We start from the raw sequence: 461,373 nt of genomic DNA, 5'->3' as shown, positions 1-461,373 counted from the left end.
TTCAAGTATTTGATTTTAAAAAAATTAACAAATAAAACCCTATTGTAGTAATAAAACTCCTATCAAAAACCAATTATCAATAGTTATTTTCTATCAAAAATTAGCCAATTTTTGTCAAATTTTGTCGTTTTGTTGGACAGAACAGTAGTAATTCATGGTTTGCTTTGATAGGATAGCCACAGACCAGTTAGGCTGCTCCCTGCGTTGTTACCTAAAAGCGTTTAGGAATATTAAAAGCACAAACAGACTAACTAAGGTTTTTTTTAATCTCACAATTTTATGAGAGTGATGCCATGTTATTCAAAAAATTTGCTGTTGTTGCTGCTATCGCTACTACTTTAGCTTTCGTTGGTTGCTCTAAGAAAGAAGAAGCTGCTACTGATGCAAACGCTGCTGCTTCTGAAGCTGTAGCTGCTGCTTCTGAAGCTACTGAAGCTGCTTCTGAAGCTACTGTTGCTGCTTCTGACGCTGTTGTTGCTGCTTCTGACGTTGCTGCTTCTGACGTTGCTGCTTCTGACGTTGCTGCTTCTGCTGCTCAATAATCTAATTTTAGATTATAAAAAAGAGAACCTTACGGTTCTCTTTTTTTATGCCTGATACTTTTATGTTTAATTTTAAATAAAAAAAAGTGGATATAAAAAAAGCAGATCAATCGATCTGCTCATTTCCAACACGTTGTCTAAATTTCTGCCCTGCTCTAAACGTCACTACACGACGAGCAGAAATTGGAATTTCTTCGCCAGTCTTAGGATTTCGCCCTGGGCGTTCACGTTTATCACGCAATTCGAAATTACCGAATCCAGAAAGTTTGACTTGTTCACCCGCAATTAAGGCTTGGCTTATTTCATCAAAAAATAGCTCAACCATTTGCTTTGCTTCTCGGCGATTTAAGCTAGTAAGCTCACTTAAATGGTCCGCCATCTCTGCTTTTGTTAATGCTGTCATGAGGCCCTCAATGTCGCTTGGTAAGTGTCTTCCAACACTTGAATAATGTTATCCATACCAGATTTGATCTCAGCATCTTCAAGCGTACGAGTCGGATGCTGCCATAACAAAGCAAATGCCAATGAGCGTTTGCCCTGTTCAACCCCTTGCCCCGTATACACATCAAATAACCAAGTTGAGTCGAGTAACTCACCACCTGTTTGTTTGATTAACTGCTGAATATCTCTTACCTCAATCTTATCAGAGATTAAAAGCGCAATATCACGTCTAACCGATGGAAAACGTGATAATTCTGTAAAATTAGATACATAAGATTGCAAAACAGCCTGTTGATCCAATTCCGCAACCCAAGTAATGCCCAAATCAAGTGCATTTTCTAATGATGGGTGCAAACGTCCTAAATACCCAATTGACTTGCCATCAACCAATATTTCAGCAGATTGACCAGGATGTAACCACTCTCTTTCGGTACGAATATAATCAACATTCACACGCCCAGCAGCTAATATCTCTTCTACTTCGCCTTTAAAGTCAAAAAAGTCCATCGCTTGCGGCTTGATATGCCAAGATTCAGGAGTACGCGAGCCCACCGCAATCAATGCCAGTGTTGGGATCTGTTTAAGATCATGAATATCTTTTGCATTTTGATAATCAAAACGCAAACCTAATTCAAAGAAGCGTACACGTTGCTGTTGGCGGTTTAAATTATATTGAACACAAGGAATCAAGCTTGATAATAAAGTACTACGCATTGCCGCTAAATCACTAGAAATCGGATTAGCAAGCATTAAAGGTTGTACATTTGGATTTAACTGTTTTTCCAATTTTGCATCAGCAAAACTAAAACTAATCGCTTCTTGATAACCCAAAGTTGCAACAGTTTGACGAAGCTGCGCCACTTCGAAACGATCCTGATATTTTTCTAATTTCACATCAATTTTTGGCAAACTGATTTGGATGTTGTCATAACCGTGAATACGTGCAACTTCTTCAATCAGGTCTTGATAGATTGCCATATCATAACGATGTGATGGTGGAACAACACTCCATTCACCTTGAGCTTTAGTTTCCACCATACAACCCAAACGAGCTAATGCATCAGCAATAAACTCACCAGCCACTTCATAACCCAGCAACTGATCGACTTGTGATTGCTTCAGTGGAATTGCTTCTCGTTTTGGTAATAACTCAGCTTGCTCTGCTACTGTAATTGGGCCAAACTCTCCACCAGCAAAAGCCTGAATAAGCTCAGAAGCACGGTGCATTGCAATCATTGGTAACTCGAAGTCGACACCACGCTCATAACGTTGAGATGAGTCAGTATGCAAGCCAAAACGACGCGCACGACCAGCAATTGCTAAAGGTGCGAAGAAAGCACTTTCAAGGAAGATATCCTGCGTATCGTCTGTAACTGAGGAATCCAAGCCCCCCATAATTCCAGCGATTGCCAAAACCTTTTGCTGATCAGCAATGACCATAATGTCTTCTTGTAACTCAACTTCTTGATCGTTGAGCAAGAGCAATTTTTCTTGAGGTTGTGCTTGGCGAACTTGAATTGATCCTTCGATTTTTGCTAAATCAAAGGCATGCATCGGCTGACCCAACTCCAGCAATACATAGTTGGTCACATCAACCAAAATACTATGTGTGCGAATCCCTGAACGAGCGAGTGCTTGTTCCATCCATTCAGGTGTTTTAGCTTTAACATTTACATTTTTTACGATACGACCTAAATAGCGCGGTGTACCTTCAGTTGTGATATTAACGATTTTCTCATCAGCAATTGTTGCTGCTATTGATTGAATCTTAGGTTCATTTACATTCAATTGATTGATGACTGCAATTTCACGTGCAATACCACGAATACTAAAACAATCACCACGGTTTGGCGTGATACTGATGTCAATCACATTGTCATCAAGTTTTAAATATTCACGGATATTCATGCCAACAGGCGCATCAGCAGGAAGCTCTAACAAGCCATCAATCTTGTCTTCTAAATCGATTTCAGAAGCACCACATAGCATACCTTGTGATTCAATACCACGAAGCTTGCCTTTCTTAATTTTGAAATCGCCTGGTAGTACTGCACCAATGGTTGCAACAGGTGCCTTCATTCCTACACTGACATTTGGCGCACCACAAACGATTTGTAATGGATCACCAGAGCCAATATTTACAGTCGTAACACGTAAGCGATCTGCATCAGGGTGTTGTTCAACAGTGAGTACTTCTCCAATGATGACACCTGTAAATGGCTTTGCCACAGGTGCAAGTTCATCGACTTCCAGACCAAGCATGGTCAATTGATCAGAAAGGGTTTCGCTATCAATCGCTGGGTTCACCCATGTGCGTAACCAATTTTCACTAATTTTCATCTGTATAAACCTTATTTAATCCTGAAAAACTGTTAGGCAAACTGGCGTAAAAAACGCACATCATTTTGGTAGAACATACGTAAGTCATTGATGCCATAACGCAACATTGCAAAACGCTCTACCCCTAAACCAAAAGCAAAACCTTTGTATTTATCAGGATCAATACCAGAAGCACGAAGTACATTTGGATGTACCATGCCACAACCTAAAACTTCCAACCAACGACCGCGTTCATCCATAATATCCACCTCAGCACTTGGTTCAGTGAATGGGAAGTAAGATGGACGGAAACGCACTTTTAAATCTTTTTCGAAAAATTCATTCAGAAGATTAATCAATAGACCTTTTAGCTCAGCAAAGCTGGTGTTTTCAGCAACGTACAAACCTTCGATCTGATGGAACATCGGCGAATGCGTTTGATCCGAGTCACAACGATATACACGGCCAGGACACACGATACGAATTGGCGGCTGACTTGTCTCCATGGTACGAATTTGTACACCCGAGGTATGAGTACGAAGTAAATGCGTTGCATCGAAATAGAAAGTATCATGCATCGCGCGTGCTGGATGATGACCTGGAATATTTAAGGCTTCAAAGTTGTGATAATCATCTTCAACTTCTGGCCCATGTGCAACCTGAAAGCCTGCTTTGGTAAAGAATTGACAAATACGTTCCTGAACTTGAGTCACAGGATGGATGCTTCCCATACGCTGACCGCGACCAGGCAAAGTGATATCAATCGTTTCACTTGCCAATTTTTTTGCCAACTCAGCTTGTTGTAGTGTCTGCTGACGTTCAGTCAAAGCAGCATTGATAGCTTCACGAACAGCATGAATCGCAGCACCTTGTACTTTGCGCTCTTCAGGATCCATTTTTCCTAATGCTTTAGACTGCTCTGCAAGCTGGCTTTTTTTCCCTGTAAATTGCACACGAACTTGGTCGAGTGCGGCAAGGTCTTGAGCCGCTGCAATGGCAGCAAGCGCTTCAGTGGTCAGGGCTTCCAGTGACATAGTAACTCTCAAAGCAACAAATTATAGAAATATAATAAAACGCTATAGTTTATCAGCTTTTTACCTAGTTTATGAAGATAAAGGACTGTTTAAATAGAGTACTTTTTAGCGTTGAACTTTATGCCCAAATGGACAACAAATGCCCGTGGTGCAATAAATTTTCGCAAAAAATAATCAATATCTGAATAAAATGTATAAGATACGAATATCGTCAATGAGAAACAATAACGATGGCGCTTGATCAAATCTGGAAACAACAACTTACACTTGTTTGCTATGGCAATGAATTTCTTGCAGGAAATCTGAACTTTAATCGCTGGATCGAACATCCTATTTTCAGCAAAAACTGCTTAATCTTCAGAGATCTACTACCACAACATTTGCTGGCACAACATTTCCAAATTTGGCTTGAGGGTTTGAAAAAACAAGGCGTCAAAAAACTAAGCTTACATCTTTCTAGTATTCTCAACGACGAACAAAATCCTAATCCTAATGTCGAGCTTCTACCATTTGCACATTTTATTGTAAGTCATCAAACCAATAAAAAAACCGCTTGGATTTGCGGACATGAACTCGCTGAATGGTTTAACACTGATCAGGAATTTGAAACACCTTTTTCTCAAAAAAACACAATAAGAGAAGAGACATTTTGGCGCTATGAATTAAATGATAAATACGCTAAAAAAATCGATACTGATTTACAGAAAATCAATTGGAACGATGTCTCAAAATTTTTAGAGCGCGAATTATTTAATAGCAAATATGCGGAATACTTTTTAGAACCTGAACAACAAGATTTCCCATTTTATGGCTACGAAATAGATCATAATCAGCCTGATGAAACACTTTTAGCGTTGATCCCAACAGATTATCCAGCTGATTGTGCTCATCAATTATTACATCGAACACAAGCACTTATCGACCACTTAGAAGAACAAAAAAAGCACCCTTATACAGATTCTGGTGAACTCATTAGCCCTGAAGAACAAATCAATCTTCGTAATTTTTCACAGAAGGCTGAGGATTTATTCGCTAAATTAATCGTCAAAACAGCAAATCATTATCAGACGGCTCAACTTACCATGGATGAACCAGAGATCATCGACCGAACTATGGAAATCCCACAACAGTTCAATGAAGCTCATCCACACAAGGTTGGAACTTCTAGCGTGATTAAATTAATTATTCTCACAGTCATTATTTGTTTGGTCGCTTATTATTTTGGGCTTTAATAAAAGCGTACAACTTTTAATTAGATTAAATTTCCCATTGATAAATTAGCTCCGTTATTCCTTCGCCGAACTCTGGAAGTTCGGCTTCTCCAATCAATTCAGCTCCAATCTTTTCATAAAAGAAACGACTGGGATTCTTATTAAAAACCTCTAAACGAATAAACTGATATCTTTTCTGAACAACATAGTCGTAAAAGCATTGAAACATTTCACGCCCAATACCTTGTTTTTGGATTTCCTGCAAAAGATAAAAAGCGCGAATTTCAGCTACATTATTTTCAGGATTTAAATATCCATCTAAAAAACCCTTTATTTTTTGATCTTCATTATAAACTAACAATTGATGATCTAAACTTCTTGTGATTGCTTGCCATAATATCAATTTTTCCTGTGCATCTAATTGATCTAATATTTCTTGATTAAGGATATTTGCGTAAGTTTCTTTCCAACACTGTACGTGAATCTCAGCGATTTTAGCTACATCTCCAAAGTTAGCTGTACGTATTTGACCTTTTCGATTGCTTTGCAATTCAACCTCCACAAAAATTTGTTCAGGTAAGTATTGATCACCCAACTTGTATATGAATGTTAAAGAAGCAAAAACTGTGCAAAAGCGAACTAATTATTAAGATCATTTTTCTAAATTAAAAAAACATTTAGCCATAAAAAATAGAGTTTTCACAATTTAAATCACATACTTAAATTGTGAAAACTTAGACTACTAAAAGCAATAATTTACGGTTATAAAAAAATAAATTATGGATGCTCCTATTCTTTTAGGAGATTTTATTGATCTCTAATTATTCTCTATTACTAAATCCTAAAACCATAAAAAAAGACCGCTAAAAAGCGGCCTTCTTTTGAATCTCTAAGCTTATGCAGCTAATGCGCCTTTAGCTTTTTCAGCTAAAGCAGCAAATGCTACTGCATCATGCATAGCGATGTCAGCTAATACGCGACGGTCGATGATCACTTGAGCTTTTTTCAAGCCATCGATCATACGGCTGTAAGACAAACCGTTTTGACGAGCACCAGCATTGATACGCGCAATCCATAAAGCACGGAATTGACGTTTCTTTTGGCGGCGGTCACGGTAAGCGTATTGACCAGCTTTGATTACCGCTTGGAACGCTACGCGGTAAACGCGTGAACGAGCACCATAGTAACCTTTAGCGCGAGCAAGAATTTTTTTGTGACGACGATGAGCCACTACACCACGTTTTACACGAGCCATTTATAATCTCCTTAGATGTATGGGCACATAGCACGAACTGATGCAACGTCACTTACGTGAACCATTACACAACCGCGCAATTGACGGATACGCTTAGCAGATTTTTTGGTCAAAATGTGGCGCTTGAATGCTTGTTTGCGCTTGAAACCGTTTGCAGTCGCTTTGAAGCGTTTAGCTGCACCACGGCGAGTTTTTAACTTAGCCATAGTAACCTCTTTTAGACACCTGTTCGGCGCGTTTGCACTATTGCAAATCGACCTGCAGGTAAGGAAGGCAGCATGATATAACATCTGCGAATAAAACAAAAGTAAAATGCTCATTTTTTGAGTAAGAGTAAGACTTTTACTCAAACGAAATTTTCCATTATTAATTCTCAAAATACGAGAAATTTGCATTAATTACTTACTTATAATAGCTTCAATTCAATCATAAACACTCGAAATGAATACACAACAAGATGCTTTTGCTGCATTGCGCTATCGAGATTTCTCTATCGTTACCTTGAATCAATTCTGCTTAACACTGGCAATTCTGATTCAAGAAATTATCGTTGCTTATTCACTGTATCAAATCACACGTGATCCACTCACATTAGGTTTTATCGGTTTAGCTGAAGCCATTCCATTTATTGCGCTTTCCTTATGGGGTGGTTATTTTGCAGATAAACTCAATAAGCAAACCATTATGAAGGTCTGTTTATTTTTTGCAGCACCATTGCCACTCGTGCTCTGGGCACTCTTTCATTTATACGGTTTAGAAAAGATTAGTGTCTCAACTTTGTCATGGGGAATTTATGCAGTCATTTTCGCATTAGGAACAATTCGAGGTTTCTACAATCCCTCAGCAACCTCTCTCAAGCCATTTCTTATTCCACGTGAACTTTATGCGAATGGTGCAACATGGACGACGATTGGTTGGCAAAGTGGTGTGATTATAGGTCCAATGTTGGGTGGATTTATGTTGGCATTTCTTGGGCGAGAGACCAGCTTGTTCACAGTCACAGGATTGTTAGCAACTTGTTTTATTTTGATTACCCTACTTCAAAAAAGAACTTTTCCAAAAATGGAAACCGAGAACGTTCTTCAGAGTCTGACAGACGGTTTTCGCTTTATTTGGAAAACCAAAATTGTCTTATGGGCCATATCATTAGATCTTATTTCAGTATTATTTGGAGGGGTAATTGCACTTCTGCCTATTTTTGCTGAGGATATTTTAAAGGTCGGTCCAGAAGGATTGGGATACTTACGTGCTGCTCCATCAATTGGTGCGTTGTTAACAATGATTGTTTTAACCAAATTTCCACCAACGCATCATGCTTGGCGAAATATGTTATTCGCTGTTGCTGGTTTTGGTATTTTTACTATTCTATTTGCATACTCAAATAACATTTGGCTATCTCTGTTTGCACTGGCAATGACGGGTGCATGTGATAGTGTTTCTGTTGTTGTTCGTCAAACCGTCTTACAGATTTTCCCGCCTGAGAATATGCGAGGTCGTGTTGCTGCGGTTAATGGCATGTTCGTTTCTTCAAGCAATGAACTCGGCGCTTTTGAATCTGGTTTAGCCGCTAAGTATATGGGAACCATAACTGCAACCATTTTTGGCGGATGTATGACACTTGCTGTGGTGACTTATTGTTGGTTCAAAACAACTGATTTATTTAAAGTCGATATCACCAAAGGTTCGGATCATTAGAACACTTAGGGAAAGCCTGTAAGCTTTCCCTACCCTCAGAAAACACCTAGATATAAAGCATATAAAGTTAAATAACGCCCACCTTTGGCAATCGTAACGATCAGCAAAAAGCGCCAAAAGTTTTCTTTCATCAATCCTGCAATTAAAGTGATCGGATCTCCAACGACAGGAGTCCAGCTTAATAATAAAGAATAGAAACCATATTTATGATAAATCTGTTGTGCTTGTACTAAACGCTGTTCAGAAACAGGAAACCATTTTTTATCTTTAAAATGTTCAATTTTCAGCCCTAACCACCAGTTCACACATGAACCCAATACATTGCCTACAGTCGCAACTAAAATCAAATAAAATGGACTAGAAGGCCCCTGCACCAGTAAAGTCATTAAGACTGCCTCTGACTGTAGAGGCAATAATGTCGCTGCACCAAAAGCAGAAATAAATAACAAAAGATAAGAGATCACGAAACTTTGGGCTCCGATTTAGATCGGACAATATAACTTAGGCTTGAATATAAAAATGGAACAATAAAAGCAATCCAAAATGCGGCATCAGATTTAATCATTTTCTGTAATATTGTTAATTGTATCTCACCCTCTGAAACAGCATTCCAATCAATCAACAGTCTGAGATCAATATAAAAAAGTAAGATAAGGTATAAAGCGAAAATGCCTCCACAAATACCTGTATGAAAAACAGAATGCTTTGCTTTGACTTGTAAAAGTGCAAATAGTGAAGCAAAAACAAAGCCTGTGCTTAAGATTAAAACAAAGACCATCAATTCAAAGTTATCTATCGCTAAAAAATATCGCATCAGACTGCAACTCACTGCTACTACGATCAGTAATCCCATGAGAAGAGCCCAATGCTTAATATAATCATTAAACACGGTAGTAATAATAAAGTTAAACTTTGATTGATAATGCTTTTTGAATAGCAGGACGTGCGGTCAAACGTTCAATATAGTCTTGAACATATGGATAATCCTCAAGCTGTATGCCTTGCCAATCGTAACGCAACGCCCACGGCAGGATAGCCATATCCGCAATAGAGTATTCACCAGCTACAAACTTTTGACCAATTAATTGTTTATTGAGCACACCATACAGACGTTTAGTTTCATTCACATAGCGCTCTATCGCATAAGGAATACGTTCAGGTGCAAATTTACTAAAATGATGATTCTGACCCAGCATCGGACCAAAACCACCCATTTGCCACATCAACCATTGCTCAACTTCAACACGTTCTTGTTCATCCGTAGGATAGAATAATCCAGTCTTCCGACCTAAATATTGTAGGATTGCACCTGATTCAAATACAGAAATCGGTTCACCATTTGGTCCATTTTGATCAACAATCGCTGGAATTTTATTATTTGGCGAAATACGTAAAAAATCAGGTTGAAATTGATCATTTTCCAAAATATTAATTGGGAAAATTTGATAATCCAAGCCCATTTCCTCAAGTGCAATGGTTATTTTATGTCCATTGGGTGTTCCCCAATAATAAAGATCAATCATTTTAAAATTATTCTCCATACACCGTAGATGGTGGCTCTTTACACACCTTAATAGATTTAAAAAGAAACAACAAGTTCTGTAAATTAAAAATAATTTTTATAATTATCAAATATATATAAAATTTATTTAAAAAAATAGATCTTTAACTTGAATTTTTTAAACTCAAACACATATTAATTATTGTGTTAGAAATGACGATTTTTAACATTCTGTCGATGTTTATACATGGCAGGTTTAAGTTTTATCTTCTTATTTTTAAAACTTTGCTGACCTCAGGAGGTTCTAATCATGAGTAATCTAAATCTTCATCCTTTATTTCGTCGTAGCATTGGATTTGACCGTTTAAATGATTTTATTGACTACGCCATGCAAAGTGATACACCCAATTATCCTCCATATAACATAGAGAAATCTGGTGAAAACCGTTATCGCATTGTGGTGGCTACCGCAGGTTTTAGCCTAGAGGAATTAGGACTGAGTTTAGAAAATCAGCTTCTTACCATTTCAGGTAAACCTGAGGTTGTTGAGACAGAAACAACTGAATATCTGCATAAAGGAATCGCGCGTCGTGCCTTTAAATTGTCTTTACGCTTAGATGAACATATTGAAGTTCAACAAGCTGATTATGAGAATGGTTTATTGGTCATTGACTTGGAACGAATCATACCAGAAGAGAAACTTCCACGCGAAATCCCAATTGGTAAGAAAAAACTTTTACTTGATCAGCCTGATTCTACAGAAAAAACTGTAAGTACTCAGTAATTATGCTTTAAATCAAAAAAGCCCTGCTATTCGAGCAGGGCTTTTTTGATGATTGGATGATTACTTTTTCTTTTTCGGACCAAGTAACATGCCCATCTGACGACCTTCCATCTTCGGAGCTTGTTCTACTACACCAAACTCCGCAACGTCAGCTTCAATCTTTTGCAATTGAGCTAGACCAAGTTGCTGATGCGCCATCTCACGACCACGGAAACGTAAGGTAATTTTCACTTTATTTCCTTCTTCAAGGAAACGTAAAATTGCGCGCAATTTTACCTGATAATCACCTACATCCGTTGCTGGACGTAACTTGATTTCTTTCACTTGCACTTGATGCTGTTTTTTCTTCGCATCTTTTTGCTTTTGTTTCAAATCAAACAAGTGCTTGTTGTAGTCCATGATTTTACAAACAGGCGGTTCTGCATTAGCAACAATCTCAACAAGGTCAAGATTTGCTTCTTCAGCAGCACGTAATGCTTCAGTTAATGAAACGACACCTTTTTGTTCTCCATCTGCAGCAACAAGGCGTACTTCTTTTGCACGGATCTCGTCGTTAATCGCAGGACGGTTACTTTTAGCACCTTGTTGTTGGTTACGGTCAGGCTGTTTAATCTTTATTACTCCACAATGTACCGGCCACGTTCGGCTACGGCAGATTTCACTAGATCAATGAATGCATCCACTGACATAGTACCTAAATTTTTTCCTGAGCGAGTACGGACATTGACAGTTCCCTCTTCAACTTCTCGGTCACCAAGAACCAGAAGATAAGGAATACGCTCTAGGGTACGCTCACGAATCTTAAATCCGATTTTTTCATTTCTCAAGTCAGAAATAGCACGAAGACCATTTTCTTTGAGTTTTGCAACGACTTGCTCACTCGCCTCAGCTTGAGAATCAGTAATGTTCATAACACAAGCTTGAACTGGGGCAAGCCAAGGTGGCATGAAACCAGCGTAATGTTCAATTAGTATACCAATAAAACGCTCAAAACTACCAAGTATTGCACGATGCAGCATGACTGGTTGATCACGTTCGTTTTCTTCCGTCACATATGAAGCATCTAAACGAATAGGTAAATTGAAGTCACACTGGATTGTACCGCATTGCCACACACGACCTAAGCAATCTTTTAATGAAAATTCAATCTTCGGACCATAGAATGCACCTTCACCTGGTTGCAAGTCCCAAGCCAAGCCAGCATCATCTAAAGCATCAGCAAGAGATTTTTCTGCTAAATCCCAAAGTGCATCATCGCCTACACGCTTTTCAGGACGTGTTGAAAGTTTCATTTGAACTTCTTCAAAGCCGAAGTCTTTATAAACATCTAAAGTCAGTTTAATAAAGTCTGCAACCTCTTTACCAATTTGCTCTTTGGTACAGAAAATATGTGCATCATCTTGGGTAAAGCCACGAACACGCATAATCCCGTGTAATGAACCAGATGGTTCGTTACGATGACATGAACCAAACTCCGCCAAACGGATTGGTAAATCACGGTATGATTTTAAGCCTTGATTGAACACTTGTACGTGACAAGGACAGTTCATCGGCTTAACTGCATAGTTACGACTTTCTGAATGAGTCGTAAACATGTTTTCAGCATAGTTCGCTGCATGTCCTGATTTCTCCCACAAAGTGAAATCAACAATTTGTGGTGTTTTAATTTCTTGGTAACCATTGTCTTGCTGAACTTTACGCATGTATTGCTCAAGCACTTGGTAGATTGTCCAACCATTCGCATGCCAGAACACCATACCAGGTGCTTCTTCTTGCATGTGGAATAAGTCCAAAGCTTTACCAATTTTACGATGGTCCCGTTTTTCAGCTTCTTCAATACGTTTGATATAAGCTGCTAACTGTTTTTTATCAGCCCAAGCCGTACCATATATACGTTGTAACTGTTCATTCTTCGCATCACCACGCCAGTATGCACCAGAGATTTTAGTGAGTTTGAATGATTTTAAGAATTTAGTGTTTGGTACGTGCGGACCACGGCACATATCCAAATAATCCTGATGGTAGTACAAGCCCATTTGTGTTTCATTTGGCATGTCTGCAATCAAGCGTAATTTGTATTCTTCACCGCGTGCTGTAAATTCTGCAATCACTTCATCACGTGGTGTCATTTTTTTGATGACATCATAGTCTTGATCGATGAGCTTTTTCATACGCTCTTCGATCGCCGCCATATCATCCAAAGTAAATGGGCGTGGCATCCAGATATCGTAATAGAAACCTTCTTCGATCACTGGGCCGATAACCATTTTCGCCTCAGGGAACAATTGCTTAACAGCATGTCCTACCAAGTGCGCACATGAGTGACGAATGATCTCTAGACCTTCTTCATCTTTCGGGGTAATAATCTGAACTGTCGCATCTTCTGTGATTAAATCACAAGCATCCACCAAACGATCATTGATACGACCAGCAACTGTATTTTTTGCAAGACCTGGACCAATGCTTTGAGCAAGTTCCATCACGGAAATCGGATGATCAAATTGCTTTTGATCACCATTTGGTAAAGTAATGATTGGCATAATAAAATCCTTAAGGAGTGATGCCCTATACGAAGGAGCATATCACCGCGAGATTATGTATTGAGGAGGAATCCTCAAAAGATAAAAAACGGCGGATAAAAAAGTATTCAAGATTTTACACAGGTTTAGATAAGGATGAAACCTTTGATTCAGAAAAACCAAAATCATTCAGGCAACACTTCAGACTAAAGCCTAAATGAATTCCGTTTAACAACACACTATGTTGTTATAGATATATGAAAATAACAGAAATGGAGTACAGACACATGGTGAGTGCATATGATGAATTACCAAGAACCCCTGCAAATTTTGTCGCATTATCTCCTTTACGCTATTTAGAACGTGCTGCGTATATTTACCCTCATCAAGCAGCAATTATTCATGGTGCTCGTCAAATCACTTGGCAGCAAACCTATCAACGCTGTCGCCAGTTTGCACATCAACTCAAAAATCTAGGTATTCAAAAAAACGATACCGTTTCGGTACTGTTACCAAATGTCCCTGCAATGATTGAAGCTCATTTTGCAGTACCAATGGCAGGTGCTGTACTCAATACGCTGAATACACGCTTGGATGCAAAAACTATTGCTTTCATGCTTACGCATGCAGAATCAAAAGTACTGCTTGTCGACCCTGAATTTAAAACCCTTGCAGAAGAAGCATTAACACTGATCAATCAAGATATTATTGTGATTGATGTATTTGATGAGGAATATGATGCTGAACAAATCGCACTTGGGCAGTACGAATATGAATCTTGGTTAGCTCAAGGTGATCCTGAATTTGAATGGTTGCTCCCACAAGATGAATGGGATGCCATTAGTCTGAATTATACTTCGGGAACTACAGGTAACCCGAAAGGCGTGGTTTATCATCATCGTGGCGCTTACCTCAATGCGGCAAGTAATATCTTGGCCTGCGGTATGAAACCTCGTGCTGTTTATCTGTGGACATTACCGCTCTTCCATTGCAATGGTTGGTGTTTTGCATGGTCAATTGCTGCCAGTGGCGGTACCAATATTTGCTTACGTCGAGTTGATCCAGTTTTAATTTTTAAATATATCGCTGAACACAAAGTCGATTATTTCTGCGGTGCGCCAATTGTCTTATCCATGCTCATCAATACTCCAGCAGAACAAAAAACAGCTTTCAACCACCATGTTGAAGTCATGGTTGCTGGAGCTGCCCCGCCCGTTGCGATTATTGAAGGTATGCGCCATATTGGAATTAATGTTAATCATGTCTATGGTTTGACAGAAACCTATGGCCCATCGGCATTATGTGCTTCGCAAGCAGGATGGAGTGACTTATCTATTCAAGAACAGGCTCAACTTCATTCTCGTCAAGGTGTTCCTTATCCACTCCAAGACAGTATGCGAGTACTTGATCCTGAAACGATGCAACCCGTACCGAATGATGGACAAACCATGGGCGAAATTATGTTCCGTGGTAATATCGTGATGAAAGGTTATCTCAAAAATCCACAAGCGACTGAAGAAGCTTTTAAAGGTGGTTGGTTTCATACAGGAGATCTAGCCGTTTGCCATCCTGATGGTTATGCCAAAATTACTGATCGCTCTAAAGATATTATCATTTCAGGTGGTGAAAATATTTCATCGCTCGAAGTCGAAGATGTACTTTACCGCCACCCTGCTGTACTCACCGCCGCAGTGGTCGCAAAACCTGATGAACGTTGGCAAGAAGTGCCTTGTGCATTTATTGAGTTGAAGCAAGGTGCATCTGCTTCCGCAGAAGAAATTATTGCACATTGCCAAAAAGAACTGGCTCGCTTTAAAGTTCCTAAAGATGTGGTGATTACTGAGATTCCGAAAACATCGACAGGCAAATTACAAAAATTTATTTTAAGAGAGTGGGCAAAAGAACGAGCTAGCGTTTCGTTTGAGAATTAATGCTTAAAAATAAAAAGAAGTTTCAACTGAAACTTCTTTTGGCTTTAACCTTGATCAGATAACAAGGCGACTTGCTGTACATAGTTCACAAATTTGAGCTTGGATGCGGCAAGTTCTTCTTCACTCACCTGCTGTTTGATATCTCGATGAATGCGTAAAACATGCTGACGCAAAGTATGGCGTTCAGAAGCATTAAACACTTTACTAAACTCATTAATGATTGGATCACCTTGATCAATCATTCGATCGACCCAACGCATCAATTGCATTTGTTTTTTAGCACCTTGTTGCGGTGTCAAATAAGATAAAATCGTGGTTTCATTTTCATTACGCAATAACTTACCAACACGTTGAAACTGACGACGGCGTGCTTCAAATGAACTGATCTTCTGCACTTCAAGTAATGCATCAATCAAACGCTCATCGACAGGAAGCTTTTGAATTTGTTTTGGATTGAGTTGAGCCAATTGCTCACCTAAAGCAGCCATACGTTGCACAGCTTTTTTTTGCTCGGTTCTACTCGCACGTCCTTCTAATGACTCAAAATCTTCATCTGTATAACGTTGTTGGGTACCACGTGCCACGATTACTCTGCCTCATAAAATTTTGCTGCGAACAGCGTTTGAATTTCTTCCAGTGCTTTTTCTTCATCAGCACCATCAATCACCAATCTTAATGTTGTGCCTTTACCAGCACCCAACATCAACAATGACATAATATTTTTTGCATCAACCAATTTATCGCCTTTCCCAATCCGAATAGAAGAGCGAAACTTTGTGGTGACTTCGATGAGTTTACCAGAAGCACGTGCATGTAAGCCGAGTTTATTAATTACATCAATCGTTGTGTCTATCATGACCAGTGCTTCATTTCTCTATGTAAAATTTGGACAGCCCATTTTGCCTCAAGAGCCTTTTTGAGTCTATCCACAATATAAACGGAACGATGTTGCCCACCAGTACAACCCACAGATATGGTCATGTAATGGCGATGCCCTTCAGCAAAGGCAGGCAACCACTTTTCAAGAAAAGCATAAATATCAGCAAACATCTCATTGGTTTGCTGATTACTTTCTAAAAATTGACGGACTGGCTCATCTAAGCCAGACAGACGGCGTAATTCTAAATCCCAATGCGGGTTTGGTAAATGTCTTACGTCAAATACATAATCAGCATCTAAAGGAATTCCGTGCTTATAACCAAAAGATTGCAAGATCACAATCAAATTATCTGACTGACCTAATTTTGACAATAAAATATGTTTTAAATCATGAACACTTTTATCTGTGGTATCAATATGAACTGTAGAGCGAAATTGTATCGGAATAAGCAGTTGCTTTTCTTCTTGAATACATTGCAACAGACTATTAAAACGACTCGCCAAAGGATGTGGTCGTCGTGATGCACTGAAACGCGCTATCAAATCTTGATCTTGAGTCGTCAGATAAATAACATCAACCGAACCATGTCTTTTTAACTGCTCGAAGACATGATCGAACTCTTGCATATCTGCACGAGTGCTTCGGATATCAACACCTAAGGCAAGTTGCTCCAAATTATTCTCATGATCTAGTTTTGCCACAATCTCAGGCAATAATGCCAAGGGTAAGTTATCTATACAATAATAGCCGAGATCTTCAAGCACTTGTAATGCTGAAGATTTCCCTGAGCCTGACTGACCTGTAACGATAAGAATACGCTTCATGGCATTTTGCCCTTTTATAGTTTTATGTTTTATGTTTTATATTCGACTTGTAAATTATCAATCAATCGTGTCGAGCCAAGTTTTGCAGCAACAAACAGAACTAAGTTTTGAGTAAACTGTTCAATTGGCTGTAAATTTGGCTGTCGAGCCTCGACATAATCTACAACAAAACCTGCTTGAGTCAACTGATCCGAGATTGTAGCCAAAACCGCTGACAAGGCTTTACCTTCATGGAGATCTTGCTCAGCTTGTTTCAATAGCTGATAAATCTTCGGTGCTGTTGCACGTTGCTCTTCAGTTAAATAACCATTACGAGAGCTTAAAGCCAAACCATCTTGAGCGCGAACAATTGGCACCCCAATCACTTCAAGTGGAATATTCAAGTCTTGAACTAATTGACGGATAACAGCAAGTTGCTGATAGTCTTTTTGCCCGAAAAATGCATAATCTGGCTGAACAATATTAAATAATTTAGTCACGACAACCGCAACACCATCAAAATGTCCTGGACGTGATTTACCACATAAATCGTCAGTAATCTGACCAACACTAATGTTAGTTAAACGTGGCTGTGAACCATACATTTGTTCAACAGAAGGCGCAAAAATAATATCGCAACCAACATCAGCCAATAAACGACTGTCTTGTTCTAGTGTACGCGGATAACTATCAAAATCTTCTCCAACACCAAACTGGGTTGGATTAACAAAAATACTTACGACAACGACATCGCAAATCTTCTTTGCCTCACGAACTAAGGTCAAATGACCTTCATGCAAATTCCCCATGGTTGGTACGAAACCAATCATTTTTTTTGCAGCACGCGCAGGTGAAAGAGACGCAGTTAAGCCTTGAATTGTTGTTTCTGTTTTCATGAATTACAGCTCAACTTGGAAAGTATGTTCTTTAGCTGGGAAAGACTGATCTTGTACAGCAGCATGATAGGCTTTAAAGGCATCTAGGATTGCTGTTTCACCTGATTGTTCTTTCATAAAGTTACGTACAAAACGTGCAACACGCCCAAATGTTAGCCCAAGCATATCCTGTACAACCAACACTTGACCATCGGTTTGATTACCTGCACCAATCCCAATCACAGGTGTGTTTGGAAATAATTCAGCAATTTCTTTACCCAGTTGTGCTGGTACGCATTCAAGCAATAAAACTGCTGCGCCAGCATCAACTACAGCTTGGCAGTCTGCAATCAATTGATCAGCTGCTTCACGTGTTCTCGCCTGTAGTTTATAACCGCCAAAAACATGTACAGACTGAGGTGTTAAACCCAAATGTACACAAACAGGAATACCATTACGTGTAAGCACTTGAACCAATTCACTTAACCATGCACCACCTTCGATCTTGACCATCTGCGCGCCAACTTGCATCACAGCTTTTGCACTTTTCAAACCATCTTCAAGTGTCGCATAACTCATAAATGGCAAATCAGTCATGATCAAAGCATGCGAATTACCGCGACGAACAGCAGCAGTATGGTAAGCCATATCTTCTACTGTTACAGGAAGGGTTGAGTCCCGTCCTTGTATCGCCATTCCGAGAGAATCACCGATTAAAATCGTATCGATTTCAGCCAGTTCCATTGCTTTAGCCATACTTGCATCGTAACAAGTTAGACATGAAAACTTGCGTCCTTCGGCTTTAAACTTTCTTAAGTCACTTAGACTAATCATGATGGTGTCCTCTACAGGCATTTCCAGAACAGACAAATCTTAAGCATTTGCCCAAGATTGATCTGCGATTACAGTCAAATTTGCTTGCTGTAAAAGTTCTAAATCTCTTAAAGAATGACCATTTATTTGCAAATGATCATCTAAATCTAATAATGGAATCACGACAAAATCACGCTCCAACACACCAACATGTGGCACGGTCAAACGCTCATTGTGTATCTGCTCTTGTCCATAAATCAGTAAATCCAGATCAAGAGTCCGCTCTCCCCAATGACGCAAACGAATACGTCCAGCATCTTTCTCAAACTGTTGCAATTGATCAAGCAAATCTAGTGGTGACAATTCTGTATCTAACTGAACCACAGCATTCAGATAATGAGGCTGATCTTGCGGTCCCATCGGTGGACTTTGATATAGTTTAGAGACTTGAACAGTACCCAAACTTGATAATTTCAAAACTGCTTCTGCAAGAATGTGTTTTGAGTCACCTAAGTTTGAACCTAAACCAATATAAGTACGAATCGTCATTGCGTCGGTCCAAAAACAACTTCTGCTAAATCACGTTTTACACGTTTACGTTTCAAAATCGGATGATCAGCATGAATTAAATTTGAATCAGTTGAAGCTTTCTCAATAAAACGATTGACCGAATCATCTGTTCTAACACGCTCTTTTTTAGCACGTCGATTTTTAGGTTCAGGTACATTCACCAAAGGTTCAATTTCAGTAGTCTTTACATCATCAACTTCAGCAAGCTTACGTCTTGATTTTGTACGTTGGCGATTATATTGACGAATAACCGCTTCTTTTTGATCAATTGACATCTCTTGGTAGTTTTCCCACCAAACACCCATACCATCTGTGCTTGTGTCACCAGACTTCTCACGAAGCAATAAGAAATCAAATCCTGCGCGAAAACGTGCATGACCTGCTAGGGCTTCTATTTGTTGCGGTTTTGGATTGAGCAAACGTGTCTGCATTTCCCAAACTTCACGAATAAAAGTTTCAGCAAAACGAGGAATAATAGTTCGAGTCGCTTGACGTTTTAAAACATCCAAACCTGCTTGTGCGCGAGCCTCTGCAGGAACTATCCCTTTATTTAAATAAAAATCACATCGCTCTAAAAACGGTTTCCATAACAATACCGCATAGAAAAATGCAGGATTAATAGTTTTGCCAATTTGAATACGCTGATCTGTATTTCTAGCTGCACGCTCGATAAAAGCAGTGATGTTCGGTGGAATTTCAGCAAACAATTGCTTCCAAACACCAAACTCAATCAACATCGGTAGAACACGGTTCAGGTGTCCCATCGTAAATAATTTTTGAGATTCATCATATAAACGATGCGGAGAGACATCACGCAACAATTGCGTCATCTCAGGATTAAATACATCTAAGATCGAAGAATCAATTTGAAAGTTTAATTTTGCAGCAAAACGCAAGGCACGTAGCATTCTTACAGGATCTTCTTCGAAACGCTGTGCTGGTTCCCCAAGAAATCGTAATGTACGTGTTTTAATGTCATCAACTGCATGACAAAAATCTAGAACGATGGCTTTACGGGGTTGATAATATAAAGTGTTAATTGAGAAATCACGGCGAGCAAAGTCCTGCTCAATCGTTCCCCAGTTATTATCTCGTAAGATCATACCAGAAGCACTGGTTACTGCTTTTTTAGGCGGTGCACGGAAGGTCGCAACTTCAATTAATTCTCGACCAGAATAAACATGTGCAAGCTCAAATCGTCGACCAATAATACGGCAACGTCGACCAAAAACCTCTTTAACTTGAGCTGGTGTAGCATTGGTAACTGCGTCAAAATCCTTAGGATTAAGACCAAGCATCATATCGCGAACACCACCACCGACGATATAAGCTTCATAACCTGCTTTAGTGAGGCTATCAATTACATCAAGAATTGAAGGTGGTAGTTGAGTTGTGGACAAACCACATTTTGACGCGCGCAAAGTTTGCAAAAGACACTGTCTCCTACGTCAGGACGTAAATAACATTTTGTCGCTAATCATAGCTCTAACACACACAAAGGGCAATTTATTCTGTTGAAGTTTCAACAGATCAATTGCTCAGATTAGTGACTTTTTCCCTATTGAATCTTAAAGTATGAGCTTTGCTTTATTCTTCTCAAGCAGTTTTGGCCCGATTCCTTTTACATTCATTAATTCATCTATTGTTTTAAAACCACCCTTCTTTTGGCGGTATTCAATGATTGCTTGAGCTTTTTTCTGTCCCACTCCATTCAAAGTTTGTAACTGTTCTAGATTTGCCTGATTCAAACTAATTTTATCTGACTGAATATTTATAGAAGATGAAAATTGTTTGGTGTTTTGCTGACTAGGTCTTGATAAATAGTAACTATTGTTGGGCTGTTTAGCTAACTGCTGGTCACGCGCTTGCTGTTGAGCTTTCCACTTTTCATAAGATTGATCAAATTGCTGCGCATAACCACTTGTATAACACCCAAGCCATAGTAAAATCAGTATAAATAGATTATGTCTGCTGCGTGGCTTCGACAAAATCATGTGTTTTCCCCTCAGTTTTTAATTGTCGTTTTGCTTGCTCCCAGAGTTCATCCATTTCCGCCAAACTCATTTTTTGCAAGTCTTTATTTTGTCGTTGTGCTTGTTGTTCAATATAAGCAAAGCGGCTTCTAAATTTATAAATTGTTGCCAACAATGCCATCTCACTCGACTGCCCCAGTTTACGACCAACGTTGATCAAAGAAAATAGGCAGTCTCCGAATTCTTCTTGTATTTCATCATTTTTTTGATTTTTAATTGCTTGTTGCAACTCTCCTAACTCTTCTTCTAATTTCGCATAAGCATCAGTCACCGTTTCAAAATCAAAACCAAGTTGCGCTGCTTTCTTTTGAACCTCTTGTGCTTGAACCAAGGCTGGAGCATGTTTGATTTCATCTAATCTAGATACACTTTTATCTTTTTTTTCTTGTTGTTTAATTTGCTTCCACAATTCACTTACTTGGTCTGAACTCAAATCTTTAAACTGATCTGCTTGGAAAACATGTGGGTGACGACGTATCAACTTTTCACTGATTGCATCTACCACATCGTTAAAATCAAATGCCCCTTTCTCACTAAACATTTGTGATTGAAACACCACTTGCAACAGCAAGTCACCCAATTCATTTCGAATCTCATCAATATTGCCCTCACGTATGGCAGCTTCGACCTCATAAGCCTCTTCAATTGCATAACGCGTTAAACTTTCAGGTGTTTGTTGTTGATCCCATGGACATTTTTGTCTTAATTCCTGCATGATCTCTAATAATTTTTCCATGATGACCTCCTCAAACCTAAACCGCTAAATTGTTGCAGCATAAAGCCGCTTGTGCGTAATATGCACCCACTCAAGAAATATCAATATAAAGGACAGCAATGCAAGCTAGTGTTTTTATCAGTGGTGCTGCACAAGGAATTGGCGCTGAAATCGCACGTTTATTCCATAAGAATGGCTATAAAGTTGGAATTTATGACATTAACCAAGAACTTGCTGAGCAATTAGCCACTGAGTTAGGTGAGAATGCTAAGGCTGGTTACCTCGATGTCAGCAATTACCGTCAATGGCAAATCGCCTTACAAGAGTTTAGAAACTGGGCTGGTGAACTCAATATTTTAGTCAATAATGCGGGAATTTTGTATTCTGGACCATTTGAAAAAACAGATATCCAATCACACCATCGCACCATTGATATCAATGTCAAAGGCATTATTAATGGCTGTCATACGGCTTTAAATCATTTGCAACAGGCAAGATTTGCTCGTGTTATCAATTTATCCTCTGCTTCAGCAATTTATGGTCAAGCGGATTTAGCCTCATATTCCGCAAGTAAATTTGCCGTTCGTGGTTTAACTGAAGCATTAGATGTCGAATGGCAAAAGTACAATATTCGTGTACTTGATGTCATGCCTTTATTCGTTCAAACCAATATGGTGAAGAATATGGATGCAGGTAGTATTCAAAATATCGGCGTTGATTTAACCCCTGCTGATGTTGCCAAACAAGTATTACATTTGGCACAACAAAAAGATCATGCTTTAATTCCGACACATACGCCTGTAGGCATCAAAACCAAGCTGATGTATCAATTGTCGAGTATAAGCCCACAATTTTTAAATCGACTCACCAATATTTTCTTATCGAAGCGCTAATACAAAAAAAGCTGCATTTACATGCAGCTTTTTATTAATTTAGCTTCCTTGAACCAAACGCCTAGCGCTAATAATCCCTGGTTGTTGCTCCAAACGAGCTAATAACCGAGACAATTGCGCCAAACCTTTAACTTCAATCAAGAGTTTCATATTGGCGATACCATCTGCCTCAGAAATCGTATTGACCTGACGAATATTAATTTGGTCTGAGAAAATCACCTGTGTGAGATCTTTCAGTAAACCACGGCGATCATACGCTTCCACCACGATTTGAACACTCTGCCCTCGTGTTGGCTGCATTTCCCAATCCGCCTCAACTGCTCGTTCAGTCTCTTGAGTCGTCATACGAATATAATCAGGACAAGCCACTTTATGGATACTTACACCACGATTTAAAGTGATATAACCACCAATTGACTCACCATGAACAGGTTGACAGCACTGTGCAATATGCAGTTCTACGTTATCCAAACCATCAATCAAAATCCCATGCGCAGATAAAGTATGGCTTGCACGTGGATTCAATGCTGGTTTCAGCACCAATTCAGGCTCATCTTGATCTAGATGCATTTGACGATTAACTTGATTAATCAATGCATGTAGACTGATATCACCACTCACCAAAGCCACTAAAATATCATCACCAGATTTCAAATTGAAATGTGATGAATAATCTTTTAGATCAATACTCTTTGGATGAATCGCTAAACGCGCCAACTCTTTATTGAGTAACTCACGTCCAACTTCAATATTTTTACTACGATCTTGCTGTCTAAACCAGTGACGTAACTTATCTCTTGCTCGAGCGGTTTTAATATAACCTAAAGAATTCACCAACCAATCACGATTAGGTTCACGATCTTTCTTCGTTAAAATTTCAACTTGCTCACCTGTTTTCAAGGTATAAGTAAGTGGAACATAACGCTGGTTAACACGTGCAGCATAACACTTGTTACCGACTTCAGTGTGCACATGGTAAGCAAAATCTAAAACAGTCGAACCACGGGGTAATTCTTTAATATCCCCATCACGACTGAACACATAAATCTTTTCAAAATTTTCAAAATCTTGAATATGATCAATACCATTAGACTCATCATCTTCGGCATGTGGTGTTGTTTCAGTACGTTCTTGGTAATGTTCAAGCACTGCACGCAAAGAGTGTAAGCGATCATTAAATGAATGATCGGTATTCTTCGCACCTTCTTTATAGTTAAAGTGCGAACATACGCCTAATTCTGCCTCATTGTGCATTTCAAACGTACGGATTTGTACTTCAAGTGACTTATTCTCAGCAATCACAGCCGTATGCAAAGAGCGATAGCCATTTGCCTTAGGATTGGTTACATAATCATCAAACTGATTTGGAATATGACGCCACAACTGATGCACAATACCCAAAGCGTGATAGCAGTCAGGAACTCCCTTAACCAAAACTCGAACAGCACGAATATCATATAACTGATCAAAGCTAAGGTTCTTGCTTTTCATTTTGCGATAAATCGAATAAATGTGTTTTACTCGACCACTAATTTCAGCTTGGATATCATGCTCTGCCAATTCAGTTTTGAGTTTATCAATCACAAATTGGATATATTGTTCGCGCTCTAAACGCTTTTCATTCAACAAAGAAGCAATTTCTTTGTATCGCTCTGGCGCTAAATATCGGAATGCAAGATCTTCAAGTTCCCACTTGAGTTGAGCAATCCCTAGGCGATGCGCTAAAGGCGAATAAATCGTTAGAATTTCTCGTGCTACACGCTCTTGACGCTCTTTACTTGCAGTCGCCAATTCACGTAAGGCATAAGTACGCTCAGCAAGCTTAATCAGTACAACACGAACGTCTTCCGTCACTGAGATCAGCATTTTATAAATGCCACTCAGGTGTTCGCGCTGATTGTTATTAAAATGATCTTCTAAACGTTTATTTTTTTCGATCAACTCAGAGAGCTTACCCATTGCAAGCGTACCTTTTACAAGGCTCAACACTTGCTCTCCAAATTGTTGTTGAATATCTTCTAAAGTAATCAGGCCTTCACGTACACTACGATATAAGACAGCTGCCGAAAGCGTATCTTCATCAACATGTAAGTGTGCCAAAATATCCGCCATACCAATACCTGTACTAAAGGTATTGCTACGATGATTCACCGTTGTTTCTAACTCTTTTTCTAAGCTAAGTTGCGCAACTTTTTGTAGTTGCTTTAACTCTGCCCCACCCAAGATATCGCGCACTCGATCTAACCATGAGACTAGACCACTTTGCGCTTCAGCGGCATGTTCTACAGTCGTTTCCTCTGACAACTCGTGAAGTCGTCCAGGTAACTGCTCACGTACTGTGACCATACCATTCTCCTCTGGATATGTAACTCATTTTCTAATCGTTTATCTCTTGGGTCTTTTCAAGCTGTTCAATTTTTTCAAATAAGGCAATTGACTCAACATGTTCAGTATGGGTAAACATGTCCATCACTGCCGCTTTTTTAAGTTGATAGCCATATTGTGCCAGTACACCTGCATCCCTTGCCAGTGTCGAAGGATTACATGAAACATAAACGATTCTTTTCGCTCCAAAATTAGGTACGTATTGCATAACCTCATAAGCACCTGATCGTGGAGGATCAATTAATAATGCATCAAATCCTTGCTTTGCCCAAGAATGATGCGAAAAGTCTTTTGTTAAATCTTGTGAAAAGAAGCTGGCTTGAGTCAAATAATTTGCTTGCGCATTTTCAGTTGCTCGTTCAACCATCTCATCACTTGCTTCAACACCGATGACTCGACCCGTTTCACCCACACAGCGTGCTAAAGGTAAAGAGAAATTACCTAACCCACAAAACAGATCAAGTACTCGCTCACCCTCTTTCAAATCAAGCAATTCACATGCCAACTGAACCATACGCGCATTCACATGGCTATTCACTTGAGTAAAATCTAAAGGCGAAAATGCAAACTTCACCTTAAAATCCTCAAGACTATAATGTAAACGCATAGGTGCATGTTCATCGTCAACTCGATGCAAACTGTCTATACCTTTTGATTGAAAGTATAACTGCCATCCCTTGAGTAACGTAAATTGACGCAATTGGTTGACATCCGACACATTTAATTCATCCAAGTGACGAATTAATAACGCGACCTCATCATCACCCATCGCCAATTCTATATGACCGATGTGGGCTTTGCCTGTTAGACTTTCGAGTAAAGTTTTTAGTTCTACCAACGCATCTGACAAAACCTGATCTAAGACTTTGCATTGCTGTATATCAGTCAAATGGTTGCTGTGATGCTCTCGAAACCCCATCACTAGTCGATTTTGTTTTGGAATATATCGCACGCCAATGCGAGCACGGCGACGATAATCTGTTTTGACCGAACGAATTGGAGCTAACCATTCTTCTGGTTGTAAACCAGCAAAATGTTCTAAATGTGACTTCAATACATTTTGCTTTAACACTATCTGTTGATCTGGATGAATATGTTGCAAACTACATCCACCACACACACCAAAATGCGCGCACACAGGTGCAACTCGTTGCTCCGAAGCATCACTTTCTAGTGTGATCATTTCCGCTTCTTCTAAACGTGTGGTTTGGTTGGTAATTTTTGCTTTTACCGTCTCACCCACCAGAGCATAACGAATAAACACTTTCTTACCATGCTTTTCTTTAGGATGGTCAGGATGTGTTCCATAGTGCGCTATACCACGCCCTTCGTGCGAAAAAGCTTCAATATCGAAGGTGTAAATCGGATGCTGAACGGGACGTTTTTTTGCTTTATGCTTCAAAAGATCAACCTAATTTTTTGCGCAAACGTATCTGCGGTGAATACAGTATATTGCGATGTCTGCTGCCATACCTGTAAAAATTCTGTCTGTTGCGTTTGAGTTTGTAAATAATCAATAGTTGATTGAATCAACTGTTGATGATCAAGTCGATTTAATTGACCTTTCAACAATAACCAACGCAAATAAACCAACCATGTATTTAAGACATCGCCTTCGCAATAACTGGTCAGTTTCAACCACTGTGCCGAGCGCACATACTCTGGTACATGATAACCTGATTCACCACGCTTGCCTGGGAAGCCAAGTAAACAGGCAATATCATCAAGCTTCTGGAAATTGCGACCATTAAACATCGCCATCACATCCATCAAATCTACATGACGCTGGTGATAACGATTTTGGTAGTTATTATACCGCTTCTGGTTATCAATTTCGCCTTGATCAAACAAACTTGGAGCAGATAAACCATGATACATCGCCCTAAATAAAATAACGGGCAAATCAAACTGCGAACCATTCCAACTGATCAACGTAGGCTGTTTTTTATCAAAAATTGATAAAAATTTAGTCAACATTTCTGCTTCTGAATTACTTTCCTGACTAAATGAAAAAAGTCGAAATCCTTTCTCATCAATCCATAATCCTGAAATACAAACGATCTCATGTAATGGAAGTCGCTGAAAATCCATACCAGATTCTTGACGACGAATTTTTGTAAGCGCTTGCTCCACATCAGTATCAGGTAAATCTAAATGATAAAGATGGGCCCCTGCCTTTAGATCAGTCAGTGTTTCAATATCAAAAACTAAAATTGGAAAACGTAAGTTCATCGGAATCTCGCTCAATCCCTCCCAACCTCTCTTTTGCAAAGAGAGGGGCTAGGCGGAGATTTTAATCTTGTACGGAGAATAATCCCGTTGATAAGTAACGATCACCGCGATCACAGATAATACATACAATCACTGCATCAGGATTTTCTTCTGCGATTTTAATAGATGCCCACACTGCACCACCCGATGATGTACCAGCACTGATACCTTCATGGCGAGCGAGCTTACGCATAGTTCGCTCAGCTTCAATTTGTGGAATATCAATAATACGATCAACACGACTACGATCAAAAATAGTTGGTAAGTACTCTTCTGGCCAACGACGGATTCCAGCAATACTTGAACCATCAGACGGCTGTAGGCCTACAATTTGAATATCAGGATTTTGTTCTTTTAAATATTTGGAAACACCCATGATGGTACCCGTAGTTCCCATTGAGCTTACAAAATGGGTGATTTTCCCACCTGTTTGTTTCCAAATTTCAGGACCTGTCGTGAGATAATGTGCTTCAACGTTATCTGGATTACCAAACTGGTTCAGCACCAAACCCTTACCTTCAGCTTGCATTTGCATCGCGAGATCACGAGCACCTTCCATACCTTGTTTCTGAGTCACTTCAATTAACTCAGCACCATACGCAGACATTGCGTCTTTACGCTCTTGGCTCATATTATTTGGCATGATCAGTTTCATTTTATAGCCGCGCATTGCCGCAACCATCGCAAGTGCAATACCTGTGTTTCCACTGGTTGCCTCAATCAAAGTATCACCAGGCTTAATTTGTCCACGCTTTTCAGCTTGGATAATCATATTATAAGCAGGACGGTCTTTCACTGATCCAGCAGGATTGTTGCCTTCTAATTTTGCTAATACCGTGGCTTGAGTATGACTCGCTAAACGCTGTAAACGCACCAAGGGGCTTTTACCGACATAATAATCCAGTAAAAATTCTTCTGCTAAAAAATCAGTTTGCGTATTCGTCATGATCGACACCGATATTAAGGTGGTGACTATTGTATGAAAAAAACCAAAATACTGCACCTTTTCAATATGCTTTTTATTGGCTGGTAAATGCCTCGCTTTTCTCAAAGCATGATAAGATGTTTCGCAGAATGATAAATCTGACCGCACTATGTCAAATTTCAATAAAACCCTATCAAAGCGTTTACGGCTGAATCATGCTTACGGACAGTTGATCGCACTGATTTTAGTGCCGATTGCGGTATTGACCAGCGTTGGAATTCTTTGGGTCTTATCGGAAACGACGAATTCAGCAAAACAACAACAACGTTCAGATGCTTCTGCAATCTTAGCTCGATATCATCAAACTGCCGCAGATTTACTGCGACTGGTGCAAGAACGTCCTGATCAATATTATCGTGCTCAAAACATCATGCAAAAGATGTTTAATGAGAAGAACTTACAACGAGCCGTTTTGATTGATAATCAAGGACAAACCTATCTTAGCGTCGGCTATCAAAACAATCGTTTCTGGCCAACTTTCCCAAATAACAGTAATTTTTTTGGACCAATACAACACAATCACAACAGCATTTACGGTACAAAAATTAAAAGTGATGCTACCAATCCAGTTTGGTTGATGGTTGAGCTCGATAATCACCCTTTAGAACTGGCTCGCTATAAGATTTTATTATCACTAGTCGTAACAGGTCTGATCACCTTACTCATCCTATTGTTCTGCTTAAATGTATTTTCACGACGTTGGTTAGCTCCACTGTATGAAATACGGATGCAAATGCAACGCTTAAATGCAGATACATTAGATCAACATATTGTAGTGAACAGTACTGGTGAGCTACGTTTATTGCAGCGAGATATAGCCAACGTTGTTAAACGCCTACACTACAGTTTCTTGGAACTTAAAGAACATACTGAACAGACAGAAGAAGATTTACGCCGTACTTTAGATACCTTAGAAGTCCAAAACATTACCTATCGTCAGGCACGTGACCAAGCAATTTCATCAAATCAATCAAAATCTGTTTTCCTTGCCAATATCAGCCATGAGCTGAGAACACCACTAAATAGTATTGATGGTTTTATTCATTTATTACTCCGCCAACAAAATTTGAGTAATGAACAAAACCTTTATCTTCAAACTATACGCAAGTCATCTGCACATCTATTGGCACTCATTAATGACGTACTAGATTTTTCTAAAATTGATGCAGGAAAACTAGAACTCGAAACTGCACCTTTTGACCTAGAAGAAGCTATTTTTGATGTTATGGATATGCTTTCGCCTTTGGCTGCACAAAAGCATATCAACATGGCGTTCTACTATGCTGAAAATATCCCACAACACGTTGTAGGCGATGCATTACGCTTTAAACAAATTCTGACCAACCTCATCTCAAATGCAATTAAATTCACCCCCGATGGTGAAATCATCGTACGCGTTCGAATGGAGGATGATGAAATTGGTCAATGTTTACTACATTTCAGTGTTCAAGATAGCGGGATTGGTCTAAGTGGGACCGATCGTAAAAAATTATTTGAATCATTCTCGCAAGGTGATGCATCCGTCACGCGACAATTTGGTGGTACAGGTCTTGGGTTAGCAATTTCCAAACAATTAGTACACTTAATGCATGGTCACATCGGCTTCGAAGACAATCAAGAACGCGCACCGACAGAAAAAGGATCAACCTTTTGGTTCACGGCGCTGTTTAAAGTTGAAGAGCAAAATGAATATGTTGAGCATCCACACTTTGAGCACTTGCAAGTGGTGTCTTATCTCGCTCACCCTGCAACAGCAAGTGTTTTACGTTCATATTTAGAAAACTACCATGTCGCACATATTGAAACCCAATCAATTCTGGATCTATTCAGTCGCTTAAATCATTTAAGCCAACAAGATAATACTTGGTTGATCGTTGATCACAGTGGCGATACAGAAGCATTGCTCAAAGAAATCCGTCAACGTTATAGCGGCAATTTAGCGATGTACGGATATCAAATGAGCCTTGAACCAAATATGCTCAATGAATACCGCGCTCGACCACTTTATCAGCCTTTGAGTCGTCGTGAACTTGTACAGCTCCTGAGCAACCAACCGATCTTCGAACAAGAGCCTGAAGACTTTAATGGTCAAGGCTTGCATGTTTTAGCCGTTGATGACCATTTACCAAACCTCATCGTTCTTGAAGCCTTACTTGGTGAGTTAAATGTCACTACAACCAAAGCATTGAGTGGTCAAAAAGCTATTGACCTGATTCAAGAACGCATCGAACAAAAACTTCCGCCTTTTGATCTTGTGTTCATGGACATTCAAATGCCTGTGATGTCAGGGATAGATACCACGAGAGCGATTCGCTCATTAGAATCAACCTTAGATTCAGGTATGCAGCTCCCAATCATTGCTCTTACAGCACACGCTTTAGCGGATGAAAAACAAAAGCTACTCAAAGTGGGTATGAATGATTACGTCACCAAACCTATTCAAATGGAACAAATCATTCAAATCCTTACCCATTGGACAAAGAATAATTTTAGTTCTCAAACTCAAGTGAATGAGCAGAAACGTCCTGTTGAATCGATTGACCCGCAAATTCTAAATTGGCAACAAAGCATTCAACTTGCCGCGAATAAAGAAGATCTCGCTCAAGACCTACTCAACATGTTAGTCGATAGCTTTGATACTGAACTAGCTGAAATGCAACAGTTAATCGAACTTGAAGATTTCCCTCAGCTGGAACATGTCTTGCACCGCTTATATGGTGCAACACGTTATGTTGGCACACCTAACCTGCAACGTGTTTCTGGTGAATTTGAGCAATTTATTTCGACACTGCGCAAGGAGCGTAGAAAAGCGGATGATGCATTTATTCGTGAAACAAAACATCGCTTTAATGAACTTAACATGGCAATCGAACAAGTCAAGCTAGCTGCTAATCTGGTTTTACACTCTCATGACATTTAGCGTGACTGTTGTGTCATGTTTCCACTCTGGGACTCATGCTATGCTGACTTATCGCACACAATAAGAGTTAAGCAAATGTCGCTTTTACGTATTGAGAAAAACAACGGAATTGCAACGGTTTATCTAAACCGCCCAGACAAACGTAATGCAATGAGTTTTGCATTATTAAAAGAACTTGTTTCCACTGCAAAAAAAATCGAAAAAGATCGCTCGATTCGTTGTGTCATTTTGACAGGTGAAGCACATGTCTTCAGTGCTGGGATTGACTTATCCGACCTGAACAATCCCAAAAATACGGCATTTGCAGCGTGGGAACTGATCAAGCCAGGGCAAAGCTTATTCCAAAAAGCATTTCTTATTTGGCAAAATCTTCCGATCCCAGTCATTGCTGCTATTGAGGGATATTGTTTTGGTGCAGGAATGCAGCTCGCTCTTGCTGCTGATATTCGTATTGCAACACCTAACACCCAAATGTCTATTATGGAAAGTCGTTGGGGATTAGTACCAGACATGGGTTTAACACGTTCATTAAAAGGTTTGATCGGTGTTGATTTAGCGAAAGAACTCACACTAACTGCACGTATCTTTGATGCAGAATATGCAAAAAATATCGGTTTAGTGACTCATCTTGATCAAGATCCTTTAGCAAAAGCACATGTGATTGCTCAAGAAATGCTGCAACGCTCACCAGATGCATTAATGGCAGCAAAACGAGTGCTCGACGCCATGGAGCACCAACCAGAAAAAGCATTACGCCTTGAAAAATTATGGCAACTCAAACTGTTATTAGGTAAAAATAGTGCCCTCGCTCGTAAGAAAGATAAGAACCCTGAAGTTCAATTCTTACCTCGTCAATACAAGTAATTATGATCTGAGTATTTTCACATGCATGTTAATCAGCAAACACCAATCGCATTCTTAGGAATGGGGTTAATGGGAACGCGTATGGCAATCCGATTACTCCAAGCAGGTTATAAAGTCGCTGTTTGGAATCGAAGTCCACATGCATGTGATTCAATCATTCAACAAGGTGCGATTGCACTCGACTTAGAACAAATAAATGAATATCCCGTTATTCTAATCTGTTTGGCTGATGACTCTGCCGTCGAAAGTGTTTTCAGCAAAATTCAACCTCATTTAGCCGCAGGACAGATTCTTGTCGATTTCTCAAGCTTGTCTGTCTCAGCAACACAAAATTTAGCTCGGGCTGCCCAAGAAAAAAACCTAACATGGATTGACTCACCCGTTTCAGGTGGGACTGCAGGCGCTGAACAAGGGACACTGGTCATCTTTGCAGGTGGAGATGAACAAACCATCCAGCAACTTGCTCCGATATATCAAGTATTATCACAACGTGTTACGCGCATGGGGGCATCTGGCACTGGTCAAGCAACAAAAATATGTAATCAATTAATCGTTGCTGCAAATAGCACTTTGATTGCAGAAGCTGTCGCTTTAGCAGACCAAGCTGGTGTTGACACCCGATTACTTGCCCCTGCTCTTGCAGGCGGTTTCGCCGACTCAAAACCATTTCAAATACTTGCACCACGAATGGCAACTCATACATTCGAACCCGTGCAATGGAAAGTGCAAACTTTATCAAAAGATTTAAATAATGCGCTAAAACTAGCTCAAAGTTTTAACTTAACAATACCTGTTGCACAAAAAGCTCTATTACAGTTACAAGCTCACCAAGAAAATGGCTTTGCTGAGAAGGATTTAGCGACTATCATTCAATATATAGAACAATAAAGTATTAATTCAAGGAGATTGAACATGAGCCGACTTGCAGTCAATTTATCCATGATTTTTACTGAAGTACCTTTGATAGAACGATTCGAACTCGCTCGAAATCATGGTTTTCAACATGTTGAAATTCAATTCCCATACGAATTAGACATCCTAGACATTCAAACTCAGCTTGAACAACATGGGTTATCACTTTGCTTAATTAACGTTCCGGCTGGGGATCTTATGCAAGGTGGTGATGGTCTTGCAGGGGTGCCAGGTCAGGAAATCGCTTTTCATCATGCACTTGAATTAGCCATCAAATATGCAAAAGCACTCAAGGTACCAAGTGTCAACATTTTGGCAGGTAAGCAACCTTTGGATGCAGACCTTTTACCTTGCCTAAACACGTTATCAAGCAACTTAAAACTTGCCTGCCATATGCTGACAGAACAAGATATTACTCCTGTATTTGAAATGATTAACGGGACCGACATGCCCCGCTTTCTCGTTCAAAATATTGCTCAAGCCCAAGAAATGTTAGAAGCAGTAAATCACCCTGCGCTTAAAATGCAATACGATTGCTATCATATGGCAATGATGGGAGAAGATGTTCTAGCAGGATTGCAGGAAAATATTGATCTTATTGGACATATTCAATTCGCAGATTGTCCACATCGACATGAACCTGATACAGGTAGTATTGTCTACAAGCCTATTTTCGATTGGTTACTTCAGAGTGACTACAAAGCCTACATTGGGGCTGAATACAGACCAAAAGATCAATCAGATCAATCATTTGGATGGAAAAAAAAGTACTTCTCCAATGATGTGAATACATAAACTGTTACGGCTAAAATTTGAATTTTTTAGAGAAAAACGGTATATTTGACAATGAGCAATTGTAAGGAAAATATACCCTCTATGAATTTAGAACCATCGCCCAGCGCTTCTAATTCTCACGACCTAAAAATCCAACCATCTAATAAAGATGTACAAGCTTGTCTAAAAGTTGTACATGAAGCCCTTGCAGATGTAAAAGCCAAAGATATTTTAGAACTTGATGTAAGTTCAATCAGTAATGTTGCCGATGCAATTGTAATTGCAAGCGGTACTTCTACTCGTCATGTTAAAGCCCTTGCTGATAATGTTGCTGATGAAGCACGTAAAGCAGGTTTCCGCCCACTCGGCGTCGAAGGCGAACGAGATGCTGAATGGATCCTTATCGATCTAGGTTATGTCGTTGTACATGTAATGTTACCTACTGCTCGTAAGTTTTATGATCTCGAAAGCCTATGGCGCACTCCTGAATCAGTAGCTTAAAGCTCAAAAAAAGCGACCTTAGTAGGTCGCTTTTTTATATCTACAATAATGATGCGAGATTCACTTCAGTATAATTCTGTTTGATTTCTTGCCGTATTGCAGCATAAAGCTGATCTGCTTTAATCGGACCGTAAAAATCACAATAAATCGCATATAGCATAGTTAACATATCAGCATAATGTTGCTGTGAAATTTGCTTTAATGACTCCTGCTCTGCACCCAGGAGATAAAAATATCCAGCAAGTAATCGATGCTTCTTCATGCTTTTCTGTATTTCTTCCACAAACTCCAGATAATCATCTCGCACCACACCCTTTAATACAGCCATCACAAAATCATGAAACACCTGAAAAAGCGCATTATTATTTTCATTAATTTGAATACTAGGCTGTGTGGTGGATACTTTTTTATCTTTTACTTTAAGATGTTGCTGCTTCTCTAATATTGAGATTTCGTATAGAACTTGACGCAACATTTCTTTGCGCTGCATACGCAATTCATCATTTGAACAAATTTCACTGAGAAATCGATTCAAAACAAATGATGGCTGATGCCCATATTCACGTTCCCAGTAACTTAAAGCACGCTGCAAAACAGACTCAGGTAAATACTGAGATAAGCCTTTTTCAATTGCTAATCTTTTTTGCTCAATCGTTAATTCAGCCATAAATACAGCTCCTATTAATGACGATGCGTAATATTGTCAGCATCAAAGGTTAAATCCCTTTGAAACTCTGGGTATGAAAGCTCCGCGTGCTCGGTATAATCTAGGCCTCGTTGTTCATGTTGCTGAGACACTCTCAAACCTCCAAGAACTTTGTCCAAAATCTTAAATACCAGCAATGCCAAACCAAATCCCCAAACGAACGCAGCAAAAATTCCTATGATCTGAACATACATCACATTTGCATCAAAAAGATTAGTTTCCAAAAATGCACCAGCAGCCAATGTACCCCAAGCACCACATACGCCATGAACCGCCACCGCATCTACAACATCATCCAACTGCATTTTGACAAGAAGTTGTGGCACAAAGCTAATCAATATGCCTGCACCAACACCTGTCATAATTGCGAAAATTGGAGACATCGTGGCACAACCAGCAGTGATCGCGACCAACCCCGCCAGCGAAGCATTAATGGTATTGCGTATTAATACAGCCTTAGATCGGATCAATGCCAAAATCATATAAGTTGAAGCTGCTGCACATGCTGCTAAATGTGTATTCAACGCAATACGACCAATACTGACATTTGCTGAAACAGTTGAAGCAGCATTAAAACCAAACCAAGCAAACCACAAAATAAACCCACCTAGCGCAACTAGAGGTAAATTATGTCCAGCTAAAAAATGGCCTTGTCCTTTACGCCCAAATCGCCCTAAACGAGGACCAAGGACAATAATCCCTGCAAGAGCCACCCAACCACCAATAGAATGCACAACTGTAGAACCTGCAAAATCAATAAAGCCCATTGCTTTAAGCCAACCATCTCCCCCAAACAAACCACCCCACGCCCAACTGCCAAAAACTGGATAAATCACACCACTCACAAAAATGGCACTTACTACATAGGCAACAAAATGGATACGCTCTGCCATTGCTCCACTCGCAATGGTTGTAGCCGTCGCAGCAAACATCATTTGGAAGAAAAGCAAATTCCAGTGCCAATCATCCATCTGATTTGGCATAAAGTGGCTCAATCCAATCCATCCCGATTGATTTAAGCCAAACATTAATCCAAATCCAAACAACCAAAATACTAAGCCCCCGATACAGGTATCCATATAGTTCTTCATCAGTACATTGACGGTATTTTTACTACGCACTGAACCACTTTCGATCAATGCAAATCCTGCCTGCATGAAAAACACCAAGATCCCCCCAATAACCACCCAAACACTATCGAGTGAAATACGAATTTCTTGAATATTCGGTGCTGTTGAGGCGGATACTGATGTTGAGAGAAATATTAAAAATGTAGAAATCAAAATTATATTTTTCATTAAATTCCCCTTAAAAGATCATTCAATCCAATGCAAGGAGAATGCCAAGATAAACATATATTTCTTTTTAGATTTTCAAGTATTTATATTTATTCAATGTAAAAAATAAAAACTTAGATATGCCATAGATATCTTGTAGAAATCACATTGAATATCAGTCTCTTCATTGACAAATACGCATCTCAAATAAATATGAATCACCTTACGCACAAAATTGACATGACAAATTGTCAAAATTAAAGCAATATAACAATGCTTTAAAGTTTTAGAAATATAAGTATTGCTGGAGCATAGAAATGAAAATTTTAATTACAGGTGCAAATACTGGGATTGGTTTCGCTACCGCTGAACAACTTGTGAAAAATGGACAACATGTCATTTTGGCTTGTCGTAACCCTCTAAAGGCACAGGCTGCACTGAAAAAGTTACGTGCATTAGACCAAGGGCAAGTGGATTTTATTTCTCTAGATTTAAATAGCCTAGAACATACACGAAAAGCAGCGGATGAAATTTCGGATCGTTATGGTGATTTAGATGTATTAATTAACAATGCAGGATTGTTTGCTAAGACCAAACAACTCACTCAAGATGGCTTTGAACAACAATTTGGTGTGAATTATCTCGGTCACTTCTTGTTGACCCAAAAGCTTCTCCCAGTTTTAGAAAAAGCACCTAAAGCTCGCATCATCCACCTTGCTTCAATTGCACATTGGGCAGGTTCAATCAAACCTAATAAATTTCGCGCAGAAGGTTTCTACAATCCGCTGTTTTATTATGGGCAATCTAAGTTAGCGAATCTTTTATTCAGTAATGCTTTAGCTGAACGTATGGCGAATAGCACCATTACCAATAATGCTTTGCATCCAGGTGGCGTTGCATCAGACATCTATCGCGAACTACCAAAGCCTGTTTATGAAGTTATGAAAATCGGTTTAGTATCCACTTCTGTTCCTGCTAAGTTAATTACAGATATGGCTATTGCAGATCATTGGGCAAATCGTAATGGTGAATATGTCAGTGCACATATGCCAGACTGGAAATCACCACACGCAAAAAATCAACAACTCGCTCGTGAACTATATGATCAATCCATGGATCTTGTTGAAAATTTTCTTTAATTGATAAGAACGAAATAAAAAAGCCACCCAAGGGTGGCTTTCTCAATCCTGATGAGGTCAAATTAGTGACCACCACCATTGATTGCTTTCGTCATATCTTCAACAACTTTCTTCGCATCACCGAAGATCATCATTGTTTTTTCATTGTAGAACAAGTCATTGTCTAAGCCAGCATAACCTGTTGCCATAGAACGTTTGATCACCATGATTGTACGAGCTTTGTGAGCTTCAAGAATCGGCATACCATAGATTGGTGAACTTGGATCATCTTTCGCTGCAGGGTTAACTACGTCGTTCGCACCGATTACAAGTACTACATCTGTTGCTGGGAAGTCTGAGTTGATCTCATCCATCTCTAAGATATCTTCATACGCAACATCCGCTTCAGCAAGTAATACGTTCATGTGACCAGGCATACGACCCGCAACTGGGTGAATCGCAAAACGTACTGTTACGCCTTGTTCTTTTAAGATTTCACATAATTCTTTAACTGCATTCTGTGCACGACCTTGCGCCATACCATAACCAGGTACAATCACAACGCTGTCAGCATTTGACATCAAGAAACCTGCGTCATCTGCTGAACCAGAACGATAGTTACGTTGAACTTGTTCGCCTTTGTCCGCTGTAGCAACTGCTGCACCACCCATCGCACCACCAAACAATACGTTGATGATTGAACGGTTCATCGCCTTACACATGATGTAAGAAAGAATCGCACCAGAAGAACCTACAAGTGAACCAGCAACGATTAACATATTGTTTTCTAGTGTGAAACCAATACCAGCTGCAGCCCAACCAGAGAATGAGTTAAGAAGCGATACCACAACTGGCATATCACCACCACCAACTGGCGCAATCCAAACCCAACCAAATGCAAGTGCAAGTGCTGTCATCGCCCAGAAAGCAGTCATGTTATTCGTCAAGAAGAACATAATGCCTGCCGCAAGCATTGCAGCAAAGATAAGCGCTTGAACCGGTTTAACCCAAGCACCAGAAATCGTTTTTGCCCATTTCTTAGCAGCTAATTTACCGTAAGCAAATACTGATGCTGTAAATGTAATCGCACCAACGAAGCAACCTACAAACAATTCAAATAAATGAACTTTGCTCATATGAGCATGCTGTACGCCAGCAGCAGTCAAAGCAGCTTCATTTTCAGCAAATAATGCTGTTAATTGATTGTTGTGTAAAATCGCAGCAATCGCAATTAATACCGCAGCCAAACCAACCAATGAGTGCATTAAAGCAACTGTTTCAGGCATTTGTGTCATCGGAACAGTTCGCGCACGAGCGATACCAACCACACCACCAAGTACCATCGCACCAACGATCATCCAAACAACTGGATGTTCTGCAACAAAGAATGTTGTCACTACAGCAATCGCCATAGCGATCATGCCGTAACGGTTACCTGCGATTGCAGTTTTAGGACCTGACAAACCACGCAAAGTTAAGATAAAAAGGACGGCACCAATCAGGTAGAACCAATCCGCATAGTCTCGAATAAATTCCATCTATTAGCCCTCTTTTTTCTTTTGCTTCGGCTTGAACATTTCAAGCATACGAGCAGTTACAGCGAAGCCACCAAAAATGTTGATACTTGCCAAGAACACAGCAATTGCACCCAAGATGCTCACAACGTTTACGCTTTGGAAAGCTACATTTGCTTCAACACCAATCACAGGCATACCCACGGTTTGGATCATTGCCCCAACGATAATGATTGAAGACAATGCGTTTGTTACCGCCATAAGTGGTGTATGTAACGCAGGTGTTACTCCCCAAACTACGTAGTAACCTACGAAGATGGCAAGGACGAAAATTGTAATCGTTTCAACCATGAGAACTCTCCTTAACCGCGCTTGAGCAGTACTTGACCGCCATGAGTCACGAGTAACGCTTTTTGGATTTCATCTTCTTGATTGATCGCAAAGTTTTTGTCTTTGTCGAATAATGTTTCAAGGAAGTTGAAAACGTTACGTGCATACAATGCCGATGCTTCTGTTGCAACTGTGCCTGGAATATTTGGGATACCCAAAATTTTCACGCCATTTTCAGTAACAACAGTCTCGCCTTCTTTAGAACCTTCAACGTTACCACCAGTTTCAACAGCCATATCCAAAATAACAGAACCTGGTTTCATTTTGGCAACAGTTTCAGCTTTGATCAGACGTGGAGCATTACGACCTGGAATCAATGCAGTCGTGATTACGATGTCAGCATTTGATACCGCTTTATCTACAATCGCAGCTTGATCTTTGATGTATTGCTCACCAGGCTGCCAACCGTATCCGCTTTTCGCAGCTTCAGCAGCACGTTGTTTTTCTTCATCGGACATTGGTACGTCTAACCATTTACCGCCTAAAGACTCAACCTGCTCTTTTGCTGTTGGACGTAAGTCTGTTGCTTCTACAACTGCACCTAAACGTTTTGCAGTCGCAATGGCTTGAAGACCTGCAACACCAACACCCATGATCACAACACGTGCAGGTTTTACGGTACCCGCAGCAGTCATTAACATTGGGAACATACGTTGATATTCAGCCGCTGCTAACAATACAGATTTATAACCTGCCAAGTTTGCTTGTGAAGAAAGTACATCCATATTTTGTGCACGTGAAAGTGTACGTGGAAGTAACTCTAATGCAAAAGCAGACACTTGCTGAGTAGCAAACTGGTCTAATTCTGGATTGCGGTAAGGGTCAAACATTGCAACCACAGTCGTATTCGCCGCAAGCTTTTGAATTTCGTCACCCTTAGGGGCACGTACCTTCAAAATAATTTGGCTACCTGTATATGCATCGTCTGTAATGGTTGCGCCAACTTGTTCATAAGCACTATCAATATACGCAGCTTTAACACCAGCACCACGTTCAATGACAACGCTATGACCTGCGTTAATCAACTTCTTTACTGTCTCAGGTGTAGCAGCTACACGACTTTCACCGACGACAGTTTCGGTTGGGATTCCGATCTGCATGAGCGTTCCTCAAGCTAGTTTTTCTTAAGTAAACATCGCGGATAGCAATGTTTCCCCCAGGAGTATTCTTTGTAGAATTTTGGATTCTAATGGAAGTTTTTTAAAATTCCACCCAATATTTATTTAATAAATACCTATATTTTGAACTGATGATTCATATTTGTATTTAAACCTTGTATGCTCAGCACGTTTGTCTTCCGGTTAAGCAATAATTCAAATTTATACAAACAAAATAATTCGATTTGATTATTATCAATACAGCTCAATTCTTGCCTAAGCTTTTATTGATATAAAAGCCTGTATAGCGATATCTCATAAATAAACTAAAACCCGCTCTCACTATCTCTGATACATAAATATCACAGCTCATCTCTGAATGATTCGATTTGCTTATGTACGTATCAATTGATTAGGTCAATTTGCATCTTAATCATGCATTTAATGATAAGGATTGGCTTCTTTAAAAGTTTTACTGGTTTTAAATGCGACTTTTCTATCAATTTATCTGATAACAACAGCTTATTTAGCTTTCACTTGATTCATTTTTCTTAAGATTGGGTTGATCTCACTATGCAAAAAAAGATTGGAAAACTAAAAAAGAAATGTAAAAAGTTTAAATGGCATTTTCTCAAGTGATATTTATGGGAGATTGTCTTACTAAAAGCACCATATTGCACAATTTTAGTGCAAAAATAGACATTATGTTGAAATATCAATGTCATCATGATTCATCAAAAACAAAATTTTTTGAAAATGTGCTCCCATTGCTTCTTCAGCAAGACAATCGTCAGGGTTTCGTAAAGGACATTGTTCCAGAGATAAGCACCCACATCCAATACATTGATCTAACTGCTGTCGCAATTGGAGTAACATCATAATTTGTTGATCCAGTTGTCCTTGCCACTGTTGAGACATGATTTGCCAATCTTTTTTTGTCGCACTGCGATGTTTAGGTAAAGTTTCGAAGGTTTGCTTGATTTGTTGTAATGATATTCCAACTTGCTGCGCTGTTTTAATAATAGCAATACGTCTCAGCATTGCCCTTTGATAACGACGCTGATTACCTTTCGTTCGTATCCCCCAAATTAATTCTTTTTCCTCATAAAAGCGAATGGCTGGAACGCTTACACCGCTTCGCTTTGCAAGCTCACCTATCGTTAGCCAACTTGGAGATTGTTGTTTTTTCAAAATCTGCTTGACCTCTAGTTAACTTGAGCTTTGATACTAACATTTTTAGAATTTCTACGAACGGTTTAGTCATGAAAGATTCAGATTCTCTCGCATTCAAACTCATTAATCCAAATGGGCTGTATGATCCTAGCCTAAATGGATATAGTCACATTGCTGTCGTTCAGCCTAATATGAAGATCATTCATATCTCAGGGCAAGGCGGAGAAAATAATAAAGGTGAACTTTCACAGAATTTTGACCAACAGGTACAACAAGTCTTTTATAATATTCAAACAGCACTCAATTCAGTACAAGCACAGCTCAAAGATATTGCTGTTTTGCGCGTGTTAATTGTCAATCACAATGCTGAAAAACTACATTTGCTCACACAGACTATCCAACACTTTTGGAGAAATGATTCATTTCCTGCATGTACGCTCATTCCCGTGCCGTGTTTAGCGTTGGAAGGTATGCAAATTGAAATCGAAGCAACTGCATATACTGTGTAAACCAGTTTAAGAGAACATTATGCCTAACACTCAAGATATTAGTGAAAATAAAGCCTTACTCTGGTTTATGGCGGCTGCATGTGGTCTATGTGCCGGTGCAAACTATTATAGTCAACCACTGATCCACTCCATACAGCAGTATTTCTCTGTTAGTCAAAGCCAAGCTGCTCTTACAGTTACCTTTGCCCAAGTTTCTTATGCTCTCGGTTTACTTTTTATTGTCCCTATGGGCGATGTGGTGAATAAAACCAAATTTATTCCACTCTTAATGAGCTTATGTGCAGCGGGATTGTTTATCAGTGCATTCTCTGTGAACTTACCGATGCTTTGGGTCGGTACCATTATGGCTGGATTATTTTCTGTAGCAGCACAAGTATTGATACCGTTGGCAACGATGACTGTTCAACCTGAGAAAACAGGTGAAGTTGTAGGTTTTTTAATGAGTGGGCTATTGGTCGGCATCCTTTTGTCGACCAGCTTAGCTGGCTTATTCTCGAACTTGTTTCACTGGAAGGTAATTTATATCGTCAGTGGAATTTTGATGCTGTTTCTTGCCTTTGCACTTAAAAGCCGTCTGCCATACGTCATGAAGATGAAACTAAATTATGGACAAGTATTTGTTTCAATGGGGCAACTCTTAAAACAAGAAAAACGTTTAGTGCTGAGAGCACTGACAGGTGGTTTTGCTTTTGCAGCAGTGAGTATCTTGTACTCAACGATTGCTTTACTACTTAGCTCTGCACATCAATTACCTGATTTATTTATTGGTATGGTGACTTTAGTTGGTATTTTTGGTGCTTTATCAACCCAATATATTGGTAAATATGCGGATCAGGGATTTACCAATCAACTCACTTGGATGGGTTGCGGTTTGTTTATCTTAAGTTGGATATTTTTTTATTTTGGTCAACTCTATTTATTTAGCTATATCTTGGGTTTTGCACTGATTCAGTTGGCGCTTGCATTGGTCCACACGAGCAATCAAAGCATAATCTTTCGCTTACGCCCTGATGCAAAATCACGTATTAATGCCATTTATATGACTGCTTATTTTACCGGTGGCGCGTGCGGTTCTGCTTTAGGAATTTTTGCATGAAACCATGGTGGTTGGACGATGACTTGCTTTGCAGGTATTGGCTTAGTGCTAGCATGTATGATCTTTAGCTTATTAGATTTACTACTCACTCGAAAAAACACTGCAATACATCAACTTTAGATAAACCAATATTTAGATTTCTCAAGGATGAGGATGATTGGTGAATTTTTCGTAAAACTCGTATAATGCTGCCCTTTCTTTTCTTGTCCACATCCGAGAATATTTTATGCAACCACTTGAATCATTAAAGCCACGTATTTCCGTTGCCCCAATGATGGATTGGACAATAAATTTAAAATATATATTAAATATCAATAATTTATAAAAATATTAAAATTCCATGGCGTAAAATTGGTGTAAGTTTAATCTTTTGTATCAAAACTTAATCCCTCAACATTCTCACTCCCAAACAATGATTGACGATCTAACGCTCCAGAACCAAATCAGGGATCTGGCTTTAGCGAGTCGGAGCGAACCGACCGATGGTTGGCGTACCGAAGAGCTTGACCCTAAGTTGTGGAACGGTTGGCGTAAAATGATTCAGGGGGACCGGCTAGAAATCGCTGAATACGATCTGACGGCTAAGGTTAGCCAAGGGGACTCTCCTAGTGACAAGCCCGGAGTGGTTGAAGGTCTAAAACAAAGAATAAGGGCTTACAACTTTAGTAAACAAAGGACGTCATCAATAGCAGTGATATAAAAAGTTATCTTTGCCGCCCCGATAAGGCTTTACGGGGCGACTAAGTCTCACCCAACCGACAATTCCGATAGTTTCAGAATAAGCTTTGAGTTTTCTAAGATTGGAATTACTACACCACAGCACGTACTCGAGATACTACAAATAGCTTTTTGGTAGGACCGATACCGAATAAATATCCATAATACATCAGGAGAAACTTTTTTTAATTTTCTGTAACCGGTCATAAATCAGTGGCGGATAATTTGCATGATATTCACCACACTCTGGGCAATGCTCTTGTTTTAGGTACGCTTGATTGTCGAGATCTTGATAAGGAAAAACGCTGAAGAGAAGTTCGTGCTGCATAAGCGTTTTATAAAAACTCTTATGATAAGGTGCAATCTCGCTGTCTTTGATTTTGTCGAAATATAGGTCAACGCTGTTCAAAATGCTCATAATTTCTTTAACCCCGTCGAACCTTAAAATGTCGTCATCTTTGTGAATATCAACATCTAAGCTCTCTAGATCCTCAATGAAACATTTAATCGCTCGCCGGGAATGCAAAAGGATCATTTGCGACTTGCCATCAATCATCTTTTCCTGATCGTAGCTAAAATTTTTAATGTTTCTTTCGACGAACATATAAAGTTCGTGAAGCTGATTCAACTCGTGCCTCAGTTGCTCCTTCGTATATTCCTTTTCGATTTGCTGATGGAGGATGCCATTAGCGTCAATCTGAGCTTTTAACACCAGAAAGAGAAGCACTGAACCCAGAATTTGTAGAAATGGGCTTGAAATACCTCCAAGAACATCTCCTATTTCGCCATAACCTTTCAAATATTGCAGCGGAAGAAGAGGTGCAAACAAAGGGATAAGCAGGCAAGCCGCACCACCAATGACTATGACCCAGAAAGCTATTTTGGTAACAGGAGAGTTATAGATATTCATTTTTACACCTTTTCAGAATTTTCTTTTCTGTACGCGCTAGGAGTTTTGCCAATTTTTTTCTTAAACAACTTTTGAAAGTGTTCATGTGCCGAATACCCAATGGCTTCACTCACTTCGGGAACAGACTTACCGGATTCTTTAAGCAGCTGCTTTGCTTTTTCAAGCCGACAATAGGTTAAATAATCAAGAGGTGTCATGCCTGACAGCTCCTTAAATTTGACGCTGTAGTTCGTACGCGACATCCCCGCAATCCCGGCGAGATCGTCAAGACCCCATTTTTTATCGAGACTATGATGAATAGCTTCCAAGGTTTTGCTGAGTTGCGGATTTTCGATCAGTTTGAAGAATCCAGCATTTTTATTGGATTTGTACATGTGGATTCTTAACGCTTGCACGAAGATAATTTCGGTCAGCTTTCTGACTAACGTGTTGCTTCCAGGAAGCCCTGATTTTGCTTCCTGCTCTATAATACTTAAAAGCATGGCAAGCCAAGGCGAGTGGGAGTTATCAGCACTCTTGATATGCACGACATTTGGCAGCGAATTTAAGAATGGATGATCGGGTCCGCCATTAAAACAAAAATGTCCGCAAACGACGTTGGCTTTGAGCTTGCTCTGATCACCGTATTCCAAAACTTGAGCTTCGGTGAGGTTGGCTTTAGCTCTAAATTCGACCGCAGGCTCGGCCTTGATTTTTGGTGCACTGGCCATGGTGTGCTCCATCCCTTTGAAAAAGATCAAAATATCGCCCTGCTCCGCCAATGCTTTAAGTTTAAGTTTTGGCACCTCATACCAAAACTCGCCATGAGTCACGATGTGAAATCTCGCTAGATTCTCTTCCTGCGGGAGGCTGATGCCCCAGTCTCCCGCAAATGAGGTTCTATACCAGTAGCTGCTAGTAAGCTCTACCTTATCTAAAATTTCACTGAGAACATCCATATATAGCTCCTACGTAAACTGTCCAATAGGTCATGTTATACGAACTATTGAACATATTATATCTATTTTACATGCTGTAAAGTCAGTCTAATCAGTAAGTGGATGAAAACTAAGGAGGCTTTATGAAACTAGATTATGTGATCGTTGCCTGAGGGTGTTTTTGGGGTCTCGAAGACCTCCTTAGGAGTCTGGACGGTGTGACGTCAACGAAGGTGGGCTACTCTGGCGGAGATTTTGATGATCCTACCTACGCCGATATTATAACAGGGAAAACGGGGCACGCCGAAGCGGTTCGCGTGGAATACGACCAAGACGAAATATCTCTCGAAGAGATTCTACATTACTTTTTCAAAATCCATGATCCGACTACGAAGAATCGCCAAGGAAATGATGTTGGCACTTCGTATCGCTCGGCAGCGTTCTATCGTGACGATGCACAGAAAGCGATTATCGAAAACGTGATTGATGAGGTCAATGAGATCGGTCGCTTCGAGAATGAAGTGGTCACGACCGTCACCCTGGAAAAAGAATTCTACGACGCTGAGGCATATCACCAAAACTATTTGCAGAGGAATCCCAGCGGATACTCTTGCCATTTTGAAAGAGACTAAATCATGAACCAAATGAACGAGGAAAAAATGAAAGCACTTAAGAATGTTGTTATTTATACGAAAGACCATTGTCCATTTTGCGCACGCGTGAAGAATTACCTAACTGCTGAAAAGGTCGATTTCAAACAAATTCGCGTAGACGACGATCCGAAGACTTACCTGGAGTTGAAGGAAAGAACAAATCTCCAAACTGTACCGCAAGTTTTTGTGGATGGAGAATTCATTGGTAGTGCTACAGACTTCTTCTCGTGGATTGATAGCTAAAGAGTGAACCCTAAAATAAAGGAGCAAATATATGTTCAATTGGAAAAGCATTTACAACTACCTGGATAACGGCACTCCCGCGCCTCCCAAAAAAGTAGAAAAGAGCGAGGAAGAGTGGAAAGAAATTCTGACGCCAGCGCAATTTCGGGTCATGCGGATGAAAGGCACCGAACGCGCGCACACCGGAGAACTCTGTTCATTTTATGAAGCTGGAAGGTACGCCTGTGTGGGCTGCGACACCGAACTCTTTGACTCGAACCTAAAGTTCGATTCGGGAACGGGATGGCCGAGTTTTTCTGAGCCAGTCGCAGACAACGTAATTCAATATGAACTGGATACGACCTTCGGGCGCAGAATCGAAGTGCTATGCAATGTGTGCGAAGCCCATCTGGGGCACGCTTTTCCAGACGGTCCTGAGCCATCAGGGGTCCGATTCTGTATTAACTCGGAGTCATTGAAGTTTGTAGAATAATTTTTAAATCGAGGGGGTTTATGAAAGTGAACCTTTTGAAAAAAGGAGCCGTTCGTGTTGATTAAGCTGTTCGGTCATAAAGACTGCCATAAAACCAAGATTTACCATTCGTACTTGCAAGAAAAAGGGAGCCAGTTTGTTTTTTTGGATGTTCATGAAGACGACGCGGCTGCTGATGAACTGTGCTCCCTCTATTCGAACGGAAAGCTGAATTTCCCGACAATAGTGGTTGGGACAAAGAAGCTGAGAAACCCCAAGTTCAAGGACCTTGACAGGTGGTTGGAAGCTTCAATGAAATAATGAGTTTTTTAGAATTATTAATAACTTAATAAGCAGTAAGATCAATGATTACAGCAATTTTCCGCAGTTGTGTTACCAAGAAACATGCTGCGGAGTTTTAGCAAAGATACTTCATCAAGCTGGTGTTGGAAAACGTGGTCTTATCGTCGTTTGCACGGCGTGAGGAATGGGAGTGGCTTCAATTTTTGAAAGTTAGGTGAAAAATATGTCGGATCTAAAAATGAATAAAGAAGACGGTGTTGAAAGCTATGAATTTGCAACCCCTGAAGCAATCGAAGAAGCATTGAAAATCGGGAAGCTTAGTCAAACGGTTTTCGGCATGGGTTGCTTTTGGGGACCGGATTCTAATTTTGGAGGGACGCAGGGAGTAGTGCAAACACGTGTTGGCTACGCTGGAGCATCAACTCTGGATCCGAGTTACCGCAACATCAACGGACACGCCGAAGTCGTCAGAGTGATCTACGATAAAGACCAAATCAGCTACAGGGAACTTCTTGGAAGTTTTGAATCATGGTCTGTTCATGGTAGAAAGCAGGGCCAGTATCGCCAGATACTTTTTGTTTTTGATCTGGAGCAAAAACAAGTAGCTGAAGAACTGATTCAAGCGATTGGAAAGGAGAAATCTCCCGAGGTGATTGAGGCCGGAGAACAAAATGGTTATTTTTGGCCCGCCGAAGATTACCATCAAAAGCATCGTCTTCGCAGAAACAAACAGCTTGTAAGTCTTGCAGAAGTAGATTTCGGTCCTCGCTGGGATGAACATCTGTATTTTACTAAATTAAATAGTACCGATAGAAAAGGCTTCAGTCTCTCAAGCTGGCTAAAAAAGTTGTCTCCGGAAATGCAGAAAGCTTACCGAATCGGTTAATCTGAAATTGCAGCTGGCTAAAGAACTCTATTTTCTATATGTAAAGAATGTGACGATCTCCTTCACATGGAGTCCAAGAGAGCATAAAAAATCTGTGTAAGTCGCATTACCCATGTATTTGAAAGGAATAAATAATGCCAATATCAGACCAGCTTATCGACCGAAGCAAGACCTCAGTTTTTATGAGGTCTTGAGATCAGCGCAGCATGAACAGATCTCTTACAGTGTGGCGAACACACTGGTTTGATTGCGGCCTTGGGTTTTAGCTTTGTATAACATCTGATCGGCGACTTCGAGCAACTGCTTTTTGTCGTCAAATAAATCAGCGCTGGCCAAACCTATGCTGACCGTTAATTGTCGTAATAACCACTCATGGTTAGCCACTACCAGCCTTAACTTTTCCAGTGTTTTATTTGCGGACGCTGTGTCTGTGCCTGGCAGGATCAGCACAAACTCTTCACCACCATAACGGGCGAAAAAGTCATAGTTCCTGCTATGGCGCTGAAACAGAGCCGCGACTTGACTCAGTGCCTCATCTCCTGCGGCATGACCATAGCTGTCGTTAAAACTCTTAAAGTGATCAATATCAATCAATGCCAGTACAAAAGATTGTCCTGTTCTTTGCCAGCGAGCAAATTCAGCTTCAAACTTGAGGTCAAAAGCTCTTCTGTTGTTCACCCCTGTCAGCGCATCCGTCATGCTGGTATTATGTAATTGTTCGCCGACTTTTTTCAGCTCCAGTATGGCGATCACTTGTCTGGACAGAGCCTGCAAAGAGCTTATCTGCCGCTGGTTCAGCTGCTTAGGAACATGATCATAGACACAAATAGTACCAATCACTGCACCTTCGGGATCAATCAGCGGCGAGCCAGCATAAAATCGGTAGCCAGGTCCTGAAATCACCATAGCATTGGTACTGAATCTGTGATCTAAAGTAGCGTCAGGGACCACCATTACCGCATCAGGTGTTTCCATTGCATACACGCAAAAGGACTCTTTAATTAATACAGAGGTACGCGAAATACCAACTTTTGCAATTAGATTCAGCTTTGTGTCATCGGTTCGCGTCACCATAGCCACTGGTGCATCACAGATATAACACGCCAGTTCAGTGATATCCCGCAGGTTCTGATCTGCTTCAGCAGGTGCTTTTAGTGTGGTTTCTGCACTAGCTGTTTGAGCTAAACTAAAGGTCATGTACTTCTCCGTTTTTCTACTGCATTTTTCAAAGATCCTGCATAGAAAAATGAATTAAATCGTTGATTTAACTCTAGCATAGATCTGTCAGACTTGAAGTTATCTCTGTAGCAATGGTATTGTTTTGTACAATATTCGCCTGCTTGATTTGAGTTTTAGCTGTATTTATAAACTTTTGGCTTTTCCGGTCGCAGGCTCTATAATTTGCTCGTTTAAATCCAACTCTTCGTCTAACGTCATCTATTTAGTGTGCATGCGGCCTCCGGAGCATTTTCCGTGGCTTATTTTACCGAAGCATCGGGATTGCTAAATAGAGCTGAACGCTGTAATGCGCTTTCGAACTGAGCTTTCCGTAACTTCGGCATTAGTTCATGTACCTTGCTTACTGGATGTTGGTTGACGCGCAGCAGCACGTCCGTCAGATAATCGTAAACGTTAATAGCAGTGTTGACCTTGCTTTGAATGACGCCAACATGCTTAGCACCAAGCTCCGTTCAGCAGAATCACAGCCAGTTTTTCAGTTATCCCAAGTGTCACTCTCAGATTAAAGGCCGCCATACCGGATGTAGTGCCAACAAGAAAACTAAAACACAACTTCGCTGATCATCGCTGAGTGTTTATAAATCGTCTCCCATCACCGGTATCGATAAGCAGATAAGCCTGGTTATGCCATTAGCAGTTCTTGAAGCATTCCTGCTTTCAATGTCGTCAACGTGATCACGATTTGAGTTGAGATAACGACTCTGTTGCTGAAGACTCTCAGTTAATTGCCACTCACCAGATTCAAGAACAGCACCCGCTAACTCGGCACATACTGTTGCAAAACCATAAAGCGCTTGATTATCGCGGGTAAAACGCAGCGGTATCGTCTGGCCTTTTACAAGAAGGGACCATTCCAAAACTCTGTACTTACCTTTTAATCGGTTACTGACAAAAATAGTTATACTTGTACCGCTGGCGCCAACAACTAAAAAGCTCGTGATAGCTAGTCCTATCAGAGACCATAACTCTGGTTTCCCACTTAGTAACAGTGGATTAGGCAAATGACTCCTCAAAACGAGATCAGCACCAAGGGTCAGCGCTGTTTTATACACTGCTTGTTCTAATAATGGAGTTGCATTGACCAGTGACGCAACAGCATCACAACTATAAGGTTCTAGAACTGCCGTAGCTCTCAACCATTCTGTTTCATGGGCAATCGCCAACAAATTTGACCAAATTCGAACCAGTGCCGCTATATGAATGGAGTTTTCATCAGTCAGGACGGTTTGATTAAGCTGCTTATCCAGTTCCTGATGCCAGTATTGGTATTGGCTTGTCAAAAGTACAAACAACTCAGATTGAAGCAACTTATTATTAGTTACCGGTCTTATCCTATTTGACATCTCATTGAATAGTTGTATAAATTTTTTGTCTGCTTGTTGCTCACGCTTTAGCAGATCTTGCTGTTGTTGAAGCATCTGTAAATCGTATTCAATGGCCTGCTTAAAAAGTGTGAGTAAGGAACAGTGTTGTGATGCCCGATCTGGGCTTGAAAAGTCCAACATACACAAAGTACCGAAAGTTTTTCCGCTAGGCCAAAGCAATGGCAGGCCATAGTAATAACTAAAGCCTGCTGCAAATGTTGGGTTATTGTTTTCATATCGGGTACCGATTGCATTTTCAACTAGTAATGGCTGGTTACTGGAAATGACTTGGGAACAATAAGTGTTAAGTGCCAATGGAACAGGTTCACCGCAATAAAAAGTTGGTACTGACACACTGCCAACAGCCTGACAAATTTCGTTTTTATCTAATCGATTAATCAGCACACAAGGCACTTCCGCGACTTGAGCCATCGAGTTTACAATGCCTTGCCAGCGCTCTAGGAGCAGAGCGGTTTCTATGCTCAAATCTACTGCCATTTGTTCCCTCAGTATTTAAATAGTCCCCTTTTGCATCATTCGATCTTGTTTATCTCAGAGTATCAAACAGGAAACAAAGTGATTGATGTCAATCAGGGAATTAGCAGCATTGATGCATTAAGCGGCGCACATACACTCTAAGTAAAGTGCTTAAGTCTGATTATGGCAAGAAATTGTTACTTTGTCAGGGATAGTCAACACTTTATTAGCGAGAGACTTGCTTGGCTGACATTTAAGACAAATCGCGAGATTCCAAATCTGCCACCAACAGTCGGAACTGAGTAACTCACTTGAGCTTTAAAAAGTAAAGCATTGAAATATTTATGGTATTTATACATCCTACCTAGCTCACAGCAGAGTTTAGCATCGTGCATTAATATGACCTTACACTAAAAATACGTACTAGTTGACGTCTATCAAACTCGTTTACGAGATAGTGTAGTGGTCGACAAATTTTGGCCACATCGTTATTGCCTAATAACCGATGCTCTCTTTAAATGCGAAATGAGTAGTGCACGCATTTTTAGCCTTTTGGCAAAACGTTGATGTCTCGAAATTTTCAAGCGCTGTGCCTTGTTTATTTTCAGAAACGTCTGCTTTCAGTGAGTTCCTGATGCTCGGGCGCTCTAAATTATGGGTATAGACAATCTGATTTGCCCTATATTTGCAGTTTTTCGTGAACCCTTAATTTCACAACTCTTTTAATCTGATATCCAAAGTCTGCATCCATACATAGCCCCTACGTAAACTGTCCAATAGGTCATGTTATACGAACTATTGAACATATTATATCTATTTTACATGCTGTAAAGTCAGTCTAATCAGTAAGTGGATGAAAACTAAGGAGGCTTTATGAAACTAGATTATGTGATCGTTGCCGGAGGGTGTTTTTGGGGTCTCGAAGACCTCCTTAGAAATCAGGACGGCGTGACGTCAACGAAGGTGTGTAGTGGCACTGAAATGGCGACTGCGCAAGACGTGAAGATGAGCTGTCTGATAGCAACGGATTATCAAGCAGAACCTTCTTAAATACAATTTATTCCACGCCAATACAGCGTGCTGTCTTTCAAATCACTAGGAGAAATTTATGTCACGTTTGAACACCCCTACCACAATCGACGCCGCGCCTACTGCTACCCATACCTCACTCAAGGCTGTGGAAAAACAACTGGGCCGCGTTCCTAACATGTTCCGCGTCGTTGCCAACAGCCCTGCTGCGCTGACTGGCTACCTGCAATTGAGCGCAGCATCAGCACAGGGCGGCTTGGGTACAGCGACTCTTGAGCGTATTGCCCTAGCCGTCGCTGAGATCAACGGCTGCGATTATTGCCTTGCTGCCCATTCCTTCCTAGGCCGTAAGGTGGCCAAGCTTGATGATGCTGAACTCACTGCCAACCGCAGCGGTGCATCAAATGACCCTAAGGCCGACGCAGCCGTGCGTTTTGCTGCCGCCGTAGTCCGCCAGCGCGGGCAAGTCAGCAATGACCAGGTCCAAGCGGTGCTGAACGCTGGCTACAGTGATGCACATGTAGTGGATATTCTGTTGGCTGTTGCCCTGAACACTTTCACTAACTACGTTAACGAAGTGACACAGACCGAGGTCGACTTCCCGGCCGTTCAACCACTAGGCATTGATGTCTAATCCATTGGTGCTCAACTACAGCAATTACCTAAGTTAGGTTCGACTCGAGTAAACATATAGTTTTTCTCAAGAGTCATATCATTTTAGTGGGCTACATAGAGTGAGTCCACATGGCTAAAAATAATTGGAGATATAAGATGACTATTCCCGAAATTGAAAATGGTGTCCAGACTACCAATACCCTTAGTAATAATCTCGGTGCAAAAATCACTAAGTTTGGTATAGGTGGCATCTACGTTGCCATGACGATAATATATTTGTGGTTTGGTGGCATGAAATTCACTAGCTACGAAGCAAACGGTATACATGGTTTTGTTAGTAATAGCCCTCTGCTTTCGTGGATGTATAGCTTCCTCAGCATTCAAGGATTCTCAAATTTTCTGGGTGTGCTTGAAATTTCAGTTGGCCTGTTAATCGCTGCACGAGTTTTCTCCCCTAAGCTCGCAATCTTGGGCGGTGTACTTTCAACCGGACTCTTTTTTACGACATTGTCGTTCATGCTGACTACACCCGGTGTTTTTGAGGCATCTCTTGGGTTTCCTGCGATCTCTGTGGTTCCTGGCCAGTTTTTGCTAAAAGATTTAGTCTTGTTTGTCGTGTCTATATTTATCGTAGGTACATCACTTACAGCACTGGAGCACAAAAACAAATAAGCCTCACCCGAAACAACTATAAGTTAGATGGCTCCTAAACACATTAGAGAGCCTTTATTTTTATCTTTTAAGTGCTTCAAGTACGTGCCTTACTAGAGGCTGTTGATCTTTGAGTGAAAAATGAACGGCATAGCAACAAGGTATAATGGTTTCGCCAAAAATCAAAAATACCACCGAGAACGGACGTTGCTATGCCAAGGACAATGCTAACAGATAACGCCTAGGAAGCCCTAAAGCAAATACTTAAAGAGACAGGGCGTGTTTACAATAAATATGAACACCGAAATACACTGGAAGGCATACTTTATCGTATGCGCACAGGCATTCAGTGGCGAGATTTGCCTGAAAGTTCTACTGGGGATAAATGAAAATCCTCTATCTTTTTAATATCCTTAGGAGCAAACCAATATCTTATTGCGGTATTACAGGTTCGCGTACCTTCCGCTACTGGGCATTTTTCCCATACGTTAATTTTCTTTTTTTTATTATTTTCTTTTTCCACCTTTTTGATTGAATCTAAATCAGTAACTACCAAAGTCTTAAGTTCAAGAAAGTCGAGGAGTGGATAAAAAAGATGAGCATGAGCTCCTCCAGCTTCAATACAAGTTACATACTGGCTTGCTAATTTTTGATGTTCTGGTAAGGATTTATCAACTAATTCTCTGAGGCGAGGCATTAATAACCGTTCAGTTGTCCCCTCAACCATAATCACTTTATCTGCAAAATAAAGATCACACTTAGTCAGAGTCATGTATTTATGCAAGAACTCTTTATCAGTAACAGATATTGTTTGCATACCCTTTTTAAAATCTTTAACTTTAGTATTTCTAATACTTTTCACTGCATCTTTTTGGTTATAGAAATATCTTACTGCATCAAAACATGCCGCATTAGCAACATGAGAAGAATGTGTAGTAATAATAAACTGAACATTCCAAACGTCTTCTGCTGGATAGGCACTCGAAAGCTTTTGAATAGCAACATTTAATTGATTAATAAAAACTTCCTGCATCTGTGGATGCAAATGAGCTTCAGGTTCTTCAATGAATATCAAATGGGCTGAAGGGCGAGTAATTTGAGATCGGTAAATTTTGTGATAGCTTTCAAGTTGTAGCAGCATATAGATTAAATTTCGCGTACCAAGACCATTATATCCCTCAGGTAAATGCACACCATCTGTACCACTATAAACAACTTTTGTATGCCCAGACAAAAGTGCCTCTACATTTAATGAAGTTTCAGGCCTTAATTCAGTATCATTAAGACTTGGAAAACCCATCACCCCCATAACAGGTAATAACTTTTTGAGCATTTTGTCAAAATCACTTTGAACATTAAGCTCAATATCTTCAACAGATTTCTTTAATTTCGCAGCTAACTCTTGATCAGATTCTGTAGCCGTTGGTGCAGCAGCTGTTTTAAACAATTCACTAAGTAATTTTCCGATAACATCAGCCTCACCAAGCTTTGTCTTATCAAGAGTTCTTTGTGCTTGAACAAAGTTACATTGTAATAATGCTGCGAATGCTGAAGTATCCTCGAAATTTCTCTTATTAGACTTATCCGTCGGATCTATTGCACTAACATGCACTTCGTAAATTTTTGATAAGTTATTACGTAAACACTTAAAAAAATGTATTTGAGGTTCCATACCTACTGGTGGTTGAGGTATATCAAACAACAAATGCATTTTTGCTAAGACAGGCCTATATTCAATACAAGCAATCGCTGTTGTAGAGTCCATATCTAAATCAATGATAAATGGTGAAAGAGGCCCTAAAGTCGGGGCATCACTATCGTATCGAAATGTCAAAGAAAGAGTGATTATAGGCAGTGTATTATATATCTGCTCTGGACTTGCCCCCTCTTCTTTCAATTTTCTTGCATTTAAAAACTTCTCACGAGACAAACTAGAAAAATCTTCCAACCTAAAACGGGCTCCTGACTCACCACAAAAACAATCAAATATGCTAGTAAAAGATGTTTTTCCGCTATTATTTCGCCCTACAATCACAGTTGAATTCTTTTCTAATACAATCTCAATATCTTCAAGAAGTCTATACCCCTCAACTCTAACTTTTTCGATACGCATTGTTCCCCCCAAAATACATTGGTTATTGTAACTTTATCTATTTTTTCAAAGGTTTCGCCCAAGAAGAGCATGTAAATTATTTTGTGTACATTACGTTCTTTATAAATGATTTTTTAGCTAGTCGTCCACGCATTCGACAACTGCTCAGCTTGCTTCATCACAAGCTCAATCGCTTCAGCCGCTTTATCAGGCGGGTATTTCCATCGCTGCAAAGTACGACGTACTAATATTTTCAGCTGAGCACGCACACTATCCCTAACCTGCCAATCCACTGTCGTTGACTTCCTAAGCTTCTCTGTAATCTCTCGTGCGATCTGTTTCAGCGTATCGTCTCCAAGCTCTCTGACAGCACTTTCATTGTTTGCCAAAGCATCATAGAAAGCGATTTCATCAGGATTCAAACCAAGTGCAGCTTCACGCTGCATCTCTGCCTGAAATTCTTTTGCCATTTGAATGAGTTCTTCAATGACCTGAGAAGTTTCAATCGCTCGGTTATTGTATTTCCTCAAGGTTTCCTGCAAACGGTCAGAGAAGCGTTTTTCCTGTACCACATTGTTTCGCGTCTTTGCCTTAATGCCATCATTGAGTAACTTTTCCAGAAGTTCAACTGCCAAGTTACGGTATGGCATCTGCCGTACATCTTCCAAGAACTCATCTGAAAGCAAGCCAATGTTGGGTTTATCCAAACCACACATTGCAAAGACATCTGTTACCTCATCAGCAATGACAGCATTGTCCAGAATCTGTTTTAGCGTACTGTCCTTTTCCGCTTGCGACAGTTTACGATCTACAGAGGTATGCTTGCTAATGACTGCTTTAATGGCTGAGTAAAAGGCAATTTCTTTGTGCAGGTTCTTCGCTTCATCCAAGGTGCTGCATAAAGAGAAGGCTTTATTGATTGCCAGAACTAAATCAAGAAAACGCTTTTTACCATCCTTTAAGCTCAGCACATAGTTAGCTGCGGGGATAATCAGTCGGTGTGCCTGAGTTTCATAAGCACCCAAATCCATACCTGCCTGCTCGTTGGTTTTGGTGAACATTCCTCGTATTGCATCCATCTTTTCAGCAAGAACCGCATAGGCTTCTTCTGCACGTAAGGTCGGCTCACCTTTCCCTTTGGCATCGGTATAGGTTTTTAAGGCCTGCTTCAATTCATTAGCAATGCCAATATAGTCAACAACCAGACCACCTTGCTTATCTTTAAAGACCCGGTTCACGCGTGCAATCGCCTGCATGAGGTTATGGCCTTTCATTGGCTTGTCGATATACATGGTGTGCGTGCACGGTGCATCAAAACCTGTGAGCCACATATCGCGAACAATCACTAACTGCAAAGGATCTTTGACATCCTTAAAGCGTTTCTCAAGACGCTTTTTAACTTGCTTGTTGTGAATGTGCGGTTGCAGTAACGGTTTGTCTGAGGCTGATCCCGTCATGACCACTTTAATTTTTCCCTTTTCAGGATCAGGGTCATGCCAATCTGGACGTAAGGCAACAATCTCATTGTAAAGATGGACACAGATTTCCCGGCTCATGGTCACAATCATACCTTTGCCTGCTGTGGTTTCGGTACGTGCTTCAAAATGCGTTACCAAATCCGCAGCGATCTGTTTCAGCCGTGGTGTGGCACCCACCAGTTTTTCTAGTCGGCTCCATTCGCTCTTAGTCTTTTCTCGGTTACCAACATCTTCTTCATCTTCTACAACCTCATCGACTTGATCAGATAAATCTTCAATTTCAGTCTGATTGATGTCCAGCTTTGCCAAGCGTGATTCGTAGTAGATTGGGACGGTTGCACCATCATCGACGGCATCCTGAATGTCATAAATGGAAACATAGTCGCCAAAGACAGCTCGAGTGTCTTTATCTTCACTTGAGATCGGAGTTCCAGTAAAGCCAATAAAAGCCGCGTTCTTCAAGGCATCGCGCATGTGCTTGGCATAGCCGAACTTGTATGTGCCATCATTACCTAGTTTTGCTTTCAAACCATATTGGCTACGATGTGCTTCATCTGACATCACCACAATATTGTGGCGTCCATTTAATAATGGATGCTCAGTCTCACCTTCCAGTAATGCAAACTTTTGTACCGTGGTAAAGATAATGCCACCAGACTCACGCTCAGCTAAAAACTTTCTCAGCTCATCACGGTTATTGGCTTGTACTGGCGTTTGTTTTAATAATTCTTGAGCATTACTAAAGGTTTCAAAGAGCTGTCCATCTAAGTCATTACGGTCAGTCACGATTAACAAGGTTGGGTTGTGCATAGCGGGCTGCTGTAAAAGCTTGCCTGCATAGCAACACATAGAAATACTTTTACCCGAGCCTTGGGTATGCCAAACAACGCCTGCTTTCTTATCCCCATTCGGATTGGCTGCCGCAATGGTCGCTTGCACGGCTTCTCTAACCGCATGGAACTGATGGTAGCCTGCAATTTTCTTAATGGTCTTTTCGCCATCTGTTTCAAACAGCACAAAGAATCGAATGTAATCTAGGAACAATTCTCGATCAAAGAAGCCTCGAACAACTGTCTCTAACTCCCATTCTAAAGCGGGTTTATCATCTTCATTCTTGATGGTACGCCACGGCAAAAAGCGTTCCTGATTCGCCGTCAGTGAGCCTACACGTGCTGTTACGCCATCACTCACTACCAAGGCTTCGTTATAAACAAATAAATCCGAGATTTCTTCTTTATAGGTTTGCAGCTGGTTAAAGGCATCCCAGATATCTGCATTTTCATCGGTTGGGCTTTTTAGTTCCAACACAGCAAACGGAATACCATTGATAAAGCAGATGATGTCAGGGCGTCGAGGTTGTTTAGTGCCTAGAATCGTAAATTGATTGACCGCAACAAAACGGTTTTGATGCACATGATTAAAGTCCACTAAGAAGGCATGGTCATGTACCCAATCATCTTGTTTCTTATATGTGACAGGCACACCTTCCAATAACATACGGTGGAAGGCACGGTTATTAGTCACCAAATCCAAACTTTCGGGTTTGCTCAGTTTCAGTAACACTTGATCAAAGCAACTGGCAGGCAAATGCGGATTCAAGCGTTCAAAGGCGGCCTGAACGTCAGCTTCCAATAAAATCTGTTTATAGTCTTTGCGTAAAGGATTGCTACTATCAGGTGCAATATCAATACCATGAACAACTTGCCAGCCATTTTCAGAAAACCAGTCTAAGCATAAGTTTTCAAGTTGTGTTTCGTTCATGGATTCCCCCTATTCATTCAAATTTTAAATTCTGACTTTTAATAAACAAAACTACTTATTCTATAGACATTATCTTTTGTAACTGCTATTGCGGCCCTATATCAGTTTACTTATAATGTGCATAGCTCATCTACCTAGTGTAGAAGGAGTATACGAAGTCCTTATATAGCAATATATCGGGGCTTTAGCCTTTTTTAGAGGTATGAAAACTTTCATATTCTTTTCTAAGCTTACGTTTTGTATGCTCTCTTAGGCAATATGCTGTTTTCAATAAATAATATTTTTCATCTAAATCTGTTTTACGCTTAGCTAAAATAACCACAAAATCTAGATGTTCCGCCCAAATGACAACATGGGTTTCCCTGCCACGCTGATTTTCCCAATATAGAAAACCTGCTTGATGTGCATTGGTTATACACCAAGCCACCCACCGAATTCTCTCGCAACGCTTTAGATCTGGAAGTCTGTCGTCTTCATCTTTATTATTTTGATCGGCAGCCTCAGAAATCAAATGCCAAAAACCAAAAGCTTTATCTTTTGTTGTCGGACGAAATCTGACTTTTACTGGCGTATTCAAAAATAATAAGTTGGCATTGACCACGGTTTCTAAATAAATCGCATATATTTCATTTTCATAGTCATTCCAACTATCAAATCCCGCAAAAGCAATCAGTTCAGGAGGAGTATTCAATATTGAGGACTCCATATGAACAAATTAAACTTTTCCGCTTTAAGCAATGTGCTTATCTGCAAGCTCAACTGTGAACGATTTTGTAAATAATGAATGAGTTCAAGCTTCGCTTCACTCGTCTTTAGCCCTCTATGCAAATACGATAAAGCACCTATAAACAAGTCTGCTAGCTGTAGTAACAAAACATCATGTGATTGCACCAAATCTATTGAGTGGATAATAGTGCGATCAAAATCATAATTCGCATTGCATAAAACCTCACGCAACTTTGTTACTTTCTCTTGTCCCTTAGTATCTTTAATATCTAAGTAGATTTTGTAATTATGATTTGGTGCAATTAAACGATTCAGCAGTAAGTACCATTGCTTATAATAAAAATCATCGTGATTCTGCATAAAGTTTGCATGATTTAATTTACTTTTATCTGGAATCACAACGCCTCTAAAATAAAGAAGAGGTTCATCAAAAAACAAATCTACGAGTGCTTTATAAAATGGGAGTTTACTTTTAGAAACTTTCGTCCATTTAATTTCATTATTTGCAGATATATCAAATTCTTTTTTAAGTTGCTTAACTTTTCTTGCTAAATACTTGTGATGTGAATCAGGGCACCATACTGCACCAAGTACCATTGCAGCAAAACCATCATTTTCGAGATGACAGCTTTCGTCACAATAAATATTAAAGATACTCACGCTCAAGCCACCTCGATTTGTAAACCCGACACATCAATTTCACCCGACAATAATTTAGATAATAAAGTATCCCGAATTTGAGCTAAATTTACCGATTTATTATTATTAAGTGCTATCTGTTTTAAATTAGCCTTCACTTTTTCATTGAATAAATCACAAATATTTTTTGATGGAGTCAAAACTTTAACCTTTCTAAGCTCTGATTGTCTTATACCAACAACTGTCGTACCTGTGGCACGTCCATTCATATCTGATTTTGCATAAGGACTTAATAACCAAAAATATAAAAATGCTGAAGATATTAAATCAGTATTGGCACGCAAAGCATAAAGTCTTTGACTCAAGCAATATTTTTCATCAGAAGCCAAATAATACATTTCACCCATAGGCCCTTCTGATGTTAAAAGAATATCCCCTTCCTCTAACTCCTCTTTCATCCATTTATTATAAAGTTCTGTGTCAACAAATCTAAGTTGTTCACGATTAACAATATATCCATCTTTAATATGCTTGGCAGATAAAACCGTTATACCTGTGTCTGACCAATCAGAACCTAATTTTTTAGGTGTTTTACCTCGATGATCAATAATTAATGAAGTTGTTTTATCAATATCTAGTATTTCCCACCCCTTCGGCACTTCCCCTAACTCATTTTCTACCAACTCATCAGGAAACAGCGCAGCACTCGCTTGTAACTCAGCAAAATCATCTTCAGACATTTGCTGAAGCTCTTCTTCGTTTTTACCACTAATGGCACACATGGCAGCAAGTTCAGGGTCTTTTCCTTCCTGCTTAGCTGCAATTTTGGCACGGACAGGATCGAAGTCGACAAACCAACTTTTAAAAATCACTTGGGCGATAGATTCTAAGGTTTGGTTTATTTGCGTATTAAGTAATGTATTTTTCTCAATTAAATCAATTACTTTTGTTATTGAATCACGTTCTTCTCTAGGAGGCATTGGAATGCCAATTTCCCGTACATCTTTTAAATTCAAGGTTTTTTGAACTGTGGTATTTAATCTAGCTTCTATTAAATGTTGTGCGGGCTTACTTGCCAGTACATAACGTATCCAAGACCGCAATTGAGTATCTTTCAGGCGAATCACAGCCAATGCTCTAGCCACGTTCCAGCCACACATTTCATCAGTTACGATTACACAATCACCGGGATTACCGACTAATGTCAGTAAAAGCTCCGAACCATTTAAACGAGTCCTTTTATACTCTTCATCAACTTTGTTACTGATACAAAATGAAGGGCGTGATGCAATTGCTCCATTTTTAACATCAGAAACCTTAATTAAAGGAACACCACCATCAGTATCAGATCCCGGATACATCACACCAACTGATATAGCCTTCGGATGCTCTAATAACTCATCTATTGTTTTAAATTCCCAATGCTCAGGCACATTACCGCCCGCAGCTTCCCAAAACAAACGTAGAGTAGAACTCACACCACACCCCCAAACTCTTTCTTAATCACCCAATAGCCACGAGTTCCACCCACACGCTCAAGCCAGCCTGCATCTTTTAAGTTATTCAAATGCTTTTTCACTGCTGACTCATTAATACCGAACTGCTCCGCCATAGCACGATAGGAAACTTTCGGATTTTGTTGAATCAAAACTAAAATCTCTTTTTGACGATCTGTCAGCATAGTTTCTTGGATTGAGCTACCTATTGAGCCACCTATTGAGCCACCTAATTGCTCAATCGAAGGACGATAAAATTCCCAATCGACAAAATCACCTTGTGCTTTCAGTTGAGGTTCTGCATTACCTGCTTGTAAACAAAGATCTTTAATACGGGCAATACCACTGCCCCACTGCTCGATATAACCCAGCTCTTTAAACACACGCGCCAAAACACGGTTACGAATCTCTGAACGACCTTGTGCCAAATCTTCTTCAGTCAGACCATTGGGCAAGCCACCTGGCGATACGATATTCAGAATGTCATCATAAATACCGACCTTAATATCACGCCCTGCATTGCTATAGTCACGATGTAACACTGCATTCACTAAGGCTTCACGAATCGCAGGAATAGGTATTTCATAACTTTCTGTACGCTGTAACCCTAAAATTTCAGCACGTAGATGCAGATGATTCTTGATGAATTGCTCTGTTTGCTTTAACTGACTAAATAAGTCTCCACGGTATTCTTTTTTATCCAAAAACACCGTCATGGTCGTGCCTTTAAAGCGGCTGCATTTAATCTCAACCTGCTCATAAAGCCCCAACAAAATGAGCAGCCCATGACTTGGGTAATCCTGTCCATTCTGCTGAATGATCAATTTAAGATTCCGCATCTTCTGCAAAGACAGTTCTTTACCCAGCTCAGCAAAGGCTTGCTTTAAAGGCTGTAAATCGATGTCATCTAAACTGTATTGCGGATTCGGCTGTTCATCAAAGGTCTGGTTCAGACGCTGCAATTCAAGTTGCTGGATATACTCAGACGATGCTACACGATTACTTGCACCTAGACGGATATAGGTTCCCTGTGCCTTACCTTGGGGCTTAAGATAGTAAGGCAACAATGAACCACGGCTGACTTCAATCACCAATAACTCAATGCCTTGGATATTCTCGATATAGAAATACGGCAGAATATTTGGCATACACAGTTCATTGATCATCGAAGTGATCTGATCCTGCAGCTCAAAAATATCACCTTGGATGCCTATGAGCTGGCGGTCATCACTTACACCCACTACCAGTTTACCACCACTGGTATTGGCAAAAGCAATCAAGGTCTTTGCCACCTGTTGTCCTTTCGGTAACTGCTCTTTAAATTCAAGGGTTTGACTTTCACCCTTCTGAATTTCCTGCAATAAAGGATGATCAGAACTCATAACCCAAGCCTTTTAGATTCTTTTTAATCTCACTTTCCAACACAGCACTTTCAGCAAATTGCGCTTTGAGCTGAGCAGTCAAACGTAGCATTTTTTCAGCAAATGGCTCGCCATCATCTTCCTGCTCGACTGCACCAACATAACGTCCCGGAGTCAGTACGTAGTCGTGCTTTTGTATATCTTTGAGCTCAGCAGAGAAGCAGAAACCTTTTTCATCTTGATACGCTTCGCCTTCAAAATTTTCGCCTTGTTGCCAAGCATGTAAAGCATTGGTGATTTTAGCAATATCTGCATCGGTAAAGTCACGCAGTACGCGATCTTTCATATAGCCCAAATTACGGGCATCGATGAACAGAGTCTTGCCTTCACGGTTGGCTTTCTTTTTATCTAAAGACAAGCCATTCTTTTTATCCTTGGTTAAAAACCAGATACAGGCTGGAATTTGCGTGTTGGTGAACAGTTGTCCTGGTAATGCAACAATACATTCCACCAGGTCAGCTTCAATCAGGTTCTTACGGATCTCACCTTCATTGTTGGTATTGGAACTCATCGAACCATTGGCAAGTAGCAATGCCATACTGCCTGTAGGTGACAAATGGTGCAGCATGTGTTGCATCCAAGCAAAGTTAGCATTACCTTGTGGCGGTGTACCATACTTCCATCGCACATCATTTTCTAGAGAAGCATGCCACCAATCCTTGATATTAAAAGGCGGATTGGCCATAACAAAGTCAGCACGCAAGTCTGGATGCTGATCCTCTAAAAAGCTGTCTGCATTCTTTTTACCGAAATTAAAATCAATCCCACGAATCGCCATGTTCATAGCAGCCAATTTCCATGTGGTCGGGTTGCTTTCCTGCCCATAAATAGAAATATGCTTTTTCTGTTCGGAGGCTTTGTAATGCTTTTCCTGAGCATGTTGTTCAATAAACTTTTCACTGGATACAAAGAATCCACCTGAACCCATTGCAGGGTCATACACTCGCCCTTTATAAGGCTGCAACATTTCAACGATTAAGGTGACGACGCTTTTAGGCGTGTAGTACTGCCCACCTTGCTTGCCTTCAGCCAAAGCAAACTGTCCTAAAAAGTATTCGTAAACATGCCCGAGAATATCTTTACTGTGCAGACTGAGTTTTTCACCATTATATTCAGGCTTAGTAAAACTGGTGTCAGAGAAGGTATTGATCAGATCAAGTAACTTGTCATTGTCCAGCTGGTACTGTCCAATACGATTCAGAATGCCCTTAAGTTTTGGATTGGCTTTTTCAATTTCATCAAAGGCATTGTCAATCAGCCAGGATACAGAGCGCAACTTCACGTCCTGTCCTTGCTCATCCTGCCAAATGATTGAGCCAATTGGTAAAGCTGCTGCATTGCGGATACTTAACCAACGTGCTGCTTTGGGCACCCAAAATACGTTTTTTTCTTGGTAGTAATCCAGTATTTCTAGTTCGTCAGCAATAGCCTGTTGGTATTCTTCATCGCTATCATAGTGATCACGTGCCATGTAGTAGATATTGTGATCGTCTTTTTGTGCAAACAATTCTTTGAGTTCAGATTGCCGTTCATCAAAAGCATCTGATACGTACTTTAAGAAAATCAGTCCTAAAACAATATGCTTATAGTTGGCTGCATCTAGACTGCTGCGTAATTTATCGGCGGCTTTCCAAAGCTTGTCATCTAAGTCATTTAGAAATTTTTGTTCCAATGAATGCATTTTATTTCCTCAATCCAAGATCAACCGCTTTGGTTTTATACTTAATGTTAAACAATGTTGCTAAGTTAGCATATCTGCGACCTATTAAAAGTCATGCACTTAACAAAAAAAATAGAGATTAATTAAGTCTTGTCATTTTAACGGGATAACTATAGCTAAAATAGTACTTTGACAACTCCCACGACTAATACTGTCGTAAAAAAAAGAGCAACCTAGAAAGCTGCTCTTTTCCAACTAATCGATTAGTTGACGGGTCTGACTGATTGCTGCAACCCCTGCTGAATCTCCTGCACATAGCTCAATTGCACTGAATGCTCCGTATCTACAGCACTGTCATTGTGTGGATAAAACTCTTCCAGCAATTCCATCCCCTCCTCTGCATGCACCTCAAACTTGGCATTGGCAAAACCCTGCCGTGCAATCTGATCTAATGCCGCCTGATCAAACCCTGCCTGTTTTCCCTGTTGGTCAATCTCCTTGGCTGTTTGAATCGCTGTTTGCAAATCCACGCCTTCCCGTAACGTTAAATCCACGTAATACACGGGCTGACGATAGCTTTGAGTTGTGCTTTTCCCACGCAACGTGAGCTGCAACGGCAAACACGACAACAAACCACCTGATGCTGCATGGTAGTAATTCAAACGTGCTGCCAAAGTGCGAATGCTGTTAAAACCAGTGGTTCTGAAAATAAAAGTCCCAAACTCATCGGCTTCGCCTAAATTGACATGCAGGCGTCCATAAGGCTTGCAATGTCCACCTTGTCCAAGTGGGCATAAGTCGGGGGATGGGCACGGATGTTGCTCTACACCTTGTGATGTCATGCGTTGGCAGGTCTGACCATTCCCCACACAAATCGGGCGACCTGTCTGTCGGTCAAATAAACTATATTCAGCTCGAAGATTGAGTTCAGGGTCATTGAAGATCATACGTACAGGGATGCTACGCAGCTTTTGATTCGGTGCTTGACTACGCAATTGCTCATCCAAGGGGTGTTTAATCCAACCGTCCTTACCCTGTATTTGACTTGTAATAGTGAACTGATCGTCTTTCTCTGGCAGACGCTTGCCATTCTTTTCTATTACACGGCCAATACTGATCCGTCCCAAGATGGGTGGTGTGATTGCTAAACCTTTAATCATGTTGAAATTCCTCTGTCGTTGAGATGTTTAGATGTGTTGCCCTGTGTGCTTAAAATAAAATCGGCATAAAAAAATCCCATGCAGGGCTGCACGGGATTTCAGATTTCTTCTTGCTGAGTGATTAACTTTAAGTTTTGAGCTAATCGTGATAAATGTTGAAACGACGACTGCCTGCTTTCTGCAGTGGGTACTGTTGGATGAGTTCAGGTTGATGCTGAAGTAAGGATTTGATGTCCAGGCTAATACTATCCTTGCTCTTCTTCCATGTCACTGAACCTTGCTGAAATACGGCACGTTCATGTTCCTGCATCAGTGCCTGAACTCGGTGTTTGAGTAGATCAAACTGGCTTTGGTGTTGTTCAATCTGCTGTTTTTCCTTTATCAGCTGATCAAACAGTTCATTGGCAAGTTCGACCTCCGTTAGATCAACACAACTGAGCGGGGTATGTTCAGGATAGAGCTGCTGTAAAGCTTTGGCTGCCGATTCACTGGCATCCACTGCTGGTGGAACGTCATTTTCAACACATTCCCAAAATAATCGTTCTGCCTGAATGATCTGTTCAATCAGGGCTTCATTACGACTGACTTTGTAGATTTTGGTTTCCTGTCCACACAGCAACACACAAATATGTGCCGCTTGCTTGCCTGTCACCGCCAGTTGATGTTGTACCTGACACAACACGTATAACGGCACACCATCTCGCCACAGTTTAGCGCCATATTCTCCTGCGGTTTTACATTCCAGTATTTGTACGTCTTCATTGCCCACTACGGCATAATCCAAGTTCGCCAACATAAAGGCTTTGTCAGGATCAGGGTGCTGCAGTACCGCATTGACCCGACGGACTTTATTATTGGTGTGCATGCTGTAGTATTCTGCGACCAAGGGTTCTAACTGCTTGCCCCAATATAAAGGTGCATGCCCTGAGCTTTCATCTTCAATATTTTGCTGTACCCGTCCTGTTTTAATCATCCACAGTTCTAGCATCGACATATAAGGATTCAAGCCACAGGCAGCTGCGGCATCACTGCTGCCTATTCCCTGTTTACGCACTTCCAGCCATGCCTGATAGTCCAGTTGTTTGGTGTTGATCAGACGTTTGGCATTTAAACTACGTTTTGAACCTGATTGACTTTGTTTAAGCTTGTGATTGGCTACAGTTGGTAAATACTGAGATTGAGACGTTACTGTTGGGTTTATAATCTGATTCATGGGTTTATCCTTCTATCATTGATTTTAAAACGGCATAAAAAAAGCCACATCCGAAGATGTGGCAAAGAGGGATCGTTAATTAGGAGGACACTTGATCGTACTGATCACATGCCCTGATGGTAAAGTTTCAAGATTAAATTCAGCTTAAGCCACTAAGCGTAAAGCTTGCTCCAATCCACGTTGTTTCAATGCTGCCCCTGCACCAAACCATGCAGAGTCAAGGCGGTGATCGGTACTCATCGCACGACGTTCATGATCTACAAATTCGGTGATTGCACAAAGCAACCCATAAGCGGTGTCTTTGGCTGAAGATAAGTCTGCCCCACGTCCCTGACCGTTAAACATATTCATGACTTTGGTCATAGCACGTCCATTCGGTTCAGTTTTATTGGGCTGTGGATTGGCTTGGGATGCAACATTACGGTAGTACTGAATAATGTTATCCTCCTGTTCCATTACACTTAGGCTATTGTTGTTAAATACCGCATCAAAATAAGCCGCTGCTTCTTTCTGGGTGACTTTACGTTGGGTGAGTTGTTTCATTTCATACATGTGGTCGTACCATGTCTTGACTGAAATACCGAGTTGATCTTTGACTTTGTCGGCATCAAACTTGGTACTGTGCGGTACTTTGACCACGCCTGCATTGGAACTCTGTCCACGTAAGGCAATGGCTAAAGTGTTGTTACACACCACACGGATATTGGTGAATTGTGCTGTGGTCGCCAACGTACCGTCACATGCGGTTGCCAGCAGAATATAGCCATTGCTGACATCCCCACCTTTCAATTCTGCAGTTTGTCCTGTACGTGCCAAAGCCCAGAACTTTTTCCCACCTTTAAGCACCCCTGCGGTTTCCAATTCAAAGCCTGATTGTTCGGTCAGATCACGGTAGAACTCCAGAATTTCCATCGGTTGGACTTCTTGATAACGCTGACTCACCACCGATAAAGGAGCATGGGTATCTGAACGGTACAGTACCCGTTGTTCTTCATACGGCATGATGATGCTTTGTCCACGTGAGTTTTGAGCCATGTAGCTGACATTGGAGGATTCAATGCGCCAATCCATGCCTGCCTGCTTGGCCCAGACTTCAATCGGTTGGTTTTGGCTAAGTTGATTGCCCAGACCATGCCATGGGGTTTGTCCGATATACGCCATTTGTTCAAGTTGATGTGCCATTTTTATTATTCCTTAAATAAAAGTGAAAGATGTAAAGATGCAGAAATGTGCTGAAAGGGTTTAATTTGAACAATCCAGCTATTCAAAGATGTAACCGTGTAAAGTCAGTGATGCAATTACGGCACCCATGCAAACGCTTGTTGGCAATCCAAACAGAGATACTGCTCGGCATTGCTGTAGTATTTTTCAAAGGCATACTGACTCACCACCACCAGTACGCCACCCACCACTACCCCAACAGCTGCACCGAAGAGCGGTGAAAAGCCTGACTTGCGAGCGACCTGCATGCCAAACATCGCCATCTGTGTAGGTGAAATACAGCGTTGTAACTGTTCAAAATAGTTAAAGTTGGCGTTGCCTGAATCGGTGTATCTGACATGGCTAGACTGACAGTAGGGGCATTGAATAAAGGACATTGAGTATTCCTTGTTAAATGAATTCAGTACGAAGAGCTGAATTGAGGGCATAAAAAAACCATGCCCATTGAGGACACGGTTTGATTGAGTTTTTGCTTTGTCGTGGAGAGTCGAGGGTCGCTATTGAAAGCTATAGCTTGCAGTGCCTTTGTCAGTTTCGACATCAACACGCACTACATTGTCATAGCCACAGCCTTTTAATTTCAGTCTTAAACGTAGACCCATTTTAAAATGCTGTGGATATTCCAACGATCTGCGGTAGCCTTCATAACTGCATTCACCGTTGTTGATCAGCACATTGGTGACATCAATCGGATCTGCGCTGTTAGAACGGATGGTCAATACCGTAGCGGATTGATTTTGCGCATACCAGTTACTGGTATCTTTGACATCCAGTTCTACCGTAAATGTATTTGGATCAAGGCCAGAGTTACACCCACTCAACAACATTCCTGTCGTTACAGTCACTGCCAGTAGGATCGGTTTAAAAAATTGCTTCATACATTTCATCCTCAGCAGTAGTTATAGCTCACGCCATAATCGCCCGTATTTAAGTCAATACTGACCAGATGGATTTCACAGTCTGTGCCATTATCAAATTTATAGACGTAGTAGCGATTACCCGCTTGCTCCGACTCCAGTGCGCCATGTTCTTGCAAGCTAAAGTCTTGCACTGATTTGCCTGTATCTTTTACGGCTTTGGCAAAGATATAGCGTTGATACTTGTCTATATTGTCCTGCTCAAACTGAGGCAGTTCATCATAAGGCAGCATCGACAGTAAGGTATCCGCCGCCTTAAGGTTTTGATCAAACTCAAAACTCAGCAATTCAGGTTCATGATCTGATGGACTCAGACTTTTGCTTCCCGTGGTCAATTCTTTGACATCGATGCCATCCACTTCTGCTGCTGCAATCTCAGTGGATACTGCTTCTGAATTGGCAGATTCTAAAGGTTGTGCAGAGCTGGCGTCAGAAGTGTTGGCTGGAACCGTTTTTTCAGTTGGGTGTTTAGGGCTAAAGAAATAGAAGCCTGCGATGCTGATCAAGGTCAGGGCTAAGATTGCCGCCAAGCCCAATATGGTTTTTTGGGTCATTTGAATGTTCCCCTCATTTAGTTGGGCACAGTGACTTGACCATTCTGCGCATTAAAGTGAACAAAACGTGGACAACCACCTTGAAAGTTCACCGTGAAATTACGCCAACCACGGTTGCCAGGATTGGTTTTATAAAGACATTGATAAACCCCACCGCCTGTATGACGTGCTTGAACAAGGTAGGATTCACTGGCTTGTGCAAACCAGCCTGCCTGCGCCAATGATGCGCCTGCAAGTAGTGATGAAATCAGGGCAGTTTTTAGGAAAGTTTTAAACATCATCATTTTCTCTTTTTTTATAGGCATCACTGGTCTTGGTCTTAATCAGACACAGTGTTCCCCATGTCATAAATGTTGGAATGAATATCTATGTTTTTTTGAAGTGTTATAGACGATAAAGCACACAAATCTATGCCCCTCAAAACAGCATGAGAGATTCATCTTCATATCGGTAATATGTACTTGAAAAAGTTTTATTCTTAGAAAGTGATCGACACAGCAATGCATGAAATACACAGCATCAGGTCACATTACCCCTGTGGTGTAGATCGGGCACACATAAAAAAGAGAAATATAAAAGACGGTCTTGATGTAAGCGCATGGCGTACTCCTAGATGATTTAGAAGTTCTACCAAAATCACTGTCAAATAATGGTGGTAGAACGAGAAAGGGTTGACAGACCAGTCATCTAGGAACCGGCACGCACAAGGCGTCCCTCCCTCGCCCTACCGCAACGAAGGGGGACGAACGAGTTCGCCACCAAAAAATTACTTTTTTGATGTGCTAGATGATAACGGTCTGTCAAAACCGACTGACGATGTAGGTCAGCAGGCTAAGGATAATCTGCACGCTGTAGAGCGTCAAGCAAGTGCAGGACTCTGATATAAATTTTCAGCGCCGTACAGGTGCTCCATCAAACCATTTAAATCCTTTAGGGTAAATGCAAATTCTATTCGGAAGCCCAAACTGACCCGTTTGATTCTCCGGCATGCTATTTAATGCACGCAAAGGACAGCCCCCTTCTTCTTGCATAGTCCGCTCAACCCTCAGCGCTTTTTGTGCATCAGCATCGGAAAGCTCATGATGCATTTCTGGATAAACGCATGTGCCCAGATATCCAGTGCTCTCTGCTATCATTGCAATATCCCAAAGGATCAGCATAGAGTGATCGGTTAAAGCTCAGATAAAAGTGGATCACATACCGCTGCTGAACATCATCACGCACAATCCGATAAAAACGATAGACCACCTGCGTTCGATACCAAAATACTGTGGCTAAACTATTTTGGAAATTTGATAAAAATCGCTCTAACTGTCGCAAATCGATAATTTCATTTCCACCCTCATTTAGACTTAGTTCCAGTTTTAAATCCGCTGCATCAGGATAGATCTGGCTTGTATTACGGTAGGATTCTCTCAGCTTTTCAATCCGCTTCTCGTAGCGCTCAGCGCGCACAATAAACACAACCCAAGACACTGATTTTTAATAAATTTCATTAATTCTTGTTCTACATTTACCGTAAAAACTACCGCAAAAAAGATCTGTACACTACCCGAAAATTTCTTAGATATAGTGATGATCCATACGTATATCAGCAAACAATATATCAGATTTCCTGAATAACAAATTCAGTATAAAAATTACCACAATTAAATAAATTGTTATAACCTATACAAAACTTGTAAAGTTTATAACATGAATATAAGCATCCTCATTTCTAGCCTTTCCACACAAAACTCTTCTGCTCGAATGAGAATTTGGCGTTCCATCAAAAGCTGTGGTGCAGCAACTCTGCGTGATGGTGTATATGTTCTACCTAATGAACAAAAGCAGCGCTTTGACCCCATTATTGACGAACATCAAAGTGCCGATGGCATTGCCTATCTATTCGATTCCGTTAGCAACAATAATTTAGACTTAATTCAACTATTTAATAGAAAAAGTGAATACTCTGAATTTTTGCTACAACTGAATGAAATAGAGAGTTCACTGAATGTTGAGCAAAAAAAATGAACATTAAAAAGCATTAGAAAATTAAGAAAGCAACTTTCATCTCTCATCGATATTGATTTCTTTCCTAATGAATTACAAAACACAGCCTTAAACGCGATATCAAAACTCGAACTTAAAATTCATCACCTAGGGGAATCAAATGAGCCCTCTTCTATAAATAGTGATCTACCTTCTCTTAATCTTCATGACTTCCAATCTAAAACTTGGGCTACGCGAAAACGACCTTGGGTGGATCGTTTAGCTTGTACGTGGCTCATTCAAAAATTTATTGATAAAGACCCTACTTTTATTTGGCTACAAGATATTAAAGATTGTCCAGCAGATGCTTATGGTTTTGATTTTGACGGTGCAACGTTTACCCATGTTGGTGAGCTTGTGTCATTCGAAGTACTTTTACACAGCTTTAATTTAGCCGATAAATCACTTCTGAAAATCGCTGAAATTGTCCATTACCTAGATATTGGCGGAAATGAGCCACCAGAAGCACTTGGGCTAGAAAAAATATTACAAGGACTAAGAAGCAGTATTCATGCTGATCAACAGTTGGTGGAATTATCCAATCACATTTTTGATGGTCTATATACCAATTTTAAAGGCGAGAATTCATGAATCAATTGCAAGAAAACGATTTCGAGCCCAATCCAGAGGTTAGCTTTAAAGAGGCCATACTGTTTTGGTTAAAACTCGGATTTATCAGCTTTGGCGGGCCTGCAGGCCAAATCTCTGTCATGCACCAAGAATTGGTAGAACAAAAAAAATGGATCTCTGAAAAGCGATTTATGCATGCGCTCAATTACTGCATGTTGCTTCCGGGGCCTGAAGCACAACAATTAGCAACCTATATTGGCTGGCTAATGCACAAAACAAAAGGCGGTATCATTGCCGGACTATTTTTCATTTTACCTTCCCTTTTTATTCTCATCGGTCTTTCATGGGTCTATGCAAAATTTGGAAATGTACCTGTCATTGCAGGGCTTTTTTATGGCATTAAACCTGCTGTCACCGCTATCGTCTTTCATGCAACCTATCGTATTGGCAGTAAGTCACTGAAGAATAAATATATGTATGCTATTGCATGTGCCGCATTTATTCTCATTTTTGCCTTTAATGTTACGTTCCCCCTTATTGTGCTGCTGGCTGCTTTAAGTGGTTATCTCTTAAGTAAATTTGACCCAAAATTATTCACTAGCAATGTTCACGCATCAAGTCTCAAAGACTACGGGAAAGCAATTATTGATGATGATACTCCCACACCTGAACATGCCATTTTCAAATGGTCTCGCTTGATTAAATTGCTGGTTGTTGCAATTATTTTGTGGTGTCTCCCTATAGCATTACTGACAGTAGCTTATGGCTGGTCTCACGCTTATACACAAATGGCTTGGTTTTTCACTAAAGCAGCCTTAATGACATTTGGTGGAGCTTATGCGGTTTTACCTTATGTATATCAAGGTGCTGTTAACTTCTATGAGTGGCTTAAACCAACCCAAATGATCGATGGTTTAGCGTTGGGTGAAAGCACACCCGGCCCACTCATTATGGTCGTTGCTTTCGTTGGGTTTATGGGCGGGTACAACCTTGACCTATTAGGGCCTGAACATAAGTTTTTAGCTGGTGCTTTTGGAGCAACAATTGTTACTTGGTTCACCTTCCTATTTTCGTTTGTGTTTATTCTCGGTGGAGCACCCGTAATCGAATCCACTCACAATCAAATCAAATTTACTGCACCACTGACAGCAATTACCGCAGCCGTTGTCGGCGTAATTCTTAATTTGGCCCTCTTCTTTGCTTACCATGTACTATGGCCAAAAGGGTTTGAGGGGCAATTTGACTACATAGCTGCAGTAATAACCATACTCGCTTGTATTGCTCTCTTTAAATTCAATCAAAGTGTATTAAGAGTCATCGGTGCTGCTGCAATTTTAGGGCTTATCATTAAACTAAGCCTTTGTACACGACAAATTTCACAGAACCCTTATCCTATCAGGATTCTGCTTTCTTAAAATTGCCAAAATTTCCTTAAACTCTTCTTTTTTCCCAAAACCAATTAAACGCTGAATCGCCATTTGAACATAGTCTAAACCATAGCGAAATAAACTCATTGAGAGTCGTCCATGCTTCTTTATTATTATCGCTTTTTTTTGATTATGTTGCCATTCACCCGTTAAGTAACACCAACAGAAGCTTATAGCTAACACCGCAATCAATTTTTTCACTCGTCTAGGGTCTGTCAAGCGCGTATTTTCAAGATTAAACCCGCGTCCTTTGAGACAACTGAATAAGGTTTCAATTTCCCAGCGTAATGCATAATCCTGAATAGCATTGGCATTAAACTGAGGAGAAACGACGAGTAAAAGCTCTCCATTTTCTAACTGTAGTGCACTTATATATAGTTTCACCCGACCAACCAAAATCCGTCGTTTACGACATTCAATTTGACCAACTTTAAGATGGCGAAATAAATCACTAATTTTATGATTCTTTCCTAAATGATTGGTGACAATGAAGTTTTTTTAACACGAATGCAGAAGTTGATGTCTTGTTCAATTAACCATGTAAACCACTGCTCACCGATAAACTCTCTGTCTGCGAACACATTCACAATACGGTCTTTACCAAAAATGGCTATAAAGCGTTGAATCAAAGCAATACGCTCTTTCGTATCTGAATTTCCACGTTTATTAAGCAATGTCCAAAGGATAGGTATCGCTATTCCACGATAAACGATTGCGAGCATCAGGATATTAATATTTCGTTTTCCCCATTTCCAATTGGTTCTATCTAAAGTCAGTTGCACTTGGTCGAATGAAAACATATTGAAAATCAACTGAGAAATTTGACGATAATCAAAATACTGACCTGCAAAGAAGCGCTGCATACGTCGATAAAATGATTGTGGTAAGCACTTGATGGGCAAGGCTTTAGATGCAGAAGAAAGATTACATGTTTGCTTTAAAATGATCACAAGCATGATGAGCGCAAAGCACTTTAAATGTGACTTGTTCCATTTTAGAGATTTGTTTAAGATAAGATATAACTCATTGAGATGTGTCATAGTATTCGTCGTTAGAAAACAATTATTGTGACATTATTTCAATGAGTTATCTATTTTTGTCGTGTACAGAGAAACTAAGCATATAAAAAAAGAGCAGCTCAAATGAGCTGCTCCTTTTTATCTATTTTTATACTGCAGCTTGGAGTCTAGAACTTGTATTAATTTCTACTGAAACGTGCACAATTTCCTCATGAATAGATAAGGCTTTTCTGACTTCATCTGCCGTGATATTTAAACTGCTTACATCTAGTGACAAGATACAAGAAAACTTACCTTTACCTACCTTCCATACATGAATATCAGTAATTACGATTCGGCTATCTAAGTCATCAATGACTTCCTGAATTTCTTGAACAACTGGATGTTCCATTTCAGCATCCAGTAAAGTTTTGCCTGTCTCGCGAATAAGCCCCCAAGACCAATGTGCGACTAGAAATGCACCTACAATACCCAAAACTGCATCTAAGAAATCCCAGCCAAAAAATTTACCTGCAAATAATGCAATGATCGCTAATACAGAAGTCACAGCATCTGCAACGACATGTAAGAAAGCCGCTTTCTGGTTTAAATCATGTTCATGATGCCCATCTTCATCATGGTGATGGTGTCCATGATCATGATGGTGATCATGTTCGTGGTGATGATGGTGATGATGCCCACTATCGTGTAGTAACCAAGCACAAATAAAGTTCACAGCAAGACCAATCACTGCAATTGATATTGCTTCGTTATAGTGAATATTGACGGGATTAAATAGGCGCTCCACCGATTGTATTCCCATAAACAATGCCACAACCATGAGTAAGATCGCACTAGAGTATCCAGCTAAAATTTCTATCTTCCATGTACCAAAACAGAATCGCTGATCTTGTGAATATTTACGTGCCATTCGGTATGCGAAATATGCTAAGCCCAATGCCAGCATATGTGAACTCATGTGCCAGCCATCTGCAAGTAAAGCCATCGAATTAAAGAACCAACCTCCAAAAATTTCAAAGACCATCATGACGCCCGTCAGGATTGTCGCAATTAAAATTTTCTTCTGCGCTAGCGGATTTCCTTCATCGAATTGATGCGTATGGTTGCTTTTAACATTACTTAGATATTGCATTTTTTTATGCCATCAATAATACTCCCCTACAGTATATTTAGTTTGGACAGAAATGCTATGTCTCATTTGCATCAAGACAAAAAAATTTTAAATCGGGTTAAGCGTATTCAAGGACAAATCAACGCCGTTGAGCAGAGTTTGGCCGACCCTAACAAATCATGCATAGAAGTACTGCAACAGGTCGCTGCAGTCCGTGGTGCTGTGAATGGATTAATGAATCAATTGATTGAAGCACATCTAAAAGAGCATGTAATCAAAGATAAAGATGCGATTAATAAAGAAGAGTTAAAAGAGTTTTTAGCATTACTCAGCCGCTATCAATAAAATGACATGATAAAAAATCTCTTTTCAATTTTTATAGACTTGATATGATGAGTACATCTTTATTGCTTAATAGTTTATATGCGACCCCGAATACGTAAGTTTTTAACTTCTCTTTATTCAACTCCAGATTCAAAAGCGCTCGAAATAAAGTTCAATTTAAGTCATCACTGTGACTTTGAACTTTTTAAAAGGTTTAAAAAAACCAACTGCCAAAGCATAAAAAATGCGATTCACAGTATCCTTTATGAGCGAGGCTATACAACTGCCGAAATCTCCGTATTAACAAACTAATTTTTAAAGTTAGCCTCATACTTTGTATGGGGCTTTTGCATTAATGATTACATTACTATTTTATTTCAACTCATAAAAAAGAGGTCTTTTGACCTCTTGTAGACTTTAATGACAGTGGTAATCACCTGTTTTGCTGTTAGTATGGCAACCTTGTTTATTTGTACCACCCGAATGCGCATTTGTATAAGTTACAAACATTCCCAGCACACAAACTAAAACTATTTTTTTCATTTTTGTATCTTCCCCGAGTTGAATAAAACTTTTAGATTATAGAATAACCAAGTTCCTTTTTTTATTAGAATATATTTCAAGCAACCTCTAAATAGATCATGTAAACAACGATATATCTTAAAAATTTAGCCGTGAAAACCAAAATTATAAATATAGTAAATTTTTCCTTTAAAACTCCACTGACTAACGTAATTGGATCACCAATCACAGGCACCCAACTGAGTAATAACATGGGTGAACCATACTTTGCATATAAGATTTGAGCCTTTAATAAATGCTTCTCTGATACTGGAAACCAACGCTTGTCTTTATAGACTTCTAGCTTGATACCCAACCACCAGTTCACACAAGAACCAAGTACATTCCCAACTGTTGCTACAAGTATGAGCAACAGCTCAGAATGCCGACCTAACAGAAAAAAGCCTGCTAACACTGTCTCAGATTGCAGGGGCAATAGTGTTGCTGCACCAAAGGCACTTAAAAATAATAAAACATAGGCCATCATTTATTTCGGCCATCTTTGATGGTTTTCATCTATCACATAGTCATGTGAATGCTTTCCATCATGGTTGTGACTGAGTAGATGTTCATGATCCACAGGTAAATCATCATGTGAATGTACGATTACGGATTCATCTTGTTTTGGCCAAATCATAAAGGCAATACTCATTGCTACTAGAGCAATGACCGCCATAGGCACAAATGTAAAGAGTGTTCCAAAATTGGTACTCAGCCAACCCACTAAAGGGTAAGCTATCAACCAGCATGCGTGTGAAAAAGCGAACTGCGCGGCAAATAATGAAGTTCTATTTTCACTAGATGCAGATTTACGAATTAACCGGCCTGTAGGTGTTTGAGATACTGAGTAACCTATTCCCAAGACAAACCATAAAACTAATAGTCCGTTGTATGAGTTAATAAAAAACCCACAGAATAAGCCAACGACTAGTACAGCTGTGCCGCTCAGCATCACAGCTCGATCGTTAAATTTATCCAGAACATTAGGCAATATAAATGCCGAGAGCATAGACCCTAAGCCAAACAAGCCAAAGGCCCAAGTGGTGGCATGTTCATTTAGCTTAAAGGTTGATTGAACGAGTACAACCGTATTTACAATCACTACAGCACTGGCTGACGCAATCGCAAGGTTTAACGCTAGGAGTGCCTTTAAACGCGGAGTATTAAAATAAATTTTTGTCCCCTGCTTTATTCTGTAATACACCCCTTTAAATACAGGTACTTTAGCAGCAGGCAATTTTGCACTGACAACAAAAAGTGCTGAACCAATAAAGCCAATGACTGTGCCTAAAAATAGATTGTGATAGCTTATAAATCCAAGTAAAAATCCTGCCAACATTGGGCTAATAATATTCTCTAAATCATAAGCCAAACGAGAAAGAGACAAGGCATTGGTATAATCTTTTTCTTCAGGCAATACATCAGGAATCATGGCCTGAAAAGTAGGTGTGAATGCAGCTGATGCAGATTGCAGAATAAAAATTAGAATATAGATTTGCCAAATTTGGGTCACAAAAGGCAGACATAAAGCAGTTAAAGCACGGATGATATCCAACCCCACTAAAACTTTTTTACGTGGCAGCCTTTCTGCAAATGCTGAAGCAATAGGTGCTACCCCAATATAAGCAATCATCTTTATCGCCAATGCTATGCCTAAGACCTGAGCAGCCTCCCCTTTAGCAATATCATACGCCTGTAAAGCCAAAGCAATCGTAATCAGCCCAGTTCCAATAAGCGCAATGACTTGAGCTAAGAACAAATGCCTATACGTTGTATTTTTTAAAACTTCTAGCATTTTTGGGACCCCTTTTAGAACCTATTTTTTATTTCTAAAATCAATGCCAATTAAAATCTCCTTGGATTTTATTCCAAGGAGATTTTTTTAAAGCTTAAAAGACTTTCTTCATATCACTGAATTGGCCTTCAACTTCCAATGTCACTGAAACAGGACTTTCAGTTCTATTACGCCAGAACCAGCCGTGTTTACCATCAAAAGCTGCTGTTAATGTACCTGTTTGCTGAGTTTCATTACGTCCTTTGCCATAACCATGGTAAAAGCCCTTAGGAGCGCTCACTGGATCACCATGCGTGTCATAATTTAGACCACCGCCTGATGTTGTCCATTTAAAATTCACGCTAGCACTTTCCGGCATCGCCAACTTAATTTCAGTGGCTTGTCCGGGCTTCAACTCAACTGTCATCTGTTGCTTTTGAATTGCAGGCATTAGCATTTTTTCTGCTTCACCAATTGGCATAGATGATTGAATATTAGGGTCACTTGCAGCTTCACTCGATATCGTGTTTGAAACTGCCTCTCCCATACCATTTTCAGACTCTTGAGCCAAAGATTGCTTAATTTCACCCATCGTTGTTAAGCCTAGAACTTTACCAACCCCAGTAGGATCAATATTGTATTCAGCTGGCATAACAACTGTAACTAAGACAACTGCAGCACTCACTGCAGCGATAATGGTTGATTTAACAAGTTTCTTTGCAGAAGGTAATTCAACATCTTGTGGAATTTGAGCGTTGTACATATTTGAAAATCCTTATTGAGTAACGAAGCCAGTAAGCTGAAAGCCCACAAGTAAAAAGCCAAGGAACATTAAAAAAACGTTGCTTTGATAAGCTGTTTTGAAGAAATACGGCGTTTTTCGCCACATTGTCATCAACAGCAAAATCATCGCTAAAGCCATAAATTGACCAAGCTCTACCCCGACATTAAATGCAATGAGGTTTGCCAATAGACCATCTGCCGAAACTTCATACTCTTGAATTTTTACCGCTAAACCGAAGCCATGAATCAGACCAAAAATTAACGTCGCTGCTTTAGTGTTGGGCTGGAAACCAAACCAACGCTGATATGCACCTAAATTATCCAAAGCTTTATAAACAATAGAAAAACCAATAATTGCATCAATAATGTATGCATTCATGGAAATGTTGTAATACACCCCAATCAGCATTGTCACAGAGTGACCAATCGCAAAAAGGCTGACATATAAGCCAATATCTTTCATGCGATATAAGAAAAAGATAATCCCGACGAGGAACAGCAAATGGTCATAACCTGTAACCATGTGCTTTGCACCAAGGTAAATAAAGGGAATGATGTGTACCCCATAAATTTCTTGAATATAGCCTTTGTCACCTTCTGCCACGCCATGGGCAAAAAGTGCAGGACTCATCAAAACAGCACTTAAAGTAATCAATAACTTTAAAAATGCCTTGAGTCTCACCCATTGTGAAAAAATAAATTGCATGTAAATCAAACTCCAAAGTTAACTAAAAAGAAAAGTTTCTAGCGATGTTTTGGGAGGTTTGAAAATACGACTGATCATGAGATAGAGATAATTTTTCACTCTATCTAGGATCAAAATAAAGGCTAAAGTAAATAACAAAGTCATCGATTGACCAGACTGATATTCACCAAAATGCTCATGAAAATTATCATGATGAATATGGTTTTGCTTTTGATGCACATCATGAAAATGTACACTTTCAAACTCATAAACCGCATGTTCTTGGTATGCAGTCTCTGCATTGTGCGTATTAAAATGCAGGCATAGTGCAAGACTGATGATGCAGACGAACCACATCATCAAATTTCTAAACTTTTTATCTCTCACTATGCCTATCATTGTTTCACCTAGGCTTCTTGCTGCTCAGAAAAATCATCTGATTGCTTTTTACGTCCTTGGTTAAACCAAACGTATAGCGTAGGCAAAATAATCAACGTCAATAAGGTCGAAGATAAGATTCCGCCAATCACAACAGTCGCAATTGGTCGTTGCACTTCAGAGCCAATCCCAACATTCAATGCCATAGGGATGAAACCTAAAGATGCCACTAAAGCCGTAATTAATACTGGGCGAAGTCGTTCCAATGCACCGTGTCTAACAGCTTCGAGTAGTCCTTCACCTTGATCTCTCAATCTCTGGATTGCAGACACTAGAACTAAGCCATTCAGTACAGCTACACCCGACAGTGCAATAAAACCAACGGCTGCAGAGATAGAGAATGGGATATCACGTAAGGCTAAGGCAATCACACCGCCCGTTAAGGCAAATGGCACACCCGTAAAGACCAGCACGCTATTTCTGACATTTCCTAATGCCATATAGATCATGGCAAAAATTAAGATCAAAGCGAGAGGTACAACAATCATTAGACGATTTGAAGCTGATTCCATTTGTTCAAATGTACCGCCCCATGTCAGCCAATAGCCTTCAGGTAATTTAAAGTCAGCATTCAACTTAGTCTGTGCTTCTTCGATATAGCTACCAATATCTGTACCACGGACGTTCGCTGTAATCACAATTCGGCGTTTACCGTTTTCACGTGAAATTTGGTTTGGACCCTGAACATTTTTCAATTCGATCAGTTCAGATAAAAGTACGCTTGAACCATCAGGCAAATTCACTGGAACTTGATAAAGCTTTTCTAAATCCGTAACAGAGTTTTGGTCCATTCGAACCACAATATCGAACTTACGATCTCCCTCAAAAACCTTACCTGCTGTTTGCCCCGTAATCAGACTGGATACTTGCTTTTGTACATCTTCAGCATCAAGACCGTAGTTGGCGATCATGTCTTTTTTAAGTTCAACAGAGACCATTGGAAGCCCACTCATCTGTTCAACTTTTAAGTCGGCTGTTCCATTCACACCTTCTAAAATTTTCGCTGCAGCATTTGCAGATTCAAGCAACTGATCTAAATCATCACCATAAATCTTCACTGCAACATCTGTACGGACACCTGAAATCAGTTCGTTAAAACGCATTTGAATCGGCTGAGTGAACTCATAGTTGTTGCCATAAACGCCTTTTGCCACACGTTCAATATCGGCAACGACAGCTGATTTTTCCTTGTCAGGATTCGGCCATTCGCTACGTGGTTTCAATATCACAAAATTATCAGCGACGTTTGGTGGAACTGGGTCAGTCGCAATTTCAGCTGTCCCCACTTTGGCAAACATGGTTTTCACTTCAGGAATTTTGACGATTTCTTTTTCAAGCGCATACTGCATTTCAACAGCTTGAGTTAAAGAAGTTCCAGGAATTCGAAGTGCATGTAATGCCACATCACCTTCATCTAATGAGGGAATAAATTCGGAACCTAAACGAGTTGAAAGACTCGCACTGAATACAAAGAAAATTGCTACGAACGCGATCAGCTTATAACGATGACTCAAAGACCAATCTAAAATTGGGCTATAAACTTTCTTAATGAAATGAACAATCTTCGATTCCTCTTCCTTAATTTCGCCTGTCGTGACCAAAGCCACCATTGCAGGAACAAAAGTAATCGAAAGAACCATTGCAGCCACGAGAGCCATAACAACTGTAGCTGCCATCGGTGTAAACATCTTGCCTTCAACACCAGTAAGCGTCATGACAGGCAGATACACTAAGATAATGATCAATTGACCATAAAGAATCGCTTTTCGAGATTCTCTAGTTGCTTCAAATACGGTAATAAAACGTTCTTTACGCGTCAGAATCCGGCCCAACTCTTTTTGCTTCATCGCTAATTTTGCAAGTGAAGCTTCAACAATGACGACAGCACCATCGACAATGATCCCGAAATCTAGCGCACCTAAACTCATTAAGTTTGCACTGATTCGTTGATTCACCATGCCTGTAATGGTCATGAGCATTGATAAAGGAATCACCATCGCAGTGATGAGCGCTGCACGGAAATGTCCAAGAAATAAGAAAAGAACGACAATAACGAGGATTGCACCTTCTAGAAGGTTTTTCTTCACCGTGTCTATCGTCGCATCAACCAAGGTTGTACGGTTATAAACTGCTTTTGCCTCAACACCTTCTGGCAATGACTCTTGGACTTTTTGTAACTTTTGATCTACCGCATGAGCAACATTTCGCGAGTTTTCACCAATCAGCATAAATGCAGTACCTAAGACAATTTCTTGCCCATCTTTAGTTGCTGCACCTGTACGTAACTCGTGACCAATCGATATTTTTGCCACATCTTTCAAACGCAGAATGTAACCGCTGCTTGTCGTGATAGGGATATTTTGAATTTGCTCAATTGAGTTAATTTGAGAATCTGATCGAATCAAATACTGCTCACCATTCTTCTCAATATAACCAGACCCTTTGTTCATGCTATTTTTAGAAATAGCATCCAGGATATCCTGCTGATCTAAACCAATGCTGTGTAAATATGCATAATCCGGCTGTACCACGAATTGTTTTAGATAACCGCCAATCGTATTGATTTCATTCACACCTTCAACATTTCGAAGCTGTGGTTTAATCACCCAATCTTGCAGAGTTCTTAATTCAGTGGGAGATAATGGATTTGGATTATCTTTTGCGTTCTCAACAGTGTACATAAAGATTTCGCCAAGCCCTGTTGAAACAGGCCCCATTGAAGTCGATATGCCAGTCGGAAGTGTTGGAGTAACCCCTTGCAACTTTTCATTTACGAGTTGACGAGCAAAATAGATATCCGTACCTTCCTTGAAAATCGCCGTAACCTGAGATAAACCATATCTCGATACAGAACGTGTGTATTCCAGATTAGGAATACCAGCCAAAGCCGTTTCAATTGGATAGGTCACTTGTGACTCCATCTCCATTGGAGATAAGCCTTGCGCTTCACTATTGATTTGGACTTGTACATTGGTAATGTCAGGTACAGCATCAATCGGCAGTTTAAAATAGTTATAAACGCCAAATGCACCGATAAACAGAAAGACAATCAGTACAAGCCATCGATTCTTGATCGAGAACTTAACAATTTGATCAAACATAGTCGCTACCCCTTAATGATCATGAGTAGCGCCAGATTTACCCAGCTCTGCTTTTAATAAATAGGAATTGCCTGCTGCATACACCTGACCTGCTTTAAGACCAGATTTCACCTCAACAAAACCGTTATATTTATCGCCTAGTTCTAAAGGACGTGCTTCAAAGTCATTTCCTACACGGATAAATACCACATCCCAATCACGGAAGTTTTGTAATGCATCTTCACGCACAACCATGGCTTTCGTGCTTTGATTTTCAAATATTTGTGCGGTAACAAGCTGACCAGAACGCCATTTAAATTGGTTCGCAATTTCAATAAAGACTTGAGCAGTACGTGTTTTCGGATCAATCACATCACTAATGTATTTAATCTTACCCAGTGCTTCCTCCGTACTTTCCTGTACTTGAGGTTTAACGGTTACTTTTGCATTTGGATTAATTGCATTCAGCTTATCAGCCGGCACATTGACCACTGCAAGCAACTGTGAGGTATTGGCAATTTTAAAGAGTGGTGAAGCTGGTGTTACATTTGAACCAACCGCAGCAAGCACTTGTAAAACTGTGCCCGACATTGCTGCTCTTACCTCAATCGTTCCATTACCTGAACCACCGTAAGAGCTGATTAAGCTATTCAGCTCATTAGCACGAGTCTGTGCATCATCGTATTCACGTTTTGCATTGATATAGTCAATTTCAGGCGATACACGTTTTTGAAATAATGCGCGTTCCTGTTCCATTTTTTTGCGAGAAAACTGCAAATTATCCAAAGCAATAGATCGCTCAGCATTTAAACGGATCAGATCTTGGCTTTGAACAGTCGCTAACAGATCACCTTGGCTGACTTTATCACCAATCGTTCGATAAGTTTTGATTAGTGTTCCGCTTGCTTTAGGTGTAATAAAACTTTCAAAATTATCGGGAAATTTAAGCTCGCCTTTGAGCTCAAGCGCATTCTCAAAAGTCATAGGTTCAACTTTAAGAAGTTCTAAACCGCTGCTTTTGATACTGCTATCCAGCATCGTTACACGGCCTTCTTTGGTATCCCATTTCCAGCTGTGTTTCTTGCCTTGATAATCAACATTTATCACCATCAAGAACGAATGCGGTTCATAAACAATTTCATCGCCAATCAAGTAATCACTTTCAGGTTTGAAGCGAATGGTTTGCTCAGCATCTAAACGCTTAATAAAAATATTCGCGTTAATCTCACTCGGCTTTAAAGGCTGATCTTTGTAGTAGCCATAGACACGTAAATGCGGCTCTACACCTTCTTCAAAAATTTTTACCTCTGCCGAAAAGTCTCCATCACGATATAAGCGACCACCATGTGGACCTTTTTCATCACCTGCGACAGCAGCTTTTTCTTCGATAGCTTCACCATGTGCTGAAGACGTCTGTGATTTGTTTCCTGTTTTATACCAAGCCAGAGCACACAACATGACAAGTAAAGCTATAACGCCTGTAGCAATTACTGTATTCTTTGGTTTATTCATATTCTCTGCCCTTATTCTTGATCTAAATTCGTTACATAATTTCGTTCAACTTCTGCAATCTGATTTTGCAAAGCCAACCACAGATCAAATCGAGCGAGATGTTTGTCTAACCAAACTTGTTTAATGCTATTAAATTCCAATAATGAAATTTTTCCTGCCTGATAACCCATTTCTGCAATGCGTAAACTTTCTTTTGTTGCAGGTAAAACAGATTGGTCATATTGCTTGATTGCATCAATCAAACTGGATACCTCAATAGATTTGTTATCCAATTCAATCTTTGAATTTCGATTGATTAATTCTGAACGAGTTTCAGCATTGGTTTGCTGTGCTTGAGCGAGTGCAATATTTCCACTGTTGCGATTGAATATCGAAAGCGGAATAGAAGTGGAAACCAAAAAAACTTTGTCATCTGTTTCTTGATAATTACGTACACCAACGCCAAGCGTGATATCAGGAACCGCTTCTTTTCTTGCTAATTCAAATTGAGTTTTTGCCTGCTGCTTTTTTAGTAAAGCCTGCTTTTCAGATAAGCTAACCTTGTCAGTGAAGTTAATCGTTAAAGGAACATCTATAGCATTGGCTGGCAAATCAAAAGCAAATTTTGAACAGAGATTTTTCTGAAACTGAACCTTTTTCAGCTCATTTTGATAACGTAACTTGGACTCAGCAGATAAAGCTGAATTAAGCTGAACATCAGATGGAATCACACGTCCATACTTTAGCTTTTCATTTAGAACTGTTGCTTGTCTTGCACTCAGCTTGCTATCTGCAGCATAAATTTCTGCTCGCTGAGAAGCTGCATACCAATTAGACATACAGATTCGAAAATCAGCTTTTAACTCTGCTTGTCGTTGAGTAATCTCAAATTGGTTATTATTTCCTTGCAAACCTGCCAATTGCTTACGCAAAGCGAGTTTATTATTCAACGGAATTTCTTGGGACAAACCCATGAATGCAGTTGGGCCATCCAAATCTTTCAGCTTAGAATTACCCAAATTATCCAATTCGACATTGAAAGTTGGATTGTTCATCCGACCAGCATATTTTTGATTTACATCATAAGCTTGCTGAGATTGCTGCAAACTTTTTAGAACTGAATCATTTGCAATAGCTTGCTGCTGTAACTGTGCATAATTTGTTCCTGCTAATAACTGAGGAGCAATGATGACTAAGCCACAGGCGAAAATTACCTGACTTTTTTTAGACATGACTATACCTATACAAAAAATGAAAAATATTTTTGTATAGTTAAATCAATTCCTTAGAACAATGAGAGTTTTGGTAAATGCGTAGGTATTACAAAGAAAGGGAATCCTTTTCCTAAGCTTAAAAGAACGAATTGGGCGTTCAAATAAACCTAAAAATAAGAGGATTAAAGGTAAAGCAAAACTAAGGAAAAAGACTGGATCAATTGAGAAATGATCATCAGCTTGAATTGGTTTTACTGAATGATGAAATGCGGGTTCATCATAACTTGTCCAGTTATGATTTTTTTTATCTTGATCTGCTGTATTCAGAACTTCATCATGATGAACTAATGACCATTGGCTAGAATCTTCTGTTTCTACAGAAATACTCAGTTCATGATGATGACCTAGATTTTTTGCTATTACAGGCGCCCACGTATAAATCCCCGTCGTTGTTATAGCAAACAAAAACAGGACTGATACGAGAATAAGCTTAAAAAACTTATTAGCCAACATAGCAAGTCAGATCAAAATGAAACGTGAAAAGAATACTGAATAGCTTCTAGAAAGTAAATCCTATATGAAAATATATCTCAAATTTACAAGCTATCTCTTTATCAATGGATAGCTTATGGGTAATGAAGCTTTATTTAGTTATTTTCTGGAACTGTATTAAAAGGATTTAAGCTGTACCTAGTTTGAGTTAGTACAAAGTAAGCTTACTTATCTTAGAGGTGGTGGCAATTGAACTCATCCAAAATCTCCAATGAAATCTAGTCATTAAATGTGTGATTCATAGACATCATTTCAATATAATTGGTGTCTATGAACAGAGAAATTCAACAAAGACTCGTATGGGTTAAATTATTTGAAGAGACCAATGATGCTGGCCTAGTCTGTCGGAGATGTGGCATTTCTAGACCAACATTACGCAAGTGGTGGAAACGATATTCTGATCAAGGTATTGATGGATTAAGTAGTCAGAGTAAACGCCCATTAAAATCTCCAAATACTAAAATCAATACTGAGCTAGAGGCCTTAATATTGGAAATGCGCTCGGCTAGAAATCTGGGTGCTCGACGTTTGCAAACAGAATTGATGAGAAGGATAATCTGCGCAATCTAGAGCGTCAAGCAAGTGCAGGACACTCATATAAATTTTCAGCGCCGTACAGGTGCTCCATCAAACCATTTAAATCCTTTAGGGTAAATGCAGATTCTATTCGGAAGCCCAAACTGCCCTGTTTGATTCTCTGGCATGCTATTTAATGCACTCAGCGGACATTGGACGTCTTCTTGAATAATTCGATCAATCCGAAACATCTGTTCAGCATCAACCACACTATTTTGATCTGTCAGACTAAGGCAACTGCAGGTACCCATATAATTCGTGACCTGGGCCCAGCAACGCTCTATGACACTGCAATAAAATAATGGATCAGCATAGAGTGATCGGTTAAAGCTCAGATAAAAGTGGATCACATACCGCTGCTGAACATCATCCCGTACAATTTGATAAAAGCGGTAAATGGCTTGTGTTCTATACCAATACTCAGCTGCTAGACTTTTTTGGAAATTTGATAAAAATCGCTCTAACTGTCGCAAATCGATAATTTCATTTCCACCCTCATTTAGACTTAGTTCCAGTTTTAAATCCGCTGCATCAGGATAGATCTGGCTTGTATTACGGTAGGATTCTCTCAACTTTTCAATCCGCTTTTCGTAGCACTCATTCAGCTTATGCATTTCTTCAGTTAAGCTGGTGCTTTCAAACAGCACTCTCAGCCGCTTTACGATCTTATCGATATAAAAACCAGCGCTTCTTTGCGCCGTGACCTCAAAGAACCGAATCTGCTCTTCCTGTAATACACTGCAGTAAGCCTGAAAGAACTTGTCTGCCCAAAAGGAAAAAGACAAATGCTCATGAATGCCAACGGCCATCATTCTGCGCCATGCTGAAAAATAACCAGACAGTTTCCGCTTGAACTCCTGATCTATATTTTTTTGATGAGCATCGTAATCAGTACCTTCTGGAATTGGAGCAAAGCGAATCGTTTGGTAATGCTCTAAAACGTCTTGTTCTAATCGGGGTGCTGTAACAAACTCTAACTCTGAATGGCTCATGTGTTGTCCTATGAATGGATTGATTTCATAGAACTGGCATATTCATAATTTTTTAAACCAAATCTCCTCTTCCAGCTTTGCTAAAGCGGTCTGCGCATCCCATTCTTTGATTCTTCTATTTTCTTCTGTATCAGGTATTGGGCGACCATGATGCTGATAATCCCCCTTATAAAACGTTTTACGCCCTCGTGGTTTAACCAATAACGTCTGCTCGTATTTATCAGGGTCACTGAGATAAGCAACTGCACCCAAAGCATTGTTGCCTTGTTCGGGTGTCGTTCGACGAATATCTCCAATACCTAAACGACCTTGCTTCTCGTAGTTGTCTTTATTCGCTGTCGTGTTGATGTTCCGCCCAAAACCCTTATCGAATGTGATTTCCTTCCACTTATCGATCACTCCCTCAGCAATTTTATAATCACTCTGATGCTTCGATCTATTAATCACCAATGTTAAATGAGCATGAAAGCCTTTGGTTATACCCTGCTCCAGTGCGATCGCATAGGTCAAAAGTGCATCAAAATATCCATTTTTATCAGTGATCAAATCACGTAGTTTTCCGATATGCTGATAGAAGTCATTTACAGTAATTTCACTCATGCTGTCCTTGCTATAGCTCAAATCCACTCTGATCACTAGAACCGAATGATACCCCTTAATTGCGCCTTCGAACTCCTCAAGTAATGCCACTCGATTCAATTCTTTCCGTCTCACAAAGCTTTTGATCTCATCACGTATCAGCCCTCGATGTGCATGCAGTATTCGTCTTAATGCCTTAATTTCCCCTATTGAAAGCCCTGTCAGATATTCAGCAAAGCTAAGCATGCCACGTTGGCTATTGACGTATTCAGTAACTGCAATAAACGCCCTAAGCGATGCTGCATACTCAAGCCCTTCTTGTTTAAACGCTTCAAATGCGCAATACAAGCGTTCTAGGTTGAAAATGAATGCTTCGTCTGAAATATCAAAATTAAGACATACATCTACAAAGCGATGAATGGTATACATCACCCCTGCCTGATCATCTAAATCCAATGGGAACACGTTGAACTTCCTTAACTATGATTCACGTCATAGTTAAGCAATCGACTTATTTTTTTAAATAGTGTTTTTATCTAGAGTAAGAACAAGTCATCCACTATCCGCATTTATCGAATAGTGCTCTCATTCTACATGGACTATTGGTCCCTATCATCATGCATATTGGGTATATATTCATATCTGCATGACATGTCTAACTGTTCTTGTTATCTGTATGAGTAACAGTGATTGTATTGATATATCTAGTATTTATAGTTCTATACGCTACAGTCATTAATCTATTATTAGTATTAATCTATATATTAATAATATATAAAACCGTCTTAGCGTAAAAGCAATAACCATAGCCTAGCCTATCAGCAGAATTTCCAGACCTTCGGCTAAGCTAGGCTTTTTATATATTTTAGCGTTACGATAGTTAGGTCAGAAAAATGGTTTTTTCAAAAAAAACTTAGCGCAAAAAAACTATTCGAATAATGACAAACAGTGATGATGCAGCAGTCCGTAATCTTTAAGTTCTGCCAGTGTTGGTGAAATTTCTGTTATTTGCTGTGTAGGAAAATCAAAGCGAGTTCCATCCTGAAAGGGTTCTTGAAACGCCAATTCACTTAAGACATACCTGTTAGCTTCCGCGTGCTGATCAGGGACAAAGCAACAGCTGTATGTATTCTGTATAAATGACCGAGGTAAAATCCTAAAAGGCGTCACTATTTCAGTTGCATTTACCAATGCCCTTCCCAAACTACTTTTAGTTGCACTGAGCTTTTGGTCAATATCAGAATGTTTCCGCATACATTGCTGAAAAAAATAAATTTGGTTATATGCAATCAGATCCATAAGGGCCATTAAAAACTGATGAATTCTGGACTGCTCAGCATTTAACTTGAAGGTGATCATTGATTCAATTTTATCAGACTCATTTTTTAGCGTCATATTCTCTTTGATTGTTTTGATTTGAGTGGCTTGCAATGAATACGGATAGAGAAAGTCTGTGCACCCTAAACGCTCAAAGCTTTCATCATCGATTACTACTGGGTTAGCTTCTTTCAGCATTTTAAAAAGCGATTTATTCTGACAGTATATTTGGCAGCACCACTGCTCAAGCAAGCTTTGAAAAAGACCTAAGCGGTTGTTCATCCCGCTGAGTTTAGTATGCTGGATAGATGCTAAATGATCCAAAACCGCCTCATCCTTCAAAATATTTTCATGCGGCTTTAAATAAAACGTCGCTGATAATGGGTTCTCTGGATGTAACCGCTTTAGCTCGACATAATGATCATATAACTTCATTATTTCCTGCTGTTGTAACAAAACATAATTTGCATAACCTACAGCATCACGAGACCGAAGAATAAACGGTTTCATCCAGCACAAAGGATCATGTAACAAATAATAGTTTTTGCAATTCAACACCTTCAAGCCAACACCTGAATCTTCACTTTTAGTGTTTGACAACAAGTCGCTCTTTGGATTCAGCATAGTAAAAATAGAGGCCACTTTCTGAACTTCAAAAACATGCGGCTGGGGGTACTTCAAAATATAAAATTTGCCGTAGATCGCAGCATCCCCCCAAAACCTATGCGAAAGGTTTAAAGCGTATATTGGAGACTCTGTTTGAATAAAACTATTTCGAATTGCGCCATCCGCTTGGCAGCGGATAAATCCGTTTTTTTTAAGCTGCTGTATAGCGCGATAAATAGATTGTTTGCTTAAACCCGTGGCTCGCTCAATTTCACCAATTCCACACCCTATAACAACCCCAAACGAGTCTGCACCGTAAAGCAACCGTAATAAAACAAGATAACTTCGATAATCAAGATAGCAGTCGATCTCTATTTTTTTAGGTGAATTGCTAATACTTATGCCATCACTCTTTATAAATAAAGTCTGAATTAATTTTAATAAAGGGATCTGCCTAACCATACGCTTATTACTATTTTCTAACCATTCAATAGACGTGGCTGAATCAAGCCTTATATAAGTAAGATTAAGTTGTAAATGACGAACTCTAGACCTTTTTCCAGTTTCAGGAAAATCTATTTTTAATATTCCCTGTTGTTCCAACTCATTCAATACACCCCGTAATTTTTTAACCTGTATGCCGATCACTTTTGATAATTCACCGAGTGGCAATGATGTACTTCCGACTCCAAAATTTCTGATAAACGTGATTAATGCCCAAAAAGCATAGGCTGAAATTTGCCCCTCCACCCTTTGATAGAAAGCCATAAATAGCGCCAAAAAGCGCTGTTCAGAATCCTGAATAATCATGCTAAAAATTCCCACACACCAAGTTCTCCTTTGGGTATATGTATTTTACAGCAATAATAATAGGCATGAAATGATAATTGAAATTTGTTTTTTTAACAGTTAATGCATAATTAATATTTACTTAATATTTAATTACTGATATATAAATGTTAAGTAAATATTTATGAATTGTAAAATGGCACGACCACATTTAACCTTAGATAAATGGTTATCGACTGACACGGACTTAAAAAAAGATTTCTTGGATCAAGAGAGCTACATGAAGGAAAGTCTATTAACTAAGCTTGATGAACCTGGCCAAAAGATTGTTTACATATCTACAAATCACCCCCAACCTAGATCACATGAGAATTTAATATCAGATTCTCTACAAAACCCGGCTAGGACATCCCACACAAACGAAAGATTTATAAACCCCCTCATATGTGAGACAACAAATTTTATTATTGAAACTAATGATGAACATTTTTCAATTTTAAAAAAGAAATTCCTTTTATTTAAATACCACTCTGAGAAAAAGAAAGCCAACCGTATCACCAAACAAATAACAATGGACGAAAATATATTAAAACAACTTGAGAAAATTAAAAAAAATTGTAAATTTAAAAGTCTAGATAATTGCTTAGAATTTTTAATTGATGCACATAATTTTAAATTAAGTGAAAAAGATAAAATAATATCAAGACTCAAAAAAGAGCAAAATTTAAATCATGATTATAATTTAAAGCAAGAATTGAAATTTAAGGATGAAAAAATTACAGAACTCGAAAAAGAACTCGTGCACCAAAAAAATATCATCCACGAAAACATGAGCAAATCTGCAAAAGAATTTGAGGAATACCTCATTCAATTGGCTATAAATCAAACCATTGAATTAGAGAAAATTAAAGCTTTTTTAGGCAAGATTAACGAAGCAGATCAACAAAGCATTAACCAAACTCTTGCACCCGAAGCACTTAGCGAAATTGAAACTCAATTGAGAAATGAATGCGCAAAACAAAAGCTATTTTTAACAATCAAAAATCAACCAAATACCAATTATGCTTTAGGATTTGATCAGCATCATCAATATGGCAGTACCGTACAAAATGACGATGAAGTTGTACCAGCTCAAACCTGAGCTAACAGTTACTCATTTCTAGGAGCAAGCAGCAATAGCACACCTCATCCACTTGCTGCCTAAGAACGAGCACACCTCATCCACTTGCTGCCCAAGAACGAGCCCCCCTCATCACCTCAATGATATTCATAATTGAACTTGGATAATCTCTTTCAATAAATCAGGACGACGCCTTAAGTGATTGACCAGCACTTCATCGCAATATGCTGTATTAAATGGGAGTTGCTTTTGCTGTGGAAAATACCGCTCTGGATGCTGTAGAAACTGTTCCCATTTTTTATTTTCATTCTGTAATTCCCTGATCTGGTTTAGATAGGTTCTATCCTGAATTTTAAATGACACACCAAAATCATCATCTTCACAGGTTTCTTTATTCTCGTTATTTTTTCTGGCTTCTGTTAAATCTAAAATTTTCTGTTTATTTGTCTCTAATCTGCTTTGAACCCATTGCAAATCAAACTCTCTAAACTTGATTTGCAGCGTGGGTAAAATCAGTTGTACTGCCTGCGAAGCATTTTTAAATCTGCCATTTTTTTGAGCATAACCAGTTAATTCTGAATAGAATATTTCAAGCTTTTTATGCAACAGCGGCGCATATCGTTTTCTTATATTCAAAATTCCATTGATTCTACGCTTCAAACTCGGGTTATAGGTGTAGACTCTCCCGCCTTCATCAACAACCAACTCAATATATTTATTTAATATTTCGGAATATTTCTCATTAATCTGCTGCTGTCTATAATCACGAATCCCCTCTATTACCGTATTAATTTGACCAAGCAAATTCAGCAAGTCCTGTACCGAATACGTTTCACCAAAGAACCGCATTTGGCTATGCTCTACCATCAGTTCAACCAAAATTTCGCGTTCTGACGCTTCAAACTCAGTCTTTGGGTCAGGATCGCTTATTATTTTATGTTCTCTTAAAAAACGTCCAGCATGATCCAAAAAGCAATTCAGAATTTCATCCTGCAATTGCTCAAAATCAAGAAGTGTGCAATTTTTCATTTTTGAATCTAAATAATAGTTTTCAATATGTTATACCACAATTCTAGTAAAATATTATTTCTAATTATTAGTATTACATAAAGACCTACATCAAAAAAATAAGATTAAGACATAGGGATGGTCAGCCTTACTTCAAAGGTGACCCATTCAAATTAAAAAAGTTTTATGTATGGAATACCCACTTCATGAATTGCTTTCAAATTAATACTACCGAACTACTTTTTATAAAGTATCGTTCTATGACCGTTGAACTAATGACAGTAGTTTCTGACTATTATCCCCACCTCAGCAAAGCCGAAGCACTGAGAAAAGCGAATAATCAACAATTCCCTTTCTCAGTATTCAAAATAGATAAAAGTAAACGTGCTCCATTTTTGGTACACATTAAGGATCTTGCTGCTGTCTTGGATAAGCAATATTCAGAGGCATCCAAAGATTTTGCTACGTTTCATCGATGAGGCGTAGCACCTCCTCCAACTGTAATATATTTCTTCTCGCTTTCACTGATACATAACGCTGTAAACTCCCCCAAGAATCGTGCAAACTTACTTTCTGAATTTCAGGAATAGTAAAACTCTGTTCAGCTAATCGAGTACAGCCTTCATGTCTCAAGTCATGAAATCGTAAATCTTCAATCCCCAAAATTTTACAAGCTTCTCTAAACTCTTTACCCAAACTTTTGGGATTCAAAGGCAATAACAAATTTTCATTATGTCCAAGCTTTAGCATCCGTTCTCGAACTTCTGAATGTTTCAGTCTTTTGATCAGCTCCTTACAAGGATCAAGTACATCAAATGACTTATGATTACCTTTAGAACCATTAGGATTCTTTAAATCATGCACTTTCCACGTTGAATGATGTGGGTCATAATCTCGAAGATACAATCGTGTTAATTCAGCTTCACGTCTGCATGAGAAAATTGCAAACCACATAATCAAATGCATTGGGTATTTAGAGCCATAACGATTTAGCTTCCATCGTTCTGCAAAATACTTCGTCAATGCAATCAATTCATCTCTCGAAGGCAGTCGGTCTCTTTTTTGACTGGAGGATATTTGACGTGTTTTTCTTAACTGAGCAGTAGCCTTATCAAAGCTATTTAAATCAATATCCATTTCCCACATAACAGCAGCATGAGAAAGAACACCTCTGATATGTAAAAGCTCATGTTGCAGTGTACTAGTCGCAATAGGTTCAAGATCGAGGTACGGAATTCCACCCTTCCTTAAAGCCACATGCTCGGCCAAATGTACTGATTTTATTTTTGTGATAATATTGCGCGCAATTGGTAGCTTCTTAATTAAGAGCAGAGAATAGCGTTTCGTCCTTCCGTACTCGCTCCCGACTTCATCCAAATATTTATCTATGGCATCTGATAAGGTCAGATCAATCAACTTTTCTTTGCCAAGCAAAATATCAGGATTTTCTTGAATTTCGACTTCTCGTTTCTTAATCCAGTTTTCAGCTAATTTCTTTGAGTGAAATGTTTTACTTTCAGAAAAAGCAGGAAAGCCCTTTCGAGTGATTCGAATCGCAGCACGATAGTTAACTTTGCCATCTGCACCTTTCCTTGCTGTAATTGACCCCATAATTTACACCAAAAGCTATTTTTTCTATTATGGTGTAAAATTTGGTGTAAATGCAAACGGATTCACCCATCTAAACACAGGTTCAAACAGATTCTCGCAGGTTGCAGAATATAGATTAAAGGTATGATTTTTAATGACTATTAACAGAAACATTGAAAACACTCAATCTCCGAGAATCAGTGTTGCCCCGATGATGGATTGGACAACAAAAGATTATCGTTTCTTTGCTCGTTTATTTAATCCAAATGTAGTGCTTTACACTGAGATGGTGACTACAGGTGCAATTATTTATGGCGGTGCAAATCGTCATTTGGATTTTAATCAGCAAGAACACCCAATCGTGTTACAGCTGGGTGGTTCAAATCCACAGGAGCTAGCAACTTGCACTAAAATGGCTGAAGATTGGGGATATAACGAAGTCAATCTAAATGTCGGCTGTCCGAGTGATCGTGTTCAAAATAATAAAATTGGTGCCTGTCTAATGGCAGAACCAAATCTAGTTGCAGAATGCATTCACAGTATGCAAAAAGCCGTCTCAATTCCTGTCACGGTAAAACATCGTATTGGAATTGATGATATGCAGTCTTATGAAGAAATGCTGCACTTCGTCGATACTGTAGCAGCTACAGGATGTACACATTTTATCGTGCATGCACGCATTGCGATCTTGCAAGGTTTGTCACCCAAAGAAAATCGTGAAGTTCCGCCTCTGCGTTACGAGGACGTGTATCGTCTCAAGCTAGAACGCCCGCACCTCACTATTGAAATCAATGGTGGCATCAAAACTTTTGAAGAAACCAAACAACACTTACAACATGTTGATGGTGTAATGATTGGTCGCGAGGCATATCACAACCCTTATTTACTGGCTGAGTTGGGACAACTTTGGAATTTGGATGCACCCGATCGTTTTGACATCATGCAACAAATGATGCCTTATATTCATCAACGTGTTGCTGAAGGTGCTCCACTTTCTATTATCACTCGCCATATTTTAGGATTATTTCAAAATCTTCCTGGTGCGCGTAAGTGGCGCCAATCTCTCAGTGGTGGTAATGCAAAGACCATAACTGATATCGAAAATGCGATTCAAAATATTCAAGCAGCAATGCAAAGGACTGAAGATTATCTTCGAGAGCATCAAGTTTGATTGATGCTCAAAAAACGCCAACTTCATCACATTAAGAAACATCATTTTACAAATATTAAAATTTAAATTTTCGCTTTTATAAACCACTTAAAATTAAGAAAATCTTCATTAAGTTTTTTTCGTAAGTTCATTATCAACAGCTTAAATTGTTATATTATTACATTACATTTTAGTCTTTTTGAGATTTATCGCTTACTATGTGCCGCGTACAGATTCTGGCACACGTTCAGTTGTTTTGAAAATGCGGTAGAGATTTACAATGATTTATGATGTTCCCTCAGTTGACCACAGCATGATGCACCCACCTGCACAACAGTTGGTCATCCCTTATCGAGAAATGCCAAAACCAGCATTAATACACACAATTGATGTCGACAAATTTTCTCAAAAGCTCACCAAACGAGCATCTTATCGAAGTTCATCTCAATGTGCTAAATTCGTTAGAATTGCATTGCAATCCGCAGGAGCTAAAATTGTTCAGCATCCTGTAGCAGCATCGGATTGGGGACGTACTCTTCAACAAATTGGCTATCAAAAAATCAAACCAGAGTTTAACAACCCGCAACCTGGCGATATCTATATTATCCATCGCACTAAAAAACATCGTTATGGACATATTGCAGGCTTTACAGGTTCACAATGGGTCTCAGACTTCAAGCAAACCAGTTATGATGTTTATAAAGACCCTAACGTGACTTATAGCTATTACCGTTTAGCACCGCAATACCCGCAAGTTTAAATTTTAGGGCTTTCCTAAGCCCTCGTCTTATCGAGTTTTTTCAGTACTTCAGCCACAGCAACCATTGCAAAACTCGATGTTACTACAACCGCCGAACCATAACCGCCACAGCGCAGTCCTGAGCCTGGATTAAACAAAGCACCGCTTTGTCCAGGCGCAAGATGAGGGCTCTGCCCGAGTGACGTAGGACAGACATCAGCACTTGAAAACGGATTGTCAATAGAATAGACGCAAGTTATTCCAAATTTTTCTTTTGGCTTTTTGCAAATACCTTTTGAACGAAGTTGAGCACGTAACTTAGCAAGCATTGGATCTTGTTCTGTTTTCGATAAGTCTGCAACGCGTATTTTAAGTGGATCAAGCTTACCACCAGCTCCACCAGACACGATTAACGGAATCTTGTTAAAACGACAATGTAGCATTAACGCCAGCTTGGCTTTGACATCATCAATACAATCTAAAATGATATCAGGAACGGGATCTAGAACTTCTTTGACATTCTCAGGTGTCAAATAGTCATCAATTACATTCACTTTAATACGTGGATTGATCTGTCTGCAACGCTCTGCCATGACTTCAATTTTTTCTTGTCCTAAAGTAGAAGTCATCGCAGGCAATTGACGATTGATATTTGATGCAGCAACGACATCCATATCCACTAAAGTTAGCTCACCAATTCCTGAACGAGCGAGAGCTTCCACTGCCCAACTGCCTACACCACCTATACCAATCACCATGATATGACTAGTTTCATAATGACTAAATGAACTTTCTCCATAAATTTTAGCCACACCAGCGAAACGGCGGTCATATTCATCATTTTGGAGATCAGTCATCGTAAAAATTCTACAGCTAAGAGTTAAGCAGCTATTTTAGCGTGTTTATCCAAATTTAGGCTACATTGATGATACTTGTGCATGCTGTCGACGACTCAAACCAATCAAGACTAAAAGCACAACAAAGGTGAGTGAAAGCGCCAATAAATTTGCATTATTCCATCCCAGACTAGTGAGGATTGGTGCAGGTAAAAAAGCACCTAAAGTGGCGAATAATGCAATCACCGTTTCATTGATTCCTTGAACACGATGCTTTTGTTGTTCTTCCAATCCAGCCAATAATGTCGAAGCACCAGAATAAGCAAAGTTCCATCCCACACCTAAAACAATCAAAGCGATATTAATAAAGATACCTGCTTGTCCCATCATCGGTATAAATGCAGACAACATTAATAAAATAAAACCCGTATAAATAATCGTATGGGTTCCCCAACGTTGAATTAGCTTTGACACAAAGAATGATGGGACAAACATTGCCAAAACATGCAACTGAATTGAAATTGATGCGTAATGAAAAGAGTGATGCTCTTTTAAATGCAAAGACGACATAATCATCATCACATTCATAATATAGTATGCAAGTGCTCCACTAATAATCGCAGCAACAACCAGATGCTTTGACATTTTTACTCGATTCAGCGATTCAACCTTTGGCTGTGGAGTTTGTTGTAATTTGTGTTTTGAATGCCATATATACAAAATCGGCGATAACAACAAAGCCAATCCGCAGAAGATCAAATAAATTGCTGTGAAATCTGGCAATCCCTTCACTTTCTGAAATTGAATGGCTAATACAGGTGCGATTACAGCTGCCACTACACCACCTGAAATCACCAATGCAGTCGCTTTGGGGATTAATTCAGATGACAAACGATCAGATGCTGCGAAACGATAAAAACTCGCTGTAGATAGAAAAAGCCCAAGCGAAAAATGTGTAAGACACAGCAACCAAAAATCTTGTTTTAATAAGGCTTGATATCCCAAAAAACCAGCGGCAAATAAGCAGAGTACACCAAACTGAAATACTACATGGCGCCCCCATCGTTTCATCAGAAATGAAAAAATAAAGGTTGTTAATAGCATCGCCAAAAATTGCAAACCATAATGAACTGTCGCTAAAGCCTGCGTAGGTGCAAGCTTTAAACCGACGATAGCAGAAACCGTAACCGACAATACTGCGGCAATTAGATTGAATGCTTGTGCAATGAGTAGGTAATACACATATTTAGGTAACTGATTCAATCCCATCGTTCCATGAGATTTAACTCAGATACCATACTGCTAAAACATTCAAACTCAAATAAAAAGATGAAAATCTAATTTTCATCTTTTTATTGATTCATAATCCATTTGAAATTAAGCAGCAATTAAATTTCGAAGCACGTAATGCAAAATACCACCTGCTTTGAAATACTCCACTTCATTTAAGGTATCAATACGACATAACACTTTAAATTGGTCTTGGCGACCATCTTCGCGCATCACACTCACATCTAAAGTTTGATGGGGTTGAATATCATCAGATAAACCATGAATAGAAATTACTTCACGTCCTGTTAGATGTAGAGTTTGACGAGTCTGCCCATCAACAAACTGTAACGGCAACACCCCCATACCAACTAAATTCGAACGATGGATACGCTCAAAACTTTCGGCTATCACCGCTTTAATCCCAAGAAGATTAGTTCCTTTTGCAGCCCAATCACGAGATGAACCTGTACCGTACTCTTTACCTGCAATAATCACTAATGGCGTTTTATCCTGCTGATAACGCATCGATGCATCATAAATTGCCAATTTCTCATTGCTTGGGATATAAATCGTATTTCCTCCTTCCTCACCACCGAGCATTTCATTTTTGATACGGATATTGGCAAACGTACCTCGCATCATCACTTCATGATTACCGCGTCGTGAACCATAAGAGTTAAAGTCTTTTGCATCTACGCCCTGCTCTTGCAAATAGCGTCCAGCTGGACTGTCTTTTTTAATATTCCCCGCTGGTGATATGTGATCAGTCGTCACCGAATCGCCAAGTACAGCCAAAATCCGTGCTTGCTCAATATTGGTAATTTTTGGTGGAGCTTGGCTAATCGTTTCGAAGAATGGTGGATGGCGAATATAAGTCGAGTCACTTTGCCATGCATAGGTTTGACTTTGTGGAATTTGAATCGCCTGCCATGTTTCATCTCCATCAAATACCGCCGCATATTCTTTATGGAACATGTCAGTGTTTACTTTTTGCAGCACCTGATCAATTTCTGCCTGACTTGGCCAAATGTCTTTTAAGTAAATATCTTCGCCATTGTTACCTTGCCCAATCGGTTGAGTGGTGAGATCAGTACGGATATTTCCTGCTAAACCATAAGCAACAACCAAAGGTGGTGATGCAAGCCAATTGGTTTTGACTAAAGGATGTACCCGCCCTTCAAAATTTCGATTACCAGAAAGCACAGAAGCGACATTTAAATCCTGACATTGAATGGCCTCCTCAACAGCTTCAGGCAATGGCCCAGAGTTCCCAATACATGTGGTGCAGCCATAACCCACTAGATTATAGCCAAGCTGATCCAAATACGGCGTCAAACCAGCCGCAGCTAAGTAATCTGTGACCACTTTAGAACCAGGAGCAAGTGAGCTTTTTACCCATGGTTTACGCTGTAAGCCTTTCTCTACAGCTTTCTTTGCTAATAAACCTGCGGCAAGCATCACGCTTGGATTGGATGTATTGGTACAAGAAGTAATTGCAGAAATCACGACATCACCATGATTTAACTGAAAGCTTTGACCTTCCAATGTGCAAGTTGGACTGTCATGAGGGAGATTGGCTTGTTTAGCTGCAACCGCAGTTCCACCACCACCTTCATTTTCTAAGTTTTCTTTCGCTTCTTTAGCAGGCTTTAACGTGAGTTCCATCAGCGCATTAAAGGTTTTTGGAACATCTGAAAGTAAAACTCGATCTTGAGGTCGTTTAGGACCCGCCAAACTCGCTTGCACCGTACTCATATCGAGACTCAATGTATCTGTAAAAATCGGTTCATCACCTGCATTTCTCCATAAACCTTGTTCTTTGCTATAAGCTTCAACCAAGTCAATACGATCTTGTTGACGACCTGTCAGTGCCAAATATCCGAGTGTGACCTCGTCTACTGGAAAGAAACCACAAGTTGCACCATATTCAGGTGCCATATTGGCAATCGTCGCTCGGTCAGCTAAAGGTAAATCAGCTAGACCATCTCCATAAAATTCGACAAACTTTCCAACGACGCCCTTTTGACGCAACATTTGAGTAATGGTCAGCACTAAATCTGTAGCAGTGATTCCTTCATTTAGCTTGCCAGTCAATTTAAATCCAATCACTTCTGGAATTAACATTGACACGGGTTGTCCTAACATTGCAGCTTCAGCCTCAATACCACCTACACCCCATCCCAAAACACCTAAGCCATTAATCATCGTGGTATGAGAGTCTGTTCCAACCAAGGTATCAGGAAAGGCAAATATCTCACCGTCATCGTCACCTAACCAAACCGCTTGAGCCAAATACTCCAAATTGACTTGGTGACAGATACCTGTACCTGGTGGGACGACGCTGAAATTGTTAAATGCAGATTGCCCCCAACGGAGGAATTGATAACGCTCACCGTTACGCTGCATCTCGATTTCAACATTTTCCGCAAAGGCATTTTCATCTGCAAAATGATCGACCATCACGGAGTGGTCAATTACCAAATCCACAGGAGATAAAGGATTAATTCGATTTGGATCACCGCCTGCTTGTGCCATTGCAGCTCGCATCGCGGCTAAGTCAACTACAGCAGGTACGCCTGTAAAATCTTGCATCAGTACACGCGCTGGACGATATTGAATTTCTTGCTCTGAAGATTTCGTTTTTTGCCAATCTACTAGAGCTTGTATATGCTCCACTTTTACACTTTTTTGATCTTCAAATCGCAATAAATTCTCCAGTAAAACCTTGAGGGATTTCGGTAATCTATCGATATTACCAAGCGTTTGAGCGGCATTAGACAAACTAAAAATTTGATAAGATTTGGAAGCGACAGTTAAGGTTTTTAATGCATTAAAACTATTGATTTTGCTATATCTGGCCATTAGGTTACCCTCCCAGCATTGGCGAGTTTGATTATTATCAAGTTGTCTATTTAATGTACCCTTGTTTTAAAATGCTTATGTTCCCTTTTAGTTATCTTATTATTGGGAATGCTTTCTTATTCTTCTAAAAATCCAGATGTAGAGCGACCAAAGAGTTTTTCCACAATTGTTGTGCCAGTGTTTCTGTCGATAGTCCAAGCTTTTGTGCCAAACTCTCTAACACATAAGGCAAATTCATAGGTGTGTTTCGAGTACGCTGTTCTGTAGAGGTCTGACAGCATAGCGGTGTCATATCTGGACAATCAGTTTCAATCACCAAATGTTCAGCACCTATCACCTGCACAACTTGATGTAATTTTTTTGCGTTCGGATTAGTAATTTGCCCAGTTATACCAATTTTAAAACCGAGTTTGATCAGCGCTTTAGCTTCCTCAACGCCACCACTAAAAGCATGGGCTATACCACCAAATTTGAATTTTTGTGCTTTTAAAATAGCTAGGCTTTCCGCGTGAGCTTTGCGGATATGCAATAACACTGGTTTTTGATAGTAAGTTGCCAACTCTAGTTGAGCATTAAAATAGTGTTGTTGTTTGGCAAACAATTCAGGTTGTTTATGTTCTTTTAAAAAAGTATCTAAACCAATTTCCCCGACTGCAACACAGTCATATTGTTGTAAGACCTGTTCGAGTCGTTGTAGATGGGATGACTGATGCTGTTCAATATAAAATGGATGTAAGCCTGGTGCTAAATAGGATTGCGGAACATTTTCCCACGCTTTTAATTGTTGGTGAGTTTGAATAAGTTCATCAAACCGAGATTCAATAAAACCAATTAGTACTAAAGCTTCGACCCCAACCTGCTTTGCCTGAATAGCCAGTTGTTGCCGATCATGATCAAAATCGGCAACATCAAAATGGGTATGAGTATCGAAAAGTTGCATTAAGACGTACTTTTGTCAGTTGCGACGACAGTAGAAGCCGCTGGCGTCTCAACTTTTGGCAAATACTCAGGTTTCAATACACCCTGTAATTGATCAAAAGGAATCACCAAACGTGGCAGCCCGACCACATAAGGACCAATTTCATATTCTCCATATTGCAAGATCAAACCTTGCTCACCCAAAAAGTAATTGTCTGTTACTTGGAATGGCCATGCCTGTTCATATTCATCAGCTGTATTGGCAAGTTTTGAATCAATCACCCATGTTTTAAACGCTTCATGTGCAAGCTTATCAAGTTTTGCTTTTTGCTTAGGTAAAAGCAAATCATTGAGCTGAACTTGTTTTTGGTTTTTCAAATCAAAATTATAGTAACGTTGAGCCGTAGAACCATGTGCACCACCCAAGTAACTACTACTGTTCAAAACTACAGTTGCCAATGTGCCTTTGGACTGCAAAATCTTAGGTTTAATCATCAAACTAATTTGATGGCTACTACTTAATGCTTTCAATTCTTCATCGATTTTAATAAAAGCATTTGCATAATGCTGAGCTTGAACATCTAAATGATTGGTTTGCTCACTGCCTTGCGCTGTAGATGAAGCCTGATCTGCATCAACGATTTCTAACATTTTACTGAGTTGATCTAAAATTTCTTGATCAAGTAATTGGTCTATAAATGGAAAATTACTTTGCAGGCGTTCAACCGTAAAATCTGGACATGTGTTGCCGTTACATTCAGGCAAAGTCACCGCTAGTTTTACCGTTTCACCACGTAGAACAGGCTCTGAGGTCTGATTCACAACTGGATCTTGTGGCTTATCTTCTGGCTCTTTAGGTTCTGATTTTGGTTGACATGCTGCAAGTAAAACAGCACATGCAAGAATGCTATATTGAAAAACTTTTTTCATCTAAAACCTACAAGCATTGTTATGACACAAGAGAATTTAAATGCTATCGAACTTATGCCAAATTCGCCATAAGTACATGCAATTTCTATACGAAAATCAGTGCTGAGTATTTAACAACTGCTAAAACATTTGCTGATATATTTCAGGCTGTAACATCTGTTTACTTTGTTCTGTCGTTAAATAAATATCAAGTTGTGGCGCATCTTTACTGATTTGATTCGCTCGGTAATGCAAACCAATCCCCTCGCCATCAAAGAACCAATCTGATTGACCCCAATATAATTTTTTAGGGATTTGTTTTTTAACTTCGTCAGACTGCTTTTCAATCCATTTTTGATAATGAGTTTGAACGATCTCATTCATCGCATTTTGCTGATTTTTTTGAATCACATCGAAGACGGTTAAATTCTTCTGCAACTTACGATCAGCGACAAAAAAGTAATAACGATCTTTGACCGCAATATCTTCTTGTTTAGTATCTACACCAATCTGTAACAGTACATACTGATTACGTTGTGAAGCAATACGCGTATTCATGCGCAATTCATAGGCTTTATTTTTAGAATATTTTTCCTGCCACTCATCTGACTTTTTAACATAGGCATTAATCGCCTGCTGCAATGTCAAACTCTGATTTTGTTCAATTTGTTGCTGGATGACGTTGGCTTGATTTTTTGCAATCCATGTATTTAGCCATTCATCTTGCGTTTTTATCGTTTGAATATCGAGATCAATACAATTCTTCTTTTCACAAAAAGGCAATGCATACTCAGCCATTGCTTCCTTCATATTCAAATAAGGTAAAACTTCTGCTTTTTCTAAATTTGTAGTTTGTTGTTCAGTCTTGTCTGCTGATCCAGCTTCATTCTTTTTGGGTTGATCACATGCCGTTAAAGCCATCACACTAACAATCAAACTAGCGCCAAGAAATGGTTTTAAAATATTCATATCTTTCATCCCTTTATTTTTTTAATTCCTCCCTTTTTAAAGAGAGAAGTATCACAAACTCAAATCTATAAGACTTGTGACAAAGTCCCTCTTATCTAAAGAGGGACTTAAAAAGGCTTTTAGTGTTCACGTGTGTTACGGAACTGGATATCAGGCCAACGCTCTTGCATTAACTGTAAATTAACACGGCTTGGTGCAAGATAAGTTAAATGACCACCACCATCTACTGACAATTGATCATGCGCTTTTTTCTTAAATTCATTGAGAATCTTTTCATCATCACAATGAATCCAACGCACGGTATGAACACTTACAGGCTCATAAATACAGTCAACTTTATATTCTTCTTTCAATCGGTATGCGACCACATCAAACTGTAGCACCCCAACTGCACCAACAATCAGATCATTACTGATTTGTGGCATGAACACCTGAGTCGCCCCTTCTTCAGACAACTCTTTCAAACCTTTCTGCAATTGCTTAGATTTTAAAGGATCACGTAAACGAACACGGCGGAACATTTCTGGTGCAAAGTGCGGAATACCCGTGAAATGAAGTTTTTCACCGCTGGTAAAGGTATCACCGATCTGGATGGTACCGTGGTTATGCAAACCGATAATATCACCAGGCCAAGCTTCTTCAAGATGTTCGCGCTCACCTGCAAGGAAGGTTAATGCATCACTAATACGTACATCTTTACCTATACGCACATGATTCATTTTTAAACCTTTTTCATACTTACCTGAACAAATACGCATAAAGGCAATACGGTCACGGTGTTTCGGATCCATATTGGCTTGGATTTTAAATACAAAGCCTGTAAATCCTTCTTCGTTGGCATCTACAGTTCGCTCTTGAGTTGGATGCGCTTTAGGTTCTGGTGCCCAATTAATAAATGCATCAAGTACATGATCAACAGCAAAGTTACCTAATGCCGTACCAAAAAGTACTGGCGTTTGTTTACCTTGTAAGAATAATTCACGATCCAGCGGCTCATTTGCCATTTGAACCAATTCGAGTGATTCCTCGAAAGAAGCCCATGCCAACTCACCAACTTTCTCACGAATGTCTGCATGATCATAACCATCACGTACCTCAATGTCCGTAATGGTTGAACCGAAACCAGCTTTATAGACATACAATTTGTTTTCAAGCAAATTGTAAACTCCAGCAAAGTCACGTCCCATACCTAAAGGCCATGTAATTGGTACACAACGGATATTGAGGACATTTTCAATTTCATCCAGTAACTCTAACGGCTCGCGGATTTCGCGGTCCATTTTGTTCACAAATGAAATAATCGGTGTATCGCGCATACGACACACTTCCATCAATTTAATGGTTCGTTCTTCGACACCTTTCGCACCATCGATCACCATGAGTGCTGAGTCAACTGCAGTCAAAGTACGATATGTATCTTCCGAGAAGTCTTCGTGTCCTGGTGTATCCAGTAGGTTAATCGTATGGTTTTTATAAGGGAACTGCATCACAGACGTGGTAATCGAGATTCCACGCTCTTTTTCCATTTCCATCCAGTCAGATGTCGCTGAACGGTCTGACTTACGGCTTTTTACCATACCCGCAACCTGAATGGCTTTACCCCATAACAACAGTTTCTCAGTCATGGTGGTCTTACCCGCATCGGGGTGGGAAATGATCGCAAATGTGCGTCGTTGGGCAACTTGTGCCGCTAATTCATCTTTAAAACTCATGAGAAAAATCTTCAATATGTACACAGTTATGTACACATTGCTTAATATGTACCTTAACTGAAAAAGTGAGAATTCAAAATTGGCGCAATTGTAGCAGATTTAGAAGACTTGTTTATTGATTGTTGATAGGTCTTGTTTTATCCACAAGTTCGATTGTTTTTGAGACATAAAAACTTCTCAACAGTATTTCCATTAACGAATCAAGTTCAATATTAATTCCCTTAAACATTGAGTGAGAACAACTCAATTCAAAATGGGCTATTTTAAGATTGATATAAAACTGGTTACTATACGTGCATATTTATGGATAACTGCAATAATTTCTTATCTCTATACGAGTCAAAACATGTCACAACAAGATTATGAAAATGGACTAAAAGTTCGCACTGAAGTTATGGGTGAAAGCTTTGTCAAACGTGCTCAAGACAACACTGTTCCTTTTACTCAACCACTCCAAGATTGGATTAATGAACATGCTTGGGGATCAACTTGGCAACGTGAAGGTGTATTGCCACGTAAATATCGCTCATTGGTCACCATTGCATTTTTAACTGCACTCAAAAGCCCAACTGAGCTAAAAGGTCATATTCGTGGTGCTTTAAACAATGGGGCGAGTATTGAAGAGATACAAGAAGTCTTATTGCATAGCCTTCCATACTGTGGCGCTCCAGCGACGCAAGAGGCATTTCGTGCTGCGCTCGAAGTGATCAATGAATATCAATCTAACACTTAAGATTCATATCATTTAATCTCGCTCTAAAAAGAATGCCGAACAACCTAGATTCGGCATTTTTATATCCTAAATCCCACTAAATTACGTCCAATATCAATCAAATACGCCTCCAATTTCATTAATAAACTTTTTGCCATCATCTTTAGGGTCTGAACTTATTAACATGTTCGAAATGATGCCGAATATTTTAGATGAAATGGAGTACAACATTGAGCAAGAAAATAGAACCCCATCATGATGGTATACAATTTCCAATTCAATCAGGAAAAAAAACTCCGAGCACCACTCACACAGCAAAACAAATTCTAAAAGCCGCACTACAAAGTGTAAATTCCCCTTATGTTTTACAACTAAATAATGAGAAGAACTGGAGAAAAAATTATCCAATTTATTTCCATGAATTAGTTAAAACGGGTATTGAATCTGTCAATAATCCCCTTCCCATCGCTCAGAAAGGATTAGACAAAGCCAAAGAGTTACTCACTTTCAATCGAGCAGAACAAAGTCATACTTTGTCTGATGCAATGATCAAGATTAAGGATCAACCCTTTGAGCAGTTTGTCTTGAAAGGTAAAGGCGATGCGACGATAGAACCGTGGTTTATCCCTTATCAAGGTCAGAAATTACAAGGTGACGCTTTACTACAACAAATCGATCTTTGGGAGCAGCAAAAGGTCATTGAGCCAACGCATGCCAAAGCTCTACGCTTACTCAATCAACATCCTGAATGGTTTGATTTATCTAATCGCACCATGGTGTTGTTTGGCGCAGGCTCTGAAGCTGGACCATTAAGTTGGTTAGCAAAATGGCGCGCCAATATTGTTGCTATTGATTTACCCCAACCCAAAATTTGGGAAAAAATTACTAAGGTCATAGAACAAGGTAATGCAACGCTTATCGCTCCACAACACACGAACGCAAATGGAACACAACAACTCGGGGCGAATTTACTCACTCAAACTCCAGAAATTGCCAATTGGTTAAATAGCTTTGAACAAAGCTTAGATTTAGCAGGGATCGCCTATTTAGATGGCGAAAAACATGTGCGTGTTTCTATGGCAATGATTAGTATCATGGAGCAAGTGAGCCAACATAAACCTGATAGCAGTATTATGTTTATGCTGACCCCAACCGATATTTATGCGATTCCAAAAAAAGTGGTGAATTCCATTCAATCTCGTATAAAACAGCGTCCTGTAGCCGAAAAAATTCTGACTAAGTCTATTCACAAAATTTCGTTGTCTAGCTTTTTTAAGCCGAATTTTAATCAGTTGATTGAATGTGATAATGGTCAGCAATATGGTATTTCAGATTGTATGGTGATTGAACAAGGACCTAACTATGCCTTGGCAAAAAGATTACAGCAATGGTTTGCGATTACTACACGCGCTCGTGGTCAGAAAACGGTAATTAATATTGCTCCATCCACTACAACTCACTCTGTCGTAAAGAATCCAATCCTCAAAGCTGCTTTTTCTGGTGCTGATCTATTTAAAGTTGAGACTTTTAGCCCTGAAACCACCAATGCAATTATGGCCGCCTTATGGGTTCATGATTTAAACAATCCAGAAAGTGCAACCAATCCTAAAAAAGTACTGGATCATCCACTTGATCTCATCATGGAAAATGCTAATCACGGTGGTTTATGGCACGTTCCATATCTTGCTAGAACAGCATTACCATTTGCAGCAGCTTATGGTTGGATGAGAGAAAAGTTTTAACTCATAAACGAATGCATTAAATTTAAAAAAAACGAACCGCTCAATTGAAATGAGCAGTTCGTTTTAAAAATTCATCACATCACAAACATCGAGTAAAGTTTATTTTACAAACTTCTTTGGTTCACACGTTTAGACAACTCTTCAGCAGATTCTTTGCGTTCAGAATAACGATCTGTCAAATACTTGCTTTGTCCTCGTGTAAGAAGTGTAAATTTATAAAGCTCTTCCATCACATCAACAATTCGATCGTAATATGCAGAAGGTTTCATACGCCCATCTTCTTCAAACTCTAAAAATGCTTTTGGAATAGAAGATTGGTTCGGTATGGTAATCATCCGCATCCAACGACCAAGTATGCGCATTTGATTTACACTGTTAAATGACTGTGATCCACCACTGACCTGCATCAGAGCAAGTGTTTTACCTTGCGTTGCACGAATCGCACCGCCCGCGAGAGGAATCCAATCAATTTGTGACTTAAAGATTGAACTCATCGAACCGTGACGTTCAGGTGAACACCAAACCATACCTTCAGCCCAAGCCAATAATTCATGTAGCTCTTTCACTTTCGGATGTTCAGTATCTGCATCTTCTGGCAGAGGCAATCCTTTAGGATGAAAAATTTTAACCTCAGCACCAAATTGCTCTAAGATTCTCCCTGCTTCCATCACAGCTAAGCGACTGTAAGAACGTTCACGATTAGAACCATACAACAATAAAACTCTTGGAGCATGGTCTAACGCTTTTGCCTGTACTTTCTCTAAAGTAGGCTGATCAAGCAGACTCATATCAATATTTGGAAGACTCATCACCATTACACCGATTTAAAATACTTTTTTCTTAACCACAAGGACACACTAACTAAAGCAATCAATACAGGAACTTCAACCAAAGGGCCGATCACTGTAGTGAATGCCACTGGCGAAGCTAATCCAAATGTTGCAATAGCGACAGCTAACGCCAATTCAAAATTGTTGCCTGCTGCAGTAAACGAAATTGCAGTGGTTTTAGGATAGTCATTGCCCATCCATTTGCTCATAAAGAAACTAATGAAGAACATCACCACAAAGTAAATCGTCAGAGGAATTGCAATACGGATTACATCCAAAGGTAAGCTGACAACATCACTACCTTTCAAACTAAACATCGCGACAATTGTGAAAAGTAAAGCAAGCAGACTCAAAGGACTAATTTTTGGTAAAAAAACAGTTTGATACCAATCTAAGCCTTTAGCTCGGACGAGAATCAATCGTGTCATAAAACCAAGAAAAAATGGAATCCCAAGATAAACCAATACCGCATGCGTAATGGTCCAGAAGTCGACATTAATGACTTGTCCTGCAATGCCAAAATACGGTGGCAAGAAAGTTAGAAATAACCACGCATAAGTACTGAAGAATAGAATTTGGAAGATACTATTAAATGCAACAAGTGCTGCTACATATTGGTTATCACCACAGGCTAAACCATTCCAAACTAAAACCATTGCAATGCAACGTGCTAAACCGATCAAAATCAGTCCAGTCATGTATTCAGGATAATTATGTAAAAACACAATTGCGAGTACAAACATTAATACTGGAGCAATCAACCAGTTTTGCACCAAAGATAAAGTTAAAGTTTTTTTATCTTTGAACACTTCTGGTAAAGCAGCATAATCCACTTTTGCCAAAGGTGGATACATCATCAAAATCAAACCAATCGCGATAGGAATATTGACCGAGTCGACACTCATTTTATCGAGCGTTACTGAAGCCTGAGGGATAAATACACCGATGGCTATTCCTAGTGCCATGGCAATAAAAATCCAAAGCGTAAGATTACGATCTAGAAAAGATAACCTTTGTTGAGCCATGATGTTCTCATTCAATCTCAGAAATTTTATTGATCGCAGCAATTAACTCTGGACGAGTCATACTTTCAGTATCCATTGCAAATAAAGCATCTAAACGGCGATTGATATGATCAACAGTCACTTGGAATGCTTTTAATTTTTCTTCTTTCGGCAAGTCTAAATGCGATGGATCTGCTAAACCCCAATGTGCTTTGATCGCTCCGCCTAAATAAAGAGGACAAGCTTCTTGTGCTGCAGAATCACATACGGTAATTACCACATCAGGTTGATATTGTTCACAGTCATCAATCGTTTTGCTCCACAAACCCTCAGTTGATAGATTTAAGTTTTCTAAAGTCTCGATCGTCAAAGGATGAACTTGGCCAGATGGCTTACTTCCTGCACTATATGCTTTCCAACCTGCTGGTGCACGATGATTAAATAACACCTCTGACAAAATGCTACGGCAACTATTTCCAGTACATAAAAATAGAAATTTCATATTCAAATTACTCACAATAACTTTTTAGAGATAAAGACGATAAATCCTGACTAGTTGATGATGAACCGTTGACTAAAAGAGCCAAAATATCATGGCACCATATCGGCAGTTCTGGATTGATGCTGTAATACACCCACTGACTTTGTCTTCGATCTTGTAGTAAGCCAGATGACCTTAATAAGGCTAAATGTCTCGAAATTTTTGGTTGGCTCAAGTTTAATTTTTCAGTCAAATCACAAACACATAGTTCTTTATTTTCCGCCACCAAAGTGACAATACTGAGACGTGTTTCATCAGACAAACACTTAAAGAAATTCACTCGATCCATTTCCAACCTCAAATACTGAATTATTATTTAATTAACACGCTGACCATTTTCATCAATCACCTGTTCACCATCCTCTTTGGAAAAAGCACCTTGTTGTGCAACTGGTAAAATATCCAGTACCAACTCCGATGGTCTGCATAAACGAGTACCCTGACTCGTCACAACAAAAGGACGATTAATTAAAATAGGATGTTCAAGCATGAATTCGATTAATTCATGATCTGTCCAAGTTTCACGATCCAAATCAAGTTCACGATAAGGATCAACATTCGTACGGATCGCAGCCCTTACAGACAAACCAGCATCACTAATCAATTGAATAAGTTCAGATTTTGAAGGAGGATTCAGTAAATATTCAATCACGATAGGTTCAATACCTGTATTGCGAATTAATCCGAGTGTATTTCGAGATGTCCCACATGCAGGATTGTGATAAATCGTAATTTGTTGTTGAGTAGACATAATGAGTAAAAACATTTTGAATTAATGATAGTGACTTTATATATGAATATTCATATATACGCAATACCATATATTAAGATTGATAAGCTCACTTACGTATACGCCCCAACTGCCTAAATAAGTATTTTGAGCAATTTACGACCATGCAATATTCGAAATTGATCATTTTCAAAAATAAGTTAAGCAGATGAGTCAGTGAGCAAATGCTTTTTTTCTTCTAATATGCCGCTACACAGTTGCAACCGTAGAGTTCTTGCACGATGACTCAATTGCCTAAAGTTAAAGATACCTTTGTTAACTCTAAAACAGCCCAATCCATCTTAAAAACGCGTGCGGGTAAACAAGCTGCACAAGTTTTTTCAAATGCGGCGGATCGTTTCTTGAGAGGACATCAACTGGCATTGTCAGGAAAGACACCTTTTGAAGTCGTTTATGAACGTGAAATTATTAGTTTACGGTTTTACAAGGCAGATGTAGAAACAGGTGAAAATAAACACCGTGTCCCTCTCGTCATTATTCCCCCATTAGCAGCCAATACCTTAGTGTTCGATTTGTTTCCTGATCGTAGTCTAATTCGTTATCTTCAAAGCCAAGGTTTTGATGTGTATATGATTGACTGGGGCACACCAAGCCGTAGACAAGCCAAATACAATTTCGGCACCTATATCAAAATCTTTATGCCCGACTTTATCAACAAAATTCGTGAACATAGCGGACAACAACAACTATCATTATATGGCTGGAGCCTAGGTGGAGCGATCTCTCTTTGCTACACGTCATTATTTAAAGATAAAAATATTAAGAATTTAATGATTTTGGCATCACCGATTAATACCCATCAATCAGGTTATATTGGTAAGCTCTATCAAAAGTTAAACACACCAGCGCAATGGGTGCGAACGAATACCAATTTCCGAATCCGTCAAATTCCTAGCCGCTATTTTCATATTCACGGTTGGCAAAATACGCTCGGATTTAAGCTCACAGATCCCGTGGGTAATTTTAAAAATTATTGGCAATTACTGAAAAATTTGAATGATCGACAGTTTGTCATTAATCACGCAACTTCAAGTTCGTTTGTTGACAATATGCTCGCCTATCCTGGGGGTGTAATGCGCGATATCATTTTGCGCTTTTGGATCGATAACGAACTTTCGACTGGTGTGGTTCAATTTGGTGAGCAAACCGCTTATTTTAAAGATATCGATTGTTCAGTTTTAGCGATTGGCGGTGATACTGATATTATCGTCACAGCTGAAGCGGTCAAACCATTAATGGATTTAATCAGCAGTCAAGATAAGCAATTCGAGATTGTTTCAGTAGGACATATGGGGTTGGTTTCAGGAAGCCAAGCACCTCTACATGTTTGGCCTGTCATTACCAACTGGCTCATTCCACGCTCTGAATAAAGCAAATAAGATTGTCAAATATTGAGTCTATGCTCAATGTTTGTCAACTCATCAAATCTGCTTAACGCAGTCGTTTAAGCAAAGTTATGAGTTCGGTTTAATACTAGATTCTCAACATTCACAGGACGACCTAACAGATATCCCTGCAATTGATTGCATCCAAGATGTGTCAAAATATCCGCTTGCTCCTGCGTTTCAACCCCTTCTGCAGTCACTACCAATTCCAGTTTCGCAGCCAAGTGAATAATACTTTCTAAGATTGCTTCTTCTTTCGAATTAGGCTGTAAATCAATTAAAAAACCGCGGTCAATTTTAAGCTCATCGATTGGTAAATCTTTTAAATAAAGAAAACTCGAATAACCTGTACCAAAATCATCAATTGCAATTCGAATCCCTAACTTTCTCAATCGCTCTAAGGTACGAATACTCGATTCGATATGATGTATCGCAGTTGATTCTGTGATTTCTAAAATGAGATGTTCAGGTTGAATTTGATATTTATCTAAGAGCTTTTCTAATACACAAAACAGTTTTTTATTTTCAAATTGCAAAGCCGAAAGATTGACTGCGATCGGATAAAAAGGACTATTACTCTGTTCCCATTTTTGGATCTGTTGGCAAGCTTGCTCAAGTGCCCAATATCCCATTGGAATGATCAAACCTGTCTTCTCAGCTCCCTCTATAAACATTTGCGGAGTTAACAATCCCAAAGTTGGATGCTTCCAACGAATCAGAGCCTCTACTCCACAAATTTCATAATTGACCGTAAATTTCGGTTGATAAAATAAGATAAACTGTTGTTCATCAACAGCTTTATAAAGATCATTAATTAATTTGGATTGACTACGCACATCTTGTTGATCACTTGCAGAATGGAAAATAGTAAAGGTATTACGTCCTTGATCTTTAGATGCCAACATCGCAACATCTGCATTGATCAAAAGATCTTGAACATTCGTACCGTGCTCAGGATAAATCGCAATGCCCAAACTGGCTGAAATATTTATCTCTTTATTTGCAATTGAATAACTTTCTTGAATGGCATGTAGAACTTTCTCTGCTAACTCTATCGCCTCATTTGCATCAGTATGCTCTGAGATTAAAACAAACTCATCACCACCAATTCTAAACAGCTTTTGATTTTGGCCGAGTTTCTGATGTAATCGATTAGCCATTTGGATTAATAACTGATCACCAATATGGTGTCCAAAAGCATCATTAACAGACTTAAAGCGATCTAAATCAATATATAAAAATGCAGCTTTTTGTTCTTTTAAACGATGATGACTAAAAATTACTTCAGCATAATCTGTTAAAGATAAGCGATTTGGCAGTTTAGTTAAGGAATCATGTGAAGATTGGTTGGCTAACTCGCGATTGATTTTTGTTAATTGTTGGTTGCGCTCCTCTAGTCTCGCTTCTAAAACTGCAACGGCGAAACCAGCAACAAAGACTAAACTCGTAATAAAAATAATCGTAAATAACAGCACACTTTGGTCAGTTTGAGCAGCACTTAAGATCATCGCTACCCGTTCATCAAATAAGGTAGCAGCCATTCCAGTATAATGCATTCCCACAATACTAAATGCCATCAATAAAGCGATAGTCAGTTTCAAAACTGTACGATGGGTAGTCGCTGTCTTATATTTAAAAATAAACCAAAAACTTAATGCAGAACCCAAAATTGCAATCAAGATCGAACTAATGACCAAAAGTGGATCATAGTGTAGTTGATGATCGGTAAATGAGAGTGCAAGCATTCCCGTGTAGTGCATTCCTGAAATGCCTAAGCCCATAAACACAGCACCTAAAACCAATCGCGGTAAAGGTAATGTAGGTCGAGTTGTTAACCACACAGCAAATATAGAAGCCACTGCACCAACTAAATAAGACAATGCAGTCAAACTAAGATCAAAGTGATAACCTTCTGGCAAATGGCTAGCCAGCATTCCCACAAAATGCATTGCCCATATCGCTAATCCTAAGATTAGACCACTTGCAATCAAAATACTTTTTTCAAATTTTTTATAAGCAGGTTTGAAAACAAGTTCTTCCATCGAAACTGCTGCGTAGCAAGTTGCTATAGCAACCAGAATGGAAACGATGACCAATGTACTATCGTAATCAACGTGTACCATAAAGGACTTCCATGCTTATTCAGTACTTTTTTTTATTTTCTGAGCAAATTGCTCAAAATCCGAACGATCCTTCACACTCAAAAAAGATATAAATTTCGCATTCATAATCTTTCCTTAACAATAACATCATCTGGCATAAGTTCAAGTCTTTTTCGCTTTTAAAATCAATAGAATAAAAACACATATTCATTTCAAACCAATGAAAATTCTTGCTTTTTTACTGCAATTTTCAAACCATATTTCAGATTAAATTTGAACTAAATATTTTGATGTTAATTTTTTGATTATAAGATACTAAAAGCTGAACCGTCGTTCATTCAATTTAAAAAACAATCAACAATTATAAAAGACTCACTCACCTTTAATAAATGCTTTAAACATATATATAGTATGCCTTTTTATCATGCTGTTTGTTATAACTCTGTTATTAAAAAAGACTAAGAATATGAATTTTTTTATATTGAAAGCAAATAAGTGACTACACTCCTTATCAGGTAATTTATTTTTTATACTCCCAGTAACATCTTAAAAACTCTGCTTACTTCTATACGAGCCACGAGAATTAACTTAACGACCTAAACTGCAAGATTAGGCTATCATCACAAGATACAGCACTTAAGTGATGCAATAAAAAAGCCCTTGTATAAACAAGGGCTCTTCAAAGATTAAACTAAAAAATTAGTTTTTCTCTTTATCAACGATTTTGTTCGCTTGAATCCAAGGCATCATCGCACGTAATTTAGCACCCGTTACTTCGATACCATGTGCTGCATTTTGACGACGACGAGCAGTCATAGATGGGTAGTTCAACGCACCTTCTTGGATGAACATTTTCGCATATTCACCAGATTGGATACGTTTCAATGCATTACGCATTGCTTCACGTGACTGTTCGTTGATTACTTCAACACCAGTTACGTATTCACCGTATTCAGCATTGTTAGATACTGAATAGTTCATGTCAGCGATACCGCCTTCGAACATCAAATCAACGATCAATTTAAGCTCATGCAAGCATTCAAAGTAAGCCATTTCTGGTGCATAACCAGCTTCAACTAAAGTTTCGAAGCCCATTTTAACCAATTCAACAGCACCACCACAAAGAACTGCTTGTTCACCGAATAAATCAGTTTCAGTTTCTTCACGGAAAGAAGTTTCGATGATACCTGTACGACCACCACCTACGCCTGAAGCATAAGAAAGTGCAACGTTACGAGCATTACCAGAAGCATCTTGGTGAATCGCGATAAGATCAGGAACACCTGAACCACGTTGGAATTCTGAACGTACAGTGTGACCAGGTGCTTTTGGAGCAACCATGATTACGTCTAAATCTTTACGTGGAACAACTTGGTTATAAAGAACAGAGAAACCATGAGCAAATGCTAAAGTTGCACCTTCTTTGATGTTTGGTTCAATTACATCACGATAAAGTTGAGCTTGGAACTCATCTGGAGTCAAGATCATAACTAAGTCAGCTTGAGCAACAGCTGCTGGCACTTCAGAAACTTTAAGACCTGAATTTTCAGCTTTTTTCCAAGATGCTGAACCAGCACGTAAACCAACAGTTACGTCTACGCCAGAGTCTTTCAAGTTAAGTGCGTGAGCATGACCTTGTGAACCATAACCAATAATTGCAACTTTCTTGCCTTGGATGATTGATAAGTCACAGTCTTTATCGTAAAAAATTTGCATCTGTTTTCTCCGCTAAAATTTTTGTCATTTCCCTTGTTATACAAGGATAGATCCTTTGAAACTTCCCAATTCTTCCATTTCTATATGCAGAACTGGGGAAGCGTTAAATACTTAAAACTTTTTCACCACGTGCGATGCCTGACACACCAGAACGTACAACTTCTAAAATTGTATTCTCAGCAAGTGCATCAATAAAACCATCGATCTTGTCAGTCGTGCCAGCAATTTGAATCGTATAAGTCGTCGGTGTCACATCAACGATTTGAGCACGGAAAATATCAGCTGTACGCTTAATTTCCGCACGAGCTGCACCTAAAGCTTTCACTTTAATCAACATAAGCTCGCGCTCAATATGTGCGCCTTCTGACAAATCAACTACCTTAACCACTTCAACTAATTTATTCAGTTGTTTTGTGATCTGCTCGATTTTGTGATCATCACCATAAGTTGTCAGCGTCAAACGAGATAAAGTTTCATCTTCAGTTGGAGCAACGTTTAAAGTCTCAATGTTGTAACCACGTTGAGAGAATAAGCCGACCAAACGAGAAAGCGCGCCTGCTTCATTTTCTACAAGTACAGAGATAATGTGTCTCATGCCGTGCGCTCCCCTTTACCTAACCACATATCTTTCATCGACTGGCCTGCAATAAGCATTGGATACACATGCTCAGTACGGTCAACCATGACATTAATGAACACGCATTTATCATTAATCGCCATTGCTTCTGCAAGCTTAGATTCAAGCTCATCTGCGTGGTCAATTTGAATACCAACGTGACCGTAAGCTTCCATTAACTTGGCAAAGTCAGGTAATGAGTCAACATATGAACTTGAATGACGTCCTTCGTAGTTCATATCTTGCCATTGTTTAACCATGCCTAGAGCTTGGTTATTTAAGCAAAGAATTTTCACATTTAAGCCATACTGCTTACATGTTGATAACTCTTGGATACACATCTGAATCGATGCTTCACCAGTAATACAAACCACTTGCTGATCTGGGAAAGCAAGTTTAGCTGCCATCGCATATGGTAAACCAACACCCATGGTACCTAGACCACCAGAGTTGATCCATTGACGTGGACGCTTATATGTATAATACAAAGCACCAAACATTTGATGTTGACCCACGTCAGACGTGATAATCGCTTCACCATTTGTAACTTTGCACAAAGCTTTAACCACTTGCTGTGGTTTCATTGAACCATCAGTTGGTGTTTCATATTTCAAACCGTGGACTTTGCGCCACTCATTGATTTGTGACCACCATTCAGCAATAGCTTCTGGGTTTGGCTTTGACACATTCATTTGTTTCAACTGAGCCAACATTTCTTGAAGGACAGGCTCAACAGCACCCACAATCGGGATATGCGCCATAATCGTCTTCGAAATTGTTGCTGGGTCAATATCAATATGAATGACTTTCGCATTTTGACAGAACTTAGCTGGGTTATTGGTTACACGGTCATCAAAACGCGCACCAATTGCCAAAATGACATCTGCATTGTGCATCGTCATATTCGCTTCATAAGTTCCATGCATACCCAACATACCCACAAATTGTGGATCATCGCCAGGGAAAGCACCTAAACCCATTAAAGTATTTGTTACAGGGTAGCCAAGTAAATGCGCAAGTTCTGTTAATAATTCAGAAGCATTACCTTGAACAACACCACCACCAGTATAAATAACTGGGCGTTTAGCAGTAATTAATTCATCAATTGCTTTACGAATCTGACCCGAATGTCCACGTGAAGGCGGTTGATAAGAACGCATTTTCACTTTTTCTGGATATTCGTAAGCAAATTTCTCTGCTGGGTTGGTCGCATCTTTAGGAATATCAACTACTACTGGACCTGGACGACCAGATGAAGCGATATAGAATGCTTTTTTGATAATTGCTGGAATTTCACTAGCATGACGCACTTGGAAACTATGTTTTACGATTGGACGAGAAATACCAACCATATCTGTTTCTTGGAATGCATCTTCTCCAATTAAATGAGTCGCAACTTGCCCAGACAAAATCACCATTGGGATTGAGTCCATATATGCCGTTGCAATTGGAGTAACTGTGTTTGTTGCACCAGGTCCTGAAGTGACGAGCACTACACCTGTTTTACCCGTTACGCGTGAGTATGCATCTGCCATATGACCAGCAGCTTGCTCATGACGTACAAGGTAATGATTAATTTTGTCTTGTTGAAATAGCGCGTCATAGATATGTAAAACTGCGCCGCCTGGATAACCAAAAACATGCTCTACGCCTTCGTCCGCAAGCGCACGAACGAGCATTTCACCACCAGATAAAAGTTCCAACGTGATTCACCCTAGTGTTTGCACAATTTATGGGAGACATAAACTGTGTTTCATTCATTAACTTTATGCACTTTTTGTAAGTGTGCGTATTCTACTCGTTTTTGCTGCAATAGGAAAAATTTTCTGACTCATCAGCCGTATAAGCTGTTATTACATCTCGAATCAAAATATGTTGGGATAAACATATTTCAAAAAATCATTCTCTCGGCTAGAAAGAATGTCCATTGCAAGCCATGACATTTATCCGAAGGGTGATCAAATAAACGCATATAAAACTAAAGCATGCATTTTTGTTGCTTTCATATACAAAGTCAATAACAAAGAAAAGGTTTTTTAAGAATATTTTTTAGCTGTTGCTTTTTTAAGCACTATTCACGCATTTTTTGAATGCAGCACCACCCCATTTATCAAATAACTATTTTCTTTTTCAGTAAAAATAGGCATTGTTATTCACGCATAAAAGCACTTTGATCGAATGTAGACAAAATTCTCTTGGGGAGATCAAATATGACATCAAATCATTTAAAAACAAGCTTATATACTTTAGCAGCGACAGTTATGCTTCTAAGTTCTAGTCAAAACCATGCACAGCAATATTACAAATGGGTCGACGCTAGTGGCTCTACTCATTACACAGCTACTCCACCTCCTAAAGGTGCAAAACGTTTAGATAAAGTCACAACTTATGGTAGCCATAACTACAGTTCCAGCAATGCAACTAGTACAACGACACAACCTACTCAAATGCCACAAAGCGATATAAATCAACAAAACAATTCATCAACTACGAATATGCCTACCGATAATTCTAAGCCTGTTCCAACAGTAGAAGCACCAAGTGTATCTTCGAATTCAGGTGTAAAAGTTCAGCCAAAACTTTAAAAAATAAAATTCGATTAAGGTGATGAAATAAGACATCACCTTAATTCGTCTATAAAACGACTAATCTTATTTCCCTATGAAAAACATCTTTCATCTATTCATAGTAATATTTAGCTCACCAAACGAAAAAGTGAAGTAGCTGATCAACAGAACACGGAGAAATTAACCAACTCAAGAACATCAAATCGATAAAAGCACTGAAATAGAACCACTGATACTCAATATCCAGAAGATAAAATCTTGCTCTAAAAACTGACATTCGCCCCTATTTTGCGCTATGCTGTGCGGCAATCTTAACTTTAATTTTTGTTGTATCGCATATCCCTATGACGACTTCTCACATTGACTCCGAATATCAAGCAAGTGCCATTGAGCCTCAAGTTCAACAAGACTGGGACAATCGCAAAGTTTTTAAAGTTGCAGACACTGTAGAGGGCAAACATCGCTATATCCTGTCGATGTTCCCTTATCCAAGTGGCAAGCTGCATATGGGGCATGTGCGTAACTACACCATTGGTGACGTGATCAGCCGTTTTTACCGTCTAAAAGGCGAAACGGTATTACAACCAATGGGTTGGGATGCGTTTGGTTTACCTGCTGAAAATGCAGCGATCGCTCATCAAGTTGCACCAGCAAAATGGACATTTGAAAATATCGCATATATGCGTGACCAATTAAAAAAATTGGGTTTGTCTGTGGACTGGGATCGCGAATTTGCAACCTGTACACCAGAATACTATCACTGGGAACAATGGTTATTCGTTCAGCTTTATAAAAAAGGTTTGATTTATCGTAAGCTCTCAACAGTAAATTGGGACCCAGTTGACCAAACTGTTTTAGCAAACGAACAAGTTGAAAATGGTCGTGGATGGCGTTCTGGTGCATTGGTAGAAAAACGTGATATTCCAATGTATTACTTCCGCATCACAGACTATGCACAAGAATTATTAGATGATTTAGACACCTTGCAAGATGGTTGGCCACAACAAGTGTTGACCATGCAACGCAATTGGATCGGTCGCTCTACGGGTATGGAAATCACTTTCCCTTCTGCAAATACAGAAATTTATGCAGATGGCTTAACCGTTTACACAACACGTGCTGATACCTTAATGGGTGTGACTTATGTTGCTGTTGCAGCAGAACACCCTCTTGCGCTTAAAGCAGCGGAAAACAATCCTGAATTGGCTGCATTTATCGAAGAATGTCGTATGGGATCAGTGGCTGAAGCTGATTTAGCGACTGCCGAAAAGAAAGGCATGGCAACTGGTTTATTCGTAAAACATCCTGTAACTGGTGATGAGCTTCCTGTCTGGATCGCAAACTACGTATTAATGTCATACGGTTCAGGTGCTGTGATGGCTGTGCCAGCACACGATGAACGTGATTTTGAATTTGCCAACAAGTTTAATTTGCCAATCAAACAAGTGATCGATGCCAAAGGTACTGATGATGCAGATTACTCTGCAACTGAATGGCAAGAATGGTATGGCTCTAAGGAAGGTAAACTCGTCAATTCAGGCGAGTTCGACGGTTTAGATTTCCAAGCCGCTTTTGATGCTTTCCTTGCAAAATTAGAACCACAGAATTTAGCAAATGCTAAGGTTCAATTCCGTTTACGTGACTGGGGTGTATCTCGTCAACGTTACTGGGGTTGTCCAATTCCAATGATTAACTGTAACACTTGTGGTCAAGTCCCAGTGCCAGAAGATCAATTGCCAGTGGTATTACCAACTGATGTGGTTCCAGATGGTTCTGGTAACCCATTAAATAAAATGCCTGAATTCTATGAGACCAAATGTCCTTGCTGTGGTGGCGATGCACGCCGTGAAACAGATACCTTGGATACTTTCGTAGAATCATCTTGGTACTATGCGCGCTATGCATCTCCTGACTTTACAGGTGGTATGGTAAAACCAGAAGCTGCTCAAAACTGGCTTCCTGTAAACCAATACATCGGTGGTGTTGAGCATGCAATTCTGCATTTACTTTATGCACGCTTCTTCCACAAATTAATGCGTGATGAAGGTGTAGTACAAGGTAACGAACCATTTACCAACTTGCTTACTCAAGGCATGGTGTTAGCTGATACCTTCTATCGTGAAGCTGAAAATGGTAAGAAGACTTGGTTTAATCCTGCTGACATCGAATTAGAACGTGATGAGAAAGGTCGTATTCTTTCTGCAAAATACTCAGGTGATGGTCAAGAAGTTATCATCGGCGGACAAGAGAAAATGTCTAAGTCGAAAAACAACGGAATCGACCCACAAGCAATTATTGATCAGTACGGTGCAGATACAGCACGTGTATTCATGATGTTTGCTGCACCACCAGATCAATCTTTAGAATGGTCAGATGCAGGTGTCGAAGGTGCGAACCGCTTCTTAAAACGCGTATGGCGTTTAGCTGCTGGTTTCTTGGAAACAGGCAACCAAACAACGACGATTGATACTGCGAACTTGTCTAAAGATGCACAAGATTTACGTCGCAAAACGCATGAAACCATCCAAAAAGTGGGTGATGACATCGAGCGTCGCCATGCATTCAATACTGCGATTGCAGCATTGATGGAGTTGCTGAATGCAACTAACAAGTTTGAAGCAAAAGATGATAATGATGCTGCTGTAGCACGCGAAGCAATTACTACATTGTTAACCTTGCTTGCTCCATTTGCACCACATCTCAGTCAAACTTTATTGACTCAGTTTGGTATCGACTTAACAGCTGCTGCCTTCCCGCAAGTGGATGAATCAGCATTAACACGTAATACACAAACGATTGTTGTACAAGTGAATGGTAAGCTCCGTGGTAAGTTAGATGTCGCTGTCGATATTTCAAAAGATGATTTATTGGCTTTAGCAAAAGCTTTACCAGAAGTTCAACAATTCTTAACTGGACCGACCAAGAAAGAAATTGTTGTACCAAATAAACTTGTGAATTTAGTGGTTTAATTTTCTGTTTAAACTCCCTCTCCTAGTGAGAGAGTGAACTTTATCGAAACAAAACCTCATCAAAGCCCGCTGTCATTCAACGGGCTTTGATTCTAAAATGTGGTCAAATTATCAAGATTAAATCTTCCATATTTGCTGGAAGATTATAAGGACAAAGCATGCATATAGCTCAACGTTTCGCTGCGATTGTTTTAACATTAGGCCTAAGTGCAGGCTTAGCCAGTTGCGGTTTCCATTTGAAAGGAAGTAATCCAACGGCAACGCCTTTGGTATATAACAAATTAAATCTTGTTTTACCTGACAATACCGATGAGCTTGAAAATCGTCTGAGCATTTACTTGAGTGCAACAGGTGTACAACTGAGTAATGCGAATGATGCTTATGTACTGCGCATTTTAGACTACACGCCTCGCCGTCAATTATTGAATGGAAAATTAACTGAGGTCTTGCTTCGTCTAACAGTGACTTTCCAAATTGAAGATCGTCAAGGCAATAAAATTACTGAACCTCGCACATTAACTGCATCACGTAGTTATCAATATGATGTCGCAACGGTCAATACAGACAATCAACAAGAAGCTTATTTAAATAAGATTGTAATTGATGATGTGGCTCAACAGATTACACGTCAAATTGCAGCAAATCGTTTACCGAAAGCACAGTCGTAATCGCAGTTTATGAAATTAGATTATGTTCAAGCTTTAAAACGTGTAAATGAAGCCCGTGGTGCATGGATCATCCATGGGCAAGAGCCTTTGCTAGAACAAAATCTACTCGATACATTTCGTAAAGCGTGGCAACAACAAGAAGTTGAACGTCAACGCTATGATATTAGCAGTGTGAATGACTGGAAAAATGTCTTTAATGCATTGAATAGCCTGTCATTATTTTCTCAACAACTCGCAATTGAAGTCCATGGCAACATCAAACCTGATGCCAATGGGCTAAAACAGCTCAAAAGTTATATTCAGCACAATGAACATAACTTATTGCTTATCGTATTACCGAAACAAGATAGCAGTAGTTTAAAGTCCGCTTTCTTTCAGGTGGTTGAAGCAAATGGTGTTGTAGTTCCCTTAACGGCAACCTATCCGCAAGACCGACAAAGAATATTAAGTATTGAAGCCGACAAGCTCGGAATCCAATTGAATAATGATGCATGGCAATGGCTGATGCAGCATCATGAACATAACCTACTGGCAGCCAAAAACAGTTTGATGCGTGTTGCAGATACCTTTCCCGATATCAAACAAATCCAGATTGAACAACTCTATGCGTGTTTACAAGATCAATCACGCTATACCACCTATGATTTAAGTGATGCATTATTAACAGGAAATTTAGCTCAATCCGTTAAAATCTATCAGTATCTTCTTGCTGCTGGCGAACCAGATAGTTTGATCTTATGGACACTCAGCAAAGAAATGCGTCTACTTATGCAACTTTTTGAGCAGCCACAGAATGCATTGCAATTAGGGATTTGGAAAACTAAAGTTTCGCTTTATCAGCAAGCATTACGCCGCTTAAACCCTCGTCAGTTTTTAAAATGGCCTGAACTTTTATTAGCAATAGATGCTGCAATTAAAGGAATGTCTAAAGAAAACTCAGAACATCTGATGCTTCAAGCAATCAGTGAACTGTGTGGTACAACTTTATTTCCAAGCTTTTCTTAAAAATAAATAAAAAAGGATGACTTTATGTCATTGGATTTAACCACAATCCAGAAAGAACAAATCAAAGATATACTTTCGCGTGCTGATGCTCTCATTATCAGCGCAGGTGCTGGCATGGGTGTTGACTCTGGGCTACCTGATTTTCGTGGTAATCACGGTATGTGGCAAGCCTATCCTGAACTAGGCAAACAACGAATTGATTTTACAGAAATCGCCAATCCAGCCGCTTTTCATCGCCATCCACGTTTAGCTTGGGGCTTTTACGGACATCGTTTAGCACTCTATCGTAAGACTCAACCCCATATAGGTTTTGAATTACTCAATCAATTGGCAGAGAAATTAGCACTACCTTATTTTATATTTACTTCTAACGTCGACGGGCAATTTCAAAAGGCAGGCTTTAGTCCAAAGCAGATTTATGAATGTCATGGTTCAATTCATCATTTGCAATGCTTAGCTAGTTGTACTTCAGAAATTTGGTCAGCAGATGACATCTCGCCTGAAATCGACCATCTGAACTGCCAATGGTTAGATGACCTTCCTCACTGCAAACATTGTGGCGGTTTGGCACGTCCTAATATCTTAATGTTTGATGACTACGAGTGGATTGCTCAGCGACAAACACAGCAACGAAATCTTTTAGAATCCTTTATAAATCAATATAAACAACCACTTGTTATAGAGATTGGTGCAGGTACAGCTATTCCAACAGTACGCTATTTCAGTGAACGATTTGCGCCCTCTCTGATTCGTATTAATCCTCGTGATTATGCTTTACCCAAAACAGGTGGAATCGCTCTTGCCATGAGTGCTACACATGGTATTCAAATAATATATGACATTTCCACGACATAGCATCACAGCCAAATAGTAAATAATTCTCATTCTAAATTAAAAATATCCACGCTTTATCCTTATTTCACTTTTATACTAAGTTTATTTTCTTCATTTTGACCTCGTGACCATGCCAAAAACAAGCTCTAAAAAAATTCAACCTCGCAAAATAATATTGATCGCTCTCGGTGTATTGATCATAGCAGCACTAGGTTGGATGTTCTTTAAACCTAAAGCTGAAGTTCCACAATATATTAGTGCTGAAGTTTCGCGTGGTGATATTGAAGATTCTGTTTTAGCCACAGGTGTATTGGAAGCCACCAAAATGGTGAGTGTCGGTGCACAGGTTTCAGGTCAAGTGAAAAAAATGTACGTGCAATTGGGTGATCAAGTTAAACAAGGTCAGTTGATTGCTCAGATTGATTCGATTCGTCAAGAAAATGATTTAAAAACGGCTGAAGCAAGTATTAAAAATCAACAAGCCCAGCTTGCCGTTCAACAAGCAAATTTGGCAAAAGTTGAAGCTGAATACAAACGCCAACAAGCGATGTATAGCCAAGATGCAACATCACGTGCAGAGCTTGAAACAGCACTAGCAAATTACAAAACAGCTCAGGCACAAATAGCTGCGATTAATGCTCAAATTGAACAATCTCGCTTAACTCTGGCAACAGCGAAAGAAGACCTCGGATATACCCGTATTGTTGCACCTATGAATGGAACTATCGTGGCAATCGTGACTGAAGAAGGTCAAACGGTAAATGCGAATCAAACGGCTCCAACCATTGTAAAACTTGCAACTCTCGACACGATGACCATTAAAGCTCAGATTTCAGAAGCAGATGTGATGAAAGTTGAGAAAGGTCAAACCGTTTATTTCACCACCTTAGGAAATAGCGAGAAAAAACATTATGCGACTTTGCGTCAAGTAGAGCCCGCTCCAGATTCAATCAATACTGAAACTACGAGCACGAACTCTTCTTCATCAAGCTCTGCGGTCTATTACAACGCACTTTTTGACGTACCTAATGAAGATGGCAAACTGCGCATTGATATGACTGCTCAAGTCTATATTGTGTTAGCAGAAGCAAAAAATACATTAACAATCCCAGCAGCTGCGATTCAAGCAAAACGATCTAATACAAAAAATACTGCTAAAACCTCAACCGATAAAACCGAGGGTAATACCAATAAAGAAGTTCAGCGTCCAAAACGTTTGGAGTTAACAGCTGAAGAACAGAATCTAATTGCTCAAGGAAAAGCATCAACAGGAATGGTTCGTGTTTTACAGGCTGATGGTAGCGCTCAACCACAGCAAGTGTTGATCGGACTCAATAACCGTGTAACGGCGCAAGTATTGAAAGGACTCAAACAAGGTGACCAAGTTGTGATTGCAGATGCTTCCGACAACTCAAATGAAGCAGCAAAACGCAGTAACCAACGTGCAATGAGAATGTAATATGACTCAAAATCAAACGCATTCGTCACAGCCGCTACTTGAAGTCAGCAACCTGACTCGGGAATTCCCTGCAGGTGAAGGTACAGTCCAAATCCTCAAAGGCATTGATTTAAAAATTTATGCAGGTGAATTGGTTGCCATTGTTGGGCAATCTGGATCAGGTAAATCCACACTCATGAATATTTTAGGGTGTTTAGACAAACCTAGTTCAGGTAGTTATTTGGTCAACGGACGTGAAACACGTCAACTTGAACCTGATGAACTTGCCCAATTACGCCGAGAATATTTTGGTTTTATTTTCCAGCGTTATCACTTACTCGGTGATTTGAGTGCATCTGGTAACGTTGAAGTCCCTGCAATTTATGCAGGTGTCGATAGTCATCTTCGTCAGGAACGTTCGGCTGAATTGCTCTCTGAACTTGGCTTAGAGGAGCGTCTACATCATCGTCCAAGTCAACTTTCAGGTGGTCAACAGCAACGCGTTTCGATCGCACGTGCATTAATGAACGGCGGTGACGTGATTCTTGCCGATGAGCCAACAGGAGCATTGGATAAGAATAGCGGTATTGAAGTCATGCGTATTTTGCGTGAACTCAATGCTAAAGGTCATACCATCATCTTAGTTACACATGATCTCAATGTAGCAAAAAACGCGACCCGTATTATTGAAATCAGTGATGGCAATATTATTTCAGATCGCGCTAATACACCTGAAAATGATGATCCCGATTTAAAACGTCAGACACTACAACCCTTACCGCAAAAGAAAACCTCAGCTTGGCGATCTTTCTTTGATCGCTTAGGTGAAGCGTTCCGTATGGCATTGCTAGCGATGAATGCCCATCGAATGCGTACCTTTTTGACCATGCTCGGGATTATTATCGGAATTGCATCTGTAGTTTCAGTGGTTGCATTGGGTAATGGGTCTCAGAAGCAAATTCTTGAAAATATTAGTAGTCTCGGTACGAATACCATTACTGTGTACCAAGGACGAGGATTCGGTGATAACTCACGAGCCTCACAAACCAAAACACTTGTACCTGCGGACGCAGATGCACTTTCAGAACAACCTTATGTTGATGGAGTCAGTCCTTCTGTTAATACAAGTGTGACCTTACGTTTTAAAGAAACTGAAGCATCTGCAACCGTCAATGGTGTAAGTTCGGATTTCTTCTATGTGCGCGGTATGACTTTTAAATCGGGGCAACCTTTTGATAAAAGCAGTGTGACCCAACGCGCACAGGATGTGGTCATTGATACGAATACTGAGAAAACCTTTTTCTCTGATGGTACTAACCCAGTCGGTCAAGTGATCTTATTGGGCAGTGTACCGAGTCGAGTGATTGGTGTCATAGATGCGCAACAAGGTTTCATGGGTAGTTCCGACAGCTTGAATGTATATCTTCCCTATTCAACGGTAATGAGCCGAATGCTTGGACAATCGAACGTTCGCAGCATCATCGTGCGCATCAAGGATGAATATCCAAGTAGTGCTGCTGAAAATGCAATCCTAACCTTACTTGAACAACGTCATGGTGCTCAGGATGTGTTTACCCAAAACTCCGATAGTATTCGTGAAACGATCGAGCAAACCACAGCGACAATGACATTGTTAATTTCAGCAATTGCTGTCATTTCACTGGTCGTGGGTGGTATTGGGCTTATGAATATTATGTTGGTTTCAGTCACCGAACGTACCCAAGAAATTGGTGTCCGAATGGCGGTGGGTGCTCGACAAAGTGATATTTTGCAGCAGTTCTTGATTGAAGCGATTTTGGTCTGCTTACTGGGGGGCGTGCTAGGTGTATTGCTTTCACTTGGGATTGGACAAATTATCGGACACTTTGCCAAAGGCATTATTGAGATGAGCTATTCAACGACATCTATTGTTGCAGCCTTTGTATGTTCGAGTCTGATTGGTATCGTTTTTGGTTTCTTACCAGCACGAAATGCGGCGCAACTCGATCCAGTTGCAGCACTAGCAAGAGAATAAGGAATTTGAGTATGTCTTTTCATTTAAAAAAATTAGGATTAGCACTGGCACTCACAGGTTCTTTAGCTGGCTGTTCTGCTGTTGTTAAAACACCATACAACTCGCCATCCGTACAAGTTCCTCAACAGTTCCAATATGATGTGCAAAAGAACAAAAATGTAAATCTGAGCGATCAATGGTGGACTCTCTTTAATGATGCTCAGCTCAATCAGTTGATTGACCAAGTACTCGCTAAAAACAGTGATCTTATAGTTGCTGGTATCACACTGAAACAAGCTCGCTTACAAGCTGGCTTGGCTGAAAACCAGCAAGGCATTCGTTCCAGTTCAAGTGTGTCAACAGGTCATAACTATGATCTACGCTCAGGAAATGGCACTGATCGTGGTTTATCAACCAGTGTGGGTGTCAGTTATGAGTTAGATTTATTTGGTAAACTTGCCAATCAAACTGAAGCGAGTCGTTGGGAAGCTCTTGCAAGCGCACAGGACTTACAAGCAACCGCGCAAAGTTTAGTTGCCACCACAGCCAAACTATATTGGCAATTGGGTTATTTAAATGAGCGATATAACACCATCCAACAGAATTTAGCTTCTACACAGAAAATTTATGAATTAGTGCAATCACAATACAAAGCAGGTGCGGTTTCAGGTTTAGATTTAACTCAAGCAGAACAATCGGTTCAAAGCCAAAAAGCCAGTTTGAGTCAGATTGAACAACAACGTGTAGAAACACGTACAGCCATTGCAGTATTGCTACATATGCCTGTACAGCAACTGAATATTCAAGAACCGAAACAGCTTCCAAGAAATGCTCTGCCGAATATCGCTGTGGGGCTACCTGCGGATATTTTGTCGCGTCGCCCAGATTTACAAGCTTCAGAATTACGTCTACGTAAAACGCTATCGAATAAAGATGCAACCAAAGCCAGCTACTACCCTTCGATTAATCTCACAGGTAATTTAGGTGCTTCGAGTACATCGCTGACACAACTTTTGAAGAATCCTGCACTCACTTTAGGTGCGAGTTTAAGCCTACCCTTTCTTCAATATAATGATATGAAGAAAGATATTGCGATTAGTGATCTGGAATATGAAAAAGCGATTATTCAATATCGCCAAACGCTATACCAAGCTTTCGCTGATGTAGAAAATGCATTGTCGAATCGAACACAACTGAATCAGCAAGTACAGTTACAGCAACGTAATGTCGAGTTAGCTAATAAAACTGAGCGACTTACCGAAGTGCGTTATCGAAATGGTGCAATTGCCTTAAAGAATTTACTTGATGCTCAAGAGACCACACGCAATGCGCGACTCAGCTTAGTTGAAACCAAGCAGAGTCAATACAATGCCTATGTGACTTTGATGCAAGCACTAGGTGGAAGTCCTGTGAAAGAACTACCTGAGCAATAACACACGAGTTGATATTGTTTACTTTCTTAAAGTTCTCAACTCATTTTGAATGGGCTGAGAACTTTTGATTTTATCCATCAAATCTATGCATTGACGCAAATCTTGCTGTTTTATATGTTGATCGAAATAAAAAAGAAAATACAACTATCTATATTATTTTTGAGTGTATAGCATATATGGTCATATAATTTTATCTAAACATAACAAATTGATAATTGGGAAGGATTGATAACAAATGAAATTTATAGACCTAATCCGTACAATATTAGAAAATCACCCTAATGGTATGACTCCACAGCAAATACGTGATTATCTAAAAACTAAGTATCCCAACTATTACGGAACTGAAGCACATAAACGAAACGTTGAAAAAGGTCATTACAATAATTTAGATCATGCCTTACTAGCAGAAATTTATATAGCAACTCGTCAAGCTTCTGATATTTTCTCAGATAGATCTACAAAACCAATGACTCTTTTTTTAGAATCTTCATCATATACTCATTATGATTATGACTCCAAAATAATAGAAGAGACTATAGAGAATGAAGACCTTTCTCGTTTAGAAAAAGGGGTTGGCACTGTTTATGTGTTAGGGACAAATCTATTCACTGAAAATGGTCATGAAATAGTTAAAATAGGTATAACCACTGGCGATGTAGCTCAGAGAATACAACAACTATATACAACTGGCGTACCTACTAAATTTCGTGCATTGAAGACTTATGATGTACAAAATTATGCTGAACTCGAACAAGCACTCCATAAATTACTTGATCCATATAGAATTAATAGAGCTAGAGAATTTTTTATTGATAAATGTCTTCCATTTATTGAAAAGGTTGTGTCCTTACATACCGAAATTCTAAAAACACAAGTCATTCAAGGATAATGTCTACAGAAGCAGCCCCAACATATCTCCAAGCATTATATTTGAAACCTAAGTCTACTACTAAAAATAAAGCCGCAATAAAGCGGCTTTATCTAATAATTTAGATTAATCTAATTATTCATCATCCATCATTGACTGGCTCATACCGACAGTATTGAAACCACCATCAACATAAAGGATTTCACCCGTAATACCTGAAGCCCACGGTGAGCAAAGGAATAATGCTGCATTACCCACTTCTTCAATCGTTACATTACGTTGTAATGGAGCGATTTTTTCATTGGCATCTAACATTTTACGGAATGATTTGATACCTGAGGCTGCCAATGTACGGATTGGACCCGCAGAGATCGCATTCACACGAATCCCCTCTTTACCCAAGCTTAGTGCTAAATAACGAACACCCGCTTCTAAAGATGCTTTAGCCATGCCCATCACGTTATAGTTTGGCATCACACGCTCAGAACCTTGATAAGTCAAAGTCAATAAACAACCCTGACGTGCTTGTAATAAAGGTTTTGCAGCACGTGCCATCGCAACAAAGCTATACGCGCTAATGTCATGTGCGATTTTGAAACCATCACGATCTGTCACGTCTGTGAAGTCACCATCTAATGTATGTGCTGGTGCGAAACCGATTGAATGCACAACACCATCTAAACCATCCCAATGTTTTGCTAACTCAGCAAATGCACCATCAATTTCTGCATCAACAGCTACATCACAAGGGAAAACTAAGCTCGAACCAAACTGTGCTGCAAAATCATCAACACGTTTTTTCAACTTTTCATTTGGATAAGTAAACGCAAGCTCCGCACCTTCACGATGTAATGCAGCAGCGATACCGTATGCAATTGATAATTTGCTTGCAATACCAGCGATTAAAAAACGTTTACCAGCTAAAAGTCCTTGTGACATCTTATTCTCACTCGAAAAATTTTCACCACATCATGCCAACATTCCTTATTTTTCGGAATTGCATAATCCATCTTTTTTACAAACTTGCATAAAAAAATCGCCCTCAGATGAAGGCGATTTTCTTTTTTAAGATAACAATTCGTTAGTCATCACCTTGGATCAGACTCAACAAACGCATAAATGAGTAATACATCCATACCAAAGTTGCTAACAGTGCAATTGCACATAACCATTCAAATGCTTTCGGAGCACGTTGTGCTGCGGCACTTTCAATTAAATCAAAATCTAAAATTAAGTTCAGTGAAGCAATTACCGCAACAAAAGCTGCAAAACCGATACCTAACCAGTTACTTTCAAAGATATAAGGAATACTTGAACTAAATGCCAAACTCATAATGATCTGAACGACAAATACCAAAGCAATTGCAATAGATGCTGAGATCACCACTGCTTTGAATTTCTCAGTTGCACGAATGATTTGGAATTTATATAAACCAAATAGAACTAATGTGGTCACAAATGTTGCAAGTAAAGCTTGTAACGGAACACCTGGAAATTTCAGTTGGAAAATAAAAGAAATACCACCTAAAAATGCACCTTCAAATAAAGCATAAGGAATTGCTAAAGCAGGTGCTGTATTGGATTTAAATGTTGTAATCAAAGCTAGAACAAAACTGCCAATTGCCCCGACGATTGCCGCTGCATATGCAATCGAAAGATTTGCTGTGAATGCACAATAGAAAAATAGAGCCATTCCGAGAACCGCTGCGATCACAGTCAAAAGAACCGATTTTTGAATCGCTCCTTGAATGGTCATGGGTTCAGCCAAGTCACTATAGGTTTCAACACGAGTTAAAATTGGATTATTACTTTGCATGTATACGCTCTTTTTATAGTTAGCAATAAAAGCACAAGTTTAAGCGATTTCTTTATTCTGCCCAATATTTTTTTACATTCATTAAAAAAAGGAGCCGAAGCTCCTTTTATATTTCAATGGCATCCTTATAAAAGATAAGCCATGAGTTATTTATTCATAATAAAAAAATATTCACGGTAATATTTTAATTCAGCAATTGAGTCACGAATATCGTCCATCGCCAAATGTGAGGCATTTTTCTTTAAGCCACTCATAATTTCAGGTCTCCAGCGTTTCGCCAACTCTTTGACTGAAGATACGTCTAAATTACGATAATGGAAGAACTGTTCAAGTTCAGGCATCAGGCGGTGTAAGAAGCGGCGATCTTGGCAAATTGAGTTACCACACATTGGTGATGATTTTGGATTCACCCATTTTTTTAAGAACTCAAGTGTTTGCTGTTCTGCATCTTGCGCAGACAATTTGCTACGGCGTACACGTTCAATTAAACCTGATTGACCATGTTGCTTGGTATTCCATTCATCCATTGCGTTTAGAATCAAATCTGATTGATGAACCGCTAAAACAGGACCTTCAGCAAGAATATTAAGATTATCATCAGTAATAATTGTTGCGATTTCAATAATCTTATCGTTATCCGTATCCAGACCTGTCATTTCTAGGTCGATCCAAATTAATCGTGTATCTGGGGTACTGCTCATAGATCGTGATTCTAAAGTGCTTAAAAACATCAATAGTAGCAAATTAATTACTTCTTGGCTGTAATTCTATAGTGGCTTCATGCTATTTTTGCGGTCTTAAATGTATGGATTTTTTGGGACATGAATGGCTTTAATTCGTAAACGTCGCTTAACCGAACAACAGCAACGTCGTATTGAGAAACAGCACAAATCTCGTCAAGACGACATTGACACATCACAAGATTTGGATGGGCTAGTTGTTCAGCATTATGGTCGTCAACTCGAAGTACAAGCACTCTCTGTACCTGATCAACATCCAGAAAAACCAGAAGTTCAAGATGGTGAGCCTGAACCTTTCTGGAAACCAATTGAATTGGATAGTGTTTGGCGTTGCCATACTCGTACCAATCTCGAATTATTGGTCACTGGTGATCGCGTCAAATGGCAAGCAGATCCAAATACAGGTTTAGGAATCATTACTGCAATCTATCCTAGACAATCTCTACTGACTCGCCCTGACCGCTATCATAAGGTTAAGCCTGTGGCAGCAAACATTAGTCTGATTGTGATTGTATTTGCACCATTGCCAGAACCTGCACCAACATTGATTGATCGTTATTTGGTTGCCTGTGCTGATGCCAATATTCCTGCATTATTGGTACTCAACAAATCAGACTTACTCACTGAAAATGACCCTATTCTAAATTTACTCAGTGAATATGAAGCCTTGGGTTATGAAACCATGATCTGCCAATCACAAGGTTATTTGACTGAACTTGCTCAACGCTTGGACAAGGAAACTGTGGCTTTTGTTGGGCAATCAGGTGTGGGTAAAAGCTCATTGATCAATACTATCGTCCCAAATGCAGCACAGAAAACCAATGTAATCTCAGAAAACTCAGCCCTTGGTCAACACACCACGACTTCAACACGTCTGATTAAATTTGGATCAAACGGCGCATTGATTGATTCTCCTGGGATTCGTGAGTTCGGTCTTTGGCATCTAAATTTAGAAAAAGTTCGTACAGGTTTTCCTGAAATTGAATCACATCTTGGTCTCTGCCAATTCCGTAATTGCACGCATACGCATGAGAAAAATTGTGCATTGAAACAAGCAGTTGATCAAGGCGAAATCTTACAGCGCCGTCTTGACAGTTATTTACGCCTCATTGATGAAATTCAAGAAGCTCAACAAAAAAGTTAACTTTTCTCGATCATTCCCCCTTGAACTAAGGATTTTGATCACCATAGAGATACGTTATACTCAGGATCAATTTTGATTTTAACTTTAGGTGACTTGTGGAACGCTGGTTAGAGTTTATGGGGAATCACCCCTTCTTATTTGGTGCGCTCGGCGTATTGATCGTGTTGTTCTTTGTTTTAGAAGGACAACGTAATGGTCGTAAAATTTCACCGCAATCACTCGGTATTTTGGTTAAAGCAAAAAATGCCATGCTGATTGACCTTCGTGATGCGAAAGATTTCCGTGATGGTCACATCAGCGGTAGCCGTAACATTCCATATAGCCAAATCACAAGTCATGTAGATGAATTAAAAGCAAGTGATCGTCCATTGGTATTTATCTGTAACTTAGGTCAAGTTGCGGGTGCAGCATTGCAAAAAGTTGCGCATGCAGATAGCTATCGTCTAGATGGTGGTATCAGCAACTGGAAAGCTCAAGGCTTACCCTTAGTTAAAAGTAAAACCAAAGCTTAAGGAGCAATAAGATGACAACTCCAAACGTCACAATTTACTCAACGCTGTCTTGCCCATACTGTGTACGTGCAAAACAATTACTTGAGCGTAAAGGCGTTGCTTTTAAAGAAATTAATCTTTCAAATGAAGCACCTGAAGTTCGTATTGAGTTAATGCAACGTACTAACCACCGTACAGTGCCTCAAATTTTTATCAAAGACCAATTCATTGGCGGTTTTGATCAACTTTATGCTTTAGAGCGTGAAGGTAAACTCGACCAATTATTAGCTTAACTTTAAGGAAAAACAATGAGCGAAGAACAAGTTCAACCACAACTTGCATTAGAACGTATTTATACTAAAGATATTTCTTTTGAGGTTCCTGGCGCGCAAGTATTTACAAAACAATGGCAACCAGAACTCAATATCAATTTATCTTCTGCTGCAGAAAAAATTGACCCAAATCATTACGAAGTATCATTAAAAGTTGTAGTTCAAGCAACAAATGAAAATGAAACGGCGTTTATCGTTGATGTAACTCAATCAGGTATTTTCTTGGTTGATAACGTTGAAGAAGACCGTCTTCCATATATCTTAGGTGCTTACTGCCCAAATATCTTGTTCCCTTTCTTACGTGAATCGGTAAATGATTTAGTAACGAAGGGTAGCTTCCCACAATTGTTACTTACACCAATTAACTTTGATGCAGAATTTGAAGCAAACATGCAACGCTTACAAGCGGATGCAGATGCTCAAGGTCAAGCTTAATCGTTATTGCGATAGCTGTAAAAAAGGACTGAATATCAGTCCTTTTTTTATTACTCAACAATCGTTCTAAAGGTAAGATTAATCCGTGGTGTAAATATTTTTTTGGTTGGCGGTAAACGATGTAACCAATATGTCTGTGTCGTATCTTTCATAACTAATAAACTGCCATGTTCTAAAAACACATCAACTTTTTCTTTGGTTTGTTTATGCTTAAACGCAAATTTACGTTCCGCTCCAAAGCTTAAAGAAGCAATTGCACCATTTTTGATGAGATCGATTTCATCATCACTGTGCCAAGCCATTCCCTCTTCTCCAGAGTGGTAAAGATTGAGCAAGCAAGAATTGAATGTTTCACCTGTTAATTTTTCGACTAAGGCTTTTAACTCAATCAGTTCTATAGTTCAAGGCAAAGCATATTTATTAATGTTGGAATACGTATATTCGAAGCCTCGATCACCATACCAAGCGACTTTTCTTTTAGTTATAATTTTTCGACCAAAAATAATCGCCTGATCGTTTTCCCATGCAATGTTCTTCATAAGCATTTCGAAATAGTGATCTGCTTCTAAACTACTTAAAACTTTACCATAATAATGAACAGTCCCCTCGTAGGGTAAATAGTTCACTGTTGGATCTGCTTCAATATCAAATAATTGCATGAGTCTGCGAACCCTCCCAACCAATAATAGCTGTTTTACGAACTGTTCCCCACTCATATCCACCGATAGCGCCAGTCGACTGAATCACGCGATGGCAAGGGATTAAAAATGCAATCGGGTTATGACCAATTGCTGTTCCAACAGCACGAGCTGCTTTGGGATGATCGATCATCTGGGCAAGTTGTCCATAAGTCGAAAGTTGCCCCATTGGAATTTTGAGTAAGCTCTGCCAAACTTTTAATTGAAAGGGTGTGCCCTTGAGATGTAATTTAATCATCGGGAGTTGTTCCCAATCCTGCCGAAAAAACTTCAATGCAGCTTCTTGAAAAGCGTCAACTTGTTCAATATACATTGCATGAGGAAATTGCTCTTTTAAATGTGCTAATGCTTCAGCTGTATTTTCTACAAATCGAAGTGTACAAATGCCTTTCTGAGTAGATGCAATCAACACCTGACCAAATGGTGTTTCAGAAAACTGATAATGAATCGTTAAATGCTGCCCACCATATTTATACTCAGCAGGTGTCATACCTTCTATTTGAATAAAAAGATCATGTAGTCGACTGGTACTCGATAATCCTGTAGCAAATGTTGCATCAAATACGCTGCCCTGCTGTTGCTTCAGAACCTTCTTTGCATGTTCAATGCTAATATATTGTAAAAATTTCTTCGGACTGGTTCCTGCCCATTCAGTAAACAAGCGCTGAAAATGTGCTGGACTAAGATGAATATGTGCTGCTATTTCATCAAGCTGTGGCTGCCTTTGAAAATTATTCTGTATATAAGCAATCGCTTCTGCAATTCGCTGATAATGTTGTTGTGAGGACATAGGATTAGCTCTCATCATTCATCGTTTCACTGTATCAATTTAGAAGTTTGATGAAAATCCGAATCATGCTCAGTTTTTTTATGCGCATTCAATATAAATGAATGCGCATAAAAAAACTGCACGCTTAATACGTACAGTTTTATCACTAAACTACTGGCTCGACTTAACAATACACGCTTAGATTTATTGATCTAAATCCCAATAAATTAATGCATATAATGCTTATGACCTTGATCACGTAAATCTGCAATTTTCTTCGCTTGTTTTTTTGCTTCGTCTAACTTACCTGCTTGAACAAGTGCTTTTGCCTTATCAATTTCAACAATAATTTGCTCAAATAATGCTGTTGAAGTTGGAACTTTTTCAGCTGAATGTGAGGCCAACTTATACTGTTTTGAATGGACTGCTGCTGCACGCATATTATTTAAAGCAGCTGTTGCCGCCTGTGGATTTTCAGCCTGATTGAATGCTTTATAGTTTTTACCGAGTACTTTCATATCATCAGATAAACCACCAGCAAAAACTGGGCTACTCAAACTAAAACATGACAACATAAGTGCAGTGGCTAAAGTTTTTTTAATCATCAGGATGTCCTATCAAAACTGTGGCTATAATTGAATTCACGTACAGACTGACATCGCACACAGTTGTGCTTGTAGGTCAGATGACGACGTAAGTTTAGAATACATAAAAAATGCAACGATTTCGTTGCATTTTAATTAAAAGTAAAATGGTTTTATTTACGACTTCTGTAGTAAAGCATCATGTATTGCTTCTACCAACTGTTGCGAAATCTCTTGCTTTGACGCTTTCTCTAACTCACGCTTTTCCATATGGTATGTCTGAGCGAAAAATACTGTCATTGCATTTTCATCAGAAGCGAAACCAATATCAGGTCGAGACACATCATTACATGCAATCATGTCTAGTTTTTTAGCAACCAATTTACCTGCTGCATATTCTTCGACATTTTGCGTCTCAGCGGCAAAGCCCACCATAAATGGACGCTGTTGTTGCTGTGCAATGGTCGCTACGATATCTGGATTCTTAACCAATGAAACTGCAAGTTCATCTCCAGACTTTTTAATTTTATGTTCCGCAACTTCAGCAACTCGATAATCAGCAACAGCGGCAGTTGCAATAAAAATATCACAACCTTCTTTGAGCTGATTCATACTAACATCAAGCATTTGCATAGCAGATTTCACATTAATTCTATCAACACCATTTGGTGTATCTAAACTGACAGGACCTGCAACTAAAGTGACTTTTGCACCAGCCGCATAACATGCTGCTGCCAAAGAAAAACCCATTTTTCCTGTACTGTGATTAGAAATATAACGGACAGGATCAATTGCTTCGCGCGTTGGTCCAGCTGTAATCGTGACACGCTTGCCAGCGAGTAAACCAAATTTCTCAGCAATTGCACGCTGCGCTTTATGAAAATAAGCTGCAACTTGTTTAGCTAAATCTTCAGGTTCAGGCATACGACCTAGACCAACATCTCCACAAGCTTGTTCACCAGCATCAGGCATAATGACATGTACACCATCTTCAACCAGAGTTTGTAGATTGCGTTGCGTTGCTTTTGCTGCCCACATTTGTTGGTTCATAGCAGGTGCAACCCAAACAGGTGCTTTCGTCGCTAAATATAATGTACTGAGCAAATCATCTGCCAAACCATTGGCAAATTTCGCAATCGTGTCACAACTTGCTGGAGCGACTAACACTAAATCAGCCCATCGCGCCAACTCGATGTGTCCCATACCTGCTTCTGCTTCAGGGTTGAGTAGCTCAGTATGTACAGGATTCCCTGACAAGGCTTGAAATGTTAAAGGTGTGATAAATGCTTGTGCGCCATGTGTCATGACCACGCGGACATCGAAACCAAAATCTTTTAAACGGCGTACTAAAATGGCACTTTTATAGGCAGCAATACCACCCGTAACCGCTAATATAATGTTTTTATGTGGAATTACACTTAGATCGAAGCTCACAAACAGGGTACCTTTCTGTTGCAGTGGCGCTCACAATATCATTAAATATCACCATACCCAAGTGATGCACTTGGAAAAATTATCATCATAAAAAAATTATGTGAATAAAAATGAATCAATCTATAAAACAATCCATTAAAGCATGGCCAGAACAAGAACGACCAAGAGAACGTTTACTCTCGCAAGGACCTCAAAGTTTATCGGATGCTGAACTACTAGCGATTTTTCTCCGCTCTGGCTCGAAACAACACTCAGCTGTTGAACTTTCTCGTATCCTGATTCAGCATTTTGGAGGATTGAACCCAATTTTTGATGCTTCGTTAGAAGACTTGTCCCAATTTAATGGCATCGCGTCAACCAAATATGCGCAACTCATGGCAGTCAAAGAATTAGGACGACGTTATTTGAATAACTATTTTCATCAACAACGACTATGTTTAGATCATTCTTCTTTGGTTTTGGATTATTTACGTTATGAACTTCTAGGTGAAAAACAAGAAGTATTTGCTGTTCTGTGTTTAGATGCAGAACTGAGGAAGCTTCATTTCAAAAAACTATTTTACGGTTCGCAGCATTCATGTAGCGTTTCATTGAATCAGACCCTACGCTACGCAATTCAACAACAGGCCTGTCAAATCGTCGTTGCACACAACCATCCCTACGGAATAGCCCAACCTTCAAATGAAGACATCTACTTTACTCAACAACTCAAACAAGCTTGTAAATTAGTTGAAATTCATTTGATTGATCACTTTATTATTTCACCTGACGGCTATTTTTCTTTTACTGAACAACAACTACTCAACCCTATTAAAATCAAGCAATCTGATCTTGACAAAGCGCCCATCTAACATGAACATCAACAGATAAAATTAATGATTCAAATAACATGATTGTCCGCGACCAGCCTAGCATTTTTAAAGTTTTATTCTCATGGCGCGGGACGATTTTACCCAAAATTTTACCCTCTTTAGGTTTTGTGATGTTGATCTCTGCAATTATTGGCGGAGTTGAATATATTGACCTGTATCGTTTTCCTGAAATTCCATTGGTTGGTTTTACATTGATCGGCGTTGTACTGTCGATTTTCTTAGGTTTCAAAAATACGGCATGTTATGACCGTTGGTGGGAAGCACGTAAACTTTGGGGTGTTTTAATTGCGACTTCACGTCATTTTGATCGAGATTGTCGAGTGTTGGCACAAGCCAGACGTGAAAGAATCATTCAAAATGTGATTGTTTTTGCGAATGTGCTGCGTGATCGATTACGCCACCAAACAGCCAACCCAACTGAACTGACCGAAACCAGCGGTTTGAGTCAGCAAGCTTTGAATCAGCTTTACCAACAACATAATGCTCCGCAATACACACTAAGCCTTATTCAATGGGAATTACTGCAAGCGCTGAAAGACGGTGAAATTTCTGATGTGATTTATACACAAATGAACCGTCATGTCGCAGCTTTAAGTGAGATGCAAACGGGTTGTGATCGTATTGCCAATACCCCTATTCCTTTTGCTTATTCGGTCTTATTAAACCGAACTGTTTATTTTTTCTGTTTTATGCTGCCATTTAGCTTAGGTTCTTTACTTGGTTTAGTCACACCACTCTTAGTCGGAATTTTGGCTTATACCTTTTTGGGACTCGATGCGCTGAGCACAGAAATTGAAGAACCTTTTGGAACGCAAAGCAACGACTTACCTTTAGATGCGATGGTGCGTTCAATTGAAATTGAACTGTTAAGCACGCTGGGCAGACCTACTCCACCGCCCATACAGGCACATGATCACAACTTATTGTAAGGTAGAATTATTGGAAATGATCCCAAATTCCAATTTGCCCCTCTTTTACTCGTGGTGTATTACCCAGTTTAATCCATGGCATATTTTCACCATGAAAATCACTGCCAATTGAAACGGCTAAATCAAACTGCTGAATCATTCGATCAACCATTTGACGTGTCGAAGCGGGTTCTATACTTGGAGGTAATTCAACTGCATCTCCTCCCGCCTCAGCAAATAATTCAATTAAATAGCGGATATTCGTCGCAGATAAATCATAGCGCGTTGGGTGAGCTAATACAGCAAAACCCTGACTCGCATGTATCACATCGATGGTATCTTTTAAGCCTAATCCTTCAAATTTTACGAAAGCCTTTTTTCCTTCTTTTAGGAAACGGTCAAATGCCTGCTGTGGACGACTAACGATATTTTTCTCTACCAATGTTTTAGCGATATGCGTTCGGGTTACACGATCTGATTGCCCATCAACCTTCGCAATTACATCTGGATAAATATCAAAATCAATACATTTCTCTAATAAGTCACAGATGACCTTAGCTCGTTCCGCACGGACTTTTTTCTGATTTTCAAGCATAGCTTGGATCGGTGTTTCATCTTGCATATTCAGCGCCACGATATGCACACCATAGCTTTTTTTCGTGTTTGGTCTTGACCACTGACTCGATATTTCAACACCAGAAATAATCTGAATATCATGATCTTGAGCATACTTTCGTGCAGAGCTTAAACCATCCATAGTGTCATGGTCAGTTACAGCCAACATATGGATTTTCAAATCGACAGCAGCCTGTACCAGTTGCTCAGGAGAGAACGTACCATCAGAAATGTGAGTATGTGTATGTAAATCGACACCGAACATGGTTTGTATTATGCTATCTGACCTATTTCATCATCGTACTGTAACATGAAAGCGTTGCTCGACTACCTTCCGCTGATTATCTTCTTCTACTTTTATAAAACGACCGATCCTAAAGATAGTCAACATCCCCTTCTCCAATTGGTGGGTAGCGCAGGAAATACTGATCAAAATCATATTCTTGTTGCAACATGCGCGCTTCTTATTTCAACCTTAGTGGTTTATGGCTGTTTGTTCTTTTTCCAAAAATTCAAACTGGAAAAAATGCAATGGTTTATTGTGGTGATGTCCATTATTTTTGGAGGAATCACTTTAATTTTCAGTGATGTAACTTACATTAAAATGAAAGCTGTCATCATCAATATTGGAATAGGTATCGGGTTCTTAGTCACGCCTTTATTCAATAAAGAACGGATGCCAATTATCCAAAAATTATTAGGTTCGTTACTTGAGTTAAGTCCTCAAGGGTGGATGCGTTTAAACTGGGCTTGGTGTGGGCAATTCTTCTTATTAGCCTCACTACATTTTTTCTTCGGTTTTATCTTTATGCAAGGCAAATATTGGGGCGAGTTCACCGCATTTGGCGATATTATCGTTTCTATCAGTTACCTTGCTGTTATACTGTTTTGCTTAAGAAAGCATTTTAAAACCACAGACTAAATTTAAAGTTATTGAGCTACATCTATGCCCTATTTTGTGCTGACTTGTACTGATCGTGAAGGTACTCTAGAAAAACGTTTAGCAACACGACCTCAACATTTAGAACGCTTACAAAAATTAGATGATGAAGGTCGTCTGATCGCAGCGGGCGCTCATCCTAAAGACCCAAACAATCCTCAAGCAGGATTCTTAGGTAGCACGATTATTGTCGAATTTGATAGTCGTGAAGCTCTCGATGCATGGATCCAAGATGAACCGTTCTTAAAAGAAGGGATATATGCTGATATCGAAGTGAAATTGTTCAACAAAGCTTTTCCAAAAGGGTAAATCATGCAAGTTTCAGTGAGAAGCTTTTTCGCTTTATGTTTACTCAGTTCAACGACTTGGGCTGTTGAACCAACAACGCCATCAGCACCAACAGCGGCTGCGCCTACAACACCCGTTACTACACCTGCAACTGTACAACCTAAACCTGCAACAGCAACAACAGGTGGCTCCACAAACAATACAACAACGGCTTCAGCACCAAAGCCATTGACTGCGGAACAAATTGCAAAAGCCAAACAACAACAAGATGCAAAAGTCAAAGCCATGATTCAAGATCAAGCAACACGCTTGAAACAACTTGAACATGCAAATCTGCAAGCTCTGTCTCAAAATCAAGAATTACAATTAAAAAATGATAACTTGACTGTACAAGTCCAAGTTCTGCAAAGTGAACGCAGTGCTCAGATGTTTTTATATGGCGCTATGACGATTGCTGTCGGGGTAATTTTAGGTTTCTTTATCGCAAGTTATGTCTACACCAAACGTCGTCGTCAGTGGTAAATATAAATCTTCATGTCACAAACATTAAAACTTCAAACAGCTGAATTAGATTGGGAACTTGTTGATGGTATCGAAGTTCCCATATCTAAACAATTTGGCGACGTGTATTTTTCTAAAGATAACGGTTTACTCGAAACACGCCATGTGTTTTTAAATGGAAATGATCTTAGTACACGATTATCAGAACTCTGTGACTTTCAGTATTTCTGTGTAGGTGAAACGGGTTTTGGTACAGGACTCAATATTCTTACCCTTTGGCAACTTTGGCAAAGTGTTCGCCCTGATAATCACAGTCATTTACATGTCATCAGTGTTGAAAAATTCCCTCTCAGTAAAGCTGATCTCATACGTGCGCTTAGTGTTTGGGATGAACTTAAACCTCTTGCAGATAAACTAGTACAACAATACCCATTACCGATTGCAGGTTGTCATCGCCTGAGTTTTCCCGAAGAGCGATTTAGCATCGATCTATGGCTCGGTGATGCGCAGGACATTTTCCCAAGTATCCCAAAAACACAATCCGTCAATGCTTGGTTTCTCGATGGGTTTGCGCCTTCGTGTAACCCTGATATGTGGCAAGAAAATGTATTAAATCATATTGTGCGCTTATCCGAGTACGGAACGACCTTTGCATCCTTCAGCGTTGCGGGGATTCTTAAACGTGGACTAAAACAACACGGGATCCAAATCAGCCGACCTAGAGGCTTTGGTCACAAACGAGAAATGTTAAAAGCCATTTGGCTAGACTGCCCAGATCAGGAAAATCCAGAGGCTGAGCTGCTCCAAGAGCTTCCAGCAGCATTACCTGAAACAACGCAACTAAAGCAGCGACAAATCGCCATTATCGGCGCTGGAATAGCAGGTTTGACCACCGCATGGGCATTTGCTCAGCGTGGACACCAAGTAATGATTTTCGAGCAAAATGAACCACTTTCAGGTGCTTCTGGTAATCCTCTTGCGTTACTCAATCCTAAGCTGTGTCCAATTGATCAAGCTCATGAACATTTAATGACTCTAAGCTGGCAGCATGCTTTAAACTTTTATTCACGATTTAAAGCATTCCGTGCAATCCAAGTAGAACAGATCGCAATAAAAAATGCCGATGAGCTACTTGGACTAGAACAACAATATCCTAAATCAGTTTTCGGGACAGCTCATTCTTCTCTCAATCAAACAATCGAAACCAACTATCCAAGTTTGATATTGCAGCAAGCTGGTGCAGTTTCTCCTCATGTATTGCGTGATGAGATTTTAAAACATCCAAATATCAGCATAAAAAAAGCCAAAGTTTCTCGTCTTAGACCAAAAGCAACGCAAACAGAAATTTGGCAAGATGAGGACTTAATTTCGGTAGCAGATCACGTCATCGTATGTTGTGCAAAACAAAGTGCTGCCTTATTTGAAAACTATCCTGTATTGAAGCCTATTCGAGGGCAGGTCAGTTGGGTAAATAACACCATACAGCCTTTGGTCTTGGATCAGGCTTATAGCTATGGTGGTTATTGTATGCAGTTAGATGACTCTCAATTGATTTTAGGTGCATCCTTCTACCCTAACCGTGACGATAGTGATGTTCTTGCTGAAGACCATGTGCATAACTACGAACTTATCCACAGTATCTTCCCACAATATGCTGAACAACTTCCATCGATCGACATGTGGCATGGTCGTGCTTCTATTCGGGCGCAGAGTTCAGACTATTTTCCTTTGGTTGGGAAAATGGAATCAAACACTGAAATTTATACTTTTGCAGGTTTAGGTTCTAAAGGATTTTTATTTGCACCATTATGCAGTGAGATTTTAGCTGCATTAGTATTGGGTGAGCTTTGTCCAGCTCCACAATCTTTACTAAGTAAATTGAATCCGTTACGTTTCCAAAAAAAAGTAAAAGTGAAAAAACCGTATTATTCGAAGCAAATGTAGTTTTTAAATTTTAAATCGAGAATTTGATTTATTTTTGAGTTTGCCAAAACACAAATGTATTTTGGCAAACTTTTTCATTTACACACCTTCTACAAGAGGTAAACCAGCATCACGTGCTGCACGAGTACCTCCCATCAAAACGACGTATTCACGTGAACTATCTAGACCTTCTAAAAGTTCGGCTGCTCTGGGTGCTTTACTGCCACCACCACATAAAATGTAAATCGGCTGATCCGCTGCAACTTGAGTCAAACTATCCGCAGTTAATTCAGCAATAGGACGATTTACTGCCCCTTTGACATGAGCCTCTGAATACGCTTTGGTATCTCGGACATCCCAAATGATCGCGTCCTCTGGGAACTCAAATGTTGTAATTTCTTGTTTACGGATCATTGCGCACTCCTTTGATGTAAACAACACTTGGCAAATGAAGAAAACACCCTTAGCATCTCAAATATTCTTTCCCTTTGTAAAGGTCTAACCATGCCTTCTTTTGATATTGTTTCTGAATTAGAGTTATTTGAAGTCAATCATGCGGTACAAAACACGCAAAAAGAGATTGGTACACGTTTCGACTTTCGCGGACAAGACGTTTCGATCGAGTTAAATGAGAAAAATAAAGAAATTAAAATCTCGACTGAAAGTGATTTCCAATGTGAACAAGTCTATACAGAGGTGGTCCCACATGTTTGAACAACTAAAAGCTTATTTATAAGTGATACTCTGCTCTAGTTAAGCTACCTTATTTTGTTGTGGTAGCTGGTCATAGTAAAACTCATCTGGAGTCATTTTGTCCAGACTCGAATGAGGTCGTTTCAAATTATAAAATTCAAAATATGCGTTTAATTGCTTCTTCGCATCCAAAACATTGCTGTAGGCTTTGAGATACACCTCTTCATATTTAACGCTCCGCCATAATCGTTCAACCATCACATTATCAACCCATCGACCTTTACCATCCATACTGATTTGAATGCCATTTGATTTCAATACATCAATAAATGCATCACTGGTAAACTGACTGCCTTGGTCTGTATTAAATATTTCAGGTCGACCATATTTTTCAATAGCTTCATTTAATGTTTCTATGCAAAATGTAACCTCCATACTAATCGATACTCTATGCGCAAGTACCTTGCGGCTATGCCAATCAATCACAGCACATAAATAAACAAAGCCTTTTGCCATAGGGATATACGTTATATCCGTAGACCACACTTGATTACTGCGCTGAATAGCCAATCCTTTGAGCAGATATGGATATTTGCGGTGAGCTTGATTAGCCTGGCTTAAATTTGGTTTGCAATATAACGCATTAATGCCCATTTTCTTCATTAAAGTACGTGTATGACGTCGTCCTATATGATGTCCTTGACGATTCAACAAATCACGCATCATACGGCTACCTGCAAAAGGATATTGCATATGTAATTCATCCATACACCGCATCAGCTTCAGATCTGATGCACTCGCAGGTTTTGGGCGATAATAATAACAACCACGGGAGACTTTCAGCAGCTTAGCTTGCTTAGATACTGAAATCTGAAGTGAGTCGTCGATTAACTTTTGTGGTTGAAGCGGCCCAGTTTCTTCAACACACCTTCTAAAAAATCAATTTCTAATGCTTGCTCACCAATTTTTGCATGTAGTTTTTTTAGATCGATGGGTGGTTCTGTTGGAGCTTTTGATTGATCGAAAGCTTGCGAGGAAGCTGAAATTAATTGATTTTTCCAGTCGATAATTTGGTTTTGATGAACATCAAATTCAGCACTCAATTCAGCAAGTGTTTTTTCTGCTTTAATCGCAGCAAGTGCTACCTTAGCTTTAAAATCATTTGAATGATTTCTTCTTGGTCTACGTGCCATAAAATACTCCATATATTGATGTTTATAACATCATTTGGGGAGCAAAATATCACTTATAAGTGTTGTTCAAATTTCCTGATCCACCTCTATACAATGCTTGAAAATCATTTCTATAAACGTAAGGTTGATGTACAAGCGCTTGATCCACAAAAAGCCACTGCATCAGGTAAACATGTAGTACAAGTGGTCAAACTCAAAGATGGACTTGACTCAGATACTGCAAAAAAAATTAATAAAGCCATTAAAGAAAGTGGTATCAAAGCGCAATCTTCTATCCAAGGGGACAAAATCCGCGTCACTGATAAAAAACGTGATACGTTGCAACAAGTCATGAATTTTTTACGTGAACAACAATTTGGTCTGCCACTGCAATTTAATAATTTCAAAGACTAAGCAATAGGCTCGCTATGGAAAAAGATAACCGTCTTTATACGTTAGTTAAAACCACTTCTAAATTCCCTAAAGGTATCCGTAGTACCTTATGGAGCAAAGCATTTGGTCGTGTTGTTCCGATGGTAGGAACAGCGAACATACGCTATTTAGAAGTAGATAAAGATCATGTGACTGTTCGCATTGAAAACCAACGTAATATGCAAAATCATATTAAGGGTGTACACGCGGCAGCTATGGCTTTATTAGCTGAGACAGCAACTGGATTTTTAACAGGTTTACATGTACCTGATGATCGCATTTTATTGATCAAATCTTTACATGTAGATTATTTAAAAGTCGCACAAGGCGGTTTAACTGCAACTGCAACATTATCTGCTGATCAACAAAAGTTCATTGCAAATAATGAAAAAGGCGAGCTACTGATTCCTGTTACGGTCATTGATGATTCTGCAAATGAACCGATCCAATGCCAAATGCTTTGGGCTTGGTTACCCAAACGTAAAAAATAATAACTGATCTAAACTTCTTTTAGATAGTTACTCAGCCCAAGATACAAATACCGTTTTGTTTCTCGGGCTTTATATTATGAAAAAAATTTACTTTATTCCCATCATATTTTTGACGACTATCATTACTGCTTGTTCTTCTATTCCATTGAATACGACTCATCTTAACAGCTCGAACCAAACTCTCTCCGATGAGCTATCAGAACAAAATAAGAAAATTGTCGTGGACTTTTATGAAGGTGTTTTTTTGAAACACCAAGTTAAAGCATATGCTGATCGCTATATTGGCGACCAATATATTCAACATAATCCGAATGTTCCCGATGGCAAAGCACCTTTTGTAAACTTCTTTACGGAGAAATTTAGCAATAATCCAGCAGCAAAAAATGTAATTAAAAAAGCGATTGCTGAAAAAACCTAGTTGTTCTACATGTTCATTCAACTGAAAATGATACAGATCGGGGAGGAGCAATTATTGATATTTTCCGTGTTGAAAATGGGAAAATTGTCGAGCATTGGGATGTGATTCAAAACATCCCAGAGCAAAGTAAAAACAGTAATACCATGTTCTAGCTACAAAGGTATAGCCCAAATAAATTTGTGTTATACCTTTATGAATGAGAAATTGATGTTTCAATAATAGAAATAAGTTGCTGCAGATATTTAGCATCGACTTCATCAAACTGATTGAGTTCATCACTATCAATATCTAGTACACCAACACATTCCGTATTTTGCATAATCGGCAATACGATTTCTGATTTAGACGCTGAGCTACATGCAATATGTCCTGGAAACAACTCAACATCAGGCACGATAATAACTTGTAGTTGTTGCCATGCTGTACCACATACACCACGACCTTTCGCTATACGAGTACAGGCAATTGGTCCCTGAAATGGACCTAATACTAATTCATTTTGCTTAACCAAATAAAAACCAACCCATAACCAACCAAATTGCTGATTCAGTGCAGCACAAATATTTGCAAGATTAGCGATCAGGTCAGGCTCACCCTCAATAATTGCTTTAATCTGAGGGATAATACTTTGATATTGTTCGGCTTTATCGCCTTGTTGCAAAATGAGCTCTTCAGCCATGCTTAAATCCTAACGAGATAACTCCCTAATCGTATCAAGCAAATACGCTTAAACCGATAGCGTTGCTGTAAATTTCTGTCTAACTTCTTCTGAAATTTGACGTTTATTACCCTTTACATCGACCGCAACAAAGGTAAACACCCCTTCAGTAATTCGCACTGGTTCACGCGAATCATCATGACTGTTCCATACTTCAATTTGTACTTGGACCGAAGTATTACCAACTTTCAAGATTTTTGTATAGCAACTAATCACATTTCCGACTTTCACAGGAACTAAAAAAGTCATCTGATTAATTGCAATCGTTGCACAACGACCTTTACTGAAGCGCTCGACGTGAATTGCACCAGCCAAATCCATTTGAGATACAATCCATCCACCAAAAACATCACCACTCCAGTTAGTATCAGCAGGCATTGCAATCGTTTGCAAAGAAAGCGTGCCTTCAGGATGGTTCAAACGCTCAGTCATATCAAATATCTCTTGATGTTACTTCAAATGTTGCTCTAGCCATTGCTGAAGTTCAGGTGCACGTAATGCTCCGCTCACTCGAGCAATTTCAGTTGTTTTGTTCATCAGCACTAGGGTTGGAATACTACGTACGTTAAATGCTGCACTCAATCTTGGATTTGCTTCTGTATCAATCTTTGCAAAAATCACATATGGATTTTGGGTTGCAACTTGAGCAAAATGTGGAGCCATCATTTTGCATGGGCCACACCATTCTGCCCACAAATCAATCAATACAGGTAAATCAGTATTAGAAATAAAATTACTGAAATTTTGTTCATTCAATTCAATAGGTTGTTGTGATAATAATGACTGATGGCATTTACCACAACTTAGTTGCGTACTTAATTTCTCTTCTGGTACACGATTTTTTGCACCACATGAACTACAGACTATAATCATTTACATCACTCCAATATGTTGATGCAAAAATTCTAATTGGGTTGTGACTGCTTTTTCAAACCATGAACCATGATAAATATCAAAATGTTTAATATCCCACTCATGATACGTGACAAATGGCGCAATATTGGTCGCTGCTTCACGACTAGACTGAATTGGAATTAAAGTGTCATTTTTAGCAGCAATGAATAAAACAGGAATATTGATTTTTCGTACAAATTGGATTGGGCGATAACGCATCAAATTAAAAAATACACGTGCTGGAACTTCACCACTCCAATAATAATCAGGATTCACTATTGAATGATATCCAAAGTAGCTATCAGATGTAGGTAAAAAACAAAGCTTGTATTGATCAACAACAGGTAGTGTTTTAGGTGCAAGCCCCATTTTTGAGCCCATATAATCCTGACTTGATCGCTTTAATGCTTCAGGATAGCGTTGCAAGGGATAAAGTTTCGCTGTTTCAGCACCATCAACATACGGAACTTGAACCATGATTGCCTGAATGTTTTTTAGGTCTGTAGCCAAACTTAAAGCATAACCGCCGCTTAATGAGGTTCCCCACAAGATAATACGTCTACTATCAATATATTTACAATTTGATGCATACTGAACTATGGTTTTCCAATCATCTAATTGAGCACTTAAAGAGATCAACTCTCGAGGTTTCCCAGTACTCCCTCCCCAATAACGATAATCAAATAAAATAACAGCATAACCCGCTTGTGCAAAACGCTGCGCATACTGAATTAATTTAAACTGACGTAATCCAGCAAAACCATGCGCCATAATAATAACGGCTGGTTTTATGTTGGATTTCGGTAGATAAAAATCAGCAGCAATCGTTTCATCACCACTAGGAACATACAACGGCTCAACTGTATAGGTGTGCATGCGCGCTCCATTGCGTTATCTTTTGCTTATCATCATGTATTTACTATAGACATTTAAACTCAAGATCAAGCTTAATGCTATGATAGAGCATAAAATGTTTTGTTTATTTTTGGAGTGACAAGATGTCAGAAAATGTTGGTTTTGCAGGTCAAATTGGTCCTGAACATGTTGAGCAAGTCGTCGAAAAAGGCTTCAAATCAATCATCAATAACCGTCCTGATATGGAAGGCGGACTAGAACAACCGACTAGCGCTAAAATAGAAGAAGCAGCACGTTCAGCAGGTCTTGATTATGTGTATCAACCCGTCATTGCTGGTCAAATTAGTGAAATCGATGTACGCACCTTTGCCAATCATTATAACGAACTTCCTAAACCCATTTTAATGTTTTGCCGTACCGGCAATCGCTCAAACAACTTATATCAGTTAGCCAAGCAAATGGATTTGTTGGATGATTAATAAAAAATATCCAAATAAAAATGGAAGCTCGAAAGCTTCCATTTTTTTCATTCAGGCATTATGGACAAGTGAATGTTGTTCCATAAGGGCTGACTGCATTTGGAGAATAAGTTCCATCAGACGAATAGTCACCAGCTAAGGATGGTAATCCCACACTGTAAGTCGTTCTATTTGGTAAAGATGCTACCGTAGAAGAAGCACTAATATTCACATTTAACCACTGAGCATAAACTTTCGGATAGCGCATAGCAAAGTCAAATTTACCATTTGCATCGGTGGTAAAGGTATTTTGCTGAACACCCGACTGACCAACAAACGTGACTACTTTCGTCGGTGTATTATTCGCACCTATTGCAGAACCATCCGCAGGTGCTACACAGCTTGTAGCAACATTCGTTATAGTGGTTGCTGGTACATCATCATTTGGATCAGCAGGTGTGCCCATATTATTCATAGGCACATTACCACTCATATAAATATTTGGGTTACTTAAATCAAAAAATTGTTCATTAGCAAATACCCATTTCGTTGCTGGTGCAGCTCCTGCAACTGGGGCTAATCTCCAAATATTACGACCTTTGATGTAAGTCGTTGGTGTCGCCTCTAAAGTGACTACTTGATTCGGCAAAGGCTTACCATCAAAATCTGTAACACTTACAGACATATTCCGAGTGTAATAAACGCCACCATCCGAGGAAGTGACTTCTGTCGGATTTACACCAATCACAATTGATGCAATTGGAGCCTGTACACTAGCCTGTACGATATCAACTTGTGTAATCTGTGTGGCTTCGAGATAACCAGTTTCCTTAAAGTGTGCCGTTAAATGTAAATCATCCGCTATAAATGCTGCCGCCGTATAATTTCTACGAGCAGCCTCGTCAACTCTTATCATAAATACGGCTTGACCATTTTCATCAGTTGTCTTACCTGATGCCCCAACTATAATTGCCCCATTCCGAGCAAAATCTTCAATGCTTAATGACACATACTTGTCAGCTACACCACCACCATTACTATCGACCAATGTTGCGGTTACTTCCGCAGTATCAGCACGGACATTCATGGTTGGTTTTGCCGAAATACGTAAAGAATAACGTGCTGGTTGATCAGCAGCTGGTGCTGGTGGCAATGACTCAAATGTATTTAACCGAGTAATCTGCGTTGTTTCTGCACCATTAGCACTAGTATTACTTGCTGTTAGTTCAATCTGACTCGCTAACAATAATGCCTTATTAACAGTAGTACCATCTACTTTAACCGAGAAGAAAGCATTACCATTTGAATCTGTTTTAACAGTAGAAGGTGAGCTCGTATTTGTCGTCCCTCCACTACCAGGATTTCCAATGATAATAAATCCAGCATGATTCGCAGATAAAGTTATATCTTGATTTCGAACTGGCTGATTACTCGCATTTAATAGTTGCACTGTAACGATAGACTCATCACCATTAACATCCAACATGGCTTTACTTGGTGCACCAAAAACTAAATGGTTTGGATTTACAACATCTTCCACAGTAAAGGTTAAATTTGTTGGAATATCATTCCCTCTCGGATCTTTTATCGTACCCGTCACAACAAACGAACTTAATGTTGCAGAACTTAAACCTTGAGGAATCACTAAATCAACTGCAGTATCCACATCTTTTGCCACTACTACACTGATCGTATCCACATTACCTGCAAATCGCACTCCAGCATCACGAGCTGCTTGACTGAGGTTTAATCGCATTGGCGTACCCGCAGCAGTATTAATCCCCATTTCATCTTTTATAGAGGCAAATACTTTTATAGTTTTTCCTGCTGAAACAATATTAACATCTGCACGTAATCGCGGATTTAACGCATTCGCTGGAGCTGTGATACCAATTGAACTAGTTTGTTGTAGGCGATCACCATTATTCAAGTTTGTACCAACAACAGCAAAGATAATGCCATTTTTGATCAAACTCTCATCATATTTACCTTCTGAAACAGTAACCGTAAATTCAGCTTCACCTTTACTATTCGTAGTTGCAGGTACACCATCTAATGACACTCGACTAGAAACTAAAGAAGATAAGGCAACCGAGATTGGTGTATTTGGGATCGCATTACCCGCTGCATCTCTTGCAACAACTTTAACACGTATTTCTCCACCTAAAACTGAAACAGTATCTAATGGAGTACCATCTACTTTTGTAAAGGTAAAGTTAGCCAAATCCTGATAGACAACAGCAGGTTTAGCCAATTCAATCTTTCTAAGTGCGGTAATATCAGTCTCAGCTCCCTTAACAGCTAAAGTTAAACCATTCGCTATCAAATTTTCTAATTCAGTTACATTTTTAGCTGTAATTTGAATTTGGAATGAAGCATTACCATTTGCATCTGTGGTCTTGGATGCCCCACCTACAATGCTTGCCCCATTTTGTAATGCAGCTTCATTTAAACCTAAGCCAACTTTTTGGTTCTTATAAACTTGACCATCACTACCTGTCGCCTTAACTGTAACATTTAATGTTACAGGTGTATTCACCGCCAAGGTCGCTAAACCTACCGTATCAATGACCAAAGACTCTAAAGTAACATCAGTAGTTGCTGATGGCTCTTTAAATTTTAAATCTAAAATTTGTGTTTTATCATTCGTAGATTTTGCTAATAATCGAATACCCGCTGGATTAAGTACCAAATCTTTCTGTTCTTGAGTATTGGCAAAAGTATATTGGAATTCAAACTCCGCAAACCCATTTTCGTCTGTCTGCTTAGTTGAACTACCTTTAGGGGTTAGCCCTAAATCTTGTAATTGCTGAGTTATTAAACCTGTACGAGTTAAAGAAATTGATTCGCCTTTAAGCGCACTATCACTTTCACCAACTGCCTGCACTCTTACTTTAATCACTTGAGATTTTGTATAATCAAAACGTTGAGTAATGGGTTCAAAAGCCAAATATCGAACTTTTTCTTCTGAAACAGCTTCATCTTCTACAGCAATATCAATTTTATTAGTTACATTATTATCTGTGGTAAAAGTTGCTGTAATTCCTGCTTTCACCAACGCATCAACTGCTTTTACTGTTGTGGCATTGGTTTTCAATTTAAAGGTGACTATGCCATTAGTACCAACATCTTTGGTACTTGCTCCCTCAAAAGTAACACCATTCGATTGTGCTTCTGGGTTTAAGCTAAGTGTTACTTTACCTTTTTTCGCACCGAACCCTGTAAAGTCAATTGCTTTAACTGTAATGGTAACATCATCATTTTTTGCATTTACTTTATATGAAGATGCAATTTCTAAACGTTGAATTGCTTCTTGATTGTCTACAGTTTCATCAGCAGTCACAACCTGAACTGTTGCATTACCTTTAATATTTTGGTTATTTTCAGAATAAGTTGCTGTTAATTGAATACCAAGTTGTGCCAATGCAATAGGATGAGTCGCATTACTAGACAATGTAAATTCAGCATAACCTTGTGCATTGGTTGTTGCTTCCGCCTTATCCAGTGTAACACCATAAGAAGCAGCAACAGCTTCTACCGCCAGTTTTACTTTGGTATTCGCTAAAATATCACCATTACTATTTTTAGCAAATACACGAACTTTTGCCGTACCAGCTTTCGCAGCAATCGAAGTATCTGGCGTAATCACTTCTAAGACACTAACCGTCTTAGAAATATCATTAAAGGTTAAAGCAGCCGTTGCCTGTCTTTCAGCTCTATGCTCATCAATCAACTTAAACGTTAATGTCTGCGAAGTTGCAACAAACTGCGCAATTTCTGCGGTTGTTAAATCTGCATTTGCAGTAATTTTAAAAGTTGCCTTACCCTCGGTATCTGTACTGATTGATGAACCTGATGCAATCACAAATTTACCTTGCATCTCTGCTGGTAAAGTAAGTTGAACGGTTTGTCCAGGTTTTACCCCGCCATTCGTGTCAGTGACTTGCACAGCAATATCAGCAGAACCTTTTGGCAAATTTAATACCGTACCTTGAGCAACACTCAAATTATAGTCACTTGTAATGGCGCTTGCTTTCTGAATATTGAGTGTATATGGCATCGAAATGGTCGTCCCATCAACAACTGCCGTTAATTGTACCTTTCCAGTTGCAGCTTGTAGTGCAGGAATATCTAATGTAAATGTTGCAACCCCATTTTCATCGGATGTTACTTTTGAGCTTGTACTTTCTACACCAATTTTGTCAGCATCGGTAATACTTAAACGAATATCTTTACCTGCAATGCCACCTTTATCAGCATTAAGTACTTTGATAGCTACTTTAACCTGACTATTGTCCTGAGCGGTTTGTAAGGTTTTACCCTCAGCATCTTGTAAAGTTACAGTCAAACTTTGAGCAACTTTTGTAGTATCCGTCTCAGATTGATTCCCTCCTGTATTATTTTGATTATTATTAGATGAATCATTATTCCCATAGTATCCACCTCCACCTCCACATGCACCAAGAGCAAGGGAAGTTGCCAATACCGTAGTATTCACCCCAATTTTCTTTAAATTTTTTAAATATGCCATAGCAGTAATATCCATCTTATTTAATATAATAGCCTTAGAATAGACTTAAGACTTTTGTACAAAAATTTACTCGAAATAATATATTTTATCAATTCGTAATACCACTTTTATATTCAAAGAAAGTGAACTATTTGGCAAAAATTCTATTTATATTTTTCCGTCATTTTTTTATTTTTAATTTCAACATTTTGTTCAATAAATATTAGGATTATTAAATATAAATAAATATTGCAACAAGCATTTGATTCAAATAAGAAATAAAAAAACACCCCCTCTGCGTATGCGGAGGGGGTGTTTAGTATTTAAAAGCTGGCGATGACTTACTCTCACATGGCAAACGCCACACTACCATCAGCGCGAAGAGGTTTCACTTCTGAGTTCGGGAAGGGATCAGGTGGTTCACTCTTGCTATTGTCGCCAGCAAACTGTTGTGGTGTTTTCGGGTCTTATTCACATTAATTAATAATGTTTGCCTTACTTACGATCCAAAGAGTTATTAACGGATTAGATAATTGGTCTGTATTGTAACTAGTTTGTACACTAAATCAAGTTATGTATTGAATTTATCTTGAATACAACAACTGTTTGGGTGTTGTATAGTCAAGCCTCACGAGCAATTAGTATTGGTCAGCTTCACACGTCACCGTGCTTCCACACCCAACCTATCAACGTCCTAGTCTCGAACGGCTCTTTAGAGGAATAAATTCCTAGGGAAATCTTATCTTGAGGTAGGCTTCCCGCTTAGATGCTTTCAGCGGTTATCCCTTCCGAACATAGCTACCCGGCGATGCCACTGGCGTGACAACCGGTACACCAGAGGTTCGTCCACTCTGGTCCTCTCGTACTAGGAGCAGATCCTCTCAAATTTCCAGCGCCCACGGTAGATAGGGACCGAACTGTCTCACGACGTTCTAAACCCAGCTCGCGTACCTCTTTAAATGGCGAACAGCCATACCCTTGGGACCTGCTTCAGCCCCAGGATGAGATGAGCCGACATCGAGGTGCCAAACACCGCCGTCGATATGAACTCTTGGGCGGTATCAGCCTGTTATCCCCAGAGTACCTTTTATCCGTTGAGCGATGGCCCTTCCATACAGAACCACCGGATCACTAAGACCTACTTTCGTACCTGCTCGACTTGTGGGTCTCGCAGTTAAGCGCGCTTTTGCCTTTATACTCTACGCGTGATTTCCGACCACGCTGAGCGCACCTTCGTACTCCTCCGTTACTCTTTAGGAGGAGACCGCCCCAGTCAAACTACCCACCAGACATGGTCCTCGTCCCGGATTACGGGACAGAGTTAGAACCTCAACATTACCAGGGTGGTATTTCAAGGACGGCTCCATTGGAACTAGCGTTCCAACTTCAAAGCCTCCCACCTATCCTACACAAGTAAGGTCAAAGTTCAATGTCAAGCTGCAGTAAAGGTTCACGGGGTCTTTCCGTCTAGCCGCGGGTACACTGCATCTTCACAGCGATTTCGATTTCACTGAGCCTCTGCTGGAGACAGCGCCGCCATCATTATGCCATTCGTGCAGGTCGGAACTTACCCGACAAGGAATTTCGCTACCTTAGGACCGTTATAGTTACGGCCGCCGTTTACTGGGGCTTCGATCAAGAGCTTCGCTTACGCTAACCCCATCAATTAACCTTCCAGCACCGGGCAGGCATCACACCCTATACGTCCACTTTCGTGTTTGCAGAGTGCTATGTTTTTAATAAACAGTTGCAGCGGCCTGGTTTCTGCGGCTGCCAACCGCTCAGGGAGCAAGTCCCATCACCGTCAGCAGCGTACCTTCTCCCGAAGTTACGGTACCATTTTGCCTAGTTCCTTCAGCAGAGTTCTCTCAAGCGCTTTGGTCTACTCGACCTGACCACCTGTGTCGGTTTCGGGTACGATTCCTGTGTAACTGAAGCTTAGAGACTTTTCCTGGAAGCATGGTATCAGCCACTTCACTGTACAAGTACAGCTTGCTATCGACTCTCAGCATAGAGCACCCCGGATTTGCCTAAGATGCATGCCTACGGTCTTCCACCTGGACAACCAACGCCAGGCTGACTTAACCTTCTCCGTCCTCTCATCGCATTACACAGAAGTATTGGAATATTAACCAATTTCCCATCGACTACGCCTCTCGGCCTCGCCTTAGGGGTCGACTCACCCAGCCCCGATTAACGTTGGACTGGAACCCTTGGTCTTTCAGCGAACGGGTTTTTCACCCGTTTTGTCGTTACTCACGTCAGCATTCGCACTTCTGATACCTCCAGCATACTTCTCAATACACCTTCATCGGCTTACAGAACGCTCCCCTACCACTTGACTAATGTCAAATCCGCAGCTTCGGCACATAGTTTTAGCCCCGTTACATCTTCCGCGCAGGCCGACTCGACTAGTGAGCTATTACGCTTTCTTTAAAGGGTGGCTGCTTCTAAGCCAACCTCCTAGCTGTCTATGCCTTCCCACATCGTTTCCCACTTAACTATGATTTTGGGGCCTTAGCTGGCGGTCTGGATTGTTTTCCTCTTGACTACGGACGTTAGCACCCGCAGTCTGTCTCCCGGATAGTACTCATTGGTATTCGGAGTTTGCATCGGTTTGGTAAGTCGGGATGACCCCCTAGCCGAAACAGTGCTCTACCCCCAATGGTATTCGTCCGAGGCGCTACCTAAATAGCTTTCGGGGAGAACCAGCTATCACCAGGCTTGATTAGCCTTTCACCCCTATCCACAAGTCATCCCCTGGCTTTTCAACGACAGTGGGTTCGGTCCTCCAGTTAGTGTTACCCAACCTTCAACCTGCTCATGGATAGATCGCCTGGTTTCGGGTCTATACCCAGCAACTAAACGCCCTATTAAGACTCGATTTCTCTACGGCTCCCCTATTCGGTTAACCTCGCTACTGAATATAAGTCGCTGACCCATTATACAAAAGGTACGCAGTCACCGAACAAGTCGGCTCCCACTGCTTGTATGCATGCGGTTTCAGGATCTATTTCACTCCCCTCACAGGGGTTCTTTTCGCCTTTCCCTCACGGTACTGGTTCACTATCGGTCAGTCAGGAGTATTTAGCCTTGGAGGATGGTCCCCCCATATTCAGACAAGGTTTCACGTGCCTCGCCCTACTCGTCATCATTATGTGTGCCCTTTCGTGTACGGGAATATCACCCTCTACGTTCGCACTTCCCAGAGCGTTCCACTAAAACACACATAACTTAATGGGCTGCTCCCCGTTCGCTCGCCGCTACTAAGGGAATCTCAATTGATTTCTTTTCCTAAGGGTACTGAGATGTTTCACTTCCCCTCGTTCGCTTCATAAACCTATGTATTCAGTTTATGATACCCGCCTTATAGCGGGTGGGTTCCCCCATTCAGAAATCTCCGGATCAAAGGATATTTGCCGCCTCCCCGGAGCTTTTCGCAGGCTATCACGTCTTTCATCGCCTCTGACTGCCAAGGCATCCACCACATGCACTTAATTACTTGACTATACAACCCCAAACAGTCGTTAACACATACAAGTGAGTGTTATCGTTGCAAACTTAATTGCTACTGGTTTGTTGTCTGTGAATTTAATCACCATACAGCTTCAATCTAAATTCATATACCAAAACGCTTGATTCAGTGTTTTTGCTAGTTCTCAGATTAAATATTAATTTAACAATTACTTGTTATCTTCCTATTTAATCGAGTTTGAACAATTTATTTCAGACTCAATTTTCTAATCTGTTAATGATTAACTACCACCTCGTCGGTGCGTAGTAAACTGTGATAAATCACAGAAGTTAAGAAGCTATTTGCTTACTAAGTTCTGTAATCTTTAGCTCCAAGCTTCGTTCTATGTGTGCCTGCGCACAGCATAGCTGTTTGCTTAAATTCTCGGACAAAGCGTTGCTTTGTTTACCCTCGAATTTGGTGGAGACTAGGAGAGTCGAACTCCTGACCTCCTGCGTGCAAAGCAGGCGCTCTACCAACTAAGCTAAGTCCCCAGCTTTAATCATAATGAACGACATATCTTTTTATCTAGCAGCTTGTGATTATTCATCACTTCGTCAGTAGTGGTGGGTCTGACAAGACTTGAACTTGTGACCCCACGCTTATCAAGCGTGTGCTCTAACCAACTGAGCTACAGACCCTCAGATACATCTTCGAAGAACAACTTGTTGTGGATTCTTACCGGTCACCAATCTTTCGTTAAGGAGGTGATCCAGCCGCAGGTTCCCCTACGGCTACCTTGTTACGACTTCACCCCAGTCATCGGCCACACCGTGGTAAGCGTCCTCCTTGCGGTTAGACTACCTACTTCTGGTGCAACAAACTCCCATGGTGTGACGGGCGGTGTGTACAAGGCCCGGGAACGTATTCACCGCGGCATTCTGATCCGCGATTACTAGCGATTCCGACTTCATGGAGTCGAGTTGCAGACTCCAATCCGGACTACGATCGGCTTTTTGAGATTAGCATCACATCGCTGTGTAGCAACCCTTTGTACCGACCATTGTAGCACGTGTGTAGCCCTGGCCGTAAGGGCCATGATGACTTGACGTCGTCCCCGCCTTCCTCCAGTTTGTCACTGGCAGTACCCTTAAAGTTCCCATCCGAAATGCTGGCAAGTAAGGAAAAGGGTTGCGCTCGTTGCGGGACTTAACCCAACATCTCACGACACGAGCTGACGACAGCCATGCAGCACCTGTATCTAGATTCCCGAAGGCACCAATCCATCTCTGGAAAGTTTCTAGTATGTCAAGGCCAGGTAAGGTTCTTCGCGTTGCATCGAATTAAACCACATGCTCCACCGCTTGTGCGGGCCCCCGTCAATTCATTTGAGTTTTAGTCTTGCGACCGTACTCCCCAGGCGGTCTACTTATCGCGTTAGCTGCGCCACTAAAGCCTCAAAGGCCCCAACGGCTAGTAGACATCGTTTACGGCATGGACTACCAGGGTATCTAATCCTGTTTGCTCCCCATGCTTTCGTACCTCAGCGTCAGTATTAGGCCAGATGGCTGCCTTCGCCATCGGTATTCCTCCAGATCTCTACGCATTTCACCGCTACACCTGGAATTCTACCATCCTCTCCCATACTCTAGCTTCCCAGTATCGAATGCAATTCCCAAGTTAAGCTCGGGGATTTCACATCCGACTTAAAAAGCCGCCTACGCACGCTTTACGCCCAGTAAATCCGATTAACGCTCGCACCCTCTGTATTACCGCGGCTGCTGGCACAGAGTTAGCCGGTGCTTATTCTGCGAGTAACGTCCACTATCCAAGAGTATTAGTCTCAGTAGCCTCCTCCTCGCTTAAAGTGCTTTACAACCATAAGGCCTTCTTCACACACGCGGCATGGCTGGATCAGGGTTCCCCCCATTGTCCAATATTCCCCACTGCTGCCTCCCGTAGGAGTCTGGGCCGTGTCTCAGTCCCAGTGTGGCGGATCATCCTCTCAGACCCGCTACAGATCGTCGCCTTGGTAGGCCTTTACCCCACCAACTAGCTAATCCGACTTAGGCTCATCTATTAGCGCAAGGTCCGAAGATCCCCTGCTTTCTCCCGTAGGACGTATGCGGTATTAGCATTCCTTTCGGAATGTTGTCCCCCACTAATAGGCAGATTCCTAAGCATTACTCACCCGTCCGCCGCTAAGATAAGGTGCAAGCACCTCATCTCCGCTCGACTTGCATGTGTTAAGCCTGCCGCCAGCGTTCAATCTGAGCCATGATCAAACTCTTCAGTTAAAATCATTTTGCACCTTAGTTAAGACAAGGTGCTAATTCTGGCTCATCAATTTTCTGACTAAAAATTCGCTCAAATAAACTTCGAGAAATTTCTACCATTCAATCAATGAAAATATATTCGATTGATCAACCAGTAAAAATCCACACAAGTTGTTCTTCTATTCTCTTAATGATCTTCTCGATGATTCGTCATCATCAAGCTAGGTCGGCTATATTACTCTAAATTTCTTTAAAGTCAACAGGTAATTTAGATGTTTTTAAAACTTATCAAACAACCCAAGAATCTAACCACTTTAGCCAAATCCTTGTTTCTCAACAAGTTTTTATCTGCATCACCGCCGATGGATGTGCATTCTACAGTATTTCTAATCGCTTGCAAGTGATTTATTGGAATTTATTTTAATATTTAAACTGATAGATTATTTTTTACACAAATAAGGCTGAAAATGTGGAATTTGGTCTAAGATTTGTTCAGTTTTACTTTTTTCTTGCCAATGCAAAGGTCGACAATCGATGTATTCACAATACCCACTCCCTTGATAGGACTGATTATTCCAAAATAAATCATAACTAAAACTACCAACATAACCCGCAGCTAGACCAAATTTATAATCGCCCCTACTCTGTCCGTGTAATTGAAAGATAACTTCTTCATTTTCTTGATATTGCCAAATGAATTCACGAGGAAGATACATCTCACGTCCATTAGGAGTTTGAATCTTTGGATATACCCTAAGGGTATCAAAAACTACATTTCGATCATAAAGAGTCGAACCTTGTTGGCTGGTTTGAACCTCAATTCGAGAGAAAATTACGTTATTCCATTGGTTGCGCAATTCTGAAAGGATGACTTGAATTTCTTCATTAATATGAATGATTTGATATGTAAAAAAGTGAAAAGCAATAAAAGGTAAATATACCGCCCTTGCATGTTTTAAAATACCTTTGGTCTCAATCAAATATTTTTGATTTTTATAAACAATTTCCCCAACGCACTGACATTGTACATACCAGTAGTCAGCCACGCCCCAGTGCAATGCTGTATGATTTTCTATTTCAGAACAGATATTTACCCTTAAATCACAGCTAAATTCATTGTCATTTCGTTTGAAGTAATAGTTTGGAAAATCAACATGAATTTGATCAACATCTAAAAACTGATAAGAATCAGTCTCAAATTGACACTGTTCTTTTGCACTATAACTTTTTAGATGTCCAACTGTTGATAAGCTACTGCTTACCAAAACTGTAGCTGTATCGATCGCAGTTGTGGAAATTGCACTTGGATTATAACAAATGGGAATACGAGGTTGCCCGATCAAACTAATGAAATTCACATAATGAAAAGGTGCAGGTAGATTCGGTAGAATCAAACCTTGATAAACAATTTTAAATAAACCTTTGGGTGGGTAAAAAGTTAAAGCATCTGACTTGTTGAGGTTCAGCTGCTTTAATTGACTATTATTCATCAACAATGGCATGCCGAACCTCCTTTTATTTAGATTGTTATTTTGGAATCATTTTTTTTAGCTAATAGTGTCGTTACAAAACCAGACAACACATAGATGATACATACAACAAGTATCCCTACAGGAATATTGTAGGTGATTGCAGCAAAAATCAAGACTACAGGCAACAAAACTACAAAAGGAACACGTTTGCGATCCATTTGTTTAAATGAATAGTATTTGATATTTGAAATCATAAGCAAACCAATCGAAACCATAATCACGGCGTTGATGATTTGTATTGTGATGTCATTTAAATCAAATACCAGAGGATAATCTTGACTCACCCATACTATTGAAATAACAGTTACAGCAGCTAATGGACTTGCTATTCCTATAAAGTAACGTTTATCCACAACACCGATTTGTACATTGAAGCGTGCAAGTCGAAATGCTGCACAGGCTGTGTAAATAAAACAACAAGCTAGACCAATTCGACCCAAATCATTGAGGCTCCAACTGTACATCAAAATAGCTGGAGCTACACCGAAGGCTAATAAATCCGAAAGTGAATCATACTGTTCACCAAAAGCACTTTGTGCTCCGATTGCACGAGCAACTCGACCATCCAAACCATCTAACAATGCTGCTAAGAAAATCGCATAAATAGCTTGAGTGAAATTACCATTCATACTAGCGATGATCGAATAAAAACCTGAAAGTAAAGCCGCTGTTGTAATCAGATTTGGCCATAAATAAATGCCGCGTCTTTTAACTTTTTGCCCTTCATGCGTTTGTTCTTCTTCTTCGACTTCAAAGGTGATCCCATCAAAAGAAAGCTCTTCTTTCTTCAAATCAGAATCTGACTTAGGAGAATTTGTCATTATTTTCAATTCCTCGAGAATAGTTTGACATTGATGGGCTTATTCACCCACCAACCAACGCACTGCAGCATGACCCCCATTTTCACTCATGCGTAAATGAGGGAACAACCATTGTAATGCCTGATCAGCATCTTCTGAAAATTTCCAAGGTGGGTTAATCACCAATAAACCACAACCATTTAATCCAACTGGCGTATCATCAGGCCATACACAAATTTCACATACCAACTGACGACGAATACCAGTCTTAAACATTTTCTTCTCAAAACGGTCAATCATCGCGCGATCTTTAATTGGATACCACACAGCAAAAACACCTGTCGGCCATTTTTTATGTGCAGCTTGTAACAGCTCAACTAACTGAGGGAAATCTTTACGTTCGATTTCGTATGGTGGGTCAATCATGACCAATCCACGTTTTTCTTTAGGCGGAATGACACCCATCAAACCTTCATAAAAATCACGCTCATGTAAGCCCGCACGTTTATCACGAATATTAAAATACAATTGTTGAAACACATCACGCTGCATTTCAAATATAGTTGCTTTATCAATATCACGCATGCCTTCAAGCGCAAACCAAGGTGAACCTGGATAAGCGCCCTTACCTGAACCTGCACGCATATCTTCAACAATTTTAAGATATTGTTTTACGCCTTCAGGTGCATTACGTTTAATCGAATCGTCAAGCTTGACCAAACGATGGATACCCGTTAAAAACTCACCTGATTTTTGTGCTTCAGACGTAGATAAATCATATTTACCTGCACCGCCATGGGTATCTATATATCTATAAGGTTTATCTTTAGCATTTAAACGAGCGAGCAGTTGAAGCAAAAGTACATGCTTCATAACATCGGCAAAGTTACCCGCATGGAAATGGTGACGGTAATTCATGTTGACAATTATTCCTCAATTCAAAGGGTAGTTTATCACGAATGAAAAAAGTATTCTTTAGCGTTGATGTGATCGGCTAAGATCATACTGCCTCTTCATCAAGCTCTATTGGAAATATATGCAGCAAAGTTCTCTCCCTGAATCCTGGGATTTAGATAAAGTTTTGGATGATTTAAATGAATCAGGTTTTGCCGTTATAGATAATGTTTATCCTGCTGCATATGTAGACTCTCTCGTAAACGAATGCAGTTCACATCTTGCTGAGTTTAGAGCCGCAGGTATCCAAAATGGTATTGTGAGTCATATACGTAGCGATCATATCTTATGGATTGATGAACAATTACCGATCGCACAACAACATATTAATGCATTAAAAAACTTGTCTCAGTTATTAAATCAAGCGTTTTATTTGGGAATCAAAGAAGTAGAGGCTCATTTTGCCTGTTACAACGCAGGTGAGTTTTATGCATTACATCGAGATAATCCTCAGAAAAAGAATGATCGCATGATTTCAACTGTTTTTTATTTACATGAACAGTGGCAAGAAGACTTTGGCGGTCAGTTACGCTTGCAAGATAAAAATGAACAATGGCATACCATTGAACCATTGCCTAATCGGCTTGCTATCTTCCAAAGTGATTTACTACATGAAGTGTTGCTTTCAAAACAGCAACGTCTATCAATTACAGCATGGTTACGCAGTGGAAATTCGCTTTGGAATGCCTAAACCTTTAAATTGCAAAATAAAGCCTTATATATGCATGCATAGATCAAGGTTTTGGATAAACTGATGTCAAATGAAACGAAACATGTAGTAAATCGAATTGGTGAAACAGACCAACTCTATTTAAGTGAAAATACACCTGAACTTGCTTTAGAAAGAGCTGACTTACGTCTGCAATTGGTTGTACTCAGTCATGTCCGTCAAGAACAATTGCATTTCTTGCAAGAAGCCATCGTGCTACTTGAGCAAGCTCGGATTGAATTTGAGGAAATGCCATTAAGCCTTTATCTTGACCTCTCGTTGCATTTAGCCAAAGCTTATATGATTTATTTTGAGCTAACCAAAGAACAACGTTTTGCGATTATCACGCAACAAATCCTAAAACCTCTCGCTCACTACGATCATCTAGATATTTACTTCTTTTTGGCTTATGCATCTGCAAGTAAAGAAGAGTTTGCGATGACTCGACATTGGTTAAAAAAATATGTGGCATGTGTAGATCACGACTTGCAGTTATTACATGCACATCCAGCTTTTAATCAAGCCCGCCAAGAAGACTGGTTCATAAATTTAATCCATAAAAAAGCTCACTGATGTGAGCTTTTTTATTAAGTTGTACTATCCACATGTAGTTGCTGATTCAACTCATCTATCACGATAGCCCATTCATCATCTTTATCCCAATGACTCTTAAGAAAGTCTCGTTGCCCAGCACTCCAAAAATCAGCTTCGTGTAATTTCTGGCTAGCACTCAATTGATGAGTTTTAATAAAGTTTTCCATCGAAACTTCATCTGCATCAAGCCCCAATTGTTCAAATAAAAGTTCAAGTGTTGGTTGTTGTTCAAACATTTTTTCTTCTCCTTAGGTAAAACCCATCTAGTAAATAATCTAACAATAAACTGTATTAACTTGCAGGCATATCTCTATATTTTCTTGTTGTATTTTGTTTCTTAAAATAAAAAAGCACTCTATAAGAGAGTGCTTTTCATAATTTATCAAAATGACAAATTATTTAACCATGTCAGCAATCGCTGCACGTTCTTCTTCTAACTCGTTAAGAGTGAAGTTGATACGGTCACGGCTGAATTCATCAATTTCTAAACCTTGAACGATTTTGTATTCACCGTTTTCAGTTGTTACAGGGAAACCAAACATTACACCTTCAGGAATTCCATAAGAACCGTCAGAAGGAATACCCATAGTTACCCATTTGCCATTTGTACCTAACGCCCAATCACGCATATGGTCAATTGCAGCGTTTGCAGCAGAAGCAGCAGAAGACAAACCACGTGCTTCGATGATCGCAGCACCACGTTTACCAACTGTTGGAAGGAATACATCTTTATTCCATTCAGCATCGTTGATTTTGTCTTTTAAGCTTACGCCATTTGCAGTTGCAAAACGGTAGTCAGCATACATAGTTGGAGAGTGGTTACCCCAAACAGTCATGTTCTCGATGTCAGAAACTGCAACGCCAGCTTTTTGAGCAAGTTGAGTTAATGCACGGTTGTGGTCAAGACGCAACATAGCTGTGAAGTTTTTCGCTGGAAGATCTGGAGCAGATTTCATTGCGATGTAAGCATTTGTATTTGCTGGGTTACCAACAACTAATACTTTAACATCACGGCTAGCAACTTTATTTAAAGCTTGACCTTGACCAATGAAGATCTCGCCATTTACTTTCAATAAGTCAGCACGTTCCATACCAGGACCACGTGGACGTGAACCTACTAATAACGCATAGTCAGCATCTTTAAATGCAACTTCTGGATCATCAGTCCCGATCATGCCTGCCAATAATGGGAAAGCACAGTCATCAAGTTCCATCATTACGCCTTTAAGCGCTTGTTGAGCTTTCTCAAAAGGAACTTCAAGCAATTGTAAAATTACAGGTTGATCTTTACCTAACATTTCACCGCTAGCGATACGGAATAATAAGCTATAACCAATTTGACCTGCAGCGCCTGTAACGGCAACACGAACGGGTTGCTTCATGTGATATTCTCCAATGAGATGCGTTAGCACGATTGAATTCTTTTGTTATTCAACCGAATTATCATAAACGGCAAAGATTGTACTCTAAAGCGAACGCAGATGCATGTAAAAGAGAATGGATTTCAACAAAAGTCTGATAGAAAATACAAATTAATTCAGAAAAAAAGCTTAATAACTTCCTTTAATTGTAAATTCACTTGGACATCCTGTGACCACATGACTCGAACACTGTTTGTACTGACCGTTTTTCTGATAGCACACTCGAATCTCAGTCAAAATAGAGTCAAATTTGGATGCTTGGCAAGTAAATCGAATTCCATTGGGTGGTAGAGAAGGATTTAGTTTAGTGAATTGCTGCCTTAAATTTTCTTTTTGTACTTCAATCGTATTAGGGCTAGTCAAATCAGCAGGTATTTTTAACCGTTCCGCAAAATTAATAATCGTTCTGAAATATTGACTCGCATTCATTGGCACACAGCCGCCGACATTTTGCCAAAGTTGTACCCGTGCATTTTCATCTGGCATTACACGTGCAACCACTTTTGCTTGTAGAGGGGATAATTTAGCCGATGATTTTGTTTGACAGTCTCGACCAACAGGAACTTCTGGCAATAAACTTGAGATCGTCAGAGAATAACCCTCTAAACATTTACGTTGTTTTTGACGTGAAGAATCAAAGGAACAGACAGCAGGTGTCATTTGGACATGCATCACATATCCAGCAATATCAGCTTTGTCCGCTGCATATAATGGAACAGCAAATGAAAGAGCTAAATAACAGATTAGTATCTGTATAGCCCTAAACATTGATTCCTTCATCAAGCACATTGATTTCATCAAATACAAAAACTTCATTATCTCAAGTTCAACGATGCCATGCGTTAAGGTTCATTACGTACAGGAATAATACTCATACGTTTTTCCAGAGATTGAGGTCCCTGCCCTAAGACTACCCCATAGTGTGTTGCATTGGTCATGACATGTTTTACATAGTCACGTGTTTCTAATAAAGGAATTGACTCAGTGTATTGATCAGCCGAAATTGGTTGAAAATCAGGTTGCCAACGACGTGCACGATTTGGACCAGCATTATAACCCGCTGTCGCAAGCACTGCATTTCCGCTCAATTGACCATGAATCATCGAAAGATAAAATGTCCCATATCGAATATTCGTGTTCATTTCACTCAATGCCGCAGGGTTATAGGTTTCTCCCATTTGTCGAGCAATCAATTTGGCCGTGTTTGGCATGATCTGCATCAAACCACCAGCCCCGACATGCGACCTCGCTGTGGTCACGAATCGACTTTCTTGGCGCATTAAACCATACGCCCAAGCTGGATCAATACCAGCATTGTAACTATGACTAGTCACATTACTACGATGCGGCGTTGCAAAACGGTAGGTATCATTGTGTCGAGTGCTGGTTCGATCAGCCGCATAAATTGCTCGATCATACCAGCCCATATCATGTGCGCGCTTAGCAGCCGCCAATAATAAACCATCGTCTTTTTGTAGATAAGCCTGTCTGACAGCCCAGTTCCATTCTCTATTGGTATAATTGGCAGGAGCATTAATATCACGTAAAGCGAATGCACGTCTAAAGTGAATATTTTGGTTTAAACGCTGAATATCTTGTGCGCTTGGTTGTTCATTATAAGGTTGATGATTGTATCGCTGACCTAAACGATCTTTAGCAAGCAAGTTGTGATAATCATCACCAGCTTGCGCTAGTTTGCGATAAATTTGTTGAGCTGCTAACTTCGAGTCTTTGTCATTTCTTTGCTCTGATGCGCGAGCCAACCAATATTGCCAACGATCTTCTTGTTTTTGTGTGACCGACATTGAGTCTACTGCACGAATTACACTTTCCCATGCACCAAATCGCACCGCTTGACGCGCATAAATTTCAGCTTCTTCAGGACTAAATGGATAACCATAACTCTTATCAAATGCATTTAATACTTCACGATTAAAACCATTTTTCATTACAGTTGTACCACCAACATAGCCGATAGTACGATACAAATATTTTTGTACTGGACTTGGTAAATCTTGAGCAACACGTTGCACATTGCCTAAAGCATTAGTTAAATCACTATCTGCTACGCGACCTAACGCAAAAATTAAATAGGCGTAATCCGCGTCATTGGCTTTTGGCGCACTCCATAGGTACGCGAGAGGATTAGATTGAATTTGATTAAACTGGGCCAGAGATAAACTTAAACCCATAGTTTGTGCAGTTGCGATTGCTTGCCCCGACTGACCAGCTCTAAGTTGTCCCCACAAGCGTTGTTGGCGATCTTGAGCAGTCATTAAGGGGCTTGATAACATCATACGCCCCAAACCATTGCATGATTCAGGTTGGGTATTTGTTGCCAACCAAATATCCTTATATTCTGCATAAACCAAACTATCCCCAGTTTGAGCTCGAACCTGTGCCACAGCACAACTTTCGTCCTGATCAGGGTTCGTTACATAACTGAGGACAGGTTTTGCCTCACTAAAGTTGGCTTGTTTTACCTTTTCTTCAACATAATCTGCTGCTAACTTTTCAGCCATTGCAGACTTTGGATAACGTTGCGCAAAATTGATAATTGAAGATGCTGGCTGAAACCCAAGATTACTATTCAATTTCCAATATTCTGGGTAGTAACCCAAAACATCATTTTGCATCTCATATTGGTACTGATCGAGCAATGCGGTATTCCCCGCATTCGCAGCACGTAAAGCATCATTAAACTGATCATCTAAAGCATAAACAGACGAACACGCAAGCAAACCACCAACAACAAAACTACGTTGTAAGATTTTCTTGTTATTTAGTTTTATTTTGAGGTGTGGAACTGAATTGTGTTGCTTATTCATCTTCATCGATACATTTGCCTAATTTCGCCTGCGATTATAGTTTAATAACTCTCAAGTCTTACTATTGTTGTGTTATGTAACTTGCTGATTCATATTCATTAAAATTCACGTATTTTCATCCACAAAGTGTCCATTTTTGTCATTTTTTTATTCTCAGCGAACATTCAAAAATGCTGCTATAATCCGCGGTTTGTTTAAATCCACCTCGTTTAGGAGCCTGCATGACGGTTCAAACATTCACTCCTAGTGCTACAAAAGCTGCCTCAGAAAACACTGTTACCCAGCCAACGCACACCACTGATGTTTCAATGAAGAAGTTATATATTGAAACTCAAGGGTGTCAGATGAATGAGTATGACAGTCATCGTATGGCAGATTTGCTTGGCGACTCACACGGCTACGTTCTGACCACAAATCCAAACGAAGCTGATATCTTGTTAATGAACACTTGTTCAATTCGTGAAAAGGCGCAAGAGAAAGTCTTTAGTGAACTTGGTCGCTGGCGCAAACTGAAAGAACAAAATCCTGACCTAGTGATTGGTGTCGGTGGCTGTGTTGCTTCTCAAGAAGGTGACAACATTCAAAAGCGCGCACCTTATGTCGACATGGTATTCGGTCCACAAACCCTACACCGCTTGCCACAAATGCTAGATCAGCATCAAGCCCAAGTGGAAAAGCCAAAGAAAGAAAAAATCAAATTAGTTGATATTTCTTTTCCAGATATTGAGAAATTTGATTTCTTACCTGAACCACGTGTTGAAGGTTTTAAAGCATTTGTCTCGATCATGGAAGGCTGTTCGAAATATTGCTCATTCTGCGTAGTCCCTTACACACGCGGTGAAGAAGTTTCGCGCCCTCTCGATGATGTGTTAGCAGAAATTGCTGGATTGGCAGAGAAAGGTGTTCGTGAAATTAGTCTGCTTGGTCAAAATGTAAATGGTTATCGTGGTGAAACCTTTGAAGGTGGCATTTGCACATTCCCTGAATTACTGCGCTTAGTTGCTGAAATTCCAGGGATTGGTCGTTTACGTTATACCACCTCTCACCCATTAGAATTTTCTGATGAGTTGATTCAATGTTATCGTGATTTGCCTCAGATGGTTTCGCATTTGCATTTACCTGTACAAAGTGGTTCAAACGATGTATTGCAAGCCATGAAGCGCAATCACACGATTGATGTCTACATCGATAAAATTGCAAAACTACGCAAAGTTCGCCCTGATATGCATTTATCAAGTGACTTCATTATTGGCTTCCCTGGCGAAACGGATGAGCACTTCGCTGAGACTTTGCAGTTTATTAAAGATTTAGATTTTGACCACTCTTATAGTTTCGTTTATTCAAAACGTCCTGGTACACCTGCATCTGAACTTCCTGATGACACTCCAGAGCAAGTGAAAAAAGATCGTTTAGCACAAGTTCAACAAGTGATTAAACAATCTAGTATCGATAAAACTGATGCGATGCTGGGTAAAATTGAACGCGTACTGATTGAAAAAGTTTCTGATAAAGATCCAAATCTTCTGATCGGTACAGCGGACAACACTCGTCTTGTTACTTTTATCGGTGATGCAGCTTGGGTTGGACGTTTTGCTGAAATTGAGATTACTGAAATCAAAACTTTAAATTTAGTTTATGGTGAACTCTTGAATCTTGAACCTGACGTGGCGTAATGTAAGGGTATTCTTACAAGACAACATAAAGGGTTTCTCTTGACTGCAGCGATTCGACGTACAGTAACGTTCCCTGAAATTTCCATGGAACGTTTAAAAAGCATGCTCGGTGCGTATAACGGGCATTTAAAACAAATCGAACAACGTTTAGATGTCAAAATAACTCACCGAGGCGATGCCTTTTATTTAGACGGTGATATCGAAGCGGTCGAACGAGCCGAAGCACTTTTGCAACGGCTCTTTCAAGAATCTGAAATTTCTTCTCAAATCAGTGCGGATGTACTTCATTTAATGATTCAAGGATCTCAAACTGATCGTGAATTTTTGGATGACTCTGATCAAGAACATACTGGGCTTGATAACGTTTGGCTACAAACGCGTAAAGGCCGCATCAATCCACGTGGCGCAAATCAAAAACGCTATGTACAACGTATCTTACAAAGCGATATCTCCTTTGGTATCGGGCCTGCGGGTACAGGTAAAACCTATCTTGCAGTCGCTGCAGCAGTAGATATGCTCGAACGTAATGAAATTCAACGTATCTTACTGGTACGTCCAGCAGTTGAAGCAGGTGAGAAACTTGGTTTTTTACCAGGTGACTTAACTCAAAAAATTGATCCTTACCTTCGACCACTTTACGATGCCCTATATGAAATGCTGGGCTTTGAAAAAGTCGCTAAACTCATTGAACGCCAAGTGATTGAAGTAGCACCTCTCGCCTATATGCGCGGACGCACACTGAATCATTCTTTTGTCATTTTGGACGAAGCTCAGAATACAACTCCTGAACAGATGAAAATGTTCCTTACACGCTTAGGATTTGGTTCAAGAGCGGTAATAACGGGTGACGTAACGCAAGTGGATTTACCTCGTGGTCAGCAATCAGGTTTGGCTCATGCCTTACGTGTTCTTGAAAACGTCCATGAAATTCATATCACGCGCTTCCACTCTCGAGATGTAGTACGTCACCAACTGGTACAAAAAATTGTCGAAGCTTATGAAGGCTGGGATAGCGAACAACAACGTTTGTCAGCAGAAGCCCGTGCTGAACGTAAAGCAAGACAAGAAGCACTGGTAACAGAAAATGATGAGAAAGCTGACGCTCAACATTAATGAATATGCTTTTAGTGTGACATTGAAAAAAGGCACTTGAAATCTGTAGGCTCCAAGGTCATTACCGAGTTAAGTATATGAGTGTGAGTAGCCTACAGTGATCTAAATGAGGATAGTTTTGTGTTTTGTCAGCAAACTTATTGATCATCAAATTTTGAAAGATGGCACATGAAAAGACAAATCATTCAATAAATTTGATCAATATGCAGCAAAGCATTCCTCTAGTCTTCTTTCTATCCCATTGAGTTTCACTCTAAGTTTGTAGATGCAATTTATATTTAAGGATCTATTTTGAAAATCAATTTAAGTCTTCAACAAGACTTTCAAGCCAATGATTTACCATTGAAGCGTGGTCAAATCAAAAAACAAATTGAAACTGCATTACGTCATGTTGGTTTTGACGCAGATTGTGAGATTGGCATTGCTTGCGTTGATCTTACAGAAAGTCATGAACTGAATTTGCAATACCGAGAGAAACACAAACCAACCAATGTCTTATCTTTTCCAAGCGATATTCCAGAAGAAATGCTCAGCTTACTCGAAGCAGAGCCTTTAGGTGACTTGGTCATCTGTATTCCTGTTGTGTTACAAGAAGCAGCAGAGCAACAAAAAACACCAAGTGATCATTTCACTCACTTACTCGTGCATGGGATTTTACATTTACTCGGCTACGACCATGAAACCAGTGAAGCCGAAGCTGAAGAAATGGAAGCTTTGGAAATTGAGATTCTGAAAAAACTTGGGATCAGTAATCCTTACCAAGCTGATGAAAATTAAGCCTGAGTCCTATGTATATCGTTATTTTTAAAGCCACCATTAGACAATTGGATTCTACTTACACAGAAATGGCACAAAAGCTTAGAGATAAAGCAATCGGCCAATATCATTGTGTTAAGTTTGAAGCATGTTGTGAAAATGATTTTGAAATAGCGTTGTCTTACTGGAACAGCCTCGAAGATATTCAACGCTGGCAACAAGATGCTGAACATTTAGTTGCCCAACACTTAGGTAAAGAAAAATGGTACCAGCATTTTAATATCGAAATCTGCAAAATCGAACGGACTTACTCAAGTACAAATAGATTGTGAATAAGCGAGAACTTATCCACAATTTTAAAGCGGCTGAATACAATTTCAGCCGTTTTTTCAATTCTTAAAATTGATATCGTAATGTAAAGGTCACATTACGAGGTGCGCCATACACCATCAAATTATCGCCAATGCCTGTATAGTATTTTTTGTCAAAAATATTATTCAAATTGATCTGAGCTTTAATATTTGAATCTATATCATAGCCAAGCATTAAATTTGCTAAAGCATAGGCATTCTGGGTGATGCGTTTGTCACCATCTCCTGTATAAAACTTACTCTTGTAATTTACACCGCCGCCAACACTCCATTTATCTAACTTATATTTGGTGAATAAATTGGCGTTAGTTCTTGAAGACATTGTTTGCACTTCATTACCCTGAGCATCTTTGGCATTGAAATGAGCAACACCAAAACTTAAATTCCAGTTATTGGCAATTTCTCCATCTAACTCAAATTCAACACCTTTGCTTTCGACACCATCAGCACTACGGTACGCTTTTTCTGTTGTTGGGGTTCCATCTGGACTCAGTATAAAAGTTCCTGTTTCTTCTGCAACATTATCTTGTTTGGTTTGGAATACCGATAAAGCAGCATTCAGCTTTCCATTTAAGAACTCCCCTTTTAAACCTGTCTCATAACTTTTACCTTCTCGTGGATCAAGGTACTGCTTATTTATATCTCGTTTATCTTCTGGTTTAAAAATACTGGTATAACTCGCATACCAAGAATACTGATCAAGAAAATCAAAAACTAAACCTGCATATGGAGTTACTTCATTTTTGAATTTTCTATTTCCTACACCATCATCACTCTCATATTTCCAGTTTGATAACCGTATGCCTGTAATTAATTTCAAAGGCTCAGCTAAGCTAAATTTACCTGCCAAATAAGCGCCTGTTTGAGTCGTTTTATTAGGCACTTGATAGATATTGTTATTTTGAATTGATGCTAATAGCGGTACATTCGGGTGATCAAAATCAAGTACCACATCTGATGCAATTTGAGGATTACCTGAATACCATGTGTCTTTTTGTGCTTGGTTATAGATAAAACCTGCCACAATTTCTTGCTCTAAACCACCAATAGAAAAGGGAGCAGAAAGATAAGTATCAATATTATTTTCTTTCGTCTTAGTGGCATCAGACCAAGTCATTAATGTACCTTTACTGGTATTTGTAGTTTTATCGAAACTCCCCCACAAATAGAGCAATGCAGTATCTTGTTTTACTTCACGATATGCATAATTCACATGCAAATTCACATCATTGAATAGATTTTGTTTCAAGGTTGCAAAGGCTGTGGTGGTGTCCGTATTCCAATAAGTCCAATCAGAAGTTACTCTTTTGGATCGATCAAAATCGACGCGTTGACCATTACTATCAAATGCTGGTAATCCGCCCCACCGTACTCCATCACGCTCTAAGTTTTGATAACCAGCCCCAACAGAGACATAGGTTTTGTCACTGATATCAGCATCAACCACCCCATATACAACATTATTATTTTTCTCATACCCTTTCATAAAAGAGTCAGAGTCTTCGTGCTTTACCACGACACGGCCACGAACTGTTCCATCCGTATTCAATGCTGTAGAAATATCTGCCGAGCTCGTCCATGTATTCCATGAACCCAAAGAAGTACTTACCTGCCCAGTGAGTTCTTTCGCATTAGCATGCTTTCGAATCATATTGATAGCTATTGCTGGGTTACCAGCACCAGTCATTAAACCGTTTGCCCCTTTGACCAACTCTACGCGATCATACATTGTTAAATCAGGATCATTTGCTTCCATGCCTACATTACTTGGAACACCATCAAATAAATAATAGTCGACATCAAAGCCTCGCGCTGTGGGATATTGACGCTCATCCCATTGGTTAACTGATAAACCTGTGACGTTATTTAATAGATCCTGAAAAGAACTGATATTGGCATCATCCAAATACTCACGAGTTAAAACCTTAACGGATTGTGGCGTTTCACGAAGCGATAGACTCAACTTAGTCGCTGTATTTGCACTCTTCGCCGTATAACTTTGAGTTCCCTCTGTAACTGAGGATTGATCATCTTGTGCTTTGAGGCTAATCGTAGGTAGTGCAACTGTCGATGAAGAGGTGCTGGTTTCTGCAGAAGCAAATGAAGGAAGTAATATCGCCATCGCCAACATAAGAGGATGGGCTTTAAAAGATTGAAAAGTCTGAGATTGATGCATGGGAAATTTCCTTATGCAAAGATATGAGATTTAAAATGCATGCGCCGATCTCCCCCAGAGCATTTACTTTTCAGCAAAGGAACGCATACAAAACAATTAAAATACAATGCAAATGATAATTATTTTTATTATCAGTTCAAGTTTTATTTATAAAATGTAATAGCGTGTTGTAAAAAAAGAAAAATGAATAACAACAAAAAAAAGCTATCTAATTGTATTAAATAGCTTTTGATAAATGATTTATTTTTTAAAATCAATGCACTTCAAACTCAGCATCCACGGGATCAAAACGCCAAGTCCGAATGATACGTAATTCAGAAATATCCTTCTTCATCGTTGAATCAAATGCACCAAAAGGAGCACCACGGCGCACTGAAGCCTTAGCTGCTTCATCTAAAACAGAATGCCCCGAACTCTCAATTAAACGAATTGCACGTATCCCACCCTGTGAGTTCAGAATAACCATTAATCTAACTTCGCCCGATAACCGCTGTTGTTTAGCAGCATCTGGATAATAGCGATTTCCGTAGAGCTCAACTTTTTGGCGGAATTTATCTAAATACGCAGCAGAAGCATCCTGTTTAGCTTGAATACCATCTACCGTTTTAATCCGTTGTTTACGGCTAAAATTTTGTTGTCGCTGTAAATACTGAGCTTCAAGACTAGCAACCATCGCAGCTTTTGCTTGGAACTGACTTTGTAAATCCTCTAAGGCTTTTTTACGCTCGCTTTGTTCTGCCTGTTTCTGCCAGCTCAATACGGTCATTAAAACTTTTTCTTCAAATTTTAACTCTCGCTTTTGCTGAATTTTTTCTAAGCTTTCAAACTCAGTTTCACCTGTAGTCGCATCAGCTTGCATAGGTGAAGGCATATCACTCGACATGCGATGTGCTTCTCGAAACTCACCAGAACCCTTTTGATCGGCTTGAGCGAGAAAATCAGCATTTTCTACTTTATCGGTACTAGGGCGAATAGAAACTGCGATTTCCTTTGTGGAGGTATCGGATGGAGTTGGCATAGCAAACTGTACCGCAAGCACAGCCAAATGCAGAAGCAATGCTAAAATCACAGCCCCTACAAAAATTGAGTCTTGCCACCAATGAGATGACAACTCCGAACGAAAATTTATTTTATTCCACATGGCATCTTAGCGGCAAAAATTGCCTCATCCCCAACGGCAAAGCCGTATAAAAAGCCGAACCAGTATTCAAAATTTTACAAAAATATGATCCACTTATAGTTACAGTGTATCCATACCATCATTTTATGAAAATGTAGCAATTAATTTTGCTACACTGCAAGTCAGAAATTTATTTTTATTTTTTAGTTATTACAAAGATCGTGGCATTGCTATCTAAAACAATTCACTTTCTGGAACAACTTTTATGCAAACGCTAATTTCATCTGTTGTTAAACGTCTACGTAAAGTTTACCAAAAAGCCGAAGAATTCATCGAAGAAGAAAGAGAGGTTTCGCTTTCACAAGTATTTGTGAACGCGACGATGGAGCGTTATGTCACCGAAAAAGTTAAAATCATTAAAGACCTGCATGCTGATTTATATGATGGTTGGTTAAGACTGTACTCGACAATAGACGTCAAAGGTCTGCATACTACCCTTTCTGTTGATTTAAAGCTGTTGCAGATGGAAATGAATAAAGATGTTCAACTTATGGTTTTTGAGCAAATCAGTAACACTCAAGTGATTGAAGCGAGTTTCAAAAACATTTTCCAAAAATGGGGCTTTCATCTTGCGATTTGGTATTACCAAAAGTTTCGTGAGGAAGATCCTTTAGGGAAAATTTTAGAACACTTTGAAGTCGTAACCGTAAAAGATGATTTACTTTATCTAGATTTAAATCGCTGGTTTAGTAAAAAGCCAAGTATTATTGAGACCCTGAGTAAGGTGCATGTAAATCGTGCACGTGTCCGACCAGCAGAATTAATTGTTTGGGGAAATGTGAATCTTACAGCGATCCTCTCCCCATCCAATGAATTTGATGAGGAAGATGATTTAGATATTAGCGAAGTTACCCCAATCCAGCAAAAAGACTCAAAAAGATAATTCCAAACATCCTGTGGCAGCATGTTATTTATACTCTGCCACAGAAATCTCCAACTTCATGATTAATACGAAAAATTAACAAGCGCTTAGTAAAAAACCTGATCTTTTCTTCATAATCTACAGGCATAATAACAACAAATCGTAATGATATCTGGATGATCCCATCAAATGCTCATCCAAAGGACACAAAATGCTATGACAAACAAATTTACTAAGTTTTTGAGTATTGCAACGGTAACTTCTGCAACACTTGCTTGTGCAAGCTTCTTTAGCCATGCCTATGCAATGGCGCCATTCCAAGCGAGCTATCAATTTAGTTATAACAACAAGAATTTAGGTTCAGCAACACGTACATTATCTCAGCAAGGCAACAACTGGACATATAAATTTGTTGCTAAAGCGGGTGGTATTGCTTCTGCATCTGAAACCAGTCAGTTTGCTTTCTCAGATAACAAAATCACTTCACAAAAGTTCAGTCGCACCAGTAAAATTTTAGTGCACAACAACACGATGAATATTAACTTCAATCCAAGTGCTAAAGTGATTAACACCCAAAAAGATGACAAGAAACGTTCTTTTGCTTGGCAAGCTGGTGTTTTGGACGAGTTAAATGCTGAGTTACAAGTTCGTGAAGATTTAAAAAACGGCAATACCTTACAACCACGTTATTATATTTCGGATGCGAAAGGTGTCGATGAGCGACGTTTTATTAAACAAGGTACTGAAAGTATTAAAACCAGTTATGGAACATTTAATACGATCAAAGTCGTATTACAACACAGCAAACCTGAACGAAATACCGTATTTTGGTTAGCTCCAAAATTAGATTATCTTCCTGTAAAAGTGACACATAATGATGGTAAATCATCCTATGGACTATTATTGACTGGCTATTCGGGTAAAACCAATTAACCATCTGGTCAATTTTAGCTTGCAATTTTTTGGATGCTTTTTAAAATATGCCTTTGCTTGAAAAAGCATCCGTTTAGAGGATTCTCCCGTGTACGCTTTAGAACAGAAAATCTTAAATGAAGGTATCGTTCTATCTGATCAAGTATTGAAAGTTGACGCTTTCTTAAATCACCAAATCGATCCTGTGTTAATGCAACAGATTGGTAAAGAGTTTGCTGCGCGTTTTAAAGATGCAGGCATTACTAAGATTATTACCATTGAAGCATCTGGGATTGCACCTGCGATTATGGCAGGTTTAGAGCTTGGTGTTCCTGTGATTTTTGCTCGTAAATACCAGTCATTGACTTTAAAAGATGATCTTTATCGTTCTAAAGTGTTCTCATTCACTAAGCAGACTGAAAGTACAATTGCTATTTCAAACAAGCATCTTAATTCAACTGATAAAGCGTTGGTTATTGATGACTTCTTGGCGAATGGTCAAGCTGCATTAGGTTTAATCGATCTTATTCATCAAGCAAATGCTGAAGTTGTAGGCGTGGGTATCGTGATTGAAAAATCATTCCAACCAGGTCGAGATGTATTACTTGAAAAAGGTTATCGAGTGGAATCCTTAGCACGTGTTAAATCCCTTGCTGATGGCAAAGTAACCTTTGTTACTGAATAAAGATGACTAGAAACAAAGAGCGCTTATAGAGCGCTCTTTGTATTTTTAAAGAATAGAAATATTATAAGCAGGAATAATCAAGTATCATTCCCTATCAAAGATGTTGAGCAGGTTAAGCTGTTTAACATGTAAGTTCACAAACGATTTTAGAGAGCGTTATGCGTACATATTTAGACCTTTTACAACATATCCTAGACAATGGCGGTGACAAGGGTGACCGTACAGGTACAGGTACACGTTCTGTATTTGGTCATCAAATGCGTTTTGATCTTTCTAAAGGTTTTCCATTACTAACCACTAAGAAAGTTCACTTTCGTTCAATTGTAATTGAGCTTCTTTGGTTCCTCAAAGGTGATACTAACGTTCAATATCTCAAAGACAATAAAGTCACTATTTGGGATGAATGGGCAACTGCTGAGCAAACAGCTCGCTTCGGTCGACCTGAAGGTGAGCTTGGTCCTGTATATGGGCATCAGTGGCGTAACTTTGGTGCTAGCCAAAATGAAGATGGTAGTTACCAACAAAATGGTTTTGACCAAATTAAATGGCTCGTCAATGAAATCAAAACCAATCCGAATTCACGTCGCTTAATCGTTTCGGGCTGGAATCCAAATGAGGCAGGTAAGGTTGCTTTACCACCTTGTCATACCCTGTTCCAATTTTTTGTACATGATAACAAACTCTCCTGCCAACTTTATCAACGTAGTGCAGATGTATTTTTAGGTGTGCCATTTAATATTGCTAGCTATGCCCTACTCACCCACATGATTGCACAAGTCTGTGGTTTAGATGTTGGGGACTTTGTTTGGACTGGTGGTGATACACACTTATATGCAAACCACTTTGAGCAAGCCAAATTACAACTTACTCGTGAACCGTTACCGTTATGTCAGTTAAAGCTCAATCCTGATGTCAAAGATATTTTCGACTTTAAGTTTGAAGACATCGAAATCGTAGGATACGAATCACATCCAGCAATTAAAGCACCTGTAGCAGTTTAACGATAAGTGAGATCAAGAAAATGGCATGGCAAGATATCGAAGTTGTTCACGTTGTCGCAATGGATAAGAATAACTGTATCGGCAAAGGCAATGCATTGCCTTGGCATATCTCTGCTGATCTAAAACATTTCAAAGCGATTACTCAAGGTGGCGTTGTCATCATGGGTCGTAAAACTTTAGAGTCTATGGGTCGCGCGCTACCTAATCGTGTGAATTGGGTGATTACTCGTGATCCATCATGGCAATTTGAAGGTGTAAAGGTCGCTCATAGCATTGAAGATGCCTTAAATGAAGCACTTACAGACGTACAACATTCTGAAAAAGCGTCTTTATTTATTATTGGTGGTGGAGAGATTTTCACTCAAACCCTCAACATCGCTGATCGTCTGGAATTGACTCATGTTGATTTAGATGTACAAGGTGATGCACATTACCCGAAAATCTCTGAGGATTTCCAAAAAGTAAACTCAGAACATCATCAAGATGAAAAATCGCTGGTTAAGTTTGAGTTTGCGACCTATCAAAAATAAATAATGGATCGCACAGGACTATGCAGAATATTGGATCACGTGAGTTTTTTCTCGCTTTAGGAATAGGTCTGCTCCATAGTCTTTTCACCTTATTTGTGGTCCTGTCTAGCGTGTGGTTATGTCTTGCACTTTGGATCCAACAGCCTCTTGGTTCAGTCTTCAGTCGTATTGTGATTGTGGTCTGGACCATTTTTGCTTTAAGTCTAATTGGTGTATACGTTAGTGGTCATCTTTTCAGCCGTCGCACAGATATCATTATTTACTGCCTTGCATTTGCTTGTTCATTGATCTGGTATTTTTCCATTCAAGCGAAACAAGACCGCGAATGGGATCCTGAAGTTGCACAGCAGCTTTATTATGAAAAACAAGGTGATCTTGTCCATTTGCATAATATTCGGAACTTTAGCTGGCATACAGATGGAAGCTATGAAATACACTGGGAAGATCGCAAAATAGATTTAAATAAAATCACAGGTGTTAATGTCATTACTTCCTACTGGATGGGTCCACAGATTGCACATACCCTAGTAAGTTTTGATTTTTCAGATCAAAAACCTCTGGTTTTCTCAATTGAAATCCGAAAAGAAAAAGGCGAAGAATTCTCTGCTGTGGGAGGTTTTTTCCGAAAATATGAACTTAGCCTAGTTGCATCAGATGAAAAAGATATTGTGTATACACGCAGTAACGTTCGTCATGAGCAAGTGTATTTATTTCCAATCAAAATGCCCGCAGATCAACGTAAGGCATTATTTATAGAGTATTTACATAAGGCAGATGAATTACGAGCAGAAGCAAAATGGTACAATACTTTAACCAGTAACTGTACTACGCTGGTATTTGATATGGCTCAAGCAATTAATCCCCAACAATTACCTAAAGATTATCGATTGCTTGCCTCTGGATACTTACCTAATTACTTATATGATCTCGAAGTGCTCAACCAAAATTACAGCTTAAAAGATTGGTATCGTTTAACACATATTAATCCTCGTGCTGAGCAATTTGATCAACAAATGGATCAAAGTAGTGAAAATTTCTCAAAAATAATCCGTTTAGGTATTCCAACAGCAGATTAGATTACATACCGACACGAAATCCACAGCCATTCTTCATTTTTTCAATTCGTAATTAAAATAAAATATTCACATGAATAAGGAAATAAAATCATGTTAAAACCATTTCTCATCAGCCTAGGTTTAGCAACTACAGCCATAGTGAATGCATGCGCAACGACAACATCATTAAACTCAACTCAAACGCTTGATCATAGCACTTGGGTTGCAACACAAATTCAAGGCACGCAACTTGTTTCAAGTAATAACCCTCGTAGCCCACATATTCAATTTGAAAGTTCAACTCAAAGCTTTAGTGGATCTGATGGTTGCAACCGAATTCGCGGTTCATTTAAAGCTGAAAATAATCAATTAAAACTTGGACCTGTCATGTCAACCAAAATGGCTTGTATAGGCGATAATGCTGCTGTTTCACGCCAATATTTAGATGCTTTATCGCAAACACAACGTTACAGTTTGAAGGCGAATACTTTGCAACTACTCGATCAATCTGGAAAGGTTCTGATTCAATTTAACTCATCAGCGCACATACACCATAAAAACTAATTCAACCCATAGAAAGTACAGACTTAACTAACTCTTAGGTCTTTACTTTTTTATGGGTTCGTTTACTTTAGTAGCATTCTTAAAATAAAAATTGGGGAGTTACATGCAACAAGCTTTATTTGGCGGTGGTTGTTTTTGGTGTGTAGAAGCTGTTTTTCTACAACTTAAAGGTGTTGAAAAAGTCGTGAGTGGCTACGCCGGTGGTCATATTGCAAACCCAAGTTATGAACAAGTATGCCAAGGTGATACTCAACATGCTGAAGTCGTGCAAATTGACTTTGATGAACAGCAAATCAGTTATAGTGATTTATTAAATGTATTCTTTGCCACACATGATCCAACAACATTGAATCGTCAAGGGAATGATATTGGTACGCAATATCGCTCTGTCATCTATTATTTTAATGATGATCAAAAAGCACAAGCACAGCAAATGATTGAAAACCTAATCAGTGAGGGTTTAAATATTGTTACAGAGCTAAGCCCCGTGCCAACGTTCTACCCAGCTGAAGATTATCATCAAAATTTTTATGCGCGTAATCCTTCACAAGGTTACTGCAATTTTAGCATTCCCCCAAAGCTCTCTAAACTACGCTGTAAGTTTACTGAGCTTCTTAAAACAGAATAGACATAAAAAAAGCAACTCGATGAGTTGCTTTTTTAAATCCTAAATCATTTTAATTTTCACTGACAAAGGCAATATCACTCAAACCTGCTTCACTAGCACGCGACATCACCTGAGCAACCGTATCATATTTCGACTCTTTATCTGCACGCAGTTGAACCGTAGGTTTTTGTTCAGCCTGCCCCGCTTCTTGGAAACGCTTTTCTAGCTCTTCTAAACTAATTATCTGAGCATCCCAAGCAACTTCGCCATTTTGATTAATGCTAATGGTGATGGCTTTCGGCGGTGGATCAATAATTTCAGCCGTGGTTTTTGGTAAGCTTAATGGAATTGATGGGTTAGCAACCGTTGCTGTGACTAAGAAAATAATCATCAATACCAACATAATGTCGATCAGAGGAATGAGATTCATCTCATTCATACCACTGTCGTGGTCTTCACCCAATTGGAAACCCATTTTAAGCTTGACCTCCAACTAAACTTTGTTGAGTCGCTTTAGCTTCGGTTTTCGTCGTGCTTTCTTGTTGCAACATCGTATCGATCAATAAACTATGTGCCTGATCTTGTAAGTCATGTGCTAAACCACGATTGAAACGTACACAGATGTTATAAGCAAGTACCGCAGGAATCGCAACTGCAAGACCAAGACCCGTCATAATCAATGCCTCACCCACTGGCGTTGCTACTTGAGCTAAACCTGCTTGACCGCTCTTACCGACAGCAACAAGCGCATGGAAGATTCCCCAGACTGTACCAAACAAACCAACGAATGGTGCGATCGAAGCAATAGTACCCAATATAGATACGCCTTTTTCCGCTTGAGACTTTTCAGCAGAAATTTGACGTAACAATGCTTGCTCAGCAACCGCTTTACGTTGTTCAAACGTCAATGGTTGTAGTTTAGATTTGAGCGACGTCAAAGCTTGAGCAAGTTGAGCATAAGCCTGTTGTTTTAATTGGCGAGTTCCCATTAAACGTAGAATAAAAATCGTCCACGTTGCAATCGACATTGCTAAAAGGATGAAATACAGAGTTTTACTTACTGCATCTGCATGTTGCCAATAAACTGAAAAGTTCATATACGAACTCCTGATTTAATCTGTCACAAGGACTCAAATTGATTAAGGATTAAACTCAAACGGTTGCTCTGTTTTAATCGGGTAAGCAACGCCATTTTCCATATACGGTTTAAATTTAGCATTTCGCACTGCACGTAATGCTTTTTCATCTAAATTCGGTAAACCACTGCTACGGGTAATTCGTGCCGTAGTCACTCGACCTTTCTCATCAGCTTCAATATACACCGTAATCAAACGAGTCTGATTTTCTAAATCTCTCGGGGTAAATGAAACTTTTGGCGAACGACTCCATTGAATACCAGCACCTCCAATTGAAACACGTTTTGGTGATGGGTCAGCCGCAGGTTGTGGCTTCACAACTTCTTGAACAGGTTGAGGCTTTTCAACCACTTTTTCTGTTACGACAGTACTGACAACTTTCGTTTCAATCTTAGGTTCGACTTTCGGTTCTGTTTTCTGAATCACTTGTTTTGGTGTTTCAGTTTTGACTTGCTGAACTTTTTCGACTTTTTTAGGCGGTGGCGGTAAAGGTTTATCAACAACCTTGACTTCTTTCACCTCTTTTTTAGGTTCAGGTTTTGGTTGTTCTTTCGGTTTAGGTAATTCAGGCTGTGTGACTTCTTTAATTTTAACAAACTTGACTTTTAAAGGCTCTTTTTCGATTGGTCGCAGTTCAATCGTTTTCATGTGACTCACCGCCCACAAAACGCCAGCGTGTCCAATCACAACTGCAACAAGAGCAGCGATGACTTTCTTTTTCATCGAATAAGGTGCGTTGAATGTAGCAGGAGATTGACTCATAAGAATCTAAGTACCTAATAGATGATGATACTTTCGAAAAAGCGATTTCAATCATCGGATAGAACAATAAAAGTGCTGTAATAATAAATGAGAAGTGTTTTCATTTGCAACTATTTTTTTGTGAATCTGCCGATTAGTTCACAACAAGTCACCAACAAAAATAATGTTATAACATTACAATAAATACATAAAAAAAGCACGCGTTTATGCATGCTTTTTTTTTAATTTATTTATTGAAAAACAACGGTTTTATTACCATCAACAATAATACGGTCTTCTAAATGCCATTTGACCGCACGTGCCAACACGTTACGTTCAACGTCTTCACCAAGCTCACGTAATTGTTCCACGTTATAATCATGGCTTACACGTTCAACGTCCTGCTCAATGATTGGTCCCTGATCAAGATCAGCTGTTACATAATGCGCAGTTGCTCCAATCAGTTTCACCCCTTTCTCATATGCTTGTTTATATGGGTTTGCGCCCACGAAAGCAGGTAAGAATGAATGATGAATATTGATAATCTTCATTTCCCATTGAGCAACAAAATCTTCGCTTAAGATCTGCATATAACGGGCTAAGATTAATAAATCGTTGCCCTGCATCATGTCATTGATCTGTGCATAAGCTTCAACTTTATTGTCTTTATTCACTGGCACAACGTGAAATGGGATACCAAAGTTTTCAACAGCATCACGCAAATCAGGATGGTTTGAAATGACTTGAGTAATTTCACATGGCAATGATCCACGTGCATGACGCCATAAAAGCTCTAATAAAGCATGATCAACTTTTGAAACCAAAATACCAACTTTCTTCAATTCATTTACAAAAGTCAGTTTCCACTGCATTTCATAACGCTCAGCAACGTTAGCAGCGAAGGTTTGCATCAAGGCTTCTTTACGAGATTGCAAATGATCAAGTTCAAATTCAACACGCATAAAATAACGTCCGCCCTGAGCTTCTGTCGCGTATTGATCAAGTGCGGTAATGTTTGCTCCCTGATGATACAAAAAGCTCGATACAGCTTGCACGATTCCCGGCTTGTCTTCACAAGTAATCAGTAAACGTGCTGTATTGGCAGTGGTCGTGTTCATGTGGTTAATATCACTTATTCAAATCAAATTAAAATCAAGCCGAGCATTCTAGCTCTTTTTTGCGTCTGACTAAATACCTGATCACGACTCATCGTCATTTTTAAGGTTGGATAAACTTGCAAACAAATCGGATGGACCAAGTGACCGGAGCAACTGTTCATAAGTTTGACGACTTTCACCCATTAAATATGGTCCTTCTAAAAACACCATCTGTCTCAATGCTTGCCAAACCCACTTTTCTTCTAAGTGTGTGTTATCACTGATATGCCCAGACATGTACAAGAAGTTAGTCCAGTTGGTAAGAACGATCCACAAGTTAATAATCAATGCCTCAATTTCAGAATCGGTCATCTTCATCAGACCAGCATCCACAAAGGCACGATAAATCTTTTGACCTTGTTGCATCACTTGCCCTGCAAATCGCGGGTAGATTTTTCTAAAGTCTTCGTTATTTTCTACAAGATGATAAACATCACGATGAATAAAGCGATAAGCCCAAAGTTGGTTGCTCAACACCTGAAAATAACTAATTTTATCGTTTGCATTGAGTGGACGATCAACGGGTAAGGCTAACATTTCCAATGTCTCAGCCTGATATTGCTGAGCCAACTCTTTGATAATTTCTTGTTTATTACGAAAGTGATAATACAAGTTGCCAGGGCTAATCCCCAGCTCAGCCGCAATATGATTGGTTGTAACCGAACGCTCTCCACGCTCATTAAACAACTGCAAACTGATTTGCAAAATTCTATCTTTAGTTTTGTTCGGTTTAGCGTGCGACATCGTTTTTAACCATCTATAACATTATCAATAGGTTATAAAGCAAACTCATAAAGCGACTTGACACTTTAGAGTATTTACTCTAAAAATTAAAAAATAATAAGCTTTATTTTGGTCCACTCCTATGAACAGTCAAACAAAAACAACCGTTATGACACCTCATGTTGATGTAAAACGGCTACATGATTTGCTTGATCAGCAAAAAGTAGCTTACCAACGCCATCCTGTGCCAAGTGCCAAAGAACGTATTGAACGTTTGGCTCGACTTAAAAATATCTTGGTAAAATATCAAGATCAATTTGCTAACGCAATTAATCAAGATTATGGCAATCGTGCGGTAATGGAAACCAAAATTGGTGAAGTTCTTACATGTTTGGAACACATCAAATATTACAGCAAGAATTTAACAGAATGGATGAAACCATCTAAGCGTCATATCAGCATGTTACACCAACCAGCAAAAGGTTGGGTAGAATATCAACCATTGGGCGTGATCGGTGTTATTGCGCCATGGAACTATCCATTATTGCTTTCAGTTGGTCCTTTGATTTGTGCATTGGCAGCGGGTAACCATGCCATGATCAAAATCTCAAGTGCATCATCAAACTTTGGTTATGTTCTTGAAAATGCTTTAGCAGAGGCATTTCCACAAGAGTTGGTTGCTGTTGTAAATGGTGGCGGTGTTATTTCTGATGCTTTCAGCCATCTACCATTTGATAAAATGATTTTCACAGGTTCTACGTCTGTTGGTAAAACAGTGATGGCGGCTGCAGCTGAAAATCTAGTTCCTGTGATATTAGAACTTGGCGGTAAATCACCGGCTCTTGTTCATTCAGCAATGAACATTCGTGATGTAGCTCAACGTATCGCTGTTGGTAAACTTTGGAATGCGGGTCAAACTTGTGTTGCTCCAGACTATATATTCTTACCTAAGGGCAAGACTGAAGACTTTACAAAGCACTATAACGACTTTGTAAATACAATGTACCCAAACCTTCGTGATAATAAAGATTACACCTCTATTATCAATGACAAGCAGTACAATCGTCTGCAAAGCTACTTAGAAGATGCACGTGACCAAGGCGCAACAATTGTTGAGTTGAATACGAAAAATGAATCTTTAAATGACGTTCGCAAGATTGCTCCAACATTGGTTACTGGTGTAACAACTGAAATGCAAATCATGAAGAATGAAATCTTCGGTCCAATCTTACCTGTTCTAGAATATGAACATATTGAAGATGCGATTCAGTTCATCAATAACCATCCACGTCCATTGGCATTCTATTATTTTGATATTGATAGTGCTCGTGCTGAATACGTAGCAAGTCGCACGCACTCTGGGCATTTTGGTATTAACCAAACACTGACCCACGTTGCACAGGATGATCTTCCATTTGGTGGCGTTGGTGCATCAGGTATGGGCAAATATCATGGTAAAGAAGGTTTCTTTAGCTTCTCTCATGAACGTTCAGTCATGTCGAATCCTGTAAGCCCTAAACTTTATAGCTTGAAGTTCATCCTTCCACCGTCTAATAAAGCGATGCATAAAGTGCTTTTAAAAACACTATTCCGCTAAGCTGATCAAGGCATGATCTATCACACTAGATCATGCTCTGTTTTTACCAAATTCGCTTGTCTTTTAATCGTATTTTTGGTATAAAACGCCCCTTGAATGATTTCATCCGTTTACTTGAATGGCTAGTTGCACGAAACGGTGCTGTATAAACTAGCAATGGAGTTCACCATGTCTAAGGTTTGCCAAGTTACCGGCAAGCGTCCTATCGTTGGTAACAACGTATCGCACGCAAACAACAAAACCAAACGCCGGTTCGAGCCGAACCTGCACCACCACCGTTTTTGGTTAGAAAGCGAAAAGCGTTTTGTACGTCTTCGTTTAACCACTAAAGGTATGCGTATTATTGATAAATTGGGTATCGAGAAAGTTGTTGCTGATCTCCGTGCTCAAGGTCAAAAGATCTAAGGAGTCTGAACAATGCGTGATAAGATTCGCCTCGTTTCTACAGCTGGTACAGGTTATTTCTATACCACTACTAAAAACAAACGTACTATGCCGGAAAAAATGGAAATCAAAAAATTTGATCCAAAAATCCGTCAACACGTAATTTTCAAAGAAGCTAAAATTAAATAATTTTAGTTCTTTAAAAAAACGACTTCTCATGAAGTCGTTTTTTTTACTTTAAATTTCCTATCTTTTAAGATTTCTTTCTCACACTGTATAAATACGCTAAGCTTTAGAAAGTGTTACAGCAATTTACATGATTTTTTTTGATAAATAAAAAAATTATCATCAACAAATTCGATTTTAATTGCTAAAATTTTAAGCTACTTGCTTTGGCATTTTTTATGCTTATTTTATTTTGACCTTAACCGCAACGATTAAGGAGCTTCGATGCCACATGATGTTGATTTAATTATATTACTTGCTGTTGGCTTTGGTATGGCTCTTATTTTTGGCTATATCGCAGCACGTTTACGCCTACCTCCTTTGATCGGCTATTTAATTGCGGGCATTATCATTAGCCCAAATACACCAGGTATCGTCGGTGACATTCATCTAGCCAACCAGCTTGCAGAGCTAGGTGTTATGTTTTTGATGTTTGGTGTAGGAATGCACTTCTCCCTTAATGATCTGTTACAAGTCCGACGTATTGCTTTACCTGGAGCTATTCTTCAAATCGCTGTTGCTACCCTCTTAGGTATGGGAGTTTCAATGCTCTGGGGCTGGGGTTTTGGCTCAGCACTCATTTTTGGTTTAAGTCTTTCCTGTGCCAGTACGGTTGTATTATTAAAAGCCCTAGGGGATCGTGGTTTACTTGATTCTGTTAATGGAAAAATTGCTGTCGGTTGGCTATTGGTTGAAGACCTTGTCATGGTCTTGGCTTTAGTATTGTTACCTGCAACTGCGGTTTTACTGGGCGGGCATGCATTACCCAACACAGATCCATCTCAAAGTATTTGGGTCACGATTGGTATTACTTTACTAAAAGTCACAGGCTTTATTGCATTTATGTTGATCATCGGCAAACGACTTGTTCCGATGATCATGCAGTTTGTCGCTCGTTTGGGTTCTCGTGAGTTATTTACGCTTACGGTAGTTGCTGCTGCAGTTTCAATTGCATATGGCTCTTATGCTGTATTTGGCGTTTCTATGGCACTCGGTGCGTTCTTTGCGGGAATGGTGGTTAAAGAGTCTGACTTTAGCCATCGTGCTGAAGAAGAAACCCTTCCGCTACGTGAAATTTTTTCGATTCTATTTTTTGTTTCCGTTGGAATGCTCTTTGATCCAAGAATATTGGTCGAAGAACCACTTCATATCTTAGCTGTCGTCGCAATCATCATGGTCGGTAAAACATTAGCTGCCATGGCATTGGTTTTATTCTTCCGTTATCCAATCAACACTGCATTAACTGTCGGTGCAAGTTTGGCACAAATCGGAGAATTCTCTTTCATTTTGGCGACGCTAGGTTTAGCTCTAGGATTACTCACACCTGAGGCGCAAAATCTAATTCTTGCAGGTGCATTATTTTCAATTACACTTAATTCTTTTGTGTTTTCTGCAATTGAACCTGCACAGCGTTGGATTCGTGAGCGCTCACATTTAGCCCGTCTACTAGAGCGTAGTGGCGACCCATTAGCAATGTTACCTGACGAAGTTGACCAATCCTACCTTCGTGATCAGGTGGTGATCATTGGCTATGGGGGTGTTGGACGTCGTATCAGTGAAAATCTGATTGAGCAGAACATCAAAGTCGTTATTGCCGAAGAAAATCGTGAGATTGTTGAGAAGTTACGTGCCAGTGGTATTGCAGCTGTGAGTGGTGAAGCCACTGAACCAAATGTATTGATCCAAGCGCATATTCAACATGCACGTTTATTGGTGATTTCACCGATGGATATCCTCGACATTCATCGAATTGTCGATATTTCAAAACAGCTAAATCCAGAGATACAGGTATTAATCTGTGCTGAGAGTAAGGAAGAAGCCGCTGTTATCCGCGAGGAAAATATTGGTGAAGTATTCTACGCAAAAGAGGAAATGGCAAAGAATATGAGCCATCATATTTTGAATCAGATCGAGCTTGCACATCAACCGAATGCTCATTGATTGTTTGGTCATATAAAAAAAGCGTACTCAAGGTACGCTTTTTTATTATTAGCTTAAATGTTTAGGTTTTTCATCAACGACTTCGGCTTGCCACTGATTCATTTGTTTCTCTAATAAACCAAATAGAGCTGCTTGAATCATATGTTGTGCCACAAGAGGTGTTTGATCACCTAAGATCGCTTTTACTTCTTCACTGAACTGAATTTTTACAAGAGGTTCATTTTCTGAACCCGCATTACGTAAAGCAAGCTCACCACCTTCAAGTTGAACCAATTCAAGAATCGCTTCCTGACTACCAAATAATTCTTTTAACTGTTGCATAGACATCTATTTTCTCCATGATTCAACATGGTGGCAAAGCACCCTTGCACTTTACAATCTCACGTCTTACTTATATAGGTACGGCTTGATTAGATTTCAAGTCAGTAACGATCTTGCTGGAGTTAGAATTCAACCATTTCATTACGAAAACCATCGATCAAATGACTCAATTCACGATGCCATTCTCGGAGAATCTTTGAATCTGGCAACCACGCTTGAGGACTTTGAGTGACTTTAATAATCAGGTTTGAAGATGTTTCACTTTCTGGCTCAGGAGAAGTTGGTTCAGGCGCGTATTGGCACATGCGATAAGCACGTTTTAACTCAGCAATGAACCCATCTTTGGCCAATTGCTGCAATACTGCAACCTCTGGAGAAACTTGACCTTTATCAGCCATGTGTTCTTCAATTGATTTAAATGTTGGTTGCATATCATTGAGACGATAATAGCGAACCAACTCTTGAAGAAAAGCCAAAATTGCACCATGCAAATGAAAAACTGCTGCTTCGCGATGTGCCTGTGCTTGTTGGATATTGTCAGTTTGCTCCGCTTGTTGACATGCGAGACGAGCAAAATAGAGTTTTTGATTGGTACGATCGGCATGATAGCGAGCAACACGAGACATAATAAATCCCTATTTTCATTTAAAACGAAAACTGATTGTAAAGCGTATTGGAGATGAAAAAAATAGCACTTATAGATTCAATTCAAGACGATAAAGTTTTCGTTTCGCAATTGCTTCAATTGGTTGCTTTAAAGGACGTACATTTGAAATAACCCAAGCGAAATATCCATCCGCCCAATCAGTAGCACAAGCTGCATCAATTTCTTGAGCCAACCAAGGATGTACTGACTCGATATCGATCAAAGCCACTACTTTGCACATCTCTTCATCGCCATGATTATTCAAAAAGTGCGTATTCTCAACAATCACTAAATCTTTAAGCGGTAATTTCTCAGGTCGCCACGAGCAAACCTCTAAGGTCTTTATGCCTTGTACAATTCGCTCGGCATTTGGAACAACAATCGATAAAACTTGATACTGCTTTAAGATTATGGATTAAGCTTTATCTTCAGCTATTTTTACACGAATCCCAAGACCTTTGAGTTTTAATGTATTTAGCCCTTTCACGGCTTTAATCGCTTCGCGTGGATTTGGCATTTCAACAAAACCAAAACCTTTGGATTTACCAGTCTCAGCATCTTTGACCACAACACAAGAATCGACTTTGCCATAAGCTTTGAATAAGTCGAGGATTTCTGCGTCTGTCACCAAACGATCTAAATTGCGAACTAAAATTTTCATGTTAAAACCTAGAGATGATTCACCATGAAGTGAATCAAAAGAAATGAATCACGCTAGTTTAATCGAAATCTATGCCAAAACCTAAATTGATTGTGCTTGAGCGAGCACGATTCGTTTGCCCATATGCACGAGGAATGTCACGATGAATTTGAATGTCCACTAAATGTTGAGGTAAATCATTTAGAAAGTAGCTTTCTATTTTTCTACCCAGTTCATCATATTGATCTTGTGACCATAAATTTAAATTTTGTTTGGTTAAAATCAACTCATTTTCTGCACGCGTCAATGCGACATACAAAACACGCCTCTCCTCTTCGACATCGTCAAAATCACCCTGCGCCCGTGCATGTGGATATTGATTGGGAGATACATGTGGAACATAACAGACTTTTTGTTCAGCACCTTTTGCAGAGTGAATCGTAATCAAAGTCACTAAGTCTTGATCGGGTGTCTTGTCAATTTCTGATATCGAAATTGGGTCAAGTACATATTCTTCTAAAAATTCACCAAGTGAATGATGCTTACGTGCTAATTGTTTCACCAAATCAAAATCTTTGACTCTGCGTGACCAATCTTTGGTTTTGTAGTTATTTTCTAATTGCTCATTTAAAGCATCCAAAGCTAAGCCGATACAAGCTTCCACATGCTGCTGTAATACATCTAATTGCATTAAGATCAAAATCGCTTGTTGTGGCACTTTGCCATGTCGTTCTAATCGTTGACAACGTGCTTCGATATCAGGCAACTGAATGAGCTCTTGCGCTAATTTACTTGCTCCAACATCACCTACACCATCCCAAAGCGTCAAAAAGCGCATCCAAGCTAAATCATCCTGTGGATTGACACTGACGCGAAGCAAACTTAAAACATCTTTGACATGAGCGGATTCAAGCAACTTTACGCCACCAATAAATCGATAAGGAATATTCGCCGCAATCAAAGCCCCTTCCAAATACCGCCCGCTAAAACCTGAACGTAATAAAATCATATGTTCTGCCCAAGCAGCACCCTGCGAATGCCGTTGATTTAGATCTTGAACAATCCAATTGGCTTCTTCAAACTCATTACTCAGGATATGCAATTGTGGTTTTAAACCATTTCCTCGATAGGCTTGTAAATGCTTGTCATAATCAATTTGGCTTTGCTCAAGTAACCAATTGGATAAATCTAAAATACCTTGGGTCGAACGATAATTCATTTCTAAAGTCAACACTTCAGCATCTGGTACACGCTCTTTAAAGTGATGAATATTTTCAAAATCTGCACCACGAAAACCATAAATAGATTGAGCATCATCACCAACACAGAATAATTTCACCTTACCTACCAAAGGCTGCAATAAAGCCCATTGCAGTGGATTAGTATCCTGCATTTCATCGACTAACAATGCTGAACAGAAACCCGTCACCCACTTCACCAACTCAGGTGAGTTTTGTAAATGCACCGCCACAATCGAAAGAATGTCGTCATAATCGAGGAAATTACGCTCTTGCTTGCGCTGCTCATAGGCTTTCATCAATTCGGCGATTTGCGACTTATACTCTACAGCTTGCGGTAATTGCTTGAATAAAGCATCAGATAATTTGGTTTTCGTGTTCCGTGCATAAGAATATAAATCACATAATTCAGCAGCTTTTGGCAACACATTACCTTTATCCTTACCACGCAATAAGCGGAACATCAGCAATTGATCATCTCGATCAATCATACTGAATTGTGTCAAACCAAAAGCGCGTGGATTACGGCGCAAAAGATACATACAAAAGGTATGAAATGTTGAGGCACGTAAACCTTTGGATTGTGCCCCCATGTGTTGTTCGACTCGCGTAACAATTTCACTGGCAGCTCGCCGGGTAAACGTTAGAATTTGGATCTGCTGTGCAGGTAAACCTTGATCAATTAAATATGCTGCTCTAGCTACAATCGTTTTGGTTTTTCCACAACCTGCCCCTGCTAAAACTAAACAGTTATGCGCAACCGTAGTGGCTGCTTGTTTTTGTTGAGGGTTGAGTTCATCAATTAGCTTGGCGAGCGTCATAAAATTGGTCAATCAGAAATGAAAGGCTATTTTAGCAGACTAAAACTGCATCGCGGTTTTCAACTATAAAACAAAAAGAGCATGTATCAACATGCTCTCAATATTTCAATAATTGTCGAATGTTAAATCACAGTTGAACTGTGTGGGAGCTCTTTGATTGCGCTTGCAAAAGTTAAATAATTAATCCCTTGGAAAAGGATATCAATCGCGAGAAACATACCAAGTACCCAAAATGGCGAATCAGGTGACGATAGAATGAGAATACCTGTTAAAAGTGTTAATACACCTGAAAACAACACCCATCCCCAACCTGAGATCGGTCTTAAAATAAAGGCATTAACACTGCGTATAATCCCAGCAATAATCAATGCGATTGCCAATAAATTGGTCAAAACCACTGCCGTAATCACGGGCGTAGTAAAAGCAAAATAACCAGCTGCAATATACAAAACGCCGAATAATGCCCACAACCACCGTGTCCCACCCTGAAAGACCATAAATGCAGCGATAAAATGTAAAATACCACCGAGCATCATAAGGACACCAAAAAGAAGGACCGCTGATAATGTTGCAAAAGGCAGTGCAGCTAAAAGAACCAAACCAAAAATAATCAATAAGACACCTAATAACAGATACCATTTACGATCAGCGTGTAGCTGATTGCGAATCAGATCGTTACCCACCGTTTTCATCATTATTTACTCTTTTATCATCAATGTTATAGCTCTATTTTGAGCGTGTTCCATACACGATATTGTATAAAGCATGTTGAGAAATAATGACCGAATGTCAGGAAATCACTCTTTTTATTACATTGATTTTTTATTTAATTGGTATGGATAAGTCAGAACTTATCCACAGATTATTGAACCCATCCTATCTCTTTTGCTGTGAGCAGACTAATGACTGTTTGTTCTAAATCATTCGGCATTTTACTTTTATACTCTGATAAAGGGATTCTCCCCCCCATAATTTCGGCTTCAGTTTGAGGATATAGGGGTCTTTTCTCGTATTGAGCATAGCCAATTGGAAAAAGTGGTTCGCCATTGGCTAAATTATATTTATCCGTAGCACCAAAACCATGAAGCAACTCATGTACGAGCACAACATTATTCTGTCTTTCTTGCTTATGAGCTGCGAATAAATTGACTGAGCCAATACGACCTCGCTCAAGCGCAGTCGAGTGTTTTAACTCTTTTGTATTTTTTGGATCATAATAATTCAAATACAAAGTTAAACTTGGAGAACCATCTATTGATTCATGTTGTTTCCAAGCATAGAAACGAAACTTTAAACTCCACAATATATTATTGATAACACTTGGTTGTTCAGGTGTCTTAGGTGGTATTTGTTGTAATTCACGTCCTATCTGAACCATAAAATAACTACTTTTCCCACGATATTGTTGACTATTTTTTTCTAAATACTGTTTGACCTCATAGAAATCATCTAGCTGTAATTCTTGGATATATTTTTGAGTAGAGGGTAGGCCATCAGCATTGATGGGATGTAGCAGAATATTGATCGGTTGGTTCCAGTCTTGGTTTTGATCACGATACGCATTAATTGCCACAATCAATAAAACAACTAAAAGACATGCAACCCTAATATTTTTCCACATGTGCACCCCAAAAGTTTTAAGATTTGATTGATTTTTTTGTTTATATAAAAAATGCTAGCGAGTGCTAGCATTTTTCGAAATGAATTATTTAAGCTTCAACCCATTTTCCATTTTGGAATACTAGACTCCACTTGGTTTGTTTACCTTCTGCAGTTTCTGAACCAACATACTGCTCTTGATTCTTACGGCTAAATTTAACAACTGTCGGATTACCTTCAGGATCAGTATCAGGAGCTTGCAGCAAGAATTGATATTTTGGATCAAGTTGTTCAGCTACACTACGCAATTCAGATACTTTTGGTGCACGCGTTTCACGAATTTTCGGGAATTTACTTGCAGCCAAGAATAAACCAGCAGCGCCATCACGCAAAACGAAGAAATCATCATGCTTCGTTGAACGTAGATGCTCCATTTTGATTGGGTCTACACGTGGTGGAGCAGGTTGACCACTCTTGAGTACCTTACGAGTATTGTCACAGCTAGTACATGCGAAATATGGACCAAAACGACCCGTTTTAAGCTGCATCTCACCATCACATTTATCGCATGGGATAGTCGGACCGTCATAACCCTTGATCTTAAATTCGCCTTCTTCGACTTCATAACCATCGCAATCAGGGTTGTTACCACAAACATGTAATTTGCGACCACCATCCACGACATAGCTGTCCATCGCAGTACCACATTTTGGACAACGGTGTTTTGACATCAAATCAGCAGTTTCAGCACCATCATCATCCGATAACGCAGCTAATGATTCGACTGGCGTAAGGTTTAAAGTACCTTTACAGCGTTCTTTCGGTGGCAGATTGTATCCTGAACAGCCCAAGAATACCCCTGTCGTCCCTGTACGAATTTGCATTGGACGAGAACATTCAGGACAAGCAACATCAGCTACTTCAATAGGCTGATTGCGACGCATACCGTCTTCGCCTTGAGCATTGGTCAGGCGCTTTTTGAAGTCACCGTAGAATGTATCTAGTAGCTCTTTCCAGTTACGCTCACCTGTCGCGACTTTATCGAGCTGACCTTCCAAATCTGCGGTAAAGGCATAGTTCATCAAATTATTAAAACTTTCATCGAGACGATCTGTCACGATTTCGCCCATTTTCTCGGCAAAGAGACGGCGATTTTCAAGTTTCACATAACCACGTTCTTGAATGGTTGAAATGATCGCTGCATAAGTAGAAGGTCGACCAATACCTTTCTTCTCTAATTCTTTAACTAAAGATGCTTCAGTAAAACGTGCAGGTGGCTTAGTAAAGTGTTGACTTGGATCAAGTTTTTCTAATTTGAGTACTTCACCAACTTTTACAGCCGGTAACAATACATCATCATCAGATTTATTCGCACCGCGAACTTTGGTAAAACCATCAAAAACAAGGGTACGACCTTTAGCTTTTAATTCAACATTTGCAGCTTCAACAGTTAAGGTTGAAGACAAATATTCAGCAGGTGTCATTTGGCAAGCCACAAATTGACGCCAAATCAAATCATACAAACGTTGTGCATCACGTTCTACACCAGCAAGTTTATCGCCAGTGAGTGCTACATCGGAAGGACGAATTGCCTCATGGGCTTCTTGTGCCCCTGCTTTATTGCCATAACGATTTGGTTGTGCAGGCAAATACTTGTCACCAAAGTTTTGTTGGATATGGTTACGAACCATATTCACGGCATCATCGCTCAAGAAAGTTGAGTCAGTACGCATATACGTAATAAAACCACCTTCATACAATCGTTGCGCTAACATCATGGTTTTCTTAACAGAGAAACCTAAACGCGTACTTGCTGCTTGCTGTAAAGTTGAAGTGATATAAGGTGCGCTTGGATTTACCTTTGTCGGTTTATCTTCACGCAACGCAACTTTATATTCAGCATCTTTCAAAACACTTAATAGTGCATCTGTTTCAGCTTTATTCTTGAGCTTTAGTGTCTTGCCAGCTTGTTTAACAGCTTCTAGACGAATGTCTTCTTTTTTAGACATCGTATCAGCAAACACTTGCCAATATTCTTCTGGAACAAAGGCACGAATTTCACGTTCACGTTCAACCACAAGTTTTACAGCAACAGACTGAACACGACCAGCAGATAAGCCACGGGCAATCTTTTCCCAAAGCAAAGGCGATACCATAAAGCCAACTACACGGTCGAGGAAACGACGTGCTTGCTGTGCATTCACTCGATTTAAATCAAGACGAGTAGGCTGTTTAAAAGCTTCTTGGATCGCATTTTTAGTGATTTCGTTAAATACCACACGGTGATAGCGACTATCGTCACCACCTATCACTTCTCTTAAATGCCACGCAATTGCTTCTCCTTCTCTATCCAAGTCCGTTGCGAGATAGATTGCATCAGCATCTTTGGCAAGTTTTTTTAGTTCAGCAACAACATGCTCTTTGCCAGGCAACACTTCGTAGTGTGCGACCCAATCATGCTCGGGATCAACGCCCATACGATTAATAAGTGCAGACTGAGCTTTTTCAGCTTTTTGTTCTTCAGTTAATTTAGTACGGGTTGCAGGCTTCTTTTCAGTTGTTTTTGCTCCCCCGCCTGTTGGTAAATCACGTACGTGACCAACAGATGACTTCACTATAAATTGTGAACCTAAATATTTGTTAATGGTTTTCGCTTTTGCAGGCGACTCCACAATCACTAAGGCACGTTTAGTTGCAGCAGAGTTAGAAGCTGCTGTGCTTTTGGAAGCAGAGCGTGGAGTATTCGCCATAATGAATCGTTTTTCCTATGATCAATCAATAAATTAGCGTTGTGCTAGTTCGTGTAAATAAACTTTTATATCTTCAAGCTGAGTGGCTCTGAGATCAGTTTCTTCATCCCAATACAGTCCCACACAGTTTGCCTGCATATCAATAGCATAAACTCCTTTTAATGCAATGGGTAAGTCATTAAATTTCTGATCACCCTGCACAACCTGAAGCTTGCCATCAACAACTCTTGCACGCATAAGTGCCAAGCGAGCATCTGGAATAAGCACACTATAATAAGCAACCATACTGGCGCGTTTTTCAGATGCCATTGGAATTTTCGTCCACTCAGGCGCAACGATGAGTCGTGGGTGTAATCCCATTTTGCGAGCTTGATCGCGCATTAAACCGAGTGCTTTTTCTCTTGGACTCACACGTAAACCAAAAATAGAGCCAAGTACAAATAGTACAATGGCAACAGTTATCCAAATTCCAACATTACTCATTAAAGGTGCCCAAAACTTCCTTTTATTAGCGTTACATAAGTTGAATGAAAAAGGCAAGTTGAGTTTTTACATCTCTTCCAAATAAATATTATTTGATATTTTCATCACAAACGATTTCTGTATTTTTATTTCATTCAAAACATAAATGATTTTTTGAATCAGTTTTTCTTTAGACTCTTTCTGACAAACCTTAAAGTCAGGTATCGCCATATCCATGGGAGAATGTTGTGGCAATAATTCCAAATTTGACCATCTTCTAATATTGTTATCTATGTAAATAATTTTCCCATCATCTAAGTTCTTCACAATGCCATAACGAAGAAGAAGCTTAGATCTATTCTTAGCTAAACTATCACTTTCCAACTTTAAAACTGATTTAATTGAATTATTTAAGCTAGATAAACTCGACGGCTTTCCTTGTTGCTTAATTAAATAATCACAATATTCTTTAATTTGCCGTAGATGAAATTTTTCTGAAATATCCTGGATTTCAGGGATTTCTTCAATTATCTCGGACTTATTTGGATTTTCATTGTGTGCTATTTCAGATTTATTTAAAAAAGTTTTTAAATTCTCTCGATTAAGCGTAACTCCTTGTGCGCTAAACTTAATCATCTTGAAATTCATCAACGTCTTGATTAATTTTTCAGCCTCTTTAGTCGTAACATTTGCCCATGATTTAACACCATTTAATAATGCTTTTTCATTACTTGGCATGTTTTTTAGTTTTGAAAGAATACTAATAAGATGCTTTAATTTTAATGTAAAGTCAGAATCACTTAAGTTATTTGGAGCTAAAACTAGCGATGGTTGCTCTTTTATTTTTTCAACCTCTTTCACCTCCGAAAGCATTTTAAGTTGTGATGCTTGAAAACCCATTATCCTCAACAAATCAACAATATACTCTAAAGCCCCATCATTAGACATGACATCAAAGCAAGTCTGATTTTTATCCATTTGAATTGAAAGTTGCCCTGCTAAAAATGCAAGACCAAAATCAGCAGCATCTTTACCAATTTTAGGCATTTTAATGACAACTAGCTTTTTATCCATGACAAAAGGAGAAAATTTAATTAATGCATCTAAACTTAAAGTCACAGGAGACTTTGCGTAGACTAAATACACGCAAGCATAAGTTTTCAATAGTTGTAATAGCTCTTTTTCAGTTTTATGAATATTTTCAATATCCAAGAGCAAGACTTTTTTCATTTTTATCTCTAAATGTAAAATCCGCTAATTTCATCACTTTAGCGTTTAAGATTTATTTTATCAATAATGCGGTGGTTTGTTACTCATTGGATCAAACGGTGCAATTCCTTCTGACAAGTCTGAAGACTCAACGCGTTGGTATAAAAGCTGCATTTGTTTCTTCAAAACTGCTATTTCTTGTGTCTGAATTGCGAGCTGTTGATTGAGTTGCTCAACTAAATCGTCTAAAAATGCAATTCGCACTTGCAAATCTTCAATGGGTGCGGACAATGACGCGTGATCATCAAAATTTTGTTGTTTAGTCATTTCAGACCTCATCTGAGCTTTTAGGAAACATTATGGCCTATATTACTTTAAGGGATGTCCATCTCGCATTTGGCGGACCAGCCCTACTCGACGGCGCGAACTTTAACCTAGAACGTGGTGAACGAGTCTGTTTAATCGGTCGTAATGGTGAAGGTAAGTCTACTTTACTTAAACTGATTGAGGGAAGCTTATTACCCGATAGTGGTGAAGTTTCGATTCAAAATGGCTTAACCGTTTCTATGTTAGCCCAAGATGTTCCAATGGATTCAGGCAAAGTTGCCGACATTGTGGCGGATGGTGCAGGTGAAGCCGCAAGTGTCTTAAAAGAATATCATGAGGCAAGTGATGCTTGTGTGCTAGGTGATATGGATGCCTGCGACCGTATGGGTATGCTGCAGCATAAGCTAGATCAGTTAGATGGCTGGGCATTAGAAAATAAAGTAAATACCATTTTGGGTAAAATGGGACTCGACCCAAATGCAGATTTGGCTGACCTATCAGGTGGTCGTAAACGTCGTGTATTACTGGCGCGCGCGCTACTCACTCAACCTGATGTTTTATTACTCGACGAACCGACCAACCATTTGGATGTGGAAAGTATTGAATGGTTAGAAAAATTCCTATTAGATCAAAACAATCTCACGCTTTTATTTATCTCACATGACCGTTCATTTGTAGATAGCATTGCGACCCGTATTGTTGAACTCGATCGTGGTATTCTGCGTGGCTATGAAGGTAACTATTCACGTTACTTAGAACTTAAAGCTCAGCAAATGGAAGCTGAAGAAAAACAGAATGCTTTATTTGATAAAAAACTTGCTGAAGAAGAAGCTTGGATTCGTCAAGGTATCAAAGCACGTCGTACCCGTAATGAGGGTCGTGTTCGTGCTTTAAAAGCTTTGCGTGAAGAATCTAAAGCTCGCCGCTTCCAGCAAGGCAAAGTTAGTATGGCGACACAAGAAGCCAACCGTTCAGGTAAGTTGGTCTTTGAGATAGAAAACTTAAGAGTTAGCTATGATAGTAAACCACTCATTAAAGATTTCTCTGCAATCGTATTACGTGGTGATCGTATCGGTTTAGTCGGTGATAATGGTGTTGGGAAAACCACACTCATCAAAGCGATTCTAGGTGAAATCCAACACGGCGGTTCGGTTAAAACGGGTACACAACTCGAAGTTGCTTATTTCGATCAACTTCGTAATGCACTCGACCTCGAAAAAACCGTTATGGCGAACGTATCGGAAGGCTCAGACTTTGTCGATGTGAATGGTAACCGTCGTCATATCTATAGTTATTTGCAGGACTTTTTATTCTCACCTGAACGTGCACGTACACCTGTGAAAGCCCTTTCTGGTGGTGAGCGTAACCGAATTCTATTGGCAAAACTTCTACTCAAACCATCAAACTTAATTGTGATGGATGAGCCAACCAATGATTTGGATATGGTGACACTTGAGTTGCTTGAAGAAATGTTGTCTGAATATAAAGGCACTTTGTTACTCATCTCGCATGACCGTGCATTTATGGACAACGTCGTCACCTCAACCTGGGTGTTCGATGGAAAAGGTAATATTGATGAATACATTGGTGGTTACCAAGACTACTTGGAGCAACGACCAGATCAGAAAGTCGTTGATCAAAAGAGTGATGTAAAAAAGGCACAAGCCAAGGCTGAAGCTGCTGCATTGGCTGCCGCAACTCCAACGCCAAAGAAAGTGAAGCTAAGCTATAAAGATCAACGTGAGCTTGAGCAACTTCCTGCTGAAATTGAGAAATTAGAAGCAGAACAAACTGAACTTTCAGAGAAACTAGCGGATGGTTCATGGTTTGTGAGTGATGCCAATGCAGCGACTTTAGCCAGCCAACGCTTAGCTGAAATTGATGAGTTATTGCTTGAAAAATTAGAGCGTTGGGATGTATTAGAAAATCTTAGCAAAGGTTCATAATTCATTTCACAAGCCCAATCTTCAGGATATTACATAGTAATTTGAAGATTGGGCTATTCCCATAGATGTTTACTTCCCTCATCTCGTATAAGAATAAAAAAATATGGCTGAGCTTGATCTTTTAAATCCATCCACCCAAGCACTGTATTTTGATCAATACGCCTAAAAACATCATAAATCGGTTTTTCATCATAAATCATGGTGGCAGATGATTTACCTCTAAACTCAATCATCCTTAATCTTGCTTTACTTTTATCTGTTTTGAGTAATCTCAATCCTCTCACCAGATACTTACTCTTACTTTTTAAAAAGCTAAAATCTAAACCTAATGGCAACCATTTCGGATCAATACTAAATAAGTTAGAACTTTTCGGGTTCAGTAAAACCAGTGGAAATACTGTTTCATCGTCTATAAATTTTTTCCCATACCAATTTGCTTTATCCAACAGACCATTCATTGGATGACCAGTGATGACTTCCAAACCTTTCCATTGACCATGCATAAACTCGCAATCAATACTCTCTAAATGATCAAAATAATTTATCATTTAGAGAGTATCCATTTTCTTGCCATCAAATATTTCTGAAATATTCATCTGTCTTTTTACCTTAATTATTTTAGCTATCCCTACAATCAATCTATTAAATAACTGATTTTTTATACAGCACTTCAATAGAGTAAAAATCAACCACCATTCTATGATTTTTATTGTCAATACAACAAACCTCCTAGAACAATTATTAGAAAAGCAACTTCGTGTTACACTTCGCAAAAATTCAACTTCTTTACGCATCTAAGTCTATGAGCCAACAACAGTCTTATATTCCTGGCGAATTTCGATGGGAATTTTTACTTCCAAAATACTGGAAAATTTGGATCGCCATTATTTTCCTTATGCTTTTGGCTATTCTGCCTTGGGCAATTCAGTGGCGCTTAGCACATGGACTAGCAGCATTATGTTGGTATCTATTGAAATCACGTCGTAAAACCACACTAAGAAATTTAGAAGTTTGTTTTACTGAATGGTCGCCTGCCGAAGTTGAAGCTCAAGCCAAACAGGTGTTTGTCGACATGATGTTAGGTGTGTTTGAAACTCTAAATGCGTGGTATTGTCCACATTGGTTTAAAGGTCGACATACCATAGAAGGCTTAGAGCATATCCATGATGCCAAAGCCGAAGGTAAAGGCATATTGTTACTCGGCACACACAGTACCTTGCTTGATGCGGGTGGTTATATTTGTGCTCAATACTTTGAACCCGATGTTGTTTATCGACCACAGAATAATCCAATGTTGGATATGTTGATTTATCGTTGTCGAGCGACTATTTATCAACAACAAATTGATCATGATGATATGCGAGGCTTAGTACGTCGTTTAAAAGATGGCGGTGCTATTTGGTATAGTCCAGATCAAGATTTTGGTTTAAAACAAGGTGTGATGGCTCCCTTTTTTGGTGTGCCTGCTGCAACCGTGACTGCGCATCGTCGTTTATTAAAAATCTCTAAGTCCGTTGCAATTCCATTGTATTTTTACCGTTATGGTGATATCCACAATCCACAATATAAAGTACTCATCGAACCAATCGTCGAAAATATGCCAAGTGAAGATGAAGTAGATGATGCGATTCGTGTAAATAAAATTATTGAGGCTCAACTACGTATTGCACCGACACAATGGATGTGGTTTCACCGTAGATTCAAAACTCGAGCAGAAGGTTACGAAAAAATCTATTAGAAAAAATTAAAACCCGAGTTTCGCATCCTGCAAAACTCGGGCAAATAAGGTTGTGCTTTCACATCTTTGTTATTATCTTGCTTCCGTAGCAGGCATCATATCCATAATGCATTTTCCATCTCAGCGTCGCTATCCTTAAACGGAAATCCATTCCTGCGTCCATGTGCTGATGTATTTAGAATAAATCTTTTAAGTAGATTAGACCATTCGTTATGGACCTAAATCCCTGTACGTTATGGCTTACAATACTCCTTGTCTACTTTCCTTTTCCATCGCTTGTTTATGAGGTTGTGCTAACTCATCCACAACAATTTTTTCTTCTTTCTCAGCCTTTTCTATACCGTCTTGAATCGCCTCTTTCGCCTCTTGCTCATCATCAGCCGTTTGCTCCAACTCTTGTTGCTGTTGTTCAAAAATACGACCCGTTTGTAAAACCACATAAATTGGAAAATGATCTGAACCAATATGTGCCAATCTTTTCATATCAACCAAAGCAAAATCTGTACTGTGGAAAATGTGATCGAGTGACCATCTTAATAGTGGATAATCGGCATGAAAGGTATTCATGAAATAACGACCAACACGTGGATCTAATAAACCACTGATTCTCTGAAAAAGACGCGTTGTTCGTGACCATGCCACATCATTTAAATCCCCCATCACGATGCAACTCTGATCGAGGTCTTTAATTTGGTCACCCACAATTAATAATTCTGCATCTCTTAGAGTGGAATCTTTAGCTTCCGTTGGACTAGGAGGCTTAGGATGCAAGCAATATAGCTGCACTTTCAGGCCAGAAGACAAGGTTAAAGTCGTATGAATGGAAGGGATCTCATCACTTAAGATAAATTTCACTTCTGTATCGTGCAATGGCAAGCGACTATATAGATGCATACCATATAAGTTATCTAAAGGTACGGGCACGCGATAAGGATAATCTTGTTCAATGTGAACTAACGCATTTTGCCAACTTGAATCTGACTCTAATGTCAGCACAACATCAGGTTTTAATTTGTCTATATGCTCAAGTAATAAATGATATTTATTATTTGGCGTCAATACATTGGCAACCAGCAATGAGATTTGCTGGTTTTCATTGATTTGCTCAGGCTTAACTTTTTGAACTTGTTTTTTCCAAATCGGGGTATATGGTAGAACCATTTTCAACTGATAAGCGATTGCTGCGACCAATCCAACAAACAGCAACTCAGTAGTCAAGGTCCATTCGGGAATGGCAAATAACATTGCAAAAAAGGCGAAGAGACCGATTGCCAGAATCTGTAAGCGCGGAAAGTCCGCACCTCTAAACCACCACTCATCTCTGGGGATTAATGACCAAAACGAAAGCCATATAACCAATACTGCACAAATCTGAATCCATATCATGTTCATTTTTCTCGTGGGGATGTCTTAGATTCTCAATAAAGTTATGGCTTTATCAATTTTCTATCTAATACAAACAAATTATTTCACTCAATTAAATTATCGTTTTATTTACGTAAAGCTTGCAGTTGTGGTCGCTTTTGATACACTCATACCCCTTAAAAGTTTTTTGAAATACCGAGGCACAATGACATGAAAGTAGGTCTGGTCGGTTGGCGTGGGATGGTGGGTTCTGTCCTTATGCAACGTATGGTTGAAGAGAATGATTTTGCTCATATTGAGCCATTCTATTTTTCTACCAGTAATGCAGGTGGCGAAGCGCCTTCATTTGGTGGTAAGACTGCCCCAGAACTTATGGATGCTTCAGACATTAAGAGTCTGAAACAAATGGATGTCATTTTAACCTGCCAAGGTGGTGACTATACCTCTGATGTATTCCCAAAACTTAAAGCAGAAGGTTGGGATGGTTATTGGATTGATGCTGCGTCTACCCTTCGTATGGCTGATGATGCAATTATCGTACTTGATCCAGTAAACTTAAATGTGATTAAAGATGGTTTAGTCAACGGAACAAAAACTTTCGTTGGTGGCAACTGTACAGTTTCACTTATGTTGATGGGTTTAGGCTCTCTGTTCCAAAATAATTTAGTGGAATGGGCAACTTCGATGACTTATCAAGCAGCTTCTGGTGCTGGTGCGCAAAACATGCGTGAACTCATCACGGGTATGGGCTATTTGTACAACAATACTAAAGAATTACTAGATGATCCAAAATCTGCGATTCTTGATATTGATCGTCAAATTGCTGACTTACAACGTGGTGAAGGTTTCCCTAAAGCAAACTTTGGCGTGCCACTCGCTGGTTCATTGATTCCATACATCGACAAACAACTCGAAAGTGGTCAATCAAAAGAAGAATGGAAAGGCCAAGTTGAAACCAATAAAATCTTGGGTAATCAACAAATCGTTCCAATTGATGGTCACTGTGTTCGTATCGGTGCAATGCGTTGTCACTCACAAGCAATCACTTTAAAGTTGAAAAAAGATGTTGCGCTTGATGAAATTGAAGACATGATTCGCAACTCTAGCCAATGGGCTAAAGTCGTTCCAAATACTCGTGAAGCTTCAATGACTGACCTGACGCCTGTTGCAGTAACAGGTACTTTAACTGTTCCTGTAGGTCGTTTACGCAAGCTAAATATGGGTAAAGAATATTTAGGTGCATTTACAGTAGGCGATCAGCTACTTTGGGGTGCTGCTGAACCTTTACGCCGTATGCTTCGTATTTTAGTTGAATACAAGAACGCTTAAGCAAAAACACCTAAAAATCAAAAGCCGATCACACTTGATCGGCTTTTTTATGTTTTCACTTTTGAAGAATTTACAATTCATTTACATCACGGTAATGTATACTTTTACACGACTATAACATCACTTTTTCATGGATCGAGATGACTGTTTATAACAAATTAAAAATTGCCATTTTAGCCATATTTTCTTCGCAACATCTTTACGCAATTACACTCGATCCGTTGCAAGTTCAATCTGCGCCTGGGGAATTACTTTACGCTGAGATGAGTTTTCATCAAGCAGACACGAACTCAAAACTAGAAGTGAGTTTAGCTACGCCTGAAGATTTAATGATGATTGGCGCAGCACACCAACCACCATCTGGTTTAAATTTTTTTACAAGACGCAATAGCCAAGGCGAAGGAACGATTGTTATTACTTCCACACGCCCAATGACTGAAGCTGAATTAAATATTATTTTAAAAATTCAGGAAGGTAGCGCATCACATTTAAAACATATCCGACAGCCTATTCGTAGATCTGTTGATCCTGTTTTAGCTAAATCAATTGCCGAAAAACCGCTTACACCTAAGTTTATTGTGAGTGAAAAAGATATCGCATTAAACTTACCAGTGAGTACTCGATTTAATGCCAATACATCTGAGTCAAAAGAGCAAAGTTTAAAACAAGAAACTTTGCTGAATGCACCATATAAACTTCCTCCTGTTTTAAATAATGATGATTCTTCAGTAAATGCTGAAGCTATTTCAATTGCACCACAACCAAGTGCGCAGCCAAATACGTTACAACAAACAGCCTCAGCAAATAATAACGTCAATGCTGAACAAGTTGCTCAAACTCCTGCACCTTCGAAAGTCGTTGAGTCTTCGCAAACACCACAGACGGATCTCAATAGTGAAAAAACGATTGCTCGTCAGGACATGAAAAAGGTGGAAACAACACCAACTCAACAACCTAACAAAACTCAGCAGGCAAAAGTCAAAGCACCTGAGCAGAAAAAACTAAATTCTGAAAAAAACCAACAACACGTAGTTCAACGCAATGAGTCTCTGTGGAGTATTGCACAGCAAATCGCAAGTCAGACTCAACAGCCAGTAACACAAGTCATGTCTCAAATTAAAAAACAAAACGAACATGCATTTATTGGGGGTAATCAAAATAGAATACGCCAAGGTTCACGTTTAAACTTTAATCTAAGCAATATTCCAAGTCGTCCAGCACAAAATGCTAATCAGCTTGCAGCACAAACCACAACTGTACCTAATAGACGTACCAAATACCGTTTACAACAAGCTGAAATGTCTCTAGTTGCCGAGAGTAATCAAGATTCCAGCACAGGAAGTGCGAAGAAGGACACATTACAACAAAAAACCAGTGCTGATTTATCATTAAAAGTTATGACAGCAAGGGAAAAAACCGTTACATTACAACGAAACGTGACTCAGTTAGAGTTGGCATTGCGTCAAAAGGAACAGCGTATCCAGCTATTAAATGCTCGACTGGCTGAATTACAAGAGCAACTAAAAGCTCAACAGGAAACTAAAAAGCCAACACGCTAGGTTACGAGAAGATTCTCATAAATTTACACTAAAAGCTGCTCTAATCTTTAAGGGGTGAAGATCATGTCAACTATCATCATTGTATTGTTAGTTATTGTATTAGTCGTTGCGATCGTTTTAAAAAAACGTGCTGACAATGAAAATACAGCAACTCCTAAAAAAGGAGGTGCAGCCAAATCTCAAAAGAAAGCAGCATCAAAAAAAGTTGCGACCAAATCAACACCTATTGCTGAAGTCGAAACACAACAACAGACAAATAAAGTTCAAGCCAATACACCTGTACCAACACAACTGAAAGAAAAGATTGAGCAACTTATTCTTGCTAATAACTTTCAAGCTGCTGAAGCTCAAATCAATCAGGCACTTAAAACAGATGATTCTCAGCATGACTTGTATATCTTATTGTTAGATCTTCACATCGCTCAAAAAGATGATTTTGCAATTAATCAGTTGATTAAACATTTACAAGATTTAGAACTAAATTCACTGATCCAAACTGCACTGGACAAGAAAAAAGAATACGAAACCAATAAACCTTCAGATGCTTTAGAATTTCATTCTAGCAAAGGCCATTTTGGTCAAACATCAACTATTATTGAAACTCCTGTACAAGATAATTCAGCAGATTTTGATGCATTGGTTGCTTCACCTAGCCCAGCTGAATCATTTGATCAACTTCAAACGGAAGTTACACCGCCTCCAGTTGAAGAGCCAAAAATAGAAGCTGAACCTACTCCTGAAGTTAAACCTTTAGATTTTAGTTTTTCTTTTGAACAAAAAGAAACTGCTGAACCTGCAATAGAAATTGAAACCAAATCCTCGCCTGAACCTGAATTAACAGAATCAAAAGATCAAGCCTCTCTTGAATTTTCTTTCAACCTCGAACCTACAACCTCACCTACTGTCACTGAACAGGAAGTCAAAGTTGAAGAAACCAAATCTGGTCTAGATTTTAGTTTTGCTGATCTTGAACTAAAAACCCCTGAACCTGAAACAAAAACTGAAGCACCAATTCATTTAGATTTAGACTTCAATCAACCTGAAGTTAAGCTTGAAGAACAGCCAGTCTTTGACAAAACGGCATTTACATTTGAGATTAACGAACCGACAACGGCTGAAGAAACTCAACCTGAACTCATCACACCAGTCTCTCAAACAGCACCTGCTCTTTCAACTAATGATCCTTTAATGCAATCTTTTCCAGATTTGCAAACTATGGACGAAGCTCAACTTAATCTTGATCTAGCAGAACAATATATTGAATTAGGTGCTTATGAATCTGCGCGAGTTATATTGCAGACCAATCAATCACTTTTTAATCAAGATCAACAACAATACGTAGAAAAGTTACTGAATAAAATAGCTTCCTAAATTTGATCAGTCTAATATAAGCAGTCTCTCGGACTGCTTTTTTTATGATGAAAAAAATTGCTTTGATCTACATGGGTGGTACGTTTGGCTGTGTCGGTAATCCGTTAATGCCAATGCCTGAAAATGAGTTTATTCCCTTACTTGAAAAAGTCATTCCACCCCATCTTGACGTTGATTGTTTTGCAGCACCTAGTATAAAAGACAGTTGTGCTTGTACGACTGTAGATTGGCTGAAGCTTATTCAGCAAATTCAAGACCTTCAACTCAAAAACTATCAACATTTTGTCATCATTCATGGCACTGACACACTCAGTTATGCTGCAGCGACACTTGCACGTTTCTTGGGACAGTCATCTCATATTATGATTACGGGTAGTCAATATCCTCTACTTAATATTGAAGGGAATGACTCTCGAGAATTTACTGATGCTCTCGGGAATCTAAATTTAGCACTTGAGCAGGTACTTAGCCTTCCTGTCGGTACATATTTAGCATTTCATCAACATATTTTCCATGCGCAAACTGTTCTCAAAGTACATACGACTGAATTAGATGCTTTTGCAGGCATTGATGCACATCAATCATGCCAAACTTCTATCGAAAATTTTATTGTTCAAGCTGAACATATAGAACGTGCCTCATCATTAACCGTATTGAATTTAATGTTGCAGCCAATCGCAAAAGAACAACTTGCTGCTCAACTCGAAAATTTAATTAAAAACCCACCACACTTCTTGATATTACAAGGGTTTGGGACAGGAAATATTGCAACCAATTCCGAATTATTGAATTTATTCGAAGCATTATATGAACGAGGTTGTGTTGTCATTATTAGCTCACAAGTGGTGTTTGGTAAACTTGATCAACGATACGCTGTGAGTTCTTGGATTGAAAATGCCAAAGTATTAATCAATGATTGTCATAGTCATGCGGATTTATATGCAAAAGCATTGCAAATGTATTTAAAATACCCGACTCATGTTCAATGGTTTGAACATTGGAATACACACTAAGATTGAGGTTTAAGCATGCAACGTTACGCGATCGGTATTGAATTTTGTGGTACTCAATACCGTGGTTGGCAAACTCAACAAGCAGGCGTTGTAAGTGTGCAAGAAACCATCGAAAAGGTACTCAGTAAAATCGCCGACCACCCTGTCATTCTTCATGCTGCTGGACGGACTGATGCTGGCGTTCATGCAACCAATATGGTCGCACATTTCGATACCACGGCCATTCGTCCCGAACGTGGATGGCTTATGGGAGCAAATAGCCAACTCCCCAAAGACATTTCTATTCAGTGGATCAAATGCATGGATGAAAATTTTCATGCACGTTTTAAAGCAATGGCTCGTCGTTATCGTTATGTAGTATATAACGCCCCCACTCGTCCTGCTTTACTCCACAAACAAGTCACGCATCTATACCAAGAATTAGATGTGCAAAAAATGATTAAAGCTGCTGCGAAATTTGAAGGCACTCACAATTTTGAGTCATTCAGAGCTGCCGCATGCCAATCCAATCAACCTGTACGACATGTAAAGCATTGTCGTTTATTTGAACATGGTCGCTATTTAGTTTTAGATATTCAAGCCGATGGTTTCTTACACCACATGGTTCGAAATATCATGGGGTGCTTACTTGAGATCGGGCAAGGAATGTATGAGATTGACCATATAGACACGATGTTTGCTGCCGAAGATCGTCGCGCAGCAGGAATTACCGCTCCCGCAGATGGTCTATATTTTATCCAATCTTATTACCCAGATCAGTTTGATTTACCTCAGCTGCCTCTCGGACCTCACTGGTTAAATCTACCCGAATAAAAAAAAGCCCTCTTCTTGAGGGTTTTTCCTGATGTAAAAGATTAACGCTGTTTTCTTTTACGATACTCAACAGGGGTTTCATTCGTCCAGCGTTTGAATGCACGATAGAATGTACTTGGTTCTGAAAAGCCCGTTAAATAAACAATTCTTTCAACACTTTCATTGGTATTTGCCAAAAGTTTTTTCGCCAAACGACAACGATAATCGGAGAGGATTTGCTGAAAACTGGTATTCGCCTCGCTAAGCTGAGTTCTTAAACGACGCGGTGTAATGTTGAGCTGGGCTGCAACGGTTTCTAAAGTTGTCTCACCGCTTTCTAATGTTGAGCCAATTGCACGACGTACTTCACCCACCAGATCATAGCGAGCTAATTCTTGTAACTTCTCAATCGCAAGTTGCTCGTGTAGTTGTAATAATTCTGGTTCGGCCTGCCATAGTGGATAATCAAGCACAGCCATATCAAAATAAAGACGTGTTTCTTTCTGACCTAAACTGACAGGGCAGCCATACACTCTGAAATACTCATCATCATCAGCGCCTTCATTGAAATTGAAATCAATGAAGATCGGCTGAAATTGTCCTTCGGTAATGAACTTGAAGAAGCGCAAAATACCTGACATCGCACATTCAGAAAAATGACGATTGACTAAATTATCAGGCCAATATTGTTCACCATTGCTTAAATAGCAACGACCATCTTCTATGACTAACTTCGCATCAAACGCATCACTTATCAGACGTTGATAGGCTAACGCACGTTTAAGCCCCTCACCAAACGTTTCACTACTGATAAATAAGTGTTCAATGACTTGACCACGATATAATGGAAGATGCTCACCTAAATGCAGACCAATATCTGGATCATTACTCACTTCCTGTGCTGCGATCCAAAATGCATTTTGAGCACTTAAAGGGGTTCTGGCATTGGTATCAACTTGATTTAGAGCAACACCTGCTTTTGTTAAAATCTCTTCAGTTGGTAATCCTGCTTTACGAATTGCCTGATAACCAAAGCGCAATACAACCGATGCATCTGTTAACTGACCCACGCAGTGCCCTTCCCTGTAGATACTTTATTATGACAATAAGCGATGATTTTAGATTAACGTTGATTGACCAAACTGACAACACTATTATGCTTCTTTTGTTAAAAAAAAATACAGATTGTTAGACAGTTTTCTCAAAATAAACGTTGCAGCCTTTGCTAAGCCAGCGTCTTGTAAATTTTAAATAAATTGACTATAATTTGCGCCTTTCCAATTTGATCATCAGGTAGGCCATGGCCAATAAAGAGGAACTCATTGAGTTCGAAGGCGTTGTCACCGAAACGCTTCCTAATACGATGTTCCGTGTACGTTTAGAAAACGGTCACGAAGTTATTGCTCACATTTCTGGTAAAATGCGTAAACACTATATCCGTATTTTAACAGGTGACAGTGTTAAAGTTGAAATGACACCTTATGACTTAACTAAGGGTCGTATCACGTACCGTGCACGCTAAGATTAGTGAATGCAAAAAAGCCACATGATTTGTGGCTTTTTTTATATCTATAAATTGCGCTATTCACTCAAACGTGTAGTTTTACAGCCTACTGTCTGACATTCACGTAAACGCTCTAATAGCCAATGATTGCGCTCTTGTGTCGTTGATAAGCGACATTGTACATCTACAGAAACTTGCTGATCATCAGTACATTCAGCATCTCTATAGCGAATCCAAGCAAGTTGTGACTTTTTCAAAATTTTTTGTTGTGTTTCATCTAATTTCAGACGTAATTGCTGGTAGTTCTTATTCAAATCTGCATCAGCACTCGCATAAATCTTATTGGTACAATAAATATCATCATAGGTATTCCGAGCTTTATCACAATTATTTGCCATCGCGAATGTTGATGCCCCCCCCAAAATTAAACCTAAGATGATCTTATGCATGAGTTCTTTCCAAACAGTTTATTACCCAAATATCTAAGCATATTTCGCAAGAATTGAACATTGCCGACCGATAGACGAGTTTGTATATTTTTGTTTAATGGTTTTAAATAGATAGATGATCATTCATTTAAATACTTGCTCAATAAAGGATGACTTATGCAGTATTACAAGGTATGGATATTAGCAGTATTTATTTTATTACAAGCATGTACCACACCAAATTGGAGATCGGTACAGCTTCAAGATTATTTACAACCCTATATCGGTCAACCAGCAAGCAACATTCAACAAAACTTGAATCTTAGAGAGTTAGGTTTTCAAACATTAAAAGCACCTAAAAAAACCGATGAATATTTAATATTTACTGTGCTACGTCCAATCAATATTCCTGTGCCTATGACACAAAGCATAGGTGAAATAGGACCAACTATGACTGGTACTCGATTAGGATCAATAACAACTAGTCAGCAATCTTATGATGTTAATTTTTACTGTCATATTATTTTTGAATTAGATCAGCAACAAATTGCTCGTTCAATACGTTATGAAGGTAAGGCGTGCTAGCAAAAATTTGCAATAAAAAACGTAGCGCAAGCTACGTTTTTTATTGAGTTCGATACCGAATTAGTTGAGCGCCGAAACTACAGCCTCACCCATCGCATCTGTTCCAACTTTTGTCATCCCTTCAGACATAATATCTGCTGTACGTAGGCCTTGATCTAAAACTTGACCTACAGCATCTTCTATTGCTTTCGCAGCAGCTTCTTCACGGAATGTGTAACGCAACATCATTGCAACTGAGAGCACTGTTGCAAGCGGATTCGCAACATTTTGACCTGCGATATCAGGTGCTGAACCATGACATGGTTCGTACATCCCCTTACCATTTTCATCTAAAGATGCTGATGGCAACATCCCGATCGAACCAGTAAGCATAGCGGCTTCGTCAGACAAGATATCACCGAATAAATTACCAGTCACAATAACATCAAACTGTTTAGGAGCACGTACCAATTGCATTGCAGCATTATCAACATACATATGAGACAGTTGAATATTTGAATACTGCGCTTGCTGTAAATCAGTGACAGTTTGCTTCCACAATTCAGTGACTTCTAGCACATTAGCTTTATCTACTGAACAAACTTTACCACCACGTAATCCAGCTAATTCGAATGCAACTTTAGCAATACGCTTAATTTCACTTTCTGAATAAACATCGGTGTTATAACCTTGTTTCTCACCGTTTTCTAACTCACGGATACCACGAGGCTGACCAAAATAAATACCACCCGTTAATTCACGTACAATCAGAATATCTAAACCTGCAACGATTTCTGGTTTCAAGCTAGATGCATCTGCCAATTGTGGATACAAAATCGCTGGACGCAAGTTAGCAAATAAATTGAGTTCACTACGGATTTTTAACAAACCACGTTCAGGACGAATCGAACGCTCAATGCTATCCCACTTAGGACCGCCTACAGCACCCAACAAAATAGCATCTGCTTTTTTAGCCTGTTCACTTGTTACAGCTGGATATGGTTCACCATGTGCATCAATTGCAGAACCACCGAGCAATCCATGTTCCCATGTTAAACCTAAGTTAAATTTATCATTGACCTTAGTTAATACTTTTTCAGCTGCACCAACGATTTCAGGACCAATTCCATCACCCGCTAGAATTAAAATATGCTTAGACATCTATTTTTCCAGTTTCATGTAAGCAGTTACGACACTGCACGTCGATTAAATTTTCTTTTCTACAAACTCACCCAATCCCGTACTGACATCAAATGGACGACAGAAACGGCGGATTGTTCGTTGCTCTTGTAGTAAATCCACACATAAAGGTTCAGGCACAGAAACTTTTAACAAGCTACCTGACTGATGTGCTCTATCTCGGTACATTTTGAAGGTATAGCGCTGGTTAGACTTAAACGCATGAATCACATGAAAGGTTTCGGCACGGTCTGGTGAAATAGGATAATAACGAATCACTACTTCATATTGTTTAGCAGGCACGCTGAGATAAACTTGTTGCTTCCGACTAAACACTGGACCATGTAACCGAACGATTCCTTTTTCCATTGCTTGTGAGCTAATACGACGTGATTTGGGATCCATCACGACAGTATCACCTAGTCGTTCAAACTCACAGTTATCGACACCTGAACAATATAAAGTTGCATTTTCCGCTTTGTCTTCTAGTGCATTTTGCGCAATACGAACTTGATCAACTACATTTGGTGCATTCTGACACGCAGTTAAAGTCGTACCGACAAATAAACACAGCAAACTACTGCGAGCGAATTTTCTTTTCATTATTCAAGCCCAGTCCTCATTTCATGCAAACATGCAAGCAAATTGTATTCGCTTGCATGTTAACAAGAGTTCAATCACCGCGCTATGGTTATGTTCAAAATGTCTCCAAGACATCGCTTCATATTTACATTTAAATAATATAAATAGCTAAGCTTGGATCTCTTGAAACACCCATGGGCGTTGTTGTTTTGCCTTTTCTTCGTAACGACGAATATCATCGGCAGCTTGTAATGTTAAGCCAATATCATCCAAACCATTTAATAAGCAGTGCTTACGGAATGGGTCAATTTCAAACTTAAACGCCTCTCCATTCGGAGTACGTACTTCTTGTGCAGCTAAATCAATTGTAAGTTGATAAGCTTCTGTTTCAGCACACTCTTTAAATAACTGATCAACAATCTCTTCAGATAAGATCACCGGCAACATGCCATTTTTGAAACAGTTATTGAAGAAAATATCTGCAAAACTTGGTGCAATTACTGTACGGAAACCATATTCATTTAATGCCCAAGGCGCGTGTTCACGGCTAGAACCACAACCGAAATTAGTACGAGCCAATAGAATTGTTGAACCTTGATAGCGCGGTTTATTTAAAACAAAATCTGGATTCTTAGGACGTTTACTAATGTCCTGCCCCAAATAACCTTCGTCCAAATAACGCAACTCATCAAATAAGTTATCGCCAAAACCTGTGCGCTTAATTGACTTCAAAAACTGTTTTGGAATAATCAAATCCGTATCGACATTGGCACGATCTAAAGGTGCAACAATACCTTGTTCTACAGTGTATTTTTCCATGATTTAGCTCCTTTAGAATGAACGAACATCAACAAAATGACCTGCAATTGCTGCCGCTGCTGCCATTGCTGGACTAACCAAATGAGTACGTCCACCATTACCTTGACGACCTTCAAAATTACGATTTGAAGTCGATGCACAATGCTCACCTGGTTGCAATTTATCAGCATTCATCGCTAAACACATTGAGCAACCTGGTTCACGCCATTCAAAACCTGCTTCCAAGAAAATCTGATCTAAACCTTCTTGTTCTGCTTGTTGTTTGACTAAGCCAGATCCAGGAACAATCATCGCCTGTTTAATGCTAGCAGCAACTTTACGACCTTTGACAACTTCAGCAGCCGCACGAATATCTTCGATACGTGAGTTTGTACAAGAACCAATAAACACTCGATCTAATTGGATATCTGCCAATGCTTGACCTGCATTTAAGCCCATATATTGATATGCACGTGTCCAATCATTACGTTGCACGTCATCTTTAGCTTGCTCTAAAGTCGGTACTGCTTGTGATACAGGAATAACCATTTCTGGTGAAGTTCCCCAAGACACTTGCGGTTCAATTTCTGCACCGTTTAACTCAACAACAGCATCAAACACAGCATCTGCATCAGAATGCAAAGTATTCCAGTATGCAACTGCTTGATCCCATTGCTCTGCTTGAGGTGCGTAGTTACGACCTTTTACATATTCAATGGTTTTATCATCTACAGCAACCATACCCACGCGTGCGCCAGCCTCGATCGCCATATTACAAACAGTCATACGACCTTCAATCGACATATCACGGAATACTTGACCACCAAATTCGATTGCGTAACCTGTGCCACCCGCTGTACCGATTTTACCAATAATCGCTAAAACCACGTCTTTTGGAGTTACACCTTTACCTAATACACCATCGACACGAACAAGCATATTCTTCGATTTTTTCTGTACCAAGCATTGAGTCGCTAAAACATGCTCAACTTCAGATGTCCCAATACCATGTGCTAAACAACCGAATGCACCATGCGTAGCCGTGTGAGAATCACCACACACAACAGTCATACCAGGTAATGTTAAACCTTGTTCTGGACCAACAACATGTGCGATACCTTGACGAATATCATTAATACCAAATTCAACGATATTAAAGGTCTTACAGTTATCATCTAAGGTTTGAACTTGGATACGAGAAGTATCATCTTCAATCCCTGCAATGCCTTGTTCACGCTCTTTTTTAGAGGTCGGTACATTGTGGTCTGGTGTTGCGACATTGGCACTTAAACGCCATGGTTGACGTCCTGCAAGCTGTAAACCTTCAAATGCTTGTGGACTAGTCACTTCATGTAATAAATGACGATCAATGTAAATTAAACACGATCCATCATCACGCTCAGTGACTAAATGATCATCCCATAATTTGTCATATAATGTTTTGCCTGCCATGTCTTCGCTCTCCGTAGTGCTTGCCATAGGACTGGGTATTTGTAATCTTAGCTTGATTATAACAACTGTTTCACATAAATCTAATTTATCATTTTTATAAATTAGCAAACTTTTAGGAATAGAAAACTCTTTCAAATGATTCCGGATTTCAAATGATATATAAGCTTGAATTATATAAAAAACTAGAAACTAGCACTCATATGAAGACTTATCGTTGATTCATTTATAAATTCAATAACGACAAGCTAAAAATTCTTTTTTACAACACAAATGATAATGATTATTATTTAAATAATTAAGATTTAAAATGGTGCCTCAGATGGCAAATATTCAAAAATTCGTGATAAATAACCAACGAACTTTAAAAAAAACCTTGAGTTACTACATCATGCACATCACTGTTGCTATGATGGTGGCATATCTAGTGACAGGCAATTTGATCATGGCAGCAACGCTCAGTTTGCTTGAGCCAACAGTGCAAGCCTTTGCATTTTTCTTCCATGAAAAAGTATGGAGTCGTTTCTAGAACCTATCCGTTGCAGATACAACGAATTTAAACGCCTTATGGAAAGCCAATATGAATCTTGCTGCTTTTGAAGCATTTGTGAAAGTGATGGAAACAGGTTCTATTTCAATCGCTGCAGAATTATTATTTATCACTCAACCTGCAGTCACTAAACGTATTCATAGTTTAGAAGATTATTTTGGCGTAAAATTATTTGAGTCAGCAGGTCGTGGTATTCAACCAACACATGCTGCACATTCATTACTTCCAAAAGTAAAGACATGGTTAAATGAATTAGGTGAGATTCACCACACACTTAGCCATGAACAGACTCAGGTGCAAGGTCGCCTTAAAATTGGCACTAGCCATCATATTGGTCTACATCATCTCGCTGAACCACTTAAGAAATTTGTTCAACTTTTTCCTCAAGTCACTTTGGATGTGCATTTTGTCGACTCTGAACAAGCACATGAACAAGTCCTTGCAGGAGAGTTAGAACTTGCCTTTTTAACGTTACCCCCAGCAGGTGATGATCGACTCAGCTACGTGACTATTTGGAATGACCCCTTAGTATTTGTGAGCGCACCTTTTCATCCTTTGGCAAAACAAACTCAACTTAATCTTGAAGATTTGATCGCCTATCCTAGTCTTTTGCCTGCTGCACAAACTTATACGAGTCAAATTACGTTGTCAGAGTTTGAAAAGAATGGTCTAAAACCAAAAATAACCATGAGTAACAATCCTTTAGAATCTATCAGGATGCTTGTTTCAATAGGTTTGGGTTGGTCGGTTTTGCCTAAAACTTTTCTAAACGAAGATTTAAAACAACTCGATTTAAATTTAAAAATGAATCGTCAACTCGGTATGGTTTGGCATCCCGCGCGAATTCAATCTAGAGCTGCTGAAGAGCTGATTCAACTGATGAAAAACGATTAAATTTAATCCCCACCACAACTGCTACAACTACTTCCACAACTCGATGATGAGGACGACTGTTCTTGCAAGTATTTTGCATAATCTTTAGTCATTTTATCCAAATCAAAGTGTTGTCCATGCTCCCAATTCAAAGCTTGGTCAATTGCAAATAATCGAGGCATTTGCGTCGTGTTTCTAGGATCATATCCATGCAACATACAACTATATTTCCATGCTTCAAATAATTGCTTCGCTTGTTGCTCTGCTTGAGTCTCATCACCATAAGGATGATGATTCAACTCTCGGCCAATAGTCTGAATGCATAATTTTCTGTATTGATCAGGATATTCCAACATCTCATGCCATAAGGCATCGACTGCGTTTGAAGGCATTGCATATGCTTGCTGTTGAATTGCGTGCAGGGCTAGATAATCTGTAAGCGTCCGCTGAACCCCATGCCTATTTTTTAATTTGAGTTGGATTTCCAGCGATGTGGTAGTAATTCTTCTATTTGGGTCGCTTTATGCGTCGGCAGCCTTTTCAGCACATCACTGAGATAGGCATACGGATCCAACCCATTCAGCTTTGCTGACTGGATTAAAGTCATGATATTTGCCGCTCGCTGTCCACTGCGCAGCGAACCTGCAAACAACCAGTTCTTACGGCCCAATGCCCAGGGACGCATTGAGTTCTCTGCCCAGTTATTGTCAATGGGTAGATTGCCATCATCCAGATAGCGGCTTAAGGCTGGCCAACGCTTCAGACTGTAATTGATGGCCTTGGCGGTTGGAGAACTCGATGGCACCGTCAGATAATGTTGGTTGAGCCATTCACACAGTTGTTGCATCACCGGTTGGCTGTGCTGTTGTCGGTATTCGCGGCGGTGTTCTGCTGTACCATCGGTCTTTTTCCTGAGTTCTGCTTCTATCGCATACAGTTTCTGAATCATCAGTAATGCCTGTTCAGCGATCTGACTTTTCCCGGTCACATGTAGCTCATGGAATTTACGACGTGCATGCGCCATGCAGCCCACCTCTATGACATCGCCTGATTTAAAGCGTGCTTTATAACCACTGTAATCATCACAGACCAGATGGCCCTGCCAGCCATTCAGGAACTCTTCTGCATGCTGACCTGAACGGCTATCCTGAAAGTCATAGATCACCGCTTGAACTGGATTGTACTGTGTAGTGGCATAGGCCCAGACATAACCTTTCTTCGGTTTTTTCTCATCATCACCCATCCGCATGATGGTGACCGGCGTTTCATCGGCATGGATCACCCGCTGTTGCAGCACCACCTGTTTTAAGGCATTGGCCAGAGGTTCCAGTTCCACACCGCAGCGACCTATCCAGTCAGATAACGTTGATCTAGAAAGCTCGATTCCCGCCCGCTGATAGATCAGACGTTGACGGTACAGCGGTAAATGATCGGCATACTTCGATACCAGCACATGGCTGAGCAGTTCAGGTGAAGCAATGCCTTTATCAATCACATAGGCAGGCATCGCTTGCTGAGTCAGGGTGTCACACTGATCACAGACCCATTTGCCACGCACATGCTGTTCCTTATAGAACTGTGCCGGTCTGAAATGTAGTTTTTCACTGATATCTTCGCCGATACGACGCAAGGTGCAGCCACAAGCACATTGGGTTGATGTTGGTTCATGCTCGATACGGATGGTGTGTAGATGATCGGGCAGCAGTCGACGTTTAGGTTTGTTGACTGTGGCTTTGTGTGTCGCTGCATCAGTTTTATCTGCATTCAGCCGTTCCAGTTCCAGATCAACAGCGGCAATATCTTCTTCGACCGCTTCATCCCACAGATGGATTTGTTTTGCGGTGAGATGTTCGTTTTTACTGCCAAATTTGTGCTGTTTAAATAGTGCGAGCTCATGCTCGTATTTTTGCGTGAGAATGGAAAGATGTTGAACTTTGGCATCCAATTGCTGGTTTGATTTTTCTAATTCTTGATTTGATTGTGCCAAAGACTGATGCTGCATTGCCAACTGCCGGGTAAATTCCAGCAGTTGTTCATGGGTCAGTTGGCTTAAATCAGGCAGCGTATTCATGACCGCAGTATGCCTGAGGTCATGACGCAGAGGAAATAGAACGTTTGGAGAATAGCAGAATGGACCAAGCTAGTTTAGAGCATCGTCACCACCTGCTGTCGTCCAATGCGCTGCCAAGGCAAACCCTGGATCAGTGCCTGTAACTGTTCTGGGCTGAGGGCTACGCTTTCACCCTGGTGAACTTTAGCCCAGTGAAATTTTCCCTGTTCCAACCGCCGGGCACACAGCCAGATGCCCAGTCCATCATGTACCAGCACTTTCATGCGATGGCCACGTTTATTACAGAACAGGTAAGCACAATGCGGTTTGATGTAGCCAAAGGCTCTCACCACCTGAGCCATGGCCGTATCCATACCTGCACGCATGTCCATGGGCTGAGTAGACAACCAGATTTCATCGATACGGATCATGTTGTAAGTGCCTTGAGTAATTCTGCTAAAGCAGATATTTCTGATACTTGCCATTTCAAGCCAATTTCTGCTTTTGAGTGGGGTAAAGTAATTTGAACCGTTAACATGCCAGTAGGGATAGGATCTAATGGTGCGGAGCAAGATAAGGTAATAAATGCAGGTTTATTCGGTAGTAGTGAGCGATCATTCCCTGGCTTAGCATCAATTAAGCGAATCCATTTGGATACAAGATTTGTATTCAATCCATGTTGCAAAGCGACCGAAGCAATTGAAACCTCCGATGCTTTACACGCCTGAACGATCTGCTGTTTAAATTCAGCACTATATGTTCTTCGTTTTATCGTAAGAGATGCGATGGATGTCTGGTTATTTGTAGTCATAAATTTAAGTTCCCACTTGTTTTTAAGTCAGGACTAAATTAAGGCTTATAGGACGAATTCATAAGGTGTGTTCAGCGGACGCTTACGATAATCTTTAAATCCTACCTCTATCAGACGACGTTGATTTAAACTAATATGCGGATAGCGTTGTTGTAACGATCGCATAAAAACAGGGTCAAGTTTTATCTCTTGAATCTTTTGTAGTTTTTGTCTTCTGCTTCGAATGATCAGTAAATGGTTAAAGACCAGCAGCATCCATATACTCGGCAAAATCACCCAAGCTGTAAACAGATGTTGTTGCCAACTAAACATTAGTAGAACAATCAAGATGGGCAATATAATCCATCGTATTTTTAAGTGTTGTTGTTGTCGATCTAGTTTCAGTAACGCATCAAGCTTAGGGGAAGTATTTTCTTCCTGATTTATTTTTATTTTCATAGTTTTATCTTAAGAAGAAAAGATGACAGTTATATGACAAAAACCTCCCAAATGGGAGGCTTTTAACTTGATTATGCAATCTGTAATAAACGGCGAATTTGCTGTGTGATTTGATTCACATCAAGGTTTTGATTTGAAATCGTCATCGTCAATAATTGATCTGAACGGAATGTACGATCAATTTCTAACATGATATGGGTTTGCTGTGCTTCTGCGACGAATGAAACTTCTACCTCATTAAAGCCACTAAACATATGTGAGGATACAAACTCTAACTCCTGATAGCAGCCAATTGTCGATCTAAAGTTTCGAGCTGTAAGCTGTCCTTTTTCGACATCAACTGTAGATAAAACAAAACCACACTGTTGCATCGCTTGTAAAAAGCTTTGCATTGCTGCTGTTGGCAGTACTTTTAGATAATCACGATCAGTGGCATCTAAGCCCCAATCGACATCCATATGAGTCTGAATCCAAACTCGCGCACCATTTCTACGACACGCAACTTCTGTAATTGGTGTTTCAAAAGGCAATTGGATACTAAATGGGAAAGAATGAGCCTGATGTGCAGGTAATAAGAATCTCGAATTCACTAACCATTCTTGTAAAACCAAAGGTTGATTAAACTCATGATCACCAGATTCTACTTCTGCCATCGTCATCAATTGTAAATAAAGACCATTAATTTCTTTATCAGAAGATCCCCCTTTGAAACTAATTTCCCCATGCAGTGTCTCACCTGCTTGCAAGTTTGGATTCTGTAAACGTGTTTCTACAGTCACGCCTTGAAGACCCAAACCAGACATAATTTTATTAAACATTTTTCTCTAACCTTTCGAATTATTTCATATCATCTGTAGCAGCATACTTATTGTTACAGCGCATCATCTCCAGCGAGCTGAATCTTACCATCAGCAACTTCATTCATAAATTGCTGATAGTCATTTAGATTGCGTTCTGCATAAGCTTCTGCATACGATTGCAATACCTCTACGATCGCACCACCTTCACCGAGATATCCCATCAATACGTCAGCATTTCCAGCCTTAGCGTGAGCATGAGCTAAAGCCAAACCACAACTTTCAGCATATTCATAAAAATATTCATCATCCATATCACTCAGATCAACTGAAATTTTCATATCGCGCAATTGGCGCACATGGAAATGTTGATCAAGTGTTGAAGAGAAACCTAGGAAAATATCACTAGCGGCTTGCATGAGTTGCTGACCATGCACTACACGCTCACCTTCATGTGTCACTTTGTCCAAAAATAACGGACTAAGAATAGAAGGATTGGCTTCTTTCATTTGTAAAATTAATGGTTCACGATCCGCATCCTGGAATAATGCGATGGCTGATCGTGTCCCCACACTTCCGACTCCGACTACCTTCAACGCTACATCAGTGCGTTGATAACGATCAAAGAGCACTTGGCGATCATATTTCAAAGATTCACGATATTGTTTGAAGAAGATATCTACATCTTTGCTAAATGGTTCATCTGAATTTGGATGCCATAATAATGGCGCATCATCCACGAAATGGCGGAATCCTGTATCTTCATCTTTTTGCGTGAGCTTAGGCAAAACAGAATATGCATTTCTTTTTTGTGCAGAATCAAGATGCTTCGCACGCTTCTTTCTTAGCTTTCGACATTCAGTATTTTCTAACAAGGTACTGGCATCAACTTTTTCGTACCACACTTGTAATGGTGAAAGTTCCGTATTTTCTAGTAGATGCTGACGGTAGCTGTTCAGCATTGTTTTAATTGCTTTTAATCCTACTTTATCTGCTAGATCAATATCACGTGCAGCAATCACAAAGCTAGTGGCTAAACGTTTTAAATCCCATTCAAATGGCGCAACCAAAGTCTCATCAAAATCATTAATACCAAACAATAGGTTACGTTCTGGACTAGCAAAGCCACCAAAATTACTCAAATGACAATCGCCACAAATCTGTTGGAATAGACCAGAGTTCGACTGCTCCCAAGCTTGATCAAATAGCATCAAGGAAGGCATACCACGATAAAAGGTAAATGGTGAAACGCTCATACGTTTTGCACGAATTGGTTTAAGCAATTCTAAACGTCCTTGATTGCTCCAATCATAAATATTTAAAGCCGTTAGACCTTTAGGGCGTTGCGATAGTTGTGACAACTGTTCACGTGAAACTTTTTGACGTTGCGCTTTTCCTAATTTAAAACCTTCTTTTTTTGTCAGTAACTTACCTTTATAACTATGCCGAGTAAGATCAATGCAGTCTTCTGTCCAAAGTTGTTTTGGCAGTTTAATTTGTTGTTTTTTCATAACACCCCCGACATAAATTCAGTAGTGTTATAACAATAAATTGAATGGATCAGATAAATATTTTTTATTTTTTCACAAATTTCCTAACAACATAATAAAGCAGCATCACAAAGGGTAAAACCAAAAATAATGCGCCAAATCCAAACGTTATGCAGGCAAAAATAATGCCGCCTATTGCACCCCCAAATAAAAGGATAATCAAGTAGAATAACAATTCACTAATCAAGGCATCAAAACCTTGGCTAAGGAACTGTTCACCCCAATCTGAGCGGCGATATCGTCTACGCTCTGAATTCTTATTATTCACGATATTTCCGATTCACATAATACCTATTCTTCTAACATAATAAGTACTATGTGAGCAAAGTAAAGATTATACGGATACGATCGACCAGTCTTGAATATCCCAATCTTGATCTTGCGCCAATTTTTCTAAACGATCATCAGGATTCACTGCAATTGCATGGGTTGCATATTCAAGCAAAAAACGATCATTAATCGAATCTGAATACGCCCAAGACTCATCAACTGCTCTTCCCTCTAACCATTGATCTAAACGAGCAAGCTTACCTTTCTGATAACAAGGTAAACCTGTCACCTTACCCGTATACTTCCCATCAAGAACTTCGGCATTGGTGGCAATAATTTTAGTAATACCAAATTCACGAAAAATCGGAGCCGTAATAAAATCACTGGTTGCAGTAATCCCAACAATCGCATGACCTAAATCTTGATGCTTTTTAATTGCATCAAAACCTTTCGGACGCATTTGGGGACGAATCACTTTTTGCATAAACAACTGGTGTAGTTCAGTTAAATAAGTATTGTCATGCTTGGTCAAAAATTCAAAGACAAATTCGTTATAAGCAATCGGATCAAGTTGTCCTGCCTTATAGTCCTCGTAGAATTTATCATTCATTTGACGATGATGAACTGGATCAACCAAACCTTCATTCACTAAAAACTCACCCCATGAGTGGTCAGAATCGGTATTTAACAGGGTGTGATCTAAATCAAACAAAGCCAATTTCATATAAATGCTCATTTAAATGCAAATTAAAGAAAAAAAACGTAAATCTATTTCCGTAAGTGACTAAAAATTCGTTAAGATCATAGCAATTTTAAACATTTTACTTTGACCTTTTTCGAGTTGGACGTGAAGAGTGACTGTCCCCGAGATCAAAGTCAACGATATAGACAAAATTTAGGTAGCCAAATGATCGACTCAGAAGGTTTCCGACCCAACGTCGGGATCATTTTGGCAAACGATGACGGACAAGTCTTATGGGCAAAGCGCATTGGTCACAATGCTTGGCAATTTCCACAAGGAGGTATCCAGTTTGGAGAAACCCCTGAACAGGCACTTTATCGTGAACTGAGAGAAGAAGTCGGCTTATTGCCCGAACACGTCCAGATTATAGCGCAAACTAAAGGTTGGCTGCGTTATCGTTTGCCACATCGGTACATTCGGTCAGATTCAGATCCCGTATGTATTGGACAAAAACAAAAGTGGTTTTTACTGAAGTTAACGGCATCGCCGCATCATATTCAGTTAAACCTATCCGACCCACCCGAATTTGATGAATGGCAATGGGTGAGTTATTGGTATCCATTAGGTCAAGTGGTGAATTTCAAACGTGATGTTTACCGTAAAGCCATGATGGAGTTGTGTTTGCAACTACCTCAACGCTAAACATCAATAAATCATCACTTTAAGCAATGATTTTTGACTAGAGAGCTGTTATAACTAGGTTCATAACGATTTATAAATTGGAGTAAACATCCATGTCAAACATGCAACTCGACACGCTTAGACGCATTGTGCAAGAAATCAATGCGTCCGTCAGTTTGCATGACTCCTTGGACATTATGGTCAACCATGTGGCTGAGGCGATGCATGTAGATGTTTGCTCGATTTACCTATTGGATGAACGTAATAAACGCTATGTGTTGATGGCTTCAAAAGGTCTTAAACCTGAAGCAGTTGGACATGTCTCATTAAATATTGGTGAGGGTCTGGTCGGCTTAGTTGGACAACGCGAAGAAATCGTTAACCTTGACAATGCTCCCAAGCATGACCGATTTGCTTATTTACCTGAAACAGGTGAAGAGCTATTTAACTCATTCCTTGGCGTACCAGTCATGTATCGCCGTAAGGTTATGGGCGTTTTAGTTGTTCAAAATAAAGAACCACAAGACTTTAGTGAAGCAGCTGAATCATTCCTCGTGACGCTTTGTGCTCAGCTTTCTGGCGTAATTGCACATGCACATGCCGTTGGTAATATTGATGTTTTCCGTAAGCCTACCAGTGGCTCAACATATAAAACGTTCCAAGGTGTTTCAGGTGCAGGCGGTGTCGCGCTAGGTCGTGCAATTGTGCTCTACCCTCCTGCTGATCTTACGGTAATTCCAGATCGAGAAGCAGAAGATATTAGTGAGGAGCTTGAACTTCTTGATCAAGCGATTGCCTCTGTACGTAAGGAAATTCAATCCTTAGATGAAAAAATGCAAGACTCACTCATGTCTGAAGAACGTGCTTTATTTAGTGTGTTCTTGAGAATGTTGGATGAAAATGCATTACCAAGTGAAATTAAAGACCACATTCGAGCTGGAAGTTGGGCACAAGGTGCTGTCCGTAAAGTTATTGATAAACATATTGCGTTGTTTGCGCAAATGGAAGATGACTATCTGCGTGAACGTGTTTCAGATTTAAAAGACCTAGGTCGTCGAATTTTGGCATGTTTGCAAGAAGCCGATTCGAGTCATCGAGAGCTAAGCCCTGACAGCATCCTGATTGGTGAAGAAATCAGTACGGCTGCTCTGGTTGAATTACCTGTTGATAATATTGCGGCAATCGTTACTTCTGAAGGTGCTGCCAATTCACATATGGTGATCGTGGCTCGTGCGCTTGGTATTCCAACAGTTGTTGGCGTCACTGAATTACCAATCACCACACTTGATGACATTGAAATGATCGTCGATGCTTATCAAGGTCGAGTCTTCGTTAATCCGCCACGTCGATTGCGCCAACGATATAAAGAAGTCCAAAAAGAAGAAGAACAAATTGCGAAAGACTTAAAGCAATATGAAACCAAGGATGCAATTACCCCTGATGGTGTATCAATTCCTCTATTCGTCAACACAGGTTTGATGATTGATGTTGTCCGTGGTGTGCAACGTGGTGCAAAAGGTGTCGGACTATACCGTAGTGAAATTCCTTTTATGCTTCGTGAGCGCTTTCCAGGTGAAGAAGAACAACGTGCTATCTATCGTCAACAGCTAAGCCACTTTGCAAATAAGCCAGTGATTATGCGTACCCTCGATATTGGTGCGGATAAAGACTTGCCTTATTTCAGCATTGAAGAAGAAAACTCTGCTTTAGGTTGGCGTGGTTTGCGTTTTACCTTAGACCATCCTGAGATTTTCTCTGCACAGATTCGCGCGATGTTAAAAGCGAGTATTGGTCTAAATAACTTACATATTTTATTGCCGATGGTGACAAGCGTCAGTGAAGTTGAGGAAGTTCTTTATTTATTGGAACGTGATTGGATTGCGGTTCAAGAAGAAGAACAAGTTAAAATCACTCGACCAAAAATCGGAATTATGGTCGAAGTACCTAGTGTCCTCTTTCAAATCAGTGAGTTTGCCGAGCTAGTTGATTTCTTCTCTGTCGGTTCTAACGATTTGACCCAGTACTTACTTGCAGTCGATCGAAACAACCCTCATGTTGCAAACGTTTATTCGCATTTTCATCCATCAGTTTTGCGTGCATTAAGTCGTTTAGTTGAAGACTGCCACATCCATCAAAAACCCGTCAGTGTGTGCGGCGAAATGGCAGGTGATCCTTTATCTGCGATTTTATTGATGGCGATGGGCTTTAATACGCTTTCAATGAGTTCAAGCAACATCCTGCGGGTGAGAAAGGCAATTTGCCATGTCCCAATGGCAGATGCAAAACAGCTGCTGGACAATGTCCTACAAATGAATAACCCATTAGTCATTAAAAGCTGGCTTGAGCACTACTTTAAAACCCACGGCTTGGCCGATATGGTAAAATCCAATCGTTTGGTCAGTGCCTAGAAAATAACTAGGGCATCCTTTCAAGCATGCCTTTACATAACTGCAACAGGTGAAAAACCTCCTGTTTTTATATATGAGCATACAAGCTGAATTTGGGAGTTGATTATACAATTACCCTTAACGAACTATTCAATTCCCTTTAATTGGTTATTTTAATGGGACTTTTTCAAATTTTAACAATTTATTGCTCAACAATTCTCATTGCCACATTTAAGATTTAAACAGCTTCAATCGGATAAAGCATTTATGACATCAACTTTAATCCATTGGAAAAAAAACTTTCATCAATCTAGAGTAAAAATACAACGGATGTAAACCACATCATTACAAATCAATTTAGGCATCTTCATTTTTGATACCCATTTTGTAGCCGATACGGTTAAACATTCATATCTTTGAACGGTCAAACAGTTCAGATGACCCAGCTCACAGGTCATCTTGATGGAGATAGAACATGAGCCAAGACGATAAAAAATGTCCTTATAGCCACTTAACCACTGATTTTGGTGCACCCGTGGTGGATAATCAAAATAGTATGACAGCAGGTGCTCGGGGTCCTTTATTAGCCCAAGATTTATGGCTAAATGAAAAACTTGCCAACTTTGTCCGTGAAGTGATTCCTGAACGTCGTATGCACGCTAAAGGTTCTGGTGCATTCGGTACATTTACAGTTACCCATGATATTACTCAATATACTCGCGCTAAAATCTTTAGCGAAATCGGCAAAAAAACAGAAATGTTTGCTCGTTTTACCACGGTTGCAGGTGAACGTGGCGCAGCGGATGCTGAACGAGATATTCGTGGTTTTGCCTTAAAATTTTATACTGAAGAAGGTAACTGGGATATGGTAGGTAATAATACCCCTGTATTCTTCTTACGTGATCCACGCAAATTCCCAGATCTCAACAAAGCAGTAAAACGCGACCCAAAAACCAATCTACGTAGTGCTACCAATAATTGGGATTTCTGGACTTTATTGCCAGAAGCCCTGCATCAAGTCACGATTGTAATGTCAGATCGCGGTATCCCTGCTAGCTACCGACATATGCATGGTTTTAGTAGTCATACCTATAGCTTCATTAATGCAGCCAATGAACGTTTCTGGGTGAAATTCCACTTTAGAACGCAACAAGGAATTAAAAACCTAACTGATGCAGAAGCTGGTGAATTGGTGGGTCAAGACCGTGAAAGCCATCAACGTGATTTATTCGATGCCATCGAACGTCAAGACTATCCAAAATGGACGCTTTTCGTACAAATCATGCCAGAACAAGATGCTGAGAAAGTTCCATATCATCCATTCGATTTAACTAAAGTTTGGCCTCATGGCGACTATCCACTGATTGAAGTTGGTGAGTTTGAACTCAATCGCAACTCTGAAAACTTCTTCCTAGATGTTGAACAATCTGCTTTTGCACCAAGTAACTTAGTACCAGGTATTAGCGTTTCACCTGACCGTATGTTGCAAGCACGCCTATTTAACTATGCGGATGCGCAACGTTACCGTTTAGGCGTGAACTATCAACAAATTCCAGTGAATGCTGCTCGCTGCCCTGTTCACAGTAATCACCGTGATGGTCAAGGTCGCATTGATGCCAACTATGGTAGTTTACCACATTATGAACCTAACAGCTTCGGTCAATGGCAAGAACAGCCGCAATACAAAGAACCACCATTGAAAATCAATGGCGATGCAGACTTCTGGGATTATCGTGAAGATGATAATGACTACTTCAGTCAACCTCGTGCCTTGTTCGAGTTAATGACACCTGAACAGCAAGATGCCTTATTTGGCAATACAGCACGCGCGATGGGTGATGCGTTGGACTTTATCAAGTATCGTCATATCCGAAACTGCTATGCTTGCCACCCTGCTTATGGCGAAGGTGTTGCAAAAGCACTTGGTATGACTGTTGCTGATGCGCAAGCTGCCCGTGAAACTGACCCTGCTCGTCATTTACCAAGCTTTATTTAATTCCTGAGAACCTTCTAAAAAGCCATCTTCGGATGGCTTTTTAGATTAAATTAGGCGACAATTTAGTCAAGCCATGACATGAATAAGCGTTTAATCCTGTGATGATGAATGTTGGGCTTGTCAGCCTTTCCGTCATTGCCTTATGCTTTATCAGGACACTACAGCAAGCTAGGCCCGAATAAAGTGCCCTTCACGAATACAATAAAATGGATTGACTAATTTAGATGAAGATTTCATTGCTTGTTGTAACTCATGTTCAGGAGCATTGCGATCTTCATCAGTAAGTTGGAAAGTTCGAAAATGAATGGCCAATGATCGGTGGGCATGTAGATCTAAGTGTGCATGAAAAGCATCTTGTGGATTCATATGAACAAAACGCATCAATTGACGTGGTTCGTAAGCCCCTATTGGTAATAGTGCTACACGGGCATCACCATAACGCTCATGAATCTTTTTAAAATGTGGGGAATATCCCGTATCACCAGCAAAGAAACAATGTCCTGTTTTTGCCAATAATGAAAAACCACCCCATAAGGCCCGATTTTGATCACGCACGCCACGACCAGAGGCATGCTGTGCAGGTGTATAAGCAATTTTTAATTCATCATGAAACGGAATCTCTTGCCACCAATCCATCTCAATAACATGAAAGTGTTTAGGCAAATAATATCCATTACCAAGCCCAGTATAGATCGGCATCGCAAATTTTTGATGTAACCACTCTAAACTGGCTAAATCCATATGGTCATAATGGTTATGACTTAACAACACACCATGAATCCAAGGCAAGTGTTCCAAAGCAATACCTGCAGGGCAAACACGTTGCGGACCACGCCCCTGCTGAGGACTCACATACTCACACCAAACAGGATCCGTCAGGAAATTGTAACGACCGATTTGGATCAATACCGTTGCATGCCCTACGAACCAAATTTTCCAGTCATTTAAATCAGCATGTGGTCGATTCTGAGGCAACTCAAGCATCTGATTTCGTAGATTTTGCTCGTGATATCGATCAACGTTCCACGTATATGACTTCCGTGTTGCAAGCCATTTAAACAAACGTGTTCGATCAAATGGTGGATCACGTTTTTCAATATTATAAAAACGATCAAAACCACAATGGTCAGAAGCCTCATGAGGAAATGGTGGTTTCCCAAAAGTATGGCTCAAGCAAGATTGGGTCGGCAATTGGTAAGTTAATGTCGGCTTATCTTTCATGTACTTCTTCTATAGTGGAATTTAATCATCTCAAGCAGCGATGGTGATCTATTCATCAGATAAATAGTTTTCTACTTTAACGTTTTCCATCTCACGTGAATGTATCAATTTTGAGAAGTTTGAATGCATTTCAATTCATGCATTTTAGTCCTCGTAGAACCCATTTAGTTATGCTGATTTTCACCTAATGAGTCAACATAAATTTATATAAAGGTTCAATTTTTTATCATGATCAAATTAAGTCACAATTTTAGGTTTTTAATACATTTTTTCTATCTCAAAACTGAGCACATCGGTCATAAAAACAGCTATGATATAGTCTTACGCCAGTTTCACCCATTATCAATCTTTCTAAAACTAGAATAAGGCACACTTGGATTCGTCTTATGGAATTACGACATTTACGTTACTTCATCACCGTTGCCGAAGAGCTAAGTTTTAGTAAAGCAGCAATTAAGCTTCATACAGCACAGCCATCTTTAAGCCAACAAATCAAGGATTTAGAGGATGAAATTGGTGTTCAATTATTTCATAGAACCAAACGAAAAGTAGAATTGACAGATGAAGGTCACGTTTTTCTAGAGCAGGCACGTTTAACGATCACTCAAGCAGATAAAGCAGTGACAATGGCGCGACAAGTTGCTGCTGCAAAAGTTCAATGTCTTAGAATTGGATTCGTTCCTTCAGCAGAAATCCGTATTTTTCCTTATATTTTGCCACGTTTACGCGTGAAAATTCCAAAACTACAAATTTGTACACTCAATCTAAAAGAAACTGACCAAATCACTGAATTAAAAAAAGGTGATTTAGACATTATTTTTATTAATCAAGATTTTCAAAATGATACTTTTGCCAGTCAGTTAGTTTTGAAAGAGCCTCTTGTATTTATGCTCCCGAAACAACATCCTTTTGCTAAATTCGAAGAAATTAAACTTGAGCAATTAAAAGAGTTAGAGTTAACCATCCTCTCTAATAAGCTGTCACAACCCTTATCGAAAACGATTTTGCAATATATTGAATTTAATAAAATTCAGTTCAAAACCATCCATGAAACCAATCTTATAGTGGATTGCATTCAAGCGGTAAACTCGGGTGTGAGCTGTGCAATTCTGCCATCCTACATGGAAGCCCTAGCGACTGATCAAGTCATTGTAAAACCCTTAGCCAAGCCATTGCCCAGTTTGGATGTATTTATGGCGTTTAATAAAAATCCCCCCAATCAAGCGACTGAACAATTTTTGGAAGAGATTCGACAAGTATTTGCACTTGATCAATTTGCACTTTATGCAAGCTGAAAAAAAAGCCGAATTGTCGGCTTTTTTGATGTTTGGACTTAAGCATTACTAAAGAATTCAGCAAACTTCTGATAACTTGGACGCTGACTAACACTCTGTAAATATCGCTCAATCGCAGGATGCGACTGTACTTCACCCATTTTCAACTGCCAAAATAACATTGCTGCAATTAACACATCAGCAGCAGTGAATTGTTCTCCACATAAAAAAGGAGCTGCTTCATTCAATCCAACCACAAAAGCATGATAAGCATCTTGGTAGTCACCATAACCAATCGAAGATTTCTGCTCAGATGTAACCTCATTTATACCCAACATTCGATCTGTCGCTGCCGCTTCCCATGGCCCTGAGATAAAGAACAACCAACGATAATATAAACCTCGTTTGGGATCGTTGAGTGCAGGTGCTAGTCCTTTATCGATAAATTTATCAGCTAAATAAGCACATATTGCACCCAATTCATAAATAACAATGTCACCATCAACCAGAACAGGTACTTTACCAAAAGGATTCATCTGCAAATATTCTGGTGTTTTCATTTCAGTTTTAAATGCAACCTCAATACGCTCACATTCAATTCCGAGTTCTAGTAGTAGCCAATCCACGACCACACCGCGTGAAAAACTATTGGTATAAAGTTTAAGTGCCATTTTTGTATTTCCTTGTTTATTGGTTTTATTTAAATTTAATCGCTTTGATTGTCAGTTTTTGTCAGTAGTCGATTCACACACTTCTTGAACCCACCATTGTTGAAATAATTGCTGTTTGAATTGTGGATAATAAACTTGGGTCAAACTTAACTCACGTATTCTATCGATACGAAAGTGTCTAAACCCTTCGCGTAACTCACACCATGCTGCTAATACAATACGATCATTAAAATATCCTAAAGCAAAAGGCCAAAGCATTCTTGTACTTATTCGTTGTTGCTCATCTGCATAATCCACGAGGATTTTTACTTGTTGGCGAATCGCTAAACGCACTTGCTCAACGAGCATTTCATCGACAGGCAACCATGTATTAATCGACCTTAAGGTCGTCTGCTTTAGCAAATGCTGACAGTGCTGAGGTAAAACTGCATTCAGTTTAGCTAACACGGAGGTTGATGCCGCTTTCAGTGCTTGATCAGGAATGTCTTTTAACCAATTCAACGCAAGAAAAATTGCTTCAATTTCAGTTTCATTTAAAGTCATTGGCGGCAAAAGAAAATCTTCTTTTAGCTGAAATCCCAGTCCTGCCGAAGCATCAATACTGACGCCTTGCTCACGTAGTGTTTCAATATCTCGATATAAAGTGCGTTGGCTAACCTCAAGACGTTCGGCTAGCGCCTGTGCAGTAACAGGATAACGGTATTCTCTAAGCAGTTGTAATAAATGAAATAAACGAATGGAACGACTCATACTTTCCCTATTTTTATTATTGAAGATAGGGATTGATCAATCCCTATCTGTGTCGTTTCAAATGATTTTTGTTGTTTAACTTTCAGTTAAAGCAAACTCAGCTAAGTGATTGCGCAAATACTGATGCAACTCCGCCACATCATTTGCAATCGTCAAAGGTTGATACTGTACTAATGTTTCAACAGTATGCACTCCATAACTCACTCCAATTCGAGGCATGCCAATATTTTGAGCCATCTCAAGATCATAACTGGTATCACCTACCATAATTGCAGATTCAGCAGCCACATCCATTTCCGTGAGTATTTCCTGCAACATCAGCGGATCTGGTTTTGAATTAGTTTCACTAGCTGCGCGGGTAATATCAAAAATGTGATGGCTATTGGTTTGGCTCAAAACTCGATCTAAACCTTTACGACTTTTACCTGTCGCCACAGCAAGTTTTAAACCTTGTTGTTTTAACTCTTGTAAAAGTTCAGCAACACCCGCAAACCAAGCATCACCTTTAGAGTTGGCAACATAATGATCTGCATAGCATTGCAAAATATCTTGCTGTAAATGCGGTACCTGTGGAAATAAAATTTGCATGACTTCAGGTAAGCCTAAACCAATGATACTCTTTGCAGCATCATCGGTAAGCGGTTGTTCAAACTGCTGTGCTGCGTATTGCAGACTTGCAACGATTTGCCCAACCGAGTCAAACAACGTCCCATCCCAATCAAAAATGACTAATTCAACATTCTGACTCATTTTTGCTTTCTCAACTCATTAATCACCTGTTGCATATCTTCAGGCATTGGTGCTTCGATGGTTGGGTAGTTCGGAATATCTAAGCGCATTGCATGCAAGCATAAACGACGTGCTTCAGGACCTGTATAAGCTGTATTGTGACCATACTTATCATCCCCAATCAAAGGATGCCCGATACTTAGGCCATGTACACGAATTTGATGGGTACGACCTGATAAAGGTGAAGCGTGGACTAATGTTGCGGCTTTAAATCGTTCAATCACCTTCCATTCTGTCTTACTAGGTTTACCTTCTTTAGTGACACGGACACGTCGCTCACCATTCGCAAGTTCATAACGAAGCAAAGGCGCATCAATCAATTGCTGATCCAAACTCACTTGCCCTTTAACGATTGCTGCATAGGTCTTCTTAATCTTATGCTCACGCAATAAGTCCTGAAGTAACTTGAGGGTACTTCGCTTCTTACTAATCATCACTAGACCTGAGGTATCACGGTCAATACGATGAATCAATTCTAAATATTTTTTGCCTGTCGCAGCACGCATGGCTTCAATCAAGCCATATGCAACCCCGCTACCACCATGAACGGCAATACCAGATGGTTTATTCACCACTAATAAGCCTTCATCTTCGTAAACCACACGGCTGAGTAAACTTTGCGCTACACCATCACTCACAGGTGCATCGGTTTCATCTTTTTGTTCATAACGAATCGGCGCAACTCGAATTTGGTCACCAATACTCAGTCGTGTTTCTGCTTTTATTCTTTTTTTGTTGACACGAACCTGTCCTTCACGAATCAAACGATAGATTCGACTTTTAGGAACACCTTTTAATCGGGTAAATAAAAAATTATCGATTCGCTGCCCTTCTTGATGCTCATCCACGTCAAACCAAGTGACACTTTGCCATTGTTGTGTAGAATTCATACGTTCGATTCATCCAAGATTTGCTAAATACGATTAAAAAATGATCATTTAGCTAAGTTATTTCACAAGAAACCTAAACTTAGCCCATAGGCAGATGCCGCAAGGTTTGATATATTCAGCGCACGGATACCACCGTAAGTGAGCATCAAATCAGAAATTTTATTTAGATAAAATTTTAAATCGATGAGATCTTCACCAACAACTCGGATAGGTCCTAAAGAATTATGCCGACGCCGAAGGCTTATTATATCGGCAAAATGACAAACTGTTGCGTTTAATTGTGCATCAGCACATGCAGTTTGCTCAGAAAAAATATGTCGCCAGCAATTTGTTGGTTATTAAACGTAAACTGATCCACATCAGACAATTTGCTCCCTGATGTCGCATTCAGGCTAAAGCGTTGATGCATTGGAACTGCTAAGCAGTGATACGATGATCATTCCGTATCAAGACTTCCAGATGGATCGACTTCAATGCTTAATGACAGTGAAAGTCACCATCCAATGCACCGCTCACCCGCCAGTGAAGCGTACAGGAAACTTTGATTATGTCGGGGTCTTACCATATTTCTCAGATGCAAGACAGAGATGAAATATCAACAGACCAAAGATAGAAGCAGTATTGCCAACATCGAAACAACCGTATCAAAGCCCAAACTGGAAATTTACAGTCAGTGGTTTCAGAGCTTCGCAAATAAAAGTAGCCTCTGAGTCTTGATCGCGTCAATTTGATGTTTGCTCAAAAGTATTGAGCTTGTTGTTTGTGTGCATCACTATTAGGTGTCACACCCATGAAACGTATGTTGATTAATGCAACCCACGCCGAAGAAGTTCGCGTTGCACTTATCACTGGTAATCGCCTTTACGATTTCGATTTAGAAAACCGTACTCGTGAACAAAAAAAATCAAACATCTACAAAGGTCACGTCACTCGCGTTGAACCATCTTTAGAAGCGGTTTTCGTCGAGTATGGCGCTCAGCGTCAAGGTTTCCTTTCAATGCGAGAGATTGCAAACTCGTATTTCAAAGCAGATCCTCGTCAAACTTCTAACATTCGTGAACTGATCACCGAAGGTACTGAACTACTCGTTCAAGTTGAGAAAGAAGAGCGTGGCAACAAAGGTGCTGCCCTCTCTACCTTTATTTCTCTTGCAGGTCGTTATTTAGTTCTTATGCCAAACAACCCGAAAGGTGGTGGTATCAGCCGTCAAATTTCAGGTTCTGTGCGTGAAGAGCTAAAAGAAATTTTATCTTCTCTAAATGTACCTCGTGGCATGAGCGTGATTGTTCGTACCGCAGGTATCGGTCGCACCCAAGAAGAACTTCAACTGGATTTACAACATTTGTTGGATCTTTGGGCTCAAATTCAAAGCTCTGCAAGTTCAGGTCCATCACCAATGCTTGTTCACCAAGAAGCTGGTGTAGTGACGCGTGCTATTCGTGATTACTTACGCGATGACGTTGCAGAAATCTTGATTGATAGCGAGCAGGCATATAACGAAGCGTATAACTTTGTTAAAGCAGTAATGCCACGTCAGCTTGATAAGTTAAAAACTTATACCTTGAATGAGCCTTTATTTGCTCACTTCGGGATTGAAAGTCAAATCCAAACCGCTTATGAACGTGAAGTAAAACTTCCTTCAGGTGGTTCAATTGTGATTGATCAAACTGAAGCTTTAGTTTCAATTGATATTAACTCAGCGAAATCAACGCGTGGTCACGATGTTGAAGAAACTGCATTAAATACCAATTTAGAAGCAGCTGAAGAAATTGCGCGTCAACTTCGCTTACGTGATATTGGCGGTTTAGTTGTGATCGATTTCATCGACATGACCAAAGATCGCAACCAACGTATGGTTGAAGCGAAATTACGTGAAGCGACACAAAGCGATCGTGCGCGTATCCAGTTCGGTCAACTTTCACGTTTTGGTCTGATGGAAATGAGCCGTCAGCGCTTACGTCCTTCTTTAGAAGAAGCGACAGGTTATGTGTGCCCACGCTGTCATGGCACAGGAATGGTTCGTGACTTACGTTCACTGTCACTTTCGATTATGCGTAAAGTTGAAGAAATTGCTTTACGTGAACGCCAAGGTGAAGTTCAAGTTGAAGTACCTGTTGAAATCGCTGCGTTCTTATTGAATGAAAAGCGTCACAGCCTTGTTTATCTTGAACAAACTTCAAATGTACGTGTCACTGTGTTGCCTCACCCTCACTTGGAAACACCACATTATCAAATCCAGTTCAATCCAGATGGCTTTGCCCCATCTAGCTATGAACGTACTGAAGCAACTCGTTCAAGTGAAAAAGAACTTGGTTATGAGTCTTCTGATTGGCATTTAGAAGAAGCAGATCACAGCCATCCAGCTGCTCCTGCACAAAATGCAACAGCACCACAAAAGAAAGCCCATCAAGCCCAAGCTGCACAAGCAAAACCAGCTCAAGCCACTGTACAGAAATCAGCAAGCCCTTGTGCTTGGTTAGAGAACTTATTTGTTCAAAAACAAGCTCAAACTACTGATCAATCTCGTTCTGCACAAAACGCTGCTGCTGCGATTGAGCAAATGATCAATAACGGCGCAGTAAGTCGTGGTCAGTTTGGACAAGTGAATATCCCTGCTCCTGCAGCTGTAGAAACACCTGCTCCTGCAAGCAATAACGCTTATATTTCACAAGCACCAGCAAAACAAGAAGCACGTGAAACATTTGAAAAAGACGAAAAATCTCATCGTCCTAATCAAAACCAGAAGAAGCGCAAACATAAAGAACAACGTGAGCAACACTCACATGCACATGAACCACAAAATCAAGTGCATGAAGAAGTGACTCAAGTTTCACGTCATGAACAACGTCAAGAACAACGTGATCAAAAACGCCAGCAAAAGCGTCATCAACCTCAAGAAGCTCAGCAGCAACATCAAGAGACTGCAGTGAATGAGTCTGCGCCTTTGCCACGTCGTGATCGCAACCAACAACAACGTCCGAACCGACCAAACCGTCATCGTGACCAAAGTGTTTTAAATGAAACTCCAGTAGTAACAGCTGAAGCGGCAGTTAATCCACAACAAGTAAAAGTGAACGTTGTTGATGCACCACGTGCGGAAGCGATGAACACGGCATTGATCGTAAATATTGATCAAGGTCAAAGTGAAATCGTTGCAATTAATGCAGAAAAAGCACCGTTAGATGTGCCTCACACTGAGTCTGTAAAAGCTGTAATTGCGACAGCAGAAACAGTTGAGCCAACTCAAGCGGCACAGCCAGAAGTTGAAGAAACTGCTGTTGTTGAGCCATCAACTCAAGTAGCGCCTGTAAAACGTGCAAGTAACGATCCTCGTTCACGTCGCCGTTCGCATCAAGGTGGCGGGCATACTAATCAAAAGCCAGCACCTAAAATTGCGCACTCGCAGATACCAACCTTAGGGCAATATACTATTGGTGGTCTGATTCGCCATATCTATGGTGAAGATTGCACAATTTTGATTGAACAATTTGGTTTAGTCACAACGTTCAACCGTGCATTACAAAAGTTCGCTGAACAATACGCAAGTAGTATTGCAGTAGAAACTGTTGTGGTTGAAGAAAAGCGTCCTGTTACACGTGATGCTGTTCTTCCTTCACAGAAGCCAACTCAGGAAGCAGAACCTGCACCAGTGTTACCGTTAACACCACCTGAAGCTCCTGTGACTCGCGTTGCAAATGACCCTCGTGAACGCCGTCGCCTTGCCAAACTTGCTGCGGAACAAGCGAAAGAAGCACATATTGCAGCGAACGCTTCAGTAGCTCAACCAGCAACTACCGCAGAGACGCCAGTTGAAGCGAAAGAAGCTGAACCAGCAACTTCTACTTCAGAGCCAGTTGATGCAATTCCTGAGCAACAACCTCTCGAGCTCACAACGGCAACAGAAGTGCAAGATGCTCAAGAAACTGCTGCAGAAGTAATTGAAGAAGCACAAACTACTGTTCTTCAACAAGAAGCAACTGAAACAGAAACCGTTGAAGTCGCTGTAGCCGAAGAAAAAGTAGAGACTGTTGTTGAAGGTGATGAGACTGAAGCGGAAGATGAAGCTGCGAAACTAGAGAAAGATAAATCTAGTCGCCCTCGTCGCCCTCGTGGTCGTCCACCGAAAAAAGCAACTGCTGGCAATGAATAATTTGCTAAATTGTACACAATAAGCAAAAGCCTAGTCATTTCGATGACTAGGCTTTTTTGTTATTTTGTCAGATTAGGTTGATTGCTCTAGGAACTTCCCATTAAAAAACAGCATTAACAACAATGATCTTAATGGTTGTGTTCCAACAGATAGCCATTTTTTGGATTGATCGAAAAATAAACAGGATTGATATGAGCCAAACTACACAGACCGATATTATTACCCTTAGTGATGTCGCAACTCGCCTTCCCAACTTCATCACAAAAGTACCTCATATCCTCAATGGTCTTAAACAGGCTTATTTGCGGACGCCTACTTCCCCAGCAGGCTTAGGAATTGCCTTTGAAAAAGCAGTTAAGCGTAATCCGCAAGGAATCGCCCTGTTATTTGAAGATCAACGTTATAGCTACAGTGCTTTGAACGAATGGGCAAACCAAATTGCGCATTACTACTTGTCGATTGGGGCAAAAAAAGGTGATGTAATTGCAGTGATGGTCGAAAACCGCCCTGAATTGATTGCCACTATTGTTGCTTTAGCTAAAATTGGCGTAACGATTGCACTTGTAAATACATCACAGGTCGGCAAAGTTCTAGCACACAGTATTAACTTAGTTAATCCTATCGCGGTGATTGCTGGTGAAGAAGTACGAGCTGCGATAGATGAAATTCGTCACGATTTAACTGTTGCTCAAGATCGTTTCCATTGGTTTGCAGATCAAGAAACTCGTCAAAATGCCGGTGTAGCACCTAAAGGCTATGTCAATCTTGCTCAACAAATTGATCAATTCCCTAAATTCAATCCATCAACCACACACACTGTGACAGGTAAAGATGGATTATTCTATATCTATACATCTGGCACGACAGGCTTGCCTAAAGCTGTAATCTTCACGCATAGCCGTTGGACACTTGCTTATGGTACATACGGTCATATTCTAAATTTAGGTAAAGATGACGTAATGTATGTCACTTTACCGCTCTATCATGCAACAGGCGTCGTCGTGTGCTGGTGTGGTGTGATTGCTGGTAGCGCAACTTTAGCTGTACGTCGTAAATACTCGACGAGTGCATTCTGGAAAGATGTTCAGAAATTTAATGCGTCAGCGATCGGTTATGTCGGTGAATTATGTCGTTACCTCATGGATGCACCAGTTACAGAACTTGACCGTGCTCACCGTGTTACCAAAATGATTGGTAACGGTATGCGACCAAATATTTGGGGCAAATTCAAAGAGCGCTTTGGTGTTCAAGAAGTCCTTGAGCTTTATGCATCAAGTGAAGGTAACGTTGGCTTCAGCAATATTTTCAACTTTGACAATACAGTTGGTTTTTCTCCAACACCATATGCAATTGTTGAATATGACAAAGAGAAAAACGAACTAGTACGTGACAGCAAGGGTTATTGCAAGAAAGTCAAAACAGGGCAAGTCGGCTTACTCGTAGGTAAGATTACTAGCCGTTCACCTTTCGATGGTTATACTGATCCTGAAAAAAACAAATCAGTTATCTTGAAAGATGTCTTTACTAAAGGTGATTCGTATTTCAACACTGGTGATTTAGTACGTGATATTGGTTTCCGTCATGCACAGTTTGTAGATCGTTTGGGTGATACTTTCCGTTGGAAAGGTGAGAATGTTTCAACGACTGAAGTTGAAAACATGGTTTCTGAATACGAAAAGATCGCTGAAGCTGTTGTTTATGGTGTAGAAATTCCAAACACAAATGGTCGTGCAGGTATGGCTGCTATTACTTTAACCGATGGCGCTGAACTGAATGATAATGACCTTACAGAAATGGTCAGTGTATTCAAGAAATGCTTACCAGCTTATGCGATTCCGGTGTTCTTACGTGTACAAGCCAAAGTTGAAACAACAGGTACCTTTAAGTATCAAAAGAATAAGCTGAAAGAAGATGCATTTGACCCAAGCAAGACAGATGAACGCTTGTTGGTTTTATTACCAGGCGCAACGAGCTACTGTGATGTAAATGCTGAAATCTTTGAGAATATTCAGGCATATCAATACCGTTTCTAGTTTATTTTTTAGCTAAACAAGAGGAAATCGTGCTTTTTATAAACAATCATGCAGATGTTTTTAAATTTCCTCTTGTGTTAGCTGAATAAGTTGCTAGAATACGCAACATCAAAACGAAGACGCACTTAGAACTGATTAGTTTTACTTGCGAAGCATGTTTAATCACTTGCTTAGGGTCGTTAGCTCAGTTGGTAGAGCAGCGGACTTTTAATCCGTTGGTCCCGCGTTCGAGTCGCGGACGACCCACCACTTAATGTTTTGATAGTTTGTAAAATGTATTTTACAAACGCCTGTAAGAGGTTTAACTTAGAAAAATCATAGATTTTCTCTAAGCTCTAAGTAAACGTTATTTTACTTACCCTCACTCAGGGTCGTTAGCTCAGTTGGTAGAGCAGCGGACTTTTAATCCGTTGGTCCCGCGTTCGAGTCGCGGACGACCCACCAAATTCTAAAAAACCTCATCATATGATGAGGTTTTTTTATGCCTATTCATGAAGTTAATATCTGTGAAGTTGGGATTTGTGATTACTTCATCTAAAATGATATCTAATCATGATCTACAACTATCTTTATGTATAAAACAGAAACCAGCTCACACCAACTTAATCAATAAAAACAAATATTTATAATTATACAACATAGTATTTTGACTAAATCTTTTATACTCCGAAAACAATTTTACATACTATTCTCGGATGAAAGGACCTATTCATGAAGAATATTCAATTGATTAGCTTGGTTGCTATAACTTCTTTAGGCTTAGTTGCATGTGGTGGTGGAAGCAGCGCTGATAATAATTCAAACAATACAGGCACGCTCAATGTCAGCCTAACCGATAACCCTGCTTGTGGAATGGATCACGTCTATGTCACTGTCAAAGAGGTAAAAGTACATAGCAGTAGTACAGCAAAAGATAGCGATGCAGGCTGGTATTCAGTAAAACTAGCTAATCCTAAAAAAATAGATTTACTTACACTGACCAATGGTGCTCTCACAACTTTAGGACAGACCCCTCTTCCAGCTGGGCGCTATACACAAATCCGTTTAGTTCTAGATCAAAATGGGCTAACTCTGTTGTTCCTACAGGAGGTACCGAGCTAGCATTGACGACACCGAGCGCGGCTCAGAGTGGCTATAAAGTCGTGGGATCATTTGATGTAAAGCCAGACACGCTAGTTGACCTTGTTTTAGATTTTGATGCATGCCAATCTATTGTGAAACGTGGAAATGGTTCATACAACCTGAAACCAGTTGTCACAGCAACACCACAAGTTGTGAGTGGAACCATCAGTGGCTTCGTCAGCCCAAGCCTTGCTCAAGCAGGTGCAACCGTTTATGCACAGCAAAATGGTGAAATCATTAAAGGTACTCCTGTACCAGCGACAGGTGACTTTAAATTAATGCCACTTGTCCAAAGTAAAACTAATGGCAACTATGACATTGTTATAACCGCTCCTGGATATGCAACTGCAGTGATTAAATCAGTTCCAGTCACCGCTGAACAAACCACCACCATTTCTACTCAAGCATTACCGATTAATACAAATGTAGCAACACACTATCGTGTTAGTGGAGCAGCGACTTAATTAAAGTCAATGCAAAACAAACTAGTGGTGGTACGACTTATACAGTAAATACCATCAATGCGACTTTAGACACTGGTGCCTATAGCTTATCCTTAAGTACAGGTGCACCTAATTTAGGTCCATACACAGGTACATTGCCAATCGTATTAACTCCTGATAATACCGTAAATGGACAATACACTATCAGTGCGACTGATACAGTAAAAGCAACGACTCAAAATGCGCCTGTTACGATTTCAACGATGGATGTAAACAACATTAACTTTAATTTTTAATATTTGTGCTCCCTTTAGCAGTGCTCGTTAAAGGGAGTTTTTGTTCTTATAAGAATGATTCTAAGACTGAATTTAAAAAAATATGCCCCTGCTCAGTACAAGCAATTTTACTTGTATCATCAAGCAATAATTTTTTCTGACGTAATTTACTCAATGGTGTTTGCAGGTGATTTAAATCTAAACCAGTTCTTTGCTGATAAAGCTCAGCAGCAACACCTTCATTCAAACGTAAAGCATTCATCATAAACTCAAAAGGTAGCTCATCAGCCCCGATACGTTTCATTTGTAGATGTTCGGCAGGAACTTTAGCAAGATAATCTTTTGGTAAACGCGTTTTTTGGAAACGGTATACTCCATCCGGTCTTGTGACCTTGCCATGTGCACCAGCACCAATCGCCAAATAATCCCCAAATTGCCAGTAATTCAAATTATGGGCTGATGGCTTTTCTTTTCTCCATGCTGACACCTCATAATTAATAAAACCATTCGCAATTAAATATGCTTCACCCAGTTCTTGAATCTGCTCCAAAATCTCATCTTGCGGTAAAGCAGGTTGCGTTCGAAAGAAAACCGTATTCGGCTCAATCGTAAGTTGATACCAACTGATATGCGTTGCACCATGCTCCACAGCTAACTTAAGATCTGTTAGAGCTTGCTCGATAGTTTGCGAGGGTAAACCATGCATAAGATCTACATTGACGCGCTCAAAGCCTGCTTGACGAGCCTGCTGAATTGCATCCATAGCATTGTGCGCGGAATGGATACGACCTAAGCGTTGTAAGTGCTCTGTATCAAAGCTTTGCACACCAATCGACAGGCGATTGATCCCAACAGAAAGATAATCCGCAAAAGGATCATGCTCTACCGTTCCAGGGTTTGCTTCTAAGGTAATCTCACAATCATCTGAGAAACTTAAACGTGCTTTAAGCTGATCAAAAAGCCACTGATAGCCTTGAGCGGAAATCAATGATGGCGTTCCACCACCAATAAATACACTATGAATTAATCTTCCCTGCGCCATTTCAACTTGTGTTTCAAAGTCAGCGACCAATGCTGTTAAATATTGCTGTTCCAAATCCATTGAGAGTTGACCATCAGGCACGGCATGTGAATTGAAGTCACAGTAAGGACACTTACGCACACACCAAGGCATATGGATATACAAGGAAAGTGGGATATTAATTGGATTTAACAGACTCAAAGTAGAAGCTCAATGACAGAACATCGCTATTTTAACATGACTCTTACAGAGTCTGTTGCTGGTTCTGTAGACACGGCTTATCATCCTGTAAGTATTCAGTTAGACTGAGATAACGAAGAACAATTACATTGAGATGATGATGAAAATTTCTAGCCAATTGCTACTCTTTCTGCCTTTAGCCTTTGGAGTAGGAATTGCAATGGCATTTCAAACTGCAATAAATTCACAATTGAGAGAACATTTAAGCTCCCCTCTTCAAGCAGCATTTCTTTCGTTTCTCATCGGTACCGCTGTTTTAGCGGCACTCGTCTATTTTCAGGATGCATCGAAACCAAATTTACATGAACTTTCAAACATTCCATGGTATTTATGGATCGGTGGATTTCTCGGTGTTTATGCGATTAGCATGAGTATTTATACTGCTCCAAAATTAGGTTTTCTCACATTTTCAGGATTAGTTATTTTTGGTCAGATCACTATTTCAATGCTGCTCGATCATTTTGGCTGGTTAGGTACAGATAAAGCACCTATCAACTGGCAGCGTTTACTCGGTGGTATCATTATTTTTATTGGCGTTTTACTCACTTTACAGCGCTAAGGTTTCTTCCGTTTTTTAATAAATAAGAGTATTTTTTGTGTTACAAGCAACCAGCAAGCGCTATGAATCAAAACAACTGTTTCATTTGATGTTACCAATACTGATCACTCAGTTTGCCCAAGCTGGATTAGGCTTGATTGATACAATTATGGCAGGCCATCTTTCTGCTGGCGATCTTGCTGCAATTGCTGTGGGTGTGGGTCTGTGGATTCCTATCATGCTGTTGTTTGCTGGGATTATGATTGCGACCACACCACTCGTCGCTGAAGCACGTGGTGCTAAAACACCTGAAAAAATTCCGACTATCGCACGTCAATCTTTATGGGTAGCATTGATTCTAGGTGTCGTTGCAATGTTTATTTTGCAATGTATGCCACTTTTGTTGCCTTACTTTGGCGTACCAGAGCATCTCCTCCCGAAAGCCAGCCTATTCCTACATGCGATTGGTTTTGGTATGCCTGCTGTAATGATGTATGCAGCTTTACGTAGCTATTCAGAAGCGCTTGGACATCCTCGCCCAGTCACAGTAATCAGTTTATTGGCACTCTTAGTACTGATTCCACTGAACTTCATTTTCATGTATGGCTTTGGGCCAATACCAGCTTTAGGCAGTGCTGGATGTGGCTTTGCGACAGCGATTCTACAATGGTTAATGTTCATTACACTTGCAATATACATTTCTAAAGCAAGTGCATATAAACAAGCTCCTATTTTTACGCAATGGGAAAAAATAGACCCAACTTGGGTTAAACGAATTTTAAAACTTGGCTTTCCAATTGGCTTAGCGGTTTTCTTTGAGGTCAGTATTTTTAGCACAGGTGCGTTGGTATTAGGACCACTGGGAGAAAATGCGATTGCAGCACATCAAATTGCAATTTCAGTCACATCTCAGTTGTTTATGATTCCTTTATCCTTAGCGATTGCCTTAACAATTCGGGTCGGAATGTATTATGGGGAAAAGAATTGGCAAGCTATGCGCCAAGCACAGAAAGTAGGATTGATGAGTGCGACATTCTTTGCATTGTGCACCATGCTTCTGATTGCCTCAGCTCGACCATATATCGTTGCAATCTACACCAATAATATAGATGTGATCCCCATGGCGATGTATCTGCTATGGTTTGCAATGGCATACCAATTAATGGATGCATGGCAAGTAAGCGCTGCAGGCTGCCTACGTGGTATGCAAGACACGCAAGCCCCTATGTGGATTACACTGATGGCATACTGGGTGATTGCTTTCCCAATCGGTTTGTATTTAGCTCGTTATACGATTTGGGGTGTTGCAGGTGTTTGGCTAGGTTTGATTATTGGCTTAACGATTGCTTGTGTATTATTGATTGGTCGTTTGTATTTATACAATCAACGCTTAGAGAAAACACTATAAAGAATATTCGTTTCTAACGTATTCATGGTATGGAAAGCTCTAACAACTGAGCTTTTCATTTATTATCGACCTACTCATAAATAATGACTTACATCACTTAACATTTTCTTATAGGCAATTTAAGTTTTGTACCCTATGATCAAGATACTCCTTTGAGATAAAACAATTGAGGTCTAACGAATATGGCAAAGCATGCGAGTTCTTCCGGTAAACGCTTTTTAAAACTGGCAGGCATGACCGCAAGTATTGCAAGCAAAAGCGTGGCTAACTCTATTCGAAATCTCACTGCCGATGAAGAACAAAAAAATGCAGCACGTAGCCAACTTTTCCAAGATATCGGCATTCAAATCGCTGATACACTTGGAGAAATGAAAGGTGCTGTAATGAAGGTCGGACAGATTGCCTCTCAATACAAAGATATTTTTCCACCAGAAGTCGCCAAAGCGATTGCTAAGTTACAACGCCAAGCCCCTGCCATGCCTTTTGCTGCGATCCAACAGCAAGTCGAAAAAGAGTTAGGCAAACCCTTAAACCAAATTTTTAGCTCTTTCGAAACCGAACCATTTGCAGCAGCATCCATCGGTCAAGTGCATCGTGCTATTTTGCCGAATGGGCAAGCAGTGGTAGTCAAAGTACAATATCCTGGTGTCGATCAAGCTTGTGAAAGCGATTTAAAACAGGTTCGCCTTGCTTTACGTTTAATGGGTGTATTAAAAATTGATAAAAAACTTCAAGATCAACTTTTTAAAGAAATCCAAGACAGCCTATCAGCTGAATTGAACTATGAAATTGAAGCTCAGAATCTAGAAGTATTTAAAACCTTCCATGAAAAACTCGATCAACAAGTGATTATACCTACCGTCTATAAAGACTATTCATCTCGCCGTGTACTCACACTCAGTTATGAAAAAGGTGAATCAATCGAAACGGCAAGTACGTGGTCTGTCGAAACACGCAATCAAATTGGTCGTCGAATCGTACGTGCGCTCGGACAAGAAATTTTCTTTTTAAGACGATTTCATTGCGATCCACACCCAGGTAACTTTGCATTTAGAGAAGATGGCAGCGTAATTATTTACGATTATGGCAGTGTAAAAACCTTATCGCCTGAGATCGTTCAATATTTTAAATCTCTCGTCAATGCTGCTCGACAAGAGAATATTGCTCAAGTTGAAGACTTATTAGTCGAATTAAAGGCATTGGCTGAAAAAGAAAAGTTCCCTGACGAACTTTATAGTCAATGGATTGAAATTTTATTACGTCCGCTCAGTACACATTATGATTTTGCAGAAAACTCTTCACATCACGATGGCATGCGCCTAGTGAAAAAATCTTTAAAATATTGGGACGTATTTAAACCCTCTCCTGATACATTGATGGTGAATCGTACGGTATCTGGACATTACTGGAATCTCATTCATCTCAAAGTGCATGACAATCTGAACGACTTATTTGAAGAACTCGTGCCTAGTTAAATTTCTTAAAACTTAGTGCCCCTTACTTAATCGCAAGACGAAAATCTATATGTCATTTCAAAGCAAAACTTGAAATACTCAAAATTGACTTCATGTATTGTTATGTTATAACATTTCCATATAATTTTAGGAGTCTTAAAAATGCGTAAAGATATTCACCCTGATTACCAACAAGTACTATTTCACGATACCAATGCCGATGCTTACTTCTTGATTGGTAGCACGATCCAAACCAAACAGACTAAAGAATATCAAGGTCAAGTTTACCCTTATGTGACGCTAGATATTTCAAGCGCATCACATCCGTTTTATACAGGCGAAGTACGTCAAGCAAGCAACGAAGGTCGTGTTGCGAGCTTCAATAAACGATTTGGTCGTTTTAGTCGTAAAGCTTAATCTTATTTTAAGTTTGACGCTGTACATTACAAGCATTCGAAGTCTAAGGTTATATCTCCTCCACTTAGACTTCTTTTTTTATGTCAAAAATTTGTCATCCATCTCGCAGTGATGATTGTCCAATCACACCATATTCAACAGCCTGCTTGACATAAAATAGAGAAATCGCTTTATCTTCAAGAAATTTAAACAACGCTGTAGCCTGTTCATCATTCACGGCAAATTGAATTTGAACAGGCTGATCAGCCAACTCAAAAAATCCTGCAGAATGAATTTGCCCGCGATGATCCATGCCATGTGTTGCATTTATGACTGTTGCACCTCCCAACTTCATTTGTTGGGCAACGGACAATAACCATTCAACAATCGGTTGACCTTGGTACATTCGACTGCGTTCAGCATAAAAGGTAATTAAGAATCCATTCATAAGTTCTCTCCCGAACTACGCAGCACTCAACCACTGATGCAAGCTCATGCCAATCAAAGTAAAGACGAGTGAACCAATCACGTGAATAACAATCGCAGCAACAGCATAGCTCAGTTTACCTTGTTGCAATAATGCAATGATTTCTGCCGAAAAGGTTGAAAAAGTCGTTAATGCGCCACAAAAACCTGTGATCACAAATAACTTATAATTTGGACTAAGTGCGCTTTGTGAAAAATATGAAATTGCAAATCCAATAATAAAACCACCAATAAAATTTACGGTGACCGTACCCAATGGAATCGCTGGAAAAATAGGATTGAGCTTTAAACCAATCAACCAACGTAGCCAAGCACCTAAGATTGATCCTAACGCAATTGAGATAAGTGAATAGTACATGATTTACTCCAAACTCAGATTTGGAGACAGTAATGCATTAAACATAGCGAGTACTTTTGCCATCTGCGGACTCCAGAAGATAAACAGAGCGCGCATAAACCTACGCTCCCTGTACAGGACAACGTAGGCATCATTAGCCAGTTTGGCGGTTTGTAAAAGGAGGAATACCATCTCCTTCATCCTAAAATAACATAGATTTTGAACAACTCAACTTATGTTTTTTTCTGTGTATAACGCTTCAGTTATCCACAACTTGATGTTCAATTTAATATTTTTTCATTCAAGACGTGAAAATCTAGAGCAGTAATTACAAAAGCAAAAACATCTGCATCAGCGTCTATTTGAAACTGCTTTAGCAGTTCAGGGGGGCTTAGAGCAAGTACTTCTGCGGCTTGAATTTGCTCGAAGCAGACTGGCATTTGAATATCACCTTGCGACATTCGTTGGGGCTGATCAACCCACTCTGCCCATGCATGATCTTGATCAACTAGAAAATGCACAGCATCCGCCCATGAATCAAATAAATTCTGCCATGTTGCAGGTAAACTTTTTTCCTGTCGAATACCGACATGGCTCTTAAAAGAATAATCTTGATCTAGATAAACCTCCGTCTGAATAGCCTGCTGTTTAGAATCAAATTCATGCTCGAACTTTGCAGCATATTGGGCAGGCATTACATCGCTTGCAAGACGACCACCAACAACATATAAAGCATGGTCAATCAAAACCTGTTCAAAAATGACCGTTTTAGGTGCCGTATCATTGAGATAAAAACGCCAGTTACTTTGTCGGGGAGAAGGCATCCAACGTCGAAATGGACCAAGAAAACGAAAGCCAAAATGATGATGTTGGTAACTGAGAATGGTAAAAACTGTTTTGCCCTGCCTTTCCCACAAATGAACCAGCTCAGGATAGCGTTCTCGAACCTGCTCGATATCAACTAACCATGATAAATACACAATATGACTGACCTGACTTTCAAATCGTATAAAAGGTAATAGACGCATGAAAAAGCGACGCACAGTCAAGATAAATTGACAGCTAAGCAGCAAGCTAAAATAACGGAGTAAAGGCTTGTGTTTAGGTACTTTAAAATGATGTCGATTCATTATTATTTATACATTTGATTTATCATTTACAGCATAAACAGCTTGCCCTATTCGGTCTAGTTTCCACAGCATCAAACATCAACGTTCTTGATTCGATGGTATGATGCTCACATTCATTTTATACACATGGAATTTTAAAATGGCTCAAACCTTATTGGCACAACTGAAAGATGGTTCTGCAAAATTTGCTGATGTTATTGCCTTTATTGAAGCACGTTATCAACACACACCTACGGCTTTTCAAAATGGCGCTCAATTTAATGCTGCAACTGAGAACCAAGGAAGTGCAAAAGTCTTTAGTTTTGCTCAATTAGAAGGTTTAAACCAAGCAGATACTTTAAGTTTATTTGCGGAACATTATGCATCTGTGCTCGCAACACCTGAAGGAACAGATCACCAAAATATTCGTCAGTTTATGCAAAATGGCTGGGATGGTGTGAAATTTGAAGGTCAGGCATTGTCTGTAAAATAATCTAAAAAAAGGAGGGATTAAAACCACTACTGTCCCATAGTTTGCTCTAAAAAAAAAACCTGAGTCTAAATAGTTAAAACATGAGTGCAAACAAACACTTTAACTATAAAGGACTCAGGTTTTGTCACATCAGAATACCGTATTTCATCAATTACTCAAACCCATTCTAAGACAAGATTTTGAACGTCTGGCTAAACTGCACCACTCTGGGCAAAAATTAAGATCAGCCACCCGCTGGGATCAGTTTGTTGCCATATTGATGTCCCAACTTTCTTGTCGGCAAAGCTTAAGAGACATTCAATCCAATCTCGAATCCCAGCAGGAAAAGCTCTATCATCTTGGCGCGAAGAGAATTGCGCGAAGCACCTTAGCAAGACTCAACGAAGAACAGCCCGCCAGCCTGTATCAGCAATTGTTCACACAGCTGCTTCAGCGCTGTGAAAACTCTAAAACTGCACATAAATTTAGATTCAAAAATCCACTGTATTCACTAGATGCCAGTCATATTGATCTTTCACTGTCATTGTGCGCATGGGCAAAAGTACATGAATCCAAAGCCAGTATTAAACTCAGTGTTGGCTTAAATCACAGCAATACCATTCCTGAATTTGTAGCGCTTGGGGATGGTATTGAAAATGATATGGTGCAAGGCAGAGCATTTAAATTTCCTGCTGGCAGCATTATCGTCTTTGATAAAGGATATGTTGATTATCAATGGTTTGCTCAGTTGACACTTCAGAACGTCAGCTTTGTAACCCGGCTACGCCCAAAGACAGTTTATCAAGTTAAATCAAGCCGCAGCGTATTAGAGACTAAAGGGATTATTGCGGATGAATGTATTGAATTGAGCAGTGCGCATGCCAAGAAAAGAGGCGCACCTGAATTATTAAGACGTATAGAGTTTTATGATACAGATAAGAAAAGAACATTCGAATTTCTGAGCAACAACTTTCATCTGGCAGCATCCACCATTGCTGCAATTTATAAAGACCGCTGGAAGATTGAGTTATTCTTTAAAGCCATCAAGCAGAATTTAAAACTGAAGTCATTTCTAGGTCGAAGCCGCAATGCGATACAAACGCAAATATGGATTGCATTAATTGCCTATTTGCTGGTGAACTTCGCTAAACACATGGCACAAGAAGGATGGAGTGTTCAGCGTTTACTAAGAATTATTCAGGTCAATTTATTTGAAAGGAAACTTTTAAGGTCACTCTTTGTGCCTGATAAAAAATGGCGAAAACAAGAAGAACCTCAATTGAAGTTCTTCTTGTGATATCTGTGGGACAACAGTGGGATTAAAACCTCCTTTTTTGAATCTCGATTAAACTTGCGGTCTCGATAATTTACGCAGATCACTAGTTAAACTATAAAAATCACCACCCATTTTTCCAAGACTGTTTAATTTTTCTTGGTCTATCATCGTTCCATTCCAGACCCGATCATCTACATAAATCGCCTGAACATCGAGTAAAGCAACTTTTCCCCCAGAGGGAAGTGTGCTGAACTCTAAAATTTCTCTTAAGCGACACTCGTAACGAACCAAAGAGTCTTGAACAGATAAGGGTTGTACTGAATAGCTTGGACAAGATGCAATCTCAGCATATTCAAATTCACTTTGCTCAGCAGCTAATGATGCACAAGACAAATTCAATTTCTCAAGTAGTTTTGTATCAGCGATATGGACCACACACTCTTGAGTATCAATAAGATTTCGAAGTGTGTCTTTATCCTGCCCACTTTGTGGGTTCACTTGTGAATACCATAAGATCGGTGGGTTACAACTCGCCACACTAAAAAATGAATAAGGGGCGATATTGGCGACACCATCTTTAGATAAAGTGCTGATCCATGCAATTGGTCGAGGGGTAATCCCACCGACTAAAAGTCGATACACTTCCGTTGGGCTTAACGATGCAGTCTCAAAAATCATGTTTAATCCTCAACCTAAAGCGATTATGGTCGCTCAACATATTGTGGTAAATCATCTGCAATACAGTCCCACTCAGCTTTTGATGCAGCAAAAATATGCATGGTTGGTCTTTGCTGAATAGCGGTATCCAGAGTACCTATTCTTAGGCGATAAAACTCAGGTATATCTGATTTAATACTTATAATAGGTGAGCCACAATCTGTACAAAAACAACGTTGAGTCGTCTCAGTGGATTGAAATTTTTTGAGTAGATGCTCACCTTGCGTAATTTTAAAATCACTTACTTTAATTGGAGCATTTGTGGCATAAGCTGTGCCATTGGCTTTACGACAACGCTGACAATGACATTGCACAATATCTCCAATTTCGCCATGGATTTCATAACGAATACCGTTGCACAAACAACTGCCGTGATATACAGGTAAAGTTTGAGACATTGCACATTCCTTTGATGAATTTTCCATTAAAAATATAGGCTAGATATAAGCTCCATGCAAATTAGAAATGCTATTTTTAAGAAACTATTTATTGTCTCAGATAGTGATTTAATCTAGGAATTCAACTCAATCTTTTGATCCAATACAGCTTGGGCACGTGCATGATCAATATCCTGTTCCCAATGAGCAATCACAACCGTTGCCACACAGTTTCCGATCAAATTCGTACAAGCACGCACAATCCCAATAAACCAATCAACGGACAATAACAACACCAAGCCAATCGTTGGAAGACTAGGTATGACAGACAAAGTTGCAGCTAATATCACTAGTGCAGAACCTGGGATACCGTGTGCACCTTTTGAAGTCACCAAAGAAACCAATAAAATTGCAAGTAAATCATGCATCGATAAATCAATATTGCAAGCTTGGGCAATAAATATAACGCCAAGAGTTAGATAGATAGAGAATCCATCTAGATTAAAAGAATAGCCTGTTGGGATCACTAAACCCACAGTGGAATCCTTAATTCCTAGATTTTTTAACTTTTTCATTATCTGAGGCAACACTGAATCGGAGGATGCAGTTCCCAATACAATAGATAGTTCTGCTTTAAAATAATTTAGAAATTTAAATATATTTAAACCTGTAAATTTCAGGATTCCACCTAAAATAACAAGTACAAACAAAATACAAGTCACATAAAACAATAAGACTAAATAGCCAAGCTGAACCAATGAATCTAATCCGAATTTAGCAGTGGTATAAACGACTGAACCGAATACCCCAACTGGTGCTAAACGAATGATTAAAGCCATCATCTTAAAAAACACTTCAGAAAAAGCTTCGATTGCTTTACATACCAACTCTGCCAAATGCTTTGGAATCATGAGTAAAGCGACACCAAACAAAATAGCGATCAATAAGACTTGTAAAATATCACCACGAGCAAAAGCATCTACAAATGTTTTAGGAATAATATGTAGGGTGTGTTGACACTTTTAGCTTAAAAAAATAGCGAAGTAGTAAAATCAAATCGCCAAACCTAATTTTACTATTCGCTATGCCTCGTACCATGCTGACAGATCAACACTGGCAAAAGTTGAAAACTATTTTGCGTAATTTATCTATTCATCACAACTCAAATTTACGTAATTTTATTGAAGCTATTCTCTATAGAATTAGAACAGGCTGTCCGTGGCGAGATATTCCTTCCTATTTCGGTCAATCAAACTCTATTTTCAAACGTTTTAATCGTTGGTCAAGCAGCGGTAAGTTGCTTAGATTATTCAAATTATTAGCATCATGCCCCGATATGGAGTGGATTTTTATTGATGGCTCTCACGTACGTGCTCATCAACATTCTGCCGGTATAGCGAATCAATCCATTTCTAAAAGTGTAGGAGGAAACTCCTCAAAAATACATTTGATTGTTGATTCACATGGCAATCCTATTGATTTCATGATTACCGATGGCACTACACATGACATCAAAGTTGCACCTGATTTAATAGCAACATTAGATTTAAAAGAGACAGAAGTGGTATGCGCAGATAAAGGATATGATTCAGAACCACTGCGTGAGCAGATCAGAAAAACAGGAACAAAAGCGAATATACCAAAGAAAATAAATAGCCAATCGAACAATGATCATATGGACTGGTATTTATATAAAATCAGGCATTTAGTTGAAAATATGTTTTGTAGATTAAAACAATTTAGAGGGATAGCTACTCGATATGACAAGCTCAAAAGAAATTATCAAAGTGCTGTTGCCTTAGCCTGTATATTTTTATGGCTACCTTTATAGGTTTAATTATGAACAGTAAATGTCAACAGACCCTAATAAGAAATCTGATCCCGAACTCATCGTGTGCGCACGTTCGGTATAAACATTTAAATCCTTTCCATATAACTGGGTGATATCAATATTCATACCAACGCCAGGTTTGAAGACATATGCAATCACAATTCCCAAAACCAAAGCAATGCTGGCCACAATCTCAAAATATAAAATCGTTTTTGCGCCAATCTTCCCCATTTTTTTTAAGATCATTTGCTCCATACAATCCAAGCACAACTACACAGAAAACAATAGGCGCAATAAGCATCTTGATCAGTGCAATAAAGCCATCACCTAGTGGTTTTAAAGCTAAAGAAAAATCGTGAAAACTGATTCCAATGATAATACCGAGAATTAACGCAAAAATGACTTGAAGAAATAGACTAGATTTGAATCTCTGCAACATTGAATATTCATATATCAAAAAGACAAATCTCAACTTTGCAAGAAACTCGCCAATAGATAAAAATCGCGTTATTTAAAACATGAAAAATACATTAAATTTATAAAAACTTTTTAAAACATTATCTTATAGTGTCAGATATTAAGTATTGATGTACCCCTGTTCCTGCCGCTCGCCCAGTTGCAAAACAAGCAGTGAGTAAATATCCCCCTGTTGGTGCATCCCAATCCAGCATTTCACCACAACAAAACACAAAAGGATTTGATTGCAATTGTAATTGAGAAGACAAAGCGATCTGTTTAACACCACCCGCACAGCTAATGGCTTCTTCGATTGGACGAAAGCCATCGAGTGAAATATTAAGGTTCTTGATCTGCTGAGCCATCTGTTTTACATCTGACCATATGCTTTTATTCGTGACTTCACGCAACAGATTAATTTTGACGTGATCTAAGCCTGCTTTTCGCCAAATATTGGTTAGGGATTGCTTTTTATTGCTGTGTAATTTTTTTTCTAATTGTTCGGCACTGACATCTGGCAATAAGTCCAGATGCAATATGAAAGGTTGCTTTTGATGATTCAAAGCTCTTAAATCACGCCCTAATTTATAAATCACACCACTTTCAAAACCATAGTGAGTAATCACAATATCACCATGCGTTTTATTTTCTGCATTCACCCATGCATCAACGCGTTTAAGTGGTTGTCCAAAACAGTCTTGCATAAATGGTGACCATGCTTTCAATACACCTGCATTACTGGCTTGAAAGGGTTCAATCTGATCTTCAGACAACCATTGCTGCCAAGCACCATCACTGCCTAATTGTGACCATGAAACAGCTCCACAGGCCAACACAATCGCATCATAATGATCAGTGTAACATCCTGTTTGGTTTTCAATCGTTAACTGATTCTTGGTCACATCGACACAACGATGACGATAATAAAACTTCACCCCATCATCTATCAATCGTTTTAGCCAAGCACGGAGTAAAGGAGCTGCTTTCATCTCGGTCGGGAAAATTCGCCCTGAACTCCCCACATAGGACTCTATGCCCAAACCTTTCATCCAGTCTTGAATCCACTGCGCGTCCCAATGTCTCACCCATGGACTTAACCACACTGAGTGATCATAGCGTTGAATAAAAGTATCGATTGGCTCAGCATGAGAAATATTTAAACCTGTTTTCCCAGCCATAAGGAACTTACGCGCTGCTGAAGGCTTCTGCTCAAAAACGTCAATTTGATAATCATATTGGCTCAATACTTCAGCAGCCATCAAACCTGCTGGGCCAGCACCGATAATCGCAATACGTTTAGACATCAGATTGCTCTTGAGCATTTTGACCTTGCAAAGGTGCAAAATCATCAAAACGAGTCGAATAATTTTCAGGCTTGGTGATGATCAACTGTTGGCAAAGTTCACCACGTTCCAAGTACTTGACTTCAAAATGTGTACGTGCAGAGTCTGTTGCTATTTTTTGCTTTTCATAAGGCAACTTCCACAATTGAATCAGTTGCTGTTCAGCTTCTTCAATATACTCTTCAATATTACTTGCTAAAGTAATGGTGCCATTCGGCTGAAGACGTGAAAGTAAAAACTCAAAGAACGGCATATTTAACCAACGCTGTGCTGGATTATGGGGTTCTGGGTTTGGATAAAGAATAAAAAATTGTTCTACTTGTGCAGGATGCAAAGCATGTACGACCCAAGGCAAAGCATCAGCATGTATCGGGTATAAATATTCACGTGGTTCAAGCTGATGCTGTTTTTGCATCGCTAAAAATTTTTCTTTAGTTCGTTCGATAGCATACAACGTCGTTTGCGGATTTTGCCCTGTGAACAGTAAAGCATGCTTACCTTTACCCGCACCGATTTCAACACAAATCGGCGTATTCGGAATCACCTGAAAATCACGTGGTGCTTGCATTCGGTGCGCTTGAAATTGACGAATCGACATATTCACATCAAACTATCTAGAAATCGGCTTAAGTCTAACAATTCACTTTGCTTTTGCCTAATCTATTTGTTTTTGATGTAGGAATTTTCTATGCCACGTACATTCCCCTGCCCACGTTGTGGACAAGACAGCACTTGGGAAGGTAATGAATTTCGCCCATTTTGCTCAGAGCGTTGTAAGCTGATTGATTTAGGGGCTTGGGCAAACGATGAATACAAACTGCCTACCCAAGATGCACCTCAGGCAGGCGATAAACGTCATGAAGATGAATACGAGGATTAGCCAGCTTTACTTGCAACGAATGGGTTGAATTGTTTCTCGTAACCGATTGTGCTGATTGGACCATGCCCCGAAATAAACTGAGTTTCATCAGGTAAGCTAAAGCATTCTCTTTTAATCGAATCGAGTAACTGCTGATGATTTCCTTTTGGAAAATCTGTGCGTCCTATCGAGCCTTTAAACAACACATCACCCGTCCAAAGCAAACCATGCTTTTGATTGTAAAACATCACATGACCAGGCGTATGTCCTGGTGCAAAACGCACCTCGAATTCGTCTTCACCCAGTTTTAAGGTTTCACCACCTTCTAACCACTGATCGACTTTAACAGGTTGAGGAATTGGGAAACCATAACGTGCTGAGACTTCTTGAATCATATCTAACCAAAATTGGTCTTCTTTATGTGGACCAATCACAGGAATTTTCCAAGCTTCAGCCAATTCTCCTACAGCACCAGCATGATCAAGATGTCCATGCGTCAACCATAGTGCCTTAACGGTTAAACCCAAAGCCTCAACTTCTTTTTTTAGTACTGCTGCATCGCCACCTGCATCAATCAAAACCGCCTCTTTGCTTTCACTGTCCCATAAAATTGAGCAATTTTGAGCAAATGCGGTAACAGGAACAATTTTGACTTGCAGCATAAAAAACCTCTGGCGTGAAAGAAGATCGTCTTAACGATGAGCTAAGGTATGAGTAAGAGCATCAAGATTAGCCTGAACCAGACTTGCAAGCAAATCTATATGTGCTTGGTCAGTATTTAATGCAGGAATATAAGCATATTCTCCACCACCAGCGTGTTGGAAAGTTTCTTTATTTTCAACTGCCAATTCTTCTAATGTTTCCAGACAATCTGCTGAAAAAGCAGGACTCAGCACTTGTACAGATCGAACCCCTGCTTGTCCCCATTGTTCCAATAAAACATCGGTATAAGGTTTAACCCACTCTTGTTTACCAAAACGAGATTGGAAACTGATTGCCCATTCATCTTCATTTAAATGCAATGCTTCAGCAACCAGTTTTGCGGTCATACGACAACGATCTGCATAAGGATCACCTTTGTCTGCATAAGGCTGAGGAATACCATGAAATGACATCAATAATTTTTCAGGTTTTCCGTGCTGCTCTTGATAAGCAAGCACACTATCCACCAAAGCTTGAATGAATAATGGATGCTGATAATAATCTTTGATCATAGTTATTCCAGGCAAATGGCGCTGATTTGGAATCCATCGTGCAAAAGCATCATATAAAGGCGCAGTCGATGTCGCAGAATATTGTGGGAATAATGGTAATAAAATCACATGCTCTTGAGGCACTTTCTCAAGTTGCTCAAATACTGCATAAATGCTTGGTTGGCCATAAGTCATGGCAGGCACAACCGTTAAGTCAAATTGATGATTTTCATCCAGCAAACGCTGTTTAATCAATTGTATTTGTTTGAGAACAATTTCGCGCATTGGTGAGTCAGTTGACCAAACTGAGGCATATGCTTGAGCAACCCGTTTTGGGCGAAATGGAAGAACAAAAGCATGTAGAATCACCCACCAAATAAATTTTGGTATTTCAATTACACGCGTGTCAGATAAAAATTGCTTCAAAAAACGACGTACTGCTGGTGCAGTCGCTTCGTCGGGCGTACCTAAATTTGCTAAAATCACAGTGACTTTTGGTTTTGGTGTCGCTGACATAGATCGTTTCCGCTATAGCTGAATTTCTTCAATTACTTTAGCAGCTTTATGATTCTTTTTTAAATTGGTTTAATGCATTGTTTTAAATTGAAAAACCCGATTACTATCTAGGACATTACTTTCCAATAGCTTTTGAGCTTTATGCGTCAACTGCCATAACATACGTTGGCGATCATCACGTCCCGTAGGTACAATCCATTCATTCTGACGCATTTGCATTTTTATCTCATGCAAAGCACGTATATTGATCTGTGCTCTTGAAACGGCGTGTGCTCTTGGCATCTCTTTACGCGCATCCTCCAAACCTGTTTCATTTAAATATTCATTCATACGTTTTGAAAAATATTCTTCAGGAGTTGGACTAACAAAAGATGAACCAAGTACATTGAGCAATTGTGCCCATGTTAATTTACGGAACGTTTTGATGTCTTTAAAATTACCATCTTGATAGGCATGCATACGATATTCAAAAGAATAAAGCTCATGCATTGAAACCTTAGGTAACATTGAAATTGGATCTGCTTCGCGACTACCCATCTCAGTTTCGAGTTGTTTTAGTTTGGCACGTAAACTATCGATCTCATCTTGTAAAACTTGAGTGTTCTGAGGACGTACCCAACCTACCACAGGATAACGCTCTAACATTTGTGGCATGCTCGAACGAACAGCTAGTTCCAAATCTCTTAAGGTACGGTATGTAAATATTTGATCAACATCATGCTGTAGCTGTTTTCTAAACTCTTTAAATTTTTCTTTTAATTCAGGTTTATTATCTTGCAATTGTAAGTCACGCGAGTCGGGATCTTCATGCATAAATACAATCACAGGTTTTTGCTTGGTCATCGCATAGATATACTCTAAATGCATATAACCTACGCCAGACACAGATTGTTCTCCATACTGGCTGCCAAGCAAAATCACCACGTAATCGCAGTCATCAATTTGACGTCGGGCGATCGATGTGCTCAATGGCGTGCGTTGTTCCAAGCCCCAAGAGAAAAAGCCCATTCCCACCAAAGTTTGAGTCAGTACTGCTCGCTCTGGTTGCATTTCATTGCCAGACGTAGAAATAAAGACTTGATAACGAGTATCTTGCATAGCCTGTGCCCCACTTCACTTATCCATAAGTTTAAGCTAAACCGCCCAAAAACCTATTAACAGATAACCCCAAATAAAATTTTAAATATGGTATGAGTCGAGCTTAATATCTAAACTTCATCCAAATTATTGATTGTCCACGTCAATTGTGACGACATAAGATGCTGAACTACGGGTTGTAACTCGACTGCATTCTGTCCACTAACGAAACATTCAATACGTGTAATATTATGACTTATTTTGTCACATAATAACCTATTTTTTATTAAAATATACGCTGTTTGTCGCGCAACTGCTTGTCCTGAATCGATTAATTTTAACTTTTCATTAAAAATCTGACGAATAGCATCTTTCAAAAATGGATAGTGAGTGCAGCCTAGTACAAGAAAATCTGCCCCCTGATCTACCACTGGTTGCAAAATATTATGAAGCTCAACTAAACATGCTTCACTTATCTGCTCTCCTGCCTCTACAAAGGGCACAAGTTTGAGGCTCGTAACAGTTAAAACTTTCACACCTGCAGGCTCTGCAAACTTAAGCATAACTTCTTTAATTAACTTACCACGAAACGTTGCAGGTGTTGCTAGCACAGCGACGACTTTTGATTGCGTCTGAAGTACAGCAGGTTTCAACGCTGGCACTAAGCCTACAATCGGAAAATGCTCACCATAATGTTCACGCAGATAATCCAAACTAAATGCTGATGCTGTATTACAGGCAACGACAGCGATTTTGCAACCTTGCCTATAAAGCCATTCAATTGCTTTTGCCGTTAGCTCACGAATTTCTTGATCAGAACGCGCCCCATAAGGTACATGAGCGGTGTCAGCATAATAAAGAATGCGCTCATTGGGTAAATGAGAGGCAATTTCTTGAGCAATCGACAAGCCTCCAATCCCAGAATCAAATACACCTATCGGAGCATCTGAGGATGCATGAGGCATAGGATTTAATAACTCTGCGATAGGTTGAACAGCTGTCATACACGAAAACGTAGTGGTGGAATATCTCTGTTAAAGATTAAACCTCAGGTGCTCAAATGCAAGACTAAATCACCACTTTTTAATGTTAAAACAGCTTCACCTTGTGAATTTTCAGACAAAGTGCCGTAATTCACGAGATGATAAAAACTTTGACGCTGAATCAAGGCATTGATTCCAAATCGAACATGAACATAAGGTCTTAACTCACCTGCATATTCACGCATAAAAATCGGATGCTGTTCATCCACAATGACGACATCTTGATTACTGGTCGTAAGTTGTAGATATTTTTTTCCATCTAGTTCTATTTGATCAGCTTGATTGATGAGTAAAGGCTCATCTTCAACTTCAATTTCAATCTGTTCAACTGGTGTTTTTAAGTAGAATTTTCCATCTTCTTTCCAAAGCACTTTACTAAACAGATCCAAGAGTGCCTGACGCTTAACCAATTGACCTTCGTGCCACCACTCACCATTGGCTTTTACTTTCAAATCCATTTTGCCACAATGCTTTGGATGCCATTGGTCTAAAGGTGGAATTGACCTTTTGTGACTTTGCTGTACATCTTTTAAGTATTGTGCAATGTTCATTAAGTTTTTATCATCAGACAACACGATTTTTCCTGTATTCTGTGGAGAATCATTTTCATTTATCATAGTTTATGCCTTGCTGACGGGAAAATATGACCACTCAGCCAATTGGCGAGATCAAGGTTTAAAACTATACTATCCCAAACGTTTGCAAGCGCAATAGATAGTTTTGTGCTTGGCAATTCAGAACACTCATGGCAGCACCGAATAGCAATGATTACGGTTGCCACCCTTAAAATATGAGGAGTCCTACATGGAACACATCGAACGTGAAGCGATGGAGTTTGACGTAGTGATCGTAGGCGCTGGACCTGCGGGTTTATCTGCTGCGATTAAAATTCGTCAATTAGCGATTGAAAACAACCTACCTGACCTTTCAGTCTGTGTGGTTGAAAAAGGCTCTGAAGTTGGTGCGCATATCCTTTCTGGTGCTGTACTTGAACCACGTGCCATGAATGAATTGTTCCCGAACTGGAAAGAAGAAGGCGCTCCGCTGAATGTTCCTGTAACGGATGACGAAACTTATTTCTTATTATCTGATACTAAAGCACAAAAGATGCCGTATTGGATGGTTCCTAAATCAATGCACAACGAAGGGAACTATGTCATTTCTCTTGGTAACGTTGTTCGTTGGTTAGGTCAAAAAGCTGAAGAATTAGAAGTTTCTATTTTCCCTGGTTTTGCTGCATCTGAAGTACTTTATCATGAAGATGGTACTGTAAAAGGCATCCAAACAGGTGATATGGGTATTGGCAAAAATGGTGAGCCAACACACAACTTTACTCCTGGTTATGAACTTCATGCTAAATATACTTTATTCGCTGAAGGTTGCCGTGGTCACCTCGGTAAGCGTTTAATTGCTAAATACAATTTAGATAAAGATGCTGATCCACAACATTATGGTATTGGTATCAAAGAACTTTGGGAAATCGATCCTGCAAAACACAAGCCTGGTCTTGTAATGCATGGTGCGGGTTGGCCTTTGTCTGAGACAGGTTCTGCAGGTGGTTGGTGGTTATATCACGCTGAAAATAACCAAGTTACTTTGGGTATGATCGTCGACTTATCTTACGAAAACCCTCACATGTATCCATTCATGGAAATGCAACGTTGGAAAACACACCCAACGATTAAGCAATTCCTAGAGGGTGGTAAGCGTATTTCTTACGGCGCGCGTGCGGTAGTGAAAGGCGGTTTCAACTCTTTACCTAAACTAACATTCCCAGGCGGTTGCTTGATCGGTGATGATGCTGGTTTCTTGAACTTCTCAAAAATCAAAGGCTCACACACTGCAATGAAGTCAGGCATGTTATGTGGCGAGGCTGTATTTGAAGCCATCGCTGCTGGTGTAGCAAAAGGTGGTGATCTTGCCATTGCTCGTGTACTTGAAGGCGATGATCATTTTGCTAAAGAGTTAACTGCTTATACAGATAAATATAACAACTCTTGGTTAAAAGAAGAGTTATATCAAGCACGTAACTTTGGTCCAGCGATGCATAAGTTTGGTACATGGATTGGTGGTGCGTTCAACTTTATTGACCAAAATGTCTTTAAAGTACCATTTACATTACATGACTTAAAACAAGACTTTGCTGCTCTTAAAACTGTAGATGCGTCAACATTCAAACCTAACTATCCGAAAGCTGATGGTAAGTTAGTATTTGATCGTTTATCTTCTGTCTTTATTTCAAATACTGTACACGAAGAGAATCAACCAGCTCACTTGAAGCTGACTGATCCATCTATTCCAGTCAACGTAAACTTACCAAAATGGGATGAGCCTGCTCAACGTTATTGCCCTGCTGGTGTTTATGAAGTGATGGAAAATGATGACGGTTCTAAACGCTTCCAAATCAACGCTGCGAACTGTGTACACTGTAAGACTTGTGATATTAAAGACCCATCACAGAACATTACATGGGTAACGCCAGAAGGTGGCGGTGGTCCAAACTACCCGAATATGTAATTTTTAATTTGTGCTGAAACTTAGTTTTTAGTACAAATTAAACCAAGAAAGCCTCATGAAATATGAGGCTTTCTTATTGTAATCTTTCTGTTTTTCATCAAATTTTTTATATTGTTTTGATAATAAACTTAAGCTCTTCATCTGCTTGCCAAAACGTCGACACGAACTACACATCACCACATGAAACTGTAAGGCACTCATTTCTTTGAAGTTCAGTGTCCGATCTTGTTTTTCTGAAAGCAATTGGGTCGCTTCTCGGCACGTCAACATGAACAATCCTCCTGAAGTAACCATTTGTTTTCTAAGCATTCACGTAGTCTGGCTCGACTGCGATACATTAGAACGTTCAAGTTTGAGATACTTAGCTCTAATTTCTCACAGATTTCATCTGAACTAAGTTCTATCATTTCCCGCAACATAAACACTTGTGCATACTTTGCTGGTAAATGATTCAAACAGGTATCGAAAATCATCCAAAAATCTTGCTGCTCCATCATTTCCTCAGGATTCAACCATGCTTTTGGTCTTTCTGATTTTTGCCAATGCCCTGAAGCATCAAACAACTCATCCACGCTTCGCTCGTTTTCTTCTGTATCAAACAATTCAGACATACTGACTAAACGTTGCTTATGACGAATCAGATCAACAATTTTATTTTTTAAAATAGCGAATACCCATGTTTTAAATGCTGATCGACCAGAAAAAGAACCTGAATGTTGTAAAGCACTGACCAAAGCTTCTTGCACAACATCCTCAGCTTGATGAAATGAAGAAAGTTGCAATACTGCAAATTTCATCATTTGTTGTCGTAGTTCCATCAGAAAATCATCGTTATACAATTGCTGCGATGCATTAGCATTCGATGTTGTCATTTCAGGCATCGCGTTTCTCACTATGCTAGTCTGGTTTGTATAACAATTCTAAGCGGATCAAATCTTCTGCAAGTTCATCCAGTTGAGTATTCACTTCACTGAACGATAGATCAGGAATTATTTGCTGGATAAACTCAGCGAGTGCTATTCGCGGCAATGGTTGTTGTGCTAATTGCTCAATTAGATAAGCGGATAATGGGGTCAATAATTCAACACAAACCCGATCATGTTTGTTTCGCCAAACCATGATGGCACTTGGAGCGGGATCTCTGTAAATTTGATTGATTGACCACTGGTAAACAGGATATTGATACACCAAAACCCAAACTTGTGTAGTCAGCTGCCAATTTAATTCGGCATTCAAAGTAACATCTTCAATTTCAAGTGTATCCAAGTACAGTTCAAGCCATTCGTATTGCAACAGCTCAGCAAGCCACGGATATTCAAATAAAATAGGATGCTGTTTTTCTGTGAGAAACTCTCTGAATTGCAATGAGATATCGTTATAAAGCGGAGACTGATTCTGAGATTCTCGAAAAAAATCCGCCAGTAACTGTTGCCATTGCTGCTCAGGCAATAAAGATCGAGCCACCGGATAAACCAAATTGATAAATGAGCAAACATTGTTGAACAACAGTTCTCGATAAACTTGCATACGATCCAAAGCAAAAGGCACTGCTTTTACTGAATTTGGATCACGCAGCCAGTTACAAAAAACATGTTGGGTCTGCTGAAAAGTATGCTCATTCATACTCATACATTCACCCCATCGACCAAATTCTGGCTCATTGGGATTAGTGTGTGTTGATTTGAATATTGATGCTGTAACTGCTGAATCTTATTCAATTCACTCTGAAGTTGCTGCCATGTTGGGATATTAAAATCGCGCTCTAATAACGTTGGTTTCACACCACATACCTGATAAGTGTATTCCAACAATGCCCACACGGGATCACATACTTCAGCACCATGAGTATCAATGAGTAAATCTGTACTCACCTGTTCATGCCCTGCTATATGTAAATAACGAATACGTTGTTTCGGCATAGCTTCAATGAAAGCATAAGCATCTGATTGGTGGTTGATACTATTTACATAAACGTTATTCACGTCCAACAATAATTCGCAATCTGCTTGTGTGATTACTTCACGGACAAACTCTGCCTCAGACATTTCAGCATTCGGCATAAGATAAGTAGAAACATTTTCTAATACTAATCTTCGCCCTAAAATATCTTGAACTTGAGAAATTCGTTCCACTACATACTTCACAGCAGCTTCAGTCATTGGGATAGGCAAGAGATCGTATAGATAGCCACCATCATTGGTATAACTCAGATGTTCCGAATAAATCTCGACTTGATAAGTATCTAAGAATTTTTTGATTTGATGAATAAAATCAATATTTAAGGGATGAGGACCACCAATCGACAAAGAGAGTCCGTGACAAATTAATGGAGATTTTTCTACACACTGAGCTAGAAGTTTCGCATGTCGACCACCAAAGCTCATCCAATTTTCTGGAGCAACTTCAATAAAGTCAGGATGGTGAGTCGCACCTAAAAATGCCTCGATAAAATCTCGTCTTAGACCAAGACCCACACTTGTGATTGCATCCATAAAGAATCCTTTTGGTGAATGACAGCCATCTTTTTAGATGCTGTCATCTACCGTCTGCATAAGGCTTAGTGACCGCCACACTTCCCATCAGCCACTTTTTTGTCTGCTCCACATTTTGCATCTGCAGCTTTTTTATCTGCACCGCATTTTGCATCAGTAGTTTTGTGTTGTTTTTTCGCTTTATCTGAACCACATTTCGCTTCACCACATTTCGCATCAGCCGCTTTTTTGGCAGCGCCACATTTTGCTTCTGTTGTTTTATGCTGTTGTTTGGCTTTATTTGCACCACATTTTGCTTCGCCACATTTACCATCAGCCGCTTTGCTTACATGTGTTTCAGTTGTTGTGGAGGCGGCTGAGACGTGTGTTGTTGCACCAACCATAGATAGAGCAACTAAAGCAGCGACTGAAGTCATCGAATTTAACTTATTCATTTTGAAGTTCCTTTTAAATCAATTTGGGGTTTTGTACTCAGGTACATGTTATTAGACGAGCGACCACTCAATTTATTACAGTTAAAAAATAATTTTTTTCTTGTAAGAAACTAAATCCTCAACCGACTAATGACTATTCAATACGAGTCGGTGTGAAATCCTCATGAATAAATTTATTTATCCTTTATTTTTACGCTATCAGAATTTCTGTTCACATTTAAAACATTTCGATGGAATTGCAGCACTTTCGTTAAGGCTGTTTCTTGTTCCAGTATTTTGGATGGCGGGTTCAAATAAGCTTGCTCATTTTGCGGATACCGTTGAATGGTTTGGCAATCCTGACTGGGGTTTAGGTTTACCCTTTCCAGTGCTGATGGCAACACTAGCAACTTCTGCTGAGCTGGGTGGTGCCATTTTATTAGCACTGGGTTTGGCAACTCGATGGATTAGTATTCCGTTGATGATCACAATGCTCGTCGCGATATTTACTGTGCATCTACCGAATGGTTGGCAAGCGATTGCCGACCCACAAGCACCTTTTGCCAATATGCAAGTGATGGAGTCTGCTGAAAAATTAGAGAAAGCGAGAGAGATTCTGAGCACTTATGGAAATTATGATTGGCTTACATCTAGTGGCTCATTTGTCATATTGAATAATGGCGTTGAGTTTGCAGTGACCTATTTGGTTATGTTGGGTGCACTACTGGTTCTTGGCGGTGGAAGATATGTAAGTTGTGATTACTGGATCAGTCGAAAACTAATTAAATCAAAAAGATAGGTGCATAAACACCTATCTTAATAGTGAAAGTGCGATCAACCACATGGTACAGCCAATCAATAGATCTAAGACTTTCCAAGCTTTAGTATTTGCAAATACAGGACGCAATAATCTCGCCCCAAATCCTAAACTAAAAAAGAATAAAAATGACGCTGATACTGCCCCACTAGCAAAAGAGATCTTATCTGCATATTGAGCAGATATTGAACCTAATAATACAACCGTGTCTAAGTAGACATGCGGATTTAACCAAGAGAAACTGAGACATAAAACTATCGTTTGCCAGAAAGTCGTTGTTTCTTGTTCAGAAGCAATTAAACCTGACTGCGAATTATAAGCATTGTAAAAGCTGCGGGCGCCGTAAATAAACAAGAAGAGTGCGCCGAAATACTTCATAGCTTGAATCAACCATGCTTGTTGACTCAATATTGAAGCAAATCCAAACACACCTAAACAAATTAAAAATGCGTCGGATAAAGCACAGATCAGACATACCCAAAATACATGCTGTTTGAGCAATCCTTGCTTTAAAACAAAAGCATTTTGTGCACCAATTGCGAGAATAAGTGAAAGTCCCAGCGCAAAACCTGAGAAATAGGTCGAAAGCAAACGATTAACCTTTTTGCACTAAATAATGATATTCAGTATTGCTATTTTCGTCTAAAGACTCTTCTTTCAACAGTAATTCATGTCCTAGATGCATGCAGAATTTAGGAATATCCCAAGAAGTTGAAGGGTCTGTTGCAAAAACTTCTACCACATCCCCAGATTTTGCTTTACGAATCGCTTGATGCAGCATCATCACTGGTTCAGGACAACGTAAACCACGGGTATTAAGTTGTACTGTTGGGAGTTTGGTTTGTTCAGACATCATATAACTCAAATATGCTAATTTTCACATTTTATCATAAAGTCATACTGTAGAAATCACCTGCACTTTTTTGAAAAACTGTACATTTCTTGCATCGTTTTATTGATGCATATCCGCTTTTTCTTCGGTATGATGAAAATCATCTAATTGATATAGAGAGTCTTTAGGAAAGATCATGGTCGATGAATCCAGTCCGTCGTGGGGTATGCGTGGCTTAAGAAAATGGTTAGGTACTGCACCTGAAACTCGCGATGAATTACTTAAGTTAGTTCAAGATTCACGTCGCTTCTTAGAACCCGACACAGTCGCAATGCTTGAAGGTGTTCTAGATCTGCCAGCAACGAAGATTCGAGAGGTTATGACACCTCGTACTGCAATTATCAGTTTACAGGAAGATGACCAGTTACTTGATATTCTGCATGTGCTGATTGATTCAGCGCATTCACGCTTCCCTGTGTTTTCAGCAGATCAAAGTGACAATGTAGTGGGTATCCTGTTGGCCAAAGATCTTTTACCTTTTTTGACTGAGCGCAATGTCAAAGTCGATATTCGCGCTCTGATGCGCCAACCTTTGTTTGTACCTGAAAGTGCACGTTCAGACCAAGTGTTACGTATGCTCAAAAACACCCAAACACATATTGCGATTGTCATCGATGAATATGGTTCAACTTCTGGCCTAGTCACCCTTGAAGACATTCTCGAAGAGATCGTCGGTGAAATTGAAGACGAACACGATATTGCCGATGAAGAAGCACTATATATCGTACCTGACAATGATCCCACTACAGCCAATACTTGGATTGTTCAAGCACTTACACCAATTGAACATTTCAACACAATTTTAGATGCAGATTTTTCTGACGATGAAGTTGAAACTATGGGCGGTTTACTGCTGCAAGAAATCGGTTTAGTGAGCGATCTACAAGGTCAGACGATTGAGCTTGGTGATTGGGAATTTACCATTATTGAAGCAGATGCACGCACTATTCATCTGATTCGAGCTGTCCGTCAATGAGAAGCTACTTTGAAAAGCTGTTCAACACATCCCAAACCCACAAACAGCTTCCGTTTATCTTTCCACTTCTGATTGCACTTATTTCAGGTGCAATCTTTAGTTTTGCGCTCGCACCATATTACTTTTGGTGGTTAGCAATTTTATCCCCTGCTTTACTCTATGCCGTATTACGCCAGCGTAATCCTAGACAGGCATTTGTATTGGGCTGGGCATACGGATTCGGATTGTGGTTCGTAGGTGCATTTTGGTTATATACCTCCATTCACGTCTATGGTGATACTAACTCCTTTTTAAGCGTTTTGATGATTGCCTTTATGGCAGCCGCAATGGGCTTATTTACCGCTTTTCAGACTTGGCTTTACCGTCGATTTTTCCCTGAAACTCCACTGACATTTGCACCACTTTGGGTTTTATTTGAATGGGCAAAGACATGGGTCTTCACAGGATTTCCATGGCTTTTTGCAGGCTATGCATTCACAGAACGATTATTAGATGGTTATGCGCCTTTATTTGGGGTCTATGCTGTATCGTTTGTCGTGATCGTGCTCGCATGTGCTCTTGTAGAAATCCTCAATCGTCGTTGGTTTTGGGCCATCCCATCTGGTTTACTGATCTTAGGTGCATGGGGTGCGGGTTTCATTCAATTTGTACAACCCAAAACAGAAAAACCGCTCAGTGTTTCATTAATCCAAGGCAATATTCCTCAAGACCTGAAATGGTTAACTGAATATCAAATTAAAACCTTGGAAATCTATGCCAACCTGAGTCGTGCTGAATGGGGACGTGATTTAATTGTTTGGCCTGAATCTTCGATTCCTCTGTTTCAAACAGACATTCCTGACTTTTTAAAAGCAATGGATGCACAGGCTAAAAAATCTGATACTGCTTGGGTTACGGGTATTCCTTATTGGGACATCCCTAAATCACAACAAGTAGGTGAGCCTTTGTACTACAACAGTATCATGGCTTCTGGTAGTGAATCGTCTGGCTTATATAAAAAGCAACGCCTCGTACCCTTTGGTGAATACATTCCGTTGTCTGGAATGTTGAAATGGGTACTTCCTGCAATGCAGAACGATGTAAGTATGAGTGGTTTTTCTCGCGGAGAATCAGATCAAAAACCATTATCTGTGAAAGGACATGCGCTTGCAGCTGCAATTTGTTATGAAGTGGCTTATCCAAATCTCACTCGCCGTAATGCACTCAATAGCGATTTTTTAATCACAGTTTCAAATGATGCTTGGTTTACAGGAACGGCTGGACCTTGGCAACATTTACAAATGGTGCAAATGCGTGCCAAAGAAAATGGTCGTTGGTTTATTCGTGCAACCAATACAGGCGTCACGGCATTTATTGATCAGAATGGTCATATTGTGAAACAGGCTCCTATGGATCACGAAGCAGTATTACGTGGTGATTTACCAGCGATGCAAGGTCAAACACTTTATAATCGTTTAAGTGATTTCCCGATTCTTATTTTCTCTGTTCTACTTTTAATTATCGGTTGGATATATCGTCCTAGAAAAGTCGATATTTCATTTAAATCACGTCGATAATTTCTAAAGAGCGTTTTGAATCCAAAGCGCTCTTTTTTTATTCATAATATTCAAATTAAAATAAGATTGAAAACTGTACCGTGAGATACGCGACTAAACCAGATAAGAAAAACATCGGCAAAGCTCGATAAGCTTTAAAAATGAATTGTTCATATTTTGGAATTAGATTACTAATATTCCAAATACTGGTTTTCAAAGCACTCAAGAAACAAACGATAAACCACGTACTCAACAAACTGATCACAAAAAAGCCAATGACGATCTGACTACTTCCTTCAGCCGTTTGCCATAAGTTTAATGCCCCTTCACAGACAGGTAGTAAACTTAAAATGAGCAATACAGATTTAAGCATTGCCCAATGAAACTGATTCAGTTCATCTAACAAAAAAAATGCTTTCATCTGATTTCTCCACCACCCATTTAAATGATCTGAATTTATTATGCAAAGCTTTAATCTAAATAAAAAGTTTAATTTAATGAATCACTTCTGTTTCTTGTAACTATTAAATATGGGAATAATTCTTATTATAAATCTCAAATTAGTTTAATTATATTATTATCATGTTTTTCATAAATTTATAATTATTTTATGAATTAAGAAACATTATCACTTCACTCTTGATTTATTTATTCTAAAAGTGAAGTGAACGTTTTAATTAGAATTTATGGTTGATAATAAATATCTGCATCATTACCCTCACCACCCTCTTTTCCATCTGCACCGAACGAATACAAATCAAAAGAGCGACCTTCTCGACCTGGAATCACATATTGTAAGTCATTTTCCCAGCTGTCTTTAGGATAACCACCTTTGACATAGCCACCAGGCAACCAATTTTTTGCGGTTGCAGGTTGGTTCACCAATGCATCTAGACCACCATCTTGCATCGATGGATAACGCCCATTATCTAATTTATATTGGTCTAAAGCGCCAGCAACACCTTTTAAAGTAATTTGCGTGGTATCCACTTTAGCTTTTTCGCCGCGTCCCATCACGTTTGGAACGATCAATGCAGCTAGAACACCTAAAATGACAATCACAACCATCACTTCAATTAACGTGAAGCCAGATTGCTTCATATACATTTTTTGCTTATTCATTTTCATCTCTTTCATGCAATTCATCAAATCATATTGTTCATATTAATAATTGGCAACATTACCGCAATCACGATCACCAATACAATCGCTGCCATGAAAACCAACATCAGAGGTTCTAGCAGTGCCAATAAGGTGGAGATAAAGGTCGTAACTTCTCGATCTTGCATCGTAGATGCACGATCCAACATGCGGTCTAACTCACCTGAAGCCTCACCACTACGAATCATTTGTACCATCATTGGTGGAAAATAACCGCAACGTTCTAACTGTGTTGCCAAATTACCACCTTCTGTTACACGCTCCATCGCGACCTCAATCGAATCACGAATCACCCAATTGTTACTCACCTCTGCACCAATGCGCAAAGCTTCAACCAAAGGAACACCTGAACGTGTCAAAATTGATAAAGTGCTGGCAAACCGTGCTGCATTTATACCACGTGAAAGTTTACCAAATAGTGGCAATTTGAGTGTTAATCGGTCAAATGCATAATGCCCTGCTGTTGTTCTTAAAAACCTCGTAAACAGAATGAGAGCAATAAAACCAATGATCAACATGCCTATCCATGTTTGACGAATAAACGCACTAATTTTCATCAATAACACGGTGATCCAAGGCAATGCCTCTTTACTTTGTTCAAAGGTTTTTACGATTTCAGGAACAACATAAGTCATCAATCCCATCACGATCCCAAATGACATCAACATCAAGATAATCGGATAGATCATTGCACCTTGAATTTTCTTCTGCATCGCAAAACGATTTTCAGTGTAATCAGAAAGCTGATCCAAGATCAGATCCAGATGTCCAGACCTTTCGCCAGCAGCAACCGTCGCAATATACAATTCTGGAAACCGTCCTGATTGTTGCATTGCTTGTGCCAGTGAATGTCCTTCCAAAACCTTTGATCGAACCGAAATTAAAAGGTTTTGAACGTGTGACTTTTCACTCTGCTTGCTCACAGCTCGCAGTGCTTCTTCCAAAGGAATGCCTGCTGCGACTAAAACAGATAACTGTCGTGTCATCAGTGCCAAATCGTAAGCACTAAAGCTTTTTCTAAACCATGATCGCTGTTGTTGCTTGTCTTTTTGCTCAACCGCATCAACAGCAATCGGTGTCCACGCTTTGTCACGCAACTGTTGACGAATTTGTCGAGCGGAATCGCCTTCCAGCACACCTTTGTGTTGCTTTCCAGCAGCATCGATTGCAGTAAATTGATAAGCAGGCATGGTTCTGTTCTAATTGTCCAAAAATAGTTGTCGTTACTGTTGCATCCATGTAAGGAATAAGGAACGATAGTTCCATTCTATATTCATCAAGATCGTAAAATTACTGTTTTGATTTGAATATTTGATACGCCTTGTGCACAGCACTTTAGCATAATTCCATGATATGACGTCATGCCATTTTACACGTGAATAAAGCCAATATGCCTACCGAAAATTCTAACGCTATTCTTTACCGTATTCGAGTTGCATTACCCGTCTATGTGTATGACACGTTTGACTATACGGTCAGTGCAGAGCAATACCTGCAAGCTCAAATAGGCGCACGTGTTTCTGTTTCATTTGGTCGCCAAAATCTGATCGGTATCATTACTGAGAAAGTTGATCCAAATGAGCCGTTTACAGGGCAATTCAAACTTAAACCGATTACAGCACTTCTTGATGAAGATGCTATCTTAGACCAACAAGTTTTAACTTTGTTGACATGGTCTGCGCAGTATTATCAATTCCCGATTGGTGAAGTGATGCAAAGTGCACTTCCTGCACTCTTAAGACAGGGTCGTGCTTTAGATATCTTATTTCACCACTGGAATATTCTCACGCATGACGATCCAGAATCTTTATTAAAACGTTCTCAAAAGCAATACGATGCCTATCAGATTCTAAAACTTCATCCACATGGTGCTACCGAAAATATTTTAAATCTTAGTGGTGTAGAAACTGCAACATTAAAAGCATTGGAAAAAAAGGGACTGATTGAATGTCAGCTTGAAGCTCATGACTTTACACCGATGCCTATACAACTTGCACAAATGCCTTTAACGCCGAACGAAGATCAAAAGCGAGCAATCCAACAAATACTCAAAGCTCAACAACGTTACCAAGCCTTTTTACTAGATGGACTTACAGGCAGTGGTAAAACCGAAGTCTATTTGCAAGTAATGCATGAGGTCCTAAAGCAAGGTAAACAAGTTTTGGTGTTGGTGCCTGAAATTGGTTTGACACCTCAAACGGTCGCACGCTTCAAATCTCGTTTTCATTGCGATGTTGCTTTACTGCACTCGGGACTTAATGATTCAAAACGTTTGCAAGCTTGGCAACATGCACAAACTGGTAAAGCATCTATCATCATTGGAACGCGTTCTGCGATTTACACCCCTTTGCCGCATCTAGGTTTGATCATTTTAGATGAAGAACACGATCTCTCTTATAAACAACAAGAGGGTTTCCGTTATCACACTCGTGATGTCGCCCTTTATCGTGGTCATTTACACAATTGCCCTGTGATTTTGGGTTCTGCTACACCAAGTATTGATAGTTATTATCTAGTGGAGTCTGGTAAATTGCATTTACTTGAACTCAATCAACGTGCTGGAACTGCGGTCTTACCGAAAATGCATGTGATTGATCTAAAAGTAGCAAAGAAGAAAAATGGCATCAGTCAAAACCTAATTGATCAAATTAAATTAACTTTAGAGCGCAAAGAACAGGTTCTTATCTTTCTAAACCGTCGAGGTTACGCTCCTGTTTTACTATGTGAAAGTTGTGGGTGGCAAGCAAACTGCCCACATTGTGATGCACATTTCACTGTACATTCACAGCCTTATTCTTATTTACACTGTCATCATTGCGGTACGATCAATCGCCTGCCAGACGAATGCCCTGCTTGTAAACATCAAACCTTAAAAAGCATTGGTGCTGGAACTGCAAAAGTTGAAGAACAGTTACACGAGTTATTCCCCCATCATGAAGTAATTCGGGTAGATCGTGACAGTACAAGTCGTGTGGGTAGTTGGCAAAAAATCTATGATCGAATTCAACAGAATAAACCAAGCATCTTGTTAGGTACTCAAATGCTGGCGAAGGGACATCATTTCCCACACGTCACATTAGTCGCTATTCTGGATATCGACTCAGGATTATTAAGCGTAGACCCAAGAGCACCTGAGCGCACAGCACAATTAATCATACAAGTTGCAGGACGTGCAGGACGTGGTGAACATAAAGGCAGCGTATATTTACAAAGTTTAAGACCCGATCATCCAATGCTCACAACCTTGATTGAACAAGACTATCGTGCCGTTGCAAAACAGATGCTGAGTGAACGTAAAGTTGCGATGTTACCGCCTTATCGTTACGCTGTTTTAGTCCGTGTGGAGTCGAAAGATCGTGATTATAGTCAACAGTTTTTAATGGAAGCAGCACAAGGCTTAAGCGCTATTGCAGCAGATATTATTGAAATTTGGGGACCTATTCCTGCCCCAATGGAACGCAAAGCAGGGCGTTATCGAGCGCATATGGTGATTTTATCTGCCGACCGAGCAAAACTGCATTTTTATTTACGTCAATGGTGGCAACAAGTGGTACATTTACCTCGCCAACATCAACTCAGATTATCAATTGATGTTGATCCACAAGAGTTTAGTTGAATTCACGATAAGAATTTTAGATTCGAGGCATTAAATGTCTTTATTGATTACTGTCCTTTTTTTCCTCGTAGCAGCATTAATTTTTGCACCAATCGCAAAGCGTTATACATTCTCAACGATTTTAGGCTTTACGATTGCAGGACTGTTGTTAGGTCCTAGTGTTTTCAAACTGATTGATGATGTTGATGAAATTCAACTTTTAACCGACTTAGGCATGTTGGCCGTTTTGTTTTTCCTAGGTTTTTATTTAAAACCTAAACAACTGTGGCAACAACGTCATCGTGTCTTAAAGCTCTATGCTACGCCTTTGGCTTTAATTAGCATTGTCCTATGTGTCGTATGCTTTCTCTTGTTGGATCAGTTGTTACTAGGCTGTCTTTTGGGGCTATCCCTGAGCTTTTCATCTGTCTTTTTAGTACAACAATTTATAGAGCAAAAAAATCAGGTTCGTAATCAATTAGGACAAAATAGTTTAACCGCAGCTCAACTACAAAGTTGTTTCGCTGTTATTGTTATTATCCTGTTTCCATTACTCGAAGATACCGCAACTACACGTCATGGTATCGCCTATTTTGCTGCAATCATTGCAACAATCTCGGGGTTATTTTTAGCAAGCCGCTATCTAGTGCGTCCAGCTTTTCATTATTTAGCGCGTCATAAAAGTCTGGAACTTCTTCCCATCCTCAGCACGCTGGTTTTACTCAGTATTTTTTTGATACTACAGATTTTAAATATTCATATCTTAATCGCTGCCTTTTTAGCAGGTCTAGTGCTTGCTGAAACTGATTTTCGTACTGAGATCGGAAACTTTATTCAACCCTTTAAACATGCGCTCATCGGACTTCTGTTTTTTGCTTTAGGATTGAACCTAACACTCAATCCCTTATTCCAAACTCCTGTTTTTATTGTCGCTGCGATCGTTGGGCTTGTGGTGATTAAAGCAGGCATTATTGGAGTGACAAGCTATTTTCAACAACGCCAACTAAAACTCAGTAACCTGTCCGCTGTATTGCTGGCACAAAGTGGAGAGTTAACCTTTATCTTGCTCAAAATTGCTGAAAGTGAAAAAGTCATCAGTACGCAAATATTACAGCCAACTCTAGTCGTGGTATTTGGGTCAATGCTTTTGACTCCACCTTTATTTTGGCTGGTGAATTCTAAAGTTTTACCTTTGATCTTGAAAAAGCCAGTTCAGCCCGATTCAGACGAAGTTGCGCAACATCCAATTCTAATTCTAGGTTTCGGGCGTTTTGGGCAAATCATCGCTAGAGTATTACATGCGCAAGGTCAACACTTTAGCGTCATTGATAGCAATCAACCTGCTGCTCATTTTATAGAACAATATGGACATCGCTTTATTGATGCTGACGTGACTCAAATCGAGAATCTTCGTATCGCTGGTATAGAACATTGTAAGCTGGCAATTTTAGTGATTGATGATGTTGAGGATAGTATGAATCTCGCTCGTCACCTTCGTTTGAATTATCCAGAATTAATTTTATTTGCACGTGCTCGTGATCGACATCATGCCCACCTACTGCATCAATTAGGCGTGCAACAAATTTATCGTGAAACCTATCTCTCATCTTTAGGTATGGCAGAAGATGTGCTGATCGAAACAGGTCTATCAATTGATGAGACAAAAACTCGAATTGAAGAGTTTAAACAGCACGATCAGGTGCTTTTGAGATCGCATTACAGTACATATGATGAAGACGATCAAATAGAGCGTTACCCGAATGCACTTGCAGAACTTGAAAATTTATTTGAAAACACATCTATTTCTGCAAAACATCGTTTGATGAATGAGCAAAATACACAAAGTGAAGCAAATTCTCAGCAGGAAATATCTTGAGTTTTTGCAAACTGACACCATTATTGACTGCATAACCATTCACCTTCTTATAAAGCCATAAGCGCTTTTCAAGGCAAAGCATTGCTTTGTTTTCCCCTAACGGGGTATTGGAGAAAAATATGTCTGATTTACGCCAACGCTTTTATATCGAAGACTGTCCTGTTCGTGGTGAAGTGGTTCATCTAGAAGAAACATTACAAACGATTTTGGCTCAAAGAGAATACATGCCTGCGGTTAAAAGCCTTTTAGGTGAGATGCTCAGCGCAACGGCATTACTTGCAAGCACGCTTAAAATTCGTGGGCGCATCAGCCTACAAATTCAGGCGAGCGGGACATTCAAATGGGCAATGGCGGAGTGTAATCATTTAGGTGAAGTACGTGCATTAGCTGATTACGAAGAAGATCCAAGATTTAATGAAGGTAGTGACAGTCGAACTGTTTTGGCAGCCCTCACCACCCCTGTTCTTTTTATCAATATCGAACCTGAACATGGTGAACGTTACCAAGGGATTGTACCTCTTGATCAACCGACTTTAGCAGGTTGTCTAATGCAATATTATGATTTGTCAGCGCAAATCCCAACACATATTGTACTAGCAACCAATGGAGAGCGTTCTGGTGGTCTTTTAATCCAGCTCTTACCTCGAAACGATGAGGAAGAACAAAAACTTGTTGATGAAGATATATGGCCACGTTTGAGAATGTTAACTGAAACACTCAAATCAGAAGAACTAACAGATCTTCCAGCCAATGAGATTTTGTATCGACTATACAATGAGGAAGAGGTTCGCTTACCAGAAGTTGAACAGCTCAAATTCGGCTGTACTTGTTCAAAAGAGCGTTGTGCCAATGCATTGATTCAAATTGGTGTTCATGCAGTTCATGAAACGCTTGAAGCACAAAACCCAATCCAAATGGATTGCCAGTTCTGTAATGCACGCTATGAATTTACCGCCGAAGAAGCATTAGGCTTATTTGGTGAACATTTGAGTTAATTGATTTTTCTCATAAAAAAGACGGGCTGCCGTCACTGCTGTCCCACAAATATCACAAGAAGAACCTCAATTGAGGTTCTTCTTGTTTTCGCCATTTTTTATCAGGCACAAAGAGTGACCTTAAAAGTTTCCTTTCAAATAAATTGACCTGAATAATTCTCAGTAAACGCTGAACACTCCATCCTTCTTGTGCCATGTGTTTAGCGAAGTTCACCAGCAAATAGGCAATTAATGCAATCCATATTTGCGTTTGTATCGCATTGCGGCTTCGACCTAGAAATGACTTCAGTTTTAAATTCTGCTTGATGGCTTTAAAGAATAACTCAATCTTCCAGCGGTCTTTATAAATTGCAGCAATGGTGGATGCTGCCAGATGAAAGTTGTTGCTCAGAAATTCGAATGTTCTTTTCTTATCTGTATCATAAAACTCTATACGTCTTAATAATTTAGGTGCGCCTCTTTTCTTGGCATGCGCACTGCTCAATTCAATACATTCATCCGCAATAATCCCTTTAGTCTCTAATACGCTGCGGCTTGATTTAACTTGATAAACTGTCTTTGGGCGTAGCCGGGTTACAAAGCTGACGTTCTGAAGTATCAACTGAGCAAACCATTGATAATCAACATATCCTTTATCAAAGACGATAATGCTGCCAGCAGGAAATTTAAATGCTCTGCCTTGCACCATATCATTTTCAATACCATCCCCAAGCGCTACAAATTCAGGAATGGTATTGCTGTGATTTAAGCCAACACTGAGTTTAATACTGGCTTTGGATTCATGCACTTTTGCCCATGCGCACAATGACAGTGAAAGATCAATATGACTGGCATCTAGTGAATACAGCGGATTCTTGAATCTAAATTTATGTGCAGTTTTAGAGTTTTCACAGCGCTGAAGCAGCTGTGTGAACAATTGCTGATACAGGCTGGCGGGCTGTTCTTCGTTGAGTCTTGCTAAGGTGCTTCGCGCAATTCTCTTCGCGCCAAGATGATAGAGCTTTTCCTGCTGGGATTCGAGATTGGATTGAATGTCTCTTAAGCTTTGCCGACAAGAAAGTTGGGACATCAATATGGCAACAAACTGATCCCAGCGGGTGGCTGATCTTAATTTTTGCCCAGAGTGATGCAGTTTAGCCAGACGTTCAAAATCTTGTCTTAAAATGGGTTTGAGTAATTGATGAAATACGGTATTCTGATGTGACAAAACCTGAGTCCTTTATAGTTAAAGTGTTTGTTTGCACTCATATTTTAACTATTTAGACTCAGGTTTTTTTATTTAGAGCAAACTATGGGACAGCAGTGGGCTGCCGTCTTTTTTTATTTTACGTTAAGGTCTACTGGATAAGGCATTATCCAAAACTCTATCTCAGTTAAAGTTATAGCCCAATGGATATCATGATCGGTGTCAGCCAAGCCAAAGTGCTGGCATTTTTTCCAAAACAACAAAACAAGTCTTATACAATCCAGCCTATTGAAATCTTGGCAATTCGTTTCATAATAAAAGAAACATCTCATTATTATATTTAAGATCATGGCAAAAAATTATTATGAAGAGCTCGGTGTTTCAAGAGATGCTTCAGCAGACGAAATCAAAAAAGCATATCGTAAACTGGCAAAGAAATATCATCCAGATATTAGTAAAGAGGCAGATGCTGAAGCCAAAATGCAGGCGATTAATGTCGCCTACGATACCTTGGGTGATGCCACTAAAAAGGCTGAATATGACCAGATGCTGGATCATCCACAGGGTTTTGCTGGCTTTGGTCAGGGTGCAGGCGGATTTGGTCAAGGCACGGGTGGTTTTGACGGTTCCCAGTTCTATCGCCAAAGTTCAGGCGATGGGGGTGCAGACTTTAGTGGTTTTGAAGACTTGTTTGGCCGTTTTGGCGCAGGGTTTGGTGGCGGGCAGCAGCGTTCGCAACGCCAGCAACGCAGTTACAAGGGCGAAGACCAGCATGCCAGCATTCAAGTTGATTTAGATATTGCCTATCACGGTTCAACCCAGCAGATTACCTTGCAAATTCCAACTTATAACGTCTATGGTGAGCCTGAAATACAGCGAAAAACCTTGCAGGTTAAGATTCCAAAAGGAATGAAAGAAGGTCAGCAAATTCGCTTAAATGGCCAAGGACAAAGTGGTATCAATGGTGGTGAAAATGGTGATCTTTATATTGAAATCCAATATAAAGATACCGACCGCATTCGTATTCAAGGGGCTGATGTCTATCAAACTATTGATGTAACTCCGTGGGAAGCAGCTCTAGGACAAAGCATTGAAGTCAATACTCCCGCAGGGCAACTCAAAGTCAATTTACCTAAAAATGCCAAAAATGGACAACAATTACGTCTCAAAGATAAAGGGATACCAAATAAAACTGCAGGGCATTTATATCTAATTATTAATATTGTTTTACCACCAGCACACAGCGAACAAGAGCAACGAGCTTATCAACAGTTTGCAGATGCTTTTGCTTCATTCAGACCTCGTGCATCATAAGGAGTAAGATCATGACAACTATTCAATACAAAGAAATTCAATATGACGGTCACTGCCAAGTTGAAATCATTGATGAACAATTGGCACTTGATCTTGAGCACTTTGCCGAAGCCTGTGGTCAAAGCACCGACTGGGTACTCAAGCTGATCGACTACGATATTTTGCAGATTCAGGTTGATCCACAAAGCCACCAGTTTATTGGTGAAGATGTTGCTCGCGCCCGTCGTGCCTATCGCCTGCAACGGGATTTCGATGCTAGTCTCTCAGCTGTGGCGGTAATGTTGGATTTAATTGATGAAGTTCAACAATTAAGAAGACAACTCAAACATTTCCACTGAGTAAAATACACAGACCAAATTCATCATTTTAATTTGGTCATTTTCTCAACTTCCTTCAGTGTTTGTTTGATTGGCTCATAATCTAAGAACCAAAGCAGATTAATATTTCGCTGCTTGTTTTGTTGTGCGAGCAAATCAATCACACTACGCTCACCACGACCAACCAAATGTTGCTGATAAAAGTAATAAAGTAGCAAGACTGTACTCAGCAACATCACACCTAACATAATCCAAAAACCTACGGGTGATTTGAGACCAGGAATAAACTCAAAGTTCATTCCATAGATTCCCGTAAGTAAAGTTAATGGTGCAAAAACTGCCGTGATAATTGCCAGTATTCGCATATTCTCGTTAGTTTGGTTCGCAATCGCAGAAAAATGTAGATCAATTGCAGATTGAACGGCATTGCGAAGCCTCAAAGTATGCTTTTGCACGCGTTCGACATGACTCATCAAATCATTTAAACGAACTAACAGAATATCTTGAGTTTTGTGCTTATGTTCTCCAACCACATGATGATAATTATCTACAAGCTCATCCCGAAACTCTTGTAAAGTTTCAATTTGCTCTTCACATAGATTTTCAATCTGCTGAAATGCCATATCTTCATGAAACAACTGATGCCATTGTTTAAATCGACGATTTCCTTGCAATAACTGTTGCTGCCAATATTCAACACGTCGTGTTAATGGAGTTCTTAGGTTTAGATAACCATCAATCATACTGTTTAATAAACGAAGTGATAAATCAGCAGGTGTACTTGGTAATTTACGCGGTTTGTTTTGTTCAGCTATGGGTTTTTCCATAATCATCTGAATACGTTGGATATAACTCTCTACCGCTTTATTGCCCTGCTCTCTAAGACTAATCAAAATATGAGGCGTTAAAATAAAACTGATAGGCGTTGTCGCCAAACCAAAAACGCTTTCATGAGATTCAGATGCTTCATTTTCATAAATTTGGTCATCTGGCGTGATTAACTTACGAAAAACCAGAAGATCATATTCTTCAACACTATCAAAAGCACACGGATGTTCGATATTTAATAAATCTCGCATATGAAATTCATTGAGCACCACACCAGTATGCTCATAAATGTTCTTTTGCCACATCTCGTTATGATTCACTAAATCTTGTCTTAAACTATCGACCCATAAAAACTCTAGATGATGTTCTGCTTGTTCTTCTGCACTAATAAAAATCGTATTTTCACTGTTATGTCGATAAAAATAATAAAGCTGCATAACTCTAATGTTCAGATTAAATTTTAAAAAGATGATGCCATAAAAAAGTCCGCATTTAGCGGACTTTTTGTATATTGAGAAGCTTACGCTTGTTCAATATCTTTCATTGTTAACTTAATACGACCGCGGTTATCAACATCCGCAACCTGTACTTTCACATCTTGACCTTCTTTCAATACATCAGTCACGTTTGCAATACGCTCATTTGAGATTTGCGAAATGTGAAGTAAACCATCAGTACCTGGCATGATGTTTACAAACGCACCAAACTCAACGATACGGATTACTTTACCGTCATAGATCTTACCTGGTTCAACTTCAGCAGTAAGTGCTTGGATTTTTGCAATCGCAGCACGAGCAGCAGCTTTAGTTTCACCGAATACACGAACTGTACCATTGTCTTCGATATCAATCGCAGCTTTAGTCTCTTCTGTAATGGCACGAATCGTTGCGCCACCTTTACCAATGACATCACGAATCTTGTCTGGGTTAATGCTGATCACTTCAAAAGTAGGAGCATGCATTGAAATTTCAGGACGAGCACGTGAAATTACTTTGTTCATTTCATTAAGGATGTGCATACGACCAGCAAATGCTTGGTTTAACGCAACTTCCATAATTTCTTCAGTGATCCCTTCAATCTTAATGTCCATTTGAAGCGCAGTAATACCGTTTGCTGAACCTGCTACTTTAAAGTCCATATCACCAAGATGATCTTCATCACCTAAGATGTCAGAAAGAACTGCGAAACGCTCACCTTCTTTCACTAAGCCCATTGCAATACCAGCAACTGGCGCTTTAAGTGGAACACCTGCATCCATAAGTGATAATGAAGCACCACATACAGAAGCCATAGAAGATGAACCGTTTGATTCAGTAATATCAGATACGATACGAATCACGTACGGGAAACGATCAGCAGCAGGAAGAACAGCTTGAACACCACGACGTGCTAAACGACCATGACCGATTTCACGACGCTTAGGGCCTGATTCACGACCAGTCTCACCTACAGAGTATGCAGGGAAGTTATAGTGCAACATGAAGTTGTCAGTTTTAGTACCAGCAAGGGTATCAACCATCAACGCATCACGAGTATTACCCAAAGTTGTTGTTACCAACGCCTGAGTTTCACCACGTGTAAATAACGCAGAACCGTGAGCACGATCTAATACACCGACTTGAACATCGATCGCACGAACAGTTTTAGTATCACGACCATCAATACGTGGCTTACCTGACAAGATGTTGTCACGTACTGTACGATATTTAAGATCTTCAAATAATTCATTTACTTCATCAGCGATACCAGTTTCGTCATTTTCAGGAACGAACTGCGCAACAGCTTCAGCATAAAGTGCATCTAGTGCTGTATAACGATCTTGTTTAACTGCAATCGTATAAGCTTCAGAAATTTTTGCTTCGAAAGCTTCTTTCAATTTTGCACGAAGTTCTTCATTTTTAACTGGAGCAACCCAAGTTGATTCAACTGCGCCAGCGGCAGCAGCAAATTCTTTAATGGCTTGAATTGCAATTTGCATTTCGTCATGACCGAAAAGTACAGCACCCAACATTTGGTCTTCTGAAAGTTCTTTCGCTTCAGACTCAACCATTAATACTGCTGATTCTGTACCCGCAACAACTAAATCAAGATCAGATTGTGCAAGTTGTTCAAAGTTCGGGTTTAAAACGTATTCGCCATTAATCAAACCAACACGAGCACCACCGATTGGACCACGGAAAGGTGTACCAGCAATTGATAATGCAGCTGATGTACCTAGCATAGCGGCAATATCAGCATCCATCGTCTTATCAGAAGAAACAACCGTTGCTGTTACTTGGATTTCGTTGAAATAACCTTCTGGGAATAACGGACGAATTGGACGGTCGATTAGACGTGAAATCAAAGTTTCAGCTTCAGATGCACGGCCTTCACGTTTACCGTAACCACCAGGAATACGACCCGCTGCATATTGTTTTTCTTGATAGTTAACAGTCAACGGGAAAAAATCTTGACCTGTTTTTGCTTTAGGTTGCGCAACAACCGCAACTAAAACAGTTACACCACCCATAGTGACTAAAACTGTATTTGCTTGACGTGCAACGCGACCCGTTTCTAAAACAACTTGGTGTTGACCAAATTGGAATTCTTTACGAACTATATTAAACATAGACATGTATTGTATTTTCCTAATTTTATTCTAGTGAGACCCCTAAGGTTTGGCATTCAGACCACAACTGCTGTGTAGATAAATGACAAAGCTTAGAAGCCATCGCACTAGATCAAATATTTAAAAAAGTTAAACGCAAAGAAGGAGCGAACAAGCGCCCCTTCTTAAAATCACCTAAAATAAATTAGATGAAACTCTCTTTTCAGCGATAAAGCATAACAACATGCGAAATAGCGAAAACAAAGTAAAATCGAATTAACGACGTAAACCTAATGCGCCGATCAAAGCAACATAACGACCGTGATCTTTACCGTTTAAGTAGTCAAGTAATTTACGACGTTGGTTAACCATACGAATCAAACCACGACGGCTGTGGTGGTCATGTTTGTGCTCTTTAAAGTGACCTTGCAAATCATTGATTTGAGCAGTCAACAAAGCAACTTGTACTTCTGGTGAACCAGTGTCATTTTCAGCACGAGCAAATTTAGCGATGATCTCTGCGCGATCAGTATTAGTTAAAGCCATTCGATTTCTCCGAGATGCTTAAAAGTTAAATGATAATGATCAGTTGCGAGCAACCGACTGCCGTGCATCACTACAGCAAGGTGCTATTTTAAGTGATCTATCGTTATATTGCAAAAATGTTTTATGTTTACTGGCAATTCGGCAGCTGACAGCGTTGAACAAAAACGGCACACTAGGATGAATCTGTTTTCAATTTATAACAGAAGTGAAAGAAAACGAAAAAATTCGAGGGAATCGTGAAAATTTTATCTACCAATACCTGTTATGTTCCAAAAGACCTGAATCAAGTTATTCGCTCCAAAGATGAGGTCGCAGCTGAATTGGGTGGGATGACGGAACGTCAAATCCAAAAAATTTGGAATAGTGTCGAACAACTTTATAAAACAGGTAATTACCCGCTTGTAACCCTGTGCTTACGTCGTAATGGACAGATTCTACTCAACCGAAGTATTGGCTATGCACGGGGAAATGCGCCAGAAGGTTTAGCTGCTGATGCGCAAATCGGAACACCAGATACTCCAATTTGTTTATTTTCAGCATCGAAAATGGTCACAGCGATGCTCATCCATATGTTAGATGAGCGTGGTGATCTAAATTTACTAGATCCAATCAGCTACTATATCCCTGAATATGGTGTCAACGGAAAGCGTCGTGCCACCATTTTTCATCTACTTTCTCACCGTGGTGGAATCCCTCGTATTGATCAAGAAGTTACTCCAGAACTTCTGTTCAACCAAGATGAAGTTTTAAAGTTACTTTGTGCTGCTAAACCTGTTTCACCATCAGGTACTCACCTCGCCTATCATGCAGTTACCGCAGGTTATATCTTGGGTGAAATCGTTAAACGTGTAACAGGACAAAATGTTCGTGACTTTTTGGCTGAACAAATCGAAAAACCAATGGGGCTTAACTATTTTAACTACGGTCTCAAACCAGAATATCGTGCCGATGCGGCATTAAACTATGCCACAGGAATCCATCCAAGTTTAGGGACGGATCACTATCTACACCACGTATTAGGTGGTGGACTACAACTTGCAGTTGATGTAACCAATGACAACCGTTTTATGGATACCATCTGTCCAGCGGGAAATATTTACACCAGTGCTGAACAAGCAGGACGTTTCTTTGAAATGTTGTTGAGTGGTGGTGAATATGAAGGCAAACAAATTATGTCGCCACAAACGGTATTCCGTTCAACTCTGCCAACTTCTGGAGTTAGCTTAGATCGTACCTTATTAGCCCCTATGCGCTATGCGTTAGGACCTATGCTTGGAAGCAATCCAATTGGCTTATTTGGTCCAATGACTGGACAAGCATTTGGGCATATCGGGTTCTCAAATATTTTATGTTGGGCAGACCCAGAGCGCGACATCAGTGTTTCTCTACTCACAACAGGCAAATCAGTCGTCGGAACTCATTTACCCGGATTAGCAAAGACCCTCTATCAAATCTCAACCAACTGCCCAAAAATTCCAAAGAATCAGCGACGCTCATTGTTTGCAACTGATCGTACTGAAAATGATAAAGTTTAATTTGAAGCGTTCACGCATAAAAAAGCCCAAGTTAGACTTGGGCTTCTGCGCGTAATTATAGTTATCACTATTCTTCTAATTTTCTTTTCTTGTTTTGCTACATTCAACCCTCTGAACGTATGAGCACATCATTTTCTTGGTGTACTATGCAGTTATTAGAGCTCGTTCCTCTTTATGCTTACTATTCTCTCAGAATCAATTGTGGAGAAAAATAGCATTTTTCTTATCTCTATGTAAGCAAAAACGTACAGGTCTGTATAACATTTAACTTAATAATACAAATTTGTTGTCCTACAATCACTTTTTTAGATTAAATAATAATCTAAATTTTAAAATGACTCAGAGTGAATATTAACGTGTTGCAAGTTAAACAAACTAAATTGCAATTTGATGAAATCAGATAAAGAAAAATCAAGAAAATAAAAAAGCCCTGTAGTCTCTCCCAAAACTACAAGGCTTAGCGGCTGTAAGTTTCCTCTTTTATCACTTACTTCACTGTAAGTTCGCTGTCATAACGACTTTATTATTATCTTTGTGCGATTTACCTAGCATTCCTTGCTAGACTGTTTGTGGTTATATAATCTCAAAAACACGTATTTAGCTCTAGCGACAATATCTCGAATCTGTGTAAGCTTTTGCTTACAAAAACCCTCATTTTAAAGAATAATTTCACAATCAGTCTAAATTAATCTTTTGAACTAAACCACTGCGACGAACTGTTCGAATCGTAAGGGCTGCTCCTAATGATTTCTGTGTCGCTAAAATACTCACGACTTTTTTCGCTCTTGTAATTGCTGTATAGATCAATTCCTGACTCAACAATTTTTCTGCATGTGCATCTAAGACAATTGCAGTATGAGAGAATTCAGAACCTTGAGATTTGTGAATGGTCAATGCAAACGCTGTTTGCATATTACGCGGTAGTCGATGTGCTGCAATCCACTTATTTAAACTCGGAAAGTACACTTCAAATTGTTGTGCTTGGCTTCGATGTTTAAAACAAATCCCAATATCACCATTTGAAATCCCTAACTGATAGTCGTTATAGGTTATCATCACAGGGCGTCCAACATACCATTCTGCAACTGCAATTTGTTTAAGCTGCTGATTCACCCAACGTTCAGCATAGCGATTGAGTTGTTCAATCCCCAAAGCACCATGTTTCACTGCCGCTAAAATTCTATAATCATCAAAGACCTGAATAACCTGTTGAATATATGATTCTGGTTGGTCGGCTTCTATATAGTTTTTTAATACGTCGACATAATCTTGAAAGCCATACATTAGTTTTTGTTGATACTGCTCAGCATCTATATCCTGTTGCTCAGGTAAATATTCCAACTGAATAAAATCAGGCATTTCTTTACTGAGTTTAATCTGCTGAAGTGAAGCAGGCTTTACAATTTCACTTTCAAGTTTAGATAAGACTAAATGAGAGTCAGCAGAAGCCGATTGTGCTTGAATAAAACGAGCTAACTGACCAATTTTGGCTTCATCAGAAAAACGGCGACTTTTTTTTAGCTCTACTCGATTATCTGCCAAGCCTTTCACCTGCTGTAAATCTGCTAAAACTGCTCCCACATCGACGGATGCTAATTGATTGGCATCTCCCAATAAAATAATTCGACATGACTCAGGAACCGCTTCAAATAACGCGGTCGCAAGACTCAAATCTAACATCGACGCCTCGTCCACTACGATGACATCATAAGGTAATGGTTGTTTGAGATTGAAGCGTGGAACTTGTCGATTCCCCATTCCTAACAATCGATGCAGTGTTTGGGTACTTTGGTGTCGTAGGTTATCCGTTACTAGCCCAGACTCAAGCAACTTGGGATCCTTAAATGAGTTTTGCAATGCTTCTTGCATACGTTGCGCTGCCTTACCAGTAGGTGCAGCCATGGCAATCCGAATATCAGGGATTGTTTGATTTAATGCAGCAATAATGCGTGCCAAAGTATAGGTTTTACCTGTACCTGGCCCTCCTGTAATGATGCTGAGCCATTGTTGCAACACCATACTTAAAGCTTTCTGCTGAAATTCATCACTCAATAAATGTTGATAAACAGAAATATCAATCTCTGGTACCATTTGTCGCTTTAATCGACAAATCTGATGAGCGAGGCGTTGTTCTAATTGCCAATATCGGTATAATGCCAAGCCCTGCTGATCATAGACGCATGGGGCAACCTGAGTCGTTGCGATTTCACTGGAAACCGCTAGATCACCTAATGCTTCAAGCTGTATTGCTTCAAAATCAATACAACTGTCGCCTTGTAAACTGGCTTCCATCAATTGCTCTAATATTTTCGCAGCATTCGATGGTTGAGCAGATTGAGAGAACGGTGCTTGAGAAAGATAGCGACTCCACACATTCAACCACTGGTTTTGTTCTGGTTGCTGACTAATTCTTTTGTCCACAGAGTTATCCTCAAACTTACCCACACGCTTGTCCACAAGGTTATAGACAGACTTATTCACAAGATAAGCTTTTGTTTAATTTAAAATTACACACTTTATCTACATTATTTTCTGATTTTTATCCTCAGAAAAATATCCCAGTATTGCATCTAATCGTAAAATAAACTCATCATTTGGCTTCCAATAAAAATAGCCTTGCTGAGCCTGTCCATTCATACCACGCAAATACAGATAAGATGCGCCACCTAGATGTTCTGCAATATTATAATTTTGCAGTTTAACGCGAAGATAGCGATGCAAAGCGACTAAATATAACCCTGCCTGAAGCCAATAACTGGACAATGACATACTGTCAGCAATCTGTTCAGCACCATAATCTGATTGATCTGCACCTAAATAATTACTTTTATAATCGGCAATATGGTAGCGCTGACCATCAAAATAAACCAAGTCGATAGAACCATTTAGATAACGTGCTGATTTCGCTTCCAATAGTTCAGGCATATAAATGTCATATTCTTCAAACAACTGCTGTATGCGTTGCATTGCTAATACACGATCAGATAAAGACAGATAAAATGGACATTCCGATAGATACTGTCCTGCTATCAACTGCTTTAACTGAAACTCACCATTCAAAGGTGTAGCCAAAACATCTTGTAGCCATTCCGCAATCCATTGATATAACAACTGCTCAGCTTGTGGCTGTTCTGGAAACTGCTGTTGATACAAGCTAAAAAGATCAGACCATAAACTTTGATAAGTATTCTTAAAACGGCGACGAATTTCTTCGACCCAAATATCAGGTTGTTGAAAATCAATCAGCTCAAAAATCTCATGTAAGAAATTACCTGCCAAAGCACCCTTTGGAAAATTTTGTTTAATCCATGCGATTGGCTGCGAAACCGGTCTCTCATCAATGATGATTTGTGTGAGCTCTAATTCATCTTCAGCCTGTTGTAGATTCTGATCCATATTTGCCAAGCGATCCATACGATTGGCTTTATGTTTTAAATGTTGTGCCAAATAACTAAAGCTAGTTTTGCCGCGTGCATAAAAACGTTGTGTCGGTAAAGGCTGTGCGGCAAGTGTCAAATCTTGAGACATTTTTGCAGTACGAAGAGTTGCAGGACGTTCCTGAAGACACGCCTCATCCGCGCTATAGATATGCTGAAAAACCTCAGCTTGGTTTTTCCAAAAAGCTAAGGCAGATGCTTTGGCTTTATCCCCTTTTTCAGGTTCAAACACAGCATAAACACGATGACTAGCACGCGTTAGTGCGACATACCATAAACGGTTTTGTTCGGCTTGAGCACGTTGTTGATGCTGATTGATTTCTGTATCTTGAAGAAAATTCTTATCGGCGATCGCAACGACACGTTGTGTTCGGATTTGTCCTGTTTCAGGGAGTTGAATCTCTGTAGTGGAAAAGTTTAAAGCTTCTGATTGATTTGAGGGTGATTTATTTGCACCCAATAAAAATACGATTTTGAACTCCAATCCTTTAGATTGATGAATCGTCATGAGTTGTACACCAGCTTCACTGGATAGTTTATGTTCCAGTTCCCACTCTCGATCACTTGGCGAATTCAGCTGTTTAAGATACCAATGATAGAGATTCTGAGGTCCTTGTACATGTTCGCTATGCTGACTCAAAATATCGGTCAAATGACGTAAATTTACCACGGCACGTTCATTATCTTTACTTTGAGTGATCACCAATTGCTGCCAAATCTCGAATTGATTTAGACATTGTTGCCACGCCACCAAGAAACCTTGGTTAATCCACAGTTCACGAAGATCATCAAAGGATTGCATGTACTCACTTAACCCAATTGGGCTCTGCTCGAGTACCAACAAGCGTTTGAGATCAAATCCAAATAAACGGCTAAGTAAGGCTCGTTTCAACTTAGCCTCATCAAAGGGATGAAGTAGAGCCGTCAATAAGGCTGCCACATCTTGTGCGATAGGCGAGTCAAATACGCTGCGTTTTGATGGTCGATTGACACGAATTCCCAAATGCTGCAATGCCTGTTGTACTTCGTCTAGCTGTCTGTGACTACGTGAAAGTACAGCAATATCATCTTCGTCAATTGCTTTCCGAGTTTCACCTTGAAGATACAGTTGATTTAAGTGTGCTTGATTGAGCAAACTTTGAATTTTCCATGCGACCTGAGTCGCTTGTTCTTTTGAGTCCGCAAGCTGTAACCAGCGTAAAGGGGCAGGATTAATTTGATGATCATCGATTAAGGCAGGATGTGGTCGCTCTCCTGCTTGAATCGGGTCATAGATCACTTGCTCGCCAAAATCTATTTGTCGTTGAAATAAAGCATCCACTACTTCGACCAGTTCTTTGACTGATCGATGGTTATGAATCAATTTATATTCGCGTCCCTGTTTTGCCATGATATCTTGATAGGCATTCAGAAAGGTCAGCATGTCCCCGCCACGGAACCCATAAATCGCCTGTTTACGGTCCCCAACCATAATCATGCAGCCCTTTTGATAACGCTGTGGATGCCGCCAAATACTCGCCAACATATCATCCTGATCTTGGTTTGTGTCCTGAAACTCATCTACCAAAATAAGTGGATATCGGGCTTGTACAAAGACTGCAAAACGTTGCCCCTGCTCACCCTTTAAAGCATCTGACAAGGTTTTAATTTGCTGAGCAAAAGTGGTCTCCCCCTTTTGTTGTAATATTTGTGGTAAACGTTTTTTAACCTCAACACATAAATAAGCTTTTAAATAAACTTGTAATTGTTCAAATTGTTGTTGAGTCTGCTGCAGAGATTGAAGTAATCGTTGTAGTTGCAAAAGGGTTGGATGTTGATAAAAACCTTCTGAAATATCAGCCGGACATTTCTTAAATATTTTCTGCTCATTGAGCTTATCTAAAAATTTAAATGCGGCATCACGTTGACTGGAAAAATAAGTATCAAAAACTTGTAAATTCTCCGTCTCAGCTAGTGTTTTTAATAGTTGAGGCAGAGACTCACTGAACAGTTTATTAAATGCATGATTACGAAAAGAAGTTCCATTGATATGTGAGTAATGTGCACCATCCAAATTAAAATATTCAGCCAAGCAATTAAGTTCAATTTGCTGCGCTTGTTGCCGCCATTGTTGCAGTTGAGTCCATTCAATCTCAGGAAAATTCGGCAACTTAAATTGTGCTGAACTAAAATTTAATGAACTTTCGACCATACCAATAAAGTAATCGACATTCTTTAATCCACCTACCATGTAAAGTGTATCAATCAACGGTTGGGGCTGGGCTTGAATCCATTCACGCAGTACATCGTGGATCAATTGACGGGTATAGGCTTTTGCGTCTTCCGTAATTTGCGCGCGTTCGATCTTGCCACTTTCAAAAGCGAATTCTCGTAATAATTTCTGGCTAAAACTATCTAATGTGCCAACAAACAACTCATCTAACTGATCTATTACTAGCTTTAACCGTTCACAAGCATAGGCAATACGCGGTGCGAAATTTTGTAGAACATGTTGTTTTAATGGATCATTTTCTTGCAAGGCAAACTGATAAATATCCGCTTCCAATACATTTCGAAATGGTTCTAAAAACTGTTGAATCTCAACTAAACGCGCGCGTATCCGCGTTTTTAACTCAGCTGCTGCCGCACGAGTAAATGTTGTAGCAATCACCTGATGTGGCAAATATTTTTCTAAAAATATCCGCACCATGAGACTCGACAAGGTATAGGTCTTACCTGTTCCTGCCGAAGCTTCAATTAAATGTAAACCTTCGAATTGAATATCACGAATCGGTTGGTAAGACACTGGAAATTGTGAATGCATGTCTTACTCCACTCGTAAAAATTCAAAAATTGGTTGATATAAAGCATAAGAATAATGATCACAGGCGAATTGCAACAATGCCGTTGCATCCTGTTCCTGCAAAATAAACTGCCAATCTCGGTGCTGTTGATTCGCCTCATCTTGACTGAAATCAACAAAGCCTGTGTTGTAGGTGTTTTTCCAGATTTTCAGCAAATCATTTTGGCTATCTTCACTCAGCGTATGTAGTGCATCCTGTTCAACCCAGTCATATGCTTTCCCTTTTTCCAAAGGTTTTAATAACAATGCCGCAGGCAGCACCACAGGTTGCTGTTGGGCCTGTTGCCAAAGCTGTAACCAATGCTGTAGATAGTGCTTCGCCTGCTGTGAACTCACCCCCTCACAAATCACGGTTTGATCACTAAATACCACCACACGACGTTTTTCAGAAGCCGTCTCTTGATCCAAAATGACAAGCCACAGCAAATACTCAAGCCAAACTTTGGCAAAGCGTTTAGCACGTGCACTCGAAGCATCTAAGCTAATCCAGTCTTGCGCAATGTGTTTGGGTGTAACACAACTGATTTGAAGTTGTTTCGATACTCGCCAAACACGTTGCGTGGTTTCTGTTGGGGAAGTTGCATAGTCTCGCAAACGTTCCAACAAACGTTGTTGCTCTATACGACTTTGTTGCCATGCACTGTGTTGCATTTTTCCGACAGGTAACTGATCTTGCAATAAAGCGGGTGCCGTAGCATCTATGTTTTGTTGTAAAAAATGACGAATCGCGTATTTACCTAGACCATCGAGCATCAGAGGTTCAGTCTGATCCACTACTTCTGTAGCACTTAGATTTTCAATACCCAGCGTTTTAAGATACAAACGTGCAGGGAAAATCACGTCCTGAATCCATGAATGAGCATCTAGAATGATCATGTCTTGCTGTTCAAGTGGATAACTTGTATTGACCCAAGCCTGACGTTCACCCTTAACCTGCTGCAACTGGGATGCTACCTTAAACCAATGATCTTGATAGCGTATATGTCTTTGCTCAGCGATAAATCCTAATGGATCAAAAGGTTGTAAGCGATGCAAATGATAAAGTGGATAAAGTTTTGACGGGATTTGCAAAGCTTTATAATCATCCGCGCAAGAAGTTTCTGTATTGGCAAATGAGTCAGCGAGATCTGGCTTTATAATCAGTCCCAAGTGATCTCGAAAACCTTGCAATACACTTGATGGTTCACGTACCTCACCATCATTCACATCAAAGCCATTATAGAATAGCCAAAGCTGCTCTTGTGCTAGCAAAACTGCATCCAAAAATGCACCTTGATCATCTTCCAGTCGAGAACGATCACCTAATTGCTGACGAAGAGCATCCATTAAATCAAAGGGGATATGACTATCTCGATTAGGGAACTTACCCGTATCTAAATTCAAAAGCACAATCAATCGATAAGGAATCGGGCGAATCTGACCAATTTGGCTAAATGTAATTTGCCCTGTCGGTTCAACTTGTGCAGATTGGCTTTCTAAAGCCCGTTGAATTTCATCAACGATATAAGGCAAAGGCAGTGAAATCTGACGTAATTGAGTTTCAGCATCGTCATAATAGCTCGCCAAAGTCAGCATTCGCTCTTGCTTATGGACAATATCGCGTACTGCTTTTAGGGCAACAATATCAGCTTGTTCAAACTCTTGAATGTCTTCCTTTAGCTTTTTCAACCAAGCTTCTACAGTAAAACTCTGCCCTAACTCATGTGCAATCCACCAATCACGCCGTGCTGATAAATCTTGATAAATTTCAATCAACAAACCTATCAACTCGAAGTCACTTGGCTGAACATCTGCATAACTTAAAGTCTGCTGCACCATCACATGAGCTGGGATGGCAATCCCTAGTGCTAATCGATCTAAAGCAAACTTAAAACTATACCGATAGTCGTCATCGTTAGCACTTAAGCTTTGCTGTAAATGTGCTGCATCCAAGCCACGCTTGAAGCCTGCATCATTTAACAAAGCTAAAATGCGTTGAGCTTGACTATAATCAAGACCATAACGTTGTTGAGTTGCAGCTAGATTCAACCAATCTGCAAAATCATCCTGAGTAAAACGCCCTTGTGGTAATTGCATCCGACCTGAAACAGCTCGCCATGCATTGAGTGCATCAAGCTGCGCCACCCCAGCAATTTTGACGGGTAAAAATGCCTCTTGAGTATGAGCAACCGCAGGGAACACACTGCGAATTAAAGGTTCTAATTCAGTTAAATTAGGCGTTAATACCAAAACATCGCTCGGACGGCGTGGTATGTCATCTACTTCAGATAACCAATGCACCAATTGCTCTTTCAGCACTTCAAGTTGTCTTAAACTGGAATGACACACATGAATCTGAATCGACTGATCATTTTCATCCAACTGATACTGTTCAGCTTTTGGTTCAGCAAGATAGAAAATATCTGACTGCACTTTACCCAATAAAGTTTCTGGGAAATGATCCACAAAGGCATCGACCCACTTCCCTTCCTCACCTGTTGCCAGTTGTGATAAAAGAGAGAAATGATCTCGAGCTTGTTTACCCAGTCGAGTCAATAAAGGGTGACGTGACTCACGTGCCTGCGCATTAAAAAACAAAGTGAATTGTTCAAAAAAGGCCGTTATTTCTGCATCCGTGGCCTTTGGATTTTTAAGAATAAAGCGCTCTTTGACACCAAGATCGTAACTCTGCTTCCATTGCGGATCGACACTGTCTGCCCAGTACTCTTGTGACGGGTTGAAATGCAAAATCAACACATCAAGATACTGCCCTAAACGGCGTAAAAACTGTAATTGGCTGGGTGGTAAATCTAATAGTGTAAATATAATGATCTGCTTGGGAAGTTGAGCCAAAGCCTGCGTTCTTGTAACCTCATTGTCTAAAAGTTTCCAAAAATCGGTATCAATACGCTGCATTTCCACAAAATCCTCATGGAAATAATGCTGCCACAACCAACGCTGCCAAGCCTCTAACTGTTCGATTTGGTTCAAACTAAACGCAGACGTCTGTTGATCTGTTGTCGAGATTAACTTTTCAATATCGAGGGCTTGATTACGCCCCCATTTAGATAACCAGTTACTCGCACAAGTACAATCCTGTACGCAGCCACGTTGACAACTTCCGCGATAAATCATGTAGTTATTAAAAAGATGGGAGACTTGCTCAGCGACCCAATACAGCATACTTTGTTTTTTTAACTGCTTCTCTGTGCCATCTTGTAATTGGTCGGCACTGTCATAAATACGCTGCACAATCGAATATAAAGGATGATCTTCAAGCAAGCTGATCTGTGCAGACTGAATAAAAGGTTGTAAAGCTTGGTATATACGCCATTTTAAAATCAACCGTGGAATATTGGCTTTACGGACTTGTTCTTTATTTTCGAGCACCTGTTGATAGGCATACCATTGAAAACCACGAATACGCTGGTGAAATTGGTAATTCGCTGACATGCCTTGCTGCTCAGCAATTTTTTGCGTTAGCCATTGTTCTTGAGCAGGGCTAGGAACTATAAAATGCTGCGTTTGAAAAACTTGAAATGGTGACGAACTCGGCTGATTCATCGAGGCCATCACCCCTTGTAATAATACATCTAGGCGCTGACTTTGAATGACATGAATACCCATGTGTTAAAGAAACCTCTTTGATAAATCACCATTCGAATGCACAAATTCGTACACAATCATCACTATACAACTTCAACGAACTATGTCACGTTAATCCAACAATCAAATAAAAAATTTGTTTTGAAATTCATCATTCAATACGATTGAATGTACTATCAAGGGATAGACATTAGGTATAACTTTATGAAAATCGAAAAAATTCCTGATTCAATAGATCCAAGTTTGAACTTGGAGCAAATCCGTGAGGAATGTTTAGAATTAACAAAAAAACGTGCATATTGGTCTGCTGGTGCAGCAATTGTACCGATTCCATTTTTTGACGTTGTTGTCGACTTAGGCATGTTGACGCAAATCATTCCGCATATTAATGCACGCTTTGGTTTAGCCCCTGAACATATTAGTGTTTACGATCCTGAAACCAAGAAAATCCATTGGGACGAATTACGCAAACGTGGTTTTGAGTTCTCTGGTTTCGTTGTCGCACGCACAGCAATGAAAAAATCTTTTAACGGCTTTTTTACCAAAATTGCCACTAAACAAGTGACCAAATTTATCCCTTTGGGCGGTCAACTGATCGCAGCAAGCCTTGGTTATTTTATGATGCGAAAAATCACTGAAGCACATATCCAAGATTGCTATAACTTGGCAAAACGTATTCAGCAAAAAAGTCGAAGCACCATCGTGGCTTAAATTTAAGAATGACTAGATCACATTTCTTAGATGTGATCTAGTCATTACTACACACTTTTTCAATGAACACAATCATCTACCTCGCCTGACGATACCACTCTTTCACCTTGTATGATCGTCGTTCTTTCGGTAGTCAACTTGCCATTTTCCCATGTACAGCTAATACTTATATTTCCTTCATCCGAGGGATGAATTCCATAAATCATGTAAATATAAAATCCAATAAAAAAACAAAAGCGAGCAGAAGTATGGAGCTTAAAGTTAATCCTATTTTTAACAATTTCTTCCACATATTCACGAACTCATCAGAAGTTTAGTCTTAGCCAACTTTCAACTGTTTTAGAATCGCCTTCAACACCTCGACCCTTGCTGTATTTTTATCATCAGTCGCAATCACATACCAAGGTGCATAGTCAGTATTCGTTCGCTCAAACATATCTGCCGCAGCGTCTAAATAATCATCCCACTTTTCACGATTTCGCCAATCTTCAGGAGTGATCTTAAAACGTTTATGAGGTGTTTCTTCCCTTTCTTTAAATCGAACCGCCTGTTCATCTTTACTGATCGCAAGCCAAATCTTCACCACTATGGTTTGACTATCGACTAAGCTTTGCTCAAAGCGATTAATCTCATCATAAGCACGTTGCCATTCTACAGTAGTTGCGTATTCCTCAATTCTTTCGACTAAAACACGCCCATACCATGTGCGATCAAAAATCGTAATTTTCTCCCCATCATTGAGCTTATTCCAAAATCTCCAAAGATAAGGACGACGTAGCTCATACCGTTCTGGAGCTCCTATCGTATGGATTTCATATTCACGAGGGTCTAGCTTCTTCACAATCCGTTTGATTGCTCCGCCTTTGCCTGCTGCATCCATTCCTTCCAATGCAACAATCACTTTACGGTCATCATATCGAAGTGCATCAGCCACCTTTTTGGTGAGTTTACTAAGCTCATCCTTATACTGATCTTTATCCAAAACTTGTTTGGATGGCTCTAATAGCTCGTTTGGAATTTTGGCTTGTTGCCACTTCTCAGTGACTTTAGTTTGATGAACAGGGAGCTCTTGTAAAGTCTGCAAAATATATTGAGCAAAACATTGATCACGTCGCTCTGCATCTTCACCATCAATCACATACCAGTCATCCGTAAATCGTTGGCTGAGACTCTGCAATGTATCGTATTGTTTTTTATTACGCCAATCTAAGCCATGCAATTTATGCCAATGCTGCTCAGATGCATCGATTTGGTCTAATCGTTTTTGTAATGATTTCCAAGATAAATCAAACCAAACCTTAATGACATGAACATTATTGTTTTGCAAATCATGTTCAAATGATCGCATCTGCTCAACATAAGCATCAAACAGTGTTTCATCCAAAGGCTTCGCAACATGCATCGCAGTAGATAACAAATCACTATACCAATTACCAAACATCACGACGATTTGCCCTTCAGCAGGAATAAACCGAGTATAGGATTGCCAGAATGTTTGATTGGCACTCAACAACTTAGGCGCATCAGCTTTCACTTTAAGATAACGAGGATCAAGCCATTCACGTAATTGCTTAACTGCTTCGCCCTTACCTGCAAGTTCAATCCCGCTGACAAGGATTAATACGCTTTTGGCATTTTTTTTATCTTGGCTATCTTTTAAAGCATATTGAGCCTCGATCAAATCCAAAGAAAGTTCTTCTTCTGATCGTAGTTCAAATGTCGGTTGTTGTGTGCTCATATTTAATTCTAAATGTTTAATTATTAACAATAAGTATAGTTAAATCTGATAAAAAGGCATCAAATCCCGTGTACAGTTTATGTAGATTAGATTCAGTGCATATCTCGACTGACCGATTGTTAAAGATTTTAGGTTTGTGCTGTCATAGTTCTAAGTTATCATCACGCCTATGATTTTAAGGTTTTATTTCTTTTGAGTTCGAACATGTCAAAACTCGCTGCATTTGATCAACTTTTATTACAATACCAAAGCTTAAATTACCATCAAGATCCAGTTCTAGCTCAGCGTTTACATGACGTACAAGCATGGATGAAAGCACGTATTGCTGCCACACACCAAGAGTTTTTTGCCCAACCTGAAAATCAGTTGATGGCACAATACTTTTTAAACCGTTTGTATGGTGGACCAGATTTTGATGCAATGGCACAGCAGATCGAACGTCTATTGAAATATGCGCACAAAGCAGAAAGTTTATTGCCAGATAATGCAATTAAAACGGGAACCAAATCAGTTAGCCTAGCTGTCTTAGCAACACGTTTGGATGAGCAAGTTGCTGTACAACTTTTACAAGATTACCTAGCTGACACTGTATTGACTGATGAAATTATGCGTCAAACGCTCATCAAATTGGATCAAGGCGAAGATCGTTATGAGCAATTACGTCTTTTGGATGAGTTAGGTGTCGCATTAGATAAATATATGCGTTCAACCATGATGTACGCTGCATTTAAAATGTGTAAAGGCATTGCCAACAAATACCAATTCGAACGCATGTATGACTTTATTCAAGAAGGTTTTGCAGCGATGAAACCAATGAAATCAGCGGCTAACTTCATCAAAACTTTCACTGAAAAAGAGCGTGAAATTATTGAGAAGGTTCACGCAGGTCACCCAGACCCATTTCGCCCTTAAACATCAGCGTCATCTCTGCTAATTTTTATTGAGAGATGGCGCATAAGCATTTTTCGATTTAGAAACTCTTTTTAGTCACTGACTTTCTGTATATTATTCATAACAATTACATGCTAAGCCCTGTAAAAAATTACAAAATCTGTCATCATGCATGTTGATTCGTATCGCTAGAACGAGAGTTTAGGAGAAAACAATGTCTAACGAAAACCAACAGCCTACCCCAGAAGTTGAGCAAAAACCGAGTTCAGACAAAGTCAGTCCATTCCTAAGTTCACCGCTTCCGCAAGGTACACCGCAAGGTCAACAACAATCATTACAACAAGGACTTGCATCTACCCCTACAGGCGGCTCTGTACCAAAATACAACTTACCGCGTGGTGCCAATACAGGCAATGTCGGCGCGACCACACACTTTGGCTATCAGACTGTTAGCAGTGATGAGAAAGCTCAAAAAGTTGCTGAAGTCTTCCATTCAGTTGCGAGTAAATACGACATCATGAATGACTTGATGTCATTTGGTATTCACCGTCTATGGAAACGCTTTGCGATCAACATGTCAGGCGTTCGTCGTGGGCAGCATGTCTTGGATATTGCAGGCGGTACAGGTGATTTAGCGAAAGTCTTTAGCCGTGAAGTCGGTCCTCAAGGGCATGTGGTACTTTCAGATATTAATGAATCTATGTTGAATGTTGGTCGTGATCGTTTGATTGATGCGGGCTGCACCAATGTTGATTTCGTACTTGCCAATGCAGAAACATTAGAACCTTTTGCGGATAATAGTTTTGATTTAGTGACGATCAGTTTTGGTTTGCGTAACGTGACTGACAAAGATGCGGCTTTACAAGCGATGTATCGCGTACTTAAGCCAGGTGGTCGTTTATTGGTACTTGAGTTCTCAAAACCTGTTTTTGAACCATTTTCAAAACTCTACGATTTTTACTCATTCACCGCACTTCCGATGATGGGTAAATTGGTGGCGAATGATTCTGAAAGTTATAAATACCTTGCCGAATCAATTCGTATGCACCCAGACCAACGTACACTTAAAGGCATGATGGAAAATGCAGGCTTCCAAAGCTGTGATTACCACAACCTAACAGGTGGTATTGTTGCAGTTCACCGTGGATTCAAACTGTAAGGCTTAAGATATGTGGTCGATTTTAGCACTCGGTGCAGTCGAACGTATCATTCATCATGTGATTGATTTGGATGCGATTACACGTATCCAACTGAATCAATTACAAGGTCAACTATTACGAGTTGTGATCGATAGTCCACAACTCTCAGTTGATGTTTTCTTTGATGAAAATAAAGTTCGTCTAGAACCCACTGTCACTGGACAGAGTCAAACTCCTTCTATTTTTGAGCAGCGCCCTTTCGATCATCAAAATAAGATCACCGATGCCACTGCAACCTTACATGTAGCAAATGTGGTTGAACTGATTCGACTTTTGCTAAGTGATATGGATCAAATCGGTAATATTCCTTTACAGGGTGATTATCATTTATTGCAAGATATCCAGCGCATCATGCAACAGGCGGAACCTGATCTCGCTGCACATTTATCCCCTTGGATTGGTCCACAACTCGCACATGAGTTAGGAAAAATTCAGCTTGCACCTCAACAAATAAAGCGCTCGTTGCAAAGTCATTTGTTCTTTGTCGAAGATACACTTAAAGAAGATAGTGGTTTGTTTGCGCCACGTTGGCAAATGGATGATCTGAATCGAGAAACTCGTCAGCTCAATCAAGAAATTGATCGCTTAGAAGCAAAATTTCAGCAATTAAAATCTCAGTTTAATCCAACACAAGACTAGGTAAAATTCCATATGATTCCGCATATTACACGGTTACTCGAACTCTGGCGTATTGCAGCACATTACCGCCTTGACACCTTGTTTCCTGCGGAAGAGTTACCAGTTAAAGCACGTCATGCATTAAACATCATCAAAATGCATCCTGCGGCGTGGTCAAGTCGTGAGAAAAAGAATCCACTCAAGTTAAAAGAAGCCCTTGAGGATATGGGGCCTTTGGCCATTAAACTTGGGCAATTGCTTTCGACTCGCCGAGATTTGATCCCGCCTGAAGTGTTATCACAATTGGTTTTATTACAAGATCGTGTAAAACCTTATGACACACAATTGGCGAAACAGCGCATTCAAGACTCATTAAAAGCAGATATTTCAACACTATTTCTACGTTTTGATGAACAACCGCTTGCGGCTGCATCGATTGCACAAGTCCATACTGCGGCTTTGCACGATGGACGTGAAGTAATCGTTAAAGTCACTCGTCCTGATATTCGCAGTCAAATTTTGCAAGACTTTGAGATTTTGGCATGGTTGGGCGATTGGCTAGAAAACCGTTTAGAAGCTGCGCGTGCGCTGCACTTATCTGAAATCATTCAAGATTATCGCCAAATTATCTTAAATGAACTTGATCTAAGTCTAGAAGCAGACAACACTCGCCGCATGCGTCATTACTTTACTGGCTCAAGCATGATGTATGTGCCAGAAGTCTATATGGACAGTAAAGACGTGATGGTCGCAGAACGCATCACTGGTGTTCCAATTTCAGATACCGCAACTTTTGATCGTCTAGGCATGGATCGTGCTGATTTGGCGGAAAAAGGTTTAACGATCTTCTTCACCCAAGTATTCCGTGACAACTTTTTCCACGCTGACATGCATCCTGGTAATGTGTTTGTGGAAACAATTAACCCAAGTAACCCACGCTTTATCGCGTTGGACTGCGCCATTATGGGTGAGTTGTCAAAACATGACCAAATGACCGTAGCGCGTATGTTACTTGCTGTCATGAACAGTAACTTCATGCAACTGATTCAGATCGTACATCAAGCAGGTTGGATTCCACCTGGTACTGACCAAGATGCTTTATCTCGTGAGATGCGCCGCACTGTAGGCCCAATGGTCTCAAAACCAATGGATCAATTAGATTTCGCAGGTATTTTGATTCAAGTCATGGATATTGCGCGTCGATTCCATTTAGAAATCCCACCGCAACTGATGTTGTTGTTGAAAACCTTAGTCCATGTAGAGGGCTTAGGAACTGATCTTTACCCTCAACTTGATATTTGGAAATTGGCAAAACCGATTTTGACTGAATGGGTCAAAGCCAATATGAACCCAGTTAAAAATATCAAAGAGATTGGACAACAAATCCCAGACTTACTTTTGGGTGCTCAGGATTTACCAACTTTACTCATTGATAGTTTGAATGGTTTAAAAAACCAGTCGGCATGGCAAGACAAACAACTGCGCGAAATACAACAAATGCGTTTGCAAATGCAACAGCAACAACGTCGTAGCTGGATGTTTGGCAGTACGATGTTGATTATGTTAACGATCGCAATTATAAGCCCTTGGTTTGTTTCGATCATTCTGATCGTCTTAAGTAGCCTTTTGGCACTGTGGCGGATTGTGAAATAAGTTCCAAAGCCCTTGTACATACAAGGGCTTTTTTATAAGTCAGTTTTTTAATCTTTTTCAAAATATAGATATCAGTTAAGATCAGGACTAGATCAATATACAAATACTTTAAAAGAAAAAATAATGAAAACACCTCATTTTGCAATTATTGGTGCAGGCACTGCAGGACTCGCCACCGCGATTCTACTTGCACGCGAAGGTCATCAAGTCACGATCTTTGAACACGTTGATGAACTCTCTCCTGTTGGTGCTGGTTTACTTTTACAACCTGCTGGCTTAGCTGTTTTCGAACATCTTGGAGTACTTGATCAAGCATTGAAATTAGGTGCAAAAGTCACGGGTTTAGAAGGTCAACTTGCAGATAAACGTCTATTGGTGAATAGTCATTACCACCAAGCTGAGGCTCATCATTTTGGTCTTGGTATTCATCGTGCCACCTTATGTCACGTCTTAACTGAAAAATTGGCTGAATATTCGAGTCATGTCACTTGGAGAATGGGACATCGTATCGACGGACTTGAGGAACTACAAAGTGAAGTTCGAATCTTTGGCTCATGCAAACACCAATTCTTCGATGATTGTTTTGATGCGGTACTGATTGCCAACGGTGCAAGAAGCCAACTTCGCCCTAAAGCATGGGTTAAAATCGATCAACCTTATCCTTGGGGAGCTGCATGGACAATCGTGCCTGAATGCTTAAGCTTGAATCCTGAGATTCTGCATCAATTTTATGATCGCTCTAACATTATGATGGGAATATTACCGACAGGAGCTATTCCTGCAGCACCACAACAACGGCTTTCAAGTGTGTTTTGGAGTTTACCAACATCGCAACTGCAATCTTTCTTAAAAGATGAATCTGCAAAGCAGCTATGGCTAAAACAAGTTTCAGATCGCTGGCCAGATGTGGCTGAGTGGTTCAGTCAACTTTTATTAGACCAGCAAAATCAACCGCAATGGTTATCAGCTCAATATCGTGATGTGGTGATGTCAAAATTTGGTCAAGGTCGAATCGGGGTCATCGGTGATGCAGCACATGCCATGAGCCCTCAGTTGGGACAAGGCGCCAATATGGCACTGTTAGATGCATGGGCTTTTTCGCAATCATTGCGCCTCGCTCGGAAGAATCAGCACATTGATTGGTCGATATTATGGCAACACTATCATCAACATCGCCGCTCCTCGACTCAGTTCTATCAATTTCTCAGCCGTTTACTGACACCTCTTTATCAATCCAATCACTGGTGGGCAGGTAGTTTACGTGACTTAATTTTCCCGTGGATGTATCAAATCCCCTATTTTCGTAAAGAAATGGCAATCACCATTTCAGGCTTAAAAAAAGGACCTCTTCAACAAATGAGTTATCAGCAAATTGCTGAGTATCAACACCATGAAAATCGTTTGATTACAAACAATCAATCCTTACCTGAATGTGAATAAAAAAATAAAGAGAGTTAAATTAAATATGAAAATTAGCCATTTAGACCATTTTGTTTTGACCGTTGCTAATATTGAAATCACCTGTCAGTTTTATCAATCAGCCCTGAATTTTGAAGTCATTACTTTTGCCGAAAACCGAAAAGCACTGCAATTCGGCAATCAAAAAATCAATCTACATCAAGCTGGTAAAGAATTTGAACCTAAAGCATATTGTCCAACCGCAGGATCGGCCGATTTATGTTTTATTGCGGAAACACCGCTCCATGAAGTGATTGCGCACCTTCAGGCACAGCACATTAAAATCATTGAAGGTCCAATCGAAAGAACAGGTGCGATGGGAAAAATCCTTTCGATTTATTTTCGTGATCCAGATCAGAACTTGATTGAAATCTCAAACTACCTTTAAAGCCTGATCCATGACTTTTTACCCAACAAGCATAGCCAACCTAAGCCACAAACGCTACACTAACGGCTTTCCACTCAATGGATTTTTCACTCATGTCAAACTGGTTAGATGAAGTTAAATTTGATTCCAATGGTCTTGTTCCTGCCATTGCACAACATCATCAAACTGGTCGAGTGTTAATGGTTGCATGGATGAACCGTGAAGCATTACAACTGACGGCTGAAAAGAATCAAGCGGTGTATTACTCACGTTCACGTCAAAAATTGTGGCACAAAGGCGAAGAATCTGGACACTTCCAAACAGTGTATGAAATCCGTCTCGATTGCGATGCTGACGTTATTATTCTACAAATTGAACAACATGGTGGTATTGCTTGTCATACAGGTCGTGAATCTTGTTTCTATCGCAAACTGACCCCTCAAGGTTGGGAGATTGTAGATGCCCAGCTGAAAGATCCAACGGCGATTTATGGCGCATCAGCAAAAGTAGAAACTCACGAGCATAACCACAGTGAACAAGTCGATGTACTTGCATACTTAGGTCGCTTGATGCAAGAGCGTAAAAATGCTGCCGCAGATAGTTCTTATATTGCGAGCCTCTACAAAAAAGGCATCAATAAAATTCTAGAGAAAGTCGGTGAAGAAAGTGTTGAAAGCATTATTGCAGCCAAAGATTATGCCGCACTCGCCTCTCTCGAAAACAAACATGACCTCATTTATGAAGTTGCCGATTTATGGTTCCACAGTATTGTCATGTTGGGCTATTTCGATCTTGATCCGCAAGAAGTTTTAGATGAACTTGCTCGCCGTCAAGGTCTATCTGGTTTGGTTGAAAAAGCAAATCGTAGCAAAGAAGCGTAATTAGAGCCTGTGTCAAATCACGAGAAACCCAAAGCTACCTACGAGCAAGCGATTGCCATAGATAATGCTCGTTTAGGACAATCATTTAAAGTGATTGCGTATGCTGGCACAGGTAAAACCACGACATTACAAATGATTAGTGATGCCATGCCTGAACGGCGTGGTATGTATTTGGCATTTAACAAAGCCATCGCATCTGAAGCGCAAAATAAATTTCATGGCAATGTGAATTGCAGAACCTTTCACTCACTTGCTTTTCGCAGTGTACCTCGTGGCGTGACTGATAAATTACGCTTACCACGTTTAAGCCCAAGTTTTATCGCTAAAGAATATCGTCTTGAGCCGATTACATTACGTCGCCTTATGGGGGGACGTTATGAAAAATATGTACTCATGCCTAGTCGACTTGCAAGTTTAGTGGCAAATGCGGTCAGTTATTTTTGCTCGACAAGTTCGCAATATCCTGCGCCTCGTCACATTCAAGCACCTAGCTGGTTGCACCAAGATGATATTGAGTCATTACAACAACACCTTTACCCTGCAGTAGAAAGACGTTGGTTAGAATCGATTGATCCAAATCATCAAGCAGGTATTGGGCATGACATTTATCTGAAATTATGGGCTTTATCAGAACCCAATATTCCAACAGATTATGTTTTGTTTGATGAAGCACAAGATGCAGATCCTCTGATGCTTGGCATATTACTTCGTCAAAAAAGTACCCAAGTGATTTATGTAGGTGATGCACATCAGCAAATTTATGCATGGCGTGGCGCAGTCAATGCAATGCAACAAATGCCCTTACATGAAAGTCGCTTGACGACTTCATTCCGTTTTGGTGATGCGATTGCTGATGTAGCAAACTCCATACTAGGTGCGTTGAATGAAACTGTCCCTTTACTCGGCAATCCAAATGTTAAGTCCAATGTCGTCAACAAACCGCATACCAAAATGCGCGATGCGATTCTATGTCGGACGAATGCACGAGCGATGGAGTTATTACTTTCAGGTTTAGTCCATGGTGATAAAGTCAGCTTACAAGCTGATCACCAAAAACTGAGTCGTTTTGTTGATGCTGCCAGTTTACTCAAACAAGGTAAACGCATCACCGATGTACCAGAGCTTGCTTGGTTTAACTCATGGCATGATGTACATGAATACTGTGAAACGAATGATGGCAGTGATATCAAGCCCTTAGTGAAATTAGTTGATGATCATGGGACTGAGCCACTCAAACGCGCTTTAGCTAAAATCACCCCGATTGAACAAGCTGATTATGTCATTTCAACCGCACATAAAGCCAAAGGCTTAGAGTGGAATCGCGTACACATCGAAGATGACTATCAATTTAAAATAAATGGCTTGGAACATAAAATTACAGATGAAGAGCTGAGATTACTTTACGTTGCGTGTACACGTGCTAAAGTAAGTCTAAATATTCATCATCTATATGACTTAATACAACAATTAAAACGATGCGCTCCCTCAACTCTTCGCCAGTCCGCAGGATAAAGCGCTCAGGATTGAGGTGAGCTTATGCAACTCGAGTCGGTTCAATTTAAACATGTCGGAATGTTCCGAGATTTAACTGTTGAATTTCACCCTGCACAACGCCCAATTACCTTAATCCTTGGTGATCAGGCGACAGGCAAAACCACAGTTTTAAAAAATATTTACCAAGCCCTGACTTGGTTTTCAGCACGTTTCAAAGATATTCGAACCGCAGGCGTAGTGATCTCTGATCAAGATATTATGCTGACTCGACTTCAAGCAAAAGTTCAAGTCAACGTTAGAATCAGTTCTGAGTTAAATGGTGCTCTTGCTGAAAGTAGTTCTGCTCTAGAAACAGATACGCATAGTTGCTCATGGAAATTATTTAAAACATTTAATAGTCAAGGCGTTGGTATCAGTCAGGTTGAAACTCAACAACTAGATCAAGTGGTGAATCTTTATCAGAAAACCAGCCTGCAAGATCATTTGTTCGGCTTACCCCTGATTGCTTACTATCCTGCTGAACGCTTCGTCCAAGAAGTCAATCTACAAAGCAAAAATGTTCCAGGTATTTTGCAAGAAATTGCGGCATATGATTTAACAGCACTTCCCTACACAACCTTTGCACGTTTTTTTGAATGGTTACGAGAAATCAGTGACGTGGAAAATGCGCACTCTGCTCATATTGTTCGACGCTTAATGGGGAATGATTTCAAACAACAAAATCAATCTGAAATTTTACAGCAGCTTCAACAAGAACTTGCCAATCATCCCAAACAACTTTCTGCACCAAACTTATATGCTCTGAAAAAAAGTCTACATACAGTTTTTCCAGAAATTACTGATTTATTTATACAATATGTACCAAAACTGCTGTTGATGGTGCGCTACAAAGAGCAACTCATTCCATTTCAACAATTATCAGCTTCACTCAAAACATGGATCGCACTGATTGGTGATGTGACACGTCGCTTATGTTTACTTAACCAACATTGCTTCGATCCTTGCTTAGAAGGTGATGGGATTTTATTAATTGATCAGGTTGATCATCAACTTGATCAAAATTTCTCAGCAGAAATTCTACAGCGACTACATCTTGCATTCCCTAGACTACAAATCATCGTAACAGGTAACCGAGATGAGCTTTTAGAACATGCGCTTGATTATCAATGTTTACGTTTGGATGCCAACGAAATCTACGAAATCAATCTTGCACAATCTCAAAACCAACTCTCGCAACTTTATAATCAACTGGTATGGAGTGAAGGAACTAACGTTGCTCAAACGCATAATTTGTTAGAAACAGAAACTCTTGTAAGTAAAGTGGATGAGTTATTTCATCAAATACAGGAACTTAATCCACAAGAAAAAACTGATTTATTCAATCTGTTAAAAATAGATGATACCCCTCAAGAGACTTCACTTTAATTGATTGTTTTGGTGAACGATTTTTGGCTTTTGAGTTGCTAGAATGTTGTTACTTCATGTAATACCATCGGGTTTTTGTTGATGTTTTATAGTAAGATAAAACTCATTTTTTATTTTCAAGTTGTGCAATACAACTTGCTGCCTCCGTTAACTTGATTGGGTTTCGAGATTTGAAACTTTGGCAATCTCTTTGAATGCCTGTGAATCTTGGAAGAAAATTCACCCTTAGGTCCTTTGATCTAAATCATCGACATGGATACCAGTGTGCTACCGATTATTATCTTATTACCGCTTATACTCGGCACCACCCTTGTCTCACAGCTGCAACGTTTTTCACGTGGTGTGACGGCACTAGGGGCGATAGGCATTAGCCTGAGTTGTTTTTTATTACTGCTAACTCAAGCAGAAACGGTTCTTCAGGGCACACCGCTCATACAAAGCTGGGACTGGCTTCCGCAATTTGGGATCAATTTAAGCTTTCGTTTAGATGCTTTAGGTTTATTGTTTAGTTTACTGATTAGCGGTATCGGTACGCTTATTTATATTTATGCTTATTATTATTTAAGTCCTAAAAATTCGTTAGCTAAACTGTATCAACTTTTGATGTTGTTCATGGCAGCGATGCTCGGGATTTCACTCTCAAACAACTTGATGATCCTTTTAGTTTTTTGGGAGCTTACCAGTATTTCATCATTTCTTTTAGTGGGTTACTGGAGTCAGTACGATGCTGCTCAACGTGGCGCACGTATGGCTCTCACCATTACGGGGATGGGTGGATTAGCGATGCTAGGTGGATTTGTTCTTTTGGGGCAAATTACAGGGACCTATCAAATCGATCAACTGGTGTTGATGAAAGATGAAATTCAACAACATGCCTTATTCGTTCCGACACTATTATTAATTTTATTAGGTGCATTTACCAAAAGTGCCCAGTTTCCATTCCACTTTTGGTTACCGAATGCGATGGCTGCACCAACGCCTGTTTCTGCCTATCTACATTCAGCGACTATGGTAAAAGCAGGTATTTTTCTACTTGCTCGTTTAGCACCTATTTTTATTGGTGCTGCGCTTTATCACAATATCGTAACTTTTGTTGGTCTGTTTACCTTGTGTATGGCAGCAGGTTTCGCGATTTTCAAAGAAGATCTCAAAGGTTTATTGGCTTATTCAACAATTAGTCATTTAGGTTTAATTGTTTGTTTACTTGGTATTGGTTCTCCTCTTGCTGTAGCAGCCGCAATCTTCCATATCATTAACCATGCCACCTTCAAAGCTGCATTGTTTATGCTAGCTGGCATTATTGATCATGAAAGCGGCACACGAGATTTACGCAAGCTTAGTGGTCTTTGGCAGTTATTACCGTTCACTGGCACATTAACTATGATCACAGCTGCCTCAATGGCAGGTGTTCCACTGAGCAATGGTTTTATTTCCAAAGAAATGTTCTTTACCGAATTGCTCGCTAATTTGTCAGGACCCGTGATGGTCATTTCAGCTATCGTTGCAACTTTGGCAGGCATATTTGCAGTCAGTTACTCGATTCGTCTAGTTCACGGGGTGTTCTTCGACGGCGAGCTTGGGAATCAAGTACCGAATAAAGATGCGCATGAACCACCTTTAGGTATGCGTTTACCTGCAATTTTTCTTGCGACTTTATGTATTTTAGTCGGTATTTTCCCTGCCCTTCTTGCAGGTACGATGGTCAACAGCGTGACACGTGCCAGTCTCATGCAACCAAATTTTGAAGGGACACATCTCGCGATTTGGCACGGTATTAATGCTCCATTGCTAATGAGTGTAGTTGCATTAATTGGCGGGGCAATTTTCTATTTTAGCCTCGCCAAAGATGGTCGCATTCGTAAAATCGATTTAGATCCGTATTTAGGCAAGCTTCAAGGGAAGATTTTATTCGAGTTATTCCTTAAACATTTATTATTGAATAGCCGCAAAATTAAACAAAAAACTGAAAATGGTTCATTACAAAGCTATTTGCTCTGGATCGTTTTGTTCAGCATCATCATGGTCGCCTTACCTTTGTTCAATCAAGGCTTAACCACTGGTACTAGAGAACTTACACATGCACCTTGGGTCGCAATCGTTCTTTGGCTTACTCTATTCTCAGCATGTTGGATGATGCTGTGGTTCCATCATGAACGTATCAAGGCAGTGTTAATCAGCGGAGCCGTTGGTTTAGTCGTGACTATGGTTTTCGTGACTTTATCTGCTCCAGATCTTGCATTAACTCAGATCACAGTTGATGTTGTCACCACTGTATTGCTTCTCATGAGCCTATCATTACTTCCGCAATTAACACCATACGAATCAAGTCGCCCTCGTCGTTGGCGTGATGCAAGCTTGGCAATTGCTGGAGGTTTTGGCATTGGTTGGATTACATGGTTAATCCTAACCAGAGACCATAATTCTATCTCTTGGTTCTTCTTGCAACAGTCAATTCCATTAGGCGGTGGCTCAAATGTTGTCAACGTGATCCTCGTTGATTTCCGTGGTTTCGATACTTTCGGGGAAATTGCAGTACTTGGTATTGCTGCAATCGGTGCCCTATGTCTAATGGATGGTATGCGTGCTCATGGTACGACCATGACGCAAGGTCTTAGCTATCGTTTTAATCCATCACCGTTAATGTTACGTATTACTGCTTCGTGGGTACTTCCTCTTGCATTAGTGGTTAGTGTTTATATTTTCTTGCGTGGTCATAACTATCCTGGTGGTGGCTTTATTGCAGGATTGATTACTTCGATGGCATTGATTATTCAATATATCGTTTTAGGTCAAGATCAGGCAGAGCAAATGATCAAAGCTAAATCTGGTCGCCTTTATGAGATATGGATTGGTTCTGGACTCACGATTGCAGGTATAACTGGGATTGCCGCGTGGTACTGGGCACGTCCATTCTTGACCAGTGCTCATATTTATGTTGAGCCTCCGCTTCTAGGCAAAATGCATTTAGCTTCTGCGGCTGCATTTGATTTAGGCGTATACATCACTGTTGTGGGTGCCACGATGCTGTTAATTTCAGTTTTAGGTGACTCTCGCCACTCAAGTATGTCGGGTCCAATCCCAAGTGGAGATAAATAAAATGGTAAGTATTGAATTTTTACTCGCATCGGGAATTGGATTACTGACTGCAACAGGCATTTATTTGATTTTGCGTGCAAGGACATTTCCTGTCGTTCTTGGACTTGCCATGATTGGTTATGCGGTGAATTTATTTTTATTTGCAATGGGCCGCTTACAAGTCAACGCGCCTGCAATTTTAACTGAAGCAACCAAAGTAACCGATCCACTTCCTCAAGCATTAGTTTTGACAGCAATTGTAATTGGTTTTGCAACAACCGCATTTATTGTGCAATTGGCGTTACGCAGTCGTTATGAGTCTGGTACGGATCATGTTGACTCCAAAGAGGAACCAACCTTGACATATGACCCACGCGAGGATGAGCCATAATGTTCAATTTTTCAAATTTTTGGCTAAGTCACGCTCCAATTTTTAGTATTTTAATTCCTGCATTTACAAGTTTCCTTCTATTAATTTTAGGAAATCCTGGTTCTGGTTCTTTAAAACAAGATTGGCGTCAACCATGGCGACGGAGTATTAGTTTAGGTTCAGTCACTTTGGGGCTGATTACTGCAGTGAGCTATTTATTGTTAGCGAGCACAGGTCAGATAACGGTTTATCAACTCAGTGAGTGGTCTGCACCTTTTGGTATTGTTTTAGTCTTAGATCGACTTTCAGCTTTTATGCTGGTATTAACTTATGGTTTGGCGCTCCCTGTACTTTGGTATGCCAGTGATAATTGGGATACTCGTGGTCGCTATTTCCATACAATGTTCCACTTCCTACTCATGGGATTATCTGGTGCATTCTTAACAGGTGATTTGTTCAACCTATTCGTATTTTTTGAAATCTTGTTGATGGCATCGTACGTATTATTACTGCATGGTCAAGGTCGTCCTCGCTTTCAACTTGGCGTTCATTACGTCACGATTAATTTACTTGCCTCGGCGCTTTTCCTCATCGGTTTAGGCATGATCTATGGAAGTGTCGGTAGTTTAAACATGGCTGATGTCAGCCGTCTTGTCCCTACCCTAGACAATGATCAGCACAAACTCGCGATTGCTGGTGGTTTTTTGTTATTCGTTGTCTTTGGTATCAAAGCCGCAATGTTGCCCGTGGGTTTTTGGCTACCGAAAACATATGCTGTAGCGAGCACGCCTGTTGCAGCGATTTTCACAATCATGACCAAAGTAGGTATCTATGCCATATTACGTGTCAATGGAACGGTATTCGATGATGCGATGGCAAAAGACATCTTAAAGCATGTCTTACTGGTTATTGGATTAATTACATCTCTATATGGTGTAATTGGTGCGCTTGGAGCAGATCGCTTACGTCGTTTTGTTGGGTTTATGGTGCTATCGTCAATTGGAACATTACTGATTGCGATCGCTATGCTAAACACCCAAGCTTGGGCAGCAGGTCTTTATTATTTAGTGCATAGTACATTAATCGCTGCAGCATTTTATCTATTCTGTGGCTGGATGACTTCACAACGTGGCGAGTTTAAAGATCATTTAAAAATCGCACCCAAAATAAAGCAAGAAAAAGCAGCTGCATTTACCTATTTCACCATCGCACTTATGATGGCTGGATTACCTCCGTTTAGCGGTTTTTTAGGTAAAGTCTTTATTCTTCAAGCAACAGCTGAAACAGCTTATCAAGGTTGGATTATTGCTGTGATTCTAGTTGTCAGCTTACTGAGTATCATCGCATTAACACGTGTAGGTTTTATTCTGTTCTGGCGAGCGACCTCACCTGAAGACAATCCTGATGAAGCAGCATTTGTTACTTATCAAGATTTACCTGAAAAAGCACCTAATCGTAATGACACCGTGATTTATGTCATTTTATTCGGCTTGATGAGTTATGTCGTTTTTGCTGCCCCAGTACAAAATTATATGACTGCGACTGCACAGCAAATTCAAAATCATGCACTTTATAATGAAGCAATATTAAAACTTGATGATCAAGGTCGCCCTATTAGCGTACAACCTTATGATCCTAGCTATTTGCCAGAAACGAAATATGGTGGTGAAGTAGAAGATCATAATGCGCTGTTGATTCCAAATGTGATTTCTAAACCAACATTGCAAGGTGAGCACATTTCGGAATACAAACAACGTCAGATTGCAGAGCAAACACTTGAAGCACCAACAATTCCAAATGCCAGTCAATTAAAACCAATGGAGGAACACTAACATGCAAAAAATCACTTTGCTTGATCGGTGGTTTCCACACCCATTTGTTTCATTTATGGTATTTCTCAGTTGGTTAATGTTGTCAGGAAGCGTTGAACTATCAACATTATTTCTAGCTACCTTGTTAGCCATTATTATTCCACGATTAGTACGCCCTTTCATCGCACGCACACCACATATACATTGGATACCTGCTATCAAATTATTCTTTGTTGTGTTTTGGGATATCGTGATTTCAAACTTTCGTGTTGCACGGATGGTGCTTGGACCAATAGATCACTTACAACCTAAATGGTATCGAGTACCGCTTGAAACGGAACATGAAGAAGTTAATACATTACTGGCGATGATCATCACCACAACACCAGGTACAGTTTCAGCAGGTATTGATCAAGAGCGAGGTGATATTCTAGTTCATGCACTCAGTTCAGATAATGCAGAAGTTGATATTCAAGAAATCAAAAATAGATATGAAACACCTTTATTGGAGATTTTTAATGTCAAGCCAATGCAAGGAGTAGAACAATGACAATCTTGCCTTATGCTCTTGGTATTTGCTTAATTGCGATTACGATCTCTATGTTTCTTTGCCTAATTCGCTTAATCATAGGACCTTCAGTGATTGATCGATTATTGGCGTTGGATACGCTTTTCCTGAACGCGACTTGTCTGATTATCGTTTTAGGTGTGTATTGGGTCAGCACGAATGTCTTTGAAGGCGCACTACTGGTTGCCATGTTGGGCTTTGTGTCAACTGCGGCACTTGCTCGTTACTTTACAACGGGTCATGTGATCGATTAAGGAGATATATCATGCAATTTGTTTTTGAAATAATTATTTCCTTCTTTTTGATTTTTGGTGCATTTTTTATGCTGGTGGGTTCCATCGGCATGATTCGTTTACCTGATTTATTTATGCGCCTACATGCACCCACAAAATCAAGCACACTAGGTTTAGGTAGTTTTTTAATTGCAGCTATGGTATTTGGAGCGACTCAAGGTCGTTTCGGTTTTGCTGAATTATTGATTACTTTATTTGCCTTTATTACTGCCCCAGTATCTGCAAATTTAATGGCACAAGCTGCAATTCATTTACGTTTGCGTTCAACCAGTGGTGATGTTCCAGAAGCTTTAAATCGTCCGCTACCGTGGCAACGTTATCGTCGTACAGCAAATAAAGAAGATCAGAACTAAATCTTGTGATTTAAACAATATATTCTCATCATAAAAAAGCCACCCGAAAGTGGCTTTTTTAAATTTATTCTTTATCTTCTTGCCCTTGTTCAGGCAGATCCTTGACAGCTTCCGCGATCAAACCAAACATGTAGTTACCATATGCATTGGTTTTATCATAATGGAAACGCAATCTAGGGGTAATACGTGTCTTAATACGACGACTTAGCTCATGACGCAGGAAACCAGATGCTTTATTTAATACATCTAAAGTTTCTTTATTTGCTGCTTCACTTTGCTCATCACCAAGCTCACGCCCCATCACGGTTACATAAACTTCAGCATATCCTAAGTCAGCACTGACTTTGACCGCAGAGATGGTCACCAGACCACCTAAGCGTGGATCTTTAAGCTCCTGACGGATTAACTCTGACAACTCACGTTGTACTGAATCCGCCATGCGCTTTAAGCGTTGGCTACCCGCCATTAAAGACTCCGTTTAACCAATTGAACATCATAAACTTCGATTTTATCAAGTTCTTTGATGTCGTTATAACCTTTAACCGCAAGACCACATTCCATACCAGCACGAACTTCTTCTACTACATCTTTATAACGACGTAATGACTCAAGCTCACCTTGGAATACAACCACATCATCACGTAAGACGCGGATTGGTTTGTTACGGTGGATTACACCTTCCATTACCATACAGCCTGCAGCAGCACCAAACTTACTTGAACGGAACACTTCACGAACTTGAGCAACACCCAAGATTGTTTCACGATGTTCAGGAGCAAGTTTACCGCTCATTGCTGCTTTCACGTCATCAATTAATTGATAGATAACGCTGTAGTAACGAATGTCGATACCATCTTGGTCAGATTTTTGACGCGCTGTGTTATCTGCACGAACGTTAAAGCCTAATAAAACAGCTTCAGAAGATTCTGCAAGAGTAACGTCAGATTCTGTAATCGCACCAACACCTGAACCAATTACACGTACTTTCACTTCATCAGTAGATAACTCATCAAGTGCAACATGTAATGCTTCTAAAGTACCGCGTACATCAGTCTTAAGTACAACATTCACAGTCGGAACATCTTTCTTACCCATAGACGCCATGATGTTTTCAAGACGCATAGAGCTTGCACGTTCAAGACGTTTTTGACGTTCACGATCTGCACGAGCATCAGCAACTTCACGTGCTTTCTTCTCGTCATTGACGACTAGAACTTCATCACCCGCCATAGGTGCTTCAGGTAAACCTAAAATTTCAACTGGAATTGATGGTCCAGCCGAAGTAATACGTTGACCATTTTCATCAGACATCGCACGTACACGGCCATAAGATGAACCAGCCAATACAAGATCACCAATATTCAAAGTACCGTTTTGTACTAGAATAGAAGTAACTGCACCACGACCTTTATCAACACGCGCTTCAATTACTACACCTTGTGCCGCGCCTTCTGCTGAAGCTTTAAGCTCCATCAATTCTGCTTGGATCAAGATAAGGTCAAGTAAGCTATCGATACCAGCACCTGAATGCGCAGATACTTTCGCAACTGGAACATCACCGCCCCATTCTTCAGGCACGATACCTTTTGTAGTCAACTCATTAAGTACACGGTCAACGTCAGCTGATTCTTTATCCATCTTGTTGATTGCAACAATGATCGGCGTACCCGCTGCACGAGCATGATCAATCGCTTCCGCTGTTTGTGGCATTACACCATCATCAGCAGCAACTACTAGTACTACGATATCTGTTGCTTTCGCACCACGAGCACGCATAGACGTAAACGCTGCGTGTCCAGGTGTATCTAGGAAAGTAATAATACCTTTCTCAGTTTCAACATGGTAAGCACCAATGTGCTGAGTGATACCACCCGCCTCGCCAGCTGCCACTTTAGAGCGACGAATACGATCTAATAATGACGTTTTACCATGGTCAACGTGACCCATAATTGTTACAACAGGTGGACGAGTTGTTTGCTCACCACGTGCTTCTTCAGCAGCTTCAAGTAAGTTGTCTTCTGCTTGAGTATCAGAAACTAGTACTGGATTATGACCTAATTCTTCAACGACCAGTACAGCTGTATCTTGATCGATTGCTTGGTTCTGAGTAACTAACTCACCCATTTTCATGAGTGTTTTGATTACTTCACGGACTTTAACTGCCATTTTTTGAGCAAGATCAGCAACAATGATTTTCTCACCGATCTCAACATCATAAATCTGCTTCTTAACAGGTTTTTCAAAACCATGTTTATTCGCTTGGCTCGTTTTCAAACCACGCTTGTGATGGCTCTTACTGAAACTTTGCTCTGCTTGAGCATCGCCACCACGACCGCTTTTCTTACCAGCACGCGGATTTGCAGTTGCACCACCACGTTTGATTTCACGGTCTTCTTTGTTGAATGAATCTTCATATGCTTGACCAACAAGACCAGCAGCTAAAGGAGAGTCATCAATCACGCGAATCGTAGTCGTAGCATCATCATTTGAATATTTTGATGCCATTTTACGCATTTGCTCGAGTGTACGCTGTTGTGCTTCTTCAGCAGCTTTACGACGTACAGCTTCTTCAGTAGCTTTTAACTGAGCCGCTTGAGCTTCACGAGCTTTTTTCTGTTCTGGCGTTTCTGTTGGCTTAACAACAGGTGCTTTAATAATCTTGTCGCTGTTACGTTTTTTAACCACAACAGCTGTTTTAGCTGGTGCTTGTGTTGAACTGTCAGAAGTATGCTCTGCACGCATTGCTTCTAAAGTTGCATTAGCTTTTTGCTCAGCACTATCACGGGCTTTCTGTTCAGCTTCAACACGTGTTTTTTGTTCAACACGTACTTTCTGATCAGCTTCAGCTCGCGCTTTTGCTTCTGCTGCAAGTAACTCAGGGCTCGGTTTCGCAAATACTTGTTTTTTGCGCACTTCAACATTAATGTTTTTAGCTTTACCCGATGTACTTGTTACTTTAGCAGTACTCGTTGTTTTACGTTTCAACGCAATTTTTCCTGTGTTACCACTTTCCTGACCGTGTACTTTTTTCAAATAATTGACCAAAGTATCTTGCTGTTCAGTGGTAATGATGTCATCTGCTTTACGCTGTGGTAGACCTGCATCGCGAACCTGCTCTAGGAGTTTCTCTACAGGACGTTCTACGCTGAGCGCTAACTCTTGAATCGACTTGTCCGTCATCTATTATCTCCTAATTAAACCATGATTCACGTGCTTTCATAATTAACTGACCTGCTTTGTCATGACCTAAACCTTCGATATCTGAGATATCGTCAGTCGCTTGGTCAGCCAAATCATCAATCGTAATCACACCACGCGCCGCCAATGCATATGCAATCTCAGTCGTCATACCTTCCATACCGAGAAGTTCTGCACTTGGCTCTTGAATATTTTCTTGCTGTTTTAACGCATCCGTTAATGCAGCTTCTTTCGCACGACTTTGTAACAATTCAACTAAATCAGCCTCAAGCTCGATTTCATCAAATGTTTCAGCTGGAACATAAGCAATTTCTTCTAATGAAGTAAAGCCCATCTCAACCAATGCCATTGCTAAATCTTCATCAATATCAAGACGAGAAACAAACATATCGAGATATTGTTGAGCTTCATTTTGCTGACGAGCACGATACTCTTCTTCTAACATCATGTCGAGTTTATAACCCGTCAATTCAGATGCCAAACGAACATTTTGCCCTTGTGAACCAATCGCACGCGCCAATTGATCATTGGTCGCAAAAATGATGTCTGCACTGCGTGCATCTTCATCTAATACGATACCAGATACATCTGCTGGCTCTAAAGCACTTGCGATATATTGCGCTGGATCATCAGACCACACCACAACATCGATACGCTCACCATTTAACTCTTGTTGTACTGCTTGGATACGTGTACCACGCATACCAATACAAGCACCAACAGGGTCAATACGGTGGTCGTTAGTTTTCACTGCAATTTTAGCACGAACGCCTGGTTGACGTGCTGCTGCTTTGATCTCAATGATTTCTTCAGAAATTTCAGGAATTTCTTTTTTCATCAATGCAATCAGCATCTCTGGACGTGAGCGAGACAACAAAAGTTGTGCGCCACGACCTTCACGATTCACGCTATATAAAATTGCATTGATACGTTGTTTAGGACGCAAAATTTCTTTATGGATCGTTTCTTCACGCGCCAAATAAGCTTCTGCGTTATCGCCCAGATCAATGATAAAGCCATCTTTCGTTTGCTTTTTCACTTCACCGTAAATCAACTCGCCGACTTTCGATTCATAAGCATCAGCAACCAATGCACGCTCAGCTTCACGAATCTTTTGTACAATCACTTGTTTTGCGATCTGTGCAGCAATACGACCAAACTCGATTGACTCGACTTCAAGTTCGCGCACATCACCAATCGACCATTTCGATGGATCTACATCTGAAATTGCATCTTGGCAAGCTGGCATTTCATGATCTTCGTCCGCAACAACTGTCCACTGACGGAAAGTACGGTAATCACCTGTTTTACGATCAATCTCAACGCGAAGTTGAGCTTCTTCTGAATGTGTACCTTCGTAAAACTTTTTCTTCGTTGCTGCAACAAGGGCTTGCTCTAACGCTTGGAAGATCGCTTCACGACTAACACCTTTTTCATTACTAACCGTTTCTGCAACGGTAAGAATTTCGCGGCCCATAAGTCACCTACCGATTTCTTATAAAATTAAGTTAATATTAGTCTTGATAGATTAAATTTGCTTTATCAATGTTATTGCTATCAATTTCAAGCACGTGTTTACCTTCCACTTCAACTTGGATCAGTTCATTTTCCAAATCTACAGAAAGTAATTTCGCCTGAAACTTACGACGGTTTTCGACGGCAGCAATCAAGCGTAAAGCCACTTGTTGTCCAATATATGCTGGTAATTGATTTAATTGAAAGAATGGTCGATCCCAACCAGGTGATGATACTTCAAGAGCATATTCACCAGAAATAGGATCATGAACATCAAGCATTGCACCCACTTGTTGTGTAACGAGCACACAATCTTGAACGCCAATACCACGCCCTTGTTCTAATTCACCATCTTCATTAAGAATAGGTTCTGCGTTCTCATCGACAGGTTTATCGATATAAATACGTAATAAAGAACGCTTTCCTTGTGGAAGGAATTCAATCCCCCACAGATCTACACCACACGCAGCTACAGCTGGCGCGATAAGATCATGCAATGCTTGAGATTTATTTGATAATTTCATTTACTCTCGTCGCTCTCATGCGAGCCAATCAATCTTAACCGTATAGTGAAGCACGACTATTTGACCAATTGATGTCGAACACTACACGATAGCTAAACAACCAATAAAAAAGGGCGTAAATCGCCCCTATGTTACACAGAAAAGCATTGCCCACTGTGCAAAAAGGCCCACCTTATTGTGAGCCTCTTTTAAGAAACTTGGTAGCGGGAGCTGGATTTGAACCAACGACCTTCGGGTTATGAGCCCGACGAGCTACCAGACTGCTCCATCCCGCATCAACGTGCAAAAATTATATACAGATATGAAAAAAAGTCAATTCAAGTTTTCATACTTGCTTGATTAAGTTGCACCTTAATCAAATGGTAGCGGGAGCTGGATTTGAACCAACGACCTTCGGGTTATGAGCCCGACGAGCTACCAGACTGCTCCATCCCGCATCAACAAAACACTGCATACACCAAACTTACTGGTTATTAAGTTTGGTGCGGAAGGGGGGACTTGAACCCCCACGCCCGAAAGCACTACCACCTCAAGGTAGCGTGTCTACCAATTCCACCACCACCGCAGCTTTGTGGGACGCATTCTATTCGTTTAAAGCGAAAAAGAAAAGTCCTAAATCAACTTATTCAGTTGTTTTTGGCGCGTTTGATGAAGTTTCAGACGATGAGGCAGGAGCTGTTGTCGTCGTTTGAACTGATTTAAGCGTATATGCATCTGTCGTTTGTTTTTTAGCAAACACAGCCAAGGTCAAACTAGTTACAAAAAATAATGCAGTAAAAATAGCAGTTAAACGGGTCAAGAAGTTACCTGCACCCGAAGCACCAAATACTGTGGCAGCACCGCCACCACCAAAAGATGCGCCAGCTTCAGCACCCTTACCTTGTTGTACAAGAACCAAAGCAATAATCAAAATTGCCAAAATGATATGTACAACGAGTATAAAACTATACATTTCTATTCCTCGTTATTTGCTTTGAGCAAAAGCTTTTGCGATTTGGAAGAAGGATTGCGCATTGAGTGATGCACCACCAACAAGAGCGCCATTAATATCTGGACATGCAGCTAATTCAACAGCATTCTCAGCTTTCACACTTCCGCCATACAAAATAGCAATATTTGCTCCGAAAGGTGTGATTTGTTTTAAACCTTCACGAATTTTTGCATGCATCATTTGCGCATCAGCAGGAGAAGCAGTCTTTCCAGTGCCAATCGCCCAAATCGGCTCATAAGCGACCACAATATGCTGCCATTGATCAGGCTTCACAATCGCTGCGATATCACAAATTTGTTGTAATACAACTTGTTCAGCAGCGCCCTGCTCGCGCTGCTCTAAACTTTCACCAACACAATAAATCACAGTCAATCCTGCATTTAAAGCATTGTTGAGTTTAGCCTTGATGATTTCTACATTATCACCAAATAATTCTCGACGCTCAGAATGTCCAATCAGTACAAATTCGATTTGACTATCTTTTAGCAATTCAGCACTGACCTCACCCGTATACGCCCCTGTGCCAGCAATTTTGGAAACGTCCTGAGCGACCGTATAGATTGTTCGATTAAATTCAGCTAAATGTGCTTGTATATTTGTAAGCGCAATCGATACTGGAGAAACACCAATATGACATGCCGCTTGAGAAATAGGTTCCTGTTGTAATAACAGTTTAAATTCTTCTATTAATTTTAAAGCGTCAGCATGCATTGGATTCATTTTCCAATTGCCAACAACCCAAGGGGTAATGGTCGAATTCGACATACTCCGCCAACCTACGAATAAATTCTAAAAAATGCTGCATATTTTACACAGTTTTTTAGAAAATTCAGTTTTTTTATATCGTTTGAATTTAAAGCAGTGACTATGGGATGAAAAAGAGTATTATCAGTTTAACCAAAGTGGATTTTGTTGGCTGAGACATTTATTTATTCAAAACATCATAACTACAAGTTTATGATAAAAATAAATTTGCAAAAGATTCGATCAGTTCAAAGTTTTAAAGCTTAATCAAGTCAAAAACGACACTTTCAATGGTAGTAATTTTACGTAACGAAAGTATAATTTTGATATATAGCTATTATAACCATATTGTCATAAGGCGGACAGATGTCAGGAATACATACGTCTCCAAAATTTTCGGGGTTTATTCGACGCATAGTCGATGATGGTCACATTGCTGCATCAAATATGCAGAGTGCGATTGATGCTGCAAAAAAAGCACAACAAGATATTGTTGCTCACTTAATTGAACATCATCGTCTATCACCTCTGACAATTGCGGAAAGCATATCTTTAGAGTTTGGTGAGCCACTCTTTGATCTTGCTGTATTTGATACAGCTCTATTACTTCGTGAAATAACTGACAGCAAACTGATTCAAAAACATCGTGTTGTTCCACTCATTCAACGTGGTCAGATTTTGTATGTTGCGACCAGCAACCCGACGAATATTGATGCATTAGACGCAATCAGGTTCAATACCAAATTAAATATCGAACCTGTGATTGTTGAGCACAATAAACTCGAAAAACTGATTGATCAGCAATTTGGAGATAGCGGCAGTTTCGATTTTGGGGAAAATGACGACTTTGATTTAGATAATGTTGATGTTGCAACGACTGATACAAACAACACGACTGAGGATGAGGATACAAATAATCAAGAAGAATCTCCTATCGTAAAATATATCAACAAGTTATTGATTGATGCGATTCGCATGGGAGCCTCTGACTTACATTTTGAGCCTTATGAAAAAATGTATCGCGTGCGTTATCGTGTGGATGGTGTACTCAGACAAATTGCTAACCCACCATTACAACTCGCAACTCGTTTAGCCTCGCGCTTAAAAGTCATGTCTCAAATGGACATTTCTGAAAAGCGTATGCCTCAAGATGGTCGTATCAAACTAAAACTCTCTAAAACTAAAGCGATTGATTTTCGTGTTAACTCACTTCCAACTTTATTTGGAGAGAAACTGGTTCTTCGTATCTTAGATCCTTCAAGCGCAATGTTAGGTATTGAAGCCTTAGGCTATGAGGATGAACAAAAAGAACTCTTTATGAGTGCATTAGACAAGCCTCAGGGTATGCTTCTGATTACAGGTCCAACAGGCTCAGGGAAAACTGTATCGTTGTATACAGGTTTAAATATCTTAAATACAGAAGATACCAATATTTCGACCGCAGAAGATCCCGTCGAAATTAACTTAGAAGGTATTAACCAAGTTAACGTCAACCCTAAAACAGGTTTAACTTTCTCAGCAGCATTAAAAGCTTTTTTACGTCAAGATCCTGATGTCATCATGGTCGGTGAGATTCGTGATTTGGAAACAGCTGAAATTGCAATTAAAGCAGCTCAAACAGGTCACATGGTGATGTCGACCCTGCATACCAATAGCGCTCCTGAAACACTCACACGATTACGCAATATGGGGGTTCCCTCTTTCAATATTGCAACCTCGGTTAATCTCGTGATTGCTCAACGTTTAGCCCGCCGCCTATGTTCTTCATGCAAACAACCTATCGATATTCCTAAACAAAGCCTTCTAGAAATGGGTTTCACCGAACAAGACTTAACCACCCCAGGTTTCCAAATATTTCAACCTGTAGGCTGTGATGCTTGTCGTGAAGGATATAAAGGACGTGTCGGTATTTATGAAGTGATGAAAGTGACACCAGAGATTTCCAAGATTATTATGGAAGATGGGAATGCACTACAAATTGCAGCAGCATCTGAAAAGGCTGGTTTCGATAATTTACGTCGTTCTGGTTTAAAAAAGGTCATGCAAGGGATCACCTCTTTGCAAGAAGTTAACCGAGTAACAAATGAATAAAATCAATAAAAAGGATTAATGGTCATGGTAGCGAAAAAAGCGCAAATGATGCCTACTTTTGCCTATGAAGGGGTCGATCGTAAAGGGGCAAAAATTAAAGGGGAACTTCCAGCACGTAATATGGCTTTAGCAAAAGTCACCTTACGTAAACAAGGCGTGACGATTAAAAATATTCGAGAAAAACGTAAAAATATTCTCGAAGGTTTTATGAAGAAAAAAGTAACGACCTTGGATATCACGGTTTTCACACGCCAATTAGCAACAATGATGAAAGCGGGTGTACCATTGGTACAAGGCTTTGAAATTGTTGCAGAAGGTTTAGAAAACCCATCCATGCGTGAGGTCGTATTAGGTTTAAAAAACGAAGTTGAAGGCGGTAATACTTTTGCTGGTGCTTTAAGAAAATATCCTCAATATTTCGACAATTTATTTTGTTCACTCGTCGAATCTGGTGAACAATCAGGTGCCCTTGAAACGATGCTAGATCGTGTTGCTGTTTATAAAGAAAAAAGTGAATTACTCAAACAAAAAATTAAAAAAGCGATGAAATATCCTGCCACTGTTATCGTTGTAGCTGTAATTGTAACAATCATTCTAATGGTTAAGGTAGTACCCGTTTTCCAAGATCTATTTAGTTCATTTGGTGCAGACTTACCCGCATTTACCAAAATGGTGGTTGGTATGTCCAAATGGATGCAAGAGTATTGGTTCATTCTGATTATTGTTGTTGGTGCGATTATTGCTGCATTCCTAGAAGCTAAAAAACGTAGTAAAAAATTTAGAGATGGCTTAGATAAACTTGCTTTAAGATTGCCGATCTTTGGTGATCTCGTATACAAAGCAATTATTGCCCGCTACAGTCGTACACTAGCAACGACATTTGCGGCGGGCGTTCCTTTAATCGATGCGCTTACATCCACAGCAGGCGCAACCAATAATGTTGTTTATGAAGAAGCTGTACTTAAGATTAGAGAAGATGTTGCAACTGGACAACAACTGCAATTTGCTATGCGTGTTTCAAACCGCTTCCCTGCTATGGCAATTCAAATGGTCGCAATTGGTGAAGAGTCAGGTGCACTTGATTCGATGTTAGATAAAGTCGCGACACACTATGAAAATGAGGTCGACAACGCAGTCGATGGTCTGACTTCGATGATGGAACCTCTTATTATGGCAATACTTGGTGTGTTAGTGGGTGGTCTCGTTATTGCCATGTATCTACCAATCTTCCAAATGGGTTCTGTAGTGTAATGCAATCTTTTTTCCTTTACTTTTTAGAAAATCCAACTGCACTTTACCTTGCAGTTGGATTAATCAGTCTGTGCATCGGAAGTTTTTTAAATGTTGTGATCTTTCGCACTCCAAAAATGATGGAGCAAGAATGGCATCAAGAATGCCAAATGCTTTTACACCATGAACAGCCGATCATAGATCAGAGCAAGTTAACATTAAGTCAGCCAGTTTCTACCTGCCCTAAGTGTCAAACGCCAATTAAATGGTTCCAAAACATCCCTCTTATTAGTTGGTTAGTACTTCGCGGTAAATGTGGCACTTGCCAAAACCCAATTAGCATTCGCTACCCGCTGATTGAACTACTTACTATGATCTGCTCATTGATCGTTGTGGCGGTATTCGGTGCAACAATTCAGATGCTGTTCGGCTTAATTCTAACTTGGACACTGATTGCACTCACTTTTATTGATTTTGATACACAATTACTACCTGATCGATTTACGCTACCTTTAGCAGCATTAGGTCTAGGTATTAATACTTTTGCAATCTATACAACGGCTAGTGCTGCGATCTGGGGCTATTTAATCGGTTTTCTATGTCTTTGGATTGTGTATTACCTATTTAAAATCATCACTGGCAAAGAAGGCATGGGCTATGGAGATTTTAAACTGCTTGCCGCCCTTGGTGCATGGATGGGTCCGATGATGCTACCCCTCATCGTATTACTCTCTTCTATGGTAGGCGCAATTATTGGTATTATGCTGATGAAAATGCGCGGTGAAAATCAACCTTTTGCATTTGGTCCTTATATTGCAATTGCCGGTTGGATTGCCTTTCTATGGGGTGAGCAAATTATGAAAGTGTATCTTGGGGGTTAATATGACATTTATCTTGGGGATTACGGGTGGTATTGGAAGTGGTAAATCTGCTGCAACCCAATGGTTTGAGTCCCAAGGTATTATTGTAATAGATGCAGATATTGTTGCTCGAGAAGTCGTAGCGCCAAATCAACCTGCTTTAAAAGAAATACACCGTGCTTTTGGAGATTGGGTTCTATTAGAAGATGGAACTTTGAATCGTCGAGCCTTGAGAGAACATGTCTTCAGCCATCCTGAAGCACGTATGACATTAGAAAAAATCACACATCCCGCTATTCGCCAATCTATCATTCAACAATTACAACAAGCTGAAAGCCCCTATGTCATTTTAGTCTCACCGCTTTTGTTTGAAACTAATCAACATGAACTTGTTCATCATACTTTATTGATCGATGCGAGTGAGCACATTCAACTGGAACGCGCAAGTCAACGAGATGGGCAAAGTGAAGAGCAAATTCGTCATATTATTGCAGCACAAATGCCTCGTTCTAAAAAGCAACGTTTGGCAAATGACATTGTGGTAAATGATGGCTTATTGGAACATCTACACCAACAATTAAAACCATTACATCTCAGTTATCTACAACGCGCTGAATATTAATTTTTGTTTTGTTGTTCGAGCTGAGCCTCTAAGGTGTCTTTTTGAAACCATCGCCACGGTTGAAGTGCACCAATCGCCATTCCAATCAAACCACTGATAATGGCAAGATTGATTGGTTCATCTAACAAAGGAACAGCGACAACAGCTGCTATAAATGGTGCTAAAGTTACAATACTCCCCGTTTTAAATGCACCTAATCTTTGAATTGCTGCAACATAAGTCAAAGTCGCAACGATCACTACCAACACACCATGGAAAAGTCCTTGAATCAAGAGGTGAAGAGGTTCTGCATCTTGAAAATGTTTTGGAATAAATAAAATATAAATAGGCAGGTAGATAATCGCAGACCAAATCACTACACCCGCTGTTGAATGCCAAGCAGATAACTTCCATTGCTTTAGGAGAACGGTAAAAATACCCCACCACACCGCACTAATAAACAGCAACAGATCCCCCCAACCCAATACAGTACTTTGATCATGCAGCATTAAATAACTCATAAGTAATAATGCACTCATCATAATTGCTATACTGAACCACGTATGTTTATCAAAAGGCTGTCTAAATAATAAATATGCAGCAATAGCAGTACACAAAGGGATACAACCATTTAAAAAAATAGCAGCATGTGCAGCTGGGGCATGCAGAAAAGCGGTATATACGGTAAAACAATAGCCTAGCCCGCCGATCAGTGCCAAAATCAAAGGGCGTGGATGCCATAAAAAGGCAAAATCTTTTTTATAAATTAAAACAGGCACTAAAATAACAGAAGCAATTGCAAAGCGCATCGCAACCAAATCCCACATACTGACATGCCAATGCGCATTAAGTCGGGAGAAAATAGTAAATCCGCCCCATATACACATCGTGATCAGGACAAAAAGATAACCTTGCGAGCGAACTGTCATTTTTCAATTTTGAATAGAGCGTAACGATGATTATACAGTAGTACGCTGTCGACATGCCTCATAAAGTGCCATACCTGTTGCAACACTTACATTTAAACTCTGCAAATCACCTGCCATTGGGATAAACACTGTTTGATCACATTGCGATTGGGTAATTGGTCGAAGTCCTGTGTCTTCAGCGCCCATCACTATCACAACTGAACCACTAAAATCACATTGCTGAATAGGCAAAGCATTCTCATCAAGCATCGTACCAATCACACGAGTATGGGTAGTCTCTTTTAAATGCGCTAAGGTACGAGCAAGATTAGTGACTTGAATAAACTTAACCTTTTCTGCACCACCTGCTGCAACTTTACGTGCTGTTGGCGTCAAACTTGCTGAACGATCTCTAGGTACGATGACTGCTTGAACCCCCATAGCGGCTGCAGTTCTGATGCAAGCACCTAAATTATGTGGATCAGTCACTTGATCAAGTGCCAACAATAACGCATCGGGATGCTGCTGCATTAATTGATCTAAATCTTTTTCATTAAGCGCTGGATGAGGACGTACAGCAGCAACAACCCCTTGGTGGAATGGCATTCCTGCTAGTTTTTCCAGACTGTCACGGCTTGCCTTTTGCACACTAATCCCGAAGGGTTCTGCAAGTGCTAAGATTTTTTGTAAACGCTGATCATCTCGACCTTTAAGCGTAAACAATGTGAGTACTCGCTCAGGCTCCAATTCTAATAATGACTCCACGGAATGAACGCCATAATAATATTCAGGTTTTGCCATGAGCGACCTCTTTTCAGCATTCCCACTTAAAGCAGGATATTTGGGGGGATTTTGAAAATAAAAAATCCTGTAAATGACTTTACAGGTGAGGAGCGAATAGCTCCGCAAGGGAATTTAATAAAAAAATCCTGTAAATGACTTTACAGGATTTTCTTCAGATATAGTGTACTCGATTTACGAAGGAAAAGGTTAACCTTCTAAATGACACACATAATCAAGTACTTCATCTGCTTCAATATGGAATACACTGTTTCCAGGGACATAGAATGACTGCCCCGCACGGAATAATTCACTTTCTGTACTATCTGCAATTTTTACGCGACACTCACCAGAAATAATTTCCATACGCTCTGGGACGTGTGTTTCAAAAGTCAAAGGTTGTTCAGTAGGTAAAATAACGCCTAAAGTTTTTTTTGTACCATCTTCAAATTGTACTGTATGGCTAATACATGCCCCGCCAAAATACACATTCGATTTCTTAATGACCGTTACATGATCAAACTGCACTGAACTCATGCGTACTCTCCAAATTCTGCCGCATTTATATTAGGTTATGCTGGACGTAGTTTAATTGTGCCTTTACAACTAATCAATCCATTTTCTGGCGTAAATACAGCAATTTTCATACCTGAGCGAGGAAAAAACAAAGCGAAGCTTTGTCCGGGCTCAAGACGAGTAGTTATGCTACGAGTGGCGAGAATTAGAAAAATAACTTTTACCCAATCACAAGGCAAACAACCATGTTACCAGTGGACAGAATCATCTTCGTTAATTTTACCAAGCACAAAGTGATTTGCACCGCGATGAATAATGAATATTAAGAAAATCAAACTTCAATATATGAGACCGACTTCAGAAATAAACCATTTGAAGCACTAAAAAAAACAACACCGCTAAAACATTATTAGTTTGAATTATGGATCAGCTTGAAATCATACACTTTCAGCTCTTTGCTTATTGAACAATATGACTTATGCATTTTTCCAAATTCCAATAAATCGTTTTGTAGTGAAAGCAACAAAATAGGTGAATCACGACTTGTCGCCACTATAAAAACTCTCTATCTTTAAGCAAAACAATCTGTGCATTGGATGCGTTTATGCTCACCCATTTAACTTTAATTAATTTTGCACTCGCTGACCACTTAGCTTTAGATATTGAACAAGGCTTTAATGTTCTCACAGGAGAAACAGGCGCAGGAAAATCTTTATTGTTAGATGCCTTATCTGCATGTTTGGGTGAACGCACAGATACAAATTATGTCCGATATGGTGCAGATAAAGCTGACGTTACGGCTATTTTTAGCTACCAAGCTGATAGTGCTGAAGCCAATTGGCTCATAGATCATGAGCTTGATGATGAATCAGGCGAGATTCATTTGCGTCGCGTCATATTTGCAACTGGCCGTAGTAAAGCTTGGATTAATGGAAGACCTAGTAGCCTTGCTGAACTTAAAGAAATCGGGCGATTATTAGTCCAACTCTACAGCCAGCACAGCCAACAACAACTTCTAGAACCACCTTATCCAAAACACTGGTTAGATCGTTATCACAATTTTGGTGATCAAGCACAAGCAGTTCGTGAAGCGTATAGCATTTGGCAGCAAAATATCCGACAACACCAAGCCGCGCTAGATGCGCAAGCTACTCGCCTGCAAAAGATACAAAGCTTAGAAGCTCAATTGGAAGAGCTTGAGGAAATTGTACAAACAGAATATCGAGAAATTGAACAAGAATTTGATCGCTTAAGCCATCACGAACATATCATGCAAGACTGTGGTTATAGCCTAAATGTATTGGATGAAGCTGAACAAAATATTACTCAAGAAATCTCATCGATTATCCGTCGGTTAGAGTCTCATGCTGGACGCAGCGAACTGCTTTCAACCATTTATAATTCTTTATTAAATGCACAAAGCGAAATTGAAGACGCCACAGCAAGCTTGCGTCAGTTCATAGATCGCCAAAGTTTCGATCCTGAACGCATGGAGCAATTAAATTCTACACTTGAAATCTTCCATCGTCTGGCACGTAAATACAGAACTCAACCAGAGTCCCTCAAACAAGATTTTGAACAATGGCAACAGGAATTAGAACAACTTCATCAACTTGAAGATCCTGAAACTTTGGCTGAACAAGTTGAAATTGCCTATCAATCCTTTATTGAAAAAGCACAGCACTTAGATGATATTCGTCGCACCGCTGCGATTCCACTAGCCAAACAACTGACGGAACAAGTCAAACCTTTGGCTCTTCCTGAAGCTCATTTTGAATTCAAATTCGAACCATTAGAACAAGCATCATCCGAAGGCCTAAGCTTTATTCAACTGCTATTCACTGCAAATAAAGGAATTCCTCCACAACCATTAGCACGAGTTGCCTCAGGTGGTGAGCTTTCTCGTATTGCTTTAGTCATGCAAGTCATGAATGCTGAGAAGACCGAAGCAGAAGTTCTAGTATTTGATGAAATTGATGTCGGAATTAGCGGTGGAACTGCAGAAGTTGTAGGACGATTACTGGCTGATTTAGCACAGCATGTTCAATTACTATGTATTACTCACCAAGCACAGGTTGCGGCGCAATCCGATCAACATCTACTGGTCAAAAAACAACAAACTGATCCAGCTAGCAGTACCATCATCGAACTTGACGAAGAACAGCGTATTCTAGAGCTTGCTCGTATGTCTGGTGGTGTCGAAATTAGTGAGACAACTTTGCAACATGCAAAGCAGCTGCGACAGCTTAAGTTTCAGCCTGCCTGATTTTTAGGGCAAAATATCAGAAAATGATTGGCGAAATCCGATTAACTCTTGTATGTTGATATAAAGAACCTATATAGATAGAAACGTACATTCTTTTGATGGAGAACCGCCTAGGTGACGAAACAATACTTAACTCACCGTTGTCTCATCGCTCCACCAGACATGGCAGATGACTTCTTTGCAAATACTGTCATCTATGTTGCGCGCCATGATGAAGACGGTGCACAAGGCATCATTATCAATCGTCCGTCTGATTTACAAATCAAAGAACTTCTCAATGATTTGGAAATTGATGCGGATAATGTTCACCCTCACGCGGTCTTGCAGGGCGGTCCTTTACGCCCAGAAGCAGGCTTCGTTCTACATACTGGTCAACCGACTTGGCACTCCTCTATTGCGGTAGGAGAAAATGTCTGCATTACCACCAGTAAAGATATCTTAGATGCGATTGCTCACAATGAAGGCGTTGGTCGCTATCAAATTGCTCTAGGCTATGCGAGTTGGGGTAAAAATCAACTTGAAGATGAAATCACTCGTGGTGACTGGTTAATTTGCGATTCAGATATGGATCTTATTTTTAATCTTCCATACGGCGATCGTTGGGATGCGGCTTATAAAAAAATCGGTGTAGATCGTAATTGGTTTGCTTCTGAGATTGGTCATGCCTGATATACAAACTTCTCAGTCGATTATGGCATTTGATTTTGGTACACAAAAAATGGGCATTGCGATTGGTCAATCCGCGATTGAAAGTGCCAATCCACTGCCTTTATTTATAATGAAAGATGGCATTCCTGACTGGAACCAATTACTCAAACTTGTTAAAGAGTGGCAACCGAACTTATTTCTAGTCGGGCTACCTTTGAATATGGATGATAGTGAATCCGAACTCTCAGCACGCGCTCGTAAATTCGCTCGTCGTTTACGTCACCAGACAAATATCCAAACGTGGATGGTGGATGAACGCCTAACAACTCGTGAAGCGAGAGAAGAACTCGAATCTTATCAAAGTAAAGGTCAAGCAAAACGCTTATCAGCAGATAGCTTTGCAGCAGCGTTGTTGATACAAAGCTGGTATCGCTATCCTACAGGCATCACACCTTAATCAGACATCTTAGATATAAATGAATATCTTGGCGGGCGATATCCATATCGCCTTTTGAGCTGAATTTACATTGAAGGCGGAACGGAATAACAACGTTGAATTGAGCTTATGAGCTTTCCTAACCAATATCACTCTACTAATTTTATTTATTAACAACATCAAAGCTTATTTCTCAATCACTCTCACCGTTGCAGTACGTCCAGAAACGAATGCCAATGGATTTTGTGGTGGTTCATCTAATACAATTTTCACAGGCACTCGTTGAGCCAATCGTACCCAACTAAAAGTTGGATTTACATTTGCCAATAAGTTTGAACTGCCGGAACGCTCGCGATCTTCAATCCCAGATGCAATACCTTGCACATGACCACGAATACGTTGTTTATCCCCCATCAATTGAACTGTTGCAACATCTCCAACATGAATACGGTCAAGTTTTGTTTCTTCAAAATAACCAACCACATAAAGTTGCTGACGATCTAAAAGAGCTGCTACAGCTTGTCCAACTTTAACGTAATTACCCACACGTAAATCAAAATTTGATAAAGTTCCATCGGCAGGAGCAACAACTTCTGAACGGTGTAAATTCAATTCTGCCAAGTGCAAATTACTTGTCGCCACATCCAGTAACGCATATTGCTGTTCAATCGCAGCATTGGCTTGTTCAATACTTGCTTTTAATTGTTCGCGTTCAGCAAAAGCTTGATCACGTGCAGCAAAAACTTGATCTTGTTCCTGTTTGGAAATTGCACCATCCATAAGACTGGTATATCGAGCTGCATTCTTTTCGGCAAGTTTCATATTGGCTTCGGTCTTTACTAAGCTAGCTTTGGTACCCGCGAGAGTCGCTTGAGCTTGTGCTAGACCTGCTTTAGCTTTCGCAAGATCAGATTTGGCTTGCTCCACATCCAATGCTTGACGTGCGACATCAATTTTAAACAAGACCTGTCCTTTCTTTACAGTTTGATTGTCTTGTACCAAAACCTCAGTCACCAAACCATTTACATCTGAAGCCACTTGAATGACATCGCCACGGACACGACCATCTCGCGTCCAAGGTGCCGCATTATAGTAATTCCATAAATGCACAACCGTGTATATCGCCACAATAATGGCAATGAAAAGAACCACGGGTCGTATGACTTTTCGCATATCAAATGCATTCATGTTCTTCACCTTTACTACTCATTTTTAAATCAGAGAAATTTAAACAATCAAAAATTTAGCTCAAATCCAAAGTCGGACGAAAATCTCATGCACACAAAGCATCAAAGCTAAATAGAAGCAGAGATTAAAAATACTGGGTAACCCGATCCATCCCGCCTGAGCGAAACGATCTACAAATGGACTTAATATCTTAAACAACACATAAGCAATCACGGCTTGCACTAACAACGTAGGAATATAAATTCCATATAGATTGATTTCACCCATGAGCAACCTCAACGTCATTCATATTTAAACTCACCTGTTCATTTGAAACATGCCCTATGCTTTTGAGAATATTATTCAGTGAAATCAATAATCTTTGATGCAAATCATCTTCACTAATTGGCGTTGCAAGATGCTTGACCACTTCGATTTGCTGAAGGATTTTCGTTGGAAAAGTTTGAAGTGAAAGTTGCTCTGATTGAGTTTGAAAATATTCGGCAAGCTGCTGCTCTAAAAGAGCAATTTGCATTTGCAAGTCCACATAATGTGGAAGCTTTTGGCGGATTTCCTGTAATCGTACAAGATCAACAATCGATGCACTTTCAATTAAGGCATTTTGGATGGCATATTTCAGTTCAGCATTTTGTACCATCTTGCTATTTAGAACCCCAACTCGATCAAGCATGCTGCGTAAATGAATTTTGAAATCAATCCCATAACTCAGTGTTAAAGCTTGACGCATCGCTTGGTAATGCAAACTTAAAATACGTGTTGCGCTTGTATCGGGTGAAACAGCACGAACCAAATCAATCACAATTAATGAGACCAAAACACCCAAAATCATGGCAAAGGAGCTGTCTAAATAAGACACCGCATCCATTGAATATTTATTGTGTAAATTCAACCCCATCATGGTATTAATGCCTAAAACCATACCAATCGGCATTAGCATTTGATTTGCCATCATGCTTACAGCCACAAGGAAAATTGGAAAAAGTACCAGTGCTAATTGCCAAAAGTGCGTAATGTGGGGGAAAATTCCAAAGGCATAAATAAAAACTAATCCCGCTGAAACGATGCTTCCCCAGATAAATATGCGCAACACTGGCACAGGATTATCCAAAGCAGTCAAAATACACGCTGTGATCGCACCCATTTGCGCCATCATAAATCCAGCTTTCCAACCTGATAAAATCCACGCTCCTGTCACGATGAAAGTGATGAGAACCGCACTGATTCCACCGCGTACCGCAATACCATGATCACGATGTAAACTTGGATATTTGGTGGTGATCGTAGTTATCTCAGATGGGATTTCTTTATGACCTTTCTGGATCTGTTGCCAAAGTAACTTCACTGCCAACATATTGGCGATAAAATGACGTACATCCATTTTTAAAGCAGCCAACACAGTCTTTTGTTCAGACGAAGCCATCGCAATCAATTCGCTAAAATCTTGTTCAAACTGTGGTGGTAAATCACCTAAGTTATCGGCAGTTAATTGTTTTTCTTGATTTAAAAACTGTAAGGTCTGTTGTCGTAGTTGGCTTAACCTTGGAGCTAATGTGGTTAATGGCATTTGCTCTAATTGTTTAATCCGTTGAGACATGGCAACAAGATTGGCCACAACGAGCGAGACCTGATGCAGCATTTCTTGTAGAGGTTTGGTCATACCTTGCAACTCGCCTTTTTCATAAGCGAGATGAACTGCTAGAGCATGGATATCTGATGCATCACGGGTGATCACCCCTAAAATTTGTGTGTAATTTTGGTTTGTATCTTGGTCTGAAATGAGTTTTTCAAAAATATTTTCCAGATCCTGCAAAGTTTTGATGACACGTTGTTTAATCATGGCACCTACATGAACAGGAAAAAAAGTTGCTGAAACGACAGCGGTTGAAATCACACCCACAGAGATTTCTAAAACTCGTGCCAGAGCAATATCAAAAATATTATAGCTATCAACATAAGTGATGGCGTTATACACAATCATTGCGGTGGAATATCCAGCCAACATAAATACATAGCTACGAGGAGTACGATCCAAGAGCGATATATACAGTGCAAACCCGACCCACAATGCCAAGATGATCGTAAACAACCACGGCGTATTGATAAAATGTGGTGTCAAAAGCAACGCAATAATTGCTCCTGCAGCCGTACCAACCAAGCGATAAATACATTTGGAAGAAACCATTCCAGAGTAAGGACTGGCAATAATTAATACCGTCCCTATCGACCACATTGGGTTAATCAAATCAAGCTCAAATGAAATAAACAGTGCCAACATCCCTGCGACAAAGGTTTTGCACGCAAAAATAATATCAAGTCGACTCGGCCTAAAAGCCAACAACTGTTTAAATAACATGAACTTTTCTCAATACTAACCGCGTTAGGAAACGCAAATTCACATCACAACTCAGCTGCATTTAGCTTCTTGATAGAGACTAAAAGAGCATTCAATTGACCGTGAAATAGAATGAACTGATCGGAATGGCAAACATTTCAGGGATAAATTTAAAACAAATTATCCAATGAAGAAATTGTGCTTATAATTTTTTCAAAACCAAGCAATTTAGTCAACATAAATTATCATTATTTGATAATTATTTAATTAAATATAGAATATATCATGCAAAACATATCATTTTTCTCATCAGAGAACTTATTCATACGTTTTAGAATCAACTACGCTAAAAGTGCATACCCGCTGAATGACTTTTCTGTTATAAAGCAAATAAAAGCCACAGCTTTAGACTATTTTTAAGGAGTAAACAGCTCATCATGGCAATTTCGAGTTTTGGTAAAATTCTCACTGTACTGGACTTATTTTCAGTTTCTCGCCCGATTATCAACGTTGATATCATTTGTGATGAGCTCAATCTCTCAAAACCCACTGCATATCGCTATTTAAAGGAACTGGTATCAACTGATATCTTGAAACGTATTAGTGGAACATCTGGTGACTACACTTTAGGCTCTAAAATAGCGGTTTTAGACTATATTTCGCATAGTACAGATCCTTTAGTACAAATCAGTATTCCGTTCATGCGAGACATCGTAGATCGTACAGAACTTTGCTGCTTACTCACCTATTTGAATCATGATTACTGTATTGATTTACATCATGAAACCTTCAAAGCAGCCGAGCTGCTTTCATACGGACGTGGCTGTCCTCGACCTGTATATGTGGGGGCATCACCTAAAATTGTGATTGCTCATTTAACCAAACAAAGAATTCAGTCTTACTATGAGCAATTCTCAAATGAGCTTGCCAAAGTTGGCTTTGCCCATGATCTAGATGAATTCGCTCAACAGATGAAAAAAATCAAAAAGCAGGGATTTTATTTATCTCAAGGTGAAATTGATCCACAAGTTTGCGGTCTGTCTGTGCCGATACGTTTTTCCACAAAGGAAGCACCGATCGCCTTGACCTTAGTTGCATCAAAAAATCGTTTTGATTTTCTGAATATTCAGAAGCTTATCGAAATCTTACAAAGCAATGCAGCTCAGATCGAACATAAATTTGCAACACTGACTGAAAACCAAGCAAACCAAAACTGAGAATATTAAAAATTATTTACACTTTCATGCGTTGTAAATATCAACATATTCTCATATTATGATTATGTTCTTCAGCATACTCTCCCAAAAAGAGCATGACTTTCCTCAGAGAACTAAGCTCATATTCGTTATGGGCTTTTTTCTTGAGCTGTATATATGAGGCAATAAAAAAGCCCTCTAGGTAGAGAGCTTCTTAGATTTGATGCTATTAGATTGATGAGCAATTAAGGCTGTTTTAAATAAGGCCATGCAGCTCGTAGATATATAATCATCGACCACAAGGTTAATATCACCGCAGCATACAATAAAGCATATGCCCAGATTTCTAACGGCTTCCAGTTCAACAAAAATACGCTAATCGCAATCATTTGAAAGGCAGTTTTATATTTACCTACGGTTGAAACAGCTACATTAGTTCTTGCACCCAATTCTGCCATCCATTCGCGCAATGCTGAAACTGTAATTTCACGAGAAATAATCACAATCGCAGCAAATGCCATGGAAATTGTAGGTTGCCATTGAACCAAAACAATCAAAGCAGCAGCGACCATCAATTTATCAGCGACAGGATCGAGAAAGCGTCCAAAAGCCGATGTTTGATTTAATGTCCTTGCGAGGTAGCCATCAAACCAATCTGTTACAGCTGCAAGGACAAAGATCGCGGTCAAAATCAAATGTCGCATCATCCCACCATGATGCTCAGCAATTCCAATCGCTGGTGGCCAATAGGCAATCACCAAAAAAACAGGAATAAAGGCAATACGTGCCAATGTTAGAATATTAGGAATGTTCAGGATTCGCCCTGTGCTCATAAACACCGCCATGTTGGTCGCATCAAATATGCATATTGCACAAAGGTTGTGCCGAGATTGTATCCATCTGTAAGCAACTTTATACGAAATACGAGGAAGTGTCGACTAGGCAAAAACGGCAACCGTCTGCCTAAGGATCGCAATTAATCGATTTTCACTATCCCAAAGATAAGCATATTCTGTTGAATAACCGTGTTCTGCAAACTCAGTAACGACTTTATATTTAAACCAGTCATGCAGTTGATTCTCAATCGGGTGTATATATGTAATGTGCCAACTTAAAGAGCTCGCTGGTGCTGGTGTTTTAAACATTGGTAAAACACCTGGCGGCCACACATCCATTAAAGAAAATAAATCACCCAAATATAAATCACGATTTGAGTGTAATTGAGGAGAAAAACGACACCATCCACCAAAATCAGGTGTTTTACTTCCTGCCATTGGATAATGTCCTTCAGCCCAACACAATTCGAACTGTTGTAAGCATTCAGGCATCAAACCTTCAAGATAAACCATTTTTTCCAGTTGATCTGCTGTTACGTAGTCAGGAACTGTTGGTTTGTTATTCACCACAATTCTCGACTCTCGCCCCAAACCGAAGCTTGCGACTAAAACACTTTGCACTGCATCGTCTTGCCAAAGACGAATTTCAAGTGTCGTCACTGATTTGCCTTGTCTCAATACTTCAGCCGTCAATTTGGCTGCACCTTGCTGTACAGGCCCAACAAAGCTGACACTGCAACTTAAAAGCTGTTTTTCTGAATCATTGACTGTAAGAATTGCTTTTTGAATGAGCAGACCTGCGATAAGACCACCAAATACCGTACGCCCTTGCAACCATCCTGATGGAATATCAATCCATTCTTGTTGTTCTAGCTGTTGATACAATCCAAGCAGTGACATTATTATTCCTTAAGGAGCAAATTCACTTTATCTTTCAACGTTTCTTAAGTTTTGTGAATGATCATTTATCCACAACTCTATGGAAGATTCGGTCAATCCGCCCTTTTATTCATGAAGAATTTTATAAATCGTCCTTGCCATCACTTCTCCCAAACCAGGAACAAGCATTAATTCTTTTTCTGAAGCTTTTAGCACGCCTTGTATACCTCCAAAATGAGTCAATAAATCGCGTCGACGTTTAGGTCCTAAACCTGGGATTGCTTCCAATACGGAACTACTACGTCGTTTATCTCGCTTGGCTCTATGTTTGGTGATGGCAAAACGATGTGCTTCATCTCGAACTTGCTGAATCAAGTGCAAAGCTTTGTGGTCTTCAGGCAATTGAATCTTTGTACCATCAGTAAAATGCAAGGTTTCTAAACCTGGTTTTCGCCCTTCACCTTTAGAAACCCCAATCATAAATGCATCTAGACCAAGCTCCTCCATGACATCCATAGCCATATGCAACTGACCTTTACCACCATCAATCAGTAAAAGGTCAGGTAACATATTCTTTTTATAACGACGAATCAGCGCTTGACGCATCGCTGCATAGTCATCACCACCGGTAATGTCCTGAATGGCGAACTGACGATAATCTCTTTTCCGCGCTCCACCTTGATCGAACACCACACAGGAAGCGATTGGTGCTTCCCCCATAGTATGACTAATATCAAAACATTCAATCCGATCAATCGGACGTCCTGCAACTTGTTCAAGTTGATGAAAACGCTCATTCAACTCTAAATGATTACTCAACTTCCCTTTGATAGCATGCTGCACGTTCATTTGTGCAAGCTCTTGCCACTCAGCCCGTGTTTCTCGAACTTTGTGCTTGATCTGAACTTTCTTCTCAAAGGTTTGTTGTAACGCTTCTTCGAGTTGAACTCGATCAGGAAGTTCGACATTCACAATCAACTCAGAAGGGATTTCATCTGCCACTTGGAAGTAGAAGTTAGCAATAAAATCACTGAGCATTTGTCCAAGATCATCACTCAACATATCTGGAAAATAGCTTTTTCCTCCCAGCATACGACCATTACGCACATACATGATTTGTACGCAGGTGACACCCGCTTGATAGGCAATCGCTAGAATATCGGCCTCACCTTTTATTTTAAACACCGCTTGTTGTGCTTGAACTTCACGTAATAAAGACAACCGATCTCGATAAAATACCGCTTTTTCGAACTCAAGAGCTTCTGCCGCTTGCTCCATTTTGCCGATTAATTCCTGATTCAGTTCTTTGGTATCACCTTGTAAGAAGCGAATTGAATTATCAACATCTTCTTTATAATCTTCTGGGCTAATTAACCCCACACATGGTGCTGTACACCGTTTGATTTGATATTGTAGACAAGGGCGTTTGCGTTGAGAAAAATAGCTATTTTCACACTGTCTTACATTAAATAGTTTCTGTAAGGTTAAAAGAGTATCTCGCGCGCTGTACGCACTTGGATAAGGACCAAAAAACTTACCGATTTGATGCTTACCTTTACCTCGCCCACTGGCAATACGAGGATAAGGTTTATCTGCGGAAACAAAGATATAGACATAGGACTTATCGTCCCGCAGCATGATGTTATATGGCGGACGATGTAATTTGATAAGATTTTGTTCTAATAGTAGCGCTTCAGTTTCGGAACGAACGATCAATGTCTCGATATCATAAATACGTGCAACCAGAGCTTGTGTCTTGGGATGCTCAATCGTTTTTACAAAATAGCTGGAGACACGATTTTTTAGATTCTTCGCTTTACCGACATAAAGTAACTCCCCATCTTTGCCTAGCATTTTGTACACACCAGGCAATTGGGTCATATGAGTCAGTATTTTTTCAATGTGTTCACGCGCGTTTGGATTCACAGCAGACTTTCATGATCAGTATTGGTTTGATGATGTAGTCTGCATAAATCAATTTCAAGTGAATTGAGCTAAAATCCATCAACTCAATGGCTCAAATTACACCGATAATTAAAAAACTCGACTCAATACTTTATCAACGCTCTTAAATGCTGACTCATTAAAGAAATCACAAGCGAGTTCATTTGTCGGAGTAATTGGATTAACCTCTCTCGTCGTATGGTAAAACCCCCAATACTCACGTGCTTGATGACGAATTCGCGTATCCGCTAAATTAAACTCTGTACTAGGTTGATATGCTGTCCATGATGCATTTTGCCAAATACCCTGATTTTGAACAGTACTACTGGTACTGACATGCGCAAGATTTTGCGTTGGATAAGATTCAATATAATCTTGAGTACTCAACTGAACTTGTTTTTGCCAACATGTTGCACCTGCAGGGAATTTATCCTGACTGGCAAACAATAGTCCTTGAATAATTTCTAGTGTAACATCGCTTATGAACGATGATGCTGTCGCTTGTCTTAAAAAATAACGTACATAGTCAGAAACCTCTAAGCCAGACAAGTCAATCTTCTTGAGCTGATAAGTAAGTTTAAATGCTGTTCTCTGTTCTAAATTATAAGGTTCATACTCTAAAACACTATCACTGAATACTGCTTTACGACCTACGATATAAGCACCAGTGGTATTTTGCGGTGGAAATATGGTTGATATCCCATTGCTAGTAATAAAGTTTCGAAGCGCTTCAGTCTGTAATTTTGGTGTTTCGGTATAAGTAATTAAAAGATCATTATTTTTATCTACTTGATACGATTTCTTTGTCAGTTTATTAGACTCATTTGCAACTGAAAGATCATAACTATAAAAAGCTTTATTCTGAGGATCAACAGTTCCATAAATATCATCAGTTTCTTCAGTACAAGCCACTAAACTTAAAATACTTAAACTAATCAATAGCTGTTTTTTCATTATATTTTCTCATGATTTTAAATATCAAATTTTATCCAAATTATACTATCTGGTACAACTAAAAAAAATATTGCTCTTTTTAAAAATAAGTTTTCTATTCAACATGAAATGCGAAATTATCAATCTATTTTTTAGTGAGTACTGACTGTATTGCCTGACAGAAAGCCTGTTTATTTTTAGGTGATACCAAAATATAAGTTGCTATACCATCCTTTTTATAATCAATGCGTAAACGATCCAAAGATAGAGCTGGGGACGAGGTCAGATGATGTGTGCTTGTAAGCTCAACAATATCCTTCTTATTTATTCTCCATTTAAACCACATCGAATGAATCGTCAGTTCATGTTCAGTCACAACATAACGAGTGTTTAAGATCGGCCACCAGAGCAATACAATCGTTAGAAAGTATATAACTGCATGCTCAGGGTATTCTTGCATGGTTCCTTTAATATGCATCGTCCATAAAAACTGCAGCAGTAAACCTGTCGTCGCAATAACTATTCCCCATAACCACCAATCTATTTTTGAACGAAATGTCTGCATAGTTTGTACCTCGATAAAATTCACTCATTTAAACGTATTTTATAACGAGAACAAATAAAAAACGCCCTGTCGGGCGTTTTGATTTCACTCATTAAAATACATAGGGACGTATAAAAATAAGGAAGAATAATCCTAACATTAAGAACCACTTTAAAAAGTAATAAAGTTGGCGGTTTGATTTCTTTAATGCTTTGGCTTTAATTCGGATTTGGTAAACATAACCAAAAACTTTATTTAAACCACCTGTTTGGTCACCAGCTTCATTCGGCGAACTCGCAGCAGTCATCACACTTTTACCAAACCAGTGATTAAACTTTTCCATAAAACGTGTCTTTAATGGACGCTCTACATCAGCGAAAAAGATAATACGGTTTTGATCTGTTTTATTTTCAGCGTAGTGAATGTAGGTTTCATCAAACACAACGCTTTCTCCATCACGCCATGAATAACGTTCGCCATCCACATCAATAAAGCAACGGTCATCATTTGGTGTAATCAAACCTAAATGATAACGCAACGAACCTGCATAAGGGTCACGATGTCGTACTAAACGACTATCTGGTGCCAACTCGGTAAACATCGCAGCTTTAATACTTGGCAATGTTTTCAACAAAGCCGTCGTTTTTGGGCAAAGCTCAGCAGCTGACGGATGCGCAGAATCGTACCATTTAAGATAAAAACGCTTCCAACCTGTTTTAAAAAATGAGTTAAAACCTAAATCATCGTAGCTACTTGAAGCTTTAATCCCACCCTTGTCGTATAAAGCTTTCGCCTCATCACGAATCATTTCCCAATTTTCATCTAAAATTTTTAGGTCTTTGAAATATTGAGTATCGATATAAGGTTGATTCGGTACTTTAGAAAACATGTACATTAAGAAATTAATCGGTGCGAGCACAGTAGAATGGTCAAAAAATTGACGATAAAACGAATGCTTAACTTTACCACGACGCTGAATATACAACGCCGAAATGATAAAGATCGCTAATATGATCCATTTAATCATTGATATCGGCACTTAAAAATTAATCGCCAAATTTTAACACCATCCCTCACAATTTCTAGCCGCTTTTACTCAAACTCCGACTTGGATAGCGAGTTAATTTTTTTTAATTCTATTTTTCAAAAACTTAATAACTTTTTTTAAAAACTATATTTTTGTTTTAAGCTCTTTTTTCACCTGATACATTCTTGCATCGGCTTCATGGATTAATGTTGTTGCATCAATATACCCTTCAACATGATCGGTTTGTTTGACACCGATACTCAAGCTAATTGAAGGTTCTATTTGGCGAATATATTGCTCCAAACGAGGTACAAAACTCTCTATCGCTTGAGATTCTGTACATCTTGGGAAAATGATACAAAATTCATCACCTCCGCATCGAAAACAATGATCATCAAGTCGAGCAACATAGCGGATACCATCTGCCACTATTTTTAAAATTTGATCGCCACGTGGGTGCCCAAATGTATCGTTGATCATTTTGAAATCATTAATATCAATAAATACCACCGTCACAGGTTCTAAAGTATGTTCAGCCGTACATATAGTTGCATTCAAAATACTATTTAAATGTCGAACATTCAGTAAACCTGTCAGAGGATCAGTTTGTGACAATGCTTCCATTTGTTGTGCGCGATCTTCGAGGACATTGGCATATTGTTCAATTTTCTCTTTAGACGATTTGATTTCACTGACTAAACTCCAAACATAGGTTTCAACAACTAAAGAAATATCAAACATGAATAGTTTTTCTAGAGTTTGCACAACTTGATGATATTCATCTGTATGTCCAATTTGCTCATACACCAAAGTCATTAATCTAGTTTTGAGATGATAAATCGCCGATAAATATAATTTGGGTTCTACACCGATCCGCTTATGCACTAAACCAATCCTTAGACGGTTGTTAACGTAATTGGCATCATAAGTCCCAGAAAATAACTCAGTGACGTATTGTCGTTGCGCACGTTGTAAACGAGATAAGGTATCTACATCTCCAATCAAAGTTGCAATTTCGGCTACTGAAGTTTGTTGTTGATAAAACTCCATCACAACTTGATCAAATAAAGGCTCAAGCTTTATACCTAATTGAACTAACTGGAGAAGTTCTTTATTCGTCAACGACAATAAAGATTTTCGATATTCTATTTCCTCTGAGGAAATATGCATTTGTTGCATCAAAGTTTGGTCTATTGGTTTCATCCTGACACCTCTCATCCCCAAACAAGATTATCGAGAATCGAATTGGATTGATTTTCAGTTCTGTCTTGTTCTAAGTGTGCAAACCATCTTTAGTTAAATTCTAGCCTTTATTTTCACTTTCCACTTCAAGCATTAACTAACATTTTTTGTCAGCTGATGACGGTGTTTCAATATGAAAAATAAATGCTGTGAATGTTTAAAAGAACCACAGCTTCCCTATTTCAAGGTTCTAGCGCTAAATGTGATTTTCTTCTAAAAATGCAGCAAGAAATAGACCAAAATAAAGAATTTGCCTTTGAACAAATAAAATTTAATATCTATTCCTTTAAGAAAGCACATATTCCACAGTAAATGAGTGTTCTAGATAAATTTATTGTTGTAAGTACTTATGGAGATTATTTTATTCATTTCAGCATTTTTTATTTACAATCATCATTATAAACAACAATAAACCATTGATTTAAATTAATTAAAATAATAAAAAATGATCCATCAAAACAATAGATGACCCTAGCGTCACGGCTTGATACAACTTGTTATGTTCTTTTTGGATATAGTTATCGTAAGATTAGCGAAGCATTTTGTGTGACTATATCCACACACACGCTTTTATGACATCAACTCAGAATCCTCCACAACAAGGGAGATCAGGCATGATCCACGCTGGCAATGCCATTACCGTCCAAATGCTTGCGGACGGAATTGCAGAATTCCGCTTTGACTTACAAGGTGAGTCGGTTAATAAATTTAACCGTGCAACCATCGAAGACTTCCAGGCAGCGATTGCTGCAGTTAAAGCCAATAACGACATTAAAGGCTTAGTTGTTACCTCTGGTAAATCAACATTTATCGTTGGTGCTGACATTACTGAATTTGGCGACAATTTCGCTGCTGGTGAACAAGCAATCATTGATTGGCTTATTCCTGTACACGAAATCTTCAATAGCTTTGAAGATTTAGAAATGCCTAAAGTTGCTGCGATCAATGGCATGGCGCTTGGTGGCGGTTTTGAAATGTGCTTAGTGTGTGACTACCGTGTCATGTCTGAACAAGCACAAGTTGGCTTACCAGAAATCAAACTTGGTATCTATCCTGGTTTTGGTGGTAGCGTTCGTTTAAGCCGTTTGATCGGTATCGACAATGCTGTTGAATGGATGGCAATGGCGAATCCTAAGAAGCCAGCTGCTGCGCTTAAAGATGGTGCTGTAGATGCAGTTGTTGCTGCTGACAAACTTCAAGAAGCTGCTGTTGACTTAGTTAAACAAGCACTTGCTGGTCGTTTGAACTGGAAAGCAAAGCGTCAAGAAAAATTAGACGCAATTAAATTGAACCCACTTGAACAAATGATGGCGTTCAATACAGCGAAAGGTGCGGTTCTTGCTAAAGCAAACCCTGCGCAATACCCTGCTCCTAAATTATTGCTTGACTCATTACAAGCAGGTGCAAGCTCAACTCGTGACGACGCATTAAAAGCAGAAGCTCAAGGTTTCGCTAAAGCTGCGATCACACCACAAGCTGGCGCACTTATCGGTTTATTCATCAACGATCAAGTTGTGAAGAAAACTGCGAAAAAATATGAAAAAGGTGCTCATCCTGTAAACCAAGCAGCTGTATTAGGTGCTGGTATTATGGGTGGTGGTATTGCTTACCAAGCGGCAAGCAAAGGCACTCCAATCATCATGAAAGATATTGGTAACCCACAACTTGCATTAGGTATGAAAGAAGCGAATGGCTTGCTAACAAAGCAAGTTGAACGCAAGAAAATGAAACCTGCGCAAATGGGTGAAACGCTTGCTCGCATCCGTCCAACTTTAAGCTATGACGAGTTTAAAGAAGTGGATATCGTGATCGAAGCGGTAACTGAAAACCCTAAAGTTAAAGAAATCGTACTTGCAGATACAGAAAAGCATGTTCGTGAAAACACGATCATCGCATCTAACACATCTACAATCTCGATTACACGCCTTGCGAAAGCATTACAACGTCCTGAAAACTTCGTTGGTATGCACTTCTTCAACCCAGTACACATGATGCCATTGGTTGAAGTTATTCGTGGTGAAAAAACTTCTGATGAAGCAATCGCAACAACTGTTGTTCTTGCTCAGAAAATGGGTAAAACACCTATCGTTGTAAACGACTGTCCAGGTTTCTTGGTAAACCGCGTATTGTTCCCTTACTTTGGTGCATTCGACCTACTCGTTAAAGACGGTGCTGACTTCCAGCAAGTTGATAATGTAATGGCGAAATTCGGTTGGCCTATGGGTCCTGCATACTTGATCGACGTTGTTGGTATCGATACAGGTGTACATGGCGCAGAAGTGATGGCTGAAGGTTTCCCTGACCGTATGAAGCCAGATTACAAAGGTTCTATCCAAGCGATGTACGAAGCAAAACGTCTTGGTCAAAAGAACGATGTTGGTTTCTACAAATATGTGTTAGACAAGAAAGGTAAGAAAGCGAAAACTGTTGACCCAACAGCTTACGAAATCATTGCGCCTTTCGTGACTGGCGAAAAACGTGAATTTGATCCACAAGAAATCATTGACCGTATGATGCTTGCTTTCTGTAACGAAACAGTTCGTTGCTTAGAAGACAACATCGTTGCAACTGCTTCTGAAGCAGATATGGCGATGATCATGGGTGTAGGTTTCCCTCCATTCCGTGGTGGTCCATGCCGTTATATCGACCAAACTGGTGTTGCTGAATACGTTGCGCTTTGCGATAAATATGCACACTTAGGTAAAGCTTATGAAGCGCCGCAAATGCTGCGTGACATGGCTGAAAACAACAAGAAATTCTACGGTTAAGGAGCGACGTGAATGGCTACTTTAAATCCACGTGACGTTGTGATTGTTGATGGCGTACGTACTGCCATGGGCAAAAGCAAAAACGGTATGTTCCGCAATGTACGTGCTGACAGCATGTCTGCGGAGCTGGTTCGCGCTTTAGTTGCTCGTAACCAATTTGATGTCAACGAAGTTGAAGATGTAATCTGGGGTTGTGTAAACCAAACTTTAGAGCAAGGTATGAACATTGCTCGTAATATTGGTTTATTGGCTGATATTCCAAAGACTGCTGGCGGTCAAACGGTTAACCGTTTGTGTGGTTCTTCTATGCAAGCAATCCACACGGCTGCTGCACAGATTGCAACCAATCAAGGTGACATCTTCATCATCGGTGGTGTAGAGCATATGGGTCACGTCGGTATGATGCACGGCATCGACCTGAACCCTGAAGCATCTAAACACTATGCCAAAGCATCTAACATGATGGGCTTAACTGCTGAAATGTTAGGTCGTATGAACGGAATCTCTCGTGAAGAACAAGATGCCTTCGGTGTTGAATCTCACCGCCGTGCTTGGGCTGCAACACAAGAAGGTCGTTTTAAAAACGAAATCGTTGGTATTGAAGGTCACGATCAAAATGGCTTCAAAATCCTTTGCGACATCGATGAAGTGATTCGTCCAGATGCTAATCTTGAAGCATTCAAAGCGTTGAAACCAGTTTTCGATCCTAAAGGTGGTTCAGTAACAGCAGCAACATCTTCTGCTCTTTCTGATGGCGCTTCTGCAATGTTGCTTATGTCTGCTGAACGTGCACAAGCGCTTGGTTTAAAACCACGTGCTGTGATTCGTTCTATGGCAATTGCAGGATGTGATGCTGCAATCATGGGTTACGGTCCAGTTCCAGCAACTCAAAAAGCGCTTAAACGTGCTGGTTTAACGATGGCGGATATCCAGACTGTTGAGTTAAATGAAGCATTTGCTGCACAAGGCTTGTCTGTTCTTAAAGGCTTAGGTCTGTATGACAAACAAGACATCGTGAACTTAAATGGTGGTGCAATCGCTCTTGGTCACCCACTAGGCTGTTCAGGTGCTCGTATCACCACTACGTTGTTAAACGTAATGGAGCAACAAGATACTCAAATCGGTCTTGCGACCATGTGTATCGGCCTCGGTCAAGGTATCGCGACAATTATCGAACGTGTTTAATCAACACTGAGATAAAAAGAAAATCCCCGCCATGTGCGGGGATTTTTTTATAACCAATTCTATTTATTAGAGAATTTAAAACAGCGATCAACCCAAATAAAGTCTATAGACAAACAAAGTGGCATCAGATTAATATCGGATTTCCAAAAATTATAAGGCTCTAACAATGTTTAAAAATATGGCAGCAGATTTAATGGGGACAAGCGACATTGGTCGGATCATCGAACCAAGAGACTATGACAAAACAGATATTGATGACTATATTTTTCATGAAGATAACGAAAAAATCTTTTTCCTGATCAAAGCCAAAACTGATGAATATTGTTTCACAAACTCTGCTTTCATCCATCTCGATGGTACAAGTGCTGTAAGTAAAAAACGTACTTTAAACCGATATCCCTACAAACATTATCAAATCAGTCATGTTCAGCTTGAAACTGCAGGTACAGTAGACCGTGATGTAGAACTCAAGTTCCATCTAGGTGGTGCAGCATATTCAATTGATATTGAAAAATCACAAATTGAAAAAGTGCGCGATTTATATAAAGCACTGTTTAGCATTGGTGAGGCTTGTAAAGAAATCGAGCGCCAATCATCATTGCTTTTTTCAACACAACAAGCTGTAAATAATATGTTCTCGTTGCGTGAACTTCCTGAGCAAGTGTTATTAAATTTACCAAGTATCATTTCGCAAACAACGATTCAAGTTGAAACAAAACTGACTGAGCATCGTAAAAAGATTGAAAACTATGATTTTTCTTCAATTTTTGAGCGTTATATAAAAGAATAAATAAAAAAATCCCCGTACCATTACGGGGATTTTTTTATCTCAACATATGATTTAAGTTAACGTGTTAGAAAGTTCTGAGGTGTTTTCAAACCCGCTTCAATTTGTTGTTGTAATTTTAATAGATCATCCAAACTTACTTTTATTGTGCCTTCACGAAATGCATTCGCATTATCCCGATTAATATTGAGGGGTTCTAACATTTTGAAGACCCCATTACTTGGATTAGATGACTGAAAGCCCATCGCAACAGCCATAATATAATCTTCTAAAAAAGGTGAAACTTGAGATAAATCAGGCTGTACAGTTCTCGGCTGATAATCTATCGAAGTTGTGACTTCAGTGAGTTGAGCATTTTGAATATCAGTCTGCTGCTTGTTTATATAATGTTGTAGGGCTTGGCGGACTTTGATATCTTCCTGAAAAGGAACCAATCCAACCTCTTCACGTAGCTCTGATTCTGCCATGATCCGAATCGTAGGCAACGAACCTACCTGTTCTTCGGCTTGTACAGTTGCAATACCGATATAAGTTAACATCGTAATCAGCAATGATCGTTTGAGTAAGTTCATTTCTGCTCCAAAACTCAGTCATCAAATCCGTGATGAGATTAAATAAAAGCATCTACCTATAGGCTACAACAAAGTGCTGTTTTATTCAGCAGAGGTCAGATAAACGGTAAATTTCATTAAAATTTTAAACTTTAGATAAAAAAAATTAAAATAGACTCATCTGTTAGATGTTTGTAAAAAATCAAATTTCAACGCAAAAAAAACCTCGCATATATCGCCTTTTTTGATTATTGTCCTAAGAGCTATTTTCATTTTTTTGTTCTTTTTTAAATTTAAAATTCAAAATATTAGGAGTAAATGGATGTCGTCAACATCAGCAAAAATAACAATGATCTGCATGCTAACAGGCGTTGCTTTAACTGGATGTGCAACTAAAACCCTTATTACTAAAGACAGTAAAACATATACCCGTACTGAACGTGTCATGTTAGTTGAGGACAATGTCGTTGCATTCGGACGACCTGCGCAAGCATCTGCGAACTTACCGAAAGACAGTATTGTGATTGCAGGGCAAAAAAACAGTTATATCCTGACGCAAGGCGGCACTCAGTTTGTCACTTTGATCAATAAACTTGATCCTAAAAACATTCAAATCACCAGAGAACTCAACTTCTATTCGGAAAAGAATGATGGAAATTTCTCAGGTACATTACCGCTGTCTTATGTAAAACTCAAAGAAGACCTGAGCAAAAAGGACTTAGAATTTTTCATAGAGAATGGTGCCAAAGAATGTTCATCATCTAGTGACGAACGTATGCAAGCGCAACGCTTTTGTTTTGATATTAAATTGGCGGGGGTAGTCTACCCTGCTGCAAATAATCTCAGTTCATTAAAAGCATTGAGTAAACCTTATCAAGTCTCGATTTATACCCACAAACAAGAAACTTATAGCTCTAAATCAGGTATGAATCCTTTTGAAAAACTCGTTTTGTTGCCATTTGCAGTGGCGATTGACGTAGTGAGCTTACCGTTCCAAGCAGCTGAAAAGATTTTTGATTAAATAAAAAATAGGTCTTTGATCATTGTTCTGAAAGATGCTCAAAGACCTTCCTACTATGTTGATTCTAAATCAATGCGTCATATCAACTATGTGTTTCTTCTTCGCCTTCATTATCAAAAGTTTTAGCGATCTTTTCGATATTAAGGCTTTTTGCCATCGCATCAAAAATATCTTTATATACACCCTGTTGCTGATAAAGTTGATGATGTTCACCATACTCAACAATGGCACCATCTTGCATGACATAGGTGTAGTCAGCATCAATGATCTGAGAAAGACTATGAGAGATAATAATCACAGTTCGCCCTTGTTTGATTTCATCTAAACTGTGCTTAATCTGCTCTGTTGCGATTGCATCCAAACTCGCTGTCGGTTCATCTAGAAAAATAATCGGTGGATCTTTCAGAAACATACGTGCTATTGCGATTCGTTGCTGTTGTCCACCCGACAATAACAATGCATCAGATTGATAACCTTTAGGTAACTTTAAAATTTGCTCATGGATCGATGCTTTTTTAGCAGCTTGGATAATTTCGTCTTCACTTGCATCCATTTTTCCATAGCAAATATTGTCTTGTATCGTGCCCTGAAAGATATGATTTTTTTGCAGTACTAAACCAATATGATCTCGCAAATATTGAGTATCCATATCATTCAAATCAATACCATCCAACAGAATTTGTCCTGTCTGCGGTAAATAAAATTTATCCAATAAGCTGATTAAAGTCGATTTGCCTGCACCAGATAATCCTACCAGTGCTGTAATTTTATTGGGTTGTATGGTGATACTAATTTCTTTAAGCGCATGATGACCATTTGGATAGAAGAAATCGACCTGTTTTAACTCAAACTTTCCACTGAGTTGTGAAGGTTTCTGCTGTCCTGAGGTTTCAATCTCATGATCCGCCTCAAGAATCTGAAAAAAACTTTCCGCATAAATCATGGCATCATTGACCTCATCATAAATACGATGCAATGAGCGAATAGGAGCTGAAACATTATTAAATAGCAAAATATGAAACATAATCATCCCGATACTCATGTCGCCAATCAACACAAAATACGCGGTGAGGATAATGATAAAAACGATCCCAATTTGCTCAGTAAAAGTTTTAACGCCATCAAAAATAAAACTAATTTGGCGCGTGTGCATCTGATTATCGGTAAGCTGCTTTTGTAAGATCAGTTGTTTTTCAGCTTCAACTTGTTCACGGTTAAACGACTTAATAACTGTAATCGAATTAATAATACTCAGAATACCCTGACTTTTCCGCTCACGACCATCTCTTAAACTCCGTCTTACTCCACCTAATTTCTGCGCTTGTTTAAAGGTCAACCAAAAATAAATCGGCACGATACTTAGGGCGACTAGTCCAATCCAAAAATTAGCATAGAACATCAAACCCAATGCGAGAATCGCGCTACTGAATAAAGGCAAAATGTCGATAAAGAAGATTTGAATCAAACGTGTAATCGAACCAATACCACGATCAATACGAGTTTGTAATTTTCCCGCTTGATTGTCATCTTGAGTGAAAAATGAAAGCCGATAGGTCAGAAATTTCTCAATAATTGCTTGGGCAACATCTTGTGAAATCATGATTCTGAGACGTTCACCAAATAACTTTTGCCCAAACTGAATCAAAGTACTGATAATTTCTTTACTAAGTAAAATAACACTGATCGTTACTAAAATATGCCAACCTTGAGCAAGACCATCTCCCGCTTCTACTAAACGATTGATTTGATCAACAGCATATTGCAGCGTTAAAGCATTAACCTGAGCGGTCAATGCTCCAATCAAAGTCAGGATTAAGGTGATTATCACCAATAGTCTGTAAGGCTTCACAAAAGGTCGAACTTTGCTAAAAAGTTGCCATAGATTCATGTTTTTAACGTCAGCTCTCCTCAAAAACTTTTAATTTAGTTCAAACCATTATCGTCTAAATAACCTAGAGCTCTTTTTCTAAAACAGCAACATTGTTATTTTTAATTTTCTCTATTTGAGCATTTAGCTTTAAAACATCTTGGTATAACGTATTGAATTTGCGGACTTGAGCAGATTCATGAAACAAAATAAGTTTTCCTTGTCGCTGCCATTCATATTTTTTTAACAAATCAAACATCGCTTGAGCTTTCTCAATGATTTGCTGTTCTATAGCAAAAATATCTTGAGCTGGATCAACATGCAGATTCTTAGCGAGTTTTTGTTGTAGGCGTTGCTGTAACTCAGCATCTAGAGAAAGTTCTTTGGCATCAGCTAAAGCTTGAGATTGTATCTGCTGACGCTTTTTATCGTACTCTAATGATGCACGGCGAACATCGCTAAACATTTGCTCTGTTTCTTTATAGTTTGATTTACTATCACGCTCCAATCTTTCTACATCTAAAAATGCATCCCACTGCGCTGCTTTTAATTGACGTAAATAGTGATTACGCGCCTCAATATTCTCCTTCCAATAATTCAGTAGAAACTCCGACATCAACTGATAATCACCAGATAGCCGATCATCCTCAACCTCCAATTGTACGGGCGTTGACCAATCCTGTGCTTGGATATATAGCTCACGCATTTTTTCTGCCATCACGACATCAAACATTTTCTGATTTTGAATTGTTCGCTGTTTTGAATTATTTTGATAGATGAAAAATGCCCCTATACATACCACGATCACACCGAGAATCATTAAAATACGGCGCATAAAGCCTCCCTAGCTTCATTTTATTTTTTTGTTGTTAAAGTCAGTTTAATCAATAAGAAAACAATATATATAGTTTTTATTTCACTTCTCGTAACGGAGCATTACATTTTAATCGCTTTAAATTCAGCAACTACGCCCCTATTATCTCTTTTAACGATAATTGAAGAGAAATTTTATGCGCGTTGATATTTGGTCAGATGTAGTTTGTCCTTTCTGTTACATCGGAAAAAAGCGTCTTGAACATGTAGCTGAACAAGCAGGCATTGAGCTAGATATTCATTGGCATAGCTTTGAACTTGATCCTGACGCCCCTACAAAACACGAGGTTTCAAATACTGAACGTCTCGCGCAAAAGTATGGACGTAGTTATGCAGAGATGGAAGAAATGGAGCGTAATGTCGCCGCTATGGCAGCGACTGAAGGCATCGATTTCCAATGGCAAAAAGCCAACTCTGGGAATAGTTTTAACGCTCACCGTATCATTCATTTGGCACAAAGCAAAGGTTTAGGTAATGAAGCAAAAGAAGCTTTTTTCCATGCTTATATGACTGAAGGTTTGGCGATTGGTGAGCGAGAAGTTGTTGAGGAAATTGCTTCGCGTATTGGTTTAGACAATGCTGAAGTTGAATACGTGTTAGATTCAGATGAGTTAGCTGACTTTGTACGTCATGATGAAAAAATTGCACATGAGCAATTGAAGGTCACAGGCGTTCCTTTCTTTGTTTTTGATCAGAAACTTGCACTTTCGGGCGCACAGCCTCGAGAAATCTTTTTACAAGCACTTCAACAAGCACAAACCTCATCAGTAGAAAGCATTGAGCAGGACAACTCAGCTCAATGTAATGATGAATCTTGTGAAATCAAACATTAAGACATCATTCATCACATAGGTTTCGGTTCACCCCGAAACCTATGCGCTTCACGCATGTAAAAATCAATACAATTCCAATCATTATTGATCACAAATCAGGCATTTTTATTGCACTAAATAATATGAAACAAATCCTGTAATTACTTTGATCAAGTTTTTACTACAGGCTTTGTGATGAAGCTCACATAAAGAATTTAAATTTATAGATATCTTTGTGTATAGCCATCTAATTATCCGATTCTATCTTTTAATACGTAGCAGTTTTAAAGCTAAAAGTATGATCTAAATCTCGATTTAGCAAATTTAAATACAGAATTTGAATAACTTAGGCACTATAGATTTTACGCATTTTTCTTCTATAATCGTCATAAAGTGACAATCTTTTGTTATGGAAATGCAAGAGTTACAAGCTTTAATAAACGGTCAGATTCAACCAGAACAAATATGTGTAGAACAGCTTGTAGCATTGGCAAAACAGCACACTTTGGCAACCACGACTGAATAAAAATTGCTAGAAGATGCTGTCAATGTTGTACTTACTTATTATTTAAAACAGGCTCAAGCCTATCTCTAAGGAAATAAGCAATGGACGTATTAGAGAAAGCATTATTGGTTGATGAGCTCAAACATCTTATTGTTGGGCTTAATGATAATAAAGCTTCGCTTTTTGAAATTGCCAAATCAAAAAAAAGAATTAAAGACATTTGTGCATCATGTAATGACCCTCTTTTTCAAGAAGAATTAGCGCAGTTCAAACAATATATACAACAAGAAGAAGTCCCATCTGAGGAACTTGCTGCATATGGTTTTTCGATGACTTATTACGGCACATATAACTTCTCAGAAAAAATTGAGCATGCTTTATTTGCTGCTCCTGATATGGGATGGGCAACCTTACGCCAAGCTAATCATTGGCAAGTATGGGTGGTTCGCCCTGCTTTGTCATTTTTGAAAAGTCCGTGGATGGACTCAAGCAAAGAAGCTTTAGAATGGTTAACTAAACACGCTAAGCAATATGTCAAAACTGATGAGCAGCTAAAACAAATCATTCCAATCTTAGAACCAATCAGTGAAGCTGGGTTAGATTCAACAACAAAGGCAACTCAAACTGAAACCAAGGATGTGTTAACGGTGCTTAAAGAGAAAACTGCGAATTTCGATGCACAGCTTGAAGCGATTATTCAAGAAAAATTACAAACTGCACCACCAATTGCACCTTCGACACCATCAGTTGCGAGCAGACCAAAACCAAGTTTTAAATCCGCTTCTCGACCGACTGCGAATCTAGAAAAAATTAAACCTCTAAATACAGAATTTAATCTAGATGGTTTAGTTTGCCGACTTGAACGTGTAGATCCAAAAGTTTTTCCATCTTTGTATCATGTAGATCTACATGATGAGATTGATCAAAACATTAAAATTGATTGGTTATATTTAAAAGCTGAAAATGATGAACAGCCAATTTGGGAAACAGCTCAAATCTTTTTAGCTGAACAACTCTATGCACAAGGTCAATTTTCACATTATGTTGTCTTAATTGGTACACACAGCGTTGAATATGCAACGAGTGTTTTACAAACTTACACTGATCAACGCCATACGCGTACCAACTCCATACATCAGACACATTGGACGACCTTTAAACAGCACTATCATCAACATGAAACGTTGTTTAATGAATGCATCATGAATGGTCATACAGTTTGGCAACGTGATGAAGATGCTTATCCATATATTCCAGCATCATTTATCAATACACAGAAGTTCATTCCTTTTGATGAAACAGCGGCTAATTTCCTTACACCAATTATTCTGTTAAAAGAACGTCAAAAAATTCGTGTGATACATGGCTTAGAACGCATCAAACTTTCCTCTGAAGACCAAGCCTATCCATTCTTATTACTTGATCGTACAAATGGCTATACATGGCAATTGATTCGACAAGTGATTAGTAGTTTAGCTCAACCGATCTCAGTCCACGCCTTGTATGATGCTTTAGCTAAGGCGGACGTTTCAGCATAACAAAAATCTATCACAAGATTTATATAGCCACATTCATCTCAGAATGTGGCTTATTTTTTTAAAAGTTTATTTGTATAGCTCTCTGATAAATTGCTGTTTTTTGTGTCTAAATATTGATTTTAATAACGAAATAATAAAGAGTGAAAAGAAGAACAATATATAAGCTTAAATTATGAATACTTTTTTAAAAACGGTCCCTATCGCCCTTGTTCCAACACTTTTGGCTCTTCTATTCGGCGTAATAACTCAAGCCACTTACGCCACTGAAGAAATATCCGTTCAGGGTGAACAAGCTCATGCATCAGAGTCGGCAAATCTATTAAGTTATATACCTAAATGGGTCGATGCTACACCCACTATACTTCCTGAACAATCTGATGAACCTATCGTTCCACCAACTTCAGAAACAGAAGATAGAACCTGGATTGATCGCAAACAAAAAGATATTCGGAATTGGGCAGACCGAACTTCTGTCAAAATTGATGATTGGTTTGGAGATGTAGATCCAGAAAAGCCTGCTTCAGCTACCATTCGGGTCTTGGTTGATAATTATTGGAATAAATATGATCAATATGAGGTTAAACCTCGTATTCGTGGAAAAATCAAACTACCAACATTAGAAAAAAAATTCAGTGTGGTTTTTGGTGATGACTCCCTTGATGATGAGTTTGACAACAATGTTGCCAATACCAACACTCAACCGAATCAAGATCCTGATAAAAAATTTGATTCAAAACAAACTAGAGACAGTAATGGATCAATCGCATTACGTTGGTCAAATTTCTCCAAACGACTACCATTTGATACCGATGCAGATATCGGTATTCGCTCTGGTGATGATGTTTATTTACGTTTGAGAGCAAAAAAATATTGGGATTTAGATCATGACTTTAATTTCAATGCTGAACAAATCTATCGCTATGGCAGTAAAAGTGAAAACTATCTTCGAACAAATTTAGAACTGATTCACGCACGCCCAAACCAACCTTTTTTATCAAATCAACTCAGTTTGACCTATGCTGATACACAAGATGATGATCTACGATGGGACAACCGTACATTCCGCCAACACCAATTTTTCGCACACAATAGTTTTAAATACGGTATTTACACGGGTGGCTATTACGATAACAACGATTTACGTCTAAATAGTTGGGGACCTTTTGTATCTTGGCGACAACCTCTTTGGCGCGAATGGTTCTATGTACAAGGAGATCTCAATTATTTTAACGACCATCGTGAAGATCGAAGCCATTACGTCAGTACATTTGTTCGGTTTGAAAGTTTGTTTTGATGAAATTAACAGCGATCTTGTGGATAACTTTAAGTTTATCCATAGCAAAAAACCTCTAATCACTTAGAGGTTTTTTGCTATCAGATGAGATAAAACTACTTCAATAGTAGGCTATTGATTCGTTTTACATATGCTGCTGGATCTTCAGGTAAACCACCCTCCGCAATAACAGCCTGATCAAAAATCACATTCGCTAAGTCATCAAATTGCTCAGAACTTTCTAACTTTTTCACCAGTGGATGTTCAGGATTAATTTCAAGGGTAGGCTTAATCTCTGGAACTGCTTGTCCTGCTTGTTTAAGCATACGGACCAACTGAGGTGAAAGCTCACCCTCACTAGTGACTAAGCATGCTGGAGAATCCACTAAACGTGTAGTCACACGGACTTCTTTAGTTTTCTCTTTGAGTGAAGCACTCAAGCGATCGATGACAGGTTTAAACTGCTCAGCTGCCTCTTCAAGCGCTTTTTTCTCTTCAGCATCTTGTAAATCACCTAAGTCAACAGCACCCTTTGAAACATTCTGTAACGGCGTACCTTCGAACTCATGGACAAAATTCATCGCCCAATCATCAACACGATCTGCCATCAGCAATACTTCAATGCCTTTTTTCTTAAATACTTCAAGTTGAGGAGAGTTTTTAGCAGCATTCAAACTTTCAGCCGTCACATAATAAATAGCCTTTTGACCTTCTTTCATACGCGACTTGTAGTCAGCAAAAGACGTTACAACCTCATCATTAGTCGACGTTGCGTAACGCAATAATTTCAAAATGCGCTCACGATTACCAAAGTCTTCGCCTAGACCTTCTTTTAGTACAGATCCAAATTCCGCATAGAATTTTTTGAATTTCTCTTGATCTTTTTCATCTTCAGATTTAGCTAAACTATCTAATAAGGTTAATACACGGCGTGCATTCCCTTCACGAATAGTTTTAACATCACGGCTTTCTTGCAATAACTCTCGGCTGACGTTCAATGGCAAATCAGCACTATCCACAACACCTTGTACAAATCGTAAATAATTTGGAATCAAATTATCTGCTTCATCCATGATGAAAACACGTTTCACATATAGCTTAATGCCAGCTTTTGCTTCACGGGTAAATAAATCTTGTTTCGCTTGACTTGGGATATACAACAATTGTGTATATTCAGTACTTCCCTCAACTCGGTTATGTGCCCAAGCCAATGGTTCTGCAAAGTCGTGACTTAAATTTTTGTAAAACTCGATGTACTGCTCTTCAGTAATTTCACTCTTGCTACGTGTCCATAATGCACTCGCAGAGTTAATCACTTCCCATTCATCTGTTTTGACCATTTGACCACCTTTAGGCTCTTCGCCCTCAGCAGTCTCTTCCTCTTGCCAGACTTCTTTTTGCATTTCGATTGGCAAGCTAATATGGTCAGAATATTTATTAACGATTTGTTTTACTTTCCAAGATTCTAAATAATCCAGTGCATCATCACGTAGGTGCAAGATGATATCTGTACCGCGTGTTGCTTTATCAATGCTTTGAACCTCAAACTCACCTGTTCCACCACTAATCCAACGTACCGCTTCTGTTGAAGCTAAACCAGCACGACGAGATTCGACAGTGATTTTATCCGCAACAATAAAACCTGAATAAAAACCAACACCAAACTGACCGATCAATTGCGCATCTGCTTTCTGATCACCAGTCAGCTTAGACATAAAATCTTTTGTACCTGATTTTGCAATCGTACCTAAATTATCAATCGCTTCTTGTTGGCTTAGACCGATACCATTGTCTGAAATTGTAAGCGTTTTATTTTCTTTGTCTAAAGTCAGACGCACTCGTAAATTTGGATCATTTTCATAATATTCGGGATGATTAATTCCCTCAAAACGTAATTTATCACATGCATCTGATGCATTCGAAATGAGTTCACGTAAGAAAATTTCTGGGTTTGAATAGAGAGAATGCGTCACTAAATGCAATAACTGAGCAACTTCAGCTTGGAAACTATAATTTTGTGATGCTTGTTCACTCATAAATCACTCCTTATTTGTGAGGCTTATCAATTTGGAATGATCTATGAATGGTGTATAACTAAAATTTTTCAATCCTTAAAATGCAATTTTTTATCTAAATCACTCAAATTTACGTGAGCTAGAAAGGTCCCTGACTCAACACGCGATCTTGTAGGATACGATCAAGTTGTTGTTGTCTTTGTAAATATGCTTTACTCAAACATAATGTTTTCGCACCGCAACGATTACGCTGTTTCAACCATTGAAACTGCTTATCTTTTTCAGCATCACGCCCTCCCATTGGAAGAGCATGCAAGATAATTTGATAAGTTGTTGCCAACTTTACATCGGCATCATTTAATTCTCGTTGATTACAAATCTGATGTTCAACCGTTGATTTTGCTTGATGGCATGGAAAACTAGCAGCTTCCACAGATGAAATAAATAATGGAAACGAAATAAACCCAATACACCCTAATTTAAATTTCATATCAAATCACACATAAATATAGTGAATTCTATTTATCATACGAGCAGTTTTTTTATTTTTATGTAGGTTTTTAATATAAAAAAAGCCCCACATAATGTGAGGCTTGCACAACTAGATGACTTAGAATTTATAGCTATAACCGAGGGTATAGACCATTGGATTCAAGTCTAATTTAAATTTAGTACCATCAACTAATTTAACTTTAGGGCTAATGTCTGCATAACGTGCATCAAAGTACACACCCCAGTTTTTCGCATCAGCAGGTTGGAAATTGAAACCTAACTGACCTGCAACACCGTATGCATTTTTTACGTCGTCCGCCACGCCTTTTTCATGCCATGCAATAAATGCTGTACCACCGACACCAATATAAGGAGTGAAACGAGTTGAATTTTTAAAATTATATTTTGCTGTAATTGTTGGTGGTAATTGGCGCACACTTGCAACCTTTTCACCATTTAATAAAACATCGTGATTAATAGGATTAGCTAATAACACTTCAGCAGAAAACGGTGTATCACCAAAGAAATATTCAACTGACGGTGTAAATGCAAATTCATGATCCCCTTTTACCGTAGCACCAGGTGCAAGCGTTGTATCTGCTGTTGGGTCAATTAAACTCGCACCCACTTTAATTTGAAAACCTCCTGCAAATGCAGTTGAAGATAACCCCAATAATGCGACCACTAAAACTTTCTTTAACATTTAAATAACCTCATTTAAAAAATTATGTTCTTGTCCAATATAATAAACACCAGTTCACATTATTATACAATAGAGATAAAATCCGACTATTTTAATTATTCATCTAATCCATTGAATAACAAAAAAATATAATTGTTAAAATATGTAATGCGACTTTAATTCAAACCATTTAAGTCAAGATAAATACCTATAAAACCTAGCTATTTTGTCAGAATTAACCACTAATAAAGATAGATAAATTTATTTAAAAAATAGAATTTAATTCTACTTAAAAATAATAAATCCACAATTTTTAATATAAAGTCATCATTATTAAAATAGAATAAAAAAGAGACGAAAAATATCAAATGATTATTTTAAAATCAGTTAACCAAGATATTAAATAAATAAAATACGTAATTTAATTCACAAAAAATAAGGCCCTTAATCAGGACCTTTATTTAGAAAGATTATTATAGAATCATGGCTGCAATCCAGCCAAAGATCAAAAGAGGAATATTAAAATGAATAAATGTTGGAACGACCGTATCCCAAATATGATCATGTTGACCGTCCACACCTAAACCAGCCGTTGGTCCCAAAGTTGAATCCGATGCTGGAGATCCTGCATCTCCCAAAGCTGCGGCTGTACCGATCAATGCAATCGTCGCCAATGGTGAAAATCCAAATTGCACACACAATGGTACATAAATAACAGCCAATACAGGCACACTTGAAAAAGATGATCCAATCCCAATCGTAACAAATAAGCCGATAAATAACATCAGAAATGCAGCTAATGCATGATTATCACCAATGATATTGACCACACCATTTACCAATTGATTAATATCGCCTGTATGCGTCATGACTGATGCAAATCCAGCAGCAGAAATCATGATGAAGCCTACCAATGCCATCATCCGCATGCCTTGCACAAAAACATCATCCGCATCTTGCCATTTAAAAATTCCAGAAGCGGATAGCACAGCAAATCCAACCAATCCACCTAGAATCATAGAACCAGAATACAGTTGTGCAACCAGAGTCAGTACAATTGCAAGCAAAGCCATAAACATGGTTTTCTTAGAAATTGTCGGTACATTTTCTGCTTCATGTCGAAGCTCTTCAGCATCGGCTTTGAGATCATGCTCAACTTGAGATGTTGTTGTACGCAATGGTTTATCTAAATCAATAGTTTTTACCGTTGTGATTGTACGATCTACATATTCTCGTGGCTTACGGTAACTCACAAACACTGCCACAAGCGTACCAAGAACCATTCCTAAAACAGGAATAGCCATTCCAATCGGCATCATACTGCGTTCGACATGCAAACCATACGCTGCACCAATTTTGTTAATATTTCCCATCAAAATCTGTTCAAGGAAAATCGCACCAAAACCAACAGGCAGGAAAATATATGTTCCCACTAAACCAAGCGTTAGCACACATGCTGCCGCACGACGATCCAATTTTAGATGGTTCATGACTTTCAGCAATGGAGGTACCAGTACAGGGATAAAGGCGATATGAACTGGGATTAAGTTTTGCGAAAAGATTGCTGCAATTAACAAAATGGTTAATAAAAGATACTTCACCTTTTTTTCTTGATTTTTACTTGCTTCAAAGCCCAGTAAACCAATCAATTTATGCGCAAGTAAGTCAGGTAAACCTGATTTAGAAAGTGCTAAAGCAAACGCACCTAATACTGCATACGCTAAGGCAACTTCAGCACCATCACCTAAACCAGCATTAAATGCTTCCACAGTTTGGGAAAGACTCAAACCTGCAACTAAACCACCAACAATGGCTGAAATCACTAAAGTGAGAACAACAGAAACTCGTGCCAGTGACAGTATAAACATCACGGCAATCGCGATTACGACAGCATTCATGAAAAAAGTAGGAGCAAAAGAAAGGCGACATTCTAGCAGATTCATTGAGATGAAGCTGAAAATATCGCCGAATAAAGTGCGTAAATCTTATGTGATTTTTATTGTTAAATATCGTTCAATCTTAAGCAGCCTGACGCTGAATAAAACCACGAATAAGTTCAGCAATTTTCTCAGGTTGGCTGATGACAGCCCAATGATTCGCATCAAGTTCAGTATATTCGAACTTTTCAACCCACTTCGGCATAGACTCAGTAATATATTCTGGACTAACAAATGCATCATGACGCAATACAATTGCTTGTACTGGGCATTGCGCATAACGTTGGCGTGGTTGAGTTAAAGAAGGAATAAAGTTTGCACGATATAAGTTAATTCCGTATTTACCATCTGCAACAATATTTGCATTTAATGGTAAATCTTGTTTTTTCTCTAATCCATTCAAGATTTTGCCCCATTTTTCTGGACTGAAGAAAGTCCAAACTGTAGGTGCAATGAGTGGTAAATGGAATGCACCGATATACCATGATTTTGTCAGCATTTTCAGAACATTTGCTGGTGCTGATTTAAACTTTTCACGCAAATATAAAGAAGCATGATCTAAGCAAGGCCCAGAGATCGTTGTATAAGACAACAAACGACCTTTAAGTTTAGGCTCAGTTGCCGATTCCCAAGATTGTAATGAACCCCAATCATGGGCTGCCATATGAAAATTACGATTTGCTAAAACTTGATCTACCACTTCTTGTAAATCTAATGACAAACGCGGTAGACGATAGTCTTTGATACGTTTTGGAATAGAAGATAAACCTGCACCACGCACATCATAAGTTACAATAAAATAATCATTGACAAGCTTTTCAATAATTGGCTCCCAAACTTCCTGATTATCTGGATAACCATGTACTAAAACCAATGGTGTTTTTTTCTCATCGCCCCATGTCTTCACACACAGTGTTTGCTGATCAGAAGTTGTGACAGTTTTTACTTGTGGTTGCATAATTTTTCCCATTTTGTTTTCAAGTGGCTTGGTCAACTAAACAGCCATTGCCAGCGATACAATAAAAATGATACTTATGGAGTATGAATAGAGGTATCAGAAAAAAAATTGACCATGAAAAACTTTTTCAAAAAAATTCGAACCATTCCAGCCGTTTCAAAATTTATGATCAATCATTACTCACCTTATCGCGGTGCAGGAATAGCAATTGAAACGATTGACCTCGACAATTATTTCATTCGAATCAAAATGCCGCTTACACGAAAAAATCGAAATATTGTTGGAACACATTTTGGTGGCAGTTTGTATTCCATGGTTGATCCCTTTTATATGCTTATTTTGATACATCATTTGGGAAACAAATACATTGTGTGGGATAAAAGTGCTGCAATCAATTTTTTATCACCAGGTCGAAGCACTGTTTATGCTGATATTCGGATCAGCCCAGAAGAAATTAGCGAAATTAAACGATTAGCTGAAAATCACGAACCTGTACTTCGATCATATACTTTAAATATTGTGGATGAAGCTGGTACTCGGATCGCAGAAGTCGAGAAAACCTTATACATTCGTAGAAAAAAGGCTAAAGCTACTACTTAATCTATACAGCTAGATAAAAAATGCCTGAGAGGAATCACAGGCATTTTTTATTACGAAATTAGAGATTATTTCTTTTCTTGGATGGCAGCACCTGCACCACCACCGATCGCACCACCTATTGCAGCACCAGAATCACCACCTAATAACGCTTTACCTACAACTGAACCAATACCTGCTCCAATAGCACTACTTGTAGTCGTACGGCTACTACCACCTTGGGTATTTGCCCCTACACCAGCACCAGCTGCTGCACCTACACCCGCCCCTAGACCACCACCAACATGGTTACCAACACCACCACCTACTGCACCACCCAAGGCTGCTGCACCTATACGCTGGTCTGATGCACTCATATTTTGACAACCTGTAAACATAACCGTTGATATGACTAAAGCAGAAACAACACCAATTGTTTTTTTCATGACGGATACTCTCCTGTTCTGTATGTTAAAAATAATAATCTTCTTTTATGTGGACTTTGATCATGTTATGTAATTTGAGTTAGCTAATGCTTTAATATTTGTAAATTTAAACTCAATCTTAAACCAATAAAAAAAGCACCCGAAGGTGCTTTTTTTGAATCAACTCATAATTAGAATTGATCTGAATTTAACGCTTGGCTAAACGCTTGATCAACTTCACTGAAATCATTGTGAAGTTCAAACTCAGCAGCTTCCGCTTCTTGACGACGACGTTCTAGGTGATACGCAAGACCTGTACCAGCAGGAATCAAACGACCAACAACAACGTTTTCTTTCAAGCCACGTAAATCATCTTCTTTACCTGTTACAGCAGCTTCAGTTAACACACGTGTTGTTTCCTGGAACGATGCAGCAGAGATGAACGAGTCAGTAGAAAGCGACGCTTTGGTAATACCCATCAATTGACGTTCAAACTTCGCAGGGAACTTGTTCTGAGCCAAGACAGCTTGGTTCTCTTGAACAACACGGATGTAATCCACTTGTTCGCCTTTAATAAAGCTTGTATCGCCACCATCAGTGATTTCAACTTTACGCAACATTTGACGTACGACGACTTCAATGTGCTTATCGTTGATTTTTACACCTTGGAGACGGTAAACGTCTTGAACTTCGTTCACGATGTAGTTTGTTAAAGCAACTTCGCCTTTCAAACGTAAGATGTCATGTGGGTTTTGTGGACCATCAGAAATGGTTTCACCACGGTTCACATGCTCACCCTCGAACACGTTGATTTGACGCCATTTAGGAATCAACTCTTCGTAGATCTCCGAACCATCATCAGGTGTGATCACTAAACGGTTCTTACCTTTGGTCTCTTTACCAAAGCTTACGATACCAGACACTTCTGCCAAAATCGCATGCTCTTTTGGTTTACGTGCTTCAAACAAGTCTGCAACGCGTGGAAGACCACCGGTAATATCACGAGTACGCGAAGATTCTTGTGGTACACGACCGATTACATCACCCACACCAATCGTTTCGCCATCACGGACAGTCACGATTGTATTTTGTGGCAAGAAGTAGAACTGTTCGCCGCCATCTGTTGTATCCAACACGATCGCAGGACGTAAATCTTTACCAGACGCAGGACGTGCTGTTACTGGCAAGATTTCAACAGTCGTCATACCTGTTGCATCATCAGTCTTAGAGGTTGCAGTTACACCATCAGCGATTTGGCTGAAACGTGCTTTACCCGCAACTTCTGTAACAAGTGGATGTGTATGTGGATCCCAAGTCGCTACGATACCGCCAGCTTCTACAGTCTCACCATCTTTCAACAAAATGCTGGCACCGTAAGGAAGTTTATAACGCTCGCGCTCACGACCTAAGTCATCCGCAATACCAATTTCACCTGAACGAGAAACTGACACTAAGTGACCTTTGGCATGTTGTACAGTTTTCACATTGTGGAAACGTACAGTACCTTTGTTACGTACTTGAACGCTGTTCGCAGCAGAAGTTCGGCTCGCAGCACCACCCACGTGAAACGTACGCATCGTTAACTGTGTACCAGGTTCACCAATTGACTGAGCAGCCATTACACCCACTGATTCACCTGGATTCACCAAGTGACCACGTGCAAGGTCACGACCATAACAACGAGCACACACACCGAATGTAGATTCACATGCAATTACTGAGCGTACTTTAACTTCATCGACACCCGCTTCTTCAAGCTGAGCTGCGATTTTCTCGTCAATTAACGTACCACGAGGTAATACAACTTCATCATCAGATGCACGACGTACATCTTCAGCAGTTACACGACCTAATACGCGGTCACGTAATGGCTCGATGACATCACCACCCTGAATGAATGGAGTCATCACTAGACCACCACTTGTACCACAATCTGGCTCAGTAATTACTAAGTCTTGTGCCACGTCTACAAGACGACGAGTCAAGTAACCAGAGTTCGCAGTTTTCAATGCAGTATCGGCCAAACCTTTACGCGCACCGTGTGTTGAAATGAAGTACTGAAGTACTGTCAAACCTTCACGGAAGTTTGCTTTAATCGGTGTCTCAATGATCGAGCCATCTGGCTTCGCCATCAAACCACGCATACCCGCTAACTGACGAATCTGAGCTGCCGAACCACGGGCACCCGAGTCAGACATCATGTAGATACTGTTGAATGATTTCTGCTTCTCGTCTTCACCTTGCTTGTTTTTAACAAGTGTGTAAGACAAGTTATCCATCATTGCTTTCGCAACCTGGTCATTGGTACGTGCCCAAATATCGACCACTTTGTTATAGCGCTCACCCGCAGTTACAAAACCTTGCTCAAACTGTTGTTCGATTTCACGAACTTCTGTTTCAGCTTTGTCAATAATGACTTGTTTCGTTGGTGGGATCAGCATGTCTTCCATACCAACAGATACACCTGAGCGCGTCGCTTGACGGAAGCCCAAATACATCAATTGGTCAGCGAAGATAACAGTATCTTTCAAACCAAGCTTACGGTAGCAAGAGTTGATTAACTTAGAGATGTTCTTTTTAGTCATCTCAAGGTTGATCATATCAAAGCTTAAACCTTGTGGAACAACTTCCCAAAGTAAGCAACGACCTGGAGTTGTATCAACGATGATCGTTTGCTGTTCACGTTCACCATTTTCATTAATCACAGTTTGGTGTACACGTACTTTTACACGTGCGTGAATCGCTACTTTACCCGTTGCCAATGCGCGGTTTACTTCGTGAGTATCCGCAAACACCATGCCTTCACCCTTGGCATTTACTGCATCACGTGTGATGTAGTAAAGACCCAATACAACGTCCTGAGAAGGAACGATGATTGGCTCACCGTTGGCTGGCGACAAGATGTTGTTTGTTGACATCATCAATGCACGAGCTTCAAGCTGCGCTTCCAATGTCAATGGAACATGTACCGCCATTTGGTCACCATCGAAGTCGGCGTTAAACGCAGCACATACGAGTGGGTGAAGACGGATCGCCTTACCTTCAATCAGAATCGGTTCAAATGCTTGAAGACCTAAACGGTGAAGTGTTGGCGCACGGTTCAACATCACTGGATGTTGACGAATTACAGAAGCAAGAACGTCCCAAACTTCTGGAGTCTCACGCTCAACCATTTTCTTCGCAGCTTTAATGGTTGTTGCTTGACCAGATGCTTGTAGTTTCGCGAAAATAAATGGTTTGAATAATTCAAGCGCCATTTTCTTCGGAAGACCACATTGGTGAAGACGTAAAGTAGGACCTACGGTAATTACCGAACGACCAGAATAGTCAACACGTTTACCAAGTAAGTTTTGACGGAAACGACCTTGTTTACCTTTGATCATATCAGCCAAAGATTTCAATGGACGTTTGTTCGAACCTGTAATCGCACGACCACGACGACCGTTATCAAGCAATGCATCAACAGACTCTTGTAACATACGTTTTTCGTTACGTACGATAATGTCTGGTGCAGCAAGATCAAGAAGACGTTTCAAACGGTTGTTACGGTTGATCACACGACGATATAGATCGTTTAAGTCTGAAGTCGCGAAACGACCACCTTCAAGTGGTACAAGCGGGCGTAAGTCTGGTGGAAGTACTGGAAGTACATTCATCACCATCCATTCAGGCTTATTGTTTGATTCTTTGAATGCTTCCATCAACTTCAAACGTTTAGACGCTTTTTTAAGTTTCGTCTCTGAAGTCGTTTGTGGAATCTCTTCACGTAAACGAGCAATTTCAGCTTCAAGATCGATGTCTTTCAACAAGTCTTGAACAGCTTCTGCACCCATTTTCGCTGTGAATTCATCACCGTGCTCTTCAAGTGCATTGTAGTATTCTTCATCCGTTAAAAGTTGATACTTTTCAAACGGAGTCATACCAGGATCAGTAACGACATAAGATTCGAAATATAATACGCGCTCGATATCACGTAATGTCATATCAAGAAGTAAACCAATACGGCTCGGTAATGATTTCAAGAACCAAATGTGTGCAACTGGAGAAGCAAGTTCAATGTGACCCATACGTTCACGACGAACTTTAGCAGTCGTTACTTCAACGCCACATTTTTCACAAATGACGCCTTTATATTTCATACGCTTGTATTTACCACACAAGCATTCGTAATCTTTTACTGGACCAAAGATTTTGGCACAGAACAAACCGTCACGTTCAGGTTTAAAAGTACGGTAGTTAATGGTTTCAGGCTTTTTAACTTCACCGTGAGACCATGACTTAATCATCTCTGGTGACGCAAGACCAATACGGATACGGTCAAATTCAATCGGTGCATGACCTTCTGAATCCGTTTTCTTACGCATGATATCGAGCAAGTCTTTCAATTTTTTTCTCCGTGTGTCAGGAAGCTAGGCTTACCTGACTGGGTCACAAATATTGTTTTTTTAACTGAACAACCCTCCCTCAACCCCTCCTTTTCTCAGGAGGGAAGCCCCCACCCTTTTCGAGTGGAAACTAGGAGAATTAATGGCTAATTAGTCACCATTTTTCAGTTCAATGTTGATACCTAAAGAACGGATCTCTTTGGTCAATACGTTGAACGATTCAGGCATACCCGGATCCATATAATGGTTTCCATCTACAATGTTCTTATAGATGCGTGTACGACCTTCGACGTCATCCGACTTCACAGTGAGCATTTCTTGGAGGGTATATGCTGCACCATATGCTTCAAGTGCCCATACTTCCATCTCACCGAAACGCTGACCACCGAATTGTGCTTTACCACCAAGCGGTTGTTGTGTCACAAGTGAGTAAGAACCAGTTGAACGTGCATGCATCTTGTCGTCAACCAAGTGGTTCAACTTAAGCATATACATGTAACCGACAGTTACTGGACGATCAAACTGCTCACCTGTACGTCCATCAAACAAGATCTGTTGACCAGAACGTGGTAACTCTGCAAGTTCAAGTAACTCTTTGATTTGTGACTCTTCAGCACCATCAAATACTGGAGTTGCCAAAGGCACACCAGCACGTAAATTACCTGAAAGTTTCAAGATCTCTTCATCAGTCAGTGTGTCAAGCTGTTCTTGCTCACCACCCACTTTATTATAAATCTTGTCAAGGAATGAACGTAACTCGGCAATTGTACGTTGTTGTTTGAGCATTTTATCAATCTGCTCACCCAAACCTTTTGCTGCCATACCTAAGTGAGTTTCAAGAATCTGACCCACGTTCATACGCGATGGTACACCGAGTGGGTTCAATACGATATCAACTGGCACACCATTGGCATCATGTGGCATGTCTTCAACTGGTAAGATGTTTGATACAACACCCTTGTTACCGTGACGACCCGCCATCTTATCACCAGGTTGGATACGACGTTTAACTGCTAGGTAAACCTTAACAACTTTCAATACACCAGTTGTTAACTCATCACCTGTAGAAAGTTTACGTTTCTTCTCAGCAAATTTTTCATCAATTTCATGGCTCTTTTCTTTCAAGAACACTTGAATTTGAGTTAAACGCTCAGCAATTGCTTCATCTGTTGGTTGGATTTCAAGTAGATCAACTAACTCTAGACCAGACAACATATCTTCTGAAAGCTTCTCACCACGTTTAGTCGAACCACCACCGTTAGATTCTTGACCTTTCAACAAACGAACAATACGCTCACGTGCTGCTTCTTCGAAGATTTTGTATTCTTCTTTCAAGTCTTTACGGTATGCATCAAGCTGAGCTTTCTCAATTGCTTGCGCACGTTCATCTTTTTCTAAACCATCACGTGTGAAGACTTGAACGTCAATCACTGTACCTTTAGTGCCTGACGGAACACGTAAAGATGAATCTTTTACGTCAGCCGCTTTTTCACCAAAGATTGCACGAAGTAGTTTTTCTTCAGGTGTTAACTGAGTTTCACCTTTAGGTGTTACCTTACCAACAAGAATATCACCTGCAGTAACTTCAGCACCGATATAAACAATACCTGACTCATCAAGTTTAGACAGTGCAGCTTCACCGACGTTAGGAATATCAGCAGTAATTTCTTCTGCACCTAACTTAGTATCACGCGCTACACATGACAATTCTTGAATATGAATCGACGTTAAACGGTCTTCTTGAAGCACACGCTCAGAAAGTAAGATTGAGTCTTCATAGTTATAACCGTTCCATGTCATGAACGCGACGCGCATGTTTTGACCTAGCGCAAGTTCACCCATGTCAGTCGATGGACCGTCAGCCAAAATATCGCCACGAGCAACTTTGTCGCCCAAGTTTACGATGACATTTTGGTTAATACATGTATTTTGGTTTGAACGTGTATATTTGATCAGGTTGTAAATATCTACACCTGCTTCACCTGCAATCATTTCATCTTCGTTCACACGAATAACGATACGAGATGCATCAACATATTCAATTACACCACCACGACCCGCGATCACACATACACCTGAGTCGCGTGCTACGTTTGCTTCCATACCCGTACCGACAAGTGGTTTGTCAGCACGAAGTGTAGGAACAGCCTGACGTTGCATGTTCGAACCCATCAATGCACGGTTTGCGTCATCGTGTTCAAGGAATGGAATTAATGACGCTGCAACAGAAACAACCTGCTGTGCAGAAACGTCCATATGTGTTACGCGCTCAGGCGACATACGTACGAATTCACCTTGATGACGTACAGAAACCATTTCTTCAGTCAAGTTGCCATCTTTATCCACTGCTGAGTCGGCTTGTGCAATGACAGTGCCTACTTCTTCAATTGCAGATAAATATTCAACTTCATCTGTCACACGACCGTCTACAACCTTACGGTATGGTGTTTCCAAGAAACCGAAGTCATTCGCTTTAGCATAGACAGAAAGCGAGTTGATCAAACCAATGTTTGGACCTTCAGGTGTTTCAATTGGACAAACACGACCATAGTGAGTTTGATGTACGTCACGCACTTCGAAGCCTGCGCGTTCACGTGTCAAACCACCAGGACCAAGCGCAGACACACGACGTTTATGTGTAATCTCAGATAATGGGTTGTTTTGGTCCATGAACTGAGATAACTGGCTTGAACCAAAGAATTCTTTGATTGCCGCAGCAACTGGTTTCGCGTTGATTAAATCTTGTGGAGACAAGTTATCAGTTTCAGCTTGGCTTAAACGCTCTTTCACAGCACGTTCAACACGAACCAAACCAACACGGAATTGGTTTTCTGTCATTTCACCAACAGAACGTACGCGACGGTTACCCAAGTGATCGATATCGTCGACTTCACCTTTACCATTGCGGATCTCCACCAATGTACGAAGTACATCAATGATATCGTCATGCGATAAAATACCTTCAACTTCACGTGACTTCTGATCAGTACCCACTTCGTAAGGACGACCCAAACGACGGTTAAACTTCATACGACCTACTGGAGAAAGGTCATAACGTTCAGAAGAGAAGAATAAGTTATTAAATAAGTTCTCTGCTGCTTCTTTTGTCGGTGGTTCACCTGGACGCATTACTTTATAGATTTCAACAAGCGCTTCTTCACGACCTGTTGTTGTATCTGCACGTAATGTATCTGCAATGAACGAACCACGATCGATGTCATTAGTGAATAGGATGTTAAATTGTTTAACACCACCTTCAGCCAATTTCACCATAATTTCATGGCTAAGTACGGTATTTGCAGGAATCACATCACCACTTTTCAGTGTGATATCTTCAGCTGTAATACGTTCATATAAATATTCATCAGGTACAGAAAGCTTAGCTAAGTTAGCTGCTTCCATTTGGCGTACATGACGTGCATTAATACGCTTACCTTGTTCAACGATTGCTTTACCATCATTGTCCAAGATATCAAATTGCGCCATTTCACCACGTAAGCGATCTGGAACGAGGTCAATTTGATAGCTACCCATATCAAGATATACAGGTACTTTTTCATAGAACAAATTCAAGATTTGTTCATTGCTATAATTTAAAGCACGTAAGATCACAGTCGCCAACAATTTACGACGACGGTCAATACGTACGAAAACTAAATCTTTTGCATCGAATTCAAAATCTAACCATGAACCACGGTAAGGAATGATACGTGCTGAATACAACACTTTACCGCTTGAGTGTGTTTTACCCTTATCATGATCAAAGAATACGCCTGGTGAACGGTGTAATTGAGATACGATTACACGTTCAGTACCGTTAATAACGAAAGTACCGTTGTCGGTCATGAGCGGCATTTCGCCCATGTACACTTCTTGTTCACGAACATCTTTGATTGATTTCGTTTCGCGATCTTTAATGATCAAACGAATTTTTACACGCATTGGTGCCGCATAAGTCGAACCACGTAAAATACATTCACGCACGTCAAACTCGGGTTTACCAAGGCTATACTCAACAAATTCTAAAGCAGCATTGCCAGAATAACTTTCAATAGGAAAAACTGAACGAAATGCGGCTTGGAGACCGATATCTTCGCGATTTTTTGGAGTTTTACCACCTTGTAAGAATGTACGATACGAATCGACCTGAATCGAAAGTAAGTACGGTGCTTCCATTACGTGGGGCAATTTACCAAAATTCTTACGGATCCGTTTCTTTTCGGTATATGAGTATGCCATCTGGAGTCCTCGGAAAGTAAACTAAGCCCGCCTGCAGAACGGGCCTAGAAGGAATTACGCAGGCCGATATGGCCACCACTGTTTACAAATGCTGCAATTTTTAGTGGTATCAAAACGCTTAACAATATTTTTATAAGCAAAAAAATATTGGTAAGCATTTGATTTTATTTGTTTTCTATAAAAATCTGCACGAAATATGCAAAACTAACAAAAAACGAGCCGGTTATTGTAACGCAAAAAGGCTGATGACCCAAGAGCCATCAGCCATTTTTTGGAGCCGATTATAAAAAAATCGACTCCCTACAGAATTACTTAAGTGTAACTGTAGCACCAGCTTCTTCAAGCTTCTTCTTAAGCTCTTCGCCTTCTTCTTTAGAAACAGCTTCTTTAAGAACAGCTGGAGCGCCTTCAACAAGGTCTTTAGCTTCTTTAAGACCAAGACCAGTAGCTTCACGAACTGCTTTAATTACAGCAACTTTGTTAGCACCGAAAGAAGTCAACTCAACGTTGAATTCAGTTTGTTCTTCAGCAGCAGCAGCGCCAGCGCCTGGAGCAGCAGCAACAGCTACAGCAGCAGCAGATACGTTAAATTTTTCTTCGAAAGCAGAAATTAATTCAACAAGTTCAAGAACTGTTTTTTCAGCAACTGCGTTTAAGATTTCTTCGTTTGTTAAAGCCATGAGAATAACTCCAAATGGATATTGAATGGTGTGAAAATAGAATTAAGCTGCTTCTGACTCGTTTTTCTCTTTGAGCGCTGTAATGAGGCGACCCAATTTCGAAATAGGAGCTTGAAGAACAGACGCGAGCATAGTAAGCGCTTTTTCTTGGTTCGGAAGGTTTGCAATCACGCTAACGTCAGCACCTTGATAAACCTTGCCATCAAATGCAGCAGCTTTAAGTTCAAATGCTTTGTTAGTTTTCGCAAATTCTTCGAACAAGCGTGCAGCTGCACCCATGTCATCTTCAGAAGTAGAGAAACCGAGAATGGTTGGGCCAACAAGGTTGTCATTTAAGATATCGAATTGAGTACCTTCTAATGCGCGCTTAGCCAAAGTGTTACGAACGATACGAGTCGTCACACCTAACTTACGAGCTTCAACACGAAGTGTTGTTAATTGCTCTACGCTTGAACCTTGATAGTTAGCCACAACAACAGAAAACGCTTTCGAAGCAACTTCGCTTACTTCTGCAACGATCTGTTTTTTGCCTTCGATAAGAAGAGCCATTGTAAAACCTCCTAACGGTGATTTATGCATCTATAAAGATGCACTCCCAATTCGTAAGCCTTTCGACTTACACGTGGAGGAGGAACAAATCACACCACCACGTCTACTCAGGCTGGTAGATTAAGAAAAATGTTCAAAAACACTTCTCACCTGAGGTCTTTGACGCTGATAAATATTCATTTATCAATTCAAAGTTTGCTCAAACTCTTTTAAAAAAAGAGTCTGAGGCTTTAAAATTCTGTCTAATTACTTAGAAACGTTGTTTACGTCAACAGTAAGACCTGGGCCCATAGTAGAGCTTAAAGTGATCTTCTTAACGTATACACCTTTAGAAGTAGCAGGCTTTAATTTTTTCAAGTCTGCAATTAAAGTTTCAACGTTTTGACGTACAGCTTCTTCGCTAAAGCCAAGCTGACCAATCGCAGCGTGGATGATACCCGCTTTGTCAACACGGTAACGTGCTTGACCAGATTTAGCATTTTTAACTGCGTTAGCAACGTCTGGAGTAACCGTACCCACTTTCGGGTTTGGCATTAAACCACGTGGACCAAGAATAGTACCAAGCTTACCAACAACGCGCATTGCATCAGGAGCAGCAATTACTACGTCAAAATCAAGGTTTCCACCTTGAATGCTTTCAGCAAGATCATCAAAACCAACGATATCAGCGCCAGCAGCTTTCGCAGCTTCAGCAGCAGCACCTTGAGCAAATACTGCAACACGTACAGTTTTACCTGTACCTGCTGGTAAAGTAGTCGCACCACGAACAACCTGATCAGATTTACGTGGATCTACGCCAAGGTTTACAGCGATATCTAAAGATTCTTTGAACTTCGCAGCTGGAAGGCTGTTAAGAACTTGTACTGCTTCTTCCAAAGTATAAACTTTGTTTGCTTCTACAGCAGCAGCAATGGCTTTTTGACGTTTAGTTAACTTTGCCATGTCTTATAGCTCCACTTCCAAGCCCATAGAACGTGCAGAACCAGCAATGGTACGCACACGAGCGTCTAAATCAGCACCAGTTAAATCTGGTTCTTTAGTAGTCGCAATCTCTTCTAATTGAGCACGAGTCAACTTACCAACTTTAGTTTTGTTAGGTACAGAAGAACCCTTTTGAATACCAGCAGCTTTCTTAAGAAGAATAGATGCAGGTGGAGTTTTCATGATGAAAGTGAACGACTTATCGTTGTACACAGTGATCACGACAGGAATTGGCAAACCAACTTCAAGTTTTTGTGTAGCAGCATTGAATTCTTTACAGAATGCCATGATGTTTACACCACGTTGACCTAAAGCAGGACCAATTGGTGGAGATGGATTCGCTTTACCAGCTGGAACTTGCAGCTTGATATAGCCGTCAATCTTCTTAGCCATTGAAATTACCTCTGGGTACAGACGCCGTTAGGCTCCCCAAAAAAATAAGTAATGCCGAAACATTACAACAACAATGCCCGATCAAATCGGGCGCTTTTCAAACAACTGAAATTAAACTGTTTTTTCGACTTGTCGAAATTCAAGTTCAACTTGAGTTGGTCGATTAAATACATTAATCGTCAACGTTAAACGTGACTTTTCGTACTGAACTTCCTCCACGACTCCTTTAAAGTCAGTGAACGGACCATCAATAACGAGCAATTCCTCACCTGGTTCAAACATCGTCTTAGGACGTGGTGCCTCACCAGTATTACGTACACGAGCAAGAATCGCATCAGCTTCACGTTGTGTGATTGGCGCTGGTTTTTCTGGCGTACCGCCGATAAAACCAAGAACCTTTGGACATTCTTTTACAATGTGCCAAGTATCATCATTCATTTCCATTTCGACTAACACATAGCCTGGAAAGAATTTACGTTCAGATTTACGTTTCTTACCATCCTTCATTTCAACTACTTCTTCAGTAGGAACCAGGACTTCACCAAAGCTGTCAGCTACCGTGCTACGTTGAATACGTTCATTAAGCGAACGCAACACTTGTTTTTCAAAGCCTGAATAGGCATGAATAATATACCAACGTTTCATGGCGCTCTTACCCGATAATTAACTTAATAAACCAACCTAACCCATAATCAAAGCACCACAACACTAGAGATGCAATAATTACTACCAAGAGCACCTGCCACGAAGTGGTGATCGTCTCTTGTTTCGTCGGCCAAGTCACTCGACGCAGTTCAATTCGTGCATCTTGCAACAAGCGCACAAAGCCTTTACCTTGATGGGTGGCGTATAATAAACCTAAAGCGACAACGATACAAGCCAAAATTACCCCAACGCGCACCCAAATATCATTTGCAGGCGCCCAATAGGCAGGTAAATGCTGATTTACCAATGCAGAACCGATTAGCAAAGCAATAGCAACCAACCACAGGACAGCATCCAATGGCGAACCTGAACTTACAACTTCTGCATTATTTCTTTGAGGGATTGGCGCGTCGCTTAATGCGTCACGCGATTTATCATTCGACATTTTTTTACTCGTCGTTGAATTCGCGACTTATTATATGACAACTTAGCCAGAATCAAGCTTTTTTATTTAAAAAAAGTGGCAGGCCAGGAGGGACTCGAACCCCCAACATTCGGTTTTGGAGACCGACGCTCTACCAATTGAACTACTGACCTATTAAGCAAATCGAAAGCCGAAGCTTCCGATTTGAGTGTAACACAGTATTGGGCTTATGCAGTTACTTTAGCAACAACACCAGCACCTACAGTACGACCACCTTCACGAATCGCAAAACGTAGACCTGGGTCCATTGCGATCGGGTGGATTAACTCTACTGACATTTCTACGTTATCACCAGGCATTACCATTTCTACGCCATCTTGTAATTTGATCGCGCCAGTTACGTCAGTTGTACGGAAGTAGAACTGTGGACGGTAACCGTTAAGGAATGGAGTATGACGACCACCTTCTTCTTTAGAAAGTACGTATACTTCTGCATCGAATTTAGTGTGCGGCTTGATTGTACCTGGTTTAGCAAGTACTTGACCACGTTGTACGTCTTCACGCTTAGTACCACGAAGTAAGATACCACAGTTCTCACCCGCACGACCTTCGTCAAGAAGTTTACGGAACATTTCAACGCCAGTAACTGTAGTTGTTTGAGTATCACGGATACCAACGATTTCAACAGACTCACCAACTTTGATGATACCAGCTTCTACACGACCAGTTACTACTGTACCACGACCAGAGATAGAGAATACGTCTTCGATTGGCATCAAGAATGCTTTATCGATTGCACGCTCTGGTTCTGGAATGTAAGAGTCAAGCGCTTCTACAAGTGCAAGAACAGAAGCTTCGCCGTAAGGGCCGTCGTTACCGTTTAATGCTTGAAGAGCTGAACCACGGATGATTGGAGTGTCATCACCTGGGAAGTCATAAGTAGAAAGAAGTTCACGAACTTCCATTTCTACTAATTCAAGTAATTCTTCATCATCAACAAGGTCACACTTGTTTAAGAATACGATGATGTAAGGTACACCTACCTGACGAGAAAGAAGGATGTGTTCACGAGTTTGTGGCATTGGACCATCAGTCGCAGCACATACAAGGATCGCGCCGTCCATCTGAGCAGCACCAGTAATCATGTTTTTAACATAATCGGCGTGGCCCGGGCAGTCTACGTGAGCGTAGTGACGGATTGGAGAATCGTATTCTATGTGTGATGTATTAATTGTAATACCACGTGCTTTTTCTTCAGGAGCAGAGTCGATTTGTGAGTAATCTTTCGCTTCACCGCCGTAAGTTTTTGCACAAATTGTTGCAATCGCAGCAGTTAAAGTTGTTTTACCATGGTCAACGTGACCAATTGTACCCACGTTTACGTGTGGTTTATTACGTTCAAACTTAGCCTTAGCCATTTGATTTTCCTCGTTTACGTCGACACCAGTTTAGAGAAAAACAACCCTGAAAAACTTTCTTTATCGACATTCGCCTAAAAAACTAGACACCTAATACTTGAAAAGCAGACTATAATAGCCTGCTTCTTTTTAAATCTTTGTAGAAATTCTACCAAGTTGTATATCTGGAGCTCTTATCGAGATTTGAACTCGAGACCTCTCCCTTACCAAGGGAGTGCTCTACCACTGAGCTATAAGAGCGATCTCTTCGATGGAGCGGGAGACGAGGATCGAACTCGCGACATGCAGCTTGGAAGGCTGCCACTCTACCAACTGAGTTACTCCCGCGCGTTGGTACTTAACCACTTCAATCGAAGCTAGATGGTGGTGAGAGAAGGATTCGAACCTTCGAAGCTTTCGCAACAGAGTTACAGTCTGCCCCCTTTGGCCGCTCGGGAATCTCACCATATCACACTTACACAGTGCTGTTCTTCACTCTAACACTCTACTACATTAAGATGGTGCCGGCACACGGATTCGAACTGTGGACCTACTGATTACAAGTCAGTTGCTCTACCAACTGAGCTATGCCGGCGTTTCTTAGTGTTTCGTACGTTTCGTATCGGAACGGTGTGCAGTTTAGCAAAACTCTCAGGCTATGCAAGCAGTTTTTTTATAAAAACTGCGAAAAACTCATAAAATCAAACCATTTGATGATAATTCAACCGCTTTGATCACTGCGCGAGCTTTTATTTGAGTTTCATTCCATTCTGATTCTGGATTTGAGTCTGCAACAAGCCCTGCTCCAGCTTGCACATATACTTTTTTATCACGAATCACACAGGTACGAATCGCGATCGACATATCCATTTCACCATGCCAACCCAAATATCCAACAGCACCACCAAATACACCACGCTTAACTGGTTCTACTTCATCAATGATTTCCATTGCACGAATTTTAGGTGCACCTGAAAGTGTGCCCGCAGGGAATGTCGCTTTAAATACATCAAGCGCATCGACATCATCTCGAACCTCACCCTGAACATTTGACACGATATGCATCACATGTGAGTAGCGCTCAATCACCATACGATCAGTGACTTGAACCTTACCAATCTTTGAAACCCGACCAACATCATTTCGTCCAAGATCAATCAGCATTAAATGTTCTGCAATTTCTTTTTCATCAGCCAATAAATCTTGCTCTAAAGCCAAATCTTCTTCTTTAGTTTTTCCACGTGGTCGAGTGCCTGCTAAAGGACGTACTGTTGCGATACCATTCTCCAAACGAGACAAAATCTCAGGAGATGAACCAACAATATGAAAAGGCTTCTGATCCGTCAGTGTTTGTCCTTGTACCAAGAATAAATAAGGTGAAGGGTTTAAATGACGGAGTGCACGATAAACCTGTAATGCTTCACCATCAAAATCAGAAACCATACGCTGACCAGGTACCACCTGCATCACATCACCAGCACGAATGTACTCTTTTACCTTCTCAACGGTTGCAAGGAACTTCTCTTTACCTGTAATAGATTCAAAATGAGGAGCAGAATGCGGCTTTGCTTGCAGACTTACAGGTATTGCAAGTAATTGTTCAAGTTGATCTAATTTTTGTTGTGCTTGTTGATAGGCATTTTCTTGATTCACATCAGCATGATGAATCAAAAATAACGTATCTTTCAAATTATCAAAAACAATAACTGTTTTAGATAGCATTAACCATAAATCGGGTAAAGACACAGGGTCGGCTGTTGGTACATTTTTAAGTTTAGGTTCAATATAACGCACTGCATCATAACCAAGATAACCAACTAAACCGCCAGTAAAGCTTGGTAAATCAGGCAACTCATTTTGAGTCGGCACTTTAAATTGTTTTTGAAAATCACGTATATATTGGAATGGATCACTACATTCTTGTTGAATAACAGAACCATCCAACTGTTGAATAGTCAAGATTCCTGCATTGCAAGAAAAAACTGTCGACTCTCCCAACCCAATCATGGAATAACGCGCCCAGTTCTCCCCACCTTCAACAGACTCAAACAAATATGCTTGTTTGTGTTCTTTGAAGCGCGCGAAAACAGAAAGCGGAGTTTCGGTATCCGCTAAACGTTGACGGTATACAGGAATAGTGTTGTAGCCTAAAGATTTTAACTGTTCGAATTGTACTAAGGTCGTCATGAATATTCTCTATGGTTTCGATTTAATCTGCGTTTAGTTTTAATGCTGCTTTAATCCCGCCATCGAAAAACCATACTCATTTTCATGCCCTTCTCCTCACCTGATCTTCATCTACCAATTCTGCCAAACTATCTATCACTTGTTGTGGTTGGCAGTCATAGATACTTTCTCCATGATTATAGCCATAGCTGACCACAATACAATCTATACCTGCACGTCTTGCCGCTTCAACATCATTACTTGAATCGCCAATCATCAACGTTTCAGAAGCCAGAGCATTTTGCTGCTGCATACAATGTAACAATGGCAACGGATGTGGTTTGCGCTCAGCTAAACTATCACCTCCAATTACCATTTTAAAATAAGCACTCAATCCCAAAACATCGAGAATACCTCGAGCCAAGTGTTCAGGCTTATTGGTTACACATGCCATCGTAATTTGATGTGTTTGACAATACTGTAAAAATTCCAACACCCCTGCATATACTTTCGTGTCGACACATAATTCCTGTGCATAAATTTCAACAAATGTATCAAGTAAATGATTGAGTTGTTCTGGGTTAGCATCCCCAAATAAATGATCAAGCACCGTTTCACACAACTTTGCAGCGCCTTTTCCAACCCAAGCTCGAATCTGCACTTCCGTGACTAATGGAAATCCTAGTTTTTCCAAACTGAGATTCATCGCACGGTACAAATCTGCTGCAGAATCAACAAGTGTTCCATCGAGATCAAAGAGAATAAGGCTACGACGCTCTAACTGTGCAATTAGCATAAATTTACTCGACATAAAAAAGGCATACGCTCATGGTATGCCCTGATTGTAAAAGCTTCGCGTAATTATTTAAAGAACAGCCAAGCAATCACAGCCAAAATGATCAGCACGATAATTGAAATCAAACCTACAGATGCATTTTTTTGTTGTTCAACTTCTTGTGCCACTCGTGATACAGGCTCTTCAAATGGAATAGGTTGTTGCTCTAAAGTCGACTGCACATCAACACCTTGTGGTATCGGCGCAGGCTTGGGAATCGCAACTTGCTGCGGCATTCCATCACGACTAATTGGGGTTTCGACAGCACGTTCAGCTATACTCGGCATGCCTTGGTCGTGTGATGTTGATGGCACTGGTTCTGTTTCAATTTCAGGCAATTCAGCATCAACAGGTGCAAGTACAGAAAACATAAAGCTCGCAAATTGCAAAATATCCCCATCATGCAACTCTGTTTCTTGTTCAATTTTCAAATCATTGATAAATGTGCCATTTGAAGAATTCAAATCTTGAACCCAAAGCTGCTGATCTTTCAACAACAAGGCAGCATGTCGACGAGAAATATCGGCAGATTGCAACAAAAGGTCAGCATCTTGATGACGACCAACTAACATATCACGCTCTACGCTAATCTCTTGCCCCGTAAATTCACCCGTAATGGCTTGTAGTTTCCAAGTCATAGATGCATATCCTTATAAAATTTCTCTCAATTTTAACATTGTGACATAAGGTCTTCTGTGCATCTACTGTGAAGATGCCGAACGAATCGTCGTAGTTGTCACTGTATTCTTACTACGCTCAGTCGATTTTGCTGGCAGCTGAATAGATTGCTGTTGTACCTGGGGTTCTATAGTCGCTACAGGTGTAGTTACGACACTACTTTGATTTTGTGTTGCTGTTGGAACCTTTTGATACGGTGACGTAGTATTTAACGGTTGTTGACGATAAATATCAGCCACATTTTCAGGTAACTTAGCAAAATTACCATTTTTATCCATAGCTAGCTGCAAGCTATAAAGCTGATTGTAACGTTGTTGAGAAATTCGACGCACATCATCCGAATCACCAACAATCGTTGGGTGAATGAAAACCAAGAGATTACGTTTTTCATTGGTTTTACTGTCTGCACGGAATAATCGCCCAAGATAAGGAATATCGCCTAAGACAGGCAATCCTTGTCTCGAATGGATTGAATTGTCGGAAATCAAACCGCCCAGAACAACCGTTTGACCATGATCAGCTAAAACCGAAGTTTTGATGGCACGCTTACTGGTCACCAAATCAGTTGCTTGACCGCGACTTTCCTGTACAGCAGAGACTTCTTGCTCAACCTCTAACCGAACAGAACCACCTTCACCAATATGCGGTACAACTTTTAGCGTTACACCCACATCCTTACGTTCAACAGTGGTGTATGGATTCACACCTGTACTATTAGTCGTCACAGAACCTGTTACGAATGGCACATTTTGACCCACAACAATATAGGCTTCTTCATTATCCATCGTCACAATAGATGGTGTAGAAAGAAGATTGGATTTCGTATTACTTTTTAGCGCCTGAATCAATGCACCATAAAGCTTACGTGAACCATTCGCACCTTCTTTATAGTCACCCACTACAATCGAAGAACCAGCCCCAATTGCAGAACCCAAACCAGCCGCTCCACCTGTCAAATATCCAGCAGCTAGTTTTGATAAACTAGATCCAACATTGGTAAAGTTTATTAATCCAATACCACTACTTATATCACCCAATGCCCACTGAACACCCAATTGATCTGCATCATCACCAGCAACTTCAATAATTGCCGCTTCGATCAGCACCTGTTGACGACGTATATCTAATTGCTGGATCGCGGCCTCAATTTCACGCATTAACTGAGGATCCGCTTTAACTACCAATGCATTCTGCGTACTGTCCGCAATAATGCTAACACCATTTCCATTAAAGCTTGAAACACCTGCATTTTGATTATTTGAGCCGCTATTCAAATTAATTGAAGGCGTGGAAATCGAGGAAGATGATCCAGATGTTGAATTTGAGCTTTGATTGTTTGAAACAAGGTTATTGATTGGGTTATTTGATGAGCCTGCATTATTTGATGCTGAAGACGATGAAACTGATTGACCAGTGACCAAGCCTTGCAAAATTTCAGCTAAGTTTTTTGCACTGGCGTATTTCAAACGAAAAACCTTCAAACCGCCCAAACGATCTGCCGAAGGCACATCCAACATTTCGATCATTTGACGTAAACGTTTACGCGAATCAGGATCACCCTTAATCAAAATGCGATTAGTCCGATTATCCGCAATAATGCGTACACGTGAGCCAATAAAATCTTTAGATGCGCCTGTTGCACTCATCGTTTCTAGCAAACCAATAATTTCTTCTGCTTGGCTTGATTGCAAACTAATCGCTTCAATATCATTCTGGCCTGTGCCATCAAGATTACGCACAATATTTTCTAACTGATAAATATTTGCGGCACGATCAGAAACAATCAGCGCATTTGTTCCTGCTACAGCAGCTAAATGCGCGAATTGTGGCATCAGAGGACGAAGTGCAGGAATCAAATCATTAGGGTTGGTATTTTGCAGCCAAATCACACGTGTAACGATTTGGTCTCCACCCGCACGACTGCGTGAATCATATGGGATACCAGAATTTTTCACATTGCTATCAGGAACAAGTTTTACAGTATTTCCCGATGGTAAAGCCACAACACCGTTAACATTCAAAACACCTAAAAATAGGTCATAAACCTCATCTTTATTTAAAGGCTTATTTGAAATCACCGTGACGTTACCACGTACACGAGGATCAACCGCAAAGTTTTTCCCCGTAATATCTGCAACTTCATTAATAAATGCTGTTAAGTCCGCATCACGTAAATTGATCTTCCATGTTTGTGCTTGCACATGGGTACTGATTGACGCGGCTAAAGGTGCTGCGGCAAGTAATGCCCAAAGTGGACGTTGATGATTTAAAAAAGCCATAACCTGCACTTATTCCTAACTTATGTGGTGACGTGTTATCACTAAAAACTTTGTTGTATGGTCATCACTTGATCACCACGTTTTATTTCTATTTTGGCATGCCCTTCACGACGTACTTGCTCTAATAATTGTACTTCGCTTAGCCCTTGCCCAACAGTTTGACCATTAATCGACAGAATACGATCACCTGAACGCAAACCTAATGTGTTTTTCAAGTTCGATGGTGTTCGATCAGAGATTTCATAACCATCTGAACCGCCGCCAGTCACACCCATATTTTTTAAATACTGCTCTCGGTTATCTTGCATCTGCTGTATCGCTTGACCTAAAGCAGATTGCGGAGAACTTTGAGAAGGTGCTTGGGGCTGCATTTGAGTTGGCTGATTATTCATACTTTCATTTAAAACGGGTGCTATCGGTTGATATAAGCCGTTTTCTAGACCTTTGAATTTAACTTCTCGTGTAGCACCATTTCCTTGCCTAAGAATCACATGATCCCAATAAACCTCTGCAAGTTGGTAGGACGTTGAGCCAATCGTCTCACCGACACGATAACGTTCAGCAACATCATTGAGTTTAATGACAGCAGAGGATAAATAACTTGGATAACCTAGCAAAACACCCTGCAACTCTAAATTAACATTATCTTGAGCAGAAACTGCTGCGGGTTCGTTAAATAATGCAAACGAACTAATGTTGGGTACTTGAGCTTGCTGCGAACCCAACTCAACTCGATCAAACTGCATCGGCTGCGGCGGTGCGACAACAAACCAAAATAAAGAAGCCAACTTCCAACATAGCCATAGCACTAATATTACCAACACCAACGCACCTAGCTTGTCTAATTTCTGCCATCTCAATTGTTGAATCTTTTGAGCAAATTGTTTCATCAGAAGCCACCCTGCATGAGTGGTTGACGTGAGCTAATCACGTAAGTGTCTAAACCAGCTTTTCCTTCATATGATGGAATATTCAAAAGCATTCGTTGCGTCAATTGCACATCAAGCATCAAACTAGGGTCTAGACTTAGATTTGCCATTTTTTGACTACGCTGATCACGTACATCTACTTGTAGCTGACCATTTTCATCTTTTATTTCAGCCATTAATGAAGGCATATTCATACGATCTTGACGTTGACCGAATGTATAATTCAATTCACCACCACCCCAGTTTAGCTGCCCTTCCGCAGCACTAAATCCTTTTTCTTTTTGATAATTTAACTGAACATCTTTTAATTGAATCGCGTTCTCAGGCCACTGCCAATTTGCAAAATACTTTAAGGTTTCAGGTGAAACTTCACCTTGAAGATTCTTGATCATGATTTTTTTACCAAATCCATAACCAAAAACACCATTAAATTGGGTATTTCCACTGTGTATATCGAGATTTGCACCAACACGTAATAACAATAAATCTAGAGGTCTAGTTTTCCAATGGACAGTTCCTCGCAGTTGACCACGCTGCCAATCCGCCTGTCCCTGCCAGATATTGCCACTAACATTATGTAATATTTGATTATCTTTAGAAAACTTAGCAATTAACCATGTTGCTGGAATTTGTAAAATAATAAAAATTAAGAATGCAAAAACGGCGAAAATCCACCATCTCCATTGTTTTGTTTTTTTCTTCATTCCACCCTTACCAACACGCAAAATATCATCCTTGTCGAGACACTCGCCCTCTGATTGACATTATGCATACTTTTTCAACATCGCCAATTCTCTCATATAAAAAAACCAAGCTTTTTAAGCCTGGCTTTTTAATAAAGAATAAAATCACCTTATGACAATACGATGACTTTAAAACTTGACTTAGATTAAGAAATCTTCAAGTTTTGCACCTTTCTCTAATTCTGCAACTAACCAACGTGGCTGCTTACCGCGACCTGTCCAAGTTTCTTCTGCATTATTTTTATTACGGTAACGCGGCTCAACAGCTTTACGGGTTGTTTTCTTACGTTTTTGCTCACCAAGCTCCAAAAGCTCTTCAACGCTGTATCCAACGTTTTCAGCAATCGCAATAATTTGATTATAAGCATCTTCAATTGCTTGATCTTTTTTGCTTGCAATTAAAGCTTCAGCTTCAGCTTGCAAACGCTTGAGATCTTCAACAGATAAATCACTAATATCTGGTTTCATTAGAACCACTCCAACTCAAAAGGGAAATATATCACTCAAAAAATAAAATGAATTAAAAATTCAACTCAATATTAATTTATATGTAATTAGATAATCAATATTAAAATAGTCAACTTAATCACAGCATTCACTTAAATCAGCTATTATTTACAATAAAACAAAGAAACTTTGTTCACATCAAATATTACAGCACATTTTACCATTCTTTTAACTTCATATTTTATTGTTATTATTTCTTAAAATATCAATTCAAAACCCACCTTAAAATAAACTTAATCTAGATTTATAAGTAAGTTTTATTTTAAAAAATTTATTGAATTGCACCTCGATACAACTCAATAAATATGACTTAGATAAAATTATACATAACTGTCTTTACATATTATTCAATATGATGTCCAACACTTGATTCCAACGTTATAATACGATTACGAATCTCGGTAGGTATATTAATTTTCTTTGAATCATGTTTGCCAACACACACCATGACGGCCTCACCAGTTGCAACCACTTGAGCTTGATCACGACTCCATAAAACATAATGCATTCTAAACGCACTATTTCTTAACTCTTCAATTCTTGCACCAATATGCAGCACATCAGGATAAAATACTGGGCTTAAATATTTACATTGACTCGAAGCAACAACCGTCAATATATCCTCATCGAATATGTTTAATTTCATTAAATAAGCAATTCGTGCACTTTCAATATATCGATAATATTGAACATTATTTACATGTCCAAAAGCATCCATATCCCCCCATGCAACAGCTTGCTCAAGAATTACTGGATAGACAGACAGCTCTTTCATTATTTCACTCATATCTTAAAGTTAAGAAAATTAACATCATTTTCAAAGATTAAATTCAACTGTCTGATTAAATCAGAATCATCACCCAAGATGGATTTAATCCTTAAATAACTCATTAAAATATTATCAGGATATAAATCCAACAATTGTGCTGCATCAGTCTGGCGATCTGTCGCCATAAATATATGCCATTTTGCAAAAGCCAGCATTGGAACGCTGGTATATTTTTGCTCCAACTCCATAATTCGTTGTTCAACATAAGCATAATCAGGAATTTGCTTAAGTAGCTGTTGTTGAAACCACAAATAAAATACTTCAGGATCAAAATGCTCTTGCAATAGATGTAAGGCAAGCTCCCCGTGCTGGAGACTCATTTCAGGCATTCGAGCCAATAATTTTAACCAAAGTACTTTACTGGTATAAGGCCGTGCTTTGATTTCTGAATGCAGCATCATGTAACGTTGTTGAAGTACACCTAAATCATCGACAGTAGCTTGATCAAATTGAATTAATAATTGCTGCAACCAAAGATCACGATGTTCTGCATCTAGCAGCCCATGTTGAGTACTTTGTAAAAACACCCATGGCTTTTGTAAGGCCAATTTACCCCACAAACTGGTTATTTTTTGCTGATATGCCGTTTCAATTTCGCTTAGCCAAGGGGATAGTTGATGTTGTGCGAGAAATTCCAAATGTGTAAGTGCTTTCTCTGTTTCTTGTCGCTCTAGAAAAATATCCACTCTAAGCAATTCAGCAAGTTCAAAAGCCATAGGGGCTGACTTTTCTAGATTCATCAATGCGGTTTCATAATCACCATTGCGATAATCAAATTGAGCATCAACGATATTACTCAATAAACCTGACTGTGTGAAAACTCGCTCAATGAACACTTGCTGATCTTTGGCAGCATCTAATAACCAAACGATGCCAAGCTGCTCATAAGGATGTAAATCTTTAAATCGAAGAATTGTATCTTTCTGTCTTTGCTGTTGTGCGAGATATCTTTTTGCTAATAACCATCCTGCCTGAGCGATGAAGCTCACAAGAATAAAGCAAGTTACTAATCCCCAAAAGCTACTTTGAAACTGCCAGTCCCGCCAATAGATATAAGCGTAACCACTACCGTAACCATAGCTAAAGACTGAAAAAATAGCGAATAAGCTAAGGGTTGCAAGGAAATATATCTTCAATAAATGCTTCATATCAGACTACCCTAGCAAACCGAGAGTCGTTAGTTTCGGAGCAGGAACAACGGGAAGATTAAGCATTTTCTGCACACGTAGTTTCATTTGCTGACTACTACGATCTGGCAAATCCTCTAAAAGCAGCATAACTTCTTGCATTGACTTGCGATATTCAGTGGCTTGATTTAAATGCAATGCTTGCTCTGCAAGTAATAATCTTAATTGAGCCTCTTTTAGTAAAATACTTCGTTGGATTAAGTCTGGTGGAGTGCGTTGCACCTTTTCAAATTTGAACCATTGCCACCATGAACGTTCACTGTTTTTCTGCAGTCGAATATCGGGTTTCTGCATTTCTTGCTGAAGCTGCTGATCTAAATACTGCAACAACGTATCAAACTGCTGACGCTGCTGAGTTTGCAGCAATACATATTGTTGAATGTTTTGCTTATCTTGTTCCATCGCTTTGATAAGACCATGCTGCAATGCTGGTGAAACTTGATGTTGAGCCATTTGTTGTTGCAACTGATTCAACTGTTCTAGCGCAAAAATAAATTGTTGCTGATCTACAGCAAACTGCACTAATTGTAGTTTTTGCTTGATTACAACGGCGGGAGCAATACCATCAATCGTTATCGGTGTAGTTACAAGTTTATTATTGGTATTTGAGGTGTTTTTGTCTTGCAGTTGTCGTTGCAAACCCACTAATTGGTCATTTAACAAAGAGTATTGTTGCTGTGATTGAACCAACTGCTGTTGAAGCTGAGGAATTGTTTGAGAATATTGCGCAACATCATAACTGAGTTTCGCCAACCACACCAAACCCAGAACCAATATGAAATAAGCAATTTTTCTCATGATTGTCCTTGCCAGCCTTGAATAGAATGAATAATTTCTAATGGTGCTAATGTTTCTAACTGAATATATTTCAACATAGAATCTACTTGATTTTGCGTTTGACACAATACCTGAGCTAAACGCTCACCAAGTACTAAATAAATACAATCCAACTCTTTGCTAATCTGTGCGGTGAGCTTTTGCCAGTTTCTCCAACTTGCTTCACTACTAATCAACACAAAAACTGGTTGTTGTGATACCAATTGAGAAACGAGTTTAGGAAATTTAGTCAAACTTAGTTCAGGGCATTGGCGACGATAAAGGATAAAGTTGAGAATATTAACGCCTGTTTGTTGCAAATGTTGCATCATAAATTGACGTCCGCCGTGCCCACGCCAAAAGGCGACTGTATTTAAGTCAACACGTTCTCTAAGTATCGGTAGCTGCAACATCCCTTCTGAACTTTCCACATCAGGAACAAGACTATCAATCCCAAAGGTTTTTAGCGCTGCTGCTGTGGCTTGCCCAACCGCGATCCATTGAATATGTTTAAGTTGATCTAAATCAATCCCACTATTCTTGAGATACAGCATACCAATCTCAACAGCAGTTGGACTAACCACAACGATCACTTGCGAAGCCTTGAGTTGATCATACAACTGCATCAAATCTGCTGTAAATGGCTCAGCAACCAACTCAAGTAAGGGCAAGGATTCAACCTGTATCCCCTCTTGAATCAGAGCTTGATTTAATGAATGTGCTCGATCTTCAGGGCGCGTATTGATGAATAACATTTTAATATAAAGCTTTCAGTAGCTCACCTGCACCCTGTGCCAATAGTTTTTCGGCTAAAACCACACCCAATCGCTCTCCCTCATCCAATGCTCCTGACAATTGTTCTTTTAATAGCGTCTTTCCATCCACACTACCGACTCGACCTTCGATATGAAGTTGATTTTGAGTAATTGTCGCATAACCAGCGATCGGAACTTGGCATCCACCTTCAAGATAGGCATTAAAAGCACGTTCTGCACGTACACAAATTGAAGTTACTTCATGTTGAAGAGGAGAGATTAATTCCAGTAATTCTTGATCATCTGCGCGACATTCCAACCCCAAAGCACCTTGCCCTACTGCAGGCAAACTCAATGTAGGTGCGAGGCAATGGCGAATCCTCTCTGCCAAACCTAAGCGTTTTAAACCTGCGCTCGCTAAAATGATCGCATCATACAGCCCATCATCGAGTTTAGATAACCTCGTACCGACATTACCACGTAGATCAATAATTTCTAAATCAGGACGTTGCTGAAGTATCTGACATTTACGGCGTAGACTTGAGGTCCCTACTTTCGCACCATGTGGTAACTCATCAAAATGAGCATATTGATTCGATACAAAAGCATCTAGAGGATCTTCGCGTTCACAGATCACTGCAAGTGTTAAACCTTCAGGTAAATGCATCGGAACATCTTTCATTGAATGTACAGCTAAATCAGCACGCCCATCCAGTAGTGCTGCTTCCAGCTCTTTTACAAATAATCCTTTACCACCAATTTTTGCCAAAGGCGTATCTAAAATCTTATCACCTTGGGTTACAAACTTAACCAATTCAACCGTTAAATCAGGATAAAGTTCATTTAAACGAGCACGAATATGCTCAGCTTGCCAAAGTGCAAGAGGACTTTGTCGAGTTGCAATTTTTAGAGTTTTCATAAATCTAAGTTAAGTATTGATCAAAGCAATTGCTCCAAACTTAACTTGATCATTTAAAAATGCAAGTAAAAAAAGCAAAAAGTGATCATAACAAGCTTAGCTTCAACAAATTATAGTTGATGCATACACTCTCTTAGACTTGGTAAATGACGGCGACTCACCGACAAGCGCTCCTCAAGTTCACGTAATCGAACTTGGTATTGTCCAGCAGCAACCAGCTCTAGACCTTCTAAATAATCTAGTGAAACAAGCGCATTACGATGGATTCTAATAAAGCGGTCAGCAAACTCATGCTCTAAATCTTTTAATGTTTCGTCTATCAATACACTGCCATTTTTATGGCGCACGGTGACATACTTCTGATCCGCCAAAAAATAATAAATATTTTCTACAGGGATAAGTTCGACCCCACGATAAGTTTTCGCAGCAATTTGGTGACGTTGAGTTTTAGTATCGTACATATGATCTTGTTGTTTTAAACCCGTCATTTGAGCTTGGGTAAGTTGAGTTAAATTATCAAAAACCTGCTGTAAATCTTGTTGGGCTACAGGTTTGAGTAAATATCCCTGGGCTTGAAATTTAAATGCTTCCAATGCATGTTGATCGTATGCCGTACAAAAAATAATAGCAGGACGTGGGTTCAAGTGACTCAATTGCTCAGCGCACTCTAATCCATTCATCCCTGGCATCTGAATATCCAATAAAACAACATCTGGTGAATCATTTTCAATATGATCTAACACATCTTGCCCATGATGTGCTGTCGCAATCACTTCATGCCCCATTTGGGTCACTAAACGTGATAAACGCTCTACTGCGAGAGGTTCATCATCAGCAATCAGAACTTTCATCCTCTCCTCCTTGTCACCGTTAACATCATCCATATTTTTTATGGTTAACTGGACTTATTATTTTACTCGATCGTGGTAACTCACCACAGTCGTATATAACGACACTCCCCCATACACTTGAAACTTCACAGCTGGCCCATAATAAGCCTTCAAGCGCTGTTCAACATTTTCTATTGCAATACCATTCCCTGTTCTGGATTTTATTTTATCGTGAGAATAGGGGTTAGTAATGACTATAGTGACTTGATTTTGCAATATTTCAACCAATACGCTAATCGTTGAAGCTTGTAAAACTTTTTCCACCCCATGAAAAATACTATTCTCTAACAAAGGTTGCAACGTTAATAATGGAATAGTCGCTCGTTTTAACTCAATTGGTGTCGCTTGAATATTCCATTCTACGGTTAATCGGTCACCTAAACGCATTTTCTCAATACTGAGATATTGCCTACACAGATCAATTTCTTCCTCCAAACTTACCAGTTTCAACTCCTGAAAACTGGCCCGAAACAATCGAGAAAGACTGATCAACATATTTTCAGCTTTATCTGGATCTATTGAAATCAAACTCACCACACTATTTAAACTATTGAATAAGAAATGTGGATGAATCCTTGCTTGCATCGCTTGAATACGCGCATTTAACTCACTGTACTGCTGACGCAACCATTGCTCACGCATATATAAATAACGTAAGCAAAAAGCACCCAATAAAATACCATACCCCAAATGCAAACTTACGCCATGAAATAAGACATCTTCGGAAAAACCAGTAGATCGAGCTGCCCAAAACTGAATGATATTCACAGCGCAAGTTGTAAGCAGCACAATGATTTGCAGGACAACAAAACCCAAAGTCAAAGCGACTTTTTGACTTAACTTAGTAAAGAAATCCTGAAAATAATCGACAAATGCGGAAAAAGATAAAATCACCCAATTAATAAAAAAGGTGTATTGTAAAACGCGAATACCTTCCAAAGCATGCCAAGAGCGAGCTTCCGCCAATGCTAAAACCATTGCCAATACATTACTTGCAACAATTAGTTCTAATAAGTGTTGCCATTGACCAATTTTCGTAAAAAAATACGTGCCTGATGAATTCATCTGACGAGATTGCGATAACTTCTTGCGTCGAGTTTCGGCATCTGCGTTTGGATTTGCTATACTCTTTTTTATTTTACTGAGCCGCCATGACCACATCTTCTCAATCCTCATCTTCAGCAAGCCCTAATCAAACCTCTGGTATGTGGGGCGGTCGCTTCTCAGAAGCAACGGATGCATTTGTTGCAGAATTTACAGCATCTGTGCAATTTGACCAACGTTTTTATAAACAAGATATTGCAGGCTCTATTGCTCATGCAACCATGTTAGCGAAAGTTGGTGTACTCACTGAAGCTGAACGTGATGACATTATTCAAGGTTTAAGCACGATTAAAGCAGAAATCGAAGCTGGAAATTTTGAATGGCGTATTGATTTAGAAGATGTCCACATGAACATTGAGTCTCGTCTGACTCAACGTATTGGCATCACAGGTAAAAAACTTCATACAGGTCGCAGTCGTAATGACCAAGTAGCAACAGATATTCGTTTATATCTACGTGATGAAATTGATGACATTTTAGGCTTATTACTTCGCTTACAAAAAGGTTTACTGAGTTTAGCAAGTCAAAATACGCATACTATCATGCCTGGCTTTACTCATTTACAAACTGCTCAACCTGTGACGTTTGGTCATCACTTATTAGCTTGGTTTGAAATGCTTGTTCGTGACACCGAACGTTTACAAGACTGCCGTAAACGTGTCAATCGTATGCCACTCGGCTCAGCAGCCTTAGCTGGTACAACCTACCCGATTGATCGTGCCTATACCGCTGAGTTATTAGGTTTTGAAGCAGTTTCAGAAAACTCTCTGGATGCAGTCTCAGATCGTGATTTTGCGATTGAATTTAATGCCGCAGCATCTTTGATCATGATGCACTTATCACGTATGTCTGAAGAACTAATTCTATGGACTTCAGCTCAGTTCAAGTTTGTGAATATTCCTGATCGCTTCTGTACCGGTTCTTCAATCATGCCCCAGAAGAAAAACCCAGATGTTCCTGAATTAGTTCGTGGCAAGTCAGGTCGTGTTTTTGGCGACTTGATTAGCTTATTGACCTTAATGAAAGGTCAACCATTGGCATACAACAAAGATAACCAAGAAGACAAAGAACCATTATTTGATGCCATTGATACCGTTCGTGGCTCACTTATGGCTTTTGCAGACATGGTTCCAGCACTGGTACCAAATATTGAAGTTATGCGTGAAGCGGCTTTACGTGGCTTCTCTACAGCAACTGACCTTGCAGATTACCTTGTTAAAAAAGGGGTTGCTTTCCGTGATGCGCATGAAATTGTTGGTAAAGCAGTTGCTCTTGGCGTAGCAGAAGAAAAAGATTTGTCTGAGCTTTCTCTTGAACAGTTACAACAATTCTCTGATCTGATTGAAGCAGATGTATTTGACAAAGCTTTGACTTTAGAAGCTTCAGTGAATGCACGTGACCATATTGGTGGAACTTCACCTAAACAAGTTGAAGCTGCAATTGTTCGTGCACACACTCGCTTAGAACAGCTATACGCTTAAGGACTGATCATGACTAGACAAGTATTTTGCCGTAAATACCAACAAGAACTTGAAGGTTTAGATTTTGCACCATTCCCTGGTGCAAAGGGTCAAGAATTTTTTGAGACTGTATCTAAACAAGCTTGGCAAGAATGGTTAAAACATCAAACTACATTGATTAACGAAAAACGTTTAAATGTATTTGAACCAGATGCAAAAAAATTCCTCGAGGAACAACGCGAGAAATTTTTCAACAATGACCAAAGCGTAGAAAAAGCCGAAGGCTGGAAGCCTGAACAAGGATAAGCTGAGTAACGCTCTACCCTTATCGAACAGCTAAGCTCTGCCAAGTTAAGAAGGGGAGCTTAGTTTTTTAAAATTTCTTGTGTCAAAAGCAATGATTCCATCATTGCTTTTTTTATTTAAAAATTGGCAAGACAACTTTGATCTTTTAAATTACAGGCTATTTTTACCATAAGTTCAAATTTTGATTTAAAAACACTTATGATTTATCATTTTTATTTACGTGATCTTTACACTAGTAATAAAGGATTACAGAGTATACACAGTTGTCTACATGACAGATTGAACGATTCTATTTAAAGTTACTTATAGAAAGATAGAGATACCCCCAATATCTCAACAATGCATGATATTTCTCTTCCAGACTTTTCCCCCGAAGTCTGGGATTTTTTTATTTACTCTATCTAAATATCTGTGTGACATATTCGTTTCTGCAATCTTATGGAGATAGCAGGAAATACTCCCAAATCACAAATCCTAAACCAAATCCAAGACATGCATATAGAACGATAATAAAGAAAACGAAGCTCGCATTATTTTTCTTTTTTAGGAAACTCATAGCATTCTCGCCTTTAGGTTGAAAATACTATTTTGAAAAAATACTGATTCTAAATATAGCCACAAAGCCTTCAAAAAAAACTATAACAGATCATTTAAATCACCCCAAAATGATCCAAACAAACCGTTTTTCATAAAAAAAGTGAACTTAATCAAAATCTGCTTCAGATTTACTTTGATTAAATTCACTTTCTATTAAATCTTTTTGGGTGTGCAAAATTACTTTTGATTTACTTTTTGCTCAATTTCTTCAATGCTAGTATGACGAACATCCATACCTTTCGCCATATAGATCACTTGCTCAGAAATATTACGCGCATGATCACCAATTCGCTCTAAAGAACGTAACACCCACATCACATTAATAACACGTGAGATATGACGTGGATCTTCAATCATATATGTCATAAGTGTACGAGTCGCTGATTGATATTCACGATCAATATCGACATCAGCCATAACAACTTTCAAAGCCTGATCCACATCTAAACGCGCAAATGCATCTAATGCATCATGGATCATGACACGAACCTGATTACCAATATGACGTGTTTCCATGTAACCACGTGGTGACTCACCCTCTTCACAAAGATTTTGAGCAATACGTGCAATTTTTGCAGCTTCATCACCAATTCGCTCAAGATCGGTATTGGCTTTGCTCATTGCAATCACCATACGCAAATCGATCGCAGCAGGATGACGGCGCGCCAAAATTAAAGTCAAACCTTCATCAATATCTCGCTCATATTGATTCACCGTGTTGTCTTTAAACTGAACATCAATCGCTAAATTGGCATCTGTGTCTAATAAAGCATGAATTGAGTTAGCAACTTGCTGCTCTACCAATCCGCCCATTGTCATAAATTTGGTATGAACATCTTGTAGGTCTTCATTAAATTGTGAAGAAATATGGTGACTTAACACTGGATTACTTGGACACACAGGATGCCTCCACTAGACACATGGAAAAAATGATTGGTGATTAAACCATAACTATGATGAAACTTTTATGACAATAGCATGGATTTGGCAATTAACGAATGGTGTTAATTGATACAACAATAAAGCAAAAATCTGTTAGTCTAAATGCCTAGCTTGACGGAGCGCAGTTAACAAACTGCTGAGATTGTCTTAATTCTCAATTTAAAGACAAGTACCGTTGAACCTGATCAGGTTAACACCTGCGTAGGAATCAAGCCCAGCAAAAACTTCGCCTTTATTTATCAAAGAGATAAATCCGCCATCGTTTTTGGTCGTGCTTGATTCGTTAATGCCAAACATAAGGATCATGCAATGAACCAATTAACGAATCTTTCCCCTGCTGATATTTCTGCTCAACATGAGCAAGATGCTAAAGATTTAACCCGTATCTTACCTGCCTCCAAAAAAGTCTATGTTGAAGGTTCACGCCCAGACATCCAAGTACCGTTCAGAGAAATCAGTCTCACAGATACTCCTACTGGTTTAGGTGGCGAACATAACCCACCAATCATGGTTTACGATACATCTGGAGTCTATACAGATCCAAATGTCCAAATTGATTTGAACAAAGGTTTACCTCTAGTTCGCCAATCATGGATTGAAGAACGCAATGATACAGATGTTTTAGAAACCTTGAGTTCTGAGTTTGGACAAGCACGCTTAAAAGATATTCGCACAGCAGATATTCGGTTTGCTCATATCCAAAATCCTCGCCGCGCAAAAGCAGGCAAAAATGTCACGCAAATGCATTATGCGAAGCAAGGTATTATCACGCCAGAAATGGAATATATTGCAATTCGTGAGAATCAACGCCAACGTCATGACGTTGATATGCGCCAACACGCAGGACAAAATTTTGGTGCACAAAATTTAAGAGAAATTACCCCTGAATTTGTACGTCAAGAAATTGCTGCAGGACGTGCGATCATCCCTGCAAATATTAATCACCCTGAATGTGAACCGATGATTATTGGTCGTAACTTCTTAGTGAAGATTAATGCCAATATTGGTAATTCAGCGCTTGGCTCATCTATTGATGAAGAAGTTGCCAAAATGACATGGGCAACACGTTGGGGTGCTGACACCATTATGGATTTATCGACAGGTAAAAATATCCATGAAACACGCGAATGGATCATTCGCAACTCACCTGTTCCAATTGGGACTGTTCCAATTTACCAAGCCTTAGAAAAAGTGGATGGTGTTGCAGAAGACCTCACTTGGGAAATTTTTAAAGACACCTTGATTGAACAAGCTGAACAAGGTGTAGATTATTTCACCATTCATGCTGGTGTCTTACTTCGCTACGTTCCTATGACTGCAAATCGCCTCACAGGCATTGTATCTCGTGGGGGTTCAATTATGGCGCAATGGTGTTTAGCACATCATCAGGAAAACTTCTTGTACACGCATTTCGATGAAATTTGCGAAATCATGAAAGCTTATGATGTCTCATTCAGCTTAGGTGATGGACTACGACCTGGATGTGTTCAAGATGCCAATGACGAAGCGCAATTTAGTGAACTTAAAACACTGGGAGAGTTGACACATCGTGCTTGGGAACATGATGTTCAGGTGATGATTGAGGGTCCTGGTCATGTGCCTATGCATATGATTAAAGAGAATATGGATTTACAACTAGAAGTCTGTAAAGAAGCTCCTTTCTATACTCTTGGACCACTCACGACTGACATCGCACCAGGATATGATCACATTACCTCAGCAATCGGTGCTGCGATGATTGGTTGGTATGGTACAGCGATGCTTTGTTATGTTACACCTAAAGAACATCTAGGCTTACCAAATAAGAAAGATGTAAAAGATGGCATCATTACCTACAAAATTGCAGCGCATGCGGCAGACTTAGCCAAAGGTCATCCAGGTGCGCAAGTCCGTGATAATGCACTTTCTAAAGCACGTTTTGAATTCCGTTGGGACGATCAGTTTAATCTGAGCTTAGACCCTGATACGGCACGTAGCATGCATGATGAAACACTTCCAAAAGAAGCTCATAAATCAGCTCATTTCTGTTCGATGTGTGGACCAAAATTCTGTTCGATGAAAATCACACAGAATGTGCGAGATTATGCGCAAAATCAACACAATGCCAATCAATCAAATGATGAAGATGCAGAAGTTGAAGCAGGTCTCAATGCAATGAAAACCGCTTATCAGGAACATGGTCAAAAACTGTACCACAAAGTGTAAATCGACTAAAAAAAGATTTTCCAACGAACCATTCTCGGTTAGGATGAGATATGTACAATCTCATCCTAATTTATGATGAATATTCTTGAGCACGCCAGCTTTTCAGCATCCGACGTTTCGATAGAATCTCGAGAGAACTTATTTCGAGGGTTCATTCAGGTAGAGAAAGTCACGATAAAACATAGATTATTTAATAAATCTAATTATTCATCATCTATTCATCGTGAATTAATTCACCGTCCCGAAGCGGCTGGTGTTTTATTATATGATAATCAGCAAAGACGTTTTGCTTTGATCGAACAATTTCGAATTGGCGCATTAAACGATACCGTTTCACCTTGGCAATTAGAAGTGATTGCTGGTGTTTTAGATGGGGATGAAACACCTGAAACATGTATTCGCCGTGAAAGCTTAGAAGAAGCGGGTTGTGAAGTTCATGACTTACAACATTTATTTACCTTTTATCCTTCAGCAGGGGCATGTTCAGAAATTTTTCACTTATATGTTGCAAATGTTGAATTACCAACATCAGGTGGCGTGTTTGGAATGCCAGACGAAGGTGAAGACATTCAACTTCATTTGTTTGATTATTCTGATGCACCTCTATTATTAAAAAATGGGCGGTTGAGAAATGCACCTGTCATTATGGCATTGCAGTGGCTTACTCAGCATTTACGACAACAATAAAAATCTGAAGGGGATAAAGCGGTGACTTTTCAAGTCTCAACATTATCACAAAAAGATTTTGTGATGATCCAGATTACGGATACTCATTTACTTGAATATCCACATTTAGAATTTGTCGGAATGCAACCCGAACAAAGTTTTCATGCAGTAATTGACTTGATGCGTCAAACACACCCTGAGATTGACTTGATTGTTCATACAGGTGATTTAGCTCAGAACCCGACGCCACTCACCTATCATCGCTATCTCGAGTATATGCATAGCTTGAGCATTCCCTTTTTTCAAACACCTGGGAATCACGATGATGTCAATCATTTTCCATTCCATGAGCAAGACAAGACTGCTCCAACAGTTGTTGAGCTTGGAAATTGGTATGTCATTTTATTAAATAGCGCTCAGCCGAATCGTATTGACGGCAAAATCGCAGATGCCCAATTGCAGCAACTTCCAAAATTATTGACTCAACTACATGATCGTTATGTCATAATTGCATGTCACCACCATCCCTTTGCAATGCAATCTGCATGGATTGATCAGCATAAATTAAAAAATTCCTCTGATTTACTTGAAACCATTCAGCTCTTTAGCAATGTTAAGGCAATTATTTGTGGACACGTGCATCAAGACTCTATTACATCATGGCAAGGTGTTGAATTCCTTTCGACCCCTTCTACATGTATTCAGTTCAAACCGAAAAGTGAAAAATTTGCACTTGATGAAGAACACCCTGGCTACCGATATATCCGTTTGAAAGCAAATGGCGAGATTGAAACACAAGTACATCGTCTAAGTAATTCTCAACGCTTGAGTAGCTCAGAAGTCTTAGGTTACGACTAAACTTTTGATTACAAATCACATCCTAGATTTATCACTAATTCTAGACAGTAATGACTACCATCTTGCTGAAAAAGTCTATATGATGTCGACCCTTGATGGAAAAAACCATCTTAGGTTTCTATAAAAACACTTGCATATCACCATATTTTTTGCGTATAGATAGTACGTGTAAGATGAGGAATGCCCTATATGGCGAATGACAACCAAAATCAAGTCTTGGACGAACACACAGCAGTGATCGACGAACAAAAATCGACTGTAAAACGTGTACGCAAAACCAAACCTAAAGCTTCTGAAGGCGGTACAACTGCGAGCTTGTTTGGGATTGAACCTTATCAGCCGAAAAAAAATGAAGAATACATGTCTGATGGACAACTTGAGCATTTCCGCCAAATCTTAAATGCATGGAAAGCAGAGTTAATGTCAGAAGTTGATCGTACGCTCAACACAATGCAAGATGAATCAACAGCTTTACCCGATGTAAATGATAGAGCGACTCAGGAAGAAGAGTTTGCGATTGAATTACGTACACGTGATCGTGAGCGTAAGCTGATTCGTAAAATCGAGCAATCATTAGAAGCGATCCAAAGTGGTGATTACGGTTTCTGCGAAACTTGCGGTATCGAAATCGGCTTACGCCGTTTAGAAGCTCGTCCAACAGCTACTCAATGTATCGATTGCAAAACTTTGGCTGAAATCAAAGAAAAGCAAAACAACGGATAACCATCCCGCCTAACCTCCCTTTAGAAAGGGAGGAATATTGCGAGTTTTAAAACCCCATTGTTTTCGCATATCTCCCTCCTTGTATTGGAGGGATTAGGTGTAGATTTAATTATTTAGACAACAATAAATCTTTATGTCTTATATCGGACGTTTTGCACCCTCTCCTACTGGCCCTTTACATTTTGGTTCTTTACTGACTGCTGTCGCAAGCTATTGTGATGCCAAAGCCAATCATGGTAAGTGGTTAGTACGAATAGAAGATACCGATATTCCTCGCATTTATCCAAATAGCGAAACTCACATTTTATCTTGCATCGATGCCTTTGAATTTGAACCTGATGCCGAGATTATTTTCCAAAAAGATCGTTTAACTATTTATGAGCAAGTACTCGATCAACTCAAACAGCAACATGCCATATATGCTTGCCAATGCACCCGCAAAATGCTCGGCTCTAATCACATCTATGCTGGCACATGCCGAGATTTAAATCTTGATTTTGCTGAGCAAGCCATTCGTTTAAAAGTCGATGATCTGCTGATTTGTTTTGAAGACAGATTACAAGGTCTGCAATGTTCCAACCTAAAAGATGATCTCGGTGACTTCGTTCTAAAACGAAGAGATGGCATCATTAGTTATCAATTAGCAGTTGTGGTAGATGATTATTTACAAGGCATTACGCATGTCGTTCGCGGTGCGGATTTATTAGATAATACCGCTCGACAAATCTGGCTTGGTTCTATATTGAACTATCCAAGTTTGAGTTATATGCATTTACCCCTTGCTATGAATGGTCAAGGTCAGAAATTATCTAAGCAAAATTTGGCACAAGCATTAGACGTATCAAAGGCTTCTGAATTATTACAGCAAGCCATATTGGCACTTGGGCAACCAAATGTTGAATTAAATCAACCTAGAATAATGCTGCAACAAGCTGTACAGCAATGGGATGTAAATTTAATCCCTAAAGGCATTCATTTGACAGGATCTTATTTATAAAACAAAAGAGACCCTAATAAATTAGGGTCTCTTTTGTATCAGAAACTAAATTCCTTAGAAATTCGATTCTTCTTTGACAGGATTTAGCTCTTGGGTTGAAGCGTCAATTTTCAAAATCAGACTAATCATCGCAGCACACATCATCAATGATGTACCACCATAACTAATAAACGGCAGTGTCAAACCTTTGGTTGGCATCAAGCCCATATTCATGCCCGCATTTACCAAAATCTGTAACAGGAAAATAATGCTGATACCATAAGCTAAATAACCTGCGCGTAGATAATTATGCTGTAATGCACGATGACCAATACGAATACAACATGCCAGCATAGTAAATGAGAGAATCATGACCGTGGTTACACCGAAGAATCCAAACTCCTCACCCAAGACTGCTAACATAAAGTCTGTATGTGCTTCAGGAAGATAGGAAAGTTTCTGGACACTATGCCCCAAACCTGTTCCAAACCATTCACCCCGACCAAATGCCATCAAAGCATTTGACAACTGATAACCCACACCTAATGGATCAGCCCAAGGGTTGGTAAATGAAATAAGTCGTTGAAAGCGGAATGGTTCAAATAAAATCAGTGCGGTAATCCCTGCAAGAATCGCCCCTAACATAATCAAAAACTGAGTCGCAGGTGCGCCAGCTAAGAAGAACACGCCAACCATCATTAAAACAATCACTGCTGTTGCCCCAAGATCAGGCTCAGCAACGATAAAACCGACTGTAAGTGCCATTACTCCGCTTAAGCGTAGCAAACCTTTCCAGTGCGTTCGAACCTCTTTCGCACGGCGCACCACATAATCTGCCGTAAAAATTGCCATCACAATCTTAGCAATCTCCGTTGGCTGTATTGTGAAACCACCAACTTTAATCCAACGATGTGCGCCATTCACTTCTGACCCGACCACCAAAACAGCGAGCAGCAATATGATCGTAATCAGCCATAATGGAAACGCATTTTTAAACCATAAGTTTAAAGAGACACGATAAGTCAAAAATGCAACCACAGCAGCGACAACAATCGAAATACCATGACGAATCAAAAAGTAAAATGGATTTTCGTGGATATATTCTGCATACGGCATGGAAGCAGAGGCCACCATCACCGAACCCAAACAGAGTAAAGATACCACACAGAAAATCAGAATGTTACGTGGTGTCATTTCTGCTGGAAGCTTCGGCAATCGATTTAAGATTTGAGAAATCTTCTGCACTGTATTTTGGGCCAAATCCGCCATAACGCTGTTCCTAGTTTTTATTTTCACTCAAGGCATTTACACATGCCACGAACTGATGCCCGCGATCATTATAACTTTTAAACATATCAAAACTTGCACATGCTGGCGACAACAGAACCACATCTTCAGCTTGTGTTACTTGCTGAGCAAGCTCGACCGCGGCTTTTAAGCTAGACGCGTGCTGAATAACAGTTGTTCCTTGTATCGCTTGTTCAATTACAGGTGCATCCTCGCCAATTAGAATGACAGATTTCACATATTTTTGTATTGCATTACGCAAAGGACGGAAATCCTGACCTTTGCCTTGACCGCCTAAAATAAGTGCTAATTTGCCTTTATTGACTTCAATAGCAGCGCCAAGCCCATCAATCGCCGCTAAAGTTGCACCGACATTTGTTCCTTTTGAATCATTGTAATAACGCACACCATCAATCGTTTGCACATATTCACAACGATGCTCCAAGCCTTTGAATGTTTTCAATGTCTCTAACATACTCGGCAACGGAAATCCAACCGCTTCACCAATGGCCAAACAAGCAAGTGCATTTGCTACATTGTGCATTCCTTGAATATACATCTCAGAGGTTTTTAAGATACGCTCTCTTCCACGTGCCAACCACATGGTGCCATCTGCATCTCTCAAAACACCATATTGATTTAAATCAGGAGCATTCAAACCGAAACTTTGCATTGGTGTTGCATCAGGCACTAAAGGACGGCTTAAATTATCATCTCGGTTATAAACGACTTTTTTAACACCTTGGAAAATTCGATGTTTGGCTTTGTGATAACCCAACATATCACCATGACGATCCAAGTGGTCTTCACTCATATTGAGAACAACCGCAACTTCAGCATTCAAATGCGAAGTAGTTTCCAACTGGAAACTCGATAACTCCAAAACGATGAGTTCAGGTTTATCTTTTAATAAATCTAAGGCTGGTCGACCTAAGTTTCCACCAACAGCCACTTTCTTTCCAGCATCCTGAGCCATCAAACCCACGAGTGTTGTCACTGTACTTTTAGCATTTGACCCTGTAATCGCAATAATGGGAGCATCAGTTGCACGGCGTAAAAGCTGAATATCCCCTACAACTGGAATTCCTTTATCAATGGCTTGTTGAATTTCAGGTAATTGTGGTGCTAAGCCAGGACTTAAAATAATCTCTTCAGCCTGAAGTAATAGCTCTGTATCGAGTCGTCCAAAGCTCGTTCTCACCTCAGCAGGAATTTGATCATGACCTGGTGGAGTTTCTCGAGAGTCTGTTACTGCAACTTGGTAGCCTTGTTCATGCAGAAAGTTTACTGCTGACACACCAGAAATACCCAAGCCAGCAACAACTTTTAATCCACCACGTTGTATTAACATTTTTGCCCCATTTTATCGCAGATCACAGAATGGCAAAAATGTTAGCACTTTGCTGTTTTGAATGCTTTTTCAGTTTTATCTTTATTCGCATTTTTTTGTGTCAGTGCGTAAAAAAGCCATCATTCGATGGCTTTATAAACAAAAAATCTTAACGCCATTTCACGGCTTGAATATCTTCAGTTTTTTTATTGTCCTTTTCATCGCTTGCACAACCACATCCACCACCACATCCAACAACCATTTTAGGTTTCAATCGTAGAGCTAAGCGTTGCCAACCAAAATGTTGACATACATTCGACAAAGACATGAACATAGCATTTGCGGTTTGAGGAAATACCTTTTTAAAGACAACTATGGCACTCCAACCGACCAAAACCGCAATAATCAGATACTCAAACATATGCAGCTCCTATCTAGCCCCAAATTCGCGAAGCGATTTGGTAAGTAAAGAAAGACATCAAATAAGCCAAACCAAATAAATATGCGGTCATCACAGCCACATGTTTCCAAGAACCTGTTTCTCTACGCACCGTTGCCAAAGTTGCTAAACAATGTGGCGCATAAACAAACCACACCAGCAAAGACAGCCCTGTAGCTAAAGACCAACCTGTTCCATCTGCACTAATTAAATGAGCCAAGCCTTGGGCAACAGCTTCATCATCAGCTCCAGATAAGGCATATACTGTTCCCAGTGCAGCAACAACTACTTCACGTGCTGCCATCGCTGGAATAAGTGCAATACATATCTGCCAGTTGAATCCCACTGGGGCAAAAATAGGCTGCATTAAATGCCCCAACATACCAGCAAAACTATAATCAATCGCAGGTTGAGTGGCACCTTCAGGCGCTTGTGGGAAAGTACATAAAAACCAAAGTAAAATCGAAAGCGCGAAGATAATTCCACCCACGCGTTTTAAGAAGATTTTTCCACGATCTAATAAACCAATGCCGACACTTTTTAAATCGGGAATACGATAGCTTGGCAACTCTAATAAAAGCGCATGTTGTGATTTATCTTTTTGCAAAAATTTCATCACAAATGAAACACATAATGCGCTAACAATACCCGCCATATATAGACCAAACAACACTAAACCTTGAAGATTAAAGATTCCCCAAACGGTCTGAGCTGGAATAAAAGCTGCAATCAATAAAGCATATACAGGTAGACGAGCTGAACAAGTCATTAATGGCGCGACCATAATCGTCGTGAAACGATCACGGGGATCACTAATACTTCGAGTAGCCATAATACCCGGAACAGCGCAAGCAAAACTTGAAAGCAATGGAATAAACGCGCGACCACTCAAACCTGCTTTAAACATCAATTTATCAAGCAAGAACGCAGCACGAGGTAGATATCCAGATTCTTCCAAAACTAAAATGAAGAAGAACAGGATCAGAATTTGTGGCAAAAACACCACTACGCCACCAGCACCTGCAATAATTCCATCAACCACTAAACTTTGTAAAAGTGGCTGACTGATATGGGTACCTAATGTTTCACCAAGCCATCCAAAGAATGTTTCAATTCCATCCATAAATGGTGCCGCCCAAGCGAATACGGCTTGGAAAACGATGAACATCATCACTGCTAGACTGAGCAAACCCAACACTGGATGCAAGAAGATTTTATCAAGGAAATCTGTACGCTTATCTTCCTGATCTACGAAATTCACGACATCTTTGAAAATGGTTTCAATTTTCTGATGATGCTCACCAGTCAAACCACTCAGCTCGGTCTGCGGAACGGTATATTTCCCTTGATCAAGTGCATGTAATAAATTTTCGATTCCTGAATTACGTACAGCAACCGTCTCAACCACAGGTACACCTAAACGTTGAGATAATTTTTGTGTATTGATTTGAATACCACGACGACGTGCTTCATCCATCATATTCAAAACCACGAGGATCGGACGACCAAGCTCAATAATTTCTAATACGAGACCAAGATGTAGTTTTAAGCTCGTCGCATCTACTACACACAAGAAAGCATCTTGCTGACCTTCCTCAGCTATTTTACCTTGGCAGACGTCACGGGTAATTGCTTCATCGGGACTGGTTGCTTGTAAACTATAAGTTCCTGGCAAATCTAGAACACGAACATTTTTACCTGATGGCAGCTGAAAATGTCCGACTTTACGTTCAACCGTAACACCCGCATAGTTTGCTACTTTTTGACGAGTACCAGTTAAATGATTGAATAAAGATGTTTTACCGCAGTTTGGATTTCCCACAAGGGCAACACGAAGTGCATCACTCATGTAGGTGCTCCTTCCAGCTGAATTTCAATTTTATCGGCTTCAGATTTGCGCAGAGCAAAACGGGTAAAACCTATTTGGATTAGAATCGGGTCACCACCAAAAACACCTTTGGTGATCACTTGAACCTGTGCTCCTGGCACAAAACCTAAACTCTCGAGACGTATCGCTACCAGATCTGGTTCATCATTATCATTCACAAGGCGATTCACTTGCGTGATTTTCGCTGTTTGTTTGACTTTTAATGCTGACAATCGCACCGTTTCTAACCCATAACTCTTTTGCACGTAGTATACAAGCAAATGAGAATAATTACCAAAAGCAATCTCAGTGGCATTTAGTCTTGTCACAGATCGACAACAAATACTTTTTCTTTTACAGTGCAGTAGATGAAAGGATTTAAGCTGTTATGTTAAATAAAAAACCTCGTATTCCTGCTGCTGTAAAAATCCCTGAACATTTAAGTTTTTTACATGGATTTCGTGATTATTTAGTTGCACAAACAGTAAGTCCGCATACTCGTAATGCCTATTTGTCTGATTTAATTCAATGTAGTGACTTGCACGACACAGTGGTACTTACTGAGTGGTCAAGTGATGATATTGCCGATGTACTGATCGCGCTGACCAAACATGGCAAAAGCCCACGCTCCATTGCTCGGTGTTTATCAGCTTTACGGCAATTTTTTAAATTTCTCAGAGAACAAAAACTTCGAGATGATAATCCTGTTGCGACACATCAATCCCCAAAGATTGGTCGAGCATTACCCAAAGATTTATCAGAGCATGATGTTGAAGCACTGATAAATGCACCCGATATCAGTACCGCTTTGGGTTTACGTGATCGAGCCATGCTTGAAGTTTTATATGCTTGTGGTCTACGTGTTACAGAACTACTGAATTTACGTTTAGAGTTAATAAATTTAAAACAAGGCTTCTTACGTATTACAGGTAAAGGAAATAAAGAGCGTCTTGTCCCGCTAGGTCAATACGCATGTGAATGGGTCGAGAAATACTTATCAGAATCCCGCCCACAGCTTTATAAAAGTAATACCGATTATTTATTTCTTACCCAACATGGCGGAATCATGAGTCGGCAAAACTTTTGGTACGCGATCAAACGCTATGCTTTACAGGCCAATATATCCGCAGAATTATCCCCGCATACCCTGAGACATGCGTTTGCAACACATTTACTCAATCACGGCGCTGATCTGCGTGTAGTACAAATGCTACTCGGTCATAGCGATCTTTCAACCACACAAATTTATACGCATGTCGCTCAACATCGAATGCAAGAGCTGCATAGCAAACATCATCCAAGAGGTTAAACCGACCGTTTATCTATGACGCATTCAACAAGTTGATTGAGTTCACAAAGCTTAAGCAAGATTTAACGAAGTCAGATGTTTTTTTTGTTATGCTTAGACCCTTAATACAAATGAATACGTAGAAAAAAGGTTCTTTATGGTGTTTACTCGGTCTAAGCTTGCGCTTGCTTGTGCATTAGCATCAACTTTATTAGTTAGTGCCTGCTCAAAAGAAAATTCAGCGCAAAAACAAGATGCTCTTACAGCAACAGCGCCTGCTACGGGTGAAGCATCAACCTTAAGTGAACGAAACGCGCAACAACGTTTAGTCTCAACCTTAGAAAAACATCTTAAAACTGCAAATATCAACGCTAAAATTATTGCAGTTAAAAAAACAGAAGTTCCTAATCTATTCTGGGTGAGTCTAGAAGGCATGGGTTCTGTTTATGCCACTAGTGATGGTCAATACATCATCCAAGGCGATGTGATCCGTTTAGGCGACAAACAGCTACAAAATGTTAGCGAAGCTCTGCAAGCTACAGAAAATAAAAAACATTTAGCAGCACTCAAAACTGAAGATTTAATTGTTTACCCAGCGGAAGGCGGTAAAGCTAAGCATGTGATTTATGTCTTTACCGATTCAAGCTGCCCGTACTGTCACAAGCTGCATGAACATTTACCTGAAATTAATGCCAAAGGTATTGAAGTTCGTTATATCGCATGGCCACGTGGTGAGCAGTTTATGCCTACGATGCAAGCAATTTGGTGTAGTGAAGATCGCAAAGCTGCATTTGATCAAGCATCACAAGGTCTTCCTGTTACTGCAGCAGAATGTAAAAACCCTGTACGTGATCAATATCAGTTAGGTTTAAACATGGGCGTTAATGGCACACCAGCAATTTATAACGTTGACGGCGAATATCTTGGTGGATATATGACACCAGAAGAAATCATTAAACGACTCGAAAAATAAATCCTCACAGCAACTCCACAAAGCGACTTGGGCGACAGATTAAAGATGATCTTAGCCCTAGTGTCTGCGCACTTTTTTAGCTATGATCAAGCTTCATTAAAATGATTGAATAAAATGGAGTGTGACGTGAAACCAGTTCGTCTGGCGATACTCGGTCTTGGTACTGTAGGTGGTGGAGCCCTTAAATTATTACAAGAAAATGCTGCTGAAATTAAACGCCGTACTGGTCGAGAAATTCAAATTACACACGTAGGCACCCGCCGTCCACGTCCAGATCTACAACTCGAAGGCATTAAACAAAGCTCAGATCTCATGGAGATCGTGCGTCAACCTGATGTTGATGTAGTCGTTGAAGTCATGGGTGGCATTCATCCTGCTTATGAAGTCATCATGGAAGCCATTAAGCATGGCAAGCAAGTTGTTACCGCAAACAAAGCTTTACTCGCAGAACATGGTAATGAGCTATTCAAAGCAGCAGAAGACAATGCCGTACAAATTGCTTATGAAGCAGCTGTTGCTGGTGGTATCCCAATTATTAAAGTCATCCGTGAAGGTTTAGCAGCTAACCATATCGAATGGCTTGCAGGCATCATCAACGGTACAGGTAACTTCATTCTGACTGAAATGCGTGAAAAAGGTCGTGCATTTGATGATGTTCTCAAAGAAGCTCAAGAGCTTGGCTATGCTGAAGCAGATCCGACATTTGATGTTGAAGGGATTGATGCTGCACACAAACTGACGATTTTGGCATCTTGTGCGTTTGGTATTCCACTTCAATTCGATAAGGTTTATACCGAAGGCATTAGTAAAATCACAGCTCAAGATGTGAAATATGCTGAAGAACTTGGCTTCCGTATCAAACATTTAGGTATTGCGCGTCGTGCTGAAAAAGGCATTGAGTTACGTGTACACCCAACCTTGATTCCTGCTGAAGAATTGATCGCAAACGTGAATGGCGTAAAAAATGCGGTACTTGTTCAAGCAAATGCGGTGGGTCCAACATTGTACTATGGTGCTGGTGCAGGCGCAGGACCAACAGCTTCAGCAGTTGTAGCAGATGTGATTGATATTGTTCGAGATATCTCATACACCGAAGACGGCGCTGGAACAATCCCTCAACTTGCATTCGAGGCGCTTACAAATGTACCAATCCTAAGCCGTGAAGAAATGACAACGGGATATTACATTCGTTTAAATGCAGAAGACCAAACTGGTGTGCTCGCTGATGTCACTAGCATTCTCAGCCGTTCAGGTATTAGTATTGATGCGATCATGCAACAATCTCGCCTCAAAGACCTCATCCCAATCGTGATTTTGACTGATCCAATTGTTGAATCAAAAATGGATGAAGCTCTTGCTCAAATTCAAGCATTACCAGCTATTCGTGGCGAAATCGTAAGAATTCGTTTAGAATCGCTCGATAGTTAATCAGGTTGAGGGAAAATGCCTTCCCTCACCCCGCTCTACCTCATATTGGAACACCATCATGTCGAATGCCAATCGTTATACTGGTCTTGTAGATCGTTATCGTGACCGTTTACCTGTGTCTGCAACTACACGTGCAATTTCTTTAGGCGAAGGAAATACTCCTCTTATTAAACTAGAGAACATTCCACGTATTATTGGCAAAGACGTTGAAATCTATGTGAAGTACGAAGGTCTTAACCCAACAGGTTCATTCAAAGACCGTGGTATGACGATGGCTGTAACCAAAGCAGTTGAAGAAGGCTCGAAGGCAATTATCTGTGCATCAACAGGGAATACTTCAGCTGCAGCAGCGGCATATGCAGCACGTGCAGGAATCAAAGCATTCGTTTTGATTCCTGAAGGCAAAATTGCAATGGGTAAAATGGCTCAAGCAATGATGTACGGTGCAATCACCATGCAAATCCGCGGTAACTTCGATGACGGTATGCGTCTAGTGAAAGAAGTAGCAGATCAAGCACCTGTGACTATCGTAAACTCAATCAATCCTTACCGTTTGCAAGGTCAAAAAACCATTGCGTACGAAATTGTTGAAGCTCTAGGGCGTGCACCTGACTACCACTGTTTACCAGTAGGTAACGCAGGGAATATCACTGCACACTGGATGGGGTATACAGAAGCAGTAGCAAATCAACCTGCTGATCAGTTCGAACAAGTCATCTATGATGCAGCAACAGATCAATTCACTGGTCCTAAACCTGAAGGCTTACCAACGATGGTTGGTTATCAAGCTTCTGGTGCAGCGCCATTCTTACGTGGTGCTCCAGTGGAAAGTCCTGAAACCGTTGCAACGGCTATTCGTATTGGTAATCCACAAAGCTGGAATCATGCAAAAGCAGTTGTACGTGATTCGAAAGGTTGGTTCGATGAACTTCAAGATAGCGAAATTCTTGAAGCTCAACGCTTACTTTCTATGTATGAAGGTGTTTTCGTAGAGCCAGCTTCTGCTGCTTCTATCGGTGGTGCTATTCGTGACATCAAAGCAGGTAAAATTGCTGAAGGTTCTGTGATCGTATGTACTGTGACAGGTAACGGTTTGAAAGATCCAGATACAGCAATCAAACAATGTGCGGATGCTGTGATGTTATCCATCGATGCAACGATGGATCAAGTTAAAGATTCTATTCTTTCAAATATGTAAGAATAAATTTTTAGTAATAAAAAACCAGTTGCTTGCAACTGGTTTTTTATTAACTAGAACATGATTTTATTCTTCATATTCATAATCTTCATCGTAGCTGTATTGTTTCGCTAAGTCTTTTTCAATTTTTTGAATTTCTTCTAGATTAATTTCTTTAATTTCAAACAAAGGTTGCTTCAATAGCGAATTCACAGCATACAATGCTTCATCTTGCCAAGCATCAATGACAAGGGTTTGTTTTGCTTCATCATAACTTAAACCAGATCGTGTACTAATCATTGCTTGCAATAAAATCGGTTGGGCTGAAAGTTCATCCAAGCTGCCTTTTATTTCAATTGCTGAATAATCATAATCAGCAAAAATATGCTCAACTTTAGATTTAAAAGCATCTAAACTTTCTGAATATATTAGACCCGCAAAGCATTCATCATGTTCCTCCACCCATTGTTGTTTTTTTACAGACCATAAACCATAAAACTTGACTTCATTTTCGAATTCAACCAATTGGAATTTTTGCATTCCAGCAAGCTGAATAAATTCAAAGGTATCATCGTCACTTAAACTTGCAGGTAATACATCGTCAGAAATATCCCCTTCTTCGCAAATATGTTCACCACAACGTGAATATACGAAGTCATCTAATTGCTGCAATAATGCTTCATCAGCATCAAAAAGAGATTCAACTTCATATAATGCAAAATCACGCGCTCCATCTATCTCAAGTTTTTTATAAGCTAATTCAGCCTGTTGCTTATTATCAAAAACATTAGCAATACGATTGCCAGCTACGTAGAAAACTTCATCGTTATAACCAAAATACTTGGCACGAATCACATATGTGCTCATTTTATTCCCGTAAAAATATATCGTTAAGTCGTTTGTTTTATTTGATGTAATGCTTGCGCACTCAGAGGAATTGCCATCCCATTGTCCATCCACAATTCAAAATGCATCGCATTAAAAAAATCAGCAGGGCTATAACGAATATTTCCCAAACTAGGCAGTGATCCCAATCGAGGTAAGATATCAAAAATAAACCAGCTATTATGTGTCAGTAATAAAGAATGTAATTTACCCGTCTGTGCTAATGGCGATAACATCATTTGCGAAAGTGTTTTATCCTTTACATAGTTAAGATGTAATTGTTCTAAATGTTGTTCAAAATTTTGGGGTAATTGTTTTACATCTATCGCATTTACAAAATCATGTAAGGTCGGAATAAAACGCTGTTGATAGTCCACTAACAAATGATCACGCTCACACAAATCTTTAACATCAACAGATTTGCCTGTACTCGTCACTAGACTATGCCCAAAGATCGGTACTACAACTGAGTTAATTCCCCATAAAGTATGCAAAACTCGGTGTCGTGCATCACTGCATAAGCTTTTGGTACTATCTATAAAAGCATGAATTTCATAGTAGTCTTCAGGCTCCCCACCCCAACGTTTTGCGGAAATCCGAGCATGTTGCATCGCATTCATGATTGAATGTCATCATTTATTGTAATGAATAAATATTACTCTATTTTTGATTTATTAATACATATAATTATTTGATAAAAGACAAGTTATGTCGTCTTTCTCTGATTTTTTAAAGACATAAAAAAGCTCTTCATAAAGAAGAGCTTTTAACAATCCAATGCTACTAAATACGTTTTGGTAGGGTAGCCACCCAATTTAATAGATTCGTCGCATCATTTGTACGTGCTTGAGAAGTTGAAGCCCCGAGCAATACGACAACAGCTGGACGAGAATTAACTGTGGTGTGCATCACTACACAACGTCCTGCCTCATTGATATAACCTGTTTTTGATAAGTTAATATTCCAACCACCATTACGTACTAATGCATTGGTATTATTAGACTTCAAAACACGATAGCCTAAATTAAAATCATAAGTAGGTGTTGTTGAGAACTGACGAATCAAACCATATTGAGATGCAGCACTCACCAAAATACCTAAATCTCTTGCTGATGAAACATTATGTGGATCAAGGCCTGTAGATTCAGCATAACGCGTTGATGTCATACCTAGTTGTCTTGCTTTAGCATTCATCGCAGCCACAAACGCTGAACGACCGCCTGGATATGTACGAGCTAAAGCAGCAGCAGCAGGATTCTCAGATTTCATCAATGCGAAAAGCAGTAGTTCTGCACGATTCATCGTATCCCCGGCACGCAATGTAGAACTTGAGTTCTTACCACCAGCACCAGCGAAATCGATTTGTTGTAAGGTGATCTCTTCCGACATGTCTAAACGAGCATCAGCTGTCACAACTGCGGTCATGACTTTAGTAATCGATGCAATTGGAACTGCTAAGCTACTATTTTTACTGTACAGTACTTCACCAGTTTGTGCATCCATGACTAATGCTGCACGTGCATTGACAGAGGGTTGATTGCTATACCCGAAAGTGTCACGTATTTGTACGCTCTTTTGAGGCGCCGTTGATGAAGTAATGGAAGCAGAGCCACTCCCTCGTAAAGTTGTCGTGACTGAAGTTGAACCTTGTGGGCTAATCTCAGTCTCATCATCTTCCAGAAATTGACTGACATCATTTGCAGACCAACTAATCGAAGCTGACGAACTGCCCGCACTCGGAGATACTGAATTATTATTCACTAATTCAGCAAAACTTGTTGAACTCCACGCCAACAAGATCGACATGCTTAACACATGCAAGACAGATTTTTTAGAATTTTTCACGACACAATACTCAACTCAGGACGCTGTACATTTGCGCTTACTATCATTATGCCTTACATTTGAACAAATCGGGTAAAGCTTTTGTAGACACAATTGTGTACAACTATTCTCTAATCACAAAGAATAGGATTGCTAATTTTGTCGTTTCATTGCAAGCTAATTTTGCTTTATGTAACAAAAAACCAGTTTTTTGAAAAAAAAGGAGGTCTTCTTGATCACTGTTCTCGTTGTTGATGATCATGAACTCGTACGCACAGGCATTTGCCGTATGTTAGAAGACCATCCAGATGTAGATGTTATTGGACAAGCTGAATCTGGCGAGGAAGCAATTGCATTGGTTCGTCAAAAACACCCTCAAGTGGTGTTGCTTGATGTCAATATGCCAGGAATTGGTGGCGTTGAAACTACTCGCCGACTACTCCAGTCAGCACCAGATACAAAAGTGATTGCTGTCAGTGGTTTAGCAGAAGAACCCTACCCATCACTACTGCTCAAAGCTGGTGCTAAAGGTTATATTACCAAAGGTGCACCAATTTCAGAGATGGTTCGAGCGATCAATAAAGTCATGCAAGGTGGTAAATACTTCAGTGCTGATATTGCAGAGCAGTTAGCTAGCTCATATCTTTCAGATACTCAACAATCCCCATTTGATTCGCTTTCAGAACGTGAAATGCAAGTTGCGATGATGGTCGTTAACTGTATTAGTGCTCAGGAAATTGCTGATAAATTGTTTGTAAGCGTTAAAACTGTCAATACTTATCGTTATCGTATTTTTGAAAAACTTGGGATTGATAGTGATGTCAAACTCACACACTTAGCGATTCGATACGGTCTTATTAAACCTTAAGAAAAGTGATCACATATGCTGGGCAAAATAGCCTCTTCCGTCTCCCAAACCGTCTATAAGCTTGGTATTTGGTATAGTGGATATCGGCTGATTATCTCTATCAGCCTTTTGCTCATTTATTTATTAACGGCTGAGCAATTAGCCTCAGACTATGATTACCCTTTTTTATATTTCTATACACTGATTTGCTTTATTGCATTTAGTATTTTCCAGCTTTTTTTACTCAAAATACTTCCAGTACAAGTCACTAAACAGCTCATTTTAATTTTTCTTATTGATGTGATTTGTTTAGCGTTGATTACTTTCTCTGCGGGGGGGCCAAACTTACAATTAAGTTTGCTGTACGTAATCGTAATCTTTTCTTCTGCAATTCTACTAAACTCTCAGCTCTCGCTGATCGTGACACTTTTTGCTGTCATTATGGTGGTTTATCAACGTTTTATTGGCGATTTCTTTAACTACAACAACTTAAATCATTTAAGTAATAGTATCTTTCTCGCTTTTTTATTCTTTGTTGTGCATGCGATTGGACGTATTGCAGTACAACGTTTTAAAATTTTAGAGACGTTGACATTCCATCAATCCATAGAGATTCATCAACTTCAAAATATCAACCGCTACATCCTTGAACAGATTGAAGATGGTTATCTCGTTCTAGATGAAAGTAACCATATTGTTTTAAGCAATCCTGCTGCCAATACTTTACTTGGAATTAATGTCCCTGTTTCTACTGAGAAAACACCTTTAATAAAATGGCAACCTGATCTTTTTGAGCTGATCAAATTTAGTGAGCTAAAAGATGGTGAGGAATTTAGTTTTGAATCACAACTTAGCCCATACACGGTCAATGTTCGAGTCAAACATTTAATTGTTCCTGAACAGCCCCTATTCTTATTGATCCTGAAAGATGCCCAAAAACTTACTCAACAGGTTCAACAATTAAAATTGGCAGCTTTAGGACAACTTTCTGCAAGTATTGCACACGAAATCAGAAACCCACTTGCAGCTATTGTACAAGCCAATGAATTACTTAAGGGTAGCGATATCCAGCAGCAAGACATGCTATCTCGAATGATTAGCAAACAGGCAAAAAGGATCGATAGCATCATTCAAGATACTTTGGGGATGGCACGCAATAAACCTACTGAACCACAAATTATTCAATTAACAGAATTTTTTGAAACATTATTAAATGAAGATTTAGCAGATGTTAAATCTAAGATCCAACTCAGTTTGCCTGAAAATTTAACGATCCTGTTTGATGAAAAACAATTAAGACAAGTATTAATCAATCTTATTTGTAATGCTATAAGACACAATGCACCTGAAGCAGAATATATTGAAGTGAATATTCATCTAAATGATGGTCGCACCCGAATAGATGTGATTGATTTTGGTACAGGCGTTGCAAAAAGAGATATTTCTCAGTTATTCAAACCATTTTTTAGTACCGAAATTAAAGGAACTGGTTTAGGATTGTACTTGTCTCATAGTTTTTGTGAGGCAAATCATGCAAAGCTCAATTATATAGAGCAACAACAAGGAGCATGTTTCAGGATTGAATGCTCAAAAATTCATTGATTAAATTAGGTTTTTCGGGGAAATGGCAACTAAACAACCTCTCGTCTTACTCGTAGACGATGAAGAAGACTTATGTCTTCTTATGCAAATGACGCTCGCACGTATGGGAATCAAAACTCATCTTGCATATCGTGTGGAGCAAGCCAAAAAATTCTTTACCGAGTTTCAGTACGATGCATGTCTAACCGATCTTAACCTTCCAGATGGAAATGGTCTTGATCTTGTCAAACATGTGACTCAAAACTATCCAAACACACCAATCGCTGTTCTTACTGCTTACGGAAATATGGACATTGCAATTGCAGCACTGAAAGCTGGGGCGTTTGACTTTGTTAGCAAACCAGTGAATCAGACACATCTTGATCAACTGATTCAAAAAGCTTTAAACCGCCCTCAACCCGAACAAGAGGCGGTAGAAACAGCCTTAGAAAACAAATTGCTGATTGGGCGTTCAGCACCTATTCAACAATTACGGATCGCTTTAAAAAAGATTGCCCGTTCACAAGCACCTGTTTTTATTACAGGTGAATCAGGAACAGGAAAAGAAGTTGTTGCGAACTTAGTTCATCGTTTAAGTAATCGCAGCGAAGGACCTTTCATTGCCATCAACTGTGGTGCTATTCCAACAGAATTAATGGAAAGCGAATTATTCGGTCATAAGAAAGGCAGCTTTACAGGTGCAACACAAGATAAACAAGGACTTATCTTATCTGCACACGGTGGCAGCCTTTTTTTAGATGAAATTGCAGAACTTCCCTTAAATATGCAAGTAAAACTTTTACGTGCAGTACAAGAGAAAAAAATTCGTCCAGTTGGATCAGATCAAGAAATTGATGTGGATTTCCGTGTGATTAGTGCCAGCCACCAAGATTTAGAACTCTTGGTTCAGCAAGGTCGCTTTAGACAAGATTTATTCTTCCGCATTCATGTGATGGATATCGTATTGCCTCCACTTCGTGAACGTGGTCAAGATATCTTAATACTGGCAAATCATTTTATTCAAAAGATTAGCCAAGAATGGGAGTTACCTGTTAAATCCCTCACCACACGTGCAGAGCAATTCCTCTTGCAGCAATATTTTCCAGGTAACGTTCGCGAACTTCGAAACATTATTGAACGAGCAATCACTCTCAGTGATGATGAAACCATTGATTTGGCTCATTTGCAAACTGCACCTCTGCGTAGCTCAATCAGTATTCCTTCAAATGCTTATGTTCAGTCAGATGAAAGTGAAATAACGCTGCAAAGTGCGAGTCCAAACCCAAGCTCTAAAAAATTACCGCCAGAAGGTTTGGAACGCTATTTAGAAAATATTGAAAAAGAAGTGTTATTGAATGCTTTAAATCTGACCCACTGGAATCGAACGCTAGCAGCAAAAAAACTTGGAATGACCTTCCGATCTTTACGCTATCGTTTGAAAAAGTTTGGTTTAGATACTGAGGATGATGAGTAATCTCTGAATAAGAAGCCCCATAAAATTTGGGGCTTTTTTTAGATTTTGCTTTTTAAAGTCAATTCTGCCACATGTTCTAGATATGCATCTTCCCTTGTTTCAGGCGACAAGGGATAGGTTTGATGAGGTTGAATCCCTTGACCTTCAATCATATGTCCTTCAGGCGTATAATAATGAGAGACCGTCATTTGTAAGGCGGCTCCGCTAGGAAGTGGAAAAAGCTTTTGCACCACGCCTTTTCCATAACTATTTTCACCAATTACCCACGCTCTTTTATGCTCTTTTAATGCAGCAGTAAATACTTCAGCAGCTGATGCCGAACGATGATTAATCAAAATTCCTACTTTTAGATTTTGAAAGTCATTTGAAGGAAGTGCTTGAAATTGTTGATCTCCCTCAGAACGACTTTTTGTCGTCACGATCAAACCTTGGTTTAAAAATAAATCGGCTGACTCAACAGCAGCGGATAACAATCCACCTGGATTATTACGTAAATCCAAAACAACAGCTTTCAAACGATTTGAACTATATTCATCAATAATTCTTTTGATTTCATTTGCAGTGTCTTGTTGAAAGACACGAATTTTTAAAACTAAAACTTGATTGTGCAGTAACTCAGGTTCGATATCCGTTTCAACTTTTTTGTTTCTGACTAAGATGATAGTACTCGTGCTATTTTCAGCTTGTATTTGTACTGTACTTCCGATGGACCCATAAAGTAAGCCGAGAACTTGATCTTGATTTAGATTTTTTAATTCTTGATTATCAATTTTTAAAATTGTCTGCCCATTTCGCAAACCCAATTTATTTGAATCAGAACCTGTTTTTAAATCTTGAATCTGCCATGCACGCATATGCGTGTCGTAATTCAAATTAAAATCAACTGATGCTAAATCACCTTCGGTATATTGAATGAGTTGGCGATATTCTTCTGCAGAAAGATAACGAGAATAACGATCTAGACCACTGACTAGACCTTGTATGGATTGTTGGAACAAAGCATCGTCAGATTTTTTATCGACGTAATTGTCCTTCACAATGCTATAGATTTGAACAAACTGTTGAATTGATTCAATCGGAACTTCGGCACTACGCGATTCAGGACTCTCATCCCACTCATGTGTATGTGAGATCGGTGCAGCAAAGGAAGAGTATCCCCCACACATCAACAAACTAGCAAATAATGCGCGATATATGTTGTTGTGTGGGGTCATTCTCTCACCTTATTGTAACGTAATTAGATTTTTACCTTGCATCTCTTGTGGAACAGGAAGATTCATTAAACTGAGCAAAGTTGGTGCTACATCTGCAAGCACGCCACCTTCAGCGATTGTTGCTTGTGTAGGTCCAACATAAATGAATGGCACCAGCTCAGTGGTATGTTGCGTATGTACCTGCCCGCTTTCATAGTCCTGCATTTGCTCTACATTACCATGATCAGCAGTAATTAACATATGACCTTTGTTTGCCATCACTGCTTCGTAGACTCGACCTAAACATGCATCCACAGTTTCTACTGCTTTCACAGCAGCATCAAACACACCAGTATGACCAACCATATCACCATTTGCATAGTTCACAACTAACAGATCAAACTCACCTGAATTGATTGCATTAACCAACTCATCAGTGACTTCAATTGCACTCATTTCAGGTTTTAAATCGTAAGTTGCGACATTCGGCGATGGAATCAAAATACGCTTCTCACCTGCATATTCATCCTCACGACCACCACTAAAGAAGAACGTAACATGTGCATATTTTTCTGTTTCAGCAATTCGTAACTGTGTCTTACCCAATCCTGATAGATATTCACCAATCGAATTCTTCAACTCTTCAGGCATATAAGCAACGGGAGCATCAATACTTGCTTGATAACGAGTCAGCATAACGAATTTTGAAAGTGCTGGAATTACTTTACGTGTAAAGCCTGTAAAATCTTTTTCAACAAAAGCACGAGTAATTTCACGCGCACGATCAGCACGGAAGTTCATAAATACAATACTGTCGCCATCTTGTACTTTAACAATGTCACCAATACGTGTTGCTTTGACAAATTCATCGTTTTCATCAGCAGCATAAGCGAGATCCAACGCTTCAACCGCATTGCTAGCAACACGAGTCGCCTCACCCTCAGTCATTAAACGATAAGCTTGTTCAACACGATCCCAGCGATTATCACGGTCCATTGCAAAATAACGACCAATCATCGAAACAATGCGACCTTGATTTGGGTATTGAGCAAATACAGCATCTAATTTTTCTAACGAAGGTTTTGCACTACGTGGTGGAGTATCACGACCATCGAGAAATGCATGTAAGTAGACCTTTCCACCACGTTTTAGTGCAAGCTCACACATCGCCACGATATGGTCTTCATGTGAGTGAACGCCACCCTCTGACAGCAAGCCCATGATATGCACAGCACCATTTGCAGCTTTGGCTTTTTCTACAGCATCAACCAACACTTCATGTTCAAAGAAAGCACCAGTACGGATATCTTTAGTAATACGAGTAAAATCTTGATACAGCACTCGACCTGCACCGAGATTCATATGCCCAACTTCAGAGTTACCCATTTGCCCATCTGGCAAACCGACATCTTCACCTGAACCAGAGATTAAACTATTCGGATGCTTCGCTTTCATGGCGGTTAGATTTGGCGTTTTTGCTGCTAAATACGCGTTATCTTCAACTGCTTCACGATGTCCTACACCATCCATGATTACTAGAACGTGAGGAATTTTGCCAGCATTTGCATCCGTCATATTGGACTCTCTGTTTGTCTATCATTTGATCGGCATAGTTTACCGAAATTTGACAAAATTCTCTATGACCTGACGGATGGCTTTGCTCAATCGATAAGATAGGGAAAGCAAATGCTGCGTTAACGTGCTCGATAGAGCAAATAACTACCGATGCCGAACATCAGCATAATTGGCAACAATACAAACCATGCAGGTGATGGTGCATAGACTAAACTTGCATAACCCAAGAAGTCTTGTAAATAGAAGAATCCTAACCCCGTAAATAATGCAATCACGAGCCTAAAGCCCATCGATTGTTGACGCAATGGACCAAAAATAAAAGAACACGCAATTAAAACCAGCGCAATCAATGCAAAAGGAGAAGATACTTTCTGCCAGAAAGCCAGTTCATAGCTCTTTGGTACTTGGCTATATTCTTCCAAATAGCGCATAAAACTAACCAACTGACTTGGAGATAAATCTTCAGGATCTAAGGTTACCATGTGCACATATTTCGGCTGCAAAGCAAGACCTAATGCCTGTTGAGCATGATCAGTTTTGATCGCATTTCCTTGAGCCAGCAAATCAACTTGATGTGAGTCCTGTAAAGTCCATTGACCATCTTTCACAAACTGACCTTTCTCAGCAGTAATAAAAGACTGAAGACGATAATTTTGATCAAAATCAATTGACTGAATATTGCGCAATTGCCCTTGAGAGTTTGCATAGTCAATATATGTAAAACGTTGACCTTCTCTCGACCAATATCCTTTTACTTCACCTAAAGTCGCAACACTACGTTGTTTTTTAATGCTTTGAGCTTTTTCATTTGTATATGGAATAACCCATTCACTTAATACAAAAGACAAAACAATTAATAACAGTGCTGAACGCATAACCCAGCCAACTATACGCCATAGGCTGATACCCACCGAGCGCATGACAATCAGTTCACTGTTCGATGCCAATGCCCCTAGACCAAGTACAGAACCTATCAACGCTGCTACAGGTAAAATTTCATACAAATATCGAGGCGCACCCCACATGACATACAAAAATGCCTGCCATGCGTTGTAATTAGGTTTAAGTGAGCCTAACTCACCTAGATACGTAAACAACACTTGTAAAAAGGAAAGCACCAATGTTGTTCCCAACATTGCGAGTACCGTGGTTTTTGTCACATGTTTGGCGACTATTCGACGTGCTAACATCATAACCCCACTCGCTGAATGCCTTTCTTAATTTTAGGCGCTAATTTCTGTTTGCGTGCAAAAATCGCTGCTGCAATTGCATAGACAAGAAGCACAACTGGATATGCCCAAATATCTAACTCTTCTTTACTAATTCGGGTCTTAATTGCAATCATCAATACAATTAAACTGGCAAAAATAAAAATCGCAGGAATGAGACGATAATAACGACCTTGTCTCGGGCTAACTTCTGATAATGCTACGGCAAGCAACAAAGCAACAAGGATGACAAACGGTCCAAATATCCGCCATCCCAACTCACTACGAACCACCGAATCATCACGTTTTTGCCATAATTTACTCATCGATAATGCTTCAACATCATCACTTTCAAATTTAATGTCTTTATCATTTTCTAAACGTAAGCGATATGACTGAAATTCTGCTTGAGTGTAGCGTGGCTGATTCGGATAAATTTCGTAACGTCGCCCCTGAACGAGGTCCACCACATTGGCTGTGTCATTAGCCATTTCCACACGTGTAGCTTCTTTTGCCAAGATCATGACATCAGGTTTGTCTTCACGTTCAGCTTTTTGATAATAGAAAATATCTTTTAAGTTTTTGCGATCTTCTGACAAAGAGCCAGCATAAATGGTGTATGGCCCAGAAGAAATAAACTCCTTCGGTCGAACCAAATCAAAACCTGCTCGCACTGCTTGAGTTTGCATCAAACTCTCGTAAGCTCTGATTCCCGACGATGATCCCCAAAACATCAGAAAAGATTGAACAAGCAAATAAACGAAGGTCATCGGTAATAATAATTTTGCCAATTGATTTCGACTGACGCCACTACCATTTAACACCGCCATTTCATGGTCAACATAAAGTCGACCAAATACCAGCATCAATCCAATAAAGAAACCGAGTGGAAGAATCAACGTCAAAAATTCGGGTAGACGATATGCAATGATACTCAGCAAAACGCCAGCATCTAAACGACCTTGTGCAGCTCGTCCAAAAATCTTGATTAACTGACCACCCATGATAATGAGCGTAAGTAATGCAGTTACAACCAAAGAAGTGGACACCACTTGTTTGACGAGATAACGCCGAATAATCAAAGTAATGCTTCCAAAAAATAGACCAATCGTGGGGTAACGCTAGTTTACCCGAATGTTAAAAATATAAAACCTATCGCATGTTGCCGATTGCAAGCTCATACCTGAACGTGTTTAATGGACTTATCTATCTTTTTTGCTCATTAGGTTTTACATAAACAATGAAATTTACACTTCATACCGCATTACCAACTCAAGCGTCTAGTGAATCCTTGTGGATTTTAGTTGATTCAGAGCAATTACAACACGGCACAAAGTCTTATAAAATCAACAACCTAGATAATCTTATTTCAGCAACACAATTTAAAGCAGTCTTTAACGAGAATTTACCGCTTATTGCTCAAATAGAAGTGCAATCTAATGCCCAACTGCTTGGTTTAGGTAAAAGTAACGAGTTAAAACCGAATAAATTAGCAAAACTCGCACAAAGCATTATCAAATCGTCACAAAATAAATTTAAAGAAATTACGATTGATCTCACTGCTTTGCCAACAGATTTACATGCCTTATTCGCACTCACTTTAAGTCAAGCAGGCTATGGTTATGACGAATTCAAATCCAAAAAAAATGAATTTGTCTTAGAAACCATTCATCTTGTTGCTGAAACAACTCTATTAGATGATGCACAACTCAACTTAGTTCATGCTGTTCAGTCTGGACAAAACTATGCACGCGACTTAGGTAATCGACCAGGAAATATTTGCTTCCCAGAATATTTAGCTGATCAAGCACTGGCTCTTGCTGCGCAATATCCAGATATGTTGCAAGTTACCATTCTTGATGAACAACAAATGGCTGACCTTGGGATGTATGCGTTCCTTGCTGTAAGCAAAGGATCTGATCGTCCAGGTCGAGTGATTACTCTTGAATACAAAGCCAATACAGATCAAGCTCCGATCGTACTTGTCGGTAAAGGTGTAACCTTTGATACAGGTGGTATTTCACTGAAGCCTGGTGCTGGTATGGATGAGATGAAATTTGATATGTGTGGTGCTGCTTCAGTACTTGGCATAATGCAGGCTCTTTGTGAAGCACAGCTACCAATTCATGTGGTAGGTGCGATTGCCGCAGCGGAAAATATGCCATCAGGTCGGGCAACTCGACCTGGTGATATTGTAACGACCATGAGTGGTCAAACTGTAGAAATTTTAAATACTGATGCAGAAGGTCGTCTGGTTCTATGTGATACGCTCACCTATATCAAACGCTTTAACCCTGCTCTTGTGATTGATATTGCAACACTTACAGGTGCATGTGTCGTTGCATTAGGTAAAGTTGTAAGTGGCTTATTTACTCCTGATGATGAATTGGCTCAAGAGCTGCTACAAGCTGGCGAACAATCACTCGATCGTGTTTGGCGCATGCCTGTGATGGAAGAATATCAGGAATTGCTAGATTCACCTTTTGCAGACATTGCGAATATCGGCGGCCCACATGGTGGGGCAATCACAGCAGCATGTTTCCTCGAACGTTTCACACGTGACTATCGCTGGGCACATCTCGATGTTGCTGGTACAGCATGGTTATCTGGAGCAGCTAAAGGAGCAACAGGTCGCCCAGTTCCATTATTGATGCAATTTTTAGCAAATCGTGCTCAAGCAAATAGCTGAATGTTGTGACATTTATTTTTGTCATAAAAATAGGGCTTGAATATAACTTTGGACGATTCAAACTTGAGAAATTTCTAGCCCTATTTGAGCATATTGATGTATTCGCTAGTGAATACATCAACTCAACCATAAAAAACAGATATGTGTAATTAGATGTCAACTCAAGCTCAAATTAGTTTTTATCTATTTGAAAATAGTACTGAGCGACAAGTTGAAAGTGCTTGTCGTTTATGCCGAAAAATTTTGAACCAACATCCTAAAGTGTGGTGGTATTGCGATAATGCAGAAATGCAGAACGAACTTGATGAGAAGCTTTGGACTTTTGATCCAACAAGTTTTATCCCCCATGGGATTCATTTAGAAAATAGTGCCGTATGTATTTCAGAAGAATTACCATCATCCAATGATTGGATTGTCTTTAATTTTAACAATCATGCACTTGAACAAACTCAAGAATTTCGACACATTATCGAAATTATTGAAAATAATGAAATTGCGAAACAAATCGGTCGAGAAAAATTTAAAATGTATCGTCGTTTAGGTATAGCACCTCGAACATTTAAATTATAAATCCGAAATTAGAGCGTCATTCGAGGAGTGTCAGGTGGCATTAAATGTAGGTCAAGACTTTAAAAAACGCTGGTTAAACACGCCTGAAGCGGTTCGCCAAACGTATCAAGAAGATTTAGCTCGCATCTGTGATTTACTCCTGCCCCAAACACCCATCCAAACTTGGGTTCATCATGATGAACAAGCACAACGAAATTCTGCACAACGAATTGAAAAAGCATATGCTGATCTCAAAGCAGAATTAATCGAACAAGCAAGAATCCGTAAACAATTGGCTTTAGAAAAGGCGCTTGAAGAAAAACGAGCTGCTGAAGCAGCATATGCAGCGCAGCTTCAAGCGGACGAAGAGCGTCAGTTCGAACAACAAACTGAACATTTAGCAGCATTACGTCATCATATTGACCAAGAAATTGCAGACCAAACTGAACGTTATCAAGTAAATCCAGAACAGCCAAGTATTGATTATGCTCAAGCCCAACACATGGTCATTAAAGATGAGCAAATACAATCTGAGCTTGAAAGTGTGCGTGTCCGACTGGAATTAGAAGCTGAAAGTATGATTGAACAAGCGGTCACAGTTTTTAGAGCAAAATTACATGCGATTGCGCAAGACGAAATAGAATACATTCTCAAAAATAGTCAATTTTCAGATGAAGAATAATAAAAAGCCCAGTTCAAACTGGGCTTTTTTGAATCATTTCAAGAAACCATTTTCGGCCAAAAATGCCATACTGATATTTGATTCAGTTTTCTGCTCAGCTGCCTTATCACCGAGTAGTAATCTTTCGATATAACGAGCCAATACATCAACTTCAAGATTGACTTTGCTTCCAACTTGCCAAGTTCCAATATTGGTACGTTCAGCCGTATGCGGGATCAAATTCAAACTCAAAATATTGCCGCGTAAATGGTTAATGGTCAGACTGATCCCATCAACTGTCACAGAACCCTTTTCTGCCAAATATTTGGCTAATTCAACAGGTGCAGTCACTTCAAAATACAATGAACGAGCATCATGGCGGACTAAAGTAATTTCACCCAAGCCATCAACATGACCACTGACAATATGCCCACCAAAACGAGTCGTTGGCAGCATTGCCTTTTCGACATTCACCGCTTGACCAACTTTCCACTGCCCCAATGTCGTACGATTCAAACTTTCACGGGAAACATCAGCCGCATACCAATTATCGCCCCATTCGACCACCGTCAAACAGATACCATTGGTTGCAATCGAATCCCCCAAATGCACATCCGACATATCCAGATCAGTTTGAATACGTAAACGAACATCGCCGCCCACACTTTGTAAGCTCTCAACCTTACCTAAACTTTCAATAATGCCTGTAAACATGGGAGTTTCAACCTATCTTTATGCAATACGCGCCATAGTCAATGAGATACCTTAAAGCAAAGAACTTGAGATAACAAGCCACTCAGAGTTCAAATCGTCAGAGATAAAAAAGGTAGTCATTTGACTACCTTTGAACAATTCAATGAGGTTTATTGAAACTCAGAAATTTGTGAGTTCATCTTTTCTTTGACTTCGACTTGCTGATGTTTTAGGAATTGGCTAAAGAAAAATTTATAGCCCAATACACCTAAACACGCACCTAAAATTGGTGCAAAAATAGGAACAATGAAATATGGAATATCACGACCACCAGTAAAAGCGATAGGTCCCCAGCCCATAAAGTAAGCAACCAATTTAGGACCGAAATCACGTGCAGGATTCATTGCAAACCCTGTTAATGGGCCAAAAGAAGCACCGATTACAGCGACAAGCAATCCGACCAAAATAGGTGCTAAAGCTCCACGTGGTAAACCATTGGTATCATCGCCAATGGCCATAATTAACCAAAGTAAAAGCATAGTGATAAACATTTCCACCATGAATGCTTGACCAATCGACAACAACGGATGTGGATAGGTTGAGAAAATCCCAGCTAACTCTAAACTTTCTACGCTGCCGCGGAGCATATGATGAGTCTGCTCATAGTCCAGAAATAAGTTACTGTATAAAGCATATACAAGGAATGCACCCAAGGCTGCACCAGCGACTTGTGAAATGATATAAAAAGGGACTTTACGTTTATCAAACCCAGCAAATAAAGCTAAAGCGATTGTAACCGCAGGATTGAGATGAGCACCTGAAATACCCGCTGATAAATAAACAGCTAGAGCAACTGCTAAACCCCAAACGATACTAATTTCCCATAAACCTAAGTTTGCTCCTGCAAGCTTAAGTGCAGCCACAACACCAATACCAAATGATAGAAATATTGCAGTAGCAAAAAACTCTGCGACACATTGACCCCATAAAGTAGGTTCCGAGTGACTCATAACAACCTCACTTGGTCATAGCCACTGATCAGCATGACCTTAAATCAAGCTCGGCAAAATATATTCATTTTCGAAAATGATCAATATTTTTAAGGTTATTTTTAGACCAAAAAGTAAAATATTTTTCAAACAACAAAATCAACAAGTTCAAATGAAAATAATATAAGCTTCTGTTTTTGATTATTATTTATAAAATTAACAATTAAATATGAATTTATAAAAGTGCTCTATAACTCACATACAAAACAATAACTTAATCTAAATATTAGCTCTAATGATTAAAAAAGATAAAAAATATAAAAGCCCAGACACCATTTTATAAAAAATGATGTCTGCATGAACCTACCATAGTGCAAGTTGCGTGCTGTTGCCTGTTGTATCGACCCCGCCTAGCTCAGCAAAATGATAAAGCTGCCCTAATAGTTGTCTTAATGGAGGACCAGACTTAGCATGAGTATCTGTAATGACAATAAATTCAAGTACACGCGCACGTTCAGATTGGCGCTGTTTACTAACTCGATAGCGAGGAACATCTTGCGTCAGTAGTGTTACTTTGCCGCGTTTTAAATTCGCTGTAAGTAAATCTTTAGGCTCGATATTTCCATCAGTTGAATAGCTCGTCAAAATATAACGTGCATTAATCGTTTCAAGTAACTTCTCATAAGCATCTTTGGCATGCTTCGAAGAGTTATAAGGGCTAGGACGCTCTTTACGCCATGCTCGATCAATACCACTCTTGAAGCCCTTTGTATCAGGTGATGGCAAATCGACTTGATCCCACAAAGTCAAAGCATTTAAAACATGATAATTACTGCTGTAAGCATGTTGGTTGTAAGGAGGATCAAGATAAGCAACATCAACCTCAAAACCACTCATTTGATTTGCTAAATGCTGAGCATCTACACACCACATTTCAGCAGCAGGTCGTTTGCTATCACCAATTTCACAAAAGCGACTTGGGGTAAGCCACAATAAAGATTCAATACGTTCTAGTGCAGTTTGAGTTCTCCCACCCCACCCTTGATGGAAACTCTTGAATACACCACTGGTATTACTCACAAAACTGGCTGAATAAAGTAATGGCGCCAACAAAGCACTCATCTCGACATCATTGATTGCACCTTGAGCTTGCCATGTCGCAATCTGTTGTCGAATTGCATCTATACGCATGCCATTGCGGCGTTTAAAGAACAATCGATCACGGGAAGGATCGTAAATATCATCATTGCGCGGGCATAAATTATGGGTCACCCAGCCTTTGACTTCAGGGAGCCTGTTTAAGTAATCAATCGCCTTTTGATAACCACCCAACTCTTTGAAAGCTGGTGCATCCACACAAGCTAAAATGGCATGATTGAGTGCATGACTATAGGGCTCCCAATCATTAGCAATCACACGATACCCATTTTGGCGGGCTAAACGAGAAACAACACCACTCCCTGCAAAAAAATCCGCAAAAATCGGTGGATTCTTCTTTTTACTATTCAGAGTGCCCGTAATCTCAAGCGCTTCTAAAATCAAATGTAGAAGTCGACGCTTATTCCCGAGATATGGAACTAACTGATGAAAAAGATACTCGTCAGTGGTACGTGCTGCATGACGACGTTTGTGATAAACCGATGGTTCTGGATTCATATCATCTCTTGGATAGGGAGCAATCTCAGGCGAATATCTTGCCCAAGTTGGGTTACATCGACCAACTCAAAACGAAGTTGCTCTGCCATTTTGCTAAACTTAGCGTTGAACATTGGACGGGCAGATTGACCAAGTAAAGTAGGTGCAACATAACTAATCATTTCATCAACCAAACCTTGTTCTAAAAAGGCGGTTGATAAGGTTGCACCCGCCTCTACCAACACATCATAAATTTGATATTGCTGAGTGAGGGTTTGCAATAATTGATTCAATGGTTGCGGCACTAATTGTATCACGCCTAAATCGGCAAGTTCTTGACGAAATAGTGTCATCACCATGACGGTTTCAGGATTTTGTAAAATCTTGGCACTCAGGGGTAACTGTCCCTGACGATCTAAAATAATTCGTTTAGGTTGTACAACCGAGCTGAGATCAATCCCGTCTAAGGAACGGACATTGAGTTCACAATCATCTGCCAGAACGGTCTGAATACCTGTAATCACAGCAGCGGAGATGGCTCGCCAATGTTGTACATCTTGACGTGCTGCTGTTCCAGTAATCCATTTCGACTCACCTGATGCCATCGCAGTCCGCCCATCTAAGCTAGATGCAATTTTCAAACGTACATAAGGTAAACCTGTCGACATCGCTTTTAAGAAGCCAAAATTTAAAGTTTTGGCTTCTTCATCACAAATCCCAGTTTCCACTTCTATGCCTGCATCTTGCAAGATTTTGACACCTTTACCAGCAACCAGAGGATTTGGATCAGAACAAGCAACGACAACCTTTTTGACTTGAGCTTTTACTAAGGCTTCAGCGCAAGGTGGTGTCCGACCAAAATGGGCACACGGCTCTAAAGTCACATATGCCGTGGCATCTTTGGCATTTTCTCCAGCTTGTCGAAGTGCAAATACTTCTGCGTGTGGCTGACCTGCTTTGGGATGAAAACCCTCACCTATGATTTTTCCATCTTTAACAATAACGCAACCCACATTTGGATTTGGTTTAGTCGAATACTGACCACGTCGTGCTAAATCAATAGCCTGTTGCATCCAGTACTGATTTTCAGAAAGATGGTCTTGGATTAAATCGGACATGATTTCCCTAACTTAAGCTTCGTTTTCACGTTGTTGCATTTGCTCGATTTGACGACGAAATGCCTCTACATCTTGGAAATCTTGGTATACAGAAGCGAAACGAACATACGCCACATGATCCAATGCAAACAAAGCCTGCATGACAATTTCACCAATGGTTCTAGATTTGACATCACGTTCACCGAGACGGCGAATTTGGGATTGAATGTCGCTCAGCACTGTCTCAATTTGCTCTTGGGTCACAGGTCGCTTCTGCAAAGCGTGCATCAGAGAGCGGCGGAGTTTTGCTTCATCAAAAGGCTCACTTTTCGCATCTGATTTAATAACCCGCGGCATTACCATTTCATAACTTTCGAAAGTTGTAAAACGCTCACCACACACCACGCATTCACGACGGCGACGAATCTGACTACCCTCGGCAGCCAAACGGGAATCGATAACTTTACTATCAGCGGCGTTACAAAATGGACAATGCATAGTTGTGCAATTAGTTATTCACATCAACCAAGTGTATCAAAGTTTCAGCTATTGCTAAACAGAGAGCCACAATAGCCCATCAGTACAACCAAAAGTATATAAATGCTTCTTCATTGACATAAAAAAACAGCCCTTACGGGCTGCTTTTTTATCGATATTCGAAAGATCAATTATTCGATACGTTCGCCATGTTGGCTAAGGTCAAGACCCATACGCTCATCATCAGCGCTTACACGTATACCAATCACAAGATCGATCACTTTAAGGATAATGAAAGTCACAACACCACTATATACGATTGTTGCTAATACACCTTCAATTTGAACCCAAAGTTGGCCAGCGAATGTCGGAGCTAGTACAACACCAGCAGCTTTAATGATTTCATCACTATAGAAGACACCTGTCAGTACTGCACCTACGATACCACCAACAGCGTGTAAACCGAATGCATCCAAAGCATCATCAGCTTTAAGTAAGCGTTTCAGTGCTGTAATACCCCAGAAACATACTACGCCACCGATCAGACCCATGATCAATGCACCACCTACACCAACGAAACCAGCAGCAGGAGTGATTACAACAAGACCAGCCACCGCACCAGATGCACCACCAAGAACAGAAGCTTTACCACGGATTAGACGTTCTACAAGTAACCAAGAGAATGCAGCAGCGGCAGCAGCAACTTGAGTTACCAAGATTGCCATACTTGCACGAGCACCCGCACCTAATGCGCTACCACCATTGAAACCGAACCAACCTACCCAAATCAAGCTCGCGCCGATTACAGTTAAAGTAAGGTTATGTGGTGCCATAGATTCACGACCAAGACCTGTACGTTTACCTAACATGTATGCAGCAACTAGACCAGCAACACCCGCGTTGATATGTACAACAGTACCACCAGCAAAGTCTAAAGCACCTGCTTTGAATAACCAGCCGTCTGCAGCCCAAACCCAGTGAGTAATTGGAGCGTAAACAAGGATGACCCAGATTGCGATGAATGCCATGAACGCAGAATACTTCATGCGATCAGCAATAGAACCACTGATAATTGCCACAGTGATGATCGCAAAGGTCATTTGGAAAATTACAAATAAGCTTTCAGGAATCGTCCCGCTCAGCGCATCAAAAGCAACGCCATTTAACATCGCCTTCGCCAAGTCACCAACATAGGCACCTGAACCAGAGAATGCGAGAGAATAACCAACAATCACCCAAATCAAGCTCACAAGAATTGCAGCTGAAAGGCTGAACATCATGGTACTGAGTACGTTTTTCTTACGAACCATACCACCATAAAACAGCGCTAAACCTGGAATAGTCATTAACAGAACAAGTGCTGTTGAAACAAGGATCCAAGCGGTATCACCTGTATCTGCTGTTGGTGTCTCTTCAGGTGCTGGAGCAGCCTCTGCAGGAGCGGTAGTTTCAGCAACAACAGTCGTTACTGTTTCAGCGACAGTATCAGATGCTGCTACAGTTTGTTCTGTTGCTGGTGTTGAAGCAGCTTCTTCTGCCCAAACAACAGCCGAACCACCTAAGAGTGCGCCAGATAGACTGAGCGCCATAAGCATTTTTTTCATTCGTGTCCCCCAACCTTATTTTGTGAGCTATTTCTCTTATTTCTAACTCAGCAAACTTTATGCCAATTTAGACAGCATCTGGCCCTGTTTCACCAGTACGAATACGGATGACTTGTTCTAAATTCGTAACAAAGATTTTTCCGTCACCAATTTTTCCAGTGCTTGCGACACGAGTGATTGATTCGATTACGGCATCAACCATTTCATCGCTAATCGCAATTTCAATCTTCACTTTTGGTAAAAAATCAACCACATACTCTGCACCACGGTACAATTCTGTGTGACCTTTTTGACGCCCGAAACCTTTGACTTCAGTTACGGTAATCCCTTGAACACCAATATCAGAGAGCGCTTCACGCACGTCGTCTAATTTGAATGGTTTTACAATTGCAGTTACAAGCTTCATGTTTGTTTTCCTTCGGCTTATTTTCACCAGTAAGGTTTTATGTTCAATTTTCGTGCCAATATTTAAAGGTTGGGGATTTTTAAATATCAGGCACAAGCTTTCTTTATAACCTATTTAGCCTTGAAGATGTAGATATTCAATCGAAAATAAGTTTCATTTGCCAACGTTTAGCTAAAACAAGTCTCCAGTCATCCAACGTTCAACAACAAGTCTAGAGGATTCAGACAAGCAGTGTTACACTGAGCAGCAAATATACATAACTCATTGAGCTCATTATGATTGAAACTCTTTTACAAGCGATTTTGCAGCAAATTGATCAACCTAAAAAAGATTTAGAAAAGAACCTCCGCGCATTATTAAATGAAAGCATCGAGAAGCTCGATCTTGTTTCCAAACAAGAACTAGATCGTCAAAGAACTGCCCTCAATTTAGCCAACCAACGTCTTACTGAGTTACAACAACAGATGAAAGCTCTTGAAGAAATGGTGCAGAACAAAAAATAAGCACCTTTTCAGTGCAACTTGCACATTTAAATGATTAAAAATAAAGCACCACAATGGAACAATAATAAAATGTCTTTTGCAAAAATTTATACAAGGGGATTATTGGGGCTACATGCCCCTCAAATCGAGGTCGAAGTTCATATTAGTTCTGGCCTACCCTCTTTAACTATCGTGGGTTTACCTGAGGCAGCAGTTCGAGAAAGTAAAGATCGCGTTCGATCCGCAATAATTAATAGTGGTTTTCTTTTCCCAACCAAACGTTTAACCATCAATTTAGCACCTGCAGACTTGCCCAAAGATGGGTCACGACTTGACCTGCCAATTGCATTGGGGATTTTAATCGCATCAGGTCAGCTTCCTGAAAATTGTACCGAAGGATTTGAATTTATTGGTGAACTTGCTTTGGATGGTCATTTACGTCCAACTTCAGGGGCATTAACTATTGCTATGGCTTGTCAGCAAGCTAAGCATCATTTAGTTCTTCCTGAATCAAATGTGGACGAGGCAAATCAACTAGAAGACTTTCAAGTTTATCCTGCCAAACATTTACAAGATGTATGTGCACATTTTTCGGGCAGTAGCCAAATAAAAGCCGCACCACAACGATCTATTTCATCATTATCACAATATCAATACGATCTTGCCGATGTTAAAGGTCAACTTCGTCCTCGCCGAGCATTAGAAATTGCGGCTGCAGGAGGTCATTCATTACTCTTTAAGGGACCACCTGGCACTGGAAAAACATTACTTGCATCTCGACTGCCTTCAATTTTACCCCCTTTGAATGCTCAAGAAAATTTAGAGGTTGCTAGTATCTATTCCGTAGCAAATGCTCAACATCATTTCGGTCAGCGTCCTTTTCGTGCACCTCACCATACAGCATCTGCGATCGCTTTGGTTGGTGGAGGCTCTCAACCAAAACCTGGAGAAATTACGCTTGCTCATCGCGGCGTTTTGTTTTTAGATGAATTACCTGAATTCGACCGCAAAGTGCTTGAAGTTCTGCGCCAACCTTTAGAGTCTAAAGAAATCGTAATTTCTCGCGCGGCGAGACAAATGACCTTCCCTGCAAATTTTCAGTTTATCGCTGCAATGAATCCATGCCCTTGTGGATATGCATTTAATCAAGATAGTCGTTGTCAGTGTTCTCCTGAAAATATTCAGCGTTATCAAAATCGAATTTCAGGTCCACTTTTGGATCGAATTGATCTGCATATCGATGTTCCACCCTTGCAAGCTCAAGAGCTACAAGACCAAAAACCCTCAGAAAACTCTGAAACTGTTCGTCAACGAGTGATAAAAGCATATCAGCAACAAATCAAAAGACAGCAATGCTTAAACCAAGCGCTTTCACCTCAACTTTTGGATCAACATGCTCGTTTAGACGAGGGATCTGCAAAAATTATTGAAATAGCACAACAAAGATTAAATCTTTCTGCCCGTGCTTATCATCGGGTACTTCGCGTTGCAAGAACGATTGCTGACTTAGCTGAGAGTGAGATGATTTCTAGCTCACATTTAACAGAAGCCTTGTCTTATCGAGGTAGCAATAGCTAAAAAGCGACCTAATGGCACTGCTGTCCCACAAATATCACAAGAAGAACCTCAATTGAGGTTCTTCTTGTTTTCGCCATTTTTTATCAGGCACAAAGAGTGACCTTAAAAGTTTCCTTTCAAATAAATTGACCTGAATAATTCTCAGTAAACGCTGAACACTCCATCCTTCTTGTGCCATGTGTTTAGCGAAGTTCACCAGCAAATAGGCAATTAATGCAATCCATATTTGCGTTTGTATCGCATTGCGGCTTCGACCTAGAAATGACTTCAGTTTTAAATTCTGCTTGATGGCTTTAAAGAATAACTCAATCTTCCAGCGGTCTTTATAAATTGCAGCAATGGTGGATGCTGCCAGATGAAAGTTGTTGCTCAGAAATTCGAATGTTCTTTTCTTATCTGTATCATAAAACTCTATACGTCTTAATAATTCAGGTGCGCCTCTTTTCTTGGCATGCGCACTGCTCAATTCAATACATTCATCCGCAATAATCCCTTTAGTCTCTAATACGCTGCGGCTTGATTTAACTTGATAAACTGTCTTTGGGCGTAGCCGGGTTACAAAGCTGACGTTCTGAAGTGTCAACTGAGCAAACCATTGATAATCAACATATCCTTTATCAAAGACGATAATGCTGCCAGCAGGAAATTTAAATGCTCTGCCTTGCACCATATCATTTTCAATACCATCCCCAAGCGCTACAAATTCAGGAATGGTATTGCTGTGATTTAAGCCAACACTGAGTTTAATACTGGCTTTGGATTCATGTACTTTTGCCCATGCGCACAATGACAGTGAAAGATCAATATGACTGGCATCTAGTGAATACAGTGGATTTTTGAATCTAAATTTATGTGCAGTTTTAGAGTTTTCACAGCGCTGAAGCAGCTGTGTGAACAATTGCTGATACAGGCTGGCGGGCTGTTCTTCGTTGAGTCTTGCTAAGGTGCTTCGCGCAATTCTCTTCGCGCCAAGATGATAGAGCTTTTCCTGCTGGGATTCGAGATTGGATTGAATGTCTCTTAAGCTTTGCCGACAAGAAAGTTGGGACATCAATATGGCAACAAACTGATCCCAGCGGGTGGCTGATCTTAATTTTTGCCCAGAGTGGTGCAGTTTAGCCAGACGTTCAAAATCTTGTCTTAGAATGGGTTTGAGTAATTGATGAAATACGGTATTCTGATGTGACAAAACCTGAGTCCTTTATAGTTAAAGTGTTTGTTTGCACTCATATTTTAACTATTTAGACTCAGGTTTTTTTATTTAAAGCAAACTATGGGACAGTAGTGACCTAATGGTCGCTTTTTTCTCAAATCAGTTAGAACGCATAACCTAAAGCTAAAACAACTTTGTTTTTCTGTTTAGTTTCATCACGTGTATAACCGCCAAAAATGTAATCTAGACTCCACGTTGCGCCAGTTTCACCCAAAGGATGCGATAAACCTAGTGTAGCGTGTCGGAATGCAAAATCTGTTTTGGTGACATCACCTGGTTTTGCTTGATAAGCCAAGTACTCATCATCATCACCATAATAATAAGCTGCAACTTGTGCTTTACCTGTGAATCCGCCAGCTAATTTAGGTGCATAAGTTGCCAAGAAATAGGTATCACCTTTATTACCGAAAGTCACATTATTTAATAATGTCTGAGCAGTGATATTAAAGTCTTTGTAGCTCAGTCCGACAATTGTTTCATAACCCGTTGATTCCCAGCCTGGATAGTAATAATAAACAGTCCCACCAATTTGATAGCCCAAATCTTTTGTGATTTTTCCTTTGTATCCTGCATACAAATCATTTTCAAATGACTTCTTCTCTTCTTTTACATAAGTCGGTGAGGTATTAAAATCTGCATATGCAGCTGTCAATGTTGAAAACCAATAACCCAAATAAAAACCACTATCATGTGCATAATCAAGTCCACCTTGCACCGCAGGTGTATCACTTTCAGGTGAGTTGGTCATACCACGCAAGTTATAACTAGACACAACATTGATATTGCCTGTGATCGTACCTGGAAATGGAAGTTTTTTTTCTTCTGCCATAGTGAGTGTCGAAGCGAATGTAGCGACCCCTAAAGCAACAGCTTGAACTGCAAACTTCATCATATTGATTGCCCCTTTTTATTTACATTTGAATGATTTAGGTCTTAAAGTGAATCAATAGATATTTTGCAAATGCCATGCCATTATTGATAACAATGTATAATTAAATAAATTATTATAAAACAACTATTTAGATGCAAATTAGGATGGTTATTTTTTAGAATAAGTAAGTTGCAAAATTAATGATCGAATACCTAACCAAACTGGAGCAAAAAGCGTTCATTCTGGCGCAGTGATGCACGTAATACTTAACTCAATTTCAAACAATCAAATTGATTAAAAATAAAATGACTAAAGATAAAAAAGCCAGCAAATTGCTGGCTTTCAAAGCATCAATCAATTACATGATTAGAATGTTTTGTTTAATGTAAATACTGCACCTGTTTCAACACCACGTTTATATGGTTGAGCATTTGCATCAATGTTTGTTCCTACAGCAGCTAGTTCAGCTGATAAACCAGGTACTGATTTCACGCTATAAGTTACACCAACTTTCCAATCGACATAGTTATCGTCTTCACTACCGTTGTCACTAAAGTCGTAATCATCAGCTTTAGTATAACCAACGCTAGCTACACCACCAAAACCAGTATCAGCGAAAGGAACAGTATAAGTTGCGTTTAAATACCACGCATCTTCTTCTAAACCAAAGAAGTCGTTGGTGTAGTTAACAGCAGCTAAAAGACTGTCACCAGAAGCAATAACACTGCTGAATCCTAATTTAGCGTATAACTCAAGCCAGTTAAAATCTGAAGCACTTGGATAACCGTAATACCATAAACCAACATCTAATTTTGGCTTACCAGCAAATGGTAATTCAGTTGCATAACCTACATATGGGTCTAACTCCAAATGTGGATCAGCAGAACCAAAATTTACATTTGAACCCCATACCCCTGCATACAAACCAGAAGAATGAGATAAAGCAAAACCACCTTGTAATGCTGGATCACTTTGAGTTTGTGTCATACCACGATAACGGTAGTCTGTAGTTAAAGCAGCATTACCAGAAAAGCTAAGGCCATACTGAGATAAAGTATTTGTTTCTTCGGCCATAGTAAAAGTCGAAGTCACAGCAAAAATACTCAACGCGATCGCTTTACATGCAAATTTCATCATATTGATCTCCCCCATGATGGATATTCGACTGATTTATGTTTTAAGTTGCATCATTTTGTAATTAGCAATTGCTGTGCCAACTTTTAGAAATGCTTGCTAAATCTAGCTTCTGTTCAATAAGAGTGCTATCGACGCCATTTGGCTGTGCTGAAATATTATTTTTTCTTTAATAAGGTTCATTTTTCTGAACTATTAAGAAGAACTGCCATTGTTGCGCCTAAAAAATGCACAAAAATAATGCAATTCAATTTAATAAAAAGTGCTGTTCTCCTTAAATAACAATTAAATATGTTGATATAGCCTGAATCGCCCCCTAAAAGTGCACAGATAAAACTTAAATCTGCCTGAAAATAATGGTGCGTTTTTGTACAGCAAAAAATGTCATTCGTCGGGATGTAATTTTTTGCAAATCAGTCGAATAGCTTTTGATCAAAGAAAAAATAAATCATTAAAATAAAAGAGAAAAATAGAAACAAATCACGTATTTTAAATGCATTAAGCTAAAAAATAATCAATATATTTTACGATTAAAATAAAACAATATATTAATAAAAATCAATATATTAATTTAAATATGATTTAATTTTAAACGATAATTAAATCATAAAATGTTAGCTTAATTTTGTGTAAAAATGATTAAAATAATTTAATAAAAATCTATATTTTTTATGTATAACTTATACAATTGGTCAAAATTTCTATTTGATCGAAATTGATCTTATTTATTATGAGGCCACCTATGCCAAAGGCAAAGAAACTAACATTAGCGGTTTTGATTAATGCCGCATTGATCTCCTCAACATATGCAAGCGAACAAAGCGAAGCTAAAGGTTTTGTTGAGGATGCAAATGGTTCAGTATTGTTCCGCACAGGCTTTTTAAATCGTGATAAAAAAGACGGTTTAACAAATGATACAAGCTCAACAGCGCAAACTGCCATTTTTGATCTTCAATCAGGCTTTACAAAGGGTGTTGTTGGCTTTGGTGTTGGCCTAGTAGGTGATGCATCTTTCAAGCTTGGTGCGAATAATAATACGGGTAATCAAATGATTCCTGTAGATGATCGTGGATTTGCTTATGATCATTGGGCTCGTGGTGGTGCCAATGTGAAAGCACGTATTTCCAACACAACCGTGACTTATGGTACACAGGTGTCAACACTTCCTGTCATGGCAAGTAATCAAGCCCGTTTAGTGCCTGAGTATTACACAGGTGTTTTCATTCAAAGTAATGAAATTCCAAATCTAAATGTGGTTGCAGGTAAATTCACAAAAAACCAAATGTCAAACCAAATTAGTACCGATAAAGATGTGACAGGTCAAGGGCTTGATCGTGCAGTAGTTTGGGGTGCTAAATATAAATTTAATGATCAACTCAATTCATCGTATTATGGCTTAGATGTTCAAGATAAGTTAGAACGTCATTATGCTAATGTAAACTTTACCCAAAGCTTAAAAGACAAGAGTACCTTAACACTTGATGCCATGGGTTATCATACAAAATGGGATAAAGATGCACTCACTGATTCACATACCACAGATGATCTAGCAAACCGTAAAAACTCGATTTGGGCTGTTTCAGTGGGCTATGGCAAAGATGTACATAATGTCATGCTTTCTTATCAAGATAACACAGGTAATACTGGATATGACTATGGCTATAATGCTGATGGTTTACAAAGTATCTATGTCCCTAATTCCTATTTAGGTGACTTTAATGGTAATGATGAAAAATCTGTCGGGCTACAATATAACTACAACTTCAAAAATCACGGTTTACCTGGTCTAAACTGGACAACTGCATTTGTTTATGGTTGGGATATTGATATCGCTAAAATAACAGATCGCTCAAAAATCATTGACCAAGCCGAAGAACATGAGTTCTTTAACCAAGTCAAATATACAGTTCAAACAGGTGCATTGAAAGATGCAAGCCTACGTGTTCGCTATTCTTACTTACGTTCAAGTGATACCTATAATAATGTTTCTAAAGAATATGTCAGCAATGTCATTGGCTCAACCAATGAATGGCGTTTGTTCCTTGATATTCCTGTGAAACTGTTCTAATTCACAGCTTTATTTAAGTCATAAAGAAACCTCCATTCAATTGAATGGAGGTTTCTTTATCAGCTAGACTTTAAATCATAAAATCTAGCTGAATCTACTCAGAAAATTACTTCTTAGCAGCTTCGATTGCTTTCAATACTTCAGCCTTAGCAACATCTGCACTTTCCCAACCGCTAATTTTTACCCATTTGCCTGGCTCTAAATCTTTGTAATGTGCAAAGAAATGCTCAACTTGGCTAATCAATAATGGCGGAAGATCCGTATATTCTTTAACATCTTTGTATAGTGGAGATAACTTTTCGTGTGGAACCGCGATAAGTTTCGCATCGATACCACCATCATCTTCCATATTTAATTTACCAACTGGACGGCAACGAATCACAGAACCAGCAGCAACAGGATGTGGAGTTACAACAAGAACGTCTAATGGGTCACCATCTTCAGATAATGTATTTGGCACATAACCGTAGTTCGCAGGGTAGAACATTGCTGTACCCATAAAACGATCTACAAATAACGCATCCGAATCTTTATCGATTTCGTATTTGATAGGTGCTGCATTTGCAGGAATTTCAATGATGACATAAATGTCGTTTGGTGCGTCTTTACCCGCAGGAATATTGCTATAACTCATATCAACACTCGTTTATATTGGTGAACTTAGATGTAAATCCGAGAGATTATAACGTGAATACAATGAAAATGATGCTAGAAAACCATCAGCTAGAAAATTTTCTATTTTATTCACCTTAAGTCATTTTGACAGTAATCACAAAAAGGAGAATCGGACAAAGTAGCGAAAAAAACCAAATGATCGAACGTAAAGTCGCTAAATTCGCTAGATAACAAATACCGTAAATCACGCGAAAAACGATATAAGCCCAACCTAAAGTCATAATAAATTTCTCAGGTACCACCATATATTCAGCCATTAATATAGCCGCAATAAACAAAGGTAAGCTTTCAAAACTATTTTGCTGTACAGCATTGGCACGTGCGGCCAAACCTGTCGTTTTAGCTAGAAATTCACGCGGATTCTGATTATCTTTTGCTTGAAAACCACCCTTCGATTTTGCAATCAAGGTGAAAACATAGGGCAACAGACACGCGACGATAATAATCAATATAATGCCGCCAATACCTTGCATGCTCACATCCGTCACTTGAAATTCTTTTGATCATGCTATCATAACCTAAAATTTATTTAATTTTCATTTGTGTATATTCGACAAATCTCTCAAGTTTATATGCCATCCACTTGTAACTCATTTTTAGTTTTCTAGGGTTAGACTATGCAACATCCAGATCAAAAAGAAATGTTTGAAGTACTTGCACAGCAACGACAACATCAAGTCCTCGTAGATCGTGTATTGAAAGTCGTGCTGCCAATCATGGCATTTTTACTCAGTGTCATTTGTGCAAACTTGAACTGGCAATCGACTCTAGGAACCTTTGTTATACTGACGATTGCCTTCTATGCTGTTGGGATTAAGCGTTTAACGCTTTGGCATTGGTTGAGTATTATTGTTGCTTACGCTGTAGCAGATAATTATTTTAGTTTTAATGGGATTGATCCTACTCGTCTACGTTTCCAACTTGCCACAATGGTTGTATTTGTCGGGATTGTCGGCATAGGTCGACCGTATATTGATCGCTGGTTAATGAAGTCGAATAACTCTAAATAAACCCAAACAAAAAAACGCCGCGATTGCGGCGTTTTTGCAGCCTCCCTTTTTTTAAAGGGTGAGCTGCGGTTATAGCAGTGTAAAGGTTGGTTGCTTAAGCAGGTTTACGTAAATCTTTACGTAAGATTTTACCTACGTTTGATTTTGGTAAGTCATCCATAAACTCAACATAACGAGGGCATTTGTAACCTGTTAAGTTTTGTTTTGCATAAGCCAAGATTTCTTCAGTCGTTAATGACTGATCTTTTTTCACGATGAATAGTTTTGGCACTTCACCTGATTTTTCATCAGGCACACCAATCGCAGCAACTTCCAATACTTTAGGATGTTTTGCAATCACTTCTTCGATTTCACTTGGATAAACATTAAAGCCTGAAACCAAGATCATATCTTTCTTACGGTCTACAATCTTGAAGTAACCACGTGTATCCATGATACCGACGTCACCAGTACGGAAGAAACCATCTTTAGTCATCACTTTTTCAGTTTCGTCAGGACGGTTCCAGTAACCTTTCATGACTTGAGGACCACGGATTGAAATCTCACCCTGTTCGCCTTGTGCTACTTCGTTACCATCATCATCAAGCAATACAACTTCTGTTAATGGCAATGGAATACCGATTGTGCCACTAAACTCAGTTGTTGTTGGTGGGTTTGCAGTTGCAACTGGTGAAGTTTCAGATAAACCATAACCTTCGATAATGATCGTACCTGTTACTTTCTTCCAAGCAGCAGCAGTTGAAGGCAATACAGCCATACCACCACCCATTGCCATCTTAAGATTGCTATGGTCAAGTTGTTTAAACTCTTCATTGTTCACTAAAGCATTAAATAATGTATTTACTGCTGGGAAGAATGAAGGTTTATATTTGCGTAATTCACCAACAACAACTGGTAAGTCACGTGGGTTAGGAATCAAGATATTCGCTTGACCTTTGTACATACCGTAAAGTGCACACACCATGAATGCAAAGATGTGATAAAGCGGTAAAGCACATACGATACGGTCATCTTTAGCACCATCACCCGTACCGAATTTACTTGAGAAAATTCCGTCACACTGCAATAAGTTTGATACAAGGTTGCGATGAGTTAATTCAGCACCTTTTGAAACACCTGTTGTACCACCTGTGTACTGAAGTACAGCAGTGTCACTCAAGGTTAAGCTTGGACGTTTATAATTGCTTGGGCTTACTTTGTTTAATGCAGTATTAAACTTCACATGACCTGGAATGTTCCAAGCAGGAATTTGCTTACGCACTTTACGTAAAACGAAGTTAACGATCGTACCTTTTAAGGTCCCCAACATATCGCCAACAGTTGCTACCACAACATGCTTCACAGGCGTTTTACCAATAATGCTTTGGTATACACTTGCAAAGTTTTCAATGATCACAAGAGCTTCCGCGCCTGAGTCATTTAATTGATGCTCAAGTTCGCGTGCTGTGTAAAGTGGATTCACATTTACCAGTACTAAGCCTGCACGGAATACACCTAAAGCAACCACTGGGTATTGGAATACGTTAGGCATCATCACCGCAACGCGTGATCCTTTTGCCAAACCCAGGCTTTGTAAATATGTTGCGAATTTACGACTAGCGACTTCTAATTCATTATACGTTAAAACTTTATCCATGAAGATAAAGGCATCACGTGAACCAAATTTTTGGAAATTGCGTTCAAAAATATCAACAAGTGAGGTGTTTTCAGCAGGCAGTGCAACTGTTTCTGGAATTCCTGTCTTTTGGTATTCAGCAAACCAAATCTTTTCCATAATGCCATTATCTCCGAGTGTAATCCTTAAAATGTAACAACGTTACTTTCCATGGCAAAACATTTTTTTTAACTTTTTGAATTGCCTTGTCAATCTATTCACACAAGATGAATATATTTCATATATAACGTATTTGTGTCGCAGAATACTAGCCTTATCTCTGAATGAGGAGTCTATTTGCTTTTTGATATCCCCGTGGTAAAAGTTGCCCCTTTGTTGCTCTTTTTCCTATATATTTTTGGAGATCATCCCCTTTCAGTTTTAGATGTTGTTGTCCTGCAGCGACTTGGATTATTTCATCTAAATTCAAGGTTGTCATGGATAAAATTTGCTCTTTTTCATCAAGTTGTATCAACTTGTTACCTTTACCTTTATTCAGCACAGGTAACTCAGTCAAATCAACGATAAGTAACCTACCCGCAGAACTTAAGATTGCAACATGTGTCGCTTGCTGAATTGGCAACAATGGTAATGCCGTCGCTTTATCTGCCACAGTCAAGAAGGATTTACCTGCCTTAGCATTGGTATCAAGTTGAGCTGCTTGTGTTTTGAAGCCGTAACCATTTGAACTCACGGCAAGCAATTCACTCGCATCATCTTCAATAAAGACTTGAATAAATGACACACCGCTGGCTGGTGCAAGTTTAGAACTTAAAGGCTCACCCAATCCACGTGCCGATGGCAAACTACTGATCGGTAAAGCATAGCTTCGACCTGTTTCATCCAAGAAATACACCCGCTGATTGGTCTTTCCAACTGCATGGCTGAGATATTGATCGCCAGCACGATAGTTTAAGTTCGCAGCATCGACATCACCGCCTTTGGCAGCTCTCACCCAACCTGCTTCGGATAAAACAACCGTCACCGTTTCCGCAGGCATTAAGTCCTGCTCTTTAATTTGTACAGCATCAGCACGAGTAACGATAGGTGAACGGCGATCATCACCGAACTTTTTAGCATCTTCTTTTAATTCATTTATGATTAAATTCTTCAATGATTCTGGGTTTGCCAATTGCTCACGAATAATCGCAGCTTTCGCTTCTAACTCTTCCTGCTCACGACGAATTTCCATTTCTTCAAGCTTGGCGAGGTGACGAAGCTTTAACTCTAAAATGGCTTCCGCTTGAATGTCATCAATCCCAAAGTGCTGCATCAACACTGGTTTTGGTTGATCTTCCTCACGAATAATTCGAATCACAGTATCAATATCGAGATAAGCAGTTAAAAGACCTGCCAAGATATGCAGTCGTTTTTCGATTTTATTTAAATGGTATTGAAGACGACGTGTCACCGTTTGCTTACGAATTTCAATCCATTCCAACAAAATACGGCGAATCGATTTAACTTGCGGACGACCATCCGCGCCAATCATATTTAGATTGACGCGATAGCTAGATTCCAAATCCGTCGTAGCAAATAAGTGACTCATTACCGTTTCTGCATCGACACGGTTAGAGCGCAGTACAATCACCAAACGTGTTGGGTTTTGATGATCCGATTCATCTCGTACATCACTGACCAAAGGCAATTTCTTAGCGATCATTTGATCAGCGATTTGAGTAATCACTTTGGAACCTGAAACTTGATACGGTAGTTCAGTAATTACGATTTCATTTTTATCAATGGTATATACCGCACGCATACGATAACTACCACGACCTGTGGTTTGAATTTTTAATAATTCTTCAGGTGGGGTAATAATTTCTGCTTTAGTCGGTAAATCTGGTGCAGGGATGTATTCTGCTAATTTTTCATCTGTGGTTTCAGGATTGCGAATCAATGCAATCGTACCTTTTACCACTTCACGTAAGTTATGAGGCGGAATGTCAGTCGCCATCCCCACCGCAATTCCTGTGGTGCCATTCAGCAAAATATTGGGAATACGTGCAGGTAAAGTAATTGGTTCTTTCATCGAACCATCAAAGTTATCTTGCCATTCGCTGGTGCCCTGTCCTAGTTCACTCAGCAATAATTCACTATAAGCGGACAGTTTAGCTTCGGTATATCGCATCGCAGCGAAGGATTTAGGATCGTCTGGTGAACCCCAGTTGCCTTGACCTTCGATCAATGGGTAACGATAACTGAACGGCTGAGCCATCAACACCATCGCTTCATAACATGCTGAGTCACCATGTGGATGGTATTTACCCAGTACATCACCGACAGTACGTGCAGATTTCTTTGGCTTACCTGTTGATTTTAAACCTAACTCACTCATCGCATATACGATACGGCGCTGTACAGGTTTTAAACCATCACTGATATGTGGCAATGCACGATCCATGATCACGTACATGGCATAGTTTAAATAAGCTTGTTCTGTGAATTCAGCTACGGAACGGTTTTCGGTTGCATGATGTGCAAGGCTGGTCATTTCAGCGAGTCATCCAAAATCATTGTTATCGTCAATGCTTTGTATGCTATGTGGATGAAAGCGTTGTGACAAGCCCTTGTTGTTGTTTAAACGTCAAATGCTGTCTTACAAGAGATGTTATTTCTTAAATACAATCTGAAAAATTATGAGACAAATAAACATAATATTCGGAATAAGATAATTCAGTTGATCTTGTTGAGTATTTCTTAGTAATTTGAACAATCCGACAGTCACTCCGAATAAAAGGAGATCATGCAGAATGTTTAAAACATCTAACTGAGACTTATACTGTGCCAGAAAATATACAATCACCAAGATAAGAAAAAGCTTGTTACTTTTATAAAAATCTTTCTTATCAAACTTGATATCATTAGACTTCTTGCAAAAATCAAAAAACGATCAACGTTTTGTTTGTTTTTTATCCACATTAAAAAGTCATGTTCTACTATCATGAGTACATGAAATATGAAAAAGTAAAGATGCTATCAAATAGTCAGTTTAAACGACTGATTGGAATACAACCCTCAACCTTTTTAGAAATGCTTGAAGTATTAGAGTCAAGCCAAGTCAATACTCAACGAGGTAGACCTTCGAGTCTTTCACTTGAAGACCAACTGTTAATGACGCTAAGTTATTGGCGTGAATATCGCACGCTCTTTCATGTTGCTATGAGTTATGGAATCCACGAATCAACTGCGTCCAGAATTATTCATAAAATAGAAAATATTTTAATAAAATCTGATAAATTTCATTTACCTAAGAAACTACCGCATGGTGCATGGATAGATTGGAATGTTGTTATTGTCGATGCAACTGAAATGACAATTGAGCGTCCAAAAAAAACAGAAAAGATTCTACAGCGGTAAGAAAAAACGACATACGATCAAAGCTCAACTCATCATTCATTATGAAACGATGCAGATTATTTCATTAGGTCTTACACATGGGAGTACACATGATTTCCAGTTGTTTAAGGCTCAACGTAAAAAGCAGAGATATCAAGCCTTTATGCTTATTGATAAAGGTTATTTAGGTTTAAATCGTTTGGGGATAAAATGCCTGATGCCATTCAAGGCAAGTAAAAAGAAGCCGTTAACTTTATTACAGAAGCAAATAAATCGGGAAATTAGTAAACGTCGTATTCGAATTGAACACGTCAATGAAAAATTAAAGACCTTTAGAATTCTGGCTACACGTTATCGAAATAGGCGTAAACGCATGGGTTTACGTCTGAATTTAATTGCTGCAATTTACAACATGGAGTTGGTTAAAAAATGATTTTTGCAAGAGGTCTATTCATTTTAATTTATCTCAAAGCATCGCATATACAGCTAATCAATCAATGCTCATCCGTAGACGAAGCAGATTCCGCATCATCTTCTTTATAAATAAATTTCGGCATTTCCAAGCCAAAATAAATCGCGATCAAACGTAAAGTGAAACCAAAAACCAAAGTGAAAATAACGGTCAAATCATGTGGCAAACCGACCTCTAAGCAGACCCAATAACAGATCACAGCAACAAAGGAGATACTGGCATATAGCTCACGGCGGAACACTAAAGGCACGTCATTACACAGAATATCACGCAGAATACCACCTGATACTCCTGTCAAAACTCCTGCAACGGCTGAAACGACAAAACCGTGCCCCATCGACAACGCAATTTGGCAACCAATAATGGTAAAACCAATTAAACCTAAAGCATCAAGTACCAAGAAGATATTGCGTAAATGCTTCATCCATTTGGCAATAATAATCGTGACAAATGCGGCACAACACGTCAGTACCAAATACTCAGGATGCTTCACCCAAGTTAAAGGATAATGCCCTAACAACACATCTCGAACTGAACCACCACCCAAAGCTGTCACACAGGCAATCAGTGTCACACCGAACCAGTCCATACTACGACGGCCCGCTGACAGAGCTCCTGTCATTGCTTCCGCAGTAATGGCAATAATGTAAATAACGGTGAGCAACATCTGCCTACATCCTTCAATCAGGCATAAAAGTGTGCGCTATTTTAAGACAAACTTAGATGAATTGTGCACAACATTGTTTAAATTTTTTCCCCGAACCACAAATACACGGTTGTTTCATGGTGACTTGCATATTCAAGGTTGGATCAAGAAAATACCAACGCTGCTGATGTAAAACAAAATGTGAAATTTCATGATGTATATGCTGCTGTTTTGCATCCTGATTTTGATCACAATAATGGGCTTTGAATTCGACTAAGGCATGAGTTTTATCAAGTTTAGGCTGGTATTGTAACACTTCTAATTTTAACCATTGATTAGACTGACTCCAATCTGCGATTGCAGCACGATCAAGCATAGACTGTTGACCTAAAGCAGTCGTCTTAATAATATAATCTATTTTTTGCAAGGCAAACGCGCTATAGCGTGAACGCATCAACTGCTCTGCATGTTCAGCAAATTGTTGTTTTAGATGCAAAGGCTGACAACAATTTATGTATAAACCTTGTCCGCAAGGGCAATTCTCTAACACAGTCATTTTTCATTCTCAAAAATAAAAACCCTGAGAAAACCATAATGTGATTGCTCTACATATTAGATTTAGCTCAGGGACTTAAAGCAACTCAACAAATCGAATTACTTTTCAGATGTTTTGTCTTTTGCAATGATGCGCACTTTTTCAATCTTGTGCCCATCCATCGTCACCACCTCAAAGCGATGACCATCGGCTTCGATCATTTCACCATTTTCAGGCAAACGTCCTAAATGGAAAAGAATATAACCCGACAAAGTTGAATATTCTTCACTTTCATCAACTAAGTCCTTACCGAGTAACAATGACACATGGCGAATATCAGTCGATCCTTCTAACAACATTGAACCGTCTTCTAAGCTTGCTGCCGCAGCTTCGAGTTCATCCTCATCAGGGAACTCACCAGCAATTGCTTCAAGCACATCAATAGGAGTCGCAATACCCTCAATTGAACCATATTCATTGAGTACAATCGCCATTTGCAAAGGTGCTTGACGTAATTGCTCCATCACCATCAACACTTGCGCATTTTCATGAACAATCAAAGGTTCTCTAATATGTTTTGTGAAATCAATTGAGCCTGTTTCAATATATTCATTTAATACTTTATGAGTCAGAACAATACCTTCAATATTATCCAGCTCACCACGCGCAATAATTAAACGTGAGTGGGTCATTGCCATTAAGCGCTGTTTTAACTCTTCAGGATCAGAATCTAAATCTAACCACTCTAACTCTGGACGAGGTGTCATGACCGATTTAACAGGTCGTTCCGACAATCCCAGTACACCTTGTACAAGTACGCTATGGTACACACCATTATCTTCGTCAAAGACTTCTTTGGCATAAGCTTGAGTTGCTAAAACATCTTCCGCTTCTTTGTTTTGACCATCATTTTTGCCGCCCAACATACGCAACACTGCTGAAGCAGTGCGATAGCGCAAGTCAGTCGTTGTCACAAGTTTTTCTTGGTTACGACGCATAGTTTGGTTGACCATTTCAACCAAAACAGAGAATCCGATCGCTGCGTATAAATAGCCTTTCGGAATATGGAAACCAAAGCCTTCAACGACTAAGGAGAAACCAATCATCATCAAGAAACCGAGACACAGAATCACAACGGTTGGGTGTTTGTTGACGAACTCCATCAAAGGACGTGCTGCCAACAACATGATACCAATCGCAATAGTCACCGCGATCATCATCACTGAAAGGTCTTTGACCATACCCACAGCGGTGATCACACTATCAAGTGAGAATACCGCATCAAGTACAACGATCTGTACAACCACCATCCAGAATGCAGCATGTACTGGATTTTCTTCTTTTAAGGTCTGCTTACCTTCAATTCGCTCATGTAATTCCATTGTTCCTTTAAACAATAAGAACACACCACCGAACAACAGAATCAAATCTCGCCCTGAGAAAGGATGATCGAACACATGGAAAAGCGGTTGGGTTAAAGTGACCACCCAAGCGATAGATGCCAACAAAACCAAACGCATTAATAATGCGAGAATTAAACCAATTCTACGAGCAGCAGCACGTTGTTCTGGCGGTAATTTTTCCGCCAAAATCGCAATAAAAACAAGGTTATCAATACCTAATACGATTTCCAATACGACTAGAGTCGCCAAACCAACCCATGCAGAAGGGTCAGACATCCATTCGAAGATCATTGACGAGACTCCTCTGCAAAATTGGCAGCAAGGTATTGGAGTTTAAATTTTAAAAGGCCAGCATTAGCAGCCAAAACATTTTTCTTAGGAAATAAAAACAAAGCGGAGCGACAACAACCACTACTCATAGAGGTACATAAATTAATAAAAGGATTTTCAGTATAGGCAAGATCGTAGTGAAATTCACCTTTTTTATGTGGATGTTTCTTACAAATTCTTTCTAAGTATTGCCAAAAGAGATTGTATGTAAAATGTGCATAAAACTGTCATAAAAGTGATTTAGCCTAGACAACTACAATGAAAATGATAAGGTGAAAAATAAACGAAATGAATAGTGTACTAAGAATGACTGAGAAAAGAACAACACCTCTCCCAAAAACAACTCAAGCTTTAATTGCGCTATATTGTGGTTCACGTACCGGTAATAAACCAATCTACCGCGATAAAGCGATTGAACTCGCACAGCATGTCGCTGATCAAGGCTTTGGCATCGTATATGGCGGTGCTAGTATTGGTCTAATGGGACAAGTCGCAGACACGGTTTTAGAACATGGTGGCGAAGTCGTTGGTGTAATTCCTGAGTTCATGCTGGATTATGAAATTGCTCATAGTAAACTCACCGAGTTACACGTCGTTGAGACCATGCATGAACGTAAAGCGTTAATGGCTGAGCGTGCTAGTGCCTTTATTGCTCTGCCAGGTGGCTTGGGAACTTTTGAAGAAATTCTAGAAATTGCGACTTGGGGACAACTCAATCAGCATCAAAAACCAATGATTATTTATAACGTCAATCGTTTCTATGATGCACTGATTGCTCAACTTGATTATGCAGTAGAAGAAGGATTTCTTCCCCCTCAACATCGTGCCAAAGTGATTATTTGTGAAACCACTGAACAAATTTCTAATGTAATTAAAAATTTGGATGCACCGACCCATATTGAAGTTTGATGTATTTTGATCAAAAAAGCGGACCTATTGATCCGCTTTTTTATAACTTATTACTGAACATTCACTTGATAAATTGCAGTAGAGCCACTTACTTCATTTCCGACAACCAATAAGGGCTTACCATTTGGTGAGTCTTTGGCAGCGATAAAGATCAAACCTTCTGGTCCTAAATCACCTTGCTTGGCACTATCCGTTTCCACAAAATTACGAGTCGTGAAATATTCAACAAATTTAGGCTGCATTGGTGTAGTCATGTCATATACCATCACGCCACTCATTCGCTCTAAACCAATAAATGCAAAGGTCTTCGCACCAATCGTGCCCAGTGTAATACCTTCAGGTTCAGGACCTTTATTATCACTACGATCATCTAAACTAACGGCTTCATGATCGGTATTAAAATAATTTGGAAACAGTTCAGAAATTTTCTTCTCAAACTCACTTCCTGAATCCCATACCAGCTGTCCTTGGGTATTCCAAATACTAAATGAACGTGCGCCATAGGCATACAATTTATCGTAAATTAATCGTCCATTTGCATCTAGCTTTGGTGATCCATCCGCATTGGTTTGATATCCCATATTCCATGCGATATTTAAACGGCCTAAATTACCATCTTTACGACAATCTCCTGCTTCGGTTGCTGTCGCACCACAATAGGCAAATGTAACAGGATTAAGTTTAGCTCCTTTCACACCATTTGCGATCTTTTGTAAATGGGCAGGATAATCACCTTCCGCATTGAAGCCTTTACTGTTAAATAAATGCTTCATACGGATATTTTCAACATAACCTTGAGCTAGATTACCTGCGAAGTAAGCATCTTCATCTTTTAACCATTCACGGCTATCCCCTTCATTGGCTGTGACCAAATAGGTTTGTCCATTCACTTGATAATTCGCAATCGAGTCTGGCTGATACATACCCACTAAACCAGCCCAAGTTTTGATATCTATCTCGCTGTCTCTATCACTGACATCCAGTTCATTACCCATTACGCCATGATCTTTATAGCCCAATGGATAAATATCGGTAACTTTCTGCTGAGCAATATCAATTCGTGCAATCGCATTATTTTCTTGTAATGTCACCCATGCCGTTTTGCTGTCACCTGAAATGGTGATGTATTCGGGTTCTAAATCTTGAGCAACCGTAGCATTTGGTCCAAAAATACGCACACCTTTTGCCATGAGATCTGCCTTTTGGCTATTCCAAGCTCTAAAATCAGCAATACTCGCTTTAGGTTGTTTAATGTCTCGAATATCAATAATACTGACCGAACCTTCAGGATCAATCGAATAATCATCATTTGGCTCAGCTTCATTTGCCACTAAAACAGTTTTGCCATTTGGACTAAAGGTCAGCATGTCAGGCAACGAACCTACAGCCACTTTACTCATAAAACTCAAATCTTTGGCATTAAAGAAAACCACGAGACCTGCATCGGTTTTATTTTTTGCTTGGACTGCAATCGCCACGATGCCATTTTGCACTGCAACACTATTCACTTCTGAGTCAGCTAAATAATCACGTGCAGAGAGTTCTGCAATATGAATAGGTTGTTCAGGCTTAGATGCATCTAGTACATCTACCAAACCTTTTTGTGCATTCACGACAAATAACCGTTTGCTTGCCGCATCATACGCAGGAATTTCTGCTGCACTTTCAGCAAAAATATTGGTTTTATAGTGTCCTAATACACTTAATTTAATGGTTTCAGGGGTAGGTTCAATTTGTTCTGATTTATTGTTGTTGTCATTATTATCGTTACATGCCACTAATCCCACAGACAGTAAAGCTGTCAATAAAACTGAAATCTTAAACTTCATGATCAATTTCCATACGATTTATTAAGTAGGATCAATCTAGTGTTCTGAGATTCAAATTCGATGACATTTTGATGTCATTTCGATGACGTCTCTTTGACAATTATTGTCTTTCTTTCAGGCTCTTTTGCATTAAACTTGAATAGAGTTTTAGCGCCTTAAAATATATGACAACGACGACTCATCAAGCTGTACAACCTGAATTTCGCTTGTTGGTATTATTGGTTTCGATAGGCTTCTTTATGCAAGCCTTAGACACCACGATCGTCAACACGGCGATTCCTGCTATGGCAGTTCAGCTCAATGAAGACCCATTACAAATGCATGGAGTCATTGTCGCTTATGTTTTATCCGTCGCAGCCTGTATCCCGTTAAGCGGTTGGCTTGCTGATCGCTTTGGTATTCGCAATATTTATCTCAGTTCGATGGTCATTTTCGGCTTAGCATCACTAGGTTGTGGCTTATCCCAAAATCTCGATCAGTTGCTATTCTTTCGTGTCATTCAGGGGATTGGTGGTGCATTGCTCATGCCTGTTGGTCGTTTGGCACTACTTAAATTAATTCCTCGCTCTCAGTTTCTCTCCGCTATGAGCCTAATGAGTTTGGCTGGTTTAATTGGTCCACTCATGGGACCGACATTGGGTGGATGGCTCGTCGAAGTCACCACATGGCACTGGATTTTCCTGATTAATATCCCGATGGGAGTCTTTGGGATGATCATGACCTTTAAAGTCATGCCTAACCAAAAAGAACCTAGCGTAAAAGCCTTTGATCTAAGTGGTTTTATCTTGCTCATGATCGCAATGGTCGGATTGTCTTTAGGCATTGAAAATATTGCTGCACCTCAATATTCAGGTTTAGTCAGTATTTCCTTATTAGTCGCAGGCACGATTGCAACAGTTGCGTATGCCTATCATGCACATAGCCATCAAAATGCTTTGTTTCATGGACGTTTATTTCGCTATAAGATTTTTTCAATTGGGGTACTAGGAAATTTCTTTGCTCGTCTAGGCAGTAATGCGATTCCCTTTATTTTACCGTTGATGCTGCAAGTGGCTTTTGGCTTCGAACCCTTTATCACAGGTTTAATGATGATCCCGATGGTACTAGGTTCATTATTTTCCAAACCGATTATTCGACCGATCATTCAACGAGTGGGTTATCGTCGCTTTCTGCTCACCAATACCGTATTGGTGGGTCTATGTATTGCCAGTTTTGCATTAATGACCGCTGATACGCCTCAATGGCTAAAAATATTACATTTATTTATCTTTGGGACGCTCAACTCACTGCAGTTTGTTGGCATGAATACGCTCACCCTTAAAGATTTACCACAGCATGATGCGAGTAGTGGAAATAGCTTCTTATCAATGATTATGATGCTCTCAATGAGTATCGGGGTTGCTTTAGCAGGCACATTGATCAATGTATATGGTCAACATTTTCCAGCATCATCGATAACTACAGCTTTCCATGCCACACTCATCTCTTTAGGATGTATCAATATCATTACTGCTTGGATTTTTTGGCAAATTCCCAAAGAAACAACAGATTAATTAAGTAATAAAATATCAAAAATAAGAAGGATCTAGAGATGATCGTCCCTAAATATTGGGCTGAAGCAAAAACCAAAACGAAATTTGAAGGTCGCCAATATACGATTAAACGCTTTGGTTGGTCAGATGAAAATATTGAAGCGGCTCAGCAGCATGCCGAGCAACGAGTCTTTGAGGCGCTTGAACAACTTAAAATAGATAAAAAGGTTCGGCGTATCGATCATAAAGTTGCTTATAACGGTGCAGAGGGCTTACCTATTCGAGAGGAAATCATCAGCCAGTACGATGATGTGATTATTACGCGTAATAGCTATGGTGCATTATGTCTAAACACACCTGATGTCTTATTCGCAGATATTGATTTTGTGACCCAACCTCATTCTAGTTTGTACTTCATCATTTTCTTTATATTACTGGCTAGCAGCGGTTTAGGCGCATTTTATTTTTCTTCTGGGTTTATCTTTGGCATTGGATTTGTCCTTTCGCTTCTAGTTACGAGCCTGATTGCAAAATCAGTATTTAAATTCCAACAAAAACTTAAGGGCACACCTGAACAACAAGCTCTAGAGAAAATTAGAGCGTTCTCAACACATTATCCAACATGGCACTTACGTGTTTATCGCACGCCGAATGGTTATCGAATTTTAGTTATGCATCAAATCTTTGAGCCTCGAGGTGAGCAAGTTCAATCATTTTTCAAAGCAATTTATGCCGATCCCTATTATGACCTGATGTGCCAAAATCAAAATTGCTTTCGCGCCCGAATCAGCCCTAAACCGTGGCGAATAGGCGTAGAGCGATTAAGACAAGGTATATGGCCGATATCAAACGAGCGCATGGCACACAGAGAAAACTGGGTTCGTGAATATGAACAACAGGCTAAAGATTATGCATCGTGTAGATTTGTGGAACAATTTGGTAGTCAGATGGTTCATCCCAAAGCAAAACGAGTACAATCAATCCATGATCAGTATTGTAAATCCGACTCTCTATTAGACCTTGCATAACTTCTGACGACATGGCGAAAAAAACTGCGAAATACCGACTCTCTGAGCATTATCCGACTTATACCAGTATCGGTTTAGCCGTCATGTTAGGTATCGTCAGTTATTTCGGTTTGTTCTACCAACAAAAAGCTTCTGCACAAGATTATTCGATTCGCGGTTTAGATGTTTCACATCATCAAGGTGAGATTAACTGGAAAAAAATCTCTCCGATGCAATATCAATTTGTCTATCTCAAAGCCACAGAAGGTGGCGATTTTAAAGATCGTAAGTTTCAGGACAACTGGCTAAAAGCTCGCGAACAGGGGTTGCATGTCGGTGCTTATCATTTCTATCGCCTGTGTCGTGATGGCAAAGTTCAAGCTGAAAATTTTATCGCGACTGTTCCAAAGAAAGCAGATGCCCTTCCCCCTGTGATTGATTTGGAATATGACAGTAATTGTATTAATACTTATACCAAAGAACAGTTACTCAAAGAAATTCAGGTCATGCATG

Annotated in this window: 419 protein-coding genes, 12 tRNA genes, 3 rRNA genes, 13 pseudogenes and 2 riboswitches (1 of these 449 only partly in view); of the genes and pseudogenes, 175 read left to right on the top strand and 272 right to left on the bottom strand. The window is 39.7% G+C overall.

Features of this window, described 5'->3' with window-relative positions; genetic code table 11:
* Positions 1-293 precede the first annotated feature (293 nt).
* Positions 294-542: a hypothetical protein gene (locus R2H34_RS03575; RefSeq protein WP_005403740.1), complete on the top strand. Its 249-nt coding sequence runs from the start codon at positions 294-296 to the stop codon at positions 540-542.
* 106 nt (positions 543-648) lie between these two features.
* Here the strand turns inward: R2H34_RS03575 and R2H34_RS03570 are convergent, their stop codons facing one another.
* The 3 genes from R2H34_RS03570 to pheS are packed head-to-tail and all read right to left on the bottom strand — an operon-like array spanning position 649 to position 4,336.
* Positions 649-945, bottom strand: coding sequence for an integration host factor subunit alpha (locus R2H34_RS03570; protein WP_004664224.1), 297 nt, complete (start codon positions 943-945; stop codon positions 649-651).
* Complete coding sequence (gene pheT, locus R2H34_RS03565; RefSeq protein WP_042891709.1) at positions 942-3,323, bottom strand: phenylalanine--tRNA ligase subunit beta; 2,382 nt, start codon at positions 3,321-3,323, stop codon at positions 942-944. Before pheT ends, R2H34_RS03570 begins: the two co-directional genes overlap by 4 nt.
* 32 nt (positions 3,324-3,355) lie before the next feature.
* On the bottom strand, positions 3,356-4,336 hold the full coding sequence (gene pheS, locus R2H34_RS03560) for a phenylalanine--tRNA ligase subunit alpha (RefSeq protein ID WP_004955712.1): 981 nt from the start codon (positions 4,334-4,336) through the stop codon (positions 3,356-3,358).
* A gap of 230 nt (positions 4,337-4,566) precedes the next feature.
* Here pheS and R2H34_RS03555 point away from each other — a divergent pair, with 230 nt between their 5' ends.
* Positions 4,567-5,568: a hypothetical protein gene (locus R2H34_RS03555; RefSeq protein ID WP_318342419.1), complete on the top strand. Its 1,002-nt coding sequence runs from the start codon at positions 4,567-4,569 to the stop codon at positions 5,566-5,568.
* A 25-nt stretch (positions 5,569-5,593) separates the two neighbouring features.
* Here the strand turns inward: R2H34_RS03555 and R2H34_RS03550 are convergent, their stop codons facing one another.
* The 3 genes from R2H34_RS03550 to rpmI all read right to left on the bottom strand — a co-directional run bounded on the left by R2H34_RS03550 (position 5,594) and on the right by rpmI (position 7,008).
* The gene (locus tag R2H34_RS03550) at positions 5,594-6,097 is read right to left on the bottom strand and encodes a GNAT family N-acetyltransferase (protein ID WP_039047764.1); all 504 of its coding nucleotides are present in this window, start codon (positions 6,095-6,097) and stop codon (positions 5,594-5,596) included.
* A 345-nt stretch (positions 6,098-6,442) separates the two neighbouring features.
* Positions 6,443-6,802: a 50S ribosomal protein L20 gene (gene rplT, locus R2H34_RS03545; protein WP_000124858.1), complete on the bottom strand. Its 360-nt coding sequence runs from the start codon at positions 6,800-6,802 to the stop codon at positions 6,443-6,445.
* A gap of 11 nt (positions 6,803-6,813) precedes the next feature.
* Positions 6,814-7,008: a 50S ribosomal protein L35 gene (gene rpmI, locus R2H34_RS03540; RefSeq protein ID WP_004637967.1), complete on the bottom strand. Its 195-nt coding sequence runs from the start codon at positions 7,006-7,008 to the stop codon at positions 6,814-6,816.
* Positions 7,009-7,243: 235 nt separating this feature from the next.
* Here rpmI and R2H34_RS03535 point away from each other — a divergent pair, with 235 nt between their 5' ends.
* Positions 7,244-8,497 carry an MFS transporter gene (locus R2H34_RS03535; RefSeq protein WP_039047749.1) on the top strand — a complete coding sequence of 418 codons (1,254 nt, stop codon included), beginning with the start codon at positions 7,244-7,246 and terminating at the stop codon, positions 8,495-8,497.
* Positions 8,498-8,532: 35 nt separating this feature from the next.
* Here R2H34_RS03535 and R2H34_RS03530 read toward each other — a convergent pair whose 3' ends face one another.
* Both R2H34_RS03530 and R2H34_RS03525 read right to left on the bottom strand, forming a co-directional pair.
* On the bottom strand, positions 8,533-8,958 hold the full coding sequence (locus tag R2H34_RS03530) for a YqaA family protein (RefSeq protein ID WP_035336354.1): 426 nt from the start codon (positions 8,956-8,958) through the stop codon (positions 8,533-8,535).
* Positions 8,959-9,402: 444 nt separating this feature from the next.
* A complete protein-coding gene (locus tag R2H34_RS03525) occupies positions 9,403-10,020 on the bottom strand; it encodes a glutathione S-transferase N-terminal domain-containing protein (RefSeq protein ID WP_004960689.1) in 618 nt (205 codons plus the stop codon).
* A gap of 288 nt (positions 10,021-10,308) precedes the next feature.
* On the opposite strand from R2H34_RS03525, the gene R2H34_RS03520 reads away from it, so the two are divergent.
* Positions 10,309-10,782 (top strand): Hsp20 family protein, encoded by a 474-nt coding sequence (locus tag R2H34_RS03520; RefSeq protein ID WP_318342418.1) that lies wholly within the window; start codon positions 10,309-10,311, stop codon positions 10,780-10,782.
* 60 nt (positions 10,783-10,842) lie between these two features.
* Here R2H34_RS03520 and infC read toward each other — a convergent pair whose 3' ends face one another.
* Together infC and thrS are read right to left on the bottom strand one after the other, a co-directional pair.
* Complete coding sequence (gene infC / locus R2H34_RS03515; RefSeq protein ID WP_075696111.1) at positions 10,843-11,394, bottom strand: translation initiation factor IF-3; 552 nt, start codon at positions 11,392-11,394, stop codon at positions 10,843-10,845.
* 5 nt (positions 11,395-11,399) lie between these two features.
* Positions 11,400-13,322, bottom strand: a complete 1,923-nt coding sequence (gene thrS, locus R2H34_RS03510) for a threonine--tRNA ligase (RefSeq protein ID WP_004906717.1) — start codon at positions 13,320-13,322, stop codon at positions 11,400-11,402.
* 266 nt (positions 13,323-13,588) lie between these two features.
* Between thrS and R2H34_RS03505 the strand changes: the two genes are divergently transcribed.
* Positions 13,589-15,232 carry an acyl-CoA synthetase gene (locus R2H34_RS03505; RefSeq protein WP_151830151.1) on the top strand — a complete coding sequence of 548 codons (1,644 nt, stop codon included), beginning with the start codon at positions 13,589-13,591 and terminating at the stop codon, positions 15,230-15,232.
* Between the two features lie 44 nt (positions 15,233-15,276).
* Here R2H34_RS03505 and yjgA read toward each other — a convergent pair whose 3' ends face one another.
* The 9 genes from yjgA to mazG all read right to left on the bottom strand — a co-directional run bounded on the left by yjgA (position 15,277) and on the right by mazG (position 21,942).
* Entirely contained in the window at positions 15,277-15,816 is a 540-nt protein-coding gene (gene yjgA, locus R2H34_RS03500) for a ribosome biogenesis factor YjgA (RefSeq protein WP_005164369.1), read from the bottom strand.
* Positions 15,817-15,818: 2 nt separating this feature from the next.
* On the bottom strand, positions 15,819-16,088 hold the full coding sequence (locus R2H34_RS03495) for an HPr family phosphocarrier protein (protein WP_039047744.1): 270 nt from the start codon (positions 16,086-16,088) through the stop codon (positions 15,819-15,821).
* Positions 16,085-16,936, bottom strand: coding sequence for an RNase adapter RapZ (rapZ, locus tag R2H34_RS03490; RefSeq protein ID WP_004906708.1), 852 nt, complete (start codon positions 16,934-16,936; stop codon positions 16,085-16,087). The genes R2H34_RS03495 and rapZ overlap by 4 nt, the downstream gene beginning before the upstream one ends.
* Positions 16,937-16,965: 29 nt before the next feature.
* Positions 16,966-17,811: a pantoate--beta-alanine ligase gene (gene panC / locus R2H34_RS03485; RefSeq protein WP_004960706.1), complete on the bottom strand. Its 846-nt coding sequence runs from the start codon at positions 17,809-17,811 to the stop codon at positions 16,966-16,968.
* 3 nt (positions 17,812-17,814) lie between these two features.
* A complete protein-coding gene (gene panB, locus R2H34_RS03480) occupies positions 17,815-18,624 on the bottom strand; it encodes a 3-methyl-2-oxobutanoate hydroxymethyltransferase (RefSeq protein ID WP_004906704.1) in 810 nt (269 codons plus the stop codon).
* 39 nt (positions 18,625-18,663) lie between these two features.
* Positions 18,664-19,152 carry a 2-amino-4-hydroxy-6-hydroxymethyldihydropteridine diphosphokinase gene (gene folK / locus R2H34_RS03475; RefSeq protein ID WP_004960709.1) on the bottom strand — a complete coding sequence of 163 codons (489 nt, stop codon included), beginning with the start codon at positions 19,150-19,152 and terminating at the stop codon, positions 18,664-18,666.
* On the bottom strand, positions 19,149-20,603 hold the full coding sequence (gene pcnB / locus R2H34_RS03470) for a polynucleotide adenylyltransferase PcnB (protein WP_039047743.1): 1,455 nt from the start codon (positions 20,601-20,603) through the stop codon (positions 19,149-19,151). The genes folK and pcnB overlap by 4 nt, the downstream gene beginning before the upstream one ends.
* A gap of 138 nt (positions 20,604-20,741) precedes the next feature.
* On the bottom strand, positions 20,742-21,167 hold the full coding sequence (locus tag R2H34_RS03465) for a ComEA family DNA-binding protein (RefSeq protein WP_039047742.1): 426 nt from the start codon (positions 21,165-21,167) through the stop codon (positions 20,742-20,744).
* Complete coding sequence (mazG, locus tag R2H34_RS03460) at positions 21,136-21,942, bottom strand: nucleoside triphosphate pyrophosphohydrolase (RefSeq protein ID WP_039047741.1); 807 nt, start codon at positions 21,940-21,942, stop codon at positions 21,136-21,138. Before mazG ends, R2H34_RS03465 begins: the two co-directional genes overlap by 32 nt.
* A 98-nt stretch (positions 21,943-22,040) precedes the next feature.
* Between mazG and R2H34_RS03455 the strand changes: the two genes are divergently transcribed.
* Positions 22,041-22,814: an SDR family oxidoreductase gene (locus tag R2H34_RS03455; RefSeq protein ID WP_039047740.1), complete on the top strand. Its 774-nt coding sequence runs from the start codon at positions 22,041-22,043 to the stop codon at positions 22,812-22,814.
* A gap of 39 nt (positions 22,815-22,853) precedes the next feature.
* Here R2H34_RS03455 and R2H34_RS03450 read toward each other — a convergent pair whose 3' ends face one another.
* From R2H34_RS03450 to cysM, 4 genes are all read right to left on the bottom strand, one after another.
* A complete protein-coding gene (locus tag R2H34_RS03450) occupies positions 22,854-25,160 on the bottom strand; it encodes a RelA/SpoT family protein (RefSeq protein WP_004960720.1) in 2,307 nt (768 codons plus the stop codon).
* A gap of 31 nt (positions 25,161-25,191) precedes the next feature.
* The gene (rlmD, locus tag R2H34_RS03445) at positions 25,192-26,601 is read right to left on the bottom strand and encodes a 23S rRNA (uracil(1939)-C(5))-methyltransferase RlmD (RefSeq protein ID WP_282896672.1); all 1,410 of its coding nucleotides are present in this window, start codon (positions 26,599-26,601) and stop codon (positions 25,192-25,194) included.
* A complete protein-coding gene (locus R2H34_RS03440; protein WP_151730657.1) occupies positions 26,598-27,431 on the bottom strand; it encodes a 3'-5' exonuclease in 834 nt (277 codons plus the stop codon). Before R2H34_RS03440 ends, rlmD begins: the two co-directional genes overlap by 4 nt.
* Positions 27,432-27,492: 61 nt before the next feature.
* Complete coding sequence (cysM, locus tag R2H34_RS03435; RefSeq protein WP_004955667.1) at positions 27,493-28,416, bottom strand: cysteine synthase CysM; 924 nt, start codon at positions 28,414-28,416, stop codon at positions 27,493-27,495.
* Between the two features lie 148 nt (positions 28,417-28,564).
* Between cysM and R2H34_RS03430 the strand changes: the two genes are divergently transcribed.
* From R2H34_RS03430 to rsfS, 5 genes are all read left to right on the top strand, one after another.
* Complete coding sequence (locus tag R2H34_RS03430) at positions 28,565-31,375, top strand: ATP-binding protein (RefSeq protein ID WP_318342417.1); 2,811 nt, start codon at positions 28,565-28,567, stop codon at positions 31,373-31,375.
* Between the two features lie 75 nt (positions 31,376-31,450).
* A complete protein-coding gene (locus R2H34_RS03425) occupies positions 31,451-32,239 on the top strand; it encodes a crotonase/enoyl-CoA hydratase family protein (RefSeq protein ID WP_004906675.1) in 789 nt (262 codons plus the stop codon).
* 21 nt (positions 32,240-32,260) lie between these two features.
* Positions 32,261-33,127 carry an NAD(P)-dependent oxidoreductase gene (locus tag R2H34_RS03420; RefSeq protein WP_039047737.1) on the top strand — a complete coding sequence of 289 codons (867 nt, stop codon included), beginning with the start codon at positions 32,261-32,263 and terminating at the stop codon, positions 33,125-33,127.
* Between the two features lie 24 nt (positions 33,128-33,151).
* A complete protein-coding gene (locus R2H34_RS03415; protein ID WP_126131875.1) occupies positions 33,152-33,946 on the top strand; it encodes a hydroxypyruvate isomerase family protein in 795 nt (264 codons plus the stop codon).
* Between the two features lie 81 nt (positions 33,947-34,027).
* A complete protein-coding gene (rsfS, locus tag R2H34_RS03410; RefSeq protein ID WP_004906669.1) occupies positions 34,028-34,426 on the top strand; it encodes a ribosome silencing factor in 399 nt (132 codons plus the stop codon).
* A 40-nt stretch (positions 34,427-34,466) separates the two neighbouring features.
* Here the strand turns inward: rsfS and R2H34_RS03405 are convergent, their stop codons facing one another.
* Positions 34,467-35,093: a hypothetical protein gene (locus R2H34_RS03405; protein WP_125297946.1), complete on the bottom strand. Its 627-nt coding sequence runs from the start codon at positions 35,091-35,093 to the stop codon at positions 34,467-34,469.
* Positions 35,094-35,107: 14 nt separating this feature from the next.
* Positions 35,108-36,430 (bottom strand): ammonium transporter, encoded by a 1,323-nt coding sequence (locus R2H34_RS03400; protein WP_004960748.1) that lies wholly within the window; start codon positions 36,428-36,430, stop codon positions 35,108-35,110.
* Between the two features lie 296 nt (positions 36,431-36,726).
* Here R2H34_RS03400 and R2H34_RS03395 point away from each other — a divergent pair, with 296 nt between their 5' ends.
* Positions 36,727-37,548: an SDR family NAD(P)-dependent oxidoreductase gene (locus R2H34_RS03395; protein ID WP_004960751.1), complete on the top strand. Its 822-nt coding sequence runs from the start codon at positions 36,727-36,729 to the stop codon at positions 37,546-37,548.
* A 62-nt stretch (positions 37,549-37,610) separates the two neighbouring features.
* Here the strand turns inward: R2H34_RS03395 and R2H34_RS03390 are convergent, their stop codons facing one another.
* From R2H34_RS03390 to soxR, 4 genes are all read right to left on the bottom strand, one after another.
* A complete protein-coding gene (locus tag R2H34_RS03390; protein WP_004906661.1) occupies positions 37,611-39,065 on the bottom strand; it encodes an NAD(P)(+) transhydrogenase (Re/Si-specific) subunit beta in 1,455 nt (484 codons plus the stop codon).
* Between the two features lie 3 nt (positions 39,066-39,068).
* Positions 39,069-39,392: a proton-translocating transhydrogenase family protein gene (locus tag R2H34_RS03385; RefSeq protein ID WP_004681730.1), complete on the bottom strand. Its 324-nt coding sequence runs from the start codon at positions 39,390-39,392 to the stop codon at positions 39,069-39,071.
* A gap of 11 nt (positions 39,393-39,403) precedes the next feature.
* Positions 39,404-40,531: a Re/Si-specific NAD(P)(+) transhydrogenase subunit alpha gene (locus tag R2H34_RS03380; RefSeq protein ID WP_004906659.1), complete on the bottom strand. Its 1,128-nt coding sequence runs from the start codon at positions 40,529-40,531 to the stop codon at positions 39,404-39,406.
* Between the two features lie 699 nt (positions 40,532-41,230).
* Entirely contained in the window at positions 41,231-41,719 is a 489-nt protein-coding gene (soxR, locus tag R2H34_RS03375; RefSeq protein WP_125297521.1) for a redox-sensitive transcriptional activator SoxR, read from the bottom strand.
* Positions 41,720-41,790: 71 nt separating this feature from the next.
* Between soxR and R2H34_RS03370 the strand changes: the two genes are divergently transcribed.
* Complete coding sequence (locus tag R2H34_RS03370; protein WP_004906655.1) at positions 41,791-42,210, top strand: RidA family protein; 420 nt, start codon at positions 41,791-41,793, stop codon at positions 42,208-42,210.
* 19 nt (positions 42,211-42,229) lie between these two features.
* A pseudogene (locus tag R2H34_RS03365) lies at positions 42,230-43,426 on the top strand (MFS transporter).
* Between the two features lie 766 nt (positions 43,427-44,192).
* On the opposite strand, the gene R2H34_RS03360 reads toward R2H34_RS03365, so the two are convergent.
* Positions 44,193-44,933 carry a hypothetical protein gene (locus R2H34_RS03360; RefSeq protein ID WP_005403709.1) on the bottom strand — a complete coding sequence of 247 codons (741 nt, stop codon included), beginning with the start codon at positions 44,931-44,933 and terminating at the stop codon, positions 44,193-44,195.
* Positions 44,934-44,935: 2 nt separating this feature from the next.
* Positions 44,936-45,871 (bottom strand): AraC family transcriptional regulator, encoded by a 936-nt coding sequence (locus R2H34_RS03355; protein ID WP_005403708.1) that lies wholly within the window; start codon positions 45,869-45,871, stop codon positions 44,936-44,938.
* A 197-nt stretch (positions 45,872-46,068) separates the two neighbouring features.
* Here R2H34_RS03355 and msrA (R2H34_RS03350) point away from each other — a divergent pair, with 197 nt between their 5' ends.
* The 5 genes from msrA (R2H34_RS03350) to R2H34_RS03335 all read left to right on the top strand — a co-directional run bounded on the left by msrA (R2H34_RS03350) (position 46,069) and on the right by R2H34_RS03335 (position 48,386).
* The gene (msrA, locus tag R2H34_RS03350; RefSeq protein WP_235633807.1) at positions 46,069-46,482 is read left to right on the top strand and encodes a peptide-methionine (S)-S-oxide reductase MsrA; all 414 of its coding nucleotides are present in this window, start codon (positions 46,069-46,071) and stop codon (positions 46,480-46,482) included.
* A 3-nt stretch (positions 46,483-46,485) separates the two neighbouring features.
* A complete protein-coding gene (locus R2H34_RS03345; RefSeq protein WP_005403706.1) occupies positions 46,486-46,746 on the top strand; it encodes a glutaredoxin in 261 nt (86 codons plus the stop codon).
* Positions 46,747-46,777: 31 nt separating this feature from the next.
* Positions 46,778-47,218 carry a peptide-methionine (R)-S-oxide reductase MsrB gene (msrB, locus tag R2H34_RS03340; RefSeq protein ID WP_005403705.1) on the top strand — a complete coding sequence of 147 codons (441 nt, stop codon included), beginning with the start codon at positions 46,778-46,780 and terminating at the stop codon, positions 47,216-47,218.
* Between the two features lie 54 nt (positions 47,219-47,272).
* Positions 47,273-47,518, top strand: coding sequence for a glutaredoxin family protein (locus tag R2H34_RS17865; protein ID WP_011711656.1), 246 nt, complete (start codon positions 47,273-47,275; stop codon positions 47,516-47,518).
* 205 nt (positions 47,519-47,723) lie between these two features.
* Positions 47,724-48,386, top strand: coding sequence for a peptide-methionine (S)-S-oxide reductase MsrA (locus tag R2H34_RS03335; protein ID WP_001281573.1), 663 nt, complete (start codon positions 47,724-47,726; stop codon positions 48,384-48,386).
* 219 nt (positions 48,387-48,605) lie between these two features.
* Here R2H34_RS03335 and R2H34_RS03330 read toward each other — a convergent pair whose 3' ends face one another.
* Positions 48,606-49,583 carry a sensor domain-containing diguanylate cyclase gene (locus R2H34_RS03330; RefSeq protein WP_002119794.1) on the bottom strand — a complete coding sequence of 326 codons (978 nt, stop codon included), beginning with the start codon at positions 49,581-49,583 and terminating at the stop codon, positions 48,606-48,608.
* A 617-nt stretch (positions 49,584-50,200) separates the two neighbouring features.
* Positions 50,201-51,487, bottom strand: a complete 1,287-nt coding sequence (locus tag R2H34_RS03320) for a GAF domain-containing protein (RefSeq protein WP_151825733.1) — start codon at positions 51,485-51,487, stop codon at positions 50,201-50,203.
* An 852-nt stretch (positions 51,488-52,339) separates the two neighbouring features.
* Here R2H34_RS03320 and R2H34_RS03315 point away from each other — a divergent pair.
* The 4 genes and pseudogenes from R2H34_RS03315 to R2H34_RS03300 all read left to right on the top strand — a co-directional run.
* Entirely contained in the window at positions 52,340-52,516 is a 177-nt protein-coding gene (locus R2H34_RS03315) for a peptide-methionine (S)-S-oxide reductase (RefSeq protein ID WP_005006244.1), read from the top strand.
* 58 nt (positions 52,517-52,574) lie between these two features.
* The gene (locus tag R2H34_RS03310; protein WP_000088799.1) at positions 52,575-53,129 is read left to right on the top strand and encodes a carboxymuconolactone decarboxylase family protein; all 555 of its coding nucleotides are present in this window, start codon (positions 52,575-52,577) and stop codon (positions 53,127-53,129) included.
* A 137-nt stretch (positions 53,130-53,266) separates the two neighbouring features.
* Complete coding sequence (locus R2H34_RS03305) at positions 53,267-53,782, top strand: YkgB family protein (protein ID WP_038349914.1); 516 nt, start codon at positions 53,267-53,269, stop codon at positions 53,780-53,782.
* Between the two features lie 239 nt (positions 53,783-54,021).
* Positions 54,022-54,129, top strand: a pseudogene (locus R2H34_RS03300) (transposase); the annotation flags it as partial.
* Here the strand turns inward: R2H34_RS03300 and R2H34_RS03295 are convergent.
* The 15 genes from R2H34_RS03295 to R2H34_RS03225 form a co-directional block, all read right to left on the bottom strand.
* On the bottom strand, positions 54,108-55,874 hold the full coding sequence (locus R2H34_RS03295) for an ATP-dependent nuclease (RefSeq protein WP_002115233.1): 1,767 nt from the start codon (positions 55,872-55,874) through the stop codon (positions 54,108-54,110). The pseudogene R2H34_RS03300 and the gene R2H34_RS03295 overlap by 22 nt on opposite strands.
* A gap of 113 nt (positions 55,875-55,987) precedes the next feature.
* On the bottom strand, positions 55,988-59,092 hold the full coding sequence (locus R2H34_RS03290) for a type I restriction endonuclease subunit R (protein WP_318342416.1): 3,105 nt from the start codon (positions 59,090-59,092) through the stop codon (positions 55,988-55,990).
* Between the two features lie 184 nt (positions 59,093-59,276).
* The gene (locus tag R2H34_RS03285) at positions 59,277-59,783 is read right to left on the bottom strand and encodes a hypothetical protein (RefSeq protein WP_262735166.1); all 507 of its coding nucleotides are present in this window, start codon (positions 59,781-59,783) and stop codon (positions 59,277-59,279) included.
* A complete protein-coding gene (locus R2H34_RS03280; protein WP_282896797.1) occupies positions 59,780-60,478 on the bottom strand; it encodes a DUF3800 domain-containing protein in 699 nt (232 codons plus the stop codon). Before R2H34_RS03280 ends, R2H34_RS03285 begins: the two co-directional genes overlap by 4 nt.
* 2 nt (positions 60,479-60,480) lie before the next feature.
* Entirely contained in the window at positions 60,481-61,935 is a 1,455-nt protein-coding gene (locus R2H34_RS03275) for a restriction endonuclease subunit S (protein ID WP_282896798.1), read from the bottom strand.
* Positions 61,932-63,335, bottom strand: coding sequence for a helix-turn-helix domain-containing protein (locus tag R2H34_RS03270; protein WP_282896799.1), 1,404 nt, complete (start codon positions 63,333-63,335; stop codon positions 61,932-61,934). Before R2H34_RS03270 ends, R2H34_RS03275 begins: the two co-directional genes overlap by 4 nt.
* Positions 63,325-65,055: a type I restriction-modification system subunit M gene (locus tag R2H34_RS03265; protein WP_282896800.1), complete on the bottom strand. Its 1,731-nt coding sequence runs from the start codon at positions 65,053-65,055 to the stop codon at positions 63,325-63,327. Before R2H34_RS03265 ends, R2H34_RS03270 begins: the two co-directional genes overlap by 11 nt.
* A 242-nt stretch (positions 65,056-65,297) precedes the next feature.
* Positions 65,298-66,194, bottom strand: a complete 897-nt coding sequence (locus R2H34_RS03260) for a hydrolase or metal-binding protein (RefSeq protein ID WP_125274711.1) — start codon at positions 66,192-66,194, stop codon at positions 65,298-65,300.
* A 139-nt stretch (positions 66,195-66,333) separates the two neighbouring features.
* On the bottom strand, positions 66,334-67,407 hold the full coding sequence (locus R2H34_RS03255; protein ID WP_125274710.1) for a YqaJ viral recombinase family protein: 1,074 nt from the start codon (positions 67,405-67,407) through the stop codon (positions 66,334-66,336).
* A 144-nt stretch (positions 67,408-67,551) separates the two neighbouring features.
* Positions 67,552-68,589, bottom strand: coding sequence for a DUF932 domain-containing protein (locus R2H34_RS03250; RefSeq protein ID WP_125274709.1), 1,038 nt, complete (start codon positions 68,587-68,589; stop codon positions 67,552-67,554).
* A 116-nt stretch (positions 68,590-68,705) separates the two neighbouring features.
* Positions 68,706-69,005, bottom strand: coding sequence for a hypothetical protein (locus tag R2H34_RS03245; RefSeq protein WP_125274708.1), 300 nt, complete (start codon positions 69,003-69,005; stop codon positions 68,706-68,708).
* A 120-nt stretch (positions 69,006-69,125) separates the two neighbouring features.
* A complete protein-coding gene (locus R2H34_RS03240) occupies positions 69,126-69,506 on the bottom strand; it encodes a hypothetical protein (RefSeq protein WP_282896559.1) in 381 nt (126 codons plus the stop codon).
* A gap of 11 nt (positions 69,507-69,517) precedes the next feature.
* Entirely contained in the window at positions 69,518-70,099 is a 582-nt protein-coding gene (locus tag R2H34_RS03235) for a hypothetical protein (RefSeq protein WP_151814536.1), read from the bottom strand.
* A gap of 17 nt (positions 70,100-70,116) precedes the next feature.
* Positions 70,117-70,377, bottom strand: a complete 261-nt coding sequence (locus R2H34_RS03230; RefSeq protein WP_002126044.1) for a hypothetical protein — start codon at positions 70,375-70,377, stop codon at positions 70,117-70,119.
* A gap of 799 nt (positions 70,378-71,176) precedes the next feature.
* A complete protein-coding gene (locus tag R2H34_RS03225; protein ID WP_318342415.1) occupies positions 71,177-71,563 on the bottom strand; it encodes a hypothetical protein in 387 nt (128 codons plus the stop codon).
* A gap of 231 nt (positions 71,564-71,794) precedes the next feature.
* On the opposite strand from R2H34_RS03225, the pseudogene R2H34_RS03220 reads away from it, so the two are divergent.
* A pseudogene (locus tag R2H34_RS03220) lies at positions 71,795-72,721 on the top strand (chromate resistance protein ChrB domain-containing protein).
* The gene (chrA, locus tag R2H34_RS03215; RefSeq protein WP_318342414.1) at positions 72,718-74,115 is read left to right on the top strand and encodes a chromate efflux transporter; all 1,398 of its coding nucleotides are present in this window, start codon (positions 72,718-72,720) and stop codon (positions 74,113-74,115) included. Before R2H34_RS03220 ends, chrA begins: the two are co-directional and overlap by 4 nt.
* On the opposite strand, the gene R2H34_RS03210 is transcribed toward chrA, so the two are convergent.
* Positions 74,077-75,167, bottom strand: a protein-coding gene (locus R2H34_RS03210) for an IS4-like element ISAba1 family transposase (protein WP_100222571.1) whose coding sequence is annotated in 2 segments (ribosomal slippage) — positions 74,077-74,627 and positions 74,627-75,167 — 1,092 coding nt in all. Because the reading frame shifts where the segments join, the coding sequence is not laid out codon by codon here. The genes chrA and R2H34_RS03210 overlap by 39 nt on opposite strands.
* Before the next feature lie 127 nt (positions 75,168-75,294).
* Positions 75,295-76,278, bottom strand: a complete 984-nt coding sequence (gene dmeF / locus R2H34_RS03205; RefSeq protein WP_002123401.1) for a CDF family Co(II)/Ni(II) efflux transporter DmeF — start codon at positions 76,276-76,278, stop codon at positions 75,295-75,297.
* Positions 76,279-76,335: 57 nt separating this feature from the next.
* On the opposite strand from dmeF, the gene R2H34_RS03200 reads away from it, so the two are divergent.
* The gene (locus R2H34_RS03200) at positions 76,336-76,602 is read left to right on the top strand and encodes a metal/formaldehyde-sensitive transcriptional repressor (protein WP_004644596.1); all 267 of its coding nucleotides are present in this window, start codon (positions 76,336-76,338) and stop codon (positions 76,600-76,602) included.
* A gap of 396 nt (positions 76,603-76,998) precedes the next feature.
* Here the strand turns inward: R2H34_RS03200 and R2H34_RS03195 are convergent, their stop codons facing one another.
* The 10 genes from R2H34_RS03195 to R2H34_RS03150 all read right to left on the bottom strand — a co-directional run bounded on the left by R2H34_RS03195 (position 76,999) and on the right by R2H34_RS03150 (position 87,120).
* A complete protein-coding gene (locus R2H34_RS03195) occupies positions 76,999-77,091 on the bottom strand; it encodes a YHYH domain-containing protein (protein WP_228127123.1) in 93 nt (30 codons plus the stop codon).
* A 109-nt stretch (positions 77,092-77,200) separates the two neighbouring features.
* Positions 77,201-77,629 carry a YqaA family protein gene (locus R2H34_RS03190; protein ID WP_002123402.1) on the bottom strand — a complete coding sequence of 143 codons (429 nt, stop codon included), beginning with the start codon at positions 77,627-77,629 and terminating at the stop codon, positions 77,201-77,203.
* Entirely contained in the window at positions 77,630-78,937 is a 1,308-nt protein-coding gene (locus R2H34_RS03185) for an MFS transporter (RefSeq protein ID WP_002123398.1), read from the bottom strand.
* 94 nt (positions 78,938-79,031) lie between these two features.
* Positions 79,032-79,679 carry a hypothetical protein gene (locus R2H34_RS03180; RefSeq protein WP_002123386.1) on the bottom strand — a complete coding sequence of 216 codons (648 nt, stop codon included), beginning with the start codon at positions 79,677-79,679 and terminating at the stop codon, positions 79,032-79,034.
* A gap of 12 nt (positions 79,680-79,691) precedes the next feature.
* Positions 79,692-80,405, bottom strand: coding sequence for a HupE/UreJ family protein (locus R2H34_RS03175; RefSeq protein WP_004960828.1), 714 nt, complete (start codon positions 80,403-80,405; stop codon positions 79,692-79,694).
* Between the two features lie 18 nt (positions 80,406-80,423).
* A complete protein-coding gene (locus tag R2H34_RS03170) occupies positions 80,424-80,783 on the bottom strand; it encodes a hypothetical protein (protein WP_002123399.1) in 360 nt (119 codons plus the stop codon).
* A gap of 8 nt (positions 80,784-80,791) precedes the next feature.
* The gene (locus R2H34_RS03165; protein ID WP_125274836.1) at positions 80,792-83,923 is read right to left on the bottom strand and encodes an efflux RND transporter permease subunit; all 3,132 of its coding nucleotides are present in this window, start codon (positions 83,921-83,923) and stop codon (positions 80,792-80,794) included.
* Positions 83,924-83,935: 12 nt separating this feature from the next.
* Positions 83,936-85,414, bottom strand: a complete 1,479-nt coding sequence (locus R2H34_RS03160) for an efflux RND transporter periplasmic adaptor subunit (RefSeq protein WP_002124879.1) — start codon at positions 85,412-85,414, stop codon at positions 83,936-83,938.
* An 11-nt stretch (positions 85,415-85,425) separates the two neighbouring features.
* The gene (locus R2H34_RS03155) at positions 85,426-86,625 is read right to left on the bottom strand and encodes a TolC family protein (RefSeq protein ID WP_004960838.1); all 1,200 of its coding nucleotides are present in this window, start codon (positions 86,623-86,625) and stop codon (positions 85,426-85,428) included.
* A 45-nt stretch (positions 86,626-86,670) separates the two neighbouring features.
* Entirely contained in the window at positions 86,671-87,120 is a 450-nt protein-coding gene (locus R2H34_RS03150) for a hypothetical protein (protein ID WP_002124903.1), read from the bottom strand.
* A 309-nt stretch (positions 87,121-87,429) separates the two neighbouring features.
* On the opposite strand from R2H34_RS03150, the pseudogene R2H34_RS03145 reads away from it, so the two are divergent.
* Positions 87,430-87,708: pseudogene (locus R2H34_RS03145) on the top strand (helix-turn-helix domain-containing protein); the annotation flags it as partial.
* A gap of 56 nt (positions 87,709-87,764) precedes the next feature.
* Here R2H34_RS03145 and R2H34_RS03140 read toward each other — a convergent pair.
* From R2H34_RS03140 to R2H34_RS03130, 3 genes are all read right to left on the bottom strand, one after another.
* The gene (locus R2H34_RS03140; RefSeq protein ID WP_002117006.1) at positions 87,765-88,727 is read right to left on the bottom strand and encodes a hypothetical protein; all 963 of its coding nucleotides are present in this window, start codon (positions 88,725-88,727) and stop codon (positions 87,765-87,767) included.
* Positions 88,728-88,769: 42 nt separating this feature from the next.
* The gene (locus tag R2H34_RS03135) at positions 88,770-89,771 is read right to left on the bottom strand and encodes an inovirus-type Gp2 protein (RefSeq protein ID WP_002124900.1); all 1,002 of its coding nucleotides are present in this window, start codon (positions 89,769-89,771) and stop codon (positions 88,770-88,772) included.
* A 462-nt stretch (positions 89,772-90,233) separates the two neighbouring features.
* Positions 90,234-92,039: a hypothetical protein gene (locus R2H34_RS03130; RefSeq protein WP_282896558.1), complete on the bottom strand. Its 1,806-nt coding sequence runs from the start codon at positions 92,037-92,039 to the stop codon at positions 90,234-90,236.
* A 175-nt stretch (positions 92,040-92,214) separates the two neighbouring features.
* Here R2H34_RS03130 and R2H34_RS03125 point away from each other — a divergent pair, with 175 nt between their 5' ends.
* A complete protein-coding gene (locus R2H34_RS03125) occupies positions 92,215-93,159 on the top strand; it encodes a hypothetical protein (protein WP_042892154.1) in 945 nt (314 codons plus the stop codon).
* 126 nt (positions 93,160-93,285) lie between these two features.
* Here R2H34_RS03125 and R2H34_RS03120 read toward each other — a convergent pair whose 3' ends face one another.
* The gene (locus R2H34_RS03120; RefSeq protein WP_042892155.1) at positions 93,286-94,167 is read right to left on the bottom strand and encodes a hypothetical protein; all 882 of its coding nucleotides are present in this window, start codon (positions 94,165-94,167) and stop codon (positions 93,286-93,288) included.
* A 185-nt stretch (positions 94,168-94,352) separates the two neighbouring features.
* On the opposite strand from R2H34_RS03120, the gene R2H34_RS03115 reads away from it, so the two are divergent.
* Positions 94,353-94,625 carry a pyocin activator PrtN family protein gene (locus tag R2H34_RS03115; RefSeq protein ID WP_004644614.1) on the top strand — a complete coding sequence of 91 codons (273 nt, stop codon included), beginning with the start codon at positions 94,353-94,355 and terminating at the stop codon, positions 94,623-94,625.
* On the opposite strand, the gene xerC is transcribed toward R2H34_RS03115, so the two are convergent.
* Complete coding sequence (xerC, locus tag R2H34_RS03110) at positions 94,609-95,757, bottom strand: tyrosine recombinase XerC (protein ID WP_043973256.1); 1,149 nt, start codon at positions 95,755-95,757, stop codon at positions 94,609-94,611. The two genes, R2H34_RS03115 and xerC, sit on opposite strands and share 17 nt — an antisense overlap.
* Before the next feature lie 133 nt (positions 95,758-95,890).
* On the opposite strand from xerC, the gene dusA reads away from it, so the two are divergent.
* Positions 95,891-96,907, top strand: a complete 1,017-nt coding sequence (dusA, locus tag R2H34_RS03105) for a tRNA dihydrouridine(20/20a) synthase DusA (RefSeq protein ID WP_412176807.1) — start codon at positions 95,891-95,893, stop codon at positions 96,905-96,907.
* 259 nt (positions 96,908-97,166) lie between these two features.
* Positions 97,167-97,646, top strand: a complete 480-nt coding sequence (locus tag R2H34_RS03100; protein WP_004960871.1) for a CHAP domain-containing protein — start codon at positions 97,167-97,169, stop codon at positions 97,644-97,646.
* 14 nt (positions 97,647-97,660) lie between these two features.
* Here R2H34_RS03100 and R2H34_RS03095 read toward each other — a convergent pair whose 3' ends face one another.
* From R2H34_RS03095 to R2H34_RS03065, 7 genes are all read right to left on the bottom strand, one after another.
* Complete coding sequence (locus tag R2H34_RS03095) at positions 97,661-98,482, bottom strand: ThiF family adenylyltransferase (protein WP_004960873.1); 822 nt, start codon at positions 98,480-98,482, stop codon at positions 97,661-97,663.
* 60 nt (positions 98,483-98,542) lie between these two features.
* Positions 98,543-99,730, bottom strand: coding sequence for an MFS transporter (locus tag R2H34_RS03090; RefSeq protein ID WP_042892159.1), 1,188 nt, complete (start codon positions 99,728-99,730; stop codon positions 98,543-98,545).
* Between the two features lie 108 nt (positions 99,731-99,838).
* Positions 99,839-102,595, bottom strand: a complete 2,757-nt coding sequence (acnA, locus tag R2H34_RS03085; RefSeq protein ID WP_042892160.1) for an aconitate hydratase AcnA — start codon at positions 102,593-102,595, stop codon at positions 99,839-99,841.
* Between the two features lie 124 nt (positions 102,596-102,719).
* Positions 102,720-103,535: a TatD family hydrolase gene (locus R2H34_RS03080; protein WP_039047727.1), complete on the bottom strand. Its 816-nt coding sequence runs from the start codon at positions 103,533-103,535 to the stop codon at positions 102,720-102,722.
* Positions 103,535-104,443: an RsiV family protein gene (locus tag R2H34_RS03075; protein WP_039047726.1), complete on the bottom strand. Its 909-nt coding sequence runs from the start codon at positions 104,441-104,443 to the stop codon at positions 103,535-103,537. The genes R2H34_RS03080 and R2H34_RS03075 overlap by 1 nt, the downstream gene beginning before the upstream one ends.
* 120 nt (positions 104,444-104,563) lie before the next feature.
* On the bottom strand, positions 104,564-105,391 hold the full coding sequence (locus tag R2H34_RS03070) for a hypothetical protein (RefSeq protein ID WP_318342413.1): 828 nt from the start codon (positions 105,389-105,391) through the stop codon (positions 104,564-104,566).
* Positions 105,392-105,510: 119 nt separating this feature from the next.
* A complete protein-coding gene (locus R2H34_RS03065; RefSeq protein ID WP_004906585.1) occupies positions 105,511-107,103 on the bottom strand; it encodes a peptide chain release factor 3 in 1,593 nt (530 codons plus the stop codon).
* Between the two features lie 346 nt (positions 107,104-107,449).
* Here R2H34_RS03065 and R2H34_RS03060 point away from each other — a divergent pair, with 346 nt between their 5' ends.
* A complete protein-coding gene (locus R2H34_RS03060) occupies positions 107,450-107,836 on the top strand; it encodes a carboxymuconolactone decarboxylase family protein (protein WP_125272183.1) in 387 nt (128 codons plus the stop codon).
* A 191-nt stretch (positions 107,837-108,027) separates the two neighbouring features.
* A complete protein-coding gene (locus R2H34_RS03055) occupies positions 108,028-109,557 on the top strand; it encodes a hypothetical protein (RefSeq protein ID WP_412176806.1) in 1,530 nt (509 codons plus the stop codon).
* A gap of 104 nt (positions 109,558-109,661) precedes the next feature.
* Here R2H34_RS03055 and arsH read toward each other — a convergent pair whose 3' ends face one another.
* Genes arsH through arsC form a run of 5 tightly spaced genes read right to left on the bottom strand, consistent with a single transcriptional unit; the run spans position 109,662 to position 112,683 of the window.
* Complete coding sequence (arsH, locus tag R2H34_RS03050) at positions 109,662-110,366, bottom strand: arsenical resistance protein ArsH (protein ID WP_005403676.1); 705 nt, start codon at positions 110,364-110,366, stop codon at positions 109,662-109,664.
* Between the two features lie 5 nt (positions 110,367-110,371).
* Complete coding sequence (arsB, locus tag R2H34_RS03045; RefSeq protein WP_004906576.1) at positions 110,372-111,412, bottom strand: ACR3 family arsenite efflux transporter; 1,041 nt, start codon at positions 111,410-111,412, stop codon at positions 110,372-110,374.
* Between the two features lie 7 nt (positions 111,413-111,419).
* The gene (locus R2H34_RS03040) at positions 111,420-111,893 is read right to left on the bottom strand and encodes an arsenate reductase ArsC (RefSeq protein WP_004955597.1); all 474 of its coding nucleotides are present in this window, start codon (positions 111,891-111,893) and stop codon (positions 111,420-111,422) included.
* 7 nt (positions 111,894-111,900) lie between these two features.
* The gene (locus R2H34_RS03035) at positions 111,901-112,221 is read right to left on the bottom strand and encodes a metalloregulator ArsR/SmtB family transcription factor (protein WP_004955595.1); all 321 of its coding nucleotides are present in this window, start codon (positions 112,219-112,221) and stop codon (positions 111,901-111,903) included.
* Between the two features lie 27 nt (positions 112,222-112,248).
* Positions 112,249-112,683 carry an arsenate reductase (glutaredoxin) gene (arsC, locus tag R2H34_RS03030; RefSeq protein ID WP_020899787.1) on the bottom strand — a complete coding sequence of 145 codons (435 nt, stop codon included), beginning with the start codon at positions 112,681-112,683 and terminating at the stop codon, positions 112,249-112,251.
* Positions 112,684-112,943: 260 nt separating this feature from the next.
* Here arsC and R2H34_RS03025 point away from each other — a divergent pair, with 260 nt between their 5' ends.
* A complete protein-coding gene (locus tag R2H34_RS03025) occupies positions 112,944-114,092 on the top strand; it encodes an alpha/beta fold hydrolase (RefSeq protein ID WP_004960904.1) in 1,149 nt (382 codons plus the stop codon).
* 74 nt (positions 114,093-114,166) lie between these two features.
* Here the strand turns inward: R2H34_RS03025 and R2H34_RS03020 are convergent, their stop codons facing one another.
* The 4 genes from R2H34_RS03020 to R2H34_RS03005 all read right to left on the bottom strand — a co-directional run bounded on the left by R2H34_RS03020 (position 114,167) and on the right by R2H34_RS03005 (position 120,244).
* Complete coding sequence (locus R2H34_RS03020; protein ID WP_004960906.1) at positions 114,167-116,230, bottom strand: putative bifunctional diguanylate cyclase/phosphodiesterase; 2,064 nt, start codon at positions 116,228-116,230, stop codon at positions 114,167-114,169.
* Positions 116,231-116,908: 678 nt separating this feature from the next.
* Positions 116,909-117,925 carry a ketol-acid reductoisomerase gene (ilvC, locus tag R2H34_RS03015; RefSeq protein WP_004906565.1) on the bottom strand — a complete coding sequence of 339 codons (1,017 nt, stop codon included), beginning with the start codon at positions 117,923-117,925 and terminating at the stop codon, positions 116,909-116,911.
* Positions 117,926-118,028: 103 nt separating this feature from the next.
* Positions 118,029-118,520: an acetolactate synthase small subunit gene (gene ilvN / locus R2H34_RS03010; RefSeq protein WP_004760770.1), complete on the bottom strand. Its 492-nt coding sequence runs from the start codon at positions 118,518-118,520 to the stop codon at positions 118,029-118,031.
* Positions 118,517-120,244, bottom strand: a complete 1,728-nt coding sequence (locus tag R2H34_RS03005; protein WP_004906563.1) for an acetolactate synthase 3 large subunit — start codon at positions 120,242-120,244, stop codon at positions 118,517-118,519. The genes ilvN and R2H34_RS03005 overlap by 4 nt, the downstream gene beginning before the upstream one ends.
* Positions 120,245-120,751: 507 nt before the next feature.
* Between R2H34_RS03005 and R2H34_RS03000 the strand changes: the two genes are divergently transcribed.
* From R2H34_RS03000 to R2H34_RS02960, 9 genes are all read left to right on the top strand, one after another.
* A complete protein-coding gene (locus R2H34_RS03000; protein WP_004960909.1) occupies positions 120,752-121,126 on the top strand; it encodes a DUF4124 domain-containing protein in 375 nt (124 codons plus the stop codon).
* A gap of 326 nt (positions 121,127-121,452) precedes the next feature.
* Positions 121,453-124,077 carry a leucine--tRNA ligase gene (leuS, locus tag R2H34_RS02995; RefSeq protein WP_168154686.1) on the top strand — a complete coding sequence of 875 codons (2,625 nt, stop codon included), beginning with the start codon at positions 121,453-121,455 and terminating at the stop codon, positions 124,075-124,077.
* A 158-nt stretch (positions 124,078-124,235) separates the two neighbouring features.
* Positions 124,236-124,745, top strand: a complete 510-nt coding sequence (gene lptE, locus R2H34_RS02990) for an LPS assembly lipoprotein LptE (RefSeq protein WP_004906557.1) — start codon at positions 124,236-124,238, stop codon at positions 124,743-124,745.
* A 9-nt stretch (positions 124,746-124,754) separates the two neighbouring features.
* Positions 124,755-125,750 carry a DNA polymerase III subunit delta gene (gene holA, locus R2H34_RS02985; RefSeq protein ID WP_004955573.1) on the top strand — a complete coding sequence of 332 codons (996 nt, stop codon included), beginning with the start codon at positions 124,755-124,757 and terminating at the stop codon, positions 125,748-125,750.
* Between the two features lie 24 nt (positions 125,751-125,774).
* Positions 125,775-126,605, top strand: coding sequence for an SIR2 family NAD-dependent protein deacylase (locus R2H34_RS02980; protein ID WP_004960918.1), 831 nt, complete (start codon positions 125,775-125,777; stop codon positions 126,603-126,605).
* A 109-nt stretch (positions 126,606-126,714) separates the two neighbouring features.
* The gene (locus R2H34_RS02975) at positions 126,715-128,043 is read left to right on the top strand and encodes an efflux RND transporter periplasmic adaptor subunit (RefSeq protein WP_039908901.1); all 1,329 of its coding nucleotides are present in this window, start codon (positions 126,715-126,717) and stop codon (positions 128,041-128,043) included.
* 1 nt (position 128,044) lies between these two features.
* Complete coding sequence (locus R2H34_RS02970; protein WP_282896554.1) at positions 128,045-130,036, top strand: MacB family efflux pump subunit; 1,992 nt, start codon at positions 128,045-128,047, stop codon at positions 130,034-130,036.
* 11 nt (positions 130,037-130,047) lie between these two features.
* The gene (locus tag R2H34_RS02965; RefSeq protein ID WP_318342411.1) at positions 130,048-131,448 is read left to right on the top strand and encodes an efflux transporter outer membrane subunit; all 1,401 of its coding nucleotides are present in this window, start codon (positions 130,048-130,050) and stop codon (positions 131,446-131,448) included.
* Between the two features lie 235 nt (positions 131,449-131,683).
* Complete coding sequence (locus tag R2H34_RS02960) at positions 131,684-132,340, top strand: GIY-YIG nuclease family protein (protein WP_270900251.1); 657 nt, start codon at positions 131,684-131,686, stop codon at positions 132,338-132,340.
* A 114-nt stretch (positions 132,341-132,454) separates the two neighbouring features.
* Here the strand turns inward: R2H34_RS02960 and R2H34_RS02955 are convergent, their stop codons facing one another.
* The 3 genes from R2H34_RS02955 to orn all read right to left on the bottom strand — a co-directional run bounded on the left by R2H34_RS02955 (position 132,455) and on the right by orn (position 134,836).
* Positions 132,455-133,258, bottom strand: coding sequence for an enoyl-ACP reductase (locus R2H34_RS02955; protein ID WP_004955561.1), 804 nt, complete (start codon positions 133,256-133,258; stop codon positions 132,455-132,457).
* A 142-nt stretch (positions 133,259-133,400) separates the two neighbouring features.
* A complete protein-coding gene (locus R2H34_RS02950; protein WP_004906538.1) occupies positions 133,401-134,135 on the bottom strand; it encodes a Bax inhibitor-1/YccA family membrane protein in 735 nt (244 codons plus the stop codon).
* Positions 134,136-134,281: 146 nt separating this feature from the next.
* The gene (gene orn / locus R2H34_RS02945; RefSeq protein WP_005403665.1) at positions 134,282-134,836 is read right to left on the bottom strand and encodes an oligoribonuclease; all 555 of its coding nucleotides are present in this window, start codon (positions 134,834-134,836) and stop codon (positions 134,282-134,284) included.
* Between the two features lie 124 nt (positions 134,837-134,960).
* Between orn and rsgA the strand changes: the two genes are divergently transcribed.
* From rsgA to secB, 4 genes are all read left to right on the top strand, one after another.
* A complete protein-coding gene (gene rsgA / locus R2H34_RS02940; protein ID WP_151730473.1) occupies positions 134,961-136,019 on the top strand; it encodes a ribosome small subunit-dependent GTPase A in 1,059 nt (352 codons plus the stop codon).
* A gap of 95 nt (positions 136,020-136,114) precedes the next feature.
* A complete protein-coding gene (locus tag R2H34_RS02935; protein WP_004955555.1) occupies positions 136,115-136,531 on the top strand; it encodes a rhodanese-like domain-containing protein in 417 nt (138 codons plus the stop codon).
* 11 nt (positions 136,532-136,542) lie between these two features.
* Entirely contained in the window at positions 136,543-136,803 is a 261-nt protein-coding gene (grxC, locus tag R2H34_RS02930) for a glutaredoxin 3 (protein ID WP_004774456.1), read from the top strand.
* Positions 136,804-136,818: 15 nt separating this feature from the next.
* Entirely contained in the window at positions 136,819-137,277 is a 459-nt protein-coding gene (gene secB, locus R2H34_RS02925; RefSeq protein WP_004906530.1) for a protein-export chaperone SecB, read from the top strand.
* Positions 137,278-137,327: 50 nt separating this feature from the next.
* Here the strand turns inward: secB and R2H34_RS02920 are convergent.
* The 4 genes and pseudogenes from R2H34_RS02920 to coaBC form a co-directional block, all read right to left on the bottom strand.
* Positions 137,328-137,936, bottom strand: a pseudogene (locus R2H34_RS02920) (alpha-ketoglutarate-dependent dioxygenase AlkB family protein).
* On the bottom strand, positions 137,923-138,765 hold the full coding sequence (locus R2H34_RS02915; protein WP_004906526.1) for a methylated-DNA--[protein]-cysteine S-methyltransferase: 843 nt from the start codon (positions 138,763-138,765) through the stop codon (positions 137,923-137,925). The pseudogene R2H34_RS02920 and the gene R2H34_RS02915 overlap by 14 nt, the downstream one beginning before the upstream one ends.
* 206 nt (positions 138,766-138,971) lie before the next feature.
* Entirely contained in the window at positions 138,972-139,349 is a 378-nt protein-coding gene (locus R2H34_RS02910; protein WP_005403663.1) for a cytochrome b562, read from the bottom strand.
* A 156-nt stretch (positions 139,350-139,505) separates the two neighbouring features.
* Complete coding sequence (gene coaBC / locus R2H34_RS02905) at positions 139,506-140,762, bottom strand: bifunctional phosphopantothenoylcysteine decarboxylase/phosphopantothenate--cysteine ligase CoaBC (protein ID WP_125298129.1); 1,257 nt, start codon at positions 140,760-140,762, stop codon at positions 139,506-139,508.
* A gap of 110 nt (positions 140,763-140,872) precedes the next feature.
* On the opposite strand from coaBC, the gene radC reads away from it, so the two are divergent.
* Both radC and R2H34_RS02895 read left to right on the top strand, forming a co-directional pair.
* Positions 140,873-141,613 carry a RadC family protein gene (radC, locus tag R2H34_RS02900; protein ID WP_004960941.1) on the top strand — a complete coding sequence of 247 codons (741 nt, stop codon included), beginning with the start codon at positions 140,873-140,875 and terminating at the stop codon, positions 141,611-141,613.
* Between the two features lie 38 nt (positions 141,614-141,651).
* Positions 141,652-142,563 (top strand): bestrophin family protein, encoded by a 912-nt coding sequence (locus R2H34_RS02895; protein WP_004906518.1) that lies wholly within the window; start codon positions 141,652-141,654, stop codon positions 142,561-142,563.
* 7 nt (positions 142,564-142,570) lie between these two features.
* Here R2H34_RS02895 and R2H34_RS02890 read toward each other — a convergent pair whose 3' ends face one another.
* Entirely contained in the window at positions 142,571-143,422 is an 852-nt protein-coding gene (locus R2H34_RS02890; protein WP_004960943.1) for a PHP domain-containing protein, read from the bottom strand.
* A 45-nt stretch (positions 143,423-143,467) separates the two neighbouring features.
* Between R2H34_RS02890 and R2H34_RS02885 the strand changes: the two genes are divergently transcribed.
* Genes R2H34_RS02885 through mnmC form a run of 4 tightly spaced genes read left to right on the top strand, consistent with a single transcriptional unit; the run spans position 143,468 to position 146,830 of the window.
* The gene (locus R2H34_RS02885; protein ID WP_004906514.1) at positions 143,468-144,079 is read left to right on the top strand and encodes a septation protein IspZ; all 612 of its coding nucleotides are present in this window, start codon (positions 143,468-143,470) and stop codon (positions 144,077-144,079) included.
* Positions 144,080-144,103: 24 nt separating this feature from the next.
* Complete coding sequence (locus R2H34_RS02880; protein ID WP_004906511.1) at positions 144,104-144,406, top strand: YciI family protein; 303 nt, start codon at positions 144,104-144,106, stop codon at positions 144,404-144,406.
* Positions 144,407-144,409: 3 nt separating this feature from the next.
* Positions 144,410-144,907, top strand: coding sequence for a hypothetical protein (locus tag R2H34_RS02875; protein WP_004955537.1), 498 nt, complete (start codon positions 144,410-144,412; stop codon positions 144,905-144,907).
* Between the two features lie 12 nt (positions 144,908-144,919).
* Entirely contained in the window at positions 144,920-146,830 is a 1,911-nt protein-coding gene (gene mnmC / locus R2H34_RS02870; RefSeq protein WP_151711528.1) for an FAD-dependent 5-carboxymethylaminomethyl-2-thiouridine(34) oxidoreductase MnmC, read from the top strand.
* 78 nt (positions 146,831-146,908) lie between these two features.
* On the opposite strand, the gene R2H34_RS02865 is transcribed toward mnmC, so the two are convergent.
* Positions 146,909-147,223 (bottom strand): rhodanese-like domain-containing protein, encoded by a 315-nt coding sequence (locus tag R2H34_RS02865; RefSeq protein ID WP_004955533.1) that lies wholly within the window; start codon positions 147,221-147,223, stop codon positions 146,909-146,911.
* 90 nt (positions 147,224-147,313) lie between these two features.
* Here R2H34_RS02865 and R2H34_RS02860 point away from each other — a divergent pair.
* Positions 147,314-147,517, top strand: a pseudogene (locus R2H34_RS02860) (DUF520 family protein); the annotation flags it as partial.
* A 45-nt stretch (positions 147,518-147,562) separates the two neighbouring features.
* Here the strand turns inward: R2H34_RS02860 and R2H34_RS02855 are convergent.
* A protein-coding gene (locus R2H34_RS02855) for an IS3 family transposase (RefSeq protein ID WP_115613877.1) occupies positions 147,563-148,707 on the bottom strand; the annotation gives its coding sequence in 2 pieces (ribosomal slippage) (positions 147,563-148,443 and positions 148,443-148,707; 1,146 coding nt in all).
* Between the two features lie 6 nt (positions 148,708-148,713).
* Here R2H34_RS02855 and R2H34_RS02850 point away from each other — a divergent pair.
* The 3 genes and pseudogenes from R2H34_RS02850 (at position 148,714) to R2H34_RS02840 (ending at position 150,167) form a co-directional block, all read left to right on the top strand.
* Positions 148,714-149,088: a DUF520 family protein gene (locus R2H34_RS02850; protein WP_318342410.1), complete on the top strand. Its 375-nt coding sequence runs from the start codon at positions 148,714-148,716 to the stop codon at positions 149,086-149,088.
* A gap of 14 nt (positions 149,089-149,102) precedes the next feature.
* Positions 149,103-149,597 (top strand): DUF4442 domain-containing protein, encoded by a 495-nt coding sequence (locus R2H34_RS02845; protein WP_004906494.1) that lies wholly within the window; start codon positions 149,103-149,105, stop codon positions 149,595-149,597.
* A 76-nt stretch (positions 149,598-149,673) separates the two neighbouring features.
* Positions 149,674-150,167: pseudogene (locus R2H34_RS02840) on the top strand (ester cyclase).
* 38 nt (positions 150,168-150,205) lie between these two features.
* On the opposite strand, the gene R2H34_RS02835 reads toward R2H34_RS02840, so the two are convergent.
* Genes R2H34_RS02835 through R2H34_RS02820 form a run of 4 tightly spaced genes read right to left on the bottom strand, consistent with a single transcriptional unit; the run spans position 150,206 to position 152,503 of the window.
* A complete protein-coding gene (locus R2H34_RS02835) occupies positions 150,206-150,694 on the bottom strand; it encodes a GAF domain-containing protein (protein WP_075696072.1) in 489 nt (162 codons plus the stop codon).
* Positions 150,695-150,742: 48 nt separating this feature from the next.
* A complete protein-coding gene (locus tag R2H34_RS02830; protein ID WP_039047703.1) occupies positions 150,743-151,165 on the bottom strand; it encodes an acyl-CoA thioesterase in 423 nt (140 codons plus the stop codon).
* An 18-nt stretch (positions 151,166-151,183) separates the two neighbouring features.
* On the bottom strand, positions 151,184-151,606 hold the full coding sequence (gene trxC / locus R2H34_RS02825; protein WP_075696071.1) for a thioredoxin TrxC: 423 nt from the start codon (positions 151,604-151,606) through the stop codon (positions 151,184-151,186).
* Positions 151,607-152,503 carry an alpha/beta hydrolase gene (locus tag R2H34_RS02820; RefSeq protein WP_004906487.1) on the bottom strand — a complete coding sequence of 299 codons (897 nt, stop codon included), beginning with the start codon at positions 152,501-152,503 and terminating at the stop codon, positions 151,607-151,609. It lies immediately after the preceding gene.
* Between the two features lie 122 nt (positions 152,504-152,625).
* Here R2H34_RS02820 and R2H34_RS02815 point away from each other — a divergent pair, with 122 nt between their 5' ends.
* Positions 152,626-152,961 (top strand): TIGR01244 family sulfur transferase, encoded by a 336-nt coding sequence (locus R2H34_RS02815; protein ID WP_318342409.1) that lies wholly within the window; start codon positions 152,626-152,628, stop codon positions 152,959-152,961.
* Between the two features lie 58 nt (positions 152,962-153,019).
* On the opposite strand, the gene R2H34_RS02810 is transcribed toward R2H34_RS02815, so the two are convergent.
* From R2H34_RS02810 to R2H34_RS02770, 9 genes are all read right to left on the bottom strand, one after another.
* Positions 153,020-157,471, bottom strand: coding sequence for a hypothetical protein (locus R2H34_RS02810; protein WP_318342408.1), 4,452 nt, complete (start codon positions 157,469-157,471; stop codon positions 153,020-153,022).
* A 307-nt stretch (positions 157,472-157,778) separates the two neighbouring features.
* A 5S ribosomal RNA gene (rrf, locus tag R2H34_RS02805) occupies positions 157,779-157,893 on the bottom strand.
* Between the two features lie 174 nt (positions 157,894-158,067).
* A 23S ribosomal RNA gene (locus R2H34_RS02800) occupies positions 158,068-160,958 on the bottom strand.
* 424 nt (positions 160,959-161,382) lie between these two features.
* A tRNA-Ala gene (locus R2H34_RS02795) sits at positions 161,383-161,458 on the bottom strand.
* 70 nt (positions 161,459-161,528) lie between these two features.
* Positions 161,529-161,605: transfer RNA gene (locus tag R2H34_RS02790), tRNA-Ile, on the bottom strand.
* Positions 161,606-161,664: 59 nt separating this feature from the next.
* Positions 161,665-163,201, bottom strand: a 16S ribosomal RNA gene (locus R2H34_RS02785).
* Together the 16S, 23S and 5S rRNA genes with 2 tRNA genes alongside form the textbook arrangement of a ribosomal RNA operon.
* Before the next feature lie 419 nt (positions 163,202-163,620).
* On the bottom strand, positions 163,621-164,682 hold the full coding sequence (locus R2H34_RS02780) for a DUF6670 family protein (protein WP_039047591.1): 1,062 nt from the start codon (positions 164,680-164,682) through the stop codon (positions 163,621-163,623).
* 17 nt (positions 164,683-164,699) lie between these two features.
* The gene (pssA, locus tag R2H34_RS02775) at positions 164,700-165,533 is read right to left on the bottom strand and encodes a CDP-diacylglycerol--serine O-phosphatidyltransferase (RefSeq protein WP_042890919.1); all 834 of its coding nucleotides are present in this window, start codon (positions 165,531-165,533) and stop codon (positions 164,700-164,702) included.
* Positions 165,534-165,572: 39 nt separating this feature from the next.
* Positions 165,573-166,430: a 23S rRNA (adenine(2030)-N(6))-methyltransferase RlmJ gene (locus tag R2H34_RS02770; protein WP_004916432.1), complete on the bottom strand. Its 858-nt coding sequence runs from the start codon at positions 166,428-166,430 to the stop codon at positions 165,573-165,575.
* Between the two features lie 118 nt (positions 166,431-166,548).
* On the opposite strand from R2H34_RS02770, the gene R2H34_RS02765 reads away from it, so the two are divergent.
* Positions 166,549-167,157: a 2OG-Fe(II) oxygenase gene (locus R2H34_RS02765; RefSeq protein WP_042890917.1), complete on the top strand. Its 609-nt coding sequence runs from the start codon at positions 166,549-166,551 to the stop codon at positions 167,155-167,157.
* Between the two features lie 63 nt (positions 167,158-167,220).
* A complete protein-coding gene (locus R2H34_RS02760; protein WP_004916442.1) occupies positions 167,221-167,748 on the top strand; it encodes a hypothetical protein in 528 nt (175 codons plus the stop codon).
* A gap of 14 nt (positions 167,749-167,762) precedes the next feature.
* On the opposite strand, the gene R2H34_RS02755 is transcribed toward R2H34_RS02760, so the two are convergent.
* The 4 genes from R2H34_RS02755 to R2H34_RS02740 all read right to left on the bottom strand — a co-directional run bounded on the left by R2H34_RS02755 (position 167,763) and on the right by R2H34_RS02740 (position 172,024).
* Positions 167,763-168,005: a DUF2789 family protein gene (locus R2H34_RS02755; protein WP_004916443.1), complete on the bottom strand. Its 243-nt coding sequence runs from the start codon at positions 168,003-168,005 to the stop codon at positions 167,763-167,765.
* A gap of 159 nt (positions 168,006-168,164) precedes the next feature.
* Complete coding sequence (locus R2H34_RS02750) at positions 168,165-169,151, bottom strand: malate dehydrogenase (RefSeq protein WP_004916445.1); 987 nt, start codon at positions 169,149-169,151, stop codon at positions 168,165-168,167.
* A 168-nt stretch (positions 169,152-169,319) separates the two neighbouring features.
* Positions 169,320-170,006, bottom strand: a complete 687-nt coding sequence (locus tag R2H34_RS02745) for a ribonuclease I (RefSeq protein WP_171057508.1) — start codon at positions 170,004-170,006, stop codon at positions 169,320-169,322.
* Positions 170,007-170,032: 26 nt separating this feature from the next.
* A complete protein-coding gene (locus tag R2H34_RS02740; protein ID WP_004916452.1) occupies positions 170,033-172,024 on the bottom strand; it encodes a lytic transglycosylase domain-containing protein in 1,992 nt (663 codons plus the stop codon).
* 215 nt (positions 172,025-172,239) lie between these two features.
* On the opposite strand from R2H34_RS02740, the gene miaB reads away from it, so the two are divergent.
* The 4 genes from miaB (at position 172,240) to R2H34_RS02720 (ending at position 175,892) form a co-directional block, all read left to right on the top strand.
* Complete coding sequence (gene miaB / locus R2H34_RS02735) at positions 172,240-173,691, top strand: tRNA (N6-isopentenyl adenosine(37)-C2)-methylthiotransferase MiaB (RefSeq protein WP_004958909.1); 1,452 nt, start codon at positions 172,240-172,242, stop codon at positions 173,689-173,691.
* Between the two features lie 39 nt (positions 173,692-173,730).
* Positions 173,731-174,804: a PhoH family protein gene (locus R2H34_RS02730; RefSeq protein ID WP_318342407.1), complete on the top strand. Its 1,074-nt coding sequence runs from the start codon at positions 173,731-173,733 to the stop codon at positions 174,802-174,804.
* Between the two features lie 291 nt (positions 174,805-175,095).
* Positions 175,096-175,581 carry an rRNA maturation RNase YbeY gene (gene ybeY / locus R2H34_RS02725; RefSeq protein ID WP_004916463.1) on the top strand — a complete coding sequence of 162 codons (486 nt, stop codon included), beginning with the start codon at positions 175,096-175,098 and terminating at the stop codon, positions 175,579-175,581.
* An 11-nt stretch (positions 175,582-175,592) separates the two neighbouring features.
* The gene (locus tag R2H34_RS02720; RefSeq protein WP_004916464.1) at positions 175,593-175,892 is read left to right on the top strand and encodes an antibiotic biosynthesis monooxygenase family protein; all 300 of its coding nucleotides are present in this window, start codon (positions 175,593-175,595) and stop codon (positions 175,890-175,892) included.
* A 64-nt stretch (positions 175,893-175,956) separates the two neighbouring features.
* Here R2H34_RS02720 and R2H34_RS02715 read toward each other — a convergent pair whose 3' ends face one another.
* Entirely contained in the window at positions 175,957-178,107 is a 2,151-nt protein-coding gene (locus R2H34_RS02715) for a TonB-dependent siderophore receptor (RefSeq protein ID WP_004916465.1), read from the bottom strand.
* Positions 178,108-178,360: 253 nt separating this feature from the next.
* The gene (locus R2H34_RS02710) at positions 178,361-179,248 is read right to left on the bottom strand and encodes an energy transducer TonB (protein WP_004916466.1); all 888 of its coding nucleotides are present in this window, start codon (positions 179,246-179,248) and stop codon (positions 178,361-178,363) included.
* A 244-nt stretch (positions 179,249-179,492) separates the two neighbouring features.
* Here R2H34_RS02710 and R2H34_RS02705 point away from each other — a divergent pair, with 244 nt between their 5' ends.
* From R2H34_RS02705 to msrA (R2H34_RS02670), 8 genes are all read left to right on the top strand, one after another.
* On the top strand, positions 179,493-180,170 hold the full coding sequence (locus R2H34_RS02705) for a hypothetical protein (RefSeq protein ID WP_004916467.1): 678 nt from the start codon (positions 179,493-179,495) through the stop codon (positions 180,168-180,170).
* A gap of 195 nt (positions 180,171-180,365) precedes the next feature.
* Positions 180,366-181,082, top strand: coding sequence for a DUF3108 domain-containing protein (locus R2H34_RS02700; protein WP_004916473.1), 717 nt, complete (start codon positions 180,366-180,368; stop codon positions 181,080-181,082).
* An 88-nt stretch (positions 181,083-181,170) separates the two neighbouring features.
* Complete coding sequence (locus R2H34_RS02695; RefSeq protein ID WP_004916475.1) at positions 181,171-181,746, top strand: xanthine phosphoribosyltransferase; 576 nt, start codon at positions 181,171-181,173, stop codon at positions 181,744-181,746.
* A 158-nt stretch (positions 181,747-181,904) separates the two neighbouring features.
* Positions 181,905-182,747: a thymidylate synthase gene (gene thyA / locus R2H34_RS02690; RefSeq protein WP_004916477.1), complete on the top strand. Its 843-nt coding sequence runs from the start codon at positions 181,905-181,907 to the stop codon at positions 182,745-182,747.
* A 20-nt stretch (positions 182,748-182,767) separates the two neighbouring features.
* Positions 182,768-183,277, top strand: coding sequence for a dihydrofolate reductase (locus tag R2H34_RS02685; protein ID WP_004916485.1), 510 nt, complete (start codon positions 182,768-182,770; stop codon positions 183,275-183,277).
* Positions 183,278-183,297: 20 nt separating this feature from the next.
* Positions 183,298-184,353 carry a DUF4105 domain-containing protein gene (locus tag R2H34_RS02680; RefSeq protein WP_042890915.1) on the top strand — a complete coding sequence of 352 codons (1,056 nt, stop codon included), beginning with the start codon at positions 183,298-183,300 and terminating at the stop codon, positions 184,351-184,353.
* A 90-nt stretch (positions 184,354-184,443) separates the two neighbouring features.
* The gene (locus R2H34_RS02675; RefSeq protein ID WP_042890914.1) at positions 184,444-184,896 is read left to right on the top strand and encodes an META domain-containing protein; all 453 of its coding nucleotides are present in this window, start codon (positions 184,444-184,446) and stop codon (positions 184,894-184,896) included.
* A gap of 103 nt (positions 184,897-184,999) precedes the next feature.
* A complete protein-coding gene (gene msrA / locus R2H34_RS02670; RefSeq protein ID WP_004916488.1) occupies positions 185,000-185,524 on the top strand; it encodes a peptide-methionine (S)-S-oxide reductase MsrA in 525 nt (174 codons plus the stop codon).
* Positions 185,525-185,573: 49 nt separating this feature from the next.
* Here the strand turns inward: msrA (R2H34_RS02670) and R2H34_RS02665 are convergent, their stop codons facing one another.
* The 5 genes from R2H34_RS02665 to R2H34_RS02645 all read right to left on the bottom strand — a co-directional run bounded on the left by R2H34_RS02665 (position 185,574) and on the right by R2H34_RS02645 (position 189,281).
* Positions 185,574-185,978, bottom strand: a complete 405-nt coding sequence (locus R2H34_RS02665; protein WP_004916491.1) for an ExbD/TolR family protein — start codon at positions 185,976-185,978, stop codon at positions 185,574-185,576.
* Position 185,979: 1 nt separating this feature from the next.
* The gene (locus R2H34_RS02660; protein WP_004916492.1) at positions 185,980-186,600 is read right to left on the bottom strand and encodes a MotA/TolQ/ExbB proton channel family protein; all 621 of its coding nucleotides are present in this window, start codon (positions 186,598-186,600) and stop codon (positions 185,980-185,982) included.
* Between the two features lie 42 nt (positions 186,601-186,642).
* Positions 186,643-187,401 (bottom strand): energy transducer TonB, encoded by a 759-nt coding sequence (locus tag R2H34_RS02655; protein ID WP_004916494.1) that lies wholly within the window; start codon positions 187,399-187,401, stop codon positions 186,643-186,645.
* Between the two features lie 230 nt (positions 187,402-187,631).
* Positions 187,632-188,498 carry a formyltetrahydrofolate deformylase gene (gene purU, locus R2H34_RS02650; RefSeq protein ID WP_004916496.1) on the bottom strand — a complete coding sequence of 289 codons (867 nt, stop codon included), beginning with the start codon at positions 188,496-188,498 and terminating at the stop codon, positions 187,632-187,634.
* Between the two features lie 81 nt (positions 188,499-188,579).
* Positions 188,580-189,281 carry a TetR/AcrR family transcriptional regulator gene (locus R2H34_RS02645; protein WP_004916498.1) on the bottom strand — a complete coding sequence of 234 codons (702 nt, stop codon included), beginning with the start codon at positions 189,279-189,281 and terminating at the stop codon, positions 188,580-188,582.
* 121 nt (positions 189,282-189,402) lie between these two features.
* Here R2H34_RS02645 and R2H34_RS02640 point away from each other — a divergent pair, with 121 nt between their 5' ends.
* From R2H34_RS02640 to R2H34_RS02625, 4 genes are all read left to right on the top strand, one after another.
* Positions 189,403-190,857, top strand: a complete 1,455-nt coding sequence (locus tag R2H34_RS02640) for a coniferyl aldehyde dehydrogenase (RefSeq protein ID WP_318342406.1) — start codon at positions 189,403-189,405, stop codon at positions 190,855-190,857.
* A gap of 168 nt (positions 190,858-191,025) precedes the next feature.
* Positions 191,026-191,262, top strand: a complete 237-nt coding sequence (gene rpmB, locus R2H34_RS02635; RefSeq protein ID WP_004649871.1) for a 50S ribosomal protein L28 — start codon at positions 191,026-191,028, stop codon at positions 191,260-191,262.
* A gap of 12 nt (positions 191,263-191,274) precedes the next feature.
* A complete protein-coding gene (gene rpmG, locus R2H34_RS02630; RefSeq protein WP_003654787.1) occupies positions 191,275-191,430 on the top strand; it encodes a 50S ribosomal protein L33 in 156 nt (51 codons plus the stop codon).
* Positions 191,431-191,691: 261 nt separating this feature from the next.
* On the top strand, positions 191,692-193,407 hold the full coding sequence (locus tag R2H34_RS02625; RefSeq protein ID WP_004916503.1) for a cation:proton antiporter: 1,716 nt from the start codon (positions 191,692-191,694) through the stop codon (positions 193,405-193,407).
* A gap of 48 nt (positions 193,408-193,455) precedes the next feature.
* Here the strand turns inward: R2H34_RS02625 and R2H34_RS02620 are convergent, their stop codons facing one another.
* From R2H34_RS02620 to R2H34_RS02570, 11 genes are all read right to left on the bottom strand, one after another.
* Positions 193,456-193,734: a hypothetical protein gene (locus R2H34_RS02620; RefSeq protein ID WP_004916505.1), complete on the bottom strand. Its 279-nt coding sequence runs from the start codon at positions 193,732-193,734 to the stop codon at positions 193,456-193,458.
* A gap of 116 nt (positions 193,735-193,850) precedes the next feature.
* Positions 193,851-194,354 (bottom strand): DUF6586 family protein, encoded by a 504-nt coding sequence (locus tag R2H34_RS02615; protein ID WP_004916508.1) that lies wholly within the window; start codon positions 194,352-194,354, stop codon positions 193,851-193,853.
* A 69-nt stretch (positions 194,355-194,423) separates the two neighbouring features.
* Entirely contained in the window at positions 194,424-194,783 is a 360-nt protein-coding gene (locus R2H34_RS02610) for an ASCH domain-containing protein (RefSeq protein ID WP_035336012.1), read from the bottom strand.
* Positions 194,784-194,789: 6 nt separating this feature from the next.
* Positions 194,790-195,035 carry an RNA recognition motif domain-containing protein gene (locus R2H34_RS02605; RefSeq protein WP_004916519.1) on the bottom strand — a complete coding sequence of 82 codons (246 nt, stop codon included), beginning with the start codon at positions 195,033-195,035 and terminating at the stop codon, positions 194,790-194,792.
* 58 nt (positions 195,036-195,093) lie between these two features.
* Positions 195,094-197,073, bottom strand: coding sequence for an ATP-dependent helicase (locus R2H34_RS02600; protein ID WP_318342405.1), 1,980 nt, complete (start codon positions 197,071-197,073; stop codon positions 195,094-195,096).
* A 122-nt stretch (positions 197,074-197,195) separates the two neighbouring features.
* Positions 197,196-197,768 (bottom strand): HdeD family acid-resistance protein, encoded by a 573-nt coding sequence (locus R2H34_RS02595; protein WP_004958850.1) that lies wholly within the window; start codon positions 197,766-197,768, stop codon positions 197,196-197,198.
* Between the two features lie 167 nt (positions 197,769-197,935).
* Positions 197,936-198,694 carry a hypothetical protein gene (locus tag R2H34_RS02590; RefSeq protein WP_004958846.1) on the bottom strand — a complete coding sequence of 253 codons (759 nt, stop codon included), beginning with the start codon at positions 198,692-198,694 and terminating at the stop codon, positions 197,936-197,938.
* Between the two features lie 88 nt (positions 198,695-198,782).
* A complete protein-coding gene (gene topA / locus R2H34_RS02585; RefSeq protein ID WP_004958844.1) occupies positions 198,783-201,422 on the bottom strand; it encodes a type I DNA topoisomerase in 2,640 nt (879 codons plus the stop codon).
* 33 nt (positions 201,423-201,455) lie between these two features.
* Positions 201,456-201,905: a hypothetical protein gene (locus R2H34_RS02580; protein ID WP_004958841.1), complete on the bottom strand. Its 450-nt coding sequence runs from the start codon at positions 201,903-201,905 to the stop codon at positions 201,456-201,458.
* A 66-nt stretch (positions 201,906-201,971) separates the two neighbouring features.
* On the bottom strand, positions 201,972-203,114 hold the full coding sequence (locus tag R2H34_RS02575; RefSeq protein WP_004958836.1) for a PIN domain-containing protein: 1,143 nt from the start codon (positions 203,112-203,114) through the stop codon (positions 201,972-201,974).
* Positions 203,115-203,174: 60 nt separating this feature from the next.
* Positions 203,175-203,420 carry a SlyX family protein gene (locus tag R2H34_RS02570; protein WP_004916571.1) on the bottom strand — a complete coding sequence of 82 codons (246 nt, stop codon included), beginning with the start codon at positions 203,418-203,420 and terminating at the stop codon, positions 203,175-203,177.
* 32 nt (positions 203,421-203,452) lie between these two features.
* On the opposite strand from R2H34_RS02570, the gene R2H34_RS02565 reads away from it, so the two are divergent.
* Positions 203,453-205,366, top strand: a complete 1,914-nt coding sequence (locus tag R2H34_RS02565) for an ATP-binding cassette domain-containing protein (protein ID WP_279675993.1) — start codon at positions 203,453-203,455, stop codon at positions 205,364-205,366.
* Positions 205,367-205,419: 53 nt separating this feature from the next.
* Here R2H34_RS02565 and R2H34_RS02560 read toward each other — a convergent pair whose 3' ends face one another.
* Positions 205,420-205,914, bottom strand: coding sequence for a DUF4334 domain-containing protein (locus tag R2H34_RS02560; protein ID WP_052242937.1), 495 nt, complete (start codon positions 205,912-205,914; stop codon positions 205,420-205,422).
* Between the two features lie 254 nt (positions 205,915-206,168).
* On the opposite strand from R2H34_RS02560, the gene R2H34_RS02555 reads away from it, so the two are divergent.
* Entirely contained in the window at positions 206,169-207,104 is a 936-nt protein-coding gene (locus tag R2H34_RS02555) for a lauroyl acyltransferase (RefSeq protein ID WP_153569668.1), read from the top strand.
* Positions 207,105-207,344: 240 nt separating this feature from the next.
* Here the strand turns inward: R2H34_RS02555 and R2H34_RS02550 are convergent, their stop codons facing one another.
* Positions 207,345-208,490: an endonuclease/exonuclease/phosphatase family protein gene (locus tag R2H34_RS02550; protein ID WP_318342404.1), complete on the bottom strand. Its 1,146-nt coding sequence runs from the start codon at positions 208,488-208,490 to the stop codon at positions 207,345-207,347.
* Between the two features lie 189 nt (positions 208,491-208,679).
* Between R2H34_RS02550 and asd the strand changes: the two genes are divergently transcribed.
* The 5 genes from asd (at position 208,680) to truA (ending at position 214,554) form a co-directional block, all read left to right on the top strand.
* Positions 208,680-209,798 (top strand): aspartate-semialdehyde dehydrogenase, encoded by a 1,119-nt coding sequence (asd, locus tag R2H34_RS02545; protein WP_151690564.1) that lies wholly within the window; start codon positions 208,680-208,682, stop codon positions 209,796-209,798.
* 140 nt (positions 209,799-209,938) lie between these two features.
* Complete coding sequence (locus R2H34_RS02540) at positions 209,939-211,357, top strand: hypothetical protein (RefSeq protein ID WP_004916586.1); 1,419 nt, start codon at positions 209,939-209,941, stop codon at positions 211,355-211,357.
* A gap of 63 nt (positions 211,358-211,420) precedes the next feature.
* Positions 211,421-212,728 carry a hypothetical protein gene (locus tag R2H34_RS02535; protein WP_004916589.1) on the top strand — a complete coding sequence of 436 codons (1,308 nt, stop codon included), beginning with the start codon at positions 211,421-211,423 and terminating at the stop codon, positions 212,726-212,728.
* Positions 212,729-212,772: 44 nt separating this feature from the next.
* Positions 212,773-213,741: an asparaginase gene (locus R2H34_RS02530; protein WP_318342403.1), complete on the top strand. Its 969-nt coding sequence runs from the start codon at positions 212,773-212,775 to the stop codon at positions 213,739-213,741.
* Positions 213,742-213,756: 15 nt separating this feature from the next.
* Complete coding sequence (gene truA / locus R2H34_RS02525) at positions 213,757-214,554, top strand: tRNA pseudouridine(38-40) synthase TruA (protein WP_004916595.1); 798 nt, start codon at positions 213,757-213,759, stop codon at positions 214,552-214,554.
* Positions 214,555-214,595: 41 nt separating this feature from the next.
* Here truA and R2H34_RS02520 read toward each other — a convergent pair whose 3' ends face one another.
* Positions 214,596-215,603, bottom strand: a complete 1,008-nt coding sequence (locus R2H34_RS02520) for an AraC family transcriptional regulator (RefSeq protein ID WP_004916600.1) — start codon at positions 215,601-215,603, stop codon at positions 214,596-214,598.
* A 230-nt stretch (positions 215,604-215,833) separates the two neighbouring features.
* Here R2H34_RS02520 and infA point away from each other — a divergent pair, with 230 nt between their 5' ends.
* On the top strand, positions 215,834-216,055 hold the full coding sequence (infA, locus tag R2H34_RS02515; protein ID WP_001284370.1) for a translation initiation factor IF-1: 222 nt from the start codon (positions 215,834-215,836) through the stop codon (positions 216,053-216,055).
* A gap of 59 nt (positions 216,056-216,114) precedes the next feature.
* On the opposite strand, the gene R2H34_RS02510 is transcribed toward infA, so the two are convergent.
* Positions 216,115-216,486 (bottom strand): lysozyme inhibitor LprI family protein, encoded by a 372-nt coding sequence (locus tag R2H34_RS02510; RefSeq protein WP_039047639.1) that lies wholly within the window; start codon positions 216,484-216,486, stop codon positions 216,115-216,117.
* 156 nt (positions 216,487-216,642) lie between these two features.
* Between R2H34_RS02510 and R2H34_RS02505 the strand changes: the two genes are divergently transcribed.
* Complete coding sequence (locus tag R2H34_RS02505; RefSeq protein WP_004916606.1) at positions 216,643-217,050, top strand: hypothetical protein; 408 nt, start codon at positions 216,643-216,645, stop codon at positions 217,048-217,050.
* A gap of 60 nt (positions 217,051-217,110) precedes the next feature.
* Here the strand turns inward: R2H34_RS02505 and leuB are convergent, their stop codons facing one another.
* From leuB to leuC, 4 genes are all read right to left on the bottom strand, one after another.
* A complete protein-coding gene (gene leuB, locus R2H34_RS02500) occupies positions 217,111-218,190 on the bottom strand; it encodes a 3-isopropylmalate dehydrogenase (protein ID WP_004916609.1) in 1,080 nt (359 codons plus the stop codon).
* Between the two features lie 45 nt (positions 218,191-218,235).
* Complete coding sequence (locus tag R2H34_RS02495) at positions 218,236-218,811, bottom strand: hypothetical protein (RefSeq protein WP_004958798.1); 576 nt, start codon at positions 218,809-218,811, stop codon at positions 218,236-218,238.
* Between the two features lie 147 nt (positions 218,812-218,958).
* Positions 218,959-219,609, bottom strand: coding sequence for a 3-isopropylmalate dehydratase small subunit (gene leuD / locus R2H34_RS02490; protein ID WP_004958794.1), 651 nt, complete (start codon positions 219,607-219,609; stop codon positions 218,959-218,961).
* A 12-nt stretch (positions 219,610-219,621) separates the two neighbouring features.
* Positions 219,622-221,040: a 3-isopropylmalate dehydratase large subunit gene (gene leuC / locus R2H34_RS02485; RefSeq protein WP_004957685.1), complete on the bottom strand. Its 1,419-nt coding sequence runs from the start codon at positions 221,038-221,040 to the stop codon at positions 219,622-219,624.
* A 319-nt stretch (positions 221,041-221,359) separates the two neighbouring features.
* Between leuC and R2H34_RS02480 the strand changes: the two genes are divergently transcribed.
* Positions 221,360-221,566: a DUF2061 domain-containing protein gene (locus R2H34_RS02480; protein ID WP_017397277.1), complete on the top strand. Its 207-nt coding sequence runs from the start codon at positions 221,360-221,362 to the stop codon at positions 221,564-221,566.
* Positions 221,567-221,617: 51 nt separating this feature from the next.
* A complete protein-coding gene (locus R2H34_RS02475) occupies positions 221,618-222,481 on the top strand; it encodes a LysR family transcriptional regulator (protein ID WP_004916621.1) in 864 nt (287 codons plus the stop codon).
* 2 nt (positions 222,482-222,483) lie between these two features.
* On the opposite strand, the pseudogene R2H34_RS02470 reads toward R2H34_RS02475, so the two are convergent.
* From R2H34_RS02470 to R2H34_RS02430, 9 genes and pseudogenes are all read right to left on the bottom strand, one after another.
* Positions 222,484-222,936: pseudogene (locus R2H34_RS02470) on the bottom strand (hypothetical protein); the annotation flags it as partial.
* A complete protein-coding gene (gene tnpC, locus R2H34_RS02465; RefSeq protein ID WP_004684361.1) occupies positions 222,927-224,531 on the bottom strand; it encodes an IS66 family transposase in 1,605 nt (534 codons plus the stop codon). The pseudogene R2H34_RS02470 and the gene tnpC, both read right to left, overlap by 10 nt.
* Positions 224,532-224,605: 74 nt before the next feature.
* Complete coding sequence (tnpB, locus tag R2H34_RS02460; RefSeq protein WP_004642106.1) at positions 224,606-224,941, bottom strand: IS66 family insertion sequence element accessory protein TnpB; 336 nt, start codon at positions 224,939-224,941, stop codon at positions 224,606-224,608.
* The gene (tnpA, locus tag R2H34_RS02455) at positions 224,938-225,321 is read right to left on the bottom strand and encodes an IS66-like element accessory protein TnpA (RefSeq protein ID WP_004684363.1); all 384 of its coding nucleotides are present in this window, start codon (positions 225,319-225,321) and stop codon (positions 224,938-224,940) included. Before tnpA ends, tnpB begins: the two co-directional genes overlap by 4 nt.
* Positions 225,322-225,408: 87 nt before the next feature.
* Positions 225,409-225,759, bottom strand: a pseudogene (locus tag R2H34_RS02450) (hypothetical protein); the annotation flags it as partial.
* A 71-nt stretch (positions 225,760-225,830) separates the two neighbouring features.
* On the bottom strand, positions 225,831-226,577 hold the full coding sequence (locus tag R2H34_RS02445; protein WP_004957674.1) for a sporulation protein: 747 nt from the start codon (positions 226,575-226,577) through the stop codon (positions 225,831-225,833).
* A gap of 53 nt (positions 226,578-226,630) precedes the next feature.
* Positions 226,631-228,067, bottom strand: coding sequence for a DUF2252 domain-containing protein (locus R2H34_RS02440; RefSeq protein ID WP_318342402.1), 1,437 nt, complete (start codon positions 228,065-228,067; stop codon positions 226,631-226,633).
* Positions 228,068-228,131: 64 nt separating this feature from the next.
* Positions 228,132-228,374 carry a hypothetical protein gene (locus tag R2H34_RS02435; protein ID WP_004916632.1) on the bottom strand — a complete coding sequence of 81 codons (243 nt, stop codon included), beginning with the start codon at positions 228,372-228,374 and terminating at the stop codon, positions 228,132-228,134.
* Between the two features lie 66 nt (positions 228,375-228,440).
* On the bottom strand, positions 228,441-229,100 hold the full coding sequence (locus R2H34_RS02430) for an HAD family hydrolase (protein ID WP_318342401.1): 660 nt from the start codon (positions 229,098-229,100) through the stop codon (positions 228,441-228,443).
* A gap of 183 nt (positions 229,101-229,283) precedes the next feature.
* On the opposite strand from R2H34_RS02430, the gene R2H34_RS02425 reads away from it, so the two are divergent.
* From R2H34_RS02425 to R2H34_RS02415, 3 genes are all read left to right on the top strand, one after another.
* Positions 229,284-229,760: an RNA pyrophosphohydrolase gene (locus tag R2H34_RS02425; RefSeq protein ID WP_004876647.1), complete on the top strand. Its 477-nt coding sequence runs from the start codon at positions 229,284-229,286 to the stop codon at positions 229,758-229,760.
* Between the two features lie 92 nt (positions 229,761-229,852).
* Positions 229,853-232,147 (top strand): phosphoenolpyruvate--protein phosphotransferase, encoded by a 2,295-nt coding sequence (ptsP, locus tag R2H34_RS02420; RefSeq protein WP_004916638.1) that lies wholly within the window; start codon positions 229,853-229,855, stop codon positions 232,145-232,147.
* Positions 232,148-232,601: 454 nt separating this feature from the next.
* Entirely contained in the window at positions 232,602-234,122 is a 1,521-nt protein-coding gene (locus R2H34_RS02415; RefSeq protein WP_004916640.1) for a catalase, read from the top strand.
* A 168-nt stretch (positions 234,123-234,290) separates the two neighbouring features.
* Here the strand turns inward: R2H34_RS02415 and R2H34_RS02410 are convergent, their stop codons facing one another.
* Complete coding sequence (locus R2H34_RS02410) at positions 234,291-235,343, bottom strand: MBL fold metallo-hydrolase (RefSeq protein ID WP_004916642.1); 1,053 nt, start codon at positions 235,341-235,343, stop codon at positions 234,291-234,293.
* A 386-nt stretch (positions 235,344-235,729) separates the two neighbouring features.
* Here R2H34_RS02410 and R2H34_RS02405 point away from each other — a divergent pair, with 386 nt between their 5' ends.
* Positions 235,730-236,638, top strand: a complete 909-nt coding sequence (locus R2H34_RS02405) for a LysR substrate-binding domain-containing protein (protein WP_075696817.1) — start codon at positions 235,730-235,732, stop codon at positions 236,636-236,638.
* A 38-nt stretch (positions 236,639-236,676) separates the two neighbouring features.
* Here R2H34_RS02405 and R2H34_RS02400 read toward each other — a convergent pair whose 3' ends face one another.
* The 4 genes from R2H34_RS02400 to R2H34_RS02385 all read right to left on the bottom strand — a co-directional run bounded on the left by R2H34_RS02400 (position 236,677) and on the right by R2H34_RS02385 (position 239,717).
* Positions 236,677-237,288 (bottom strand): glutathione S-transferase family protein, encoded by a 612-nt coding sequence (locus R2H34_RS02400; protein ID WP_075696818.1) that lies wholly within the window; start codon positions 237,286-237,288, stop codon positions 236,677-236,679.
* Positions 237,289-237,339: 51 nt separating this feature from the next.
* Entirely contained in the window at positions 237,340-238,038 is a 699-nt protein-coding gene (locus tag R2H34_RS02395; protein ID WP_005403613.1) for a helix-turn-helix transcriptional regulator, read from the bottom strand.
* 75 nt (positions 238,039-238,113) lie between these two features.
* Positions 238,114-238,788, bottom strand: coding sequence for an HAD-IA family hydrolase (locus R2H34_RS02390; RefSeq protein WP_004916649.1), 675 nt, complete (start codon positions 238,786-238,788; stop codon positions 238,114-238,116).
* Positions 238,785-239,717 (bottom strand): RluA family pseudouridine synthase, encoded by a 933-nt coding sequence (locus tag R2H34_RS02385; RefSeq protein ID WP_004916651.1) that lies wholly within the window; start codon positions 239,715-239,717, stop codon positions 238,785-238,787. Before R2H34_RS02385 ends, R2H34_RS02390 begins: the two co-directional genes overlap by 4 nt.
* 790 nt (positions 239,718-240,507) lie before the next feature.
* Here R2H34_RS02385 and R2H34_RS02380 point away from each other — a divergent pair.
* From R2H34_RS02380 to R2H34_RS02350, 7 genes are all read left to right on the top strand, one after another.
* Positions 240,508-243,867, top strand: a complete 3,360-nt coding sequence (locus R2H34_RS02380) for an Rne/Rng family ribonuclease (RefSeq protein WP_004916656.1) — start codon at positions 240,508-240,510, stop codon at positions 243,865-243,867.
* A 191-nt stretch (positions 243,868-244,058) separates the two neighbouring features.
* Positions 244,059-245,900 (top strand): long-chain-acyl-CoA synthetase, encoded by a 1,842-nt coding sequence (locus R2H34_RS02375; RefSeq protein ID WP_004916657.1) that lies wholly within the window; start codon positions 244,059-244,061, stop codon positions 245,898-245,900.
* A gap of 173 nt (positions 245,901-246,073) precedes the next feature.
* Positions 246,074-246,149, top strand: a tRNA-Lys gene (locus R2H34_RS02370).
* Positions 246,150-246,268: 119 nt separating this feature from the next.
* Positions 246,269-246,344: transfer RNA gene (locus R2H34_RS02365), tRNA-Lys, on the top strand.
* A 267-nt stretch (positions 246,345-246,611) separates the two neighbouring features.
* Positions 246,612-247,001 (top strand): DUF4382 domain-containing protein, encoded by a 390-nt coding sequence (locus R2H34_RS02360; protein ID WP_235675324.1) that lies wholly within the window; start codon positions 246,612-246,614, stop codon positions 246,999-247,001.
* Positions 247,002-247,003: 2 nt separating this feature from the next.
* A complete protein-coding gene (locus tag R2H34_RS02355) occupies positions 247,004-247,486 on the top strand; it encodes a DUF4382 domain-containing protein (protein ID WP_235675323.1) in 483 nt (160 codons plus the stop codon).
* Between the two features lie 134 nt (positions 247,487-247,620).
* Positions 247,621-247,761, top strand: a complete 141-nt coding sequence (locus R2H34_RS02350; protein WP_228270548.1) for a hypothetical protein — start codon at positions 247,621-247,623, stop codon at positions 247,759-247,761.
* A 46-nt stretch (positions 247,762-247,807) separates the two neighbouring features.
* On the opposite strand, the gene hemW is transcribed toward R2H34_RS02350, so the two are convergent.
* Positions 247,808-248,962, bottom strand: a complete 1,155-nt coding sequence (gene hemW / locus R2H34_RS02345) for a radical SAM family heme chaperone HemW (protein WP_151723217.1) — start codon at positions 248,960-248,962, stop codon at positions 247,808-247,810.
* 136 nt (positions 248,963-249,098) lie between these two features.
* Here hemW and R2H34_RS02340 point away from each other — a divergent pair, with 136 nt between their 5' ends.
* The 4 genes from R2H34_RS02340 (at position 249,099) to R2H34_RS02325 (ending at position 252,818) form a co-directional block, all read left to right on the top strand.
* Complete coding sequence (locus tag R2H34_RS02340) at positions 249,099-249,560, top strand: DMT family transporter (RefSeq protein WP_075696822.1); 462 nt, start codon at positions 249,099-249,101, stop codon at positions 249,558-249,560.
* 37 nt (positions 249,561-249,597) lie between these two features.
* On the top strand, positions 249,598-250,947 hold the full coding sequence (locus R2H34_RS02335; RefSeq protein ID WP_136700204.1) for an MATE family efflux transporter: 1,350 nt from the start codon (positions 249,598-249,600) through the stop codon (positions 250,945-250,947).
* Positions 250,948-251,129: 182 nt separating this feature from the next.
* Positions 251,130-252,422 (top strand): ABC1 kinase family protein, encoded by a 1,293-nt coding sequence (locus R2H34_RS02330; protein WP_075696823.1) that lies wholly within the window; start codon positions 251,130-251,132, stop codon positions 252,420-252,422.
* Between the two features lie 141 nt (positions 252,423-252,563).
* The gene (locus R2H34_RS02325) at positions 252,564-252,818 is read left to right on the top strand and encodes a type B 50S ribosomal protein L31 (RefSeq protein WP_136700205.1); all 255 of its coding nucleotides are present in this window, start codon (positions 252,564-252,566) and stop codon (positions 252,816-252,818) included.
* 94 nt (positions 252,819-252,912) lie between these two features.
* Here the strand turns inward: R2H34_RS02325 and R2H34_RS02320 are convergent, their stop codons facing one another.
* The 3 genes from R2H34_RS02320 to R2H34_RS02310 all read right to left on the bottom strand — a co-directional run bounded on the left by R2H34_RS02320 (position 252,913) and on the right by R2H34_RS02310 (position 254,750).
* Positions 252,913-253,245, bottom strand: coding sequence for a DUF190 domain-containing protein (locus R2H34_RS02320; protein ID WP_004958740.1), 333 nt, complete (start codon positions 253,243-253,245; stop codon positions 252,913-252,915).
* A 15-nt stretch (positions 253,246-253,260) separates the two neighbouring features.
* Positions 253,261-253,641: a fluoride efflux transporter CrcB gene (gene crcB, locus R2H34_RS02315; RefSeq protein WP_136700207.1), complete on the bottom strand. Its 381-nt coding sequence runs from the start codon at positions 253,639-253,641 to the stop codon at positions 253,261-253,263.
* Positions 253,642-253,758: 117 nt separating this feature from the next.
* Positions 253,759-253,825, bottom strand: a riboswitch (Fluoride riboswitch).
* A 76-nt stretch (positions 253,826-253,901) separates the two neighbouring features.
* Complete coding sequence (locus R2H34_RS02310) at positions 253,902-254,750, bottom strand: DUF2071 domain-containing protein (protein ID WP_075696824.1); 849 nt, start codon at positions 254,748-254,750, stop codon at positions 253,902-253,904.
* A gap of 139 nt (positions 254,751-254,889) precedes the next feature.
* On the opposite strand from R2H34_RS02310, the gene R2H34_RS02305 reads away from it, so the two are divergent.
* Together R2H34_RS02305 and R2H34_RS02300 are read left to right on the top strand one after the other, a co-directional pair.
* Positions 254,890-255,222, top strand: coding sequence for a HopJ type III effector protein (locus R2H34_RS02305; protein WP_004958735.1), 333 nt, complete (start codon positions 254,890-254,892; stop codon positions 255,220-255,222).
* Positions 255,223-255,343: 121 nt separating this feature from the next.
* Positions 255,344-256,498 carry an IS4 family transposase gene (locus tag R2H34_RS02300; RefSeq protein ID WP_075696825.1) on the top strand — a complete coding sequence of 385 codons (1,155 nt, stop codon included), beginning with the start codon at positions 255,344-255,346 and terminating at the stop codon, positions 256,496-256,498.
* A 48-nt stretch (positions 256,499-256,546) separates the two neighbouring features.
* Here the strand turns inward: R2H34_RS02300 and R2H34_RS02295 are convergent, their stop codons facing one another.
* The 3 genes and pseudogenes from R2H34_RS02295 to R2H34_RS02285 all read right to left on the bottom strand — a co-directional run.
* A complete protein-coding gene (locus R2H34_RS02295) occupies positions 256,547-257,155 on the bottom strand; it encodes a flavin reductase family protein (protein WP_136700502.1) in 609 nt (202 codons plus the stop codon).
* 23 nt (positions 257,156-257,178) lie between these two features.
* Positions 257,179-257,592, bottom strand: coding sequence for a GFA family protein (locus R2H34_RS02290; protein ID WP_004916686.1), 414 nt, complete (start codon positions 257,590-257,592; stop codon positions 257,179-257,181).
* Between the two features lie 113 nt (positions 257,593-257,705).
* Positions 257,706-258,578 (bottom strand): annotated as a pseudogene (locus R2H34_RS02285) (cation:dicarboxylate symporter family transporter); the annotation flags it as partial.
* A gap of 77 nt (positions 258,579-258,655) precedes the next feature.
* Between R2H34_RS02285 and R2H34_RS02280 the strand changes: the two are divergent.
* On the top strand, positions 258,656-259,402 hold the full coding sequence (locus R2H34_RS02280; RefSeq protein WP_004912080.1) for an IS5 family transposase: 747 nt from the start codon (positions 258,656-258,658) through the stop codon (positions 259,400-259,402).
* A gap of 24 nt (positions 259,403-259,426) precedes the next feature.
* Here the strand turns inward: R2H34_RS02280 and R2H34_RS02275 are convergent.
* The 3 genes and pseudogenes from R2H34_RS02275 to R2H34_RS02265 all read right to left on the bottom strand — a co-directional run.
* Positions 259,427-259,841: pseudogene (locus R2H34_RS02275) on the bottom strand (cation:dicarboxylate symporter family transporter); the annotation flags it as partial.
* A gap of 118 nt (positions 259,842-259,959) precedes the next feature.
* Positions 259,960-261,162 carry a TIGR03862 family flavoprotein gene (locus R2H34_RS02270; RefSeq protein ID WP_136695246.1) on the bottom strand — a complete coding sequence of 401 codons (1,203 nt, stop codon included), beginning with the start codon at positions 261,160-261,162 and terminating at the stop codon, positions 259,960-259,962.
* Positions 261,155-261,799 carry an SAM-dependent methyltransferase gene (locus tag R2H34_RS02265; protein WP_005403605.1) on the bottom strand — a complete coding sequence of 215 codons (645 nt, stop codon included), beginning with the start codon at positions 261,797-261,799 and terminating at the stop codon, positions 261,155-261,157. Before R2H34_RS02265 ends, R2H34_RS02270 begins: the two co-directional genes overlap by 8 nt.
* A gap of 90 nt (positions 261,800-261,889) precedes the next feature.
* Between R2H34_RS02265 and R2H34_RS02260 the strand changes: the two genes are divergently transcribed.
* Positions 261,890-262,081 (top strand): DNA gyrase inhibitor YacG, encoded by a 192-nt coding sequence (locus R2H34_RS02260; RefSeq protein ID WP_004916696.1) that lies wholly within the window; start codon positions 261,890-261,892, stop codon positions 262,079-262,081.
* On the opposite strand, the gene R2H34_RS02255 is transcribed toward R2H34_RS02260, so the two are convergent.
* The 5 genes from R2H34_RS02255 to R2H34_RS02235 all read right to left on the bottom strand — a co-directional run bounded on the left by R2H34_RS02255 (position 262,078) and on the right by R2H34_RS02235 (position 266,506).
* Entirely contained in the window at positions 262,078-262,722 is a 645-nt protein-coding gene (locus tag R2H34_RS02255; RefSeq protein ID WP_004916699.1) for an MBL fold metallo-hydrolase, read from the bottom strand. The genes R2H34_RS02260 and R2H34_RS02255 overlap by 4 nt on opposite strands.
* Before the next feature lie 30 nt (positions 262,723-262,752).
* Positions 262,753-263,769 carry a ferrochelatase gene (gene hemH / locus R2H34_RS02250; protein WP_125272071.1) on the bottom strand — a complete coding sequence of 339 codons (1,017 nt, stop codon included), beginning with the start codon at positions 263,767-263,769 and terminating at the stop codon, positions 262,753-262,755.
* 69 nt (positions 263,770-263,838) lie between these two features.
* A complete protein-coding gene (locus tag R2H34_RS02245; protein WP_004957594.1) occupies positions 263,839-264,867 on the bottom strand; it encodes a DUF4062 domain-containing protein in 1,029 nt (342 codons plus the stop codon).
* 110 nt (positions 264,868-264,977) lie between these two features.
* Positions 264,978-265,850: a glutamate racemase gene (murI, locus tag R2H34_RS02240; protein ID WP_075696828.1), complete on the bottom strand. Its 873-nt coding sequence runs from the start codon at positions 265,848-265,850 to the stop codon at positions 264,978-264,980.
* Between the two features lie 44 nt (positions 265,851-265,894).
* A complete protein-coding gene (locus R2H34_RS02235; protein WP_004916713.1) occupies positions 265,895-266,506 on the bottom strand; it encodes a DUF1285 domain-containing protein in 612 nt (203 codons plus the stop codon).
* 187 nt (positions 266,507-266,693) lie between these two features.
* Here R2H34_RS02235 and R2H34_RS02230 point away from each other — a divergent pair, with 187 nt between their 5' ends.
* Entirely contained in the window at positions 266,694-268,406 is a 1,713-nt protein-coding gene (locus R2H34_RS02230; protein ID WP_004916716.1) for an electron transfer flavoprotein-ubiquinone oxidoreductase, read from the top strand.
* A gap of 81 nt (positions 268,407-268,487) precedes the next feature.
* Here R2H34_RS02230 and R2H34_RS02225 read toward each other — a convergent pair.
* The 5 genes and pseudogenes from R2H34_RS02225 to R2H34_RS02205 all read right to left on the bottom strand — a co-directional run.
* Positions 268,488-268,676 (bottom strand): annotated as a pseudogene (locus R2H34_RS02225) (zf-HC2 domain-containing protein); the annotation flags it as partial.
* On the bottom strand, positions 268,670-269,287 hold the full coding sequence (locus R2H34_RS02220) for an RNA polymerase factor sigma-70 (RefSeq protein ID WP_004916721.1): 618 nt from the start codon (positions 269,285-269,287) through the stop codon (positions 268,670-268,672). The pseudogene R2H34_RS02225 and the gene R2H34_RS02220, both read right to left, overlap by 7 nt.
* A 16-nt stretch (positions 269,288-269,303) precedes the next feature.
* Entirely contained in the window at positions 269,304-270,035 is a 732-nt protein-coding gene (locus R2H34_RS02215; RefSeq protein ID WP_004916724.1) for a DUF2063 domain-containing protein, read from the bottom strand.
* Complete coding sequence (locus R2H34_RS02210; RefSeq protein ID WP_004916728.1) at positions 270,032-270,898, bottom strand: DUF692 domain-containing protein; 867 nt, start codon at positions 270,896-270,898, stop codon at positions 270,032-270,034. The genes R2H34_RS02215 and R2H34_RS02210 overlap by 4 nt, the downstream gene beginning before the upstream one ends.
* Positions 270,899-270,963: 65 nt before the next feature.
* Positions 270,964-271,332 (bottom strand): hypothetical protein, encoded by a 369-nt coding sequence (locus R2H34_RS02205; RefSeq protein WP_318342400.1) that lies wholly within the window; start codon positions 271,330-271,332, stop codon positions 270,964-270,966.
* Between the two features lie 163 nt (positions 271,333-271,495).
* Here R2H34_RS02205 and R2H34_RS02200 point away from each other — a divergent pair, with 163 nt between their 5' ends.
* Positions 271,496-272,110 (top strand): DoxX family protein, encoded by a 615-nt coding sequence (locus R2H34_RS02200; protein WP_042891907.1) that lies wholly within the window; start codon positions 271,496-271,498, stop codon positions 272,108-272,110.
* A 12-nt stretch (positions 272,111-272,122) separates the two neighbouring features.
* Here the strand turns inward: R2H34_RS02200 and R2H34_RS02195 are convergent, their stop codons facing one another.
* Together R2H34_RS02195 and tusA are read right to left on the bottom strand one after the other, a co-directional pair.
* Positions 272,123-272,719, bottom strand: a complete 597-nt coding sequence (locus tag R2H34_RS02195; RefSeq protein ID WP_087539873.1) for a LysE/ArgO family amino acid transporter — start codon at positions 272,717-272,719, stop codon at positions 272,123-272,125.
* A gap of 4 nt (positions 272,720-272,723) precedes the next feature.
* Entirely contained in the window at positions 272,724-272,981 is a 258-nt protein-coding gene (gene tusA, locus R2H34_RS02190; RefSeq protein ID WP_004916739.1) for a sulfurtransferase TusA, read from the bottom strand.
* Positions 272,982-273,156: 175 nt separating this feature from the next.
* Here tusA and R2H34_RS02185 point away from each other — a divergent pair, with 175 nt between their 5' ends.
* On the top strand, positions 273,157-273,996 hold the full coding sequence (locus R2H34_RS02185; protein WP_151826184.1) for an HlyC/CorC family transporter: 840 nt from the start codon (positions 273,157-273,159) through the stop codon (positions 273,994-273,996).
* Positions 273,993-275,552 carry an apolipoprotein N-acyltransferase gene (gene lnt, locus R2H34_RS02180; RefSeq protein ID WP_151690989.1) on the top strand — a complete coding sequence of 520 codons (1,560 nt, stop codon included), beginning with the start codon at positions 273,993-273,995 and terminating at the stop codon, positions 275,550-275,552. Before R2H34_RS02185 ends, lnt begins: the two co-directional genes overlap by 4 nt.
* 55 nt (positions 275,553-275,607) lie before the next feature.
* On the opposite strand, the gene R2H34_RS02175 is transcribed toward lnt, so the two are convergent.
* From R2H34_RS02175 to gspF, 3 genes are all read right to left on the bottom strand, one after another.
* On the bottom strand, positions 275,608-275,952 hold the full coding sequence (locus R2H34_RS02175; RefSeq protein WP_087539869.1) for a hypothetical protein: 345 nt from the start codon (positions 275,950-275,952) through the stop codon (positions 275,608-275,610).
* Between the two features lie 263 nt (positions 275,953-276,215).
* On the bottom strand, positions 276,216-276,653 hold the full coding sequence (gene gspG / locus R2H34_RS02170) for a type II secretion system major pseudopilin GspG (protein WP_004916750.1): 438 nt from the start codon (positions 276,651-276,653) through the stop codon (positions 276,216-276,218).
* Between the two features lie 23 nt (positions 276,654-276,676).
* On the bottom strand, positions 276,677-277,882 hold the full coding sequence (gspF, locus tag R2H34_RS02165; RefSeq protein ID WP_004957567.1) for a type II secretion system inner membrane protein GspF: 1,206 nt from the start codon (positions 277,880-277,882) through the stop codon (positions 276,677-276,679).
* Positions 277,883-278,082: 200 nt separating this feature from the next.
* On the opposite strand from gspF, the gene R2H34_RS02160 reads away from it, so the two are divergent.
* The 3 genes from R2H34_RS02160 (at position 278,083) to R2H34_RS02150 (ending at position 283,158) form a co-directional block, all read left to right on the top strand.
* Entirely contained in the window at positions 278,083-280,308 is a 2,226-nt protein-coding gene (locus tag R2H34_RS02160; RefSeq protein WP_171488077.1) for a primosomal protein N', read from the top strand.
* A 34-nt stretch (positions 280,309-280,342) separates the two neighbouring features.
* The gene (locus R2H34_RS02155; protein WP_004958675.1) at positions 280,343-282,163 is read left to right on the top strand and encodes a cation:proton antiporter; all 1,821 of its coding nucleotides are present in this window, start codon (positions 280,343-280,345) and stop codon (positions 282,161-282,163) included.
* Positions 282,164-282,282: 119 nt separating this feature from the next.
* Positions 282,283-283,158 carry an Hsp33 family molecular chaperone HslO gene (locus R2H34_RS02150; protein ID WP_004958672.1) on the top strand — a complete coding sequence of 292 codons (876 nt, stop codon included), beginning with the start codon at positions 282,283-282,285 and terminating at the stop codon, positions 283,156-283,158.
* 52 nt (positions 283,159-283,210) lie between these two features.
* Here the strand turns inward: R2H34_RS02150 and R2H34_RS02145 are convergent, their stop codons facing one another.
* Positions 283,211-284,365, bottom strand: a complete 1,155-nt coding sequence (locus tag R2H34_RS02145) for an IS4 family transposase (protein WP_282896529.1) — start codon at positions 284,363-284,365, stop codon at positions 283,211-283,213.
* A 327-nt stretch (positions 284,366-284,692) separates the two neighbouring features.
* On the opposite strand from R2H34_RS02145, the gene R2H34_RS02140 reads away from it, so the two are divergent.
* Positions 284,693-285,658, top strand: coding sequence for a DnaJ C-terminal domain-containing protein (locus tag R2H34_RS02140; RefSeq protein WP_005403596.1), 966 nt, complete (start codon positions 284,693-284,695; stop codon positions 285,656-285,658).
* An 11-nt stretch (positions 285,659-285,669) separates the two neighbouring features.
* Positions 285,670-285,996, top strand: a complete 327-nt coding sequence (locus R2H34_RS02135; RefSeq protein ID WP_004763725.1) for a chaperone modulator CbpM — start codon at positions 285,670-285,672, stop codon at positions 285,994-285,996.
* Positions 285,997-286,019: 23 nt separating this feature from the next.
* Here the strand turns inward: R2H34_RS02135 and R2H34_RS02130 are convergent, their stop codons facing one another.
* The 3 genes from R2H34_RS02130 to rpsO form a co-directional block, all read right to left on the bottom strand.
* Positions 286,020-287,240 (bottom strand): magnesium transporter CorA family protein, encoded by a 1,221-nt coding sequence (locus R2H34_RS02130; RefSeq protein WP_004916768.1) that lies wholly within the window; start codon positions 287,238-287,240, stop codon positions 286,020-286,022.
* An 83-nt stretch (positions 287,241-287,323) separates the two neighbouring features.
* Positions 287,324-289,411: a polyribonucleotide nucleotidyltransferase gene (gene pnp / locus R2H34_RS02125; protein ID WP_171495828.1), complete on the bottom strand. Its 2,088-nt coding sequence runs from the start codon at positions 289,409-289,411 to the stop codon at positions 287,324-287,326.
* Positions 289,412-289,666: 255 nt separating this feature from the next.
* A complete protein-coding gene (gene rpsO / locus R2H34_RS02120) occupies positions 289,667-289,936 on the bottom strand; it encodes a 30S ribosomal protein S15 (RefSeq protein WP_004656162.1) in 270 nt (89 codons plus the stop codon).
* A gap of 236 nt (positions 289,937-290,172) precedes the next feature.
* Here rpsO and R2H34_RS02115 point away from each other — a divergent pair, with 236 nt between their 5' ends.
* Positions 290,173-291,471: a serine hydrolase domain-containing protein gene (locus tag R2H34_RS02115; RefSeq protein ID WP_126131679.1), complete on the top strand. Its 1,299-nt coding sequence runs from the start codon at positions 290,173-290,175 to the stop codon at positions 291,469-291,471.
* 675 nt (positions 291,472-292,146) lie between these two features.
* Here the strand turns inward: R2H34_RS02115 and recD are convergent.
* The 3 genes from recD to R2H34_RS02100 form a co-directional block, all read right to left on the bottom strand.
* Positions 292,147-293,892: an exodeoxyribonuclease V subunit alpha gene (gene recD, locus R2H34_RS02110; protein WP_318342558.1), complete on the bottom strand. Its 1,746-nt coding sequence runs from the start codon at positions 293,890-293,892 to the stop codon at positions 292,147-292,149.
* Between the two features lie 99 nt (positions 293,893-293,991).
* The gene (locus R2H34_RS02105) at positions 293,992-297,711 is read right to left on the bottom strand and encodes a UvrD-helicase domain-containing protein (protein ID WP_282896530.1); all 3,720 of its coding nucleotides are present in this window, start codon (positions 297,709-297,711) and stop codon (positions 293,992-293,994) included.
* A gap of 3 nt (positions 297,712-297,714) precedes the next feature.
* The gene (locus R2H34_RS02100) at positions 297,715-301,356 is read right to left on the bottom strand and encodes an exodeoxyribonuclease V subunit gamma (RefSeq protein WP_318342399.1); all 3,642 of its coding nucleotides are present in this window, start codon (positions 301,354-301,356) and stop codon (positions 297,715-297,717) included.
* Between the two features lie 183 nt (positions 301,357-301,539).
* Here R2H34_RS02100 and R2H34_RS02095 point away from each other — a divergent pair, with 183 nt between their 5' ends.
* Positions 301,540-302,046 carry a hypothetical protein gene (locus R2H34_RS02095; RefSeq protein ID WP_004916789.1) on the top strand — a complete coding sequence of 169 codons (507 nt, stop codon included), beginning with the start codon at positions 301,540-301,542 and terminating at the stop codon, positions 302,044-302,046.
* A 319-nt stretch (positions 302,047-302,365) separates the two neighbouring features.
* Here R2H34_RS02095 and R2H34_RS02090 read toward each other — a convergent pair whose 3' ends face one another.
* Positions 302,366-303,784, bottom strand: coding sequence for a phosphate--AMP phosphotransferase (locus tag R2H34_RS02090; protein ID WP_151707748.1), 1,419 nt, complete (start codon positions 303,782-303,784; stop codon positions 302,366-302,368).
* A gap of 204 nt (positions 303,785-303,988) precedes the next feature.
* Here R2H34_RS02090 and R2H34_RS02085 point away from each other — a divergent pair, with 204 nt between their 5' ends.
* The 15 genes from R2H34_RS02085 (at position 303,989) to R2H34_RS02015 (ending at position 320,240) form a co-directional block, all read left to right on the top strand.
* On the top strand, positions 303,989-304,696 hold the full coding sequence (locus R2H34_RS02085) for an FFLEELY motif protein (RefSeq protein ID WP_042891890.1): 708 nt from the start codon (positions 303,989-303,991) through the stop codon (positions 304,694-304,696).
* A 193-nt stretch (positions 304,697-304,889) separates the two neighbouring features.
* Positions 304,890-305,834, top strand: coding sequence for a bifunctional demethylmenaquinone methyltransferase/2-methoxy-6-polyprenyl-1,4-benzoquinol methylase UbiE (gene ubiE, locus R2H34_RS02080; protein ID WP_004916798.1), 945 nt, complete (start codon positions 304,890-304,892; stop codon positions 305,832-305,834).
* Between the two features lie 10 nt (positions 305,835-305,844).
* Entirely contained in the window at positions 305,845-306,513 is a 669-nt protein-coding gene (locus R2H34_RS02075) for an SCP2 domain-containing protein (protein ID WP_004958639.1), read from the top strand.
* A 12-nt stretch (positions 306,514-306,525) separates the two neighbouring features.
* Positions 306,526-308,145 carry an ABC1 kinase family protein gene (locus R2H34_RS02070; protein WP_004916803.1) on the top strand — a complete coding sequence of 540 codons (1,620 nt, stop codon included), beginning with the start codon at positions 306,526-306,528 and terminating at the stop codon, positions 308,143-308,145.
* A 123-nt stretch (positions 308,146-308,268) separates the two neighbouring features.
* Positions 308,269-309,585: an FAD-dependent oxidoreductase gene (locus R2H34_RS02065; protein WP_039047679.1), complete on the top strand. Its 1,317-nt coding sequence runs from the start codon at positions 308,269-308,271 to the stop codon at positions 309,583-309,585.
* A gap of 25 nt (positions 309,586-309,610) precedes the next feature.
* Positions 309,611-309,991, top strand: a complete 381-nt coding sequence (locus R2H34_RS02060) for a VOC family protein (RefSeq protein WP_039047680.1) — start codon at positions 309,611-309,613, stop codon at positions 309,989-309,991.
* Between the two features lie 92 nt (positions 309,992-310,083).
* Positions 310,084-310,851, top strand: a complete 768-nt coding sequence (hisIE, locus tag R2H34_RS02055) for a bifunctional phosphoribosyl-AMP cyclohydrolase/phosphoribosyl-ATP diphosphatase HisIE (protein WP_004916811.1) — start codon at positions 310,084-310,086, stop codon at positions 310,849-310,851.
* 9 nt (positions 310,852-310,860) lie between these two features.
* The gene (locus R2H34_RS02050; protein ID WP_004916813.1) at positions 310,861-312,363 is read left to right on the top strand and encodes a UvrD-helicase domain-containing protein; all 1,503 of its coding nucleotides are present in this window, start codon (positions 310,861-310,863) and stop codon (positions 312,361-312,363) included.
* Positions 312,364-312,387: 24 nt separating this feature from the next.
* A complete protein-coding gene (locus tag R2H34_RS02045) occupies positions 312,388-313,770 on the top strand; it encodes an AAA family ATPase (protein ID WP_039047681.1) in 1,383 nt (460 codons plus the stop codon).
* Between the two features lie 252 nt (positions 313,771-314,022).
* Positions 314,023-316,866: a monovalent cation/H+ antiporter subunit A gene (locus R2H34_RS02040; protein WP_282896532.1), complete on the top strand. Its 2,844-nt coding sequence runs from the start codon at positions 314,023-314,025 to the stop codon at positions 316,864-316,866.
* A gap of 1 nt (position 316,867) precedes the next feature.
* Positions 316,868-317,236, top strand: a complete 369-nt coding sequence (locus R2H34_RS02035) for a Na+/H+ antiporter subunit C (protein ID WP_004876507.1) — start codon at positions 316,868-316,870, stop codon at positions 317,234-317,236.
* Positions 317,236-319,047, top strand: a complete 1,812-nt coding sequence (locus R2H34_RS02030) for a monovalent cation/H+ antiporter subunit D (RefSeq protein WP_039047683.1) — start codon at positions 317,236-317,238, stop codon at positions 319,045-319,047. The genes R2H34_RS02035 and R2H34_RS02030 overlap by 1 nt, the downstream gene beginning before the upstream one ends.
* Position 319,048: 1 nt before the next feature.
* The gene (locus R2H34_RS02025; protein ID WP_151805439.1) at positions 319,049-319,576 is read left to right on the top strand and encodes a Na+/H+ antiporter subunit E; all 528 of its coding nucleotides are present in this window, start codon (positions 319,049-319,051) and stop codon (positions 319,574-319,576) included.
* Positions 319,573-319,848 carry a monovalent cation/H+ antiporter subunit F gene (locus R2H34_RS02020; protein WP_004916826.1) on the top strand — a complete coding sequence of 92 codons (276 nt, stop codon included), beginning with the start codon at positions 319,573-319,575 and terminating at the stop codon, positions 319,846-319,848. The genes R2H34_RS02025 and R2H34_RS02020 overlap by 4 nt, the downstream gene beginning before the upstream one ends.
* An 11-nt stretch (positions 319,849-319,859) precedes the next feature.
* A complete protein-coding gene (locus tag R2H34_RS02015) occupies positions 319,860-320,240 on the top strand; it encodes a Na+/H+ antiporter subunit G (protein WP_005403578.1) in 381 nt (126 codons plus the stop codon).
* 64 nt (positions 320,241-320,304) lie between these two features.
* Here R2H34_RS02015 and R2H34_RS02010 read toward each other — a convergent pair whose 3' ends face one another.
* From R2H34_RS02010 to tpiA, 9 genes are all read right to left on the bottom strand, one after another.
* Positions 320,305-320,706, bottom strand: coding sequence for a ribosome-binding factor A (locus tag R2H34_RS02010; protein WP_004916834.1), 402 nt, complete (start codon positions 320,704-320,706; stop codon positions 320,305-320,307).
* Positions 320,706-323,420, bottom strand: coding sequence for a translation initiation factor IF-2 (gene infB / locus R2H34_RS02005; RefSeq protein WP_004957499.1), 2,715 nt, complete (start codon positions 323,418-323,420; stop codon positions 320,706-320,708). The genes R2H34_RS02010 and infB overlap by 1 nt, the downstream gene beginning before the upstream one ends.
* 10 nt (positions 323,421-323,430) lie before the next feature.
* Entirely contained in the window at positions 323,431-324,915 is a 1,485-nt protein-coding gene (gene nusA / locus R2H34_RS02000; RefSeq protein ID WP_004916840.1) for a transcription termination factor NusA, read from the bottom strand.
* Positions 324,916-324,952: 37 nt separating this feature from the next.
* Positions 324,953-325,477, bottom strand: a complete 525-nt coding sequence (rimP, locus tag R2H34_RS01995; RefSeq protein WP_004916844.1) for a ribosome maturation factor RimP — start codon at positions 325,475-325,477, stop codon at positions 324,953-324,955.
* A gap of 198 nt (positions 325,478-325,675) precedes the next feature.
* A tRNA-Met gene (locus tag R2H34_RS01990) sits at positions 325,676-325,752 on the bottom strand.
* An 85-nt stretch (positions 325,753-325,837) separates the two neighbouring features.
* Positions 325,838-325,914: transfer RNA gene (locus R2H34_RS01985), tRNA-Met, on the bottom strand.
* 43 nt (positions 325,915-325,957) lie between these two features.
* A tRNA-Leu gene (locus R2H34_RS01980) sits at positions 325,958-326,042 on the bottom strand.
* Positions 326,043-326,099: 57 nt separating this feature from the next.
* Entirely contained in the window at positions 326,100-326,429 is a 330-nt protein-coding gene (gene secG / locus R2H34_RS01975) for a preprotein translocase subunit SecG (protein ID WP_004916847.1), read from the bottom strand.
* Between the two features lie 12 nt (positions 326,430-326,441).
* A complete protein-coding gene (gene tpiA / locus R2H34_RS01970; RefSeq protein WP_004958617.1) occupies positions 326,442-327,233 on the bottom strand; it encodes a triose-phosphate isomerase in 792 nt (263 codons plus the stop codon).
* Between the two features lie 345 nt (positions 327,234-327,578).
* On the opposite strand from tpiA, the gene pilB reads away from it, so the two are divergent.
* From pilB to coaE, 4 genes are read left to right on the top strand one after another with little or no spacing between them, the layout of a single operon-like run.
* Positions 327,579-329,303: a type IV-A pilus assembly ATPase PilB gene (gene pilB / locus R2H34_RS01965; RefSeq protein ID WP_318342398.1), complete on the top strand. Its 1,725-nt coding sequence runs from the start codon at positions 327,579-327,581 to the stop codon at positions 329,301-329,303.
* A 24-nt stretch (positions 329,304-329,327) separates the two neighbouring features.
* Positions 329,328-330,554: a type II secretion system F family protein gene (locus tag R2H34_RS01960; RefSeq protein WP_318342397.1), complete on the top strand. Its 1,227-nt coding sequence runs from the start codon at positions 329,328-329,330 to the stop codon at positions 330,552-330,554.
* On the top strand, positions 330,554-331,414 hold the full coding sequence (locus tag R2H34_RS01955) for an A24 family peptidase (protein ID WP_318342396.1): 861 nt from the start codon (positions 330,554-330,556) through the stop codon (positions 331,412-331,414). The genes R2H34_RS01960 and R2H34_RS01955 overlap by 1 nt, the downstream gene beginning before the upstream one ends.
* Position 331,415: 1 nt before the next feature.
* The gene (gene coaE, locus R2H34_RS01950) at positions 331,416-332,015 is read left to right on the top strand and encodes a dephospho-CoA kinase (protein WP_151711191.1); all 600 of its coding nucleotides are present in this window, start codon (positions 331,416-331,418) and stop codon (positions 332,013-332,015) included.
* Here the strand turns inward: coaE and R2H34_RS01945 are convergent.
* The 3 genes from R2H34_RS01945 to R2H34_RS01935 form a co-directional block, all read right to left on the bottom strand.
* Positions 332,012-332,923 carry a DMT family transporter gene (locus R2H34_RS01945; RefSeq protein WP_151711192.1) on the bottom strand — a complete coding sequence of 304 codons (912 nt, stop codon included), beginning with the start codon at positions 332,921-332,923 and terminating at the stop codon, positions 332,012-332,014. The genes coaE and R2H34_RS01945 overlap by 4 nt on opposite strands.
* 30 nt (positions 332,924-332,953) lie before the next feature.
* The gene (gene rlmB / locus R2H34_RS01940) at positions 332,954-333,703 is read right to left on the bottom strand and encodes a 23S rRNA (guanosine(2251)-2'-O)-methyltransferase RlmB (RefSeq protein ID WP_151711193.1); all 750 of its coding nucleotides are present in this window, start codon (positions 333,701-333,703) and stop codon (positions 332,954-332,956) included.
* A gap of 189 nt (positions 333,704-333,892) precedes the next feature.
* Entirely contained in the window at positions 333,893-334,219 is a 327-nt protein-coding gene (locus tag R2H34_RS01935) for a pyrimidine/purine nucleoside phosphorylase (RefSeq protein WP_004958605.1), read from the bottom strand.
* Between the two features lie 583 nt (positions 334,220-334,802).
* On the opposite strand from R2H34_RS01935, the gene recN reads away from it, so the two are divergent.
* From recN to ruvX, 3 genes are all read left to right on the top strand, one after another.
* Positions 334,803-336,464: a DNA repair protein RecN gene (gene recN, locus R2H34_RS01930; protein ID WP_004916863.1), complete on the top strand. Its 1,662-nt coding sequence runs from the start codon at positions 334,803-334,805 to the stop codon at positions 336,462-336,464.
* Between the two features lie 114 nt (positions 336,465-336,578).
* Entirely contained in the window at positions 336,579-337,133 is a 555-nt protein-coding gene (locus R2H34_RS01925; RefSeq protein ID WP_004958600.1) for a YqgE/AlgH family protein, read from the top strand.
* Complete coding sequence (gene ruvX / locus R2H34_RS01920; protein WP_151722904.1) at positions 337,126-337,569, top strand: Holliday junction resolvase RuvX; 444 nt, start codon at positions 337,126-337,128, stop codon at positions 337,567-337,569. Before R2H34_RS01925 ends, ruvX begins: the two co-directional genes overlap by 8 nt.
* 165 nt (positions 337,570-337,734) lie before the next feature.
* On the opposite strand, the gene R2H34_RS01915 is transcribed toward ruvX, so the two are convergent.
* Genes R2H34_RS01915 through R2H34_RS01905 form a run of 3 tightly spaced genes read right to left on the bottom strand, consistent with a single transcriptional unit; the run spans position 337,735 to position 341,089 of the window.
* Positions 337,735-338,736, bottom strand: a complete 1,002-nt coding sequence (locus R2H34_RS01915) for an HlyD family secretion protein (RefSeq protein WP_151834249.1) — start codon at positions 338,734-338,736, stop codon at positions 337,735-337,737.
* Between the two features lie 60 nt (positions 338,737-338,796).
* A complete protein-coding gene (locus R2H34_RS01910) occupies positions 338,797-339,003 on the bottom strand; it encodes a DUF1656 domain-containing protein (RefSeq protein WP_112987180.1) in 207 nt (68 codons plus the stop codon).
* Positions 338,996-341,089, bottom strand: coding sequence for an FUSC family protein (locus R2H34_RS01905; RefSeq protein WP_318342395.1), 2,094 nt, complete (start codon positions 341,087-341,089; stop codon positions 338,996-338,998). The genes R2H34_RS01910 and R2H34_RS01905 overlap by 8 nt, the downstream gene beginning before the upstream one ends.
* 416 nt (positions 341,090-341,505) lie before the next feature.
* On the opposite strand from R2H34_RS01905, the gene R2H34_RS01900 reads away from it, so the two are divergent.
* Complete coding sequence (locus R2H34_RS01900; RefSeq protein ID WP_004916873.1) at positions 341,506-342,285, top strand: IclR family transcriptional regulator; 780 nt, start codon at positions 341,506-341,508, stop codon at positions 342,283-342,285.
* 224 nt (positions 342,286-342,509) lie between these two features.
* On the opposite strand, the gene pgsA is transcribed toward R2H34_RS01900, so the two are convergent.
* The 7 genes from pgsA to R2H34_RS01865 all read right to left on the bottom strand — a co-directional run bounded on the left by pgsA (position 342,510) and on the right by R2H34_RS01865 (position 349,630).
* Positions 342,510-343,097, bottom strand: a complete 588-nt coding sequence (pgsA, locus tag R2H34_RS01895) for a CDP-diacylglycerol--glycerol-3-phosphate 3-phosphatidyltransferase (protein ID WP_004916874.1) — start codon at positions 343,095-343,097, stop codon at positions 342,510-342,512.
* Between the two features lie 105 nt (positions 343,098-343,202).
* Complete coding sequence (locus R2H34_RS01890; protein ID WP_318342394.1) at positions 343,203-344,000, bottom strand: thioesterase family protein; 798 nt, start codon at positions 343,998-344,000, stop codon at positions 343,203-343,205.
* Between the two features lie 105 nt (positions 344,001-344,105).
* Positions 344,106-345,905, bottom strand: coding sequence for an excinuclease ABC subunit UvrC (gene uvrC / locus R2H34_RS01885; protein WP_080747897.1), 1,800 nt, complete (start codon positions 345,903-345,905; stop codon positions 344,106-344,108).
* Positions 345,906-346,013: 108 nt separating this feature from the next.
* Positions 346,014-346,877 (bottom strand): hypothetical protein, encoded by an 864-nt coding sequence (locus R2H34_RS01880; protein ID WP_004916880.1) that lies wholly within the window; start codon positions 346,875-346,877, stop codon positions 346,014-346,016.
* A 124-nt stretch (positions 346,878-347,001) separates the two neighbouring features.
* Positions 347,002-347,421, bottom strand: a complete 420-nt coding sequence (locus tag R2H34_RS01875) for a PH domain-containing protein (protein ID WP_151825725.1) — start codon at positions 347,419-347,421, stop codon at positions 347,002-347,004.
* Positions 347,422-347,512: 91 nt separating this feature from the next.
* Positions 347,513-348,427 (bottom strand): lipid A hydroxylase LpxO, encoded by a 915-nt coding sequence (lpxO, locus tag R2H34_RS01870; protein ID WP_004957454.1) that lies wholly within the window; start codon positions 348,425-348,427, stop codon positions 347,513-347,515.
* 144 nt (positions 348,428-348,571) lie between these two features.
* A complete protein-coding gene (locus R2H34_RS01865; protein ID WP_126131702.1) occupies positions 348,572-349,630 on the bottom strand; it encodes a diguanylate cyclase domain-containing protein in 1,059 nt (352 codons plus the stop codon).
* Positions 349,631-350,283: 653 nt separating this feature from the next.
* Between R2H34_RS01865 and fadB the strand changes: the two genes are divergently transcribed.
* From fadB to R2H34_RS01850, 3 genes are all read left to right on the top strand, one after another.
* A complete protein-coding gene (gene fadB, locus R2H34_RS01860; protein WP_318342393.1) occupies positions 350,284-352,437 on the top strand; it encodes a fatty acid oxidation complex subunit alpha FadB in 2,154 nt (717 codons plus the stop codon).
* Positions 352,438-352,449: 12 nt separating this feature from the next.
* Entirely contained in the window at positions 352,450-353,622 is a 1,173-nt protein-coding gene (gene fadA / locus R2H34_RS01855) for an acetyl-CoA C-acyltransferase FadA (protein WP_318342392.1), read from the top strand.
* 166 nt (positions 353,623-353,788) lie between these two features.
* Positions 353,789-354,412, top strand: coding sequence for a PH domain-containing protein (locus R2H34_RS01850; protein WP_004777818.1), 624 nt, complete (start codon positions 353,789-353,791; stop codon positions 354,410-354,412).
* 56 nt (positions 354,413-354,468) lie between these two features.
* Here R2H34_RS01850 and R2H34_RS01845 read toward each other — a convergent pair whose 3' ends face one another.
* Positions 354,469-354,981, bottom strand: coding sequence for a hypothetical protein (locus R2H34_RS01845; RefSeq protein WP_004957442.1), 513 nt, complete (start codon positions 354,979-354,981; stop codon positions 354,469-354,471).
* Positions 354,982-355,282: 301 nt separating this feature from the next.
* Here R2H34_RS01845 and R2H34_RS01840 point away from each other — a divergent pair, with 301 nt between their 5' ends.
* The gene (locus R2H34_RS01840) at positions 355,283-355,981 is read left to right on the top strand and encodes a hypothetical protein (RefSeq protein ID WP_005403561.1); all 699 of its coding nucleotides are present in this window, start codon (positions 355,283-355,285) and stop codon (positions 355,979-355,981) included.
* An 82-nt stretch (positions 355,982-356,063) separates the two neighbouring features.
* On the opposite strand, the gene R2H34_RS01835 is transcribed toward R2H34_RS01840, so the two are convergent.
* Positions 356,064-357,869 carry an ABC transporter ATP-binding protein gene (locus tag R2H34_RS01835; RefSeq protein ID WP_318342391.1) on the bottom strand — a complete coding sequence of 602 codons (1,806 nt, stop codon included), beginning with the start codon at positions 357,867-357,869 and terminating at the stop codon, positions 356,064-356,066.
* A 64-nt stretch (positions 357,870-357,933) separates the two neighbouring features.
* Positions 357,934-358,683 carry a hypothetical protein gene (locus tag R2H34_RS01830; protein ID WP_005403559.1) on the bottom strand — a complete coding sequence of 250 codons (750 nt, stop codon included), beginning with the start codon at positions 358,681-358,683 and terminating at the stop codon, positions 357,934-357,936.
* 175 nt (positions 358,684-358,858) lie between these two features.
* On the opposite strand from R2H34_RS01830, the gene R2H34_RS01825 reads away from it, so the two are divergent.
* The 4 genes and pseudogenes from R2H34_RS01825 (at position 358,859) to R2H34_RS01810 (ending at position 362,870) form a co-directional block, all read left to right on the top strand.
* Positions 358,859-359,554 carry a DsbA family oxidoreductase gene (locus tag R2H34_RS01825; protein ID WP_136695458.1) on the top strand — a complete coding sequence of 232 codons (696 nt, stop codon included), beginning with the start codon at positions 358,859-358,861 and terminating at the stop codon, positions 359,552-359,554.
* Between the two features lie 388 nt (positions 359,555-359,942).
* Positions 359,943-360,128: pseudogene (locus R2H34_RS01820) on the top strand (hypothetical protein).
* A gap of 11 nt (positions 360,129-360,139) precedes the next feature.
* Entirely contained in the window at positions 360,140-361,576 is a 1,437-nt protein-coding gene (locus R2H34_RS01815; protein ID WP_318342390.1) for a hypothetical protein, read from the top strand.
* A 172-nt stretch (positions 361,577-361,748) separates the two neighbouring features.
* On the top strand, positions 361,749-362,870 hold the full coding sequence (locus tag R2H34_RS01810; protein ID WP_318342389.1) for a hypothetical protein: 1,122 nt from the start codon (positions 361,749-361,751) through the stop codon (positions 362,868-362,870).
* A 95-nt stretch (positions 362,871-362,965) separates the two neighbouring features.
* On the opposite strand, the gene htpG is transcribed toward R2H34_RS01810, so the two are convergent.
* The 5 genes from htpG to R2H34_RS01785 all read right to left on the bottom strand — a co-directional run bounded on the left by htpG (position 362,966) and on the right by R2H34_RS01785 (position 368,933).
* Positions 362,966-364,885 (bottom strand): molecular chaperone HtpG, encoded by a 1,920-nt coding sequence (htpG, locus tag R2H34_RS01805; protein ID WP_004916915.1) that lies wholly within the window; start codon positions 364,883-364,885, stop codon positions 362,966-362,968.
* A gap of 118 nt (positions 364,886-365,003) precedes the next feature.
* Positions 365,004-365,354 (bottom strand): lysozyme inhibitor LprI family protein, encoded by a 351-nt coding sequence (locus R2H34_RS01800; RefSeq protein WP_087539719.1) that lies wholly within the window; start codon positions 365,352-365,354, stop codon positions 365,004-365,006.
* A 120-nt stretch (positions 365,355-365,474) separates the two neighbouring features.
* Positions 365,475-366,059 (bottom strand): OmpW/AlkL family protein, encoded by a 585-nt coding sequence (locus R2H34_RS01795; protein ID WP_004916920.1) that lies wholly within the window; start codon positions 366,057-366,059, stop codon positions 365,475-365,477.
* Between the two features lie 452 nt (positions 366,060-366,511).
* Positions 366,512-367,936, bottom strand: coding sequence for a Na+/H+ antiporter family protein (locus R2H34_RS01790; protein ID WP_026057408.1), 1,425 nt, complete (start codon positions 367,934-367,936; stop codon positions 366,512-366,514).
* A 121-nt stretch (positions 367,937-368,057) separates the two neighbouring features.
* Complete coding sequence (locus tag R2H34_RS01785; protein WP_318342388.1) at positions 368,058-368,933, bottom strand: alpha/beta fold hydrolase; 876 nt, start codon at positions 368,931-368,933, stop codon at positions 368,058-368,060.
* 114 nt (positions 368,934-369,047) lie between these two features.
* Between R2H34_RS01785 and R2H34_RS01780 the strand changes: the two genes are divergently transcribed.
* Positions 369,048-369,533 (top strand): DUF4442 domain-containing protein, encoded by a 486-nt coding sequence (locus tag R2H34_RS01780; protein WP_087539717.1) that lies wholly within the window; start codon positions 369,048-369,050, stop codon positions 369,531-369,533.
* Between the two features lie 65 nt (positions 369,534-369,598).
* Here the strand turns inward: R2H34_RS01780 and R2H34_RS01775 are convergent, their stop codons facing one another.
* The 29 genes from R2H34_RS01775 to R2H34_RS01635 form a co-directional block, all read right to left on the bottom strand.
* Complete coding sequence (locus R2H34_RS01775; protein ID WP_004916926.1) at positions 369,599-369,955, bottom strand: hypothetical protein; 357 nt, start codon at positions 369,953-369,955, stop codon at positions 369,599-369,601.
* Positions 369,956-370,125: 170 nt separating this feature from the next.
* Positions 370,126-374,319 carry a DNA-directed RNA polymerase subunit beta' gene (rpoC, locus tag R2H34_RS01770; protein WP_075696854.1) on the bottom strand — a complete coding sequence of 1,398 codons (4,194 nt, stop codon included), beginning with the start codon at positions 374,317-374,319 and terminating at the stop codon, positions 370,126-370,128.
* A 150-nt stretch (positions 374,320-374,469) separates the two neighbouring features.
* The gene (rpoB, locus tag R2H34_RS01765; RefSeq protein WP_087539712.1) at positions 374,470-378,558 is read right to left on the bottom strand and encodes a DNA-directed RNA polymerase subunit beta; all 4,089 of its coding nucleotides are present in this window, start codon (positions 378,556-378,558) and stop codon (positions 374,470-374,472) included.
* A gap of 308 nt (positions 378,559-378,866) precedes the next feature.
* Entirely contained in the window at positions 378,867-379,238 is a 372-nt protein-coding gene (gene rplL / locus R2H34_RS01760; RefSeq protein WP_004916934.1) for a 50S ribosomal protein L7/L12, read from the bottom strand.
* Between the two features lie 42 nt (positions 379,239-379,280).
* Positions 379,281-379,787, bottom strand: a complete 507-nt coding sequence (rplJ, locus tag R2H34_RS01755) for a 50S ribosomal protein L10 (protein ID WP_004916937.1) — start codon at positions 379,785-379,787, stop codon at positions 379,281-379,283.
* A gap of 246 nt (positions 379,788-380,033) precedes the next feature.
* Entirely contained in the window at positions 380,034-380,729 is a 696-nt protein-coding gene (rplA, locus tag R2H34_RS01750) for a 50S ribosomal protein L1 (RefSeq protein ID WP_004916940.1), read from the bottom strand.
* A 3-nt stretch (positions 380,730-380,732) separates the two neighbouring features.
* Complete coding sequence (gene rplK / locus R2H34_RS01745; RefSeq protein WP_004637639.1) at positions 380,733-381,161, bottom strand: 50S ribosomal protein L11; 429 nt, start codon at positions 381,159-381,161, stop codon at positions 380,733-380,735.
* Between the two features lie 111 nt (positions 381,162-381,272).
* Positions 381,273-381,806 carry a transcription termination/antitermination protein NusG gene (nusG, locus tag R2H34_RS01740; RefSeq protein ID WP_004916944.1) on the bottom strand — a complete coding sequence of 178 codons (534 nt, stop codon included), beginning with the start codon at positions 381,804-381,806 and terminating at the stop codon, positions 381,273-381,275.
* A gap of 7 nt (positions 381,807-381,813) precedes the next feature.
* Positions 381,814-382,251: a preprotein translocase subunit SecE gene (gene secE / locus R2H34_RS01735; RefSeq protein ID WP_004674339.1), complete on the bottom strand. Its 438-nt coding sequence runs from the start codon at positions 382,249-382,251 to the stop codon at positions 381,814-381,816.
* Between the two features lie 76 nt (positions 382,252-382,327).
* A tRNA-Trp gene (locus tag R2H34_RS01730) sits at positions 382,328-382,403 on the bottom strand.
* 54 nt (positions 382,404-382,457) lie between these two features.
* Positions 382,458-383,648, bottom strand: coding sequence for an elongation factor Tu (gene tuf, locus R2H34_RS01725; protein WP_318342387.1), 1,191 nt, complete (start codon positions 383,646-383,648; stop codon positions 382,458-382,460).
* 165 nt (positions 383,649-383,813) lie between these two features.
* Positions 383,814-383,888: transfer RNA gene (locus R2H34_RS01720), tRNA-Thr, on the bottom strand.
* Between the two features lie 11 nt (positions 383,889-383,899).
* Positions 383,900-383,975, bottom strand: a tRNA-Gly gene (locus R2H34_RS01715).
* Positions 383,976-384,009: 34 nt separating this feature from the next.
* A tRNA-Tyr gene (locus tag R2H34_RS01710) sits at positions 384,010-384,093 on the bottom strand.
* A 53-nt stretch (positions 384,094-384,146) separates the two neighbouring features.
* Positions 384,147-384,222: transfer RNA gene (locus R2H34_RS01705), tRNA-Thr, on the bottom strand.
* A gap of 98 nt (positions 384,223-384,320) precedes the next feature.
* Positions 384,321-385,814: an anthranilate synthase component I gene (trpE, locus tag R2H34_RS01700; protein ID WP_004958556.1), complete on the bottom strand. Its 1,494-nt coding sequence runs from the start codon at positions 385,812-385,814 to the stop codon at positions 384,321-384,323.
* 82 nt (positions 385,815-385,896) lie between these two features.
* On the bottom strand, positions 385,897-386,589 hold the full coding sequence (locus R2H34_RS01695; protein WP_005403548.1) for a phosphoglycolate phosphatase: 693 nt from the start codon (positions 386,587-386,589) through the stop codon (positions 385,897-385,899).
* Positions 386,590-386,654: 65 nt separating this feature from the next.
* Entirely contained in the window at positions 386,655-387,266 is a 612-nt protein-coding gene (locus tag R2H34_RS01690; protein ID WP_005403547.1) for an FHA domain-containing protein, read from the bottom strand.
* A gap of 63 nt (positions 387,267-387,329) precedes the next feature.
* The gene (gene gspD / locus R2H34_RS01685; protein WP_004957392.1) at positions 387,330-389,585 is read right to left on the bottom strand and encodes a type II secretion system secretin GspD; all 2,256 of its coding nucleotides are present in this window, start codon (positions 389,583-389,585) and stop codon (positions 387,330-387,332) included.
* Between the two features lie 41 nt (positions 389,586-389,626).
* Positions 389,627-390,475 carry a type II secretion system protein N gene (locus R2H34_RS01680; RefSeq protein ID WP_004957388.1) on the bottom strand — a complete coding sequence of 283 codons (849 nt, stop codon included), beginning with the start codon at positions 390,473-390,475 and terminating at the stop codon, positions 389,627-389,629.
* Positions 390,475-391,218: a type II secretion system protein N gene (gene gspN / locus R2H34_RS01675; protein ID WP_005403545.1), complete on the bottom strand. Its 744-nt coding sequence runs from the start codon at positions 391,216-391,218 to the stop codon at positions 390,475-390,477. Before gspN ends, R2H34_RS01680 begins: the two co-directional genes overlap by 1 nt.
* 180 nt (positions 391,219-391,398) lie before the next feature.
* A complete protein-coding gene (locus tag R2H34_RS01670; protein WP_004958548.1) occupies positions 391,399-391,725 on the bottom strand; it encodes an H-NS family nucleoid-associated regulatory protein in 327 nt (108 codons plus the stop codon).
* 382 nt (positions 391,726-392,107) lie between these two features.
* Positions 392,108-392,539 carry an acyl-CoA thioesterase gene (locus R2H34_RS01665; protein ID WP_004958542.1) on the bottom strand — a complete coding sequence of 144 codons (432 nt, stop codon included), beginning with the start codon at positions 392,537-392,539 and terminating at the stop codon, positions 392,108-392,110.
* 8 nt (positions 392,540-392,547) lie between these two features.
* Positions 392,548-393,741 (bottom strand): heme biosynthesis protein HemY, encoded by a 1,194-nt coding sequence (locus tag R2H34_RS01660; RefSeq protein WP_318342386.1) that lies wholly within the window; start codon positions 393,739-393,741, stop codon positions 392,548-392,550.
* Positions 393,742-393,747: 6 nt separating this feature from the next.
* Positions 393,748-394,578, bottom strand: a complete 831-nt coding sequence (locus R2H34_RS01655) for a hypothetical protein (protein ID WP_005403543.1) — start codon at positions 394,576-394,578, stop codon at positions 393,748-393,750.
* Positions 394,575-395,351 (bottom strand): uroporphyrinogen-III synthase, encoded by a 777-nt coding sequence (locus R2H34_RS01650; protein ID WP_042892805.1) that lies wholly within the window; start codon positions 395,349-395,351, stop codon positions 394,575-394,577. The genes R2H34_RS01655 and R2H34_RS01650 overlap by 4 nt, the downstream gene beginning before the upstream one ends.
* 1 nt (position 395,352) lies before the next feature.
* Positions 395,353-396,270: a hydroxymethylbilane synthase gene (gene hemC / locus R2H34_RS01645; RefSeq protein WP_004916978.1), complete on the bottom strand. Its 918-nt coding sequence runs from the start codon at positions 396,268-396,270 to the stop codon at positions 395,353-395,355.
* 110 nt (positions 396,271-396,380) lie between these two features.
* Positions 396,381-397,121 carry a LytR/AlgR family response regulator transcription factor gene (locus R2H34_RS01640; RefSeq protein ID WP_004916982.1) on the bottom strand — a complete coding sequence of 247 codons (741 nt, stop codon included), beginning with the start codon at positions 397,119-397,121 and terminating at the stop codon, positions 396,381-396,383.
* A 57-nt stretch (positions 397,122-397,178) separates the two neighbouring features.
* Positions 397,179-398,321, bottom strand: coding sequence for a sensor histidine kinase (locus R2H34_RS01635; protein WP_126132054.1), 1,143 nt, complete (start codon positions 398,319-398,321; stop codon positions 397,179-397,181).
* Between R2H34_RS01635 and argH the strand changes: the two genes are divergently transcribed.
* Both argH and R2H34_RS01625 read left to right on the top strand, forming a co-directional pair.
* Complete coding sequence (gene argH, locus R2H34_RS01630; RefSeq protein ID WP_004957372.1) at positions 398,312-399,745, top strand: argininosuccinate lyase; 1,434 nt, start codon at positions 398,312-398,314, stop codon at positions 399,743-399,745. The genes R2H34_RS01635 and argH overlap by 10 nt on opposite strands.
* Before the next feature lie 9 nt (positions 399,746-399,754).
* Positions 399,755-400,030, top strand: a complete 276-nt coding sequence (locus tag R2H34_RS01625) for an oxidative damage protection protein (protein ID WP_004916986.1) — start codon at positions 399,755-399,757, stop codon at positions 400,028-400,030.
* Positions 400,031-400,466: 436 nt separating this feature from the next.
* Here R2H34_RS01625 and R2H34_RS01620 read toward each other — a convergent pair whose 3' ends face one another.
* Both R2H34_RS01620 and phoU read right to left on the bottom strand, forming a co-directional pair.
* The gene (locus R2H34_RS01620; RefSeq protein WP_004916987.1) at positions 400,467-400,586 is read right to left on the bottom strand and encodes a hypothetical protein; all 120 of its coding nucleotides are present in this window, start codon (positions 400,584-400,586) and stop codon (positions 400,467-400,469) included.
* A 218-nt stretch (positions 400,587-400,804) separates the two neighbouring features.
* On the bottom strand, positions 400,805-401,527 hold the full coding sequence (gene phoU, locus R2H34_RS01615; protein ID WP_075696858.1) for a phosphate signaling complex protein PhoU: 723 nt from the start codon (positions 401,525-401,527) through the stop codon (positions 400,805-400,807).
* Positions 401,528-401,674: 147 nt separating this feature from the next.
* Positions 401,675-401,794: riboswitch (TPP riboswitch) on the top strand.
* An 84-nt stretch (positions 401,795-401,878) separates the two neighbouring features.
* Here phoU and thiC point away from each other — a divergent pair.
* The 5 genes from thiC to gluQRS all read left to right on the top strand — a co-directional run bounded on the left by thiC (position 401,879) and on the right by gluQRS (position 407,018).
* The gene (gene thiC / locus R2H34_RS01610) at positions 401,879-403,774 is read left to right on the top strand and encodes a phosphomethylpyrimidine synthase ThiC (protein ID WP_004916989.1); all 1,896 of its coding nucleotides are present in this window, start codon (positions 401,879-401,881) and stop codon (positions 403,772-403,774) included.
* A 75-nt stretch (positions 403,775-403,849) separates the two neighbouring features.
* A complete protein-coding gene (locus R2H34_RS01605) occupies positions 403,850-404,461 on the top strand; it encodes an NUDIX domain-containing protein (protein ID WP_005403538.1) in 612 nt (203 codons plus the stop codon).
* A 21-nt stretch (positions 404,462-404,482) separates the two neighbouring features.
* Positions 404,483-405,298 carry a 3',5'-cyclic-AMP phosphodiesterase gene (cpdA, locus tag R2H34_RS01600; RefSeq protein ID WP_004958529.1) on the top strand — a complete coding sequence of 272 codons (816 nt, stop codon included), beginning with the start codon at positions 404,483-404,485 and terminating at the stop codon, positions 405,296-405,298.
* A gap of 189 nt (positions 405,299-405,487) precedes the next feature.
* Entirely contained in the window at positions 405,488-406,021 is a 534-nt protein-coding gene (gene dksA, locus R2H34_RS01595; RefSeq protein ID WP_004916993.1) for an RNA polymerase-binding protein DksA, read from the top strand.
* Positions 406,022-406,154: 133 nt separating this feature from the next.
* On the top strand, positions 406,155-407,018 hold the full coding sequence (gluQRS, locus tag R2H34_RS01590; protein ID WP_042892797.1) for a tRNA glutamyl-Q(34) synthetase GluQRS: 864 nt from the start codon (positions 406,155-406,157) through the stop codon (positions 407,016-407,018).
* 54 nt (positions 407,019-407,072) lie between these two features.
* Here the strand turns inward: gluQRS and ftsW are convergent, their stop codons facing one another.
* The 5 genes from ftsW to R2H34_RS01565 all read right to left on the bottom strand — a co-directional run bounded on the left by ftsW (position 407,073) and on the right by R2H34_RS01565 (position 412,159).
* Positions 407,073-408,266 (bottom strand): putative lipid II flippase FtsW, encoded by a 1,194-nt coding sequence (gene ftsW / locus R2H34_RS01585; RefSeq protein ID WP_004916997.1) that lies wholly within the window; start codon positions 408,264-408,266, stop codon positions 407,073-407,075.
* A gap of 10 nt (positions 408,267-408,276) precedes the next feature.
* Complete coding sequence (gene murD / locus R2H34_RS01580; RefSeq protein ID WP_004957366.1) at positions 408,277-409,635, bottom strand: UDP-N-acetylmuramoyl-L-alanine--D-glutamate ligase; 1,359 nt, start codon at positions 409,633-409,635, stop codon at positions 408,277-408,279.
* A 148-nt stretch (positions 409,636-409,783) separates the two neighbouring features.
* On the bottom strand, positions 409,784-410,035 hold the full coding sequence (locus R2H34_RS01575; RefSeq protein ID WP_039046864.1) for a DUF6587 family protein: 252 nt from the start codon (positions 410,033-410,035) through the stop codon (positions 409,784-409,786).
* Between the two features lie 13 nt (positions 410,036-410,048).
* On the bottom strand, positions 410,049-411,902 hold the full coding sequence (feoB, locus tag R2H34_RS01570; RefSeq protein ID WP_039046865.1) for a ferrous iron transporter B: 1,854 nt from the start codon (positions 411,900-411,902) through the stop codon (positions 410,049-410,051).
* Positions 411,899-412,159 carry a FeoA family protein gene (locus tag R2H34_RS01565; RefSeq protein WP_020899909.1) on the bottom strand — a complete coding sequence of 87 codons (261 nt, stop codon included), beginning with the start codon at positions 412,157-412,159 and terminating at the stop codon, positions 411,899-411,901. Before R2H34_RS01565 ends, feoB begins: the two co-directional genes overlap by 4 nt.
* Positions 412,160-412,308: 149 nt before the next feature.
* Between R2H34_RS01565 and xerD the strand changes: the two genes are divergently transcribed.
* From xerD to thrC, 4 genes are all read left to right on the top strand, one after another.
* Complete coding sequence (gene xerD / locus R2H34_RS01560) at positions 412,309-413,229, top strand: site-specific tyrosine recombinase XerD (RefSeq protein ID WP_004957351.1); 921 nt, start codon at positions 412,309-412,311, stop codon at positions 413,227-413,229.
* Between the two features lie 136 nt (positions 413,230-413,365).
* Positions 413,366-414,181, top strand: coding sequence for a DsbC family protein (locus tag R2H34_RS01555; RefSeq protein ID WP_004957350.1), 816 nt, complete (start codon positions 413,366-413,368; stop codon positions 414,179-414,181).
* Positions 414,182-414,307: 126 nt separating this feature from the next.
* A complete protein-coding gene (locus tag R2H34_RS01550) occupies positions 414,308-415,609 on the top strand; it encodes a homoserine dehydrogenase (protein WP_004917010.1) in 1,302 nt (433 codons plus the stop codon).
* A 58-nt stretch (positions 415,610-415,667) separates the two neighbouring features.
* Positions 415,668-416,807, top strand: a complete 1,140-nt coding sequence (thrC, locus tag R2H34_RS01545; RefSeq protein WP_002048893.1) for a threonine synthase — start codon at positions 415,668-415,670, stop codon at positions 416,805-416,807.
* Between the two features lie 66 nt (positions 416,808-416,873).
* Here the strand turns inward: thrC and R2H34_RS01540 are convergent, their stop codons facing one another.
* The 3 genes from R2H34_RS01540 to pbpG form a co-directional block, all read right to left on the bottom strand.
* The gene (locus R2H34_RS01540; RefSeq protein ID WP_004917012.1) at positions 416,874-417,653 is read right to left on the bottom strand and encodes a hypothetical protein; all 780 of its coding nucleotides are present in this window, start codon (positions 417,651-417,653) and stop codon (positions 416,874-416,876) included.
* A gap of 23 nt (positions 417,654-417,676) precedes the next feature.
* Positions 417,677-418,291 carry a DUF6915 family protein gene (locus tag R2H34_RS01535; RefSeq protein ID WP_004957343.1) on the bottom strand — a complete coding sequence of 205 codons (615 nt, stop codon included), beginning with the start codon at positions 418,289-418,291 and terminating at the stop codon, positions 417,677-417,679.
* A 163-nt stretch (positions 418,292-418,454) separates the two neighbouring features.
* Positions 418,455-419,516, bottom strand: a complete 1,062-nt coding sequence (gene pbpG, locus R2H34_RS01530) for a D-alanyl-D-alanine endopeptidase PBP7/8 (protein WP_005403528.1) — start codon at positions 419,514-419,516, stop codon at positions 418,455-418,457.
* 211 nt (positions 419,517-419,727) lie between these two features.
* Here pbpG and R2H34_RS01525 point away from each other — a divergent pair, with 211 nt between their 5' ends.
* Genes R2H34_RS01525 through R2H34_RS01515 form a run of 3 tightly spaced genes read left to right on the top strand, consistent with a single transcriptional unit; the run spans position 419,728 to position 423,397 of the window.
* Positions 419,728-420,363, top strand: a complete 636-nt coding sequence (locus tag R2H34_RS01525) for a response regulator (protein WP_004957336.1) — start codon at positions 419,728-419,730, stop codon at positions 420,361-420,363.
* A 15-nt stretch (positions 420,364-420,378) separates the two neighbouring features.
* Positions 420,379-421,944: a sensor histidine kinase gene (locus tag R2H34_RS01520; protein ID WP_004917019.1), complete on the top strand. Its 1,566-nt coding sequence runs from the start codon at positions 420,379-420,381 to the stop codon at positions 421,942-421,944.
* Between the two features lie 22 nt (positions 421,945-421,966).
* A complete protein-coding gene (locus R2H34_RS01515) occupies positions 421,967-423,397 on the top strand; it encodes a sigma-54-dependent transcriptional regulator (RefSeq protein ID WP_004917021.1) in 1,431 nt (476 codons plus the stop codon).
* Positions 423,398-423,435: 38 nt separating this feature from the next.
* Here R2H34_RS01515 and R2H34_RS01510 read toward each other — a convergent pair whose 3' ends face one another.
* From R2H34_RS01510 to lptF, 4 genes are all read right to left on the bottom strand, one after another.
* Positions 423,436-424,611 carry a S41 family peptidase gene (locus R2H34_RS01510; protein WP_005403527.1) on the bottom strand — a complete coding sequence of 392 codons (1,176 nt, stop codon included), beginning with the start codon at positions 424,609-424,611 and terminating at the stop codon, positions 423,436-423,438.
* A 9-nt stretch (positions 424,612-424,620) separates the two neighbouring features.
* Entirely contained in the window at positions 424,621-426,165 is a 1,545-nt protein-coding gene (gene gpmI, locus R2H34_RS01505) for a 2,3-bisphosphoglycerate-independent phosphoglycerate mutase (protein ID WP_005403526.1), read from the bottom strand.
* A gap of 119 nt (positions 426,166-426,284) precedes the next feature.
* Positions 426,285-427,355 carry an LPS export ABC transporter permease LptG gene (lptG, locus tag R2H34_RS01500; protein ID WP_005403525.1) on the bottom strand — a complete coding sequence of 357 codons (1,071 nt, stop codon included), beginning with the start codon at positions 427,353-427,355 and terminating at the stop codon, positions 426,285-426,287.
* The gene (gene lptF, locus R2H34_RS01495; RefSeq protein ID WP_004917030.1) at positions 427,355-428,455 is read right to left on the bottom strand and encodes an LPS export ABC transporter permease LptF; all 1,101 of its coding nucleotides are present in this window, start codon (positions 428,453-428,455) and stop codon (positions 427,355-427,357) included. Before lptF ends, lptG begins: the two co-directional genes overlap by 1 nt.
* 158 nt (positions 428,456-428,613) lie before the next feature.
* Between lptF and R2H34_RS01490 the strand changes: the two genes are divergently transcribed.
* The 3 genes from R2H34_RS01490 (at position 428,614) to R2H34_RS01480 (ending at position 431,293) form a co-directional block, all read left to right on the top strand.
* Positions 428,614-430,062 (top strand): leucyl aminopeptidase, encoded by a 1,449-nt coding sequence (locus R2H34_RS01490; RefSeq protein WP_004958489.1) that lies wholly within the window; start codon positions 428,614-428,616, stop codon positions 430,060-430,062.
* Positions 430,063-430,215: 153 nt separating this feature from the next.
* On the top strand, positions 430,216-430,632 hold the full coding sequence (locus tag R2H34_RS01485) for a DNA polymerase III subunit chi (protein ID WP_004917037.1): 417 nt from the start codon (positions 430,216-430,218) through the stop codon (positions 430,630-430,632).
* Positions 430,633-430,666: 34 nt separating this feature from the next.
* Complete coding sequence (locus R2H34_RS01480) at positions 430,667-431,293, top strand: hypothetical protein (RefSeq protein WP_004917039.1); 627 nt, start codon at positions 430,667-430,669, stop codon at positions 431,291-431,293.
* A gap of 33 nt (positions 431,294-431,326) precedes the next feature.
* On the opposite strand, the gene R2H34_RS01475 is transcribed toward R2H34_RS01480, so the two are convergent.
* From R2H34_RS01475 to glnK, 7 genes are all read right to left on the bottom strand, one after another.
* On the bottom strand, positions 431,327-431,986 hold the full coding sequence (locus R2H34_RS01475; protein ID WP_004958486.1) for a riboflavin synthase: 660 nt from the start codon (positions 431,984-431,986) through the stop codon (positions 431,327-431,329).
* A 149-nt stretch (positions 431,987-432,135) separates the two neighbouring features.
* On the bottom strand, positions 432,136-432,975 hold the full coding sequence (locus R2H34_RS01470) for an MIP/aquaporin family protein (RefSeq protein ID WP_004958482.1): 840 nt from the start codon (positions 432,973-432,975) through the stop codon (positions 432,136-432,138).
* Between the two features lie 342 nt (positions 432,976-433,317).
* Positions 433,318-434,610 (bottom strand): DNA adenine methylase, encoded by a 1,293-nt coding sequence (locus R2H34_RS01465; RefSeq protein ID WP_004917048.1) that lies wholly within the window; start codon positions 434,608-434,610, stop codon positions 433,318-433,320.
* Positions 434,607-435,707 carry a bifunctional diaminohydroxyphosphoribosylaminopyrimidine deaminase/5-amino-6-(5-phosphoribosylamino)uracil reductase RibD gene (ribD, locus tag R2H34_RS01460; protein WP_075695869.1) on the bottom strand — a complete coding sequence of 367 codons (1,101 nt, stop codon included), beginning with the start codon at positions 435,705-435,707 and terminating at the stop codon, positions 434,607-434,609. The genes R2H34_RS01465 and ribD overlap by 4 nt, the downstream gene beginning before the upstream one ends.
* 12 nt (positions 435,708-435,719) lie before the next feature.
* Positions 435,720-436,184 (bottom strand): transcriptional regulator NrdR, encoded by a 465-nt coding sequence (nrdR, locus tag R2H34_RS01455; protein WP_004957298.1) that lies wholly within the window; start codon positions 436,182-436,184, stop codon positions 435,720-435,722.
* A 170-nt stretch (positions 436,185-436,354) separates the two neighbouring features.
* Complete coding sequence (locus R2H34_RS01450; protein WP_075695870.1) at positions 436,355-437,767, bottom strand: ammonium transporter; 1,413 nt, start codon at positions 437,765-437,767, stop codon at positions 436,355-436,357.
* A gap of 67 nt (positions 437,768-437,834) precedes the next feature.
* Positions 437,835-438,173, bottom strand: coding sequence for a P-II family nitrogen regulator (glnK, locus tag R2H34_RS01445; protein WP_000780326.1), 339 nt, complete (start codon positions 438,171-438,173; stop codon positions 437,835-437,837).
* A 275-nt stretch (positions 438,174-438,448) separates the two neighbouring features.
* On the opposite strand from glnK, the gene R2H34_RS01440 reads away from it, so the two are divergent.
* Together R2H34_RS01440 and R2H34_RS01435 are read left to right on the top strand one after the other, a co-directional pair.
* The gene (locus R2H34_RS01440; RefSeq protein WP_004917059.1) at positions 438,449-438,676 is read left to right on the top strand and encodes an accessory factor UbiK family protein; all 228 of its coding nucleotides are present in this window, start codon (positions 438,449-438,451) and stop codon (positions 438,674-438,676) included.
* A gap of 69 nt (positions 438,677-438,745) precedes the next feature.
* The gene (locus tag R2H34_RS01435; RefSeq protein ID WP_087540412.1) at positions 438,746-440,233 is read left to right on the top strand and encodes a YifB family Mg chelatase-like AAA ATPase; all 1,488 of its coding nucleotides are present in this window, start codon (positions 438,746-438,748) and stop codon (positions 440,231-440,233) included.
* A gap of 34 nt (positions 440,234-440,267) precedes the next feature.
* Here R2H34_RS01435 and R2H34_RS01430 read toward each other — a convergent pair whose 3' ends face one another.
* From R2H34_RS01430 to R2H34_RS01420, 3 genes are all read right to left on the bottom strand, one after another.
* Positions 440,268-441,422, bottom strand: a complete 1,155-nt coding sequence (locus R2H34_RS01430; protein WP_005003123.1) for an IS4 family transposase — start codon at positions 441,420-441,422, stop codon at positions 440,268-440,270.
* A gap of 127 nt (positions 441,423-441,549) precedes the next feature.
* Positions 441,550-442,338 carry a TorF family putative porin gene (locus R2H34_RS01425; RefSeq protein ID WP_075695871.1) on the bottom strand — a complete coding sequence of 263 codons (789 nt, stop codon included), beginning with the start codon at positions 442,336-442,338 and terminating at the stop codon, positions 441,550-441,552.
* A gap of 345 nt (positions 442,339-442,683) precedes the next feature.
* Positions 442,684-443,454, bottom strand: a complete 771-nt coding sequence (locus R2H34_RS01420) for a TorF family putative porin (RefSeq protein ID WP_005403516.1) — start codon at positions 443,452-443,454, stop codon at positions 442,684-442,686.
* 739 nt (positions 443,455-444,193) lie between these two features.
* Here R2H34_RS01420 and R2H34_RS01415 point away from each other — a divergent pair.
* Positions 444,194-445,519, top strand: coding sequence for an OprD family outer membrane porin (locus R2H34_RS01415; protein WP_087540979.1), 1,326 nt, complete (start codon positions 444,194-444,196; stop codon positions 445,517-445,519).
* 106 nt (positions 445,520-445,625) lie between these two features.
* On the opposite strand, the gene ppa is transcribed toward R2H34_RS01415, so the two are convergent.
* Both ppa and R2H34_RS01405 read right to left on the bottom strand, forming a co-directional pair.
* Positions 445,626-446,153, bottom strand: a complete 528-nt coding sequence (gene ppa / locus R2H34_RS01410) for an inorganic diphosphatase (RefSeq protein ID WP_004957263.1) — start codon at positions 446,151-446,153, stop codon at positions 445,626-445,628.
* Positions 446,154-446,268: 115 nt separating this feature from the next.
* Positions 446,269-446,667 (bottom strand): MAPEG family protein, encoded by a 399-nt coding sequence (locus tag R2H34_RS01405; RefSeq protein WP_005403514.1) that lies wholly within the window; start codon positions 446,665-446,667, stop codon positions 446,269-446,271.
* A gap of 144 nt (positions 446,668-446,811) precedes the next feature.
* On the opposite strand from R2H34_RS01405, the gene R2H34_RS01400 reads away from it, so the two are divergent.
* Positions 446,812-447,204: a hypothetical protein gene (locus R2H34_RS01400; protein WP_004958447.1), complete on the top strand. Its 393-nt coding sequence runs from the start codon at positions 446,812-446,814 to the stop codon at positions 447,202-447,204.
* Between the two features lie 94 nt (positions 447,205-447,298).
* On the opposite strand, the gene R2H34_RS01395 is transcribed toward R2H34_RS01400, so the two are convergent.
* Both R2H34_RS01395 and parC read right to left on the bottom strand, forming a co-directional pair.
* A complete protein-coding gene (locus R2H34_RS01395) occupies positions 447,299-448,978 on the bottom strand; it encodes an AMP-binding protein (RefSeq protein WP_087540980.1) in 1,680 nt (559 codons plus the stop codon).
* Positions 448,979-449,132: 154 nt separating this feature from the next.
* On the bottom strand, positions 449,133-451,352 hold the full coding sequence (gene parC / locus R2H34_RS01390) for a DNA topoisomerase IV subunit A (protein WP_087540982.1): 2,220 nt from the start codon (positions 451,350-451,352) through the stop codon (positions 449,133-449,135).
* A gap of 458 nt (positions 451,353-451,810) precedes the next feature.
* On the opposite strand from parC, the gene R2H34_RS17860 reads away from it, so the two are divergent.
* A protein-coding gene (locus R2H34_RS17860) for an IS5 family transposase (RefSeq protein ID WP_410487163.1) occupies positions 451,811-452,630 on the top strand; the annotation gives its coding sequence in 2 pieces (ribosomal slippage) (positions 451,811-452,196 and positions 452,195-452,630; 822 coding nt in all).
* Between the two features lie 61 nt (positions 452,631-452,691).
* Here R2H34_RS17860 and R2H34_RS01375 read toward each other — a convergent pair.
* The 3 genes from R2H34_RS01375 to R2H34_RS01365 all read right to left on the bottom strand — a co-directional run bounded on the left by R2H34_RS01375 (position 452,692) and on the right by R2H34_RS01365 (position 455,544).
* The gene (locus R2H34_RS01375) at positions 452,692-453,336 is read right to left on the bottom strand and encodes a trimeric intracellular cation channel family protein (RefSeq protein ID WP_004957253.1); all 645 of its coding nucleotides are present in this window, start codon (positions 453,334-453,336) and stop codon (positions 452,692-452,694) included.
* A gap of 52 nt (positions 453,337-453,388) precedes the next feature.
* Entirely contained in the window at positions 453,389-453,871 is a 483-nt protein-coding gene (locus tag R2H34_RS01370) for a YchJ family protein (protein ID WP_087540751.1), read from the bottom strand.
* 98 nt (positions 453,872-453,969) lie between these two features.
* Positions 453,970-455,544, bottom strand: a complete 1,575-nt coding sequence (locus R2H34_RS01365; RefSeq protein ID WP_004917094.1) for a TerC family protein — start codon at positions 455,542-455,544, stop codon at positions 453,970-453,972.
* A gap of 327 nt (positions 455,545-455,871) precedes the next feature.
* Here R2H34_RS01365 and R2H34_RS01360 point away from each other — a divergent pair, with 327 nt between their 5' ends.
* Positions 455,872-456,492 carry a TIGR00730 family Rossman fold protein gene (locus R2H34_RS01360; RefSeq protein ID WP_004917099.1) on the top strand — a complete coding sequence of 207 codons (621 nt, stop codon included), beginning with the start codon at positions 455,872-455,874 and terminating at the stop codon, positions 456,490-456,492.
* Positions 456,493-456,542: 50 nt separating this feature from the next.
* On the opposite strand, the gene R2H34_RS01355 is transcribed toward R2H34_RS01360, so the two are convergent.
* Entirely contained in the window at positions 456,543-458,321 is a 1,779-nt protein-coding gene (locus R2H34_RS01355; protein ID WP_087540749.1) for a choice-of-anchor I family protein, read from the bottom strand.
* A 164-nt stretch (positions 458,322-458,485) separates the two neighbouring features.
* Here R2H34_RS01355 and mdtD point away from each other — a divergent pair, with 164 nt between their 5' ends.
* The 3 genes in view from mdtD to R2H34_RS01340 are tightly spaced (at most 38 nt apart) and all read left to right on the top strand, a layout consistent with a single transcriptional unit that may run on beyond the window.
* Entirely contained in the window at positions 458,486-459,874 is a 1,389-nt protein-coding gene (mdtD, locus tag R2H34_RS01350) for a multidrug transporter subunit MdtD (RefSeq protein WP_087540747.1), read from the top strand.
* A gap of 38 nt (positions 459,875-459,912) precedes the next feature.
* Entirely contained in the window at positions 459,913-460,881 is a 969-nt protein-coding gene (locus R2H34_RS01345) for a hypothetical protein (RefSeq protein ID WP_004958421.1), read from the top strand.
* A gap of 11 nt (positions 460,882-460,892) precedes the next feature.
* Positions 460,893-461,373: the 5' portion of a GH25 family lysozyme gene (locus R2H34_RS01340; protein WP_087540745.1), read on the top strand. It continues 281 nt past the right edge of the window; the window shows 481 of its 762 coding nt (coding positions 1-481); the start codon lies at positions 460,893-460,895; the stop codon falls past the right edge of the window.

The sequence above is a fragment of the Acinetobacter sp. 16 genome (assembly GCF_033439925.1).
Classification (GTDB): Bacteria; Pseudomonadota; Gammaproteobacteria; order Pseudomonadales; family Moraxellaceae; genus Acinetobacter; species Acinetobacter junii.
This window is presented reverse-complemented; position numbering and strand designations above follow the sequence as displayed.

Bases quoted from the DNA above. Each gene is read 5' to 3' on its own strand.
- R2H34_RS02380 (WP_004916656.1), top strand. From the start codon at position 240,508: ATGAAACGTATGTTGATTAATGCAACCCACGCCGAAGAAGTTCGCGTT.
- R2H34_RS02975 (WP_039908901.1), top strand. From the start codon at position 126,715: ATGCCAAAAACAAGCTCTAAAAAAATTCAACCTCGCAAAATAATATTG.
- R2H34_RS02280 (WP_004912080.1), top strand. From the start codon at position 258,656: ATGCCTCGTACCATGCTGACAGATCAACACTGGCAAAAGTTGAAAACT.
- R2H34_RS03380 (WP_004906659.1), bottom strand. From the start codon at position 40,531: ATGCAGATCGGAATCCCAACCGAAACTGTCGTCGGTGAAAGTCGTGTA.
- cysM (WP_004955667.1), bottom strand. From the start codon at position 28,416: ATGACGAATACGCAAACTGATTTTTTAGCAGAAGAATTTTTACTGGAT.
- R2H34_RS02880 (WP_004906511.1), top strand. From the start codon at position 144,104: ATGCCCTATTTTGTGCTGACTTGTACTGATCGTGAAGGTACTCTAGAA.
- R2H34_RS03040 (WP_004955597.1), bottom strand. From the start codon at position 111,893: ATGAAATTTCTATTTTTATGTACTGGAAATAGTTGCCGTAGCATTTTG.
- dusA (WP_412176807.1), top strand. From the start codon at position 95,891: ATGACTATTAACAGAAACATTGAAAACACTCAATCTCCGAGAATCAGT.
- R2H34_RS02590 (WP_004958846.1), bottom strand. From the start codon at position 198,694: ATGTGGAAAAATATTAGGGTTGCATGTCTTTTAGTTGTTTTATTGATT.
- R2H34_RS02555 (WP_153569668.1), top strand. From the start codon at position 206,169: ATGAGCCAACAACAGTCTTATATTCCTGGCGAATTTCGATGGGAATTT.
- R2H34_RS03000 (WP_004960909.1), top strand. From the start codon at position 120,752: ATGACATCAAATCATTTAAAAACAAGCTTATATACTTTAGCAGCGACA.
- ppa (WP_004957263.1), bottom strand. From the start codon at position 446,153: ATGAGTTATAGCAATATTCCTGCGGGTAAAGACGCACCAAACGACATT.
- R2H34_RS03390 (WP_004906661.1), bottom strand. From the start codon at position 39,065: ATGGAATTTATTCGAGACTATGCGGATTGGTTCTACCTGATTGGTGCC.
- parC (WP_087540982.1), bottom strand. From the start codon at position 451,352: ATGACCAGCCTTGCACATCATGCAACCGAAAACCGTTCCGTAGCTGAA.
- R2H34_RS03295 (WP_002115233.1), bottom strand. From the start codon at position 55,874: ATGCGTATCGAAAAAGTTAGAGTTGAGGGGTATAGACTTCTTGAAGAT.
- R2H34_RS01690 (WP_005403547.1), bottom strand. From the start codon at position 387,266: ATGACTTGGAAACTACAAGCCATTACGGGTGAATTTACGGGGCAAGAG.
- radC (WP_004960941.1), top strand. From the start codon at position 140,873: ATGAATCAATCTATAAAACAATCCATTAAAGCATGGCCAGAACAAGAA.
- murI (WP_075696828.1), bottom strand. From the start codon at position 265,850: ATGACAGCTGTTCAACCTATCGCAGAGTTATTAAATCCTATGCCTCAT.
- R2H34_RS02950 (WP_004906538.1), bottom strand. From the start codon at position 134,135: ATGCAAAGTAATAATCCAATTTTAACTCGTGTTGAAACCTATAGTGAC.
- trpE (WP_004958556.1), bottom strand. From the start codon at position 385,814: ATGACGACCTTAGTACAATTCGAACAGTTAAAATCTTTAGGCTACAAC.
- R2H34_RS02260 (WP_004916696.1), top strand. From the start codon at position 261,890: ATGCCACGTACATTCCCCTGCCCACGTTGTGGACAAGACAGCACTTGG.
- R2H34_RS02035 (WP_004876507.1), top strand. From the start codon at position 316,868: ATGGTAAGTATTGAATTTTTACTCGCATCGGGAATTGGATTACTGACT.
- xerD (WP_004957351.1), top strand. From the start codon at position 412,309: ATGTTAAATAAAAAACCTCGTATTCCTGCTGCTGTAAAAATCCCTGAA.
- lnt (WP_151690989.1), top strand. From the start codon at position 273,993: ATGAGAAGCTACTTTGAAAAGCTGTTCAACACATCCCAAACCCACAAA.
- tnpB (WP_004642106.1), bottom strand. From the start codon at position 224,941: ATGATCCGTATCGATGAAATCTGGTTGTCTACTCAGCCCATGGACATG.
- pnp (WP_171495828.1), bottom strand. From the start codon at position 289,411: ATGTTTAATATAGTTCGTAAAGAATTCCAATTTGGTCAACACCAAGTT.
- R2H34_RS03120 (WP_042892155.1), bottom strand. From the start codon at position 94,167: ATGAAAAATTGCACACTTCTTGATTTTGAGCAATTGCAGGATGAAATT.
- nusG (WP_004916944.1), bottom strand. From the start codon at position 381,806: ATGAAACGTTGGTATATTATTCATGCCTATTCAGGCTTTGAAAAACAA.
- rpsO (WP_004656162.1), bottom strand. From the start codon at position 289,936: ATGGCTTTAACTAATACTGATCGCGCAGAGATCATCGCTAAATTTGCT.
- R2H34_RS02415 (WP_004916640.1), top strand. From the start codon at position 232,602: ATGAGCCAAGACGATAAAAAATGTCCTTATAGCCACTTAACCACTGAT.
- R2H34_RS03385 (WP_004681730.1), bottom strand. From the start codon at position 39,392: ATGGTTGAAACGATTACAATTTTCGTCCTTGCCATCTTCGTAGGTTAC.
- R2H34_RS02200 (WP_042891907.1), top strand. From the start codon at position 271,496: ATGAATAAATTTATTTATCCTTTATTTTTACGCTATCAGAATTTCTGT.
- R2H34_RS03230 (WP_002126044.1), bottom strand. From the start codon at position 70,377: ATGTTTAAAACTTTCCTAAAAACTGCCCTGATTTCATCACTACTTGCA.
- rlmB (WP_151711193.1), bottom strand. From the start codon at position 333,703: ATGGCAAAACCTGAATATTATTATGGCGTTCATTCCGTGGAGTCATTA.
- xerC (WP_043973256.1), bottom strand. From the start codon at position 95,757: ATGGGGTCAATTACAGCAAGGAAAGGTGCAGATGGCAAAGTTAACTAT.
- feoB (WP_039046865.1), bottom strand. From the start codon at position 411,902: ATGAGTGATGCACTTCGTGTTGCCCTTGTGGGAAATCCAAACTGCGGT.
- R2H34_RS02230 (WP_004916716.1), top strand. From the start codon at position 266,694: ATGGAACACATCGAACGTGAAGCGATGGAGTTTGACGTAGTGATCGTA.
- R2H34_RS01425 (WP_075695871.1), bottom strand. From the start codon at position 442,338: ATGATGAAGTTTGCAGTTCAAGCTGTTGCTTTAGGGGTCGCTACATTC.
- purU (WP_004916496.1), bottom strand. From the start codon at position 188,498: ATGAACACGACCACTGCCAATACAGCACGTTTACTGATTACTTGTGAA.
- R2H34_RS02325 (WP_136700205.1), top strand. From the start codon at position 252,564: ATGCGTAAAGATATTCACCCTGATTACCAACAAGTACTATTTCACGAT.
- R2H34_RS01625 (WP_004916986.1), top strand. From the start codon at position 399,755: ATGACTAGACAAGTATTTTGCCGTAAATACCAACAAGAACTTGAAGGT.
- R2H34_RS02685 (WP_004916485.1), top strand. From the start codon at position 182,768: ATGGCATGGCAAGATATCGAAGTTGTTCACGTTGTCGCAATGGATAAG.
- R2H34_RS02755 (WP_004916443.1), bottom strand. From the start codon at position 168,005: ATGTTTGAACAACAACCAACACTTGAACTTTTATTTGAACAATTGGGG.
- dksA (WP_004916993.1), top strand. From the start codon at position 405,488: ATGGCGAATGACAACCAAAATCAAGTCTTGGACGAACACACAGCAGTG.
- R2H34_RS01815 (WP_318342390.1), top strand. From the start codon at position 360,140: ATGGACGTATTAGAGAAAGCATTATTGGTTGATGAGCTCAAACATCTT.
- topA (WP_004958844.1), bottom strand. From the start codon at position 201,422: ATGGCGAATACTCCACGCTCTGCTTCCAAAAGCACAGCAGCTTCTAAC.
- R2H34_RS02895 (WP_004906518.1), top strand. From the start codon at position 141,652: ATGATTGTCCGCGACCAGCCTAGCATTTTTAAAGTTTTATTCTCATGG.
- thrS (WP_004906717.1), bottom strand. From the start codon at position 13,322: ATGCCAATCATTACTTTACCAAATGGTGATCAAAAGCAATTTGATCAT.
- secE (WP_004674339.1), bottom strand. From the start codon at position 382,251: ATGTCGAATGATAAATCGCGTGACGCATTAAGCGACGCGCCAATCCCT.
- R2H34_RS03095 (WP_004960873.1), bottom strand. From the start codon at position 98,482: ATGACTGATCTCCAAAATGATGAATATGACCGCCGTTTCGCTGGTGTG.
- R2H34_RS03250 (WP_125274709.1), bottom strand. From the start codon at position 68,589: ATGGCACATCAACTTGAACAAATGGCGTATATCGGACAAACCCCATGG.
- R2H34_RS03440 (WP_151730657.1), bottom strand. From the start codon at position 27,431: ATGAACTTACGTTTTCCAATTTTAGTTTTTGATATTGAAACACTGACT.
- crcB (WP_136700207.1), bottom strand. From the start codon at position 253,641: ATGTACTATTCACTTATCTCAATTGCGTTAGGATCAATCTTAGGTGCT.
- tnpA (WP_004684363.1), bottom strand. From the start codon at position 225,321: ATGACTACAAATAACCAGACATCCATCGCATCTCTTACGATAAAACGA.
- R2H34_RS01665 (WP_004958542.1), bottom strand. From the start codon at position 392,539: ATGAAAGAGCTGTCTGTCTATCCAGTAATTCTTGAGCAAGCTGTTGCA.
- arsB (WP_004906576.1), bottom strand. From the start codon at position 111,412: ATGGCTCAACAAAGGTTATCTTTTCTAGATCGTAATCTTACGCTTTGG.
- R2H34_RS02810 (WP_318342408.1), bottom strand. From the start codon at position 157,471: ATGGCATATTTAAAAAATTTAAAGAAAATTGGGGTGAATACTACGGTA.
- nrdR (WP_004957298.1), bottom strand. From the start codon at position 436,184: ATGCATTGTCCATTTTGTAACGCCGCTGATAGTAAAGTTATCGATTCC.
- nusA (WP_004916840.1), bottom strand. From the start codon at position 324,915: ATGGGCCGCGAAATTCTTACCGTTGCAGAAACGGTTAGTAATGAAAAA.
- R2H34_RS03555 (WP_318342419.1), top strand. From the start codon at position 4,567: ATGGCGCTTGATCAAATCTGGAAACAACAACTTACACTTGTTTGCTAT.
- R2H34_RS03235 (WP_151814536.1), bottom strand. From the start codon at position 70,099: ATGACCCAAAAAACCATATTGGGCTTGGCGGCAATCTTAGCCCTGACC.
- R2H34_RS01395 (WP_087540980.1), bottom strand. From the start codon at position 448,978: ATGGAAAAGATTTGGTTTGCTGAATACCAAAAGACAGGAATTCCAGAA.
- thyA (WP_004916477.1), top strand. From the start codon at position 181,905: ATGCGTACATATTTAGACCTTTTACAACATATCCTAGACAATGGCGGT.
- R2H34_RS02375 (WP_004916657.1), top strand. From the start codon at position 244,059: ATGAGCCAAACTACACAGACCGATATTATTACCCTTAGTGATGTCGCA.
- R2H34_RS01670 (WP_004958548.1), bottom strand. From the start codon at position 391,725: ATGAAACCAGATATTAGTGATTTATCTGTTGAAGATCTCAAGCGTTTG.
- R2H34_RS02265 (WP_005403605.1), bottom strand. From the start codon at position 261,799: ATGTCGATTCGTCAATTTCAAGCGCACCGAATGCAAGCACCACGTGAT.
- rimP (WP_004916844.1), bottom strand. From the start codon at position 325,477: ATGAAATTATCAAATAAATCTCAAGCATTGCATGATCTTATCGCGCCA.
- gluQRS (WP_042892797.1), top strand. From the start codon at position 406,155: ATGTCTTATATCGGACGTTTTGCACCCTCTCCTACTGGCCCTTTACAT.
- R2H34_RS02400 (WP_075696818.1), bottom strand. From the start codon at position 237,288: ATGGCACTTAAACTTTATACCAATAGTTTTTCACGCGGTGTGGTCGTG.
- R2H34_RS03100 (WP_004960871.1), top strand. From the start codon at position 97,167: ATGATTTATGATGTTCCCTCAGTTGACCACAGCATGATGCACCCACCT.
- tnpC (WP_004684361.1), bottom strand. From the start codon at position 224,531: ATGAATACGCTGCCTGATTTAAGCCAACTGACCCATGAACAACTGCTG.
- R2H34_RS03570 (WP_004664224.1), bottom strand. From the start codon at position 945: ATGACAGCATTAACAAAAGCAGAGATGGCGGACCATTTAAGTGAGCTT.
- gspF (WP_004957567.1), bottom strand. From the start codon at position 277,882: ATGCCTGCTTATCAATTTACTGCAATCGATGCTGCTGGAAAGCAACAC.
- ribD (WP_075695869.1), bottom strand. From the start codon at position 435,707: ATGTCCGATTTAATCCAAGACCATCTTTCTGAAAATCAGTACTGGATG.
- R2H34_RS03425 (WP_004906675.1), top strand. From the start codon at position 31,451: ATGTCGCTTTTACGTATTGAGAAAAACAACGGAATTGCAACGGTTTAT.
- R2H34_RS02625 (WP_004916503.1), top strand. From the start codon at position 191,692: ATGCCACATGATGTTGATTTAATTATATTACTTGCTGTTGGCTTTGGT.
- R2H34_RS03150 (WP_002124903.1), bottom strand. From the start codon at position 87,120: ATGTTGGCTAATAAGTTTTTTAAGCTTATTCTCGTATCAGTCCTGTTT.
- R2H34_RS02565 (WP_279675993.1), top strand. From the start codon at position 203,453: ATGGCCTATATTACTTTAAGGGATGTCCATCTCGCATTTGGCGGACCA.
- R2H34_RS03310 (WP_000088799.1), top strand. From the start codon at position 52,575: ATGTCACGTTTGAACACCCCTACCACAATCGACGCCGCGCCTACTGCT.
- R2H34_RS02660 (WP_004916492.1), bottom strand. From the start codon at position 186,600: ATGAACTTTTCAGTTTATTGGCAACATGCAGATGCAGTAAGTAAAACT.
- R2H34_RS01960 (WP_318342397.1), top strand. From the start codon at position 329,328: ATGGTAGCGAAAAAAGCGCAAATGATGCCTACTTTTGCCTATGAAGGG.
- rplA (WP_004916940.1), bottom strand. From the start codon at position 380,729: ATGGCAAAGTTAACTAAACGTCAAAAAGCCATTGCTGCTGCTGTAGAA.
- ilvC (WP_004906565.1), bottom strand. From the start codon at position 117,925: ATGCAAATTTTTTACGATAAAGACTGTGACTTATCAATCATCCAAGGC.
- R2H34_RS03115 (WP_004644614.1), top strand. From the start codon at position 94,353: ATGAATTGCTTTCAAATTAATACTACCGAACTACTTTTTATAAAGTAT.
- R2H34_RS03265 (WP_282896800.1), bottom strand. From the start codon at position 65,055: ATGCATTCATTGGAACAAAAATTTCTAAATGACTTAGATGACAAGCTT.
- R2H34_RS02715 (WP_004916465.1), bottom strand. From the start codon at position 178,107: ATGCATCAATCTCAGACTTTTCAATCTTTTAAAGCCCATCCTCTTATG.
- R2H34_RS01680 (WP_004957388.1), bottom strand. From the start codon at position 390,475: ATGAAACAATTTGCTCAAAAGATTCAACAATTGAGATGGCAGAAATTA.
- rsgA (WP_151730473.1), top strand. From the start codon at position 134,961: ATGGCTTTAATTCGTAAACGTCGCTTAACCGAACAACAGCAACGTCGT.
- R2H34_RS02440 (WP_318342402.1), bottom strand. From the start codon at position 228,067: ATGAAAAAACAACAAATTAAACTGCCAAAACAACTTTGGACAGAAGAC.
- R2H34_RS03345 (WP_005403706.1), top strand. From the start codon at position 46,486: ATGAACCAAATGAACGAGGAAAAAATGAAAGCACTTAAGAATGTTGTT.
- rplT (WP_000124858.1), bottom strand. From the start codon at position 6,802: ATGGCTCGTGTAAAACGTGGTGTAGTGGCTCATCGTCGTCACAAAAAA.
- R2H34_RS02390 (WP_004916649.1), bottom strand. From the start codon at position 238,788: ATGAGTCAGAATGTTGAATTAGTCATTTTTGATTGGGATGGGACGTTG.
- R2H34_RS02445 (WP_004957674.1), bottom strand. From the start codon at position 226,577: ATGTTTAATAAAATTATGTCTGGTTTGGGTCTTCAAGGCGTGACTGTA.
- R2H34_RS02865 (WP_004955533.1), bottom strand. From the start codon at position 147,223: ATGATCCGTAAACAAGAAATTACAACATTTGAGTTCCCAGAGGACGCG.
- msrA (WP_004916488.1), top strand. From the start codon at position 185,000: ATGCAACAAGCTTTATTTGGCGGTGGTTGTTTTTGGTGTGTAGAAGCT.
- R2H34_RS03320 (WP_151825733.1), bottom strand. From the start codon at position 51,487: ATGGCAGTAGATTTGAGCATAGAAACCGCTCTGCTCCTAGAGCGCTGG.
- rplK (WP_004637639.1), bottom strand. From the start codon at position 381,161: ATGGCTAAGAAGATTGACGGCTATATCAAGCTGCAAGTTCCAGCTGGT.
- R2H34_RS03180 (WP_002123386.1), bottom strand. From the start codon at position 79,679: ATGTACAACGCTCAAATTCCACAAGATGTTGAATTACCTTCTGCAAAG.
- R2H34_RS02220 (WP_004916721.1), bottom strand. From the start codon at position 269,287: ATGCCTGAAATGACAACATCGAATGCTAATGCATCGCAGCAATTGTAT.
- R2H34_RS02575 (WP_004958836.1), bottom strand. From the start codon at position 203,114: ATGAAAAAAGTCTTGCTCTTGGATATTGAAAATATTCATAAAACTGAA.
- R2H34_RS03195 (WP_228127123.1), bottom strand. From the start codon at position 77,091: ATGTTTGTAACTTATACAAATGCGCATTCGGGTGGTACAAATAAACAA.
- R2H34_RS03330 (WP_002119794.1), bottom strand. From the start codon at position 49,583: ATGACCTTTAGTTTAGCTCAAACAGCTAGTGCAGAAACCACACTAAAA.
- R2H34_RS02130 (WP_004916768.1), bottom strand. From the start codon at position 287,240: ATGCAGCTTTATTATTTTTATCGACATAACAGTGAAAATACGATTTTT.
- R2H34_RS02640 (WP_318342406.1), top strand. From the start codon at position 189,403: ATGAACAGTCAAACAAAAACAACCGTTATGACACCTCATGTTGATGTA.
- R2H34_RS01365 (WP_004917094.1), bottom strand. From the start codon at position 455,544: ATGATCTTCGAATGGATGTCTGACCCTTCTGCATGGGTTGGTTTGGCG.
- R2H34_RS02155 (WP_004958675.1), top strand. From the start codon at position 280,343: ATGTCTTTATTGATTACTGTCCTTTTTTTCCTCGTAGCAGCATTAATT.
- R2H34_RS01795 (WP_004916920.1), bottom strand. From the start codon at position 366,059: ATGTTAAAGAAAGTTTTAGTGGTCGCATTATTGGGGTTATCTTCAACT.
- rsfS (WP_004906669.1), top strand. From the start codon at position 34,028: ATGAATTTAGAACCATCGCCCAGCGCTTCTAATTCTCACGACCTAAAA.
- tuf (WP_318342387.1), bottom strand. From the start codon at position 383,648: ATGGCTAAGGCTAAGTTTGAACGTAATAAACCACACGTAAACGTGGGT.
- ftsW (WP_004916997.1), bottom strand. From the start codon at position 408,266: ATGGCGGATTTGGCCCAAAATACAGTGCAGAAGATTTCTCAAATCTTA.
- R2H34_RS03520 (WP_318342418.1), top strand. From the start codon at position 10,309: ATGAGTAATCTAAATCTTCATCCTTTATTTCGTCGTAGCATTGGATTT.
- R2H34_RS02025 (WP_151805439.1), top strand. From the start codon at position 319,049: ATGCAAAAAATCACTTTGCTTGATCGGTGGTTTCCACACCCATTTGTT.
- R2H34_RS02100 (WP_318342399.1), bottom strand. From the start codon at position 301,356: ATGGGTATTCATGTCATTCAAAGTCAGCGCCTAGATGTATTATTACAA.
- R2H34_RS03255 (WP_125274710.1), bottom strand. From the start codon at position 67,407: ATGAATCAGATTATAAACCCAACAGTAACGTCTCAATCTCAGTATTTA.
- R2H34_RS03075 (WP_039047726.1), bottom strand. From the start codon at position 104,443: ATGAAAAAAGTTTTTCAATATAGCATTCTTGCATGTGCTGTTTTACTT.
- R2H34_RS01880 (WP_004916880.1), bottom strand. From the start codon at position 346,877: ATGAAAAAACAGCTATTGATTAGTTTAAGTATTTTAAGTTTAGTGGCT.
- R2H34_RS02395 (WP_005403613.1), bottom strand. From the start codon at position 238,038: ATGAGTCGTTCCATTCGTTTATTTCATTTATTACAACTGCTTAGAGAA.
- R2H34_RS03575 (WP_005403740.1), top strand. From the start codon at position 294: ATGTTATTCAAAAAATTTGCTGTTGTTGCTGCTATCGCTACTACTTTA.
- R2H34_RS03165 (WP_125274836.1), bottom strand. From the start codon at position 83,923: ATGTTTGATCAAATTGTTAAGTTCTCGATCAAGAATCGATGGCTTGTA.
- R2H34_RS02075 (WP_004958639.1), top strand. From the start codon at position 305,845: ATGTGGTCGATTTTAGCACTCGGTGCAGTCGAACGTATCATTCATCAT.
- R2H34_RS01850 (WP_004777818.1), top strand. From the start codon at position 353,789: ATGTTTAAAAATATGGCAGCAGATTTAATGGGGACAAGCGACATTGGT.
- R2H34_RS01520 (WP_004917019.1), top strand. From the start codon at position 420,379: ATGCTGGGCAAAATAGCCTCTTCCGTCTCCCAAACCGTCTATAAGCTT.
- R2H34_RS02065 (WP_039047679.1), top strand. From the start codon at position 308,269: ATGAAAACACCTCATTTTGCAATTATTGGTGCAGGCACTGCAGGACTC.
- R2H34_RS01845 (WP_004957442.1), bottom strand. From the start codon at position 354,981: ATGAACTTACTCAAACGATCATTGCTGATTACGATGTTAACTTATATC.
- R2H34_RS02615 (WP_004916508.1), bottom strand. From the start codon at position 194,354: ATGTCTCGTGTTGCTCGCTATCATGCCGATCGTACCAATCAAAAACTC.
- R2H34_RS01835 (WP_318342391.1), bottom strand. From the start codon at position 357,869: ATGAATCTATGGCAACTTTTTAGCAAAGTTCGACCTTTTGTGAAGCCT.
- asd (WP_151690564.1), top strand. From the start codon at position 208,680: ATGAAAGTAGGTCTGGTCGGTTGGCGTGGGATGGTGGGTTCTGTCCTT.
- R2H34_RS02105 (WP_282896530.1), bottom strand. From the start codon at position 297,711: ATGCATTCACAATTTCCAGTGTCTTACCAACCGATTCGTGATATTCAA.
- R2H34_RS02410 (WP_004916642.1), bottom strand. From the start codon at position 235,343: ATGAAAGATAAGCCGACATTAACTTACCAATTGCCGACCCAATCTTGC.
- R2H34_RS03430 (WP_318342417.1), top strand. From the start codon at position 28,565: ATGTCAAATTTCAATAAAACCCTATCAAAGCGTTTACGGCTGAATCAT.
- R2H34_RS02965 (WP_318342411.1), top strand. From the start codon at position 130,048: ATGTCTTTTCATTTAAAAAAATTAGGATTAGCACTGGCACTCACAGGT.
- pgsA (WP_004916874.1), bottom strand. From the start codon at position 343,097: ATGAGCACAGGGCGAATCCTGAACATTCCTAATATTCTAACATTGGCA.
- R2H34_RS02245 (WP_004957594.1), bottom strand. From the start codon at position 264,867: ATGCAAGATACTCGTTATCAAGTCTTTATTTCTACGTCTGGCAATGAA.
- R2H34_RS02020 (WP_004916826.1), top strand. From the start codon at position 319,573: ATGACAATCTTGCCTTATGCTCTTGGTATTTGCTTAATTGCGATTACG.
- R2H34_RS02480 (WP_017397277.1), top strand. From the start codon at position 221,360: ATGGCAAATATTCAAAAATTCGTGATAAATAACCAACGAACTTTAAAA.
- R2H34_RS02495 (WP_004958798.1), bottom strand. From the start codon at position 218,811: ATGAAAAGAAAATTCGCTCGCAGTAGTTTGCTGTGTTTATTTGTCGGT.
- R2H34_RS01810 (WP_318342389.1), top strand. From the start codon at position 361,749: ATGAATACTTTTTTAAAAACGGTCCCTATCGCCCTTGTTCCAACACTT.
- R2H34_RS01415 (WP_087540979.1), top strand. From the start codon at position 444,194: ATGCCAAAGGCAAAGAAACTAACATTAGCGGTTTTGATTAATGCCGCA.
- R2H34_RS02175 (WP_087539869.1), bottom strand. From the start codon at position 275,952: ATGAAAGCATTTTTTTTGTTAGATGAACTGAATCAGTTTCATTGGGCA.
- R2H34_RS03290 (WP_318342416.1), bottom strand. From the start codon at position 59,092: ATGAACGAAACACAACTTGAAAACTTATGCTTAGACTGGTTTTCTGAA.
- R2H34_RS02745 (WP_171057508.1), bottom strand. From the start codon at position 170,006: ATGAAGTTTTTGTATTTGATGAAATCAATGTGCTTGATGAAGGAATCA.
- R2H34_RS03130 (WP_282896558.1), bottom strand. From the start codon at position 92,039: ATGATTATTCAGGATTCTGAACAGCGCTTTTTGGCGCTATTTATGGCT.
- pilB (WP_318342398.1), top strand. From the start codon at position 327,579: ATGTCAGGAATACATACGTCTCCAAAATTTTCGGGGTTTATTCGACGC.
- gspD (WP_004957392.1), bottom strand. From the start codon at position 389,585: ATGGCTTTTTTAAATCATCAACGTCCACTTTGGGCATTACTTGCCGCA.
- infA (WP_001284370.1), top strand. From the start codon at position 215,834: ATGGCCAATAAAGAGGAACTCATTGAGTTCGAAGGCGTTGTCACCGAA.
- R2H34_RS02185 (WP_151826184.1), top strand. From the start codon at position 273,157: ATGGTCGATGAATCCAGTCCGTCGTGGGGTATGCGTGGCTTAAGAAAA.
- R2H34_RS02040 (WP_282896532.1), top strand. From the start codon at position 314,023: ATGGATACCAGTGTGCTACCGATTATTATCTTATTACCGCTTATACTC.
- R2H34_RS01865 (WP_126131702.1), bottom strand. From the start codon at position 349,630: ATGAAACCAATAGACCAAACTTTGATGCAACAAATGCATATTTCCTCA.
- R2H34_RS02305 (WP_004958735.1), top strand. From the start codon at position 254,890: ATGGCTCAAACCTTATTGGCACAACTGAAAGATGGTTCTGCAAAATTT.
- dmeF (WP_002123401.1), bottom strand. From the start codon at position 76,278: ATGCAATATCTAAGTAATGTTAAAAGCAACCATACGCATCAATTCGAT.
- rplL (WP_004916934.1), bottom strand. From the start codon at position 379,238: ATGGCTTTAACAAACGAAGAAATCTTAAACGCAGTTGCTGAAAAAACA.
- R2H34_RS02270 (WP_136695246.1), bottom strand. From the start codon at position 261,162: ATGTCTAAACGTATTGCGATTATCGGTGCTGGCCCAGCAGGTTTGATG.
- R2H34_RS02430 (WP_318342401.1), bottom strand. From the start codon at position 229,100: ATGAAATTGGCTTTGTTTGATTTAGATCACACCCTGTTAAATACCGAT.
- R2H34_RS01475 (WP_004958486.1), bottom strand. From the start codon at position 431,986: ATGTTTACAGGCATTATTGAAAGTTTAGGTAAGGTTGAGAGCTTACAA.
- R2H34_RS03415 (WP_126131875.1), top strand. From the start codon at position 33,152: ATGAGCCGACTTGCAGTCAATTTATCCATGATTTTTACTGAAGTACCT.
- R2H34_RS02030 (WP_039047683.1), top strand. From the start codon at position 317,236: ATGTTCAATTTTTCAAATTTTTGGCTAAGTCACGCTCCAATTTTTAGT.
- R2H34_RS02960 (WP_270900251.1), top strand. From the start codon at position 131,684: ATGAAATTTATAGACCTAATCCGTACAATATTAGAAAATCACCCTAAT.
- rpoB (WP_087539712.1), bottom strand. From the start codon at position 378,558: ATGGCATACTCATATACCGAAAAGAAACGGATCCGTAAGAATTTTGGT.
- grxC (WP_004774456.1), top strand. From the start codon at position 136,543: ATGACAACTCCAAACGTCACAATTTACTCAACGCTGTCTTGCCCATAC.
- hisIE (WP_004916811.1), top strand. From the start codon at position 310,084: ATGTCAAACTGGTTAGATGAAGTTAAATTTGATTCCAATGGTCTTGTT.
- R2H34_RS03335 (WP_001281573.1), top strand. From the start codon at position 47,724: ATGTCGGATCTAAAAATGAATAAAGAAGACGGTGTTGAAAGCTATGAA.
- R2H34_RS01510 (WP_005403527.1), bottom strand. From the start codon at position 424,611: ATGACCCCACACAACAACATATATCGCGCATTATTTGCTAGTTTGTTG.
- R2H34_RS01775 (WP_004916926.1), bottom strand. From the start codon at position 369,955: ATGAAAAAAACAATTGGTGTTGTTTCTGCTTTAGTCATATCAACGGTT.
- R2H34_RS03395 (WP_004960751.1), top strand. From the start codon at position 36,727: ATGAAAATTTTAATTACAGGTGCAAATACTGGGATTGGTTTCGCTACC.
- R2H34_RS01450 (WP_075695870.1), bottom strand. From the start codon at position 437,767: ATGAAAAAAATGCTTATGGCGCTCAGTCTATCTGGCGCACTCTTAGGT.
- leuB (WP_004916609.1), bottom strand. From the start codon at position 218,190: ATGTCTAAGCATATTTTAATTCTAGCGGGTGATGGAATTGGTCCTGAA.
- R2H34_RS01955 (WP_318342396.1), top strand. From the start codon at position 330,554: ATGCAATCTTTTTTCCTTTACTTTTTAGAAAATCCAACTGCACTTTAC.
- R2H34_RS03370 (WP_004906655.1), top strand. From the start codon at position 41,791: ATGAAAGATTCAGATTCTCTCGCATTCAAACTCATTAATCCAAATGGG.
- R2H34_RS02850 (WP_318342410.1), top strand. From the start codon at position 148,714: ATGTTTATAACATCATTTGGGGAGCAAAATATCACTTATAAGTGTTGT.
- leuD (WP_004958794.1), bottom strand. From the start codon at position 219,609: ATGGAAAAATACACTGTAGAACAAGGTATTGTTGCACCTTTAGATCGT.
- R2H34_RS02835 (WP_075696072.1), bottom strand. From the start codon at position 150,694: ATGGCTGAAGAGCTCATTTTGCAACAAGGCGATAAAGCCGAACAATAT.
- R2H34_RS01830 (WP_005403559.1), bottom strand. From the start codon at position 358,683: ATGCGCCGTATTTTAATGATTCTCGGTGTGATCGTGGTATGTATAGGG.
- R2H34_RS02160 (WP_171488077.1), top strand. From the start codon at position 278,083: ATGCCTACCGAAAATTCTAACGCTATTCTTTACCGTATTCGAGTTGCA.
- htpG (WP_004916915.1), bottom strand. From the start codon at position 364,885: ATGAGTGAACAAGCATCACAAAATTATAGTTTCCAAGCTGAAGTTGCT.
- R2H34_RS03245 (WP_125274708.1), bottom strand. From the start codon at position 69,005: ATGTCCTTTATTCAATGCCCCTACTGTCAGTCTAGCCATGTCAGATAC.
- R2H34_RS02700 (WP_004916473.1), top strand. From the start codon at position 180,366: ATGACAAACAAATTTACTAAGTTTTTGAGTATTGCAACGGTAACTTCT.
- R2H34_RS02890 (WP_004960943.1), bottom strand. From the start codon at position 143,422: ATGTTCGGTGTCGATTTACATACACATACTCACATTTCTGATGGTACG.
- R2H34_RS02830 (WP_039047703.1), bottom strand. From the start codon at position 151,165: ATGACTGAGCGTTTGAACCATCCTGAAGGCACGCTTTCTTTGCAAACG.
- R2H34_RS01825 (WP_136695458.1), top strand. From the start codon at position 358,859: ATGCGCGTTGATATTTGGTCAGATGTAGTTTGTCCTTTCTGTTACATC.
- fadB (WP_318342393.1), top strand. From the start codon at position 350,284: ATGATCCACGCTGGCAATGCCATTACCGTCCAAATGCTTGCGGACGGA.
- ptsP (WP_004916638.1), top strand. From the start codon at position 229,853: ATGTCAAACATGCAACTCGACACGCTTAGACGCATTGTGCAAGAAATC.
- lptG (WP_005403525.1), bottom strand. From the start codon at position 427,355: ATGTTAGCACGTCGAATAGTCGCCAAACATGTGACAAAAACCACGGTA.
- R2H34_RS02710 (WP_004916466.1), bottom strand. From the start codon at position 179,248: ATGTGGAATAAAATAAATTTTCGTTCGGAGTTGTCATCTCATTGGTGG.
- recN (WP_004916863.1), top strand. From the start codon at position 334,803: ATGCTCACCCATTTAACTTTAATTAATTTTGCACTCGCTGACCACTTA.
- R2H34_RS03175 (WP_004960828.1), bottom strand. From the start codon at position 80,405: ATGCAATTTATTTTTTCACAATGGGTGAGACTCAAGGCATTTTTAAAG.
- leuS (WP_168154686.1), top strand. From the start codon at position 121,453: ATGACGACTTCTCACATTGACTCCGAATATCAAGCAAGTGCCATTGAG.
- R2H34_RS02550 (WP_318342404.1), bottom strand. From the start codon at position 208,490: ATGATATGGATTCAGATTTGTGCAGTATTGGTTATATGGCTTTCGTTT.
- pheT (WP_042891709.1), bottom strand. From the start codon at position 3,323: ATGAAAATTAGTGAAAATTGGTTACGCACATGGGTGAACCCAGCGATT.
- glnK (WP_000780326.1), bottom strand. From the start codon at position 438,173: ATGAAGCTTGTAACTGCAATTGTAAAACCATTCAAATTAGACGACGTG.
- argH (WP_004957372.1), top strand. From the start codon at position 398,312: ATGACCACATCTTCTCAATCCTCATCTTCAGCAAGCCCTAATCAAACC.
- R2H34_RS02875 (WP_004955537.1), top strand. From the start codon at position 144,410: ATGCAAGTTTCAGTGAGAAGCTTTTTCGCTTTATGTTTACTCAGTTCA.
- R2H34_RS02320 (WP_004958740.1), bottom strand. From the start codon at position 253,245: ATGAATGGATTCTTAATTACCTTTTATGCTGAACGCAGTCGAATGTAC.
- R2H34_RS03240 (WP_282896559.1), bottom strand. From the start codon at position 69,506: ATGAAGCAATTTTTTAAACCGATCCTACTGGCAGTGACTGTAACGACA.
- R2H34_RS01635 (WP_126132054.1), bottom strand. From the start codon at position 398,321: ATGTGGTCATGGCGGCTCAGTAAAATAAAAAAGAGTATAGCAAATCCA.
- R2H34_RS01660 (WP_318342386.1), bottom strand. From the start codon at position 393,741: ATGAAGCATTTATTGAAGATATATTTCCTTGCAACCCTTAGCTTATTC.
- R2H34_RS03190 (WP_002123402.1), bottom strand. From the start codon at position 77,629: ATGATGGCCTATGTTTTATTATTTTTAAGTGCCTTTGGTGCAGCAACA.
- R2H34_RS02750 (WP_004916445.1), bottom strand. From the start codon at position 169,151: ATGAAGCAACCCGTTCGTGTTGCCGTTACAGGCGCTGCAGGTCAAATT.
- R2H34_RS01370 (WP_087540751.1), bottom strand. From the start codon at position 453,871: ATGACTGTGTTAGAGAATTGCCCTTGCGGACAAGGTTTATACATAAAT.
- R2H34_RS02910 (WP_005403663.1), bottom strand. From the start codon at position 139,349: ATGATTAAAAAAACTTTAGCCACTGCACTTATGTTGTCATGTTTTAGT.
- panB (WP_004906704.1), bottom strand. From the start codon at position 18,624: ATGATTAGTCTAAGTGACTTAAGAAAGTTTAAAGCCGAAGGACGCAAG.
- panC (WP_004960706.1), bottom strand. From the start codon at position 17,811: ATGAAAACAGAAACAACAATTCAAGGCTTAACTGCGTCTCTTTCACCT.
- infB (WP_004957499.1), bottom strand. From the start codon at position 323,420: ATGACGGACAAGTCGATTCAAGAGTTAGCGCTCAGCGTAGAACGTCCT.
- R2H34_RS01435 (WP_087540412.1), top strand. From the start codon at position 438,746: ATGTCTTTTGCAAAAATTTATACAAGGGGATTATTGGGGCTACATGCC.
- R2H34_RS02560 (WP_052242937.1), bottom strand. From the start codon at position 205,914: ATGATAAATTATTTTGATCATTTAGAGAGTATTGATTGCGAGTTTATG.
- rpmB (WP_004649871.1), top strand. From the start codon at position 191,026: ATGTCTAAGGTTTGCCAAGTTACCGGCAAGCGTCCTATCGTTGGTAAC.
- R2H34_RS03170 (WP_002123399.1), bottom strand. From the start codon at position 80,783: ATGATAGGCATAGTGAGAGATAAAAAGTTTAGAAATTTGATGATGTGG.
- gspN (WP_005403545.1), bottom strand. From the start codon at position 391,218: ATGAAGAAAAAAACAAAACAATGGAGATGGTGGATTTTCGCCGTTTTT.
- R2H34_RS01800 (WP_087539719.1), bottom strand. From the start codon at position 365,354: ATGAAATTTAAATTAGGGTGTATTGGGTTTATTTCGTTTCCATTATTT.
- R2H34_RS01935 (WP_004958605.1), bottom strand. From the start codon at position 334,219: ATGAGTTCAGTGCAGTTTGATCATGTAACGGTCATTAAGAAATCGAAT.
- R2H34_RS01915 (WP_151834249.1), bottom strand. From the start codon at position 338,736: ATGAATGCATTTGATATGCGAAAAGTCATACGACCCGTGGTTCTTTTC.
- R2H34_RS03420 (WP_039047737.1), top strand. From the start codon at position 32,261: ATGCATGTTAATCAGCAAACACCAATCGCATTCTTAGGAATGGGGTTA.
- R2H34_RS02070 (WP_004916803.1), top strand. From the start codon at position 306,526: ATGATTCCGCATATTACACGGTTACTCGAACTCTGGCGTATTGCAGCA.
- R2H34_RS01405 (WP_005403514.1), bottom strand. From the start codon at position 446,667: ATGCAAGGTATTGGCGGCATTATATTGATTATTATCGTCGCGTGTCTG.
- R2H34_RS02765 (WP_042890917.1), top strand. From the start codon at position 166,549: ATGCAGCAAAGTTCTCTCCCTGAATCCTGGGATTTAGATAAAGTTTTG.
- hemH (WP_125272071.1), bottom strand. From the start codon at position 263,769: ATGTCAGCGACACCAAAACCAAAAGTCACTGTGATTTTAGCAAATTTA.
- pheS (WP_004955712.1), bottom strand. From the start codon at position 4,336: ATGTCACTGGAAGCCCTGACCACTGAAGCGCTTGCTGCCATTGCAGCG.
- secB (WP_004906530.1), top strand. From the start codon at position 136,819: ATGAGCGAAGAACAAGTTCAACCACAACTTGCATTAGAACGTATTTAT.
- murD (WP_004957366.1), bottom strand. From the start codon at position 409,635: ATGTTAATACAACGTGGTGGATTAAAAGTTGTTGCTGGCTTGGGTATT.
- R2H34_RS03065 (WP_004906585.1), bottom strand. From the start codon at position 107,103: ATGAGTTTTAAAGATGAATTAGCGGCACAAGTTGCCCAACGACGCACA.
- R2H34_RS01620 (WP_004916987.1), bottom strand. From the start codon at position 400,586: ATGAGTTTCCTAAAAAAGAAAAATAATGCGAGCTTCGTTTTCTTTATT.
- R2H34_RS02385 (WP_004916651.1), bottom strand. From the start codon at position 239,717: ATGAATTCTACACAACAATGGCAAAGTGTCACTTGGTTTGACGTGGAT.
- mdtD (WP_087540747.1), top strand. From the start codon at position 458,486: ATGACAACGACGACTCATCAAGCTGTACAACCTGAATTTCGCTTGTTG.
- R2H34_RS02090 (WP_151707748.1), bottom strand. From the start codon at position 303,784: ATGAGCACACAACAACCGACATTTGAACTACGATCAGAAGAAGAACTT.
- rplJ (WP_004916937.1), bottom strand. From the start codon at position 379,787: ATGGCTCTTCTTATCGAAGGCAAAAAACAGATCGTTGCAGAAGTAAGC.
- ruvX (WP_151722904.1), top strand. From the start codon at position 337,126: ATGCCTGATATACAAACTTCTCAGTCGATTATGGCATTTGATTTTGGT.
- R2H34_RS02255 (WP_004916699.1), bottom strand. From the start codon at position 262,722: ATGCTGCAAGTCAAAATTGTTCCTGTTACCGCATTTGCTCAAAATTGC.
- R2H34_RS01575 (WP_039046864.1), bottom strand. From the start codon at position 410,035: ATGTTTGAGTATCTGATTATTGCGGTTTTGGTCGGTTGGAGTGCCATA.
- R2H34_RS02140 (WP_005403596.1), top strand. From the start codon at position 284,693: ATGGCAAAAAATTATTATGAAGAGCTCGGTGTTTCAAGAGATGCTTCA.
- R2H34_RS02595 (WP_004958850.1), bottom strand. From the start codon at position 197,768: ATGATGAAAACGGTGGGTAACGATCTGATTCGCAATCAGCTACACGCT.
- R2H34_RS03080 (WP_039047727.1), bottom strand. From the start codon at position 103,535: ATGCAACTTTTCGATACTCATACCCATTTTGATGTTGCCGATTTTGAT.
- R2H34_RS02150 (WP_004958672.1), top strand. From the start codon at position 282,283: ATGTCTGATTTACGCCAACGCTTTTATATCGAAGACTGTCCTGTTCGT.
- R2H34_RS01470 (WP_004958482.1), bottom strand. From the start codon at position 432,975: ATGAGTCACTCGGAACCTACTTTATGGGGTCAATGTGTCGCAGAGTTT.
- R2H34_RS03495 (WP_039047744.1), bottom strand. From the start codon at position 16,088: ATGATAGACACAACGATTGATGTAATTAATAAACTCGGCTTACATGCA.
- R2H34_RS03505 (WP_151830151.1), top strand. From the start codon at position 13,589: ATGGTGAGTGCATATGATGAATTACCAAGAACCCCTGCAAATTTTGTC.
- R2H34_RS01400 (WP_004958447.1), top strand. From the start codon at position 446,812: ATGCAACATCCAGATCAAAAAGAAATGTTTGAAGTACTTGCACAGCAA.
- R2H34_RS03465 (WP_039047742.1), bottom strand. From the start codon at position 21,167: ATGATTTTGTCGAAGCCACGCAGCAGACATAATCTATTTATACTGATT.
- R2H34_RS01355 (WP_087540749.1), bottom strand. From the start codon at position 458,321: ATGAAGTTTAAGATTTCAGTTTTATTGACAGCTTTACTGTCTGTGGGA.
- R2H34_RS02215 (WP_004916724.1), bottom strand. From the start codon at position 270,035: ATGAGTATGAATGAGCATACTTTTCAGCAGACCCAACATGTTTTTTGT.
- R2H34_RS02885 (WP_004906514.1), top strand. From the start codon at position 143,468: ATGAAAGCGTTGCTCGACTACCTTCCGCTGATTATCTTCTTCTACTTT.
- R2H34_RS03200 (WP_004644596.1), top strand. From the start codon at position 76,336: ATGTCTCATTTGCATCAAGACAAAAAAATTTTAAATCGGGTTAAGCGT.
- R2H34_RS02535 (WP_004916589.1), top strand. From the start codon at position 211,421: ATGTCAACTATCATCATTGTATTGTTAGTTATTGTATTAGTCGTTGCG.
- R2H34_RS01420 (WP_005403516.1), bottom strand. From the start codon at position 443,454: ATGATGAAATTTGCATGTAAAGCGATCGCGTTGAGTATTTTTGCTGTG.
- R2H34_RS02475 (WP_004916621.1), top strand. From the start codon at position 221,618: ATGAATCTTGCTGCTTTTGAAGCATTTGTGAAAGTGATGGAAACAGGT.
- R2H34_RS03535 (WP_039047749.1), top strand. From the start codon at position 7,244: ATGAATACACAACAAGATGCTTTTGCTGCATTGCGCTATCGAGATTTC.
- coaE (WP_151711191.1), top strand. From the start codon at position 331,416: ATGACATTTATCTTGGGGATTACGGGTGGTATTGGAAGTGGTAAATCT.
- R2H34_RS02135 (WP_004763725.1), top strand. From the start codon at position 285,670: ATGACAACTATTCAATACAAAGAAATTCAATATGACGGTCACTGCCAA.
- chrA (WP_318342414.1), top strand. From the start codon at position 72,718: ATGAATCAATTGCAAGAAAACGATTTCGAGCCCAATCCAGAGGTTAGC.
- R2H34_RS01490 (WP_004958489.1), top strand. From the start codon at position 428,614: ATGAAATTTACACTTCATACCGCATTACCAACTCAAGCGTCTAGTGAA.
- R2H34_RS03125 (WP_042892154.1), top strand. From the start codon at position 92,215: ATGGCACGACCACATTTAACCTTAGATAAATGGTTATCGACTGACACG.
- R2H34_RS03355 (WP_005403708.1), bottom strand. From the start codon at position 45,871: ATGGATGTTCTCAGTGAAATTTTAGATAAGGTAGAGCTTACTAGCAGC.
- R2H34_RS01900 (WP_004916873.1), top strand. From the start codon at position 341,506: ATGGCAATTTCGAGTTTTGGTAAAATTCTCACTGTACTGGACTTATTT.
- R2H34_RS02770 (WP_004916432.1), bottom strand. From the start codon at position 166,430: ATGAATTACCGTCACCATTTCCATGCGGGTAACTTTGCCGATGTTATG.
- R2H34_RS02505 (WP_004916606.1), top strand. From the start codon at position 216,643: ATGCAGTATTACAAGGTATGGATATTAGCAGTATTTATTTTATTACAA.
- arsC (WP_020899787.1), bottom strand. From the start codon at position 112,683: ATGTCTACTCAACAACAAATTACGATTTATCACAATCCTGCATGTGGG.
- R2H34_RS01790 (WP_026057408.1), bottom strand. From the start codon at position 367,936: ATGAATGCTGTCGTAATCGCGATTGCCGTGATGTTTATACTGTCACTG.
- R2H34_RS03315 (WP_005006244.1), top strand. From the start codon at position 52,340: ATGAAACTAGATTATGTGATCGTTGCCGGAGGGTGTTTTTGGGGTCTC.
- gpmI (WP_005403526.1), bottom strand. From the start codon at position 426,165: ATGACGGATGCAAATGCTGGCAAAATTCCTCACGTTCTAGTAATCATG.
- R2H34_RS01605 (WP_005403538.1), top strand. From the start codon at position 403,850: ATGAATATTCTTGAGCACGCCAGCTTTTCAGCATCCGACGTTTCGATA.
- R2H34_RS01535 (WP_004957343.1), bottom strand. From the start codon at position 418,291: ATGAATGCGATGCAACATGCTCGGATTTCCGCAAAACGTTGGGGTGGG.
- R2H34_RS02510 (WP_039047639.1), bottom strand. From the start codon at position 216,486: ATGCATAAGATCATCTTAGGTTTAATTTTGGGGGGGGCATCAACATTC.
- R2H34_RS02605 (WP_004916519.1), bottom strand. From the start codon at position 195,035: ATGAAAATTTTAGTTCGCAATTTAGATCGTTTGGTGACAGACGCAGAA.
- R2H34_RS02530 (WP_318342403.1), top strand. From the start codon at position 212,773: ATGATGAAAAAAATTGCTTTGATCTACATGGGTGGTACGTTTGGCTGT.
- R2H34_RS02060 (WP_039047680.1), top strand. From the start codon at position 309,611: ATGAAAATTAGCCATTTAGACCATTTTGTTTTGACCGTTGCTAATATT.
- R2H34_RS02010 (WP_004916834.1), bottom strand. From the start codon at position 320,706: ATGGCGGGTAGCCAACGCTTAAAGCGCATGGCGGATTCAGTACAACGT.
- R2H34_RS03035 (WP_004955595.1), bottom strand. From the start codon at position 112,221: ATGGATCGAGTGAATTTCTTTAAGTGTTTGTCTGATGAAACACGTCTC.
- R2H34_RS02290 (WP_004916686.1), bottom strand. From the start codon at position 257,592: ATGTCTCAAACTTTACCTGTATATCACGGCAGTTGTTTGTGCAACGGT.
- R2H34_RS01875 (WP_151825725.1), bottom strand. From the start codon at position 347,421: ATGCAGACATTTCGTTCAAAAATAGATTGGTGGTTATGGGGAATAGTT.
- R2H34_RS01440 (WP_004917059.1), top strand. From the start codon at position 438,449: ATGATTGAAACTCTTTTACAAGCGATTTTGCAGCAAATTGATCAACCT.
- R2H34_RS02210 (WP_004916728.1), bottom strand. From the start codon at position 270,898: ATGGATGCAATCACAAGTGTGGGTCTTGGTCTAAGACGAGATTTTATC.
- R2H34_RS01540 (WP_004917012.1), bottom strand. From the start codon at position 417,653: ATGAGCACATATGTGATTCGTGCCAAGTATTTTGGTTATAACGATGAA.
- miaB (WP_004958909.1), top strand. From the start codon at position 172,240: ATGACGGTTCAAACATTCACTCCTAGTGCTACAAAAGCTGCCTCAGAA.
- mazG (WP_039047741.1), bottom strand. From the start codon at position 21,942: ATGGAAAAATTATTAGAGATCATGCAGGAATTAAGACAAAAATGTCCA.
- R2H34_RS02760 (WP_004916442.1), top strand. From the start codon at position 167,221: ATGTCAAATGAAACGAAACATGTAGTAAATCGAATTGGTGAAACAGAC.
- R2H34_RS03455 (WP_039047740.1), top strand. From the start codon at position 22,041: ATGCAAGCTAGTGTTTTTATCAGTGGTGCTGCACAAGGAATTGGCGCT.
- R2H34_RS03160 (WP_002124879.1), bottom strand. From the start codon at position 85,414: ATGAATAAACCAAAGAATACAGTAATTGCTACAGGCGTTATAGCTTTA.
- R2H34_RS02600 (WP_318342405.1), bottom strand. From the start codon at position 197,073: ATGACGCTCGCCAAGCTAATTGATGAACTCAACCCTCAACAAAAACAA.
- R2H34_RS02570 (WP_004916571.1), bottom strand. From the start codon at position 203,420: ATGACTAAACAACAAAATTTTGATGATCACGCGTCATTGTCCGCACCC.
- R2H34_RS02780 (WP_039047591.1), bottom strand. From the start codon at position 164,682: ATGCCATTGTTGATGAATAATAGTCAATTAAAGCAGCTGAACCTCAAC.
- R2H34_RS01345 (WP_004958421.1), top strand. From the start codon at position 459,913: ATGATCGTCCCTAAATATTGGGCTGAAGCAAAAACCAAAACGAAATTT.
- R2H34_RS02540 (WP_004916586.1), top strand. From the start codon at position 209,939: ATGACTGTTTATAACAAATTAAAAATTGCCATTTTAGCCATATTTTCT.
- R2H34_RS02045 (WP_039047681.1), top strand. From the start codon at position 312,388: ATGCAACTCGAGTCGGTTCAATTTAAACATGTCGGAATGTTCCGAGAT.
- mnmC (WP_151711528.1), top strand. From the start codon at position 144,920: ATGTCACAAACATTAAAACTTCAAACAGCTGAATTAGATTGGGAACTT.
- ubiE (WP_004916798.1), top strand. From the start codon at position 304,890: ATGTCTAACGAAAACCAACAGCCTACCCCAGAAGTTGAGCAAAAACCG.
- R2H34_RS02955 (WP_004955561.1), bottom strand. From the start codon at position 133,258: ATGTCACAAGGACTTTTAGCTGGTAAACGTTTTTTAATCGCTGGTATT.
- R2H34_RS03020 (WP_004960906.1), bottom strand. From the start codon at position 116,230: ATGGTACACGTTGATTACGATAGTACATTGGTCATCGTTTCCATTCTG.
- R2H34_RS01905 (WP_318342395.1), bottom strand. From the start codon at position 341,089: ATGTTATTTAAACAGTTGTTGGCTTTTAGGCCGAGTCGACTTGATATT.
- ilvN (WP_004760770.1), bottom strand. From the start codon at position 118,520: ATGAGACACATTATCTCTGTACTTGTAGAAAATGAAGCAGGCGCGCTT.
- R2H34_RS02425 (WP_004876647.1), top strand. From the start codon at position 229,284: ATGATCGACTCAGAAGGTTTCCGACCCAACGTCGGGATCATTTTGGCA.
- R2H34_RS03140 (WP_002117006.1), bottom strand. From the start codon at position 88,727: ATGAGCCATTCAGAGTTAGAGTTTGTTACAGCACCCCGATTAGAACAA.
- pssA (WP_042890919.1), bottom strand. From the start codon at position 165,533: ATGACAAATTCTCCTAAGTCAGATTCTGATTTGAAGAAAGAAGAGCTT.
- acnA (WP_042892160.1), bottom strand. From the start codon at position 102,595: ATGGCCAGATATAGCAAAATCAATAGTTTTAATGCATTAAAAACCTTA.
- R2H34_RS01655 (WP_005403543.1), bottom strand. From the start codon at position 394,578: ATGAGAAAAATTGCTTATTTCATATTGGTTCTGGGTTTGGTGTGGTTG.
- tusA (WP_004916739.1), bottom strand. From the start codon at position 272,981: ATGTCTGAACAAACCAAACTCCCAACAGTACAACTTAATACCCGTGGT.
- R2H34_RS03405 (WP_125297946.1), bottom strand. From the start codon at position 35,093: ATGGCTGAATTAACGATTGAGCAAAAAAGATTAGCAATTGAAAAAGGC.
- R2H34_RS03060 (WP_125272183.1), top strand. From the start codon at position 107,450: ATGTCACAACAAGATTATGAAAATGGACTAAAAGTTCGCACTGAAGTT.
- R2H34_RS03090 (WP_042892159.1), bottom strand. From the start codon at position 99,730: ATGGGATTGAATCAGTTACCTAAATATGTGTATTACCTACTCATTGCA.
- orn (WP_005403665.1), bottom strand. From the start codon at position 134,836: ATGAGCAGTACCCCAGATACACGATTAATTTGGATCGACCTAGAAATG.
- R2H34_RS03305 (WP_038349914.1), top strand. From the start codon at position 53,267: ATGACTATTCCCGAAATTGAAAATGGTGTCCAGACTACCAATACCCTT.
- R2H34_RS02655 (WP_004916494.1), bottom strand. From the start codon at position 187,401: ATGAGTCAATCTCCTGCTACATTCAACGCACCTTATTCGATGAAAAAG.
- thrC (WP_002048893.1), top strand. From the start codon at position 415,668: ATGTCGAATGCCAATCGTTATACTGGTCTTGTAGATCGTTATCGTGAC.
- R2H34_RS01695 (WP_005403548.1), bottom strand. From the start codon at position 386,589: ATGCTAATTGCACAGTTAGAGCGTCGTAGCCTTATTCTCTTTGATCTC.
- R2H34_RS02645 (WP_004916498.1), bottom strand. From the start codon at position 189,281: ATGTCGCACGCTAAACCGAACAAAACTAAAGATAGAATTTTGCAAATC.
- R2H34_RS01640 (WP_004916982.1), bottom strand. From the start codon at position 397,121: ATGAAAGTTCTGATTGCTGATGATGAACCTCTCGCAGTAGAGCGTTTA.
- R2H34_RS02310 (WP_075696824.1), bottom strand. From the start codon at position 254,750: ATGAATCGACATCATTTTAAAGTACCTAAACACAAGCCTTTACTCCGT.
- R2H34_RS01785 (WP_318342388.1), bottom strand. From the start codon at position 368,933: ATGCAACCACAAGTAAAAACTGTCACAACTTCTGATCAGCAAACACTG.
- R2H34_RS03260 (WP_125274711.1), bottom strand. From the start codon at position 66,194: ATGATTAAAGGTTTAGCAATCACACCACCCATCTTGGGACGGATCAGT.
- msrB (WP_005403705.1), top strand. From the start codon at position 46,778: ATGTTCAATTGGAAAAGCATTTACAACTACCTGGATAACGGCACTCCC.
- R2H34_RS02620 (WP_004916505.1), bottom strand. From the start codon at position 193,734: ATGTCTATGCAACAGTTAAAAGAATTATTTGGTAGTCAGGAAGCGATT.
- R2H34_RS02970 (WP_282896554.1), top strand. From the start codon at position 128,045: ATGACTCAAAATCAAACGCATTCGTCACAGCCGCTACTTGAAGTCAGC.
- R2H34_RS02720 (WP_004916464.1), top strand. From the start codon at position 175,593: ATGTATATCGTTATTTTTAAAGCCACCATTAGACAATTGGATTCTACT.
- R2H34_RS01890 (WP_318342394.1), bottom strand. From the start codon at position 344,000: ATGTCACTGCTTGGATTGTATCAACAGCTAGAACAACAAGAATGGATT.
- R2H34_RS02915 (WP_004906526.1), bottom strand. From the start codon at position 138,765: ATGTCCTCACAACAACATTATCAGCGAATTGCAGAAGCGATTGCTTAT.
- tpiA (WP_004958617.1), bottom strand. From the start codon at position 327,233: ATGTCGAATTCGACCATTACCCCTTGGGTTGTTGGCAATTGGAAAATG.
- rpmG (WP_003654787.1), top strand. From the start codon at position 191,275: ATGCGTGATAAGATTCGCCTCGTTTCTACAGCTGGTACAGGTTATTTC.
- R2H34_RS02085 (WP_042891890.1), top strand. From the start codon at position 303,989: ATGTCAAAACTCGCTGCATTTGATCAACTTTTATTACAATACCAAAGC.
- R2H34_RS02405 (WP_075696817.1), top strand. From the start codon at position 235,730: ATGGAATTACGACATTTACGTTACTTCATCACCGTTGCCGAAGAGCTA.
- R2H34_RS03055 (WP_412176806.1), top strand. From the start codon at position 108,028: ATGAAATGGAGTACAACATTGAGCAAGAAAATAGAACCCCATCATGAT.
- trxC (WP_075696071.1), bottom strand. From the start codon at position 151,606: ATGATTATAGTCTGTAGTTCATGTGGTGCAAAAAATCGTGTACCAGAA.
- arsH (WP_005403676.1), bottom strand. From the start codon at position 110,366: ATGAGTCTTCCAAATATTGATATGAGTCTGCTTGATCAGCCTACTTTA.
- R2H34_RS02015 (WP_005403578.1), top strand. From the start codon at position 319,860: ATGCAATTTGTTTTTGAAATAATTATTTCCTTCTTTTTGATTTTTGGT.
- R2H34_RS03070 (WP_318342413.1), bottom strand. From the start codon at position 105,391: ATGAATATTTTAAAACCATTTCTTGGCGCTAGTTTGATTGTTAGTGTG.
- rpmI (WP_004637967.1), bottom strand. From the start codon at position 7,008: ATGGCTAAGTTAAAAACTCGCCGTGGTGCAGCTAAACGCTTCAAAGCG.
- R2H34_RS02815 (WP_318342409.1), top strand. From the start codon at position 152,626: ATGTCAGAAAATGTTGGTTTTGCAGGTCAAATTGGTCCTGAACATGTT.
- R2H34_RS02330 (WP_075696823.1), top strand. From the start codon at position 251,130: ATGGCAAAGCATGCGAGTTCTTCCGGTAAACGCTTTTTAAAACTGGCA.
- folK (WP_004960709.1), bottom strand. From the start codon at position 19,152: ATGACGATTCGTACTTATATTGGTTTAGGTTCAAACTTAGGTGACTCA.
- R2H34_RS02675 (WP_042890914.1), top strand. From the start codon at position 184,444: ATGTTAAAACCATTTCTCATCAGCCTAGGTTTAGCAACTACAGCCATA.
- R2H34_RS02740 (WP_004916452.1), bottom strand. From the start codon at position 172,024: ATGAAGATGAATAAGCAACACAATTCAGTTCCACACCTCAAAATAAAA.
- R2H34_RS03360 (WP_005403709.1), bottom strand. From the start codon at position 44,933: ATGAATATCTATAACTCTCCTGTTACCAAAATAGCTTTCTGGGTCATA.
- hemC (WP_004916978.1), bottom strand. From the start codon at position 396,270: ATGAAAACTCTAAAAATTGCAACTCGACAAAGTCCTCTTGCACTTTGG.
- secG (WP_004916847.1), bottom strand. From the start codon at position 326,429: ATGTATAGTTTTATACTCGTTGTACATATCATTTTGGCAATTTTGATT.
- R2H34_RS02360 (WP_235675324.1), top strand. From the start codon at position 246,612: ATGAAGAATATTCAATTGATTAGCTTGGTTGCTATAACTTCTTTAGGC.
- lpxO (WP_004957454.1), bottom strand. From the start codon at position 348,427: ATGATTAAATGGATCATATTAGCGATCTTTATCATTTCGGCGTTGTAT.
- R2H34_RS01465 (WP_004917048.1), bottom strand. From the start codon at position 434,610: ATGAATCCAGAACCATCGGTTTATCACAAACGTCGTCATGCAGCACGT.
- R2H34_RS01555 (WP_004957350.1), top strand. From the start codon at position 413,366: ATGGTGTTTACTCGGTCTAAGCTTGCGCTTGCTTGTGCATTAGCATCA.
- thiC (WP_004916989.1), top strand. From the start codon at position 401,879: ATGAACCAATTAACGAATCTTTCCCCTGCTGATATTTCTGCTCAACAT.
- R2H34_RS01360 (WP_004917099.1), top strand. From the start codon at position 455,872: ATGAATAGTGTACTAAGAATGACTGAGAAAAGAACAACACCTCTCCCA.
- R2H34_RS02680 (WP_042890915.1), top strand. From the start codon at position 183,298: ATGCAGAATATTGGATCACGTGAGTTTTTTCTCGCTTTAGGAATAGGT.
- R2H34_RS02665 (WP_004916491.1), bottom strand. From the start codon at position 185,978: ATGGGTTTCCAATTGGGTGAAGACCACGACAGTGGTATGAATGAGATG.
- R2H34_RS01910 (WP_112987180.1), bottom strand. From the start codon at position 339,003: ATGGGTGAAATCAATCTATATGGAATTTATATTCCTACGTTGTTAGTG.
- holA (WP_004955573.1), top strand. From the start codon at position 124,755: ATGAAATTAGATTATGTTCAAGCTTTAAAACGTGTAAATGAAGCCCGT.
- R2H34_RS01945 (WP_151711192.1), bottom strand. From the start codon at position 332,923: ATGACAGTTCGCTCGCAAGGTTATCTTTTTGTCCTGATCACGATGTGT.
- R2H34_RS03185 (WP_002123398.1), bottom strand. From the start codon at position 78,937: ATGCTAGAAGTTTTAAAAAATACAACGTATAGGCATTTGTTCTTAGCT.
- R2H34_RS02580 (WP_004958841.1), bottom strand. From the start codon at position 201,905: ATGAGTAATGTTGGAATTTGGATAACTGTTGCCATTGTACTATTTGTA.
- R2H34_RS02205 (WP_318342400.1), bottom strand. From the start codon at position 271,332: ATGAATAAGTTAAATTCGATGACTTCAGTCGCTGCTTTAGTTGCTCTA.
- truA (WP_004916595.1), top strand. From the start codon at position 213,757: ATGCAACGTTACGCGATCGGTATTGAATTTTGTGGTACTCAATACCGT.
- gspG (WP_004916750.1), bottom strand. From the start codon at position 276,653: ATGAATAAGCAAAAAATGTATATGAAGCAATCTGGCTTCACGTTAATT.
- R2H34_RS02235 (WP_004916713.1), bottom strand. From the start codon at position 266,506: ATGATAAATGAAAATGATTCTCCACAGAATACAGGAAAAATCGTGTTG.
- R2H34_RS03270 (WP_282896799.1), bottom strand. From the start codon at position 63,335: ATGAGTTCTGATCATCCTTTATTGCAGGAAATTCAGAAGGGTGAAAGT.
- leuC (WP_004957685.1), bottom strand. From the start codon at position 221,040: ATGGCAGGCAAAACATTATATGACAAATTATGGGATGATCATTTAGTC.
- R2H34_RS03525 (WP_004960689.1), bottom strand. From the start codon at position 10,020: ATGATTGATCTTTATTATTGGGGAACACCCAATGGACATAAAATAACC.
- R2H34_RS03400 (WP_004960748.1), bottom strand. From the start codon at position 36,430: ATGAAAAATATAATTTTGATTTCTACATTTTTAATATTTCTCTCAACA.
- R2H34_RS01840 (WP_005403561.1), top strand. From the start codon at position 355,283: ATGTCGTCAACATCAGCAAAAATAACAATGATCTGCATGCTAACAGGC.
- R2H34_RS01780 (WP_087539717.1), top strand. From the start codon at position 369,048: ATGAAAAACTTTTTCAAAAAAATTCGAACCATTCCAGCCGTTTCAAAA.
- R2H34_RS02845 (WP_004906494.1), top strand. From the start codon at position 149,103: ATGGAAAAAGATAACCGTCTTTATACGTTAGTTAAAACCACTTCTAAA.
- R2H34_RS01485 (WP_004917037.1), top strand. From the start codon at position 430,216: ATGTCAACTCAAGCTCAAATTAGTTTTTATCTATTTGAAAATAGTACT.
- R2H34_RS03025 (WP_004960904.1), top strand. From the start codon at position 112,944: ATGACTCAATTGCCTAAAGTTAAAGATACCTTTGTTAACTCTAAAACA.
- rapZ (WP_004906708.1), bottom strand. From the start codon at position 16,936: ATGAAGCGTATTCTTATCGTTACAGGTCAGTCAGGCTCAGGGAAATCT.
- R2H34_RS01515 (WP_004917021.1), top strand. From the start codon at position 421,967: ATGGCAACTAAACAACCTCTCGTCTTACTCGTAGACGATGAAGAAGAC.
- lptE (WP_004906557.1), top strand. From the start codon at position 124,236: ATGCATATAGCTCAACGTTTCGCTGCGATTGTTTTAACATTAGGCCTA.
- R2H34_RS01375 (WP_004957253.1), bottom strand. From the start codon at position 453,336: ATGTTGCTCACCGTTATTTACATTATTGCCATTACTGCGGAAGCAATG.
- R2H34_RS02820 (WP_004906487.1), bottom strand. From the start codon at position 152,503: ATGCACACCTATACAGTTGAGCCGTTGTATGTTCCTAGTGGTGATGAA.
- R2H34_RS02095 (WP_004916789.1), top strand. From the start codon at position 301,540: ATGAAAATCGAAAAAATTCCTGATTCAATAGATCCAAGTTTGAACTTG.
- fadA (WP_318342392.1), top strand. From the start codon at position 352,450: ATGGCTACTTTAAATCCACGTGACGTTGTGATTGTTGATGGCGTACGT.
- R2H34_RS03155 (WP_004960838.1), bottom strand. From the start codon at position 86,625: ATGTCTAAAAAAAGTCAGGTAATTTTCGCCTGTGGCTTAGTCATCATT.
- R2H34_RS02705 (WP_004916467.1), top strand. From the start codon at position 179,493: ATGCAAACGCTAATTTCATCTGTTGTTAAACGTCTACGTAAAGTTTAC.
- R2H34_RS02340 (WP_075696822.1), top strand. From the start codon at position 249,099: ATGATGAAAATTTCTAGCCAATTGCTACTCTTTCTGCCTTTAGCCTTT.
- R2H34_RS03450 (WP_004960720.1), bottom strand. From the start codon at position 25,160: ATGGTCACAGTACGTGAGCAGTTACCTGGACGACTTCACGAGTTGTCA.
- R2H34_RS02980 (WP_004960918.1), top strand. From the start codon at position 125,775: ATGTCATTGGATTTAACCACAATCCAGAAAGAACAAATCAAAGATATA.
- R2H34_RS02295 (WP_136700502.1), bottom strand. From the start codon at position 257,155: ATGATTTTTGAGACTGCATCGTTAAGCCCAACGGAAGTGTATCGACTT.
- R2H34_RS01650 (WP_042892805.1), bottom strand. From the start codon at position 395,351: ATGTTATTCATCAATACGCGCCCTGAAGATCGAGCACATTCATTAAAT.